Origin of the sequence: Acidovorax sp. T1 (genome assembly GCF_002176815.1) — a bacterium.
Taxonomy (GTDB): Bacteria; Pseudomonadota; Gammaproteobacteria; order Burkholderiales; family Burkholderiaceae_C; genus Acidovorax.
Genome location: NZ_CP021648.1, coordinates 2,397,010 through 2,839,531, shown reverse-complemented (window position 1 = coordinate 2,839,531; position 442,522 = coordinate 2,397,010). Strand labels below are relative to the sequence as shown.

Sequence of the window (442,522 nt, the reverse complement as noted above, 5' to 3'; positions counted from 1 at the left end):
GCGGTGCCAGACGCGCCTGGGCCTGGCGCTCGGCCCACAGCAGCTTGGTGCCGAACTCGCTGAGTTGGGCCGACTGGCCCTTGCCCCAGGTAACGAGCTCGCCGCCCAGCTGGTCTTCCCAGCGCTTGAGGGCGCCCCACACATGGCGATAAGACAGCCCCAGCGTGCGCGCCGCGGCCGAGATGGAGCCCTGCTGCGCCACCGCCTGCAGCATCTCGGGCAGCGGGTTGCGGATCAGGGCGTCGCCGGCATCGCGGCTGAGCGTGTAGTGAAGTTGGACCCTATGCACAGGTGTTCATATCGCTGGATTTTGATTCGGTGCATACGATAGTCGAATCCATGTCCACTCTCTCTGAAAGCGCCATCACGGCGCTGCACCTCACGCTTTCGGCCGACCCCGTCTTGTGGACCATTGTGGGCCGCTCTCTTGCTGTCAGCGGCACGGCCTGCCTGCTGGCCTGCGGTGCCGGGCTGGTGCTGGGCGCGTGGCTGGGCGTGGCGCGGTTTGCGGGCCGGGGCGCCGTGCTGGCCTGGCTCAACACCATGCTGGCCGTGCCTTCGGTGGTGGTCGGGCTGGTGGTTTATCTGCTGCTGTCGCGCAGCGGCCCGTTTGGCGCCCTGGGCTGGCTTTTCACGTTCAAGGCGATGGTGATCGCCCAGACCCTGCTGGTGCTGCCCGTGGTCACGGCCCTGACCTGCCAGTTGGTGGCCGATGCCGAGCGCGGCCATGGCGAGCAATTGCAATCGATCGGCGCGGGCACCGTGATGCGCAGCCTGCTGCTGGCCTGGGACGAGCGCTATGCCCTGCTGACGGTGCTGATTGCATCGTTTGGGCGCGCCATTTCCGAGGTGGGCGCCGTGATGATCGTGGGCGGCAACATCGACGGTTTCACGCGCGTGATGACCACTGCCATCGCCCTCGAAACCAGCAAGGGCGACCTGCCGCTGGCCCTGGCCCTGGGGCTGGTGCTGCTGGCGGTGGTGCTGGCGCTGAACGTGCTGATTGCTGCGTTGCGGCGCTGGCGCGAAGGCGTGGATGGCACCTCGCGGGGCGCCCTGCCCGGAGTGCTGGCATGAGCGTCGCGCCTGCCGCTGCTCTGTGGCCCGATGCGCAGACGGTTGCCCGGGCACCGGTGGCCGTGCCCGACCAGCCTCCGGTTTTCTCCCTGCACGGCGTGGGCGTGCGCTATGGCCCGGTGCAGGCGCTCCACGGTGTGAATCTGACGGTGTCCTTGGGCGAACGTGTTGCGTTGATCGGCGCCAATGGCTGTGGCAAGAGCACGCTGCTGCGCGTGCTGCACGGCCTGGCGAAACCCAGCAGCGGGCGCTTGTCGCACGACCCTGGCGTGCGGCAGGCCATGCTGTTCCAGCGCCCGCACATGCTGCGCACCAGCGCCCAGCACAACGTGGCGCTGGGCCTGTGGCTGCACGGCGTGCGCTGGCGCGAGGCGCGGGCGCTGGCACTGGCGGCCTTGCAGCGCGTGGGGCTCGAAGGCATTGCCGCACAAAACGCGCGCACCCTCTCGGGCGGCCAGCAGCAAAGGGTGGCGCTGGCGCGGGCCTGGGCGCTGCGGCCCGATGTGCTGCTGCTCGACGAGCCCACCGCCAGCCTCGACCCCCATGCCAAGCGCGAGGTCGAGCTGCTGATGGCCGACCTTGCCGCCAGCCATGGCCAGGCGGGCCCGGGCCACCCTGTAACCATGGTTTTCAGCAGCCACAACCTGGGCCAGGTCAAGCGGCTGGCCAGCCGGGTGATTTATCTGGAACACGGCTGTGTGCTGGCCGATTTGCCCGTGCACGATTTTTTCAACGGCCCCTTGCCCGACGCCGCGCGATTGTTTGTCAAAGGAGAAATGGTATGAAGAATTTAAAGTCTTTTTGGCCTCTGGCGCTTATTGGTAAAGCGCTTCCAGCTATCGTTTTTGTAGTTGGTGGGGCTGCCCATGCGCAGTCCATCACCATGGCGTCCACCACGTCCACCGAGCAGTCGGGCCTGTTCGGTTATCTGCTGCCCGAGTTCAAGAAGGCCAGCGGGCTGGATGTGAAGGTGGTGGCCCTGGGCACGGGGCAGGCGCTCGACACGGCGCGCCGCGGCGATGCGGATGTGCTTTTCGTGCACGACCAGGTGGCCGAAGAAAAGTTTGTCGCCGACGGCTGGGGCGTGAAGCGTTACCCCGTGATGTACAACGACTTCATCCTGGTGGGTCCCAAGAACGATCCCGCCGGTGTCAAGGGCAAGGACATCGTGGATGCGCTGAAAAAGCTGGCCGCTGGCAACGGCGATTTTGTCTCGCGCGGCGACAAGAGCGGCACGCACGCCGCCGAGCTGCGCTACTGGAAGCTGGCCGGCGCCGATGCCGCCAAGGGCAGCGGCTACAAGGAATGCGGCTGTGGCATGGGCCCGGCGCTCAACATTGCGGCATCCAGCGGCGCCTATGCGCTGGCCGACCGCGGCACCTGGCTCAACTTCAAGAACCGCGCCGATCTGGCCGTGCTGGTGGAGGGCGACACGCGCCTGTTCAACCAGTATGGCGTGATGGTGGTGAACCCCGCCCGGCACCCGCATGTGAAGGCGCAGGACGCGCAGAAATTCGTGGACTGGGTGGTCTCGCCCGCAGGCCAGACGGCGATTGCCAACTACAAGATTGGCGGCGAGCAGCTGTTCTTCCCGAACGCTGCGAAGTAACAAGTCGCGCGTCTAAGCGCGTCAAACAAGGCCATTCAAAAAGATCCAGCGGTCCAGCCCCTGGCGTGCCCCAACCCGTGCGACCAGTGGAACTGGATTTGCCAGGCCACCGGGGCCGGGGGCGTCCTCCTCTGGGGAAGGCACTGGGCGCATCAGGGGGCTACCGGTCCCTGCTGCTGCGCCAGATGGCGCGCATCAGCCACAACCCGCAGACCACGGCGCCAAAGAAGCCGAGAAAGCCAAAGGCCGGCAGCCCGAACAGCGTGGGCCCGCCCTGCACGGTCATCACGATGGAAGAGCCAATGATGAGGGCGGCAATGATCAGTGCCATTGCGAGCCGGTTGGCAGAGCGGTCGATCTGGTCGCCCACCCGCTTGAGGTGGGCCAGCTCGATGCCCACCTGCAGGCGGCCCCGGCGTGCGTTGCGCAGCAGGCGTGCCAGGTCGTCGGGCAATTGCTCTGCGGTGTCGAGCGCCCGGCGCAAGGTCTGCCAGGCGCGGCCGGCCAGTGCGCGCGGCTGGTAGCGTGCGCGCAGCACCTGGCGCAGTAGCGGCAGGGCTTCGGTGGTCATGTGAAATTGCGGGTCGAGATTGCGCCCCATGCCTTCCAGCGAAATAAAGGCCTTGATGAGCAGTGCCAGGTCGGGCGGCAGGCCCAGGTGGTGTTCGCGCAGGATGCTGGTCACATCGGCCAGCATTTGCCCCAGCTGCAGCTGCGCCAGGGGCACGCCGTGGTATTGGTCGACAAAGGCTTCCACCTCCATCTCCAGTTGCCCTGGGTCCACGCCATGGGCGTCGCCCGCCCAGTCCAGCAGCACATCGGCCACCGCCTGCGGCTGGCGCTCTACCAGGCCCAGCAGCATTTGCAGCAACTCGATGCGCCTGCGCTCTGACAGGCGGCCCACCATGCCAAAGTCGATGAAGGCGATGCGGTTGCCTGCAAGGTAAAACACGTTGCCCGGATGCGGGTCGGCATGGAAGATGCCATCTTGCACAATCATCTGGAGCACGGCCTGGGCGCCGCGCCGGGCCAGCACGGTGCGGTCAAAACCGGCTTCGGGTGTCAGCGCATCGAGCTGCCCGCCAGGCACGCCCTGGATGAATTGCTGCACGTTGATGCGTTCGCTGGTGTGCTGCCAGTGCACGCGCGGCACCACGATGAAAGGCAGGCTGGTGAGATTGCCGGCAATGCGCTCGGCACTGCGGCATTCGCCGGCCAGGTTCAGCTCGCGCCGCAGCGAGCGGGCAAATTCGCGCACCAGCTGCTGTGGCCGGTAGGGCTGTAGCGCGGGCAGTTCGGCTTCGGCCAGCGCTGCCAGCCGCTCCAGCAGGCGCAGGTCGGCCTCGATCACCTCGCTGATGCCGGGGCGGCGAATCTTGACGACCACCTCGCTGCCATCGTGCAGCTGAGCGCGGTGCACTTGCGCAATCGATGCCGCGGCCAGGGGCTCGGTGTCAAAGCGTGCAAACACCTCTTCGGGCTCGCCGCCCAAATCTTCGCGCAGCTGGGGGCGCAGAAGCTCCAGGGGCACGGCCGGCACCTGGCTGTGGAGCTTTTCAAACTCGGCGATCCAGTCGGGGCCGAACAGGTCGGCGCGGCCTGCCAGGAGTTGCCCGAACTTGACGAACGTGGGCCCCAGTTCTTCCAGCGCCAGTCGCACCTGGACTGGTGGCTCGATGCGGGTCAGGTCGCCGGCCAGGTTCCAGTGCAGTGCCTGGCCGGCGCGCTCGAGCTGGTCGGCCAGGCCCAGGCGGCGCACCGTGTCACCGAATCCGTGGCGCACCATCACGCCCAGAATTTCTTTCAGGCGGCCCAGCTCGTGCGCGGCTCCCAGGGTCTCGATCAGCATGCGGTGATGATAGCCCGGTGCCTGCACTGTCTTCCTGCAGCGCTGTGCCATGGCGTTGCGAGCGACCGGGAGTGTGGCCGGCTTTGGTAAGGGCCATGCGTGGGTCTTGCTGGGCCAGCGCCTGATCGACGGCGCCGCCAAGGGCATGGCCGAAGACTTTTTTAGCGCTTAGACAACGCGATGCAGCGGTGGGCGATGGCAATCCCCCCGGTGGCATCCCGGTATGGGTGTGGGTGGCCGGCGCGGCGGCGTGGGTGCTGGTAGCGTGGTGGTGCTAAGTTCTCTCTGTGCTGCTGCGCGTCTTTCCCCAAATGGGCGCGCCAGTTTCATCGGAAATGGGTGCGGCGGCGCAGGGTGATGTTGAAAACGGTGTCAATAGATTGGGTGATGAAGCCATGGAAAACCTGGATGTGATGGTGTTGCGCACGCTGCACGGCTGGCGTACTGCCGGCCGGCGCGCGCTGCTGGCCACGGTGGTGCGTACCTGGGGCTCATCGCCCCGGCCTGTCGGTTCGATCATGGCGTTGTGCGAGGATGGGGCGGTGGTCGGCTCGGTGTCGGGCGGTTGCATTGAAGACGACCTGATTGACCGTCATACCCAGGCCTATGCGCAGAGTGCGCCGCCGGGCGGTGCCCGTCCCGGTGCGGACCACCGCATTCCCAGCGGCCCGCCATCGTTCGTGAAATATGGCGTGTCTGCCGACGAGGCGCACCGCTTTGGCCTGCCCTGCGGCGGCACGCTGGAGTTGCTGCTGGAATACGACCCCGATCCCGCCAGCCTGGCCGCGCTGATCGCGGCGCTCGAATCCGGCCGGCTGGTGCAGCGCAGCGTGCGCCTGGCCGACGGCGTGGCAACGCTGTCGCTGGCAACCACCCCCGGCGATCTGGTGGTGGATGCCGTGCAGCTCACCAACATCTTTGGCCCCGAGTACCGCATGCTGCTGATCGGGGCGGGCCAACTGGCCGAATACCTGGCCACCATGGCGCTGTTCAGCGGTTTTGCCGTCACGGTGTGCGATCCGCGCGAGGAATACCGGGGCAGTTGGAGCGTGCCCGGCGCCACCGTGGTGAGTGACATGCCCGATGACGTGGTGCGGGCCTTCAAGCCCGACCGCCGCAGTTGCGTGGTGGCCCTCACGCACGACCCCAAGCTCGATGATCTGGCGCTGCTGGAGGCGCTCAACACCGAGGCGTTTTATGTGGGCGGCATTGGCTCGCGCCGCAACAACCAGGCCCGCCGGGCCCGCATGATCGAGCATTTCGAGCAGACCGAAGAGGGCCTGCAACGTCTGCGCGGGCCGATCGGCATCTACATCGGCAGCAAGACCCCGCCGGAGATCGCCGTGAGCGTGATGGCGGAAATTTTGGCGGTCAAGAACGGCGTGACCCTGCCGCGCGATATGCAGGTGGCCCAGGCCAAGCACGACCGCGAGGTGCCGCCCAACGATCCTGGGGCGACGGTCTGCGGCGTGCGATAGCGGGCATGCGCTCAAGGGCGTTTGCCGCCCGGTGTCTGCCCGGTGTCTGCGTGCGGCGTTTTCTTTCGCAGTGCGCATGCTGCCTGTGTTTCGCCCAGAAAAAAGCCCTCCGAAGAGGGCTGTTTTATGCCAGGGCCTGGTGCCGAGACAGTGCCGATCAACCGCCCTTCTTGGAGCGCTTGCCGGGGTTCTTCTTGCTGCGGGTTGCAACACCACGCTCCAGGCTCACGCGCTGACCACGGCCAGACGTGGGCAGGCTCACGCCGGGCAGGGGCTTGGGTTGGGGGGTGCGCTTGCGGTCTGCTTCGGTGACGATCTTGTTGCCCATGGTAGGTCTCTGAGATAGTGGAAAAAAGAGGGATATTAGGCCACAGCCGAAATCAGCGTCTTTCAGCAGGCCTTTGCCGCGCCATCGCTGGAAGGCAGGCGATAGGAAAAAATGGACGTGAAGCCCTGCCCTTCAGGCTGCAGGTTGGAAGGCGTAGCCGTTGCCCGAGGCTGCCAAGCGGCCGAAGGCCGGGAACGGAAAGTGGAAGCCGCACAGCATGGCATTGCTGGCGAACAGGGCGGGCGCATTGGTGGGGTTGGCCACGTAAAAGCAGTTCTGATCGGCAGATTGGAGCTCGAACTATTCAACGTCAAAGGCTTCGCGAAGTGTCGCGCAGAAATCGGCACTGCCGCTGATCGTCAGGGTGATGGTGGTCCGCGGTGGAGCGGGGCTGCCCGCCATGGTGCGGAGTTGTCCTGCGGTTTCATCAAATTCCAGCACCAGTGGCGTGCTGACCTCCTGCACGCCCCGCAGGTCGTACAGCCATGCACCACCGTGTTCGGCGGGGCCACAGGCATCGGGCCAGTGCTGGTGCGCCCATGCCAATACGGCGCTGATTTCAGCCTGCAAGGCGGCAACCTGCGCTGGCGCAACGCTCGCCATGGCATCGAAGGTGCCGGTGCCTTCGGTGTCTTCACTGAAATCGAAATCAAGGTAGCGCAGGAGCATGGCTGTAAAAGGGCAGGGAGTGTCGCCAGATTGTCGTGGAGTGCGGCAAGATTTCTAGAATGCCAGGATTTGCCGACGCCGTTGCGGCGCTTACGGGGCGTTATCGCCGATTTTCATGACCCACCCATCGCTCTCGCTGCAGGTGCTCGGCCTGTCTTTTGGCTACCCGCATTGCGCTGTGTTTGACAACTTTCACGCTACTTTGTCACCGGGGCTGACGCTGGTGCGCGGGGATGAAAGCTGTGGCAAGACCACGCTGCTGCGGCTGCTGGCCGGTGAGCTGGTGCCGCAGGCGGGCCGGCTGGTGCTGGCGGGGCTAAATGGGCAGACGGACCCCGATGCGTACCGGGCGCGGGTGTTTTGGGCCGACCCGCGCTCGGATGCGCTCAACGACCAGACTGCGCGCGGCTGGTTCGCCCGGTTGTCACAGCAGCATGGCGCCTGGGATGCCAATGCGCTTTTGGCGCATATCACAGGGTTTTTGCTGCACCCCCATCTGGACAAGCCGCTTCATGCGCTGTCCGCAGGCAGCCGCCGCAAGGTCTTGATGGCGGCGGCGCTGGCCTCTGGCGCGCCGCTCACGCTCATGGATGAGCCCGTCGCGGGGCTGGACAAGTCCTCCGTGGCGTATCTGGCAAAGGCGCTGGCCCATCACGGAACCCAGCCTGGCCGCATGGTGGTAGTGGCCCATTACGAAGCGCTCGCCGGGGTGCCGTGGAATCAGGTGGTGGATTTGCCCGGCGTGTAACGCAGCCGCACTGCCTCGGTAGACTGGCGCTTTTTTGCTTTCGCCCCACAGGATCTGTAATGGACGCTCTCTTATTTGTGCCGGTGGCTGTGGCCATTTCACTGACGCCCGGTCCGAACAATTTCTGCGGGCTGAACAACGGCATCCGTGCGGGTGTGGGCGCTGCGCTGATTGCCACCTTGGGGCGCGTGGCCGCTTTTGCCATTTTTCTTGTGGTATCCGCGGTGGGGCTGGGGGCCATGCTGCTGGCTTCCGAAGCGGCGTTCACGGCGGTGAAATGGGCGGGCGCCCTTTATCTCTTCTGGCTGGGCTGGCGGGCCTGGCGCAGCCGCGAGTTCAGCGGGCTGAGCGTGGTCGAGGGCGAGGGCGCTTCGGTGGCTGAATCGCCCGTGAGTCTGCGCGCCCTGATCGCCCAGGAATTCCTGCTGGGCATCACCAACCCCAAGGCCATCATCCTGTTTGCCGCCATCTTTCCGCAGTTCATTGATCCGGGCCAGCCTGCTGCTCGGCAGTTTTTGGTGCTGGGGTCGATCTATCTGGCGAGCGAGTTCGTTTCGACAGCTGTGTATGCCACTGGCGGGCGACAGATTCGCCGATTCATCCGCACCTCGCGCGGGGTCGTGCGCCTGAACAAGGCCACGGGCGGGTTCTTCATGGGGGCGGGCGGTTTGTTGTTGGTCACCAACCGCTAACGCCAGGGCAAAACAGCCGTCATTCGTTGGCGACGATGTTGGGTGCGGCTGGGGATGGCTACCATTGCCCGACTTCACTTTGCCGCGCTTTCCATGCTGCCCCACCGTTTCCCCTGTCCTCCGCTGCGGTCCAACTTGCGCCAGGGCGGGCGAGCGCGGTGGTGGATGCTGCTGCTGGTGGTGCTGGCGCTCGCAGCGGGCGGGGGGTGGTGGTGGACGCAGCGCCAGGCGGGCCCCGATGGGGCCGCGGCAACCGTGGGCACAACAACGCCGGGGCGCTTCAGCGCCGGCGGGCAGGTACAGCCTGTGTCGGTGGGGCTGGTGCGGCGCCAAGACGTGCGTGTGATGGTCCAAGCCATCGGCACCATGAGCGCGCGCGCCACGGCGGTGGTGCGGGCCAAGGTCGGCGGCGAGCTGACGGCGCTGCATTTCAAGGAAGGCCAACAGGTCAAGGCAGGCCAGTTGCTGGCCGAGATCGATGCGCGCAGCTACCAGGCCGCGCTGAGCCAGGTGCAGGGCAATCTGCAGCGCGACCAGGCCCTGCTGAAAAACGCGCAACTCGATCTGCAGCGCTACAAAGACCTGCTGGCACAGGATTCGATAGCGACCCAGCAGGTGGATACGCAGGCGGCACTGGTGCGCCAGCTCGAAGGCACCGTGGCCGCCGACCAGGCGCAAGTGGACGCCGCCCGCCTGCAACTGGGCTACACGCGCATCACGGCGCCCATTGCCGGGCGCCTTGGCCTGCGCCAGGCCGACCGGGGCAATGTGGTTGGCCCCTCCGATGCGAACGGCATCGTCACCATCAACCTCGTCCAGCCCATCGACGCGGCCTTTTCAGTGCCCGAGGCGCATCTGGCGCCCATCCAGCAACGCCTGGCCGAAGGCGCCGCACTGCCCGTCGAGCTGTGGGACCGCGAGCAAAAACATCGCCTGGCACGCGGACGCCTGGGCGCGCTCGACAATGCCATCGACCCCGCCACCGGCACCATCAAGGTGAAGGCTGCATTTGCCAATGAGGACGGCGGGCTGTTCCCCAACCAGTTTGTCAACGTGCGGCTGCAGCTCAACCTGTTGCCGAACGCGCTCACCGTGCCCGGCACGGCGGTGCAGAACAACTATGTCTATCTGGTGCAGCCGGGTGGCACCGTGACGCAGCGGCGCATTCGCGTGGGCGTGACCGATGGCGACCGGGTCAGCGTGGAGGGCGACCTCAAAGACGGCGACCAGGTCGTGACCGACGGTATCGATCGCCTGCGCGAAGGCGCCAAGGTGGCGGTGATCCAGGCCGCTGCCGCTGCGCGCTGACATCATGCGCCGCGCCATGCGGGCCTTGCTGCCATGAATCTCTCGCGCCTCTTCATCCTGCGCCCCATCGCCACGTCGCTGCTGATGGTGGCGTTGCTGATTGCCGGCTTGCTGGCCTACCGGTTGCTGCCCATCTCGGCCCTGCCCGAGGTGGACTACCCCACCATCCAGGTCACCACGCTCTACCCCGGCGCCAGCCCCGATGTGATGGCATCGAATGTCACCGCGCCGCTGGAGCGCCAGCTGGGCCAGATGCCGGGGCTGGCGCAGATGTCGTCCACCAGCACGGGCGGGGCCTCGGTCATCACGCTGCGTTTTGCGCTCGATATGGCGCTGGACGTGGCCGAGCAGCAGGTGCAGGCGGCCATCAACGCGGGCAGCAACCTGCTGCCGAACGATCTGCCCATGCCGCCGATCTACAGCAAGGTCAACCCGGCGGATGCACCCATTCTCACGTTGGCCATCACCTCGCCTTCGTTGCCAGTGATCCGCGTCAATGATCTGGTGGAAAACAGATTGGCGCCCAAGCTCTCGCAGGTCACCGGCGTGGGGCTGGTGGCCATTGCGGGCGGGCGCCGCCCGGCCGTGCGCATCCAGGCCAATCCCACGGCGCTGGCCAGCCTGGGCCTCACGCTGGAGGATGTGCGCACCGTGATCGCCGCCGCCAACGTCAAGCAGGCCAAGGGCGGCTTTGACGGGCCCGCGCGCGCCTCGACCATTGATGCCAACGACCAGCTGCAGTCCGCGCAGGAATACCGCGACCTGATCCTGGCCTTCAAAAACGGCAACCCCATCCGCCTGCGCGATGTGGCGCAAACGGTGGACGACGCTGAGAACACCCGCCTGGCCGCCTGGGCAGGCACGCCCGAGACAGGGTCCAGGGCCGGCGTCATCCTCAACATCCGGCGCCAGCCCGGCGCCAACGTCATCGAGACGGTGGACCGCCTCAAGGCCCTGCTGCCCCAGCTGCAAAGCACGCTGCCCGCATCGCTGGATGTGCAGGTGCTCACCGACCGCACCACCACCATCCGCGCCTCGGTCAAGGACATGCAGGTCGAGCTGGCCCTGGCCATTGGCCTGGTGGTGGCGGTGATCTTTGTGTTTTTGCGCAGCGCCTCGGCCACGCTCATCCCCAGCTTTGCGGTGCCGCTGTCGCTGGTGGGCACCCTGGGCGTGATGCACCTGGCGGGCTTTTCCATCAACAACCTCACGCTGATGGCGTTGACCATTTCCACAGGCTTCGTGGTGGACGACGCCATCGTGATGATCGAAAACATCGCCCGCTATGTGGAGCAGGGCGAGCCGCCGCTGCAGGCCGCACTCAAGGGTGCCAGGCAGATTGGCTTCACCATCATCTCGCTCACCATCTCGCTGATTGCGGTGCTGATTCCGCTCTTGTTCATGGGCGATGTGGTGGGGCGCCTGTTCCACGAATTCGCCATCACCATGGCCGTGGCGATCTTGCTGTCGGCGGTGGTGTCGCTCACGCTCACGCCCATGCTGTGCGCCCGCCTGCTGCGCCACACGCCCGAAGAAAGCCATGGCCGCCTGTACCAGGCCACGGGCCGATTTTTTGACCGCACCATCGCGCACTATGGCCGCGCGTTGCAGTGGGTGCTCAACCGGCGGGGCCTGACCTGGCTGGTGTTTGCGGCCACGCTGGTGCTCACGGTGCTGCTCTATGTGCTGGTGCCCAAGGGCTTCTTTCCGGTGCAAGACACCGGCACACTGCAGGCCACCACCGAGGCCGACCAGTCCATCTCGTTTGCCGCCATGGCGGAGCGCCAGCAGCAGCTGGTCGAGCGCATTCTGCAAGACCCGGCCGTCCAGAGTGTGTCGTCCTTCATTGGTGTGGACGGGGCCAACACCACGCTCAATACGGGGCGCCTGCTCATCGACTTGAAACCCCACGCCGAACGCGACCGCGCCCCCGTGGTGCTGCGCCGCCTGGCGGACTCAACCCAGGGCATTGCGGGCATTCGCCTCTATGCCCAGCCGGTGCAAGACCTCACCATCGAAGACCGCGTGGCGCGCACGCAATACCAGCTGCTGGTTTCGTCGCCCGACATGGCCCAGTTGCAGACCAGCACCGCTGACCTGGTGCAGCGCATGCGCGCCCTGCCGCAGCTGGCCGATGTGGCCAGCGACCTGCAAAGCCAGGGCCTGCAGGCCTTTGTGCAGATCGACCGCGCCCAGGCCAGCCGGCTGGGCGTGACGGTGGCGGGCATCGACACCGCGCTGTACAACGCCTTTGGCCAGCGGCTCATTTCCACCATCTTCACGCAATCGAACCAATACCGCGTGGTGCTGGAGGTGGCGCCGCAGTTCAAGTTGGGGCCCGAGGCGCTGAACAGCATCTACGTTGCATCGAGCGCCGGCAAGCCGGTGGCACTGTCGTCGGTGGCGCGCATCGAAGAACGCCCTATGCCGCTGGCCGTGAACCATGTGGGGCAGCTGCCGGCTGCCACCATTTCGTTCAACACGGCACCGGGCGTTTCGCTGGGCGATGCCGTCAAGGCCATCCAGGCCGAACAGGCGGCGGCGCGCGCGGCCGGTCTGTTGCCGCTGTCGGTGGACAGCAACTTCCAGGGCGCGGCGCTGGCGTTTCAGGCCTCGTTGTCGAACACGCTGCTGCTCATTTTGGCGGCGGTGGTCACCATGTACATCGTGCTGGGCGTGCTGTATGAAAGCACCATCCACCCGGTGACCATCCTGTCCACCCTGCCGTCGGCGGGGGTGGGGGCGCTGCTGGCGCTGTGGCTGGCGGGGCTGGATGTGGACATCGTGGCGGTCATCGGCATCGTGCTCTTGATCGGCATCGTCAAGAAGAACGCGATCATGATGATCGACTTTGCGCTGGAGGCGCAGCGCGAACAGGGGCTGCCAGCGCGGGAGGCGATTTACCAGGCCTGCCTGCTGCGGTTTCGGCCGATTTTGATGACCACGCTGGCGGCGTTGCTGGGGGCGCTGCCGTTGATGCTGGGTACGGGCGTGGGCAGCGAGTTGCGGCATCCGCTGGGGGTGACGATGGTGGGGGGGCTGATTGTGAGCCAGTTGCTGACGCTGTTTACCACGCCGGTGATTTATCTGACGTTTGAGGGGTGGGCTGAGCGTTGGCGGGCGCGGCAGGGGGCTGTGTGATGGGTGCTCCTGTTTTTGTAGCTGGTTGCGCTTTTCCTATAAGCGCTGGGGGTGTTTTTGGCTCTATGCCTTGGCTGGGGGCGGGGGCCGGGTCTCGCCCCGGCGGGCGAGGCACTTTTCTTTGCTTCGCCAAAGAAAAGTACCCAAAAGAAAGGCGACCCTGCTGTCTGCGACCCTCCGCTTCGCTGCGGGCAACCTGGGGTGCTCGTGCGCGGGGTGCGCCGTGGAACTCGCTTTGCGCTGCGCGCGCCGCTCAGACAACCACGGCGAGTCAGATCACGAAGCGGGTGTGTCCTGCGGCACACCCGCCACCCCGCGCCCTGCGCGCCCCAGGCGCAGCCAGAAGGGATGGGGAGCCAGCAGCCACACGGGCCATCGCTGCGCTCGGCCCCGTTTCGCGGGCGCAAGCGCCACGCGCTGCGCAACCTGGGCCGAGCGCAGCGATGGCCCGTGGGGTTGTTTGGATGTTCGGTGGTTCCCCCCATCTGGCTGCGCCTGCGGCGGTGCGGTTGCGGGGTGAGCATGCGCGTCGAAGCGCGCATGCCTCGTCATCTAGCTCGCCGTGGTTGTCTGAGCGGCGCGCGCAGCGCAAAGCGAGTTCCACGGCGCACCCCGCAAGCGCACCGACGCAGGTTGCCCCGTAGCAACGCGAAGGGGCCGCAGACTGTGGGTCGCCTTTTCTTTGCTTACTTTCTTTTGGCGAAGCAAAAGAAAGTGAGGCGCCCGCCGGGGCGAGACCCGGCCCCCATCCTCAAAAAACACACAAAACGAACTATCAAAACAATAGCTACCAGCGCAACCCCCCAAAGCGCTAGAGCCACAAAACACCCCGAACCTGGCAGGAGGCCCGCCCCATGAGCCTCTCCACCCCCTTCATCCACCGCCCCATCGCCACCACGCTCCTCACCCTGGGCCTGGCCCTGGTCGGCGCGGTGTCGTACTTTCTGCTTCCGGTGGCCCCGCTGCCGCAGGTCGATTACCCCACCATCTCCGTCAGCGCCAGCCTGCCCGGCGCCAGCCCCGACACCATGGCCGCCACCGTGGCCACGCCGCTCGAGCGCTCGCTCGGGGCCATCGCCGGCGTCAACGAGATCACCTCGCGCTCCATCCTGGGCAGCACCAGCATCACGCTGCAGTTCGACCTCAACCGGAACGTGGACAGCGCCGCCCGCGATGTGCAGGCCGCCATCAACGCCGCGCGCACGCTGCTGCCCACGGGCATGCCCAGCAACCCGACCTACCGCAAGGTGAACCCGGCCGATGCGCCCATCATGATCCTGGCGCTCACGTCCAGCGCGCTCACGCGCGGGCAGATGTACGACGCGGCCTCTACCGTGCTGGCGCAAAAGCTCTCGCAGGTCGAAGGCGTGGGGCAGGCCACGGTGAGCGGCGGCGCGCTGCCCGCTGTGCGCGTGTCGCTCGACCCGGTGCGGCTGGCGGCCAACGGGGTGTCGCTGGAGCAAGTGCGCGGCGCCATCAGCACCACCAACGCCAACCGCCCGCTGGGCGCGGTGGAGCGCGAAGACCACTATTGGCAGATCGCCGCCAACGACCAGGCCCGCGTGGCGGCCGACTATGCCCCGCTGGTGCTGCGCTGGCAAAACGGCAACGCGATTCGCCTGGCCGATGTGGCCGAGGTGACCGACTCGGTGCAGGACGTGCGCAACTTTGGCGTGGCCAACGGCAAGCCGGCTGTGCTGCTGCAGGTGTACAAGCAGCCCGGCGCCAACATCCTGGAGGCGGTGGACCGCGTGCGCGCGCTGCTGCCGCAGCTCAAGGCGTCGATCCCGGCGGCGATCGATGTGGAGATCGTCTCCGACCGCACACCCACGCTGCGCGCCTCGGTCAAGGAGGTAGAGCACGCCCTTCTGATCGCCGTGGCGCTGGTCGTCCTGGTGGTGTTTCTGTTTCTGCGCAACGGGCGCGCCACGCTCATCCCCGCGGTGGCCGTGCCGGTGTCGCTGGCGGGCACGTTTGGCGTGATGTATCTCGCGGGCTACACGCTCGACAACCTCTCGCTGATGGCGTTGACCATTGCCACCGGCTTCGTGGTGGACGACGCCATCGTGGTGCTGGAAAACATCATGCGCCACATGGAGCGCGGCAAAACCGCGCTGCAGGCCGCGCTGGATGGCGCGCGCGAGATCGGCTTCACGGTGGTGTCGATGAGCCTGTCGCTGATTGCGGTGTTCGTGCCCATTGTGTTCATGGGCGGCATCGTGGGGCGGTTTTTCCATGAGTTCGCCATCGTCATGTCGGCGGCCATTGGGGTGTCGCTGCTGGTGTCGCTCACCACCACGCCCATGATGTGCGCGGCGCTGCTCCAGCCGCACCGGCCAACCGAGCAAGCGCCCAGTCCATCACCTTGGGCGCGTTTTATGCGCTGGGTGGACGGCCTGCAGGCCCGGGGCCTGCGCGGTTACCGCCGCAGCCTGGCCTGGTGCCTGCGCCACCAGCCCCTGGTGCTGCTGGCGCTGGCCGGGGTGGTGGGGCTCAATGTTTACCTTTACACCGCCATCGAGAAAGGCTTCATGCCCGAGCAGGACACGGGCCGCATCTCGGGCTTCATCCGCGCCGACCAGGCCACGTCGTACCAGGCCATGGAGCAGCGGCTGCAGCGCTTTCTGGCCATCGTGCAGGCCGATCCTGCCGTGGAGCATGTCACGGGCTTCACCGGCGGCTGGCAGCGCAACGCGGCGCAGATGTTCATGACGCTCAAGCGCGGGCCGGGGCAGGAGCGGTCCGAGGCCGTCATCACCCGCCTGCGCGCGCAGCTCAAGGACGAGCCCGGCGCCCGCCTGTTCATGGTGCCCCAGCGCGACATCCGCATTGGCGGGCGGCAAAGCAGTGCCTCGTACGACTACACGCTGCAGGCCGACGACATCGCCGAGCTGCGCACCTGGGAGCCACGCATCCGCCAGGCGCTGGCGCAACTGCCCGAACTCGAAGACGTGAACAGCGACGTGTCCGACTACGGCCTGCAGACCACGCTGGTGATCGACCGCGACGCCGCCACGCGCGCAGGCCTGACGATGGCGCAGATCGACGCCACCCTGAACGACGCCTTCGGCCAGCGCCAGGTGGGTGTGATCTACAACCCGCTCAACCAGTACCGCGTGGTGATGGAAGCCGCCCCGCGCTACCTGCAAAGCCCCGAGACGTTGCGCGGCTTCTTCTTTGTCAACAGCGCGGGCCAGCAGGTGCCACTCACGGCGTTTGCGCGCATCACCACCACCAACACGCCGCTGTCGGTCAGCCACGAGCGCGGCACGCCGGCCAGCACCGTCAGCTTCAGCCTGGCGCCGGGCGTGTCGCTGTCGCAGGCCACCGATGCCGTGCACAACGCGGTGGCCGAGCTGGGCGTGCCCGTGGGAATCCGCGGCACCTTTGGCGGCACGGCGGGGGCGTTTCAGAGCGCGCTGGCGGGCCAGCCGCTGCTGATTCTGGCGGCCATCATCACCATCTACCTGGTGCTGGGCATCCTGTATGAAAACCTGTTGCACCCGCTGACCATCCTGTCCACCCTGCCATCGGCCGGGGTGGGCGCGCTGCTGGCGCTGATGCTGTTCAAGACCGAGTTCTCGCTGATCGCGCTGATCGGCGTCATCTTGCTGATCGGCATCGTCAAGAAGAACGCCATCATGATGATCGACTTCGCCCTGGTGCGGCAACGCGCCGGCCACATCACGGCCGCGCAGTCTATCTACCGCGCCTGCAGCCTGCGCCTGCGGCCCATCCTCATGACCACGCTGGCCGCCATTTTTGGCGCGCTGCCGCTGGCGCTGAACCGGGCCGATGGCGCCGAGCTGCGCCAGCCCCTGGGCATTGCCGTGGTGGGCGGGCTGCTGCTGAGCCAGCTGCTCACGCTCTACACCACGCCCGTGGTCTATGTGGCGCTGGACCGGCTGCGCGCGCGTGTGCGGCGTGGGGTGCGCTGGCGCCGCCACCCGGCTGCCGGCCCTGAGATCGCGCTGCAAGGAGATTCCTGATGCACTCCAATCACTCTATTTTTGATAGCTGCTTGCGCTTATCCAATAAGCGCTGGAAGCCATTTTTGCTTGTAACTTTATTGTGGCTCACGGCCTGCAGCGCCCCGCCGCCCCACGCGCGCCCGGCGCTCGACGTGCCCGCTGCCTACAAGCAAGGCGTGCAAGGCAGCGCCGTGTGGCAAACCGCCCAGCCGCAGGATAGCGTGCCCGACGCGTGGTGGACGCTCTTCGCCGACCCCGCACTCAATGCGCTGCAAGAGCGCGCCACCAGCGGCAACCAGAACGTGGCGCTGGCCGTGGCCCGGCTGCGCGCCGCGCGCGCCGCACTCGACAGCGCAGGCGCCGCCGGCCTGCCCAGTCTGGGCGCAACAGCCAGCAGCACGCGCTCGCGCAGCGGCACCACCGCCGGTGAAAGCGCCCAGGCCCCCACCCGCAACAGCCATGCGCTGGGCCTGAACGCCAGCTGGGAGCTGGACCTGTGGGGGCGCCTGTCGGGCAGTGTGGATGCCGCGCGCGCCAGTGCCCAGGCCAGCGCCGACGACCTGGCCGCCATGCGCCTGTCGGTGCAGGCCACCGTGGCGCAAACCTATTTCGCGCTGCGCGCCGCCGAGGCGCAGGCACAACTGCTGGGCGACACCCTGGCCGCCTACGAGCGCAGCTGGGCGCTCACCCGCAACCGCCAGCGCGCGGGCGTGGCCTCGGCTGCCGACGTGGCGCAGGCCGAGGCGCAATACAAGTCCACCCAGGTGCAGTTGCTGGAGGCGCAGACCAGCCGCGCCCAGCTGGAGCACGCGCTGGCCGCGCTCACCGGCCAGGCCCCGGCCGCGCTCAGCCTGCCCGCCACGGCCGCGCTGCCCGCGCCGCCCGCCGTGCCCGCGCAACTGCCCTCGCGCCTGCTGGAGCGCCGCCCCGACATCGCCGCCGCCGAACGCCGCGTGGCGGCGGCCAACGCGCAGATCGGCGTGGCGCAGGCGGCGTTCTTTCCGGCGGTCACGCTGTCGGGCGCGGCGGGCTATCGGGGCACGGAGCTGTCCAATTTGCTGAACGCTCCCCACCTCTTCTGGTCACTGGGCCCTGCGTTGGCCGTCTCCCTTTGGGATGGCGGCGCCCGCAGCGCCGCCGTCGAATCGGCCCGCGCCACGCACGACCAGGCCGTGGCCAGCTACCGCCAGACCGTGCTGACGGCGCTGCAGGAAGTGGAAGACAACCTCGCCGCCGCCACCGCGCTGGAGCGCGAACAGCACCTGCAGGCCGAGGCCGTGGCCGCCGCCCAGCGCGCGCTGGATGTGGTGAGCAACCAGTACCGTGCGGGCACCGTGGGCTATCTGAACGTGCTGAGCGCGCAGACCACCGTGTTGTCAGCCCGGCGCAACCTGATTGACGTGCGCAGCCGCAGGCTGGCAGCGGTGAACACGCTGCTCAAGAATGTGGCGGGGCGGTGGTTGGACGGGTGAGGGGCGGAGTTTTGGGACAGGCCCAACGCAAATAAAAGTAGCTGCCGGCGATTGACGGATAAGCGTTTGCAGCGGTTTTTGCACTGTTTCTTGCAGGCGTGCAGGTACCCGCCGAGTTTGGCCCCGGTGCGCTTGTGTGCAAGGCGTTCCAGGCCAGCCGTCAGGGGATAATTTGCCCTTTTGCCAGCCCGAAGGGCTTAAAGGACGTACGCGTGGACATTGTTTTGCTGGTCAAGGCCGCCATCATGGGCGTGGTCGAAGGTCTTACCGAGTTTCTTCCCATCTCCTCCACCGGCCACCTGATTCTTGCGGGCTCGCTTTTGGGCTTTGATGACGCGAAGGCCCAGGTGTTCGACATCGCCATCCAGACGGGCGCCATCTTTGCCGTCATCCTGGTGTATTGGCAAAAAATCCGCGCCACGCTGGCGGCCCTGCCTACCGAGCGGCAGGCACAGCGTTTTGCGCTCAATGTGCTGATTGCCTTTGTGCCGGCGGTGGTGCTGGGGCTGCTGTTTGGCAAGGCCATCAAGGCCAACCTGTTCACCCCCGTGGTGGTGGCCAGCACCTTCATCATTGGCGGCTTCATCATCTTGTGGGCCGAACGCCGCCCGGCTGCGGCCACCCGCATCCAAGAGGTGGAAGACATGACTGCGCTCGACGCACTCAAGGTGGGCCTGGTGCAGTGCCTGGCCATGGTGCCGGGCACCAGCCGCAGCGGCGCCACCATCATTGGCGGCATGTTGCTGGGCCTGTCGCGCAAGGCCGCCACGGACTTTTCCTTTTTTCTGGCCATTCCCACGCTGATCGGCGCGGGGGCGTACAGCCTGTACAAGGATCGTGCCTTGCTGTCGGCGGCCGACATTCCGCTGTTTTCCGTGGGGCTGGTGTTCTCCTTCATCAGCGCCTGGCTGTGCGTGCGCTGGCTGTTGCGCTACATCAGCACCCACAGCTTCGTGCCGTTTGCGTATTACCGCATCGTGTTTGGGGTGGTGGTGCTGGTTTCGGCATGGACTGGCCTGGTGCAGTGGGCCGGCTGATAATGGCGCCATGACCTACCTGCCGCGCCGTCCTTCGGGCCTTCCTTTGGGCCTTTGGGGCTGCGCTGTCTGCACTGTCTTGTGGGGCCTGGGCGCCGGTCTGCCCGCCATGGCCGAGGATGTGCCGCCCGCCGTCAACCCAGACGGCTCCCCCAAGCTCAACTATGTGCTGGGCGCCGTGGTGAGCAACGGCCCGGACTACGCCGGCGGCGATGGCCGTTCGTCCCACCTGAGCCCGTCATGGGCGCTGGAATACGGTCGGTTTCGCCTGAGCACCTCGCGCGGCAGCACCCTCATGGGCCATGGGCTGGAGCAGCGCGAATCGGGCGCCACCGCCATCCTGGCCGAAAGCGACCGGTTCAGCCTGAGTGCATCGCTGCGCCTGGACAGTGGTCGCGATAGCAGTGATGCGCCGCGGCTCTCCGGCCTGCCCGATGTGCGATCCACCCTGCGCGCCCGGGTCAGCGCGGGCTATGCCATCACGCCCCGGTGGTCGGTGGGCGCAGGGCTTTCGCAAGACATCCTGGGGCGCGACGGGGGGGCGCAGCTGAACACCAGCGTGTCCTATACCCTGCCCGTCACGCAGCAGACCCGCATGGTTTTTGGCGCCGGCGCCAGTTTTGGCGACCGCACCTACCTGCGCTCCCGGTTTGGCGTGCCCGCAGTGGCGGGCGGCGCTGGGGCAGCCCGCCTGCCCGCGTACGAGCCCGGTGGCGGTCTCTACAGCGTGGACCTGGGCGTGGATGTCATGACGGCGCTCAACCGCCATTGGGTGGTGTGGGGCGGCGTGGGTGTCTCGCAATTGCAGGCAGACGCGCGCCGCAGCCCCCTGACGGTGAAGCCCACCGGCTATAGCGCCTCGGTGGGGCTGGCCTACCGCTGCTGCCGTTGACGCGGCCCGGCGCCGAGCGCGAATGTCGGGCAGCCGGGCGGTCGGCCGACTTCAGTGCGCCGCGCTCGGCAGTGCAGCCAGGTTCAGCAAGGCCGCCTCGATGGCGGCGGCGGTGGCCAGCGGCTGCTCCATCGGGAACAAGTGGCTACCGTCAAGCATCATGATGCGCCCGCCCGTCACCCGCCGGGTCAGCGCCATGCCCACCTGGCGCATCTCCACCGATGCCAGCCCGCCGATGAATGCCGCCGGGCAGCGCAGCGGGTGGCGGCGCAGCAGGCGGTCCAGGTTGTGCGGCAAGGTGTTGTAGATGGCGGTTTCCACCGCCCGGTCAAAGCCCAGCACCCGGCGCCCGTCCTCGTCGTGCAGGCCGTGCGTGACATAGTCGCGCAGCACCTGCGGGTCCCACTGCGCAAACACCTTTTTCTTGCCAAAGTGCTCCAGTGCCTCTGCAGTGCTGGCCCAGCTCATGCGGCGCTGGCGGCTCACGCGGCCGGGCGACACGGCGCCCACCAGCTGCGTGCGCTTGGCCACGCCCACGGTGGTGGCGCGCCAGCCGCTGATGAGCGGTGAGTCGAGCATCAACACGCCGCGCGCCAGCGTGGGGTGCTGGGCCGCCGCCATCACGCTCAGAATGCCGCCCAGCGAATGCCCCACCAGAAACACCCGCTCGCCCGACGCCGCCACCTGCTGCGCCGCAAAATCAGCCAGCTGCTGCACCAGATGCGGCCAGTTGCTGGTAACCGGGTATTGCGCATCGTGGCCAAAGCGGTCGATGGCGGCCACGTCAAAGCCGCGCTGGCGCAATTGCCCAAAAAGCACGTTGTAGGTGCCCGCCGGAAAGCTGTTGCCGTGCGAGAAAACGATCTTGGCCATCAATCCATCAGGGTGCGGGTGCGGGGCAGGGGCTGTGCTGAGGCTCAGACCAGCTTCTCGCGAAAGTTGGTGATCTTCTTGAGCGGCTTGCTGCGCTCCGGGTTCACCATGATGGGGGCATCGGTCAAGCGGCCGTCCCAGGCCGGGTCTTCGATGCTGTCGAATACCTCGCGCAGCTTTTGCCCCCAGCGGTCATGCAGCATGCGAAAGTAGGGGTTGTTCTCGTCAATGCACGCGATCTTGTCGGTGGTGAAACGGTCCACCTCATACACCACCAGGTCCATGGGCAGGCCCACCGAGAGGTTGGACTTGAGCGTGCTGTCCATCGACACCAGCGCGCACTTGGCCGCCTCGTCGAGAGGCGTCTCGGGCGTCAGCACGCGGTCGAGCACCGGCTTGCCGTATTTCGACTCGCCCACCTGGAAATACGGCGTCTCGGCGGTCGATTCGATGAAATTGCCCGCCGAATACACCTGAAACAGCCGCATGCCCTCGCCCTTGATCTGGCCGCCAAACACCATCGACACATTGAAATCCACCTCTGCGCGCTTGAGCGCCGCGCCATCGCGCTCATGCACATGGCGCACGGCGGCGCCCAGCACGCGGGCGGCGTCGAACATGCTCCTGGCGTTCCAGATGGTGACGGGCTCGCTGTCGGCAGCGTCCTTGATCTGCGTGGTCTGCAAAATCTCGCGCACCGACTGCGAAATGCTCAGGTTGCCGGCCGACAGCAGCACCATGAAGCGATCGCCCGCTTTCTCGTAAACCATGATCTTGCGGAACGAGCTGATCTGGTCCAGCCCGGCATTGGTGCGTGAATCGGACAGGAACACCAGCCCGGCATTGAGTTTGATGGCGACGCAATACGTCATGGGGAATGCGAAAAAGAGGAAAGGCACAGAGTGTAGTGCGGTGCCGCCGCAGCGCCCGCACCTATCGTGGGTTGTGCAAGAAAGATATAAAAACAATAGCTGCTGGCGCTTATCCCATAAGCGCTAGAGGCCAATTTCTCTCAAACCTCCCAGAACGCCTCGATCAGCTCGCCCTGCGCGCATGTCAGGCCCCGGTGGGCGTGCTGCGTTGCAGGTTCAGCGCCAGCAGGCGGCGCAAAATTTCATCGTCCGCCATGTCTGCCGTGTAGTCCGCCCAGCCATAGGCCGCCGCCACCGCCGCGTCCAGCTGCGCGTGGGCAGCCGCCAGCCAGGCGGGGCGCTGGTTGTAGAGATTGGTCAGCGTGCGCTTGGCCAGGTCTTTCTCGAACCCCGGCTTGGGCACCGTGCGGTCGGGGTAGGGCGATGCGCTCAGGCCCAGCGGCACCACCTCGGGCACGCTGTCCGTCCACTCGGGCGGGTTCAGCCAGGCCTGGCGCAGGGTGTTCAGGCGCTGCGCGGCCTGGGCGATGGCCGTGGCCGCTTGGCGTGTTGGTATGGTTTTGATAGCTGCTTGCGCTTGCTGGACGGGCGCTAGAGGCTGATTTGGCTTTGAATCTCCTTCAACCAAGGCATTCGAGAGGTCAGCCGGAATCAGTGCGCCGCCGTCCACCGTTTCGGTGCGCTGGTGCGCGGTATCCAAGGGTGTGAGGCCTGCGGGGAAGGGGAAGGTTTCGAAGCAGGTGGTGGGGGTGTAGCGCGGCCGGTCTTCCAGCGAGGTGCCCATGCGCAGCGCCCAGAGTTCGTGGAAGCGGCTGTGGAGGATGCCGAAGGTGGTGTCGTCGGCGCGGGCGATGACGATTAACGCCTTATCCGGCAAAACGGATTTATCAATCCAGGTAAAGAAAAAATGCTTTTGATGTGCCGTGACAGCAAAGTAACGATCGAGTTTTTTTAGCGCCAAGCGCATTGCGATTCTTGGCTCTCCATGTTTCCACCAATTTTTCTTGTAGGTTTCCCTGGCGTTGCTTAAACGCTCTGGTTTGACGTGACTCTCTATGTATTGGAAGGGCAGTTCGTATAAAGCTGCATCTGATTCGGTCATGTCAACACCAAAGTCAATGATCCAACCATCACGATTTCTTCTGGTGAGATCAAGTCCATTCCAGCTGGGTTTCAAGACGTCACTATTGGGCCGTTGATTTGGGTTCGGAAATGCAAGCCAACTTCGAGCTAAATCACCGCTGATGTCGAATGCTCCTATTTTCTGGGAGCCTTGGAAGCTCCCCCTGCCGTTGGCTTGTATTGGACGTGCCAAATTGAGGTTGAGCGCTGAACCTGCTTCTTTGGATGCAGAAAGATCTGCAAAGATCTCTGCAACAGGCGCGCCATTCAATATTTGGGTGTCAGCCTTTTGAAATCCAAAACACACCAGCGACACGCGTACCGCTGCCCCTTCGTTTACCCACGGCTCATCGCTCCAGGCCTCGAAGATGCGGGTTTGCGCGCAGATTGCATCGAGCACCTTGCGGTTGGCGCCGCCGCGAATCGAGTTGGTAGTGACCAGCCCGGCGCGTTGCAAAGCCCCGGCCGCGATTTGTGCCCGCGCTTTCTCAAACCAGTAGCACACCAGGTCGGCAGCGCCGGGAACGGCGGATGCGTAAACGGCGTCCAGCGCTTGGACGTAGCGATCCCCTAATTCGCCACGCTTCTTGCTGCCGCCCAGAAACGGCGGGTTGCCGATGACCACGTCGGCGGTGGGCCAGGTTGCCTCTGTGGGTGTGGCGGCCGCGCCGGGTGATCCGGGATGGGGCGGGGTTCCGGTTTCGGGGTCAGAGCACGAGTTTTGCTGCGCAAAATCGTGATCCGACCCCGAAACCTGCGCTGCGCCTGGGGCGGGCGCTGGTGTCTGCGCTGCGTCTTGTTTTGGCGCTGCCTGCGCTGTGCCCCAGTCCAGCAGCGCATCGCGGCATTCGATGTGCTGCAGTGTGTCGAGCACGGGGTTGGTCTTGAACTCGTAGCCGTGCGCCAGGCGCCATTGCAGCTCGCCAATCCACACGGTTACGCGGGCCAGTTCGGCGGCGTATTCGTTCAGCTCGATGCCCAGCACGTTGTGCGGGCCGGTCACCAGGTCGGCCTCGCGGTCCAGGCCCAGCTCTGCGGCCTGCAGGTGGCTGTGGTGTTCCACGTCTTTCAGGCACTTGAGCGCGAGGTACAGAAAGTTGCCGCTGCCGCAGGCCGGGTCGAGGGCGCGGTAGTTTTTCAGGTCATCCAGCCAGGTGATGAACAGAGCGTGCGCTGCGCGGTAGTGTCTGTCGCCTTTTTTGGTGATTTTGGCCGCTAGCCCTTGTATCTGTTGCGCTAATAGCTCCCATTTTTGTAGCAATGGGCGGCGGATGACGGGGCCGATCAGCCGCTCGATGGTGGCCGGGTCGGTGTAGTGCGCGCCCAGCTGGCTGCGCTTGGCGGGGTCCAGGCCGCGCTCGAACAAGGTGCCGAAGATGGAGACGTCGATGGCGCTCCAGTTCAGGTCGGCGGCCCGGCGCAGCTCGGCCAGGTCGGGCGCGGAGAGGGGCGGCACGGCGATGGTCTGAAACAGGCCGCCGTTGAACCACGGAATGTCGTCCACGCCATACAGGCCGCCGCTTTGCATGGTGGTGAAAAGCTGCGTGAGGCCCTGGGTCAGCCGCTCGGGCGTGGCTTGCTGGTTGTTGAGCAACCGCTCGAACATGCGGCCGGGCAGCAGGCCCACGTCTTCGGCAAAAAAGCAGAACAGGCACTGCGTGAGAAAGTGCGCCACCTGGTTGGCACGCTGTTGCTGGCGGGCGGCGTCTTCATCCGCCGTGGCGCCGCGCTGGCGCAGGCCTTCGGCCAGGGCGGCAAAGCTTTGGGCGGCGGCTTCGGTGATGTCGCGGTTGGTCTGCCGGGGCTTGAAGCTGTCGGGCGCCAGCCAGATGCGGCGCAGCAGGGCCAGGTTGGCCGGTTGGTCCATTTCGGCAATGCGCACCTCGTGCGTGGCACTGGGGTGGCCGGTGAACTGGGTGTGGATGCGAATGCTGAGCCGGTCAGACACCACCAGAATGGGTGGGTTGGACAGCGCCAGGCTGTAGGTGAGCAGCTGCTTGAGCGCGGTGTCGAGGTTTTTGCCCGGCGCCTTGTTTTCCCACGCAAAAACGCCGCGCATGAAGACGTCGGCATAGCCCGTCTTGCCGCCGATGACGCTGCTTTTTTCTTCAAACCGGTAGCCCTCGGCACTGCCGGGTTTGGGCACGCCGAGCAGTTCGCACAGGTCCAGAAAATGGCTTTGCGCGCCTTGTTCTTCGTTGAGGGCGTAGGCGGGGCCGGGCACGCCACCGGGCGCGCCCCATTTGGCGATGAATTCTTGGGGGGTCATGGGCGGGGTGTTGGGAAGGGGGAGCGCTTCAGTAGCCGCGCAGAAGCATGTCCAGTGCGGTTTCAATTTCCAGCATTTGGGGCTTTCCGGTGGTACGGGGTTGGGATAACTCGTTGCGCAGGAAAACGGCAATGCCAAGGGGGTGCAGATGGGCGATTTGATCGTTCACTGCAATGGCGGGGTTGAAGCGTTCAGTCATGCCAGGAAAGGCACCCGGCACCGCCAGCGGAACGCAAACCCGTTCGGCAAAGCGGTAGAGCAGGTCGCTCTGGATGTCCATGACAAAGGGGAACGCGTGGCGGTCTTCTTCGATGGGGTTGTCGTAAATGTCGAGGCGCGCCATGGCTCATTTTTGTTGTTCTGCACGCCAGCGACGCACACGCTGCGAGTAGGGTTCGCGCTGCTCGGCCCAGGCGTTGTATTCGTCGATTTCGGTGGCGTGCTGTGAGGACCACTCGTGGGCCGCTGCGGCATAGCGGGCGGGCTCTTCCTGTGCGGCGAGGGTGGCGGGCACCACCTTGACCGGCATCAGCGTGATGGTGCCGTCGGGTGCCGTTTGCACGTCAAACAACTGCCCGGCGTATTTCTTGCCCAGCGATATCTGGCCGCTGGCGCCGACTTCCTTGAGCATGGCGTGATCCTTCCAAAATCGTCATGCCATCATGCGGCATGAAAATGCAGGGGTCAAGCCGGGGGCGTCAATGCCCCGCCAGCTTCTTGAGCTGGTACAGCGCATCCAGCGCCTCGCGCGGGCTTAAAGCGTCGGGGTGGATGGCGGCCAGCGCCGCCTCGACCGGGCTGGCGCCTGCGCTCTCGGGCATTTCGGGCGTGGCGAACAGGTCCACCTGCAATTCACCTTCGCCGGCGCGTTCTTCGAGTGCCGCCAGCGCATGGCGCGCGTGGTGCAGCACCGGGGCGGGCACGCCGGCCAGTTTGGCCACCTGGATGCCGTAGCTGCGGCTGGCGGGGCCGGGTTGCAGTTCGTGCAGAAACACGATGTCGGTGCCCGCCTCGGCGGCGGCCACATGCATGTTGACGGCGTGGCGCGCCTTGGCGGGCAGTTCGGTCAGCTCGAAGTAATGCGTGGCAAACAGCGTGAATGCACGGGTTTTGTCGTGCAGGTGCGTGGCAATGCCGCTGGCCAGGGCCAGGCCGTCAAACGTGCTGGTGCCGCGGCCGATTTCGTCCATCAGCACCAGGCTGTGGGGCGTGGCGGCGTGCAATATCTGCGCGGCTTCCACCATCTCCAGCATGAAGGTCGATTGCGCGTTGGCCAGGTCGTCGGCGGCGCCAATGCGGGTGTGGATGGCGTCAATCGGCCCCAGGCGGCAGCTGGCGGCGGGCACATGGCTGCCCATGCTGGCCAGCAGCACGATCAGCGCCACCTGCCGCATGTAGGTCGATTTACCGCCCATGTTGGGGCCGGTGATGACCTGCATGCGCGTGTTGGCGTTCAGCCGCGTGTGGTTGGCGATGAAGGCGCCGCTCGATGTTTCAGCCAGGCGCGCTTCGACCACGGGGTGGCGGCCGCCTTCGATCTCGATGCAGGGCTCGGGCACGAACTGCGGCGCGCACCAGTTCAGCGTGAGCGAGCGTTCGGCCAGCGCGCACAGCACATCCAACGTGGCAAGGGCCTGCGCCAGCCGGGTGAGCTGGGGGATGTGGGGCTGAAGCTGGTCAAGCACTTGCTCGTACAGCCATTTTTCGCGCGCCAGGGCGCGCTCGTTGGCAGACAGGGCCTTGTCTTCAAAGGTTTTCAGCTCGGGCGTGATGAAGCGCTCGGCGTTTTTCAGCGTCTGGCGGCGGCGGTAATCTTCGGGCACCTTGTCGAGGTGGCTGCCGGTCACTTCAATATAAAAGCCGTGCACTTTGTTGAACTGCACGCGCAAATTCGGAATGCCGGTGCGCGCCTTCTCGCGCGTTTCCAGGTCGAGCAAAAAGGCATCGCAGTTCGTCTGGATGGCGCGCAGCTCGTCCAGTTCGGCATCGAAGCCGCTGGCGATCACGCCGCCGTCGCGCACCAGGGCGGCGGGCTCTTCGGCAATGGCACGCTGCAGCAGTGCCGTGCATTCTGGGGGCGGCTGCAAGTGGCTGAAAATTTGGGCCAAATAGGGCTCTGGCGCTTGTGCAGTAAGCGCTAGTAGCTCTGATTTTTGTAGCGTCTTGCCCAAGCCCACCAACTCGCGCGGGCGCACCTGGCGCAGCGCGACGCGGGCGGTGATGCGCTCCACATCGCTCACGCCTTTCAGTTCCGCCCGCAAGGTGGCCCAGGGGCCCGAGCCACCGCCCGCGCCGCCCGCCCCGCGCAGGGCGGTGGTGGCAGACAGGCGCCGGCGCGCCTCGGTGCGGTCGCGCCGGGGTTCGAGCAGCCAGGTTTTCAGCAGGCGGCTGCCCATGCCGGTCATGCAGGTGTCGAGCAGCGAAAAGAGCGTGGGCGCATCGTCGCCGCGCAGGGTTTTGACGAGTTCAAGGTTGCGGCGCGTGCTGGCGGGCAGGTCGATCAGGTCATCACCGCGCTGCACCTGCACGCTGTGCACATGGGTGAGCTGGCGGCCCTGGGTGTGCTCGGCGTATTGCAGCAGCGCGGCGGCGGCGGCATGGGCCTCGCCCATGTCTTGTGCGCCCCAGGCCTGCAGGCTGGCGGCGCCCAGGTGTTCGAGCAGCTTGCGCGCGCCCAAGGCGCTGTCAAATTGCCAGTCGGGCCGGGGGCTCAGGGGGCAGGTGAAGGCGCCGCTTTGGCGCAGCACTTGCAACTGTTGCTCGAAGCGGTCGGTCACGCCGGCGCTGTAGATCAGCTCGCTGGGGGCCACGCGCGCCAGCCAGGCGCCCAGTTCGTCGTGCGCGCATTCGGCCAGGAACACGCGGCCCTGCGTCACGCTGAGCCACGCCAGGCCACAGCGCGCGCGCGGCGCCTGGTGCACGGCCAGCAGCAGCGACTCGGACTTGTCAGACAGCAGCTCGGTATCGGTCAGCGTGCCGGGCGTGACCACGCGCACCACCTTGCGCTCCACCGGGCCCTTGGCCGCGCCCACCTCGCCCACCTGCTCGGCAATGGCCACCGACTCGCCCATCTTGATCAGGCGCGCCAGGTAATTCTCCAGCGCATGAAACGGCACCCCCGCCATCACCACCGGCTGGCCGCCCGACTGCCCGCGCTGCGTGAGCGTGATGTCGAGCAGGCGCGCCGCCTTTTCAGCGTCTTGCCAGAACAACTCGTAAAAATCGCCCATGCGGTAGAACAGGAGCGTTTCGGGGTACCCGGCCTTGAGGGCCAGGTACTGCTGCATCATAGGGGTGTGGTCTGAGTAGTCTTTTTCGACAACTTGCTTTTGGTCGTAAGTTGTTGAATTTTCGTTATTTTTTACCACTGCTCAGCTTTCTTGTATTGCCATGAACCGCAAAGAATTACGGCTTTTGCGTAGCAAGAATGTAGCAAAATGAAGACCTCCATCGCCCATTTTTGGGTGGATATATGTGCTTCATTTTCACGCGCGACAACCTCCAAAAACTGGCCCGAGCCGTGCGCCCTGTGGTGGCTAGCGGCAAGATGGCCAGTTTGACTGACATTGATGAACTGCCTCCGTCGTGAATTGAAATCCCGCTGGGTGAGAAGATCGCGACACGCTTGAATGCTGCATTTCGCCTGCTAGACTGACCCGCCGATCAGGCGCTTGGGGGAGTGCACTGGGTTTGCGCCTTGCTCGTCCCTGCCAAGGAGTCAGTGCCTGATGTATCCACCGTTCAACGCACTCAGGCGCGCATGCTCAAACTTGAAGAAATCGCTAAGGACGCGCAAATCACCGGGCTGGTCCCTGATGAGGTCGTCAAGGTTGTCAACGTCGAAGAGATAGGCCCCAGTGCCCGCCTTGTGGCCTACCGCAATGCCCAAGGCAAGCTTGATGAGCAGACCATCTTCCGCAACGACGAGCATCGCTTGTCCCTGGCCGTGGCAGGCAAGGCATGGGCTTTCGATGCTGAGCCCGCTGCCTTCAAGCTGGCATTGGAGGCCTATCGCATCAGCCTGGCCCACCTGTTTGACCCCTTGATGGCGGTGCACACATCCAATGTGGAGCCCCTGCCGCACCAGATTTCCGCCGTTTACGAATCCATGCTCCCGCGCCAGCCGCTGCGCTTTGTGCTGGCCGACGACCCCGGAGCAGGCAAGACCGTGATGGCGGGCCTGCTGATCAGAGAAATGACCCTGCGTGCCGACGCCCGGCGCGTGCTCATCGTCTCTCCTGGTTCCCTGACGGAGCAGTGGCAAGACGAACTGCGCGAGAAATTCGGACTGGACTTCGAGCTGTTCAGCCGCGAAAAGCAGGAGCAGTGCCACAGCCGCAACTACTTTGCCGAACAAGACCGCCTGATTGCCCGCCTCGACCAACTTTCGCGCAGCGAGGAATACCAGCAGCTCTTGGCCCAGACCGAGTGGGACCTGATCGTGGTGGACGAGGCCCACAAGATGTCGGCCAACTACTTCGGCAACAAGGTCAACGAGACAGGCCGATTCAAGCTGGGCAAGTTCTTGGGCGGTCTCACGCGCCACTATTTGCTGATGACGGCCACGCCCCACAACGGCAAGGAAGAAGACTTTCAGCTGTTCATGTCGCTGCTGGACGGTGACCGCTTCTATGGCAAGTTCCGCGAGGGTGCCCACAAGGTGGATATCACCGACATGATGCGCCGCATGGTCAAGGAAGAGCTGCTGCGCTTTGACGGCAAGCCCCTGTTCCCAGAGCGTTGTGCGTACACGGTCAACTACACCCTGTCAGATGCCGAGGTGCTGCTGTACGACCAGGTCACCGACTACGTGCGCAACGAAATGGACCGCGCGGACCGGCTGGACGGCAAACGCAAGGGCACCGTGGGTTTTGCCCTGACCCAGTTGCAGCGCCGCTTGGCATCCAGCCCGCAGGCCATCTACACATCGCTGTCACGCCGGCGCAAAAAGCTCGAAGCGCGCCTAGACGAGCTGCAACTCAAAGCCCGCGCTGACGTGCTGCGCGAGAACTTGGGTGAATACGTCGTCAAGCGACAGCTGGACTTGCCCGAAGACCTTGATGACGCTGCCGACGAACTCAGCGCCGAGGAATACGAAGCAGTGGCCGACCAAGTGGTGGACCAGGCCACTGCCGCCGAGACCATTCCTGAGCTGCAAGCCGAAATCCTGATCCTGCGGGAGCTGGAAGGTGCCGCTGCATCCGTCGTGCAATCGCGCAGCGACCGCAAGTGGGAAGAGTTTTCGCGCCTGCTGCAGGGCGACCCCGAAATGCGCACCGCCGATGGCCGCCGGCGCAAAATCATCGTGTTCACCGAGCACCGCGACACGCTCAACTACCTGCTGCTGCGCATCCGCGACACGCTGGGCAGTGAGCAGGCTGTGGTCACCATCCACGGCGGCATCAACCGCGATGACCGGCGCAAGGTGCAAGAGGCATTCCGCAACGATCCCGACGTGCTGGTGCTGCTGGCCACCGACGCAGCGGGCGAGGGCGTCAACCTGCAAAACGCCAACCTCATGGTCAATTACGACCTGCCCTGGAACCCCAACCGCATGGAGCAGCGCTTTGGCCGCATCCACCGCATTGGCCAGCGCGAGGTGTGCCACCTGTGGAATCTGGTGGCGGCCCAGACCCGTGAGGGCGAGGTGTTCAACTGCCTGCTTGAAAAGCTGGCCGTGGAGCGCGAGGCCTTGGGCGGGCGGGTGTTCAACGTGCTGGGCGAGGCTTTCGACAACATCTCGCTCAAAGACCTGCTCATCGACGCCATTCGCTACGGCGAAAAGCCCGAAACCCGCGCCCGCATGGAGCAGGTTATCGGCCAGGCGCTGGACACCCAGCACCTGAAAGACCTGATGGCCCGCAATGCCCTGGTCGAAAACCACATGAGCCTGGACGACCTCTATGCCATCCGCGAGGAGATGGACAAGGCCGAGGCCCGCAAGCTCCAACCGCATTTCATCAGCGCATTCTTCCGCGAGGCATTCCGGGTGGTGGGTGGCGAGCTGCGCGACCGCGAGGCGGGCCGCTACGAGGTGCGCCACGTTCCTCCTGATGTCATGGAGCGCGACCGTGTGATCGGCCACACCCGCACCCCCGTGCTGAAAAAGTACGAGCGCATTTGCTTCGACCGCGAGCACCGCACCATCTACGGCAAACCCACGGCAGAACTGGTGCACCCAGGCCACCCCCTCATGGCCGCCGTGACCGACCTGGTGCTGTCCAGCCACCGCAGCCTGCTCAAACGCGGCGCCATCCTGGTGGACCCGCACGACGACAGCACCGAGCCGCGCGTGCTGTTCATGCTGGACCACAGCGTGCGCGAAACCGCCGCACCCAACGGCAGCACCCCGCGCGACGTTTCCCGCCGATTGCAGTTTGTGGAAATGACGGCGGACGGCAACGCCGCGCCAGCGCCGTTTGCCCGCCACCTTGACCTGGTGCCCATCACCACCGCCGAGTCTGCCCAGGTGGCCGACGTGTTGCAGGCCGATTGGGTGACGCACCACATCGAAGCCCGTGCCCTGGCCTATGCCGTGGAACACCTGGTGCCCGAGCACACGCAAGAAGTCGCCAGCCGCCGCGAACGCCAGGCCGACAAGCAACTGGCCGCCGTGCGCGAGCGCCTGGTCAAAGAAATCCAATACTGGTCAGACCGTGCCATCCGGCTGGACATGGACGTGCGCGCAGGCAAGCAACCCCGCCTGCAACCCGAGAACGCCCGCCGCCGTGCCGAAGAGTTGAGTGCACGCCTCAAACAGCGCACAGCCGAACTCCAAGCCATGCGCAACGTGGCGTCTGGCACACCCAACGTGATCGGCGGGGCGCTCGTCATCCCCGCAGGGTTGTTGGCCCAGCGCAGCGGTGTGCCCGATTTCAGTGTGGACGCAGCAGCCCGTGCCCGCATCGAGCGCATTGCCATGCAAGCCGTGTTGGACGCCGAACACGCGCTGGGCCACCGCACCAAAGACGTATCTGCCGAAAAATGCGGCTGGGACATCACCGCCTACGTCGAGCAGCCCGAGGGGCTGGCGTTGGAGCACCACATTGAAGTCAAAGGCCGCGCCAAGGGGCAGGACACCATCACCGTCACCAGCAACGAAATCCGCCATGGGTTGAACCAGAAGGACAAGTTCGTGTTGGCTGTGGTGGTGGTGGACGGCGACAGTGCCGAATCGGTGAACTACATTTCCATGCCCTTCACCAAGGAACCTGACTGGGCCGAGGCCAGCAAAAATCTGGACTTAGGATTGCTGCTGAACAGAGCCTTGGCGCCCAAGGTGTTCCATGGTTAGACAAGGCCGCCACAAATCCAGAGGGCATGCGCCATGCGATTGAAAACCGTCACGCTGAAAAATTTCCGCTGCTTTGAATCCCTGACGCTGGACCTGCACCCGCAACTCACTGTCATCGTGGGCAACAACGGGGCCGGCAAGACGGCGCTGTTGGATGGCGTCGCAACTGCGCTGACGCCCGTGCTGACCCATCTTTCTTCTGCCAACCAGCGTCTGAGTGGTCGCGGCTTCAAAGACGCTGATTTTCGAATTGAAGGGTACGCTGGACGAGGTGGGAAAACTCAATGGGCCAAAGCTGATTTCGCGCAGGTCATGGTTGAAACCTATGACGAGTTGCGCTGGGACTACTGGAAACCGTCTGGTAACGCAAAGGGTGTGGAGCCCCCACAGAAGTGGGGCGAAACCCAATTAAAGGATCGGCTGAGCGCCATTTATGCCAGCTATAAGACGACGCACCCACTCTTGACCCCTACCTTTGCCTACTATGGGGCTAGCCGAGGCAGTATCAAAGTGCCCGAGCGTTTGCGTGAGGCTAAGCTGAACTACGAACATCCCACAGCCGCGCTCTACGACTGCCTGGACCCCGCCAGCGACTTTCGCGAAATGCTGGAATGGTTTGACCTTGAAGAGTCCTCCGAGCTGCGCGAAAACAAGGGTGCGGTCAACGATAACTTCATGCCATTCAGCTCTTTGGAGGCAGTACGTGCCGCTGTGGTCGGGCTGCTGGGGCAATATCGCAACCCTCACTTCAACAGCAAGCACAAATTCATGCTGACCCGCGAGAGTGATGGTGCGCCCATGTTGGTGGAACAACTCAGCCAAGGCTATCAAAGCATGTTGGCCTTGGCCATGGACTTCGCGCGTCGCCTGGCGATCGCGAACCCACATCTGGAATACGACGATGAAGACTATGCGGTTCAGGTTATTCACCAGGCCATAGACCAATTGGCCGCGCTTGGCGTGGTCTCGGCAGAGCCGTTCCAGCAGTCCTTGCGCATGAGCGCACCAGCCATCATGCTGGTGGACGAAATCGACTTGCACCTCCATCCGTCATGGCAGCAGCGGGTCTTGCAAGACTTGATGCGGACCTTCCCATTGACCCAATTCATCGTCACCACCCACAGCCCACAAGTGCTCAGCACCATCCGGCGCGAAAACATCCGCGTCCTTAGCGGCAGCACCGCTGAAATGCCTTTGGCTTCCACCTATGGCCAGCCCAGCGGCGATGTCATGCACAGCGTGATGTTGGTAGATCCACAGCCTCCCATAGAAGAGAAGCAAACCATCGACCGTCTGACGGAGCTGGTCGATCAGGGGCATTGGAGTGGTGCCGAGGCGCAGCGCCTCTTGCAGCAATTGACTCAGACGCTAGGGCCAGAAAACGCTCGTTTGCAGCAGTTGCGACGCAGTATCCAGCGTCAGGAGGCTCTTGCCGGATTGAGTAAGCAATGAGAAGCATCGCTAAGCAAGGCACGGGTGGCTACCACCTCAATCAATCACACGGCAACCCACCTCAAACGCCTGGTCAGGCCACCAGCCGCTGGGGCTCGTTTGGCCACAAACAGGACGTGATGGAGCGCCTGCTGCATGAGCAGTATCAACTGTGCTGTTACAGCGAGTTCAGGCCTGATGAAGAAGGTTTGGGCTATCACATCGAGCACATCGAAAACAAAAGCCAGAACCCGGCGCGCACCTTTGATTACAGTAATCTCGCTGCCAGCGCCTTGGACAGTGAAACCGGCTTGCAGCAACTGAAAAAGCCCGACCCGGCAGCGCCTGATGCCGTGTTTGGTGGCCATGCTGCTGGCAAACGTGACAGCGTAGACCTTGCCTTGTTTGTCTCGTGCCACCAACCCGACTGCCACCGCTACTTTGCCTATTTGCCCACCGATGGGCGCGTGGTTCCGCGCGAAGACCTGTCTGAGCAGGACAAAGCCAAGGCCGACTACACCATTCGTTTGCTCAACCTCAACAGCCCGTTCTTGTTAACCCGCCGTCGCCAGTGGGCGCAAGAACTTCAACGCTTGTTTGATGAACATGCCGATCATGGTTGGAGTGTGCTCCACCTCGCCCAGATAGACCTGCTTCCCACCAACGGCAAGCTCAACCGGTTTTTCAGCCTAACCCGTCAGTTTTATGGCGCTATGGCTGAACAAACTTTGGCCCAACACGCGCCTGCATTGGTTTAAATCTGTACATGTCCTCCATCCGCTCCCCCAAAAAACTCATCGAAGTCGCCCTGCCGCTGGACGACATCAACGTGGCCAGCGCCCGCGAAAAGTCCATTCGCCACGGTCACCCGAGCACGCTGCACCTGTGGTGGGCGCGCCGCCCACTAGCCGCAGCGCGGGCCGTCATCTTTGCGCAGATGGTGAACGACCCCGGTGGCGAGCGCGGCTACTACGCTGGCAAAACCAAGGCCCAGGCCGATGCCGAGCGCGAAGAGCTGTTCCAGATCATGCGCGAGCTGGTGCTTTGGGAAAACACCAACAACGAAGAAGTGCTGGGCCGTGCCCGCGCCGCCATTGCCAAGAGCTGGCGCGAAACCTGTGCACTCAACCCTGGCAAGCCCGGCTTTGACCCCGAAGTGCTGCCAGCCTTTCACGACCCCTTTGCTGGTGGCGGTGCGCTGCCGCTCGAAGCGCAGCGCCTGGGGCTTGAAAGCTACGCCAGCGACCTGAACCCCGTGGCCGTGACCATCAACAAGGCCATGATCGAGATACCGCCGAAGTTCGCGGGCCGTGCCCCGGTGGGGCCGGAGATTGAGTCCGAGCGTGGCACCAAGAAGGGCACGCGCAACGCCTTTGAGGATTGGAGTGGTGCCCGTGGCTTGGCCGAAGACGTGCGACGCTATGGCGCATGGATGCGGGAGCAGGCCCAACAGCGCATCGGTCACCTGTATCCAACGATACGCATTACTCCTGAATTGATAGCTGCTAACGCTTGTGAGATAAGCGCTGACGGCCAAAAAGACTTGAAGAACAGTGGCCTCGCCAGTTTGCAGCCGGGGCAAGAGCTCACTGTGATTGCCTGGCTGTGGGCGCGCACCGTGAAAAGCCCCAACCCGGCGTACAGCCATGTGGATGTGCCCTTGGCCAGCAGCTTTATTTTGAGCAGCAAAGCGGGTAAGGAGGCTTATGTGCATCCGGTCATGGAAGGCGACCGCTACCGCTTTGAGGTGCGTACGGGGCTGCCACCAGAGAGCGCACAAGACGGCACCAAGCTGGGGCGCGGCGCAAATTTTCGCTGCCTCATGTCAAACACGCCGATTGAACCCGCTTACATCAAGGCCGAAGGAACTGCCGGTCGCATTGGCATCAAGCTTATGGCGATCGTGGCTGAGGGTGCACGTAACCGCGTATATCTCGCACCCACACCAGAACATGAATCCGCTGCTCAGCAGGCACAGAGGGGGTGGAAGCCTGAAACCACTTTGCCCGATGACCCGCGCAACTTTTGGACGCCAGCCTACGGCTTGACAACCTATGGCGACCTGTTCACGCCCCGCCAATTGATGGCGCTGAACACATTTTCCGATCTTGTGCCCGAAGCCATCACTCGTATCCGCGCCGACGCCCTGGCCACAGGCATTCCCGATGATGGACGAGGGCTGGATGCTGGGGGCAACGGAGCTACTGCATATGCCCAGGCGGTTGGGGTTTATCTGGGGATTGCGTTGAGTCGTTTGACCGATATCTGCAATGCGCTGTGCCGTTGGGAAAGCAGCAAAACCCAGGTACGAAATTTGTTCGGCAGGCAATCCATTCCGATGATGTGGGACTTCGCGGAAAACAACGTTTTTGCGGAGGCAGCGGGGGATTACGGTGTGAGCCTTGGCAACATGGTTCGTGCGCTTTTGGAGTTGCCGGCAGTTGGTGATGGTTTGGCCATCCAATCTGACGCTCAATCCCAAACGGTTAGCGCGAACAAAGTCATCTCCACCGACCCACCGTATTACGACAACATCGGTTATGCCGACTTGTCCGATTTTTTCTATGTTTGGCTGCGCCGTAGTCTGCGGCCCATCTTCCCGAATCTCTATGCCACACTGGCCGTGCCCAAGGCCGAAGAGCTGATTGCCACGCCGTATCGCCACGGCAGTAAAGAGAAGGCAGAGATTTTTTTCCTGGATGGCATGACCGCAGCCATGCACAACCTGGCAGCACAGGCGCATTCGGCGTTTCCCGTCACCATCTACTACGCTTTCAAGCAAAGCGACACCAAGGACGAAGGCAGTAGCACCCATAGCACTGGCTGGGAGACATTCTTGGAGGCTGTGTTGCGTGCAGGATTTACGCTGACCGGCACTTGGCCCATGCGCACTGAATTGGGCAATCGGATGATTGGATCGGGCACCAATGCTCTGGCATCCAGCATCGTTCTGGTGTGCCGACAGCGTGATTCCAGCGCCGAGACCATCAGCCGCCGCGAGTTTCAACGCCAGTTGCGCGAGCACTTGCCCGAAGCGCTGGAAACCATGATTGGCGGCACCAGCGGCCAAAGTCCGATTGCTCCGGTCGATTTGGCGCAGGCAGCCATTGGCCCCGGCATGGCGATTTACAGCCAGTACGCGGGCGTGCTGAACCAAGACGGCACGCCCATGCGCGTGCACGATGCGCTGGTTCTCATCAACCGCGAAATCACCGAGTACCTGACGCCCGACGCGGGCAGTTTTGACGCTGACACGTTGTTTTGTAACAGCTGGTTCGAGCAATACGGCTGGGCCGAGGGGCCGTTTGGCGAGGCTGATGTGTTGGCCCGTGGCAAAGGCACCAGCGTGCAGGGTGTGGCGCAAGCAGGCATTGCCGACAGCGGCGCAGGCAAGGTGCGCCTGCTGCGCTGGGCCGACTACCAGGCTGGCTGGGACCCCAAGCTGGATGCCCGCAACCCAGTGTGGGAGGCCACGCACCACCTGATTCGCGCTCTCAACACCCAGGGCGAAGCCGCAGCCGGCGCCCTGCTAGCCGCCATGCCCGACAAGGCCGAGCCCATTCGCCAACTGGCCTATCACCTCTATACCTTGTGCGAGCGCAAGAAGTGGGCCGAGGATGCGCGGGCCTACAACGAACTGATCACCGCCTGGCACGCTGTGCTGGAAGCATCTCGCGAGCAGGGACCCCGTGGGGAGCAGTTGGGGTTTGATGCCTGAACGCGCAGCAAGGAACAAAGATGCTCAAAGCACTCAAAGTCAGTAATTTCACCGTGTTCGGCAGCGACGTGGAGTTCATGTTTTCACCAGGCTTAAACGTCATCGTTGGCGAGAACGGTGCGGGCAAGACCCATGTGCTCAAACTGGGCTACCTGTTTTCGCGTGCGTGGCCCGATCTCACAGCCCAACGGCTTGCGGTGAACAAGGAGCGTGCGCAGGCGTACTTGGCGGAGCGCCTGGCTGACTTGTTTCAAGTGTCCGATCTTTCGGCCTTGATACGACGCAACACCAAAGGCGGCGCGGTATTGCAAGCACAGGTCGATGGCCACATTCCCACCGTGCAGGTTCGCATGCCGGATGAGCCGGAGTTCACCTCACCAGGGTTGCCGGAAGCCATGCCGTGGAAGGTGCAGATTCAACGAAAGGACCAGTCTGGACTGCTCAAAGCCACGGTGCTGCCAGACGAAGTGCCAGACGCCGCAGCACGGAATGCTTTTTTGCCGCAGCAGGTGCTGGTGCCCAGTAAGGAGATGGTTTCCCTGTTTAAGGGGTTGATCGGACTGTTCGACAAGTACCGTGACTTCCCGTTGGACATCAGCTACCGCGATTTGGCCGTCGCCATGTCCACATTGGAGCCACGCGACAGACCGCCTTTGATGTCGGATGTAGCCCAGCGCATGCAGAGCCTATTGGGCGGAGACTTGAAGTTGGAAAAGGGAGAGTTGGTCTTCGAGCGCGCTGACGGATCGCAAATGGACATTTCTTTGATGGCAGAGGGCTATCGCAAGCTGGCCATGCTCATTTATCTGCTGCGTTACGGCGTGGTGGAGCGTGGCTCTACCTTGTTTTGGGACGAGCCAGAGGCCAACCTAAACCCCGCCGCGTTGAAGCTGCTGGCCGAGGCCTTGTATGCACTGGGTAGCGCTGGGGTTCAGGTGGTTGTGGCTACGCACAGTCTCTTCTTGCTGCGCGAGTTCGAGATTTTGCAGATGGGTTCAGCGCAAGGACATGCCCGCTTGGTTCCTAACAAGTACTTTGGATTGGGTCGCCAGAAGAAAGATGGCCCGGTTTCCGTGACTCAAAGCACGGACATCGCTGACATCGAGCCTCTGGTTCTGCTGGATGAGAGCTTGCAGCAGAGCGACAGGTACATGGAGGCGAACCCATGAGCCAGACGGCAGATGTGGATGGCATGCGCCTGACCATGCCTGCGGGGTGGTGGGTGTGGAAATACGATGATTCCGATTTTCACCAGACGCAGTTCCAGAACTTTGCGGGTGGCGTCAAGGCCATGGATGCCATTGCGCTCGACCCTGCTGCACAAACCTTGTGGCTGATCGAGCTCAAAGACTACCGGCAGAACAAGCGGCGAAAACCCAGCTCCGTATTTGCCGAAGTGGCGGGCAAGGCACGCGATACCTTGGCAGGTTTGGCGGTTGCGCGCGTCAGTGCGCAGGCGCAACAGGAGCGCGCGTTGGCGCAGCAGGCGCTGGGGTCTAGGCAAATTCGTGTGGCGCTGCAATTGGCCCAATCAGCGCGGCCCCACCGGCTGTTTCCGCAAGTGGTAGAGCCCGCCGATGCGGGTCTCCAATTGCGTAGAGCGGTCAAGCAAGTGGACGCGGCACCGGTTTGTGCCGTTGGTAGCTTGGGACAACACAACAACATGCTGCCGTGGAATACGGTTGCCATTTGAAATACGCACCTCATGACCATCAAACCTTGGCGCGAAGTCGCCCACCCCCACAAGGACGTGCTGGAAGGCACTTTCAAGCAAAGCGAATTCGCGGCTGACATCTCGCAGGTGCACGCAGGCACGGCAGAGCCTGAGTACCAGGACGCCGAGAAGTTCTTTGCCCGCACCTTCATCACCGAAGGCATGCGCCTGTTGCTGCAAAGTGTGGCCGAGCGTTTGTCGGGGCGGGGCGGTGACCCGGTCATCCAGCTGCAAACGGCCTTTGGTGGCGGTAAGACCCATACGCTGCTGGCGGTGTACCACCTGGCCAGCCGTCAGTGCCCCACAGAGAAGCTGGCGGGTATCCCGCCGATTCTGGATGCCGCAGGCGTGACCTCTTTGCCGCAGGCGCGCGTGGCGGTGATTGATGGCATCAAGTTCTCGCCCAGTCTGCCCCGTTCGCATGCGGGCACCACGGTGAACACGCTGTGGGGCGATTTGGCTGTGCAGTTGCTGGGGGCCGAGGGCTATGCGCTGCTGGCCGACGCCGATCAGGCGGGCACATCCCCAGGTAAAGACGTACTGACGACGCTGTTGCAACGCGCGGCCCCTTGCGTGGTGCTGCTGGACGAACTGGTTGCCTATGTGCGCCAGTTGGAGCCCGGCAAGAGCTACCCAGGCGGCACGTTTGACAGCAACATCACCTTCATTCAGGCGCTGACCGAGGCGATGAAGAGCGTGCCCAACGCCATCTTGCTGGCATCGCTGCCGCAGTCAGAAACCGAGGCGGCAGGCACGCAGGGCCAGCGCGCGCTGGATGTGCTGGAAAAATATTTTGGCCGCGTCGAATCGGTCTGGAAGCCGGTGGCAGCGGAAGAGGCCTTCGAGATTGTGCGCAGGCGGCTGTTTGACACCGTGGGCGACCCAGCGCAGGTGAACGCCACGGCGCGGGCTTTTGGCGAGCTGTACCGCCAGAACCCGACCAAGTTCCCCAGCGAGACGCAGGAGGCGCGCTACGAGGAGCGCATTGCGCACGCCTACCCCATTCACCCCGAGGTGTTTGACCGGCTGTACGAGGACTGGTCCACGCTGGACAAGTTTCAGCGCACGCGCGGGGTGTTGCAGTACATGGCCATCGTCATCCACAGGCTGTGGGACAGCCGTGACAAAGACCCGCTCATCATGCCGGGTTCGTTGCCCCTGGACGATGCGCTGGTGCGCAACAAGAGCATCCATTACCTGCCCAACGGCTGGGAGCCGGTGATTGAACGCGAAATGGATGGCCCGCGTTCAGCAGCGGCAGACATTGACGGGCATGACACCCGGTTTGGCAGCTTGCAAGCCGCGCGGCGCGTGGCGCGAACCATCTTCTTGGGGAGTGCGCCGTCTAACGCTGCGCAGGCTGTGCGCGGCATTCGGGTGGATGGCATTTTGCTGGGCGCCGTGCAGCCAGGGCAGGCGGTGGGTACGTATGAGGATGTCATCAAACGCCTGCGGGATCGGCTGCATTACCTCTACGGCGAAAAGGACAGCTACTGGTTTGACACGCGCCCCAACCTGCGCCGCGAGATGGAAAGCCGCAAGGCCAACCTGAAAGACGCTGACGACGTGATGCCGCTGCTGCGCGACCGCGTGGGCAGGGTGTTTACTAAGGGCAACCACTTTGCCGCCATCCATGTGTTTGTGCCGTCTGCGGATGTGCCCGATGAGTTTGGCCTGGGGCCACGGCTGGTGGTGTTGCCGCCCAATGCAGGTTACCGCAAGCAAGATGAGTCGTTGGCCTTGTTGGCTGCCACCGAGGTGCTGGAAAAGCGGGGCGATGCACCACGGCTGAAACGCAACCGCCTGATTTTCCTGGCGCCCGATGGTGATGCCGTGCAGCGCCTGCGCGATGCCGTGCGAACCTATCTGGCATGGAAGTCCATCGTGGAAGACGTGCAAAACCGCCGTATCGATCTGGGTACCTACCAGGCCGATCAGGCCAAGCGCGCGATGGACGGTGCTGAGGATGGTGTCAAACAGATGGTGCGCGAGACCTATCGCTGGCTGATGGTGCCCACCGAAGAGATGGTGCGGGGCAAGCTGGCTTTGCGCTGGGAGGCCGTGGCCTTGTCGGCGTCTGCACCGAGCGTGGTCGATGCGATTGAAAGCAAGCTCAAAGAAGAAGAATGGCTGGTGAGTGCTTGGTCGCCCGTCCATCTGAACCGGATGCTGAACCAGTGGTACTTCAAAGAGGGCGTCACCGAAGTCTCGGCTTTGAAGGTGTGGCAAGACAGTTGCCAGTACCTGTACCTGCCGCGCCTGCTGAACTCTGATGTGTTTGTGCAGGCAGTGACGGCAGGTTGCGCCACCCGTGACGGGTTTGGCTACGCGGCAGGCAAGGATGGTGACCGTTGGTTGGGGTTTTCCTTCGGCCATTCTGCTTTGGTCACCATGGATGCCGACACCGTGCTCATTAGCCAGGCTGCGGCCATCGAGTACCAACAGAAGCTGGACGCGGAGCAGCGCGAGCGTGCAGCACACCAAGCGTTGCCTGCCAATGTCGGCAGCGGTGTGCCTGGCGCGCCAGTGCCCGGCCAGCGTCCGGTGGCGTCCAAGTCCGAGGCAACCACTGCGGCGACGGCTGCGGTGGCACTGCTCAATCGGTTCTTTGGACTGGTGGAGGTGGATGCCACAACAGCAACCATGGACTTTTCGACCATCGTGAACGAGGTGATTCAGCACTTTGCGGCCCAGAGCGGTGTGGACGTCACCGTCACCGTCGAAATCGAGGCCCGCACGCGCGATGGTTTTGAGGCAGGCTTGCAGCGGACCATCAAGGAGAACTGCGGGGTGCTGAAATTCCGCTCCGCCAACTTCGAGCAGGAATAGCCTGCAGCAGATGAGCGAGCACGGGCACGAATGCGCGCAGCGTACTTGCATCTTTGAACCGTATGTTTCAGCTCACCATGCCTCGGCAGATGCATGGACCCAGCCATAGGGGGCGGTTCCTGGCGTTTCCATGTGTCGCGGTCATCGCCAGGGGTATTGTTACGTTTTGACATATTCTGCGCAGAGAATGTAGGCGGCCCTGTTTGCCGCGTGCCTGCGAGGCCCCTTTTTTTACGAACGAGTTCTGCGCCAACGTGAATTCCCCTGACCTGCTGATGGATTTTCTGGCACCCGGTGACGAGGGCGCGCAGGCGCCCTGGGTGCACGCACGTTGGCAGCCTTTTTTCGAGATGCTGCCTCTGGCCCTGATGGAGTTCCAGCTGGAAGGCGTGCGCCTGGTGCTGGTGGCAGCGAACGCGGCTGCGCGGCGCATGCCCGGGCTGGGCGCGGTGCGCGGCCCCGGCACCGATGCCGCAGAGGTGTTTGACCCATTGCAGCGCACGGGCATCGTCGCGCAACTGTGCGCGGTGGCGCGGGTGGGCGTGCCGCTGGAGTGCCGCCCGATCGTGCGCGAGCCGGGGCGCCCGGTGCTGGCCTGGGAGTTGTCGGCCCGCCGTGTGGCCAGTGTCGGCAGCAACAGCATCATGGTGACGGTGCACGATGTCTCCGAGGCCGAAAACCTGCGTGCCGCGCTGGCCGCATCCGAGCGCGCTCTGCAAGACGCGCGCCGTGAGCTGCACGAGCAAAGCGATGTCTTCAACACCATGGAGAGCCTGGCGCGCACTGGCCATTGGCGGCAGATTGAAGACCCGGGCGAAACCGTGCTGCTGTGGTCTCCCGGTCTGTGTGATATCTCCGGGTTTGAGCGCCAGGAGTGGGTGGGCCTTGAGCGTGCGCTGAGCGGCATCCTGCCGGAGGACCGGCAGGTTTTCGAGCAGGCGCGCAAGCAGGGAGCGGGCACCAACGTCGAATACCGCTGGCGCCGCCCGGACGGAGAGATCCGCTGGATGCGATCGCGCATGCGCCACGCGCGGGCTGGCGACGGCGTGCGGGTGGAGATGGGCGTGGTGCAGGACGTGACCGACGAGCGCCGCGCCGCAGAGCGGCTGCGCGAGCAGTTGCTGTTCATCCAGCGCATTGCCAGCCGCATTCCGGGGTTCATCTACGAATACCGGCTGCACACCGACGGTGTCAGTCGCATGCAATACATCAGCGACGCGGTGCGCGAGTTCATGGGCGTCAATCCCGAGGATGTGGTCCGTGACCATGAGGTGCTGATGCGCAGCATGCTGCCCCAGGATGCTGCCCTCGTGCGGCAAGCGGTTGCGGCTTCGCTGCCCAATCTGGTGCCCTTGCAGTGTGAATACCGGGTTGCCATGCCCGACGGCAGCGTGCGCTGGCATATCACCAATGCCATTCCCCATCGAGAGGCCGATGGCTCGGTCGTGTGCCACGGCTTCACCATGGACATTACCGACCGCAAACGCGCAGAGCAGGAGATAGAGCGCCTGGCGTTTTACGACGCGCTCACGGGCCTGCCCAACCGGCGCCTGCTGCTCGACCGGCTGCAGCGCGCGGTGGCGGGCAGCGCGCGCACGCGCCAGCTGGGCGCCCTGCTGTTCATTGATCTGGATAATTTCAAGTACCTGAACGACACCCTGGGGCACGACATGGGCGACCAGCTCTTGTCGCAGGTGGCGGCGCGGCTGGCGGCCTGCGTGCGCGAGACCGACACCGTGGCCCGCTTTGGCGGCGACGAATTCGTCGTCATGCTGGAAACCCTTCGCCCCGGCTTGTCCGAGGCCACCAGCCATGCGGAAGCCGTTGCCGAAAAGCTGCTGGCCAGCCTGAACCAGCCCTTTGATCTGGGCGGCCAGCAACACTACAGCACCCCCAGCATTGGCATCACCTTGTTTGGAGACGAGCGCCTGTCGGTGGACGAATTGCTCAAGCGGGCAGACCTGGCCATGTACCAGGCCAAGGCCGCAGGCCGCAACACCCAGCGATTCTTTGACCTGGACATGCAGGCCGCGGTCAACGCCCGCTCCAACCTGGAGGCTGACCTGCGCCAGGGCCTGGCGCGCGGCGAGCTGCGCGTGCACTACCAGCCTGTGGTGGACCACCACGCCCGCCTGGTGGGTGTCGAGGCGCTGGTGCGCTGGTGCCACCCGGTGCGCGGCATGGTCGGCCCCGCCGAGTTCATTCCCCTGGCCGAGCAGACCGGATTGATTTTGCCGCTGGGGCAGTTCGTGCTGCAGACCGCGTGTGCACAGTTGCAGCGCTGGGGTGAACACGAGGGAACCCGCCACCTCTCGATCGCCGTCAACGTCAGCGCGCGCCAGTTTCGCCAGCCCGGCTTTGTGAGCGGCGTGCTGCAAACGCTGGCAGACTGCGGTGCCAACCCGGCCAGGCTCAAGCTCGAACTCACCGAAAGCCTGCTGCTGGGCGACATCGAAGACACCATTGCGCGCATGGAGCAGCTCCAGCGCGAAGGCGTGGGGTTTTCACTTGACGACTTTGGCACCGGCTACTCCAGCCTGGGCTACCTCAAGCGGCTGCCGATCGACCAGGTCAAGATCGACCAGAGCTTTGTGCGCGACGTGCTGACCGACCCCAATGATGCGACCATCGTGCGCACCATCCTGGCGCTGGCCCAGAGCCTGGACCTGGAGGTGGTGGCCGAAGGGGTGGAGACCACAGGGCAACTGGCGTTTTTGCGCCTGCATGGTTGCGCAGAGTTTCAGGGCTATTTGTTTGGACGGCCGGGTCCCATGGAGAACATCGATGCGTATTTGCACCCTGGGCATTGAAACGCGGGCGCGCCAGCGTGCGTCGACGGGAGAGTGCGCATGATGCGCGGCATAGGCGAGGGCGCGCATTTTTTCGAGAGGGTGCTGGAGCGCAACGCCCGCTGGGCCCGGGGATGGGCGCTGGTGCTGGCGGTGGCGCTGCTGGGCAGCTGGCTGGTGGTGGAGGCGGCTGCGCGCTGGCGCGAGTCAGAGCGCAGTGTGGAGCGCGCCCGGCTGCTGGACCAGACGGCGCAGGCACTGAAGGTGCAGGTGCAAGGGGGTGGGTTGCTGGGGGCGGTGTCCCTGCTCGGGCTCAGCGAGCCACTGCTCAAGGACATAGCCATGGGTGTGCTGGCGCCGGACGACAGCGCGGCATTGAACCGGCTGGCGGTGGCGCGCGGCCGGTTTTTGATCGATGGCATCTATGTGATGTCGCATGATGGCACCGTGGTGGCCCATGAAACCCCGGGGTCCAGGTTCACGGGGGGCAATCTGGCGTATCGCCCCTATTTCCAGCAGGCCGTGCATGGCGCAGCGAATGTGTATGCCGCCATTGGCGGCAACACGAAAGAGCGCGGGCTGTATTACGCGGCGCCGCTGTACGAAAGCGACTCGCTCAGCAGCACCATCATTGGTGTGGTGATGGCCAAGGTGGGATTGGACTCCGTGGATGCGCAGCTCGCAAGTGCCGGGTTGCCCATGCTGCTGTTGTCCCCCCAGGGTGTGGCCTTTGCCGCGACCCGGCCCGAATGGTTGTTTGCCATGACCCCGCCGCTGACCCAGGCGCGCATTGATGCTGTTCGCGCGTCCCGGCAGATGGGGCAGCATTTTGACAACGGCGTGGCCTCGGCGCTGCCGTTTTCTCCCGATGCGGACCAGGTGGAAATCAATGGTGTGACCCATGCGGTAGCGCGGCACCCCCTTGACTGGAAAGACCCCGGCGGAGACTGGCAACTGCTGGCGCTGGACGATGTCAGTGCCTTGACGCCGCTGCCCCTGCGCCTGCAGGTGGGCGGTGTGGCCTTTGTGATCCTGAGCCTTCTGGGCCTCATGGTGCGGGACCTGCTGGTCAGCCGCCAGCGTGTGGCTGCGGCGGGCGAGCGGTTTCACCTGCTGGGCGCCGCGCTGGAGAGCAGCCCGGTGGCCGTGGTGATCACCGATGGCGATGGGCGCATTGACTGGGTCAATCCGCAATACGAGCGCAATACTGGTTATGCCCTGAGGGATGTGCGCGGCAAAAAGCCCTCCATCGTTGCCAGCGGCCAGACTGCGCCCGCAACGTACCAGCAGATGTGGTCCACCTTGCTGTCGGGGCATTCCTGGCAGGGGCAGTTCGTCAATCGGCGGCGGGACGGCAGCATCTACCACGACGAGGCCACGCTTTCGCCGGTGTTCGACAAACGGGGCAAACGCATTGGCATGGTGGGCTTGCACGAAGATGTCACCGAGCGCATGCAGGCCCAGGCCGAGCTGCAGCGCCGCGAGCGCCTGCTCAACGAGCTGCTGGAGCAGCAAACGGCCATTTTTGACAACGCACCACCCATCTTGCTGGTGTGCGATGGCCGGTTCAAACAGTTCAATCCGGCGTTTGTGGAGCTGATGCGTGGCACGGTGGCGGGTTTGCTGGGGCAGAGCGTATCCACCTTGTTCGGCGGCCCCCACCATTCCGAGCAGTTCATCGCGCGCGTGGTGCCCCGGCTGGCTCAGGGGCAGGCGCTGCGGGAAGATGCCACGCTCTACCGGCTGGACGGCAGCACGTATGTTGCGCGCCTGTCCGGGCGCGGTGTGCAGATGGAGGGCTGCCAGTCGGCGTCGATCTGGGTGATTGAAGACATCAGCGAGGCGCGGCAGGCCGAGGTGGCCATGCGCGAGGCCGCCGAACGGCTGGAGCTGGCCCAGGAGGCTGGCAAGGTGGGCGTGTACGACATCGATCTGGCGAGCGACGCCATCGTCTGGTCGGACAAACTGGTGGCAATGATTGGCTTGCCTGCGGGCACCCAGCCCAACGGGCGTGCCGGCTGGCTGGCCTGTCTGCATCCCGATGACCGAGAGCGCGCCGGTGCCTATTTTGATCAGTGCCTGGCAGGCACCGAAACCTATCTGCGCAATTCCTGGCGCATCGTGCGCCCCGATGGCGAGGTGCGCTGGTTTCTGGAGGCCGCCCGCATTGTCCGCGACGCCGCCGGAAAGGCCGTGCGCGTGGTCGGGGTCAATGTGGATATCCACGACCAGAAGCAGCTCGAAGCGCAGGTGGCGGAGCAACTGGGCTTTCAGCAGGCCCTGATCGATGCCATTCCGGTGCCGCTTTTCTACAAGGACGCCCAGGGGCGGTACATCGGGTTCAACGTGGCCTACGAAGAGGCCTTTGGCGTGCGCCGCGAAGACCTGATCGGCAAGACTGTGCTGGACCTGCAGTTTCTGACGGCGGCGGAGCGGGCCCGGTTTGATGCGGATGCGGGTGCGGTGATGACGGGAACGCAATCGGTGCACAAGGATGTGGACCTGCCCTTCGCCGACGGCAGCGTGCACCACATGCTCTTTTGGTTGCACGGGTTTTTGCGTCCGGACGGCTCGCAGGGTGGCGCCATTGGTACCTTTGTGGACATCACCGACCGCACGAAGGCACAGCAAAACCTGCGCCTGGCCAAGGAAATGGCAGAGGAAAACGCGGCCCTCAAGTCCAATTTTCTGGCCAACATGAGCCATGAAATCCGCACGCCCATGAACGCCATCATCGGCATGTCGCACCTGGCACTCAAGTCGGGCCTGAACGCCCGGCAACACGACTATGTGAGCAAGATCCAGCAGGCGGGCCAGCACCTGCTGGGCGTGATCAACGACATCCTCGATTTCTCCAAGATCGAGGCGGGCAAGCTGGAGGTGGAAAAGCACCCCTTCGTGCTCGACCGCTTGCTCGAAGGCGTCACTGATGTGGTGGGCTACAAGGCCGGCGCCAAAGGGCTGGAACTGGTCTGCGATGTGGCCGCCGATGTGCCCGCCAATCTGGTGGGCGACTCCCTGCGACTGGGGCAGATTCTCATCAACTTTTCCAACAACGCTGTCAAGTTCACCGACCACGGTGAGATCAGCATCGCCGTGCGGGTGCACGAGCAGGATGCCCGGCGCGTGCTGCTGCGCTTTGAGGTGCGCGACACAGGCATCGGCCTCACGCCCGAGCAGATGGGCCGACTGTTCCAGAGTTTTCAGCAGGCCGACCCGTCCACCACGCGCCGCCACGGCGGCACCGGGCTGGGCTTGGCGATCTGCAAGAGCCTGGCCGAGCTGATGGGCGGCGAGGTGGGCGTGCGCAGTGAGTTGGGCAAGGGCTCGACCTTCTGGGTGACGCTGCCGCTGGAGCGCGGGGCGCCGGCACGCCGGCTGCAGCCGCCTACCAGCATGCGCGGGCGCCGCGTGCTGGTGGTGGACGACAACCACACGGCCGCCACGGTGCTGTCGGACATGCTGCAGTCCATGGGCTTTGAGGTGCAGCAGGCGCATTCGGGCGCCCAGGCCCTGGACGTGCTGCGCACCGCCATGCAGCAGCAAAAGCCGTTCGGGCTGCTGCTGCTGGACTGGCACATGCCAGGCATGGACGGCATTGAGCTGGCGGGGCATATCCGCAGCCTGGGCCTGGCGCAGGTGCCGCAGATGCTGATGGTCACGGCCTACGGGCGCGAAGACGTGATGCGCGCGGCGCGCGCGCAGGGCATCGACGCCGTGCTGATCAAGCCGGTGAATGCCTCGGTTCTTTTTGACACCTTGATGCATCCCACGGAAGGCGCCGGACTGGCTGAACGCCAGGAGCCTGGCCCCGCACCCGATAGCGATGTGTTGCCCGAGGCGATTCGGGGGGCGCGTGTGTTGCTCGTCGAGGACAACGAACTCAACCAGCTGGTGGCGGTGGAGTTGCTGCGCGATGCCGGTTTCGAGGTGGACGTTGCAGACAACGGGCAGGTCGCCATCGAAAAGCTGGACAGCGCCCATTACGACGTGGTGCTGATGGACATGCAGATGCCCGTGATGGACGGCGAAACGGCCACTCGGCGGCTGCGCGCCGACCCGCGCCATGCCCGCCTGCCCATCGTCGCCATGACTGCCAATGCCCTGGAGGCCGACCGCCAGCGGTGTTTTGCCGCCGGCATGAACGACCATGTGGCCAAACCCATCGAGCCGGCCGTGCTGTGGGCGGCGCTGGCGCGGTGGATTCGCCCGCGCCCGGCGCTGGGTCAACCGGCCAGCGCCGGTGGGGTAGCGCCGGGTGTGGCCGCACCGGCGCCCCTGTCCGAGCAGATAGCCTCACTGTCGGTGCCGGGGCTCGATACGGCCCTGGGCCTGCAGCGCGCGCTGGGCAAGCCGGCGCTCTATGCCGATCTGCTGCGCCGGTTCTGCGCGGGGCAGGGCCTGGCGGTGCACCGGGTGCGGGAGGCCCTGGCAGCGGGCCAGATGCCGCTGGCAGAGCGGCTGGCCCACACCTTGCGATCGGTTGCCGCCAACATCGGCGCCACCGGTGTTTCCGATGCGGCGCAGGCGCTGGAACACGGGTTGAGGCAGGCTGACGCGGTGTCGGCATTGCACGCGCGGGTCGATACGCTGGCCGTTCACCTGCAGCCGTTGCTGGAAGGACTGCAGGCGTGGCAGCAACGCGCCTCTTCTGCGTCGAATCCGGTGCCCCAGGTGGCGCACCAGGAGGCGCACCAGACGCTCGCGCAGCTGCGCAGCCTGCTGGCGCGGGACGATCCAGCAGCGGTTGAATATTTGAAACACAATGTGACTGTGCTTGATGCGTTGCTTGGCGATGCCTTTCGGACGGTTGCAGAACATGCTGGCAATTACGATTTTGAAAAGGCGCTGGACATGTTGGCCACAATCAACCCCGTGCCAACGCCGCCAACGGATGCCCCGCCTTGAGCGCGCACCTGAGGGAAAGACCATGGAAAACGCGCCTTCTTATTCCAGCCTCGCGCAGTATGTGGAAAAACCCATCGCCACGGTGCTGGTGGTGGACGACACACCGGAAAACCTCACCCTGATGGGCAGCCTGCTGCGCGAGCATTTTCTGGTCAAGGTGGCCAATCATGGCGAGAAGGCGCTCAAGATTGCGCAGTCTGGCGCGCCGCCCGATCTGAGCATTCCCGACCATATCCTGCTCAAGCCCGGCAAGCTCACGGTGGAAGAGTTTGAAATCATGAAAACCCACACCACGCTGGGCCGCAATGCCATTGAGGATGCGGAGCGCCGGCTGGGCATGCGCGTGGCGTTTCTCAGCGTGTCCAAGGAAATCGCCTACAGCCACCAGGAAAAGTGGGATGGCTCAGGCTACCCCGAGGGGCTGGCGGGGGACGCCATTCCCGTGTCTGCCCGGCTCATGGCCGTGGCCGACGTGTATGACGCGCTGATCAGCAAGCGTGTTTACAAGCCCGCCTTCTCGCACGACCAGGCCTGCGGCATCATCGTCCGGGGCAAAGGCGCGCATTTCGCCCCCGACATGGTGGACGCCTTTGTAGACCTCGCCGAAGACTTTCGCCGCATCGCCCAGAAGTACCCGGACCCTGCGTGATCCCGCTCCAGGGGGAGGGGGCTCAGCGTGAACGGTATGGAGTGATTGAACGCGAATGCGTGTCCGGCGTTAGAACGGCGCGTTGTCGCTCTTGGGGGCGTCGGCCTGTGGGATGGCTGCGGATGCGTTGGCGTCCACATCCCCAGCCACATCGGCCTCAGCGTTTGCCGGTGCGTCTGCCTCAGCCGCCTGGCGCACGGCGGCCTTGTCGCCTGCGCTGGCGAACTTGCTGTATTTGCCCAGAAGCGGCACCAACTGGCCATAGATGCGCGGGCTGCCAGCCATGCATTCGCGCTGCTCCAGAAAGTCGGCCTCGCCCGTGAAATTGCCCACCAGGCCACCGGCTTCGGTGACCAGCAGCGAGCCGGCCGCCACGTCCCAGATCGACAGGCCGGTTTCAAAGAAACCGTCGGTGAAGCCTGCGGCGACATAGGCCAGGTCGAGCGCGGCGGCGCCGGGGCGGCGCAGGCCGGCCGTGCGCTGCATCACGTCGCTCATCATGTTCAGGTAGTTCTTGAAGTTGTCGCCCGGGCGGAAGGGAAAGCCGGTGGAGATCAGGCAGTCCTTGAGCTGGGTGCGCTTGCTCACGCGGATGCGGCGCTCGTTCAGATAGGCGCCGCGGCCCTTGGTGGACGTGAACAGGTCGTTGCGCGAGGGGTCGTAAATGACGGCCTGCTCAATCTTGCCGCGCACGGCCAGCGCAATGCTGACGCAATAGACGGGAAAGCCGTGGATGAAGTTGGTGGTGCCGTCCAGCGGGTCGATGATCCAGACAAACTCGGAATCCTTGGCGCCGTATTCGCTGCCCGATTCTTCGGCCAGGATGCCGTGGCCGGGGTAGGCCGTGAGCAGCGTCTCGATGATGATTTTTTCGGACGCGTGGTCCACTTCGGTCACGAAGTCGTTGATCTGCTTTTGCGAGATCCGCACTGATTCCACGTCCAGGGCCGCGCGGTTGATGATGGCGCCGGCGGCGCGTGCGGCCTTGATGGCCACGTTGAGCATGGGGTGCAGATTGGTCGACATAAATTGTGAGAGAAGGACAGGGGCCGAAGTGCAAGGCCTGGACCGACGATGCGGCGACAAGGGGAGAGATTCTACCCGCTGTGTTCCGGGCGGCCTTCTGGCGGCCTGCTGGCGGGAGCCCGGCCCGGCCAGCGGCGACAATGGCGCATGCCCCGGTGGCCCGCCGTTCCTCTCTGATTTTTCCATGCGTACCCGTTTCATCCTTATTCAAACCAGCCATGCCGGCAATGTGGGCGCCGCCGCGCGCGCCATGAAAACCATGGGTTTTGACGACCTGGTGCTGGTGGCGCCGCGCTGGCCCAACGTGCTGCGGCGCGAGGAAACCATCCAGCGCGCCAGCGGTGCCCTGGATGTGCTGGAAAACGCCCGCATCGTCGCCACGCTCGATGAAGCCCTGGACGGCATGAGCCACCTGTGCGCCACCGCCATGACGCCGCGTGACTTTGGGCCGCCCACGGCCAGCCCCCGGGCGCATTTTGAAATGCTATTGAAAAAAGAGCAGCTTGCGCTGGATGGGCAAGCGCTAGAGGCCAAAAACGCTTCAAATGCCGAGGCTGCGGCGGCTCCATCGGGTGTGGCCTTTCTGTTCGGCTCCGAGCGTTTTGGCATGGCCAACGAGGATGTGTACCGCTGCCATGTGGCGCTTTCCATTCCCACCAACCCGGGGTTTGGCTCGCTCAACCTGGGTGCCGCCATCCAGGTGATTGCCTACGAATGGCGCCAGGCGCTGGGTGGTTTTGCGGTGCAAAATGCCACCCCCGCCCGCGTGCAGGCCGATGCCGCGCAGGTGGCCGGCATGCTGGCCCACTGGGAGCAGGCGCTCACCGGCATTGGTTTTCTTGACCCCGCCGCACCCAAGAAGCTCATGCCTCGCCTGAACCAGCTTTTCAACCGCGCGCAACTGAGCCCGGAAGAAATCCACATCCTGCGTGGTGTCGCCAAAGCCATGCTCGAGACGGCACAGGCAAAGCGCTAGACTGCATTTCCATATTCCAACAACAACCAAGCCATGTTTGCCCGCCTGCGTTCCGACATCCAGTGCATCCTTGATCGCGACCCTGCGGCGCGCAGCACCTGGGAGGTGATTACCTGCTATCCCGGCTTGCACGCGGTGTGGCTGCACCGCCCGGCGCACTGGTGCTGGGGCCATGGCTTCAAGTGGCTGGGGCGCTTCATCTCGCATTGCGCGCGCTGGTTCACGGGCATCGAGATCCATCCGGGTGCCAAACTGGGTGAGCGCGTGTTTTTCGACCACGCCATGGGCGTGGTGGTGGGCGAGACGGCCGAAATCGGCGACGGTTGCACCATCTACCAGGGTGTCACGCTGGGCGGCACCTCGCTCTACAAGGGCGCCAAGCGCCACCCCACGCTGGGCCGCGATGTGGTGGTGAGCGCCGGTGCCAAGGTGTTGGGCGGCTTTGAGGTGGGCGACGGCGCAAAAATCGGCAGCAACGCCGTGGTCATCAAACCTGTGCCGGCGGGGGCCACGGCGGTGGGCATTCCGGCGCGCATCATCCCGTCCAAGGAAGGCCACAGCGCCGACGTGACCGAGCCGCACCAGGCGCGCAAGTTCACGGCCTATGGCATCACGCAAGAGGACGACCCGCTGTCGCAGGCCATGCGCGGCCTGATCGACAACGCTTCGTCGCAAGAGCACCAGATCGCGCTGCTGTGGCAGGCCATCGAGAAGCTGTCCGAGTGCGTCAAGACGGGCGATTGCGTGCCCGATGGCGCGGCGCTCAAGGAGCAGTTCGAGGCGGGCAAGCTCAACGATCTGGTGGGCAAGTAGCCGCGGCCGGGGCGGCCCCCCAAACAAAGAAGCACGCTCCCGGGCGTGCTTCTTTTTTTATAGCTGCCAGCGATTGACTGGCAAGGGCTTGAGGCCTAAATCACCTTAAAACGGCTTGATCGCCACCTTCAGCACGCCGTCACGCTGGTTGGAGAACAAGTCATAGGCCGCCACGATGTCGTCGAGCTTGTAGTGGTGCGTGACCAGCACGCCCAGGTCGAGGCGGCTCGATGCCACCACGTTCATCAGGCGGCGCATGCGTTCCTTGCCGCCGGGGCACAGCGCGGTGCGGATGGTGTGGTCGCCCAGACCGGCGGCAAACTGGGCCAGCGGGATGCTGAGGTCTTCGGAATACACGCCCAGGCTCGACAGCGTGCCACCGGGCTTGAGCACTTTCATGGCTTGCGCAAACGTGGTCTGGGTGCCCAGCGCTTCGATGGAGCTGTCCGCGCCCTTGCCGCCGGTGAGCTTCATCACTTCCTCGATCACGTCCACGTTGCGGAAGTTCAGCGTCACGTCGGCGCCCATTTTCTTGGCAATGCCCAGGCGGTGATCGTTGCCATCCACGGCGATGATGGTGGTGGCGCCCAGCAGGCGCGCGCCCGCCGTGGCGCACAGGCCAATGGGGCCCTGGGCAAACACCACCACGGTGTCGCCGATCTTGATGTTGGCGTTTTCAGCGCCCTTGAAGCCGGTGGACATGATGTCGGGGCACATCAGCACCTGCTCGTCGGTCAGGCCGTCGGGAATGGGCGCCAGGTTGGCTTGCGCATCGGGCACCAGCACATATTCGGCCTGGGTGCCGTCGATCAGGTTGCCAAAGCGCCAGCCGGCCGTGGCCTTGTAGCCATGGCAGCCGCACAGGCCGCGCGCCACCAGGTAGCTGCCGTCTTGTGACGGCGCGCCATCCTGGGCGGCATACGAGTTGAAGTTGGGGCAGATGGCGCCAGCAATCACGCGCTGGCCTTCGGTGTAGCCCTGTACGGCGCTGCCCAGCTTTTCGATCACGCCCACGGGTTCATGCCCCACCGTCAGGCCCTTGGCCACGGGGTATTCGCCCTTGAGGATGTGCACGTCGGTGCCGCAGATGGTGGTGGTGGTGATGCGCACCAGGGCGTCGTTCGGGCCAACATCGGGGATCGGCTTGTCGGCCAGCTCGATGCGGCCTTTTTCGACAAACACGGCGGCTTTCATCATTGCGGTCATGGTTGTGCTCCTTGCGTGTGAAAGTGTCATCTTACGCTGTCCACATGTCGGTGGCGTGGCGGCGCCTGAGTGGGCTGCTCGGGTATCTGAAAAAAGACTTGCTGCCTCAGCGGGTGCGTACTGCCGATTTGGGCCGAAAGGCCTTGCAGACCTCGTCGCGCGTTTCCAGATAAGGCCCGCCGATCAGGTCGATGCAATAGGGCACCGCCGCAAAGATGCCGGGCACCAGTTGCGCGCCGCTCGCATCCTTGAGGCCTTCCAGCGTTTCGGCAATCGCCTTGGGCTGGCCGGGCAGGTTGATGATGAGGCTCTGCTCGCGCACCACGGCCACCTGGCGCGAGAGGATGGCGGTGGGCACAAACCGCAACGATATCTGGCGCATCTGCTCGCCAAAGCCCGGCATCTCCTTGTGCGCCACGGCCAGCGTGGCCTCGGGCGTCACATCGCGCAAGGCCGGGCCGGTGCCGCCGGTGGTCAGCACCAGGCTGCAGCCCTCGTTGACCAGCGCGATCAGCGTGGCGCTGATGGTGTCCTGTTCGTCGGGGATCAGGCGGGGCTCGAACGTGACGGGGTTGAGCAGGGCGCGGTTAAGCCAGTCCTGCAGGGCGGGCAGGCCCTTGTCTTCATACACGCCGGTGCTGGCGCGATCACTGATCGAGACGATGCCTATCTTGACCGGGTCTTGGCGCGGTTCAGTCATCGCGGGCCTCGTCGTCGCCGTCTTCGCCCTCGGGCATTTCTTCTTCTGCACCGGCCGCACCACCCAGGTGCTCGCGCACCAGCTGAAACAGCTCGCGATAAGCCCGACCCTTGCGTGGGGCCAGGCCCTGCGAGACCTGCACATTGGCGGTCTTGCCCGGCGGCGTTGCATCCTTGCGCGCCTGGCGGATCAGGGCGCGCAGCTGCTGCGTGTCAGTGTCGGGGTGCTCGGCCATCCAGGGGGGCAGGGCTTCGTCATCGGCAATCAGCCGGTCGCGCCAGTGCTCGGCCAGGTGCAGCGAGAGCTTTTCGCTGGCCGAGCCCTTGTGCTGCTCTTCCAGCGCCTGGCGCGCGGCCTGCACCAGCGCGGGTTCAAGCTTGCGCATGAGCTTGCCCACATATTGCATCTGGCGGCGCTTGCCCTCGAAGTTGGTGATGCGCTTGGCCTCGGCCAGCGCGTCCACCAGCTTGTCGGGCAGGCCCACGGCGTCGAACAGGTCGGCGCGCAGGCTCAGCAGTTCTTTGCCCAGGTCTTGCAGTTCATCGCTTTCGCGCTTGAGGTCGGTGCGGCTGGCATCGGGCGTGCCTTTGAGTTCGGCCTTGAGCTGAATGTCCAGTTCGCTGCCTTCGGCAACGAACTGGCCTCGCACAAAGTAGCCTTTTTTGGGTTTGCGTGACATGGATGGGGGCAAAGATAAGTGGCGCAGAAGGATGAAACAGGAGGGGCGCCACAGCGGCAAGTATCATAGCCGCCGCTATGAACAAACCCTCCCAACGCGCCTCCCGCGCCCCAGGCGCTGCGGCCGCTGCCTCCGCCGCTGCCCATTCTCCCGCTCCGGAACGCGGCTTCAGCTACAGCCGCCCGTTCTTTGAAGACCTGGTGGACCGTGCCTTGGCCCACGCCAAGAAGCTGGGCGCCACCGACGCGGGCGCCGAGGCCTCCGAAGGTTGCGGCCTGTCGGTCAGCGTGCGCAAGGGCGAGCTCGAAAACGTGGAGCGCAACCGCGACAAATCCCTGGGCGTGACGGTGTACATCGGCAACCGCCGGGGCAACGCCAGCACCTCCGATTTTTCGGACAAGGCCATCGAGCAGACTGTGCAGGCCGCCTACGACATCGCCCGCTTCACCGCCGAAGACCCCATGGCCGGTTTGCCTGATGCCGACGACATTGCGCCGCCCGATTCCCACCGCGATCTGGACCTGTTCCACCCCTGGGCCATCGACAGCGAGCAGGCGGCCCACCTGGCCATGGAGTGCGAGGCCGCAGCCCTCAAGACCAGCCGCCGCATCACCAACAGCGAGGGTGCGGGCGTGTCGGCCCAGCAAAGCCATTTTTTCAGCGCGCACACGCGCGGCTTTCGCGGTGGCTATGCCAGCTCGCGCCACAGCTTTTCGGTGTCGCCCATCGCCTCGCTGCCCGGCCGCAATGCCGAGATGCAGCGCGACGCCTGGTACAGCTCCATGCGCGACGCCGCCGAACTGGCCTCGCCCGAGGCCGTGGGCCGCTACGCCGCGCAGCGCGCCTTGAGCCGCCTGGGCAGCCGCAAAATCCCCACCACGCAATGCCCGGTGCTGTTTGAATCCACGCTGGCGGCGGGCCTGCTGGGCGGTTTTGTGCAGGCCGTGAGCGGCGGCGCGCTGTATCGCAAGAGCAGCTTTCTGCTCGACTCGCTGGGCAAGATGGTCTTCCCCAAGCACATCGACATTCTGGAAGACCCCTTTGTGCCGCGCGGCAAGGGCAGCTCGCCCTTTGACGAAGAGGGCGTGCGCGTGGCGCCGCGCAAGGTGGTGCAGGGCGGGCGCGTGCAGGGCTATTTCCTCAGCAGCTACTCGGCGCGCAAGCTGGGCATGAAGACCACGGGCAACGCCGGTGGCTCGCACAACCTGGTGATGACCTCGCGCCTCACGCAAGCCAGCGACAACCTCGACGCCATGCTGCAAAAGCTGGGCACGGGCCTGTTTGTGGTGGAGCTGATGGGCCAGGGCGTGAACTATGTGACGGGCGACTACTCGCGCGGCGCCAGCGGTTTTTGGGTGGAAAACGGCCAAATCGCCTTCCCGGTGCACGAAATCACCATCGCTGGCAACCTGAAAGACATGCTCAAGGGCATTGAGGCCGTGGGCGCAGATGCCTACAACTACGGGGCCAAGACGGTGGGCTCCATCCTGGTCAACCGCATGAAGGTGGCGGGCAGCTGAGCCTTCGCTCTGCCACGCTCTTCACTGCAGAAGCAGCCTTTGGGCTGCTTTTGTTTTGATAGCTGTCAGCGCTTGATGGGTAAGCGCTAGAGCCCGATTTGGCTTGAATATTAGGTCGAAATCCCTGAGGCCGCAGCGCTACCGTGGCAGTGCGCCCCGCGCGCGGGCCTCTTGGCGGCACGCAACGCACGGGCTTTGTAAAGCATCGAACTGCCGCGCTCGCGTACCCCGGTAAAATGCACGGTTCGTCGAAAGAACCGTCATGGCCACGGCCATGGAAGGCTTTCATTCTTGAAACCAAAGGTGGTGAAGATGAACAAGCCTTTCATTTCGTTGTGTCCCGAAATCACTCGGGCCAATGCGCTCACTCTGATGGACTGGTTGGAAGATGAGGAAGTTACCCGCTTCCTGAGCGATTCGCGCCATGTCTCCCGATTCATCGAGCAGGTCATCGGCCGGGTCCAGTTGCCGATCCTGACCCATCTGTTCAACCAGGGCGGCCGGTTCTTCATGGCCTACGACCGGCATGACGTGCCGATCGGCTTCGTGCGCCTCGTCAAGGCGGGGCCGGACTGCGAAATGGTCCTGGTCGTCGGCAACCGCGACAACTGGGGCCGCAAGCTCGGCGCCAGCACCATCCGTGAAGGCATGAAGCTCGCCTTCTTCGACATGCGGGCCGAGAAGCTCATCGCCAAAATCCACCCGGACAACGGGCGATCCATCAAGGCCTTCCTGCACAGCGGCTTTCTGCTGGAAAACGAAACGCCTGCGATGAAGTCGTTTGTCATGAGCTCGGAGCGCTATCTGCGGCTCTTGCGCGAAAGCCCTGCAGTTCATGCCTCGGATATCTACATCACCGAGATCGACAAGGCCCGGCTCAGGAGCCTGGTCGAGCTCGAACGGGGTTCGGATATTTTTGAGCTGGAGCATGAGATCGAGCGGGCCATCGTCGTCGATCCATGGAATGTGGCGGAGGATGTCGTGACGATGAACTCCAAGGCCTTGCTGCAGGTGGACGACGAGAAGGTGGAAGTTGCGCTGGTTTACCCAGAGGATGCGGACGAACGTGCCGGGAAACTGTCGGTGAGCTCCGGCATCGGCACCGCGATCCTGGGCTACAAGGAGGGCGATGCCTTCAGCTGGCGGATTCCGAACCGAACCTGCCATATCCGGATTGACAAAGTGCTTTATCAGCCGGAAGCCGCGGGTGATTTTCACCTCTAGCTTGGCACGCTGCGCAGACCCGGATCCGGCATGTGCGGCCTCGCTGTGATGGCGTTCGCAGACTGCGGCGGCGCAGGCGCTGCAGATCACGCGAAATGAAAGCGAAAATGGCCGCTAGCCCTTGTCTAGCAAGCGCTGGCAGCTATCAAAATAATACCGACCGTTGTGTGGCCAGCCGGGGTTATCTCCATCAATCAGCCCGCCAGCGCGGCCTTCACAGCCGCCGAGACCTGGCCCATGTCGGCCTTGCCGGCCAGGCGGGTCTTGACCACGCCCATCACCTTGCCCATGTCGCCGGGGCCCACACCGCGTCCAAGTTCAGCGCCCAGCTCGGCCACGATGGCTTTCACGGCGGTCAGGGTTTCATCGGCCGACATGCGCTCGGGCAGGTAGGCCTGCAGCACGGCCATTTCGGATTTTTCCTTGTCGGCCAGGTCCTGGCGGCCCGCGCCTTCAAAGGCGGTGATGCTGTCCTTGCGCTGCTTGATGAGCTTGTCCACGATGGCGACGATGGCCGCATCGTCCAGCACGACGCGTTCGTCCACTTCCTTTTGCTTCATCGCGGCCTGCAGTAGGCGGATGGTGCCCAGGCGCTCGCTGTCCTTGGCGCGCATGGCGGTTTTCATGTCTTCGGTGATCTGGTCTTTGAGGCTCATGGCGGCTTCCTTCAGAAAGAGGGTGGAAGGGACAGGGTTTGCCAAAAGGTTTTCTGGCTAGGCGCAACGCCGCAGACAGTAGTCCAGCTACGGCAAGGCGTTGCAACGACGCCAGAAAGCCTTTTGGCAAACCCGAAAAAACAAAAACCCGCGCTTGGCGTCCCTAGCGCGGGTTTTGGGACCCAAGCAGGCTTGGGGTCCGAAGATCAGTACATCTTCTTGGGCAGTTGCATGCTGCGAACGCGCTTGTAGTGGCGCTTCACGGCGGCGGCCTTCTTGCGCTTGCGCTCGGCGGTGGGCTTTTCATAGAACTCGCGGGCGCGCAGGTCGGTCAGCAGGCCGAGCTTTTCAATGGTGCGCTTGAAGCGGCGCAGTGCAACGTCAAAGGGTTCGTTTTCTTTTACGCGGATCGTGGTCATTAGCTAATGTTTTCCAAATGGTGCCTGCAGAGGGGCTTGGGGAGATCGGGCCTCAAGTCCGTACAAAGCGGTTTCCCCGTCTGTAACTAGTATTTGGCCGACGGGGCATTGCCAGCAAAGCCGGAGATTATAGCCTTTATCCGCGCCTGTACAAGGGCCGCCCGTCTGTCCGCAGACACCGCGCCAGGATGGCATCTCGCGGGCGGCGCTGCAATGGCGCGGAAGTTGCTTCATGCTGTAACACTCTTATTCATCGGTGGGGTGCCCTGGCCAGCTGCCCGGGCGACTCCCGCCGCAGACACCATGGCATTCATGCACCGCGTATCGGGTTGGCTGGGCCGACTCAGTGTGGGCCGCAAGCTCATGCTCATCTATCTGCTGGATCTGACGGCGGTGATCTACGTCTCCAGCATCCTGATTCACGAAAAATACCTGGCCATTGACTTCACGCGCAAGGAAGTGGTGGGCACCACCTATGCCGCCGTGGTGCGCGACGGGCTGATGGGGCAGTTTCTGGACGCATCGCAGCAGCCACCGCTGGTGGCCGATGTACTGACCCGGCTGGACACTGTGCGTGCGGCACACGACGAGCAACTGCGCACGGCCGATGCCGGGCAGCGCTTTGGTTCGGCGTTGAAAGCGCTGGTGGGGCGCGCAGCCGAGGGTGGTGCGGGCGGTGATGCGCAGTCGCTCACCCACCTGCGCAGCCAGCTGCTGCGCGAGGGGCGCGAGCTGCTCACCACCGTGGGCAACCAGTCCAACCTGATCCTGGACCCAGACCTGGACAGCTACTACGTCATGTCGTTGGTGGTGCTGCGGTTTCCCGAGCTGCTGCAGGCGGTGCATGACACCGTCAGTTTTTTGAACGCGGCGCCGTCGCGGCGCGGGCCCCAGTGGTCATCGGAGCTGCTGACACTGGTGGGGCGGCTGGATGCGGTGATGCTGGGCATCGAGTCGGACTACAACCAGGCCTTCATTGCCGGATCGCCCGAGATGCGCGCCGCGCTGGTACGCCAGCGCGAGGCGCTGAAGGCGGCGCAGGAGGGCTTTCAGGCACTGCTGCAAGGCATTGCTTCGGGCGAGTCACGCCTGACGGTGGCGCAGGTGGGCGTGCAGGAGGCCCTGGTGCTGGGTGCGTTGCACGATGCCTGGTCGGTGGGCATTGTGGACCTGGAGCGTTTGCTGAACCAGCGCGTAGACAGCCTGTTTGCCCGCATGTGGCTGCACCTGGGCACGGCGCTGGTGCTGCTGGGCTGCATCCTGAGCCTGGTGACGCTGGTGGCCCGGCAGATCGCCAAGCCGCTGCAGCAGCTGGCCCGCGTGGCCGACGAGGTGCGCAAGAGCGGCGACCACACGCTGCGCGCGCACTGGGTCAGCCGTGACGAGATTGGCCGCCTGGTCACGGCCTTCAACGAAATGCTGGCCCAGCTCGACCGCGAACGCCTGCTGCAGCAGGAGCTGGCCGCCAGCGCCCGCGCGGCCGAGGCCCAGCGCGAGCTGGTGGAGGCCTTCCCCATCCCCATGGTCGTCACCTCGGTGCCCGAGCATGAGGTGTTGCACTTCAACGCGCCCGCCGCCCACTGGCTGGGCGGCCGCAAGACCGACCCCTGGGCCGTTGGGCTGGAGCCTGGCGTGCGTGCGCGCTTCTTCCAGCGCCTGGCGGACCATGGCTCGGTTGATGAATTTGAAGTGCGCTGGAAGGGCAGCCCCGAGCCATCGTGGGCCGTGCTGTCGGCGCGGCGCCTGCAGTTCCAGGGGCGCGACTCGGTGCTCACGGCGTTCACGCCCATCAACGTGCTCAAGGTGATGGAGCAGCGCCTGGAGCTGTGGGCCAAGGTGTTCGAGGCCTCGTCGGAGGGCATCATCATCATGAACGCCGAGCAGCAGATCATCAGCGTGAACAAGGCGTTCTGCCGCAGCACGCACTACGACTTCTACGAAGTCATCGGCGAGGACCTGGGCTTTTTGCTGGACGAGGCGGGCGCCGAGCCGCTGTCGGCGCAGATCCAGCGCACCATGCTCGACAAGGAGTCCTGGCAGGGCGAGGTGCGGTTTCGCCGCCGTTCGGGCGAGACCTATCCGGCCTGGCTCATGGTGTCGGCCGTGCGCGAGGGCAAGGGCCATGACAACAGTGCAGGCGTGGCCAACCACATCGGCATTGCCATCGACATCACCGACCGCAAGCGCAGCGAGGAGCGCATCCAGTTTCTGGCCCACCACGACGTGCTCACCGAGCTGCCCAACCGTTCACTGTGCGTGCAGCGCCTGCAGCTGGCGCTGGCGCAGGCGCCCATCACGGGCGAAAAGGTGGCCGTGCTGTTCATCGACCTGGACCGCTTCAAGGCCATCAACGATACGTTGGGCCACCACATTGGCGACGGCCTGCTGCGCTCGGTGGCGGCGCGCCTTACCCAGGCCGTGCGCAGCCGCGACACCGTGAGCCGCCTGGGGGGCGATGAGTTCGTGGTGGTGATGCGTGACGTGACCGGGCGCGAGGATGTGCAGCAGCTGGTGGAGCGGCGGCTGATCCCGCTCATCCGCCAGAGCCATCCGGTGGAAGGGCACGAGCTGAACGTGTCCTGCAGCGTGGGCATCGCCGTGTACCCCGAGGACGGCAGCGACATCGACGAACTCATGCGCCGCGCCGACGCCGCCATGTACGAGGCCAAGACCACCGGGCGCGACATGGCGCGGTTCTATTCGATGGAGACCGACCAGCGCGCCGTGGCCCGCCAGACCATGGAGCAGCACCTGCGCCGTGCGCTGGAGCGCAACGAACTGAGCCTGCACTACCAGCCCCGCCTGAGCGCCAAAGGCGCCCAGCTGCTGGGCGTGGAGGCCCTGCTGCGCTGGACCAGCCCGGTGCTGGGCGCCATCCCGCCCAGCGAATTCATCCCCATCGCCGAAGAGACCGGCATGATCCGCGCCATTGGCAGCTGGGTGCTGCAGCAGGCCTGCGAGCAGTGGGTGCGCTGGCAAAACCTGGCGCTAGACACGGGCCCGGGCGACGCCGTGGCGCTACACCCCTTGGCCCAGGTGTCGATCTCGGTCAACCTGTCGGCCGCGCAGATGTCCGACCCATCGCTGGTGACCGACATCGAGGCGCTGCTGGCCCGCACCGGCATGCCCGCCCACCGGCTGGAGCTGGAGATCACCGAGTCCCAGTTGATGGACAACGCCCATGCGTCCGAGCTGCAGCTGGCGGCGCTCAAGCTGCTGGGCGTGCAGCTGTCCATCGACGACTTTGGTACGGGGTATTCCAGCCTGGCCTACCTCAAGCGTTTCGACGTCGACCGGCTCAAGGTGGACAAGTCCTTTGTGCACGACATGCTGACCAACCCCGCCGACATGGCCATCACCCGCGCCATCATCGCCCTGGGCCATACGTTGGGCCTCAAGATCGTGGCCGAGGGCGTCGAAGACCTGGCCACGGCCCAGGTGCTGAGCGCGCTGGACTGCGAGGAGCTGCAGGGCTACCACTTCAGCCGCCCGCTGCCGGTGCCAGAGCTTGAGGCCTGGGCCTGCCAGCACTGGCCGTCGGGAGTGCCGGTGCGCGAGGTGCTGGCGGCCGCTTGACGGAGCGTTGACTTGTCAGTGCGCCATGGCCTCCGCCATTGGCAGCGCCTGGGCGCATGCATGGGCGCTGGCCCAGGCCCACTGGAAGTTGTAGCCGCCCAGCCAGCCCGTCACGTCCACCACTTCGCCGATGAAGTACAGGCCCGGCTGCGTCTTGCACTCCATGGTCTGCTGCGACAGCACGCGCGTGTCCACGCCGCCCAGTGTGACCTCGGCCTTTTTGTAGCCCTCGGTGCCGGTGGGCGTCAGCTCCCAGCGTGCCAGCTGCTCGGCCAGCCGCGCCAGGGCCTTGTCGCTGGCCTCGTTGATGGGGCGCTGCCAGTCGGCCTCGCGCCCCGCCCAGGCATCGGCCAGGCGGCTGGGGACCAGCGTGGCCAGCTCGTTGGCAACCAGCTTGCGCGAGCGGGCCTTGCCCTGCGCCAGCGCAGCGGGCAAATCGACCGTGGGCGCCAGGTTGATGGCCAGCGGTGTGCCCTCTTGCCAGTAGCTGGAGATTTGCAGCACCGCAGGGCCCGACAGCCCCCGGTGGGTGAGCAGCAGGTCTTCGTCAAAGGCCATGCGGTTTTTCTTGGCCCCCGTGCTGATCTGCACCGGCAGCGCCAGCCCGGCCAGTTGCGCATACGGCGCCCACCCCGCGCCGTCAAACGTCAGCGGCACCAGGCCCGGACGGCGCTCGATGAGCGGGACGTTGAACTGCTGCGCGAGCCGGTAGCCAAAGTCGGTGGCTCCGATCTTGGGGATGGACAGGCCGCCGGTGGCAATCACCAGCGAGCGCGCCGCTACAGGCCCCCGATCGGTATCAATTTGATAGCTGCCTGCGCTTGATGTGCCTGCGCTAGAGGCCAAAAACACTATATTTTTGACCCCGCAAGGCTGCCAGCGGGTCACGCCACCCGCCGCGCACTCGGCCAGCAGCATGGCGATGATGTCTTCGGCCGAGCGGTCGGCAAACAGCTGGCCCTTGTGCTTTTCATGAAAGGCGATGCCGTGCTTTTGCACCAGCGCGATGAAGTCCGCGGGCGTGTAGCGCGACAGCGCCGAGCGGCAGAACTGCGGGTTTTGCCCCACGAAGTGTTTGTGCGGCGCCGAGGGGTCGAGGTCGCGGTTGGTGAAGTTGCAGCGCCCGCCGCCCGAAATGCGGATCTTCTCGGCCACCTTGTCGGAGTGGTCGATGAGCAAAACGTTCAGGCCGCGCTGGCCGGCCTGGGCGGCGCAGAACAGGCCGGCGGCGCCGGCGCCGATGACGATGGCGTCGTAAAAAGGAATGGGCACGGGGGTGATGGGGGTCGAAGCGGAAACGGCAATTTTGCCCGGTCAGCGCGGGCGGGCTTTTAAAATCAGAACATGAACATCCCATCCCACCAGCTCAGCATGACCGTGCTGATGACCCCCGACATGGCCAATTTTTCGGGCAACGTGCACGGCGGCGCCATTCTCAAGCTGCTCGACCAGGTGGCGTATTCGTGCGCCAGCCGCTATTCGGCCTGCTACGTGGTCACGCTGAGCGTGGACCAGGTGATGTTTTTGCAGCCCATCCATGTGGGCGAGCTGGTGACGTTTCTGGCCAGCGTCAACTACACGGGCTCGTCGTCGATGGAGGTGGGCATCAAGGTGGTGGCCGAAGACATTCGCTCGCAGGTGGTGCGGCATGTGAACAGCTGCTTTTTCACGATGGTGGCGGTGGACGAGGCGCGCAAGCCCGTGCAGGTGCCCCGGCTGTCGCCGTCCACAACGGACGAGCACCGCCGCTGGAATGCGGCCGTCATGCGCAAGACCCTGCGCAAGGAGCTGGCCGCGCGCTTCGAGCAGGCCCGTTCGGCGCCAGTGCCTGCACCCTTGGGCTGACCTTGGGCTGAGGGCTTTCAGCCTGCGCGGCGGTCGGCGCTTTGCCGCTTTGCCGCCCGCGTGGGCTGCGGGCAAGGTGCCTTGCCTCCAAAGCGGGCGCACCGTTTCGCTATGGCGCCTTCTGTCGCCCAGGCTCCAGGGGCAAACATTGCGCGGTACGTGAATTCGCCCAATGCCTGGCGCTGTCTGCCAGCTGCGCGGCGAGATCGGCCAGTGCGCTTTGCTGCGCCTGTACCACCTGGGGATAGGCGGGGCCGGCGGGTACCACTTGCCGCGTGCTGCACACCAAACGCGCGCCATTGGACTCGTCCGCGAACCCCAGGCTCCAGTCCGCATCGAGTTGCACCTGTTGGCCAGGCCAGGCATCGAAGCGGCGGATCTGCACCTTGATGCGCAGGACCGGCTTGCCCTTGGGGGGCGCCAGCCCTGCGACGTCGGTCGTGCCAAGGCGTTGCGTCAACTGTGCCGACAGTGCGCTGCGCGCTTCGTCGGCAAACGGGCCGATCCAGCGCTCGTCATTCAGGGCGACGACGGTGCTGTCGCCCTGGCGCACCAGCAGTTGGGACGTATCCAGCTGCGCCGGTATGCCGACGGGCAGCACGTCGATGAGGAAGGGGGGCGATGCGGCGGAGGTCGCGGCCGGGGGCGCTGAGGCTGCCGGTTGGGCTGTCGAATGGACCGCCGGTTGGGCTATGGGCGATGCCAGCGTGTGAAAGCGTATGGGGGTCGGGGCCTGGCAACCCAGAAGGCCGCCCGTGAGCGCGAGCAGCCCGATGCCGAAAAAGCGGTTCATTGCGAAGATTCCCGAAGATTGGAGGGTGATGAAGCGCCCGGTGCGGGCGGGGGGTCGCTGGGGCGGCCGCGCAGCAGGGAGTCGGGGTTGCGCCCCAGCAGGTCGGTCAGGGTGCGCAGCGACCTGGCCGCGCGCTGGGTTTCGAGCAGGGTTTGCTCCAGGTTTTGCTGCAGGGGGCCGTCCTCGGCGGTCAGGCCCTGTGCCGATTGCGTGAGACCCTGCACGGATTGCGCAGTCTGCTGGAACTCTTGGGCCATTTGCTGGAGCCGCTGCAGCGTGCGCGTGGTTTCGGGCAGCATCTGGGTGTTGACCTGTGTCAGCGTCTGGTTGAGCCCCGATAGCGAGGCGTCGAGGTTGCGGCCGATCGAATCCAGCGGCATTTTCTCGACCTTTGTGATGATGTTGGCCAGCTGCTCCTGCATCTTGTCGAAGCTGCCGTCGATCGTGGGGATGGAGATGGGCCGTGCGCTGGCATCAAATGCCACCTTGGGCGCATTGGGCACGAAATCCAGGGCGATGTAGAGCTGGCCCGTGAGCAGGTTCCCCGAGCGCGCCTGGGCGCGCAGGCCGTTATCCACCATGCCCTGCAGGAGCCGCGCTGACGTCTCGTCGGGGGAGTCCGTCTCGCGTTTCGGGAGCTTGTCCAGCACCCGTCCCAGCCGCTGGGGATAGATGAGCACACCGACGATGGTGGGAAAGCGGTGGGCGTCGGCGTCGTAGTCCACACTGATCGACACCACCCGGCCCAGGTCCACGCCGGCGAACTGCACGGGGGCGCCAGTTGACAGGCCGCGCAAAGGCTGGCGGAAACGCAACTGGATGAACTGGGCTGGCCCGTCCGGGGGCGCCATGGCTTCGGCCTGGTCCTTGGAGACGGTGAACTCCGTGTTCTCGGCAGCCGCTGGAGCGTCGCGGTACGCGGGCGTGGCAAACGCCAGGCCGCCGGCAACGATCGTGGCCACGGATTGGGTCTTGAGCTTCAGGCCATCGGCGCTGATCGACAGGTCGACGCCACTGGCATTCCAGAAGCGCGTGTCGGTGGTGACAAACGCGTCATAGGGCGCATCGACAAAGACCAGCAGCCTGACATGCTTGCCCGCTGGGTCCAGTTGGTACGAAGCGACACGGCCGACCGGGATGCGTCGGTAGTAGATGGGCGAGCCGACATCCAGGGAGCCGAGGTCGTCGACCAGCAGGGTGAAGGACTTGCCGGCCGCGCCGCCCACGATGGTGGGTGGGGTCTCCAGGCCGGCAAAGTCCGTGGCGGACTCTTGCTTGCTACCCGCGTCCGCCGAGATGTAGGCGCCGGAGAGCAGCGTGTCGATGCCCGATATGCCGCCCGTGCCGATGCGTGGCCGCACCACCCAGAAACGCGTGTCCTGGCGCGTCAGGCGTTCGGCGCTCTTGTCCAGCGCTACCGTGGCGACCACGTGCGAGTCGTCGTCGCTGAGCCGGATGGCCGTGACGGTGCCGACGGTGACGTCCTTGTACTTCACGGGCGTCTTGCCTGCCTCCAATCCCGCTGCGGTCCTGAACGTGATGGTGATTTCGGGCCCAGCGGACATCCAGGCATGCACCAGCATCGACACGCCGATCAGGGCCGCAACGGCCGGCACCAGCCAGACCAGCGATGGCCGCATGGTGCGCTGTTGAATGGTGGGTGTGGCGGGGGAGGGTGTTGCGCCGTGGGGATCATTCATCTTTATTACCGTCCCAGATCAACCGAGGATCAAAACTGATGGCCGACAGCATGGTGAGAATCACCACCATGCCAAAAAAGAGGATTCCAATGCGCGGCGCGATGTCGGCCAGACCCTGGAACTTCACGAGGGCCGCAATCACGGCGACGACCAGCACATCGAGCATCGACCAGTAGCCGATCACTTCCACCATGCGGTAGAGCTTGCTGCGCTCACGTCTGGCCCAGGAAGTGCCACGGCCCGTGGTCACGAGCAGCAGGCCGAGGGTGAGAAACTTGGCACAAGGCACGGCAACGCTGGCAATGAAAATCACCAGCGCGATGCCATAGGAGCCCGAATTCCAGAACGCCACCACGCCGCTCATGATGGTGCTGTCCATGCCGCTGCCGAGCAGGTTGGTGTACATGACGGGCAGCACGTTCGCGGGGATGTAGAGGATCAGGGCCGCGATCAGGAGCGCCCAGGTGCGCCCCAGGCTGTTGGGCTTGCGCCGGTGCAGCGGCGCACCGCATCGGGGGCAGTGGACGTGGCCTTGCCGATCCAGTACATCCTCGCAGACCAAGCCGCATGCATGACAGGACACCAGCCCCGTCTCCAGGGCGCGCGCATGCGTGCTCATGGCGCCACCTTGCCGCGGGGCCTGTCACTGTCGGTGAAGTCCCAGAGCCAGTGGACGTCGCGGTTGGCCACGAGCGTGATCAAGATCATCAATGCCGTCGTCGCCCAGATGCCCGCGCCAGGCACGACGTCCACCATGCTCAACAGCTTGATGACGGACACCAAAATGCCCAGCAGGGCCACTTCAACCATGCTCCAGGGGCGCAGTCCCACGAGCATGCGCATGGCCAGGGAAAAACCTGGGGCGCGGCGGCCGCCGCGCGCATGGCCCAGCACCCACAGCAAGAGGCTGATCTGCATGAACGGGATCACGATGATGGCGATGGCGGTGGGGACGGCGATCGGGGCCGCCTGGCCTTGGGCGAGTGCCGCAGCCGATTGCCACAAGGTGGCTTGGCTGTGCAGTCCCTGCAGGCTGATTTTCACCACCGGACAGACATTGGCGATCACGAAGGCGACCGCCGCGGCAACGGTAAGTGCCAGCCACCGGTCGATGTCGAGCCGGCTGGCGCGATAAAGAACCGCATCGCATTGTCCGCAGCGAGCCAATTCGCCGGGCGCCAAGGGCGCGCGCGCGTAGATGGTGTCGCAGTGCTCGCAGGCAACCAGATTCGTGAACGTTTTCATATTTAACGTGCCACTGTTGTCGGGATGTCGCGCCAAATCTCGCTTTCAGTCTTGAAGTTCGAACCATCGGGCCATGCGCGCATCGAAAAAATGGCTTCCATTTGTTGCGTCGCACATGGCGCAATATATTCTCTGTTCGCTTGACAGAAGTCATGTCCTTGCGCGGCAGGATGGTTCAGAGCCTGCAAGCATTGAGCGGCACGGATGCAGCTTGCCGATGGGCATGGGCAGCATTTCCACCGAATCGGCATCGAACGGACGCACAGGCGCACCAGGCGCGCTCCGTCTGGGCCTTGGTGCAGGCGCTCGATCTTCAAGCCCTGTACGCGCAGTTCCGCGCCGTTTTCAGGGGCAAGCGCAGTTGGCGGACTTGGGGGGGCTCAGCCCGCGCGCAGCGCCATCGACGGCACATCGGACGACGCCAGCGCCACGCCCTGCACCACATCGCCCACCACGATCACCGAGGGGCTGGCCAGCTTTTCACGCGTGATGGTGGCGTGCAGCCGGCCCAGCGTGGTGATGGCATGGCGTTGCTGGGGCAGGCTGGCGTGCTGGATGATGGCCACGGGGGTGTCGGCCGGCAGGCCGGTGAGCAGCTCTTGCTCAATGTGCCCCGCGCCGCTGACACCCATGTAGATCACCAGCGTCAGCCGGGCGTTGCGCGCGGTGGCGGCCAGCTGGCGCCAGTCGGTGCCAGCGTCGCCGGGCTTGGCGTGGCCCGTGATGAAGACCACGCCATGCGCATGCGCGCGGTGCGTGAGCGGTGCGCCAAGCGAGGTCAGCCCCGCTAGCCCCGCCGTGATGCCGTTGACCACCGTGACCGGCACCCCGGCGGCACGCAGGTGCTCCACCTCTTCGCCGCCGCGGCCGAAGATGAACGGGTCGCCCCCTTTGAGGCGCACCACGTTTTCGCCTTCGTTCACGGCCATGAGCATCAGCTTTTCGATGAAGGCCTGCGGCGTGCTCTTGCAGCCGCCGCGTTTGCCCACATAGACGATGCGTGCCGTGGGCGATGCGTGCGCCACGATGGCATCGCTCACCAAGTCGTCCACCAGCAGCACGGTGGCCGCCTGGATGGCCTTGAGCGCCTTGATGGTCAGCAGTTCCGGGTCGCCAGGGCCTGCGCCGACCAGAGTGCAGCTGCCGCCGGTGCCCAGGTGGGGTTTGGCTGTGGGCGATGTGGTGGAAGGCGTGGGGCGGCTCATGGGGATGTCTCCGAAACGGTTTGATCAGCAAGTCGCAAGATATGTTCCACCTGCCGTTCGATGGCGGGCGGCACGGGCAATTCACCGGCCAGCACGCGCTGTGTGTAGGTGGCGGTAGTGGCCACGTCGATGTCGGTGGGCAGCCCGGTGACCTCGCTGGCCGTGCCCGGCTGTTGTTCTTCGAGCACGGTGTGCACGCCGTGCACAAAACCGTCATAGCGCGGTGTGCGGCGCGGGTCGGTGGCCACTTCGCCTTCGAGCCCGCGCGAGAGCAGTGCGCTCGTGCCCAGCGTGCAAAAGGTGGTGCGCAGCATCTCGAAATATTCGGGGTGGGTGTAAGCCGTTACCACCACCGAAGGCCCCGCGCAGGGCGCCATCAGCTTGACGACGCTGTGCCCCGGGTTGCGCAGGCCCACCACGTCGCGCACTGACAGCAGCCGTGCCAGGCCCGCATGCAGGTGCTGCGTAGGGATATGGCGCACCGTTCCATTTGCTATCTTTTCAGGAGCTGCTAGCGCAGGCACATCAAGCGCTGCAAGCACATCCGATGCCAAAATTCGCCGCGCCTCGGTGCGCATGCCGTGCAGCAGCACGGGCAGGCCTTTGCGCGCCAGCAGCAGCGCCAGCAGCGGCGTCAGCACCGGCAGCTTGCGCGCACCGTTGTAGCTGGGCAGCACGATGAGCGGCCGGTCGCTGGCGGGCAGCAGCGCCAGGCGCTGGTGGGTGGCATCCAGAAAGCCGCACATCTCCTCGGGTGTTTCGCCCTTGATACGCATGGCGATGCAGAACGCACCGATCTCCAGGTCGCTCACCGTGCCGTCCAGCACCTGGCCGAACAGGTCGGCTGCCTGCTCGCGCGACAGCGGCTTGGCGCCGCGCGCGCCGCGCCCGATCTCTTTGATGTACTGGCTAATGCCCATGGTTTTGGTTGGCGGGATGGGTGAAACAGGGCTCCAGCGTCGTTATCTCGGCTTGCCGTACGCAAGTACTGTCTGCGCCGAGATGCCTAGGAGCCCTGTTGCACCCATCCTGATGCTGTGGGTGATTTGTTCGCTATTTTCCTTGAGTGCAGACAACTTTTGGTTATATGGTGGCCTGCGCCGTTGCAGGGGTTGCGAGCGGCCCGGTGGCGCGCACCATGCGCTTGAGCTCGGGCACGCACGAGCCGCAGTTGGTGCCGCAGCGCAGCTTGCCTTGCAACTGGGCCAGGCGGTCGTCGTCGGTGCCGTGGCAGTGCGCCAGCTCGGCGGTGATGGCGGCGTCCGTTACGTTCAAGCAGGTGCACACCGGCTTGCCGCGCGACTGCACCGCCACGGGGGCCTTGGCGCCGGGCACGAGCAGCAGGCGGCCGTAGGTCTGTGCGGGCAGTTCTTCCTGCAGCAGGGTCTTGAGCCAGCCTTCGGCGCTGGTATCGCCTGCGAGCACGACGCCTTCGAGCGTGGTGTTGTCGCCCTGGCGCGCCAGCCGGGCTGCGCGGCGCTGTCCGCGTTTTTTGTCGGCATAACGCAGCGTGTCGGCGCCCGCCATGCCCAGCAGGGTTTCGATCTGGGCGATCAAGGCGTCGGGCGGTGCTTCGTGAGCGGCGGCGCGCAGCAGCACGCCGGTGCGCTCGCGGCCCGGCTCGTCCAGCGGGGTGTTGTTGCTGAAGGGTACGCAGCTCGTGAACTGGAATGCGGAGAACTGCGCCATCAGTGCCGACAAGGCTTCGCGCGCAGCCAATGCCCCGTCAGCGGGCAACCACGCCATGGCCAGCAGCGTCCACGGCAGTTCGGCCTTGAGCACCTTGACGGCGGCGTGTTTCAGCTCCGGCTGTTTGGAGGTGGGGCAGAACGCAGACGTGGTGAGCGCATTCACACCCGCCAGCCGCTCGCCGGTGGACGAGATGCCGCTCAAGAATTCGCTGCCCCAGTGCATCGCCATGAACACCTGCGACAGGCCCAGCGTGGTGTCGGCCTGCACGGGCACCACGATGGAGCCGCGCTTGCTGGTCACATGCACCAGGTCGCCGCTGGCCAGCTTGCGCCGCTCCATGTCCTGCGGGTGCATCTGCAGGCTGGGTTCGGCCACATGGCCAAACAGGCGGCCCAGCGTGCCGGTGCGGGTCATGCCGTGCCACTGGTCGCGCAGGCGGCCGGTGGTCAGGCTGAAGGGGTAGCGCGATTCGCGTTGTTCGGCCGTGGGCTGCCATGCATGCGCAGCAAAACGCGCGCGGCCGTCGGTGGTGGGGAAGATGCCGTCTTCGTACAGGCGGGCCTTGCCCGTGGCGGCGTCTGCAGCGAACGGCCACTGCTGCGGGCCTTGGGATTCGAGCATCTCCCACGACAGGCCGGTGATGTCCAGGTCGCGCCCGCGCGTGCTTTCGCGGTGTTCGTTCCACACGGCCTCGGCGCCCGCATCGGCCGCGTCTGTGGTGTAAGGAAACAGCGTCGGCGCACCGGGCCGCAGTCTTGCCTCCAGCTGGTGCGCAAACTGCACCGCGATGGCCCAGTCGTGGCGTGCCGCACCGGGCGCGGGAACGGCCGCACGCACGCGCGAGATGCGGCGCTCGCTGTTGGTCACGGTGCCGGTCTTCTCGCCCCAGGTGGTGGCGGGCAGCAGCAGGTCGGCATAGGCACAGGTCTCGGCCGTGGCAAAGGCTTCCTGCACCACCACGAATTCGGCGCGCTGCAGCGCGCGGCGCACGGTGGCCTGGTCGGGCATGCTCTGCGCGGGGTTGGTGCAGGCAATCCACAGGGCCTTGATTTCGCCATCGGCGGCGGCCTGGAACATCTCCACCGCCGTCTTGCCGGGCTGGCTGGGCACATCGGCCACGCCCCACAGTGCGGCCACTTCGGCGCGGTGCTGGGGAAGGCCCAAGTCGCGGTGGGCGCTGAGCAAATTGGCCATGCCACCCACCTCGCGGCCGCCCATGGCGTTGGGCTGGCCGGTCAGGCTGAACGGGCCCGCGCCGGGTTTGCCGATCTGCGCAGTGGCCAGGTGCAGGTTGATGAGCGCGGCGTTCTTGGCGGTGCCGCTGCTGCTCTGGTTCAGGCCTTGGCAGTACAGGCTCAGGGTCGCTTTCGAGGTCGCGAACCACTTTGTCGCCGTGGTCAGGTCGGCCACTGAAATGCCGCACACCTGCGCCACGCGCTCGGGCGTGGCGTCGCGCACCAGGGCCTTGAGTTCGTCAAAGCCCGTGGTGTGCGCGGCGATGTAATTGGCGTCGATCCAGCCTTCCCACAGCATCAGGTGCAGCATGCCGTTGAACAGCATCACGTCGCTGCCGGGCTGGATGGGCAAAAACAGGTCGGCCATGCCGGCGGTGTCGGTGCGGCGCGGGTCGGCCACGATGACCTTCATGCCGGGGTTGGCGGCGCGTGCGTCTTCAATGCGCCGGAACAGGATGGGGTGCGCCCAGGCGGCGTTGCTGCCCACGATAAACAGGCATTGCGCGTGGTTCACGTCGTCGTAGCAGGCGGGTGGCGCGTCGGCGCCCAGGGTCTGCTTGTAGCCCGCCACCGCGCTGCTCATGCACAGGCGCGAGTTGGTGTCGATGTTGTTGGTGCCGATCAGGCCCTTGGCGAGTTTGTTGAAGACGTAGTAATCCTCGGTGAGCAACTGGCCGCTGACGTAAAAGCCCACGGCGTCGGGGCCGTGTTGGGCGATGGTTGCTGCGAATTTTTCGGCGGCCAGGGTGAGGGCTGCGTCCCAGGTGACGGGTAGCGCGGCCTCGTTGCGCTGCGCGCGGTGCTGGGGTTGCAGCAGGCGGGTTTGCAGGGTGATGGGGCTGGTGGCGGTGAGGTGCAGGGTGGAGCCCTTGGTGCACAGGCGGCCGAAGTTGGCGGGGTGGCTGGGGTCGCCGCGCACGCCGGTGATCTGGGGGCCCTCGGATTCGATAATCACGCCGCAGCCTACGCCGCAGTAGGGGCAGGTGGATTGGGTTTCTTGCATGGCGTGGGTTCTTCAGTGTTTTTGGGCTCTGGCGCTTTTGTGTCAAGCGTTGGTAGCTATTGTTTTGATGGTTTTTTGCGTGCTTTTTTGAGGGTGGGGGCCGGGTCTCGGCCCGGCGGCCGACTCACTTTCTTTTGCTTCGCCAAAAGAAAGTAAGCAAAGAAAAGGCGACCCACAGTCTGCGACCCCTTCGGGGCAAACCTGCGGCGGTGCGGTTGCGGGGTGCGCCGTGGAACTCGCTACGCGCTGGCGCGCTACGCTCAGACAACCACGGCGAGTCAGATGACGAGGCATGCGCGCTTCGACGCGCATGCTCACCCCGCAACCGCACCGCCGCAGGCGCAGCCAGATGGGGGGAACCACCGGACAGCCGAACAGCCCAACATCCACACGGGCCTTTGCTGCGCTCGGCCCCGTCTCGCGGGCGCAAGCGCCACGCGCTGCGCAACCTGGGCCGAGCGCAGCGATGGCCCGTGTGGCTGTTGGCTCCCAAACCCTTCTGGATGCGCCTGGGGCGCGCAGGGCGCGGGGTGGCGGGTGTGCCGCAGGACACACCCGCTTCGTCATCTGACTCGCCGTGGTTGTCCGAGCGCAGCGCGCCAGCGCGCAGTGAGTTCCACGGCGCACCCCGCGCACGAGCACCCCAGGTTGCCCGCAGCGAAGCGGAGGGTCGCAGACAGCAGGGTCGCCTTTCTTTTGGGTACTTTTCTTTGGCGAAGCAAAGAAAAGTGCCTCGCCCGCCGGGGCGAGACCCGGCCCCCACCCTCAGCAAAGGCACACCACCAAAAATAGGCAAACCCGCAAACATCTCAAACCCCAGCCACCCGCCGCGCAGGCCCGGCCACAGGCCGTGTCAGATCGGTAGCCACAGACGCCAGCTCATCGGCATCCAGATACACCGCCCCATCCTCTACCTTCACCGCAAACTTCGGCGTACACCCCTCATCCGGCGCCGCCGCCTGCCCATCGCACAAACCAATCGTCCAGTTGTGCATCGGGCAAGCCACCTGCGTGCCAAAAACGATGCCTTGGGACAAAGGCCCACCCTTGTGCGGGCAGCGGTCCAGCAGCGCAAAAACACCGCCCGCATCGTTGCGGAAAATCGCCACGTCCAGGCCCTTGTCCCGGGCCACGCGGCGCGAGCCGAGCACGGGGATGTCGTCCACGCGGCAGATCAGTTTCCATGTTGTCATTGCTATTCCTTTGGTAGCTGCTAGCGCTTATCCATCCAGCGCTAAAGGCACTTTTGTATGAGAAATGGATCAAGCCACGGCGATCGGAATGAACTGGCGTGTGTCCACCGCCGCCTTGTCCAACTCAAACCACGGGTCGGGCTCGCCGTCCAGTGCAAACTGCAGCTGCTCCCACAGTGCCTTGCGGCCTGCGTGGTCTTCCAGAATGCGCTTTTTCATATAGTCCAGGCCTACGCGGTTCACGTAGTGCACGGTGCGCTCCAGGTACCAGCCTTCCTGGCGGTAGAGCTCGCAAAACGCGCCGGTGTACTCCAGCACTTCTTCGGCGGTTTTCAGCTTGGTGAAGAAGTGGGCCACCTCGGTTTTGATGCCGCCGTTGCCGGCCACATACATCTCCCAGCCGCTGTCCACACCGATGATGCCGACGTCCTTGATGCCCGCCTCGGCGCCCCTGATGGCCACCCAAATTCCCCCGTCTATGGCCACCTCAAACTCCCCCACCTGAACTGATCGGGGATAGGGGTTTAACGCCGGCGTCGTCGGCACCTGTTGGCAGGACATTGATCCAGTCTTCCCCGAGGGAAGGCCAAGGAGTGAATGTCTTGAAGTCCAACCAACGCGCCACCATAGAGACACTGCTGGAGCGCAACACATCGCAACGCGAGATCGCCCGCATCACGGGCATCGACCGCAAGACGGTCAGGAGCTACCACCAGCGCTGGCTGGAGCAACTGCAGTCAAATTCCCCCGGGGTGGCCACCGGCTCGGCAGGTCAAATTCCCCCACCCTGGCCACCGGCTCCTGGGCCGGTGGCCACCTCCCTGTGCGAACCCTGGCGCGAGTTCATCGAAGCCCAGCTGCGGCTGAAGCGAAACGCCACGGCCATCTACCAGGACCTGGTCGACCAGCACGGCTTTGATGGCCAGTACAACTCGGTCAAACGCTTCTGTGCAAAGTTGCGGCACAAGGAGCCCGAGCAGTTCGATCGCCTGTCCTTCCTGCCCGGCGAGGAGATGCAGGTGGACTACGGCGAGGGCGCGCCCACCCGCGTGCCCGGCAGCGACCGGTACCGCAAGCCCCGCCTGTTCGTGGCCACCTTGCGGTATTCCCGTGCCAGTTTCCGGTGCGTGGTCTGGAAGTCCAGCCAGCAGATCTGGGCCGAGCTGCACGAGCGGGCCCTGCGGTACTTCGGGGGCTGCCCCCAGTACGTGGTGCTGGACAATCTGAAGGAAGGCGTCCTCAAGCCCGACCTGTACGAGCCCGATCTCAACCCGGTGTACGCCGCCGCCCTGGCGCACTACGGCGTGGTGGCCGACCCGGCGCGGGTGCGAGACCCCAACCGCAAGGGCACGGTGGAGCATGCCATCGGCCATACCCAGGCCACGGCCTTGAAGGGCCGGCGCTTTGAGTCCATCGAGGCCCAGAACGAGTTCCTGGCGCACTGGGAGAAGAGCTGGGCATCCAAGCGCATCCACGGCACCGAGCGACGCCAGGTGCAGGCCATGTTCGAGGAAGAGCGCAGCCACCTCAAACCCCTGCCAGTGCTGGGAATGCAGTATTTCGACGAGGCGGTGCGCACCGTCTGCGACGACAGCTGTGTGCGGGTGGATCACAGCAGCTACGCCGCTCGCCCGGCGAACATCGGCTCCAAGGTGTTGGTGCGCATCTACGCCCAGCGCATCGAGATTCGTGACATGCACACCCGTGCCTTGCTGCGCACCCACGCCAAGGCCGAGCGTCCCGGCACGGTGATTCTGCCCATGGAGGAGCGGGTGTTCAATCCGTCTCGCGAGACCCGCCTGATCCTGCGTCAGGCCGGCGAGATTGGTGAGCACGCCAGCCGGCTGTGTGAGCTGCTCTTTGCCATCGAGGGTCGTGTCGGGCAGCGCAAGCTCTGGGGCATTGTGGGACTCATGCGCCGTTACCCGGCGCACTGCATCAATGCCGCCTGCGCCCAGGCCCTGGAGCAAGGGGTCTACAGCTACAAGCGCGTGCTGGCGCTGACCGAAGCCCTCTTTGCCCAGGCGATGGCGGCCATCGAGGCTACCTGCGGCGAAGCACCCGCCGCCGGTGCCCACGCGCTGACGCAGCAGCATGAGCTCATCCGAGACGCTGAGGAGTACAGCGATCTCTTCGCGCTCGCCGCCGCCACGGCAAACACCACCACCACCACCACCACCACCACCACCAACAACCACCAACGCACCGGGAGTTCAGCCATGAACATGATCGAGATCGAACGCGCGCTGCGCGAGCTGCGCCTGTCCGGCATCGCCGAGACCCTGTCCACCCGCGTGATGCAGGCCCAGGCCGCCCAGCAGCCTTTCCTGGAGACCTTCGCCGCCATGCTGCAAGACGAGCTGGACCGCCGGCGCTCTCGCCTGACCGAGCGCCGCTTCAAGCGCTCGGGTCTGGATGAGCGCCCCTCGCTGGCTGACTTCGACTGGCGTTTCAACCCGAAGCTGCCGCGCAGCGCCTGCTTCGAGTTGCACACCCTGAAGTTCATCGGCGAGGGGGCCAACGCGCTGATCATCGGCAAGCCGGGCACCGGCAAGAGCCATGTGGCCAAGGCCGTGGCCTACCAGGCCACGCTGCAGGGCTATGACGTGCGTTACCTGGAAGCCGACACCGAGTTCGCCCGTTACGCGCTGGCCACTACGGCAGAGCGCACCGAGCTGCTCAAGGACTGGGTCGCGCCGGACCTGCTCGTCCTCGATGACCTGTTCCTGGCCAGACGCATCAGCGAGCATGCCGCTGAAGTCCTACAGGCCATCGTGCACCAGCGCTACAAGCTGCGCCGCGCTGTTCTCATCACGTCCAACCGCGTGGTGCAGGACTGGGGCAAATACCTCGGCGACGCCACCATGGCCAGCACCATCCTGGATCGCCTCATGCACCGCTGCGCGATGCTGGAGTTCGAGGGCAAGAGCTACCGCCTCAAGGAGGCCGCTGCACGCATCGCCATCACACCCGAGTCGTCATAATCCGACCGTCCTGCCTGGGGGAATTTGGGGTGGCCAAGGGTGGGGGAATTTGACCTGGCCATCGGGGGCGCAGTTGCGCGGGCAGCCGCTCACCGCAAACTTCACCTTGTGCGGTGCATACATGCGCCACATGGCGCGCTCCAGGTCCTTGCCCATCTGCGTGCTGTCCTGCGTGCCCATCCGGCACCACTCGCTGCCCACGCAGGTCTTCACCGTGCGCAGGGCCTTGGCATAGGCGTGGCCGCTGGGCATGCCGATGTCCTTCCAGACGGCCTGCAGGTCTTCCTTCTTCACGCCCAGCAAATCGATGCGCTGGCCGCCCGTGACCTTGATGGTGGGGATGTTGTACTTGTCCACCGCGTCGGCAATGCGGCGCAGCTCGTTGGCCGTGGTCTCTCCCCCCCACATGCGCGGGATCACGCTGTAGGTACCGTCTTTCTGGATGTTGGCGTGGCTGCGCTCGTTGATGGCGCGGCTTTGTGGGTCGTCCTTGGCGTCCTTGGGCCAGGTGCTGATGAGGTAGTAGTTGACGGCCGGGCGGCAGCTGGCGCAGCCGTTGGGCGTCTTCCATTCGAGAAAGGCGAACACGTCCGCGATGCGCAGCAGCTTGTTGGCGCGGATCGCGTCGCGCACGGCCTGGTGGCCGTGGTCGGTGCAGCCGCACATGGCCTTGGTCTTGGGCGTGGCGCTGTAGTCGCCGCCGGCGGTGAACATGATGATCTGCTCCACCAGGCCCGTGCACGAGCCGCAGCTCGCGCTGGCCTTTGTGTGCTTGCGCACTTCATCCAGCGTGAACAGGCCCTTGTCCTTGATGGCCTTGCAGATGGCGCCCTTGGTCACGCCGTTGCAGCCGCAGACCTCGTCGGTGTCGGCCATGGCGGCGGCCTTGCTCTGGCCCTGGTGGCCGGTGTCGCCCAGGTGCGATTCGCCAAACATCAGCTTGTCGCGGATGTCGGTCACGCTGCGGCCATCGCGCAGCAGCTTGAAGTACCAGCTGCCGTCCACCGTGTCGCCATACAGGCAGGCGCCCACCAGCTTGTCGTCCTTGATGACCAGCTTTTTGTACACGCCGCCAAAGGGGTCGCTCATCACGATCTCTTCGGTGTTCTCGCCGCCCTGGAAGTCGCCCGCGCTGAACAGATCGATGCCCGTCACCTTGAGCTTGGTGGACGTGAGCGAGCCCTGGTAGCGGCCAATGCCGAATTCGGCCAAATGGTTGGCCAGCACCTTGCCTTGCTCAAACAGCGGGGCTACCAGGCCATAGGCAATGCCCCGGTGCGCGGCGCATTCACCTACGGCGTAGATGCGGGCGTCGGTGGTGGTCTGCAGCGTGTCGCTCACCACAATACCTCGGTTGACATGCAGGCGCATCTTCTCGGCCAGAGCGGTGTTGGGGCGGATGCCCACGGCCATCACCACCAGGTCGGCGGGCACCTCGGTGCCGTCCTTGAACTTGACGCTGGCCACGCGGCCCTCGGCGTTGCCCACCAGCTCTTGGGTCTGCGCTTTCATCAAGAACTGCATGCCGCGCTCTTGCAGCGACTTTTGCAGCATCTTGCCGGCCACGTCGTCCAGCTGGCGCTCCATCAGCCAGTCGCCCACATGCACCACGGTCACCTGCATTCCGCGCTTCATGAGGCCGTTGGCGGCCTCCAGGCCCAGCAGGCCGCCGCCGATCACCACAGCATGCTTGTAGGTGGCGGCGGCGTCGATCATGGCCTGGGTGTCGGCGATGTCGCGATAGGCCAGCACGCCCTGCAGGTCTTTGCCGGGGATGGGCAGGATGAAGGGGTTGGAGCCGGTGGCGATGATGAGGCGGTCGTATTCGGCAGTAATGGTTTCGCCTGCTGCATTGGTGGCATGGACGATGCGGCGCACGCGGTCCACGTCGGTCACGGTGAAGCCGGTGTGCAGCGTGATGTGGTGGTCGGCATACCACTGCCAGTCGTTCAGGATGATCTCGTCGATGGTCTGCTCGCCCGCCAGCACGGGCGACAGCAGGATGCGGTTGTAGTTGGGGTGCGGCTCGGCGCCGAATACCGTGATGTCGTACAGGTCGGGCGCAATTTTGAGCAGCTCTTCGAGCGTGCGCACACCGGCCATGCCGTTCCCCACCATCACCAGCCTGGATTTTTTCATCGTGACCCCCGTAGGCGTTTCGGAAAAACAAAAAGGCGTCCGCACGGTGCGCTGGCTTGGTAGCCAACACTCGCAGGGACGCCATCGTCTTCGTCAGCCCAACACGCCATTGCACCGGGCCAACCATGTGGCCTACCTCGGCCACGCCCAGGGTGATGCAAGGCTTGTGCCAGCGATGGTGGAAATGGATGTTTTTGGTGAAATAGGGTTGTAGCGCTTATGTATAAAGCGCTAATAGCTATCAATAATGTAGCTAATGTGAAAAACGGGCATGCATTGCCGGTGCAAGGCCTGCGTGGCGGTTGGGCCAGCTTGGTGCATGTGCACCACGAGGCGCCAGAAACCTTCGCGCACCTGATTCAGGTGCCGGGCACCGGGGCGCTGTCATCCGTGGCGGTGTCGGTCCAGTTGCCTCCCAGCACCTTGTACAGCGTGATGCGGTTGGCCTGCTCGGCCAGCGCCAGTCCAATCAGGGTTTGCTGCGCGGTGTACAGCGAGCGCTGGGCGTCCAGCACGGGCAGGTAGCTGTCGGCGCCCAGGCGGTAGCGTGCTTCGGACAACTGCAGCGCTTTCAGCGTGGCCGCTTGCAGCGATTGCTGGGCCTGCAGGCGCTCGGCCAGCGTGGCGCGGTCGGCCAGGGCATCGGCCACTTCACGGAATGCGGTTTGCACGGCCTTGTCGTATTGGGCCAGGGCGGTGTCGCGCGCGGTTTCGGCGATCTGGAGGTTGGCGCGGTTGCGGCCCGCATCAAAGATGGGCAGGCGGATCTGCGGCGCAAAACTCCAGGTGCCGTTGCCGCCGTCGAACAGGCCCGACAGTGCGTTGCTGGCGGTGCCCGCCGACGCCGTGAGCGTGATGCTGGGGAAGAACGCGGCGCGGGCCGCGCCAATGCTGGCGTACGCGCCGCGCAGCGTGTACTCGGCGGCGCGCACGTCGGGGCGGTTGAGCAGCACCGACGAGGGCAGATCGGCCGGCACCGCCAGCAAAGTGGCGGCGGGCTCCGCGAGGCGGGGGGTGGATGCCGCCGACGTTGTTGCCGGCGCCGGCGTGGCCTGGGCGGGCGACGCCTCTGGCGCCACGGTTGCCGGGTTTGCGCCATCGGGCAGCAGGGCCGCAGGTACCGGCGCGCCGGCCAGCAGGGCCAGCGCATTGCGGTCGCGCGCCACCTGGCTGGTGAAGGTGGCCACATCGGCGCGGGCGGCGTCCACGGTGGTCTGGGTTTGCGCCAGCGTCAGGCCCGAGGCGGCGCCCAGTTCGTAGCTGCGCTCTGTCAGCTCGTACGACTTCTGGCGGCTGCGCAAGGTGTCTTGCGCCAGTTGCAGGCGCCGGCCATCGGCGTCCAGCGTGAGCCAGGCATTGGTCACCTCGGCCACCAGGCTCAGCTGCACGCTGCGGCGGTTTTCGGTGGTGCGCAAAAACTCTTGCAGCGCGGCCTCATTGAGGTTCTTCACCCGGCCAAACAGGTCGATCTCGTAGCTGCTGAACCCGAGCTGCGCGCTGTACTGGCTGCTGGTAGGCGAGCGGCCGCTGGTGGTCAGGTCCGCGGCCGTGCGCGTGCGGGTGCCGGCGCCGGTGGCGCCCACGGCAGGGAAACGGTTGGACTGCTCCACGCCGTATTGCGCGCGGGCCTTCTCGATGGCCAGCACCGCCACGCGCAGGTCGCGGTTGTTCTGCAGCGCCAGCGCCACCAACTCGCGCAGGCGCGGCTCCTGCAGAAATTCCTGCCAGCCCATGGGGCCGGTCTCGGGCGCCAGTGCGGTGCCTTCCGCTCCGTTCGTGGCGGCCAGCGTGGCTGGCACGGGCAGCGTGGGGCGCGCATAGTCTGGTGCCAGGCTGGTGCAGCCCGCCAGTGCCAGCATTGTCAGCAGGGTAGGGGTGCGGCTCATGCGGGGGCTCCGGGTTCGTTGGCAGGCTGCTTGGCCTTGCGGTCGGCAAAATAACCGCGAATCAGGACAAAGAACACCGGTACAAAAAAGATACCCAGCACGGTGGCAGAAATCATGCCGCCCAGCACGGCCGTGCCAATGGCCTGGCGCCCGCCGGCCCCCGCGCCGCTGCCCAGGGCCAGGGGCAGCACGCCAAAACCAAACGCCAGCGAGGTCATCAAGATGGGCCGCAGCCGCAGGCGCACGGACTCCAGCGTGGCGTCGACCACGCTTCTGCCCTGGGCCTGCAGCTGGGTGGCGAACTCGACGATCAAAATGGCGTTCTTGGATGAAAGCCCCACGGTGGTGAGCAGCCCCACCTGAAAGTACACGTCGTTCGACAGTCCCCGAAACCCGATGCCCAGCAGCGCTCCGACAATGCCCAGCGGCACCACCAAAATGACCGAGAACGGCACCGACCAGCTTTCGTACAGCGCCGCCAGGCACAGGAACACGAACAGAATCGACACCGCATACAGCAGCGGCGCCTGCGAGCCCGACAGCCGCTCCTGGAACGAGGCGCCGGTCCACTCGTAGCCAATGCCCGGGGGCATTTCCTTCATGATGTTTTCGACCGCCGCCATGGCTGCGCCCGAACTCACGCCCGCCGCCGCATTGCCCACGAACTCGTAGCTGGGGCTGCCGTTGTAGCGCTGCAGCTGGGGCGAGCCATAGGTCCAGCGGGTGCTCGAAAACGCCGAGAACGGCACCATCTGCCCCTGGTTGTTGCGCACCGTCCAGGGCGCCACGTCCTGCGGCAGCATGCGAAAGGGTGCGTCGCCCTGCATGTAAACCCGCTTGACGCGCCCCTTGTTGAGAAAGTCATTCACATAGGTGCCGCCCAGCGCGCTCGACAGGGTGTTGTTCACGTCCGCCGTGGCCAGGCCCAGGGCGCCGGCCTTGCTGTCGTCAATGTCCACGCCCAGCTGCGCGGTGTCATCGAGGTTGGTGCTGCGCGTGTTGCTCAGTTCGGGGCGCTGGGCTGCCAATTCGAGCACCTTGTCGCGCGCGGCCACCAACGCATCGTGGCCCAGGCCGTTCAAATCCTTGAGTTGGAAGTTGAAGCCCGCATTGGCCCCCAGCCCGCGCACGGCGGGCGGCAGCAGCACGAAAATGCGCGCATCGCGGATGGTGGCCAGGTCCTTGGTGGCCTTGCGGGCGATGGCGTCCGCGCTTTGGTCGGGGCGCGTGCGCTGGCTCCAGTTGGTCAGCCGCACAAAGCCGCGCGCCGAGCTCTGGTCGCCGCTGGAGCCGGTGATCGAGTTGAAGCTGATCACATCGGGCTGGGCGGCAAAGTACTTTTGCACCTGCGCCATCACGGCCTGCAGGCGGGCGTTGGACGAGCCCGGCGGCAAGGTGATCTGCACCGACACCGCGCCCTGGTCTTCATTGGGCAAAAACGAGGTGGGCAGGCGCAGGAACAGCACCGCCATGCCGGCGCAGATCAGCACATACACCAGCATCATGCGTTTGCCCCGGCGCACCACGCCACCCACGCCGCGCTGGTAGCGGTCGGCCGTGCGGTCAAAGCGGTGGTTGAAGCCGACAAAAAAGCGGTCGATCCAGCCTGCAATGCCCTTGCGCGGTGCGCCAAACGGGCTGTGCTGCCCCTTGGCAATGGGTTTGAGCAAGGTGGCGCACAGCGCGGGCGTGAGCGTCAGGGCCACCAGCACCGACAGCACCATGGCCGACACGATGGTGATGGAAAACTGCCGGTAGATGACGCCGGTGGAGCCGCCGAAGAACGCCATCGGGATGAACACCGCCGACAGCGTGAGCGCAATGCCCACCAGGGCCGGCGTGATCTCGGCCATCGATTTGCGCGTGGCCTCCTTGGGCGACAGGCCTTCCTCGCTCATCACGCGCTCGACGTTTTCCACCACCACGATGGCGTCGTCCACCAGCAGGCCAATGGCCAGCACCAGGCCGAACATGGTCAGGGTGTTGATCGAAAAGCCGGCCGCCGACAGCACGCCAAAGGTGCCCAGCAGCACCACGGGCACGGCAATCGCCGGGATCAGCGTGGCGCGGAAGTTCTGCAAAAAGACATACATCACCAGCACCACCAGCAGCATGGCCTCGATCAGGGCCTTGACCACCTCGTCGATGGAGGCGCTGACAAATGGCGTGGTGTCGTAACTGGTAAAGGGCTTGAGCTGGTAGGGGAAGAAGGGCTGCAGCTCGGCGATCTTGGCGTTCACGGCCTCGGCCACGGCCATGGCGTTGGCGCCATCAGCCAGCACCACCCCCATGCCGGCGCCGGGCTGGCCGTTCAGGCGCGAGGTGATGGTGAGGTTTTCTGCACCCAGCTCGATGCGCGCCACGTCTTTCAGGCGCACAGCGGCGCCGTCGGTGGTGGACTTGAGCACGATCTGCTCGAACTCTTCCTTGGTTTGCAGCTTGCTGCGCGCCGTGATGGTGGCGTTGAGTTGCTGCTCGCCCACGGCGGGCAGGGCACCGAGCTGGCCGGCCGACACCTGTGCGTTCTGCGCGTTGATGGCGCTGCCGATGTCGGACGGCATGAGTGCGTATTTTTCGAGCTTGCCCGGGTCGAGCCACACGCGCATGGCGTAGCCGGTGCCCAGCGTGAGCACGTCGCCCACGCCGTCAATGCGGCTGATCACGTCCACCAGGTTGCTGGAAATATAGTCACCAATGTCCACCTGCGACACGCTGGGGTCGGGCGAGGTGAAGGTGATGATCATCAGGTAGTCGTTGCCGCCCTTGGTGACGGTGACCCCCCGGCTTTGCACGGCTGGCGGCAGGCGCGACATGGCCTGCTGCAGCTTGTTTTGCACCTGCACCTGGGCCACGTCGATGTTGGTGCCGGCGTTGAAGGTGAGCGTGGTGCGCGAGCTGCCCGAGGCATCGCTGGTCGAGCCCATGTAGATCAGGTTATCGAGGCCCTTGAGTTGCTGCTCGATCACCTGCGTGACCGACTCTTCCACGGTCTTGGCCGACGCGCCGGTGTACAGGGCGCTGATCGACACCCGCGGCGGCGCGATGTCGGGGTATTGCTCCAGCGGCAATGTCTTGATGGACATGGCGCCGGCCAGCATGATGATGATGGCGATGACCCACGCGAAGATGGGTCGGTTGATGAAGAACTGTGCCATGGCGGGCGGGCCCTTAGCGTGCGGCCGATGCGGCCGTGGCGGGGGCAGGCGCGGGCGCGGGCGCGGGCGTTGGCGTTGGCGTTGGCGTTGCGGTGGCAGCGCTGGTCGCCGCCATCGGCTTGGGTGCCACCTCGGTCGGCTTCACGGCATCGCCGGGCTTGATGCGCTGAAAGCCATCCACCACCACGCGATCGCCGGCCGCCAGCCCGCTGCCCACCAGCCAGCGGTTGCCCACCGCCGCTTCCACCGCAATCTTGCGCCGTTCGATCTTGTTGTCCGCATTGACCAGCAGCACGCTGGCATTGCCCGCCGTGTCGCGGTTCACGCCCTGCTGGGGCACCAGCAGCGCCTGTTCGTTGATGCCGGTTTCGAGCACCGCGCGCACATACATGCCAGGCATGAGCAGACCGTCGGGGTTGGGCACCACGGCGCGCAGCGTCACGGCGCCGGTGCCGGGGTTCACGCTCACGCCGGCAAACTGCAGCTTGCCGGGGTGGGGGTAGCGGCTGCCATCCTCCAGTTGCAGTGTGATGGCCGCCTCGGCCTGGCCGCTTTTTTGGATGCGCCCGCGCGCCAGGTCGCTTTTCAGGCGCAGCACCTCGGTGCTGGACTGGGTGACATCCACATACAGCGGATCGAGCTGCGAAATGGTGGTGAGCGCAGCAGCCTGGTTGGCCGTGACCAGTGCACCCGGCGTGACCGTGGAGGTGGTGGTGCGGCCTGAAATGGGCGCCTTGATGCGCGTGTAGCCCAGGTTGATGCGGGCGTTGTCCAGTGCGGCGCGGGCCACGGCCAGGTCGGAGCGGGCCTGCACCACGGCGGCCTGGCTGTCGTCATACACCTGCCGGCTGATGGCGTCGATTTTGACCAGCTCGGCATTGCGCCGGGCGTTGACCTCGGCCGTGCCCACTCCGGCCTGCGCCTTGGCCACCGAGGCCTCGGCGCTGGCCAGCGCCACCTGAAAGCCCGAGGCATCGAGCTGGTACAGCGCCTGGCCTGCCTTGACCTGCGCGCCTTCGGTGAACAGCCGCTGCTGCACGATGCCGCCCACCTGCGGGCGGATTTCGGCGCTCAGGAAGGCGCTGGTGCGGCCGGGCAACTCGGTGGTGACGGTCTGGCGCTCGGGTTGCAGGGTGACCACGCCCACTTCGGCCGGTCCCTTGGGCGCTGCAGGCGCCGTCTTGTCAGAGCAGGCGCCCACCACCAATGCCAGGCCCGCCAAGGTGGCCACGGCCAGCCGGCGGGAAGAACGGGAAGTGTGCAGGGGCATGGAGCAGGGGGTCAGCGTGGAGGCAGGCAGGTGTTCTGGAAAAAGAGGTGTCATGGGCTCGCGCGGTCCTTGGTTGCGAAACATTCTGACGCAAAAAGTAGGAGGAACTTGGAAGTCTGCGGTGCCTGGGGATATGGCGCGCTCCGGGGCGCCGGCGGTGCTTTAATTCATGCGCTGCGCCCGCCGCCGTTGCTGCGGCCCATCTCCTTTCCAACGTGTCACCTGCCTTGCTCCGTCTCAAACCCGGCATCACGGCCAAGCTGTTTCTGGCCGTGCTGGCCACGGCCGTCTTTGTGGTCATGGCGATGACATTGGCGGCCCAGTGGAGTTTCAGCAGGGGGTTTCTGGGCTACATCAACGAGTTGGCCGGCGAGCGGCTGGAGGCCGCGCGTCCGCGCATCGTCGAGGCTTACCTGGCCCATGGCGCCAGCTGGGACTTCGTGCGCAATGACCGGCCCGGCTGGTTCCGGCTTTTCCGGCCGGCGGTGGGGCCGGACGAACTGCAGCCCAGCCTTGCCAGCCCGGGTGCGCGCCAACCCTCTGACCTGACCGGTGCCCTGTTGCGCGCCACGTTGCTCGATGCCGAAATGCAGTTCGTCGTGGGCCATCCCGATGTGCGGCCCCAGTCGCCGCGCTGGCCGCTGCAGGTAAACGGCACCACGGTCGGCTGGGTGGCCATCGCGCCGTTCGAAACCGTGAGCGCCGCCGGCGACGTGCGTTTCGCGCAAAGCCAGTTCCGCGCCAGCTGGACCATGGGCGCGGTGTCGGTGTTGCTGGCGGCCCTGATCGCCCTGTGGGCCGCGAGCGCATTGCTGCGCCCGGTGCGGCAGGTGGCCGAGGCCACGCACCGGCTGGCGGCTGGCGACTACGCCACGCGCGTGGACATGGCCTCGCACGACGAGGTTGGCCAACTGGCCCGCGACTTCAACCGCCTGGCGGTCGCGCTGGAGCGCAACGAGCAGATGCGGCGCGATTTCATGGCCGACATCTCGCACGAGCTGCGTACGCCGCTCGGGGTGCTCAATGGCGAACTGGAAGCTCTGGAAGACGGGGTGCGCCCGATGACGCGGCAGTCGCTGCATTCGCTGCAGGCCGAAGTGGCTACGCTCAACAAGCTGGTCTGCGACCTGTATGACCTGTCGCTGGCCGACGCTGGCGCCATGACGCACCGGCCCGTGCCGGTGGACCTGGCCGGCGTGTTGCAGGCCAGCCTGGCATCGTTTCGTTCGCGCCTGGCCGAAGCCGGCATTGCGCTGGAGCTGCGGCTCGATGCCCGGGCGCTGGTGGTGGCCGCCGATGCGCGCCGGCTGGGGCAGCTCTTTGGCAACCTGCTCGAAAACGCGGTGCGCTACACCGATGCAGGCGGCACGCTGCGCGTGGCGGCCCGGTGCGAAGGCAGCGCCGTTGTGGTGGAGTTCTGCGACTCGGCCCCTGGCGTTGCGCCCGAGCACCTGCCGCGCCTTTTTGACCGCTTTTACCGCGTCGAGGCCTCGCGCAACCGCGCCAGCGGCGGGGCGGGCCTGGGCCTGGCCATTAGCCGCCGCATTGTTGAGGCGCACCATGGCGAGATCAGCGCCCACGCCTCGGTGCTGGGCGGGCTGTGCATCGCCATGCGGTTTGCGCTGCTGGCAGCGGATGCCTCGCAGCAAGGTGGCCCCGCGTGAATGCGTCCCTTGCCAGCGGCCTGCCATAGCCCGCCCATATCCCCGCCCATATCCTGGTGGTGGAAGACGAGCCCAAGATGGCGGCGCTGCTCATGGACTATCTGCACGCCGCCGGGCACCGGGCCGACTGGCTGGCCGATGGCCGCGAGGTCGCTGCGTTTGTGCAGGCCCGCCACCCCGATCTGGTGCTGCTGGACGTGATGCTGCCGGGGCGCGACGGCCTGCAGGTGTGCCGCGATCTGCGCGGCTTCAGCGATGTGCCCATCATCATGCTCACGGCCCGCGCCGACGAGGCCGATCGCCTGGCCGGTCTCGAGGGTGGCGCGGACGACTACATCTGCAAAACCCCCTTCAGCCCCCGCGAGATCGTGGCCCGGGTCAAGGCCATCCTGCGGCGCAGCCGGCGTGCGCAGGCCGACGTGGCGTCCGACGAGAAGGGGGCGGTATCCACGCTGCACATCGACGCGGCGGCCTATCGGGCCAGTTTTCATGGGGTGGCGCTGGAGCTGACGCCGGTCGAGTTCCGGCTGCTGCGGTCGCTGGCGGCCGTGCCGGGGCAGGTGCTGTCGCGCGAGGTGCTGCTCAACAAGCTGCACGATGACCGCCGCGCCGTCACCGACCGCGCCGTGGACGCCCACATCAAGAACCTGCGCCGCAAGCTGGAGCAGGCGGCGCCGGGCTGCGAGCCCATCCGGGCCGTCTATGGCGTGGGCTTTCGGCTGGAACTGTAGCGGCCGCGCTGCAGGACCATGCCGGCCGGGGTGCCAAAATTCAAGTAAAAAATGGCTCTAGCGCTTATGGATAAAGCGCTAGAAGCTATCTAATTGATAGTGGTTTCCGGCCGCGTCGGCATCAGACTGGCTTGTTCGATGCGCTGGTGTCGTCCTCGTTGCGAAAGCGCTGGAACAGCGTGGCCACCAGCGGCCCCGAGATGTTGTGCCACACGCTGAATATCGCGCTGGGCACGGCCGCCAGGGGCGAGAAATGGGCGGTGGCCAGCGCCACGCCCAGGCCCGAGTTCTGCATGCCCACCTCGATTGACAAGGCCTTGCGCTTGGATACCTCCATGCCCGTCAGCTTGCCCAGCCAGTAGCCCAGCAACAGGCCCAGGCCGTTGTGCAGCACCACCACGGCAAAGATCATCAGGCCGCTGGTGGCGATGCGGGCCTGGTTGCCCGCCACCACCGCCGCCACAATGGCCACGATGGCGGCCACCGACACCAGCGGCAGCACCGCAACGGCCGCCTTGACCTTGTCGCGCAGCAGCGACTGCGCCACCACGCCCAGGGCAATCGGCACCACCACCACCTGCACGATGGACCAGAACATGGCCGAGGCACTCACCTCCAGCCACTGGCTGGCCAGCAGGTAGATGAGCGCGGGCGTCACCACCGGCGCCAGCAGCGTGGTCACCGAGGTGATGGCCACCGACAGCGCCACGTCGCCGCGGGCCAGAAAAGTCATCACATTCGACGCCGTGCCGCCGGGGCAGCAGCCCACCAGAATGACGCCCACGGCCACTTCGGGCGGCAGGTTCAGCACCTTGGAAAGCCCCCACGCCAGGCCCGGCATGATGATGAACTGGCCCAGCACGCCGATGGCCACATCCAGGGGGCGCCTGGCGACTTCCTTGAAATCGTCCTTCGAGAGCGTCAGCCCCATGCCGAACATGACGATGCCCAGCAGCGTCACGACGTAGGGGCCGAGCCATTTGAACTGGGCCGGTGCATAAAACGCCAGCACGGCGAACACAAGTACCCAAAGGGCAAACGTTTTGCCAACAAACTGGCTGAGGCGGGCAATGGCCTGCATGGTGCATATCCTTGTAAGGCGCGGCGGTCGCGGCAACGCGGGTGCTGGCGTGCAGCACGCGGGCAGCGCAACGGCTGCGAAAGCTCGAATGGGTGGAGGCCTGTGAACGCCGCGCGGTACGCGGCGATGGACATGCACAGTGCGCAGGTGTGGCGCGCACAGCGTGCAACTGCCTGCAACAACCGGGTGGGTTGTTGCAGCGGCTCTAGGGTTAACCCTGATTTTAGAGGGTGTTTAATCCCTTGTCCTGGGCTCGGTTGTTGGCCGGACAAGGAGGCGCAGCGGTGTTCGATGTCACTTATTGCGCCTACCATGTCTGCCGGGCCCGGTGGCCCGTGCATTTTTTGAAAGGATGCCTGTCATGAACTCCCCCGCTTCCCTTGTTGACGAATTGATGGCCCAGCTTCAGGGCGCCCCGCTGCAGCAGATGGCCCAGCAACTGGGCACCAGCCCGGAGCAAACCGAGGGCGCCGTGAGCGCGGCCCTGCCGCTGCTGCTGGGCACGCTGGGGCGCAATGCGGCCCAGCCCCAGGGCGCGATGGACCTGTTTGGCGCCTTGCAGCGCGACCACAGCGGCAGCCCCGATCTGGGCGGGTTGCTGGGTTCGCTGCTAGGTGGTGGTGGCAGTGCGGGCGGCGGCGCGCCTGACGGCGCGGCCATTCTGGGCCACATTTTTGGCGGCAACCAGCAGCGTGCCGAGGCCGGCTTGGGCCAGGCCACGGGGCTGGGTGCCAATGCCGGGCAGTTGCTGCAGATGCTGGCACCCATCGTGATGTCGTTTCTGGCGCAGCGCATGGGCTCTGGCGGCATGGACGCCGGCGGCCTGGGCCAGGTGCTGGGCCAGGAGCAGGCGCGGGTGCAGCAGCAGGGCGGCCTGGGCGGTGGTTTGCTGGGCGGCCTGCTCGACCAGGATGGTGACGGCCAGGTGGGGCTGGGCGACCTGCTCAAGATGGGCGGCAGCCTGCTGGGTGGACGGCGCTGAAGCGTCGTTGATTGCTCTGTTTTTGATAGCTTTTGGCGCTTTGTAGATAAGCGCTGGAAGCCAATTTGATCAAAAAATTAATGTGCGGCGCCAAGGGGCGATGCGGTGTTGCCAGATGCCGCCAAACGCAGGCCTTGGCAATGCCGGTGTTGCGCGCAGGGCAGGATGCGTTGAAACTCTTTCACGTCCGCCCACCATTTTTTATCGAGGCCCTTCATGACTGCCGTTGCTGAAATTCTCAAATCCAAGAACGACAACACCGTCCATGCCATCGCACCGGGAGGTTCGGTGCTGGATGCGCTGGAGCGCATGGCCGACAAGCACATCGGGGCCCTGCTGGTGATGGAGGGCGAAGCCATCGTGGGCATATTTACCGAGCGCGACTATGCCCGCAAGATTGCCCTGATGGGCCGCACCTCGGCGGTGACGCTGGTCAGCGATGTCATGACCGCCGACGTGATGTATGTAAGCCCCACCCAGACCAGCCAGGAGTGCATGGCTCTCATGACCGAAAACCGTCTGCGCCATCTGCCCGTGGTCGATGGCGGCAAGCTGATGGGGCTGATCTCTATCGGCGATCTGGTCAAGGACATCATTTCCGAGCAGAAATTCATCATCGAGCAGCTGGAGCACTACATCACCGGCGGCGGGCGCTGAGGTCAATCCCCCCTGAGCCGCTTCGCGTCTTCCCCTCCCGGGGGGGCGCCGCCAGTGCGGCGGGGCGGCCCTCGCACGGCGGCCGCTGGCTTTAGGCCGCGCCGGTATCGTGGCGCGGGTGATGTGCAGCGTTAAGAGCGTCTATGTGCACGAATGGCAGCCCGCAGACCTGGTGATCTGGGACAACCGCAGCACCTTGCACCGAGGCCGGCGCTTCGACATCGCCGAGCGGCGCGAACTGCGCTGCACGACGATCAACGACACGCCCGATGCGATGCTGACGCCTGCGTGACGGGGTCGTTGGTGGCCGGCGCTAGGTACTCTCGCGTACCGTCAGCTCGAACCCCAGGTTCACCGAGTTGTGCTCGGGCGCCTCGCCGCGCATCAGCGCCAGCAGCATGCGCGCGCTGGCCTCGCCGATGGACGCGCGCGGTGTGCGCACGGTGGTCAGCGTGGGCAGCATCTGGTCGCTGCCCGCCAGGTCGTTGAAGCCCGCCACAGCCACCTGGCCCGGCACGGCAATGCGCAGGCGCTGCGCCGCCAGCAGGCCGCCCTGCGCCAGGTCGTCGTTGCAAAAGAAGATGGCGTTCACGTCGGGCCGGGTGCGCAGCAGCTGCTCGAACAGCTCGGCCCCCAGGCGGATGGAGGAGGGCTGGGCGCTGAGCAGTTCCAGGCGCGGGTCATACAGGCCTGCCTCTTTCAGGCAACGGCGGTAGCCCTCGGCGCGCTGCATGGTGCGCGGGTCCAGTTGCGCCGCCACAAAAGCCACGCGGCGGCGGCCGCGCTGCAGCAGGTGATCGGTGATGCGGTGGCCCGCGTCCTGCTGCGAAAAGCCCACGCAGTACACGCCGGGCGCCGAAGTCATCTCCATCAGGTGCACGCAGGGCACACCGCTGGCGGCAATCATCTGCCGTGCGGATTCGGTGCGGTCGAAGCCTGTGACCAGCAGGCCAGCCGGGCGGTGCGCCAGGTAGGTGCGCAGCAACTGCTCCTCTTCATCGGGGTCGTAGTGGGTCACGCCGATCAGGGCCTGGTAGCCATGCGGGAACAAGGTGCGGTGCACGGCATCGAGGACGTCCACGAACAGCGCGTTGGATAGCAGCGGCACCAGCACCGGCACCTGCACACTGCGCTGCGAGGCCAGCGCGCGCGCAGCCGGGTCGGGCACATAACCCAGTTGCTCCACGGCAGCCTTCACGCGCTGCACCAGTTCGTCGGCCACCCCGCGCTCGCCGCGCAGCGCGCGCGAGGCGGTGATGGGGCTCACGCCGGCAGTTTCTGCCACATGGCTGAGCGTGACGCGGCCACTGGAGCGGCGCTTGGGTTCGGGTCTGGGCAAGGGTTTTCCCTTGGGTGGTTATGGTCTGATGGATTTAGGATAGCGCTGTCCAATAGCGAGGGCAAGGCCAGCACGCGAAGTTGTGTGGCCTTTCCTCCATGTGGCACCTGAATTTGTCCACCATCCCAGCGGGATGTTTTTTTGAGGTTTCTTGGATAGCGCTACCAATATGAGTTTTTTGCCCTTATCGCTGTCGTTACCGGTCTTTCTGGTTGTCATGGGCGTGGCCGGCTGCGGCAAGTCCAGCCTGGGCGTCGCCGTCGCCCACGCCCAGGGCCTGCCCCTGATCGAAGGGGACGACCACCACAGTGCCGCCAGCCGCGAGAAGATGAGCCAGGGCATTGCCTTGACCGACGCCGACCGCGATGGCTGGCTGGCCGCGCTCGGCCTGTTGCTGCAGAACCATCCCCAAGGCGCCGTGCTCACCTGTTCGGCCCTCAAGAAGGCTTATCGCGACCGCCTGCGCGCCGCCTGCCCTGGCGTACGCTTCGCCTTTCTTGAGATCGACCGGGTTCCTGCCGGCGAGCGCGTGGCGGCCCGGGTGAACACCCACTTCTTTTCCACCACGCTGGTGGACAGCCAGTTCGCCACGCTCGAGTCGCCCGTGGGCGAGCCCGGTGTGCTGCGCCTGGATGCGCTCCTTCCCATCCCCGCATTGCAAGCCCAGCTGTCCGCTTGGCTCGCCCACCAGGAAGTTACCCCATGAGTGCCGACACTTCCCTCAATGATCCCGGGCCTGGCCACAAGGTGCCCAGTCGTTTTGAAAAAGTGGCCCAGGTGCTGATGGCCAGCTGCCTGGGCGTGATGGCCGTGGCTGTCTTCGTCAACGTGGTACTGCGCTATGGCTTTGGCAGCGGCATCGCCGCCAGCGAGGAGCTGTCGCGCCTGCTGTTCGTCTGGATGGTGTTCATCGGCGCCGCTGCGGCCTATCCCGCGGGCGAGCACATGGCCTTCACAAGCCTGGCCGGGCTGCTGGCGCGGCGGCCGCTGGCCTTCGGCCTGCTTACCGCGCTCATCCGCCTGCTGGTGATTGCCGCCTGCGTGATGCTGGCCTGGGGTGCCTGGCAGCAGGTGGTGGTGGGCCTGGGCAGCCATTCGGTGGTGCTTGGCTACTCGGCGGCGCTGCTGCCGCTGCCCGCCCTTTTGTGCGCGGCGGCCATCGCGGTGATGGCATTGATCGAATTGATTCAACGCGTGCCGCTGGACCTCGGTCACGGCGCGGAAGTGGAGTGATGGCCATGGATCCCGAAGCACAGGCATTCATTGTTTTTTCGCTGGGCATGCTGGTGTTCATGGGCACGGGCATGAACATGGGCCTGGCCCTGGTGCTCACCGGTGCCGGCATGGCCTGGGTGCTCGATTTCTTCGACACGCAGCTGCTGGCCCAGAACCTGGTGGCCGGGGTGGACAGCTTTCCGCTGCTTGCCGTGCCCTTCTTCATCCTGGCCGGCGAGCTCATGAACTCCGGCGGCATCAGCCGGCGCATCATCGACATGGCGCAGGCCTGGGTCGGCCACATCCGCGGTGGCCTGGGCTATGTGGCCATCGGTGCGGCCGTGCTCATGGCCAGCATGAGCGGCTCGGCCCTGGCCGACACGGCGGCGCTGGCCACCATCTTGCTGCCCATGATGCGCCAGCAGGGCTACCCGATGAACACCTCGGCCGGGCTGATCGCTTCGGGCGGCATCATTGCGCCCATCATCCCGCCGTCCATGCCCTTCGTGATCTACGGCGTGACGACCAATACCTCGATCTCGGCACTGTTCGTCTCGGGCATCGTGCCGGGGCTGATGATGGGGGCGGGCCTGATCTTCGCGTGGCGCTGGGTGCTGCGCGGCATCGACCTGCCGCCGAGCCGCGCACCGCTGCCCCTGCGCGAGCGCCTGCGCGCCACGGCCAAGGCCTTCTGGGCGCTGCTGATGCCGCTGATCATCATCGGCGGCATGAAGTCGGGCGTGTTCACGCCCACCGAGGCCGCCGTGGTCGCCGCCTTCTATGCGCTGGCCGTGGCCCTGTTCGTGCACCGCGAGATGCGGGTGCCCGAGATCTACGGCGTGCTGGTGCGCGCCGCCAAGACCACGGCCATCGTAATGTTCCTGTGCGCCGGCGCCCAGGTGGCCAGCTACATGATCACCCTGGCCGACCTGCCCACGGTGCTGACCGGCTGGCTCGGCCCGCTGGTGGAGAATCCGCGCCTGCTGATGGCCGTGATGATGATCGTGCTCGTGCTCATCGGCACGGCGCTGGACCTCACGCCCACCATCCTGATCTTCGCGCCGGTGATGCTGCCCATCGCCGTCAAGGCGGGGATCGACCCGGTGTACTTCGGCCTGATGTTCGTGCTCAACGGCGCCATCGGCCTCATCACTCCTCCCGTGGGCACCGTGCTCAACGTGGTGGCTGGCGTGGGCCGTATCTCGATGCACAGCGTCATCAAGGGCGTCAACCCTTTCCTGTTCACCTACGTGCTGATCCTGGCGCTGCTGGTGGTGTTTCCGCAGATCGTAACGGCACCGGTCCTCTGGATGCGGTGACAGCGTTGCGTCTTTCCTTTTCCGTGCCTTTCTTCCCTTGCCAATGGAGACAACCATGAAAACTTTCCGACGTACCCTGCTGGCCGCCCTGTCGGTGGCCGCTGTTGCTGCCTCGTTCCAGGCTGCCGCCCAGGACTTCAAGCCGCGCATCATCCGCTTTGGCTATGGCCTCAACGAGGTCTCCAACCAGGGGCGCGCCACCAAGCTGTTCGCCCAAGAGGTCGAGAAGGCCTCGGGCGGCAAGATGAAGGTGCGCGCCATCGGTGCCGCCGCCCTGGGTTCGGACGTGCAGATGCAGCAGGCGCTGATCGGCGGTGCGCAGGAGATGATGGTGGGCTCCACCGCCACGCTGGTGGGCATCACCAAGGAGATGGCCATTTGGGACACGCCCTTCCTGTTCAACAACGCCAAGGAGGCCGATGTGGTGCTCGACGGCCCCGTGGGCCAGAAGGTCATGGACAAGCTGCAGGAAAAAGGCCTCGTGGGCCTGGTCTACTGGGAGAACGGCTTTCGCAACCTGACCAACAGCAAGCGCCCCGTGACCAAGCTGGAAGACATGAACGGCATCAAGCTGCGCGTGATGCAGAACAACGTGTTCCTGGACAGCTTCAAGACCCTGGGCGCGAATGCCGTGCCACTGCCGTTCTCGGAGCTGTTCACGGCGCTGGAAACCAACACGGTGGACGGTCAGGAGAACCCCTACAACACCATCCTGTCGAGCAAGTTCTATGAGGTGCAGAAGTACCTCACGGTCACCAACCACGTCTACGGCCCCTGGATCGTGCTGGTCAGCAAGAAATACTGGGATGGTCTCTCGAAGGCCGAACAGAAGGTGCTGCTCGATGCCGCCAAGAAGAGCCGCGAGTTCGAGCGCCAGGACACCCGTGAAGAGGCCAACAAGGCGCTGGCCGACTTGAAGGGCAAGGGTATGCAGGTCAACGAGCTGTCTGCTGCCGAAGCGGGCCGCATGCGCGACAAGCTTGCAGCCGTGAATGCCAGCATTGCCGCCAATGTGGGTGAAGACCTGTGGAAGGATGTGCAGGGCGCCGTGGCGGCGGCGCGCAAGTAAGCAAGCACTGCGGATATACCCGCAGCGCTAATGCGGGTGCAAGTCCCGCTGCGAGCTGGTCACAGTGAGCAAAGTGACCATCGCACACTTTGACGCACTGGGAGTGCCACGCCTGTCCTGACCTCAAACTCCTGAACCGCCCGGTGCGGACCCGCATGCCGGGTGGTGTGGCAGGGGGTGCCTCCGATCATGGAGGCACACTGTGCCGATGCCGCGCCTTGTAGCGTGGGAATTCAAGCCGCCTTTTCCACATGCCCTTGGCGCGTATACAAAAAGTCGATCACGGCCTTGCGGCAGTGCACGTAGCGCGGGTCTTCGGCCAGTGCCACGCGGTTGCGTGGGCGCGGCAGGTTGACCGCCAGCACCTCGCCAATGGTGGCGGCGGGGCCGTTGGTCATCATCACGATCTTGTCGGACAGCAGCACGGCCTCGTCCACATCGTGCGTCACCATCACCACCGTGCTCTGCGTGCGCGCCACGATCTCCAGCAACTCGTCTTGCAGCCGCGCGCGGGTGAGGGCGTCGAGCGCGCCAAAGGGCTCGTCCATCAGCAGCACCTGCGGCTGCATCGACAGCGCCCGCGCAATGCCCACGCGCTGCTTCATGCCGCCCGAGATCTCGCCAGGGCGCTTTTGCGCCGCGTGTGCAAGGCCCACCAGCGCCAGCGCCGCATCGGTGCGGGCCGCCAGCTGCGCCTTGCTTTCGGTTTTGCCGAACACGCGTTCCACCGCCAGATGCACGTTGTCAAAGCAGGTCAGCCAGGGCAGCAGCGAGTGGTTCTGGAACACCACGGCGCGCTCGGGCCCGGGGCCCTTGATCTCCTTGTTGGCGCACAGCAGGGCGCCGCTGGTGGGCGTGGTCAGCCCGGCGATCAGGTTCAGCAGGGTGGATTTGCCGCAGCCCGAGTGCCCGATGAGGGCCACGAACTCGCCCTTGGCGATCGAGAGGTGGATGTCCTTGAGCGCCGGGAACAGGCCCTTGGCGGTCTTGAAGGTCTGCTCGACGCCCTGGATCTCGATGAACTTGGTGGTGAGAGATGTATTCATGATGTTCTCCATTGCCGTTCGCCTTGAGCGTGTCGAAAGGCTTCGACAAGCTCAGCCCGAACGGCGTTGTCAGCTCTTGACTTCCTCGAACGTAAATGCCGTGGCCAGCTTGATGAGTGCATATTCAAGCACCAGCCCGACGATGCCAATCACGAAGATGGCGATGATGATGTTCTTGACGTTCAGGTTGTTCCACTCGTCCCACACCCAAAAGCCAATGCCCACGCCGCCCGTCAGCATCTCGGCCGCCACGATCACCAGCCAGGCCGTGCCCACGGCCAGGCGCACGCCGGTCAGCATGTAAGGCAGCACGGCGGGGAACAAAATCTTGGTGGCGATCTTCCACTCAGACAGGTTCAGCACGCGGGCCACGTTCATGTAGTCCTGCGGCACGCGTTGCACGCCGGTGGCGGTGTTGATGATCATGGGCCAGATCGAGCAGATGAAGATGGTCCAGATGGCCGCCGGGTTGGCGCCCTTGAACACCAGCAAACCAATGGGCAGCCAGGCCAGCGGCGACACCGGCCGCAGCAGGCTGATGAGCGGGTTGAACATGCGCGACAGGAAGTTGAAGCGCCCGATCACAAAACCCGCCGGAATGCCCACCACCGCCGCCAGCCCGAAGCCCACGGCCACGCGCTGCAGCGAGGCCAGCACGTTCCAGCCCACGCCCTGGTCGTTGGGGCCGTTGCTATAGAACGGGTTGCGGAACACTTCCAGCGCCTGCAGCCAGGTCTCGTGGGGGCCGGGAATGCTGTTGCCGGTGCTGGCCGACACCAGCGCCCACAGCCCCACCAGCAAGCCAAGGCCGCACAGCGGCGGCAGCACCGCCAGCCAGAAGCCACGCGAGCGGGCCGCCCAGTCACGCCCCGGCAGGGGGGCAGGCGGGGTCGCTGGTTTTAAGTGATTTTGGCCGCTAGCGCTTGCTGGTTGTGCGCTGGTAGCTATATTTGTAATAGCATCATGCGGGGCTGGCGTGGGCTCCAGCGGGGAGTGGAATACGGCGCTGACCATGGTGGTCTCCTATTGCTCAGGCTTTGATCTTGAAACCGTCGGCGTACTTGGCGGGGTCCTTGCCGTCCCACACCACGCCGTCGATCAGCTTGCTGGTGCGCAGCACATCCTTGGGCACGTTCACCTTGAGGGCGCTGGCCACCGATTTGTAAAGCTCTACCTGGTTCACCTGCTTGGCCACGGCCAGGTAGTCGGGGTGGCTCTTGAGCAGGCCCCAGCGCTTGTGCTGGGTGAGGAACCACATGCCGTCCGACAGATAGGGAAAGTTCACCGCACCGTCGTTGAAGAACTTCATGTGGTTGGGGTCGTCCCAGGTCTTGCCCATGCCGTTCTGGTAGCGGCCCAGGATGCGTTGGTTGATCGCGTCCACGCCCGTGTTCACATAGGCCTTGCCGGCAATCGTCTCGGCCATTTTCATTTTGTTGGACAGGCTGGCGTCGATCCACTGGCTGGCTTCGAGCACCGCCATCATCACGGCGCGCGTGGTGTTGGGGTGCTTTTTGACGAACTCGGCCGTGGTGCCCAGCACCTTCTCGGGGTGGTCCTTCCAGATGTCCTGCGTGGTGTTGGCCGTGATGCCGATGCCGTCCATGATGGCGCGGTGGTTCCAGGGCTCGCCCACGCAAAAACCGTCCATGTTGCCCACGCGCATGTTGGCCACCATCTGCGGCGGCGGCACGGTAATCAGCTTGGCGCCCGACAGCGGGTTGATGCCCGCCGCCGCCAGCCAGTAGTGCATCCACATCGCGTGCGTGCCGGTGGGGAAGGTGCCGGCAAAGGTGTATTCGCGCTTTTCCTTGGCCATCAGCGCCGCCAGCGACGGGCCGTCCACCGCGCCCTTGTCGGCCAAGGCTTTGGACAGCGTGATGGCCTGGCCGTTGTGGTTCAGGTTCATCAGCACCGCCATGTCTTTCTTGGGGCCGGCCGTGCCCAGGTGCACGCCATACACCAGGCCATACAGCACATGGGCAAAGTCCAACTCGCCGTTCACCAGCTTGTCGCGCACGCCGGCCCAGCTGGCCTCTTTGGTGGGAATGATGGTCACGCCGTACTTCTTGTCAAAGCCCAGCACCGAGGCCATCACCACGCTGGCGCAGTCGGTCAGCGGGATGAAGCCGATCTTCACTTCCTTTTTTTCCGGGGCGTCCGAGCCCTGGGCGTGGACGAGCGCACGCAGCGCGGGGCTGATGCCTACCGCACCCACGGTGGCGGCTTGCAGCACGGTGCGGCGGTTGAGGCTGGTTTTCAACAGATCGGTCATGGGGCTTCCCTTGGGCGTGGCAAAACAAAAAAGGCGTCCTCACACCGCGCCGGCTGCATGGGGCAGCGGTGCGCGGGTGGGGACGCCTTTGTCCGGGTTCTGACCACATCCGCCCGCCGTTGGGCGGAGTGGCCAATGCAGACCTGTGAGGGTCTGACCCTGTCAATGCAAGCCCTGTGCCAGCTTGCGGAAATTGTGTTTGCTATTTATTTAGGAGCTGTATGCGTAATAAATACGGGCGATTTACAGCTATTTGATGCAGAAATCCTGTGAACGCCAGCGCACCGCTGTTGTGCGATGCACCATCAGGGCGCGGGAAAGTCGCTGTGTTGTGAGGCGAGCGCGGCGGCAGGCAGAAACAGAAACGGCAAAAACCACAGCGCACCGTTGCGCCCAGTGAGTGCAAACGACAGTGATTTCAGAGAATTGCATATAAAACACTATTTTTATATCAGAAATTAGCTAAAGAGTCATCTTTAGATCGTTTTCGTCGTTACACTTGCCGCCAAGCGTCAGGGTTATCCCGCATTTTTGACCCTGCCGTGCCTTCATTCATCGAAAGAGCCTGTCATGTTGAAAAAGACCCTGTCCGCACTCGCCCTCGCAGTCTTGGCCGTCAGCACCCATGCAGCCGACGTGCTGAAAGTGGCCGCAACGGCCGTGCCCCATGCCGAAATCCTGAACTTTGTGAAGCCCCAGCTCAAGGCCCAGGGCGTGGATCTGCAGGTCAAGGAGTTCAGCGACTACATTCAGCCCAACGCGGCGGTCGAAGACAAGCAGCTGGACGCCAACTTCTTCCAGCACCAGCCCTACCTGGACAGCTACAACAAGGACCGCAAGAGCAGCCTGGTGCAGGTGCCCAATGGCAAGGTGCATGTGGAGCCCTTCGGCGCTTACTCCAGCAAGATCAAGAACGTGAAGGACCTGAAGGATGGCGCCACGGTGGCGATTCCGAACGACCCCTCCAACGGTGGCCGCGCGCTGATCTTGCTGGCCAAGCAAGGGCTGATCGAGCTCAAGGACCCCAAGAGCCTCACGCCCACGCCCCTGGACGTGGCCAAGAACCCCAAGAAGCTGAAGTTCAAGGAACTTGAGGCGCCCCTGCTGCCCCGTGCACTGGCCGATGTGGATCTGGCCCTGATCAACACCAACTACGCCATCGAAGCCAAGCTCAACCCCACCAAGGATGCGCTGTTCATCGAAGGCGCAGATTCGCCCTACACCAACATCGTTGCGGCCCGCGCGGACCGTGCCAACGACGCCAACATCGCCAAGCTGATCAAGGCCCTGCACACGCCGGAAGTGAAGAAGTTCATCCAGGACAAGTACAAGGGGGCCGTGGTTCCTGCGTTCTGAGCGCGCCTCGGCCTCGTTGCATACCATCCAAAACGCTGCTTTCGGGCAGCGTTTTTTTGTCAGGACGGATGCCTGTTCAATCCGCTGGGTCGGCCAACGCGCCCATGGGCCCACGCCTCAACCCAGCAAGTCCATCACATCCAGCATGCGCTGCGCCACATCGACCAGCTTGAGGCCCTTGTCCATGGCGGTCTTGCGCAGTTTTTCGTAGGCGGCCTGTTCGCTCAGCCCCTGGCGCTGCATGAGCAGGCCCTTGGCGCGGTCGATGGTCTTGCGGTCTTTGAGCTCTGTGCGCGCGTCGGCCAGTTCGGTGCGCAGGGCCTGTTCGTGCTGAAAGCGCGCCATGGCCACATCCAGGATGGGGCGGATGCGCTGGGGCGCCAGCCCTGCCACGATGTAGGCAGACACGCCCGCAGCCACGGCGTCCTTTACATGCGTGGTGTCTTCATCGTTGGTGAACATGACGATGGGGCGGCGGGCGTCGCGCGTGGCCATTACCACATGTTCCAGCGCGTCGCGGGCCTCGCTTTCTGCGTCCACGATGATCAGGTCGGGCTGCAGCTGGGCCAGCCGCTCGCTCAAAAAAACATCGGCCGGCAGCGTGGCGATGAGGTTGAAATTGTTTTCCAGCAGGCCAATGCGCAGCGCCCGCGAGCGCTCGGCCTGGGTGGCGGCGTGTTCGTCGTCGGGGTCGGCAATGGCCAGGTCGGGGGCCACCACCACAATGCGCAGGGCGTCGGTCATACCAGATGGTAAGCAAAATTTACGCCACAAGTTGGTGCGCCGGGATGGTGCACAGCGCTGGTGCGGGCTGTGAATCTGGTGGTCGCCACGCCGGGCTTTGCGCCCGCATTCAGACTGCAGGCGTGGCCGCGATGGCCCCGGGTTTTACACTTGGGGCATGAGCTTGCTGATCCTGGGTATTGAATCTTCGTGCGATGAAACCGGCGTGGCGCTGGTCCGCTCTACGGGCGGGGTGGCTGTGCCCGCCTTGCTGGCGCATGCCTTGCACAGCCAGATCGAGATGCACCAGGCCTATGGCGGCGTGGTGCCCGAGCTGGCCAGCCGCGACCATATCCGTCGCGTGTTGCCGCTCACCGAGGCCGTCATGGCTGAAGCGGGCCAGCGCCTTGCCGATGTGGACGTGGTGGCCTACACCCGGGGGCCGGGCCTGGCGGGTGCGCTGTTGGTGGGCGCGGGTGTGGCTTGCGCGCTGGGTGCGGCACTGGGCAAGCCGGTGCTGGGCGTGCACCACCTTGAAGGGCATTTGCTGTCGCCGTTTTTAAGTGCCGACCCGCCGGAGTTCCCCTTCGTCGCCTTGCTGGTGTCGGGCGGCCACACCCAGCTGATGCGGGTGGACGGCGTGGGCCGCTACGAACTGCTGGGCGAAACCATCGACGATGCGGCGGGCGAGGCGTTTGACAAGTCGGCCAAGCTGATGGGCCTGGGCTACCCGGGCGGACCGGCCCTGTCGCGCCTGGCCGAGCAGGGCGACGCCACGGCCTTCAAGCTGCCGCGCCCGCTGCTGCACAGCGGCAACCTCGATTTTTCGTTTGCAGGCCTCAAGACCGCCGTGCTGACGCAGGCCAAAAAACTCGGCGATGCGCTGGAGGCGCGCAAAGCCGATTTGGCCGCGAGCACCGAGGCAGCGATTGTGGAGGTGCTGGTCAAGAAGACGCTGGCCGCGCTCAGGCAGACGGGCCTGCAGCGCGTGGTGGTGGCTGGTGGCGTGGGTGCCAACCGCCATTTGCGCGCCCAGCTCAATGCCGCCTGCGCGCAGAACAAGGTGCGTGTGCATTACCCCGAACTGCATTTGTGCACCGACAACGGCGCCATGATTGCCATGGCAGCGGCCATGCGGCTGCAGGCTGGCCAGCAGCAGGCCAACCGCGACTATGCGTTTGACGTCAAGCCCCGCTGGCCACTTGACGCGCTGGCGTCCTGAGTTGCGGGGGCGTTGAACAGCGCCGCCCGGCCCCAACGCTTGGGTGCCATGTGCGCGGCAATGTGCGGCAGCTTTACGCGGGCTTCACTTTTCTGTATCGGGCAGGACATGACCGCACCGCACAATGGGGCATGCCATGTACACCGCCTCTTTCCCATGAATGACTGTTCTCTTGCCGCTGCAGGGCACCCTGCGCCGTGCGCGCGCTTTCGTCTGACTGCTTTTGCCGGGCTTTGGGTGCTGACGCCGGCCGTGGCGCTGCTGGCCGGTTGTGCCAGCCTGGTGCAGCCCGACGGCAGCCTGCCGCAAACCCCGGTTCCGGCGGCCTGGTCCGCGCCAACGCCAGCGGGCGTGCCCGCCACGTCGCTGGCGCAATGGTGGCAGCGGTTCAACGACCCGCAGCTCACGCGGCTGGTCACCCAGGCCCTGCAGGCCAACACCAGCCTGCGCAGCGCACAAGCCGCATTGCAGCAGGCGCGCGCGCAGGTGGATGTGCAGGCTGCGGGCCTGCTGCCCAGCGTGGGGGCTTCGGCGTCGGCCCAGCGCAGCCGGGCGTCGAACACCACCGGCAACAGTTTTCAGGCGGGGTTTGATGCCAGCTGGGAGCCCGACGTGTTTGGCCGCCTGCGCAGTGGCGTGAATGCCAGCGAGGCCGAGGCACAGGCCGCCGAGGCCAGCCTGGCCGACGTGCAGGTGTCGCTGGCCGCCGAAACGGCCGTGAACTACATCGAGCTGCGGGGCCTGCAGCAGCGGCTGGCCATTGCGCGCAGCAACCTGGCCAGCCAGCAGGAAACCCTGCAGATCACCCAGTGGCGGCTGCGGGCCGGGCTCACCACCTCGCTGGTGGCCGAGCAGGCCCGTGGAGCGGCAGAGCAAACTGCCGCGCAGATTCCGGCGCTCGAATCGAGCCTGGCCCAGTCGCGCCACAGCCTGGCCGTGCTGACCGGGCAGGCCCCCCTGGCGCTGGATGCGCAGTTGGCCGGCACGGTGGCCGTGCCGCAAGCCCCGCAAGACCTGGCGCTGGCCATTCCTGCCGAAACCCTGCGGCAGCGGCCCGACGTGCGGGCGGCCGAGCAGCGCATTGCCGCCGCGCTGGCCCGGGTGTCGCAGGCTGATGCCGCGCGTTATCCCGACTTCCGCATCTCCGGCAATCTGGGCCTGCGCGCCCTGACGCTGGGCGCCCTCACCAGCGGCGGCTCCATCGCCAGCGCCTTGCTGGCCAGTGTGTCGATGCCGGTGTTTGATGGCGGCGCGGCGCGCGCCCAGGTGCGCGTGCAGGAGGCGGCGCTGGAGCAGGCCCGCGTGGCCTACGAGGCCTCGGTGCTCACGGCGCTCAAGGATGTGGAGGATGCCCTGGTGTCCCTGCGCGGCAATCGCGAGCGCCTGGTGCGGCTGCAGGCGGCTGCCGATGCCGCCGGCAATGCGGCCTTGCTGGCCCAGCAACGCTACAGCAGCGGCCTGATCGACTTCCAGTCGGTGCTGGAAACCCAGCGCACGCTGCTGTCCACCCAGGACAGCGTGGCCACCACCGTGGCCGGCGTTTCGGCCGACCATGTGCGGCTGTACAAGGCGCTGGGCGGCGGCTGGCAATAGCCCCGCAGTAGCCCGCGCCTGCCACCCCAACCGCCCCCAACCCCCACCGAATCCGATGGTCATGACTTCTCCTGAAAAAAACACCCCTGCCGCCAGCCCGTCCACCGCCGCTGATGACCTGCAAACACTGCTCGGCGGCGGCGAGCCGCGCCGCTGGTGGCAGCGCTCGACCCTGTGGCTGGGCGTGGCGGCGCTGGCGCTGGCGGGCGGCGGCATCATCTACTGGCAGAGCCACCAGCGCGCCAGCGCAGCCCCGGTGTATGTGACCGAGGAGGTGCGCCGGGGCAACCTCACCCTCAACGTGTCGGCCAATGGCACCTTGCAGCCCACGCGGGCGGTCACCATTGGCAGCGAGCTGTCGGGCACGGTCAAAAACGTGCTGGTGGACGTGAACGACAAGGTCAAAAAGGGCCAGGTGCTGGTCGAACTCGACACGGCCAAGCTCGATGCGCAGGTGCTGCGCTCGCGCGCTGCGCTGGCGGCGGCGCAGGCGCGGTTGGCGCAGGCGGTGGCCACCACCAAAGAGGCGCTGGCCGGCTTTGGGCGGCTGGAAGATGTGGCGCGGCTGTCGGGCGGCAAGGTGCCGTCGGCCGCCGAACTTGACAGCGGCCGGGCCACGCTCGACCGCGCCCGGGCCGACGAAGCCAGTGCCCGCGCCTCGGTGGACGACGCCCGGGCAGCGCTTTCCACCGATGTCACCAACCTGTCCAAGGCCTCGATCCGCTCGCCCATCGATGGCGTGGTGCTCACCCGCACGGTCGAGCCAGGCAACGCCGTGGCTGCCTCGCTGCAGGCCGTGACGCTGTTCACGCTGGCCGAAGACCTCACGCGGCTGCGGCTGGACGTAAGCGTGGACGAGGCCGACGTGGGCTCGGTCAAGCTCGACCAGAAGGCCAGCTTCACGGTCAGCGCCTATCCCTCGCGCCGCTATCCGGCCAAGGTCACGCGGGTGTCGTTCGGCTCCACCAAAACCGACAACGTGGTCACCTACATCACCTGGCTGGAGGTGGACAACTCCGACCTGAGCCTGCGCCCCGGCATGACGGCAGCGGCCACCATCACCTCCACCGAGCGCAACGATGTGCTGCTGGTGCCCAACACGGCGCTGCGTTTCACCCCGGCGGTTGCTGCCGGGGCGGCGGCCCAGCCGGCGTCGTCGGGCGGCGGCATCATGTCGCAGCTGATGCCACGCATGCCGCGCTCGGGCGCACGCCGGGCGGGCGGCAGTGGTGAAGCCGGCGACGGCGCGGGCCGCGCACGCCAGGTGTGGGTGCTCAAGGACGGCACAGCGCACGCCGTGACGGTGCAGGTGGGCATCAGCGATGGCCGCCGCACCGAGGTCAGCGGCGAAGGTCTGGCTGAGGGCATGGCCGTCATCACCGACCAGCGTTCCAGCGGGGCCGCGAAATGAGCGAGGCCGCAAACGCCACAGGTGAGGGCGGCCGGGGGGCCGGAAATGCGCCGCCGCTGATCCGTCTGCGCGGCGTGACCAAGGTGTATGGCGAGGGCGCGCTGGCCTTCCAGGCGCTCAAGGGGGTGGATCTGGACATCACCCAGGGCGACTTTGTGGCCATCATGGGCCCCAGCGGCTCCGGCAAATCCACCGCCATGAACACCCTGGGCTGCCTGGACCGGCCCACCGCAGGCGAATACCTGTTCAAAGGCGTGCATGTGGAATCGCTCTCGCGCGACGAGCGCGCGCGCCTGCGCCGGCAATACTTTGGCTTTGTGTTCCAGGGCTTCAACCTGCTGGCGCGCACCTCGGCGCAGGAAAACGTCGAGCTGCCCCTGCTGTACCGGGGGGAATCGGCCACCGCGCGCCACGCTGCTGCGGCGCGCGCGCTCGATGCCGTGGGCCTCAAGGGCTGGGAGCACCACACCCCGTCCGAGCTGTCGGGCGGCCAGCAGCAGCGCGTGGCCATTGCGCGCGCCATCGTCACCGAGCCGGCCGTGCTGCTGGCCGACGAGCCCACCGGCAACCTCGACACCCAGCGCAGCCAGGAAATCATGGAACTGCTGTGGCGGCTCAATGCCGACCAGGGCATCACCGTGCTGATGGTCACCCACGAACCCGACATGGCCGCCTACGCCCGGCGCATCGTGCGTTTTGTCGATGGCAAGGTGGACAGCGACGCGCCCAACCCGCACCCGGCGGGCCTGCGTGCCCCTGTGGCTGTGGTTCCGCAGACGGAGGTGGCGTGATGCTTTTGAACACCCTTCTTCTGGCCCTGCGCTCGATCCGGCGCAACCTGATGCGCTCGTTTCTCACCATCCTGGGCATCGTGATCGGCGTCAGCGCCGTCATCACCATGGTCACGCTGGGCAATGGCGCCACCATGGCGGTGCAAAACCAGATTTCCGGCCTGGGCACCAACCTGCTGCAGGTGCGCCCCGGCCAGCGCATGGGCCCCGGCGGCGGCTCGGGCGCCCCTGCGTTCAAGGACACTGATGCCGACGCCATCGCCCAGCAGATCGGCGGCATTCTGGCCGTGGCGCCCGAGGCGCGGGCCAGCGCCACCGTGGTGGCCAGCGGGCGCAACTGGACCACCAGCATCATCGGCAGCACCAATGCCTGGCTGCAGACGGGCAACTGGGCCGTGCGCACCGGGCGGGTGTTCTCGGATGCCGAGCTGCGCGCCGGTGCCGCCGTGTGCCTGATTGGCGAAACCGTGCGCCGCGAACTCTATGGCACGCGCGATGCCGTGGGCGAGCAATTGCGCGTGAAGGCATTTTCGTGCGAGGTGGTGGGCGTGCTGGCGTCCAAGGGGCAGGGCGCCTTTGGCAATGACCAGGACGACACCGTGCTGGTGCCCCTGCGCACGCTGCAGCGCCGCGTGACCGGCAACACCCGCGTCAACACGCTGCTGGTGTCGATGCAGGACGGCAGCGACCCCGAGCGGGTGAAGGCCAGCCTCACCCAGTTGCTGCGCGAGCTGCGCAAGCTCGCCGACACCGACGAAGACAACTTCAACGTGCTCGACACCAAGCAGCTGGCCGACACGCTCTCGGGCACCACCAAGGTCATGACCATGCTGCTGGGCGCGGTGGCGGCGGTGAGCCTGCTGGTGGGCGGCATCGGCATCATGAACATCATGCTGGTCAGCGTGACCGAGCGCACCCGCGAGATCGGCCTGCGCCTGGCCATCGGCGCCCTGGAGCGCGAGGTGCTGCTGCAGTTCCTGATCGAGGCCGTGGTGCTGGCCGCCTTGGGCGGGCTGATCGGCATCGTGCTGGCCACGGGGGCATCTATCGGCCTGTCGGCCCTGATGGATGTGCCCTACATCTTCAACCCCGGCGTGAACCTGCTGTCGTTCGTTTTCTCGGCCGGGATCGGGGTGGTGTTTGGCTACTTTCCGGCGCGGCGCGCAGCGCGCATGGACCCGATTGATGCGCTGCGGCATGAATGACGCCGGGTGGGCGTCGCCCCTTGCCGATGGTTGCTATCAATAGCTGAGCTGTTGGCGCTTGCCAGACAAGCGCCAGGGCCTGATTTCATCTCAAACCCTGATGGGCTCGACGGATCTGCCGCCAGGCAGCGCCAGATGCAGTGCGTTGTCGGCCGCCACACACACGCGGTTGCGACCGCTGTTCTTGGCCTGGTAGAGCGCGCTGTCGGCACGGGCTATCAGTGCGTTGGCATGGAAGGGGCCGCTGCTCCAGGTGGCCGCACCGGCGCTGACGGTGACCGGCACCGTGCTTTGCTGCCAGCAAAACGGCGTGTTCTGCACCGCCAGCCGCAGTTGCTCGGCCACCTCGCGCGCGCCGGCGGGCGAGGTGTCGGGCAGCAGCACCAGGAACTCCTCGCCACCCCAGCGCGGCACCTGGTCGGTGGCGCGGGCGCGCTCTTGCAGCAGCCTGGCCATTGTCTGCAGCACATGGTCGCCGGCGGCATGGCCGTTCTGGTCGTTGAACTCCGCCATCGGTATGGTGGACGGTATGCCCGCCTGGTATCCAACGGCCATGCACCGCTCCGGGCTTGAAACCTGTTTCCCGATGCGCTTCGCGAACGGTGTGCCCGCTCAACAAAAAACCGCTTGAAGCGCATGCGCTTCAAGCGGTTTTAGCTGTTGAATGCGTAGCTATCGAGGGCTTCCCCTCTCAGCCGTTCAATGCACGACCAGCTGCACCGACTTGTCGGCTGACACCAGCCGCGCCAGTGTCAGCGTGAGCACGCCGTTTTCGAGCTTGGCCGTGCTGGCCGAGGCGTCGATTTCATCGGCCAACTCCCATGCCCGCTGCACCTGGCGGGGTGCGCCTGCCACGCTTTGCAGCTTGACCACATTGCCCTCGATGCTGATCTGCAATTGCTCGCGCGCCAGGCCGGGCACATCGAGCTGCAGCGTGGTGGCCTTGTCGTCCTGGGTCACGGTGCAGCCGGCTGCGGTGCTGGCGCGGGCCGGTGTTTCGAGGGTGCCCATCAGGAAGCGTTGCAGCGCCAGATCGGCAGAGCGGGGTGCGTTGGCGTAGGCGGCGCGGCGGATCACGGGGGCGAAAATCATGGGGGTTGCTCCTATACACTGCGCGGCTCCCGGTGTGGTCGCCGCATGTCAAAGAGGTGTGTGCGGCCACGCCGCATTTCAAGGAAAAAATGGCATGAATAAATTGCGTTCCGCGGGCTTGAAATCAGGCGCAGCGGCATTATGTCGATCCGTTTTGGCCGTGGTTGCCGCGGTGGCTGGCGCGCTGGCCCCGGCGTCTGCCAGCTGGGCACAGGCCCCCGCACCCAGCGCTGCCGTGTCGCAGGCCAAGCCGGTGAAGCTGGCTTTGATCGAGAGCCTCTCGGGCCCTTTCGCCAACACGGGCGAGGCGGTTTTTCGCAACATCTTCTGGGCCATCGAGCGCGTGAATGCGCGCGGCGGCGTGCGCCTGCCCGCCGCCGCAGGCGGTGCGCGCCCGCTGGTACTGGAGCGCTACGACAGCAAGGGCCAGAACGAAGAGGCCCTGTCGGCCCTGCGCGCGGCCATCGACGATGGCGCGCAGGTCATCCTGCAGGGCAATTCGTCGGCCACGGCGGCGGTGCTGATCGACGCCATCAACAAGCACAACGAGCGCGAGCCGGGCAAGCGCGTGCTGTTTCTCAACTACTCGGCGGTGGACCCGATCCTCACCAACGAGAAATGCAGCTTCTGGCATTTCCGTTTCGACGCCCATGCCGACATGCGTATGGCCGCGCTCATGGAAGTGGTGCGCGAGGACAAGGCGCTCAAGAGCGTGTACCTCATCGGCCAGGACTACAGCTTTGGCCAGGCCGTGCTGCGCGAGGCCAAACGCCAGCTGGCCGCGCAGCGCCCCGATGTGGCGGTGGTGGGCGACGAGCTGCACCCCGTGGGCCGCGTGAAAGACTTTGCCCCCTACGCCGTCAAGATCAAGGCCAGCGGTGCGCAGGCCGTGGTGACCGGCAACTGGGGCAACGACCTGACGCTGCTGGTGAAGGCCGCGCGCGAGGTGGGTTATGACGGCAGCTTCTACACCTTCTATGGCAACGCGCTGGGCGCTCCCGCCGCTTTGGGCGATGCCGGTGTGGGCAAGGTGGTGGCCGTGGCCGACTGGCTGCCCAATGTGCCGGGCGCGCAAAGCGAGGCGTTCTACCAGTCGTTCCGCGCGCGCTTTCCCAAGCCGGAGGATGACTATGTGCACATGCGCATGCAGCTCATGGTTGAGGCGCTGGCCCAGTCCATCGAGCGCGCGGGCAGCACCGACGTGGTGGCTGTGGCCCGGCAGATGGAAAAAGCCAGCGTGCAGCTGGCCGGCCAGGGCGGCACCATGCGTGCGGCCGATCACCAGTTCCAGCAGGCCCTGGCCGTGGGTGTGATGGACAAGAAGGGCGCACCCGGCGTGAAGTTCGACGTGGAAGGCTCGGGCTACGGCTTTCGCGTGGTGCGGCAGATCGCGGCCGCCAAGGCGCAACAGCCGCACAGCTGCCAGATGCAGCGGTTTTGAGCCTCAGCGCGACAGCGCGGCAGGTGGACGGCGTGCAGCTGCTGCCGCTCCGCTGCGCGGCCCCCCGCGCTCAGCGCCGGATCCGGTAGCCCGTCTTGAACACCCACCACACCGCAGCCAGGCACGCCGCCATGAACACCAGCGTCATGCCCACGCTCACGCCAATGTGAACGTCGGCCGCGCCATAGAAGGCCCAGCGCAGTCCGCTGATGAGATAAACCACCGGGTTGAACAGTGAGACGGTTTGCCAAAACGGCGGCAGCATGCTGATGCTGTAGAACGCACCGCCCAGAAACGTCAGCGGCGTGATGACCAGCAGCGGAATGATCTGCAGCTTCTGAAAGCTGTCGGCCCACAGGCCGATGAGAAACCCGAACAGGCAGAAGGTGATGGCCGTCAGCACCAGAAAGCCGAGCATCCACACCGGGTGGGCGACCTCGTAAGGCACAAACACCCGCGCCGTCGCCAGGATCAGCGCGCCCACGATCAGCGACTTGGTGGCCGCCGCGCCCACATAGCCCAGCAGCACCTCGACCCAGTTGACCGGTGCGCTCAGCAGCTCGTAAATGGTGCCCGACCACTTGGGCATGTAGATGCCAAAGGACGCGTTGGAAATGCTCTCGGAGAGCAGCGACAGCATCAACAGGCCCGGGATGATGTAGGCGCCATAGTCCACGCCCCCAATGTCGCCCATGCGCGAGCCAATGGCCGAGCCGAAGACGATGAAGTACAGCGAGGTCGAGAGCACGGGCGCAATCAGGCTTTGCGCCCAGGTGCGAAAGGCGCGGTTCATCTCGAAGCGGTAAATGGCGCGCACGCCATGCAGGTTCAGTCCCATCATTGGCCGGCTTTCTGTTCGTGAACGAGGCTGACGAAGATGTCTTCGAGCGAGCTCTCCGATGAATGCAGATCCTTGAAGTCGATGCCGTGCTCGCCCAGTGCGCGCAGCAGCGCAGCGATGCCGGTGTCTTCCTGCTGGGTGTCAAAGCTGTAGGTTAGCGCATGGCCGTCGGCAGACAGGGCCAGTGGCCAGCGCGCAAGCGATTCGGGCAGGCGCTCCATGGGGTGCTGCAGCGTGAGGGTGAGCTGCTTTTTGCCGAGCTTGCGCATCAGCACGGCTTTGTCTTCCACCACGATCAACTCGCCCTGGCGGATCACGCCGATGCGGTCGGCCATGTCCTCGGCTTCCTCGATGTAGTGCGTGGTCAGGATGATGGTGGTGCCGGCATCCTGCAGCGCGCGCACCAGGCGCCACATGTCGTGGCGCAGTTCCACGTCCACGCCGGCGCTGGGTTCGTCGAGGAACAGAATTTTCGGCTCGTGCGACAGCGCCTTGGCGATCAGCACGCGGCGCTTCATGCCGCCCGAGAGCGCCAAAATTTTGCTGTCCCGCTTGTCCCAGAGAGAGAGGTCTTTCAGGATCTTTTCGATCAGCGCCGGATTGGGGGCCTTGCCAAACAGCCCGCGGCTGAAGCTCACGGTGGCCCACACGGTCTCGAACGAGTCGGTGTGCAGCTCCTGCGGCACCAGGCCGATGGCGGAGCGGGCCGCGCGGTAGTCGCGCACGGTGTCAAAGCCGTCGGCCGTCACGCTGCCTTCGGTGGCTCTGGTCATGCCGCAGATGACGCTGATCAGCGTGGTCTTGCCGGCGCCGTTGGGGCCGAGCAGGGCAAAAATTTCGCCGCGGCGGATGTCCAGGTTGACGTTCTTGAGCGCCTGGAAGCCGCCCGCGTAGGTTTTGCTGAGGCCGCGCACGCGCACGATGGCGTCTGCAACGGGCGTCGAATGGGTGGTGGCTGACATACGGTGTTGGCTTGAAAGAGGTGGGCCAGCTTAGCGTGCGCGCGCTGCGGCCACCTCGCGCCCCAGCTCGATCACGGCCATGGCGTAGTAGCTCGACCAGTTGTAGCGCGTGACGGCATAAAAATTCTCGGTGCCGGCCACGTAGCTGGGCGCGTCGCCGCCGTTTTGCAGTTCCACCAGCGCCAACGGCCCGGCGTGTTGCGCTGCTGCGGCGTCCAGCACGGCACCCTTGGCCTGCATGCTGGCGGCGCTGAAGGTGGGCAGGATGTCGGGGGCCAGCAGTTCGTCAAGTTGCACGCGCGCGGGATCGGCGTCGAACTGCACGCTGTAGTGCGTGGGCAGGCCCGGCTTCCAGCCGTGGGCGATGAAGTAATTGGCCACCGAGCCGATGGCGTCGGCGGGGCTGTTGAACAGGTCCACGCGGCCGTCGCCATCAAAGTCGATGGCGTGGCGCACCCAGCTCGAGGGCATGAACTGCCCCAGGCCCATGGCGCCCGCGTAGCTGCCGCGCGGCGCGAAGGGATCGACGTTGCTGCGGTGCGTGAGGCTCAGAAACTGCTCCAGCTCGCGCTGGAAGAACGCGGTGCGTTCGGCGGCGCGCGGGTGTGCCGCCGGGAAGTCAAACGCCAGCGTGGCCAGCGCGTCCATCACCCGAAAATTGCCCATCTGCTGGCCGTAGATAGTTTCCACGCCGATGATGCCCACGATGATTTCGGCGGGCACGCCAAATTCGCTTTCGGCGCGCGCCAGGGCTTCGGTGTTGTCCTGCCAAAAGCGCAGGCCCGCACGGATGCGCACCGGGTCGATGAAGCGGCTGCGGTACACCCGCCAGTTCTTGGCCTGGCCCTTGGGCGCAGGCAGCATGAGCCGGGGCACCTGGGGCAAAAAGCGCGCTTGTCCGATGGCCTGGCGCACCCATTCGCGGTCCAGGTCGCGGCGCTCGGCCAGGTCGTTGGCAAACTGCAGCGCCTCGGGGCGCGTGGCGTAGGCGGTGCCGACGGGCGCGGCGGCGTTGCGAGCGGTAGTGGCCTGGGTTTTGCCAGATTTTTGGTGTTTTTGGCCGCTAGCGCTTATGGGTATTGCGCAAGCAGCTATCAATAAAATAGCGATGTGTACGGTTTTCAGCATGTCGTCGGGTTCATCGGCGCGCGGTGGCGGCGGGCCAGGAAAGGGATCGGAATTCGCGGCGCAAGGCGCCGAGCTGGCTGGCCGCGGCACCGGGTTGCGCGGCATAGCGCCATTGCTCCAGCCGCAGCAGCCAGTCGGCAACGCCTTGCGCGGCATCGCCAAATTGTGCCTGCACGCGGTGGGCCATGGCGCGCGGTGGCAGGGTGTCGGGCAGGGGCAATCCACTTTGGGCGAGGCGCTGGCGGGCGCGGGCCAGCAGGCGCAGCCAGGGGTCATGCTGGCTGCGCTCCCACAGCGTCCAGCCAGCGCCGCCCAGTGCGGCCAGCCCCACCAGCGCGCCCAGTGCGGTGACGAGGTCTTGCCAGCTGGGCGATTCAAACCCCAGTGCCTTGAGCAAATCGAGCTGGCGGCTTTGCGTGTAGTTCAGCACCCACTGGTTCCAGCCGTTGTTCACGGCCTCCCACATGGCGCGCAGGCTTTGCGCCAGGCCGGGGCTCATGACGGTGCCCATGGCGGTGGCCAGGGCGCCGCGCGGGGCCTGCAGGCGCTGGAAGGCGCCGGTGCGCCCGGGGGCGACCGCGCTGGTGGGGTCCACGCGCACCCAGCCGCGCCCGGCCATCCACACTTCGGCCCAGGCGTGGGCGTCGCTCTGGCGCACGGTCCAGTAGCCGTCCACGGCGTTGCGCTCGCCGCCCTGGTAGCCGGTGACGATGCGCGCCGGAATGTCCATGGCGCGCATCAGCACCACAAAGGCCGAGGCGATGTGTTCGCAAAACCCTTCCTTGCGGTCGAACCAGAACTCGTCGGCCGTGTGCTGGCCGTACACGCCGGGCTCCAGCGTGTAGCGGTAGCCGCCGGTGCGCAGGCGTGTGAGCGCGGCGTTGACCAGCGCGGGCGTGGCGTCACGGTCTGGGTCACTGGCCGGGTCGGATGCGATGCGCGGGTCGCTGCGCAGTTCCTGGGCCAGGGCCAGCGTGCGTGGGTTGAAGCCTGGTGGCAGCTCGGTGTAGGCGCGCAGCGCGGGGGTGGCGGTGTCGGGCCCGTGGCGAAACTGCGGGTAGCTTGCGGCCTGGTAGCGCGTCACGTCGGTGATGGGGCGGCTGGTCCGCCACTGCAGGTCGTCCGTCATGAAGGTGCCCATGCCGGCCACAGCGGGCTTGTCGCGCGCGGCGTCCAGCACCAGCAGCCAGGGGCGCTGGTGGGGCTCCAGCGTGACTTCGTAGCGCAGCGCCGGGCCTTGGACCCGCAGTTGCGCGGGGCTGTTGGGCCGCTCCAGCGCGCGGGTGCCCGCGCGGTACGACAAGGGGTGCCACTCGCTGCCGTCAAAGGTGGCAAACACCGGCCCCCGAAAATACAGGTCGCTTTGCGGCGGCGGGGCCCCGCCGGGGGTGTCGAAGCGCACGCGCATGGCCACGCTGTCGTCCAGCGCCAGCTCGGCGATGTTGCCCACCTTCATCACCCCCGACAGCCCGCTGCGCCCGGCCATGGTGTCGCTGGGCATGCCCCACAGCGGCGCCATGCGCGGAAACAGCAGGAACAGGGCCGCCATGATGGGCGCCCCCAGCAGCGCCATGGTGCCGGCCAGGCGAAACGCGTGCGCCAGCGGCGGGCGCCCCACCGGCATGTGGGCATTGACCAGGGCCGTAAGCAAGCCCAGCAGCGCCACCAGCATGGCCGCCGCTGTGACCAGCGATTGCGAGAAAAAGAAGTTGCTGAGCATCGTGAAGAAGCCCAGGAAAAACACCACCATGGCATCGCGCCGCGCACGCAGCTCCAGCGTCTTGAGCGCCAGCAGCATCACGATGAGCGTGACACCCGCATCGCGCCCCAGAATGGTCTGGTGGGTGAACAGGGTGCCGGCCACGGCCACCGCCAGCAACCCGGCCACGGCCCAGCGCCCCGGCAGCTGCCGGCCGTTCCAGGCCAGCCAGCCGCGCCACAGCAGCACGGCACCCGCCATCAGGCTGGCCCAGGCGGGCACGTGGGCCACCTGCGGCGCCATCACCCAGGCAATCACAACGAGCAGGAACAGTGTGTCCCGCGTGTCGCGTGGCAAGGTGGCAAGGGTCTGGCGCAGGGTCATGGTGTGAGGCGCAGCGCCCGCACACAGGGCGGGTATTTGCTATTAAATAAGGAGCTGTAAGCGCTTTATGGGTAAGCGCTACAGGCTATTTTTATGCATATTTCTGGAATGGGGCTCAGCACAGTGCCAATGCCTCCAGGCAGCGCTGGCGGTGGGCCGCTCCGGTGTCCGGGGCCAGCTCCAGCGCCGGCAGACGCAGGCCATAGTCGATGCCCAGCCGGTCGGCCTGCAGCACCCAGGCCGTCAGGCGCGAGATGCGGGCTTCATGGTCGGGCAGGGCAGCATGGGCCAGGTCCAGCCACAGCTCGTGGCGCTGGGCCTGCTGCGCATCGCGGCTGACGAGGTCGTCCGTGCCCGTGGCCAGCGATTTGGCGGCTTTCTTCCAGACCACCAGCTTGAGCGGGTCGCCGCGCCGATAGGCACGCACGCCATCGAACTCGCCAATGCCCTGGGTGCTTGCGCTGCCCGTGCCGCTGGCACGCGGCTCGCCGGGCGGCAGCGGCGGTGGGGGCACCTCGGGGGCGGGGTACACCAGCACCTGGGCGGCGGGGCGCCAGTAGCTCCAGACGCGGAAGGTGCCCAGCGGAAAACGGGTTTCGGCCACGAGCGTGGGCACCCGGTGCAGGCCCCGGCGCGTGGGCTGGAACGCCACCTGCACGCTGGCGCTGCCCTGCGCGGGCACGTCGGTCATGGCCCCGTCGTGCCTGCTTGTGCCATGGCCGTGCACGGACAGCGCAATGGCGTGGCGCGGCGTGCGCCGGTCGCTGAAAAGCTGCACTTCAAACGCCGTGCTGCCACCCAGAAAGTGGGGCTCGGGCGCTTTGAGGTGCAGCGTGATGCCGCGCAGCGTGGCGTGGCACACATGCATGCCCGCCACCGCGCTGCCAGCCAGCAAAAAGGTCAGCAGATAGCCCAGGTTGAGCTGGAAGTTGATGGACGCCACCAGCAGCACCAGCAGCGTGCCGGCCAGCATCCAGCCCGCGCCGGTGGGCAGGATGTACACATTGCGCTGTGTGAGTGTCAGGGTGTCGGCCAGCGGCAGGCGTGCCTCCCACCAGCGCGCAAAGCGCGCACGCGCCCGGGCCAGCGGATTCAGCGCGGCCTGGCGCGAAGGCGTGGCAGCGCGTGCGGACGGCGTGGGTGCAAGGAGATCGGCAGCAGCGGTAGCAGCGGCAGAGGCGCCGGAAGGGGACGGCATGGCGTGCGGACCCAAGACAGTCAAGGCAGGGGCACCGACTCGGCCATGGCGCGCACCTGCTCCACCGCGCCGCGCCGCGCGTCGCCCACGGGCACCAGGCGGTGCGCAATGGTCTGCGGCAGCACGGCCTGCACGTCGTCGGGCGCCACATAGTCGCGCCCGCTGATCAGCGCCTGGGCCTTGGCGGCGCGCACCAGCGCAATACCGGCGCGCGGCGACAGCCCCTGCAAGAACCAGCGACCCGTGCGGGTGGCGGCGATCAGGTCTTGCACATAGTTGAGCAGCGGCTCGGCGGTGTGCACGGCCAGCACCTGGCGCTGCAGTTGCGCCAGCTCGTCCTGCGACAGCAGGGGCAGCAGGCTGTCCACCAGGTCGCGGCGGTCGCTGCCGGCCAGCAGCAGGCGCTCGGCGGCGCGGTCGGGGTAGCCGATGGAGATGCGCATCAAAAACCGGTCGAGCTGCGATTCGGGCAGCGCAAAGGTGCCCAGCTGGTCGTGCGGGTTCTGTGTGGCGATCACGAAAAACGGGTGGGGCAGGGCGCGGGTTTCGCCCTCCACCGACACCTGTTTTTCTTCCATGGCTTCGAGCAGCGCGCTCTGGGTTTTGGGGCTGGCGCGGTTGATTTCGTCGGCCAGCAGCACCTGCGCAAAAACGGGGCCGGGATGGAACACGAAGGCCTCCTTGCCGCGTTCGTACACCGATACACCGGTGAGGTCGCTGGGCATCAGGTCGGCCGTGAACTGCACCCGCGAGAACTGCAGGCCAAACGTGCGCGCCAGCGCGTGGGCCAGCGTCGTCTTGCCCACGCCCGGCACATCCTCGATGAGCAGGTGGCCGCCCGCCAGCAGGCAGGCCGCGCAGTCCCGTACCTGGGCGCTTTTGCCCACAATCACCGTGTTAAGCTGGTCCAGAAGCGATTTGATTTTTGGCTGTGCATGCATGGCGCCACGTTATCCGAAAAAAGAGACACGGGGATTTCACTGTGAGCAAGACAGGCTATTTCACCCATCCCGACTGCCGAAAGCACGAAATGGGGCCGGGGCATCCCGAATGCCCCGAGCGGCTGGACGCCATCGAAGACCGTCTGCTGATCACCGGCGTGGCCGATGCCCTGGAGCGCTACGAAGCGCCCGAGGCCTCGATCGCCGACATCGAGCTGGCGCACAGCCGGCTCCATGTGGCGGCGATGCGCGGCCTGTCGGACCTGCTCAACGAAGATCTGCTGGCGGGTGGCCCTGCCTACTCGCAGATCGACACCGACACGTCCATCAATGCGCACACCTGGAAGGCCTCGTTGCGCGCCGCCGGCGCGGCCCTGGCCGCCACCGACGCGGTGATGGCCGGCGAGATCACCAACGCGTTTTGCGCGGTGCGCCCGCCCGGCCACCATGCCTGCCACGACAAGGCCATGGGTTTCTGCTTTTTCAACAACGTGGCGGTGGCGGCCAAATATGCGCTGCAGCGCTATAAGCTGCAGCGTGTGGCGGTGGTGGACTTTGACGTGCACCACGGCAACGGCACTGAAGACATCCTGGCCAAAGACCCGCGCGCGCTCATGGTGGGCATCTTTCAGCACCCGTTCTATCCCTACAGCGGCGACCAGAATCCGGCGCCCAACATGGTGAATGTGCCGGTGGCGGCCTATACGCGCGGCATGGACATCCGCGAAATCATCGAGATGATGTGGATTCCGCGCCTGGAGGCCTTCAAGCCCGAGATGATCTTCATCAGCGCGGGCTTCGACGGCCACCGCGAGGACGACATGGGGCAGCTGGGTATGGTGGAGGCCGACTACGCCTGGATCACCCACCGGATCATGGATATCGCCCGGCGCTATTCCAAGGGCCGCATCGTTTCGTGCCTGGAAGGCGGCTACGTGATGGGCCCCCTGGCGCGCAGCGTGGAAGCCCATGTGCGCGTGTTGGCTGAATTATGACCAACCACCTGAGCGGCTGCGCCGCTTCCCCCTTCTCTCGCTGCGCGGGAAGGGGGACGACGCCAGCGCTGCGGGGCGGCCCTTGCGCGGCGTCTGCTGGCCAGGGGCGCGCCAGTTTTCTGCGCTGTGAGACAGTTGGCGTACAGGAAAAATTGAAATGACGATGAATGATGAACTGCTTCGGGTCTCGCGCGATGCGCGCGGCGTGGTGACACTGACCCTGAACGACCCCGCCCGCTTCAATGCGCTGGGCTGCGAGATGCTGGCCGCGCTGCAGCAGGCGCTGGACGCGGTGGCCCGCGACGACAGCGCGCGCGTGGTGGTGCTGGCGGCCGAGGGCAAGGCGTTTTGCGCCGGCCACAACTTGAAGGACATGGCGGCCCACCCCGAGCTGGTGTGGTACCAGCAGCTCTTTGCCCAGTGCAGCCGCGTGATGCTCACCATCCACAAGCTGCCGGTGCCGGTGATTGCGCGGGTGCAGGGCATGGCCACTGCGGCCGGTTGCCAGCTGGTGGCGCAGTGCGATCTGGCGGTGGCGGCGAGCGACGCCAGCTTTGCCACCAGTGGCATCCATTACGGCCTTTTCTGCGCCACGCCCAGCGTGCCGCTGGTGCGCAACATGCCGGCCAAGCGCGCCATGGAAATGCTGCTCACCGGCGATTTCATCGACGCCCCCACGGCGCTGGCGCAGGGCCTGGTGAACCGCGTGGTGGCGCCCGAGGCGCTGGATGCCGAGGTGGAAAAACTCGTGCAGTCCATTGTGCAAAAGCCCCGCGTGGCGGTGGCCATGGGCAAGGCGCTGGTTTACCAGCAGCGTGAGCTGGGCCTGGATGCGGCCTACCAGCTGGCCGGCCAGGCCATGGCCGTCAACATGATGGACGCGGCGGCCCAAGAGGGCGCTCGGGCTTTTGCCGAAAAGCGCGCTCCGGTGTGGAAGGTGTGATGGCCATGCAGTCTGTTTCGCCGGTGTTTGATGATGTGCAGCAGTGGTTTCGGGCATTTACGCAGCCCACGGTACTGATCGAGCTGGGGGCGCTGGCCTTGTGCGTGGCGCTGGCCTGGCTCATGGTGTCGGCCTTGCGCCGTGCGCTGGGTCGCGATGAGCCACGCTCCATCCTGTTTGGCCGCAAGGTGGTGGATGGCGTGCTGTTCCCCCTGACCTTGCTGGGCCTGGGCTATGTGGCGCGGGCGGTGTTGGCGCTATGGGTGCCGTTGGCGGCATTCAAGGTGGTCATTCCGGTGCTGATCTCGCTGGTGGTGATCCGCGTGGGGGTCAAGGTGCTGCAGGCGGCCTTTCCGCAGGCCGCCTGGGTGCGTCCCATCGAGCGCACCATCTCCTGGCTGGCCTGGCTAGCCATGGTGCTGTGGGTGACGGGCCTGCTGCCGCTGGTGTTGCAGGAGCTCGACGAAATCACCTGGAAGGTGGGGGCGACCACGCTGTCGGTGCGCACCATGATCGAAGGCGCCGTGACAGCCTGCGCTGTGCTGATCGTGACTCTGTGGGTCTCCTCGGCCATCGAGTCGCGCCTGCTGCGCTCGGCCAAGGGCAGCGAGCTGTCGTTGCGCAAGGCGTTCAGCAATGCCGCGCGCGCCTTGCTGATCTTTTTGGGCTTGATCCTGGCGCTGTCCGCCGTGGGCATTGACCTCACGGCCCTGTCGGTGCTGGGCGGCGCCGTGGGTGTGGGCATCGGCTTTGGCCTGCAGAAGCTGGCGGCCAACTATGTGAGCGGCTTTGTGATCCTGGCCGAGCGCAGCGTGCGCATTGGCGACAATGTTCGCGTGGATGGCTTTGAAGGCCATATCACCGACATCACGGGGCGTTACACGGTGATCCGCTCGGGGGTGGGGCGCGAATCCATCGTGCCCAACGAGATGCTGATCACGCAGCGGGTGGAGAACCTTTCGCTGACCGACCCGCGCGTGTGGATGTCTACCGTGATCAGTGTGGGCTATGACAGCGATGTCGATCTTGTCGTTCGTCTGCTGGGCGAGGCGGCACTGGCCAACCCGCGTGTGCTGCGCGAGCCGGGGCCGTTGGTGGCTCTGTCGGCCTTTGGGGCCGACGGGCTGGAGTTCACTGTCGGTTACTGGATCACCGACCCGGAAAGTGGAACGCTCGGTTTGCGCTCGGACATCAACCGGGCCATTCTCGCTGCGCTGCGCGCCCACCACATCGATATTCCCTACCCGCAGCGCGTGGTGCACCTGCGACCGCAGGATGTGCCCGCTTCCAGCGAAGATGCGCACGCTTCGCCAGGCGCTGCCCCGTCGCCTGATTTGCAGGGGCCTCTGGTGCGGCATGGTGCTTCGCCCCTCACGTAACAGCATGGACTGGACAATGAGAGCGAACACTGGCCTATAATTTACAAAAAGCACGACCGTTCTTTTTGTGACTCTGTGTGCTGTGGATGGCAGCAGTTTTGATGCCGTGCGGCATAGAATGCCTCGGTTAACGTAAACGTCAATTCAACGAACTCTAAATTAAGGAGCCGCAGTAATGAAGGTCTTGGTCCCAGTCAAACGCGTGGTTGACTACAACGTCAAAGTCCGCGTCAAATCGGACGGCAGCGGCGTGGACATCGCCAACGTCAAGATGAGCATGAACCCCTTTGACGAAATCGCCGTTGAAGAAGCCGTGCGCCTGAAAGAAAAAGGCCTGGTGACCGAAGTCATCGCCGTCTCTTGCGGCGTGGCGCAATGCCAGGAAACCCTGCGCACCGCCATGGCCATCGGCGCCGACCGCGCCATCCTGGTGGAAACCGACGCAGAACTGCAGCCCCTGGCCGTCGCCAAGCTCTTGAAGGCATTGGTGGACAAAGAACAACCCGGCCTCATCATCCTGGGCAAACAAGCCATCGACGACGACGCCAACCAGACCGGCCAGATGCTCGCCGCCCTGGCCGACCTGCCCCAGGCCACGTTCGCCAGCAAAGTCGAACTGACGGCCGACAGCGTCAGCGTCACCCGCGAAGTCGACGGCGGCCTGGAAACCCTGGCCTTGAGCCTGCCCGCCGTCATCACCACCGACCTGCGCCTGAACGAGCCCCGCTACGTCACCTTGCCCAACATCATGAAGGCCAAGAAAAAGCAGCTCGACACCTTCAAGCCCGAAGACCTCGGCGTGGACGTGGCACCGCGCCTCAAAACCCTCAAAGTGACCGAACCCGCCAAACGCGGCGCCGGCATCAAGGTGGCCGACGTGGCCGCCCTGGTCGAAAAACTCAAGAACGAAGCGAAGGTGATCTAAATGTCGGTACTCGTTATTGCTGAACACGACAACGCCTCCATCAAAGGCGCCACCCTGAACACCGTCACGGCCGCCGTCGCCTGCGGCGGCGACGTCCACGTTCTCGTCGCCGGCCACAACGCCAGCGCCGCAGCCCAGGCTGCAGCCCAAATCACCGGCGTCGCCAAAGTCATCCACGCCGACGCCCCCGGCCTGGAACACGGCCTGGCCGAGAACGTCGCCGCCCAAGTGCTGGCCATCGCCCAAAACTACAGCCACATCCTCTTCCCCGCCACCGCCAGCGGCAAGAACGTGGCCCCCCGCGTGGCCGCCAAGCTCGACGTCGCCCAGATCAGCGACATCACCAAGGTCATTGCCGCTGACACCTTCGAGCGCCCCATCTACGCCGGCAACGCCATCGCCACCGTGCAAAGCCAGGATGCCGTCAAGATCATCACCGTACGCACCACCGGCTTTGACGCCGCAGCCGCCACGGGAGGCAGCGCAACGGTTGAAACAACAGCCGCCACCGCAGACAACGGCAAGAGCAAGTTTGTGGGCAGCGAAATCGCCCAAAGCGACCGCCCCGAACTCACGGCCGCCAAGATCATCGTCTCGGGTGGCCGGGCCTTGGGCAGCAAGGAAAAGTTCGACGAAGTCATGACCCCGCTGGCCGACAAGCTCGGCGCCGCCCTGGGCGCCAGCCGCGCAGCGGTCGATGCGGGCTACGCCCCCAACGACTGGCAAGTGGGCCAGACCGGCAAGATCGTGGCGCCGCAGCTGTACATCGCAGCGGGCATCTCGGGTGCGATCCAGCACCTGGCGGGGATGAAAGACTCCAAGGTGATCGTGGCGATCAACAAGGACCCCGAGGCGCCGATCTTCAGCGTGGCCGACTATGGGCTGGAGGCGGATTTGTTTGCGGCCGTGCCGGAGCTGGTGAAGGCGCTGTAAGGCCTGCAGGCCCGCAAAAAGGCATCGCTTGCGGTGCCTTTTTTTTGACATTCATATCCCCTGGAGATACCCATGAGCTACACCGCCCCTGTCAAGGACATGCTGTTCAACATGCAGCACCTGGCGAATATTGAACAGATCGCACAGATCCCCGGCTTTGACGACGCGGGCCTGGATACAGCGCAGGCCGTGCTGCAAGAGTGCGCCAAGTTCACCGAGGGCGTGCTGGCTCCGCTCAATTTCGAGGGCGACAAGAACCCGTCATCGTGGAAGGACGGCGTGGTCACGGCCACGCCGGGGTTCAAGGACGCCTTCCGCCAGTTTACCGAGGGCGGTTGGCAGGGCCTGCAGCACCCGGCTGACTTTGGTGGCCAGGGCCTGCCCAAAACCATTGGCGCGGCCTGCATGGAAATGCTCAACAGCGCCAACATGAGTTTCGCGCTGTGTCCGTTGCTGACCGACGGCGCCATCGAGGCGCTGCTGACTGCCGGCAGCGACGAGCTCAAGGCCATCTACCTTGAAAAACTCATTTCGGGCCAGTGGACCGGCACCATGAACCTGACCGAGCCGCAAGCCGGATCGGACCTGGCGCTGGTGCGCACCAAGGCCGATCCGCAGCCCGATGGCACGTACAAGATTTTCGGCACCAAGATCTTCATCACCTGGGGTGAGCACGACATGGCCGAGAACATCGTGCACCTGGTGCTGGCCCGCGTGGCTGGCGCACCCGAAGGCGTCAAGGGCATCAGCCTGTTCGTCGTGCCCAAATTTCTGGTGAACCAGGACGGCAGCCTGGGTGTGCGCAACGACGCACACTGCGTGAGCATCGAGCACAAGCTGGGCATCAAGGCCAGCCCCACGGCTGTGCTGCAGTTTGGCGACGGCATGGCGGAAAGCATCGCAGACAGCGCCGGGCCCGGCGCTGTGGGTTATCTGGTGGGCCAGGAAAACCGTGGCCTTGAATACATGTTCATCATGATGAACGCCGCGCGCTACGGCGTGGGCATCCAGGGCATTGCGATTGCCGAGCGCGCCTACCAGAAGGCCGTGAGCTATGCCAAGGACCGCGTGCAAAGCCGCCCGGTGGATGGCAGCATCCATGCCAGCGCGGCCATCATCCACCACCCCGACGTGCGCCGCATGCTCATGACCATGCGTGCCACCACCGAAGGCTGCCGCGCCATGGCCGCCGTGGCCGCCGCAGCCTATGACGCCGCCCACCACCACCCGGATGCAGACACGCGCAAGCAGAACGCCACGTTCTACGAATTCATGGTGCCGCTGGTCAAGGGCTACAGCACCGAAATGAGCCAGGAGGTCACCAGTCTGGGCGTGCAGGTGCATGGCGGCATGGGCTTTATCGAGGAAACCGGCGCGGCCCAGTACTACCGTGACGCCAAGATTCTGACCATCTACGAAGGCACCACCGCGATCCAGGCCAACGACCTGGTAGGCCGCAAGACCGCGCGCGATGGCGGCCAGACGGCCAGGGCGATTGCTGCGCAGATCGAAAAGACCGAAGGCGAACTGCTGGCCAGCGGCACCCCTGCCGCCAAGGCCGTGGCGCGCCGGCTGGCGGCGGCGCGCCAGGCCTTTCTGGAAGTGGTGGACTTTGTGGCCGGTGGCGCCAAGGCCAGCCCCAACGCCGTTTTTGCGGGCAGCGTGCCTTACCTCATGCTCGCTGGCAGCCTGGTGGCCGGCTGGCAGCTGGCGCGCAGCCTGCTGGTGGCCGAGGCGCTGTTGCCCAAGGGACAGGACGAGGCTTTTTTGCGCGCAAAAATCACCACGGCGCAGTTTTATGCCGAGCACATCCTGGTCAAGGCACCGGGCCTGCGCGACAGCATCGTCGAAGGCGCAGGCAGCGTGACCGATCTGGCGCTGGAGTCGTTCTGAGACTGTGACCGGGCCGCCTGCGTTGCACCGCGGGGGGCTTTGTTGATATAAAAATGATAGCTGCTAGCGCTTTATATATAAGCGCTAGAGGCATATTTCACCCCTATTTTTGTTCAGGAAGTTGTTGCCATGTCCAAACTGCCTCCCGCGTTGCAGAACCTGTCGCTGCCCGTCATCGGCTCGCCGCTGTTCATCATCAGCAACCCCAAGCTCGTGATCGAGCAGTGCAAGGCTGGCGTGGTGGGCTCCATGCCCGCGCTCAATGCCCGCCCCGCCGAGCTGCTGGACGAATGGCTGGCCGAGATCACCGAGACTCTGGCGGCCTACAACCAGGTCCACCCCGACAAGCCCGCCGCGCCCTTTGCCATCAACCAGATCGTGCACAAGAGCAACGACCGGCTGGAGCACGACATGCAGGTCTGCGCCAAGTACAAGGTGCCGATCATCATCACGAGCCTGGGCGCCCGTGAAGACGTGAACCAGGCCGTGCACGCCTGGGGCGGCATCGTGCTGCACGACATCATCAACAACAAGTTTGCGCACAAGGCGATTGAAAAGGGCGCCGACGGCCTGATCGCCGTGGCCGCAGGCGCTGGCGGCCATGCCGGTGTGAAGAGCCCGTTTGCCCTGATCCAGGAAATTCGCCAGTGGTTTGACGGACCGATTGCGTTGAGCGGCTCCATCGCCAGCGGCGACGCCGTGCTGGCCGCGCAGGCCATGGGCGCCGACTTTGGCTACATCGGCTCGGCCTTCATTGCCACGCACGAGGCGCGGGCCTCGGATGCCTACAAGCAGGCCATCGTGGAAGGCGACTCGGACGACATCGTTTACAGCAACCTGTTCACCGGCGTGCACGGCAACTACCTGGCGCCGTCGATCCGCGCAGCGGGCATGGACCCGGACAACCTGCCCGAGTCCGATCCGAGCAAGATGAACTTTGGCGGCGATGCGAAAAAGGCGTGGAAGGATATCTGGGGCTGTGGTCAGGGCATTGGGGCGATCAATGCGGTGACGAGCACGGCCCAGCTGGTGGCCAAGTTGCGTGGTGAGTATGAGGCGGCGCGGGCGCGGTTGAAGTTGTAGTTTTGGTCTTTTTTGGCTCTGGCGCTTATGTAGCATGCGCTGGTAGCTATTGTTTTGATAGTTCGTGGCGTGCCTTTGCTCAGGGCGGGTGCCGGGTCTCGCCCCGGCGGGCGCCTCACTTTCTTTTGCTTCGCCAAAAGAAAGTAAGCAAAGAAAAGGCGACCCACAGTCTGCGACCCCTTCGCGTTGCTACGGGGCGACCTGCGGCGGTGCGGTTGCGGGGTGCGCCGTGGAACTCGCTACGCGCTGGCGCGCTGCGCTCAAACAACCACGGCGAGTCAGATGACGAGGCGTGTGTCCTGCGGCACACGCTCACCCCGCAACCGCCCCGCCGCAGGCGCAGCCAGATGGGGGAAACCACCGAACATCCAAACAACCCCACGGGCCATCGCTGCGCTCGGCCCAGGTTGCGCAGCGCGAGGCGCTTGCGCCCGCGAGACGGGGCCGAGCGCAGCGATGGCCCGAGTGGATGTTGGCTCCCCATCCCTTCTGGATGCGCCTGGGGCGCGCAGGGCGCGGGGTGGCGGGTGTGCCGCAGGACACACCCGCTTCGTGATCTGACTCGCCGTGGTTGTCTGAACGGAGCGCCGCAGGCGCGCAGTGAGTTCCACGGCGCACCCCGCGCACGAGCACCCCAGGTTGCGGGTTATTGGGGTCAGACACCCATTTCACTGCGGTGCGTAGCACCGCACCCTCCGGGCGAGCCAACGGCTCGGTGAATTGGGGCTCTGACCCCAAAAACCCGTCGCAGACAGCAGGGTCGCCTTTCTTTTGGGTACGTTTCTTTGGCGAAGCAAAGAAAAGTACCTCGCCCGCCGGGGCGCAACCCGGCCCCCACCCTCAAAAAAAGCACGCAAAAAACTATCAAAACAATAGCTACCAGCGTTTGATACACAAGCCCCAGAGCCCAAAAACATCACATATCAAAAAATCCGCCCCCAACGAAAAGCCTGAAACCCCTTACCCCGCCCCCGCTGCCATACGCCCCGAAGCCGTCACCAGGCAGGCGCAACGCTCTTCATCCGTTGCGCGCGCTTCAGCAAACATTGCTCGATCCGACGACAATTGAAGGTTTTTTGGCGCCGCCACTTGGCGGGCACTGAGCCGCCGTATCTTTTTGCTGCATGACATCTCCTCACTCCCGCACGCCGCTGATCGACATGGTCAAGGGCATTGCCTGCGCCACCATCGTGTGGCACCACCTCGCTTTTTATGGCCCCATGTCCGACATCGCGCAGCCGCTGGCGCCGGGGCTGATGGCATGGCTTTACGACTATGGGCGCATGGCCGTGCAGATCTTTCTGGTGCTCGGCGGCTATCTCGCGGCGGCCAGCCTGGCGCCCCAGGGGCTGGCACGGTTTGACAGCGCCAGCCAGCAGATCGCACGGCGCTTCGTGCGGCTGGTGGTGCCTTATGCCGTGGCACTGGTGCTGGCCGTGGTGGTGGCGGCGCTGGCGCGCAGCTGGATGGATCACCCCTCGGTGCCCGATGCGCCCGATCTGGCCCAGCTGGTGGCCAATGCGCTGCTGCTGCAGGACATCGTGGGCGAAGAGGCCCTGTCGGCGGGCGTGTGGTATGTCGCCATCGACTTCCAGCTTTTTGTGTGCTCCGTGCTGCTGCTGGCGCTGGTGCGGTCGGTGTGTGGCGAGGGGCGTGGCGCGGTGTGTGTGCGCCATGCCGCCTGGTTGGGGCGTGCGCTGGTGGTTGCCGGCACGGCGGCCTCCTTGCTGGTGTTCAACCGCGAGCCGGAACTCGATATGTGGGCCCTGTATTTCTTTGGGTCCTATGGGCTGGGCATGATGGCTTACTGGGCGGTGCAGGCCCCGCGTGCTGGCGGGTGGCTGGCCGCCATCGCCGTGCTGGGTGCCGCCGCCCTGGTGCTGGATTTCCGCGCGCGCATTGCCGTGGCGCTGGTGACGGCGTTGGCGCTGGCCTGGGCGCTGCGCTCATCCCGCTGGCGGCAATGGCAGGGGTTCGCACCCGTGGTGCGGCTCGGTCAGATGTCGTACTCGGTGTTTCTGGTGCACTTTCCGGTGTGCCTGCTGGTCAATGCCGTGGTCAGCCACCTCTGGCCGCAAGCGCCTGTGTGGAATGCCCTGGGCATGCTGGCGGCGTTTGTACTTTCGCTGATGGCCGGGCGGCTGCTGTATGAGCGGGTGGAGCGCCACGTTCCGACCTGGACCACGGCGCTGCGCTGGCAGGCCGGGCTGGTGGGCACCGGCATGCTGGTGGCGGTGACCACCAGCCAGTGGGCCTGAGAGGCTGAGAGTCTTTCATCCATGCCCGCCTTGCACGCCAAAACACACCGGCTCGTCGTTGCAAATACTCGCCATAGCCCGCGCTATGGCTGTGTTTTGCGCCTAGACCCGGCGCGTTTTGACGCGCCTTTCGGGCACGGCCGAAAAACTCTCAGCCTCTGACGCCACACGCCTTGGCCTTGGTGTGGCACCTGGGGTGCGCGACCGCCCGGCGGGTCAGCGGTGCAACTCGCCCGCGCTTTCGGGTTGGTAGACGATGCTTTTCACGCGCACTGTCATCGATTTGCCACCTGGCCCGGGCCAGGCCAGTTCATCGCCCACCGACAGGCCGAGCAGCGCGCTGCCCACGGGCGCAAAGATCGAGATGCGGTCGGCGCTGCCGTCCATGTCGCGCGGGTACACCAGCGTCAGGCAAAACTCCTTGCCGGTCTCCTGGATCGTGAACTGCACGGTGGAGTTCATGGTCACCACATTGGGAGGGATCTCCTCGGGCGCCACCACGTCGGCGCGGTCCAGCTCTGCCTGCAGATCGGCCTTGCCCGGAAAGACGCTGGCCGGAATCACCGCCAGCAGTGCTTCAATGCGGTCCAGGTCCAGGGAGGACAGGGTGATCTGGGGTTTTTTCGCCATGGCGTATCTCGACAGCTGGTTGTAAAGGCCGGGACTGTAGTGGATCGCGAATCTCGCACTGCGCCGCGTGGTCAAAAAAGGCACCGTTTCTGGGTTTGTTGCTGCGAATAAAGTCGAGAAACGGTGCATTCCTGCCGTGATGAGGGGCGATGCGGATCCGGCCGATCCGCTCTGTCGCCCTCCCGGTGACCCGTCCTGTCGGGCCCGTCTCAGCCTCTCAGGTCTTGACCGGGTTCGATGTTTTGCCAGTTGGCATGGGAGCGCCTGCACGGCCATGGTTGGCAAAGTACTCCCGGGTCAGGCGCACGATCACCGGGCTGAGCAGCAGCAGCGAGATCAGGTTCGGAATCGCCATCAGCGCGTTGAGCGTGTCGGCCACCAGCCAGGCAAAGTCCAGGCTCAGCACGGCGCCCGGAAACACCGCCAGCGTCCACAGCAGGCGAAACGGCTTTTCGGTCACGGTGCCGAACAGGTAGGCCCAGCATTTTTCGCCGTAGTAGGCCCAGCCCAGGATGGTGGTGAAGGCGAACACGGCCAGCGACCCCGCCAGCAGGTACTTGCCCATGCCGGGCATGGCTGTTTCAAAGGCCGCGGCGCTCAGGATGGCGCCGGTCTGGCCCGAGTCCCACACGCCGCTGACGATGATGGCCAGACCGGTGCAAGTGCACACGATGATGGTGTCGATGAAGGTGCCCATCATGCCGATAAGGCCCGAGAACACCGGATCGCGCGTGGCGCCCGCCGCCTGGGCGATGCCTGCGGTGCCCAGGCCCGCTTCGTTGGAGAAAATGCCGCGCGCAACACCTTTTTGCAGTGCCAGCATGACCGAGGCGCCGACAAAGCCGCCGGTGGCCGCCACCGGGTTGAAGGCGTGGTGCAGGATCAGCGCGAAGGCGCCGGGAATGCGATCGGCAAATACCACCAGGATCACGGCCACGCAGGCGATGTAGCCGATGCACATGGCCGGCACCAGGCGCTCGGCCACTGCGCCGATGCGCTTGATTCCGCCCAGTACCACGGCGCCGGTCAGCAGGGTCAGCGCCAGGCCGGTGATCCAGGTCTCCACGCCAAAGGCGTTGTGCATGGCGCTGGCGATGCCGTTGGCCTGCACCATGTTGCCAATGCCAAAACCGGCCAGGCCGCCAAACACCGCAAAGACCGTCGCCAGCCAGCGCCAGCGCTTGCCCAGACCGTTCTTGATGGCGTACATCGGCCCGCCTACATGCTCGCCGCGCTCGTCCACCTCGCGGTATTTCACCGCCAGCACCACCTCGGCGTATTTCGTGGCCATGCCGACGAAAGCGGTCATCCACATCCAGAACAGGGCGCCTGGGCCGCCGATGGCGATGGCTGCGGCAACCCCGGCGATGTTGCCCGTGCCCACGGTGGCGGACAGCGCCGTCATCAAGGCGGCGAACGGCGAGATCTCGCCGTCGCCAGCGTTGCCGGGTTGCCGGCTTTGCCCGATCATGCGAAAGCCGTAAATGATCTTGCGAAGGGGCATGAAGCCCAGACGCACCTGCAGGTAAAGGCCCGTGCCCAGGATCAGGGTGATCATCGGAACGCCCCAGACCAGCCCGTTGAGCCATTCAAAAAACATGTGCAGGGATTGCATAAATCAGTTTCCTTCGGAAACAGGGTTGGGGGAGGTCGATAAGCAGGGGGAAAACCATCGGCGCCGGGCACCGCCGGGCACGGCGGCAAGCCTCAGCAATGCCGAGACTGCAGGACGGATGGCGTGCCAGCGGCGGGTGCGTGGGCACCACAGGCCTGCACGATCACGCCAGCCACCATGTCGGCGGTGACGGCCGACAGCGTCCAGCCGAGGTGGCCGTGACCGGTGTTGTAGAAGACATTGGCACTGCGCCCGCGTCCCACGCGCGGCATCATGCTGGGCATCATTGGGCGCAGGCCGGCCCAGGGCACGACCTGTTGCGTGCTCACGCCAGGAAAGCACTGGTGCACCCAGTCCACCAGGGGCGCAATGCGGTCGGCGCGGATGTCCTTGTTGCAGCCGTTGAACTCGGCCGTGCCGGCCACGCGCAGGCGGTCAAGCCCCAGGCGGCTGGTGACCAGCTTGGTTTCGTCATCGAGCAGGCTCACGGTGGGGGCGGCCTGCTGGCTTTGCGCGTCCCGCAGGTTGACGGTGATCGAATAGCCCTTGACCGGGTAGATGTTGACACGGTCGCCGAGCTGGGTGGCAAAGTCGCGGCTGGTCACGCCAGCGCACACCACCAGGCCATCGAAGCGGTGGGTTTGGGGGGCGTCAGCCTCGCCCACGGTGACGCTGGCGGTCTTGCCGTCGCTGCGCAGGGACAGCACGTTTTGCCCGTACAGGCAGCGCACGCCCAGGCGCTCGATGGCCGCGGCCAGGCCGACGGTGAACTTGTGGATGTCGCCGGTGGCGTCGCTCTCGGTGAAGTAGCCGCCGTAGTAACTGCCGGCCAGCGTGGGCTCGATGGCGCGCATCTCGGCCGGCGTGACCGGGCGGCGTGGCAGGCCGCCAGCGGCCAGCAGTTTGGACACCTCGCCGGCGTGGTCAAAGCCTTTCTTGTCGCGGTAGATGTGCAGGATGCCTTGCTTTTTCAGGTCGAAGTCCACGCTTTCGGCATCGGCCCAGGCAAACAGGTGCTCGCGCGCAGCGACGGCCAGGCGGGCGGTCTCGATGGTGTTTTGCCGGTAGTGCGCAATGTTGCCGATGAATTCGGCAAACCACGACAGCTTGTGCCAGCTGGGCTTGGGGTTGACCAGCAGCGGTGCATCGCCCTTGAGCATCCACTTCAGGCCCTTGATGATGGTCGACCAGTGGGTCCAGACCTCGGCGTTGGACGCCGACAGCTGGCCGCCGTTGGCGAACGACGTTTCCATGGCCGCATAGCGGTGTTTTTCGAACAAGGTGACGGCAAAGCCGCGCTGGGCCAGGGCATAGGCGGTGGTGACACCGGTGATGCCGCCGCCGATGATTGCGATGGATTTCATGATGACAGGCTTCCAACAGGTCGTGGTGACGTGGCACGCTGCGCACCATGCGCAACGCACGCCCCCTCTGTTTAGGACCTGAGAGATTCACGTCCCGTTGCCGGGCGCGCTTGCTCCTGCGGTGTGCCGTCTGACGAAGACCGGCAGCTCTTCAGAGTTCCTTTGAGCTGATCGGTCCTTTTGCCTGAGAGTTTCCGGGGCGGTTGCTCCTTCGGCGCCGCAGGCAGCATGCCAGCGGTCTCTCCCGATCAGATCTTGGCGCAAGGCCAAGGACTGAAGCGATGATGCACAAAGCGTGCCAATGCGTTCTCCGTAAATACCCGCCATGGGCGCAAAAAATGCACGGTTTCAGAGCCAACGAGACGTGCGCGGTCTGGTGGGTTGCATGCGGGGCCGGGGCTGTGGTCTGATCTGGTGCGCCAACGGTTCTGCGCAGCAGCCGGGTGTGCTCAGATGTGGCGCTGGCGGCAGGTGGCGTAAATGTCCTGGCCCGGCTGGTAGGCGGTGGTCTGCACATCCATCAGGCCCAGCACCGAGTGAAAGTAACCATCGTGCGTGATGCGCCGCTCGGCCAGGTCTTTTTGCAGGCAGGGGGTGGAGACGCCGCTGCGCGCCTGCATGGCGGGAGACAGCCAGGTGATCCAGGGCACATGCTTTTGCACGTCAGGTGCGATGGAATAGGGCAGGCCATGCAGGTAGATGTTGTTCTCGCCCAGCGATTCTCCATGATCTGCTACATAAATCATAGCTGTTTGCGCTTTCTCCGATTGGGCTGAGAGCCAATTGATCACTGAATCGAGAAACTGGTCGGTTTGCACGATGCTGTTATCGTAGGCGTTCACCACCTGCGCTTGTGTGCATTCTTGCAGGGCGGTGGAGGTGCATTCGGGCTGGAACTTCTTCAGCGCCGCTGCAGAGCGCTTGAAGTAGGCGGGCCCGTGGCTGCCCATCTGGTGCATCACCACCACAGTGCCGCGGCTGCGCTGCTCGGCGGGCAGGTTGGCCAGGCGCTGGTCCAGGTCCTGGAGCATGATGGGGTCCAGGCACTCACCGTCGGGGCACAGCGTTGGGTCTTTCAGTGCGGTGGTATGCACTTGCCCGACACGCTCGCACACGCCCTTGCAGCCGGCCTGGTTGTCCAGCCAAAGCACGGCCAGGCCCGCGTGGTGCAGCACGTCGATCAGGCTTTCGTAATTGGCCTTGCGCGCTTCGAAGCCGTCGCGCCCCAGGTGAGAAAACATGCACGGCACCGATGCGGCGGTACTGGTGCCGCACGACCAGGCATTGCGCGCGGTGGCGAGGTCGGTGCGGGCCGACAGCAGGGGCGTGGTGGGCCGGTTGTAGCCGTTGAGCCCGAAGTTCACGCTGCGGCCGGTTTCGCCCAGCACCAGCACCAGCAGGGGCGGCTTTTGCTGGCCTGCATAGCTGGCGCCCAGCTGGGCGTCGCGGCCCAGCGGCATCAGCGTGCTGGTGTCCAGCCGCAGCGGCTTGGTGGCGATGTTGCCCAGGGCGTACACGCTGTTGAGCGGATTGATCAGGTAGCGCAGCTTGGTGTGGTTGCGCATGGTGGAGGCGAAGTCCTGGAACACCAGCAGCAGGCAGACCACGATGACCACGATCGAACCCACCAGCAGGGCGCCGTTGTGGGCCATGTGGCGAAAGGCATGCATGCGGCGCACCGGGCGGCGGTACAGCCAAAGCAGCGGCGGGGCCGTGAGCGCCAGCACGGTGGCCAGCATGCGCCAGTTGAGCAGGTCGCCGGCCTCTTTCGCATCGGTCTGCATGACGTTGACCAGCATGCTTGCGTCGATGGCAATGCCATAGGCAAGCATGAAATAGGCACCGAAAGCGGCCATGAGCAGCATCACGGTGATGGCGGGCTTGAGCGTCCAGCGCCAGGCCAGCACACTGAGCAGGGCGGCATTGCCTGCCGCCACAATCACCGCAAAAGCCAGCGCAAAGCCCCAGCCGCGCAGCGTGCCCTGGCCCGGCAGCGCCGCCACTTCACGCCACAGCGGCACGTTGCAGGCGGTGGCCAGCCAGGCGCTGGCCAGCACCACGACCCACGCGGGGTGGATGTCGCGGGACGGATGGGTAGGGTGGGCAACGGCGCGGCGGCCAAGCACAAGGCGCTGTAGGCGCTGCAAAAACAAAGGCATGGGTTGATTGTCTGTCGAGCTGCTTAACTGGGCATTAATGTTCAGGCCGGCGCAGTTGCATGGTGCTGCAAATGGTCACCCAGGAAGGTCTGGATGAAATAGTAGCCATGGTCGTAGCCTGCATGGCGGCGGAGCGTGAGCGGCTGCCCGACCTGGGCACATGCGCTTTCGAACAGGTGTGGGTGCAGCTGCGTGGTCAGAAACGGGTCGGCCAGGCCCTGGTCAATCAGGATGCCTTGCGGATACGGTGCTCTGCCTTGCTGGCCCATCAGCACACTCGCATCATGTGCGCCCCAGGTGCTTTCATCCTGCCCCAGATACCCCGTGAAAGCGTTGTGCCCCCACGGGCACTGGGTGGGCGCGCAAATGGGCGCAAAGGCCGACACGCTGCGGAAAAAGCCGGGGTGCCGCAAGGCGAGCGTGAGCGCACCGTGCCCGCCCATCGAATGCCCGAACAGGCCCAGGCGCTGGTCGTCGAGGGAAAACTGCACCGCCACGGCGGGCAGCAACTCCTTGATGAGGTAGCTCTCCATGCACCAATGGCCGGCCCAGGGCGCCTCGGTGGCGTCCAGATAGAAGCCGGCGCCCACGCCGAACTCCCAGTGGTTGCTTTCACCCAGAATGCCCGCGCCGCGCGGGCTGGTGTCGGGGGTGAGGATGGCCAGCCCCCATTGCGCCGCCAGGCGCTGCGCACCGGCCTTGATGGCAAAGGTTTCCTCCGTGCAGGTCAGGCCGGCCAGGTAGGTGAGCAACGGCACGTTCTGCCCGGCTAGGGCCTGGGGTGGTAGATACAGGCCAAAACGCATTGGCAGGCCGATTTCGGACGAGCTGTGTTTGTAAAAGCGCTGCACGCCGCCAAAGCAGGCGTGTTCGCTGATCAGTTCTAGGGCGGTGAATGTCATGAATATCAAATTTGATAGCTGCTAGCGCTTATGGATAAAGCGCTAGAGCACAGTTTTATCAATAAATGACCACGCCGCGGATGGACTCGCCGCGCTTCATCAGGTCGAACCCCTTGTTGATGTCTTCGAGCGGCATGGTGTGGGTGATCAGGTCGTCGATGTTGATCTTGCCCTCCATGTACCAGTCCACGATTTTGGGCACATCGGTGCGGCCGCGCGCGCCACCAAAGGCCGAGCCTTCCCATTTGCGGCCGGTGACCAGCTGGAAGGGGCGGGTGCTGATTTCGGCGCCGGCCTCGGCCACACCGATGATGATGCTGCGGCCCCAGCCCTTGTGGGTGCATTCGAGCGCCTGGCGCATCACGGTGGTGTTGCCGATGCACTCGAAGCTGTAGTCGGCGCCGCCATCGGTGAGCTGCACGATGGCGTCCACGACGTTGTCCACCTCTTTCGGGTTGATGAAGTGCGTCATGCCGAACTTGCGCGCCATCTCCTGGCGGGCGGGGTTGATGTCCACGCCGATGATCTTGTCGGCGCCCACCATCTTGGCGCCTTGGATCACGTTCAGGCCGATGCCGCCCAGGCCGAATACCACCACGTTGGCGCCGGCCTCGACCTTGGCGGTGAAGATCACCGCGCCGATGCCGGTGGTGACGCCGCAACCGATGTAGCAGACCTTGTCAAAGGGTGCATCCTCGCGGATCTTGGCCAGCGAAATCTCGGGTGCCACCGTGTAGTTGCTGAAGGTGCTGGTGCCCATGTAGTGAAATATCGGCTTGCCATCCAGGCTGAAGCGGCTGGTGGCGTCGGGCATCAGGCCCTTGCCCTGTGTGCCGCGGATCAGCTGGCACAGGTTGGTCTTGCGCGACAGGCAGAACTTGCACTGGCGGCATTCGGGGGTGTACAGCGGAATGACATGGTCGCCCTTCTTGAGCGTGGTGACGCCCGGCCCCACGTCCACCACGATGCCCGCGCCTTCATGGCCCAGGATGGCCGGGAAGATGCCTTCCGGGTCGGCGCCCGAGAGCGTGTAGTAGTCGGTGTGGCAGATGCCGGTGGCCTTGATCTCGACCAGCACTTCGCCGAATCTGGGGCCGTCGAGGTCCACGGTTTCAATGGTCAGGGGCTGGCCTGCTTGCCAGGCGACGGCGGCTTTGGTTTTCATGGGGGATCCTCAGGTAACAGTGTCGCAGCACTATACGGGCACCGGCGCGGGTTGGTAACGGGCAGAAAAAAGCCCGCCGGGGTGCGGCGGGCTTTGGGGCTGCGGGGCGCGCTGGGCGCGCCGCCGATCAACGGGCCGTCAGGGGCGGCACATCGCGGCGCACCGAGCCGGTGAACAGCTGGCGTGGGCGGCCGATCTTGTACTCGGGGTCGCTGATCATTTCGTTGAGCTGGGCAATCCAGCCGACGGTGCGGGCCAGCGCGAAGATGCCGGTGAACAGGTTGACCGGGATGCCCATGGCGCGCTGCACGATGCCGGAGTAGAAGTCCACGTTCGGATAGAGCTTGCGCGAGACGAAGTAGTCGTCTTCGAGGGCGATCTTTTCCAGTTCCTTGGCCAGCTTGAACAGCGGATCGTTTTCCAAGCCCAGCTCCTTGAGCACTTCGTTGCAGGTTTCCTGCATGAGCTTGGCGCGGGGGTCGTAGTTCTTGTAGACGCGGTGGCCAAAGCCCATCAGCTTCACGCCGGAGTTCTTGTCCTTGACCTTCTCCATGAACTCGCCCACCTTGGCCACGCCGCCCTGGCGCTGGATGTCTTCCAGCATGTTCAGGCAGGCTTCATTGGCACCACCGTGGGCAGGGCCCCACAGGCAGGCCACCCCAGCGGAGATGGCGGCAAACGGGTTGGTGCCCGACGAGCCGCACAGGCGCACCGTGGAGGTCGAGGCGTTTTGCTCGTGGTCGGCGTGCAGGATGAAGATGCGGTCCAGGGCGCGCTCGAGCACCGGGTTGACCTTGTAGTCTTCGCAGGGCGTGCCGAACATCATGCGCAGGAAGTTGCCGGAGTACGACAGATCGTTGCGAGGGTACATGTAAGGCTGGCCGACGCCGTACTTGTAGGCCATGGCGACCAGCGTGGGCATCTTGGCGATCAGGCGGATCGCGGCGATGTCGCGGTGCTGCGGGTTGTTGATGTCGGTGCTGTCATGGTAGAAGGCCGACATGGCACCCACCAGGCCCGTGAGCACCGCCATGGGGTGCGCGTCACGGCGGAAACCGCGCAGGAAGAACTGCAGCTGCTCGTTGACCATGGTGTGGTCGAGCACCAGCTTGTGGAAGTCACCGCGCTGGGAGGCGTTGGGCAGCTCGCCCTTGAGCAGCAGGTAGCAGGTGTCCAGGTAGTCGCACTGCGTGGCCAGTTGCTCGATGGGGTAGCCGCGGTACAGCAACTCGCCCTTGTCGCCATCGATGTAGGTGATGGCGGACTGGCACGACGCCGTGGACAGGAAACCGGGGTCGTAGGTGAACATGCCGGTTTGAGCGTACAGCTTGCGGATATCGATGACGTCCGGGCCAATGCTGCCCTGGTAGACCGGCATTTCCACGCTGGGGCTGCCGTTACTGAACGACAGGGTGGCTTTGTTGTCAGCTAGCTTCATTGTTACTTTCCTTTGGGGTTTCCGAGATCCGGTCTGGGGCTATCGATTCAGTGTCGGGGCACTATTGCACCGCGGTGCTGCCACCTTGCCGCAGCATGCTGAGCACTTCGTGCACTTGAGGTGTGTCCAGCGGGGCCTGTGGCTCGCGCCGGCGCAGCAACAGGTCCAGCAGGTCGTTGTCCGCCAGGTCCATGAGGGCCATCAGGCCGTCGGCGTGGCGTTGGGTCAGCTGGGGCTCAAAACGGGTGAAAAACTGCTCGATGAACAGGTCGTTCTCCAGCAGCCCCCTCCTGCAGCGCCAGTGCAGCTTGCTCAGTGCGCGCTCGTCCAGCAGCGGTGAGGCTGCTGCGCTGGCGATGGTGGACGTTTCACCCATGGCTTTGCGCTCGCTTCAGATGGCGCGACGCACCATCAGTTCCTTGATCTTGCCGATGGCGCGCGTGGGGTTCAGACCTTTGGGGCACACGTCTACGCAGTTCATGATGGTGTGGCAGCGGAACAGGCGGTAGGGGTCTTCGAGGTTGTCCAGGCGCGCGCCCGTGGCGTCATCGCGGCTGTCGGCGATGAAGCGGTAAGCCTGCAGCAGACCGGCGGGACCCACGAACTTGTCGGGGTTCCACCAGAAACTGGGGCAGGATGTGGAGCAGCTGGCGCACAGGATGCACTCGTACAGGCCGTTGAGTTCTTCGCGCTCTTCGGGCGACTGCAGGCGCTCACGGTCGGGCGCCAGTTCTTCATTGATCAGGTAGGGCTTGATCGAGTTGTATTGCTTGAAGAACTGCGTCATATCCACGATCAGGTCGCGGATCACGGGCAGGCCCGGCAGCGGCTTGAGCACGATGGTGCCCTTGAGCGTGTTCATGTTGGTCAGGCAGGCCAGGCCGTTCTTGCCATTGATGTTCATGGCGTCCGAACCGCAGACGCCTTCACGGCAGGAGCGGCGGAACGACAGTGTGGGATCCTGTTCCTTGAGCTTGATCAGCGCGTCCAGCAACATGCGCTCGTGGCCGTCGAGTTCGATCTCGATGGTCTGCATGTAGGGCTTGGCATCCCTGTCCGGATCGTAGCGGTAGATTTGGAATGTGCGTTTTTGCATGTTTCTTCTCTCGTGACGATTTAGAACGTACGGACCTTCGGAGGAACGCTGTCCACCGTCAAAGGCTTGAGGTTGACGGGCTTGTAGTCGAGGCGGCTGCCTTCGCTGTACCACAGCGTGTGCTTGAGCCATTCCTTGTCGTTGCGGCCCAGCGGGAAATCGGCGTGGTCGGCGGGGTGCTCATAGTCGTACACGGTGTGTGCGCCACGGCACTCCTTGCGGGCTGCGGCCGACACCATGGTGGCCTGGGCCACTTCGATCAGGTTGTCCACTTCCAGCGCCTCGATGCGCGCGGTATTGAACACCTTGGACTTGTCCTTGAGCGTGACCCCAGCCACGCGGGTGCGGATTTCAGCGACTTTCTTGACGCCTTCGTCCATGCTGGCCTGGGTGCGGAACACGCCCGCGTGCTGCTGCATGGTGGAGCGGATGTCGCCGGCCAGGTTTTGCGCGTAGATACCGTCGCTGGACTTGTCGAGCTGGTTCAGGCGTTCCAGGGTGCGGTCGGCCGCATCCTTGGGCAGGGGCTTGTGCTCCTTGTTCTTGTTGTTGAACTCGACGATGTGGCGGCCAGCAGCCTTGCCGAACACCAGCAGGTCCAGCAGCGAGTTGGTGCCCAGGCGGTTGGCGCCGTGCACGCTCACGCAGGCGCATTCGCCCACGGCATAAAGACCGTTCACCACGGCGTTGTTGATGCCGTTGGCCTGGGTGATCACCTGGCCGTTGATGTTGGTGGGCACGCCGCCCATTTGGTAGTGGATGGTGGGCACCACGGGGATGTCTTCCTTGGTGATGTCCACGTTGGCGAAGTTGACACCAATTTCATACACCGACGGCAGGCGCTTGTGGATGGTGTCCGCACCCAGGTGGCTGAGCTTGAGCATCACATAGTCCTTGTTCGGACCACAGCCACGGCCTTCCTTGATTTCCTGGTCCATCGAACGCGAGACGAAATCGCGGGGTGCCAGATCCTTCAGGGTGGGCGCATAGCGCTCCATGAAGCGCTCTCCGTTGCTGTTGAGCAAGATGGCGCCTTCGCCGCGGCAGCCTTCGGTCAGCAGCACACCGGCACCGGCCACGCCAGTGGGGTGGAATTGCCAGAATTCCATGTCCTGCAGCGCAATGCCAGCACGTGCCGCCATGCCCAGGCCGTCACCGGTGTTGATGAAGGCGTTGGTGGATGCCGCGAAGATGCGCCCGGCACCGCCGGTGGCCAGCAGCACGGTCTTGGCTTCCAGGATGTACAGGTCGCCGGTTTCCATTTCCAGCGCTGTCACGCCGACCACGTCGCCCTCGGCATCGCGGATCAGGTCCAGGGCCATCCACTCGACGAAGAAGTTGGTCTTGGCCTTGACATTCTGCTGGTACAGCGTGTGCAGCATGGCGTGGCCGGTGCGGTCGGCGGCGGCGCAGGCGCGCTGCACGGGCTTTTCACCGTAGTTGGCGGTGTGGCCGCCAAAGGGGCGCTGGTAGATTGTGCCGTCAGGGTTGCGGTCGAACGGCATGCCGAAGTGTTCAAGCTCATACACCACCTTCGGTGCTTCGCGGCACATGAACTCGATGGCGTCCTGGTCGCCCAGCCAGTCGGAGCCCTTGATGGTGTCGTAGAAGTGGTAGTGCCAGTTGTCCTCGCTCATGTTGCCCAGCGAGGCCGAAACGCCGCCTTGTGCTGCCACAGTGTGGCTGCGGGTGGGGAACACCTTGGACAGCGAGGCCACGTTCAGGCCGGCGCGGGAGAGTTCAAGCGCGGCGCGCATGCCGGAGCCGCCGGCACCGATGATGACGACGTCAAATTTGCGCTTGGTAATGTTAGCGTTGGTGTAGCTCATTGTTTTTTGCCTTCAGTCGCGGGAATCAGAGACGCCACAGAACCTGGATGCCCCAGCCGGCACAGCCGACCAGCCAGACGATGGTGAAAATCTGCAGCACCAGGCGCAGGCCCACGGGCTGGATGTAATCCATGAAAATGTCGCGCACGCCCACCCAGACATGCCAGGCCAGTGCGACGATGATGGAGAAGGTCAGAACCTTCATCCACTGGGCAGAGAAAATGCCGGCCCACACGTCGTAGCCGATGGGGCCTTGGGTGAAGACCAGCTGCGCGAGCAGGGCGATGGTGAACAGGGCCATGAGGGCCGCGGTCACACGCTGGCTGAGCCAGTCACGCAGACCATAGTGGGCGCCCACAACGATGCGCTTGGAGCCGTAATTGACGGACATGGTGTTTTCCTTTGGTGCTTGCGCGGCCCCGCCCAAGGCGGAAACCGCTGTGTTACTCAATACAAACCGAACAGCTTCGCGCCCAGCACCAGCGTCAGCGCAATGCTGATCGCCAGCGTGGCAATGGCCGAAGTCTTGCCGAACTCCTTGGTCACGGCGTCGTGGCTGATGTCCATCCACAGATGGCGCAGACCTGCGGTGAAGTGGTGCAGATACGACCAGATCAGCGCCAGTGCCAGGAGCTTGAAGAACCAGCCGGGCACAAAGCCGACGCCAATATTGAAGACGGCCTTGAATTTCGCGAAAGAAAATTCGGACGACACGGACGTGTCAAACATCCAGAGGATGAACGGCAGCAGCAGGAACATGATCACGCCGCTGGCACGGTGCAGGATGGATACCCATGCTGCAGGTGCCATGCGGTAGGTGGTGAGGTCCTTGAAGGCGTTGATGTTGCGGAATTCAGGCCGTTTTTTGGCAAGCTCTGTCATGGCGGGGTGCTTTCGTGGATGTAACTACTTTGTAATTTGACGGTGCAAAGAACGCAAAATTCTATTGCAACGCAACAAGTGGGGTATTCCCCTGCTGCAATATTTTGATGTTTCTGTTCAAGTGCCAGCGTGTTGTCAGCTCAATTCATTGTGGTAGTGGTGGGTGTCGGTGCGGTAAAGGCCTCGTCGTAACTCCATGGGAACATCGTTGTAGGTGTAGGCGATGCGCTCTACGCTCAGCAGGGGGGTGCTGGCGGTGGTGTGCAAAAGCTGCGCCTGCTCGCCATCGGGCAGCACGGCACGGATTTTTTCTTCGGCCCGCACCATGCGCACGCCAAAGTCGAGTTCAAACATGGCATAGGTCGGGCCCTGGTAGGTGGCCATCTGCCCGGCCGTCAGGCCCTTGAAGGCCTGGCCGGGCAGCCAGATGTCTTCAAGAATGGTGGGCTCGCCCGCAAACGACAGGATGCGCCGCGCATGCACCACCGGGTCGCCGCTGCGCAGCGCCAGGGCGCGCGCCACATCGGCGCTGGCGCGCACGCGCCGGCATTCCAGCACGGTGCGTTGTGCCGGGCCTTCTTCGCGGGCGTCGCCGCTGTCGGGCAAGAGCTTCAGGAAGCGGTATTGCACATGCTGCTCGGCATGGGTGGCCACGAAAGTGCCCTTGCCCTGGCGGCGCACCACGAGGTTTTCGGCCGCCAGCTCGTCAATGGCCTTGCGCACCGTGCCCTGGCTCACGCGAAACCGCGCCGCCAGTTCCATTTCGCTGGGAATGGCTTCGCCAGGCTTCCATTCGCCCTGCTGCAGGCTCTGCAGGATCAGCGCCTTGATCTGCTGGTACAGCGGGCTGAATGCCGGTGTCGCCGCGCCCGCACCACCGAGAGGTGGCGCGGGCGCGTCAACGGGGAGCGGAAGCGAAGACATGGCGAAGAAAAATAGGGTGGAGCGGCTGCGCGAAGCAGTCTCGCGCGCTGATGGCTGGGCTCGATCATATCTTATATAAGACATAAGACAAATTGACCTGTCGCAGCAATCGGCGGTACACTCCAAGGCTGTTTTTGCGGGGCACGGGCTGCTGGTAACAGGCGCTGGTGCTTGCATTTCACCTATTCCTGTTTTCCCATTTCCTGGAGTTTTCACCATGAGCAAGAAGCCCGTCCGTGTTGCCGTTACCGGCGCTGCTGGTCAAATCGGTTACGCCCTGCTGTTCCGCATCGCCTCGGGCGAAATGCTGGGCAAGGACCAGCCCGTCATCCTGCAACTGCTTGAAGTGCCCGTGGAAGGCCCGCAAAAAGCGCTCAAGGGCGTGATGATGGAACTCGATGACTGCGCTTTCCCGCTGCTCGTGGAGATGACCGCCCACAGCGACCCGATGACCGCCTTCAAGGATGCCGACTACGCCCTGCTGGTGGGTTCGCGCCCCCGTGGCCCCGGCATGGAACGCGCCGAGCTGCTGGCCGTCAACGGCGCCATCTTCACCGCACAAGGCAAGGCCCTGAACGCCGTGGCCAGCCGCGATGTGAAGGTGCTGGTGGTGGGCAACCCCGCCAACACCAACGCCTACATCGCCATGAAGAGCGCGCCGGATCTGCCGCGCAAGAACTTCACCGCCATGCTGCGCCTGGACCACAACCGCGCCGCCAGCCAGATCGCTGCCAAGACCGGCAAGGCCGTGGCCGACATCGAAAAGCTGACCGTCTGGGGCAACCATTCGCCCACCATGTACGCCGACTACCGCTTCGCCACCATCAACGGCGAAAGCGTTGCCAAGATGATCAACGATCAGGAATGGAATGCCAACGTGTTCCTGCCCACGGTGGGCAAGCGCGGCGCGGCGATCATCGAAGCCCGTGGACTGTCGTCGGCTGCCTCGGCTGCCAACGCTGCCATCGACCACATGCGTGACTGGGCCCTGGGCACCAACGGCAAGTGGGTCACCATGGGTATTCCTTCGGACGGCCAGTACGGTATTCCCAAGGACACGATGTTCGGCTTCCCCGTCACCTGCGAAAACGGCGAGTACAAGATCGTTGAAGGCCTGGAAATCGACGCGTTCTCGCAAGAGCGCATCAACATCACGCTGGCCGAACTGCAAGGCGAGCAAGACGGCGTCAAGCACCTGCTCTGATGCCATGAGCGTTGTGCGCCGCGCAGAACCACCCTCGGGCAGTGCCTCCCTTCCCCAGGGCGGCGCAGCCTTTGGCGTGAACAGCGCGGGCGGGCGAGCCCACCCGCGCGAGGTGCTGCTAGGCGCCCAGGCGGCTTCCGCCACCTTGCCGGTGTGCGACCATTACAGCGGTGCCCCGGCACGCATGCGCAAGAGCCTGCAATTGCAGGCCCAGATGACCGAGGAGTTCGGCGCGTGCGTCTTTGACGTCACGCTCGATTGCGAAGACGGTGCCCCGGTGGGTGACGAAGCAGCGCACGCGGCCCTGGTGGCTGCCCTGGCGCGCGATGCCGCCCCGGCGGCGCGCGTGGGTGCGCGGGTGCACCCCGTGGACCACCCCGCATTTACCAACGATGTGGCCACCATTGCCGGGGAAGCCGGTCATCGGCTTACCCACATCATGCTGCCCAAGGTCGAGTCGGTGGATGACGTGATACAGGCCGAAAAAGCCCTGCAACGCGCATCGGCCGGGCATCTGCCCCTGCAGGTGCTGATCGAATCCCCGGCTGCGGTGCACCGAGCCTTCGAGATCGCCGCGCACCCGCTGGTGCAAAGCCTGAGCTTTGGGCTGATGGATTTTGTGTCGGCCCATGGCGGCGCCATTCCCGCATCGGCCATGACCTCGTCGGGGCAGTTCTCGCACCCGCTGGTGGTGCGTGCCAAGCTGGAAATCGCCTCCGCCTGCCATGCCCATGGCAAGGTGCCTTCGCACTGCGTAGTGACCGAATTCAGCGACATGGCGGCCATGCAGGCCGCAGCCAGCCGCGCTGCCCGCGAGTTTGGCTACACGCGCATGTGGAGCATCCACCCGGCGCAGATCCGACCCATCCTCGAGGCCTTTGCGCCCACGCAGGATGACATTGAAGTTGCATCAAAAATAATAGCTGCTGCCGCAGACGCTGATTGGGCTCCCATCAGTTTTGACGGCACCTTGCATGACCGTGCCAGTTACCGCTATTACTGGCAGTTGCTGGAGCGTGCGCACAGCACCGGGCGCACTTTGCCTGCGGCCGTGGGCCCGTGGTTCGCCCCTTCTGTGCCCCCTGTCCCTGAACAAGCCTGTCCCTGAACATTTACCTGCAGGATCTCTGATGAAAACCTTTATCGCCTCTGCCCTGATGCTGCTGGCGCCCGCCTTTGCGCTGGCCCAGACACCCGCACAGCCTGCAGCCAAACCGGCTGCCAAGGCAACCGCCAAGGCACCAGCCAAAGCCAAGACCGCCAAGACCGCCAAGGCAGAGCCTCCAAGCAGCCGCACCCAGCTCAGGTCTGCCACCGGTCAGGTGGCTGCGGGCATCATGGCCGCCGAGGCCGCACTTTCGCCTGCCGAATTGGCCATTGCCCAACGCGTGCATGTAGGCCGCATTGCCTGCGAGCTCGGTGCCCACGTCACCCTGAAAGCCGACCCCGCCTCGCCCGGCCACTTCGATGTGGAAGGCAAGGGCTTCAAGTACCGCATGGCGCCGGTTGAAACCTCCACCGGCGCGGTGCGTCTGGAAGACCAGAAGGGCGGCGCGGTCTGGCTGCAGATTGCCAACAAGTCCATGCTCATGGACCAAAAGCGCGGCCAGCGCCTGGCCGATGAATGCATGAGCCCCGAGCAAAACCTGGTGGCCGAATCCCTCAAGAAGAACCCGCCCCCCAGCGTGCTCGAACCCCTGCCCGTCGCCAAGCAATAACGATTGCGGTGCGCCCGGTTTCCGGCACGCACCTGACCCACTTTATAGAACGCAACCGGAGAAAATCGATGTTGAAAGCCTACCGTGACCATGTGGCCGAACGCGCCGCATTGGGCATTCCGCCCCTGCCTTTGAGCGCCAAGCAGACCAGCGAACTGATCGAGTTGCTGAAGAACCCGCCCGCAGGCGAGGAAGCAACCCTGCTTGATCTGATCACGCACCGCGTGCCCGCCGGCGTGGACGATGCCGCCAAGGTCAAGGCCAGCTACCTGGCCGCCGTGGCGCACGGTACCGAAAAATGCACGCTCATCAGCCGTGAAAAGGCCACCGAGTTGCTGGGCACCATGCTGGGCGGCTACAACCTCACGCCGCTGATCGACCTGCTCGACGACGCTGCCGTGGCCGCCGTGGCGGCCGAGGGCCTGAAGAAAACCCTGCTGATGTTCGACCAGTTCCATGACGTCAAGGAAAAGGCCGACCAGGGCAACACCTTCGCCAAGGCCGTGCTGCAAAGCTGGGCCGATGCCGAGTGGTTCACCAGCCGCCCTGAAGTGCCGCAAAGCATCCAGCTCACGGTGCTCAAGGTCACCGGCGAAACCAACACCGACGACCTGTCGCCCGCGCCCGACGCCTGGAGCCGCCCCGACATTCCGCTGCATGCGCTGGCCATGCTCAAGAACAAGCGCGACGGCATCACCCCTGAGGAAGACGGCAAGCGCGGCCCGGTGAAGTTCATCGAAGACCTGCGCGCCAAGGGCAGCCTCGTGGCCTACGTGGGTGACGTGGTGGGCACGGGTTCGAGCCGCAAGTCGGCCACCAACAGCGTGCTGTGGTTCACGGGCGAAGACATCCCCTTCGTGCCGAACAAGCGTTTCGGCGGCGTCTGCCTGGGCAGCAAGATCGCTCCCATCTTCTACAACACCATGGAAGACGCGGGCGCGCTGCCCATCGAACTCGACGTCAGCCAGATGAACATGGGCGACACCATCGAGCTGCGCCCCTACGAGGGCAAGGCCCTCAAGGATGGCAAGGTCATTGCCGAGTTCACCGTCAAGAGCGACGTGCTGTTCGACGAAGTGCGCGCCGGCGGCCGCATTCCGCTGATCATCGGCCGGGGCCTCACCACCAAGGCGCGCGAGGCGCTGGGCCTGCCCGTGAGCACGCTGTTCCGTCTGCCGCAAGTGCCCAAGGGCCACGGCAAGGGCTTCACGCTGGCGCAGAAGATGGTCGGCCGTGCCTGCGGCCTGCCAGAAGGCCAGGGCGTGCTGCCCGGCACCTATTGCGAGCCCAAGATGACCTCGGTGGGCTCCCAAGACACCACCGGCCCCATGACGCGCGACGAGCTGAAAGACCTGGCCTGCCTGGGTTTCAGCTCCGATCTGGTGATGCAGTCCTTCTGCCACACGGCCGCTTACCCCAAGCCCGTGGACGTGAAGATGCACCACGAACTGCCCGAGTTCATCAGCAACCGCGGCGGCATCTCGCTCAAGCCCGGCGACGGCATCATCCACAGCTGGCTCAACCGCATGCTGCTGCCCGACACCGTGGGCACCGGTGGCGACTCGCACACCCGCTTCCCCATCGGCATCAGCTTCCCCGCAGGTTCGGGCCTGGTGGCGTTTGCCGCGGCCACGGGCGTGATGCCGCTCGACATGCCGGAGTCGGTGCTGGTGCGCTTCAAGGGCCAGATGCAGCCCGGCGTGACGCTGCGTGACCTGGTGCACGCGATTCCGCTGTACGCCATCAAGGCCGGCCTGCTGACTGTGGAGAAAAAGGGCAAGAAGAACATCTTCTCGGGCCGTATCCTCGAAATCGAAGGTCTGCCCGACATGAAGGTCGAGCAGGCATTCGAGCTGTCCGACGCCTCGGCCGAGCGCTCTGCCGCCGGCTGCACCGTGCGCCTGAACAAGGAGCCGATCATCGAGTACATCAACTCGAACATCGTGCTGCTCAAGAACATGATTGCCCAGGGCTATGCCGACGCGCGCACCATCGGCCGCCGCATCCAGGCCATGGAAGCCTGGCTGGCCAAGCCCGAGCTGCTGGCACCCGATGCCGACGCCGAATACGCCGCCGTGATCGAGATCGACCTGGCCGAGATCACCGAGCCCATCGTCTGCTGCCCCAACGACCCCGACGACGCCAAGACGCTGTCGGACGTGGCTGGCGCCCCGATCGATGAAGTGTTCATTGGCTCGTGCATGACCAACATCGGCCACTTCCGCGCAGCTTCCAAGCTGCTCGAAGGCAAGAAGGACATCCCGGTCAAGCTGTGGATGGCCCCTCCCACCAAGATGGACGCGCACCAGCTCACCGAAGAGGGTCACTACGGCGTGTTCGGCGCCGCTGGTGCCCGCATGGAAATGCCGGGCTGCTCGCTGTGCATGGGCAACCAGGCGCAGGTGAAGGAAGGCGCCACCGTGATGTCCACCAGCACGCGCAATTTCCCCAACCGCCTGGGCAAAAACACCAACGTGTACCTGGGTTCTGCCGAACTGTCAGCCATCTGCTCCAAGCTGGGCCGCATCCCGAGCAAGGCCGAATACCTGGCCGACATGGGCGTGCTCAGCGCCAATGGCGACAAGATCTACAAGTACATGAACTTCGACCAGATCGCTGAGTACAAGGACGTGGCCGACGGCGTAGCCGCCTGAGCGATCAACGCCTTTCAAGGCTAAAAAAAGCCCGGTGCTCGCGAGAGCATCGGGCTTTTTGCTATTTGTTTAATAGCTAATAGCGCTTTCTGTATGAGCGCTAGAGGCTTATTTTCTCTAAATTGTGCCGGGTTCGAGCACGCGCGCTACCAATGCGCCTTCGGCCGGCGACGCCAGCGGAATGCGCGCGCAGCGGGGCGGCCGGCCACGGCGTCGTCAAATTTTCAATCCTGCGGGCGAAAACCGATTTCCAGCGTGGATGGAACGCGTCCGTCCACGTCGCGGGGCAGCGACTCGGTCTTGTCCAGTGCGCGCAGCACGGCGTCGTCCCAGGCCTTGTTGCCGCTGGACTGGATCAGCTTGGTGCCGACGATGGTGCCATCGGGCGCCGCGCGCACCTGCACCACCGCGCGCGGATTGCCGGCGATGGCATCGGGGTACACGATGTTGGGGCGGACCTTGGCTGCCACCTTGCCGCCATAGCTGCCCGAGGGGCCTGAATCACGCAGGGCCTTGCCGGTGGCGCTTTCGCCGCCCGTGGCGCCGGCCAGGCCTTGCATGCGGCGGATGTTTTCCTGGCGGCGGGCTTCGGCCGCCTTGGCATCGGCCTTGGCGAGGGCGTCCTGCTTGCGCTTGTCTTCCTGCGCCTGGCGTTTTTTGTCTTCGGCCTGTTGCTTTTGCTTTTCCAGCTTGTCCAGGCGTTCTTTCTCGCGCTCGGCTTTTTGCTGTTCGGCCTTTTCCTTTTGCAGGCGTTCCTTTTTCTCTTGCTCCAGGCGCTCGCGGCGCTCTTCTTCCTTGCGCTCGCGCTCGCGTTTCTCGCGTTCGAGCTGCTGCTGGCGCTCTTTCTTTTCTTTCTCCAGGCGTTTTTTCTCGCGCTCGATGGCAATGTCGGCTTCGCGGGTGTCGGGTTCTGCCTGCCGTGGAGGGGGCGGTGGGGGTGGCGGGGCCGGTGTGGGTGGGGGCGGCTCGGGCACCGGCTCGGGTGTGGGTGCCGGCGGTTCCACCGCCCTGGGGGCCGCCTGTTGTGCAACGGCCGACCACAGCTCGGCCTGCACGGCCGGCATGTCGGCGCTGCTTTTCCAGTTCACGCCCCAGGTCAGGGCCGCAATCAGGATGGCGTGTGCCAGCACGGCCAGCGCAATGGCGCGCAGGCGTGCCGGGGGGCGGGGCGGGGCAAACTGTTCGCGGTCGTCGTGGGCGTGCATGCGATTACGGTGGGGGCGGGGCGGCGCTCAGCCGCCGCTCTTGACTGCCAGTGCAACGCGGGCCACACCGGCCTGTTGCAGGGCCGACATGGCTTTCATGACCGATTCGTAGGAAACGTCCTTGTCGGCGCTGATGAGCACCGGCGTGTCCTCGGGCTGGTCCTTGAGCCAGTTTTTGGCCGTGGCGCCCAGGTTTTGCAGCGGCACCGGGCGCTCGTTGCCGTCGGCCTTGAAGCGCACGCTGCCGTCCTTTTCCACGATCACGTCGGCCCGGGTCTTGGGCACCTTGGCGCCCTTGCCGACAGAGGGAACATTGACCGAACTGGGCGTGAGCATGGGCGCCGTCACCATGAAGATGATGAGCAGCACTAGCATCACGTCGATGAAGGGCACCATGTTGATTTCGTTCATGGAGCGGCGGCGGCTGCCTGTGCGCGAGGCCATTGCGGGCATATCGGTCTCCCGGCTCAGTGGCCCGAGGGCGAGCCGGGGTGGGCGCCCAGGTTGCGCTGCAGGATGTTGGAGAACTCTTCGATGAAGGTCTCCTGGTGGTTGGCCACGCGGTCGATGTCGCGCGCAAAACGGTTGTAGGCGATCACGGCCGGGATGGCCGCGAACAGGCCCAGGGCCGTGGCCACCAGGGCTTCGGCGATGCCGGGCGCCACCGTGGCCAGCGTGACCTGCTCCATGCCGGCAAAGCCCGTGAAGGCGTGCATGATGCCCCACACCGTGCCGAACAGGCCCACGTAGGGGCTCACCGAGGCCACCGAGCCCAAAAAGGACAGGCTGGATTCGACCACGTCCATCTCGCGCTGAAAGCTGGCGCGCATGGCGCGGCGGGCGCCGTCGAGCAGCGTGCCGGGGTCGGTGATGCGGCGCTCGCGCAGCTTCTGGTGTTCGCGCATGCCGCTGGCGAAGATGCGTTCCATGGGCCCGGCGTTCTTGGCGTTTTGTGCGGCGCTGGCATACAGGTCGTTGAGGCTGGTGCCCGACCAGAAGTCGCGCTCGAAATCTTCGTTGAGTGCCTTGACGCGCTTCAAGGCAAACAGCTTGCGGAAGATGGCGGCCCAGCTGGCGACGGAGACGCCCAGCAGCAGCAGCATGACGAGTTGCACCACCCAGCTGGCTTGCAGCACCAGGGTGACGATGGACATGTCTTGGGAATTCATGAAAGTTGTTCCAGAAGGGTGCTCGGGATTCTTGCGGGGCGCATGCTGGCGGCGTCCACCCAGCCGATACGGATGGTGCCTTCGCTCAGCAAAACGCGCGGTTGATCGGTCAATTGCTCATTATTCAATAGCGCCTGCTGCACGATTGTCAAGGACGCGCGGCCTGCTTCCTGCAAATGGGCGGTAACAATGAGTGCATCGTCCAGGCGGGCCGGGCGCAGGTAGCGCAGGCGGGCATCGGTTACGACGAACATTCCGCCCGTTTGTTCCCGCAACTGCTGCTGGCCAATGCCCAGCGAGCGCAGCCACTCGGTGCGGGCGCGTTCAAAGAACTTCAGGTAGTTGGCATAAAACACGATGCCGCCGGCATCGGTGTCTTCCCAGTAGATGCGGATGGGGAACTCGAAGGGCATGGTTCAGCGTCCGCACGGCCGCCCGAAGGGCGCTGAGCGCCCCCTTGGGGGGCAGCGATACATGCAATGATGAGCGTGGGGGCCGTTCATTTCAGTTCAGCCCAGCAATCCGCGCAGGCGCGCCACCGATTCCTGCAGCTGCGCCATCGAATTGGCGGTGGAGAAGCGCACGAATCGCTGTGTCTCGGCTGTGCCGAAGTCGCGCCCCGGCGTCACGGCCACATGGGCGCGGCGCATCAGCTCGTAGGCAAAGTCCCAGCTGCCCTGCACGCCGAGCTTTTCGCAGGCGCTGGTGCAATCGGCCCAGGCATAAAAGGCGCCGTCGGGCATCACGGGCACGGCCAGGCCCAGGGCCTGCAGTTCGGGGATGAAGTAGTCGCGCCGGGCCTTGAACTCGGCGCGCCGGCGTTCGTATTCGGCGATGCTCTCGGGCTCGAAGCAGGCCATGGCCGCCAGTTGCGAGACGGTGCTGGCGCAGATGAACAGGTTTTGCGCCAGACGCTCGACCACCGGCACCATGGCATCGGGCACCACCATCCAGCCCAGGCGCCAGCCCGTCATGTTGAAGTATTTGCTGAAGCTGTTGATGCTGATGACGTTGTCGTCGATGGCCAGGGCCGTCTGGCCAAAGGCATCGTCGTATGAGAGGCCCAGATAGATCTCGTCGATCATCGTCACGCCGCCGCGCTCCTGCACCACGCCGTGGATGCGGCGCAGTTCATCGGGCGCAATCGACGTGCCCGTGGGGTTGGAGGGCGAGGCCAGCAGCACGCCGCGCGTCTTGCTGTTCCAGGCGGCCTGCACCTTGTCGGCGCTCAGCTGGTAGCGCTCGGCGGCGGTGGTGGGGATCAGCACGGCGTTGCCTTCGGCGGCGCTGACGAAATGCCGGTTGCACGGATAGCTCGGGTCGGGCATCAGCACTTCGTCGCCCGCCTCGATCAGCGCCAGGCAGGCCAGGTGCAGCGCCGCCGAAGCACCCGCCGTCACCACGATGCGCCGCGCCGGCACGTTGACGCCAAAGCGCTGCTGGTACCAGCCGCTGATGCGTTCGCGCAGGGGCTCGTAGCCCAGCGATTGCGTGTATTGCGTGGCGCCATCGCGCACGGCGCGCGCGGCGGCCTCCTGCACCAGCGGGGGCGCCGTGAAATCGGGCTCGCCAATGTTCAGAAAGATCATGGGCTGGCTGCTGCCGGCCACCTCGCGGGCCATGGCCTGTGCGGCCTTGGCGACTTCCATCACATAAAACGGATCAATGCGCTCGGCGCGCCGGGAAAACTTCATGGGGCGAGATCCTGCCCGCGTTGGGCGGGTGGTGGCGAAAAAGGCGGGCCGCAGGGCGGCCTGTAACGCTGGTTCAAGCGCTGGTCAAGGCGCTGGTTCAGGCGCCAGCGTCGGTGTGGGCGGGTGCGGCGGCGGGCGCTGCACCCTTGTCGGCCGCCACCTCGGCCGCGCGCAGGCGAGGCGCCAGGCCGTTGAGCACGGCATTCACATACTTGTGGCCGTCGGTGCCGCCAAATTCCTTGGCCAGTTCGATGCATTCGTTGAGCACCACGCGCCAGGGCACATCCAGGCAATGCTGGAACTCATACACGCCGATCCACATGGTGGCGTGCTCGATGGGCGAGATCTCGGCCATCTTGCGGTCAAGCAGCGGGGTGATCAGGGCATCGAGCTCGGCGGCCGTGTTGATGCAGCCGTGCAGCACGGCGTTGTAGTGCGCGGCGTCTGCCTTGTGAAAGCCGGCCAGATCGCGCGTGAACGCATCAATGGCCGTGGCCTCGTTGCGGCCCACGATGTGCTGGTACAGCGCCTGCAGCGCGAACTCGCGGGCGCGGCTGCGGTTGGATTTGGAGGCCGCCTTGCGCATGCCGTTGCTTTTGAGGCCGGTGCGGGCCTGCTTGGGGGGGCGTGCCGCCGTGGGCGCGGCGGGCGTGGTGGGTTCGCTCATGACAATTCTTCCAGCAGGTGGGCCATTTCCACCGCCACGTAGGCGGCATCACGGCCTTTTTCGGTCTGGCGCGCAATGGCCTGGTCCAGGTTTTCGGTGGTGAGGATGGCGTTCGCAATCGGCATTTGGTAGTCCAGCCCGATGCGCGTGACTGCGGCGCCCGATTCGTTGGCCACCAGTTCGAAATGGTAGGTTTCGCCGCGGATGATGCAGCCCAGCGCGATCAGCGCGTCGAACTCGTCGCGCTCGGCCAGGGCCTGCAGTGCCAGGGGCACTTCGAGGGCGCCGGGCACTCGCACATGGGTGATGTGCTTTTCCTGCACGCCCAGGTCCAGCAATGCACTGCGGCAGGCCTGGGCCAGCGCGTTGGTGATGCCTTCATTGAAGCGGGCCTGGACGATGCCGATGTGCAGTTTCGTGCCATCGAGCCTGTCTGCTGTGCCTTTGTCTGCGTCAAGCATGGTTTATTCCTTGGGGATGTAGCCGGTGATTTCGAGGCCGTAGCCCGCCATGCTGGGCATGCGCCGCGGCTGGCCCATGAGCTGCATCTTGGCAACGCCCACTTCGCGCAAAATCTGCGCGCCCACGCCGTAGGTGCGCAGGTCCATGCGGCCGCGCTCGGGCGCCTGCGCGGCACGCGCCGTGCCTTCAAATTGCTCCAGCAGCTGCGCGGCGCTTTCGCCACAGTTGAGCAGCACGGCCACGCCCTGGCCTTGGGCTGCGATGTAGTGCAGGCTGGTGTCCAGGCCCCACGAGTGCATGGAGCGGTTCACTTCCAGCGCATCCAGCACCGACAGCGGTTCGTGCACGCGCACGGGCACCACGTCGTCGGCGCCCCACTGGCCCTTGACCAGCGCCAGGTGCACGGCTCGGCTGGGCTTGTCGCGAAAGGCGTGGGCGGTGAACTCGCCATAGGCCGTGTGCAGCGTGCGCTGGCCCATCTTTTCGACCAGTGATTCGGTGCGGCTGCGGTGCTCGATCAGGTCGGCGATGGTGCCGATCTTGATGCCGTGTTCGGCTGCAAAAATCTGCAGGTCGGGCAGGCGCGCCATGGTGCCGTCGTCTTTCATGATCTCGCAGATCACGGCGGCGGGGCTGCAGCCGGCCATGGCCGACAGGTCGCATCCGGCCTCGGTGTGGCCCGCGCGCATGAGCACGCCGCCATCCACCGCTTGCAGCGGGAAGATGTGACCGGGCTGCACCAGGTCGCTGGCCTGGCTGCCCCGGGCCACTGCCACCTGGACGGTGCGCGCGCGGTCGGCGGCCGAGATGCCGGTGGTCACGCCCTCGGCGGCCTCGATGGAGACCGTGAAGGCCGTGCTGTACGCGGCGCCGTTGCGCGTGGCCATGGGCGGCAGCTTGAGGTGTTCGCAGCGTTCGCGCGTGAGCGTCAGGCAGATCAGGCCGCGGCCAAAGCGCGCCATGAAATTGATGGCCTCGGGCGTGACATGGTCGGCCGCCAGCACCAGGTCGCCTTCGTTTTCACGGTCTTCTTCGTCCACCAGGATGACCATGCGGCCGGCGCGCATCTCGGCCACGATGTCTTGCACCGGCGAAATGGGCGCGGGGGTGAGGGGGGTGTTCATGGGAGGGCTTTCGTTGGGGGCCGCAGTGAGCGGTCGGGCTGCAGCGCAGGTTCCCGAGGCCAGACGGCTGTGCAGGCCTGCCAGGCCCGCCCCAAAGAACATGCGATGCGGCGCGGCCGCACGGTGCAGAGATCGGCGCGGTGCGCAGAACTCCAAAGCAGGCGATTTTAGTTCAGGCCGGGCCGGCCTGCCGGCGTTTCTGCAAGTTCAGGCCATTGCCGCGCAATACCGCGTTCAGGCCTGCAGCTCGACATCGCTCACGGGATAGGCCACGCAGGGCAGCACGCAGCCCTCGGCCATTTCTTCGGACGACAGCCCCGGCCACTCGATCTCGTAGCGCACGCTGCCCTGGCGCAGTTGCCCGAGGCAGGTGCGGCAGGTGCCGTTGCGGCACGAGCTGGGCCAGTCGATGCCGCCTTGCTCCAGCGAGACCAGCAGCGGCTGGTCGGGCCAGGCATCGCACTGCGCGCCGTCGGGTGCGACGCGGGCGATGAAAAAAGGCGCGGTCATGGGGGAAAGGGAGGAGTCGCTCATGGTTCCAAGGGTGGTCAGTGGCTGGGAGCGGTGCGTTGCCACACCAGCAGCAGGTTGTTGGCGGGCAGCGCGTGGCGTGCGGCCAGGCACAGGCCGGCGCGTTGCGCTTCACGCGCCACGTCGCCGAGTGCACGGATGCCCCAGGCCGGGTTTTGGGCGCGCAGGCTGGCATCGAACGCCAGGTTGCCGGGGGCCGTGGGCACATCGTCCTCAAGGTAGGGCCCGTAGGTGACGAGGTGCCCCGTGGGCGCCAGGTGCCTTGCGGCGCCCTGCATCAGACCGGCGCAGCACTCCCAGGGCGCGATGTGCAGCATGTTGGCGCAGTAGATGAGGTCAAAAGGGGCCGTGAATGCGGGGCCCGTGCCGGGCCAGCGGTCTGACAGCACGTTTAGCAGCAGCGGCGGCAGCACGTTGGTCGCGCCCGCGTCGGCGCTCCAGGCGGCCATCGAGACGAAACCCTGGGCCTCCACATCGGTGGGCTGCCAGGTCCAGCCGGGCAAGGCCGCGCCAAAGCAGGCTGCGTGCTGGCCGGTGCCGCTGGCAATCTCCAGCGCCGCGCCGCGCTCGGGCAGCAAGGCCTGTAGCACCGCCAGGATGGGGCCGCTGTTGCGCGCGGCGGCTGGGCTGTGGGCGCGGGCGTCGAAAGGCATGATTTTTGATAAAAAATGGCATTAGCGCTTACTGGTAAAGCGCTGATAGCTATAAAAAGATGAGTATCTTGCGCAACCCGCCTGGCACGGTGAGTGTGCCTAAAAATTGGGCGATGCGATGGATTCCGTTACCAATCAATGACTTGGAACTGTCATACAGGGCTTGTCAAAAGTTATCCACAAGATTGTCCAGTGCGGGCTGGGATAAGCCGGTGCCAAGCGGATCTGTGCTGCCTAAAAAACAGGCGGCGCAGAGGATTCCTTTGCAAATCAAGCACTTGGCGCTGCCATACAGGGCTTGTCAAAACTTATCCACATGATTGTCCAGCGCGGGCAGGGATAACTGGTGCGGCTTGAATGCGGCTTGAATGTGGCTCAGGCGGTCACTTTGACGTCTTTCCAGAACGCAACGCGGCCGCGAATCTCTTCGGCCTCGGGCTTGGGATTGGCATAGAACCAGGCCGCGTCGGTGTTCATCTCGCCATCGACCAGCAGCGACAGGTAGCTGGCCTGCCCTTTCCATGCGCAGCTGGTCTTGTGGTTGCTGAAGGTGAAGTACTCGCGCTTGAGCGCGCTCTCGGGAAAGTAATGGTTGCCTTCGACCACCACGGTGTCGTCGCTCTCGGCAACCACCACGCCGTTCCAGCTGGCTTTCATGGGTATCCTTTATGCAGTAAAAATGGGCGCTAGCGCTTATGGGATAAGCACTGGTAGCTATCAATTCAATAGTTTGTTCCGCTAGGCGTGCAAGGCCCGGGTGGTGCGGCTGCGCAACCCTGCGCCACCGACGCATTTTCGTGCGTCAGTCAAACAGCGCGTCAAAGCCCGCTTCCGGGGTGAAGCGGCGCTCGCGGTAATGCAGCCGGGTGGGGCCGGGCAGGGCGCGCTCGCGCACGGGGTGCATGGCATCGCCGGGGTAGCAGATCACGCGTACGCCTTCGTGGTCGAACGGCTCGGGCAGGATGAGGGGCGGGCGCTGGCTGCGCGCGGCGGCCAGCACGCTGGCCACGCTGGCGTGGCGCGCCAGATGGGCCAGGCTCATGATTTGGGGTGGGGCCAGGTCGATGCGGCCATCGCGGTATTGCTCCAGCGCCGTGCGCGGCGTCAGCCACACGCTGTCGGTGGTTTCCTCGTCGTCGTGCCGTGCGGTCTGGTCGGCGGGTGCCTGGGCGACAAAAAAGCGCGTGTCAAAGCGGCGGGTGCCCATGGTGGGTGCCAGCGGCGTGATCCAGCGCGACCAGGGCGCAAGCTGGCGGGTTTGCAGGCGCAACTGCAGTGCGGCCAGCACCTGAGTAAACGGCTGGCCTGCGCGCAGCATGGCGCGGGCGCGGGTGGCATCCACCGGGGCAGTGCCGCCCAGGGGCTCGGCCAGCAACAGGCCGCATTCCTCCAGCGCTTCGCGCAGCGCGGCCACATGCAGGCCGGCGGCGGTGGCGGGGTCGGTGCCGGGTTCGTTCGGGCGCTCGTGCAGCGCGGCGTGCGGCTGGTCGAGGTGGGCGATGGTATCCAGGGTGGAGTCTTCGGCATCGAGCTTGCCGCCGGGAAACACATACACCCCGGCCATGTTCGATGCCTTGGCGTGGCGGCGCAGCAGCAGCACCTCGGGGCCGGCAGCGGCGTCGCGCAGCAGTACCACGGTGGCGGCTGCGCGGGGCGTTTCGGAATCAACGGGTGCGGCAGGCTGCATGGGGGCTTTCGTGGGAGAGCGGGCAGTCTCGCAATGGACTGGCGGGGCGCTCTTGGTGGCGTAGAGTGCTGCAGTATTTTCCACATTCATCACAACACAGGGGAGTGATTTCAGCATGGCGATTGATTTCAAAGGCCGCGTGGCCATCGTGACGGGCGCCGGCGGCGGCCTGGGCCGCCAGCATGCGCTGGCGCTGGCGGCGCGCGGCGCCAAGGTGCTGGTCAACGACCTGGGCAGCGGTGTGCATGGCGAGGGCGGATCGGTCAGCCCGGCGCAGGCGGTGGTCGATGAAATCCGCGCCGCCGGCGGCGAGGCGCTGGCCAATGGCGCCTCGGTCACCGACTTTGCGGCGGTTGAAGCCATGGTGCAGCAGGCCATCGCCGCCTGGGGCCGGGTGGACATTCTGGTGAACAACGCGGGCATCCTGCGCGACAAGAGCTTTGCCAAGATGGACATGGCGGACTTTCGCCTGGTGGTGGACGTGCACCTCATGGGCGCCGCCCACTGCTGCAAGGCCGTGTGGCCGCACATGGTGGCGCAGGAATATGGCCGCATCGTCATGACGACTTCGTCCACCGGCCTGTATGGCAACTTTGGCCAGGCCAACTACGGCGCGGCCAAGCTGGCGCAGGTGGGCCTGATGCAGACGCTGGCCATTGAAGGTGCCAAGCACCATATTCATGTGAACGCCCTGGCGCCCACGGCCGCCACCCGCATGACCGAGGGCCTGATGCCCGAGGAGGTGCTGGCCGCCCTGAAGCCCGAGGCCGTGGTGCCCGCCATGCTGGTGCTGGCGCACGAGAGCGCGCCCACGCGCACCATTTTGTGCGCGGGCGCCGGCACCTTCGAGGCGGCGCACATCACGCTCACGCAGGGCATTCACCTGGGCTTGGGCGCCGATGTGCCCGAGCAGCTGGCCGCGCGCCTGACCGAGGCGTGCGACCGCACCGGCGAGCAGATACCACAAAGCGGCGCCGCCCAGGGCAGCAACGAAGTGGGCAAGGCCATGGCGGCAAGGGTTTGATGCAAGGTCAGGCGGGTGTTGCTGCGCCGTGCTAAGTTCCGGGCCGACCCTGAAGATCGGTAACAAAGATATGAGCACCTTGCAGCAAAAAATCACCGCCTGCCCCCCCGATGCCCTGGCTGGCATCCGCCGCGGCATCGAAAAAGAAGGCCTGCGCGTGCTGCCCACGGGCGATCTGGCCCTTACGCCGCACCCGGCGGCGCTGGGCTCGGCGCTGACGCATCCGCACATCACCACCGACTACAGCGAGTCGCAGATCGAGCTGGTTACCGGCGCGCACCGGGGCGTGCAGCAGTGCCTGGATGAACTCACCGAGATCCACCAGTTCGCCCTGCGCACGCTGCACGAGCAGGGCGACGAAATGCTGTGGGTGTCGAGCATGCCCTGCCGCCTGCCCACCGACGAAACCATTCCGCTGGCGCGCTACGGCAGCTCCAACGTCGGGCGTGCCAAGAGTGTTTACCGCATGGGCCTGGGCCACCGCTATGGCCGCCGCATGCAGACCATTTGCGGCATTCACTACAACTGGTCCATGCCCGGCGTGAGCAGCGAGCAGTATTTCGCGCTGATCCGCAACTTTCGCCGCAACGCCTTTGTGCTGCTGTACCTGTTTGGCGCCTCGCCCGCGCTGTGCCCCTGCTTTGCCCAGGGGCGCCCGCATGCCATGCAGCGCCTGAGCGAACAGGCGCTTTACCTGCCGCACGCCACCTCGCTGCGCATGGGCCGCCTGGGCTACCAGAGCGACGCGCAGGCCACGCTGGCCGTCAGCTACAACGGCCTCGATGGCTATGCCGACTCGCTGCACGAGGCGCTCACGCGGCCCTATCCCGCCTACGAGGCCGTGGGCATCCGTAACCCGGGTGGCGACTACAACCAGCTGGGCACCAGCCTGCTGCAGATCGAAAACGAGTTCTACGGCACCATCCGCCCCAAGCGCGTGATCCAGCCCGGCGAGCGCCCGCTGCATGCGCTGCGCGAGCGCGGGGTGGAATATGTCGAGGTGCGCCTGATGGACCTGGACCCGTTCGTGCCCGTGGGCATCACGGCCGAGACCATGCGGCTGCTCGATGTGTTCCTGCTGCACTGCCTGCTGTCCGACAGCCCGCCCGACACGCCGCAAGAAATCACCGAACTCAAGCACAACCAGCATCTCACGGCCGCGCGTGGCCGCGAACCGGGCCTGTGCCTGGTGCGCAATGGCCGCAATGTTCCGCTGGTGGACTGGGCTGCGCAGGTGCTGCAAGAGTGCGCGCCGCTGGCCGCCGCGCTCGATGCCACGCACCACAGCACCGATTACAGCGCCGCGCTGGCCAGCGCCCGCGCCACGCTGGCCCACCCAGCGCAGACGCCTTCGGCCCGCGTGCTGGCGCACATGGCGCGCGAGCACGGCAACAGCTTCACCAGCTTCACCACCCGCCAGTCGGCCCTGGCGCGCGACGCGCTGCTGGATTTGCCCTGGAGCGACACCCAGCAGGCGCGGTTTGCCGCGCTGGCCGATGAATCCGTGGCGGCCCAAAAGGCCATCGAGGCGGCCGACACGCTGCCGTTTGAGGAATGGCGCCAGCACTACATGGCGGCGCAGGGGCTGGGCTGATCCCTTTTACGGAGTCAGGGCAGGGCAGACCAGGCGCGCTGCGAAGGGCCTCTGGCAAAGCCGCCGAATCGTTGGCCAGGAACCCTGGGTCCGCTTCAGTCGATCCACTGGCCACGATCAGGCAATGACGGCCACGGATTTCACCTGGATCCAGATTGGCAAGCCCGGTTTGATTTGCAGTTCCTCGACGGACTTCCACGTCACGCGCGAAATCAAGGACTGGCTGTCGCAACGAACGCGCACCAACGCTTGCGCAGGATGGCTGTCTGCCATGACGGCGTCAACCACGCCGGGGAGGTGGTTCTGGATGCTGCTGCGCATCGGCTCATCGAGCGTCAGGCTGACATCGCGCGCCAGCACGCGCAGCCGAACGCGACTGCCAGAGGGCAGTCCGCTGTCACGGACGACGATGCATCGCTCCTTGAGTTGAACGCGGGCGAGATGCCAGTGCGGATCTCGCTCGACGACCGTTCCCTGAATCACGGTTGCGGCCTCTTCGCCTGCCAGTGCGGGCAAGTCACCCCGCGCCAGAATCTCGCCAACGGGGCCAACGGCGACGGCCTGCCCATTTTCGAGGACCACCACTTCGTCTGCCAGCCGGCTCAGCTCGTCCATCGAATGCGTGACGTAGAGCATGGGTGTCGCCAGTTGGTCGCGCAAGCGCTCAAGCCACGGCATGATTTCGTTCCGGCGTGGAAGATCCAGGGAAGCAAGTGGTTCATCCAGCAGTAGCAGTCTCGGCCGGGTGGCCAGGGCGCGGGCGATGGCTACCCGTTGCCGCTCACCGCCAGACAGCTCCTGCGGGCGGCGTTTGAGCAGGGAGGAAATTCCCAGCAGTTCGATGGCTTCGTCCAGGGTGTTGTGATCGGCCGACTTCTCGGTGCGACGCAACCCGTACTCAAGATTGCGCTGCACATCCAGATGCCCGAACAGGCTGGCTTCCTGGAAGACGTAACCCAGCGGACGGCGCCAGGTCGGCACAAAAACGCCCCGTGCGTCGTCCTGCCAGACCGCATCACCGATGCGAACGAGGCCGCAAGTGGCGCGCTCGAGTCCCGCCACACAACGAAGAATGGTCGTCTTGCCCGACCCCGACGCACCGAAAAGTACGGTGATACCTCTTGCGGGGAGGTGCAGATCAACATCGACATTGAACTGCGCGCGCGGCAGTTCCAAGCGGATCCGGTTCGTGTCGGTCATCAGCGCATCACGCTCGCGCCATTGCGCTTGAGCAGCGACAGGCACAGCAGAACCACGAAGGAAAAGGCCAGCATGCCGCCCGCCAGCCAGTGGGCCTGAACGTACTCCATGGCTTCGACGTGGCCGTAGATCTGGGTGGAGACCACGCGTGTCTTGCCCGGGATGTTGCCGCCGATCATCAGCACCACGCCGAACTCCCCCACCGTATGTGCAAAGCTGAGGATGGCGGCGGTGAGCAGGCCGGGGCGTGCCAGCGGCAGCGCGATGCTGAAGAAAGTGTCGAGCGGGCTCGCGCGCAGCGTTGCGGCAGCTTCGAGTGGCCGCTTCCCGATGGACTCGAAGGCGTGCTGGATCGGCTGCACGGCGAAAGGCAGCGAGAACGCGACCGAACCAATCAACAGGCCAGTGAAGGTGAAGGACAGCGTGCCCCAGCCCAAGGCCAGGGTGAGTTGCCCCAGCGGCCCCTGTGGCCCCATCAACACCAGCAGGTAAAAGCCCAGCACCGACGGCGGCAATACCAGGGGCAAGGTCACCACGGCGCTGATCGGCGCCCGCCAGCGCGAGCGCGTTTGTGACAGCCACCAGGCCAAGGGCGTCGCAAAGAGCAACAGCAACAGCGTCGTCAGCGTCGCCAGTTCCAGCGTGAGCCAGATGGCCTGCCAGGCGTGGTGGTCAAGCATGGCCGACCTCAAAGCCCGTAACCGTAAGCGCGGATGATGTTCTTCGCCGATTCGCCCTTCAGATAGCGCACCAGTTCCGGCGCTGCAGGGTTGTTTTTCCCCTTGGCGAGGATGAGCGCGTCCTGGCGGATCGGGTCATGGAGCGTTTGCGGCACCATCCAGGCGGAGCCCTCGGTCATGCGCCCATCGACGAGCACCTGGGACAGCGCCACGAAGCCCAGCGGGGCGTTCTGAGTGGCAACGAACTGGTAGGTCTGGCCAATGTTCTCGCCCTGAACGAACTTGCTGCCAAGCGCCTGAGCGAGGCCGAGTTGGTTCAAGGTTTGTAAGGCCGCCGCACCATAGGGCGCGAGCTTGGGGTCGGCCAGCGCGATGCGGTCGAACGACCCCGCACGCAGCACTTCGCCCTTGTCGTCAACCAGGTCCGGCTGCTTGCTCCACAGGACAAGCTTGCCAATGGCATAAGTGAAGCGCGTTCCCGCCACGCCCTGGCCTTCCCGTTCCAGACGCGCGGGGGTTTCATCGTCGGCGGCGAACAAGACCTCGAACGGGGCACCATTCTTGATCTGCGCATAGAACTTGCCCGTCGAGCCGAAGGACAGCACCAGCGTGTGCCCCGTCTCCTTCTCGAAGGCCTTGGCAATCTTTTGCATCGGTGCCGTGAAGTTCGCGGCAACGGCCACACTGAGCTCGGCCGCCTGCAAGGAGCCGCTCAGGAGCAGGCCGGCAAACACGAGGATGGCAACGGGTTTCATGAAGAAATCTCGCTATTCAAAAGTGGAATAACGAGTATAGCCACGCTTTCACTGCGAGGGGACAATCCGTGCATGAACGAACCAGTCCCCCTTCAGCTCGATGCCGTCCTCGGGCACGACGCAACAGACAAACGCATTGACGTGCTGCGCCGCATCGGGGCGGCCGGCTCCATCTCTGAAGCGGCGCGTGGTGCTGGCATCAGCTACAAGGCTGCGTGGCAGGCCATTGAAACCCTGGGCAACCTCACCGGCACGCCGCTGGTGGAAAAGGCAGTTGGCGGCAGCGGCGGCGGCGGTGCGCAACTGACACCGGCCGGACACCGCGTGCTGCGGGCCTTCGATCTGCTCGTGGCTGCCCGCCACGCGGTCCTGGCTCAGCTGGATGACGAGGACGGTGGAGGCGTGCCGTCGCTCGGCCTGGCAGCAATTGGGCTGCGAACCAGCATGCGCAACCAGCTTCCTTGTGTCGTCGCCGGCGTGAGCCCATCGGGCGCTGCGGTCAGGATCGAACTCGCGCTATCGGATGGAACCCGTCTTTCGTCGCGGATCACACAGGAGAGCGCACAGCTACTCGATTTGACTCAGGGCCGGAACGTCCTTGCGTTGTGCAAGGCGACCGCCGTCAGGGTCACCTGTGTGGGCTCCGGGGCGGCTTCGAAAAATACGCTGGGTGGGCGCGTTGTCCGGATTTCGGGAGACACTGGGGCCGCCGAGGTGAGTTTGAAGCTGGACTGCGGCTTGTCGATGGTTGGATTCGCATCCGACGCCGGCCCGCTGAACGTGGGTGATGACTGTGCGGCCCAGATTGACGACTCCGCCGTCGTGATCGCGCTTACAGGTTGATCGTTGAGTGACGGGGTGACGGGGTGACGGGGTGACGGGGTGACGGGGTGACGGGCAAGAAAGCGCCGCTCTGTGTGAAACCGCGGCCTGGCAATGAGCCATCAAACAACGGGTCCTTTCCATCGGCATCCGCCGCATGTCGCCAGTCAATAAAAAATGATAGCTGCTAGCGCTTACACAGCAAGCGCTGCGGGCATATTTCACCAAAAATCAACAGGATCTATCTGCAGCAGCGCTTCTTGCCGCCAGTATTCGGCCGCATCCAGATACCCCTCCCACACGCAGCCGTTGCAGCCGCGTCCGCAGCAGGTGGTGGGCTCGGGCGGGGGCGCGCGCAGCGCCAGGCCCTGCGCCCGGGCCAGCTGCTGCAGCACCTCGAACATGGCGCGGGCCGAGGGGCCGTCGGTGGCGCGGGCGGGCCGCTGCGCCCCAAGGTCCCGCATCATGACCGGCCGCGTGCCTTGGCCGCCGCCGCCCGGCGCATGGCATGGCGCACCAGAAACCCGCCCCCCAGCACCAGCGCGAACCAGCCCGCCAGCGCCGACTGGGCCATGATGTCCTGCACGCTGGGCGAGCGCGCCACATAGGGGCCTATCAGCACCACCAGGCCGATCAGCACGCAGGTGACGCCCTTGAACAAAAGCTCTTTGTCGGCCTTGTCGGAGGCCTTGTCGGCGGGGCTGGCGGGGCGGTTGGTGGGTGCGGGCATGGCGGGCGTGAAACGAAAGGGCAGGGGACGCGATTATCCTTGCCACCCTCAGCCCGCACCGAACAATCAAGAAAGTACCCCTCGCATGGCCATCCAGTGGTTCCCCGGTCACATGCACCTGACCAAGAAAGCCATCACCGAACGCATCAAGGACATTGACGTGGTGATCGAGGTGCTGGACGCGCGCCTGCCCGGCTCCAGTGCCAACCCGCTGCTGGCCGAGCTCACGGGCCACAAGCCCACGCTCAAGGTGCTCAACAAGCAGGACGTGGCCGACCCCGAGCGCACCGCGTTGTGGCTGGACTGGTACAACGCTCAGAGCGCCACGCGCGCCGTGGCGCTGGATGCGCAGGACCCCGCGCCCGCCCGCAAGCTGATCGACGGCTGCCACCTGCTGGCGCCCCACCGTGGCGGCATGGCCAAGCCCATGCGCGTGCTGATCTGCGGCGTGCCCAACGTGGGCAAGTCCACGCTCATCAACACCCTCACCAACAAGCGCCAGGCCAAGACGGGCGACGAAGCCGGCATCACCAAGCTGGAGCAGCGCATCACGCTGGCCGACGATTTTTATCTGTGGGACACGCCGGGCATGCTGTGGCCGCGCATCGTGGTGGTGGAAAGCGGCTACAACCTGGCCGCCAGCGGCGCCATTGGCCGCAATGCGTATGACGAAGAACTGGTGGCGCTGGAGCTGCTGCGCCGCCTGCAGCAGCACTATGCGCCGCTGCTGGAGGCGCGCTACAAGCTGGGCCTGCCGGCTGGCACCGTGGCCCGCATGCACGACGAAGATCTGCTCGAAGCCATTGGCAGAAAGCGCGGCGCCATGCTGGGCGGCGGGCGCGTGAATTTGCAAAAAACGGCCGAGATCGTGATGACCGACTTCCGCACCGCCATCCTGGGCCGCATCACGCTGGAAACGCCGGCCGAGTTCGAGGCCTGGCGGGCCGCCGGTGCGCTGGCGGACGCCGAGCGCGAGGCCAAGAAGCAGGCCCGTGAAAACCGCAAAAAGAAGGGCAGCGGCACCCGCGAGCCGTGAGTTTTGCCGATGGGCCCGGCTCTGTGGGGGCTCAATTTTTCTCGCCCCATCGCAAAATACTGTCGCTTATTTGTTCTTGTCCTTGCCGCGCGGGATCACCGTGGTCATGGGCGGCATGGGGCGGTCAGAGCCGTGGCCTTCCTTGGGGGGCGATGTGTCTTTCTTGGGCTTTTTCGCCATCTTGTTGTTGTGCATTTGTCCTTTTGCCATAGATCCTCCTGTGTGGGTCTCGGGATGGGACCACTCGGGGTGGGATGGTACGTCACAAACCGGGCCGGTTCGCCCAGCGTGGGCCGCGCGGCGGGTTGCCTTGCGCGGCCCCTGTGAGGCCCCGCAGCCGGGGCTTCAGAAGGATGAGCCCGGCTGGGCCAGAAACGCCAGCTCGCCGGGCGTGGACACGCGCCCCAGTGTGGCATTGCGGTGTGGATAGCGGCCAAACCGCGCAATGATGTCGCGGTGCAGCACCTCAAAGCGCAGGTTGTTCTCCAGCCCCGGCTGGTCAAACAGCACCATGGCCTGGGCGTGGATGGCGGCGGATTCGCTGTGCATGTAGGGCAGGTAGGCAAAGGCCCGCTGCGCCGGGGGCAGGGCGGCATCGAGGCGAGCGGCCACCAGCTCCTGGGCCAGCACCAGGGCCTGGGCATCCTGCGCAAACGCCAGCGGCGTGCCGCGATGGATGTTGCGCGAGAACTGGTCGAGCACCACGATCTCGGCCAGGCGGCCCTGCGGCGTTGCGCGCCACCCCCACAGCTCGCAGCGCTGCGCCGCCTGCCAGGTGGCGCCAAAGCGCACGCGGATCATGGCGTCGATCGCGTCTTCCTGGGCAAAGTGCTGCGCGGGCGAGAGTTCGTCGAACCAGAAATGAAGGATGTCTTCGGCTTGCATGGCAATGGGTTATGTATCAAATCGGCTTCTAGCGCTTGATGATAAAGCGTTAAGTGCTATGAAAAACATAGTTGTTGCTGCGGCGCTCCGGGTTGGCATCGTGCAACTGGCCGAGCCCGGCTAGCGTGCATCGGGCGAGGCTTGCCAAGGCAGCCCTGCCAGCAGCCGTTGCCAGTCTGCCGTGGGGGCCTGCGCGCCGTTGTCTTCTTGCATGGCATTCGCGGCAGTGGGGCTGGGGGTGTTCCACGCGGGCCACTGCAAGCCGCTGTCCAGCGCCAGCGCAACGCCCGTCACCGGGTGCGGCACCACCAGCTGCCAGGCGTGCAGCCACAGCCTTTGCTGGCCCAGGCGCTCGGCCCACCAGCGGTTCAGCGGCCCTTTGCCGTGGGTGGCGTCGCCGATGATGGGGTGCGCCAGGTGCTTGAGGTGGCGGCGGATCTGGTGGCGCCGCCCGGTGGTGGGCCAGGCCTCCACCAGCGACACGCGCGTGCTGGCAAAGCGCGCGTCACTGGCTTCAGGCAGCGTGAGCTGCGCCAGGCGGCGAAAGCGCGTGTGGGCGTTTTGCACAGCGGCATCGGCGGGGGCATCGTCGGGCTTGAGGGCGTGGTCCACGTCGATGGATTCAGGCGCCCAGCCGCGCACCATGGCCAGGTAGCGTTTGTGCGTCGCCCCGTGCTCGAAGGCCTGCGACAGCGCGCGCGCCGCAGCGCTGTGCAGCGCCATCACCAGCACGCCGCAGGTGCCTTTGTCGAGCCGGTGCACGGGGTACACATGCTGGTCCAGTTGATCGCGCAGGGTTTGCATCACAAAGCGCGTTTCGCCCGCATCCAGGCCTGTGCGGTGCACCAGCCAGCCGGCGGGCTTGTAAACCGCCACGAGGTGCTCGTCGCGCCAGAGGATGTGCAAAGGGGGCATGGGCGTGGGTGCAGGGGCTGCGGGGCGAAGCTGCAATGCAGCACGGCAGGCGCGCATTGTGCAGTAAGGGATGGCTTGCACACGGGCCACGATGGGTTGCCCCCGTGCCGGTAGCAGGGGGCTGTGCGCGCGACAATCGGGGCCATGACGAAGAAAACCATCCTCCCGCTGCAACTGCTGGTTGCACCCGACAAGAACGACCCCGCGCCGCTGATTCTGTACCACGGGCGCAACTGCCCCGACGGCTTTGGCGCCGCGCTGGCCGCGTGGCTGTATTACGGCGATGCCGCCGAGTTCCGGGGGCTGGACCATGGCGAAATCCAGTCGGTGGATGACCTGCCGGCCTTGCAGGGCCGCGCGGTTTACATCCTGGATTTTTCGTTCTCGGCCGAGATCCTGTGTGCCATCGAAGAGCGTGCCGCCAAGCTGGTGATGCTGGACCACCACAAAAGCGCCGCCGAAAAGCTCACCGGCTTTGCCTGCCGCTGCGGCGTGGTGCACTTTGACATGGACAAGTCGGGCGCGCGCCTGGCGTGGGAGTTCTTCCACCCCGGGCAGCCCGTGCCGGAACTGCTGAAATACATCGAGGACCGCGACATCTGGAAATGGGAGTTCCCCGAGAGCGCGGGCTTTTTGTCGGCCCTCGACATGGAGCCCCAGGAGTTTGCACGCTGGCAGGAGATCGCCGCCTTCATGCCCGAGCAGCTCACGCAGTTCATGGCGCGCGGCGCGGCGATGGACGAAAAATACCGCAAGCTGGCGGCCGACATTGCCGAAGGCGCGCAGCCCCTGGTGTTCAACGGCATCGAGGGCCTGATGGTGAACGCGCCGGGCATGTTCCACAGCCTGGTGGGCGACCTGCTGTCCGCCAAAACCGGCACCTTCGCGCTGATGTGGAGCGCGGGCGCCAAGGGCGTGAAGGTGGGCCTGCGCGCGCAGCGCAACTTTGATTGCATCGCGCTGGCCGAAAGCATGGGCGGCGGCGGCCACGCGCAGGCCTGCGGTTTCAAGATGGGGGCCGAGCGGCTCACCGAACTGCTCAGCGGTGTTTTCAACGCCCAGCCTGCAGCCGCCGACTGAATCGCGCCGGGGCGCGGAGTTGTCGCTCCCAAGGCCTTGCGAAGTGGGCTCAGAGGCTGAGCGTTTTTCGGCCGTGCCCGAAAGGCGCGTCAAAACGCGCCGGGTCTAGGCGCAAAACACAGCCATAGCTCGGGCTATGGCGAGTATTTGCAACGACGAGCCGGTGTGTTTTGGCGTGCAAGGCGGGCATGGATGAAAGACTCTCAGCCTCTCAGCGCTGGTACCGCTGCCGATAGCTCCACGGCGCCAGCGGGCGGGGCTGTGCCCACAGCCCTTTGCCGCTGGTACGGGCCTGCTGCTGCAATCGCACCAAGTGCGGGTGCTCGCTGGCATAGGGTGTGTAGACCCACGCCAGGCCTGCGCTGACCTGCGCTGCGGCCACGTCGGTGGTGCCGCAGCGCACGTTGGCTACGGTGCGGCCGTAGTGGTCTTCGTCCATCGCGTGCAGCGTGGCGCGCTGCTTGAAACACAGCTGCGCCAGATGCTGCTGCGCCCGCTGGCCAAAGGCCTGCTTGCGCTCGGGCGCGTCGATGGCCGCGATGCGCACTTTCATTGGCTGGTAGGCGCCGGGTGTGCCGCAGCGGGCGGTCAGGGTGTCGCCGTCGCTGATGGCGACGACCAGGCAGAGCAGGGCAGAGACAGGCACGGGCACGGGAACGGGCACGGGAACGGGAACGGGAACGGGAACGGGAACGGGAACGGGAACGGGAACGGGTGCGGGTGCGGTGGATGGTGCGTTATCGTGGTGTCGATGCCTGCGCCGCCGGCTGGGCTGGCTCGTCCATCAGGCGCCGTGGGTGCGCGGCCAGGGCGCTTCCCGCCGCCAGGCCCACGGCATCGGCCAGCCAGTCGCTCCATTCGCCATAGCGCCAGCCGGTGGCGGCCTGCGCCAGTTCGATGGCTCCGCCAAAAGCCAGCAGCCCGATGGCCACGCGCCAGGGCTGGCGGGGATAGGCCAGCAGGCCCAGTGTGGCCAGCGCGGTGAAGGCCAGTGCATGCTGGGCTTTGTCCCACAGGTTGAACACCTGTGCCGGCAGATAGGCGGTGGGCATCAGCGACAGCACCGCCACGCACAGCAGCAAGGCCCAGAACGCCCACGCCAGCGCGCGGTGTTGCCGCAGCAGCATGCGCACGGCGGCACTCATGCGGCACCGCCTTGCTGTGCGGGCAGGCCTTTTTCCAGCAGCCGCACCAGCGTGTGCAGCAGCCGGTTGGCGGGCGTGGCAATGCCCAGCGCCTCGCCCTGGCGCACGATGAAGCCATTGAGGTGGTCGATCTCGCTGCGCCTGCCGCGCGCCAGGTCTTGTGCGGTGGACGACATTTGCGCGGGCATGGTGGCCGCCAGCCGCAGCACGGCGTCCAGGGTGTCGGCCGGCAGCGCGATGCCGCTGGCCTGCGCCACCCGCTGGCATTCGTGCACGATGTCCTGCATTACCTGGGGCACGGCCAGGCCGGGGCTGTGCATGATCTCGCCATAGGGCAGCCGGGTGATGGCCGACAAGGCGTTGTAGGCGCAGTTGAGCACCAGCTTGGCCCACAGCGCGCCGGCCACGTTGTCGGACACCTGCACCGGCACGCCCGCCGCGCCCAGGGTGGCTGCGATGTCTGTGCTGGCGGGTGCGGGTGCCATCACCAACTCGCCGCGCCCGTGGTGCCGCACATGGCCCGGTCCGGCCATTTCGGTGGCCACGTACACCACGGCCGGGATGACGGGGCGGCCCATCACTGCCTGCAGGCGCTCGGCGTTGTCCACGCCGTTTTGCAGGCTCAGCACCACGGCGTCCTCGGCCAGGTGTGGGGCCAGCGCGCGGCCTGCGCTTTCGGTGTCGGTGGATTTGACGCAAAACAGCACCCATTGCGCGCCACGCACCGCGCTGGCATCGGTGCTGGCCGCCATGCGCAAGCGCTGCGTGAATGCCTGCGTTTCGAGCAGCAGTCCGTGGGCATTGATGGCCTGGGCATGGTGCGCGCGGGCTATCAATGTGACCTCGTGGCCTGCGCGCGCCAGCATGCCGCCGTAGTAGCAGCCCACGGCACCCGCGCCCATCACGGCAATCTTCATGGAAAACCTTTGTCTCAAGCCCGCCTTCGGGCGAAGGCGCCATTGTGCGATGCCCTTGGCCAACGCGGAAAGTTCCGGGGAACCGGCCACTGGCTTTGCTGTCAGAGACTGGGTGGCATGATCTTGCAATGCCCGCGAAAATTGCTACCCCAAGGAGTACCCGGTTTTGAGCTTTTCCTGGATGCCCCAGCGTATTTTTTTTCACACCGCCACCCCCGCGCCTGCCGGGCGTGGTGCTATGCGTTTGGTTCTTGGCCTGTTGGCTGTTGGGGTCGTGCTGGCCGGGTGCGCCGCGCCCACCAAGGTGTATTCGCCGCAGGAAAATTTCGGTTCTGTGGCCACCTATTCGCGCCTGTTCGATGCCGCGCCGGCCCAAACCTGCGAGGCCGCCCGCCGGGCGCTGCTGAGCCAGGGCTACATCATCAACAACCATGTGGCCGAGATGGTGGAGGGGCGAAAGAACTTTCAGCCCGAGGCGGACGCGCACCTGCAGATGATGATCCGCGTGGTGTGCGTGCCCGAAAGCGCCAATGGCAAGGTCAGTCTGGGCTTTGTGACGGCCCTGCAAGACCGCTACTCCCTCAAGAAGACCAACAACTCCGCCAGTGTGGGCGTGGGCGGCGTGGGCTCGTTGTCGCTGCCCTTGCTGGCCACCGATGAAGCCCTGATCAAGGTGGGCAGCGAGACCATTGCCTCCGATGTCTTCTATGACAGTTTTTTTGACCTCATCAAACGCTACCTGGCCATGGGTGAACTGACGGTGGAGTAGGTGCTGCCTACCGCATGCCGGCGGCTTGGCGGCTGTTGTGCTGCTGGCGCCTGCGGGTTAATACGGTTGTCATAAAAATGCAACTCGATTAGTCGATGATTGCATCTATTTGTAACAGGCGGCGAAGTCGTCTCTTCTTCATGACCGTACGACAACGCATTGTTTTTCTCATCGCCCTGACCTTCGCCGCATTGGGTGGTATTGGCGGATACGCGCTCTACCAGTCCCAGAAAGGGGCTCACGAGGTCAAGTCCGTCACCGAGGGTGTGGTGCCCAGCACCATCCAGTCGGTGGAGTTGATGGGGCAGCTCAAAGACATCCAGATCGCAACCCTGTCGATGGTTGCGGCGCCCGACAAGGAGGCCGCCCAGCGGGCCCATGAGGAGCTGAGTTCGCGCAAAGCCAGTCTGGTCAAAGCGCTGCAGGACCAGTCCGAGCAAGCGGACAGCCATGCGCAGCGCGGCATCATCAAAGAGGCACAAGACAGCCTGAGCAACTATTTCGCGGCCATTGACGACACTGCGAACTTCAAGCGCGCGGGCCAGCAGGATCTGGCCGAAGCCACCATGGCGGCCACCGTGGATCAGTACCTGCGCGAACAAGGGCTGTTGCTGGATGCGGTGCAGTTGGAAAAGCGCCGCAGCAAGGATGAGGCCATCGAGGCACTCAACCAGAACCTCAAGGACACCAGTGCCACGCTGGCGGTCGTCACGGTGGTTTCGGTGTTGGGCCTGGCCTTCATCGGCTATCTGCTGTACCGGCAAATCATCCACCCGATCGGCGAGATGGAAGCCAAGATGACCGCCATTGCCACCAGCCAGGATTTCACGCACCGCGTGCCCGTGACCCGGCAGGACGAGATCGGGCGCTCGCTCATGGCCTTCAACACCATGGTCGAAAAGATCCAGCAAAGCAGCGAACTGGTGCGCCAAAAGAGTGCGGACATCCAGGCCATGCTGCACTACATCCCGCAGGGCATTTTGACGCTGCAGTCTGGTGGACTGATTCACCCCGAGTTTTCCGAGCATCTGACGGCGCTGCTGGAGCGGCGCGACATTGCTGGCCAGACCGTGGCGGATGTGGTCTTTGCGGGGTCGAATCTCGGGGTGGATGCCAAGGACCAGGCCCTGGCCGCCATCGGCGCGTGCATCGGCGAGGAGGCGATGAATTTTGATTTCAACGCCCACCTGCTGCCCCGCGAGATCGTTCGGCCACAACCCGACGGCAGCACGCGCACCTGGGAGCTGGGCTGGTCGCCCATCACCAGCGAGGGTGGCACCATCGAGCGGCTCATGCTGTGCATTCGCGACGTCACCGAGCTGCGCCAGCTCGCGCATGCCGCGCATGCCCAGCAGCAGGAACTGGCGATCATCGGCCAGATCCTCGGCATGGACCGGGAAAAGTTCCAATCCTTCATCGCGGGCGCCACGGCGTTCCTGCAGGCCAACGAGCGCCTCATCGGGCAGGCCGCCACCAACGCCGCTGCGCGCCCGGCGGCCATTGACGAGCTGTTCCGCAACATGCACACCATCAAGGGCAATGCGCGCACTTATGGTCTGCAGCAGCTGACCGATGTGGTGCATGCGGCCGAGCAACGCTACGACCAGCTGCGGCAAGACCCTGCCGCCTGGGCAACCGACACGCTCCAATCGGACCTGGCCGGCGTGCGCGAGATGCTGGCCATCTACCAGATGGTCAACGAGGTCAAGCTGCGCGACCGGAGCGCGGGTGCGCCTGCCGCCAACGGCCAGATGGTGGCGATGGAGCGCGAGCAGGTGGAGGCACTGGCGCTCGCACTCAGCGACGCGGCCGGCAGCGACGATGTGGCCGCGCTGCGCACCGCCACGGCCCAGGCCGCGAATGCATTGCATGGCTGGGTTGGCGTGCGCCTGTCTGACGCGCTGAGCGGGCCGCTGGCCTCCCTGCCGTCGCTGGCGCAGGAGCTGGACAAGGAGCCGCCCCTGGTGCAGGTGAACGATGCCGACATCGTTCTGCGCCACCAGGTGGCCGATATGCTGCGCGACGTGTTCACCCACCTGCTGCGCAACTCCATGGACCATGGCATCGAAGGGGCTGCAACCCGGGTGAGCGCAGGCAAGCCGCCGGCTGGCAGCATCGTCATCGACATGGCGCTGAATGAGGAACACCTGCAGCTGCGCATTGCTGATGACGGCCGGGGGCTCGACCTCGAACGCATCCGCGCCAAGGCGCAGCAGGCAGGGCTGCTGGAGCCCCACGATGCGCCCAGCGATGAAGCGCTGGTGCAGCTGATTTTTGAGCCAGGCTTTTCGACCGCCGCCGCCGTCACTGCGGTGTCGGGCCGGGGTGTGGGCATGGACGCGGTCAAGGCCTTTGTTGCGGAGCATGGCGGCAACGTTGCCCTGCAGCTGCGTGCAGCCACTGCGAGTACCCAACGGGCTTTCGATATCCTGATCCACCTGCCCGCGCAGTACGCCTTGCGCGTGCAGTCCTGAGCGCGCCGGAGCACATTCCCATGGAAATGCTGATTTTCTTCGTGGGCGGCGCCGTGGCCGGCGCTCTGGTGTCGGGCTGGTGGTTTGCGCGCAGGGCGCGCCAGCGTGCCCAGCTCGTCCCCGTCATCGACCATGGCGCGCCCCAGCGGGAGGCTGAGGCACAGTGGCAGGCACAGATCGAAGATCTGCAGCTGGCGCTGCAACAGACTGACCATGAACTGCAAATGGCACTGCAGCGCCTGCCCAGCGAACTGCAGGCGCTGGAATACAGCGCCCAGGCCAGAACCCAGTCGCTGGTGGAGGGCGCCACCGTGCACACGACGGCCCTTGCCAGCTCGCTGGCGGAACTGCAGGGCATCAGCAAGACGTTTGAGCGCTGGCACGCCGACATGAGCCAGCTGGTGGCCCACAACAAGGACATGCACCAGAAGAACGACGATTTCGCGCGCATCGTTTCGCAGATGATCATCGTGGCGCTGAATGCCTCCATCGAGGCGGCCCGCGCAGGCGCGGCGGGCCGGGGCTTCGCCGTGGTCGCCAATGAAATGCGGGAGCTGTCGGTGCGGGCCGAAGCCCTCTCCAAGCACTACCGCGACAACCTCTACAAAAACGACCTGATCGCCACCACGGTCTTCCAGGACATGCAGGCCGGCGGCAAGATGGTGATCAACACGGCCAGCGCCCTGGAGTTGACCAACCAAAAAGTCCAGGCGGCACTGCACGCATGAACCGAGTTCCCGAAATCAGTGCCCGCGCCAAGGCCAGCCTGGACCGCATGATGCTGCTGGGCTTGCGCCATGGCATTGCGGGTGGCGCCCCCGGCGTTGACATCCAAGCCATGGACCCCATCGCAGGCGGCACCGGCACGCGCATGGTGGTGCTCACCATCGCTTCCTACACGTTTCGCATCATAACGGCGCTGCATTTCGATGAGTCGGCGCCCATGAAGGCCTACATGGCGCAGATGGGCCAGCGCTCACCCGAGTCGATGACCCACCAGGATTTCATCGACGCCATCTGCGAAAGCGGCAACATGTGCTGCGGCACCCTCAACCGGGAGCTGGGCGCTTTCTACGACGGTCTGGGTCTCTCGACCCCGCAGATCCTGGACATCCGGAGCCTGCCCCACCTCGATCATCTCGGTGCGCAGCACCTGCAGCATTTTCGGGTGGACACCCCCGATGGCCTGCGCCTGCATGCCTCGCTGTGCGCGCGGGTCTATGAACCCATGGACTTCGAATGGAAGGCCGAAGAGCAACCCGTCAGCACCGGGGAACTGGAACTGTTCTGACGCCCGCCTTCCCCGCGCTTCCAACACCTGCAATCCAAGGACAACTGACATGGCAAACGTACTCATCGTGGACGACTCCAGCACCGTTCGCAACGAACTCGGCGACTTTTTGACCAAGAACGGCTTCAAGGTGGCTTTTGCCGTCGATGGCGTGGACGGCCTGGCCAAGCTGCGGCAAGACCCCGCCATCAAGCTGGTCGTCTGCGATGTGAACATGCCCAACATGGACGGGCTCACCATGGTCGAGAAAGTGCGCAGCGAACTGCGCAACAGCACCGTGAACATCATCATGCTGACCACCGAGAACTCGCCCACCATGAAGGAACGCGGCAAGGCCGCGGGCATTCGCGGCTGGATCGTGAAACCGTTCAACGGGCCCGCCGTGCTGAACACCTTCAAGACGCTGGCTGGCGTCTGAAGCCATTGCAACGGGTGGGGTCGGCTGAGGTGGTCAGTCTGCCCAGGCGCCCGGCGCCAGCCCCTGCAGCGTGTAGGGCCCGATGGCCGCGCGAATCAGCCGCAGCGTGGGGTGGCCCACCGCAGCCGTCATGCGGCGCACCTGGCGGTTGCGGCCCTCGCGGATGATGAGCTCGATCCATGCCGTGGGGATGGCCCGGCGCTCGCGGATGGGCGGGTTGCGCTCCCACACCTCGGGCGCTGGCTCCAGCAGGCGTGCGCGGGCGGGCAGCGTGGGGCCGTCGTTGAGCTGCACGCCACCGCGCAGCGCGGCCAGCGCGGCTTCATCCGGCACACCCTCCACCTGCACCCAGTAGGTTTTTTCCATCTTGAAGCGCGGGTCGGCAATGCGGGCCTGTTGTTTGCCGTCGTTGGTCAGCAGCAGCAGGCCTTCGCTGTCGGCATCCAGCCGCCCGGCCACATACACGCCGGGCAGGTCGATGTAGTCCTTCAGGCCTTGCCATTTGCCCTCGGCGGTGAACTGGCTGAGCACGCCATAGGGTTTGTTGAAGCGGATCAGGCGCGCCGGGGTGGATGGCGACGAGGTGGGTGGCGAGGTGCGCGGCGAGGTGTGCGGCGCCACGGGGCGGCGTGACGACGGGCCTGCCAGGGTGGGGCGGCGGGGGGCAAGGTTCATGGCAAGGCGGGCATAGCGGGCGGCGGGGTCGCCGCACCGGCGCTCATTCGTCGTCGTCGTCGCTGCCCACCACGGCGCGCACGCCGGCGGCGCCCACATCCACCGCCGCGCCCACCACGGTGGCGCCGACCTTCACGGTGGTGGCGGCCACCGTGATGGCGGCATCGGCCACGGCCACCACGGCGCAGCCTGTGCAGGCCAGCGATGCACACACAAGTGCCAGGCGCCACGCTGTGCGGCTGCGTTGGTGGGAAGGGGTTGCTACGGACATGGTCGAATTTTTGGTTGCGGGCGCGCGGCCCCGGTGCGCGTTCATGCGGGCACAAACAGTGCCGGGTCCACCATGGCGCGGTTCAGCATCACGCCCCAGTGCAGGTGCGGGCCCGTCACGCGGCCGGTGGCGCCCACCTTGCAGAACGCTTCGCCGGCCTTCAGTACATCGCCCACGCGCACGTCCATGCTGCTCAGGTGGCAATACATGCTGAGCAGGCCCTGGCCATGGTCCAGCCACACGGTGCCGCCATTGAAGAAGTAGTCGCCCACATCGATCACCTTGCCCGGCAGCGGCGCCACGATGGGCGTGCCCGTGGCGGCGGCAATGTCCATGCCGCTGTGCGGATTGCGCGCCTGCCCATTGAACACGCGCCGCAGCCCGAACGAGCTGGAGCGCCGCCCCGGCACCGGCACCTGCATGCGCAGCGACTGCAGCGCGCCGCCCGCGGGCTGCTCGCTGAACGTGGCCATCACCTGCGCCTGGTGGTCGCGCTCGCGCTCATAGCGGGCCTGGTCTTCGGGCGACAGGTCCACCGTGCGCGGCGACACTTTCAGGTGCTGCTCCTGGTACTGCTTGGGCGCCACGGTGTAGGGCACCTGCCTCGCGCCGCCGCCATCGGCCTGCACCACACTGATGTGCGCATCGCCCGGCACGGCCGCCAGTGGTATGCCCACCACGGCCATCCACTCAATGGCATCGCCCACCACCAGCACCGGCACATCGGTGTTGCCCTGGCGCGCCTGCGCCACCGGGCGCGTGGCCGTCGGGCCCAGCGACAGCCGCGCCACGCCGCCGGGCACCTGCAAGGTGCGCGGCCAGTCGGGTGGGTGGGGTGGGTGGGCGGGCCGTGCGGCCGTGGCGCCCGCTGGGCCTGCAGGCAAGGCCAGCAGCCCCAGCGTGCCGAGCAGTGCGGTGCGGCGGTTCAGTGCAAGGGGGCGGGGGCAAGCGCGGAATGGGGGCATGGTGGGTGAAGTGCTGGCGCAGTTGCAGTTGCAGGGTGAGGCCACTGCGCGGTGTGGGCATGGACCCCAGTTTAGCGGGGCACCCCGCCCGCGCATCCGCACCTCTGCGGCGAAGTTCAGTGCGTCACAAATTCGTAAGTCACCGCCTCGCTCTCCACCATGTCCAGAATGTCGTTGAGCACATCGTCGTCATCGGTGCTGCTCCAGGTTTCCTCGGGGTTACTGGCAAACAGCGGCTCGATGGCCACATCCATGAACACGCCATTGGGCAGCTTGAGCACCGGCGTGCCTTCGGACGTTCCCACCAGTTCCCAGTCGTCCGGCACGGACATTTCAAGCTGGATGGTGACGTTGAGTTTTTTCATGGCGGGTTCCTTGATGATAAGGCGGCGAGGGTAACCGAATTTGATGGCAAATGTGTACTTTGCGCAGCAGGGATAAGCGCCATTAGCTATCAAAAATATAGCTAACTAAGCCCGCCAATCATCGCGATGGTGCGTTGCGCCAGTCTGCCGCACCCCCCGCGCTCGCGCCAGGCTACACCCCTTGCACGCGCCCTGCACGCGCACCGGCCGCAGCGGGTGTCAGTCCGGTATCTCCGCCTCGACCAGCAGCGCCAGCAACTGCAGCGACGCCTGCCAGCCCAGATAGCACGCCTCGGTGGGGATGACCGCCGGAATGCCCGCCTGCACCACCGCCAGCTCGGTGCCCACCGACACGGCCTTGAACGTGACCGTGGTGCGCATTTCGCCCGGCAGGTGGGGGTCGTCAAAGCGGTCGGTGTGGACGATGCGCGCGCCTGGCACCAGCTCCAGATATTCGCCACCAAACGCCAGCATGGTGCCGCTGCCCAGGTTGGTGAACTGCATGCGGTAACTGCCGCCCACGCGCGCATCCAGGGTCAGCACGCGCCCCGTAAACCCGTGCGGCGGCAGCCACTTGGCCATGGCGTCGGGGTCCAGAAAGGCGCGGTACACCCGCTCGGGCGGCGCGCGCAACACGCGGTGCAGGGTAACGGTGCCCGTGGTGGGGCCGGTGGCGGTCATGGTCGGTGTCCTTTCAGTCGAAAAGCGGTGGGCAAACCCATGTGCGGCGATCAACCGACCACCTTTTTACGACGAATGGACCGTGGCGTGTTCGACACCCTGTAACCAAAAGAGCACCCGCTGCCACCTGGCCATCACGCGGCGACGGGCTGGGCGCGGTAGCTCTCGCTGCCCTGCGCCCAGGCCAGCAGCCGGTCGATGTTGGGGTGCTTGCCCGGAAAGGCCCGCGCATCGGCCACATGCTCGGCATACCACTCCAGCCCCAAGCTGGCCGCCGCCGGCGTGATGCGGCCGCCATACAGCGCCGCCAGCGCGGCATACACCACCAGCGAACCCGTCTGGCCGGGCTTGTTCTCGATGGTGGCGAGCACCTGGCCGTCCGCGCCCAGCAGGTGCAGGGCGGCAAGGTGGCTGGCGGAGGGGAGTTGTTGGAGGCGGTCTGCGAAGTTCATGCTGATGGTGAAGTTTGAATGAATTTGGTTTCTAGCGCCCATAGATTTAAATCGCTTGAAGCTATGAAAAGAGTAGCGAAATGGGCACCTGCCAAGTCAGAATGCCGAGCTTGGCGCGCTCCGAAATGCCGGCTCTTCAGTCATGGAACGGTCTCGCATTGCAGGGTGAGATCAAATTGACGGCAAGGCGTCGAGCTGAGTCTTTAAAGTCGGCAAGGCGGTTTGAACGGTGTCCCACACCACCTCAAGATTGATATCAAAGTAGCCGTGGGCAATGCGGTTGCGCATGCCACGCATGCTGCGCCAAGGGATGTGGCTGTGCTCTGCCGCAAAAGCGGAATGCTGATCCATCACCTTGGTGGCCGCTTCACCCAGAACGATAAGGCTCATGACCACCGCTTGCTGGGTGCGCTTGTCTTGCTCGAAATCCGCCTGGGCCATGCCTTCGGTGAACGATTGCGCGTCGGCAATGGCCTGGCGCATATGGTCCAGATAATCCGCCAACCGGTTCACGGTCATACAGGCCGGGCTTCCTGGGCAACAATATCCCGGAACCTGGCTGGCAAGTCCTTGAGGGTGAGCACATCGACCTGCACGCCCAGCAACTCCTGCAGTTCGTCTTGCAGACCACCCAGATCCAGCAGCGTGGTTCCGGGCAGAGCGTCCACCAACAAGTCCAGATCGCTGCCATCGCTGTCATCCCCCCGCAGCGCGGAACCAAATACCCGAGGGTTCACTACGCGGTAGCGCGCTGCTGCAAGGCAAACGGCTTCACGGTGCTGGCGGAGGGCTTGGGAAGGGCGCATGGGCTGCAGTCTAACGGAGCAGCCATTTGTGTGCAAAATTGGCGTCTAGCGCTTATGGATATTGCGCAAGAAGCTACGAAAAATATAGCATGGCACACGCATCGATCAGCGCGGAGGCCTGACGCACTCATCAACGCCAGCCCATCGGCTTGGAACGGCGGCTCCTAGAGTGCGCTCCCCAGCGCCCCCAGCAGCCGCGCACTCACCTCGGCGGCATCGGGCGTGGCGAACTGCATGTTGTGCTGCTCCGTCAGCGGGCCGTGGCCGGGCTCCATGCCACCGGCAGCGCCGTAGCCCATGGCCTTGAACTTCCAGACTCCGCCGACCAGCTTGAGCGAGCCCACATGCGCGCCATCGGCCGTGTGCACGGACACTACGGCGGCGTTGATGGGCACCAGCTGCAACGGTCCTGCTACCGGGCCAGGCGGCACATGGGCGAAGGTGGGGGTGAAGTGGGTTGGCAGGGGTTGGGGGGGAAGCATGGCTGTGTTTGTATCTCAAAAGCCCGGAGCCCACTGCCTAGCGCCAAGCGGGCCCTGGACTCTGCCGCACAAGATGACGCGCCCCCTGTAGCGGGTGCGCCCGGCTCATACGGCCATCGCCTCGCGCAGCACCTGGTCCCGAAAGCTGGCGGGCAGGCTGTTGGGGGTGAGCACATCCACCTCCATGCCCAGCAACTGCTTCAGTTCAAACCGGATCGCGCCAATGTCCATCAGCGTGGTTTGCGCGGTGGGCTCTACCAACAGGTCCAGGTCGCTGTCGGCCGTGTCGTCCCCATGCAGCGCCGAGCCAAACACCCGCACGCTGCTGACGCGGTGGCGCAGTGCGATCTCGCGGATTTGCGAGCGGTGGAGGGAAAGGGCTTCGGAGGGGCGCATGGTTTGGAGTTTAGCGGCGGTGCGTGCTTATGGGGGAAGTTGGCCTCCAGCGCTTTCAGGGAGCGCGCCAGTAGCTACTCAATCGATAGCGAATGCTGGTTTGAAAAGATCACCACTCAATAGTGGTGGATGCAGGGCAGCAGATACGGGTTGCGCACCGCGCCCGGCGGGCGATGGCAGGGTGCATCGGGCGGTGTCAATCAATCATGCGCTGGTCTTGGTGCTTTCGGGCAAGGGCTGCTCGCTGCGCTTGCGCAAATACTGCTGCGGGCTCTCGTGCAGCACTTTGCCGTTTTCCTCTACCACCATGTAGGTATTGGTGCGCCGCGCCTCTTCGGCTGCACGCAACCCTGCGCGTGAAAGGGCCGCCAATGCGGCCTGGGCGGGGTCGATAGTGGAAGAGGGTTTCAGAACGGCGCTCATGGGTTAACTCCTTTGGCCAGCAACACAGGTTGGTGATGCTGGTTGTTGTACAGAAACCAGGCGTTGACGATGGGTTTGTAGGTCTTCTCAAACTGGGTCAGTCCCGCATCGAACCGCCGTCGAACAACATCGTCGGGGATGTTATGCCCGCCCTGGGTCACCCGCAACCGCACCCGCTCAATGGCCATTTCAGCGGTTGGTAGTTGCAAGAAGAAAAGGCTGACGTGGTAACCCAGTGCACGCCAATGCAGCAACTTCGCTGCATAAGCCCGCCCCGACAACGTCGTTTCCAATGCAAAGCTGCGGCGATGTGCAACGTGGTCATCAATTTCCGCCAGCATGATGCGCCCCGCCTTGATGGCGGCGACTTCGGGTGCAAACGGCGACAGGCCAGCCGCAATCAGATCGGCATTCACAAACACCGGACACTGAGCCTCCCTGGGCAAAAACTCGCGCGCAAAGGTTGTTTTGCCGGCACCGTTGGGGCCTGCAATGATGATGGCGCGCGGCTCGGTGTCAGTCATGGGTGGGGAACGTCCTGCGGATCAGTTCAAGGCCAGATCCTGCGGCCACAGAAAGTAAGGGCCAAAGCGGGACTTGGCGACAAACTCCACACCAGCCTGCTCACCCTTGGCCGTGAGCATGTGTTTGTCTCCCTGCTGCGAGAGATAGCCCAGTTCAGTGGCCCGGTCCAGCAGTTGTGCCGTTTTGAGCCCGAGCTTCTGGGCCAGCTTGGACGATGGAATCTTGTCGCCGGCAGATGTTTCGCTGTCGGTGCCGGTGGCTTCCGAAGCTGGCGTTGCCGCAGGTTCTGGATTGCTGCTGGCGACGCGCTCCAGAGAAATGCGCACCTCGTCGCTGATGCGAATGATGCGCTGCGCCTCTTCGTAAGCATCTTTGTAGAGCTGCCCGTCATCGCTGCGCTGAATCAGGATGCCCATCTCGTTGTTGTTCACCTGGCTGAATTCGTACAGATTCAGGCTGGTGATGATGCACATCTCTTCATTCATGTAGCACTTGGCGTGCAAGTTCTTGCAGAAACTGGTGCGTATGTAGGTCAGGCCGCGCAGCCATTCAATCTCTTGGGGCTGCAATTCGCTTTTGCCGTAGACGATGCGTACGTCAATCTTCAGGCGGTTTTTATCGGCCAGCAGCTCCTTCATCCGGTCGTTGAGCTTGAGGAAGGGGCTGATCAGAATCAGGCGGTCTGACGCGCCTTTGATCAGTTCTTCAAGGTGGTAGTTGGTGCCGGTGGTTGATAGAAACTTCGCCATATACGTTTTGCCTGATGAACTTGCTATTTCGTGTTGTCAGCTTGTTGCATTCACTGCTTGCCGCTTAGCGCCATCCAACGTTTGTCCTTTGTCTGTTTTCCACTCCATCCAACCATTGGCTGAGCGCCCGAGCACAGCAATTGCTGCCATGCTGGGACTAGTGAATAAATAGTCTCGGGTGAACACATATTGCGTGCCTTGCAGTTGCAGGACACCGTCGGTCACTAGTTGCTCTCGGAAGCGTTCTTGTGATGAGCCCTGAATGGATGCCACGTTGCCAACGCGAGCCGTCGAGCCCTTGAGCACAACAAAGCCTTCAGATGTGTATTCACCTACACCGTTGGCATCGGGGCCCTTGCAGTAGAACAGCTCGGCGGGTTGTGGTTTGCCGTTGCTCATTGTGGCTGTTTGAGTCAGCGGTTCAAACACCGGCTGGCCTAATGTGGCCAGCAAAGTAGCTGCTGTTTCATGAATCTCATAGCAATCGGCTTGTAGCGGCGCAGGGGTGTACGGCTGTGAGCCAGTGTTGCCATTCTCCAAACTGTAGCGTCCCGCTTTAGTCGCCTCAGCAATGGCGAACCATTCCAGAAACATGGCATGTGTCTGGGTAAGACTGTTTGTAAGGGAGATAACCACGAGTGCGCGGTTCCAGAAATCTTTGTTCTGGTTGTGTTGTACCAGCCGGTTACCAACATTGCCAGATTGACCAACGTATGCGCGAGGCAAGCCAGCGTCTGACAGATCGCCCATCAAAAAATACACGCCGACCTGTTGCGACTCTGGCAGCTTCAGAAAGTCCGCCAATTGGCTGCGCGGTACTTCGATTACCCGAACAATGCGGGTGGTGATCTCTGCCACACGCATGCCACGCGGGTCTCCCGTAGGTAGGAAAATCTGGATGGTTTGAGGGCGCAACATCACTTGCCCCACGAATCCTTCAACCCCACCGCCAAGTTAAACACCGGCTTCTCCGCCTTGTGGTCCACCCGGTCCGCCACAAAGTACCCATGCCGCTCAAACTGAAACTTGTCGTCCGGCTTGGCATTGGCCAATGACGGCTCCACGATGGCCGTCACCACCTTCAGGCTGTTCGGGTTCAGGCTTTCAATGAAGTCCTTGCCGCCCGCGTCGGGGTGGGCTTCCAGGAACAAACGGTCGTACATGCGCACTTCGGCGCTCACGCCGTCGGCCACGCCCACCCAGGTGATGGCGGCCTTGACCTTGACGCTGTCGGCGCCGGGGGTGCCGCTCTTGGTGTCGGGCACCACGGTGGCCAGCACTTCGGTGATGTTTCCTGCCGCGTCTTTGGTGCAGCCGGTGCATTCGATGACGTAGCCGCCCTTCAGGCGCACCTTGTTGCCGGGGAAGAGTCGCTTGTAGCCCTTGGGGGGCACTTCCTCAAAGTCTTCGCGTTCGATCCACACTTCTTTGCCGATGGTGAAGTGGCGCGTGGGCACTTCTACGCCTTCCGCTGCATGCGGCAGGGCGGGCAGGCTGCAGGGCTCCAGGTGGCCGGTGCCCATCACGTCGTCCCAGTTGGTCAGCACCAGCTTGACGGGGTTGAGCACGGCCATGCCACGGTGGGCCTTGAGTTCCAGGTCTTCGCGCAGGCAGCCTTCCAGGGTGCTGTAGTCGATCCAGCTGTCGGATTTGGTGACGCCGATGCGTTCGGCAAAGGTCTGGAGGGAGGCTGGGGTGTAGCCACGGCGGCGCAGTCCGACTATTGTTGGCATGCGGGGGTCGTCCCAGCCGCTCACCTTGTGGTCGTACACCAGCTGAGCCAGCTTGCGCTTGCTGGTGATGACGTAAGTGAGGTTCAGGCGCGCAAATTCGTACTGGCGGGGGGGCGGGCTGGCCAGCAGGCCGCCCACTACCCGCCCGTCGGGTAGTTTTGTCGTTTCAATCAGGCGCTCCAGCAGCCAGTCATAAAACGGGCGCTGGTCTTCAAACTCCAGCGTGCACAGGCTGTGGGTGATCTGCTCCAGCGCATCTTCAATGGGGTGCGCGTAGGTGTACATGGGGTAGATGCACCAGGTGTCGCCCGTGTTGTGGTGCGTGGCGCGGCGGATGCGGTAGATGGCCGGGTCGCGCATGTTGATGTTGGGGCTGGCCATGTCGATCTTGGCGCGCAGCACCATCGATCCATCTTCATGCTTGCCGTCGCGCATTTCGCGGAAGATGCGCAGGTTTTCGGCCGGGGTGCGGGCGCGGAAGGGGCTGTTGATGCCGGGTTTGCCGAAGTCGCCCCGGTTGATGCGCATTTGCTCGGCGGTTTGCTCGTCCACATAGGCGTGGCCGGCTTCGATCAGATACTCGGCGGCGCGGTACATGAAACCGAAGTAGTCGCTGGCCTGGTAGGGGGCGGCGTTGGGTGCGCCGTTCCAGTCAAAGCCCAGCCATTTCACAGCGTCGATGATGCTGTTGACGTATTCGGTGTCTTCTTTTTCGGGGTTGGTGTCGTCAAAGCGCAGGTGGCACACGCCGCCGTAGTCGCGCGCCAGGCCAAAGTTGATGCAGATGCTTTTGGCGTGGCCGATGTGCAGGTAGCCGTTGGGCTCGGGGGGGAAGCGGGTGCGGATCTTCGCCGAGTCGGGCTGGCCTGCCGCGTGGTGGGCGGCGTCGCCGGGGTTGCCGGCCCAGCGGCGGGTGGCGTAGGTGCCTTTGTCCAGATCGGCTTCGATGATCTGGCGCAAAAAGTGACTGGGTTTGACGGCTTCGGTGGCTGCGGCGTGGGCGGCGGGTGTGGTGTTGGCAGGGGTGGGGGTGCTCATGCGGCCATTTTAGGGGGCGGCTTGTTGCGGTGCGGCGCGTGCGCAGGTGGGCGAAGGTGGGCGCGGGTGGGGTGTACGTCCAGAAACAATATCGGACCCGTTTCATGCCATCCTTTTGGCCCTGTGGTGCGTTGTGTACCAGTGAGGCATGTCCAGTGGGTTGGCTGCCTCTGTCCCTCAAGGAGATTTCCATGACGAAAACCCGTTCTATCTATGCCATGGCCGCTGCTGGCGGTGTGGCGCTGGCCCTGCTGGCGGGCGCTGGCACTGCACAGGCACGCGACGTGTATTGGTCGGTGGGCGTGAATTCGCCAGGCGTGGCGTTGGGCGTCAGCAATGGCGGCTATCCCGTTTACGTGGCCCCCGCGCCGGTGTATGTGGCGCCCCGGCCCATTTATTACCAGCCGCCGCCACCGGTCTATTACGCACCGCCCCGGCCCGTGTATTACGCCCCTCCCGGCTATTACGTGCAGCCACCGGGCCATTACTACCGTGATCGCGGGCACCGTCATGGCCACCGAGATCGTGGTGACCGTGGTGGGCGTGGCGATCATGGCAACCGCTGGGATCGTTGATTTCGCCCCTGCGGGGTGGTCGTCATCGGCCATGACTGCCTGATTCGGCCCCGGATGGCGGGCGGGCCCAACGCCGCGCCTGGGGCTGAGGGCACCGCATAATCCGGCGTCTGGCCTGCTGGTGTGGCAGGCGGATCGCCCGGAGTGCATGCCTGTGAAAACCGTTTTTGTCCTGAATGGCCCCAACCTGAACCTGCTGGGCACGCGCGAACCCGCCGTGTATGGCGCCCAGACGCTGTTCGATGTAGAGCAGTTGTGCGCTGCAGTGTGCATTCGCCACGGGTTTGCGCTGCGCTTTCACCAAAGCAACCACGAGGGCGCGCTGGTGGACTGGATTCACGAGGCCGGTGCCTTGCACGCCAAGGGCGAACTGGCGGGCGTGGTGCTCAATGCCGGCGCCTACACCCACACCAGCGTGGCGCTGCTCGATGCCATCAAGGGCACGGGCGTTGCGCTGATCGAGCTGCACATCAGCAATGTGCACGCGCGCGAGAGCTTTCGCCACCACTCCTATATTTCTGCCGCCGCCAAAGCCGTGATGTGCGGTTTTGGCGTGAAGGGCTATGGCCTGGCGATTGACGGCTTGGCAGGGCTCCAGGAATGATCGATTTGTCACTTCCACCCGAGGTGCAGCGCCTGGCCGCCCAAGCCGCGCGCCACACCACGCCCTGCGGAGCAGGTGATCTGGTCTGGCATGTCTGGGGCCCGGCCCGGCCGGGCGTGCGCCCGCTGGTGTTGCTGCATGGCGGCAGCGGCAGCTGGACGCATTGGGTGCGCAACCTGGATGCGCTGGTGGCCGCCGGGCGCCAGCTGTGGGTGCCTGATTTGCCTGGCTTTGGTGACTCGGCGGCGCCGCTGTCGGGTGGCGATGCCGATGCGCTGGTGGCCCCCCTGCGCGAGGGGCTGCAACTGCTGCTGGGCAACGCGCCCTGCGATCTGGTGGGGTTCTCCTTTGGTGGCATGACGGCGGGCCTGCTGCTGGCGGCGCACCCCGAATTGGCCGAGCGGCTGGTGCTGGTGGGCGCGCCGGCCATGGGCGTGGTGCCCCACCGGCAGTTCGAGCTGAAAGCCTGGCGCCACCTGACCGACCTGGACGAGCAACTGGCCATCCACCGCTACAACCTGGGCGCGCTGATGCTGCACGACCCGCGCCGCATCGATGGCCTGGCCCTGCAGACGCATGTGGCCAATGTGGTGCGCGACCGCATGCCGCGCCGTCGCCTGGCGCACACCGACATCCTGGCGCGCGCGTTGCCGCAGGTGGCTTGCCCGGTGCACGCCATTTATGGCGAGCACGACGCGCTGTACAAAAGCTGGATCCACCAGCTCGAAGCGGCCTTTGCCGCGGCCGCCCCCGATTTTCGCGGCATGCACCTGGTGCCCAACGCCGGCCACTGGGTGCAGTTCGAGCAGCCCGAGGCGTTTGACGCGGCGCTGCTGGCGGCGCTGGCCTGAGCGCCATGGGCACCATGGCGCGGGGTATTGCATGACCGCCGCGCTGCTGCAGGTGGCCGAAGCCGAGGTGGAGTTCACGGCCATGCGTGCCCAGGGCGCTGGTGGCCAGAATGTCAACAAGGTGTCGAGCGCGGTGCACCTGCGCTTTGATGTGGGCGCCTCGTCGCTGCCCGACGATGTCAAAGAGCGCCTGCTGTGCCTGCGCGACACCCGCATCACGCAAGACGGCGTGGTGGTCATCAAGGCCCAGCAATACCGCAGCCAGGAGCAAAACCGGGCCGACGCACTCGATCGGTTGAATGCGCTGGTGCAATCGGTGGCGCAGCCGCCGCGCACGCGCCGTGCCACCAAGCCCACCTATGGCTCCCGCCAGCGGCGGTTGCAGGCCAAAACCCAGCGCGGCGAAACCAAGGCCTTGCGGGGGAAGGTGCGCGACTGAGAGGCTGAGCGGCCCCGTGGGCGCGCTGTGCGCAGGGTCGGCAGTCGCATTGGTTTGATTTGTAGAACGATCTGTCTTTGAATGGACGGATTGAATCGCTGCCTGATAGCTCTTACATTCGAGGTATTCACTGAAAGCCTGCCATGACCACTTCTGCCCCTGTCACCAGCCATGTCCCCAGCACCACCGTTGTTCCGACACTGTATGTCTCGCACGGCGCGCCCTTGTTTGCGTTGGACGCCGGCGAAACCGGCCCCGCGCTCACCCGCTGGGGCCAGGGCCTGCGTGCGCAGTTTCCGGCGCTGCGCGGAGTGGTCGTCATGTCGCCGCACTGGATGGCCCGCACCCCGCAGGTCATGACCGGCCCGCAACCGGCCACCTGGCACGACTTTGGCGGTTTTCCGCCCGCGCTGTACCAGCTGCAATACCCCGCGCCCGGCGCCCCCGCGCTGGCGCAAGAGGTGCTGGCCCTGCTGCAGGCCGCTGGCGTGGTGGCCCAGGGCGATGCGCAGCGCCCGTTTGACCACGGCGCCTGGGTGCCGCTGATGCACCTGTTCCCCGAGGCCGACCTGCCCGTCGTGCAGGTGGCGCTGCCCGTGGGCGCCGGCCCCGCCGAGGTCTATGCCATGGGCGCCGCACTGCGCGGCCTGCGCAGCCAGGGCGTGCTGGTGCTGGGGTCGGGCAGCATGACGCACAACCTGTCCGAATTTTTTGGCGGGGCGCGCGAGCCCGCGCCCTATGTGCTCGAATTCAGCCGCTGGATCGAATCGGCCCTTGCGCGCGGCGACCTGAAGGCGCTGCTCAACTACCGCAGCCTGGCGCCCCACGCCGAGCGCGCCCACCCCACCGATGACCATTTCCTGCCGCTGTTCTTTGCACTGGGTGCCGCCGGCGACGATTTGCACGCCAACTACCTGAGCCGCGAGGTGATGTACAGCATGCTGGCGATGGATGCTTTTGCATTGCAGCCAGCGGTCTGACCGCGCCGTTGCGCCCCATTTACCAACCAAAACCGCCTCTGGCGCTTGACCATGCTTGATTTACCGCTCACTTTTTTGCAACGCCCAGCTGCTGCTGGCACTCCCCGACCCTGGCTGCTGGTGCTGATGCATGGCGTGGGCAGCAACGAGCAGGATCTGTTTGGCCTGTCTGCGCACATTCCTGACCGCTTTCATGTGCTGAGCCTGCGCGCGCCCAACCGCATGGGGCCGGGCTCGCATGCATGGTTTGATTTCTCGGTCGCGCCCGGTGGCGCCCGCAGCATCAACGAGCCCCAAGAGGCCGCCAGCCGCGCCCTGGTGGCGCAGACGGTGGAGGCGGCCTCGGCCCAGCTGGGCATTCCGCCCGAGCGCATCGTGGTGGGGGGCTTCAGCCAGGGCGGCATCATGGCCTTGTCGCTGCTGTTGACGCGGCCCGAGTTGCTGCATGCCGCCATGGTCTGGCACAGCCGCCTGCTGGCGCAGGTGGTGCCGCTGCAGGCACCGTCCGATGCCTTGCGCGGCAAGAAGCTGTGGCTGAGCCACGGCACGCACGACAACGTGATTCCGCTGGCCAACGCCCAGGCCATTGCGCAGCACATGGCAGCGCTGCCCGTGTCGGTGAGCTACCACGAGTTCCCGGGCGCGCACGAGATCCGCCCGTCCGAGTTGGCCGCCACAGTGGCCTGGCTGGAGTCACTCTCGACCACCCCCGCGCCGTATTGAGGTGTGTCGATATGCTACTTAATTTGTAGCTCCTTGCGCTTGGTGGTAAAGCGCTAGAGCCACATTTGGCTCTAATTTCTTGGCGGTGCAGGATCAATCCGGCTGGGGCAGCCCAGGCCGGAAGAACGCATCCAGCACCGGCATCAGCGCCGGAAACTCCTGTGCAAACCGCGCCCGGTTCACAAAATACGCCTCGCACGCCACCGCGAAAAACTCGGCGGGCGCGGTGGCGCCATAGGCATCCAGCCAAGGCTGCGCGGCGCCAAAGCGCTCGGCCATGATCACGCGTTCGCGAAAATCGGCATAGGCCGGCTCCCAGGCCGCCCACCATGCTTCATGCGCGGCCCGGGCCGTGCGGGTGCCCATGAAGCCTGCTGGCAGGGGCGGGCAGCCGTTGGGGGCGCCACTGCGCATGTCGAGCTTGTGCACAAACTCGTGCACCACCACGTTGTGGCCGCGCGTGGTGTTCTCGGTGGCATTGGCCACATGTTGCCAGCTGAGCATGATGGGGCCGCGCTCCATGGCTTCGCCCAGCAGCACCTCGGTGTGCTCGTGCACCACGCCGGCTTGGTCCACCGTCTGGCGGCGCGCCACGGCCTCGCCCGGATGCACCACGATGCCCACAAAATCGCCATACCAGCCCAGGGCTGCGGCCGCGTCGCCCCAGTGCAGCAGCGGCAGGCAGGCCTGCGCGGCGATGTCGATGGCCATGGCGTCGGTCACCACCAGGCCATGGGCGCCGTGGAACTGCTTGTGGTGCAAAAAGAGGGCGCTGAGCGCGCGCAGCTTGGACTGGTCGTGCAGCGGCAGGGCGGCCAGAAACGGGTAGCGCTGCAGGGTTTGCAGCCAGAGCGTGGCCGAGATAGCCGGCACGGGCGCCACGGTGGCGCGCAGCCGGTGCCAGAGTTTTGTCAGGACATGGGGCATGGGGGCGGGGCCACGCGTTCCAGGCCTGCAGCGGTCAGGCGCAGCACCTCGGCGCGCGGCGGGTGGGCGGCGGCGTCCCAGTCGCTCAGTACCACCCGCTGCAGGCCAGGGGCCAGGGTGTGGCGCGCGGGTTGGTGGGTGTGGCCGTGGATGAGGGTGTGCGCATGGGCGGCATTAAGCCAGGCGATGGCAGTGGGGCCATCCACATCGGCGTAGATGGCGCCCGACTGCTTGCGCGCTTCGCTCGCTTGCCGGATGCCGCGTGCCTGCGCCCGGCGCACGGCCAGGGGCTGCGCCAGAAAGCGCTCTTGCCACGGGGCACTGCGCGCCTGCACGCGAAAGCGCTGGTAGTCCACATCGTCCAGGCACAGCAGGTCGCCATGGCTGAGCACGAATCGCTGGCCACCGAAGACCAGCACTGTCGGGTCCGCCAGGCCGGTGATGCCGCAGTGCGCAAGGAACGCCGGCCCCGCCAGAAAATCGCGGTTGCCGTGCATGAAATACACGGGCAGGCGTTGTGCTGCGGCTTGCAGGGCCGCGCAGCCCTGGGCTTCAAAACTGCCGGGCTCAAACATGGCGTCATCGCCCACCCACACCTCGAACAGGTCGCCCAGGATGAAAAGGGCGTCGGCCGTGGTGGTCTGCAGATAGTGCTGCCAGGCGGCCACGGTGGCGGGCTCGCTGGCCTGCAGGTGCAGGTCCGAAATGAAATCGACCGTGCGCCAGTGCGAAGGAGCGGCAAGCTCCTCGAACCGGGGCACGGTCGTGGTCACGGAGATCGTATTCAGATCAGAGGGCGACGGCCTTTTCGATCACGACGTCTTCCTTGGGCACGTCGTCATGAAAGCCGCTGCGGCCGGTCTTGACGGCCTTGATTTTGTCCACCACGTCGGTGCCGGAAACGACCTTGCCGAACACGGCATAGCCCCAGCCCTGGGCCGATGGCGCGGTGTGGTTCAGAAAGCCGTTGTCGGCCACGTTGATGAAGAACTGCGCGGTGGCCGAGTGCGGGTCGCTGGTGCGGGCCATGGCCACGGTGTAGTTGGCGTTTTTCAGGCCGTTGTTGGCTTCGTTCTGGATGGGGGCATCCGAGTTCTTTTGCTTCATGCCGGGCTCAAAACCGCCGCCTTGCACCATGAAACCGGGAATCACGCGATGAAAGATCGTGTTGTTGTAATGGCCCTTGTTCACATAGGACAAGAAGTTCTCGACCGACTTGGGTGCCTTGTCGGCGTCGAGTTCGAGGGTGATGACGCCGTAGTTGGCGATGTGCAGTTCGACTTGGGGGTTGCTCATGGCGATGCTTCTTTCAGAAAAAAATCACTTCACCAGCGTGGCGGACTGGATGGTGACGGGGGTAATAGGCACGTTCTGGTGGCCGCCCTTGTTGCCGGTGGCCACGGCCTTGATCTTGTCCACCACCTCGGTGCCCTGGATCACCTTGCCGAACACGGCGTAGCCATGGCCGTCCGGCTGGGGGGCGTTGAGCATGGCGTTGTCCTTCACGTTGATGAAGAACTGCGCGGTGGCCGAGTGGGGGTTGCCCGTGCGCGCCATGGCGATGGTGTAGGTGTCGTTCTTGAGGCCGTTGGCCGCTTCCAGCGGAATCGGGGCCCTGGTGGGCTTTTGCACCATGTCGGCCGTGAAGCCGCCGCCCTGGATCATGAAGCCGTCGATCACGCGGTGGAACACCGTGCCGTCGTAGTGCTTGTCTTTCACGTAGGCCAGAAAGTTCTCGACCGTCTTGGGCGCCTTGGCGGGGTTGAGTTGCACCACGATGTCACCCATCGAGGTGGCCAGCTTGACCTTGGGGGCGTCCTGCGCCTGCACCGGAATTGCTACTGAAAGCATAGCTGCAAGCGCAATACCAGTAAGCGCTAGAGTCGATTTTCGTCTGGAAACCATGCAGAACTCCTTGAATGAATCGGGGCCGCGAACCTGGGGGTGTACCGGCGCGGCAATGGGCAAAGTGGCGCTGAAGTTACCACCGGCCCGCCAGATGCGCAGGCGGCATGGCCGCAAAACCCTGCCCGCGGGCGGTGGTGTCAGGGGCGTGAGGCTGCTGGCTTGGCCGCGGCACGGGCAGGCGCGGGCTGGAACAGCTCGCGCAGCTGGGCCTGTTTCAATTGGACGGCGGGGTTGTTGGCCTCCAGCTGCTGCGCCTTGGCGTAGGACTGGTAAGCCAGCCGGGCGTAGATGTCGCCCAGGTTTTCGTGCGCCGCTGCGTACGCAGGGTTGTTGCGCACCGCCATCTCGAGTGCCGTGCGGGCCTTGTCCAGCTGGTTCTGGCTGGCGTAGATCACCGCCAGGTTGTTGTAGGGCTCGGGCAGCTCGGGGTATTCCTGGATGAGCTGGGTGAAGGTGGTGATGGCTGCGTCGGTCTGGCCAACGTCGGTCTGGGCCACGCCGCGCAAAAAGCGCAACTGCGGATCGCGCGGGGCGGCCGTCAGGCGTTGGTCTGCCTTGCCCAGGGCTTCGGCGGCCTTGCCGGACTTGAGCAACTGGGTGATTTCGACGTAGTCGCTGGCGTGGGCCATGCCTGCGCCCAGCCATGCGGTCAGGGCCAGCAGGCGCAAAAGTCGTGGGAGGGTGCGGCAGGCTTGCTTCATGGCGGGTAGGGGAGGGGTGGGCACTGTCCGGCGCCGGGCGGGGCTTATACTTCGGCGGATTGTAGCTGAGGGGGTTGTCATGACGGTGCGCTGTCGCCGCTGGTGATTTCGCTGGGCGCCCGAGGCTGGGCGCATCCCCTCGCGGGGCCCGTCCCTTTCGCTGCAGGGTGAACTGGCTTCACCCGTTCCCCACCAAGTCTCCCGTTACAGAAACCCCATGAGTTTGCGCATCTACAACACGCTGTCGCGTGCATTGGAGGATTTTTCCCCGCTCGAACCTGGCCATGTGCGCATGTATGTGTGCGGCATGACCATTTACGACCTGTGCCACATCGGCCACGCCCGCATGATGATGGCCTTCGATGTGGTGCAGCGCTGGCTCAAAAGCAGCGGCTACCGCGTGACCTATGTGCGCAACATCACCGACATTGATGACAAGATCATCAAGCGGGCGCTGGAGCGCGGCATCACCATCCGCCAGCTCACCGACGAGATGATCGACGCCATGCACCAGGACATCGGCCGGCTGGGCATCGAGCCGCCATCGGTCGAGCCCCGCGCCACCGAATATGTGCCGCAGATGCTCTCGCTCATCGGCCAGCTGGAAGGCAAAGGCCTGGCCTACCGCGCGAGCAACGGCGACGTGAATTACTCGGTGCGCAAGTTTGCGGGCTACGGCAAGCTCTCGGGCAAGTCGCTGGACGAGCTGCGTGCCGGCGAGCGCGTGGCAGTGCAGGATGGCAAGGAAGACCCACTCGACTTTGTGCTCTGGAAATCCGCCAAGGAGGGCGAGCCGCCCGAAGCCAAATGGGACAGCCCTTTTGGCACGGGCCGCCCCGGCTGGCATATCGAATGCTCGGCCATGAGCTGCGCCACGCTGGGCGAAACCTTCGACATCCACGGCGGCGGCGCGGACCTGCAGTTCCCCCACCACGAGAACGAAATCGCCCAGAGCGAAGGCGCCACGGGCAAGCCGCTGGCGAAATTCTGGGTGCACAACGGCTTTGTGCGCGTGGACAACGAGAAGATGAGCAAGTCGCTCGGAAACTTCTTCACCATCCGCGATGTGCTCAAGAGCTACGACGCCGAGACGGTGCGCTTTTTCATCGTGCGCGCCCATTACCGTAGTGCCCTCAATTACAGCGACGCGCACCTTGACGACGCACGCCAGGCCCTCAAGCGGCTGTACACGGCGCTTAGCCTGGTCGCACCGGCCGAGGTGGCCATCAACTGGGCCGAGCCCCATGCCGCCCGCTTCAAGGCGGCCATGGACGAAGACTTTGGCACGCCCGAGGCGATTGCCGTGCTGTTCGACCTGGCCAGCGAGGTCAACAAGACCCGCTCGCCCGAACTGGCGGGCCTGCTCAAGGCGCTGGCGGGCTGCCTGGGGCTGCTGCAGGGCGATCCGAAGGCCTTTTTGCAGGCCGGTGCAGGTTTTTTTGACGAAGCCGACATCCAGGCGCAGATTGCGGCCCGCGCTGCCGCCAAGGCGGGCAAGGATTTTGCAGAGGCTGACCGCATCCGCAATGCCCTGCTGGCCAAGGGCATCGTGCTCAAGGATTCGGCCGCTGGAACGACCTGGGAAGCCGCGCAGTGACAATTTTCAACATGAAATGCGCCTCTAGGGCAGATGGGGCGCGCAGTGGCAGCTTCTAAAAATGTAGCGACCGAGGCGCTCACACCGTCCAGCCCGGCGCTGGCCACGCCCGACTACTGGGCCGAGGCCTGCAAGCACCTGATGAAGAAGGACCGGGTAATGAAGCGCCTGATTCCCCAGTTTGGTGACGCGGCGTTACAAACGCGCGGCGACGCGTTCACCACGCTGGCGCGCAGCATCGTCGGGCAGCAAATTTCGGTGAAGGCGGCGCAAACCGTGTGGGAGCGCTTTGCCGCACTGCCGCGCAGCATGAAGCCGGGCAATGTGCTCAAGCTCAAGATCGACGACATGCGCGCGGCGGGGCTGTCGGCCCGCAAGGTGGACTATCTGGTGGACCTGGCGCTGCACTTCGATGCGGGCAAGCTGCACGTCAAAGATTGGGCGGCCATGGACGATGAGTCCATCATTGCCGAACTGGTGGCCATCCGCGGCATTGGCCGCTGGACGGCTGAGATGTTCCTGATCTTCTATCTGATGCGGCCCAATGTCTTGCCCCTGGACGACGTGGGCCTGATCAACGGCATCAGCAAGAACTATTTTTCGGGCGATCCGGTCAGTCGCAGCGATGCCCGCGAGGTGGCCGAGGCCTGGAAACCCTGGTGCAGCGTGGCGACTTGGTATATTTGGCGATCGCTCGACCCGTTGCCTGTGGCCTATTGAGGTCCGTTTCATCAGGCATGAACCGGTTGCAACACGGGCCTCGCACCAGAGGCACCGCGGGCGCGACCCAAGGAGAAATACGTTGGCGAAAAAGACCTTTCTGGATTTCGAGCAACCCATTGCCGAACTCGAATCCAAAATCGAAGAACTGCGCTACGTGCAGACCGAGAGCGCGGTCGATATCTCGGAAGAAATCGACCAGCTCAGCAAGAAGAGCCAGCAGCTCACCAAGGACATCTACAGTGAGCTGAGCCCCTGGCAGATCACCAAGATTGCCCGCCACCCCGAGCGCCCCTACACGCTCGACTACGTGCGCGACATCTTCACCGACTTTGTTGAGCTGCACGGTGACCGCCACTACGCGGACGATTTGTCCATCGTGGGCGGCCTCGCGCGCTTCAACGGCCACGCCTGCATGGTGCTGGGCCATCAGAAAGGGCGCGACACCAAGGAGCGCGCCATGCGCAACTTCGGCATGAGTAAGCCCGAGGGATACCGCAAGGCCCTGCGCCTCATGAAGACGGCCGAAAAGTTCAAGCTGCCCGTGTTCACCTTTGTGGACACGCCCGGTGCCTACCCTGGTATCGACGCCGAAGAGCGCGGCCAGTCCGAGGCCATTGGCCGCAACATCTTCGAGATGGCGCAGCTCGAAGTGCCCATCATCACCACGATCATTGGCGAAGGTGGCTCTGGCGGTGCGCTGGCCATCAGCGTGGGCGACCAGGTGGTGATGCTGCAGTACGCCATCTACTCGGTGATCAGCCCCGAGGGTTGCGCCTCCATCCTCTGGAAGACCAGCGACAAGGCCCAGGAAGCGGCCGACGCCCTGGGCATCACGGCGCACCGCCTCAAGGCGCTGGGCTTGGTGGACAAGATCGTCAGCGAACCGGTGGGCGGCGCCCACCGCGATCCCAAGCAGATGGCCGCTTTCCTCAAGCGCGCCCTGGGCGACGCGTTCCGCCAGGTGGCCGACCTCAAGACCAAAGACCTGCTGGATCGCCGCTACGACCGTCTGCAAAGCTATGGCCGATTCACGGACACCAAGGCCGACAGCCGCTGAACCCGTGGTGGAGAAGGCCGCAGCCTTCTGCCTGCCCCCGTGCCATGGCCCCGCAAGGGGCCTTTGCATTGGTGCGGGTGCTTTGGTTCCGCCGGTGCAAACGGGCGCGCCATGACGCAGTCGTTCGACGCCGCCATCGCTGCCTTTTCGCCCGCATTGCCCTTGGCGGTGGGGCTGAGCGGTGGTGCCGATTCGACGGCGCTGCTGCTGGCCTGCGCACAAAAATGGCCGGGGCAGGTGCAGGCCATCCATGTGCACCACGGCCTGCAGGCCGCGGCCGACGATTTCGAGCACCATTGCCGCGCATTGTGCGAGCGCTTGCAGGTGCCGCTGACCGTGCTGCGCGTCGATGCACGCCACGCACCGGGCGAAAGCCCCGAAGACGCCGCGCGCCAGGCAAGATACAAGGCTTTTGAGGCTGTAGCGCAAGCCAGTCGAGTGCAGCAAGCTATTGTTTCAATAGCATTGGCGCAGCATGCGGATGACCAGGTCGAGACGCTGTTGCTGGCCTTGTCGCGCGGCGCCGGCGTGGCCGGGCTGGCCGCCATGCCCGCCCATTGGGAGCGCGGCGGCATTGGCTGGCACCGGCCTCTGCTGCGTGTGGCGGGGGGGCAGGTGCGCGACTGGCTGCGCGCCCAGGGACATAGCTGGGTGGAAGACCCCACCAACACCGACGAGCGCTTCACGCGCAACCGCATCCGGGCGCAACTGCTGCCCGCACTGGAGGCCGCGTTCCCGTCGTTCCGGGACACGTTTGCACGGTCATCCGGGCACGCCGCCCAGGCCAATGCTTTGTTGCTGGAGCTGGCGCAACAAGACCTGTTGCAGGTGGGCTCGCCCCCGCAACTGGCGCCCTTGCGAGCGATGAGTCGTGCACGCCAGGCCAACGTGCTGCGCCACTGGCTGCGTGTGGTGCATGCCACCACGCCCACCACGGCGCAGCTCGAGGAGTTGCTGGATCAGCTGGCCGCCTGCAGCACGCGCGGCCATCGCATTCACATCAAGGTGGGACGGGGGTTCGTGGTGCGATCGGGGCTGCAGCTCGATTGGTACAACCCCAAGGGTTTGGTTTAACAACCGCACGAAAAGCGGCGGCGTACCAAAACACTTGTCCAACCCGCGCTGCGGTTCCAGTTTTGTCATGTGGGCGTGGCCAGCAAGATGTTCCGCACCTTCAGTGAAGAGGGCATCAACATCCAGATGATTTCCACCTCCGAAATCAAGACCTCGGTGTTCATCGACGAAAAACACATGGAACTGGCCGTGCGCAGCCAGCGCAAGACCTTCGAACTCGACCAGACCGCCGCTTAAAGCCGCCAGAATTGCCTCTGAAATGAGGCATAATAGACGGATTGGAAACGTGACCGAGTGGCCGAAGGTGCTCCCCTGCTAAGGGAGTATGGGGTGTAGAGCCTCATCGAGGGTTCGAATCCCTCCGTTTCCGCCAAGATAAAGCCTAAGTGATTGATTCACTTAGGCTTTTTTCTTTGGTGGCTTGTTTTTCCATCCAAAACTGAGCCGGTAGGGAAGGCCCCTATCTAGTGCTGTCTGCACTTGATTGCACGGGAAGGGGAGAGGTGGGGCGGAACCCTTCACGCTGAGGATGTGCGGGTTTTGCTTGTTGCATTCATCCGGCGTTCTACATCCTCAATCATGGCTGCTGGGCTGGTTTTCAACACTGTCATGGTCAGGTTTTTCCGGGCATTCCGATAGGAGAATTTACAAATTCATTGTGTTGCCAGGTGTTGCAGCTCGAATTGGTTGGGCGAGCAGTACCCCAGCGTCGAGTGCAGCCGAACGTTGTTGTAGAAGCCCACGATGTAGTCGGCAATGTCGCACTGCGCCTTTGCGTGGTTGGCATGGTCGCGTTGCCAAACGCGCGCTCTATCTTCAGGCTTAGAAAGAAGCGCTCCATCACTGCGTTGTCCCAGCAATTGCCCTTTCGGCTCATGCTGCCAATGCGCCCTGGTTCTTGAACAGCGTTCTGACTATCGCCTGGTTCGGTCAGCTGGGTCGAGTCAGACTCTCATGATCTCAAACTCTCGAACCGCCCGGAGCGGACCCGCATGCCGGGGGGCAGGGGCGCAGCCGACTACGGCTGCCCCCTATGCCGATTTTGGCGGCGCCCGCGAAGGTGCAGCGTGGGCGGTGTGTCATTTACTCGACGGATGCGCTCCAGCGGTCGCCCCAGTTCCGGGCGCGGTCGATGTTGCGTCGGTCGCGTTTGGTGGGGCGTCCTTCTTGCAATGCCGAGGCTGGCTCGGGCGCCAGTCGGCGCTGTTCGGCGGCTTTTTCCCGGGCGGCGATGCTGTCGGCGGTTTCCTCGTACAGCTGCTGGGCCACCGGTGCCGGGCCGCGTGCACCACTCAAGCCCCGTACGAGCACCGTGCGTGCCACCGGGCCCTGGCGCAAGGCCACGGTGTCGCCGCAGCGCAGGTCGCGGGCGGCCTTGGCGGGGTGGCCGTTGACGGTGACGCGGCCCTTGCTGATTTCTTCAGTGGCCAGGCTGCGGGTCTTGTAGAACCGCGCGCACCACAGCCATTTGTCCAGTCGCATCGTATCGGGGGCATTCATGGGGACGATTGTGCCGTGGTGGCGTTGGACAGGTTGGGAGCGGGCGGGTTGAGCGGCAGGTGCACGATGGCGTCCAGCCCCGCCACACGGCCCGCTTCCGTGCGGTTGGTCAGCGCAATGCGGCCGCCGAGCGTCTGCACGATCTCATGGCAGATGGCCAGGCCCAGGCCGCTGCCGGTGCGCACGTCGCCCGCAGAGAAGGGCTGGAAGAGGCGTGCGGCCAATTCGTCGTCGATGCCGCTGCCATGGTCGCTTATGCAGAGCACCGCCTGGTGATCGGCGCAGCGCAGGTTGACCGACAGTTCACTGCCTTGCGGTGCGTGGCGGATTGCGTTGTGCAGCAGATTGCGGGCCAGCTCGCGCAGCATCCATTCGTGGGCAAATACCGTTGCCGGCTCGGTATGGATGCCAAAGTCGAGATCGCGCTGCGCGATCAGGGGTGACAGGTCCAGCGCCACGGCACGCAGGATATCGTCGAACCGTGTCGGTGGCGGCGCGCTTTGCTGGCGCAGCTGCTCGACCTTGGCAAGGGCCAGCATCTGGTTGGCCAGTTGGGTGGCACGGTCCACAGTGTTGCTGATCTCCTGCAGTGCCTGGTGCTGGGGCACATCGCCGCGCAGGGCCGACTGCACCTGCGTCTTGAGCACGGCCAGCGGCGTGCGCAACTGGTGCGAGGTGTCGCGCACAAAGCGTTTTTGGTGGCGCAGCAGATGCTGCAGCCGTTGCATGACCTGGTTGGTGCTGTCGATCAGGGGTTGCAGTTCACGGGGGGCGGAGCTGGCTGCGATCGGACTCAGGTCGCCATCGGGGCGTGCTTGCAGCTGCTGGCTGAGCTGGCGCACCGGGCGCGTGGCGCGTTGCACCACGATGACGACGGTGAGCGCAATCACAGCAATCAGCAGCGCCTGCCGGGCCAGCGTGTTCCACAGGATCTGCAGCGCCAGGGTGTGCCGTATTTCCAGGGTTTCCGCCACCTGAATGACCGCCATGCCGCGGCCATTGGCACTGGCCACGGGTTGCAGCAGCACGGCCACGCGCACGTTCTCGCCGCGGAATTGGTCGTCATAGAAATCCACCAGTGCCGCATAGGGAGGGCGATCCGGAATGCGCCCGTGCCAGGCCGCAAGTTCGGCAAAGCCCGAGACCATTTCGCCCTGCAGGGTGGAGACGCGGTAGAACATGTGGCTCTGGTTGTCGGCCTCGAAGGCCTCCAGGGCAGAGTAGGGTACGACGGCCCGCAGCTGCGCCGCGTCGTCGTAGCCCGATACGTCCAGCTGTTCGCTGATGGTCTTGGCCGACGCCAGCAAGGTGCGGTCGTAGGCGGTGTTCAGCGAGGCCAGGGCCTGGCGGTACAGGCTGAACGTGTTGAAGGCGATGAACGCCACCACCGGCAGCAGGATGCCCATCAGCAGCCGCCGCCGCAGTGACTGGGCGCGCAACGCAGCGGGCCTGGTCACGTATCGGCCCTGAGCAGGTAGCCCAGCCCGCGCAGCGTCATGAGGGTCAGGCCCGTGCCGGCCAGTTTCTTGCGCAGGCGGTACACCACCACTTCGATGGCTTCGTACTGCACGTCCAGCTGGCCGGGGAACACCAGTTCATAGAGGCGCTCCTTGGTCACGGCATGGCCCGGCTGCACCAGCAGGGCATGCATCAGCGCCAGCTCGCGGGGTGTGAGTTCCATCACCTCGCTGTTGTGGTACAGCGCGCCGCTGTCCTTGTCATAGCGGATGGCCCCGATCTGGACGGATTGGCTTGCCGAAGGCGCGGGGTCGGCGCTGCGCCGCAGCAGGGCGCGCAGCCGCGCTTCCAGTTCGTCCAGATCAAACGGCTTGGGCAGGTAGTCATCGGCACCGGCATTGAGGCCCAGCACCCGGTCGCCCACGGTGCCGCGTGCAGTGAGGATCAGCACCGGCGTGCGCAGCCCGCGGGCACGGGCCTGTTGCAGCACCTGCAGGCCGTCCAGGCCGGGCAGGGTGAGGTCGAGCACCACGGCATCTGGCGGACGTGCGACCCACTGGCTGAGCGCCGCCGGGCCGTCGCCCACGGCGGTGATTTCCATGCCCCGGCGCGCCAATGCGCGCTGCAGCGTGAGCTGCATGGTGGGGTCGTCTTCGACGAGAAGCAATTGCATGCGCGGCACCATAGCACCGACCGCGCTGGGCCGTGGCATTGGTGTTTTCCCTGAGTGTGCGGACAGCCGTTTGACAGGCTGCGCGCGCATCATCGGTCAGTTCGCCAACCCTATTAGGAGACATCGATGCGTCGCGACACCTTTCTCAAATCCCTGGCCGCGCTGGCTGCTGCCGGGGCCTTGCCCCCGTCGGCCCATGCCGCCAGCGCCGTCAAGATGATGCTGCCCGCCAACCCCGGCGGCGGGTGGGACTCCACGGGCCGTGCCCTGGGCAAAGCGCTGCTCGAATCGGGGGCGGCATCGTCGGTCACCTACGACAACAAAGGTGGCGCAGCCGGTGCCATTGGCCTGGCGCAGTTCGTCAACTCCAGCAAGGGCGACCCGAACGCCCTGATGGTGATGGGCGCGGTGATGCTGGGCGGCATCATCACCGGCAAGCCGCCGGTGAGCCTGTCGCAAGCCACGCCGATTGCGCGGCTGACCAGTGAGTACAACGTGTTCGTGCTGCCCGCCAATTCGCCCTTCAAGAGCATGGCCGAGGTCGTTGCCCAGCTCAAGAAAGACCCCGGCAGCGTGAAATGGGGTGGCGGCTCGCGCGGCTCCACCGAGCACATTGCCGCGGCGATGATTGCCCGCGAAGTGGGTGTGGACCCGGCCAAGATCAACTACGTGGCGTTCCGCGGAGGTGGCGAGGCGATTGCAGCCATCCTGGGCGGCAACGTGACGATTGGCGGTGGCGGCTACAGCGAGATGGCCGAGTACATCGCCACCAAGAAGATGAGGCCCATTGCCGTGACCTCGGGCCTGCGCCTCAAGAACTCCACGGTGCCCACGCTCAAGGAGCAGGGCATCAACGTGGAGATCGGCAACTGGCGTGGCGTGTATGCCGCGCCCGGCATCACGGCCGAGCAGCGCAAGGCGCTGACGGACATGGTCGCCAAGGCCGTCAAGAGCAAGAGCTGGGCCGAATCGCTGGAGAAAAACGACTGGACCCCGGCCTGGATGGCGGGCGACGAGTTCGCGAATTTTGTGGACAACGAGTTCGCCAGCCTGCGCGCCACGATGGTCAAGGCGGGCATGGTCTGAGCCGTGCCCCTGCGCCGTGATGCCCCTGTGCTGTACAACGGCCCTGGCGGGCGCACGGCGGTTTTGTGCGCATCCACTGCGGTGCGCGCCGTATTGCGCACCTTGGGCGCCCTGTGCCCAAGGGCTTGAGAAAGACCCCGCATGTCTGATCCCACAACCCTTCCTTCTTCCGATCCGGGCGCCGTGCCCGGTGTTGCCAGCAACGTGCCGGCCCTGCGCATGCAGACCGTGGTGGGCGTCGGCGTGCTGCTGACCGCAGCGGCACTGGCGCTGGGTGCCCTGAATATTCCATCGAACGCGGGCTATGGCGGCGTGGGCCCCAATTTCCTGCCCTGGCTGGTGGCGGGCGTGCTGGCGCTGTGCGGCGGCGTGCTGCTGTGGGAGGCACGAACGGGCGGATTTCGCGACATGGAAGAGCCCAATGGTTCCGCGCATGCACACAAGCCGGCCTTTGTGTGGGTGTCGGCTGGTCTGTTGCTCAATGCCGCCCTCATCACTACGGTGGGGTTCATCTTGAGCTGCACGCTGTGCTATGTGCTGGCGGTGCAGGGGCTGCGTCGGGCAGCGGGGCAAGACGCAGGCACCGCGCGCACCTGGGCGGTGGATGGGTTGACGGGTGTGCTGATCTCGGCGCCGGTCTATTGGACTTTCACGCAGTTTCTGGCCATCAACCTGCCAGGGCTTACGCAAACCGGGTGGTTGTGATGGAAATTTTTGATGCATTGATGGCGGGCTTTGCCACCGCCGCCACGCCCGCCAACCTGCTGTGGGCGCTGGTGGGCTGCGCGCTGGGCACCGCCGTGGGCGTGCTGCCCGGCATTGGCCCTGCAGTGGCGGTGGCCATGCTGCTGCCCATCACGGCCAAGGTCGAGGTCACGGCCTCGATGATCTTTTTTGCCGGCATCTACTACGGTGCCATGTACGGCGGCTCCACCACCTCCATCCTGCTCAACACGCCGGGCGAAACCGCCAGCATGGTCACGGCCATGGAGGGCAACAAGATGGCCAAGAGCGGCCGGGCCGGGGCGGCGCTGGCCACGTCGGCCATCGGCTCATTCGTGGCGGGCACCATTGCCACCGTGGTCGTGACCCTGTTTGCCCCGTATGTGGCCGACTTTGCCGTCAAGCTGGGCCCACCGGAATATTTCATGCTGATGGTGCTGGCCTTCACCACCGTGAGCGCGGTGCTGGGCAAGAGCACGGTGCGCGGCATCACGGCGCTGTTCGTGGGGCTGGCGGCCGGTTGCATCGGCATGGACCAGATTTCGGGCGCGGCGCGCTACACCGGCGGCAAGCCCGAGTTGCTGGACGGCATCGACATCGTGCTGGTCGCCGTGGGCCTGTTTGCCGTGGCCGAGGTGCTGTATGCGGCGATGTACGAAGGCCGCGTGGTCGAGTCGCGCAACAGCATGAGCCGCGTGCACATGACCGCGCGTGACTGGAAGCGCTCCCTTCCCGCATGGCTGCGCGGCACGCTGATCGGCACGCCGTTCGGCTGCATTCCGGCGGGTGGCACCGAGATTCCGACCTTTCTGAGCTATGCCACCGAAAAGAAGCTGGCCAAGGAAACCGACAAGGCCGAGTTCGGCACCGTGGGTGCGATCGAAGGCGTGGCCGGGCCCGAGGCCGCCAACAATGCCACCGTGACGGCGGCCATGATTCCGCTGCTCACGCTGGGCATTCCCACCTCCAACACCACGGCGGTGCTGCTGGGCGCGTTCCAGAACTACGGCATCAACCCCGGCCCGCAACTGTTCACCACCTCGGCCACGCTGGTGTGGGCGCTGATTGCCTCGCTGTACATCGGCAACGTGATGCTGCTGGTGCTGAACCTGCCGCTGGTGGGCCTGTGGGTGAAGCTGCTGAAAATCCCCAAGCCCCAGTTGTATGCGGGCATCCTGATTTTTGCCACGGTGGGGGCCTACGGCATGCGCCAGAGCACCTTCGATCTGTTCCTGCTGTATGGCATTGGCATGCTGGGTGTGCTGATGCGGCGCTTTGACTTTCCTACGGCGCCCGTGGTGGTTGGCATGATCCTGGGGCCGTTGGCCGAGGCGCAGATGCGCAATGCCGTGTCGATCGGCGAGGGCAGCTGGCTCATCTTTGTGCAGCGTCCGATGTCGCTCGCGCTGCTCATCATCGTGCTGGCGGTGCTGATCCTGCCGCGTCTTTTCAAGCACCTGGCGCAGCGCAAGCGGGCGCGCCTGCAGCAGCTCGATGCCTGAGCCTGGCGAGTGGATGAGCGGCTATTCCACAACAATTTTCAAGCCAAATAGCCTTTAAGCCCTTTGTGGATAAGCGCTGGTAGCTATTAATTTGGTAGCTCTCCTGCACCCAAGCGCAGGAGCGTCGTCTGGCCAGAGCACGCTACCATCGCGGCCATGCCCTTGCTCAACGAAGAAGCCCCTGCACTGCCGCTGGATGCCCAAGGCATTCTGGAGCTGGCGGCGCGCTCCATGTTTCAGCTGTTCTCCAGTGTCAGCCAGGGCATGTTTTTGGTGGACCGCAGCGGTCGCATCGTTTGGGTGAACGAGGGCTACCAGCGCTTTTTGCCCGCCCTCGGGTTCTCGTCGGTGGACCAGTTTGTGGGCCGCACGGTGGAGGATGTGATCCCCAACACCCAGATGCGCCGGGTGCTCGAAACCGGCCAGCCGGTGCTGATCGACTTGCTCACCAACAAGGCGGGCACCTTTGTGGTCAGCCGCATTCCCTTGCGCGACGAGGCCGAGCGCGTGATCGGTGCCATCGGCATCGTGCTGTTTGACCACCCCGAGACCACGCTGCAGCCGCTGATCGGCAAATTTGCCTTGCTGCAGCGCGACCTCGATGATGCACGGCGCGAGCTGGCCAGCCAGCGCAGCCGCTCGCTGGCGGTGCCGGGCGATGGCGAGCGGCGCGCCAAATACACCTTTGCCAGCTTTGTCGGGTCGAGCCCCGCTGCATCCGAGGTCAAGCGCCAGGCGCGCCGTGCCGCGCAGTCGTCCAGCCCGGTGCTGCTGCTGGGCGAAACCGGCACCGGCAAGGAGCTGCTGGCCCATGCCATCCATGCGGCCTCCAGCCGCGCCAGCGGCCCGTTTGTCAGTGTGAACATTGCCGCCGTGCCCGATACGCTGCTCGAAGCCGAGTTCTTTGGCGTGGCGCCGGGCGCCTACACCGGCGCATCGGCCAAGGGGCGCGATGGCAAGTTCAAGCTGGCCGACGGCGGCACGCTGTTTCTCGACGAAATTGGCGATATGCCGCAAAGCCTGCAGGCCAAGCTGCTGCGTGCGCTGCAGGAGGGCGAGATCGAACCCCTGGGCTCGAACAAGCTGGTGCCGTTCAATGTGCGCGTGGTGGCCGCCACCTCGCGCGACCTGGCGGCGCTGGTGCGCGAAGGGCGCTTTCGCGAAGACCTTTTCTATCGCCTGCATGTGCTGCCGGTGCGCGTGCCGCCACTGCGCGAGCGGCGCAGCGACATCCCCGCGCTGGTGGAAGTGCTGGGCGAAGACCTGGCGCTGCGCAACGGCACGGCGCCGCCCGAGTTGCAGCCCGATGCCCTGGCGCTGTTGGCCGGACAGCCCTGGCGCGGCAACATCCGCGAGCTGCGCAATGTGCTGGAGCAGGCCGTTATGCGCAGCGATTCGCAATCCATCGATGCCTACCAGCTCGAATGCATCCTGCGCGAAGCGGGGGTGGAGCCGGCGGCCCCCGTGCGCGATGCCCTGGCGCAGGCCGGGCTGCTGGGCGACGAGTGCTATCTGCGCCCCCTGGCCAAGCAGGTGGCCGAACTGGAGCAGCGCGCCATTGCAGCGGCGCTCAAGGCCCATGGTGGTAACAAACAGGCCACGGCGCGGCAGTTGGGCATCTCGCGGGCCACGCTGTATGGGCGTCTGGAAAACCCTGAATAAAAAACAGCCAAATGCCTGAATTTCAGGCACTTTGTTTGTCTGGAATTCTGACATTTTCATTCGGTTTGAATAATTTATTCATATAAATCAATGGGTTGATGATTGGCACGAACTGTGCAATGTTCAGTCAAAACAATAGGAAACCATCCCATGCAACGCCGCACCCTGGTCGCACTGGCCACCCTGGCCGCCACACTGTCTGCCCCCGTATTCAGCCAGTCGGGTGAAATCCGCATCGCCCACGTCTATAGCAAGACCGGCCTGCTCGAAGCCTATGGCAAGTAGACGCAAACCGGCCTGATGATGGGGCTGAACTACGCCACCGGCGGCACCATGCAGGTCAATGGCAAGAAGATCGTGGTGATCGAGAAGGACGACCAGGGCAAGCCCGACCTGGGCAAGAGCCTGCTGGCATCGGCCTACTCGGACGACAAGGCCGACATCGCGGTGGGGCCCACGTCCTCCGGCGTGGCGCTGGCCCTGCTGCCCGTGGCCGAGGAATACAAAAAGATCCTGCTGGTCGAGCCCGCCGTGGCCGACGCCATCACGGGCGACAAGTGGAACAAGTACATCTTTCGCACCGGCCGCAACAGCAGCCAGGACGCCATCAGCAACGCCGTGGCCATCGACAAGCCGGGTGTGACCGTCGCCACGCTTGCGCAAGACTATGCCTTTGGCCGCGACGGCGTGAAAGCCTTCAAGGACGCCATCAAGAGCGCCAAGCTCGTGCATGAGGAATACCTGCCCACCAACACCACCGACTTCACCGCCGGTGCGCAGCGCCTGATCGATAAGCTCAAGGACCAGCCGGGCCGCAAGGTCATCTGGATCTTGTGGGCCGGCGCGGGCAACCCGTTCAAGATTGCCGACATGGACTTGAAGCGCTACGGCATCGAGATCGCCACGGGCGGCAACATCCTGCCCGCCATGGCCAGCTTCAGAAACTTCCCGGGCATGGAAGGCGCTACCTACTACTATTTCGGCATTCCAAAAAATCCCGTGAACGAAGCCCTGGTGTCCGCGCACTACAAGCAGTTCAAGGCACCACCCGACTTCTTTACGGCCGGCGGCTTCAGCGCGGCCATGGCGCTGGTCACGGCGCTCAAGGCCACGGGCGGCGATGTCAACACCAACAAACTCATCAAGACCATGGAAGGCATGGCCTTTGACACCCCCAAGGGCAAGATGACCTTCAGGCGCGAAGACCACCAGGCCCTGCAAAGCATGTACCACTTCAAGATCAAGGTGGACCCGGCCTTTGCCTGGGGCGTGCCCGAACTGGTGCGCGAGATCAAGCCCGAAGAGATGAACGTGCCGATCCGTAACCAGCGCTGACCGGTGCCGGGCGGCCCTGCGGGGTTGCCTGGGTGCTCACTTATTTGTAGCTGTAGGCGCTTTGTGGATAAGCGCTAGATGGTATTTTGGTCAAAAAACCAGGGGGATGCGCTGCCAATGGCCTTCGGCGGCGCGCGCACCACACATGCTTGAAACCCGAGACCTGACCATCCGCTTCGGCGGCCATGTGGCGGTGAACGCCGTGAGCTGCGCGTTCGCGCCGGGCACGCTCACGGCCATCGTGGGCCCCAATGGCGCGGGCAAGACGACCTATTTCAACCTGATCTCGGGGCAACTGCGGGCCAGCGCCGGCACGGTGGCGCTGGGCGGGCGGGACCTGACGGGCCAGTCGCCATCAGCGCGCACACGGGCCGGGCTGGGGCGGGCGTTTCAGCTCACCAACCTGTTTGCGGGCCTTACGGTGCTGGAGAACGTGCGACTGGCCGTGCAGGCCACGCGCGCCGGCGCACACCGCCGCGGGCTGAACCTGTGGAGCATCTGGGGCGACCACCGCGCGCTGACCGAGCGGGCGCAAGCCATCCTGCGCACCGTGTCGATGCTGGAGCGCAGCGATACCCCCGTGGCCAGCCTGCCGCATGGTGACCAGCGCAAGCTGGAGGTGGCGCTGCTCATGGCGCTGGAGCCGCAGGTCTACATGTTCGACGAGCCCACCGCCGGCATGGACCACGACGAAGCGCCCGTGATCCTGAACCTGATCCGCGAACTCAAAAAGGACAAGACCAAGATCATCCTGCTGGTCGAACACAAGATGGACGTGGTGCGCGAGCTGGCCGACCGCATCATCGTGCTGACCAACGGCACGCTGGTGGCCGATGGCGCACCGGCCGAGGTGATTGCATCGCCCGTGGTGCAGGAGGCGTACCTGGGGCTGACGCCCCAGGACGCCTCTGGCGGCACTTACGCTCTCCCCCATCCCGACCTTCCCCCGTCCGGGGGAAGGGGAGAACAGCCATGAGCGGCACACTATTGGAGTTGCGCGGCGTGCACACGCACATCGGCGCCTACCACGTCCTGCATGGCGTGGAGCTGGCCGTGCCGCGTGGCCAGCTCACCATGCTGCTGGGCCGCAACGGCGCGGGCAAAACGACCACGCTGCGCACCATCATGGGCCTGTGGCATGCGTCGCGGGGCAAGATCACGTTCGCCGGCAAGGACATCACGGCGCTGCACACGCCGCAGATCGCCGCAATGAACATCGCCTACGTGCCCGAGAACATGGGCATCTTTGCCGACCTCACGGTAAAGGAAAACATGCTGCTGGCCGCCCGCAACGCGCGCAACGTGGCGCAGATGGACACCGCACGCCTCGAATGGATCTTCAGGCTGTTCCCTGCGGTCGAGAAGTTCTGGAACCACCCCGCAGGCAAGCTCAGCGGCGGACAAAAGCAGATGGTGGCCGTGGCGCGCGCCATCATCGAGCCGCGTGACCTGCTCATCGTGGACGAGCCCAGCAAGGGCCTGGCCCCGGCCATCATCCACAACATGATCGAGGCGTTCGACCAGCTCAAGAAGAGCGGCGTGAGCATTTTGCTGGTCGAGCAGAACATCCACTTCGCCAAGCGCCTGGGCGACACCGTGGCCGTGATGGACAACGGCCAGGTGGTGCACGCGGGCAGCATGGCCGCGCTGGCCGAGGACGAGGCGCTGCAGCGTTCGCTGCTGGGCTTGGCACTATGAGTTTCATGTCTTTTTGGCCTCTGGCGCTTATTCAGAAAGCGCTACCAGCTATTAATTCAGTAGCTAAATTGGTGACAACCAGGTGGCTCGTATGAGTGTCACCCACGACTTCGACTGGAAGCCTCTGGCCATGGTGCCCGCGCTCGCGCTGCTGGTGCTGCCCTTCGTCGGATCGCCCAGCACCTGGCTCACGCTCACGGTGGCGGGGCTGGCCATGGGCATGATCATCTTCATCATCGCCTCGGGCCTCACGCTGGTGTTCGGCCTGATGGACGTGCTCAACTTTGGCCACGGCGTGTTCATTGCGCTGGGTGCCTTCGTGGCCACCAGCGTGCTGGGCGCCATGGGCGACTGGACTGGGTCTGACCAGCTGTGGCGCAACATGGTGGCGGTGCTGCCGGCCATGCTGGTGGCCATGGCCGTGGCGGGCGCCGTGGGCCTGGCGTTCGAGCGCTTCATCGTGCGGCCCGTGTATGGCCAGCATTTGAAGCAGATCCTCATCACCATGGGCGGGATGATCATTGGTGAAGAGCTCATCAAGGTGATCTGGGGCCCGGCGCAAATCCCGCTGCCGCTGCCCGGCGGCATGCGCGGCGCACTGCTGATTGGCGATGCCGCCATTGAAAAATACCGCCTGGTGGCGGTGGCCGTGGGCCTGCTGGTGTTTGGCGTGCTGGCCTTCATGATGTCGCGCACCAAGGTCGGCCTTCTGATCCGCGCTGGCGTGCAAGACCGCGAGATGGTCGAGAGCCTGGGCTACCGCATCCGCCGCCTGTTTGTGGGCGTGTTCGTGGTGGGCTCGGCCCTGGCGGGGCTGGGCGGTGTGATGTGGGGCCTGTACCAGCAAAGCGTTGTTCCGCAGATGGGCGCGCAGGTCAATGTGCTGATCTTCATCGTGATCATCATCGGCGGCCTGGGCAGCACGGGCGGGGCGCTCATCGGCGCGCTGCTGGTGGGGCTGATGGCCAACTACACCGGCTTTCTGGTGCCGAAGGTGGCGCTGTTCTCCAACATCGCGCTGATGGTGCTCATCCTGCTGTGGCGCCCGCAGGGTGTGTATCCGGTAGCCAACCGGTAAGCCGAGGAGGCAAGACCATGCTGAACCGTCTTCTCTCCGGCGACTACCCGCGCAGCAAGGCGTTGGCGGTGATCCTGGTGGCCATCTTCCTCGGGCTGGCGTTTGCGCCTTTTCTGTTTCCGGGCGTCAAGGCGCTGTCGGTGGCGGCCAAGGTGCTGATCTTTGTGGTGCTGGTCGCCAGCTTTGATTTGCTGCTGGGCTACACCGGCATCGTGAGCTTTGCGCACACCATGTTCTTTGGCATCGGCGCCTATGGCATTGCCGTGGCCACCACGCGCATGGGGCCCACATGGTTTGCGCTGCTGGTGGGGCTGAGTGGGGCGCTGGTGCTTTCGCTGCTGCTGTCGCTGGCCGTGGGGCTGTTCTCGCTGCGCGTGCGCGCCATCTTCTTTGCCATGATCACGCTGGCGGTGGCGGCGGCGTTCCAGACGCTGGCCTCGCAGCTGTCAGACATCACGGGCGGTGAAGATGGGCTGACGTTCAAGGTGCCCGAGGTCCTGTCGCCCAGCTTCGAGCCGTTTGACGAGCCCTTCCTGGGCGTGGCCATCGATGGGCGATTGATCTGCTACTACCTGCTGTTTGTGGCCGCCGTGGTGCTGGTGCTGGCGCTGCTGCGCATCGTCAACTCGCCGTTTGGCCGCGTGCTGCAGGCCATCCGCGAAAACGAGTTTCGCGCCGAGGCCATTGGCTACCGCGTGGTGGTGTACCGCACCACATCAAGCGTGCTGTCGGCGCTGTTTGCCACCATGGCGGGCGCGATGCTGGCGCTCTGGCTGCGCTACAACGGGCCAGATACCTCGCTCAGCTTCGAAATCATGATGGACTGCCTGCTCATCGTGGTGATTGGTGGCATGGGCACCATCTACGGTTCGGTCATCGGGGCCGTGCTTTTCGTGGTGGCGCAAAGCTACCTGCAGGACCTGCTGCGCCTGGGCCACGAGGCCACGGCAGGCCTGCCCTGGCTGTCCGCGCTGCTTTCGCCTGACCGCTGGTTGCTGTGGCTGGGCGTGTTGTTTGTTTTGTCGGTCTATTACTTTCCCGCTGGCGTTGTTGGACGTCTGCGATCGCTGCGCGCCCAAGGCTGAGTGCGCATTTTTGTGTCAGTAAAAAAGGAGACAACATGAAAGCAAACTTGCATGACAAGCGCGCCCTCAAGGTGGCCATGACCGCATTGGCCGGGGCTGTGCTGGTCGCGTGTGGCGGATCGGACGATCCGACCAACGATCTTCCCACCGGCATCACGCCGGTGAGTGCCACCGTCTATCCCGCCACCACAGTGGGCAAAGGAGACAGTGCGGCCACGCAGGACTTGTTGACCGGGGGTATCGGCAAGACCGGGCTGGGCGGTGCCGCACCGGCCTATGCGGACCCGGCCAACCCCACAGCGGCAGAGCTGCGCCGCAATGCGCTGTATTCCAACTACCGGGGCATTCTGGATTACTCGGCCAATGGTGGCTACGGCAGCCTGTATGGCCCCAACGTGACTGCTGACGGCGCCGTGACGACCAGCGAGGGGCTGATTCCCGGCCGCGAATATGTGGCGGCGCTGGACGACGGCTCGGGCCGCAAGCGGACGGTGATCGCGGTGCAGGTGCCCGACAGCTTCAACCAGGCGAGCCCCTGCGTGGTGCTGGGTGCGTCGTCGGGCTCGCGCGGCGTGTATGGCGCCATCGGCACGGCCGGCGAGTGGGGCCTGAAAAAGGGCTGCGCCGTGGCGCTGACCGATGCCGGCAAGGGCGTGGGCCTGCACAACCTGATGGACGACACCGTCCACAAGATCGATGGCACACGCGCTACCCGCACGGCGGCTGGCGCCCTCAACTTTTTTGCCGCCAACATCTCCGACGCGGCCCGGGCCACCTACAACGCCCTGTTCCCGAACCGCCTGGCCCTCAAGCAGGTGCACTCGCAGCAAAACCCGGAAAAAGACTGGGGCAACGACACGCTGGCGGCTGGCCGCTATGCGCTGTATGTGCTCAACGACCGCTATGGCACGGCTGCCAACCCCGTGCCGTTCACGTCAGAGAACACCATCGTGATTGCCGGCTCGGCATCCAACGGTGGCGCGGCTGAAAAAGACAGCGGTGGGTTGATCGACGGCGTGGTGGCCTCCGAGCCCGTGACCGAAATGCCCACCACCAGCGGCTATGGCATCCAGTTTGGCGGTGCGGCCGTTAGCGGCTATGGCAAGACGCTGGCCGATTACACGACCTTCGGCAACATCTACCAGCCCTGCGCTGCGCTGGCGACCGATGCGGCCATGACGGAAACATCCATCTTTAACTACATCCAGCTGGTGGGTATGACGGCGCGGGCCACGGCCCGCTGCGATGGTTTGGCGGCCAAGGGCCTGGTCAGTGGCGCCGACACGGCGGCCCGCTCGCTGGATGCGCTGAACAAGCTGCGCGCTTTTGGCTGGACGCCCGACAACGACCAGATGCACAACGCCCACTATGCGCTGGGCAACGGGCCCATCCTGTCGGCCATGTACCCGGTGAGCTATGGGCGCTTTGCGGTCGAGGCCAATGTCTGCAACACCAGCTTTGCGGCCGTCAATGCCACCGGCGACCCGGTCGCCGTGGCGCCTGCGGCGCTGGCGCAGAGCTTTGCCACGGCCAACGGCACGGCCAACGGCACACCGGCCACCGTGGTTTACAACGACTCGATGGGCGGCGCCAAGGCGTGGCAGTTCGCCAAATCGCCATCGACCGGTGTGGCGGACTTTGGCCTCGATAACGCGCTGTGCCAGCGTGCGCTGGTCACGGGCACTGATACGGTCAGCGGCGCGGCCCTCACGGCTACCACCACGCCGACCAAGGCACAGAGTGACGCGGTGCGTGCGGGCATCGCCGAGGTGGTGCTCAACGGCAACCTGCGTGGCAAACCCACCATCATCGTCAGCGGCCGCAGCGACGCCCTGATCCCGGTGAACAACAACTCGCGCGCCTATGCCGCCTACAACAAGGTGGTGGAGGGTGCAGCCAGCAAGTTGCGCTACATCGAGGTGACGAACGGCCAGCATTTCGACGCCTTCCTGCCATTCGGCGGATTTGATACGCGCTTCGTGCCGCTGCACCCGTACTTCAACCAGGCCATGGACGCGATGTATGCGCACCTGAAATCGGGCGCCGCCTTGCCCGCCAGCCAGGTTGTGCGCACCACGCCGCGTGGCGGTGTGCCCGGTGCCGCGCCGGCCATCACGGCCAGCAACGTGCCGCCGTTTGTGGCAGCGCCTGTTGTCGGGAACCAGATCGGCTTTGCCGGTACGTCGCTGAGCGTTCCCAACTGAGTGCACTACTGAGCCTAGAAACGGCAGTTGACCGCTTTGCATTCTTGGCAAAGCCGCACACGGCACCGGCAGGCGCATCCAACTGCTGTTTCTAGGCCGAGAGGCTGAGAGTCTTTCATCCACGCCCGCCTTGATCACCATGCTGCCGTCTTCGCTTTACATCCGTTGTGCTGATTACGAGATCCATGCCACCGAATGGGGTGCACCCGAGGCGCCCGTGGTGATTGCGTGGCATGGCCTGGCGCGGACCGGGCGTGACATGGACGAGCTGGCGCGGCACCTGGCACCGCGCTACCGCGTGATCTGCCCCGACACCATCGGCCGAGGCTTGAGCCAGTGGGCGCACGCGCCGCAGGACGAATACCGCCTGTCGTTCTATGCACGCATCGCAGCGGATCTGTTCGACCAGCTGGGCATTGCCAAGGCGCACTGGATCGGCACGTCCATGGGGGGTGCGATTGGCACCGTGTGCGCTTCGGGCCTGTTCGAGCCGCGACTCAAGGGCCGCATCACCAGCCTGCTGCTCAACGACAGCGCACCGCGCCTGGCCGATGCGGCGCTGGAGCGCATCAAGGCCTACGCTGGCCAACCGCCCGCGTTTGACACGGTGACAGAGCTGGAAGCATTTTTTCGGCAGGTGTACCAGCACTATGGCTGGCTCAGCGATGCCCAGTGGCGCCACCTCACCGAAACCTCCACCCGTCGCCAGCCCGATGGCCGCGTGACGCCGCATTACGACCCGGCCATGGTGCAGCAGTTCACGCACCATGCCAACGACTACCTGATCTGGGACCACTACGACGCACTCGATATTCCGGTGCTGTGCCTGCGTGGTGCGCATTCCGATCTGGTGTTGCCCGAAACCACCGCCGAAATGCTCACCCGCGGCCCTGGCGCGCGCGGCCTGGCGCAGGTCATCGAGGTGCCGGAGTGCGGCCATGCGCCTGCGCTCAATGTGCCCGAGCACTATGCGCTGGTGGATGGCTTTCTGGCAGGCGTTTGAGCCCCGGCGCTGCCTGATCCGGAAGGTCTGAGGCCGGTTCTGCGGCTGTGCGTGGGAGGACCCACACCAGGCCTTGCATGCCATCCCTGGACGCAGCGCTGCCTTCCGCCATGTTCGCTGCTCTCCATCCCCGCTCGCCCCGAGTCCGTCGAAGGGCCGCTCCTAAACACGCGACCCTCAACCTGTTTCGCATGAGCCTGTCGAAAGCCTCCCGCACGCCACGGCTTCGACAGTCCGAGCGGTTGGAGATGGATCAGCGATGCCTATTTCGCATATTTACCCGTGCCCATGCCATCAGGGGCGTGAAACTATCTTCGAACAAGGGTAGGGGCAACAGGTACCGCGCAGCCGTGCGTGGACACGGGCGCGCTGCGCGGTCGCAGGTCGCGTTTCCCTTGACTCCTTTACCGGGCCGTGGCTGCGGTGGAGGTGCTTGCACCCACAGCCAGGTTGGCCTGCACGTTTACGCTTTGCTGCACCAGCGAAGCAATGCCGCTGTTCTGGCTGGCGACCATGATGCCCGCAGCCGACTGACCGACGCTGGTCATGGTGTTGGACATGTTGAACGTGCCAGCGCTCACGGTGTTGGTTCCGCCCGCGCCGCCTATGCCGCCCTGGCCGGCGCCGCCCGTGCCTGCACCTGCGGTGTTGACACCTCCGTTGCCGGCGCCACCGTTGCCGCCGGTGCCATTGCCGCCAGCGCCACCATTGCCAGCGGTGTTGGAGCCGTTGGTGGCGTCGCCGTTGGTGGCGCTGCCATTGGTGCTTGTGCCGCCAGCGCCACCGGTGCCCGCACCTGCCGTGCGGTTGCTGGCGCCAGCATTACTGGAGGCAGTGCCACCGTTGCCGGTGCTGTTGGAGGCGCCGCCATTGCCGGTGGTTCCTCCGTTTCCGCCTGAGCCGCCCACGGCACTCGCGGCGATGGCAGGGGTTTCGCCATCAGTAGGCAGGCCTTGGTTGTTTCCGCCGTTGGCCGAGCCGCTGCCGCCGCCATTGCCATAGCCTTTGCCACTAGCATAAGCAGGGCCGCTGCTGTCGCCGCCACTGGCGCGTCCGCCGTAACCCTTGCCACCGTCGCCGGCGTTGGAGTCGCCATTGCGGGCATCGCCGTTGCTGACCTTGCCATTGGAAGCGTAGCCACCTGATCCCCCCTTGCCGCCGTCGCCTTCGCCGCCGGATCCGCCACGGCCCACACCCTTGGCATCGCCGCCCGAGCCCTTGCCACCGTCGGCGCCATAGGCCTTGCCGCCGTTGGCATTGCCGTTGTTGTAGGCGGTGTTGCCAATGTTATGCACCCTGTTGCCCGTGACCACGCCACTGAGGCTGCTGATGGCGGTGGCTTTGGACATGTTGAACGCGTCGGTGAAGCTGCCTGTGGAGCCATTGCTCATCACCGCAGAACGGGCACCTTCGGCTGTGGCAGCGCCCGAGCGCTTGTTGACGCTGTTGTCAGTGCGGTCTGTGTTACGCGTGATGGCAATGTTGTCGTTGCTGTTTCGCGTGCTGGTTTTGGAGCTGTTGTCGGTGTAGGCGCGACTGTTGTTGTCATTGCTGATGCTGGTGCTTTCGCTGGTGTTGCTGTTGTCCCCAGTTACGGTGGTCTGGTCGGTGGTCTGGTTCGTGGAGCTGGCAAAAGCCACGCCACTGATGCCAAATGCAACTGCCATGGCCGAAGCCACAAGTGTCTTCTTCATAACGCCTCCTGAGTGGATAGAAACAAGGTCAAGGATTGAGTTGCGCGGACGCAATTCAGGGGCTTTCAGCAACTTCAGTGCCTGTCACATGAGTGCCGATTGCAGCGGGGCGGTCCTTGCAAGGGACGGCGCGATTCAAGGGAGCCGGAGAGACATGGCCAACGTGAAACGGTGGATTGAGAGGCTGGTGATGAGACGTACATGGTGCTATTGAAAATATAGCTGTATGCGCTTTTCCATCCATCGGTTCAGCTTGATTGCGTTGATATTCATGGTCAACGCTGACCAATGTTTTGTTGGATTGCCTCGGTCAGCGTGCTGTTCAGGTTCATGGCCCGCACCATGCCCAGCCCGTTGCTGCTGGTGTTGATGATGGTCTGGTAGCGGATCTGCTGGTTGTTCAGGGAGTTCTGTATCAGCGTGCCTGCGGTGCTGCCAGCGATGGTGGTAACCGTGGGGCCCTTGGCACCGGTGGTGGTTGTCGAGGGGCCGGACGCAAAGGTGTTGTCCGGTCCGTTTTGCACCAGGCTGAGGGACGTCAGCTTCTGGCCTAGCTGGGTCGCCTGCGCTGGCGTGAGGTCTGCCATTCGGCCGACGTTGAGCGTGGTTTCTGTGATCAGGGCACCGTTGATGTATACCGCTCGGGAGATGCCGAACGACACCATTAGCCCATGGCCCATGTTGAAGCCGCCACGCAGTGAGTCCAGCGTCTGGTCGCCCACGGCCATCCAGAACTTGTCTTGTGCCGGGGGGGCTGCATGGGCACTGACCGTAAGCGTTCCCAGCAGGCTCAGTTGCGCAATTGCCCGCATGGTGGCTGAGGCCGTTTTCACACGGAGATGCAGGTTAGGCATCAGAAGTCTCCTGGCCCCTGCTTTTGCAGGGCAAAGCCATTAAAGCCGGCCCGCGCCACGTCGCCGTCAATGGGCGCGCGCGGTGCCACGCGCCAGTCGGTGGCAAGGTTAAAGCGTGCGGAATCCATCCGGTTGTGGATGACAAACAGCAGTTTGCTTTGCCACAGGGATTCGAAATCCTCGCGCGAGAGCGCGCGTGTGCCCTGCGCTGGATCGCCCACCAGCACGCGGTCGCCTTGCAGGCCCTTGACCACGACGAAATGCTGGTAGCCGTTTTCGTTGACCAGCACGATGGCGGGAATGCGTGCCTCCAGCAGCTTGTCGATGGGCTGCTGGAACCCGTCGGCTTCGAAGCCGAGACTGGCCAGAAAGCGCTTCATGTCGAGCAAGGAAAAGCCTTCGCGCTGGATCTTGGCCTGGTCGCCATGGGCGTACATCTGGGTGAACACCGTCTGTTCGTCGATCGGTGTGCCGTAGTGGTGGGTCAGCAGCGTGGCGATGGCCGCCGAGCCGCAGCTGAAATCGAACTTCTGTAGCAACGTGCCAGCCAGGCGCGCCTGCTTGATGCTGGTCACGGGCAGGGTCACGTCGCCGGCACCCGTGGAGGGGAAATAGGCCGACTGCGCGGATGCCGCAGTGGCCGCGCCAAGCAGCAGCGCGATCGAAAGCAGGGGCAGTTGCATGGTGGCCACCCAGGTCAGTTCATCTGCACATGCACGATGACGGCGTTCTGGATCAGCACGTTCGCGCCCGAGTTTTGAATCACGACGGGCATGCCGTTCATGTTGGCGAAAGCGCCCGCGCTGATGGCGTTGTTACCGGTGTTGACATGCTGGGCCGTGTTGTCGGCGGTGGTGCCGGTCAGTGTCATGTCGTTGCGCACCTGGGTGCTGCCGCCACGGTAGGTGTCCAGGGTGGTGGAGTCCACGGCCGTGGCCACAAAGGCGGACGGTGCGGGTGCGATGGAGTCGGGTGTGCGTGCGCTGTTCCTCGCCATTGGTACTTCGGACACTTGTGCGGCGGCATGCGCTGTCATGAGGGACGCTGTGAACAGGCCCAAAACTGCATGAAGGGAGCGGGTCGAGGTCATGGGAAGCCCTCTATGAGCAAGGTGGATGGCAAAGGGCACCGCGCAGCCGTGTGTGGAAGAGGCACGCGCTGCGCGGGTCTTGGGCTGTGCTTACTTGCCAACAGCCAGATTGGCCTGCACGTTCACGCTTTGCTGGACCAGCGAGGCGATGCCGCTGTTCTGGCTGGCGACCATGATGCCCGCAGCCGACTGACCGACGCTGGTCATGGTGTTGGACATGTTGAAGGTGCCGGCGCTCACGGAGTTCATTCCGCCCGCGCCGCTGGTGCCGCCTTGGCCTGCGCCGCCCGTGCCTGCGCCCGCAGTGTTCACACCACCGTCACCGTTGCCACCGTTGCCACCGGTGCCATTGCCGCCAGCGCCGCCATTGCCAGCGGTGTTGGAACCGTTGGAGGCACTGCCGTTGGTGGCGCTGCCATTGGTGCTGGCGCCGCCGGCGCCGCCGGTGCCCGCGCCTGCAGTGCGGGTGCCGCCGCCGGCGTTACTGGTGGCGGTGCCGCCTGAGCCGCTGGCAGCAGAGGCGCCACCGGCACCGGTATTGCCACCGTTGCCGCCGCTGCCCAGGCCTTGGTCGTTGTTGCCGCCGTTGGCCGAGCCACTGCCGCCGCCATCGCCACTACCCTTGCCATAGGCAGAGGCAGTGCTGCTTTGGTCGCCGCCACTGGCGCTACCGCCATAGCCCTTGCCGCCGTTGCCGGCAGTGGCATTGCCGTTGACGGCGTCGCCGTTGCGGACATTGCCATTGGATGCGGAGCCACCCAGGCCGCCCTTGCCGCCGTCGCCTTTGCCGCCCGAGCCACCAAAACCCACACCCTTGGCATCGCCGCCATAGCCGTTGCCGCCGTCGGCGCCATAGGCCTTGCCACCATTGGCATTGCCATAGTTGGAGGCGTTGTTGCCAATGTCGCGCACCTTGTTGCCCGTGACCATGCCGTTCAGGTTGCTCGTGGCGGTGGCTTTAGACACATTGAACGCATTGGTGAACGTGCCCGAGGAGCCGTTGCTCACCGCAGCCGAGCGTGCTCCGCTGGCGGTGGCATCACCAGAGTCCTTGTTGACGCTGTTGTCGGTCTTGTTGGCGTTGCTGGTTTTGCTGATCGTGTCGTTGTCGTTCTTTGTGTAATTGCGCACACTGTTGTTCGTCTTGGTGACGCTGTTGTTGTCTGTGCTGGTGCTGGCGCTGGTGACGTTGTTGGTGTTGCTCCCCTCTTCGGTTGCCTGGGTTGTGGTTTGGTCCGTGCTACTGGCAAATGCCACGCCGCTGATACCGAACGCAACTGCCATGGCCGAAGCCACAAGTGTCTTCTTCATAAAGCCTCCTACGGTGGAATGAAACAAGGTCAAGGGTTGAGTTGCGCGGACGCAATTCGGATGACGTTCAGCAACTTCAATGCCAGTCACATGCCAGTGTGGGGTGTGGCGGCGCAGCGCTACAGGAGACATGGCACCTCAAGGGGCTCAGCAGAGCCAGGCAAAAGTGAAGCGGGCGCAATGGTTCCGCGCAAAGTGTCACAGGAGGTTGACGCAACTGCCCCAGGCTGCCGCGTTTTCGGTGTGACGGCTCGCGCAGTCGCAGTTGATTCATATGAAAAACCACCCTGTGTTTGCCACAGGCCAGGTGTCTCAGGCCTGTGACGCACCGGTCGCGTGGGGCGGGTTGCGATGGGGTTGGACGAACCAACGCCTCCACCCAACCGGGCATTCGAAAACGCGTGCGCGGCCGTTGCAGGCGACGCCTGAGCTCTGCGACTTTTGATGGATACCAGTGTGGAATCTTGCGTCCAAACTTACCTCTGCTTGCAGAGTGGTGCTTGCCCATGGAGAGAGCTCGCCCCTATTCTTGCCCGGCGTTCACCGCCACTGTTGGCACAACAAAAACGCCGTTGCAGCGCCATGGGGAGTAGTCGCATGAAAACGCACAGTTCACCCAGACCTTGGGTTTTGGTTACCGGTTCGGTCATGGCCTTGTCCAGCGTCATGGTGCAGGCGCAGAGCGTTCCCGTACGCAAGGGAATAACCCAACGCATTGAAGCGCTGGAGCAGCAGGTCGGCGCGCAAAGTCGCGAGATCGAGGCGATGCGCCAGCAGGTGCTTGAACAGGAGGCCCGCTACCAGGACCTGGAGCGCTCGGTGGCCGAGTCAGCGCGCAGCGCGCCGCAGCCCGTCACGGCCGAGGCGGCGCCTGCGGGCAAGGCGCCTGCCGACACCGGGGCCCGCCCCGTGCAGGTGGGGGTGGCACCGGTGGTGGACAACCAGCCTCCGGCGGTGGCGCCCTTGTTCGACCAGCCTGGCATCCTCACGCAGCCGGGCCACTATGTGCTGGAACCGTCCCTGCAATACGGCTACTCGTCCAGCAATCGCGTGGCACTTGTCGGTTACACCATCATTCCGGCGCTGTTGATCGGGTTGATCGACGTGCGGGAGGTCAAGCGCAACACCCTGACTGCGGCGCTTACCGGCCGCTGGGGGCTGACCCGCCGCCTTGAAGTGGAGATGAAGGTGCCTTATGTGTACCGCTCGGACGACACCATCAGCCGCGAGATATTTACCGGATCGGCGTCAGAGCAGGCGTTCAATACCAGCGGCCGTTCCATTGGTGATATCGAGTTTGCGGCGCGCTACCAACTCAATGAGCCCAAGGGCAACGACCCCTATCTGATTGGGTCACTGCGCTTCAAGACCCGCACCGGAAAGGACCCGTTCGAGGTGGTTACCGATTGCGTGACGCGCTGCCTGGGCAACACCACCGGCACGGGGCTGCCGCTGGACCTGCCCACGGGGTCGGGCTTTTATTCGCTGCAGCCTTCGCTGACCTGGCTGCTGCCCTCGGACCCCGCGGTGTTTTTTGGCGGCATCAGCTACACCCGCAACTTCGGCCGCAGCAATGTGAGCCGCCGGGTGCTCTCGGGCGAACAGGAATTTATCGGCAGCGTCAAGCCTGGCGATGTCTGGGGCATCAACTTCGGTATGGGCCTGGCGCTCAATGACCGCTCGTCCTTCAGCGTGGGAATTGACCTCAACTCTGTGGGTCGCACCAAGCAAAACGGCGTGCCCGTGCCCAGTTCGGTGCGCACGCAGCTGTCGTCATTGCTGCTCGGGTATTCGTACCGCTACAGCAGCCGGACCACCCTGAACGTCACCGTGGGTGCCGGCCTTACGCGCGACACGCCCGACCTCACGCTGAGCGTGCGCCTTCCGATGTCCTTTTGACCGTGCAACGTGAACCTACGAGAACAACATGCCATGCCTGTGCGCAAGATCCTATGCCTGAGTCTGGGAGCAGAGGGCAAGATAGTGGAAGACCACCTGCGGCGCGCGGGGTGGGACGTTGCATGTTGCAGCGATGTGTCTTCGGCCCGCAGCCTGCTGGCACAACGCAAATTTGCCGTGGCGTTGGTAGTGGCCGATGCCGCGCAGCGGCTGGACGAGGCCGGCGTGGCTGCCATGGAGGCCTGTGTGCATGCCTCGCTGCAAACGGAATGGGTGGCCTTGTGTGAGCAGGCGGTGCTGGAGTCGCATGCGTTCCGTGCGCTGATCCTGAACTGTTTTTTTGACTACCAGGTGCTGCCGCTGGAATGGCCCGATCTGGACCGGATGCTCGAACATGCCGCACAGCGCGCCATGCTGCGCCGCGGTGCAGCCGACACATCGCCCGACGCCGACACCTTGGGCATGGTGGGGCAGGCCGCGTCGATGGTGCAATTGCGCAAGGACATCCGCAAGGTGGCCGGGGCCTTTGCGCCAGTGCTGATCCATGGTGAAAGCGGCAGCGGCAAGGAACTGGCCGCGCATGCCATCCACGCATGCTCGCCGCGCAAAAGCGGGCCCTGGGTGGAGGTCAACTGCGGCGCCATTGCGCCGTCCCTGATCCAGTCCGAGCTTTTTGGTTATGTGAAGGGCGCGTTCACGGGAGCGTCTGCCGACCGGCGCGGGCTGATCGAAGCCGCAGATGGCGGCACCATCTTTCTGGACGAGATCGGTGACCTGCCGCTGGAACTGCAGGCGAATCTGTTGCGCTTCCTGCAAGAAAAAACCATCCAGCGCGTGGGTGCCGTGCGCAGCACCGCAGTCGATGTGCGGGTGGTTGCGGCCTCGCATGTGAACCTGGCCGAAGCGGTGGCACGGGGGCGCTTTCGGGAGGATTTGTTCTACCGGCTCAATGTGCTGACCATCGAGGTCCCGCCGCTGCGCCAGCGCATGGACGATGTGCCACTGCTGGCCAAGCATTTTCTCAAGGTCTGCGCCGCCGACCGGCCCCGGCGCGTGGAAGGCTTCGACCGGCAGGCCCTGGCGGCCATGGCCGCCTATTCATGGCCGGGCAACGTGCGCGAGCTTTACAACTGCGTGCAGCGTGCGGTGGTCATGACCGACCAGCGCTATATCAGTGTCCGCGACCTTGGCCTGGCGCCCGCCGATGCGGTGGCCAGCACCGACCTGGATGCAGCGCGCACGCTGGCCGAGCGTGAAGCGATCGCGCGGGCGCTGACGCTGGTGGGCAACAACGTCACGCGCGCCGCCCGCGAGCTGGGTGTTTCGCGCATGACGCTGTATCGGCTGATGGACAAGCACCGCATCAGCGCGGAGGCGTCGTAAGCCTGCTTTGCGGGACTCAGCCGGCCTGCCGGGCCGCCCCGTTGCGTCTGCCCGTGCCTCGGCGTGTGTGCCCCGCACTCTGGCAGGCTCGCCGGAAGGCGCGCAGCGTCTGCTCGGCCCGGCTGAGCACGGTGCCCTCTACATCGGCGGCCAGGTCGGGCAGCGCGCCCGGCCCCATGCCCGAGGCTTCGCCCGTCAGCAGCGCAATGCCTTCGCTCACATGGCCCACGGTGTACACATGGAATAGCCCGCGTTCCACCGCATCCACCATGGCGCGGCTGAGCATCAGGTGGCGCAGGTTGCGGGCGGGGATCAGCACGCCCTGCGTGCCATCCAGCCCGGCGGCGGCGCAGGCGTGGAACCAGCCCTCGATCTTTTCGTTGATGCCGCCCACGGGCAGCACCTCGCCGTGCTGGTTGAGCGCGCCGGTCACGGCAATGCCCTGGCGCAGCGGCAGGCCCGACAGGCTGGACAGCAGCGCATATAGCTCGGCGCACGAGGCCGAGTCGCCCTCCACGCCGCTGTATTCCTGCTCGAACACGATGGAGGCGTTGAGCGCCAGGGGCGCCACATGGCTGAACAGCGCGGTCAGGTAGCTGTGCAATATCAGCACGCCTTTGTCGTGGATGGGGCCCGACATATCGACCTCGCGCTCGATGTTGAGCAGGCCCTCGTGCCCGGCAAAGGTGCGCGCCGTGATGCGCACGGGGAAACCAAAACGGTAGTCGCCCAGATCAACCTGCGTCATCGCGTTGATCTGTCCGGCCACCGTGCCGTGCAGCGTGATGAGGCGCTCGCCCTCGGTGATGGACTCGTGCAGCTGCTCTTCGGGGTAGTTGTGGCGCAGGGTGTGGGCCTGCAGCGCGGCATCGACATCGGGGGCTTCGACCAGCGTGCCGCCGCGGGCGCGGCACAGGGCGGCGCTTTCGATCACCAGGGCCTCGGTGTTGCCAAACAATGCGCTTTGGCGGCTCTGGTCGTCGGCCTCGCGGTGGGTCTGCTCCAGCAGGCGCGCCACGGCGCTGGGGGCAAAGTGGGGCAGGCCGCGCTTCTTGGCGCTGTGGGCGACAAAGATGGCGGTGGCGTGGCGGGTGGCGGGGCTGGCGGCAAAGCGCTCGGCAAAGTCCACCTTCACGCGAAAACGGCGTGCGGTGTCGGGGTCGGCCTCCTGCAGGGCGTAGTACTCCTCGACCGAACCGATCAGCACGATCTTCACGTCCACATCCACTGCCTCGGGTTGCAGCGCAACGGGCGTGGTGGGGCCGTGCGCTGCGGCGGCGCTGCCCTCGTCGATCTGCAGGCGGCTGCTGCGCAGAAACCGGCGCAGCCTGGGCCACAGGCCCTCGTCTTCCACCAGGTCGCGCAGGTGCAGCAGAATGAAGCCGCCATGGGCCTTGAGCAGGCTGCCCGCGCGGATGCAGGAGAAGTCGGCGTGTGGCGGGTCGGTATCGGTCTGGATGTCGATGGCGCCGAACAGGCCACGCATCTGGGGGTTTTCTTCCACCACCACCGGCGCACCGTTGCGTTCGCTGTTGTCGACGGCCAGGTTCACCTGGCAGCGGGCCAGCAATTCGGCCAGGTGGTGCTTGCGCTCGTCTTCGGCGTCCTCGTCGTCCGCGTTGCCCGCTTCGAACAGCGCCAGGCGATTCAGTACTTCACGTTCCACCTGGTCGAGCCACTGGCCCAGTTTGGCGCCATCCTTGATCTGTTTCTTGAGGCCCTGGCGGATGTCCTGTACCGCATGTTCAATCAGTGGCTGGATGGTCTGGCGGCGCAGCTTGACCAGGGCCTCGTCGCGTGCCTGCTCCAGGGGGCGCATGGTGTCCAGAAAGCGTGCAATTTCGGTGCGCAAGGCCTGCTCGGCGGCATCGATTTCGGCGCGGCGTTCGCGCGGCAGCGCCAGTGCCTCGTTTTCGGTGAGCGGGTGGCCCTTGTCGCCCGTGAGGGTGAACACCATCTGCCCGCCTTCGCGCGAGAGGCGAAAGTGGCGGGCCTCGGCAAACGCATCCAGCGTGGCAAAGGCGCTGGCCTCCTCTTTCTGCCAGGTTTTCTGGATGGCCTCGGCTTCGGCCTTGCAGTCGGGGCTGGCCAGGCGTTTGGGGATGTCGGCCTGCAGCATCTTGGCCATTTCCAGCATGGCCACGCGCAGCTGGCGCCCCTGGCCGGCGGGCAGGCGCAGGGCGCGGGGGCGCTCGGGGGCGTCAAAGTTGTGCAGGTAACACAGGTCGGGTGGCACGGCACGCTGCGCCGCCGCCGCCTGCGTGGCCTGGCGCAGCAGCGAGGTGCGCCCGCTGCCCACTTCGCCCAGCACGAACAGGTGGTAGTCGGGCTGCTGCAGGCCCAAGCCAAACTGGGTGGCGGCCTGGGCACGCTCTTGCCCGATCCAGGGCAGGGGCAGGTCCTGCAGCTCGGCGGTGCTGGCAAAGCCCAGGGATTCGGGCGCGATGGTCAGCCGCAGCTGATGGGGTTCAAGGGCGATGGCGGGCATGGGCGAGGGCGTTACTGCAAGCGGCATGGGCCTGCGCACGGCGCAAGGCGGGTGGCAGGTTGCTGCATTCGAAATATGGATAAAAATGGGCTTTAGCGCTTGATGGATAAGCGCTTGAAGCTATAAAAATAATAGTTAATGCGCCACGGGGCACACCCCCGCGGGCGCGCCACCCGCCAGTGCATGGGCACGCGCATCGGCCAGCGCCGAGGCATCGGGCACCGTGGTGGGCCAGCCGGCCAGGTGCTGCTGGGCCACCTGGCTCAGCGCGGTGATCCAGGCGGGGTTGTCGTTCAGGCAGGGGATGTAGTGAAACTCCTTGCCGCCCGCATGCAGGAACGCTTCGCGCACTTCCATGTTGATTTCTTCGAGCGTCTCCAGGCAGTCGCTGGTGAAGCCGGGGCACACCACGTCCACACGCCGGGTACCGGCCTTGCCCAGGGCCTCGATGGTGGGCTGGGTGTAGGGCGTGAGCCACTTGGCCTTGCCAAAGCGCGACTGGAAGGTGATCTGGTAGTGGTCCTTGCGCAGGCCCAGGCGTTCGGCCAGCAGGCGGCCGGTCTTGAGGCTTTCGCAGTGGTAAGGGTCACCGAGGTGCAGCGTGCGCTCGGGCACGCCATGAAAGCTCATCACCAGCTGGTCGGGCTGGCCATGGTGCTTCCAGTGGGTTTCGATGGTGCGGGCCAGGGCGTCGATGTAGCCGGGATGGTCGTGGTAGCGGTTGACAAAGCGCAGCTCGGGCACGTTGCGCGTGCGGGCGGCCCAGCTGTACACGGCGTCCAGCACGCTGGCCGTGGTGGTGCCCGAGTATTGCGGGTACAGCGGCAGGATCAGGATGCGCGTGGCGCCCTCGGCTTTCAGGGCATCGAGCTGGCTGGCGATGGACGGGTTGCCGTAGCGCATGGCATGGCGCACCAGCACGTTGTGCCCGGCCTGGCCCAGCCAGCCGCGCAGCAGCGTGGCCTGTTTGGCGGTCCACACCGCCAGGGGCGAGCCTTCGGGCATCCACACGCTGGCGTATTTGGCGGCAGATTTGGCCGGCCGGGTGCGCAAAATGATGCCGTGCAGGATGGGCCACCACACCAGCCGGGGAATCTCGACCACCCGGTGGTCGCCCAGAAAATCGGCAAGATAGCGCCGCACGGCAGGGGCCGTGGGCGCGTCGGGTGTTCCCAGGTTGCACAGCAGCACGGCGGTGCGCTCGGCCTGGCCGTGGGTGTAGGGCGGTTCGGTTTGAAAAGGCATGGCGCATTCTCACGCAAGGCAGGGCCCGCGCGCCGGCATGGGCCTTTGTGCAGTGCTCGTGGCCCGCGGTGCTCAGACCGGAACGTTCAGGACTGCGCCCTGGCGTGGCCCTTGCCCTGTTCCCAGCGCGACTTGCAGGCCACGCAATGCTGCGTCTGCGGTTCGATCTTCAGGCGCTCGAACGCAATGGCGCAGCCGCATTCGGCGCACAGGCCATAGCTGCCGTCTTCCAGGGCCTCCAGCGCGTGGTCGATGCGCTTGACGTCCGCAGCGTCGATGTTGGTGAGCGCCTGGTCCACTTCGCGCACCACATTGCCCTGCTCGATGCCGTCCTGGTCGGCAGCGGGCGGCGCGAGGTTCTCGCGGTTTTGCTGCATCTGGGCCTGCACGTTTATGCGCGCCGCCAGCAGCAGGGCCTTGAGCTCTTCGCGTTGGGCAGCGGTCAGTGTTGCGTTCATGTTTTTCTCCGGGAGGGTTGATCGGCGCGTTCAGGGCTGGCAACGGCGCCTGCTGCCATTATGGGCAGAGCGCCAGGGAAAAAGCGGTTTTGCGCCCCCGTTGGCCCACGCGCGTTGACCGCGTGGGGTATTCTCTGGCTGGACTTTTTTCGGGCAAGGCCCGCCATCTGCTCTCCCGGAATCCACTGTGTCCGCTGCCGCTATCGATATTTCCCGCATCCGCGCCGTCAGCCTCGATCTGGACGACACGCTGTGGCCCATCTGGCCCACCATCACCCGGGCCGAGGCGGTGTTGCTGCAGTGGCTGACCGACCATGCCCCCGCCACTGCGGCCTTGTTTTCCGACACCACTGCGCTGCGCGCCATCCGCAACCAGATGGTGAGCCTGCGCCCCGACCTGCAGCACAACCTGAGCGCGCTGCGCCGCGAGTCCATCCGCCTGGCCCTCACCCAGGCCGGGGACGACGCGGCGCTGGCCGAGCCCGCGTTTGACGTGTTTTTTGCCGAGCGCCAGCGGGTGGATCTGTTTGACGACGCCCACGCCACGCTGGCCTTCCTGTCGCAGCGCTACCCGGTGGTGGCGGTGTCCAACGGCAATGCCGATGTGCACCGCGTGGGCATCGGCCACTATTTCAGGGCCAGCATCAGCGCGCAAGATTTTGGTGTGCCCAAGCCTGATCCGCGCATCTTTCATGCCGCCGCCAGCACCCTGGGCGTTGCGCCCCATGAGGTGCTGCATGTGGGGGACGACGCCACGCTCGATGCGCTGGCAGCCATCACCGCCGGCATGCAGGCCGTGTGGCTGAACACCGCGCAAAAGGCCTGGCCCCACGACACACCGCCCCATGCCACCGTGACCAGCCTGACCGAGTTGTGCCGCCTGCTGGATGGCCCGGCGGCGCTCTCTGACAAGCGCTAATCCGCTTCAACCCGCTTCAGCCCGCCTCAACCCGCTTTGCCCGGAAACCCCATGCGCTTTAACCCGCCCCCCTTGCCCGTCGTCCGCACCATCGGGCTGATGCAACCGCTGGCCTGGCTGGCCCTGGGCTGGCGCGACATGGCGCGTGCCGGCTGGATCAGCTTTGCGCACGGGCTGGCCATGGCGCTGCTGGGCGCGGCCATCATGGCCGTGGCCCACAACCGTTTTTGGCTGCTGGCGGGCGCGCTGTCGGGCTTTCTGGTGGTGGCGCCGGTGCTGGCCACCAGCCTGTATGCACTGAGCCGGGCGCTGGAGCGGGGCGAGAGCGCCAACACCGCCGTGGTGCTGAAAACCTGGCTCAACTGGCAAAACAGCCATGTCAACAAATGGGGCAACGACTACTGGTGCATGGTGCAGTTCGGCGCCCTGCTGGCGCTGGCCGCCACCGGCTGGGTGGTGACCTCGGCAGCCCTGATCACCCTGCTGGCGCCGGTGCCCATCGAGACGCCGCGCGACTTTTTGCAGCATGTGGTGCTGGCCAGGGGCGGCTGGCTGTTCGAGCTATGGCTGGCACTGGGCAGCCTGATGGCCGCGCCCATCTTCCTGTCCAGCGTGGTGGCCATGCCCCTGCTGCTGGACCGGCGCGCCAGCCTGCGCCAGGCCATCCTCACCAGCTGGCAGGCGGTGCTGGCCAACCCGGTGCCGATGGCGCTGTGGGCCGCGCTCATTCTGGGCTTCACCCTGCTGGGGCTGGGCTCGTTGCTGCTGGGCATGATCGCCGTCATGCCCATGCTGGGCCACGCCAGCTGGCACGCCTACCGCGACCTGGTGGACGCCTCCAGCCTGCCGCCGCGCGAATCCGGCCAGGGCGCGCCAGCCCAAGGGAGGCGCCCGTGATTTTTGGTTTCACCGAAGCGCAGATTGCGAGCTTCTTCCTCACCTACGGGGTGGGGGCCTTCATCCTGTACATGGTTTTCATCATCGGGCAGCTGGCCTGGTCATCGAAAGCCGGGCGGTTTGGCACCTTTGTGCTGTTTCTGGGGCTGGGTGTGGGGTTTCTGGGCTTTCTGGCCAAGGTCGTCATCCAGTGGTGGCTGGAGAAATAGCGGCGCCGCCCGCCGGGGTTGCGACCCGGGGTCGATTGCCATGGGTCCGGCCCGAAATAAATGCTGGATGATTGATCCGGAACCTTGCGGTTTTAAATACTGATCAGCCAGGCGCCAGATTGCTCACACACAGGCCGCCACGGCGGTGCCGCTGAGCACGGCGCCTTCGAGCGTGGCGGGGTAGGGGCCTTGCACATAGTCGCCGCAGGCGCTCAGACCCGGCAGCACCTGCGGGCCGGGCCGCTCCAGGCCGGGGGTGCAGGCAAAGGTGGCGCGCTTTTCCACCACGGTCTGCACGGGCTGCAGCGTGGGCAGCGCGAGTTGCGCGGCGGCCTGCTGCAGCACTTGTTGTTCGACGCGGGCGCGGTCGCCATCGCTGGCGCTGACCACAAAGGCCAGCAGCCCGTGCTGGCCGTCGAGCTGGCCCCGGTCAAATACAAACTGCGCGGGGTGCTGCGCCGTGTTGCGCAGCGCCAGCATGGGCCGGGGCAGGCGCGCGCCGTGGGCGTGGGCATACGTTGTGGTGATGGCTTCAAAGCGCAGCGCGCTGGCAGCGGCGCTCCAGCGGCGGGCCTGTGTCGGCGCGTCCGGTCCGCACAGCCCGCCCAGCCCGGGCAGGTCTGCCAGGCCCTGCACCAGACGGCTGGCTTCCCATGAGGGGCAGGCCAGGGTGATGTGGTCAAACACCGCGGGCGTTGCGGCGTCGTCGGCACTGCCGCCGGTGCACACCGCCTGCCAGCGTCCGCCCGGCAGCGGCTGCAGGCGTTGCACGCGTTGCCCGGTGACGACCTGGCCGCCGTGGCGCTGCAGCCAATGGGCCGCCGCCTGGGGGAACAGCGCTCCCAGATCAATGCGCGGCAGCAGCAGGTTGGAGCCGCCCCGGCCACTGAACAGGCTGTCTTGCAGCACGCGCAAAAACACCTGGCCGCTGGCCGCGCGCGCCGGGGTGTTCAGGGCCGACACACACAGCGGGTCGATGAACTCGGCCATCAGGCGCGGGGTGAGCGCGGCGCACAGCTGGGCTACCGAAGTCTGCGGCGCGCAGCGAAAGCCGCGCAGTTGCCAGGCCGTGGCCGTGCGCAGCAGCGCCAGCTTGTCGCGCCAGTGCCAGCCTTGGGCGCGGGCAATGCCCAGCAAGGCATCGAGCGGCGGGGGCAGGTCGGGCAGTTGCAGCCCCTGGCCATCGGGAAACCGCAGCGTGAGCGGCAGGCGTAGCAGGGCCAAATCCGTATCGACTCCCACCAGCCGCATCAGGCGCAGGCTCTCGGCATAGGCGCCAATCAGGATGTGCTGGCCGTTGTCGAGAGTGACCGGCGTGCCGTCCGGCAACGTGGCGGACACAGCCCGCGCCCGCCCGCCCACGGTGCGCGCCGCCTCGAACACGGTCACCTGCCGGCCCGCCTGCGCGTGCGCAATGGCGGCGGCCATGCCGGCCCAGCCGGCCCCGATGACGGCGACTTTCATGAACGGTGACTACATCCGGCCCAGCGCCTGCACCTTCCACGCCAGCCAGAACTTGCGCAGCGGCGTGAGGCGGATGCGCTGGTGCAGCACCTGAAAGTTCTCGTGCTCGATCTCGCGCAGCAGCGTGCGGTAGATGCTGGCCATCATCAGGCCCGGCTTTTGCGCGCGGCGGTCGGCGTCGGGCAGCAGGGCAAAGGCCTCGTCATACAGGCGGTGCGCGCGTTCGGCCTGAAAGCGCATCAGCGCGGTGAAGCGGTCGGAATACTGGCGCTTCAAAATCTCGTGCGCCTTCACATCAAACTGCTGCAGCTCGCTCACGGGCAGGTAGATGCGGCCCAGCATGGCGTCTTCGCCCACGTCGCGGATGATGTTGGTGAGCTGAAACGCCAGGCCCAGCCGGTGCGCGTATTCGGTGGTGCGCGCGTCGGTCTGGCCAAAGATGCGCGCCGCCACCTCGCCCACAACGCCCGCCACCAGGTGGCAATAGCCCTTCAGACCCGCAAAGTCGAGGTAGCGCGTTTGCTCCAGGTCCATCTGGCAGCCGTCAATCACCGCCTGCAGGTGGTGCGGCTCGATGCCGTAGTCCAACGTGTGCGGCATCAGCGCCTGCATCACCGGGTGCGTGGGCTGGCCGGCAAAAGCCTTGGCCACCTCGGCCTGCCACCAGGCCAGCTTGGTGCGGGCCACGCCGGGGTCGCTCACCTCATCGACCACATCGTCCACCTCGCGGCAAAACGCATAAAACGCCGTGATGGCCGCGCGGCGCGGCGCGGGCAAAAAGAGAAAGGCGTAATAAAAGCTGCTGCCCGAGGCCACGGCCTTTTGCTGTACGTACTGCTGCGGTGTCATGGGGCGAGATTGTCACACGGCGCACAGTGCCGACCGGGGTAACGGGGTTTGAGGTGTTTTTGGCTGCTAGCGCTTATGGGGTAAGCGCTAGCAGCTATTGAATTGGTAGTGCTGACGGTTCAGCACTCCACCACATTCACCGCCAGCCCGCCGCGCGAGGTTTCTTTGTATTTGGCCTTCATGTCGGCGCCGGTCTGCATCATGGTTTTGATGACCTTGTCGAGCGAGACCACATGCTGGCCGTCGCCGCGCAGGGCCATGCGGGCGGCGTTGATGGCCTTGATGGCGCCCATGGCGTTGCGCTCGATGCAGGGGATTTGCACCAGGCCGCCCACGGGGTCGCAGGTCATGCCCAGGTTGTGCTCCATGCCGATCTCGGCGGCGTTCTCGATTTGCTCGGGCGTGCCGCCCATCACGGCCGCCAGGGCGCCGGCGGCCATGGAGCAGGCCACGCCCACCTCGCCCTGGCAGCCCACCTCGGCGCCGGACAGGGATGCGTTTTCTTTGTAGATGATGCCGATGGCGCCAGCGGTGAGCAAGAAGGTGGCGATGCCGTCCTCCTTGGCCTCTTTGGCGCCCTGCAGAAAGTTGACGTAGTAGTGCAGCACGGCGGGGATGACGCCCGCCGCGCCGTTGGTGGGCGCGGTCACCACGCGGCCGCCGGCGGCGTTTTCTTCGTTGACGGCCATGGCATACAGGTTGACCCAGTCGAGCATGGCGAGCGGGTCGCGCAGCGCGGCCTCGGGGTGGCTGCTGAGGTTTTTGTGCAGCTCGGCGGCGCGGCGGCGCACCTGCAGGGGGCCGGGGAGCTGGCCAGTGGCGGCGCAGCCGCGCTGCACGGCGCCGGCCATGGTCTGCCAGATGGCCATGAGCTGGCGGCGCACTTCGGCGGCGCTGCGCCAGTGCGCTTCGTTGGCGGCCATGAGCTGGGCCGGGGCGAGGCCGGTGGCGTGGCATTGGGCCAGCAGTTCGGCCCCGGTGCGAAATGGATGGGGCAGGCCCTGGCCGTGGCCTGCGGCGTCGGGCTGCGCGGTGGCGGCGGTGTTGAGCACGCGCTGGCCTGCGGCGTCGATCACAAAACCGCCGCCGACCGAGTAGTACTCGCGGGTGGCGATCTCATGGCCCTGCGCGTCGAAGGAGTGAAAGCACAGGCCGTTGGGGTGCAGCGGCAGGCTTTTGCGGCGAAACAGCAGGTGGTCTTTTTCGATGAACGGCACGGTGCGTTCACCCAGCAGGGCCAGCGCCCCGCTGCTGCGGATCTGCGCGATGGTGGGCGCGATCTGCGCGGGGTCGATGCGGTCGGGCTCATGCCCCGCCAGGCCCAGCAGCACAGCGCGGTCGGTGCCGTGGCCTACGCCGGTGGCCGAGAGCGAGCCAAACAGTTCCACGGTGACGCCGTGCACCGCCGCCAGCCCCAAGGTGGCCTGCAGGTGGCAGGCAAACTGGCGCGCGGCAATCATCGGCCCCACGGTGTGCGAGCTGGAGGGGCCGATGCCGATCTTGAAAAGATCGAAAACGCTGACGGAGGTGGTGGGTGTGGTGGGCGTGGACATGGTGGAGAGGCTAACCGGGCGGCAGGGCTGCAGGGCTGCAGGGCTGCAGCATGCGCGCAATCCTTTTTTGTGGGGCGTAGCCTGGGGTGCAACCATGGCGGCTGGCAGGTTGATTGCTTCAGTTTTTATAGCTGCTGGCGCTTTCTGGATAAGCGCTAGAGGCTATTTTTGCTAAAAATTTGGTGGCTGGGCGCAGCGCACATGTCAGATCGCCTTGCCGCCCATGAATCTTTCTTACATTACCAGCGCCCGGCCCAGCATGACCAACCAGTCCCACGCATGCAGGCGCGGGCGGGTGTGCAGGCTGGCGCCGCGCAGGGCATCGACCTTGTCGAGAATGCGCAGGCCGCCTTGCACCACCAGGCGCAGCTCCCAGCCCGCGCGGCCGGGCAGGCGGAGCACCAGGGGCGCGCCCTTTTGCATGAGGGTGCGGGCCCAGCGGGCGCAGTCGGCAATCAGCAGCACGTTGTTGGGGGTGCTGTGCAGCGCCAGCAGGTCTGCCGGGCCCGCGCCGTGGCGGGCGCAGTCGGCGTGCGGCAGGTAGTGGCGGCCACGGGGAATGTCCACGCTCAGGTCTTGCCAGAAGTTGATGAGCTGCAGGGCGGTGCAGATGGCGTCGCTTTCGTCCAGGGCCTGGGCACCGGTCACGCCATACAGATGCAGCAGCAGGCGGCCCACCGGGTTGGCGGAGCGGCGGCAATAGGCCAGCAGCTCGGCGCGGTCGGCGTAGCCCTGGGCGTCGCGGGTTTTTTGCACGTCCTGGATGAAGGCGCTGAGCAGGTCGTCGAGCAGCGGCACCGGCAGCGCGTGCTGGCGCAGCGTGGCCTGCAACGGGCCGAACACGGCGGCCCAGCGCGCTGCGGGGGGCTGGCCGGCGGCCACGCGGGCCAGTTCGGCACGGTAGGCGGCCAGGTCAGCCAGGCGCTGCGCGGGCGTGGCGTCGCCCTCGTCGGCGATGTCGTCGGCCGTGCGGGCAAAAGCGTAGATGGCGGCGATGGGCTGGCGCAGGTGCGGCGGGCACAACAGCGAGGCGACGGGAAAGTTTTCGTAATGCGTGACGGGCGCGGCCACCACCGGTGCAGGCGGCGGTGCCGTTGCGCCGCCGTGGGGCGTGGCGCTGGGCGGGGGTGGGGAGGGGGGGCGTGGGTTCACGGCCGGGATTGTCGCTTGACATTGTCAGGGCGACCCCCTAGATTACTAACCGGCCAGTCAGTAAAAAGTTTGCGGTTGGGTTGCCTTGCCCCGACAAAAGTGGGGACGCGCTGTGGGGCGGCGCTTGAGGCCGGCACATGTTGTGCAGGGCAGCCCCCGTTCCTACTCCCGGATTTCTCATGCGCACATCCTTCGCCTGGCGGCCGTCGCTGCGGTATCTGTTTCTTGTGGCCTCTGCTGCGTTGCTGGCGGCGTGTTCCCGGCCGGCGCCGCCCGAAGAGCCCGTGCGCTCGGTCAAGCTGCTCACGGTGGGGGTGGGGGCGTTGCAGACCAGCCTGGAATATGCGGGCGAGGTGCGGGCGCGCACAGAGTCGCGCCTGGGCTTTCGCGTAGCGGGCAAGATCGTGCAGCGCCAGGCAGAGCTGGGCCAGCGGGTGCGCGCCGGGCAGGTGCTGGCGCAACTCGACCCGCGCGACTACCAGCTGGCCACCGATGCCGCGCGTGCGCAGCTGGCAGCGGCCACCACGCAGCGCGATCTGGCGGCGGCCGATTTCAAGCGCTACCAGACACTTAAGGACCAGAATTTCATCAGCGGCGCCGAGCTGGAGCGGCGCGATGCCACGCTCAAGGCCGCGCAGGCCGCGCTGGACCAGGCGCGGGCGCAGTTGTCGTCGCAGGGCAACCAGACGGCCTACACCACGCTGGTGGCCGATGTGGCGGGCGTGGTGACGGGCATCGAGGCCGAGCCGGGCCAGGTGGTGGCGGCGGGCACGCCCGTGGTGCGCATTGCGCAAGACGGCGCGCGCGATGTGGTGTTTGCCGTGCCCGAAGACAAGGTGGCGCAGATCCAGCCCGGCCAGGAGGTGGTGGCGCGGGTGTGGTCGGGTGGCGCGCAGCTGGCGGGCCGGGTGCGCGAGGTGGCGGCCAGTGCCGATGCCGCCACGCGCACCTACCAGGTCAAGGTGGCGCTGGAAGGCAGCGAGGTGCCGGCCCTGGGTGCCACGGTGTATGTCACGCCCAAGGCATTGAGCCACGCGGGCGTTGCGGCCATCAAGCTGCCGACCAGCGCGCTGCGCCAGGAAGGGCAGGCCACGGCGGTGTGGGTGTACGACCCGGCCACCGGCACGGTGAAGTCGCAGGTGGTGCAGATTGCCACGGCCGATGGCAACGATGCCGTGGTGGCGTCGGGCCTGGCGCCCGGCATGCAGGTGGTGGCCACCGGCGTGCATGTGCTTTCGCCGGGGTAGAAGGTCATGGTTTATCAGCCAAAAACGGCTGTAGCGCCCGTACCTAAAGCGCAGACAGCTACAAATTCAGTAGCTGTTCAGGCAACGCCTGCCGCCTCGGCAGCGGCTGCGGCCTCTTCCGCAAAGTAAGGCTGGCCATGACCCAAGGACAACCCAAAGAGGGGTTCAACCTCTCCAAGTGGGCACTCGACCATCCGGCGCTCACCCGCTATCTCATGGTGGTGTTGATGCTGCTGGGCTTTGCGGCCTATTTTCAGCTGGGGCAGGACGAAGATCCGCCGTTTACCTTTCGGGCCATGGTGGTGCGCACCTACTGGCCGGGCGCCACGGCGCAGCAGGTGGCCGAGCAGGTGACCGACAAGATCGAGCGCACCCTGCAGGAGGTGCCCTACGCCGACAAGATCCGCAGCTATTCCAAGCCCGGCGAGTCGCAGATCATTTTCCAGATCAAGGATTCGTCCAGGGCCAGCGAGGTGCCCAATGTCTGGTACACGGTGCGCAAGAAGGTGGGCGACATGCGCTACACCTTGCCGCAGGGCATTCAGGGCCCGTTCTTCAATGACGACTTTGGCGACGTGTATGGCGTGATCTACGCGCTGGAGTCGGAAGGCTTCAGCTACGCCGAACTAAAAGCATTTGCCGACGACGCGCGCCAGCAACTGCTGCGCGTTCCCGATGTGGCCAAGGTGGAGCTGTTTGGCGCGCAGGACGAAAAGCTGTTCATCGAGATTTCGCAAAAGCGCCTGGCGCAACTGGGCCTGGACATGAACCAGGTGCTGGCCCAACTGGGGCAGCAAAACGCGGTGGAGGGCGCTGGCGCCTTCGAGACCCCGCAAGACCAGGTGCAGGTGCGGGTGGGCGGGCAGTTCAACGCCGTGGAAGACCTGCGCGCCATGCCTATTCGGGGCCCTTCAGGAGCGCAGCTGCGATTGGCGGACATTGCCGAGGTAAAGCGCGGCTATGTGGACCCGGCCGCGGTGAAGGTGCGCCACCAGGGGCGCGAGGTGATTGCGCTGGGCGTCTCGATGGCCAAGGGTGGCGACATCATTGCCCTGGGCAAGGCATTGCATGGCGTGACCGGGCGCATCAACGGCGCGCTGCCGGCGGGCGTGAAGCTGGTGAATGTGCAGGACCAGCCCAAGTCGGTGGCCAGCTCGGTGAACGAGTTCGTCATGGTGCTGATCGAGGCGGTGGTGATTGTGCTGGCGGTGAGTTTCATCAGCCTGGGGCTGCACAAGCGCCCCGGCAATCAACCGCTTTGGAAGCGCTGGTACATCGACCCGCGCCCGGGGCTGGTGGTGGGCATCACCATCCCCATGGTGCTGGCCGTGACGTTTTTGGCCATGTGGTACTGGAACATTGGCCTGCACAAGATCTCGCTGGGCTCGCTCATCATTGCGCTGGGCCTGCTGGTGGATGACGCCATCATTGCGGTCGAGATGATGGTGCTCAAGCTCGAAGAAGGCTACGACAAGGTGCGCGCCGCCACCTTTGCCTATGAGCTCACGGCCATGCCCATGCTGACCGGAACGCTCATCACCGCCGCCGGCTTTTTGCCCATCGGCATTGCCAAGTCGGTGACCGGCGAATACACCTTTGCCATCTTTGCCGTGACGGTGATTGCGCTGGTGCTGAGCTGGATCGTGTCGGTGTATTTCGTGCCGTATCTGGGCACGTTGCTGCTGAAGCCTCCGCCGGGCCGCCCCAAGGTGGCTGACGCCCCCTCGGGGGGCAGCGAAGCACACGCAGTGGCGAGCGTGGGGGCAGGCAGCCGACCGCCGCATGTGCTGGCCGCCCAGGCCAGCCAAGGCATCACCGACGACCCGCATGAGGTGTTCGACAGCCCGTTCTACACGGCGTTTCGCCGGCTGGTGCACTGGTGCGTGGAGCACCGCTGGCTGACCATCGGCGCCACGGTGCTCACTTTTGCGCTGGGCATCGTGGGCATGGGCAAGGTGCAGCAGCAGTTCTTCCCGGATTCGAGCCGTCCCGAAATCATGGTGGACATCTGGTTCCCCGAGGGCACATCGTTTGCGGGCAACGAGGCCATCACCCAGCGCGTGGAGCAGCGCCTGCTTGCCGAGCCCGGCGTGAGCACCGTCAGCACCTGGGTGGGCTCGGGCGTGCCGCGGTTTTATCTGCCGCTGGACCAGGTGTTCCCGCAAACCAATGTGTCGCAGTTCATCGTGGTGCCGCAAGACCTGAAGATCCGTGAATCGCTGCGCAAAAAATTGCCGGCGCTGCTGGCGCAGGAGTTCCCGGAAGTGCGCGGCCGCATCAAGCTGCTGCCCAACGGGCCGCCCGTGCCCTATCCGGTGCAGTTTCGCGTGGTGGGCCCCGATCCGCTGGTGCTGCGCGAGCGCGCCGATGAGGTCAAGGCCCAGCTGCGCCAGAACCCCGACATGCGCGGCGTGAACGACAACTGGAACGAATCGGTGAAGGTGCTGCGCCTGGAGGTGGACCAGGCCAAGGCGCGCGCACTGGGGGTGACGAGCCAGTCGATTGCGCAGGCGTCCAAAACCATCCTTTCGGGCACGCAGGTGGGCCAGTTCCGCGAGGGCGACAAGCTGATTGACATCGTGCTGCGCCAGCCAGTCGATGAGCGCAATGCCATCACTGACATCGCCAATGCCTACCTGCCCACGGCCTCGGGCAAGTCGATTCCGCTCACGCAGATCGCCAAGCCCGTGTTCACCTGGGAGCCGGGCGTAATGTGGCGTGAGAACCGCGACTACGCCATCACGGTGCAGGGTGACGTGACCGAGGGGTTGCAGGGCGCCACGGTGACTGCAGCGCTGCTTCCGGCCCTCAAGGAGATCGAGGCCCAATGGCGTACTGCGGGGCAGGGGGGGGTATCGCATTGAGGTGGCGGGGGCTGTGGAAGAAAGCTCCAAGGGCTCGGCGTCGATCGCAGCGGGCATTCCGATCATGCTGTTCATCACTTTCACGCTGCTCATGCTGCAGCTGCACAGTTTCAGTCGCGCGATGCTGGTGTTTCTGACCGGGCCGCTGGGCCTGGCGGGCGTGGCAGCGGCCCTGCTGCTGCTGAACCGGCCGTTTGGTTTTGTGGCGCTGCTGGGGGTGATTGCGCTCATGGGCATGATTCAGCGCAACTCGGTGATCCTGATTGATCAGATCGAGCAGGACCGCGCACGGGGTGTGCCTGCGTGGGATGCCATCGTGGAATCCGCCGTGCGCCGCCTGCGCCCCATCGTGCTCACGGCAGCGGCGGCGGTGCTGGCCATGATCCCGCTGTCGCGCAGCGTGTTCTGGGGGCCGATGGCCGTGGCCATCATGGGCGGGCTGGTGGTGGCCACGGTGCTGACGCTGCTGGCGCTGCCGGCCATGTATGCCGCCTGGTTCCGTGTGCGGCGGCCCGCGCCCGGGGTGGCATGACCGCCCGGATTCAAAGGGCCTGCCACATCAGGGTAAAATAGAAGGCTAACCGATTTCACACAGGCGGCTGGCTTAAGTTGGCCGCCTGTTTGTTTGTAGAACCGCGCGGGTGGCGAAATTGGTAGACGCACCAGGTTTAGGTCCTGACGCCAGCAATGGTGTGGGGGTTCGAGTCCCCCCCCGCGCACCACCCATGTGAGACTTTGCGGAACACGGCGCAGCTGCGCTGCAGCCAGCACGATCCACATTCATACGAGGAAGAGCGATGTCCGTTACTGTTGAAACCCTTGAAAAGCTTGAGCGCAAGATCACGCTGAGCCTGCCCCTGACCACCATCCAGACCGAAGTCGATTCGCGTCTGAAGCGCCTGGCCCGCACTGTGAAGATGGACGGTTTCCGTCCCGGCAAGGTGCCCATGACCGTTGTCACCCAGCGCTACGGCTACTCGGTGCAATACGAAGTGCTCAATGACAAGGTGGGCGAGGCTTTTGCCGTGGCGGCCAACGAAGCCAAGCTGCGCGTGGCCGGCCAGCCTCGCATCACCGAAAAGGAAGGCGCTCCCGAAGGCCAGGTTACTTTTGATGCCATCTTCGAGGTGTTTCCTGAAGTCAAGATCGGCGATCTGGCTGGCGCAGAGGTGGAAAAGCTCTCGGCCGACGTGACCGATGCCGCCATCGACAAAACCATCGACATCCTGCGCAAGCAGCGCCGCAGCTTCGCCCAGCGCGCGCTGGACGCTGCGGCACAGGATGGCGATCGCGTGACGGTGGACTTTGAAGGCAAGATCGACGGCGAGCCTTTTGAGGGCGGCAAGGCCGAAGACTTCCAGTTCCTGGTCGGAGAAGGCCAGATGCTCAAGGAATTCGAAGACGCCGTGCGCGGCATGAAGCTGGGCGAAAGCAAGACTTTCCCCCTGGCATTCCCCGCCGATTACCACGGCAAGGACGTTGCCGGCAAGACGGCCGACTTCCTGGTCACCATCAAGAAGATCGAAGCCGCTCACCTGCCCGAAGTGAACGACGCCCTGGCCAAGTCGCTGGGTATTGCCGACGGCTCGGTGGAAGGCCTGCGCGCCGACATCAAGAAGAACCTGGAGCGCGAAGTCAAGTTCCGCCTGCTGGCCCGCAACAAGGCCGCCGTCATGGATGCCCTGGTCGCCAAGGCCGAACTCGACTTGCCCAATGCCAGTGTCCAGGCTGAAATCGCCCGCCTGCTTGAAGGCGCGCGCGCCGAACTCAAGCAGCGCGGCATCAAGGACGCCGACAAGGCCGAAATCCCCGAAGACGTGTTCCGTCCCCAGGCAGAGCGCCGTGTGCGCCTGGGCCTGGTGGTGGCCGAGCTGGTGCGCGCCAATGAACTGCACGCCAAGCCCGAGCAGCTCAAGGCCCACATCGACGAGCTGGCAGCCAGCTACGAGAAGCCCGAAGACGTGGTGCGCTGGTACTTCGGCGATCGCCAGCGTCTGGCCGAAGTCGAGGCGGTGGTCATCGAAAACAACGTGACCGATTTCGTTTTGGGCCAGGCCAAGGTGATCGACAAGGCCGTGTCGTTTGACGAACTGATGGCCCAGGGCTGAGGCCGGGCCGTCGAGCGCGTCCGTTGCGGATGATCTCGCGGTAACCATCCGTCAGGGGCTTGTGCTTTCGTGCACAAGCCCCAATTCATTTCTGGGTACAGTATCTGCTTGACTGGAGAAATAATGAGCGCATTGGAAACACAAGGCCTGGGCATGGTCCCTATGGTCATCGAGCAGTCGGGCCGTGGCGAGCGGTCCTATGACATCTATTCGCGCCTGCTGAAGGAGCGCGTCATTTTCCTGGTGGGCGAGGTCAATGACCAGACGGCCAACCTGGTGGTGGCCCAGCTGCTGTTCCTGGAAAGCGAAAATCCGGACAAGGACATTTCGTTCTACATCAACTCCCCTGGCGGTAGCGTGACGGCGGGCATGTCGATCTACGACACCATGCAGTTCATCAAGCCGGATGTCTCCACGTTGTGCGTGGGTTTTGCCGCCAGCATGGGCGCGTTTTTGTTGGCTGCAGGTGCCAAGGGCAAGCGCTTTTCGTTGCCCAATTCCAAGGTCATGATTCACCAGGTGCTGGGCGGCGCGCGCGGTCAGGCCACCGACATTGAAATCCATGCGCGCGACATCCTGCGCACCAAGGACCAGATGAACCGCATCCTGGCCGAGCGCACGGGGCAGCCGCTGGAAAAAGTCAAGGCCGACACCGAGCGCGACTACTTCCTCACGGCCGACGAAGCCAAGGATTACGGCATCATCGACCAGGTGATTCACAAGCGTTCCTGAAGAGGCCCCTGGCGGCCGCGCGGCGTTTTCCCACAGGGAAGACGCCGTTTTTTATTTGGGTATCATCCCGACAACTTTCCGAAACAAGGCATTGCCCCCATGGCCGAGAAAAAAGGCTCCTCCAGCGAAAAAACCCTTTACTGCTCTTTTTGCGGCAAAAGCCAGCATGAAGTGAAGAAGCTGATCGCCGGTCCGTCGGTCTTTATCTGCGACGAATGCATTGACCTGTGCAACGAGATTATTCGCGATGAGCTTCCGGCTGGTGACCTGGCGCGCGAAGGGCGCAGCGACCTGCCCACGCCGGTGGACATCAAGACCAACCTGGACAACTATGTCATTGGCCAGGAGCAGGCCAAGCGCACGCTGGCGGTGGCCGTGTACAACCACTACAAGCGCCTGCGCCACAAGGACAAGGCCCACAAGGACGACGTGGAGCTGGCCAAGAGCAATATCCTGCTGATCGGTCCCACGGGCTCGGGCAAGACGCTGCTGGCGCAAACCCTGGCGCGCATGCTGGATGTGCCCTTCGTCATGGCCGATGCGACCACGCTGACCGAGGCGGGCTATGTGGGCGAGGACGTCGAGAACATCGTCCAGAAGCTGCTGCAAAGCTGCAATTACGACGTCGAGCGCGCCCAGCGCGGCATCGTCTACATTGATGAAATCGACAAGATCTCGCGCAAGTCGGACAACCCCAGCATCACGCGCGACGTGTCGGGCGAGGGCGTGCAGCAGGCGTTGCTCAAGCTCATCGAGGGCACCATGGCGAGCGTGCCACCCCAAGGTGGGCGCAAGCATCCGAACCAGGATTTTCTGCAGATCGACACCACCAACATCCTGTTCATCTGCGGTGGCGCTTTCGCGGGGCTGGAAAAGGTCATCGAAAACCGCACCGAGGCGTCGGGCATCGGGTTCGGCGCATCGGTCAAGAGCAAGAAGCAGCGTTCGCTGTCAGAAGTGTTCACCGAAATCGAACCGGAAGATCTGATCAAGTTTGGCCTGATCCCCGAACTGGTGGGCCGCATGCCCGTGGTAACGGCATTGGCCGAATTGAGCGAAGACGCGCTGGTGCAGATCCTGACCGAGCCCAAGAATGCGCTGGTCAAGCAATACAGCAAGCTGCTGGCCATGGAAGGCGTGGATCTGGAGATCCGCCCCGCAGCCCTGAAGGCCATCGCCCGCAAGGCGCTGGCGCGCAAGACGGGGGCCCGCGGCCTGCGCTCCATCCTGGAGCAATCGCTGATCGGCACCATGTTCGACCTGCCCAATGCCAGCAATGTCGAAAAGGTGGTGGTGGATGAGTCCACCATCGAAGAAAACAAGCCGCCGCTGCTCGTTTACCGCGAGGCGGCGAAGAAGGCCTGAAACGCCCGGAGCGGGCGCCTTGTCGCTGCCCCCTGAACCATCAACCCCTGCGGCAGCGCGGCTGCGCGCAAGGGTTGAAAATCCCCGCATGTGGACCATATTCCACAGAGTACTTTGAGGATTTCCATGTCCGGACATACCCCCCTGCCAGCCACCCCGATTGACCTGCCGCTGTTGCCCCTGCGCGACGTGGTGGTGTTCCCCCACATGGTCATCCCGCTTTTTGTGGGACGACCCAAAAGCATCAAGGCGCTGGAGTTGGCGATGGAAGCCGACCGCCGCATCATGCTCGTGGCCCAGAAGGCCGCCGCCAAGGATGAGCCGTCGGTCGAAGATATGTTCGATGTGGGCTGCGTCTCCACCATCCTGCAGATGCTCAAGCTGCCCGATGGCACCGTCAAGGTGCTTGTGGAAGGACAGCAGCGTGCGCTGGTGACGTCCATTGCAGATGGAGAGTCCCACTTCACGGCCACCGTGACGCCCGTCGAGCCCGAGCAGGAAAAGCACAAATCCAGCGAAATCGAGGCGCTTCGCCGTGCCGTGATGCAGCAGTTTGACCAGTACGTCAAGCTCAACAAGAAAATACCGCCCGAGATCCTGACCTCCATCTCCAGCATTGATGATCCCGGGCGTCTGGTTGACACCATCGCCGCGCATTTGCCGCTGAAGCTGGAAAACAAGCAGGTGGTTCTGGATCTCTCCGACGTCAAGGCACGGCTGGAGAATCTGTTCGAGCAGCTGGACCGCGAAGTCGACATCCTGAATGTCGACAAGAAGATCCGTGGCCGCGTGAAGCGCCAGATGGAAAAGAACCAGCGCGACTTCTACCTCAACGAGCAGGTCAAGGCCATCCAGAAAGAGCTGGGCGAGGGGGAAGAGGGCGCCGACATTGACGAGATCGAGAAAAAGATCAAGCTGGCCAAGATGCCGGCAGAGGCCCGCAAGAAGGCGGAGGCCGAGTTCAAGAAGCTCAAGCTGATGTCGCCCATGTCGGCCGAAGCCACGGTGGTGCGCAGTTATATCGATGTGCTTACCGGCTTGCCCTGGAGCAAGAAGAGCAAGATCAAACACGATCTGGGCAATGCCGAAACGGTGCTGAACGAAGACCATTTTGGTCTCGACAAGGTCAAGGACCGCATCCTTGAATACCTTGCAGTGCAGCAGCGTGTGGACAAGGTCAAGGCTCCCATTCTTTGCCTGGTGGGGCCACCCGGCGTTGGCAAGACCTCGCTGGGGCAATCGATTGCCAAAGCGACTGGGCGAAAGTATGTGCGCATGGCGCTGGGTGGCATGCGCGATGAAGCGGAAATCCGTGGGCATCGCCGCACCTACATCGGCGCCATGCCGGGCAAGGTGCTGCAGAGCCTTGGCAAGGTGGGGGTTCGCAACCCGCTGTTCCTGCTGGACGAAATCGACAAGCTGGGCACCGATTTCCGGGGTGACCCATCAAGCGCGCTGCTGGAGGTGCTGGATCCCGAGCAGAACCACACCTTTGGGGACCATTATGTGGAGGTCGATTTCGATCTGAGCGACGTCATGTTTGTGGCCACGTCGAACTCCATGAACATTCCGCCCGCCTTGCTTGATCGCATGGAAGTGATTCGTCTGTCGGGCTACACCGAAGACGAGAAAACCAGCATCGCCATGAAATACCTGCTGCCCAAGCAGCTCAAGAACAATGGCGTGAAGAATGAGGAACTCCTCATCACCGAAGGCGCCGTGCGCGATATGGTGCGCTACTACACCCGCGAGGCGGGGGTGCGCTCGCTGGAGCGTGAACTCTCCAAAATCTGCCGCAAGGTGGTGAAGGGGCTGCTGTTGAAAAAGCTGCAGCCGCAGGTGGTGGTGAATGAAGACAATCTGCCGGACTTTCTGGGTGTGCGCAAATACACCTATGGCCGCGCGGAGCAACAGAACCAGGTCGGCCAGGTGGTCGGGCTTGCATGGACGGAAGTCGGCGGCGATTTGCTCACCATCGAGGCGGCCACCATGCCGGGCAAGGGTGTCATTACCCGCACCGGTTCGCTGGGCGACGTGATGAAAGAGTCCGTCGAGGCCGCCCGCACAGTGGTGCGCAGCCGGTCGCGCATGCTGGGCATCAAGGATGAAGCCTTTGAAAAGCGCGATATCCACATCCACGTGCCCGATGGCGCCACACCCAAGGATGGCCCCAGCGCGGGTGCCGCCATGACCACTGCGTTTGTGTCCGCCCTCACCGGAATTCCGGTGCGCGGCGATGTCGCCATGACAGGGGAAATTACCCTGCGCGGTGAGGTCACTGCCATTGGCGGGCTCAAGGAAAAACTGCTGGCGGCATTGCGCGGCGGCATCAAGACGGTGCTGATTCCGGAAGAGAACATGAAGGATCTGCAGGAGATCCCTGACAACGTGAAAAGCGGGCTGGAGATCGTTCCGGTCAAGTGGATCGACAAGGTGCTCGAAGTCGCACTGGAGCGCAAACCTGTTCCATTGACGGATGAAGAAGTTGCGGTGGTGGTGGCGTCGGCCGTGGAAAAGTCGGCTGTGGGCGCGGCCAACGCGGATCCGTTGAAACATTGATGCAAAAATTGCTGGCGCACCCTCAAAATTGCGCTACAATTCATTCCATCGCAGCAAACGTTGTACAATGTAAGGCTTCGGTAAAATGCGGGAATAGCTCAGTTGGTAGAGCGCAACCTTGCCAAGGTTGAGGTCGAGAGTTCGAGACTCTTTTCCCGCTCCAAATTTTGATCCACAGACTTCTACTGGGGTCTGTAGGTCATTGAAAAAAGGAGCTTCGGCTCCTTTTTTCATTCCAGCGAGTGCCACGGAAATCCACCCACAGCTACCGTTTTTGAGTGACCAAATAAGGCACAAGAATATGGGTGGGTTGGCTACCGGATAGTTGCTGGGGCTGAGCGGGAACCATGACGAGCATAGGGCCTAAGTCATTACTTAGGAGTCTCGAAATGGCGCTCTCTGATCTGACCGTCCGGCAGGCGAAGACCACCGGAAAACGCTACACCCTCTCCGACAACGACTGCCTGGGCCTGATGGTCTCAGCCGCAGGCGGCAAGTCATGGCAATTCCGCTACTACTGGCTGGGCAAGCAAAAGCGCCTGTGCCTGGGTGGCTATCCTGCCCTCAGCCTGCGCGAGGCCCGGACCGAGCGGGACAAGGCCCAGGCCCTGCTCGCCAGGGGGATCGATCCCCAGGTCGAGCGCGACCAGAAACGGCACGCGGCCAAGCTGGCGGGCGAATACACCTTCAAGACCGTCTTCGATGCTTGGGTAGAGCATCGCCGCAAGGAACTCAAGGAAGGCCGTCAGAGCACGCTTTCCCAGATCCTGCGCATCTTCAACAAGGACGTGCTGCCCACTCTGGGAAAGATGTCGATCTACGACATTCGTCGCCCCCAGCTCCTGGGCGTCCTGGCGGCGATCGAGAAGCGCAAGGCGTTCACCACCGCCGAGAAAGTCCGCACCTGGTTCAACCAGATGTTCCGATATGCGCTGGTCATCGCCGAGGGACTGGAAGTCAACCCGGCCGCGGACCTGGACGTGGTGGCCGAGCCCAAGCCCCCGGTGGCCCACAACCCCTACCTGCACCTGCCCGAGATGCCCGAGTTCCTTCAGAGGCTCCGGCTCTACAACCCCCGTGGCTGGCAGACCCAGCTTGGCGTCCGGCTACTGTTCCTGACCGGGGTGCGCACCGGCGAACTGCGGTTGGCCGAACCTGAACAGTTCGACCTCGACAGGGGCTTGTGGATCATCCCGCCGCAGATCGTCAAGCAGCTCCAGGACGAAATGCGCAAGGCGGGGAAGCGGCCGCAGGACGTGCCCCCCTATATCGTGCCGCTGTCCCTGCAGGCCATCGAGATCGTCCGCTACCTCCTGGGCGCAATGCGGCCGGCGCAAAAATACCTGCTGTCGCACCGTAGCGAACTCAAGAAGCGCATCAGCGAGAACACTCTCAACAAGGCCTTGCAGCTCATGGGCTACGAGGGGCGTCTGACCGGCCACGGCATTCGTGGCACCATCTCGACGGCGCTCAACGAGATCGGCTACCCCAAGATTTGGGTGGACGCGCAACTTTCGCACTCCGACCCGAACAAGGTGAGTTCGGCCTACAACCACGCCAAGTACGTGGAGCCGCGCCGCCGGATGATGCAGGACTGGGCCGATCGCCTCGACCTGCTCGAACAGGGCGAAGTGGGAGCCGCGAGCGCGCACCTGACCATCCGTATCGACGGGGTGCCGGCGATGGCGGAAGTGGAGGACGCGATGGACGCGGCCCCCGCGGTGGCCGAGCAGGCTCCCTCCGTCGCCCCGCCAGTGGTGGCCACGCCCATCGTCGTGACCCCGAACAGCGGCGGGATCACGTTCCAGCGGCTGTCGCAGGTGCCGCCACCGCCGACGCATGCCCCGGAGCCCGAAGTCTCTGCAATCCAGCGCGAGCGGGAAGAAATGCTGGCCATGTACGAGTCGCCGAACAACCTGCCGGTCCCGCTGTTCGGCAAGCTGGCCGGAAAATCCAAGGACCAGATCAACCGCGAGCTGAAGGCGGGCAAGCTGCTGTCCATCAGCTTGGGCAACCGGGGACAACGCGTTCCCGACTGGCAACTTGTACCGCTCAAGCACAGGCTGGCTCAGGTGCTCATGAATCAGTATCCACACGCGGATTCGTGGGACCTGTACCGCATGCTGACCCAGCCGCACCCTGACCTGGGGGACCGCGCGGCCATTGATACGGTCACGCCGACCAACGTGCCCGCGATCATCCGGGTCATCACGGGCGACTACCAGCACCATGCGGATACGCCCGAGACTATTGCCCCGCACCCCATCCCCGAGGATGTGCGGCAAAGCGTCCGCCGGTTGGTTGATAGCGCAGTGGTGCTTGAGGGTGCCTGACACTCGCGCTTCAACCTATGGCCGCGGGCGCCTGCTACGCAGCGCCTGCCCTGGCAACTTCCATCGCTCTGCGCTCGAACCGCTGAAAAACGGAGTCGGCTTGGGCGTGGGGCCGCTGCAGGTATGTCACGATCTCGTAGGGGCCGTCTGAAAGCGGGCGCATAGTGATCCCCCACGCATGGGCACGCTCAATGCGCGATTGCGCGGAGAGCCCCACTCCGTAGCCAGCGGTGACCCAAAGCGCCATCATCTCGAACGAAGTCACATGCTGAATGCTCTGTTGGCTCAACGGAAGGGAAGACAGTCGCTGATCGAGCAGTAGGCATGCCTCCGTCGGCCAGCGAAACACCGGATAGTCCAGAAGCTCGGCAAGCGTGATTTTCGCCTGGGCAAGTAAGGGGGACCCCAGCGGCATTGCAACGGCCATGTTCTCGACCCAGAGCGGCTGGCTTTTCACGGCCGGAGCACCAGTGTTCCGAAGCGACATTCCAGCGTCATAGCGGCCTTCCTCAAGGCCCGTCATCAGGTCGTCGCCTGAGGTCTCAAAGAACGCGATGGTGACTTCCGGCTCCTCCGCTCGCTGTAGGGCAAGAAGCGTTGTGAGGCAAGAGGATGGCACTCCAGGTGCGATAGCAAGCCTGAAATGGGAAAACTGGCTGGTGGCGTCATGCATGAGGGCCCCCAATAAGCGATCTGTCCAGAAAGGCAAACCAGCGTCGCAGGAAAGAGTGAAGTTTAACGTCGTTATTTTTAACGTGGTTAATTGTGGCAGATTGTTTGACGCTTCTGCTAATGCAGAAATCAACAATTCAGCCAGGCCGTCCTTCTGGCACATCGACGTATGAATCCGAGTCGGCGTTAGCCTTCGGACAGGCCGTGCGCGCTGCGCGCGTCGCTCAGGGAGTCGCGCAAGACGAGTTCGCATCTCGGGCAAGCATTTCGCGTTCTCACATGGGTAAGATCGAGCGTGGTGAGCACGTGCCCACGCTTCCGCTCATACTGAAAATTTCTACGGCACTCGGAATAAGCGCGGCTGACCTGATGACGGCGACCGAACGCAATCTGCGTGCCGACACTGATCCCTGAGTGTCTGGCCTGCCAGGCTTCGTCAACCGTCCGAAGAGTCGCGTAGGCGAACGATAAATCGCTCCACCGAAGCCGATAAATTGCTGCCGTCGGGCCGAAGCAGGTAGGTCGTGATCACGGCAGAATCCATCGCCAAGGGGCGGATCACCACATCCGGCCGTTGGGAGATGGGAATCTTGGTCGCCGTCATGAAGCCGATGCCGTAGCCGGCGCCGACCAAGGTGAGCATCATGTCGAGCGAGGATACTTCCTCGACAACATTCAGCTTGTGCTCCAACGTGTTGAGCAGCCGCTTGAGTTCGCGGCAATAGCCCTCGCATACCTGCGGGTCGCACAGGACAAGTGGATGGCCTTGGAGTTCTTGAAGTGGCACCTCCTTGTAGGTGAGCAATGAGTGTCGAGCTGGCACAGCAATCACCAGCGGGTCGCGCCAGATTGCTTCGGCAGCGATACCGTCGCCGACATCGGCCGTGTGCGCGAACCCGATCATGAAGTCGCCCGAACGCAAGCCACGCACTTGCTCTGCCAGAGGCACCTCTGACAAGCGTATTTCGATCTCCGGCTCCTCGGCGCGACAACGAGCCAGAAATGCCGACAGCCGTGGATCGATAGCTCCATCTGATACTGCAATGCGCAGGCTACCGCGCAAGCCCGCTGCCACAGCCTTGGCGTTTTCACGAGCCTGTTCCAGCACAGTGAATAGACGGCGTACATCTTGCAAGAAGACCGCACCCGCCGCCGTCAGAACTGTTCCTCGCCGGTTGCGGTCGAAGAGCACTACGCCCAACTCGTCCTCAAGTTCCTTGATGGCTCGTGATAGCGGTGGTTGTTCGATATGCAGGCGCTCAGCCGCCCGCGTGAAATGTAGCTCCTCAGCAAGAACTACGAAGCAGCGAAGATGGCGCAGCTCCATAGGCCACCCTCCCGTTCCGACTTATCCAACACTGTGCTATCTCCCTATAGAAGTGACTGCCATTCTGGCGGCGGCGAGTTCGGCCACGTCTTTGGAAACTTCTGGCTGAATGAGCCAGGGCTGGGTTGATCGTGCGATGGCCCGAGGCCGGCACAACACCAGGCGAGCCTGATCAAGTCCGTGGGGTGGTCAGGATCAGACGAAGGCTATGTCCAGCCATGCACGTCAATGGACGCCGTGCATCGCCTCCGTCCGACCCTTGGTCGATTGCGAACCAGGCGCCCGAACACGCCTGCGGTTGATCATCACCTGCGGATGCTGAGGCTCTGCTCCTGGCCCGAGCCAAGGCAAGTACCCCGTCCCCCGATGGCCAGGTCAAATTCCCCCACCCTTGGCCACCCCAAATTCCCCCAGGCAGGACGGTCGGATTATGACGACTCGGGTGTGATGGCGATGCGTGCAGCGGCCTCCTTGAGGCGGTAGCTCTTGCCCTCGAACTCCAGCATCGCGCAGCGGTGCATGAGGCGATCCAGGATGGTGCTGGCCATGGTGGCGTCGCCGAGGTATTTGCCCCAGTCCTGCACCACGCGGTTGGACGTGATGAGAACAGCGCGGCGCAGCTTGTAGCGCTGGTGCACGATGGCCTGTAGGACTTCAGCGGCATGCTCGCTGATGCGTCTGGCCAGGAACAGGTCATCGAGGACGAGCAGGTCCGGCGCGACCCAGTCCTTGAGCAGCTCGGTGCGCTCTGCCGTAGTGGCCAGCGCGTAACGGGCGAACTCGGTGTCGGCTTCCAGGTAACGCACGTCATAGCCCTGCAGCGTGGCCTGGTAGGCCACGGCCTTGGCCACATGGCTCTTGCCGGTGCCCGGCTTGCCGATGATCAGCGCGTTGGCCCCCTCGCCGATGAACTTCAGGGTGTGCAACTCGAAGCAGGCGCTGCGCGGCAGCTTCGGGTTGAAACGCCAGTCGAAGTCAGCCAGCGAGGGGCGCTCATCCAGACCCGAGCGCTTGAAGCGGCGCTCGGTCAGGCGAGAGCGCCGGCGGTCCAGCTCGTCTTGCAGCATGGCGGCGAAGGTCTCCAGGAAAGGCTGCTGGGCGGCCTGGGCCTGCATCACGCGGGTGGACAGGGTCTCGGCGATGCCGGACAGGCGCAGCTCGCGCAGCGCGCGTTCGATCTCGATCATGTTCATGGCTGAACTCCCGGTGCGTTGGTGGTGTTGTTGGTGGTGGTGGTGGTGGTGGTGGTGGTGTTTGCCGTGGCGGCGGCGAGCGCGAAGAGATCGCTGTACTCCTCAGCGTCTCGGATGAGCTCATGCTGCTGCGTCAGCGCGTGGGCACCGGCGGCGGGTGCTTCGCCGCAGGTAGCCTCGATGGCCGCCATCGCCTGGGCAAAGAGGGCTTCGGTCAGCGCCAGCACGCGCTTGTAGCTGTAGACCCCTTGCTCCAGGGCCTGGGCGCAGGCGGCATTGATGCAGTGCGCCGGGTAACGGCGCATGAGTCCCACAATGCCCCAGAGCTTGCGCTGCCCGACACGACCCTCGATGGCAAAGAGCAGCTCACACAGCCGGCTGGCGTGCTCACCAATCTCGCCGGCCTGACGCAGGATCAGGCGGGTCTCGCGAGACGGATTGAACACCCGCTCCTCCATGGGCAGAATCACCGTGCCGGGACGCTCGGCCTTGGCGTGGGTGCGCAGCAAGGCACGGGTGTGCATGTCACGAATCTCGATGCGCTGGGCGTAGATGCGCACCAACACCTTGGAGCCGATGTTCGCCGGGCGAGCGGCGTAGCTGCTGTGATCCACCCGCACACAGCTGTCGTCGCAGACGGTGCGCACCGCCTCGTCGAAATACTGCATTCCCAGCACTGGCAGGGGTTTGAGGTGGCTGCGCTCTTCCTCGAACATGGCCTGCACCTGGCGTCGCTCGGTGCCGTGGATGCGCTTGGATGCCCAGCTCTTCTCCCAGTGCGCCAGGAACTCGTTCTGGGCCTCGATGGACTCAAAGCGCCGGCCCTTCAAGGCCGTGGCCTGGGTATGGCCGATGGCATGCTCCACCGTGCCCTTGCGGTTGGGGTCTCGCACCCGCGCCGGGTCGGCCACCACGCCGTAGTGCGCCAGGGCGGCGGCGTACACCGGGTTGAGATCGGGCTCGTACAGGTCGGGCTTGAGGACGCCTTCCTTCAGATTGTCCAGCACCACGTACTGGGGGCAGCCCCCGAAGTACCGCAGGGCCCGCTCGTGCAGCTCGGCCCAGATCTGCTGGCTGGACTTCCAGACCACGCACCGGAAACTGGCACGGGAATACCGCAAGGTGGCCACGAACAGGCGGGGCTTGCGGTACCGGTCGCTGCCGGGCACGCGGGTGGGCGCGCCCTCGCCGTAGTCCACCTGCATCTCCTCGCCGGGCAGGAAGGACAGGCGATCGAACTGCTCGGGCTCCTTGTGCCGCAACTTTGCACAGAAGCGTTTGACCGAGTTGTACTGGCCATCAAAGCCGTGCTGGTCGACCAGGTCCTGGTAGATGGCCGTGGCGTTTCGCTTCAGCCGCAGCTGGGCTTCGATGAACTCGCGCCAGGGTTCGCACAGGGAGGTGGCCACCGGCCCAGGAGCCGGTGGCCAGGGTGGGGGAATTTGACCTGCCGAGCCGGTGGCCACCCCGGGGGAATTTGACTGCAGTTGCTCCAGCCAGCGCTGGTGGTAGCTCCTGACCGTCTTGCGGTCGATGCCCGTGATGCGGGCGATCTCGCGTTGCGATGTGTTGCGCTCCAGCAGTGTCTCTATGGTGGCGCGTTGGTTGGACTTCAAGACATTCACTCCTTGGCCTTCCCTCGGGGAAGACTGGATCAATGTCCTGCCAACAGGTGCCGACGACGCCGGCGTTAAACCCCTATCCCCGATCAGTTCAGGTGGGGGAGTTTGAGGTGGCCATAGACGGGGGAATTTGGGTGGCCATCAGGGCCCGTCAAAATCACAACGCCTTGGGGCAGCAGGCAAATGCCGGCGAAAATATTCGCCGGCTCCAGTTGCTGGCCGGGGACCTGCGGAGCCAGAATGCCTCTCACCAGAAAGTGTGAGACATCCTGATGCTTAGCCCGCGCCGGATGCTTACTGCCGCACTGAACCATGCGGGTCGATGACGTACTTGTATGCAGAACCCGCGTCGAACTCCTTGTACGCGGCGGGCGCGTCTTCGAGCTTGATGAACTTAGTGTTCATCATCGGCGAAAGGTAAGGCATGCGATCGTTCAGTATCGCCCGCATTAACGCGTGGTTGTAGTTGGCCGTCGGAGATTGACCAGCCGACATTCGCGGCGACTTGATCCAGGCGTTGGACCATTCCAGATCCATATGGCCTTTCTTGGCTTTCGGGTCTTTCGAGATCGGGTTTGCGCAGTACACACCGACCGTACTGGTCATTCCGCCGAAGCGGACATATTTGAGCATTGCGTTGGTAACAGCGCTCTCCACGATCTTGTCAGCCTCCGCGCCAAACCCGCGGCAGTCCACACCAACATAGTCGATGACGCGATCCACCTCCCTGTGCCCGGTAATGCGTTCGAGATGCTCCTCGATCGGCACGCCGTCGGAAAGGTTGATGGTTTCCACGCCGTGTGGCTTGAGAAGGTCCAGCCGCTCTTGAATGTAATCGGCAACGATGATGGCGCCTGCACCCAGAAGTCTGGCGCAGGCGGCACCCGCTCTGCCGACCGGCCCGGCACCGAAGATCAGGATGTTCTCGCCGACGACGTAGGCCGGTGCGGCTGGCCAGTCTGGGCCAGCGAACCCATGGAAAGCTGTGGGTAGTACGTCAGAGAGAAGGGTCAGATCGCGGATTTTTTCCATGGCGGCATCCTTGTCAGGGAAGCGAAGGAGATTGAAATCCGCATACGGTACGAAGAGATAATCACCTTGGCCCCCCGTCCAGCCACCGAGGTTGAACCCGTAGGCTCCGCAGTCGATTTCGGGGTTGGTGTTCTCGCATACATCGGAGCGCATATGCTTGCAGTTGTAACAACGCCCACACCCCACATTGAAGGGAACGGAAACGATGTCGCCCTTCTTCACGACTTCGACGTCTGATCCCACTTCGATCACTTCGCCGGTCATTTCATGGCCCATGGTCATTCCCTTGGGAACAGCAAACAAACCGCGATAAATGTGAAGGTCGCTGCCACAGATATTTGTGGTAACTATTTTGAGGATAGCGCCATGGGGTGCGCTTTTCCCTTGAGGGGTTATCAGCTCTGGAAATTTGAAGGTGTTGACCTTCATTTCCAAGGGCTTCTCGAAAGTCACGATTCGGTTACCGGTCGGAGTCATTTCGTCACCTCTGTGCGTTAATGTTTCCATCTTCTAAATCGAAGTGGGAAACGAGACTTACCGCTGTCAAGAAGAACGATCGTGGTACTGCCTAGCCGTTGGCCGCGTCTCCTTCTGCGGTCTTGACAGCATCGGATCAAGCTCAGAAGTGGTCAAACTGGAATAATCTATGTGCAGATAGGCACAATCTATCTACGCGGGCTCGTCGAGCCGTGCTCGTCTCCTAGCCGGGAGAGGGCAACGATCATCGCTACATCGCGCCTCCTAGCTTGATCTAGGAACAGTCAGCTCGACCCAGCGAAACATGAGGACGCCGCACGCAGCAGGTACTCCTGTCCCCCTAGTTGCCCCTGGACCTGGTGGACTTCGATGGGTTGCTCAGCACGTGGCGCCTGTTAGCGGCGCACACGGCATGCCTGCAATCTTCGCCTGGTTGAAGCAATACAGAGTTGCTCTTCAAGACTCGCTATTTCAGGGGGCTTTGAGATGAGTCTGCTTTGGGCTGGAACCGACGATGGATCGATATAACGGATTGAAGCGTGGCAGCGAGTTCGGGGGTGTGCACCATTTCGAGCAATGCACGCGATGACGGTGCCTCGAACGCATTTTTCCCAGCAACGAATCCGACATTTGAGTGCGACATTGGTCCATTGATTGCGATTGCGTGGAGATTTGGAATGTGCGCGAGTTGGCCGGCGAGAGATTGCGGAAGAACTGCCGAATATTTTCCTGTCGCCACGTGTGCCGATAGCACGTCAATTGAATCAGTGCGAATAGTCTGTGCGGTACATTGCGTCAGCCTATCTTGAATGGGTTCAGGTACTGCCGAGTTCAGCACGCAGAGTTGTCTATTGAGAACATGGTCCCACGTTGTGCTTCGGGGTTGCTGTGTTCTCGCGGCGTGAAAAAGGAAAATGCGTTCACGGTACAGAAGGTGAGTATCGAAGTCTTCCCCTGGGATATCCTCCAAATGCATGAGTGCGATATCCAAATTGTTTTCTCGAATCGCCTGTAGCAGGGAAGAAGCGCCGGAAACCAGAACTGATTGTTGAAGTAAGGGCGTTTTTTCAGCAAGGGCGATGCTTAATGTGGGCGCTACACCGGCAGTTCCTGGGAGTATCCCTAGCCGGAATTGCCCCTCTATACCTCGCCGTAGTGCGGAGAGTTCTCGCTCCAGCCCTTTGCAGTCGTCATACATCTGCTGAGCCCAAGACAGTACGCGCATCCCTTCAGAAGTGAGGCCGTCATAGCGTCGGCCATGACGCACGATCTCGACACCCATGTCTTCCTCCAATTGCTTAATGCCCGCGGAGAGTGTCGGCTGAGAAACATTGCAGCTTTTGGCCGCGTTGCCAAAATGGCCTTCACGGTGCAAAGCAAGCAAGTATTCAAAGTTTCTTACGATCATATATTTTCTTCTGATAAAGTTGATTAGATTTTATACTTTCACGAAAAACCCTGCGCACGCTTCGATCCGCGTCCAACCTTGGACACATAGCTGGCACGCATGAAAGGCTGCTGCGCGCAGTGCCCATACAGTAGGTTCGACTCGTCATCGACGGTCAGCACCACAACGCACGGGACAGCCAATAGCGCGAACACAGGTGCTTCGCGCTGTGGGGCGAGTCGTCCTCATGTAGCTTAGCAGTTGGCGCGTTCTGGAAGGGAGTAAGCGTGAGTGGTGAGGCACGCAACCGCAAAAGGCGGTGCTAAGCTCTTGAGCTGTTCGGGTCGTGGCCGCGAGTCGTTGAAGCGGCGAGAGAATGGAGCCTGCCGTGGCCGTTGTGGCGCAGCTAGTACACCATGCCCCCAGCGTTTCCTTAGCTGCGATTGACGGACATGCCTGGCGGTAGCTCAATAACAGCCATTTATGGATGAAGGAACGAGGGGAATGAGGCAGATGAAGATATTCACGATTGGATTCACTAAGACCTCCGCGCGGTCCTTCTTCACCAAGTTAAGTGCTTCTGGTGCCAAGCGCCTTGTCGATGTTCGCCTGAATAATGTTTCGCAATTGGCCGGCTTCGCTAAACGCGAGGATCTTCGATATTTTTCCGAGGCGTTGTGCGGGATGGAATATGAACATCTACCAGCACTTGCTCCAACCAAAGACATGTTCGAGGAATATAAAATAAAAGGGGGAGATTGGGATATCTACGCCAGGAAATTTCTGGATTTAATGTCGTCCCGAAAGATTGAGTCAATCGATAAAGAAAAGATTGATAACAGTTGCCTGCTTTGCAGCGAAGACAAGCCCCATCACTGCCATCGGAGGCTAGTGGCCGAGTACCTTGCAGGCAAATGGCCGAATGTTGAGATCGTGCATCTTTAGAGGGGCGACGTAGCTCCACGTTTCCAACGCCTCGTCTGGAGGGCTGAGAGAGACAAAGGCGCGTATCGGCGGGAGCCGGCGCCACACATTGGGCGTACAGAGCAACCTCGCCCGCCACGGCTCGATGTCGGCGCTCAACGAGGCGAGTGGCTCCAGGTGCATTGGCAGACGGGCCGCTGGCTGACGTCGTGGCGATCGGCGGATATGCACTGGGAAGCCCGCCCATGTGTTGGGCTATCATGTTGGCGACGCCTGCGCCCAGGTGGGGCGCGGCAGGATCGCCGTCATTTACACCCCAGTTTGGTACTGCTATAGGTCTTCTGAAATAGCCGATACATCAGGACAAATTGAAGTAGCTCAATTAGGAGATATCTAATGTCAACCGGTACGTTCATTCTGCACTCCAGCTATACGCCGGCGGGGGACCAGCCAGAGGCGATAGCGCGCCTACTGTCGGACATAGAAGAAGGTGCGACACACCAGACGCTGAAAGGTATCACCGGCTCAGGTAAGACCTTTACGATGGCGAATGTGATTCATCGTCTGAAGCGGCCCACATTGATCTTGGCTCCTAACAAGACGTTGACCGCGCAGCTTTATGGTGAAATGAAGCACTTCTTTCCCGAGAATGCTGTCGAGTACTTCGTTTCCTACTACGATTATTTTCAGCCCGAGATCTATATGCCGGGCACCGATCGTTTCATTCCAAAGGACTCGGCCATCAACGACCACCTTGAGCGCCTACGCCTGTCCACGACCAAATCCTTGATTGAGCGCCGCGATGTGATCGTCGTCGCTTCGGTGTCTTCAATCTACGGCCTGGGTGACCCGGATGCGTACCGAGCGTTACAGATCGCTCTGTCCCCTGGCGTCAAAATAAACCAGAGAGAGCTGATTCGTCGCTTGGCTCTGCTGCAATATGATCGCACTGAGCGCACTCTCAAACGTGCAACGTTTCGGGTGCAAGGTGATGTGATCGATATCTTTCCTGCTGATTCCGAGCATAGGGCAGTTCGGGTGGAACTGCTGGATGACTCTGTTGCGTCTGTTCAATGGCTAGACCCTGTTACAGGTAAAACGCTGGGGGCAATTGACCATTACTTGGTTTCGCCAAAGACGCTTTTTGCACCGCCCACGAATAAAATAGATTCCGCGTCCAAGAAGATACTCGCTGATATGGAAGAGCGGGTTGCCGAGCTTAACAGAAATAATCGCTTGGTCGAGGCAAACAGGCTGTACGAGCGGATCACGCATGACGTGGAGATGATGCGCGAGGTAGGCTATTGTTCGGGGATGGAGAATTATTCCTGCTACTTCAGCGACCGGGACCCGGCCTCGCCTCCGATCACATTGCTGGATTACCTGCCGAAAGATGGGCTTCTGTTCGTCGATGAATCCCACGTCATGGTGCCACAGATATCCGCAATGTACCGGGGGGATCAGGCGCGCAAGGAGACGTTGATAGATTACGGGTTCCGCTTGCCTTCGTCTAAGAACAATCGCCCGTTGAACTTTGGTGAATTCGAGAAGGTCAAGCCACAGACCATCTTCGTTTCCGCGACGCCGGGTGACTACGAGTTGAAGGTGTCGAAAGACAGGGTTGTCGAACAGGTTATCAGGCCGACGGGACTGCTTGATCCCGAGGTTGAGGTGCGCAAATCGGATGGGTACATAGATGATCTGCTTGCTGAAATATCGAAGTGCGTGAAGAAGAAAAATCGCGTGCTCGTGACCACGCTGACGAAGGTCAGTGCAGAAGAGCTAACGGATTTCTTGACGGACCATGGGATTCGAGCGCGCTACATGCATTCGGACATAAAAGCGGAGGATCGTGTTGAGATCATCAATGGCCTGCGCGCAGGAGAGTTCGATGTTTTGATTGGGATTAGCCTTTTGCGCGAAGGGCTGGATATTCCCGAGGCATCATTGGTTGCTATTCTCGATGCGGATCGGGCAGGCTTCCTGCGGTCGGCCCAGGCACTCATTCAGATGATAGGTCGAGTTGCTCGGAATGAAAACGGAAAGGCGATCTTGTACGCCGACGTGACGACTCCGGCGATGAAACAGGCGATCGATGAGACAAATAGGCGCAGGCAGCTTCAAATTGCCTTTAACGAAGAAAATGGAATTTCTCCGGTCTCCTCTGTGCGAAAACTAGCAGGAGAAGAGACGAGTACGGAGGAGCCCACAGTTCATACCGAGGCTTTTTGCGAGAATTTGTCCGACCTTTGCGACCAAATTACTGCCAAGGAGCAACAGTTGCTCGAATTTACTGATACTGGCGACGAGCAGCGCGTGGAAGATATCCGTCATCAGTTGGATGGGTTGTACCGGCAATTTATTTATATCTAATCGTTCGCCGGCATTGGATTGCATGGCCGACCGATCTGCACTTGGCGCAAGGGGCAGACGGTCGGCTCATCATTCAAACGGAGGGGTGAACCGCCGAGGCTCAGTGCCCCGCTTTCCAAGGCAGGTGTCCTACAGCGTCTTGCGGCGTGTCAGCGCAAAGCTGGCAACGATCCAACGGCGACCAGCATTTCATCAAATACCGCTCGAACCCTTCCCGGAATGGGGCCACGCTGAGGCCGATAGACGTACAACCCCCATGCCGGAGGTTCTTCGGTCTCCAGCACTCGCACGAGCTTCCCGCTGGCAATGTAGGGGGCAGCCATGTAGTCCGCCAGTTGCGCGAACGCGATTCCGGCCAACGCTGCCCCCATTTCCATGTCGGCGTTGTCGGCGACGAGGGTGGGAGCGGTGGGTGTCCACTGGCGTCCCGCCTTGAAGTGCCAAGGCCAGGGGCGGCCGGTATTGATATCCAAGGCCACGGTGACCGGCAGGCTGCTTAGCGCATCGATGTTTTCAGGTACACCCACTTTCTTGATCAGGCGCGGAGCGGCAACGATTGGGAGTCTCATGTCGGCCGCCTTGCGCGCGACGAAGCGGCTATCGCGCATGAATCCGACCCTGATCCCAACGTCAATCCCTTCGTCAACCGTGTTGCTGATGCGATCGGACAGGCGCACATCCAGAGTGATACCAGGATGACGCGCGGCCACGCGTTCCAGTGCAGGCAGCACCGCTCTGGTGCCCAAACTGTGCGGTGCGGTGATGCGAACCGTGCCGGACAGGGATGCCTGCTGGTCGGACCCAGGCGTCCGCCATAGATCCTCGAACCGCTCCAATGCCGGGCGCACCTGGTCTAACAGCCCTTCGCCGAAGGCGGTGATGCGCACCTGGCGTGTGCTTCGATGAAACAACACCTCGCCGTAGTGTTGCTCCAGTTGCTGGATGGCACGGGTGACACCTTGCGGAGAAGTCCCCAGCCGGACGGCCGCATCGCGAAAACTGCTGCTTTCGGCCGCCACCCGAAAGATGCGCAGTAGTTCCATTTCCTTGTTCATGACGAACACCTCATGGCCAGTTTCGCTGCTCGTTAATTGTTCCAGATAGTGGAATTATAAAATCGCAACAATTCCATATACAAGGGAGGCGCGGTTGCCCAAACTGGCAACACCCCCGAATGCTCCGCGCCTAACAACCCAACAAGGAACGCGAATGAACGCTGCGACTCTCATCACCGCCTACTACGACGCCTTCAACCGCGGCGATCGCGAGGCCATGCTGTCCATGTTGACCGATGACGTTGCGCACGACTTGAACCAAGGCGCTCGTGAGGTCGGTCGCGAAGCCTTCCGCGCCTTCCTGCGGCGCATGGATCGCTGCTATGGCGAGCAACTGCGCGGCATCGTGGTGATGGTCAGCGCCGACGGCCTGCGCGCAGGCGCGGAGTATGTGGTGCATGGCGAATACAAAGTGACGGACGACGGACTGCCGGAAGCACAGGGCCAGCGCTACGTGCTGCCGGGTGGCGCGTTCTTCGACATCCGCGATGGCAAGATCGCTCGTGTCACCAACTACTACAACCTCGGCGACTGGATCGCACAGGTCGGAGGGGATGCCTGAAATGACCAGCGACGTGCAGGTGCTGGTTCGTCGTGGATCGGACATTGCCGAATGGTTCGACACCGTGGCACATCTGCGGGCGAAGGTCTTCCGCAGCTTTCCATACCTGTACGAGGGCGACATCGAATACGAGAAGCACTACCTTTCCATGTACGCTCGTTCGGCAGACAGCCTGCTGGTGCTCGCGCTCGCTGATGACCTGGTCGTGGGTGCGTCCACGGGGTTGCCTCTCGGCGATGCAGAGCCGGCCTTCCAGGTGCCGTTCGCCGATCGAGGAGTCCCGATGGAGGCAGTGTTTTACTGCGGCGAATCAGTCCTGCTCCCGGCCTTCCGGGGGCTTGGCCTGGGCCACCGCTTCTTTGACGAACGCGAAGCGCATGCTCGTTCGTTGGGCGGCATGCAGTGGACATCGTTTGCGTCGGTGGATCGAGCAGACGACGATCCTCGGCGTCCTTCCAACTACCGCAGTAATGATCCCTTCTGGACCCGTCGTGGCTACGTGCGGCAGTCGGACATGAAGGTTACGCTGCCCTGGAAGCAGGTGGGTGAGCCAAGCGAAACCGAGCAGACGCTCACGATGTGGCTGCACTCCCTGGAGAACGCGAAATGAAAGTGGCAGTTGCGAAATACGCAGTGGGCCAGCCCACGGACTTCGAGGCATTTGCTGCGCGGCAGCGACTGGTTCTGGAGGAGGCGCGTCGTGGCGGGGCGGAACTGGCCGTGTTGCCCGAGTATCTATCCCTCGAACTGGCTGCAACGTGCGAGCCGAGCATTCGCCATGATTTCAACGCCTCTCTGGCCGCGCTGCAGGCCTTGCAGTCTCCGTGGCTGGCACTGTATGCCGACTTGTCGCGCGAGTTATGCATGACCATTCAGGCCGGTACGTTTTTGACCCAGGTTGGACTGAACCGCTATCGCAACCGGGCTTGGTGGTTTGCGCCTGACGGTACACGCGACTACCAGGACAAATTGCAGTTAACGGGGTTCGAGAAAGACACCGGCGTCATCGAGGGTGGCGACGAACTCAAGGTGTTCGATCTGAAAGGCGTGCGTGCCGGCATCGCTGTCTGCTACGACAGTGAGTTTCCATTGCCCGTGCGAGCCCAGCGAGAGGCGGGGGCGCGCCTGCTGCTGGTCCCGAGCTGTACCGACACCCGAGCAGGTGCAACCCGGGTCCGTGTGGGCTGCATGGCGCGGGCACTGGAGAACCGAATGTTCATCGCGCAGGCCGTGACGACTGGAACTGCCGACTGGAGTCCGGCGCTGGACACGAACACTGGCGAGGCCACGATCTACGCACCAATGGATCGTGGATTCCCGGAGGATGGCATTCTCGCGACGACTTGCGGCACGCAGACATGGGCGATCGCTGATCTTGACGTAGATGCGCTCGAACGAAACCAAGAACAGGCCCAGGTTGCAGTCGATCGCGACTGGGACGGTCAGATGTTGCCTGCACTGCGGAATGCTCGGTACTCGGGTCGTAAGGTCGCCTAGCCGGGGTCATCTTGATAGCTTCAGCTCGATGAATCCGTGTACATAGGCCATGTCTATCTGCACATAGATTTTTCCAGTTTGACCAGTTTTGAACTTGCCCCGATGCTGTCGATACATGCAAAAAATATTCATTGATTTGAATGTTTTGCGCTTCTTGGGAACAAATCTGTACTAGCCTGTAAGAGTGCTCGAAGAGCACAGAATTTGTGGCGAAGTTCGGCCGCATATACTATGGGGGAGTATTGTATAATGCGGCGATGTACCCAAGTAGAGAGGTGTTCGATGCCACACAGCCCGGAAGAAAAGAAGCAAGCACTGACGCGCATCAGGCGCATCAAAGGTCAGGTAGCGACTCTTGAGCAAGCGCTTGATGCAGGTGCGGAATGTCCTGCAATTCTTCAGCAGCTTGCGGCCGTTCGTGGGGCAGTCAACGGATTGATGGCAACCGTTCTGGAGAGCTATCTGCGGGAAGAGTTTCCCAGTAGCGAAATCAGGAGCGATTCGCAGAACAAGTCCATTGACGAGACCATCTCTATCGTCCGCTCCTATCTGCGGTAGAGGCACCAGGGTGCCCTCGGTGAGGGCAAATTTAGTTAGCTAGTAAAGGAAGCGACATCATGAAATCACGTGCAGCAGTTGCCTTTGGGCCAGGAAAGCCGCTAGAAATCGTCGAGATCGACGTCGAGCCGCCGCGCAAGGGCGAGGTGCTCATCAAGATCACGAACACCGGCGTTTGTCATACCGACGCCTTCACCCTGTCGGGCGACGACCCCGAAGGTCTCTTCCCGGTCGTGCTGGGTCATGAAGGTGCGGGTATCGTCGTGGAGGTGGGTGAAGGTGTGACCAGCGTGAAGCCTGGCGATCACGTCATTCCCCTCTATACCGCCGAGTGCGGCGAGTGCCTGTTCTGCAAGTCCGGCAAGACCAACCTGTGTGTCGCGGTTCGTGCAACCCAGGGTAAGGGGCTGATGCCCGATGGTACGACTCGCTTCTCGTACAACGGTCAGCCGCTTTACCACTACATGGGCTGCTCGACCTTCAGCGAATACACGGTCGTCGCCGAAGTCTCGCTGGCCAAGATCAACCCGGACGCCAATCCCGAGCACGTCTGCCTGCTGGGCTGCGGCGTGACCACCGGCATCGGCGCCGTGCACAACACGGCCAAGGTACAGCCCGGCGACTCGGTGGCCATCTTCGGCCTCGGCGGCATCGGTCTCGCTGCGATTCAAGGTGCACGCCAGGCCAAAGCGGGCCGCATCATCGCCATCGATACCAATCCGGCGAAGTTCGAACTGGCTCGTACCTTCGGCGCGACCGAATGTCTCAACCCGAAGGACTTCGACAAGCCGATTCACGAGGTTCTGATCGAGATGACCGGCTGGGGTGTCGATCACACCTTCGAGTGCATCGGCAACGTCGACGTGATGCGTTCGGCTCTGGAAGCTGCCCACCGCGGCTGGGGCCAGTCGATCGTCATCGGCGTGGCTGGTGCTGGCAAGGAAATTTCGACCCGCCCGTTCCAGTTGGTCACCGGTCGCACCTGGAAGGGTTCGGCTTTCGGTGGGGTCAAGGGCCGCACTCAGCTTCCCGGCATGGTGGAAGACGCAATGAAAGGCGAGATCGATCTCGCCCCGTTCGTCACCCACACCATGGGCCTCGACGACATCAACAAGGCCTTCGACCTGATGCATGAAGGCAAGTCGATTCGCACGGTGATCCACTACTGATCACCCACTATCCATTCAACACCAACCACCAAGGAAATTAACCATGTCCAATCCTGTCATTTCCGGCGACGGTATCTTCTCGCACGTCTTCGTCGGCGCCGCCGACCTCCAGAAGTCGACCGCGTTCTATGACGCCGCTCTGGGTGCTCTCGGCATCAAGAACCTCGGTCCTTTCGGCAACGGATGGGTGCTTTTCGGTCGCGAAAAGCCGGCTTTCATCATCGCTCGTCCGGGCAATGGTGAAGCGCCTTCCGGCAACGGCGTGACGGTCGGCTTTGCGGCCGCCACTCCCGCCGAAGTGGACGCCTTCCACGCCGCCGGCCTTGCCGCAGGCGGCACCGACGAGGGCCAGCCCGGCCCGCGTGGCCACCTGCCGGGTGCCTATGCGGCCTACCTGCGTGATCCGGCGGGCAACAAGGTTTGCGCGTACACCTTCGTCTGAAAGCCAGGAAGCTGAGGGCGTTCTGAAAAGGCCAGCACAAGCCTCTACACGGCGAGCCTATTGGACGGACCGTGTAGAGCGGTGCCCGCTCATGAAGATCGGCCCGCAGCCATGTGCGAAACGCATGGCTGCGGGCATTTGCTTTGAAGCGTGTTTTTCAACCAATGAGAAATGAGGTCGTTATGCAAGAGCCGGCCAACATCAATACGACGACCGTACAACCCGCCCCGACCGCCACCGTGTACGGCATGCCGGCCTATGCCGATCGTGCTGCGGCCGTGGGTGAAGTGCATGCGCGCCCGCATCTGTTGATTCAGGCCCCCCGCAGCATATTGCAGCTCGCTTTCATTACCGAAGGCGATCAGGCCAGGGATCAGATGGCGATGAGTGAGTTGTCTCATCGCTTCGGCGTTGCCGAACCCGACCATGCTACGCCGCTTCACGGCGTGACATGGGATGAAGGAGACCTGCACTGCGAAAAGCACACCGAGTTCTCGACGTATCTATGGTGCGCTTCGCTGGATTCCGAGACGGGAGAGCCGTGCGGCGAAAATCCGTTCAAGCATGGATTTGTTCCTCCCGGCCCGGTCGTATCCGGCATCCGTTTGAGACTTCTTCCGTGGACGCCGGAAACGGAGAAGGAGGTCGATCGCTTCGATCCTGCCAGCCTGTGCTACTCGCTGGTGGAGAACGGCTCTGCCGCCATCCTGACCGACTTTCGACAGGATGAGGATGGCCTGACGCAGATGCTCGTCCTGGCCCGCGATTTGACCCCGGCGCGGGCGGGTGCGCTGGCTCAACGTCTGCTGGAGATCGAGACTTACCGCACCTTGGCGTTGCTGTCCTTGCCGTTGACGCGGTCGATGACGTCGGAGCTGCGGCGCATGGAGTCGCGCCTTGCGGCGATCACCGACGAGATGTGTACGAGCTTGGTGGAACGGCGCGACAGCGACGTGCTGCTGTCCGAATTGACCGCCCTGGCTGCCGAGCTGGAAGCTGGCGTTGCGGCGAATCTCTATCGCTTCGGCGCCAGCCGTGCCTACTACGAGATCGTCGAGGAAAGGCTGGCAGCGCTTTCGGAAGAAGCCGTATCCGGGTACTTCACCTGGGCGGATTTCCTGCAGCGTCGCATCGCTCCCGCCATGCGGACATGCCAATCCGTAAAGGAGCGCCAGACCAAGCTCTCCGACAAGCTGACCCGGGCCATCGCGTTGCTGCGTTCCTGGATCGACGTCGAGCTTGAACGCCAGAACCGCGATCTGCTTGCGTCGATGAACAACCGGGCCAAGATGCAATTGCGCCTTCAGCAAACCGTCGAAGGCCTGTCGGTCGCGGCAATTTCTTATTACGTCGTGAGTCTTCTCGGCTATTTACTCAAGGGCATTCCGATGGTTCACGACAGCGTGGCGCCGGTGATGGCGGTTCTGGTGCCTGCGGTGATGCTGACGATCTGGTGGATCGTGCGCAGGATCAGACACGCCCACGGTGACACGGCAGCGGAAGAGAAATCTTCCTGAAGAGCTGCCGTCCTGGTGCGCGAGAGCTGCGCCGTTCCTTTGAACATAGGAGAACACCATGGAACGCATCGAACATCACGCCAGCTTTGATGGTTGGCAGGACGTTTATCAGCATGAATCCACGACGCTCGGTTGCACGATGAAGGTCGGCGTCTATCTGCCTCCGCAGGCACAGCACGGCAAGGTGCCGGTGCTGTACTGGCTTTCAGGCCTCACCTGCACCGAGCAGAACTTCATCACCAAGTCCGCCGTCCAGCGCTACGCAGCCGAACATGGCATTGCCGTCGTCGCGCCCGATACCAGCGCACGCGGCGAAGGCGTTGCCGACGATCCCGCCTATGACCTCGGACAGGGGGCGGGTTTCTACGTCAACGCCACGCAGGAACCCTGGGCTGCGAATCATCGGATGTATGACTACGTGGTGCAGGAACTACCGGCGCTGATCGAGGCCCACTTTCCCGTGACGGCGGAGCGGAGCATCAGCGGCCATTCCATGGGCGGGCATGGCGCCCTGGTCATCGCCCTGCGCAACCCGGGCCGTTATCGAAGCGTCTCGGCCTTCTCGCCCATCGTCGCGCCCACCCAGGTTCCCTGGGGACACAAGGCCTTCGAGGCGTACCTGGGCAGCGACCGGGAGGCGTGGAAGCAGTACGACACCGTGGAGCTGATTCGCACCGTGCAGGAGCGTCTGCCGCTGCTGGTGGATCAGGGCTTGGGCGACGAGTTCCTGGAGAGTCAGCTTCAGCCCGATCTGCTGCGCAAAGCCTGCGACGAGACGGGGCACCCGCTCACGTTGAATCTGCGCCCTGGCTACGACCACAGCTACTACTTCATTGCCAGTTTCATTGGCGAGCATATGGCATACCACGCATCGGCGCTGAAACGCTGAGAGAGATGAGATCAGGTTATGACAAAGACCTCCAAAAACCGACATCACGTCGTCATTATCGGAGCGGGCTTCGGCGGGATCGAGGTTGCCAACGAGCTTGCTGGTGCCGAGGTCGATGTGACGATCATCGATCGGCGCAATCATCACCTGTTCCAACCCTTGCTTTACCAGGTTGCAGGGGCGTCACTTTCGACATCCGAGATCGCATGGCCTATTCGCTATCTCTTCCGCAATCGCCCGGAAGTGAACACCTTGATGGCGGAAGTGGAAGGCATCGACCAGGACGCGCGTCAGGTCATTCTCAACAATGGCTCACGCCAAACCTACGACACGCTCGTACTCGCGACAGGCGCTACCCATGCCTATTTCGGACACGACGAATGGGGGGCTTTTGCGCCGGGGTTGAAGACGCTGGAAGATGCCACGGCCATTCGGGGCCGAATCCTCGCGGCTTTCGAGGAGGCCGAGCTCACGAGCGATCCTCAGCAGCGTGCCGCGCTGCAGACGTTCGTCATCATCGGTGGTGGTCCCACCGGGGTTGAATTGGCCGGGACCATCGCCGAGCTTGCACGAGACACGCTGGCGCGTGACTTCCGCTCTATTGACCCGAGCACGTCCCGGGTTGTACTGATCGAGGCGGGCCCGCGTCTGTTGTCGGTCTTTCCAGAGGATCTTTCGGCCTATACGCGCCAGGCACTCGAAAAGCTCGGGGTCGAGGTCGTGCTGGGTACGCCGGTCACCGAATGCTCGGCCGACGGCGTGGTGTATGGCGGCAAGCCCCTTTCGGCCAAGACCATCGTCTGGGCCGCAGGGGTCAAGGCGTCTCCCGCGGCTCGCTGGTTGGGTGCTGCGTCTGATCGTGCGGGTCGAGTGGTCGTTGGTCCCGACCTGACGGTGGCTGGTCGCCCGGAGGTCTTCGCCATCGGCGATACCGCCTCGTGCACTATGGCCGACGGGAAGCCCGTACCGGGCATCGCCCCGGCCGCCAAACAGCAAGGGAAGTACGTCGCCAACCTCATTGGACGGCGTTTGAAAGGCAAGTCCGCTGACGGGCCTTTCATATACCGGCATCAGGGGAACCTGGCCACCATCGGCCGCAGCCTGGCCGTGATTGACATGGGGCGGGTTAAGCTGCGTGGTGCCTTTGCGTGGTGGATCTGGAAGCTCGCGCATATCTACTTTCTGATCGGTACGCGAAATCGTCTCAGCGTCGCTTTGAGCTGGGTATGGAACCACAGCATCGGCTACCGCGGCTCTCGCATCATCATGCATGCGATTGCCGACAAAGAGCCCACAGCGTTGGATAAATCCGGCTCTCTGGATTGAGGTGCCCACCTTATCGGAACGTCAACTATCAGAAATGCCAGGGAGAGCAACTTGACCGATCTATTCACGACAAAGCCCAAGCCTCCCTTGGCCGAACTCCTGCGGCCCAAGACGCTGGATGAATTCGTCGGGCAACGGCACTTGCTCGGCCCCGGCAAGCCGCTGCGTCTCGCGTTCGAGGCGGGCAAGTTGCACTCGTTCATCCTCTGGGGGCCGCCAGGCGTGGGCAAGACCACCCTGGGGCGCCTGGCCGCCAGTGCGACCGACAGCCGATTCATCGCCATCTCGGCCGTGCTGGCCGGGGTGAAGGACATCCGGCAAGCCATCGACGAGGCCCAGGCTGAACTGGACAACCATGGTCGATCGACGGTGCTTTTCGTCGATGAGATCCATCGCTTCAACAAGGCGCAGCAGGATGCCCTGCTGCCCCATGTCGAGTCGGGGCTCCTGACCCTGGTGGGGGGGACGACCGAGCATCCGGGGTTGGCGGTCAATTCCGCACTGCTCTCGCGCGCGCAGGTCTATACCCTCGAACCGCTGTCCAGCGACGAACTGAACCAGCTCTACGAACGCGCACTGCCGCATCTCCAGGGCGTCAAGTTGGACGCGGACGCGCTGGACCTGCTAAAGGGCTTTGCCGATGGCGATGGCAGGCGCTTCCTCAATCTGCTTGAGCAGGTGACGAATGCGGCGTCGGGCGCGGGCAAGACCGTGGTCGATGGCGAGTTCGCCAATCTGTCCACGAGTCCATCGCTGCGCAGGTTCGACAAGGGCGGTGACGAGTTCTACTGGCAGCTCTCAGCCTTCCACAAGTCGCTACGGGGCTCCGACCCCGATGCGGCCCTGTATTGGCTGGCCCGCATCCTCGACGGCAGCGGCGACGTGAGCCAGGTGACCCGCCGCATGGTGGTGATGGCCAGCGAAGACATCGGCAATGCCGACCCGCAGGCGCTGCAACTGGCACTCAATGCCGCGCTGGCCTACGACAGGCTGGGCTCACCCGAAGGCGAGATACCGCTGGCCCAGGCGGTGACTTACCTCGCTCTGGCCCCCAAGTCGAATGCCGCCTATGCCGCCTGGGATCAGGCCAAGGCATTCGTCAAGCGCAGCGGCTCCCAGGCTGTGCCGCTCCATCTTCGCAATGCGCCGACGAAGCTGATGAAGCAGATGGGCTATCGCGAAGGCTACCGCTACGCGCATGATGAGCCCAACGGCTATGCCGCTGGGCAAACCTATTTTCCCGAGGGCGTGGCGCGGCCGGGCTGGTACCAGCCAACGGACAGGGGCGTCGAGCGAAGGCTGGGAGAAAGGCTCACTTGGCTGCGCTCGCTCGATGACGCGACGCCGCTAAGCCCGTACACTTGACCGATATCCCCCCCGAAATCGGCCCATCGCTACCTCACGAACTACAGAATAAGAACATGCCAGACGCTTCTCTCGGTGAATCCTCTGCGAATATCAGACGGAGTCGAGTTGCCCGCTATCTACGCACTGAGTCCGGGGCGGCGGTGCTGCTGGTGATCGTCACGGTTGTGGCGCTGGCGTGGGCGAACTCGCCGCTATCCGATGCCTATTTCGGGTTGTGGCACCTGGACGTCGGGTTCAACTTTGGGCCATTGGGCCTGCACATGGATCTGCATCACTGGGTCAACGACGGCCTGATGGTCGTCTTCTTCTTCCTGATCGGCCTGGAGGTGCGTCAGGAGTTCGCCCACGGATCGCTCCGGGATCGCAGCCGTGCCGGTCTCGCCCTGATCGCGGGTGTCGCGGGTGTCGTGCTTCCCGCTCTGGTGTACGTCCTGCTCGTGGGGCTGGCCGGAGGTCAGGGCCTGCACGGGTGGGGTGCGGTGGTCGGCACCGATACGGCGTTCATGCTGGGCACCCTGGCGATCGTCGGTCCGCGGCTGTCCGGTCAGTTGCGTGTGTTCCTGCTCACCCTGACCGTGGTCGATGACTTCCTCGCCGTGTCCATCATCGGCATCGTCTATAGCGAGGAGATCCGGGTCGTCCCGTTGTTGATCGCCCTCGCCAGTCTCGTTGCGCTGTGGTGGCTGGGGCGCACCCGCCAGTGGCGGGCAATGCCGTATGTGCTGATCGTGATCGTGCTGTGGCTCGCAACCCTGTACTCCGGCATCCATGCCTCCCTCGCCGGGATGGCCGCGGGGCTGCTGATCCCCGCCTATGCGACGCAACGTCACGGGGTCGTTGCGGCAAGACAACTGTTCCGCGACTTCTGGCAGTCGCCGAGTGCCGCATCGGCCCGCGCGGTGGACTGCGGGCTGTCCCGGGGTATCTCGGTGAACGAGCGATTGCACGAGTTCCTGCGGTTGCCGACGGCGCTGCTGATCGTGCCGATCTTCGCCTTGGCGAACGCCGGGGTGGACCTGCGTGGCGGGCTGCTCGCTGAGGCCTTCGGCTCGCCCGTGACCTGGGGCGTCATCGCGGGGCTCGTGCTCGGCAAGCTCCTGGGCATCGGGCTCACCACGCTCGTCGCCGTCCGTCTCGGCCTGGGCCGGCTGCCCGAGGGCGTCGGGGTGGGGAGCGTGTTCGGTGGGGCGGCGCTGTCCGGGATCGGCTTCACCGTGTCGCTGCTGATCATCGGGCTCGCGTTCGGCACGACCTCCGACCTGGGCCGCCAGGCGACGGTCGGCGTGCTCGTGTCGATGATGCTCGCCACGTTGCTCGGGTGGCTCATCTTCAAGGTTGCCGCTCGCAGGTGGGGTGAGGAGACCGCCGATCTGCCGATGGTGCTTGAGCCGCCGGTCGATCCCGAGGTCGATCACATTCGCGGGCCAGAGGACGCGCAGCTCACGCTGGTGGAGTACGTGGACTTCGAGTGCGAGTACTGTGCGCACGCTACCGGTTCTTGGGAGGATCTGCGCGCCCACTTCGGGGACGACCTGCGGTATGTGGTGCGCCACTTGCCGCACCACCCGCATGGGCCGATCGCCGCGCGTGCGTCCGAGGCGGCATCGAATCAGGGGATGTTCTGGCCGTGGCTGGACTTCGTGTTCACCCGTCAGCACGCGCTGGAGCGCGAGGATCTGATCGGCTACGCCGCAGAGCTTGGGCTCGACGTCGATCGGTTCATCGCGGATCTCGACAGCCCTGCGGTGATCGAGCGTGTCGAGCGCGACCTCGCCAGTGCGGTCGCCAGCGGTGCGCACGCCACGCCGACGTTCTTCGTCGAGGGTCGCCGCCTGCGCGGCAGCTACGACGCCCGCTCTGTCACCGCAGCGCTCGAAGCTAGCCGCCGCGGCACCCGAACTCAGGAAGTCCCGTCCTGAGCGGGACGAACTACCGGATAAAAACATGCCAAACAATTCTTTCGGTGAATCCTCTTGTACCGCTGCCGCCAGCGGCATGGTGGAAGTGCGCGGCGCGCGCGAGCACAACCTCAAGGACGTGGATGTCGCCATCCCGCGTAACGCGCTGGTGGTGTTCTCGGGTGTCTCCGGCTCCGGGAAGTCCTCGCTGGCCTTTGGCACCATCTATGCCGAGGCCCAGCGGCGCTACTTCGAGTCGGTGGCCCCCTATGCGCGGCGACTGATCGACCAGGCCGGCGTACCGGACGTCGATGCGATCGACGGCCTACCGCCGGCGGTGGCGCTGCAACAGCAGCGGGGCTCCAGCAACGCGCGTTCCTCTGTGGGCAGTGTGACCACCTTGTCCAGCCTGGTGCGGATGATGTATTCGCGCGCTGGCGCCTACCCAGCCAACCAGCCCATGCTGTACGCCGAGGATTTTTCGCCCAACACGCCGCAGGGAGCGTGCCCGACCTGCCACGGCCTGGGCCATGTGTACGAGGTGACCGAGGCCAACATGGTGCCCGATCCCTCCCTGAGCATCCGCGAGCGGGCGATCGCCTCCTGGCCCCCCGCCTGGCAAGGCCAGAACCTGCGCGACATCCTGGTCAGCATGGGCTACGACGTTGACCGACCGTGGAAGGACCTGCCGAAGAAGGATCGCGACTGGATTCTGTTCACCGAGGAAACACCGACGGTGCCGGTGTACGCCGGCTTCACGCCTGCCGAGACCCGCGCCGCGCTCAAACGCAAGATGGAGCCGAGCTACATGGGCACCTTCACCAGCGCCCGACGGTATTTGCTGCACACCTTTGCCAACACCCAGAGCGCGCTGATGAGAAAGCGCGTGTCCCGGTTCATGGAGGGCAAACCGTGCCCCACCTGCCACGGCAAGCGGCTCAAGCCCGAGGCGCTGTCGGTCACGTTCGCCGGCGTGGACATCGGCGAGTTCATGCAGATGCCGCTGGATCAGTTGGCGGCCTTGCTCGAACCCATCGCCCAGGGCGATTTCCGCGCCCATGCAGCGGGGGCGGCTACGGACAAGGAAGCGACCCGACGCGACCGTGCCGAACGCGCGGCCTCCGGCCGCGCCGTCCATGCGGTATCGCCCGACGTGCGCCGCACCTCGGCGCTATCGGAAGAAAAGCGCCTCGCCGCGCAGCGCCTGGCCGGTGGCGTGATGGCGCGCCTGCGTCAACTGCGTGGGCTGGGTTTGGGTTACCTGACGCTGGACCGAGCCACGCCGACGCTTTCGGCCGGCGAGTTGCAACGCCTGCGGTTGGCCACGCAATTGAGTTCCCTGCTGTTCGGCGTCGTGTACGTGCTCGACGAACCCTCGGCGGGCCTGCATCCCTCCGACAGCCAGGCCCTGTACGACGCGCTCGACCGGCTGCGCGATGCGGGTAACTCGGTGTTCGTGGTGGAGCACGACCTTGACCTGATGCGCCGCGCGCAATGGCTGGTCGATGTCGGGCCGGATGCCGGGGAGCGTGGCGGCCGCGTGCTCTACAGCGGCGAACCGGATGGCCTGCGCAAGATTGCCGAATCGCGTACTGCACGCTACCTGTTCGACGAGATCCCCGCGCCGGGAAGCCGAGCACGCGAAGCGACCGGCTGGCTGGAGCTGCAGGGCATTCACCGCCACAACCTGCATGGCGTGGATGCACGCATTCCGCTGGGCGTGCTAACAGCCGTCACGGGTATCTCCGGCTCCGGCAAATCCAGCCTCGTCGCGCAGGCCCTGCCGGAGTTGGTGCTGCTACACCTGGGCCACGAGCCTGAAGACGATGCGGCCGATAACGCCACCAGTGAAGGGCCGGCCGTGATCGAAGCGACCGGTGGTCATCTGGCGGGCGACGTGGACGCCATACAGCGCCTGGTGCAGGTGGACCAGAAACCGATTGGGCGCACGCCGCGGTCGAACCTGGCTACCTACACCGGCCTGTTCGATCATGTACGCAAGCTGTTCGCCGCCACGCCCGATGCGCGACGCCGCCGCTATGACGCCGGACGGTTCTCGTTCAACGTTGCCAAGGGGCGCTGCGAGACTTGCGAGGGCGAGGGTTTCGTGAGCGTGGAACTGCTGTTCATGCCCAGCGTGTACGCGCCGTGCCCTACGTGCCATGGCGCACGCTACAACGAGGCCACGCTGAAGGTGCAGTGGAACGGGCGCAACATCGCCGAGGTGTTGCAGATGACCGTGGACGAGGCCAGCGAATTCTTCGAGGGTGAAGATGCGGTGGCAAGGCCACTGCAACTGCTGCGTGATATCGGACTGGGCTATCTGCGCCTGGGGCAACCGGCCACTGAGCTTTCCGGTGGCGAGGCGCAGCGCATCAAGCTGGCGACCGAGCTTCAGCGCAGCCAGCGCGGCCGAAGCCTGTACGTGCTCGACGAGCCGACCACCGGACTGCATGCGTCGGATGCCGACCGGCTGCTGGTGCAGTTGCAGCGCCTGGTCGATGCCGGCAATACCGTGGTGATGATCGAGCACGACATGCGCGCGGTGGCCCAGGCCGACTGGGTGATCGACGTGGGGCCGGGCGCGGGCGCTGCCGGCGGCAGCATCGTAGTGGCGGGTTCCCCTCAGCAGGTGGCCCGAACGTCTGGCAGCCGAACCGCTCCGTTCCTTGCACAGGAGTTGGCGCGGGCCGAGTAGCTCAGTTCGCTAAATGTTGCCAGCTTTCGCGGGGCATTGATCGCCACACGGTGGTGGCGATCAATGCCCGAATCGCGTCATCCTTCCTGAGTCAGAGCAAGATAGGGATTGTTGGGCGGTATTTCGGGGAATGCCAAGGACCCATCTTCCAGGAGGTAGCCATGCAGTCGGCGGGACTTCCTCGGGCCCGTGACTTCACAAGTCCAAATGTTCAGGCCATTGGGGTGCTTGCGATGTAGCTGCAGCTTCTCGAAGCGCTTCTGCATCCACTGCCAATCCTGTTGATTCTCCTGCTTGGCAAGCGCGCCCACTTCGGGATGCTCCTGCGCATAGCGTTGGAACACACCAGGGCTGACCAGGTAGGCCGTGTCATTCACCGTATGCACGAGCGCCTTCGCGTCGTTGATGATGAGCCGTCGTGAGGCGATTCCCTGCTTCAGCCAAGCCATGAAATGTTCCCCGGATGGCTTCGTCGCCGATGACAGAGGCGTAGGCGCAGGTGCAGGTGATGGAAGGGAGGTTGCGGCTGTCGCTGGCGTGGGAGTGTGGAAGAACTCCTCGGCATCCTGGCCAACGCCGGCCGACTCACCCAAGCCCACCATCGCGAGCAAGTCCTCCATGACGTCGGGCATGGGCTGGGCTGCGGGAGGTGAAACGATGGTGGTGCCGTCGCCCTCCCAAATTGGAGGTTCTTGACCTCCCTGCGCTGGTTTCCCCGAGACAGTAGGCGCGGGAGCCGACGTGCTGGCATCGTTTTCTGCGGGCGTCGCGTCGATCTCTACCGTGCCTGCGAAAGGTGCTGGTCGCTCGCCAGACTCCCAGATCAGCGCGGGAGCGAGACGCAACAGGGTGAACGAATGGGACCAGCCGGTCGTGCTGGTCACGGTCGCGCGCCAGACCGCTTTGCCGTCCGAGGTAGGCTGGAGCATGCCGTGATCCTGCAGCACGTTGAACACGGCAGTGTTGTTCGCAGGAATGCCATCGATCCCTTGAGACAGGAGATGTGCGCGCAGTTTGTCCGAGACTGTCTTGCTCACCAGCCACAAACCATCCTCGGTGAGCCAGCCATCGGAGGCTTCCGGCTGGTTCAGCTTCAACTGTTCCTTGAGCAGGTAGCGCAACCCGTCCAGCAGCTTGCGTTGCAGTGCGTGCTTGGGCGCTGCCATGGCGCGGGCTGGATCGCCGCCCAACTCCTGAGCCACGGAAGCGCGGTCGGCCTGTACGACCAGTTCTCCCAGCACGCCGGCGTGCTCGTACTGTCCGGCCAGGACGTAAAGCAGCGGTGCCCAGAGAGATGGATAGCCGCTGAGCCAGTCCAGGATGTGGCGATCGAGCAGTTGGCGGTAGAGCAACCCCGTCGCGGCGCTGTGCAGGCGGTACTCGCGGTCTTCGCGGTAGCGGAATCGGTATGGCTGGACCAGAGGGTCATGCCACGGATGCCACACGGTCCCGTCGGCCAGTTCGACGTGCAGATCGACGGCGATCTTGCCAACGTCGTGGAGCAGCGCGGCATAGGCGACGGCGGCGGTCCAGGCCTCAGACTGCGCCGCCTGATCCTCGGGACTGGCACCGATGGGTAGCAAATGGGACTGCCGGAGCTTCAGGCTGTAGGCGACGATTTCCAGGCCGTGGTCCAGCATGCCGCCGGGGTATGCGTGATGATGCGCCTCGGAAGCCGGGAAGGCCTGGACCAGCTCGGCGTAGCGTTCCAGCGGCGCCCGGTACAAGGTGGCGAACTGCCTGCGCGAGAGCGACGTGCGCTGCCAGATGTGTTCCAGCAGCTTCTGTCGGCGCGGCGTCGCCAGCAGCGAAGCGGCCGACCCAGGCCGCAGCAGCCCTTTCGGGAGATCGATGGCGGGTGCTGGCGATGGATCGGCAGCGACCGAGGGCCGTTTTCGCTGGAACAGGGAGAGCATGTGAGGTGTCCTAATGACGGGCCGACCGGGAGGCCTTTTGGCCTTTTCGAGGTAGGGCCTTTCCCCTTGCACCCCATTCCCTTGCCATTTCGGCCCTTTGGCCTTTAACCGTTTCGGTATAGCGGGGCTTGGATTGCGGCTCCACCGTCAATGTGGAACTCGCTCGAATGCATTGGACGGCGACCAGGCGCTGGCCTCGGTCTATGCTGCGAAGACGCTGCTTCCGCCAGGTAGGTTGCTCTCTAGGCGACAAAGTTGACAAGCGCGACAAAGGCGACTAGAGTGAATCCTGTCTCAAACCTACTCGGGAGATGACCATGCCCACTGCCATTGAATTCATTGCCGACCGTCTGCCGCGCGTCACGGTGGAAGATGTGCGCCGCTTCGCGGATACCGTCGAAATCCGGGATGCCACGGCTTTCGCGGCCGAGTTGCAGGCGTTCGTCCACGAGCGTGTGGAAGCGGTGACACTGCCCGCTAACTTGGAGGGCGAGACCGTTGGTCAGGCCCTTGCACGCAAGGCGGCCGCGCTGCGCGCCGACACGCGCTGGGCACCGAATGAAACCGACGTCCAGCGAGGCCGCGCTGTGCTGCTGGAAGCCTTCAACCAGCCGCACAACCTGCCGCCCACCGAGTTCGCCAAGCTGGCGGACAAGTCGCGCCAGCAGATCTACAAGGACATCCTCGCGCGTCGGCTGCTGGCGCTGAACGTTGGGCCGCGCGGTCAGAAGCTGCCCGACTGGCAGCTCGACCCGGTAAAGCAGCAGTTGACCCAAACCGTGCTTCAGGAGGTCGAGGGTATCGATCACTGGACGATCTACCGCGCACTGTCCGAACCGCTCGAAGGCTTGGGCGGTCGCTCGCCGGTGGATGCGGTGACGCATGGCACGATCGACGACGTGGCCGAGGCCGTGTTCAACGTGCTGGGCGTTCAGGTGCATTGAAGCGAGACCGCCATGAGCCACGAGCTGCCTTCGTTCCTGATCGATGCCGGTGAACTGCTCCAGCATGTGAGCCGCGTCGTCTATCGGGGCAGCCCGCTGTACTATGGCCGCGGCAGCACCAATCGCTACGACGACCCGGCCCGGGCCTACGGCGTGCTCTACCTGGGGCGCGACCTGCCCACGGCGCTGATGGAGTCGGTGTTTCACAAGCATCAGTGGCTTGATGACGCGAAGCGCTCGATCGCGTTGAAAGAAGTCCAGGGCAGGATGGTGCGCGCCGTAGGGGTGGTGGCCGACGTGCTTCTGGCCGATCTCACGGCACCGGGCGTCATGGCGGGCTACTTTGGTCTGAACCTGGAGCAGTTGGCCAGCCGTGACTACACGCACACGCAGCAGGTGTCCGCCCAGGTGCATGCGATGCTCGGCGACGACGGCCAGCCGCTGTTCGACGGGGTGCTCTATCCGTCGCGCAACAACTATCCCGCCAAGAGCATCGCGCTGTTCGAGCGTGCGGAAACGAAGGTCAGCGTCATCGAGGACATCGATCTGGTTGACCATGCGGACTGGCCGCGTTTCGTTGCCACCTACCGCATCGGCGTGGAACCCGACCCCGGCCCGGTAGAACCGGATGACGGATCGTCCTGAAGCAGAAAGAGAACATATTGAAGCCCCAATCTGAATGACGTGGAGCACACCGGAATAGGCATCCCTCAGTAGCAGGAGACGACCATGAATACCACAACCCGCACCAGCACTGCAGAACGTCTCGGCCGCGCCTTTGGCCGCGGATGGCGCGCCTATGCTCGCGGCGAACGGCGGGCGTCGAACTGGCTGGTATCCAAGGGACTGCCGCGAGCTGGCGCCGCCGCGATTGTGTGGATAGTCAAGCTGGCCGCGCTCGGAGTGTTGCTCTACAGCACCTTCTGGCTGGCTCTGCTGCTGGTGTTGGTCATGGTGGTTGCCTGGATGGCCCGCAATGCCGACCTGGGCGATGAATTGCCCGAGCCAGAGTGGCGAAACGGACCAGCAGGGTTTGGCCTATACACCTACGACGGTTTTCGCATTGATCCTCATGTCGAGGACGATTAATTCGTCACAGAGCTGTGTTCTGGAGGTGCCGATAAATCTGCTCGCGTACTTCGGTGTCTGCCACTCCCCAGGTTTTCACCTGCTTTCGGATAGCGCGTGGAAGGTTGAGCAGAACCTCGTGGAGATCGGTATCGGACAGGGATTTGCCGGTCGCATCCAACACTGTGTCATGAAGGTTTGCCATGCACGCTTCAAGGTCATGTGCTTGATCATCAGCCGCAGCAAAATCTGCTGAGCCGTCTAGATGAATTGGGCCAGTGATGAAATCGACCCCTTGCAGCCGAAGCACGGCTTCGAGCACCGACTTTCCCTCGCCGCTCGGCACGATGGATGGGTAGCGAAGAGTGTTGGTGGTCATCGTGTGAAATCCTGGCGTTGCAGTTGGTCAGGATCGCTGCATCTTTCCCTACGATAAGCCTACTACGCCGCGGGGGTTGTCGGCGCAAAGATCACTTTTTCCCCACTGCATTGATCGCAATACTTCCACCCTTGCCGCCAGCGGCCTTGGCATCTCCGGTGGCCCCGGCGAGGCCTTGCAGCACGTTGCCGGCACGAACGCCCGCCCAAGCCAAGGCCATGATCCAGAATGTAGGCAGCACGATGAACATCGTGCCCATGACGAACATCAGGAGCAGGTCGCCAAAGGCATTGTTCAACCCCACCAGCGGATCGAAGTTAGTGTGTGGCCGGTTCCAGCCGAAGCCCCACCCATAGAGCGCATCGAGGATGGTGCTGTCGATCCAGCGTGCGAGTTGGAACCAGAAATCGGTGAAGAACAGCGCGAACTGCACGACGCTGACGGTGACGACCGTCTTCAGGTCATAGGTTCCGACGACCAGTACGAGCGGGATGCAGATGACCAGTGCCATCTTGAGCAAGGCAAGCACCATGGGCAGCGCTTGGCGCACCACGTCCATGGCGGGAAATGCGGCAAGTGCCCCGACCGCCATTCCTACATCCCCCGTGGCCCGCGTCACGATGTTCGGCAGGGTCTTGTCGATCTGGCCGCCGTAGTCGGTATAGACCGAACCCTGGGTGAGCTTCTGCTGTCGCGGTGACGCGATGGTACGGACCACCGAATCGTCCACCTCGGTACGGCTCAGGAACCCGGCCCAGCCCGCCAAGCGATTCAACAGGCTGGGGTCCACCTGGCTCAGCAGCCGTGCCCGCAGGCCGTTGCTGCCATCGGCCCACCACTGCCTGCAGGTCGGGTAGCCGCCGCCACTGGCCACCTGCGCAAGCCCTGCGTCGCGGGTGTCGTCATAGGGCCATGACTCGCGCGCCGTGCTGGAACGGTAGCTGTCGTAGTAGCCGCCGGTATCCGTGAAAAACCTCGAACCGATCCAGGTCACGTCGTTCATTTGAGCTTCGTCCAGCTCCGGCCGCGCCATGAACAATTTAGCGCGTGCAGGTCCGTAGCAGTCGTGTGTGAAATCGGCCACTTCCTGAGCCAGAACCGGGTCATTGATGCGGGTAGCGTCGATCTCCATGCGCATCTGTCGCAGGTCTGTCCCGCACGGGATTGCCGCCACCGAGGCGCTGGTGACGGCGCGCGAGAGCGCGTGCATGAAGGCCCACCAGACCGGCACCTTGGCACTCTGGTTGTTGATGGTGCTGAAGGACTGGGACCAGCCGGTATCCGTGGGCTGCGGCACGTTGACCTGGCACTGGGCCGAGCGCGAGCTGTCGTACTGAATTGTGTTGAGGTCCACGTCGATGAAGGGGATGCCGGCGAACATCACCACCACGATGGCGACGAACACCCGGTTCTCGATGCGTGCGGCCGAGAGCACGCCCTTGTTGCCTTCGTCGGCACCTTCCGCACGGGCCTTAAGCCATTCCTGCACGATGATCGCCACGAAGGGCAGTGCGAATACCCCGCTGGATACCAGTACCGCCCAGATGCCGTTGTTGACGATCCAGGACACCAAGGTCAGGTAGTACTCCAGGTAGTCGGTTGTGAAAAGCGTCATGGCTCGGACTTCCCCTCAGCCCTGCATCAACAGGCTGGCTTCAAGCGCCACGATGGCAACGACGCCGGCGATCTCGCTGCGTACCAGGCGGCGCCGCGCTTGCGCGTCGTCCTCACGCGCAAGCAGCCGGCGACGCATCCAGACCCAGCCGTAGGCCGTCGCGCCATACAGGCACAGCCGCCAGACCAGGAAGTAGCCCGCTGCTGCCGCCAGCCAACGCTCCCAGCCCGCGACGCTTCCGACGAGGTAGATGCCAACGATGTTGGCACCCACGGCGACGGCCGCGAGTACCACCGTCCACAGCAGCGCCTTCGCTGCGCGCCGGTTGAACAGCCAGCGCGGGCGCAGCCAGGCCGCACGCATCAGGCTCATGGCCGGCCTCCCGGATTGCCCTTCTGCAACTGATCGAGGCGGTCAGGCACCGGATCGCCTTCGTAGATGCCACGCGAGCCCGCCGCGCGCGTGCCGTGGCGCTGGATGATCGCCATGGGCGAGTTGTTCGCCAGCTCCCGGCGCAGCTCCAGCTCGGTCTTGAGGTTGCGAATCTCGCGATCGAGCGTGTCGCTCTCGTGGTTCACCGCCTCCACGGCGAGCTGGTTGGCCGCCACGTTGGGCTCCTTCTTGCCGGTCAGCAGCGTGCGTTGCAGCAGTAGCGCCTTCTCCAGCACCGACGCCAGCGCAACCTCGGACGCCAGGCGCTGCGACAGCAGGTGCTGGTCCGGTTCGTCGCGCAGTGCCTCGACCACGCCGCGCGTGATGGGCAGCGACGCGCTGCCGGCCTCCCGCAGGTTTTCGGGCGTCGTGTTCTTCGCCTTGGAGACCAGGTCCTGGAGCGCCTGCAGCTTGGCGTCGTACTCCTCCTGGATCAGGGGCGTCAGCCCGACGCCGGGCACCGTCTCCGTCTTGGTGCAGGCGTCGCAGGTGCGCTGCTCCTTCTCGCCGAGCACCCGTGTTGCCCACTCGATGGCCGCCTGCGGCGTGGTCCAGGTTTGGCACGACAGGCTCGTGCAACTGGCCGGAGCGATTGCCGACGTGTCGGTCACCCCGCGGCCATTGACCAGGTTGTAGCCCGCGCGGGTGACGTCACCGACCACCTTGATCGCGGGCTGACCGGAGCCGCCGGCATTGCTTCCCCCGACCCAGGGCACGCCATCGTTGCCACGGCGCGTCTCGGCCTGCTCGATGGCCGAGACGGCATCCGTGCTCGAAACAGCGTCACGCAGTGCCAACCCCTCTGCCATCTGGCTCCAGCCGAGTTGGCCGCCAGCCGTTTCGGCCATCTTTTCGGCCATGGCGCGGCACGTCAGCTTCGAGCGGTCGAAATCCAGCCGCGCTTGCAGAACGCCGTTGGTGAGCAGGTTGTAGAGGCCTGGATCTGCACGCTGGATGATCAACGCCGGCAGGGACGCCACAGCACTCGTAGCACTCTGGATCACCGAGGACATGATCTGCTGAAAGCCATTGGTGACACCGTTGAGTTGATTCTTCAACGTGGTCTGAATGCTCATGTCGCCGCAGATCAGATTGCTGTTCCAGCCGACACCCACGCCGAGCGAGCGCATGCCGGCTGCGCGGCCCATCGAAACGGCGCTGCCGCCGCCGATGGAGTACATGACGTCATCGCCGATGACGTTGCCGCTGGTCTGGTAGCCTAGTTGGCCCCAGGCCACGCCGCTTGCCAGAACCAACGCGCCGGTAATCGCCAAACAGATCATCTTGCCACGAGCCGGTGGGGAGAACTGCATAGAGTCGGAACGCTTCATCGCGACACCTCAAAGGAAATCAACGCTGCCAAGGAACACCTGTCCACGGCGTTCGCAGCAGGCATACGGCCGCCACAGCGCCCAGGCGTAGTCGCCTTGCTGGGCCTGGGTCAGGAAGCCGGTGCGTGGGAAAACCGTGCAGGACGAGGACAGGACGGGCGTGAGTTCCTGCCACTTGCCAGTCGAGGCATCACCCTCCATCAGCGCGCCGGCGGGCCAGTAGCCATCGCGGGCGTTGGCAAGCAGCGGCTGGTACACGTGCAACTGCCCCCGGCGAGTGACGATATCTCCCGCACGCTGGGCCACCACGGCCCCCGATTTGTGGTCGTCGGTCTGGTGCAGGAAGCCGCCGCGGGGATACACGTTGCCCCAAAGGCTCATCGTGGTGCGTGCGCCGACCTCGCGCATGCCGGGAATCAATGCCTCCGGGTAGGCCATCTCGGGCACGTTGTAGCGCCAGGCAAGCGTGTCCAAGGTGCTGAGCAGATACGGCATGAATGCCGTTCCCGCGCCCTCGCAGAAGTAGCCCGAGGACGAAACAAACTGGTTGAACACCTCGACGCCGGGATGGCCGATCACCTCGGCGTTCTTGAATTTCGCGAGATTGTTTTCGTGATCCTCGTTCGTCGTTCCATCGCCGCCCGCTTGGGCGGACGGATTGGCCGTACTCATCGCCCGGACTTCAACCCACGGGTTCTCGCCCGTGTTGCTGTAGCTGGAGACGACCGCATCGGGGATGTAGTGGCGCACCTTGACAGAGGTGCGCACCGTGCATCCTCCCCAGGTGCAGTAGAGCCAGTAGCAGATACCCACCACCCGGTACTCCAAGCAATCGGGCGAGGCCACCGAGGCAACGATGGCGGTGGTGTTCAAGGCGTAGCTACCCGTGGCGCTGAGCAGCATCAAGGAAGCCACGCCGGCCCGCATGCGGCGCATCAGGTCGAATGGTCGCGTCATGGCTGGGTCCTCCGACGCTGCTCGATGCGCGCGACAGCGCGGGCCACATCCGGCTCGCCATAGACCACGTAGCGCTGATCCACCACGACAGCCGGGATGCTGGTGATGCCCAGGCTCCATGCGTCGGTGACGCCCTGGTATGCGGAAGCGATGCGGCGCTGTAGGTCGGCGCCGCCTTGGTTCAGCCGACGCTTGACGGTGGCCGCCGCCTGTTCGGGGGCGGCGGGCAGTTCCGCAGAAAGCTCCGCTTCAATCCGGCGGGCTTCGTCTAGCACGATCAGCCGCTCGCCGCCCATGGTCTTGACCGGGTGGTGGCTGTCGGTGACGACCAGTACGTCGGCTGCGAAGGTGACGGGGCTGAACACGGCCAGGGACGCCGGCAGCGCCACGACGAGACCAAGGGTTCGCCAGCCCGACGCGAACGTGGAAAAGGATGCCGGCATGTCGCGTGCCCCGAAAGTTGATCAGGGCCATAGTCAAACGCGAACCCGATGCCACCCCAACAAACAATGCGCATCGCGGGCTGCCCGCATACCTGCTTGTCCCGCGCCATAAAAAAACGGAGGCCGAAGCCTCCGCGAGGATCAATGAAGCAATGCGACCGTTACAGCAGGCCTGACTCCGCAAAGGAGAACGGGGAACCTTGGCCTACGATGATGTGATCCAGTACCCGTACATCGATGAGCGCCAGCGCGGCCTGCAGTTGCTGGGTCAGCACACGATCCGCGCTCGACGGCTCGGAGATGCCCGAGGGGTGCTGGTGCGCGAAGATCACCGCGGCGGCGTTCAACTCCAGCACACGCTGTACGACGACACGTGGATAAACAGAAGTCGAGTTGATCGTGCCCCTGAACAATGGCTCGTAGGCCAGCACCTGGTGCATGCTATCCAGGAACACAGCGGCAAATATCTCGTTGGGTTCAGCGACCAGTTTCACGCGCAGATAGTCCCGCACGGCGGCCGGCCGGCTGAGGCATGGTCCAGCTTTGAAGATCCGTTTTTCCAGCAGCACGATGGCCTGCTGGATGATCCAGTCTTCGTGTTGGGCAGCTACGGCGGAAAGCGACTCCACACAGGAGTCATTGATGGCGAAAGACATGGCGAACCTCCAGACGGTGAGATCGGAGGGCGCGCGCCCCCGAGGGCAAGCCCTCCTGGGGATGAGAATGAAAAGATGCATCCATCACCGCGATTGGGGTGACCGTTCGCGGCCAGGATGCAAGGCGAACGAGTCGCGGTCAGCGCAGAGGACTGCGCCGTAGCCTTGAAGACCGGGGCTACCTGGGCATGTCGCCGACGACGTCGGCAGGCATTTCGGATGTGGGTGTGCTGGTCGGACCGTCAGCCGCCAGCATGTCCATGGCTGACAGCAAGGCATCGCCCTCGATCGGCCCCTGCAGCAGGATGGCCTGGCCCGTTTGGCGATCGAGCAGGCGCAGCGACGGCGTGGCGGTTACGCCGCTCTTGGTGGCTTCCGCAGCCTGGGCGCGGATAGCCGCACTGGGCCTTTCGCTTGCCATGCACTGCTCGACGGCTGGCGTCGATTCGGGGTAGCGCAAGCCATCGGGCAAGCCCTGGCCGTCGCTGCGCGTGTGGGCATAGACCCATTCGATCGCCTGCCAGAACGCGACATGCCCACCTGCTTCGGCAGCGCATTCCACTAGGCGTGCCTCGGCTGACGCGGCCGGCTCGTGCTCGGCCAGCGGCTGGTGGTGCCATTGCAGCGCCACGTCGGTGTTGTTGCCGATCCACCGCTTGAGCTGCGGGAAATATTCCCGGCAGAACGGGCACTCCAGGTCGGCATAGAGCGTCAGCGTGAAACGGCCTTTGGGGTTGCCCATTAGCCAGGGCGGCCCGGCCACCGGTGCCATGCTGACCGGCGTGGGCGGCTGCGGCGGGGATTCGCCGGGCGACCTCGACACAAGCCAGATCAGCAGCAGCGCGACCAGCACAGCAGCCAATGCCCAAGGCCAGCGGGGTCGCCCGTTGCGGCGGCGGAACGCCTGGACCTGCATCGGAATGGAAGGACGTTTCTGTTCCATGGCGTTCTCCGTCTTACGACAGTTCCAAGGCCGGCGACTCGATGCCGCGCGCCTGGTCGATCTTCTCGGCCACCTTGAAGGCCGCTTCCAGTTCGGTGCAGCCGTAGTGCTGCATGAGCTGGTAGCGCTCGGCCTTCTCTTCGGGTTCGGTCTGCGCCAACGCCAAGTACAGGCTGGGCGGCACGGCGCGGAACAGCACTTCCATGCTCTTGGAAAGGATGACGCCCTCGGTGAACTTGCCCGCTTCTTTGCGCGCCGAGAGCATCAGCGCTTTCTGCGCGGGCGAGAGTTCGCGGAAGCGTGCAATCTTCTCGACCTCATCGGGCGGCATCGACAGGCAGATCCACCACTCAATCATGTTGAGCATGGGCTCCGCGGCACGCGGCAGATCGTCGATATTTTGTGTAGCCAGCCAGAACCAGGCCCCTAGCTTGCGCCACATTTTTGTAATTTTTACAACGTAGGGCGCAAGCAGCGGGTTCTTCGTGATGATGTGGCCTTCGTCGGTCACATTGATGATCGGACGGCCCAGGTACTGGTCGCGCTCGGCGATGTTGTTCACCGTGCTGATCAGGCTGATGTAGGCGATGGAGAGCTGCGCGTTGTAGCCCTCCCGGGCATAGGTCGCGAGATCCACCAGCGTGATGTCGGCCTCGGGCCACGGCGTGCCATCGCGATCGAACATCTCGCCGTCCGTGCCTTGGCAGAACATGTCCATCGCGTCCGCCATCTCCAGCAGCCGCACGCGCCGCATCTCGGGCAGCGTCGGGTCCTGGCCGCGCGTGCGCAGCGCGTTGCGCACGTCGCGCGTGAGCACCGTGCGTTTCTCGGCCACGCAGTGCTCGGCGGCATCGAGGATGCACTGGCGGATCAGCGAGCGATCGGCCCGCGTCATCCGGGCTTCTTCCTTGTCCTCGCCGCCTGTGATCATCAGCCGTGCCGTGATCTCCAGTTCACCCAGCACGTCGCGCTGCTCGTCCTCCTCCATGACCGAGGAATCGGCTGGCAATTCTTCATCCAGTGCATCGGCATCCAGCGTCTGCACGTTGCCGGGCGTTTCGATCAGCCGGCGAGCGTCGGCGAACGGCGCTAGGCTGATGCCCGAGCCAGGAGCCAGCTTGACCCGGTTCACGGTCAGACCCAGGCGCTTTGCGAAGTCGCTGAACAAGCCGAAGCTGTTGCCGGCCTCCACGATGAACAGCCGCGGCCGGTAGATGGCCGTGACCTGGTTCAAGAGGTTGTTGAGCGTTGCGCTCTTGCCCGAGCCGGTGGGGCCGAACAGGAACAGATGGGCGTTCATCTGCCTGTCCAAGCGGTTCAGTGGATCAAACGTGATCGGCCCGCCGCCGCGGTTGAAGAACGTGTTGCCCGGATGACCCGTACCCTGGCTGCGACCCCACGCCGGCGAGAGATTCGCCACATGCTGGGCGAACATCAGTTGGGTGAACCAGTTCCGTCGATCTTGCGCAGGGTTGTAGCAGCACGGTAGCCAGCGCAGGTAGCTGTTGAGCGGCGCGACTTCATCGTCCTCGCGCACAGGCTGCAACCCCGCGTTGAGCATCACGTTGGCGAGGTCCAGACCGCGCCTGTCAAGTTCGGCTTCATCGCGTCCGCGCAGATAGAAGGCCAGCGTGCCGCGGTAGAGCTTGTGCGCGCTGCCGATGAGCGAGCGTGCCTCCTGCACATCCTTGAGCGTTTGTTCCGATGCCAGTGTTTCGCCGACAGCCTTCTTCGCCAGGTGATTCAGGTGCGATTCGAGGATGTCCTGGGGCGTCGCCACCATGGTCAGACACATCGTAGTGTCTTCGGGCATCTGATCGAAAAGCGTGTTGATAGCGTCCCCCTTGCGGGTTTCGCCGGTCAGGTGCCCCGTACCGGGCGGCATGCGTAGCCGGTCGGTGACCAGTACGCGATGCGGCATACCGTCGAAGTACCAGGTGCCGTGCTCGGCATCGGAGCGAGGCTGACCGAAGAATAGCCGTTGACTGAAGTCCCGACCACTCGCCAGCTCGATTTCACCTTCCTCCACCTCGTCGGGATAGCGGGCCAGCGCATAGAAGCGCTCTCGCTCCTCTGCGCCGGGCCCGAGCATCGTGGGGCGTGGGTTGAACCAACGCAGCAGCCAGTCGTGAACATCGGCCGCGACCATGCGCCGGGCCTGGATGCCGGCGTTCGCCAAGCCGCCGCAGAGGCGATCGCAGACGATGTTCAGCATTTGCTCGGGTGTCTGGCCGCGGCGGTTCGCCTGCCCGGCGGCCCGGCGATAGACCACCATGCGCACGCGCCGCGTCTGGCCGCGCCAGCGCAACCGCGTGACCACCGTATCCTCGAACAGTCCGCCGGGCTTGGCCACCGCGCGCAGGTGGTGGCCAAAGAAGCGGAGGTAGAACTCGGTGAAGGCCGTGCTGCGGGCGCGCGGCTGCACGTAGTCGCGTAGCGTCTGCATGTACTGGTCGAAGCTGGGCTCGTCCTGTGCATAGAGCTGGAGCACCCACGGGTTCTCATCCAGCTCATCGAACGAGTCCTGGAGCGCGTTTTCGAGCGCATCGCGGGCATGAGCGAGCCAGCCCGGCTCCCGACCTTCGGTGCCTAGCGGGACCAGTTCGTAGAAGGCCGCGACCGATTGCCCGTCCTCCAGCAGCATGGACTTCGACGGCGGCAGGAACTCCACCCACGGCAGCAGCTCCGCGAATGACTGCGCAACGTCGTACATCGCCTGCTCGTCCGCCACGGTCGCCGGCCTGCGGCCCTGGACCGTCGCTCCGGGTTCGGCAATGCCGGCCTGGCGCAACGCCTCGACGTGGCGCTGCCAGCCGTCCGGCTGCTCGTCATTGCCACCATCGGATGCAGCCAGCTTCGGCCAGGGGAGTTTCCAGCGCATCAGTAGTCCTCCACGCGCTCGCCCGGCATGGCGTACTGCACTCGCTGGTACAGGGGAAAGACCGTCGTGTAGCCCGGAACCGGCACGGGATCGGTGCCCGCCAGGTGCGGGTACACATACATGACAAGATCGGGGTTCGGCAGGCGGTGGAACTGGCGATAGACCTCGTTGCGCGCCGTGCGCGTGTAGCGCATCTGCTCGGTGGGCGCGGCCTCCACGTCGGCCTCGGTCAGCGGCCGGCGCAGGCTCTGGCGTGCATCGAGCAATTGCCTGCGCGCCACCTGGCCGGCGCCACCACCCCCGTCACCGGCGTTCTGCTGCCAGATGTCCATCATCGTGCTGTCGCCGTGGGGGAGCAGCTTTTCCTTGCTGGTGGCACAGCCGCCGAGCACCGCGACGGCGAGGGCCAGCGCCAGGGCCTTATTCAAGTTCGAGAGCATGGCTTTCTCCTGCGCGGTGATCGACCTTGCGGCCTTCGGGATCGAAGTCGATGGCGAGCGGCTTTTCGAGGTGGACGGCGACCTTCGCGCCGGGCTGGACATAGACAGCGGCGAACGCCTGGCCGTACAGCTTGTTCACCCAGTCGGCCATGTCGCGCACGCCACCGGCCAGGATGCGGCCCACGGCTTCATTGCCCGAGATACCGACGCTGCCGATGGAGCCGTCGGCGCCGACGTAGGACATCTGGCCGCTGTCGCTGTCGATCAGCGAGGCGACGCCGGCACCGGCGGCGGTAATCAGGGCTTGCGAGCCAAGGTACTGCTGGGCGTTGCTGCGCCGCTCCCCGCTGACGCAGGGAATGCCGTATGGGTCGCTGATCCAGCCCAGGCCTCCACTTTGAGAGTTCTGCTGCTGGTTGTTTTGCTGGTTGCCGTCGCGGTCTTCGGGGATGGTGCGGATCGTGCCGTCGTGGAAGACGAAGGTGATGCTGCGTACCTGGCCGCGCACGCACGAGAGCGTCCAGTCGCCCGATGCGGTGCCGCTGAACACGGCACCGGCCACGTCGGGAATGTCGATGCCATTGGCGGTCAGGTTGTCCTGTCCGACCAACACCTTGAAGGGGTACGGATCGTTGACGGTTCCGTCGATCGGCACGCGGCCGATCAGCGCCGTCATCGCCACCGACCCCATCAGTGTCGAATTGGTCGGTACGGTATAGACCGCCTTGGCGCTCTTCACGCCTGCGGCGCGTGCGCCCGCGTTCGCCACGGTTTCGGCCGTGGTTTCCAACGTGCTCTGCGCGGGGCCGAAGCTCGTCGGGAAGCTCATGCCGCTACCCGTGCCACGACTGCTGTTGCGCCCCTCGGCTTTCCTCGCATCGTCGGGTTCGACCCAGCGCACGCCGCCTTCCATGCCGGCCTCGTCGCCGTCACGCAGCCCCAGACCCACCGGCAGGTCGGCATGGCCGCCGCCACGTCCGCCGATACTGTCCAGGCGCCGTTGCAGGTCGGCCAGCAGTCCTTCGGTCTGCTGGCGCGCGCTGGCTGCCTGCTCTTGGTCGCGACGCAGGTTGGTGCGCTCGGAGTCGAGGGCCGAATTGATGCGCTGGTCAATGGAGTTCTCGCGCTGGCGCAGTCGCTGGTTTTCTTCGCGCTGGGATTTGTTGTCCGAGAGCGCGGTCTGAAGCTCGGTGCGCAACTGCTTCACTTGGGCAACGAGCGTCGCCACGGTGTCGCGCGGGGTATCGCCCTCGATGCCCAGCGCCTTCATTTCCGCTGGCGTGAGCTTGGCGCCGGCATCCGCGGTCGGTGGTGCCGAAGTGCTGCCTCCCGAGAACAGCCGGATGGCGACGAACAGCACCAGCACGGCAACCGGGATCATCAGCCACTTCAGGAGTCCATTACTGCGCATGGCGGACCTCCTTGCGGTCGGTGCCATCCTGGGAACCGGCTTCCGGTTGCGGGAGATGCACGGCCGGGTCGAAGCGGTTGACCGCTGGTAGCAGCGATTGCGCAAGGCCACGCCCGCGCGTCACCAGGTACAGGACGGTCGTGTCCTCGGGCGTCCCGCGCGGGCCAAGCGCCTCGTGTTGGAAGGTGGCGGTGAGGAAATCGCCTTGCAGCACGCGCGGGTCCAGGGTGATCCAGCCGCTGCTGCTGTTGGTCAGGCGCACGGCGGTCACCCACTGGTCTTCCAGACGCCATGACGCGAGCGCGACCGCGCGCACGGGCAGCGTCGGCATCAGCGTGCCGAGGTCGAGGCCACTGCGCAGGTTCACCCGCATGACGCTCGGCAGCGGCTCCACGGTGCGTAGCGGCGCGTAGAGGTTCTGTGCGGCGAAGCGCGTCAGGACAACCGACACCGGGGTCTCGCGTCGCGCCGCTCGCGCGCCGGCCTGGTCCTGGGCGCGCGCCGGAGCTTCGTTGTCATCGCCGGGCTGATCGCCATAGCGCGCCGGGGTGCTGTTGCCCTCGACGATGCGCACTGGTTCCAGCTCGGCTTCGCCGTCCTTGGCTGGCTCCGCCGCAATGTCCAGCAGGATCAGCGCGCCCGTGTCGGCGTCCTGCAATTGCAGCCGCGTGGGCTCGATCGGCTCGCTAGCACGCAGGTACACCGCGCCGCCCGCGCTCTGCACCCGTAGGCGCTCGCCGACGCCCGCAGGTACGCCCACGCGGACGTTGCGGTCGATGAACACGATGCGCTCGTGGCCGACCTTCAGCGGCACCGCCAACGGCATACGTTCCCAGCGCAGGATCTCCACCGCCTGGACAGCAGGAGCCGCGGCCACGGCCAACAGCCCCAGCAGCGTGAGTACAGGATGCTTCATGGGGTTTCTCCTTGGGGCGCTTGCGGAGACAGGCCACCAGACGCCGGGCGCGTCGGCTCCGGCGTGCTGATGCGCTGGGGCGCGCCCTCATAGCAGTCGAGCGCCAGGCCGAACGGGTTGCGGGCAGGATCGACGTCCACCCGCGTGACCTTCACGGGATAGCGCACCAGAGCGCGCTTGACTTGCTCGGCGCCGTAGTACTCGTCGGCGGTGATGTCCAGCGTCACTACCCAGTCGCGGTCGGAAACCACGCGTACGCGGGCCGTGGGGTCGTCGCCGTAGCCGCGGCCGGGGATTTCGTAGATGCCGCGCACGCGCTGGCGCAACTCGCCCGTGCTGCGGCGGTAGTCGTAGTCCGCGCGCAGGAAGGCCTGGCAGGATGGGGTGAGGTACGGCGAGAGCGTGTGGAGGTTGCGCGCGTAGTCCTCTTCGCCATTCGTCGGCCAGCGGTTGAGCGTCTGGAACACGTAGAACGTGAACGCATAGACCGATTCGGGCGGCACTTCCCACCACTTCCTGGTACTGCCGGAGCGCAGGTCAGGCGGAACGTGGATGGTCAGATCGCGGGGAGCGCTCCACCAGCCGCCACCCATGACCAGGGCGACGATGATCAGGGCGCCAGCACCCAGGCGAAGCGTCTTGATGTGCGCCTGCAGGTGGGTGATCTCGTTCTTGAAGCGGCTCATCGTGCGCTCCTTCGGGTGGTCCAGAAGCCGGAGCGCGAGATCAGCACATGGCCGCCTACCCAGCCCGCCATCAGCGGATGGCGTGTGGCAATGCGCCATTGCAGTTGCCGATACAGCCAGGTGTCGGGACGCCCGCGCTTGAGGCGGCGAAGAATGCCGCCGCCGATGAACACGCCGAAGGCCACGCCCAGGACGACGAACGTGGGTGCTAGCGCGATCGTGCGGAACACCCACGACAGCGGTGCGCCGACCAGCAGACCGGCGGCGCCGGACAGGCCGCAGCAGATCCACAGCTCGTCGGCGGTGAGACCGCGCACCACAACGGGATGTCGATTGAGCCGGTGCGGAAGGAACGTGACCGTCCCGTCCGCACGGACGTGCTGCTGCTCGGACATACCGGCCTCGCTTACAGGATGCCGGTGGCTTCGGTGAGCAGCCAGATGCCGATCACGAGCAGGACGGCGCCGATGGCGACCGTGAGGCCGAACTGGCCCCACGTCTTGCGGCCTGTGTGGATTTCCGCGTAGGTCCCGTAGGCGTGGTAGCACACGCCGATGAACATGGACGCCACCACCAGCAGAGCCACGAGCATGATGATGTCGTAGCCGTAGTTGCGGATCGTTTCCATGATGCCGTTGCCTGTGCCGCGGGTCGGGTTCTCCAACTGCGGCAGACCCTGCGCGAACGACAGCGCGGGCAGCGCTGCGGTGCCCAGGGCCACGGTGGCGCGCTGGGCAAGACGGGAAGTGAGGATGCGGTTTTGCATGGTCATGCCTTTCAGGTCAGGAGAGGAGGAAGAAAGTCAGGACGAGGTACATCGCGACGAATCGGATGCAGACGCCGAGGAACTGGCGCTGGTTGAGGCGGCTTTCGGACCACCCCACGTAGGCCGTTCGCATGGCCCAGACGCCCCAGACGAGCAGGACCGCGAACACGACGCCGACCAGGACGGTCGCCATCGCTGAAGGCGCGATGCCGCTGTTGGCTTGAAATGCCGAGACCTGGGCGCCGTTCATGGCTTGCCCTCCGTGGTCGTCGGCGGTGATGGCGGGACGATCCGCTCCGTGCGGTAGTCGCCGATCAGTTCGGAGGCGTCGCGCGGCTGGGCGCGCGACGGTGTGAGATGGGCCTGGATGCCGGCGCGCACGCGCGCCAGGTCAGCCAGCAGCCTCGGGTAATCGAAGTGGTAGCGCTCGCCCGGCTGGATGGGGGCATGCGTAGCGCTGTCGGCGACGGTGCGCTCCAGCGCGTCGAGCTGGCGCAGCGCTGCGACCAACTCCTGACGCTGCGCCGGGGACTCGGCCAACGCCATCGAGGACTGACCCAGTACAAGGGCCGTCACGAGAAAAGTGGGCACGCCGCGATGCGCGGCGCGCAGCCAGATCGGAGCCAACATCGCGCCATTCCTGTGTGATCAGCAATGGCTCGATCGTGGAGATCGGGGCTGTTTCAGGCCGCAAACAATAGGAACCTGCAGATGACCGGATTGATCTGCTAGAGGTACTTCTTGAAGCTGCCCGCAGTCAGGCTCACGGCCAGTCCCAGCAAGGCGGCGCTCGGCAACAGGATCAGCAATGGATGCACCGAGATCGGCAGCGCCAGGTACGTGATCCACGGCAGCACGGCCAGCGGCATGAGGCTGGCTTTCGCACGGTGGTAGATGAACCCGGATTCGCGGCCCGCGCCGAACCTGCGCACGTCGCGTCGCACCAGACCGTCAATCAGACCGACGAAAGCGGCCGTGAAGATCAGTGGCAACGTGAGCACCAGGACCAGCAGGCGCACCAGGAAGGTCAGCGTCGTGAAGGCTGCGGCGATGAGGTAGCTCTCGGCCCAGACATAGACTTGGCTGATGTAGTAGCGGAAGTTGCGCGTCTGCTCGTGGCTGGGCGCGCGGACGCGCTCGGCGGTCTGGCTCATGCGCGCCAGCAGCCCCGAGCGAACGAACACCCATTCGTAGCCTGTATCCACCAACTCGTGCGCCGTGCGCCCTGGCTCCTGCACGACCACGCTGCGCGTGAAGTGGCTGGACAGGTGCCCAAGCTCGTACTGCAACATCTGCTGGGAATGGCGCCAGCCCTGATCCTTCCAGAACAGGTGCATGCCGACGCACTCCACCACGATCGAGAACAGCAGCGAGCCAATCAATACCCCGAGCAGGCGAAATGGCAAGGTGATGGTGCCGACGATCAGACCCTGGCGCTGGTTCTGCTCCCGCTGCGCGGTCGAGGCGGCGTCCTTCATGGCGCGGCCTCGTCGGTACTGTGGTCGGTGTCGGTGGCCACCGCAGCAGGCTCGGCTGGAGCAGCATCGTCCAGCAGGTCATCGGGCAAGGCCGCATCCTGCAAGGCAGGGGAGCTAGTGAAATCCCACCACTGCGTGGCCTCGCTGTAGCTCTGGCGCATGTATCCGGCCAGTTGCTGCAGATCCGCCGGCATCACTTCATCCGGGTCTGGTGTCGGCAGCGGCATGCGAACCTTCCAAAGCTGGCCGCCTTGCAGCAGCGCGAAGCACTGGCCTTTTGGCAGGCCGACTACGTGCGATGGCTCGATCATCGGCACGCTGGACATGCTGATGCGGTCCTGGGTGTTCGACGTGAAATCCGTCGCGCCACGGATGTCCGAGCTGTCGGTCGCCCCTGAGACGATGGTGGTGGTATAGACCTCGACCTTCGGCAACTGCCGCGTCAGCAGTTCGGCGGTGGCCGTCTCGCGCACGCGCAGCATGAACAGGTTGTTGAAGTTGCCGATCACCTGGCCAGCTTTCGCGCGGTTGCCGATACGGGCCTCGATGTCCGAGAGGGTCTGCGTGTACGCGGTGACTTGCAGCCCGGCGCCGCCGCCTTTGTTGATAAGCGGCACGAATTCGTCACCCATGAGTTCATTGAATTCATCCGCATGGACGTTGATCGGCACGCGCGCGCCAGCCGAAGCGTCAGGCAGGCCATCGTCGATCCCGTGCTTGTAGATATGACCCGCGACCGAAACCAGGTCGGAGAACATGGAGTTGCCGACCGCTGCGGCAACCTCGGCGTCGGACAGCGCGTCCAGTCCCACATAGACGATGGCGCGCTTCCTGATGACTTGCATCCAATCGAAGATCGGGCGCGGGTCGGTCAGGTCGGAGTAGTTCGGGGCCAGGAGTTGGGCGATCTTGCCGCTGGTGAGCTTTTCCAGCAGCGGCAGCAACGATGCGACGATCTTGTCGAAGTAGGTCTTGTCGTACCGAACTGCCGAGCGCAGGCCGTCGAGCACCGGGTCGTAGTTGCGCGCCTGGGAGAGGTACTGCTCCAGCGCGACCACGCGCTTCTCGCGCCCGATCATGTTGCGCGGGATGTTCTTCTCGTTGAGCTTGGCCTCGATCTGGACGATCACCTCCCAGGCCTTGGGCTCGGTCTTGGCGAAGTAGTGCTGGGCGTACTCGATAAACAGTGCGTCGATGTTGATGACGTGCCGCTGGATCAGCATGTAGTCCGGGCGCTGCCCCAGTTCCACCAAAGCGCGGGCAATGATGTTGACGAAGCGCCACGCGAACTCCCGGAAGGCCGCGCTGTTGCCTTCACCGGAGAGTTGCCCTGCGATACGGGTGGCGACTTCCGAGATGCGACCGAAGCGTCCTACCGCGTTGTAGCGGGCGCTGATTTCCGGCCAACCGAGATGGAAGATGTAGAACTCGCCTTCACGGCCTGTGCGCTGGGCTTCGACGTACATCCGCTTCAGGAGATCCGCGTCGCCCTTGGGATCGATAACGATCACGACCTCGTGCTCGCCGGCAGCGTTCTTGCGACGGATGTCCTGAGTCACAAACAGCTCGGCCAGCCGCGTCTTGCCCACGCGCGTCGTGCCCAGCACCAGCGAATGTCCGACGCGCTCACCCAGCGGCAGGCTGACGTCCACCTCGTCGGGTTCGATGCCATGCAGCCGCGGCAGGCCACCTACAGGTGGCAGCGGGCGCACAGGGTTGAAAGGAACGTCCCAGCCCGTGAGAGCGGAGAGCCGGGACAGCGGGAACGGCGCGAATTCCAGCCGTTCCTCCAGCCGACGCGCCAGGCGATAGGCCGGTGTCGGCTCCGCGTAGCGGCGAAACTCCGGCCGGTATGTCTGCATGAGCCTATGGGTGTGCTTCTGCTCCCACAGGAATCCGCGCCCGATGAAAAGCCGCTGCTGGCTGACGGGCACATCCTTGCTTGTCATCACGTAGCGCGGCAGGCGGCGGATGTTGCGCCTGTAACGCAGGATGACGCGAGCGTCGCGGTAGCGGATCGCGCCGTAGGCGCCGAACGCCAGGGCGCTGCCGACGCCCATGGCAGGGCTCAGCGCGAGCGACCACGGGGCCACCAGGGACAGAAACGCGGCGCCTGCACACGCTGCGACGGTGTATAGCTCCACCGCTGGGCGTAGCAGAACCTCGATCGGCTGTTTCCCCGACATGGCTTCATTGCTCGATGCCGGTGGCCGTGATCAGCGCCGGGTAGTGCCGCAGGCCCAGGCGATCGGCCAGGTCGTCTCCGGCTACGGGCGCGAGCGGCACGCCCGGCACCAGGGCACGCAGCCGTGCCAGGCCCTGCGCGGTCTCGACATTGACCACCAAGCCGACCGCGCCGCGTTCGCGCAAAGCAATGCCGCGGCGCTGCAACCAGGCCCGGGAGGCGTCGTCGTCGCCGATGACCACGAACGGCCGCAGGCCGGGCGCTTCGATCACGCGCCGCGCGACGGTGCCAGGCGTGAGTTTGGCGCTGCGCACCGGCAGCATCGCTGCCTCGTCCGCGGGTGTGGCGGGAACCTGTGGCGTCGGAATGGGCGGCCGGGCCGGGACATCGGCGCGCGGCTGGAGGTTGAGGGCCTCGTAGTACGGCAGCGCCGACGTGCCACCGCGATCTTCGACCACGATCAGCGGATCGCCGGCACGCGATGCCAGCGGCAGACCCGCCAGCAGCACAAGCAGGCCCCGCAGGGCCAGATGGGATTTCGTCATGGGGAAGTCTCCTGGCGCGTGGCGAGCACCGCGGCGTTTGGGCGTGCGCCCTGCACACGCGCGAGATGGCGCGACACGCTGCGCCGGTAGCGGGCGGCGGGCTCGCCGCCCGCAGGACGGTGGTAGCGGCCGATCGCCAACAGCCAGTCTTCGCCGGACGTGTGCTGCTCCTTCAGGATCTCAGCGGCGATGGCGAGGTTGCGATAAGGGTCCAGCAGGTCGCACGCGCTGGTGAAGCGGTGCTTGTGGTAACCGAGGTTGATCTGGCCCAGGCCTGCATCGATGCGCGTGTGGGGCGTGGCGCGCATTGCCTGTTGCAAGCCCGAGCAGGCGTCGGCGCGCGTGGCGAAGCGGCGCGACTGGCCGGCGACATTGAGGGACCACGGCCACGGGACGATGCGCCCGTTGCGCCGAACACCGCTCTCCTGCAAGGCCACGGCGTAGAGTACGGTCGAGGGGATGCCCGCCCGCTGTGCGGCGAGCTGGTAGGCCGGTGGTGGAACCTCCTGGGCATGGACGGCGCAGGCGCACAGGCCGGTAGCAAGCAGCAGTGCGCGCAAGAGCTGCGAGACGGAGGTCGCTACGGTTGACGCTGCCATTGGCCGTTCACCTCGCGCACAGCCGCGGGCAAGTCACCGGGCAGGCCCAGCGACAGCCAGCGGCCGCCGTCGTGGTTGAGGGTAATGCTGCCGCTGCGCACGCGCGCCGGGTCGATCTGCGCGCGCTTGGCCCAGTCGCGGATGCGTGCATCGTCCTGGCGGCTGCCCACCATATACAGGTCGAACTCGGCACCCGAGGATTGCAGGCGCTGCACGAGCTGCCCACAGGCCGCGCAGCCGTCCTTGACGAACACCGCCATTCGGCCGCTGCCGCGCGCGGTGCCGGCGCCCGGCCCGTCGTCGGGCAGGTTCACGCGCTGCATGCCGGGGTTCAGGCGCTGCCAGGCTTCGTCGTAGGCGCGTTGGTAGGCGAGCAACTTCTCGACGCGGCGTGCCTCGATTTGCACCTGCAGCTCTGCATAGCGCCGCCGTTCTTCGTCGGTGCGTGCCTCGATGCCTAGGGCAGACAGCGGGTCCAGGTTGGGCGAGTAGATGCCCAGCGGCCCATCCATCAGCTCGCGGTAACGCACCCATTCCTGGGGTTGGAGGCCCCAGTTGCTTGCTACTCGGTCGTCCAGGACGCGGGCGGCCAGCGGGCGCTCCTGGCTCTGCGCATTGCGGGCGGGAGCCGTGGCTGACTGCTGCGCCCACGCGGGCCACTGGACTGAAGCCAGTAGGAGTGCGGAAAGGATGATCGACGGCTTCATGTGGTGTGCTCCGATCAGGGAATCGCCACGCGACGGGTCTGGTCGCCGGCTTGGAACACCGCGGCGCTGCCATCGATTGCCTGCAAGCGCCATGGGCCGACCGCATCACCGGGCAGCAGCACCTGAAGCTGGTCGGGCGTGAAGTCCCCACTGCTCGGCGCGACGGACACGCTGCGCTGGCCTGCGCGCAGTTCGGCGCCGACGATGCGGAACGGCAATGGCGGCGGTTCAGACTTGGCTGCGGGCTTGCTCGATGTGCGCGGCTGGACGGGGGCTGCTGCACGCGCGGCGGTCTGGCGCGTCTTGATCTGCTCGATCTCCGCGCGCAGCGCCTGAAGGTCGTCGGCGGCTGCGTAGCCGCTTAGTGTTTTCTCAACCTGGGAAGCGCGTGCTTCCAGGATTTGGCGGGTGTCTTTGAGGTCCGCCGCCGTTGCGACGGCCGGACGCTGCTGGATGGTCTCGATGGCCTCGGCCAGGGCCACCGCCTGCGCTTCGAGGCGTTGCAGACGGGAATCGAGCCGTTCCTGGTCGGCCTGGTCGCTCATCGCCTGGTAGCCGAGGGCCACGATGACGCTTAGACCGAGCAGCCAGAGCCAGAGCAGGCTTTGCACCACCACGGCGGCGGTCGGGCGACGCGAAGATTGCGGAGCGTTCATGGCTGGCCTCCTGGAGTGGAAGGCATCAGCGGGAAGGTCTGCACCGCATCGGCGGCGGTCGGTTCGGGCATGGGTTCGGCGGCCACGCTGTCGCCGGGCCGCTCGAAGCAAATCTGTCGTGCGCGGTCATCCGCGTGCAGTTCCCAGGCCGGACCAGCCAGGGTGAGCAGCGCATCGCGCAAGGTCATGGGACCGAGATGCAGGTGCGCCGCCGGGAGTGGCAGCTTATACAGCTCGATCACGGCATGCGCCGTTTGGCACAGGCTGTAGCCGCTGCGCTTGAGCACATGCCGCAGCCCATCGCCGACCGTGGCGCGGGCATCCTCGGGCATCGACACGTCGATGGTCTGCAACAGCAGGTCGCGCTGCGCCGCTGTAGGGGCCAGTTCGACCAGCGTGTAGCGGGCGTAGCGCACGACCGGGATGTACTCGGGCGCTTCGGGTTCGGGCGCGGCCGAGACTTCCTCGATGGTGTCGGGCGCGACCGGCGCAGTCGTCGTCGCGCAGCCACCGGCCAGCACCGACCAAAGCAGGCCGAGAAATCCCGCCAGCAGGCGGCGTTCGGGATGGTGAAACCAGGGTGGAGAGGGGCACATAGCTCGGCGTCCTGAAACATCGAGCCCTCACCATCGCCGCTCGGGCTACGAGCGGCAGCAAACAATGCGAACCAGACAGCGCCCGATTTGCCGGCAGCGCCTTCACCAAAGAAAGGCCCCAAGTTGGGGCCTGTGAAAATGGGTCTCTTATTTCTCGTCGTCGATGCCCATGCGCTCACGCATTTCGGCGAGGAACGCCTCGGGGGCCATCAGACCATAGCGTGCCAGGCGCACAGGGATGTCCTCCGCATCGAGGTTCCCATCTTCGATGCGCTGTCGCAGGAAATCCGCAATCTCGGCTTCCAGCTTCCGTTGGGTGTCGATGGCTTCGGACGGTTGGGTGTTGGTATTCATGGAAATCTCCTTGGGATGAAAAAAGCGCAGCCACCTCCACGGAGAACGTGGGCGTGGCTGCAAGGTGGGAACAACAGAAATGCCGGCGGCGCTAGGCCGGCTTGTGGCGTGGGAATCAGGCGGCGACCAGTTGCCGGGCCAGTGCGACCTCGACGGAATCACCATCCTGGTTCAGGACATCCAGCCCCGATTCGGGTACATCGCCCGAGGTGGACTGCGAGACCATGATCTTCTTGGCCATCAGTTCGAGGCATGTCATCTGCGAGGAACCGGCGTAGCCGAGATAGATCACGCGCACGGGGTGCTTCTGCCCGATGCGCCAGGAGCGGCGTGCCGCCTGCTGGAGCGAGTACACGTTGTAGCCCGACTGCATGAACACGATCGTCGGGAACTCCAACAGATCCAGCCCCGTCTTGACCAGCTCGGGGTTGGTGATGAGCACGTCGATGCCACGGTCCAGTTGCTCGGCGATCCAGTCTTCGCGGCGGCTGGCGTCCACGCTCGCGCGCAGCACCGCCACCTTGAAGCCCTCCTGCTCCAGCAGCACCTTCAGGCGCGACGTGGTGTCGCGCGTGCCGGTATAGACCGTGTAGGCCAGAACCTTGCGGCCTTGCGCCTTCTCCTCTTTGCAGATGTCGATCAGCTCGCGCTCTTTCGGTGTCACCTCGAACTCGTTGAACTGAGCCGGGACGAACGCCAAGGTGTTGCGCGTGCGCGGATGCACCACGGTCTCCGACCGGAAGCAGCAATCCGGCCAGGCCAGCAGCACGTTGAGGACCACACCCAGCAAGGTCGTATCGCGTCGCGCCAGAGCCTGTTTCAGCTCCGCGGTCAGCCGACCCGCCAGATCGCGGTAGGCCGCGGCTTGCGCCGTGTCCATCGCGACTTCGCGGAACTCCTCGTCATACGGCGGCAGGACGTTGCCGCCGATGTCCTTGAGCTTGAGGAAGATCGTGAACGGCAGGATGCAGCGCAAGACGCCCTTGGGGCCGAAGCCCGGAGCCTTGACCGTGCGCACCGATACCTTGGTGCCCTTGGCCGTCTTGTGCGCCGTGCCGGTGCTCTCGGAGTAGATGTCCTTCAAGACCCCGTGATCGCGCATGAACGCCATCGCAGCCGAGGTCATGCTGCCGCTCGTGGTCGGGCGGTAGCCGTCTTCGATCATCCGCCCAGGCAGGGCTCGGAACAGCAGATAGAACAGGTCGTCCCCATAGCCGCCCATCAGCGTGCCAGTCAGCAGCAAGGTCTTGCGAGCCTTCGCCGCCAGCACGCCCATGGCCTGGCCTTGGGCACTGCCGCCGTTCTTGTACTCATGGGCCTCGTCGGCGATGAGCAGGTCGAACGTGCCTTGCGGCAGGTACCTCTTGATGAACTCGGACGGTTGGTAGCCGCCCTCGCCGAAGCCGAACTCCATGTTGGCCATCGCGCGTTCCATGCGCGTGGCCTGACGGTCGGAAAAGACCAGTTCGCCGTTGCCGTCCATGAGGTTGATGAACTCATGCACGTTGTCCCCCAACATCGAGGCAAGGAAACCATCACCGAAGCGCTTCATGAGCTTCTGCGCGGTGATTTCCCCGATGGTCGGGATGCGCTTCAAGGCTTTGAGGACGGCCGAGGACTGATCGCTGCCGGACAGGCTGCGCGGGCGGATCAGCGTCCACAAGGGCGCGGCGCAATGGCTGCACTTCCTGCGGTACTCCTCGGCTTCAAGCGCGACCGGGTTGACCGGCTCGCCGTCGAGGTCGGTGATGACCGTGCCGCAGTCCGGGCATGCGGCGACGTCGCCGTGGCGGGTGCGTCGCTGGGTGAAGACAGGCTTCCAGTGGAAGCCCATCCGCATCCTCACGCGGCCCAGGACGAAGAACTCCTGACCCGTGGGCTGCACACCCAACTGCTCACGCAGCTTGATGAGCTTGACGAGCGTATCCGGCCCGTTAAGCACCCACACTTTGGCGCCCGCTACCGTCTCCTGGATCTCGCGCCGCCACTTGTAAACAAGGTGCGGCGGCGAAAGAACCAAGGTGCGGCGGTAGCCTTCGGCGTTGAGCACGGCGGCCGTGGCGATGCCGACGGTCGTCTTGCCGCAGCCCATTTCGCCATTGACGATCGCGGCATGTTCGCCACGGTCAATCAGCAGCTCGGCGGCGGCATGGACGACTTCGGCCTGGGCCTGGAACAGCTTGCGCTTGAGGCTGGCGACGATGAGCTGGCGATGTGCCTGCGGTTGGCCGGTATAGACCGGCGGATTAGCGCTGTTGAGGGCGTCGAGCAGTTCGTCGCCGAACTCGCCGACGAAATCCTGAAGGCTCAGGGTCAGAGGGGAAGATTCCGCATCGAGCAGTTCGCCCTGTACGGGCGCGGCTTCAGCGGCATTGGTTTCGAGATCGAGGGACATGGTGATGCTCCAAAGAAAATGGGGCATGCACCACCCCCAGCGGGGCAGTGGCATGCCCCGTGGTGGGAAGTAAATCGGCGCGTGGCCGAAGGTGGTTGAAGGTGCTGGCCTGGATGGCCAGCGGGTGAACCGTGCTCAGTCCTCGGACGGCAGAACGATGACGGTGGCGCGGCGCTCCGCGTCGGTAACGATGCGAATGGCCAGCCCCGGGTGGATCACGTAGTGCGATGCCAGCGAAGCACCTGATTGAAGTGCGGTGCTGTTGGCCTGCCATTGCTGGACGTTGACGTCGCCCCAGTCACCACGGGTGTGGCGCCTGAAGTACGGGATCGGGTCGAGGCGACCCGAGCGGACCAGGCGGTCAATGCCTTTGCTGAAGATAAGCGCCCCGATGGGGAACGCCAGCCTCTGGCAGTAGGTTTCGATGCGATGTGATGCCATGGGCTCCTCCTTGAAAGGTTATTGAGCCACGACACCCCTGGCGGAGTGAAGTGGCTCCGTCAGGTGGATGGGATGACGAGGTGGTGCCTTCAGATCAGGTCGCGCTCTTCGGGAAGCTGGACCACCGTGGTCTGGTGGTCTTCGCTGGTCTTCACGATCAGCACCAACTCCGGCGTGATGCGGTACTGGGAGATCATCAGGTTGTCCTGATCGAGTGCGACATCGTTGGCCTGGCGGGTGGCCTCGTCGATCTCGCCCCAGTCGCCGCGCACGTGGCGCTGTACATAGGACAAGGGATCGATGAGACCTCGGCGGGCCAGCCAGTGCACCTTTTCGCTCAACTGCAACGAGGCCGGTGCGAACAAGGGTTGCTTGTGCGGCGCGGGCCGCTGGAACAGACGTGAGAGCATGGTGTTTCTCCTTCGATGAAGTGCAGCAGGACGTCAGGCGTCCGGGGGATTAGCGGATGGTCAGCACCTCGCCCCGTGTCGGGGAGCCAGGCGTCATGTCCCACGCGCGGATGACGGGCACGAACTTGTCGGTGAGGATGCGGGTCTCGGCGATGGAGCCGTCGTCGCGTTCGGTGAATTCCCGCTGGAGCGTCTTGTCCTTGTGGGTGTCACCCTTGACGACGAGCACGCGCCCGGTCTGGGAGCGCACGACGCCGGAAATCGCACCCGCGGCCAAAGCCAGGGCGAGATGCCAGTGGGACAAGGCCCGCGCCGGTGGACGCAGCGATTGCTGCGCGGCCCCTAGGTGCGTGTCCAGAGACGGCCAGAGACCTTGCAGCCTGCCAACCTCGTCGGTGAACTGTTCGGGCTCCATCGTCACGCGGAAGAAGTGCTCCGGCTCGGCCGGACTGGCGGGGACGATGTACGGCAGGAACGGCCAGTCGCTCGGCAGTTCCTCGGGTTCGACTTCGCCAAGCCCAACCTGCAGCAGCAGATTGCGCACGGCCTTAATCGAATCCGACGCCAGCTCGCGCTGACGCACCCGACGGCCGAAGATCACCACCTGCTTGAACTGCGTCTCCACCGCTCGGTAGATGCGCAGGTCCGTGTAGTGGCGTGTCAGCCAGCCGACCAGCTCCGCGTCGAGCACGTAGCCGGGGACGATGAAGACCAGCACGCCGCCGTATTGCAGCAACGACAGACTGCGCTGATAGAACAGCTTTTCGAGACGGGCGCGGCCTTGGCCCTGATAGCCGATGTTGCCGTTGATGTCCTTGGACAGGTCGCCATACGGCGGATTCAGCCAGAGCAGCCCGAAGGACTGCTTGGAGACCATCGTGTCCATCAGGTCCGCGTGTAGGCAGTGATCGACCAGGCCGCGGGCATGGCGTGCCCGCTCCGCGTCGAACTCGACCGCGAACGCCTTGGCCTGCTCGCGCCCGAGGGCGTGGGCGGCTTCGGCGATCGCCACGCCTTCGCCGGCGCAGGGATCAAGGATGCACATCGGCCCGTCGCTGGGCATCAGTGCGTTGAGGGCTCTTTCGAGCGTGGGTTCGTCGGTTGGGTAGTAACCGTTCTTGGCGAAATTGCGGGCGAGCCGCGGGAACATGAGGGCCATGGAAGTCTCCTGGTTGGCGGGGGATGAATGGCGGAAGCACGCCAAGGCGTGCCTCCGTGGGTGGGTCAGGCCGCTACCGCTTCCGGCGTCCAGATCTTGGCCGGATACGGATAGGCCGTGAGCACGTCACTGCGGATCAGGGAACCCAGCGCCAGGGTCAGCGCCGGCACGTCGATGGCGAGCCGATGGCCTTCCAACGGCCCGAGGGCGAACGGAAGGCGGGCCAGCATCTCGCGGGTTTGCAGCAGTTCCAGCACGGTCTCGCGCCAGTGGTCGAGCAGCGGCAACGGGCAGGTGTCCCGCACCAGCATCCACAGGCGGTCAAGCCGGTGGGCGCTGCCCTGTGGCAGCAGTGCCAGTGCGCTGGCGTTGGCCTTGTCGGGCTTGACGCAGCGCCGGTCGAACAGCCACACGTTGGAGAGCGATCCGAACAGCGTTCGCCGGTAAGCGCGCGTGATGCGCTTTTCCAGGCGATCGACGTTGCCGATGAACACCGGGACGCTGCCGCCCTGGTCGGTGATGACGTGGAACTGGTCCAGTCCCTGCTCGTCGCGCCCGAGGGTCAGGCGAGCGAGGAACTGCTGGACGGCGGTGTCGCGCGCCCAGATGGACAGGAAGATCAGGTTGCCCTGGTCATCGCCGACGCAGGCGTCGGCCATCACGTCCGGGCATTCGTCGATGCGGTACAGCGTGGAAGAAGTATTGGTGGGCATGGTGGTGTCCTCGGATGAACGGGAACAGCATCGCCCGCTGGGGCAAGTACTGCCCCGGGGGGTGGAAGAAAATCGCTCAGTCCGGCTCGAACTGCCGGGTGTGCGGGTTGAAGTGAAGCGCCTCGTCCACCGCGGTGATCGGCGTGAAGCCGTCCAGGTAGATGTTGTTGAGGTACTGGTCGCGGTAGGTCAGTGCCTGCCGTGCCTGCTCCTCGGTGAGGCCGTTGTCGATGAAGTACCCCAGCATTTCTTCGTCGGAGGAAAGTTCGTCGTTGGACAAACTGCCTTCAACGAGCTTCAACAGCGAGGCGGGGAGCGCAGCCAGGATCGGGTCCATGTCGGTTCCTCCTGACTCAGGCCAACAGCGCCGCGGCGGGTGCCGTGGATGCCGTGGGGGTGCGACGCCGCGCGTGGTAGGCGCGAACGCCTGCACGCCAGTCGGCGGACTGCTCCGGCGCCATGTCGAGGTAGCTCAACGGGCACGAGTAGTAGTACGGGTGCATGGACTCGTCCAGCGGCTTGTAGCCCCACTGGTTGCCGCTGCGTTCCAGAAGATCGCAGCGGATGTAGCGCAGGGACTGGCCCGGTGCGAGATCACGATGCACGCCTTCGGCCTTGGCCGTCACTTCCGCGACGGACCAGAGGACGTTGCCGCGCAGCGTGTGGGCGATGACCTTCACGCTGGCGCGCTCGGTCTCCTGCTGTGCGATCAGTTCCGCGATCAGTTCAGACCGCGATTGAGGTGAGAAATACCAGCCCATGAGAGGCCTCCTGAAGAAGTAAAGCCGGAGGCCTCCCCGTGGGGAAGAACCCCCAGCGGGTGATGGAAATGCCGCGTGTGCGGCGAAGGAACCTATGCTTTGCCCTCAGTCCCAGTCGTCATCGTCGCGATCACAACCGGCCGGGCAGTAGCCGAACTCGATCCCATGCGAGCAGTAGCCATGCTCCGCATTCCAGTCCTGGGTTTCCTGCCGTTCGGCAGGTGTTGCGTAGTCCCATTCCCGGGTCGCGATTTCCAGCGCTTGAGTGCGCTGGTCATGCGGCAACCGACTGGCTTGCGCGTCGATCTCCGAGCTGAAAAGCGTGACCCAGTGATCCCAGGACAGGCCGCAACCACGTTGGGCATGCTCGGCGGCCGTCTTGCAAACGGCGCGCCACGCGGTTTCGTCCAGCGCGGAACGGGGTGTATCGCAAGCGATGGTGGACATGATGGAGACCTCCAGAAGAAAGCCGAGGCCTCCCCCCGCATGGGGAAGGAACCCCGGCGGGTGGATGAAGAACACCGCGGATGCGGCGTCCGCAATCACGCAGGTTGCAGTTCGGCCTGGCGGCTCCACTCCTGCGTCTTGAAGTCCAGCGCGTAGCCCAGTTCGCCCAGGCGGGCGATCTGCGCGCGCAGGGCGCGGCGGTCGATGGTCGAATCCAGCTTCACGGACTCGCCCAGCGGCCACAACAGGCCGAACAGCGCGGCGTCGCCATCCTCGGTGCTGCCGGCGGCAGCAGCCGCAGCAGGCGGCGCGTCCACGCCGAAGGGCGTGGTATCGACCAGCGGGTCCGCGGACGCCTGCACGGGTGCAGGTTTGGCGGACCTGGATGCCTTGGCGGGCTTGGCCGGCGTTGCCACAGGCTGCGTCCCTTGCTCTTCATCGAGCGGATCGACTTCCTGCGGGGCGAAGCTATGTGCTTCGGCCTTGCTCAGCTTGTCGATGCCGAAAAGTGTCATACCGTCCAGGTTGGCGCGCATCTCGAAACGCATGCTGCCGTCGCTGATCGGATAGCCTTTGAGGAAGATGTAGCGAAGAACGAACTCCCCTTGGTACTTGCCCTCGGGGTATTGCTCCAACTCCGCGTCTTTAATCGTGAATTTTCCGAGTTGGCATTCGAGCTTGCCAACATTGAACTTTCCGTTGCGGCCGTGAATGGTGCGCAGCGCGAGCTGGCCCGGGACGATGATGGGCGTGGCCGATTTCTCGGGTGCCGATGTGACTGCCATGATGCTTCTCCTTGAGGAATAGGAAAAAGGCAAGGCCCCGTGAGGGGCCATGCCGGATCAGAACGAAGCAGCCAATGCCGGCTCCTGCTCTTCGACTTCACCTGCGGGCTCGCGCTCGGCGGGCTTGACAGGCTGGTCGGCAGCGGTGTCGGCGGCGTCCTCGGCTTCGGGCGCGGGTGCGTCCTCGGCCTGCGCCTGGTTCGTCGGATAGACCTGCGTGCCGTCGATCTTGATCAGACCGATGTGGATCAGCGTCGATTCCAGGCTCGCTCCCGGCTCCCCGGCGCGCTCACCCTTGGTGCGGATGTACGGATCGATCTTCATGTCGTTCAACTTGAAGGCGATCAGCACCTTGCGGTCCCCTTCGATGGCCTGCACGCACCGGCGAACCAGGTGCTCGGCTTCAGGGGTGGCGACGATGGTGTCGAAGTACCGATAGTCCGGTTCACCGACAGGCCCGGCCAGAGCCGCGACGCAGCACGACAGGAACGGATCGCCATCCTTGGGGGTGACGTCCTTCGGACGGCTAAGGTAGCCGATGCCGCGGGTGATCAGCTCGTGCTGCTTGATGGAAGCCAGTTCGGCCCGGTCAAGCGGCTCGGCCTTGAGCAGTCGCGCCTTGAGAGACGCGGCGGCTTCACCCTTGCGCTCGCCCTTGTCGCGGATGTACGCATCGCCCCACAGGTCGCCGAGGCGGAAGCGCACCAGCGGGCGCTGCTTGGGATCGTCAACGCCGATGTAGCGCTGGACGAGGTTCTTGGCCTCGGCACCCGAGACCTTGACGTCGAAGTAGCGGTAGCTGGGGTCCCTGGCGGGGCCGACCAGCGCGGCAACGGTGCATGCCAGGAAAGGCTGCGCACGGCGGCCGCCCCGGACAGGCACTTCACGGACACGCTGGATATAGCCGATGCCCGAGGTGTGGAGGTCGAAATACGATTTCTCGTTGGACGTGGTGTTCATGGTGAATCTCCATAGGGAAGAAGCGGAGACACACCAGCCCCACGCATGCGGGGAAAGGTGCGTAACCCCGCGGTGGGTCGATAAGGCGAAAGCATCCGCCACCAGAGACTGGTGGCCGCTCGCGGATGGATGCGGTGCGAGCTGGCTCGGTCACGCAGTGGGAACTGCGACGCAACCTCGAAGACCGATGGTTGCCCGGCATGTCGCTGACAACGTCAGCAGGCATGGGGTCAGCATGGCCGGGCCTCGCGCGCGCGACAGCAATCAATCGGCATCCGGGCGCTTCCCATTTTTTCCAGGCTGCCCAGTTCCGCCCAAAAGAAAGCCCCCGAAATGGGGGCTTCAAGGGGTATGCGGACATTTTTGGACTACGCCGATTCCACCGCCGCCAGTGACAGATACGTAGCGGTGGCGGACAGCTCCAGATCATCTGAGCTTTGCAGAATGCGAGTGAAAACGCTGTCTTTCGGGTCGAAGAACTCGCCGAAGTCGTCGCCGCCAAGCTCGGCGCGTGCCAGTTCCCACCAGTCATCGAACGGGTCGGTATCCGGGTTGCAGCCGACGGCATAGGCCAGCAGCTTCACGCGGCCATCGGGGCGGCGCTCTCCGCGCTCGGCGAGGAAGTACACGCCCTGGTCCTTGGCCAGGGCGACGCGGCATTGGTTGGCGATGGCCTCGGCAAGCACGGGGCGCAGGTCGGAGCCTCTGAATCGCAGTGACATGGTTGAAATCTCCTGTATGGATGAAGAAAAAAAGCCCTCCACCGAAACGGATGGAAGGCTTGTGGGGCAGTCGCCGATAGGCTGTGGACTGATCAGTCGTGCCGCTAGGCTTCCTGTCTGGCACGTCAGGCTGGAATCGCCTGACGTTGCCGAGAGGCTTTGGCGTCGATCATGCTCACGTCGATCAGGCGCCAGCGCCCGTCGTCGATGAGCCGCTCCAGCACTTCACCGAGCATGTCGAAATACACCCCGTCGTGCCTATCGATCAACTCACCGTCGCGGTGCAGCTCCACCACGTAGGTGTCGCCGCCACGGTCGTAGAGGATCGTCACCTGACCCTCGAACTTGGTGGTTGAGACCGTGAAGCTGATCGCCGGCGGGGTCTCGATGATCTTGGAGGGCTTGGGATCGACCCAGGCGAAGTCGCGGGCACCTGCATCGACCAGCATGTGGGTGATGCACCGGAACCCGTCGGGCGCGGGCATCTCCTCCAACTGCTCGATGAGTTGGCCCAGCTCCATGCACTGCGGCTCGGGAATGGGCAGCTTGGCGGGTGCTTTGCCAAGGATATGCCTCGTGATGGTGTAAGGCGTGCCATCCGAAGTCTTCTCGGTGACGACTTCCGGGGTGTCCGCGCGCAGCCCGTCGAAACGTCGCCGGGCGTAGGGTTGGACATGGACCTTGGCGCCCTCGCTGGGAACGGTGGTCACCAGGTTGGGATCGAGCACGGCGAACTCGGAAGGCTTGAGCTTGACGACGATGGCATCGTCGGTCGCGGAGACTACCTTGCCGTTGAAGGGCTGAGGGTCGATGGCGAAGCCCAACGTCGAGGACTGCGGCTGATCATCGAATACGCGGTATTTGAACGAACGCACGTTACGAGGGACATGGCCCGCGACAAGCGAAGGCATCATGGATTTGATGAGGGAACGGTCCATGGGAATCTCCTTGAGGAAGAACAAGGGATTCCCCGCCCGCAAGGGAGAGGTCCCTTGTGGGTGGCGTGAACGGACGGGGTACGTCCATAGAAAGAAACGACCAGCACGGTTTCCCGCACTTGCAGCCTTGAAGGTCTCGGCTGCCAGGGCATGTGTCGGCAACGCCGACGAACATGGAGCAAGGATGGCTCTGGAATGGGCGGCCTGCTTGCAAGAAATCGCACAGCGTCGCACCCGCTTTCCTGCGCTGCGGACAAGAAAAAGCCCCTCGAAAGGGGCTTGGTTGGGTCAGGCTTCGTACACGAAGTAGTGCTCGCGCTGATGTGGGAAGAAGACATGCTTCCATGTATCGCCGCTGGTGTTGCCACCGTCGAAGACGACCATTTCGTAGTCGTCAATGTCGGTGTCCACCAGGTCGGCGCTGGCGATATGGCGCATGTGCAGCGTGCCGCTCATGCGCTCGAATACCAGGATCTGGCCGATGGCGTCGTCCTGGCCCATGGCATTGACGCAGGCGCCGAGCTGGTGCTCGAAGTCTGGCGTGCGCGAGATGAGGTCGGGGAACATGAGGTTGCTCCTATGAAAATGGACCAGCCCGGCTCCGGGAGGGAGACGGGCCGGTATGGGGGAGAACAAAGAGGAAGGATGTTGCGTCGAGCGGCTGCTAGGATTCGGCCAACGGCAGGCCCAACAGCACGGGTGCGTCGGCGTCGAGAATCAGGATGCGCACGTCGGCCTGGCCAGCCAGTTCAATGACGTTCGCCAGGTCATCCGGCATACCCTTGCTTCGGTGCTCCTGGCGAAGCTGCTCCGCACTGATGCCCTCGGCGTGGTCCAGGTTCTTGTCCGTCCAGGGGGTGGAGATCAGCTTGATGCCGATCGCCGGGCTGTACGGAACCCGGAACGCGATGAACAGGAATGCCTCCGGCGTAGCGAGGTCTGCCAGGTTGGCGAGGTATTGGCCGGTTTCTTGGCTGATGTGTGCGCTGCTGATTTCCCAGCACCGGCTGTAGTAGCCGGTCTCGAAACTCAGGCGCTGTACGACTTCCCGCGCTGCCTCTGCCGAATAGGCGTCGCCGACGTGGATGGGGCGACCGTCGAAGTCGTCGCCATGGATGGCATAGACCACGGCACCGATTACACCTTCGCCGCTGACACCTTCTGCGGTATCGCATTCGGCCAGCACCTCGGCACTCACGGGTTCGGGACCATTCCTGACCACGGCGAAATCGCTGGTGACGATGCACGAGGATGAAATCAGTTCCTCGTCGGAAAAGTGCTTTTGACTCGCGTGGATGATTCGCCAGACATGCGGGCTTCCGTCGTCGTAGCCGATGCACAGCGTGCGGACGATTTTTAGATTCCAGTAGCCGCGGAGAAAGGGATTGGGTTTCTGGGACATGGGAACTCTCCAGATTTGAATAATGGAGCCAATCCCCGCCACCGGGAATTGGACCCGGTGGGTTGAAAGTGGAAAATGCGTCAGGCGGCGCTGATCGTCGGCGTCTGGGCCAGTCGTTCGGCGACGCGATGGCGCACACTCAGGCGGAAATGCTCGTCGTTGATGCCGGCGAGCAGGTTGGCGGCCTCCAACGCGATCAACGCCGAGGCCTCTTCGATGTCGGTGGCCACGATGGCCTTGCGCAGTTGGTCGCCGAGTTGGAGCGCCTGCGAGGACGTTCTGAAGACCTGTACCTCGCGGCTCAGGTAGCAGCCGTGGCCACCGAACTCGAACAGCCTTGGCTTGCTGCAATACCAGCAGCCCTCGAACTGGATGGCGGTCAGGTGATGGCCGTCATCGAAGCGGGTAGCGATCAGAAGCAGGGCTTCCAGGTCGGCGCTGTCCTCGAATTGGTGGTGCTCGATCAGGTTCTCCCGCTCCCCGTCCTGGTCAGCACGGAAGTGCGCGGCCAGCCGTTCAAGCAGAGGCGGAATCGACAACTCAGCACATCTGTCCAGCGTGGATCATTGGTTTCGGCGATCTGGGCGATGTAGGCCTGCCCATTGCCGGGATGGTTTTCGTCGAGCGCGAAAGCACCGAACAGTGCCTTGATGACGGGAGTAACGCGGTTGAGCACGAGAACGCCCGTGCCTTCGTAGTAGTTGTTTGCCATGCTGGCTCCTTTCGAGAAGAGCGGAGCCAGCCCATGCGGACGATGGCATCCGCAGGGAATAGCCCAAGGCCGTTGGCGTCGGGCGATGGGGAAGAAAAATTGAGGGACATGGCCTTATGGGCGCATGTCCCTCACGGGGGGGCGAGAGGACAGTGGCGTGCCGGAGACCGGCTCACCAACCGCTGTAGTTCACCAGCAGGTCGGCGATGACCTTGCGGCGTTCCAGATCGAGACCGTCGAAGTCCGACAGCCCGTGGAAGCGGCAGCGCTTGAGCATGGCACCGCCCTCGCGCGCGTTGTAGAAGCTGACCATGGCGGACAGGAACATGCGTTCGCCGCTGCTCAGGACGCCGAGGGCATCGTTGAGCCGCAGCACGTCGGGACGCAAATCCCACTTGGTGTTGGCCTGGTTCAGGCCTTCACGGGTGCCGTCGCCGAACCACTCGGGACCAGCAATCTCGACACCGCGCTTCCAGGCCTCGAAGAAGGCTTGGGGCGCGGCAGCGAAACGCTGATCTTCCCGCATGATCTGATCGACGACTTCCCGCGGCAATAGCTGGTTCATGACGTGATTTCTCCAGTTGGATCAGGGAACGGCGAGCTGGGACCAGCCGCCTCTTTCGAGGGCGCGTTGAGCCGCGGCATAGCTGCGGAAGTACTCGCGGGATTCCCGCGAAACGGGACCTTCGGTATCGCGCGTGCCGATGTAGTGGCCGGCGGCGCTTTGCAGGACTTCGAGCGGCAGGAACTTGCCGCAGTAGGTCAGGGCCAACTGGCCGAAAGAGGCTTGCTGGGACATGGACGGGCTCCTTGGAAAAGCGGGGCCTCGTCCCTCACGGGATGGCAGCTCCCGCACGCGGTTGGAAAAAAAGCATCGGCGTCACGGGGACGCGCGTCCGCGAGATTGATGCGATGCGGACTGGTGGGTGACGCGGGAGAGACCCGCGGCAGCCTGGAACCCTGGCTGCTGGCATGTGCTGACGAATCAGCGAACATGCAGGCAGCTTCGTGCGAGGGCTGCGTCGCGTCAGTTGGAAAACGGCATTCGGCCCAGCCCCGATTGATGAGCACCGGAAAAGAAAAGCCCCGCATCGAGTACGGGGCTGTCAGGAGGGTGCGGTGGCGCTGGGTCAATCGGGCTTGTCGCCCAGGACATGCTGCTTCCACAGGTCGAATGCCCGCTCGGGCGGAAGCTCGGCGAGGATGACGATGGGCTGGGCCTGCCTGGTGCGCAGCGACGCGAAGTACGCCTTGCGGTCGGCGATAGCCTTGAGCTTGATGCCTTTGATGAACAGCAGTTTGCCGTCCTTGATGAACAGCACCTTGTTGCCGATGTCGCGGTTGAAGGCGGCTCGCACCTTGCGCTCCGCGTGCATGGCATCGGCCAGTTCATCGACCAGGAAGTCGAGCGTCATGTCGATGTAATGAGGGTCTTCACCCTCCTGACCTAGATCGAGCGGCGCAGGCGGCAAGCCCTTGGCAAAGGCTTCGGCCTGAGCCAGCAGCGTCGTCTTGCCATTGAGCGCGCGGAGGAATGTCGAGCCGCCATGCCCGTCGTTGCGGGCCTCGGCGATGGGAGTGCCGTCGAACACGATGGTCGCGGTGAAGCACAGCGTTTCCTCGCTGGCGAAGTCGGCGACCTTGAGGTTCTTCAGCGTGATGCGGTCTTGCTTGGTGATGGTGTCCATGGGAAGTCCTGAAATCGACCGGGTGGCGACATGCCCCTGACGGGACGTGGCGACCATCCCGTGGGTTGGAGAAAGGAGGCATCGGTGCCCCGGTGGGCAGCGTTCGCCGGTGAGATGCCGAAGCGAACTGGTGGGTGGCGTGGGCGGAACCCACGGCAGCCTTGACACCCTGGCTGCGGGCTGCTGCCGATACATCGGCAATGCAGGGGGAGAATGGCGCGGCCGGCAGGCTGCGTCGTCGATCAATCCGAAGCGGTCGAGTCCGTCTTGTGCAGGCACTGCACCAGCCGGTTGCCCAGCCAAGCCATGCACGGGACGGCCATGGAGTTGCCAATCGCCTTGTAGCGCGGAGCGTCTGCGGCAGGCTTGCCGCGATAGGGGATCAGCGTGTAGTCGTCGGGCATGCCCTGCAGCCGCTCGCACTCCATGGGCATCAGCCGCCGCACCCGCCATTGCGACCAGTCCGCTGCACCGGATTCATTCCAGTCGTAGCGGAAATGTGCCTCGAAGTCGGGGGCCAGGACATGGGGCTTGTCTGCGCCGCCGCCGCTGGTACGCAACGCCGCCGCAACGCTTCCGCCCAGTTCGGCGGCAAGACCCTGCGTCCGTCCCCGCAGGGCAACGCAGGCCACCATCGGCACACCGTAGCCCGGCTTGCCGTTGGACAGGACGGTGCAAGACACCTGTCCATGGCCCGACTCGAAGCGCACTTCGCCGCGGTTGTTCTGCGCGAAGGCGATGGCGGGCACGACGCCTGCGTTCGCATGGCTGTTGCGATGCCCGCCGGCACGCAGCGTCGGCGTCAGTTCGATCGTGGCGTCCGCGCCGCTGCCCTGGGCGGTGAAGGCGATGATCGGCACGCCCTTTCCCGTACCGTCCTCGCTGCTGCCCTTGCCGTTGTTGGCGGTGTCGAGGGTGTGGGCGATGCTGCCGGCGATGGACTGCACCATGAACGTCTCGGTGCGGATGTCGTGCTTGGGACCCGCGGCCATCAGGCATGCCGCAACATCGACGGGGCCAATGCCGCCGCTGAATCCGAACGTCGTCGTGACCTTGCCGTAGGGCTGGTTCAGTCCAGCGAATCCTGCGTATCCGCCTGCTGCTGCAGCACCCGGTCCAGCAGCGCGGGCAGCTTCTTGCCACGGCGCACGGCCCGCAGAAGAATCCCCGCGCAGGCCTGTGCGCTCAAAAAGTACTTCGGAGGGATCGAGGTCATCACCACCACATGCCACAAGAAACACGCGCTTGCGGCGTTGGGCGACACCGAAATATTGAGCGTCGAGCACGCGCCAGGCGATGCGGCGGCGGGGTCCAGACACACAACCAGCGTGCGCCCATTTTTCCCCTGGCGGCTGGAGCGCACGGCTTTCTCCGGCCAGTGCTCCCAGGAAATGCCCGAAGGCATTGCTGCGGTCGTTGAGGACGCCGGGGACGTTTTCCCAGACGAGCGTTGCCGGCGGGCGGCGGTCTTGGTGGCGGGTTTGGTCGATGGCATTTGCAAGCTCCACATAGGCAAGGGTCAAGGCGCCGCGCGGGTCGTTCAGCCCCTGGCGCGCGCCGGCAACGCTGAACGACTGGCACGGCGTGCCGCCGACCAGGATGTCGGGCGCCGGCACGGTGCCGGCGCGCACCTGACGGGCGATCGCGGTCATGTCGCCCAGGTTGGGCACATGGGGGTAACGGTGGGCGAGCACGGCGCTCGGGAACGGCTCGATCTCGGCGAACCACGCGGCTTTGAGGCCGAGGGGTTGCCATGCGAGGCTCACGGCCTCGATGCCGCTGCACACGCTGCCGTACAGCAGTGGCGCGGCCTGGGGTGCACCGCGAAGGGTGCAAGGTTGCGGGTTCATGTCGGGTCTCCTGTTCGTGTGGCCCGGGGCGGGCCGGGACGTTGATAGGCAGGAGAAAGGCGCCGAAGGCCCTGCGGCCTTCGGCTCGGGAGGACAGAACCACCCGTGGGCTGGTGCAGGCCCGGTCGTCGCTAGAACCGTCTGCTCATCAGCAATCACACCCGGCGCATGTCGTGGTTCGCGCCGGCATCGTCTGGCGCACATCCGCGCACAAAGGGAGCCCGTTTTTGCGCCGGCGGGCACCGGCACCGAATACCGCTGACCACGAAGGGTCTCCGGGTGGCTCGCGCAGCTTGGCAAGCCACCGGGGGACCCTTCGCAGAGGCGGGGGAAATGCAGATCAGCAGAACGCGCAGGAGGCGGTTCGCGGAGAAGCTACCTTCAGGTCCCGCGGCCGGGGATGACCAAGCGGGACGCGCACACGGACAAGAAGGCGTTGCGCGCTGGGCGTCCCGCAGGGCGTGCGGAACACAGGCCGCGCCGCCGATGGCGGGCACGGCTCACGGGGAACGGGGTCGGTCAGGAGCCTTTGCGGCCGCTGCGGCGCGGGCGCGAGGCACCACGCTTGGACGTGCCGGATTCGACCGGCAGCGTGCCTTTGCAGTCGGGGTAGCGACTGCACGACCAGAATGGGCCGCTCTTGCCGGTGCGCTGGCGCGTCGGTGCGCCGCACTGTGGGCAAGGCGGTCCGTGGGGAACCTTGATGGACAGGGACGTGCTGCCGTACTGCGCGATCAACTGTGAGATCCATGCAGCCTGCTTGCCGATGAATACGTCCAGCGTGAGCTGTCCAGCTTCGATCATGTCCAGCGCCTGTTCCCAGACGGCGGTTGTCCCTGGGTCGGCAATCGCTGTGGGCACCGCGTCGATCAGGGTGAAGGCCGCATCCGAGGCGCGGATGGCGCGGCCCTTCTTCATGAGGTAGCCCCGCGTCAGCAGGCCACTGATGATGTTGGCCCGCGTCGCTTCGGTGCCGATGCCGACCGTATCCTTGAGCTTCTGTTTCAGGCGCGGGTCCGAGACCAGTTTGGCGACGCCCTTCATGGACTTGACCAACTCGCCCTGCGTATAGGGCCGAGGGGGCAGCGTCTTGAGCGCCTTCAGATCGACGTCGGCCACCTGACATGCCAGGCCCTCGCGCAGCGCGGGCAGTACCTGGCTGCGCGCCGCAGGGTCGCCATCCTCCTCGGATTGCGGTTCGGCCAGCACCAGGCGCCACCCCTTGACGACGACCTGCTTGCCGGTGGCCGCCAGCGTCTGCTGGCCGCAGGAGAGGTTCGCCACAGTGCGGTCGAACTCGTGGTGAGGAAGGAATTGCGCCAGGTAATGCGCCCGGATCAGCCGATACACTGCCAGTTCCTTCTCACTCATGGTCGAGAGGTTCGCCGGTTCGAGCGTCGGGATGATGCCGTGGTGAGCAGACACCTTCGCGTCGTTCCAGGCGCGTGAGCGTTGAGTGCGGTCGAGCTGGTCCATGATCGGTCGCAGCAAGGGATCGGTCTTGACCAGGCTGTCGAGGACCGTTGGCACCTCGGCGAACATGCTTTCGGGCAGGTAGCCCGAATCGGAGCGCGGGTACGTCGTGGCCTTGTGCGTCTCGTATAGGGCCTGAGCAATGTCTAAGGTCTCCTGCACATCGAGCCCAAGCTGCCTGGAACACACCTCCTGCAAGGTCCCCAGGTCGAACGGCAGCGGCGGGCCTTCCCGCACGCGCTCGGTTTCGACCGCCACCACCTGGGCGCTGTCCGCGGCGCGGATCTGCTGCGCGGCGTGCTGCGCGATGGGCTGCTGCAGGCAGCGGCCGGCGTCGTCGGTGCATGCTTTCGGGGGAACCCACTGCGCGGTGAAAGCCTGGCTGCCAGCGGACAGGGACACGTCGATGGCCCAGTACGGCACGGACACGAAGGCTGCGATCTCGCGATCCCGGTCCACGACCAGTTTGAGCGTCGGGGTCTGGACGCGACCGACCGACAGCACGCCGTCGTAGCCGGCCTGCCGCCCCAGCACCGTGAACAACCGGCTGAGGTTCATGCCGACGAGCCAGTCCGCCCGAGAGCGCGCCAGCGCCGAGTAGTACATCGGCAAGGTCTCGGCCGATGGCCGGAGCTTGCCGAGTGCGGCGCGAATGGATGCGTCGTTGAGCGCCGACAGCCACAGCCGCTCGATGGGGCCGCGGTAGCCGCACAGGTCGATGATCTCGCGCGCGATCAACTCGCCCTCGCGGTCGGCATCGGTAGCGATGACAAGCTGGGTCGCCTTCGCCAGAAGCGCCTTGACGACCTTGAACTGCGTGGCGGTTTTCGGTTTGACCTCGACCCGCCAATGCTGGGGAATGATGGGCAACTGCTCGATGGACCAGCGCTTCAACTGCTCGTCGTAGGCTTCGGGCGCTGCGGCTTCCACGAGATGGCCGATGCACCAGGTGACGGTGACGCCGGAACCGTTGAGGCAGCCTTCACCGCGCTGCGTGGCACCGAGAATCCGGCCAATGTCTTTGCCCTGGGAGGGCTTCTCGCACAAGAACAGCCGCATGTCCGTCCATCCCGATTCCCGTTGTTCATGGAGTTGCTGGAATCGAGGATGCCGAGCGCCACCTGGGGCAGCAGCAAACAAGCCGCATGCAGCGGCGACCGCTTTCACGGAATGGAATGGCTTGGGCGGGGTGGCGCGTGGCCGCAGGTGTGCGGACCGGAAGCCGCGATTTGCGGGAGCGCGTGGAAGTCGGTGGACGTTGGTGGAGCTATCCCCTGGGGATAGCTCGCGAGCGCATGGAGGGCGGCGAAGCATTGCGGCCGCCGCCCTCCATGCCGGTTCACTTCCTGCGCTTCGCCTCCTTCGGCGCGGTCGATTCTTGAGCGGCCTGGGGCTTCGGTTCTGCCTCCTGCGGCTTCGGACTGAGGGCCACGGACTCGATGCGGTACGGCAGGATGCCGACGCTGCGCGCATTGATTTGCCAGGTTTCGCGCGGCTGATCCTCGTTGTCCGTCCAAGGTTCGCGCTCCATGCGGCCGACGACCAGCACGCGCATGCCTTTCTGGTACAGGTCCTTCCAGTGCTCGGCGTCGCGGTGCCAGATTTCCACCGGCGCCCAGAAGCCGCCCCGGTCCTCGAACGTGCCATCCTTCTTCGGCACAGGGTTGTCGAAATAGACGTTCAGGCGTAGCAGGCGGCTGGGTTCGTCGTTGCCGTTGGGGAATTCGCGGTACTCCGGTGGCGAACCGATGTTGCCTTCGCCGGAAAAATGCGTGCTCATGGTGTGATCTCCGTGGTGGTTGAAATACCCGTGCCTCGTCGGCGCCGGGAGCGTGCTGGATGCCCGGCGCAATCACCGATCGCGCATTGCGGCGGGAATGGGCGTGAGCCGGCGCAGGTAGGCGTCGTCCGCCTCGGCCGCCTTGCTGGCGCATTCCTGCGCCTGCCTGCCCAGGGTGTGCAGCAGGCTGATCTGCATGTTCAACGTGATGCGCTGCAGCTCGATCGCGTGCAGGTCGGCCAGCAGGTTGACGGGTGTGCTGCTGCTGGCGACCAGCTCCCGCCACAGCGCCACGCCCATGGCCGATCTGTCGTGTCTGCGCCAGCGCAAGAAGACGGTTCCTGCGCCAGTGGTCTGTTGGGCCAGTTCGATGGGCAGCAGGTGGAAGGGGTGCCCGCATGCCTGCTCCAGCACCTGTCGCTGTGCCAGGGCAATCAACTCGTCGCGCATGGCGAAGCACTGGCTGGCCCAGGCCTCGAAGTCCCCTTTACCCTTAAAAGGCTTTAAAAGGCCTTTTAGATAGGCCGCGTGTTCCAGCCGCATGAAGGCACCCTGTTGCAGGCCTCGGAAGTAGCGGGTCGGTGGGTTCGGATCGCTCATGCCGGCTCGTCCTCGCCGGCTGCGGCTTCGGGCGACTCTGCGGTGGTGGTTTCATCGCCGGGCAGTGATGCTTCGGCAGGACCGTCGCCGCGCTGCTGCAGGCCACGGCGCACGATGGGCGGCGCAAACTTCGACCGGCGCGTGCCTTCCAGCACGTCCTGCGGCAGTTCGCCATACTTCTCCAGCGCTGCCCGCGCTGCGGCATTCTTCGACGCGAAGTCATCGCGTGTGCAGCCCGAATAGCGATACTGCTGGGCCAGCGAGAACAGGCTGCGCAGTGAATGTGCGCCCTCGTTGAGCCAGCGTTCCAAGGTGATGCGGTCAATGAGCGCGGTGTGATGGGCGAGGATCAGCTTGCGGGCGATGTCGTCGTAGTCGGCCAGGAGATAGACCGCGGCAAAGCCGAGCTGCGCGTTGACGAAGAGCGGGAGCTTGACCGGCTGCACGTTCAGGTTTTCGCCCAGGCTGAGCGCCGGCGGCACACTCGCCAGCGCCTGGTCCACCTGCTCGCGCAGCGATTGCAGCGTGACCTTGGTGTGGTCGAGCTTGTCCTCGATGCGCAGCATCCACCAGTCCGAGTACGGATCGTCCTGCTCCGAGCCCCGCCGCATCTTGTTCATCTGGGCGATATAGCCATTCAGGCCGACGATGCCCGGTCGCCCCTCGGCGGCGGCGCGACCATGCCAGATGCGGGAAGCGTGATGGGTGTGCAGGGTCAGCGACATCGCACTGCGCAGGGAGCCGAGATTCAGTTGCAGAGGTTCATTGGTTGCCATGGTGTCCGCTCGTTGTTGGAAAAGGAGCGGCCAGCTTCGACAGGAAGCGGAAGGCAGTCAGTCAAGAATCCGAATCCCGGCGGGCCCCGGTTTAGGGCGTGGCGGTTGCATGCGGCGCGAGCTATCCCCAGGGGATAGCTCCATGGAGCGCCAACGAACGCTGCACGCCGGGATCAGGGGGGGCAACGCCGATGCTGCGGCAGATGGTCGATCCCAGGCCTGCGACAGCTTGGCGTTGTGCCCAGCAGCGGAACTATCCCCAGGGGATAGCTCTACTGGCGGCCATGGGCATCTAGTTTCACCGCCTTGCATGCCGACTCACTTGCTGGCGAGCAGATTGCGTAGCCGCTCGATGTGCTGCTTGGCGACTTCTGGCGGCACTGGCTTACCCTGCGGCTGAGGTGGCGGTGCTGGTGGTGGTCGCTCGTTTGGCGGGACGGATGCCGATGGCGCGTCTTTCTTGGCCCAGGCATTGAACTCGCCATGGATGGCGCGCTGAATGATGCCGAACAGATACCCCGCAGGATTGCGGATGCCATGACTGCTGCATCGTGTGGCCCATTCGTCCAGCACGGCCTGTCTCAGCGCGGCATCAACCTGCTGCAATGCCACCCTGGCACCTGTCTGCTGCTCTGCCTTCAGTTCCGTGAAGCGCTTGGGCCATTGCAGATCGCCCAGCGCGCGCGCCTGCGCGGTAGTACGTACTTCATTAATACGACTACTACGTACTATACGGGCCATCTTCGGATTCCGAAGAGAGGCGTTTAGCACGGGTTTCGCCCCTGCTTCGGATTCCGAAGATGGGTCATCCGCATTCCGAAGAAGGCTCGATGCTCCTTCTTCGGAATCGTGGGCGGCGTCCTCCTGTGGATAACTTGCGGCGGCCGTGATGCCTTGGCTGGCGAGGCGTTCTGCCAGAACCTGCAGCCGCGACGGCAATGTGCGCCCGGAGAGCAGCGGATCTTCCGCGATCTCCTTAAGGGTGTTCAGGCCGACCATCTGGACGGCCTTGGCCGAATGGCCGAGGGACTGGCTGACCAGTGCCAGGTAGTCGGCGTCGAGCTGCATGGCCTCGAAGGGCGTCAGCGGTTCATCGTGCAGAACGTAGAGGTTGCCGAGGATGCGGCCGGTCTTGGGGTCACGCCGTCGCCGCACCAGGCTCAACCATCGGGTGAGGCGCAACAGCGTCAACGCTCGGGCCACGGTTTCATGCGAGGCCTGCCCGGCGCATGGCATCGATGCCAGCCAGGGTCGAAGCTGCTCATACGTCGGGAAGGCTGTCACGCCATCGTCGTTGAGCATCAGCCGGAACACCTGCCAGGCGTTGCGCTCCAGCGGCGTCAGGCGACGGTCGAGGAACAGTCGCCGCGGCACGGTCTCATGCCGGTTGCCGCTGAAGAGGAAGGCATCGCCGGACGTGGCGGGCGTCGGCGCAGGCATAGGTGCTGGCGCACTGGGCTTGGGCACGAGGTCTTTCAAGGCGGCGTCGAACAGGTCCGCGAGTGCGACGGGGCCACGGCGTGGTGCGGTGTCGTCCACGGCCATGGCTCAACCCAATCCTTGATCGACCCAGCTCTTGATCGAGGCCCAGACCACCGACAGAGGCAGCGACATGGCTTCGGCCAAGTCCATGGCGGCGTCGAGAATGGAGGTTTCGTCTTCGAGATCGACATTCCTGCTGCCGGTCACGGCCTTCCATTGCCGCCACAGATCCGTGTCCTGTTTCTCGTCCAGCACGGGGTGGCGGCCCTTGCGCTTGGGCAGGCCGAGGATTTCGCGGCGAAGCGCCACCTCCTGGTGGGTCAGGCCATAGAACCGACTGACCATCTCGGTGCTCGCACCCAGCCTGAGCATGCGATCGACCGTGGCGATTTCCTTCTCCACGTCCTGCGCCTGCTTGAGTAGTCGCCGGAGCACTTCGCGGTTCACCGTCACCGAGCACCAGGAGACGTTGGCGTTGGCGAGCACGCTGATCAGCGCGGGATGCTTGAGGGCGTCCAGTTCTTCCTCACCAAACCCCATCAGTTTGCACCGGCGCAGTTGCCCATTGCGCAGGTCATAGAGGGCCTGGGCGATGACGGCCTGGTTGAGTGGGTGTGGTGCGGACATGCTGGCCTCCCTCGCTCACGTTCCAAGGTCCGCAGCGCCGGCTTCAAGATCGAGCAGGCGCCGGGCCAGCCGCAGCAGCCGGAACAGCTTGACCAGCGCGGTGTCGCTCAATCGCTGGGCCGCATCACCCTGGCCGTGCAGCAACGCCGGCAGGTCGATGACGATTTGCCCGTCGTGCAGACCGACGTCGGCGGGCCGCTGACCGGCCAGGCACGCCAACAATGCGAGGACGGAACGGCCCAGCGGCGCCGGACTTTGGGTGCGGGCCCGGCAGGCGAAACCGATACCCTCTGCACGGTCATCAATGCACTCGTCCAGGTCTGCCTCGCTCGCGATTTCGCGGGCGAACTGTGCGATGTGGATGCGCAAGCGCTCGGCAGTATCCAAGCCGGGATCGATGTACCAGACATCGGAGATCGGATAGAGCCCGCCAGCCTGCACGGGGATGGACTGCAAGACGCTCGCCGAGAAGTCGGGAGGCAGCGCATCGCCCAACTGATCGGCGACCATGCGCTGGATGGACTGGAGCCGTTCGGTCGTCGGTGCTGGCGAGACGATGTGTTCCCGAAGCAGATCGCTCCCCGCCGCAGGGCTGGCCGGACCCGCCTGACTGGTATCCGTGTCGCTCTCGCGCGTCGAAGGCGTTGCCGCAGGTTGGCCTGCAGGCGGCGCTGCCGATGCAGCCCCTGCGGTGGGTGGCGCGGTGTTGGCAGGTGGGCGCGCGATGGTTTCCGACTCAGGCTCCGGCAACGCAGGCGGCGTCGAGGGCGGCGTTGGGTCGCTGATCAAGGCGCGCTGCCGGCTCTCGGATTCGGTCATGTCCAGGGCGAGCACGTCGTAATTGACACCCAGCAACTCGGCCATCTGGCCGATCAGCTCGTCCTGTACGCGCTGCGCGGAGAACTCGTCGGCCTGGACGTCGAATTGCGACAGCGCTTCCTGGAAAAATTCGTGGAAGTCCTGAACCAGGGAGCGGCCCTTGGCGTAGCGCTCCCACGCGAGCATGCAGGCTTTGCGCATGACCGACAGGCGTTCGACCTGATGGCGACCGAGGCCGCCATAGAGCACGGTGGGGATCGCGGGCAGGAGATACTGCACCGCGTCGTTCATGCGGCTGATGTGCGACTGTTGTACCGGGAAGCCATCGGCAGCGAGGCGGCGGGCCAGCTCGGACTGGCTCAAGGTAGTGCCACTTTCTTGCTCGTAGAACTCGCGTGCCTTCTCGACGCCGAGGGCGCGCTCGATGAACGTGAGGCCCCCGCGTAATTCGTTCTCGGCCAGGTGGCCGGTCAGCATGACGACTTCGCCGCGGCTGGGCCACGGCCGGAACAGGCACGATATACGGAAAAACCGCTCGTCCTTGGTCTCTGACCATAGTTCGCGCAGGATCGCCAGCCGCGTATTTCCGCCGTTGCGGATGATGTAGTGATCCTCACCTGGTCGGCGAGTGATGGCCGGCGCCGCGTCCAGACCTCGCTCGCGGATGGACGCCTTGATTTCCTCGTAGGCCGGGTTGCGTTTTTTCCTGGGATCGTGGTCGTAGGGGCGCAACTGATCTAGGGTCACGACCATGGGTGTGTCGGCGATCGGGTCGCTCAAGGTCGAGGCTGACGGGCCGCTGCGCTCGAACCCGGCCGCGAGCAGCTTGCCAGCCATCTGCTGGGAGGTGACCTCAGCCATGGCCGCCTCCCTGCGCTTGGTATCGGGCCTCGCGCTCGGCGCGGCGGATTTGCGCACGGGCATTCAGGGTCGCCCGGTGGTCGCTGGCCGTCGAGCTGGTGTAGATCGCGGCGCAGCCAGGCTTGGTGAACTTGAGGTGGCCGCCAGGCGTGCGTTTGACGTGCCAACCTTCGCCAACCGCGAACTCGATCAGGGCGCGAAGCCGCTTGTGGCCTCGGGCAAGCTCATGTGCGTTCGCCATGGGACCTCCCGGCATCAAGAGGGTGTGGCGGACGGCCGGACACCATGGCAAATCGGTGCCGCCATTGCGGAAATAGTTCGTCTGCGAGGCCGCGCATGGTGTCGAGCGCGGCGGGGGCGACTCTGCTCGGCGGCTGGCGGTATTCGACCCGATGCACTGGCAATCCGCGCGTAGCTGCACGCGGATACGCCTCGATGGCCGGCACGTCGGTGGCCAGCACGCGGATGCCGGCATGGTCCTGGAAAAGATCGCGCAGGGCCTGCTGGATCAGCCGTGCATTGGCTGACACAGGGTGGACGCGATTGATGAGCAGATGCAGAGGTGGAGGCTCGATGCCCAGGTGCCGGTAGGGCGCAATGTCTTCGAGCAACTGCATGGTGCCGCGCCGCAGCTCGCGCGCCGCGAGGATTTCCGGGGTCACGGGCGACAGCGCGAGGTTGGAGGCGAGTACCGCCATCTCCAGCAGCACCGATCGCGCGCCTTGGGTGTCGATCAGTACCAGGTCATAGAGAGGCGCCAGGACCGGCAAGAGATGGCGCAACCGCAGGCGCCCATCCGGCGCGTGCAGCAGCAAGGTGTTCAGCTCGCCTCGGTGGTCGTTGGAGAGCACCAAGTCCAGGCCCGCGACGATCGTGCGGGACACAAGCAACCCGAGGTCGCGCTCGTTGAAGGCCAGCAACTCGTAGATGCCACCAGGTGCGCGGTGGCCTAGCTCGTAGTACGAGGACAAGGTGGGCTGCACGTCGAGGTCGAGCAGTAGCACACGCAGCCCCGCGTCGGCGGCAAGCCCGCCGAGGTTCGCGGCCGTGGTGGTCTTGCCGACGCCACCTTTTGTTGAAATGATGGATACGACCTGCATGGCGTTCTCCGTGTGAGGATGGGAAGTCCGCTGGAGAACGGGTCAGGCCCGGTTGTTGACGCGCTCGGCGATCCACTGATCGATCTCGATGGAGTCCCAGCCGACCGCGCGCACGCCCAGGCGCAGCGCCTTCGGGAACAGGCCTTTGCGCATCAGGTTGTAGATGTGGGCGCGTTTGAAACCCGACTTGGTTTCGACTTCATCAAGCCGCAGGATGCGGCGCTCGCTTGCGGGCAGTGCAGGTGTTTGCGACATGGCGGTCACTCCTGAACGCTCAGTGGCGTTTGTTGGCGTGACCTCCATTCAATAGACATGGATGGGAAAAGACATTGCAAATGCAATCTCCGCGATTGCACATACAAGATGGAAAACCTCAGACTGTCGCGCTACGCAGCCGGCGTCTGGCCGTGGCGAACTTGCCGTTTAGCGTCCGCTCCGCGATCCCCATTGCGCCGCTGTGATGGGCGACCAATGCACTAACCACCGCCTCCTGAGTCTTGAAGCTGGAGTACGGCACGCCCGAAGGCGACTGGCCGAGCATCAGGTCCAGCATGCTGCCGATAATGTTCAGGTAGGTGGCTTCGGCGCGATCACTGATCAGGCACTGTGCGCCAGCAGAGGGCGCCATCTGCTTGAGAAGCGCCCCGTGCTTTTCCTGCAACTCATGCAGTTGGCGTTTGTACTGGTCCAAGGTGGACTTCAGGGCCAGGCGCTCGACTAGCATCGCCTGCCCAGTTTCCAGCGAGATGAAGGGATGGGCGATGCGCTCGCTTCGGGAGAAGAGGAAGCCCGGTCGTTGCTCGGGATAGTGTTGTCGCATCCAGCGCTTCAGATCGACGTGACGCACCGTCAGATCAGGGGAGTCGATCAGCGTGGAATCGCGCGTCGTGATGCCGTTCTGCCCGAAGGGCAGTTCTCCATTGAGGATGCCGTCGAAGATACGTTCGGTGCAAAGCCTCAGCTCGGCACAACGTGGGCAGTCCAACGACTGCGGCAGGCGCCTTGGCGACGAAATCGAAGCCAGGATCACCTGCTCGTATCGCAGCAGCCCGGCCCAGCGGATGGACGCTTCGATCGGGCGATAGAACACCTTTGATGTTGGTGCATCATTCTTGTTCTCGTGCATGCTCCGTCTCCTTCCAGGAGAAGAACTACATGACCGACTCCTTTGTCACCGACCTCATGGTCGGCCTGTCGTCTGTGCAGGAAGTGGGCACCTAAGGCCGCTTCGTCATGTGGTTTGAATACTTCTCACCAGTTCGCGCAACTGGTAGTCGTCGTGTGCTCGATGTGCAAAAATTCATCGATTAGAAGGTCGAGCATCGGGACGTAGGCTCGACAGTGACGCTCACGCTATCAGGGTCGTGAGAAGTTACGGTTTCTGCAAAACCGTCTAGGTATGACCTGATATGCCAGCGGTCTCAGGAGGCGTGAGGGGGCCGCAATCGTCGTCGAATGTCCAGCCGGACGCAGCAAACCCGCATCTGTCATGCTTGCCCCGTCATCCTGATATATCGACAAAGAATCGTGTGCGGAAACGCGGTGGCCAGCGTGCGCGTTCTTTCAAAGGAGCTTGAGCAGAAGGTCGCCTGTGAGTTGTGGTGCAGGCGTTCCCAGGTGGAATCCGACCTGTGCCATCACCAGAACCATCTGCCTGATCGTCTTCGCGATGATGGATGCGGGGCAGACAACCGGGCGTGGATGATGAGTTCGAGGCAGTCGCCTACGACGATGTACCGATCGTGGGTCTGGTGTACTGAGTGCAGCTCTTTGGACGTCTGTGGAACTCTTTGGACGAATTTGTTGCCGAGGACGAAAAACAAGGCTACAATTGAGGTCTTCGCTGGCCAGCCCAACGAAGAAAGTGTTTGGGAAACAACGACTTACTGTCCTAGTACACGTCTCGTTTCCCGCTCCAATTTCCAAAAAGGGAAGCATCAGCTTCCCTTTTTTGTCAGAGGAAAGTGATTTTTCTGGCGCGGTAGCAAAGCGGTTATGCCCCGGATTGCAAATCCGGTTAGTCCGGTTCGACTCCGGACCGCGCCTCCAGAACACCATTGGTTGAATCCGATGCAGCAAGGTCCTTCGGGGCCTTTTTTGTTGGGTTGGCTCAACGACTGGTTGGCGAAGATTTTTCGAAATTTCTTCAAAATTGCTGAGAAGGCAAAAAATAACGCTATAATTTGAGACTTGCTGATGCGCACTGAAGGCGACAACGGAGTGCGGTAGTAAATGCGGGAATAGCTCAGTTGGTAGAGCGCAACCTTGCCAAGGTTGAGGTCGAGAGTTCGAGACTCTTTTCCCGCTCCAGATATGCAAGGGAAGCTTCGGCTTCCCTTTTTTCTTGGTGATGGCGATTGGCTGGATGTTGTGCTGGCATTGCCGTCATCGGATAAGGCAGGGGCATTGCGTGTCCGCGCGGCCCGGGTTACGCTGTGACGCAGGTGTGCGTTGCGCAGCCGGCGCCCCGATGGTGAAATTGGTAGACACTGCGGACTTAAAATCCGCCGCTTTCCTGAAAAGGGGCGTGCCGGTTCGACCCCGGCTCGGGGCACCACTACGATTCAATCATGTCAAGTTACAACGCTCCCTTTGAAATCCACGTCCACGGACAGGTCCAGTTGCGCGCCGACGCCAGTTTTGACCAGCTCCAGGAGGCGCTCAAACCCCTTTGGAAATACGCCGGAGCCCGCTCGCTGGCCGATGGTGCGGTGAGCGCCTACGAGGAAGAGCCCGGCATCAAGTTCGACGCGCAAGAGCATCTGCTGCAGATGTGCTGGACGGTGCGGGGCGATGAAGATTTTCGCCAATCGCTCGACGAGATGTGCATGAGCCTCAACGAACTGGCCGAACTGGGCGCCGCCATTGAGGTGACGTTTTATGACGCCGATTTCGACGAGGATGAGGAAGACGATGGCACCGAGTCGCGCGACGACTTCGTGATGCTGTTCGTGGGCCCCACGCCAGCGGCCATCATGCAGGTGCAGCGCGACTTGCTGGTGCAGGATGTCGTGAACATGATGGAGCGCCACTTTGACGGCGCCGAGCTGGGCGGCGTGGTGGCCGAGATCGACAAGCTGTTCACGCAGCGTTTCGACGCCCTGGTCAATTCGCTGGAAATTGGCAAGCCTCCCCGCGGATCGGGCGGGCCAGGCGGCTCGGGTGGTGGCCACGGCGGCGGGCGCCGGCCGCGACACCTTCACTGAGAACGCAGATTCAGCGGCTGCGGTGCGCCACGGGGTTGCTCCCCGCGTGCTGCACCGAGCAGTCTTTGCCGGTGATTGCATGAAAACCGATCTGCCTTACCTGCGCACCTACCCTGAATCGCTGCAAGACCAGGCCCGGCAGCTGCTGGGCGAGGGGCAGCTGGGCGCGGTGCTGCTGCGCAAATATCCCCAGTCGCACGCGGTGCGCAGCGACAAGGCACTGTATGACTACGCTGCGGAACTCAAGTCGCGCCATTTGCGCAACGCAGGCACGGTGAACAAGGTTGTTTTTGACAGCAAGATCCATGTGGTGCGCCATGCGCTGGGCTTGCATACCTCGGTGTCGCGCGTCCAGGGCAATCGTCTGGCGGCCAAGCACGAGATCCGCGTGGCCGCCATGTTCAAGCAGGTTCCGGACGAGTTTTTGCGCATGATCGTGGTGCACGAACTGGCCCATTTGCGCGAAAAAGACCACGACAAGGCGTTCTACAAGCTGTGCGAGCACATGGAGCCGCAATACCACCAGTACGAGTTCGATGTGCGGCTGTATCTCACGCACCTCGAGCATGCCGGCGAGCGTTTGTGGGCGGCGGAATAGCTATTGATTCAATAGCTGCTTGCGCTTTACCAGTAAGCGCTACAGCCTGATTTGATCTGAATTCAGGGTATGGCGACGGTGCCACAGCAGTCGGGTGGCAGCTGCAGCCAGCGCTGTGCCGCCGCCTGCAGGGGCCCGAGCGCCCCCGTGGTGAGCAGGCGGACGGATGCGTGCGCATCGGCGCCTTCATCCCCCGGAGCCAGCAGCGCATCCTTGTGCAGCAAACGCCGCGTCTGCCGTGCCACCGGCTCGCCGGTTTCGATCAGCCGCACCTGCGGGCCGACCAATGCGCGCAGTTCGTCGGCCACAAACACATAGTGTGTGCAGCCCAGCACCAGCGTGTCGATCTGACCCGATTCGGTGCCAAATGGGCCCATGGCGCTGATGTAGCGTGCGCAAAGTGCTCTTGTTTCTGTAGCAAAAGGATCGGCGGGCAAGGGCTGCGCCGTGCTGTTTTCAATCGCGCGGGCCAGGCCATCGCAGGGCTGGACTATGAACTCGGCCTGCCCGGCCAGCGAGGCCAGCAGCCGGGAGAATTTGTCGCTCGTCAGCGTGCCGCGCGTGCCGATGACGCCGACGCGCCCGGTCTGGCTCAGCGCGGCGGCCGGCTTGAGGGCGGGCTCCACGCCCACCGCCGGCAGGTCGGGCTGGCTGCTGCGCACTTCATGGATGGCGGCGGCCGTGGCCGTGTTGCAGGCCACCACCAGCGCCTTGATGTGGTGCTGCGCGCGCAGGTAGCGCGTGATGGCGTGCGTGCGCGCACTCACAAAAGCGTCGCCACGCGCGTCGCCATAGGGCGCGTTGCCGCTGTCGGCCAGATAAACAAAGCGCTCGTGGGGCAACTCGGCCCGCAGCGCCTGCAGCACGCTCAGGCCCCCGATGCCACTGTCGAAAACGCCAATGGGTTGCGCAGCACGGTTCATGGTGTCAGGGCGGATAAGAAAAAGGGGGCAGGGCGGCGGGCCACCCGCTGGGCGCGGATGGAGCCCTTGCATGCGCTATTGAAGCGCGCCGCCATGCCCGGCGACATCAGGCCGCTGCGACTTCGATGCCCTTGAATTCGCCCGTGGCGATGCGCTTTTGCCATTCGGCCGGGCCGGTGATGTGGGCGCTGGTGCCGCCCGAATCCACGGCCACGGTGACGGGCATGTCCACCACGTCGAATTCGTAGATGGCTTCCATGCCCAGGTCTTCAAAGCCCACCACCTTGGCGGTCTTGATGGCCTTGCTGACCAAATAGGCGGCGCCGCCCACGGCCATCAGGTAAGCGCTTTTGTGGTTCTTGATGGACTCGATGGCCACGGGGCCGCGCTCGGCCTTGCCGATCATGGCGATCAGGCCGGTTTTCTCCAGCATCATGTCGGTGAACTTGTCCATGCGCGTGGCGGTGGTCGGGCCGGCGGGGCCCACGGCCTCGTCACGCACGGGATCGACCGGACCCACGTAATAGATCACGCGGTTGGTGAAGTCCACCGGCAGCTTCTCGCCCTTGACCAGCATGTCCTGGATGCGCTTGTGCGCGGCATCGCGGCCCGTCAGCATCTTGCCGTTGAGCAGCAGGGTGTCGCCGGGCTTCCAGCTGGCGACTTCTTCCTTGGTGAGCGTGTCGAGGTTGACCTTCTTGCTCTTGTTGTAGTCGGGCGTCCAGTTGACGTTGGGCCACAGGTCCAGGCTGGGCGGCGTGAGGTAAACGGGGCCCGAGCCATCCATCACGAAGTGCGCATGGCGCGTGGCTGCGCAGTTGGGGATCATGGCAATCGGCTTGCTGGCCGCATGCGTGGGGTACATCTTGATCTTCACATCGAGCACCGTGGTCAGGCCGCCCAGGCCTTGCGCGCCAATGCCCAGGGCGTTGACCTTTTCAAACAGTTCCAGGCGCAGGGCTTCGACCTTGTCGAGCGCGGGGCCGCCGGTCTTGGCGGCTTCGGCCTTGGCCTGCAGCTCGTACATGTCCAGGTCGTCCATCAGGCTTTCCTTGGCCATGAGCACGGCCTTTTCTGCCGTGCCACCGATGCCAATGCCCAGCATGCCGGGCGGGCACCAGCCAGCGCCCATGGTGGGCACGGTTTTCAGCACCCAGTCCACCACGTTGTCGCTGGGGTTGAGCATGTACATCTTGGATTTGTTCTCGGAGCCGCCGCCCTTGGCCGCCACGGTGATGTCCACGGTGTTGCCGGGCACGATCTCGGTGAAGATCACGGCGGGGGTGTTGTCCTTGGTGTTCTTGCGGTCGAATTGCGGGTCGGCCACCACGCTGGCGCGCAGGGTGTTGTCGGGGTGGTTGTAGCCACGGCGCACGCCTTCGTTGATGGCGTCGTCCAGGCTGCCGGTGAAGCCTTCCCAGCGCACGTCCATGCCCACTTTCAGGAACACGTTGACGATGCCGGTGTCCTGGCAGATGGGGCGCTGGCCGGTGGCGCTCATCTTGCTGTTGGTCAAAATTTGCGCAATCGCATCCTTGGCCGCGGGGCTTTGCTCGCGCTCGTAGGCGCGGGCCAGATGGGCGATGTAGTCGGTGGGGTGGTAGTAGCTGATGTACTGCAACGCGGCGGCGATGGACTCGATCAGGTCGGCTTGGCGAATGGAGGTCGTGGTCATGGCAGGTGGGGTCAGTGGGGAAAATCGCGAACCCCGAATTATCCCCCTGCGGGCTTGCGCGGCGCTGTCTGGGGTTGATGGAAGGCTGCGGGCCATCGCGTGACGGGTGGCACAGCTTGGCGTTCCGTGGGTATGCTGCGCCCTGGTGTTCCGATCCCTTCATCCCATTCGCTCACCGAGCGGCAAGGCACAACCGTGACGACATCCCGACCTGACGCGACCGCAGTCCGCACCGAAAAAGACACTTTCGGCCCCATCGACGTGCCCGCCCAGCGCCTGTGGGGCGCGCAGACCCAGCGGTCGCTGCAGCATTTTGATATCTCGGGCGAGCGCATGGCGCCCGAGCTGATTCGCGCCCTGGCCCAGGTCAAGCGCGCCAGCGCTTATGTGAACAACGCGCAGGAACTGCTCGACACCGCCAAGACCACGGCCATCGTGGCGGCGGCCGATGAGGTGATCGCGGGCGGCCACCAGCAGGAGTTCCCCCTGGTGGTGTGGCAGACCGGCTCGGGCACGCAGACCAACATGAACATGAACGAGGTGCTGGCCAACCGCGCCAGCGAGTTGCTGGGTGGCCCGCGCGGGCAGGCGCGCCTGGTGCACCCCAACGACGATGTGAACAAGAGCCAGTCGAGCAACGATGTTTTCCCCACGGCCATGCACCTGGCGGCGGTGGATGCGCTGACGCACCGGCTGCTGCCCGCCTTGCAGCAGCTGCGCGCCACGCTGGCGGCCAAGGCGGCGGCGTTTGACGGCATTGTCAAGATTGGTCGCACCCATCTGCAGGACGCTACGCCGCTCACCTTGGGCCAAGAGATATCAGGCTGGGTGGCGCAGCTGCAGCATGGCGAGCAGCATGTGCGCGCCGCGCTGCCGCATTTGTGTGAGCTGGCGCTGGGCGGCACCGCCGTGGGAACGGGGCTCAATGCGCCCGCCGGCTATGCCGCCGCAGTGGCGCGCGAGCTGGCCGACCTGACGGGCCTGCCCCTGGTCACCGCCCCCAACAAGTTCGAGGCCCTGGCCAGCTGTGATGCGCTGGTGCATGCCCACGGCGCGCTCAAGACCCTGGCAGCCAGCCTGATGAAGATTGCCAACGATGTGCGCTGGCTGGCCAGCGGCCCGCGCAGCGGGCTGGGCGAGATCACCATCCCCGAGAACGAGCCAGGTTCGTCCATCATGCCCGGCAAGGTCAACCCCACGCAGTGCGAGGCGCTGACCATGCTGTGCGCGCAGGTGATGGGCAACGATGTGGCCATCAACATCGGCGGGGCTTCGGGCAACTTCGAGCTGAATGTGTTCCGCCCCATGGTGATCCACAACTTTTTGCAGAGCGTGCGCCTGCTGGCCGACGGCATGGCCAGTTTCGACCACCATTGCGCCCAGGGCATCGAGCCCCACCGCGCGCGCATGGCCGAGCTGGTGGAGCGTTCGCTGATGCTGGTGACGGCGCTGAACCCGCACATCGGCTACGACAAGGCCGCGCAGATCGCCAAGAAGGCGCATACCGAAGGCAGCAGCCTGCGCGACGCGGCCATTGCCTCGGGCCATGTCACGGCCGAGCAGTTTGATGCGTGGGTGGTGCCGCAAGACATGGTGGGTCGATAGCTGACACCCACCAGTGCACGTCGCATCGCATGCCGGCGGCCCTACGGTACGGGATCATTTTGCTATGTAAAAAATAGCTTCAAGCCGACGTGAACAGTGCGTTTGAGTCGGTTGTTATGTGGATCGAAGCGCTACTTCGCCGCGGCAAGGGCCTGGGCGATCCAGCCGTCAAAAGTCTTCTGGTGCGCCTTGATCCAGCCATCGGTGTGGCGTGCGATGTCGCTGGCTTTGTTTTCGCCCCGGCTCATGCGCAGGTTCTGGGCGTTGATGTCGGCCACCGGCAGCTGCATCACCTCAAACAACCGGGCTGCCGCCGGGTTCTGGTCGGCAAAGGCCTTGTTGGCCACGATGTGCTGCTGGTTCACCTTGAAACCGTAGTTCTTGCCATTGGGTAGGCGGGTGTCGTCCTGCGCTGCGGCCGTGGGGGAATCGGGCACCTCCAGCCAGACCACATCGGCACCAGGGCGCAGCACGGCGCTCACCCAGTAGGGCGTCCAGGTGTAGTACAGGACGGGCTGCCCTTGCTTGAAACGGGCGATGGTGTCGGCGATCAGCGCGGCGTAGCTGCCTTGCTTGTGGGTGATGGAGCCACCCAGCTGATAGCCCTCGAGGTGGCGTTCGATGGCCAGTTCGCAGCCCCAGCCGGGGTTGCAGCCGGTCAGGTCGGCCTTGCCGTCGCCGTCGGTGTCAAACAGCTTGGCCAACTGGGGGGCCTTGAGCTGGGCCAGGTTGGTGATCTGGTAACGCTCGGCGGTCTTCTTGTCGATCAGGTAGCCCTGGGCGGCATTGCCGGAGTACACGCCCTTGCGGTAGAGCTTGGCGTCGCCGCCGCTGTTCTTGTAGAAATCGGCGTGCAGCAGGTTCCAGTGCGTGGCCATGAAAGTGGCGTCGCCGTTGGCAATGGCCAGGTGCTCGGTGGCGGGCTCCAGGTCTTTCATGGGCTTGACGTCATAGCCCAGTTTTTCCAGGGCGCGCGCAACCAGCAGGGTCTGGAAGGCCTCTTCGGCGAGCGAGCTCTTGAGGGGCTGCGCGCTCACGCCCTTGCCGGGCAGGTTTTGCGCATGGGCGGCGCCGGCCAGGCCAAAGGCCAGCAGGCTGGTGGCGAGGGCGGTCTTGGCGGCGTGGGCGAAATGCGGGTGGCTTGGCATGGCTGCGGACTCCTTGTGTGCGGGGGCAGAAAAATCAATGAATGGGCTTTGCGGGCCAGGCCCGGCAGCCGGACAGCCGATTAGCGGCGGGCTGGCGCCAACGGGGCTGGGGCTTCGGTTGCCGCCGAAGCTGCGGGCGCCGTGGTGCCGCGGCGCAGCAGGCGCCAGGCCAGGCCCACCGGGCCGGTCTGCCACCAATGGCGCACGCCCCGGCGCGGCCGGCCCATGGCCTGGGTGATGCGGTCCAGCGTGACGGCCAGCAGCACAATGCCCAGTCCGCCCACGGTGGCCAGGCCCATGTCCAGGCGGCCAATGCCGCGCAGCACCATCTGGCCCAGCCCACCCACGGCGATCATCGAGGCGATCACCACCATCGACAGCGACAGCATTAGCGCCTGGTTGACGCCCGCCATGATGGAAGGCATTGCCAGCGGCAGCTGCACCTTGACCAGCAGTTGCCAGGGCGATGCGCCATAGGCCCGTGCGGCTTCGATCAGGTCGGGGCGCACCTGGCGCAGCCCCAGGTTGGTCAGCCGCACCAGCGGCGGCAGCGCGAACACGATGGTCACGATGACGCCCGGTACGTTGCCAATGCCGAACAGCATCACCACCGGCACGAGGTAAACGAAGGCCGGCGTGGTCTGCATCGCATCGAGAAACGGGCGCATCCAGCGCTGGGCGCGGTCGCTGGCCGCCAGCACAATGCCCAGCGGCAGACCGATAACGATGCAGAACGCCAGCGACGTCAGCACCAGCGAAAGCGTGACCATGGCCTCGGACCAGATGCCCAGCATGGCCACCACCAGCAGCGCGGCCACGGCGCCCATGGCGACGGCGCGGCCCGCAAACTGCCACGCCAGCAGGCCCAGCAGCGCCACCATGGCCAGTGTGGGCATGCTGGTGAGCAGGCTTTCCACCCAGGTCAGCGTGCCGTCAATCGGCGCGCGCACGGTCTGAAAGAAGGGGCGAAAGTTCTGCACCAGCCAGCCCAGGCCCTCGTTGATCCACGACTCGATGGGCAAAGAGCCATCCCACAACTGCTGGATTTGCCAGCCGGTGGGCGTGGCGTCGGTGCCGGCCAGGTCGGTGGCTGCGGCCTGTGCCGGTGCATCCAGCCAGCTGTCGGCGCTGTCGCTGGCACCACTGCCAGCGGTGGCGGCGCCCCAGGGGTCCACGGCATCGGCGGGGGCTGCGGTGCTGGGTGCATCGGGCGCCGCCGCGGGCAAATCCCAGGGTGTCACGGCCGGGCCGGATTCGCTGGCCGTCGCCCATGGATCGGTGTCGGCTGGCGCTGGCAGCACGGTGGGCTCGTAGGTGGGCAGTGCATCGTTCATGCGAAGCTCCTTTCATGGGCCGTGGTTTCCACGGGCGGTGGGGAGGGCGGAACCGGCGGTGTGTCGCGGTCCAGAAATTTCAACAGGGTGGTTTTGCTGATGGCGCCCTGAAACTGGCCTTGCGGCCCCACCACCGGCAGGGCGCAGGGCGCCTGCGCGACCTGGCCAAACAGGCCGGCCACGGGCATGTCGGCGTCAATCGCCTCCACGCCGGGCAAGAAGGCGTGTTGCAGGCCCAGCGGCCCGACATGGCCGTCGAGCGCGGTGCGCAGCGAATCGGCCGACACGGTGCCCAGGTAGCGCTGCGTGGGGCTGACCACATAGGCAAAGTCGCGGTCCTGGTCTTCCAGCTGCTTGAGCGCGGCGCGCGAGCCGCGGTCACTGTGCTCGGACACCACCGTGAAGCGCTCGCGCGCAATGTCGCCGGCCTTGAACACGGCCGCTGCATCCACGCCGCGCACAAAGCTGCGCACATAGTCGTTGGCCGGGTTGCGCAGGATGTCGTCGGGCGTGCCCACCTGCACCACCTGGCCGTCTTTCATGATGGCGATGCGGTCGCCGATGCGCATGGCCTCGTCCAGGTCGTGCGAGATGAAGACGATGGTGCGCCGCCTGACCTGCTGCAGGCGCAGCAGCTCGCTTTGCATTTCGGTGCGGATGATGGGGTCGAGCGCCGAGAACGCCTCGTCCATGAGCAGGATGGACGGATCGGACGCCAGCGCGCGCGCCAGGCCCACGCGCTGCTGCATGCCGCCCGAGAGCTCGTCGGGATAGCTGGTGCCCCAGCTGGCCAGGCCCACCTGCTCCAGCGCCAGTGCGGCCTGCGCCTGGCGCTCGGCCCGGCCCACGCCCGCCAGCTCCAGCCCCAGGGCGGTGTTGTCGAGCACGTTCATGTGCGGCATCAGCGCGAAGGACTGGAACACCATGCTGATGTCCTTGCGCCGCAGTGCGCGCAATTGCCCGCTGGTCAGGCTGCTGATGTCGGTGCCGTCCACCAGAATGCGGCCGGCGGTGGGCTCGATCAATAGGTTGAGCAGGCGCACCAGCGTGGATTTTCCCGATCCCGACAGGCCCATGACCACGAAAATTTCACCCGCTTCGATGGTGAAAGTGGCGTCGAAAACGCCGATGGAGTGGCCGGTGCGCTCCAAAATTTCCTGCTTGCTGCAGCCCTGGCGGACAAGTTCCAGGGCCTTGTGCGGTGCATCGCCGAAGACTTTGAACACATGGTCGATGGTGATTTTTTTGGCCACGCTGGTGGATCTCCTCGTTGAATGGGTGGAACACAGCCTTGCCCGCCATGGGCGGACAGGTTCGAAACCCAAGCGCAACCCTGATGCGGCGGCCGGGCCTGGCTGCGATCAGCACAGGTCGGCACGAGACAGAAGAACCTTGGCAATGCCAGGCTGGCCCGAATGGCACGCAAGGTGGTGCGCAAGGGCCTGGGGTGTGTTCCAGCAGACCTCGGGGGAGGGCGCTTGGACCACGGCTGCCACCGGGCGCAGGCGCGGTGGCGGGGCATCAGGGCCGAAACTTCGGCGGGCTGGAGCGACCGCAAGGGCCACGCCAGTGAGACATTTCATCCCGGGTGGGAAGAATTACCTGCGTTGCAGGTTGTGAATCAGCCTCGAAGTATATGAATTAAGTGTTTTTGAGTCAAAACACTGGTTATTCGAAATGGCGTATAGGCGCGAGCGGGCGTACGGGCGTGGCATGTGGCATCGATGCGCCGCCACCCGATGCCGCCGCAGGGCAGGTGGTGCTTTTACCCCAAAGTACAATTGCTATCAAAAAAATAGCTGCTAGCGCTTTACCTATAAGCGCTAGCAGCCAATTTCGCTAAAAATCACGGCTCAATGCTTGTCGTGGCCGCTGCTGAGCAACTTGTCGGTGTAGGCAATGGCCAGTGCGCTGCCCAGAAAGACCACATGGATGATGGTCTGCCACATCAGCACCTTCACGTCGTAATTGGCGGCGTTGATGAAGGTCTTGAGCAGGTGGATGGAGCTGATGCCGATGATCGATAGGCCCAGTTTCACCTTCAGCACCGAGGCATTCACATGCCCCAGCCACTCGGGCTGGTCGGGGTGGTCGTCCAGGCCCAGCCGGCTCACAAAGGTTTCATAGCCGCCCACGATCACCATGATGAGCAGGTTGGAAATCATCACCACGTCGATCAGCGCCAGCACGACCAGCATGATCACGGTTTCGTTCAGCGAGGTGATCTGCACCTCGGGCTTGTAGCCGATGCTGGTCACCAGGGCCTGCAGCGCTGCCTGGTTGCCAAACACGGCCTCGACCAGGTGCGACAGCTCCAGCAGAAAATGCCACACATACACGGCCTGCGCCGCAATCAACCCGAGGTAAAGCGGCAACTGCAGCCAGCGGCTGGCAAAGATCAGCGCGGGCAGGGGGCGCAGGGGAGACGGGGCTTTGGGCGTTGGGGTGGACATGAAGAACTGTGCAGGAAATGGAAAGACGCCGGATTTTAGGGCGCGCGTATGAACATGCTGTCAGCTGAATGCCCGTCAGTGGCTTGTAAGTGGGGTGGCAGACAGTACCGCCCAGTTCCATCAGACCCAGGAGACAACACCATGAGTTCGCCCCATTCCTCTATCGAGTCCGTGCTGGTTGAAAACCGCGTATTCCCGCCCTCGGATGCCGTGGTCAAAGCCGCCCGCATTTCGGGCATGGCCGGTTACGAGGCGCTGTGTGCCGAGGCCGACAAGGATTTCGAAGGCTTCTGGGCCCGCCTGGCGCGCGAGAACCTGCAGTGGACCAAGCCCTTCACCCGCACGCTGGATGAATCGAATGCGCCGTTCTTCCAGTGGTTTGCCGACGGCGAACTCAACGCATCGGCCAACTGCCTGGACCGCCACATCGGCACCCCCACCGAAAACAAGACGGCCATCATTTTCGAGGCCGACGACGGCGCGGTGACCCGCATCACCTACAAGGAACTGCTGGCCCGCGTGAGCCAGTTTGCCAACGCCCTCAAGGCCCACGGGGTGGAAAAGGGCGACCGCGTGCTGATCTACATGCCCATGACGATCGAGGGCGTCATTGCCATGCAGGCCTGTGCGCGCATTGGCGCCACGCACAGCGTGGTGTTTGGCGGCTTCAGCGCCAAGGCGGTGCACGAGCGTGTGATGGATGCGGGTGCCGTGGCCATCATCACGGCCAACTACCAGATGCGCGGCGGCAAGGAGTTGCCGCTCAAGGCCATCATTGACGAAGCGCTGGCCACGGGCGGTTGCGACACCCTGCGCAACGTGTTTGTGTACGAGCGCACTCCCACGGCGTGCAACATGGTCGCGGGGCGCGACAAGACCTTCGCCCAGGCGCTGGCCGGACAGAGCACCGACTGCCCGCCCGTGGCCGTGGGCGCCGAGCACCCGCTGTTCATCCTCTACACCTCGGGCTCCACCGGCAAACCCAAGGGCGTACAGCACAGCACGGGCGGCTACCTGCTGTGGGCCAAGCTCACCATGGACTGGACGTTCGACCTGCGCGCCGACGACATCTTCTGGTGCACGGCCGACATCGGCTGGATCACGGGCCACACCTATGTCACCTACGGCCCGCTGGCCGCGGGCGCCACGCAGATCATCTTTGAGGGCATCCCCACGTTCCCGAACGCCGGGCGCTTCTGGCAGATGATCGAGCGCCACAAGTGCTCCATTTTCTACACCGCCCCCACCGCCATCCGCTCGCTCATCAAGGCGGCTGAGGGCGATGCGGCGGTGCACCCCGCGCGCTCCGATCTGTCGAGCCTGCGCATCCTGGGCAGCGTGGGCGAGCCCATCAACCCAGAAGCCTGGATGTGGTACTACAAACATGTGGGTGGCGAGCGTTGCCCCATCGTGGACACCTTCTGGCAAACCGAAACCGGCGGCCACGTCATCACGCCGCTGCCCGGCGCCACGCCGCTGGTGCCCGGCAGCTGCACGCTGCCACTGCCCGGCATCACCGCTGCCATCGTGGACGAAACGGGGAACGACGTGGCCAATGGCGCGGGCGGTATTTTGGTCATCAAACGCCCCTGGCCCAGCATGATCCGCACCATCTGGAACGACCCCGAGCGCTTCAAGAAGAGCTATTTCCCCGAAGAACTCAAGGGCTACTACCTGGCGGGCGATGGCGCCGTGCGCAGCGCCGACCGCGGTTATTTCCGCATCACGGGCCGCATCGACGACGTGCTCAACGTCTCGGGCCACCGCATGGGCACGATGGAAATCGAATCGGCGCTGGTCTCCAAGACCGACCTGGTGGCCGAGGCCGCCGTGGTGGGCCGCCCGGACGATCTGACCGGCGAGGCGATTTGCGCCTTCGTGGTGCTCAAGCGCTCGCGCCCCACGGGCGAGGAAGCCAAGCAGATCGCCAACGAGTTGCGCAACTGGGTGGCCAAGGAAATCGGCCCCATTGCCAAGCCCAAGGACATCCGCTTTGGCGACAACCTGCCCAAGACCCGCAGCGGCAAGATCATGCGCCGCCTGCTGCGCAGCATCGCCAAGGGCGAAGCCATCACGCAGGACACCAGCACGCTGGAAAATCCCGCAATTCTGGATCAGTTGTCGCAGACCAACTGATCCAGAAGGCGCCGAAAGGCGCCAGCGCGCAGCGCTTGCGGGATTTGTGGACACTCATATCGCGCAGCGATGTGATGTGGCCACAAAATCCTCGTCGCTCGTTCACCGCTCATCATCGAAGCCGGCAGACCAACTGATCCAGAAGGCGCCGAAAGGCGCCAGCGCGCAGCGCTTGCGGGATTTTCCTGCGTGCGTCAGGTGGGCATGAGGTACAACACAACACCCGCATCCCGGCCATATCGACTGGGACGTCGTTTGTTTACTGGAGTACTTTTATGCAAATGCGATCGACCATCTTGCTCATCATCGTGCTGGCCATCACCGCCCTGGCTGCGCTGAACTGGGAACTGCTGGCAGCGTCTTCCATGGTGTCGGTAGGGCTGATGACCTTCGAGGCCCCCCTGGGCTTGCTGATGCTGGGGCTGACCGCGCTGTTGGGTGTGTTCGGTGTGGCCTATGTGCTTTCCTTGCAGGGCTCGGTGCTGATGGATGCACGCCGCCATACCAAGGAAATGCAGGCGCAGCGCGAACTGGCCGACAAGGCCGAAGCGTCGCGTTTTACCGAGCTGCGCAGCTTTCTCGAAGCCCAGCATGTGCAGGCCCAGGCAGCGTTGCTGGAGCGGCTGAACAACCTGGAGTCCCGCCTGACCGCAAGGGCTGAAGAATCGGACAACTCCACGGCTGCCTATGTGGGGCAACTGGAGCAACAGCTGCGGGCGCGTCCGGGAAGCAGCATCGTGTGAGAAGGAGCGCTTCCAAAACAAAGGCCGCGCTCCCAGAGGGAAAGCGCGGCCAGAGGATGCAGAGCGTGCGCTCTGCAGCGGCACATTGCCGAATTACTTTTGCGTCAGAACCCAGGCAGCCAGTTTCTTGGCGTCTGCTTCATTGACCTGTGCATTCGCGGGCATGGGAACGGGGCCCCACACGCCAGAACCACCCTTGACAATCTTGGCGGCCAGCTTGTCCACCGCGTCCTTTTGGCCGGCGTACTTGGCAGCCACATCCTTGTACGAGGGGCCGACCATTTTCTTGTCCACTGCATGGCATGCCATGCAATTCTTCGACGTGGCCAATGCCAGATCGGCCATTGCGGGGGCTGCGACCGACAGTGTCATGGCAAGAGCGATCAGGGTGCGTTTCATGGTGGAGTTTCCTGAGGTTAGGTTACAGTGCTTATAACGAAATTGTAGTGATTTGGGTTGACGTTTCCATGTCTTTTGTCAATTCATTCATCGAATATGCGTTTTTTGGAGTTGAAGATGTACCTGTTGGGCCTCGGTCTTGTTCTGGCGTTGCTGAAATACCTTGAAATCGAACCGGTTGCCGCGTGGTCATGGTGGTGGGTGCTGTCGCCGTTTGCCATCACGGCCCTGTGGTGGGCATGGGCCGACGCCACGGGTTACACCAAGCGCAAGGCCATGGAAAAGATGGACCAGCGCAAGCAGGACCGCATCAACAAGCACAAGGAAGCGCTGGGCATTCAGCCGCGCAAGCCGCGTTAGGCCTTGTGGTATCGCGGGGTAACCCCCGCAGAGATAATTGCCCATACATTGCCCCTGATTCCCGAGTAACCCTTTACCACACATCACGATGCCTGTTTACCGCTCAAAAACCTCCACTGCCGGTCGCAACATGGCAGGTGCGCGTTCGCTCTGGCGTGCCACCGGCATGAAGGACGACGATTTTCAAAAGCCCATCATTGCGGTGGTCAATTCGTTCACCCAGTTCGTGCCCGGCCATGTGCACCTGAAAGATCTGGGCCAGCTCGTCGCCCGCGAGATCGAAGCGGCAGGCGGTGTGGCCAAGGAGTTCAACACCATCGCCGTGGATGACGGCATCGCCATGGGCCACGACGGCATGCTGTATTCGCTGCCCAGCCGCGACATCATTGCGGACTCGGTCGAATACATGGTCAACGCGCACTGCGCCGATGCCATGGTGTGCATCTCCAACTGCGACAAAATCACGCCCGGCATGCTGATGGCGGCCATGCGGCTGAACATTCCCGTGGTGTTTGTTTCGGGCGGCCCCATGGAGGCTGGCAAGGTCAACAAGACCGACCCCACCACCCATGCCGTCACCTTCAAGAAGCTCGACCTGATTGACGCCATGGTGATGGCGGCGGATGACAAGGTGTCTGACGCCGACGTGGCCGAAATCGAGCGCTCTGCCTGCCCGACTTGCGGCTCGTGTTCGGGCATGTTCACCGCCAATTCGATGAACTGCCTGACCGAAGCGCTGGGCCTTTCGCTGCCTGGCAATGGCACGGTGGTGGCGACGCACGCCGACCGTGAGCAGCTCTTCAAACGCGCCGGCCGTCTGGTGGTGGAACTGTGCAAGCGCCACTACGAACAAGATGACCACAGCGTGTTGCCACGCTCGATGGGCTTCAAGGCGTTCGAAAACGCCATGACGCTGGACATCGCCATGGGCGGCTCGACCAACACCATCCTGCACATCCTGGCGATCGCGCAAGAGGCCGAAATCGACTTCACGATGGCCGACATCGACCGCCTTTCGCGCCTGGTGCCGCAGCTGTGCAAGGTGGCGCCCAACACCGACAAGTACCACATCGAAGACGTGCACCGCGCGGGCGGCATCATGGCCATCCTGGGCGAGCTGGACCGGGCCGGCAAGCTGCACACCGACACGCCTACCGTGCACGCCAAAACCATGAAGGACGCGCTGGACGAATGGGACATTGCCCGCAACCCATCGGACGCGGTCAAGACCTTCTACATGGCTGGCCCCGGCGGCATCCCCACGCAGGTGGCGTTCAGCCAGAACGCACGCTGGCCCAGCCTCGACCTGGACCGCGCCAAGGGCTGCATCCGCTCGGGCGACCACGCCTTCTCGCAAGAGGGCGGCTTGGCCGTGCTGCGTGGCAACATCGCGCTGGACGGCTGCGTGGTCAAGACCGCTGGCGTGGACGACGCGCTGCTGGTGTTTGAAGGCACAGCCCATGTGACCGAGTCGCAGGACGAGGCCGTGGCCAATATTCTGAACGACAAGGTGAAGGCTGGTGACGTGGTGATCGTGCGCTACGAAGGCCCCAAGGGCGGCCCCGGCATGCAGGAGATGCTGTACCCCACCAGCTACATCAAGTCCAAGGGCCTGGGCAAGGCCTGCGCGTTGCTGACCGATGGGCGCTTCTCCGGCGGCACCTCGGGCCTGTCCATCGGCCATGCCTCGCCCGAGGCCGCTGCCGGTGGCGCGATTGGCCTGGTACGCAATGGCGACCGCATCCGCATCGACATTCCCAACCGCTCCATCAACGTGCTGGTGTCGGACGAAGAACTGGCCAAGCGCCGAGCCGAGCAGGACAAGCTGGGCTGGAAGCCCGCGCAGCCACGGCCGCGCAAGGTGTCCGCCGCCCTCAAGGCCTATGCCAAACTGGTGATGTCGGCCGACAAGGGCGCCGTGCGCGACCTGTCGCTGCTGGACTGACACTGCCCCGGCGCCCAGGCGCCGCCTGCCAAAACCCGCCGGCCCACCCGCTGGTGGGTTTTCTTTTTTTGGTGCTCTTTTATTGATAGCTTGAAGCGCTTGGTGTATATGCGCTGAGGGGCAATTTTCCTTGCAATTGCCAGGCATTACCGTCCAGGTTCCCGCTCCGCCGCGTCGCGCCGGGCACAATACCGCCCACCATGCTGACCTACCCCCACATCGACCCCGTTGCCCTGCAGATCGGCCCCTTGGCCGTGCACTGGTATGGCCTGACTTATCTCGCCGCCTTTGGCCTGTTCATGCTGCTGGGCATGCGCCGCCTGCGCCATGAACCCTTTGCGTCCATCACCGGGCCGGGCGCCTGGTCACGCAGGGATGTCGAGGACATTCTTTTTCTGGGCGTGGTCGGCGTGGTGGCCGGGGGGCGGCTGGGCTACTGCCTGTTCTACAAGCCGGGTTACTACCTTACCCATCCCCTGGAGATTTTTGCCGTGTGGCAGGGCGGGATGAGCTTTCATGGTGGGTTGCTGGGCGTGATTGCGGCGATGCTGTGGTTTGCCCATTCGCGCAAGCGCCCCTGGCTGCAGGTGGCCGATTTCGTGGCGCCCTGCGTGCCCACGGGGCTGGCGGCCGGGCGCGTGGGCAATTTCATCAATGGCGAGCTGTGGGGCCGTTTTGCCAGCCCCGACCTGCCCTGGGGCATGGTCTTTGCGCACAGCGGCTCGATGCAGCCGCGCCACCCGTCGCAGGTGTACCAGTTTCTGCTGGAAGGCTTGCTGCTGTTTGTGCTGTTGTGGCTGTATGCGCGCCGCGAGCGCCGCCAGGGCCAGGTGGCAGCGGCGTTTTTGGTGGGTTACGGCGTGTTCCGCTTCATTGCCGAGTATTTCCGTGAACCCGATGCCTTCCTGGGGCTGCTCTCGCTGGGCATGAGCATGGGCCAGTGGCTGTGCCTGCCGATGATCGTGGCCGGCGTGGGCCTGTGGGTGTGGGCGCAGCGCCAGCCTGTTACGCCACGAAATGTGCCACGAAAATCCAGATGAAATATGCCGCTAGCGCTTTTGCATCAAGCGCTGGCAGCTATTAAAAGTATAGTTACTGCCGCGCGCTGAGTGCGGCCACCTGCTGGCGCAGGGCGGCGTTCTCGGCCGTCAGCTCGGCCACCCGTTGCTGCAGGGCGGCCACCGTGTCGGGCTCGGCGTCACCTGCTGGTGCAACCGTTTCCTCGCGCGGCTTGCGCTTGGCGTCACGCACGCGCTTGGCCGCCTGCTTGAGCTCGTCCTTGCCGGCGATGGCTGCCGCCACCTGTTCTTCGGCAGGCAGGCTGGCCACTGCGGCTGCGGCATTGAGCGAGATCGTGCCGGACTTGACGGCAGCCACCACTTCGGGCGCCGCCTGCCTGCGGATTTTTTCGATCATCACCACCTGGCTGCTGCTCAATCGCGCCGCCCGGGCAATGGCCTCGCGGCTGTTCAGGGGTTCGGGCGCCAGCTCCGGGGTGGCTGGGGCCGGGGGCTCGGCGTTGCCTGCCGTGTCGTGCACGGTGGGCGTTGGCGCAGGGCCGGCTGCTGCCAAGGCGGCGCGCCGCTCGGCCACGATCTCGCGTTTGCGCAGGGCCAGCACGCCGCGCTGAAAGTCTGAAACGCTGCGCCGGCCCAGGTGCTGGTCGATCATCCACAGGTGCACGTCTTCCATCGACTGAAAGCGCGTGTTCTGCACCGTCTGGAACGGCAGGCCATGCTTTTGGCAGATGCCATAGCGGTTGTGTCCGTCCACCAGCACATCGCCCCACAGCACCAGGGCGTCGCGGCATCCCTCGGCCAGCAGGCTGCGCTCCAGCGACTCGTGTTCCTCCGGGGTCAGCGGATCGATATAGGCTTGAAGGTCTTGGTTGATGACGATGTTCATGGGCGCGCAATAGGGGGAGCAGGGCAGGGGCGGCATTGTAGGTGCACCGTGCGCCGTGCACCGTGCACCGCGCTGGCGGCGGCTACTTGCGAGCCGGCCAGGCGGGCAGACAACACGGCAAGGGGCCCCGCCTCGGGGTGCTGGCAACCGTGTTCTTTTGGCGCGTCGGCTGGCGACCTTGGTGGAGCCTGCTGGTAAGCCCTGATGGATTTTTGGCGCGTCATTTCCAATAATTACCAGAAATTACGTCAAATATGCCGCGTTGAGGCCCTGTTTGATGGGATTGCGAGACGATAAGACGCTGGGCCCTTGCTGAGGTGTGCGCCACCCGCAGGTGCTCTGGCCAACCCAGGAGCCATTTCCCGCCATGCGCACCGTTCCCAATTCCCTGCACGATGAAGCCGCATCGCGGCTGCGCGAGCAGATCTTTGCGGGATCGTTGCCACCGGGCAGTTTCCTGGATGAAGCCGCCTTGTGCGAGCGGCTGGCCATATCCCGCACCCCGCTGCGCGAGGCACTCAAGGTGCTGGTGGCCGAAGGCCTGCTGCGCCACGAGCCGCGCCGGGGCTGCTTTGTGGCCGAGGTCACTGAGCGCGATCTGGACGAAATCTTCCCCGTGATCGCGCTGCTGGAGGGCCGCGCGGCGCATGAAGCCACCCGCCGGGCAGGCGATGCCGATGTGGCCGCGCTGGAGGTGCTGCACCACCGCCTGCAGCAGTGCGCTGCCGAGGGGCGCATCACCGACTACTACGCGGTCAATCACGCTATCCATGAGGCCTTCATCACGCTGGCCGACAACCGCTGGCTGGCCCAGGTGATCGGTGATTTGCGCAAGATATTGCGCCTGGCCCGCCTACAGCAATTGCATGCGCCGGGGCGCCTGCAGCAAAGCCTGGCCGAGCACCTGGCGGTGTTTGACGCCCTCAAACGCCGCGACAGCGAAGCCGCCGAATCGGCTATGCGCACCCATCTGCTGCACCAGCGCGAGGCGCTGCGTGATGTTGCCCGCAATCAACAATCCCGATTGAACCCATGACCAATACCACCGAATGGATCACCCGCAGCGTTTCGCGCCTGCGCTCCGGAGCAGCTTTAGCCGACAAGACACCCAAGGCGCCCAAAGCGGCAACCGACAAGCAGGCCGCCGATGGCGCCGCCAAGGCCCCGGCGCCGCGCTCCACCCACGAGCGCCTGCAGGCCACGCTGCGGCGTGGCAACGAGTCGCTGTCGCCGCGCGCGCTGCGCCGCCTGCTGGCCGATCTGCAGGAAGTGGTGGCGCCGCAGGTCAGTGAACTGGAAGGCGGCCGCCGCGCCCAGGCCGTGGCCGCGTGGTACGGCCAGGCCGCACCCGAAGAGCGGCGCGACATGTGGCTGCTGCTGTGCGAGCAGTTCGCGCCCGATGCCACGCGCTTTCAGTCGGCACGCCAGCGCTACGAAGCCGCCGCCGGCACGGCGGACGAAATGCAGGCCGAAATCAGTCTGCGCCGCTCGCTGGTGTCGCCGCGCACGCGGCTGCTGCAGCGCTTTGCGGTGTTTCCCGAGGGCATGCGCTTTCTGGTGGACCTGCGCGCCGAGCTGCTGCCCCAGCTCAAGTCCGACAAGCGCCTGGTGGCCCTGGACGCAGATCTGGAGCACCTGTTCTCCACCTGGTTCGACGTGGCTTTTCTGGAGCTCAAGCGCCTGTCGTGGGATTCGCCGGCCTCGTTGATCGAAAAGCTCATCAAATACGAGGCCGTGCACGACATCCGCAGCTGGGCCGACCTGAAAAACCGGCTCGACAGCGACCGCCGCTGCTACGGCTTCTTTCACCCGCGCCTGCCCAACGAGCCGCTGATCTTTGTCGAAGTGGCGCTGGTGGACCACATTTCCAGCAGCATCACGCCGCTGCTGGACGAAGCGGCGGCACCGGCCGACCTGAAAAAGGCCACCACCGCCATCTTCTATTCGATCAGCAACACGCAGCCGGGGCTGCGCGGCGTGAGCTTTGGCGATTCGCTCATCAAGCATGTGGTGGAAACGCTCACAGCCGAGTTTCCGCGCCTGCGCACTTTTGCCACGCTGTCGCCCATACCGGGCTTTCGGGCCTGGCTGGGCAAGAACGCCGGCGCCATGCTGGAGCGCCTGGACGACAAGCGCCGCGCCGAACTGGGCCGCGCTTTGGGGGCCGAGCCGCCGCAGGCCACGCACCTGCTTGCCGCCGCGGACAAGGCGCTGGAGCTCGATGCGCGCTCGCCCGTGCGCCAGGCACTGCTGGAATGCGCCGCTTTCTATCTGGGCCGCGAGCTGCACGATGGCAAGCCCGTGGATGCGGTGGCGCGGTTTCACCTGGGCAACGGGGCCCGTGTGGAGCGGCTCAACTGGGCCGGCGACCCGTCGGCCAAGGGAATGAAACAATCGTTTGGACTGATGGTGAATTATCTGTACGACCTCAAGCGCATCGACAAGTACCGCAATCTGCTTGCGCAGGGCAAAGTGCCTATGTCGGGAGACATCGAAAGCCTTTGCCGCGGCGGATAAGCCGCGCACCGAGAATTTTTAGGTTCTTCTCTTTCCATTTTTACAACGACGACAGGAGACAAAATGAAAGAACAACGCATGCAGCGCCGCACGCTGCTGGCAGGCGCCGCCGCCGCGGGGCTGGCAATGGCTTCGGGCGGCAGCTGGGCACAGTCGGCCTGGCCCAACAAGCCGGTGAACCTGGTGGTGCCGTTTCCCGCCGGGGGCGGCACCGACGCCTTTGCGCGGCCGTTGGCCGCGCAGTTTGCCAAGGTCACAGGCAAGACGCTGGTGATTGACAACCGGGGCGGGGCGGGCGGCACCGTGGGCGCCAGCTATGCGGCCAAGGGCGCCCCCGATGGCTACACCCTGTTCATGGGCGCGGTGCACCATGCCATCGCGCCATCGATGTATCCCCGGCTTGACTACGACATCGAGAAAGACTTCATCCCCCTGGCGCTGCTGGCCAATGTGCCGCAGGTGCTGGTGGTCAACCCCAAGGCCGTGCAGGCCAGCAATTTCAAGCAGTTTCTGGAACACGTCAAGCGCAACCCGGCCAGGCTCAACTACGGCTCGGCGGGCGCGGGCACATCGCACCACCTGGCCGGCGAGCTGTTCAAGCAGCAGACGGGCACCTTCATCACGCACATTCCCTACCGCGGTGCCGGCCCGGCGCTGCAGGATCTGATTGCGGGCAATGTGGACATGATGTTCGACGGCCTGGGTTCGTCGGCCACACACATCAAGAGCGGCCGCATCAAGGCGCTGATGGTGTCGGGTAGCCAGCGCAACCCGGCCTTTCCCGACGTGCCCTGCGCCGCCGAGGTGGGCCTGCCCGACTACACCGTCACCACCTGGTACGGCCTGTGGGCGCCCAAGGGCACGCCGGCGGACGTGCAGGCGCGCATCATCGAAGACATTCGCCGCATCGGCACGGCGGATGAAATCAAGGCCATCTGGGCCAGCAACGGGGCCGACTACGGCGGCATGGCGCAGGCGCAGTTTGCAAAATTCGTCAGCGCCGAGGTTCGGCGCTGGGCGCAGGTGGTCAAGGCCGCCGGCGCCAGGCTGGATTGAAGAAAGGAATGGCATGCCAGGGGAAGTTGTCGCGGCGCGGGCCGCAGGAGCGGCCGGCGAAGCGGGTGTGGTGCAGGTCACGCTGCGCCACACCGGCCGGCTCAACGCGATGTCGCGCGCCATGTGGCGCCAGATGCGCTCTGTTTTTGAGAGCATTCAGCGCAATCCGGATGCGCGCTGCGTGCTGATTGAAGGGGCAGACGGCGCTTTCTGTGCCGGCGGCGACATTTCGGAATACCCGGCGTTCCGCTTTGATGCCGCCGCGCTGCGCGACTTCCACGAAAACGATGTCTGGGGTGGTCTGCAGGCCATGCTCCAGTGCGACGTGCCCATCGTGGCGCGCATCGACGGCGCCTGCATGGGCGCTGGCGTGGAGATTGCCAGCTGCTGCGACATCCGCATTGCCGGCAGCAGCGCACGCTTTGGCGCCCCCATCGCCCGGCTGGGGTTCCCCATGGCGCCGCGTGAAGCGCAATTGGTGGCGGGCGCGGTGGGCGATGTCACCGCACGCCAGATGCTGCTGGAGGCGGCCACTTTTTCTGCCGCCGACATGCTGGCGCGCGGGTTTCTGAGCCGCGTCACCGAGCCCGGCCTGCTGGCCGCCGATGCGCTGGGCACGGCCTGCCGCGTGGCTGCCCTGGCACCGCAAGCCGCACGCCTGAACAAGCAGACATTTCGGGCATTAAAAGTGCCTGTAGCGCCCGGTGGTAAACCGCAAGCAGCTATTGAAAACATAGTAAATGGCACACTCGACCCCTACGCCTATGCCGACAGTGCCGAGCACCGCGAAGGCATCGCGGCCTTCCTGGCCAAACGTCCCCCTGTTTTTTGATTCGCCATGAAACAACCGAACCACAACGCCAATCTGTTTTGCGCCCTGCGCGCTGCTTTCCCCAGCGATCTGGACCAGATCGCCGTCGAAGCCACCTCGCCCCAGGGCGAGCCGCTGCGCTACACCTGGCGCGACCTGGACCATGCCAGCGCGCGCATCGCCAATCTGCTGGCGTCGCTGAAGCTGCCAGAGGGCAGCCGCATCGCGGTGCAGGTGGAGAAATCGGTCGAGGCCATGCTGCTGTATCTGGCCACGCTGCGCGCGGGCTATGTGTTCTTGCCGCTCAACACGGCCTACCAGAGCGGAGAGATCGAATATTTCGTGGGCAATGCCGAGCCCGCCGTGGTGGTGTGCACGCCCGGCAACTTCGGCTGGGTGAGCAAGATCGCCTTCACGGCCGGCACGCAGCATGTGTTCACGCTGGGCGACGACCGCACGGGCAGCCTGCTCGATCGCGCCGCGCACCATGGCGACAATCACCAACCGGTGGACAAGGGGGCGGATGACCTCGCCGCCATCCTCTACACCAGTGGCACCACGGGGCGCAGCAAGGGGGCGATGCTGACGCATGGCAACCTGCTGAGCAATGCCGTGACGCTGAAGGACTACTGGGGCTGGACGGCTACCGGAGGGCCTGACGGCCGTGGCGATGTGCTCATCCACGCACTGCCCATCTTCCATGTGCACGGCCTGTTTGTGGCCATCCACGGTGCGCTCATCAACGGCAGCAAGATGATCTGGATGGCCAAGTTCGACCCCAAGGCCGTGCTGGCCGCCATGCCGCGCGCCACCGTGTTCATGGGCGTGCCCACGCTGTATGTGCGGCTGCTGGCCGAGGCGGGGCTGAACCAGGACGCCACGAAGCACATGCGCCTGTTTATCGCCGGCTCGGCGCCGCTGCTGATTGAAACCTTCAACGCCTGGCGTGAGCGCACCGGCCACACCATTTTGGAGCGCTACGGCATGAGCGAGACCATCATGCTGACCTCCAACCCCTACAGCGCCGACGCGCGCCATGGTGGCCAGAGCGAGCGGCGCGGCAGCACCGTGGGTTTTGCGCTGCCCGGCGTGGGCTTGCGCGTGGTCGATGATGCGGGCAAGGCCTTGCCGGTGGGCGAGATCGGCAACATCCAGGTGCAGGGGCCCAATGTGTTCAAAGGCTACTGGCGCATGCCCGAGAAGACCGCCGAAGAGTTCACCCAGGATGGCTGGTTCAAAACCGGCGACGTGGGCAAGGTGGACGAGCGCGGCTATGTCAGCATCGTGGGCCGCAGCAAGGACCTCATCATCAGCGGCGGCTACAACGTCTATCCGGCAGAAATCGAAAGCGCCATCAACGACATGCCGGGCGTGGCCGAGAGCGCGGTGGTGGGTGTGCCGCACCCCGATTTTGGCGAGGTGGGCGTGGCGGTGGTCATCGCCAAGCCGGGCGCACAGATCGACGGCGAGGCCATCGTGGCGCAGCTCAAGTCGCAGCTGGCCAACTTCAAGATTCCCAAGCGTTGTTTTGTGGCGACAGAGCTGCCGCGCAACACCATGGGCAAGGTGCAAAAAAACCTGCTGCGCGAGCAGCACAAAGGGCTGTTTGCCTGAGCGTCGATTTGCCGTTTATGGACAACGGGGCCTTGAGGGCCCCGTTTTGCTTCTATCTTGATAGCTGGTAGCGCTTATTGCATAAGCGCTAGCGGCATATTTTGTGCTTAACGCAGCACCAGCACCGGAATGTGCGAGTGCGTGAGCACATGCTGGGTTTCGCTGCCCAGCAGCAGGCGCTTGATGCCCTTGCGGCCGTGCGAGGCCATCACGATCAGGTCGCACTTGTGTTTTTTGGCGGCTGCGATCACGGCCTCGGCCACCAGGTCGGACTTGGCCACCACGGGCTTGACCGTCACGCCCTCGGCGCTGCCCTGGGCTTTCACTTTGTCCACCAGTGCCTGGGCCGCGTCGCCCCATTGCTGCTCGATGCGCTTCACGTCAATCATGTCCACCGGCATGCCGCCTTCAAAATAGCTGCGCGGGTAACGCGGCACCACCTTCAGTGCGACCACCGTGGCGCCCGACAGGGCGGCCAGGGACAGGCCGGTTTGAACCGCCTTGTTGGAAAGTTCAGAACCGTCGGTGGCAACCAGAATGCGTTTGTACATGTCGGACTCCTCAAAGTTGGGGTGGTCAGAGCTTAGAGAGGACCATGGTTTGCAGCTTGATCCATGTCAATGTACGTGTCATGCTTGGCCGGTAGGCTCGAACCATGTCCACGAACTCCTCCACTTTGCCAGATATGGCGGCGCATGTGCTGCTGGATGACCCGCAGGAATGGGCTGCGTTCGGGCGCTTGCGCCGGCCGGCGGGCAGCGGTGCCCGGGATGCGGGGGCTGCGCAGGATGTTCCTGGGGCGCTTGCCTCCGCGTCGCCCGATGCGGTGTGGGAGTCGAACGTGGTGCTGGAGGGCATGCACTGCACCGCCTGCGCCTTGACCATTGAAGACGCATTGCGCGCGGTTGCGGGCGTGGAGCAGGTGGACGTGAGCGCCGCCACGCACCGCGCCCGCGTGGTGTGGCGGCCCAGCCAGGTGCTGCCGTCGCAGTGGATGGCCGCGGTGCAAAAGGCGGGTTACCGTGCCTTGCCGGCGATGGATGCCCACGCGCGCGAACAGCGCCTGCGCGAGAGCCGGCTGGCGCTGTGGCGCTGGCTGGTGGCGGGCTTTTGCATGATGCAGGTCATGATGTACGCATGGCCCGCCTATGTGGCAAAGCCGGGCGATCTGACCGGTGAAATGGAGCAGTTGCTGCGCTGGGCCTCGTGGGTGCTGACGCTGCCGGTGGTGTTCTTTGCCTGTGGCCCGTTCTTTGGCAGTGCGCTGCGCGACATCCGCCTGCGCCGCGTCAGCATGGACCTGCCGGTGGCCCTGGGCATGGGCATCACGTTCGTTGTGAGCACGGCCGGCACGTTTGACCCCGCGGGGGTTTTTGGCCGCGAGGTCTATTACGACTCGCTGACCATGTTTGTCTTTTTCCTGCTGACCGGCCGCTGGCTGGAGCTGCGCCTGCGCGACCGCACGGCCGGCGCGCTGGAGGCCGTCATGAACCGCCTGCCCGACAGCGTGGAGCGGCGCGGGGCCGACGGCGTCTTTACCCGCGTGACCACGCGCCGGTTGGCCGTGGGCGATGTGATTCGCGTGCTGCCGGGCGAGGCTTTTCCTGCCGATGGCTGCATCACGCGGGGCAGCACCCAGGCCGACGAAGCCCTGCTCACGGGCGAATCCACGCCCGTGGCGCGGCCCTTGGGCAGCCAGGTGACGGCGGGCAGCTACAACCTGCAGGCACCGGTCGAGGTGCGAGTGCAGGGCATTGGTGGCCAAACCCGTTTTGCGCAGATTCTGGCGCTGATGGAAAGCGCTTCGCTGCAAAAGCCGCGCCTGGCCCAGCTGGCGGACCGCATTGCACGGCCATTTTTGCTGGCGGTGCTGCTGGCGGCCGGGCTGGCCGTGGCCTGGTGGTGGCCGTCCGATCCGGGGCGCGCCCTGATGGTGGGTGTGGCGGTGCTCATCGTGACCTGCCCCTGTGCCTTGTCGCTGGCCACGCCGGTGGCCATGCTGACGGCGGCCGGCACACTGGCCCGCCACGGCGTGCTGGTGCGCAACCTGCAGGGCCTGGAGGCCCTGGCCAGTGTGGATACCCTGGTGTTCGACAAGACGGGCACGCTCACCCGGGACGGCATGGCCGTGCAGACCGTGCGTTGCGCGCCGGGGCTGGGCCGCGATGATGCCCTGGCGCTGGCGGCCACACTGGCGCGGCAATCCATGCACCCGGCCTCGCGCGCCATCGTGGCGGCGGCGCCCGTGGCCAGCGCGCGCTGGAGCGCCGTGAACCTGCGCGAGGATGCCGGCCTGGGGCTGACTGCTGAAATCCACGACGCACAGGGCGCGCTTCCCCCACGCTTGCTGCGGCTGGGCTCGGCCCGCCATGCCGGCGTGGCCGCGCAGGACGGCGCAGAGGCGCTGCAGGTGGTGCTTTCGGGGCAGGGGAGCGACGGCCAGTTCACCGAGTTGGCACGCTTCGATGTGATCGAGGACGTGCGGCCCGAGGCCCCTGACGTGGTGCGTGCCTTGCAGCAGTCGGGCGTCGCGGTGCAGATCCTGTCGGGAGACCGGCTGGGTGCGGTGCAGCGGGTTGCCGCGCAGGCGGGCATCGCCCAGGCCCAGGGCGAATGCACGCCCCAGGACAAGCTGGCCGCCCTGCAGCGGCTGCAGGCACAGGGGCGCCATGTGGCCATGGTGGGCGATGGCCTCAACGATGGCCCGGTTCTGGCGGGGGCGAATGTGTCGTTTGCCTTTGGCCGCTCGGTGCCGCTGGCCCAGGCGCGCGCTGATTTTGTGGTGCTGGGTGGCAGCCTGTTGCTGGTTGCGCAATCTGTGCTGCTGGCGCGCCGCACCTTGCGGGTGGTCAAGCAGAATCTATGGTGGGCTGCGGGCTACAACGCGGTGTGTGTTCCCTTGGCATTGGTCGGCTGGATGCCGGCCTGGCTGGCGGGGCTGGGCATGGCGCTCAGTTCGCTGCTGGTGGTGCTGAATGCCGCCCGTTTGTCCCAATCCCTGCCCGGTGTGCAGGTGGTGGGGGTGAACCCGCAGCAGCCGATGAAAGGCCCCGCACCCATGACCTCTGCCTCCCAATCTTCCCTGGACCCGGTCTGATGGACATCCTGTATTTGCTGATCCCCTTGTCGGTCATTTTGGTGCTGATGGTTCTTGCGGGCCTGTGGTGGGCGGTTTACCACGGCCAGTTCGAGAGCGTGGAGCAAGAAGGCGAACGCATTTTTCGGGACGATTGACATGCATCAATGTTGAATAACCCTGCTTGGACAAAACTATTCCAGTAATCAAACGAGGTGCCCGATGGATTCTCCAAAAACAATGGCTGTGCACTACAGCGATACGGTGGTGCGACAGTTTTCTATCATGGCCGTGGTGTGGGGGGTGGTTGGCATGCTGGTGGGCGTCATCATCGCCGCCCAGCTGGCTTGGCCAGAGCTCAATTTCGGCATTCCCTGGCTGAGCTACGGGCGCTTGCGCCCGCTGCACACCAACGCGGTGATCTTTGCGTTCGGTGGTTGCGGGCTGTTTGCCACCAGCTACTACGTGGTGCAGCGCACCTGCCAGACGCGCCTGTTCGCGCCCTCGCTGGCCGCGTTCACGTTCTGGGCCTGGCAACTGGTCATCGTGGCGGCGGCCATCAGCCTGCCCCTGGGCTACACCCAGGGCAAGGAATACGCCGAGCTGGAATGGCCGATTGACATCCTGATTGCCGTCACCTGGGTGTCCTATGCCATCGTGTTTTTTGGCACCGTGGGCACGCGCAAGGTCAAGCACATCTATGTGGCCAACTGGTTCTTCGGGGCCTTCATCCTGGCGGTGGCCTTGCTGCACATCGTCAACAGCGCAGCCATTCCGGCCGGCTTCATGAAGAGCTATTCGGCCTACGCGGGTGTTCAGGATGCCATGGTGCAATGGTGGTACGGCCACAATGCCGTGGGCTTTTTCCTCACCACGGGCTTCCTGGGCATGATGTATTACTTCATTCCCAAGCAGGCGGGCCGTCCGGTGTACAGCTACCGCCTGTCCATCGTCCACTTCTGGGCACTGATCTTCACCTACATGTGGGCCGGCCCACACCACCTGCACTACACCGCGCTGCCCGACTGGACGCAATCGGTGGGCATGGTGTTCTCGCTCATCCTGCTGGCCCCCAGCTGGGGCGGCATGATCAACGGGATCATGACCTTGTCGGGCGCATGGCACAAGCTGCGTGACGACCCCATCCTGCGCTTCCTGATCGTGTCGCTGTCGTTCTACGGCATGTCCACGTTCGAAGGCCCGATGATGTCCATCAAGACCGTCAATGCCCTGAGCCACTACACCGACTGGACGGTGGGCCATGTGCACTCCGGCGCCCTGGGCTGGGTGGGCCTGATCACCATGGGTTCGCTCTACTACCTGGTTCCCCGCCTGTTTGGCCGGGAAAAGATGCATTCCATCAAGGCCATTGAGCTGCACTTCTGGATGGCCACCATCGGCATCGTGCTGTACATCGCCGCCATGTGGATTGCCGGCGTGATGCAGGGCCTGATGTGGCGAGCCATCAATGCGGACGGCACCTTGACCTATACCTTCGTGGAAAGCGTCAAGGCCACTTATCCGTTCTATGTGATCCGTGTGGCCGGTGGTCTGCTGTATCTGGGCGGCATGATCGTCATGGCCTGGAATGTGTGGGCCACCGCTATTTCGGGGCGTTCGGTCAAGGTGGCGATTCCCGCCGTGAACGCTGCCCACGCCTGAGCCCCAAGGAGCCTATTCATGTCTGACAACAACCAAAATGCTTCTGGCGGCTTCACCCACGAGAAGGTGGAAACCAACAACTTTCTGATGATCGTGCTGATTTTGCTGGTGATCGCCATTGGCGGCCTGGTGGAAATCGTGCCCCTGTTCTTCCAGAAATCTACGACCGAGGCGGTCAAGGGCGTGGAGCCCTATAGCTCCATGCAATTGGTGGGCCGCGACATCTATATCCGCGAGGGTTGCTACAACTGCCACTCGCAGATGATCCGTCCGTTCCGCGCCGAAACCCTGCGCTATGGCCACTACTCGGTGGCTGGCGAGTTTGTCTATGACCACCCCTTCCAGTGGGGCAGCAAGCGCACGGGCCCTGATCTGCATCGCGTGGGTGGCAAGTACAGCGATGAATGGCATCGCATCCACCTGAACAATCCGCGTGACGTGGTGCCCGAGTCCAACATGCCCGCGTATCCATGGCTGGAGAAGAACGCCATTGATCCGGCCGATGTGGCTCCGCGCATGAAGGCCTTGCGGACCGTGGGCGTGCCCTATACCGACGAGCAGATCGCAGCGTCTGCCGCCGACGTCAAGGGCAAGACCGAAATGGATGCCCTGGTTGCGTACCTTCAAGTCATGGGCCGCGCGCTCAAATAAAGGAGATTGGCCATGGACATCACGACCATGCGCATCGTCGCCACCTTGGCATCGATGGCCTGCTTTATTGGCATCTGGCTCTGGGCCTACAGGGGCCGCAACAAGTCCCGGTTTGATGAGGCAGCCCGCCTGCCCTTCGAGCAAGATTGACCTTCACCAGAACGAGAACACCCCATGAGTGACTTCACCAGCAATTTCTGGTCGGTCTTTGTGACCACGCTGACCCTGGTCGGCATCATCGCCTGCGGCATCCTGCTTTGGATGGCGGGCCGCAAGAAAGTGAAGGCCACGGCCGACAACACCACAGGCCACGTCTGGGACGAGGATCTGGTCGAAATGAACAACCCTCTGCCACGCTGGTGGGTGTGGCTGTTTGTCATCACCATCGTCTTCGGCCTGGGTTATCTGGCTGCCTACCCCGGCCTTGGCACCTTCACGGGCAAGCTGAACTGGACGCAACTCGGTGAATACGAGGCCGAAATGGCCAAGGCCAAGACGGAAATCGAGCCCCTGTATGCACGCTTTGCTTCGATGAAGCCGGAAGATGTGGCGGTGGACCCCCAGGCCCATGCCATTGGCGAGCGCCTGTTCATGAACAACTGCGCCCAGTGCCACGGTTCGGATGCGCGCGGCAGCAAGGGTTTCCCCAACCTGGCCGACAACGACTGGCTGCATGGCGGCACGCCCGAGAAAATCCGCGAGACCCTGGAGAAGGGGCGGATCGGCAACATGCCTCCCATGGCTGCCGCAGTGGGTTCGCCGGAAGATGTGCGCAATCTGTCGCATTACGTGCTGAGTCTGTCGGGCAGTCCGCATGATTCTTTGCGGGCATCGCTGGGCAAGTCCAAGTTCGTCTCATGCGCCGCCTGCCATGGCATGGACGGCAAGGGCAATCAGGCCTTGGGCGCCCCCAACCTCACGGACGACATCTGGTTGCACGGCTGGGGCGAAGCTGCCATTGCAGCCATGATCAATAGCGGCAAGGTCAACCAGATGCCAGCGCAAGCCGACAAGCTGACCGATGCGCAGATCGGCGTGCTCGCATCGTACGTATGGGGCTTGTCCAACAAGCCCGTAGCAGCCCGCTGAAATCAGGGCGGCCCCGACCTTGGTGGGGCCGCCCGATATGTTTTTTCTGCTCTTACGGCCCGCACCATGACATCACCTGACAGGCCACTGCGCAAGGTCATCCCCATCGCGGCGGCTACACCCGAGCCATCGGCAGAGGGTGAATTCGTTTCCCTCTACGAGGCGCAAAAGAAGATTTACCCGCGATCGATCAGCGGGTACTTTGCGCGCTGGCGCTGGGTCATGGTGTTTCTCACGCAGCTTGTTTTTTATGGGTTGCCGTGGCTTGAGTGGGGCCAGCGCCAGATGGTGCTGTTTGATCTGGGGGCCCGCCGGTTCTATATTTTTGGACTGGTCCTTTACCCGCAGGATTTCATTTACCTGACGGGGTTGCTGATCATTTCGGCGCTCTCGCTGTTTCTGTTCACGGCGGTGGCCGGTCGCTTGTGGTGCGGATTTGCGTGTCCACAAACGGTCTACACCGAGATGTTCATGTGGATAGAGCACAAGATCGAGGGTGATCGCAGTGCGCGTCTGCGACTGGATGCGAGTCCCTGGACTTTCGAGAAGATCCGCAAGAAGTTCCTGAAGCAAACCGTGTGGGTGACAGTGTCCGTTTGGACGGGATTCACCTTTGTGGGTTACTTCGTGCCGATCCGGGAACTGGGTCCCGAGTTGCTGGCTTTTTCCGGCGGCTGGCAGATTTTCTGGGTGGTTTTCTATGGCTTGGCCACCTATGGCAACGCGGGCTTTCTGCGGGAGCAGGTGTGCAAATACATGTGCCCCTATGCGCGGTTCCAGAGCGCAATGTTCGATCGCGATACGCTGATCGTGACCTACGATGAAGCCCGAGGCGAGCCGCGTGGTCCCCGGGTCAAGACGGTGGATTACAAGGCCAAGGGCCTGGGCGACTGCATCGACTGCACGCTGTGTGTGCAGGTATGTCCGGTGGGCATCGACATCCGCAAGGGTTTGCAATATGAGTGCATCGGCTGCGGCCTGTGCGTGGATGCGTGCAACACCGTCATGGACAAGATGAACTACCCCAAGGGGTTGATACGGTATTCGACCCAGAATGGTGTGCTCAATCGCTGGAGCCAATCGCAAATCCTGCGGCATGTCTTGCGCCCCCGCGTGCTCATTTACACCGCGGTTCTGGTGGCCTTGTGCGTGGGCATGCTGGCCAGCTTGACAACGCGCACCCCCCTGAAAGTGGATATCGTGCGTGACCGTGCCGCCTTGTCCCGCATTGTTGCCGGGGGTAAGCTGGAAAATGTCTATCGGCTGCAAATCATGAATGCCACCGAGGCCGCGCAGCGCTATCGCATTTCAGCGAACGGGCTGGAGGGCCTTGAAGTGGCCTCTGAGCAGGAGGTCGACATTGGCGCCGCAGAATCCCGCTGGGTGGCCGTGCGACTCCAGATTCCTTATGGATCGGCGGCTCCTGGTTCCCATGCGATTCATTTCGATATTTCGGCACTGGAAGGCGGTGGCAAAGTGACCGAAAAATCCATTTTCCTGGTGCCGCGTTAAATGCAGGTCACTGCAGGTCACTGCAGGTTCCGTGGTGTCTTGTGATCTGTATTGCTGACAAGCTGAGGAGGTTTTATGTCATCCAGCCCCGTTGTTGCTTCTGAACCGCAGCCTTGGTGGAAGTTTGGTCATGTCTGGCTGGTGATTGCCGGGCCGGTCATTGTGGTGATTGCCGGATTCGTCACGTTGTGGCTCGCCGTCAGTCGGCCGGACCCTGTCGTTGAGGAAGACTATTACCGCAAGGGAATGGAGATCAACCAGACGCTGGCGCAGCCTGAAAAAAGCCTGGCCCCGGCACTCAAGGCCCGCAACCACGCGGCGACACCTGCCGGGGACCAACCTCGCTGAGATTCAATGCCAGCCTGGTGGATGCACATCACTTCAGAAAAATCTTAGGAGACAAGACGATGTGGAAACAACGCTTGATGTGGATTGCATGGCCTGCCTTTCTGGTGGCGGGCATTCTGGAAATGCTGGTTTTTGCCATGGTGGATCCGCAGGATCTGCATTGGTTTGGCCAGCCATTGACGCTGTCGCGCCAGGGCGTTTATACCCTTGCGTTCTTTGTCTTCTGGATTGTTACCATGCTTGCCAGTGCGCTGACGACACTGCTGTCCATGTCATCCTTTGAACTCAACCGCTGCCCGGTGCCCCCAGAGGCACGGCCGGACGATTGCCACAAGGTTTCATCGTGCCCGTAAGGGGGCACATTTCTGTATGACGATCAGTGGCAGGCCTGCTGATTGTTGACGATGCGCCTGAGGGCCTCGGTATCCAGAATGCGGACATGGCGCTGTTTGACTTCCACGGTGCCGTCCTCCACAAATTTCGAGAACGTGCGGCTCACGGTTTCCAGTTTGAGTCCCAGGTAACTGCCAATTTCTTCCCGCGTCATCCGCAATACCAGCTCGGATTGCGAGAACCCACGGGCGTGCAGGCGTTGCACCAGATTGAGAAGGAACGCAGCGAGGCGTTCTTCCGCGCGCATGCTGCCGAGCAAAAGCATTACACCGTGCTCGCGAACGATTTCGCGGCTCATGATCTTGTGAACATGGTGTTGCAGGGCATTGACTTCACGCGACAGTTCTTCGATGCGATCGAAGGGCATGACGCACACTTCGGCGTCTTCGAGGGCGATGGCATCGCAGGTGTGGTGATCGTTGACGATGCCGTCGAGCCCGATGATTTCACCGGCCATCTGAAAACCCGTGACCTGGTCACGCCCGTCTTCAGTGGCGACGCAGGTCTTGAAAAAACCGGTGCGAATGGCATAAAGAGAGGTGAATGACTCTCCATTGCGAAAGAGGGTGCCGCCACGCTTGATTTTTCGTCGCACAGCCACGATGTCATCAATGCGTTGCAACTGCTGGTCGTTCAAACCCACGGGCATGCACAGCTCTCGCAGGTTGCAGTTGGAGCAGGCGACTTTGATGGTTTGCGGATTCATGGACACTGGAACCTGGTTGGGCCGGGATAGTTGGCTGATGTCTGTTGGGACGCAATTGTCCCGCGCTGCGACCCGGTGGCTGATATGAATCAAATTGTCACCGCTGCGTCCCTTCGTGCTCTTGATTAAGGTCAAGGACGTCGATTGAAGGGTACGGCACAGTACTGGTGCACGCAAGGATATTTTCCCATGACCGCTGTTTCACCAGAACTTCTGCGCCGTTTTGACGTGCCAGGGCCTCGTTATACCTCCTATCCCACCGCGGACCGGTTTGTGGAGGCGTTTGGGCACGAAGACTACGTGCTGGCGCTCTCGCAGCGCCGGGTGGGTACCACGGCCATGGCACTGCCACTGTCCCTGTACGTCCACATTCCGTTTTGCGAATCGCTGTGTTACTACTGCGCATGCAACAAGATCATCACCAAGCACCATGACCGTGCCGATGTGTATTTGCGCTACCTCAGCCGCGAGATCGATCTGCACACAGCCCACTGCGGCACCGGGCAGGTGGTCAGTCAGCTGCACCTGGGTGGCGGCACGCCCACTTTTCTCTCGGATGACGGACTGCGGCAACTCATGGCAACGTTGCGGCGCAGCTTCACGTTCGCGCCGGGTGGTGAGTATTCCATCGAGGTCGATCCCCGCACTGTCACCGCGGAGCGCCTGGCGGTGCTGGCGGAGCTGGGATTTAACCGGCTGAGCTTCGGCGTGCAGGATTTCGATGCCGAGGTTCAGAAGGCGGTGCACCGCATCCAGCCGGCAGAGCAGGTGTTTGCGCTGGTGGAGGCATCTCGCGCTTTGGGCTTTGAGTCGGTGAATGTGGATCTGATCTACGGACTGCCGCGCCAGACGCCCGAGTCGTTCGACCGCACGTTGGCGCAGGTGGCGCAATTGCGCCCCGACCGGATCGCCCTGTATGCCTATGCCCATCTGCCCGACCGCTTCAAGCCCCAGAGACGCATCATTTCGACGGAGCTCCCCGCCGCATCCGCCAAGGTGACCATGCTGTCGCGCTCGCTCGATGCCTTCATGGACGCAGGTTATGTGTACGTGGGCATGGACCACTTTGCCCTGCCTACCGACGCCCTGGCTGTTGCCAAGCGGCAGGGGCGATTGCACCGCAACTTTCAGGGTTACAGCACACAGCCCGACTGCGATCTCATTGCCCTGGGTGTGTCAGCGATCGGCAGGGTGGGGGCCACCTATAGTCAGAACGCCAAGTCGCTGGAGGAGTATTACGACCATCTGGACCAGGGACGTTTGCCGGTGGTGCGAGGATTGGCACTGAACCGCGACGACCTGGTGCGCAGGGCGGTCATCATGGCGCTCATGTGCCAGGGCGAAGTGCAGTTCGAGCCCATGGAGCAGGCGTGGCTCATTGATTTTCGGACGTATTTCGCGCCGGAGCTGGAGCAACTGGAGACCATGGCCGAGCAAGGCCTTGTCGTGCTGGATTCCGAGGGCGTCAAGGTGACGCCCATGGGCTGGTTTTTTGTGCGCGGCATCGCGATGGTGTTTGACCGCTATTTGCAGGCTGACCGCAATCGGGCGAGGTTTTCGCGCATCATCTAGGGTGACCAATCCAACGGAGTATCAGGTTTCATGCTTGCGCCACTCGCCGTAACGGCCTTGATCATGGGGCTCGCCGGAGGGCCCCATTGCTTGGCCATGTGCTCTGCACCTTGTGGTGCGCTTGTGGGTCCAGGGGCGACGTGTTCGATCACCAGTGATGCCGGGGACCTCACCGCTCGGCCGGTGCAGTGGCATCCCCGGGGCGCGCTGCCGCACCGCTTGCTAGCGTTCCACCTCGGGCGCCTGTCGGGTTATGCGGGGGCGGGTGCCTTGGCGGCGCTGGCCATGGACAGCCTGGCTTGGCTGACGCAGCAAACCATGGCCCTAAGTCCGGTATGGACCCTGATGCATGTTGCGGTCATGGCATGGGGCCTGATGATGATGGTGCAGGCGCGCCAGCCTGCTTGGGTGGAGCAGGCCGGACGCACAGCCTGGCGCCGCGTGCAACCCCTTGTCCGTGCACCGGGCGGGCTGATGGTGGCGGGGGTGCTTTGGGCGCTTATGCCCTGCGGATTGCTTTACTCTGCGTTACTGGTTGCAGCGCTCAGCGGGGGCGCGCTGCAGGGCGCTGCCACCATGGCGCTGTTTGGTGTGGGCAGTGGCCTGTGGCTGGTGGGCGGCCCCTGGGTATGGGGCAAGTTGCGTTCACACCTCAATGCCGTGCGGGCGAGTTGGGGAACGCGTCTGGCGGGCGCATTGCTGGTGGGGGTTGCAGGCTGGGCGTTGTGGATGGACCTGGTCTACAAACCCTCGCTCTGGTGCCGGTAGTCGATAGTTTCCAGGCATGAGCGGAGTAGCGCTGGGCAGCAGTCGCAGGTTCTTTCGTCTGTTTTGTGGCGCAGTGTTGCCCGACAGTGCAGCTTTTTGGCTGCGAGTTGCGGGATGGATGGCGAAATGGTGATAATTGCTGTAACCATTGGTGGAATTCATATCACCATGTTTCGCCTCTTATGTCGTGAATTCCTCCCTCTTCATTGATACCAGCCAGCTTCGTGTCGGCATGTACGTTCAGCTCGATTTGGGCTGGATGCGTCATCCGTTCCCGGTGAGCCGCTTTCGCATCGCGTCTACAGACCAGATTGCCACGATCAGGGAGCTGGGCCTCACAGAGGTTCGTTACTTCCCCCAGAAAAGCGATCCGGAAGTGTATGCGCTGGATGCGCTCCCCGGCAACGCGCCCGACACCCTTGACGCGGATTCGGTCGCAGACGCCGTGGCGCACATTTCCGCTGGCGTGGATTCCGTTGCGGCACAGAACCGTGCCCACCTGCAGTTTCAGAACCGGGTGCTGGCCGCGTGCAACCAGCGCTTCGGGAGCGCCACGCGGCAATACCAGGCGGTGGAGCGTACGGTTGCTGTTCAACCCGGCTTGGCTCGCACCCAGTGCGAGGCGGTGGTGTCGGATTGCCTGAGGGAATTGCTGGAGAACGGCGACTCCGTGATCCGTCTCCTGTCAGAAGGCGTGGGCGAGAGCAGCGCACTGCATCCTGTGAACGTGATGGTCATCAGCCTCTTGCTGGGCAAGGCACTGGGCATGAAAAGCCTGGACCTGCACGAACTCGGTGTCGCTGCGCTGCTGCACGATCTGGGCAAGCTCAAGGTGCCTACCACCGGCTTCATGCCGGCCGAGCGGCAGCGTTATGAGTCCCACGTAGGGCAGTCAGTCGCCTTCGCGCAATTGATGGGCTTGTCTGATGCGGTCCTGACAGCGATTGCGCAGCACCATGAAATGGCAGACGGTAGCGGATTTCCCCTGCATCTCGTGGGCGAGGATATGCAACGTTCGGGCCAGATATTAGCCTTGGTTAACCACTACGACCGGATGTGCAACCCCGCGGCAGGTGTGGATGCCTTGACGCCCCACGAAGCCCTGTCGGTGATGTTTGCCCAGCTCAAATCCCGCTTTGATCCGGTGGTGCTGGGCGCCTTCATCCGGATGATGGGTGTGTATCCTCCGGGATCGGTGGTCCAGCTTGTCAACGACCGCTACGCCATCGTGGTGTCTGTCAACTCGTCCAGACCGCTACGGCCCAAAGTGATCGTTCACGATTCCCGGGTTCCCAAGGATGAGGCCCCGGTGCTGGACCTGGAGGCGATGCCTGAACTGGGTATACGACGCAGCCTGAAACCTGCCCAGTTGCCTCGCGATGCCCTCGACTATCTTTCGCCCCGTAAGCGAATCTGCTATTTTTTTGAGCGCGCGGTGGACCCGGGTACTGACGAGGCGCAAGCGTGAGCCAGTTCCCACCGCAGTCTTGGCTGGACGGCCTGGTGGAGGCGGTGTGGCTTGTGGATGGCAAGAGCTTACGCATCCTGCAGGCGAACAGGGCGGCTGAGCAACTGGCAGGCAGGTCCGCAAGTGACATGGTGGGCAAGCCGGTGACATGCCTGGCGGCAACGCCCCAGGATCACGCATTCTGGGCCGAGCCCATTGCCACCCTTTCGCAGGGCATCCGCTCGCATACGAGCGTGTTGCGGCCAGATGGTCTGCTGGTGCCGGTCGATCGGCGTGTCTGCTGTGTGGACCAAGGCAATGGTCGTGCGGTTCTCATGCTGACAATGCTCGATCGCAGTGCCCAGGAGGCCACAGAGCGGGAGTTGGAGACCCTGCTTTCAGAATTGCGCGCCACCCTCGACTCCGCGGCGGACGGCATGCTGGTGTGCGGTCTTGACGGGCGTGTGCGCGCCTTCAACCAGCAGTTGGCGCAAATCTGGAGCATTCCCCGCGACCTCCTGGTGCAGCGCAACGACACTGCGGTGCACGACCATATGGCCTCCCGGGTGGTGGATCGCCAAGACTACCTGGAACGCCTGATTGCCATTGAACGTGAGCCGCTGGTGGAGAGCGCCGACATCCTCCACTTGCACGGTGGCATGACGGTGGAGCGTCGCGTTGTGCCCCAACTTCACCATGGCCGCCCCGTGGGGCGTGTGTATTCGTTCAGGGATATCACCCGCCAGGCTGAAGTGCAGGCCAGCTTGCGCCTGGCTGCACGGGTTTTCGATTCCAGTCTGGATGCGATTTTCATTGCAGACAGCCGGCACCATCTGATGCGCATGAACCCCGGTTGCGAGCGATTGGTGGGCCCCTGTGCAGCCACTTTTGTGGGGTGTATGGCAACGTCCCTGTTTGGCAGTGGGGCCGACGCCTCGTTCATGGAGCAGGTGTTGGCGAGCTGGAATAGCGATGGCTTCTGGGAGGGTGAGCTCTGGCTGCCTCGCGACAATGGCGCCTACTGCGCCGTGCATCTCTCATGGGTGGCACTGCGCGATGACGAAGGCCGACTGGTACAAAGCATTGGCTTCATGCGAGACCTCACGCTGCAGCATGCGGCCCAAAAACGCATTGAAGAGCTCGCCTACAGCGATGTTCTGACCGGTCTGCCCAACCGGCTGCTGCTGTCTCAGCGGGTGGATACCGCAATCCAGGGGGCTCGTGCCAGCGACACAGGTTTTGCCATCCTATTCCTGGACCTGGACAGGTTCAAGATCATCAATGACTCTCTCGGTCATCCGTTTGGGGATCGGGTATTGCAGTTGGTCGCCGAGCGTCTGCAGGCTTGCCTGCGGCAGACGGACATGCTGTGCCGTCTCGGTGGCGATGAGTTTGTGATTTACGTGCATGGGGCCGACGCCGTTGTGGCGGAAAGCGTGGCGCGCCGGATACTGGACGATATGCTCAGCCCCTATTTGCTCGATGGCATGGGCTTCTCCATCCAGTGCAGCATCGGCATGGCGTTGTATCCGCAAGATGGGGCCACTCTCGACGACCTCATCAAGCAGGCTGACACGGCCATGTACCGTGTCAAGGATCGGGGGCGTGGCAGCTATGGCTTCTACCAGCCGCAGATGAACGCCAACTTGTTGTCTCGCATGAAGCTCGAGCACGCCATGCGCCAGGCGCTGGGCGAGCAGCGCCTGGACGTGCATTACCAGCCCCAGGTGAATCTCCTTACCGGCAGGATCGTTGGGGCGGAAGCGCTCATCCGCTGGACGGATCCCGAGTTTGGTGCAGTGTCGCCCGCGCAGTTTGTGCCCTTGGCCGAGGAGTCGGGCTATATCGTGACGCTGGGGGCGTGGGTCATGGAGCAGGCCGTGCGCGAGGCCGCCCAATGGATGCACGAGGGCATGCCCATTGTGGTGTCCGTCAATGTGTCTGCCCTGGAGTTTCGCCAGACTGATTTTGTTGAACGCGTGACCCGTCTGCTGGCTGTGCACCAGTTGCCTCCTACCTTGCTGGAACTGGAGCTGACCGAAACCATCCTGCTGCAGGACGCGCAGGAAATGGAGCTGCGATTGGGTGCCCTTGCGGGGCTTGGTGTGGGACTGGCGATTGATGACTTTGGTACGGGCTACTCCAGTCTGGCCTACCTGAAGAAGCTGCCCATCCACAAGCTCAAGATCGACCAGTCATTTGTGCGGGGCCTGCCCGAGGACGACGGCGACCGCGCCATTGTCAGTGCCATCATCAGCATGGGGCATGCGATGCGTATCGAAGTGGTGGCAGAGGGGGTGGAAACCACCACCCAGCGTGCCGTGTTGCAGCAGATGCAGTGTGAGCATTTTCAGGGGTTCCTGTGCTCACCTGGCCTGCCCGCGGCCGAGTTCCGCCAGTTGCTGGGCAAATCCACCCACGGACTGGCGCAGTTTGCGCCAGCGACGCCGACCATTTAAATCGCGACCATGTTCCCGGCCGGTGCATGGATAGGACCGCCGCATGATGCGGCCGCCCACGCATCGCTGGGAGCTGGTTCAGAAGGCCGACAAGCCTTTCCAGAGCATGTAGGCTGCCAGCATGAGAAGCAGGCTGGCAAAAACGCGTTTGAGCTGTTTGACCGGCAGTTGGTGCGCAGCCCGGGCACCCAAGGGCGCAGTCAGCACGCTGCAGGTGGCAATCACTGCCAGAGCCGGCAACCAGATATAGCCCAGCGAGGCAGGGGGCAGGTCCGTCACGGATTGACCGCCCACCGCGTAACCCACCACATTCGCCAGGGCAATGGGAAAGCCCAGTGCCGCACTGGTGGCAACAGCATTGTGTATGGCCACGTTGCACCACGTCATGAAGGGCACACTGACAAATCCCCCGCCCGCGCCCACCAGGCCGGACAGGAAACCAATCAGCCCGCCCGCCACCAGTTGCCCTCCGGTTCCCGGCATCTGCCGGGACGGCGCGGGCTTCTTGTCCAGAAACATCTGAAAGGCCGAGAAGCTCACGAAAAGCCCAAAGAAGATCGCCAGAAATGCGCCCTTGAGCAGCGCGAAAACGCCCAGGCTCGCCACCAGCCCGCCCAGCACGATGCCGGGCGCCAGCCGACGCACGATGTCCCAGCGCACGGCACCCCGCTGGTGGTGTGCGCGCACGCTGGAAACCGAGGTGAACATGATGGTCGCCATGGAAGTGGCGATGGCCATCTTGACGGCAAGACCGGGGGCCACGTGCTGGAGACCCAGGATGTAGGTCAAAAAAGGCACCAGCAGCATACCGCCGCCAATGCCGAGCAGCCCCGCCAGAAAGCCGGTGCCCAGACCGAGGACTCCGAGTTCAACAATCAGAAGGGGGTCGAGCATCATGAAAAAAATCTTGGAGGGAGCCTGAACGCGCCGCATCTGCGCAGCATGTTTGTGCGCCGACGGGAAAGAAAAGAGGGTGTCTGCAAGTGCCACCGGACCGGCATCCTGAACCGGGGGTTCAGGTGGGCGAGGGCAGCCTGGCGTTGGGTTCATCTGACGCGAGATGATCACGCTCACCGGGCGATGTACCAAGCCCGTGCTCAGTGAGCATTGGTTCAAGGAAATATAAAGCCCGGCAGCACCGCAGACGCCACTATTGTAGGCGTTGGCCGCGCGAACTGCAGGCACTGCGCGATGTAAAGATGGCAACCGACGATGCGCCGCAGGGGCTTGCCTCAGAGCAGTCGTCCGTCATCGCCCAGGGCCTCATCCAGTCGCTGCACGAGCGACTGCAGCCGCTGGGAATCCGTGCTGGCGTCAAGCGGCAGGCTGGCCGGCCCGCTGGTCTGGGTTTGCGTGGCTTGAGGGGCGGGCGCAGCCGCCAGATCAGTGGCTTCGCGGTCGGCGATGTCAAACGCAAGGTTCAGTGCTGCCAGCACCGCAATGCGTTCGCGCGACCGCACCTTGCCGGCATCGCGGATGCGCGTCATGGCGGTGTCCACACGCTCCACCGCTTCCAGCAATCGCGACTCGTGCCCTTCGGGGCAGGACAGCAGATAGCTTTGCTGCAGGATCTGCACCTCGATTTGCTTCATTCGGCGTCCTTGGGAGGTGGGGCTGGCGGCAGGCGTTCCAGCAATGCGTCAACCCGGGCGCGGGCGGCGCTCAGGCGCGATTTGAGGGAGTCGCGCTCCTGTGTGAGGTCCGCCACCTGGCTTGCCAGCAGGGCGTTGGTGCGTTGGAGTTCAGCGTGGCGCAAGAGCAGCCGCTCAACGCGCTCGGCGATCTGGTCGGTGGTGGAGGGAGCGTCCATACAGCCCGCGATTGTAGAGGGGCGCACCCGGAATGCCCTTAAAATCACGCCGTTGGTGCTCGCGGTGTGGTTCACATACCGCAGTTCAACGGGAAGCAGGGAGGTTTCACCAAACATGGTGCGCCCAGCCTGCGCTGCCCCCGCAACGGTCAGCGGACGAATCATCCGATTCCCTCTCCATTCACAAGCCACTGGGCGCCTTGAACAAGCGCCTGGGAAGGCATTGGAGGGCGTTCCGTCAGCCCGGATACCGGCCAACACGGTGGTTTCGCGCGCCCTTTGAGGCAGCGAAGCCTTGTCTCCCACATGCTGGCGGGGAAGCCGGCTCGGGTAGTTTGCTTGCTTTTCGATTTTCATGAATAAACATATCTCGTACGCGCGCCTGGCTGCGCTGCCCCTCGCCGTTGCTGGCGCATTTCCGCTGGCAGCCCTGGCCCAGATGAATGCCGGCATGCTGCCGGAAACGGTGATCACCGCGACACGCTTTCCCGAACAGGCTGCCAGCCTGCCGCTGGGTGTGAGTGTGATCACGGCCCCAGAGATCCGCGCCGCCGGCGTGAGCACCGTGAACGAGGCCCTGATGCGTTTGTTGGGCGTGGTAGGGCGCCAGGATTTGTATGGCGGCGGCGACTATGCGCTGGACTTGCGTGGATTCGGCGCCACGGCCGATAGCAACCAGGCAGTGATTGTCGATGGCATCAAGATCAATGAAGCCGACCAGGGCGGTACGCGCCTGGCCGGCATCCCGATCGAGAGTGTGGAGCGCATCGAAGTGCTGCGCGGCAGCGGCGCAGTGCTCTACGGCGAGGGCGCCACGGCGGGCGCCATCATCATCACCACCAAGGCCGGTGCAGGCAAGGAGCGCAAAAACAGCGCCTCGGTCTATGCGGGTGCGGGCCGCAATGGTCTGCGTGAAGGCCGCGCTAATGCCACGGTGGCGGGCGGCGGGTTTTCGGTGGACATGTCCGGTGTCAAGCGCAAGGCCGACAACCACCGCGATAACTTCCAGTCGGACCTGGATGGGGTGTCTGTTACTGGCCAGTGGGCCAACGATTGGTTGCGCGCGGGCGTGCGCTACGCTGAAGATAGGCTCGATACGGGCCTGCCGGGCTCGCTGACCGCGGCCGAGTATGCAGCCAACCCGCGCCAGACCACCACGCCGGGCGACCACGCCAGCATCGACAACCAGCGCACCACCGTGTTTGCAGCCGCCACTCTGGGCGATTGGCAGCTGGCGGCCGATGTCGGCCACCGCGAGAAGCAGTTGCGTTCCATCAGCGCCTTCGGCCCTTATGACTACGACATCGAGGCCGACAACGCCGCGCTGCGCGTCCGCCATGCCACCCGTCTGGCGGGCTTCGACAACGTGTTCGTTGTCGGCACCGACCATGGCCGCTGGACGCGCGACGTGCAGGGCGCTTTCGGCTCGGTGTCCAAGGCGACTTCGCGCGCCTTCTATCTGAAGGACGACCTGACGCTGCCGGGCAGCCGCACCCGTTTGAGTGCGGGCCTGCGCACCGAGCGCATCGAAAAGACCTCGGTCAATACGACGAACGGCGTGGACGACCGCCAGAACGCCTGGGAGCTGGGCGTGAGCCAGCCGCTGGGCGCTGCCTGGACGGTATATGCCCGGCTGGGCCGCAGTTTTCGCCTGGCCAATGTGGACGAGTTTGGTTTCACCAACCCCGCAGTGGCGCTGCGGCCACAGACCTCGCGCGACACCGAACTGGGCGCGCGTTGGGTGGCAGCGGGCACCAAGGTCGATGCCCGCCTGTACCGCAGTGCGATCGACAACGAAATCGGCTACGACCCCAATGGCATCGGTCCCTTCGGCCCCTTTGGCTCCAACATCAACTTTGACCCGACCCGCCGCCAGGGTATCGAGATCAACGCCAGCCATGCCGTGAGCCGCACGGTGGACCTGACTGCCAACGCCGCGCTGCGCCGTTCCACCTTCCGCTCGGGGCCGTACGCCGGTCGCCAGGTGCCGTTGTCACCCAACCGCACGCTTTCGCTGCGCGCCGGTTGGCAGGTTTCGCCATCGCAGCGCCTGACAGGCGGTATCAACCTGGTGTCTTCGCAGCGGCCGGATTTTGCCAACCAGTGTCGTATGCCTGGCTACACGACGGCGGATGTGCGCTATGCCTACCAATGGCGCAACACCGAACTCTCGCTGGGGGTGAGCAACCTGTCTGACCGTAAGTTCTACACCCAGGCTTTTGGTTGCGTGGGCGGGATCACCACGTCCATTTACCCCGAAGCCGGTCGCGCGGTCACGGCGGCGCTGCGCTACACGTTCTGACGATGAACACGGGCAGCGCCAGAGCGGACCCGGGCGTCGCCCGTAGCGAGTTCATCCTCGGCGGCCAGAAAAGCGGCAAATCGCGTCGCGCCGAGCTGCTGGCGCGCGACTGGCTCGCGCAATCGCCGGACCACCGCGCCGTGCTCATCGCCACGGGCCAGGCCTGGGACGACGAGATGCGCGAGCGCATCGCGCGCCACCAGCGCGACCGCGCCGAACGTGTGCCGGACCTGCAAACGGTGGAGGAGCCGCACGACGTGGCCGCTGCCATCAAGCGGCACAGCACGCCGCAGACCCTGGTGGTGGTGGACTGCCTGACGCTGTGGCTCACGCACTGGGCGATGCCGCTGGGTGTAGAAACCATGGAATTTGAACAAAAACAGGCCCTGGCGCTTGACTGGCAAGCGCAAGCAGCTATGTTTTTGGAAGCGCTTCGGCAATCCCCCGGGCCTGTGGTTCTGGTGGGCAACGAAATTGGCCTGGGCGTCATCCCGCTGGGGCGCGAGGTGCGCGCCTTTGTGGATGCCCTCGGCATGCTGAACCAGCAAGTGGCCCAGGTGTGCCCGCGCGTCACGCTGATGGCGGCGGGTCTGCCCCTCACTTTGAAAGACTCTGCCTGATGAAACCCACCCCCGTTCGCCGCATCCTGTGGGTGATCGCCATTCTTGTCGCGCTGGGCCTGCTCATGGCCGGGCTGGCGCGAGCACAAGCGGTGCAGATCACCGACGACCGGGGCCGCGTTGTCAATCTGCCCCGTCCGCCGCAGCGCATCGTGAGCCTGCTGCCCTCGCTGACCGAAAGCGTATGCGCGCTGGAGCAATGCCATCGCCTCGTCGGGGTGGACCGTTATTCCAACTGGCCCGAGGCCGTGGTGGGCAAGCTGCCCAATGTGGGCGGCGGGCTGGACCCGAGCATCGAGGCTGTCGTGGCGCTCAAGCCTGACCTGGTGCTCATGTCCGTCAGCTCGCGCGCCAGCGACCGGCTGGAGGCGCTGGGGCTCACCGTCGTGGCGCTGGAGCCCAAGACGCATGCCGATGTGCGCCGCGTGCTCGGCACCGTCAGCGACCTGCTCGGCGTGCCCCGCGCCCAAGGCTCCGACCGCCTCTGGCGCGTGATCGATGCGGGCGTGCTGGCGGCGGCGCAGTCGCTGCCACCCAAGGCCAGAAATGCGCGCGTGTACTTTGAGGTGAGCCGCGGGCCCTATGCCGCGGGCGAAGCGTCGTTCATCGGCGAATCCCTGGCGCGGCTGGGCGTGCGCAACGTGGTGCCCGCGTCGCTCGGGCCTTTTCCGCGGCTGAACCCCGAGTTCGTGGTGCGCGCCAACCCCGACATCATCATGATCGGCAACCGCAGCATGCAGGCCATGGTGCCGTACCCCGGCTGGGCCACCATGCGCGCCATTGCGCAAAACCGGCTGTGCGTGTTCGGCCCCGGCGATTCCGACGTGGTGGTGCGCCCCGGCCCGCGCATGGCCGAGGCCGCGCGCATCATGGCGCGCTGCCTGGTGGAGAAAGCTCCCCCTGAGTCGCCTGCGGCGCCTTCCCCCTCTCCTGCGGGAGGGGGACGCACCCAGTGGCCTGGCAAAGCCAGTTCCACGGGTGCACTGGGTTGGGCCGCGCCAGTAGCGTCGGCTGACAGCCGTGCCAGCGTCGCGGTCAACTGAAATGACCACAGGCACAGATCCTCACCACCAAGGCCGCCGTGCGGTCTGGTGCACCGCGTGGCTGGTGTTGGCCAGCGCCGTGCTGGCCGTGTGTGGCGCCAGCGTGGGTAGCACGGGTTTTGACAGCGTGCTGCGCATGCACGGCGACCCCGTGGCCTGGCAGATCGTGTGGGACATCCGGCTGCCGCGCACGCTGGGCGCGTGGCTGGCGGGTGCGCTGCTGGGCTTGTCGGGCGCGGTGGCGCAGGGGCTGTTTCGCAATCCGCTGGCCGATCCGTACCTGCTGGGCAGCGCCTCGGGCGCGGCATTGGGCGGGGCTGTGGCGATGGCGCTGTTCGGTGTGTCGCCGGTGGCGGCGCAGTGGCTGGCGCGCATCGGCATCACCGGCATGGCGTTTTTGGGCGCGGCGGGGGCGGTGGTGCTCACGCTGCTGCTCGCCAAGGGCGTGCAGCACACGCTGCGCCTGCTGCTGGCGGGGGTGATCGTGGGTGTGGTGCTGGGCGCGCTGCGCGACCTGGTGGAACTGGCCTCGCCCGACATTCTGCAGGCCATGCAGGCCTTCACGCTGGGCAGCACGGCCTTTGTGGGCTGGGCGGCCTGCCTGCTCATGGCCGTGGCCTGGGCGCTGTGCTCGGTGGTCGCCTGGATGCTGGCGCGCGCACTCGACGGCCTCACGCTGGGCGAGGCCACGGCCGCCAGCCTGGGCCTGCCGCTCATGCCCATGCGCGTGGGGCTGGTGGCCGCCATGGCGCTGGCCACGGGCACGGCGGTGGCGCAGACGGGGCTCATTGCCTTTGTCGGGCTGGCCGCGCCGCACCTGGTGCGCTCCATCGTGCGCGTGACGCACGAGCGGCACATCGTGCTCGCAAGCCTGATGGGCGCCGTGCTGCTGCTCGCGGCCGACATCCTGGCGCGCTGGCTGCTGGCGCCGCAGGAGTTGCCGGTGGGCGTGCTCACGGCGGCGCTGGGCGGCACCTACCTGCTGTGGCTCATGCACCGACGTACGTCGTCGCAAGGCAGTTTGCTATGAGTTCAATAGCTATCAGCGCTTGCCAGATAAGCGCCAGCATCGGAAATCGCTTGATATTGCAGGGCATTGACCTGCAACTGCCCGCCGGGCGCTGGACCAGCATCGTCGGCCCCAATGGCGCGGGCAAGTCCACCTTGCTCAAGGTGCTGGCGGGCCTGCTGCCGCGTGCTGCGGTGCAGGGCGAAGTGCAGCTGCTGGGCCGCCCGCTGGCGCAAATCCCTGCGCGCGAACGTGCCCGGCAACTCGCCTGGTTGGGCCAGAACGAAGGCTCGGCCGACGACCTCACGAGCTACGACGTGGCCATGCTGGGCCGCCTGCCGCACCAGCCCTGGCTGGCCCCGCCCAGCGCGGCCGACCATGCCGCCGTGGAACAAGCGCTGCGCACCACGCAGGCCTGGGACTGGCGCCACCGCCCGCTGTCGCAGCTGTCGGGCGGCGAGCGCCAGCGCGTGCTGCTGGCCCGCGCCCTGGCCGTGCAGGCGCAGGTGCTGCTGATGGACGAGCCCCTGGCCAACCTCGATCCGCCGCACCAGACCGACTGGCTGCACACCATGCGCGCGCTGGTCCTGGCTGGCGGCACGGTGGTCAGCGTGCTGCACGAGGTGTCGCTGGCGCTGCAGGCCGATGACATGGTGGTAATGGCGGCGGGCCGCGTGCTGCACCACGGCGCCTGCAATGCGCCATCCACCCACGCAGCGCTGGAGCAGGTGTTTGACCACCGAATCCAGGTGCGGCACATGGAGGGCATGTGGATGGCGTTGCCCCGCCTGCAGGCCCCCGGCGATTCACCGTTTGCGCATGAAAAGACCGAAAGCCCGAAAGACCCATCCCATGCAGATTGAAGCCGCACCCACCGAAAAGCGCTACGAAAAACCCGAGGGCGAGCGCCGTGGCCTGGTCATCGTCAACACCGGCGACGGCAAGGGCAAAAGCACCGCAGCCTTCGGCCTGGCGCTGCGCGCGCATGGCCGGGGCAAGGCCGTGAAGATTTTTCAGTTCATGAAGGTGCCCACGGCGCGCTTTGGCGAGCACCGCATGTTTGAAAAAATGGGTATTCCCATCGAGGGACTGGGCGACGGCTTCAGCTGGAAAAGCCAGGACCTGGAGCACTCGGCGCAGCTGGCGCGCGACGGCTGGGAGAAGGCGCGCGCCGCCATCCTGTCGGGCGAGCATTTTCTGGTGGTGCTCGACGAAATCACTTACCCGCTGATCTATGGCTGGTTGCCGCTCGACGGCGTGCTGCAAACCCTGCGCGAGCGGCCCCGCGACGTGCATGTGTGCCTGACCGGCCGCCGCTGCCCGCCTGAGATCATCGAGCTGGCCGACACCGTGACCGAGATGCAGATGGTCAAGCATGCGTTCAAGGCGGGCATCCCGGCGCAGCGCGGCATCGAAGATTGAGCCACAGTGTCTGAGCACTGGTCTTTGTTACTGCTTCCCGGCCTGGGCTGGCCCGCGGCGGCGGTGTGGATGGGCGTGCCGCTGCTGGCCCTGGCGCTCGACGGGTGGTTGGGCGAGCCGCCTGCAGCCTGGCACCCCGTGGTGTGGATGGGCCGGGCGCTGCAGTGGTGGGGGCTGCGCCTGGCGCCGCCCGCCCCGGTGGCGCAAGATTTCAAGCAATTTTGGCTTGCAGCGCTTATCTGGTGTGCGCTGACAGCTATCGTTTTGGTAGTATCCTGGGCTGCCCAGCAGCTGGCGCTGATGCTGCCTGCGCTGCTGGCCGCAGCGTTGCTGGCGCTGTGGCTCAAGCCCCTGCTGGCCTGGCGCATGCTGCGCGATGAGGTGCTGGCGGTGGAGGTGGCGCTGGGCCAGTCGCTGCCCGCGGGCCGCGCGCAGCTGTCGCGCCTGGTGAGCCGCGATGTGAGCGGGCTCAGCGCCGATGCGGTGCGCGAGTCCGCCATCGAGTCGCTGGCCGAAAACCTCAACGACTCGGTGGTGGCGCCGCTCTTTTGGTTTGCGCTGCTGGGCCTGCCCGGCGCCGCGCTGTACCGCTTTGCCAACACGGCCGATGCCATGTGGGGCTATCCGGGCATGCGCGGCGGGCGTTATTGGCAATGGGCGGGCAAATGGGCGGCGCGGGCCGACGATGTGCTGTCGTGGGTGCCGGCGCGCATCACGGCACTGCTGCTGGCGCTGTCTGCACGGGGCCTGCCGCTGCGCGCACTGGCGCGCCAGGCGCGCAAAACCCCGTCTCCCAACAGCGGCTGGCCCATGGCGGCCATGGCGCTGGCACTGGGCGTGCGGCTGGCCAAGCCGGGTGTGTACACGCTCAACAGCAAGGGCCGCACGGCGGGGCCGCTCGATACGCGGCGGGCAGCGCGTCTGTGCGGGCAAGTGGTTGTGTCGGTGGTGCCATTGGTGGCGGCCATCCAGTTGCTGATCGCCGTGGCGGTCTTCTGGGGGCGCCCATGAAGCCTGTCGGGCTGCAGCCCGCGCGCGCACCGCTGCACGGCGGCCCGGACGCTGCAGGCGTCCCGCTGCACGATTTTTCGACCAACAGCAACGCCTGTGGCCCGTGCCCCGAGGCGCTGCACGCCGTGCAGGCGGTCGACGCCACGCGCTACCCCGACCCGGCCTACGCCGCGCTGCGCGAGGGTCTGGGTGCTTTTCATGGCGTGCCCCCGGCGCGCATCGTGCTGGCGGCCAGCGCCAGCGAATTCATTCACCGCATCACCGCGCTGGCGGCGCTGCGGGGTGCGGTGCAGGTGGCCGTGCCCGCGCACAGCTTTGGCGACTATGCCCAGGCGGCACAGGCGCGTGGCCTGGCATGGGTGCGGGGTGGCGCCGCCGCCGCTGCGGGTTTGCAATGGGCCTGCGAGCCCTCCAGCCCGCTGGGCCACGCCGACCCCGTCGCGCGCACATGGCGGCAGGGCGCCACCGCACCGGCGCTGCGCGTGCTCGACTGCGCTTATGCACCGCTGCGGCTGGACGGGGAGGGCGCCTGGACGGGCGCGCCCGCGCAGCAGCTGCCTCCGGCCTGCTGGCAGCTGTGGACGCCCAACAAGGCCTTGGGGCTTACCGGGGTGCGCGCCGCCTACGCCGTGGCGCCCGCAGGCATGGATGCGCAGGTGCTGGCCCTGAATGCCCTGGCCCCCTCGTGGCCCGTGGGGGCGCATGGCGTGGCGTTGTTGCAGGCATGGATGGAGCCTGTGGTGCAGCAGTGGCTGGTGCACAGCCTGGGTAGCCTGCGCGACTGGAAAGCGCGCCAGCAGGGGTTGTGTGCGGAGTTGGGCTGGCAGGTGCAGCCCGGCAGCCTGGCCAACTATTTCTGCGCCCTGCCCAATGGCTCCCATCCGCCGCAGGCCTTCGCGCACATGCTCGACGGGCTGCGCAATGCGGGCATCAAGCTGCGCGACTGCGCTTCCTTCGGCTTGCCGGGGCAAGTGCGGCTGGGCGTGCTGCCACCCGCCTCACAGGACGCACTGGTTGCCGCGTGGCGCGCAATGGTGGCGACCCTTCCCAACCAGAAAGACATGGCATGACAACGACTGTTTCGGCTCGCCCACTGGCCCGCTGCGTGATGGTGCTGGGCACCACCAGCGGCGCTGGCAAAAGCTGGCTGACCACCGCCCTGTGCCGTTACTACAGCAACCTGGGACTCAAGGTCGCGCCGTTCAAGGCGCAGAACATGAGCAACAACGCGCGCGTGGTCGAGGGTATCGACGGCGCCTGGGGCGAAATCGGTTCCGCCCAATACTTTCAGGCCCTGGCCGCAAACGCCCGGCCCGAGGTGCGCATGAACCCGCTGCTGCTCAAGCCCGAGGCCGACACGCACAGCCAGGTGGTGCTGATGGGGCAGGTGAGCGCCGAGCTCACGGCCATGCCCTGGCGCGGCCGCAGCGAAAAGGTCTGGCCGCAGATCGCCGCGGCGCTCGACGCCTTGCGCGCCGACAACGATGTGGTGGTGATCGAGGGCGCTGGCTCGCCCGCCGAAATCAACCTGCACGCCAGCGACATCGTCAACATGCGTGTGGCGCGCCATGCGCAGGCCCGCTGCCTGCTGGTGACCGACATCGACCGGGGCGGCGCGTTTGCCCACCTGTATGGCACCTGGGCGCTGCTGCCCGAGGACGAGCGTGCGCTCATCCACGGCTTTGTGCTCAACAAGTTTCGCGGCGACGCGGCCCTGCTGGCGCCCGCCCCGCAGATGCTGCAAGCGCTGACCGGCGTGCCCACCGTGGCCACCATTCCCATGCAGTGGCAGCACGGCCTGCCCGAAGAAGACGGTGTGTTTGACGACCGCAGTGTTGCCGCCGGGGTGGTGACCAAAACCATTGCCGTCATCGCCTACCCGCGCATCAGCAACCTCGACGAATTCCAGCCGCTCAAGAACATGCAGGGAGTGCGCCTGCAGTGGGCGCGCAGTCCGGCCGATGTGGCGCTCCTGCAGCCCAGCGACTGGATCGTGCTCCCCGGCTCCAAGGCCACGGCGGCTGACCTGGCCTGGTTGCGCGCGCAGGGGCTCGATAGCGCCATTGCCGCGCACGCCGGGCGCGGCGGCGCAGTGCTGGGTATCTGCGGCGGCCTGCAGATGCTGGGCGAGGCGCTGATCGACCCCGAAGGCATCGACGGCAACGGCCCCGGCCTGGGCCTGTTGCCGCTGGTCACGCTGTTCGAGCCCGCCAAAACGGTGCGCCACACCGAGGCGCGCTTTGGCCAGCTGTCGGCCGGGCCGTGGGCGCAGCTTGCGGGCGTGCCGGTGGCGGGCTACGAAATTCACCACGGCCAGACGGCGCAACACCCGGCCATGGCGGCCCAGGGCGACGTGGCGCGCGCGGTCATTCCCGGCCTGGCCTGGCAAAACCGCGCCGGCAATGTGCTGGGCCTGTATCTGCACGGCCTGTTCGAAGACGCGGCGGCCCTGCAGGCGCTGTTTGGCACGCCTGGCGACGCACCCGTGCGCACGCTCGATGCCGTGTTCGACGGCCTGGCCGATGCGCTGCAGGCGCACTTTGCGCCGGGCGTTTTGCAATCCCTGATCCATCCCTGAGCATTTTTTTCATGACCTTCACCTGCACGATTCCTGCCATTTCCGACCTGCACGACGCCGCGCTGACGGCGCGCCTGCAGCACCGCATTGACCACAAGACCAAGCCCCTGGGTGCGCTGGGCCGGCTGGAGCTGCTGGCCTTGCGCATCGGCCAGATCCTGGGCAGTGAGGCACCGCAGCTCGAACACCCGCAAATGCTGGTTTGCGCGGCAGACCATGGCCTGGCCGCGCGCGGCGTGTCGGCCTACCCGAGCGACGTCACCTGGCAGATGGTCGAGAACTTTCTGGCCGGCGGCGCCGCCGTGAATGTGCTGGCGCGCCAGCACGGCCTGGCCCTCACGGTGGTGGACTGCGGCGTGGCGCGCGACTTGGCCCCGCGCTCTGCCGCGCCCGGCCAGCCGCAACTGCTGGTGCGCAAGGTGGCGGCGGGCACGCAAGACGCATCCACCGGCCCCGCCATGACGGCAGCGCAATGCGCCCAGGCGCTGGCCAACGGCATGGAGGTGGTGCGCAACCTGCCCGGCAATGCATTGCTGCTGGGTGAAATGGGCATTGGCAACACCTCGGTGGCGTCGCTGTTGCTGTCGCGCCTGTGCGGCGTTGCCCTTCAGGATTGCACCGGCGTCGGCACCGGCCTGGACGCGGCCGGCGTTGCCCGCAAGCGCGCCGTGCTGGCGCAGGCCTTGCAGGCCAATGGGGCCGCGGTCGAACCCCTCGACGCCCTGGCTGCGCTGGGCGGTTTCGAGGTGGCCACGCTGGTGGGCGCCGTGCTGCAAGCCGCGTCAGAGCGCCGGGTGATCGTGGTCGATGGCTTCATCACCAGCGCTGCCGTGCTGGTGGCCGCGCGCCTGCAACCCCATGTGCTGCAGCGCTGCGTTTTCGCCCACGGTTCCGCCGAGCCCGGCCATGCGCACCTGCTGGCGCAACTGCTGCCGGGTCAGCAGGCCCAGCCGCTGCTCGACCTGGGCCTGCGCCTGGGTGAAGGCTCGGGCGCGGCGCTGGCCTGGCCGCTGCTGCAATCGGCCTGCGCCGTGCTGCGCGAGATGGCGAGCTTTGAGGCGGCGGGGGTGGCGACGCAGGTGGCGTGAAGAGTGTGTTGGGGAAGGTGGCTCCATCGGAAATGACCCTGTTGCCGAGGTGTTGAGAAAGTTTTAGTATTACGCATGTAATTACTTGGAGGTCTTTCATGCACATGCTCAAACTCACCCAGGTCGGCAACTCTGTCGGTGCCATCTTTCCCAAAGAGTTGCTCGCACGCCTGCAACTCGAAAAGGGTGACGAGTTGTATCTGACAGAAGCGCCCGACGGCCTGCGCATCACCATCCATAACCCGGAATTCGAAGCACAGATGCGCGTGGCACGCGAGATCATGAAAGAGCGCCGCGCCGTCTTGCGCGAGCTGGCCAAATGACGCGCGAATGGGTCTGGCTGGACCGCGCCGTCGTCGTCGCCATTCACGAGATGCAACTGGCCGAGCACGGTGGGGGCGCAGGCGTGCGCGATGCCGGGTTGCTCGACTCGGCCTTGGGCAAGCCCCTGCACCTTCAGGCCTACGGCGAGCCGCCGCCTGACGCGGCTGCGCTGGCGGCGTCCTATGGCTACGGTATCTCGCGCAACCATCCGTTCATCGATGGCAACAAGCGCACCGGTTTTGTGGCTGCCGAACTTTTTCTACGCCTTAATGGGCAGGTGCTGAGTGCCGACGATGCGTCGTGTGTGCTCACCATGCTCGCCGTTGCCGCTGGCGACATGTCGGAAGAAAGCTTTGCGGCGTGGCTGCGCGAGAACAGCGCGGCACGGGCATGAGCTCGTTTTTATAAATATCAAGCCATTTAGGCCTCTGGCGCTTGTGTAGCAAGCGCATGAAGCTATTAAAAATCTAGCAATCAAGTGCAGGCATACCGCGATGCCGGCGCATGCACGGCGGTGTGGGCGAGGCGCCTGGAAGGCGGCCAGTCACCCCACGCAGGTCTGGTTGCGTCCGCGCTTCTTGGCCTGGTAGAGCGAGGCGTCGGCGCGTGACAGCATGGCATCGAGCGTGTCCGTCGGGCCTTGCCAGGTGGTCACTCCGATGCTGAGCTGGCAGTCGAGCGGGTGACCCACATGCAGCAGGGCGTGAATGCGCTGCGCCACATGGTGGGCTGCCGGCGCACCGGTGTCGGGAAGCAGAACCAGAAACTCTTCGCCACCGTAGCGGCCCAGGCGGTCTTCACTGCGCAATGCAGATTTGGTGCACGCCGCGAAATGGACCAGCACCGCATCGCCATGCTGGTGGCCGTGGGTGTCGTTCACCGCCTTGAAGTTGTCCAGGTCGAGCATCATGATCGACGGCCCGCGGCCATAGCGGCGGGCGCGGTCCATCTCTTCCTGGCACAGCTGCATCACGGCGCGGCGGTTCAGTGTCTGCGTGAGCGAGTCGTGTGTGGCCAGGTGTTCCAGCTCGGTGCGCACCCGGTCGGTTGTCAGCAAGATGGCGCCAATCGAGAGCATCAGCACCGTGATCACGTAGGTGCCCATGTATGCCGTCTGGAAAGGTGAAGGCTCCATGATGTCGGTGCCGGCCTGGCCCATGAGGACCGAGGAGAAGCGCGTCAGCAGCACGAGGATGTGCAGCGCCAGCACGACCTGCACCAGCCTGATGGGAAAACCCTTGCCACCATGCCGCAACAAAAAGCGCAGATGCACGCCATACAGCACCGCCATCAGCAGCGCGAAGATGGCGATGCGCACTGCATAACTGGGCGCAACGTAGGTCAGCCAGATGTGCACCAGTGTGGATGCAACCGCAACGGTGCCCCACAGCGCCCATCCCCCGTCATGCCCCAGGAATCGGCGGCTGCCGATGTAGTAAACCGTTGCGCCCAGCAGCAACGCCTGGTTGGCCAGAACGACGGTGAGAAATTGGGAGAGTTCACCCCGGCCGCTGAAGAGCACTGCGGAGACCAACCACAGCACCGGAGCAGCAGCCCAGTAGTCCAGCCCACGGATACTGGGCGGGTAATTGCGCCGCATGAACAACAACACCACCGCCATCATGGCGGACATGAAGCCCGCCATGGCAATGAGGGAGCGCGGATCGAGTTGCATCTTCCGGCAGGGGCGATGGGGCGGCGGTGTAAAAAATGTTCGATTCAGTATAGCCAGACAGCACTTTTCGGGCGAATGAATTCGTGCAGTGGTGGCACATGGGGGGGCGGTGGTGCCGGTGGTGTGGGGGACTCGCTTGCCGGCTACCTCCAGAACGCCGGAACAAAAAAAGCCGCCCACTTGCGGGGGCGGCTTTTGGCGGGGGAGCGCAGCGCAGGGCCGTTCAGGCGGGGGTGGACACGCGCTCCATGCGCGTCAGTGGCAGTGCTTCGTCGGCATTGGCGGCGTTCTGCATCACGAAGTTGAATTTCGTGCGCGTGAAGGGCGCGCTGATGCCCAGCGATTCGTAGCCTGCAGGCGCCACGTTCTTCTCCAGGGCCACGATCAGGCCATCGCGCGTGGCGAAGGCAAAGTCGTCGTCGATGTAGGTGTCGCCGGGGATGTTGACCTGCGTGGTCAGCGTGCGCATGCCGGGGGCCGCCACCAGGAAGTGGATGTGCGCGGGGCGGTTGCCGTGGCGGCCCAGGGCCTCGAACAGCTCGGACGTGGGGCTGTTCGGGGGAATCGCGTAGCCAGGTGGCAGGAACGAGCGAAAGCGGTACTGGCCCTTGGCATCGGTCTCGATGCGGCGGCGCAGCTCGTACGGCTTCATGCCGGGGAAGAAGTGCGAATAGCCGCCCAGCTCATTGGCGTGCCACACGTCCACCGATGCGTGGGGCACGGGCTGGCCGTTCAGGTCCAGCACCTGGCCTTCCATCACGAACACCTCGCCCTTGGGCTCGCCCTCGTCCAGGCGCACTTCGACCTGGGACGTGGGGGCACCCGCCACGAACAGCGGGCCCTCGATGGCGCGTGGCGTGCCGCTTGCGCGGCCGGCCTTGGCGTCGGCCTCGTCGGCGCGGATGTCGAGCAGGCGGTCAAAACCCAGGCCTGCGGTGATCAGGCCCGTCTGGCCCGCGGCGCCCAGGCGCGTGAGCCAGCTGGCGGCGGCCCAGAATTCGTCGGGGCTCACATCCAGTTCGTCGATGGTCTTGAACAGGTCGGTGACGATGCGCTCGGTGAGCTGGCGCACGCGTGCGTTGCCGGGGGCGATCTTCTTGGTGTTGACCAGTTCCAGCAACTGGGCTTGGGTGAGTTCGGACATGGATGTCTCCTCTGTGGGATGGGTGGAATGAATGAAGGGGGTTTTCAGTCGAGCTTGATGCCGCGCTCGGTGATCAGCTGGGTCCAGCGCGTGGACTCGCGGGCCAGGTGTTTGGCCAGCTCGTCGGGGGTCGAGCCCACGGGCTCGGCGCCGATGGATTCAAAGCGCTTGACCACGTCGGGGTCTTTCATGGCGTCCAGCAGGGCCTTGTTGAGCTTGCCGATGATGGCCTTGGGCGTGGACGCCGGCATGAACACGGCAAACCAGGGCGACACTTCGTAGCCGGGCACGCCGGCCTCGGCCAGCGTGGGCACGTCGGGCAGGGTGCTGGAGCGCTTGGCCGTGGTCACGCCCAGGGCGCGCAGCTTGCCCGACTGGATATGTGGGCGCGCCGACGTGATGCTGTCAAACATGTAGTTGACCTGGCCGCCGAGCAGGTCGGACACGGCCGGGCCGCTGCCCTTGTAGGGGATGTGCAGCATCTCCACTTTGGCCAGCGAGGTAAACACTTCGCCCGCCAGGTGGATGGAAGTGCCATTGCCGGCCGACGCATAGGTGAGCTTGCCGGGTGCGCTGCGGGCGGCGGCGATCACGTCCCGGGCGGTCTTCACATCGGGCTGGGTGGCGTTGGTGACCAGCACATTGGGCACCACGGCCAGCAGGCTCACCGGCGCGAAGTCCTTGATGGGGTCGTAGCTGAGCTTGCCGTACAGCGGTTTGTTGGTGGCCATGCCGATCGAGGTGATCATCATCGTGTAGCCATCACCCGGCTGTTTGGCCACGTAGTCGGCACCAATGTTGCCGCCCGCGCCCGGCTTGTTCTCGATGACGAAGGGCTGGCCCAGTGACTTGGCGGCCTTTTCGCCCAGCGTGCGGGCAATGGCGTCCATCGCGCCACCCGGCGGGAAGGGAACCACCCAGCGGATCGGCTTGTTGGGCCAGTCAGATGCCGCGGGTTGGGCGTGGGCAGTCAGTCCCAGGCCGGCCAGGGCCAGCAGGGCCAGGAGGTGGCGTTTGGTGTGCATCGTGTTTGTCTCGGGTGTTTTAGATGGAGGGGTTTCAGATGGCCGAAGGGTGCTGCGCCAGAGGGGTGACGGAAATCTTCATGAACGGGAACAGCGGCAGGCCTTGCAGCAGCTGGTGCAGTTCGTCGTTGGACGCCACATCAAAGATGCTGTAGTTGGCGTATTCGCCCACCACGCGCCAGATGCTCTTCCAGCGGCCGTCGCGCTGCAGGTCTTGCGAATAGGCCTTTTCGCGGGCCTTGATCTCGTTGGCTTGCTCCACGGGCAAGTCGCGCGGGATGTTCACATCCATACGAACCAGAAACAGCATCGGTTTTCTCCTTAAACGGGGGTGGTGGTGTGTGCGGCCATGTCCACATGCACGGCGGTGAGGCCCTGGCGGGCGCGATCGAAGCGCTCCAGCTGAGCCAGCGAAATGTCGACGCCAAAGCCCGGGCCGTCGGGCAGTTGCAGTTCGAAATCGACGATGGGCATTTGCTGCTCGACGATGTCGTCCACCAGCAGTTGCGGGCCAAACAGCTCGCAGCCATGGTGCTGGCCGCCCAGGGTGGAAAACACATGGGCCGATGCGGCGCTGCCCAAAGATGTTTCGAGCATGGTGCCGCCGTACCAGCCGATGTCGGCTGCCTCGGCCACGGCGGCCACCTTGCGGGTGCGGATCAGTCCGCCATGCTTGGCCACCTTGAGCGAGAACACATGGCTGGCTTTTTCGCGTGCCAGCATCATGGCGTCTTGCGGCGTGCACACGGTTTCGTCGGCCATGATGAGCGCGCCATCGAGCGTGGCCGTGAGGTCTTTGAGCGCCTGCACATTCCATTGCGCCACGGGCTGCTCGATCAGCGTCACGCCGGCCTCGACCAGTTGTGGCAGGTAGCGGCGCGCGGTGTTGCCGTCCCAGGCCTGGTTCACGTCCACCGTGAGCGTGGCCTTGCCCTGCAGGCCGCGCGCGATCTGCGCCACATGGGCCACGTCGGCCTCAGGCGCGCGGGCGCCGATCTTCATCTTGAAGATGCGGTGGCGTTTTTGCGTGAGGCGCAGGTGCGCTTCCTGCAGGTCGCGCTCCACATCGCCGCTGGCCAGCGTCCAGGCCAAGGGCAGGCTCTGGTGCACCTTGCCGCCCAGCAGTTGCCAGGCGGGCAGGCCCTGCGTGCGGGCCACGGCGTCGATCAGCGCCATCTCCACCGCGCTCTTGGCAAACGCATTGCCCTTGCAGGCCTTGTCCATGCGCGCCAGGGCGGCTTCAAAACCACCGGCATCCTGGCCGGTGAGGGCGGGCGCCAGGTAGTTTTGAATAGCGTGCAGGATGCTTTCGGGCGACTCTTCGTTCCACGACGGGCCGCCAATGGTGGCGGCCTCGCCGAAGCCAGTGGCGCCGTTCTTCAGCCACACCTGCACGATGACCGGGCTTTGGCGGCTGATGGAGCCAAACGAGAGCTTGTGCGGGCGGATCGTCGGGATGTCCAGAATCCGCGCCTGCAGGCGGTCGATGGTGAAGCGGCTGTGCATCGCTGTGTACCTTTTTTGAGTGGTGTTGGCCCAACCGCGGGGCAGAAAAAAGCAAGGTTAGATTTAATCCGTATGACGTTCCAATGATTTATTTGCAACTTATCATTCGATCGAATCGAACGAATAAATGGGAGTGTCAGCGATGGAAATCCGGCAGTTGCGCTACTTTCTCGACATCGCCCAGACCGAGCACCTGACGCAGTCGGCGCAAAACCTGTTTGTCACGCAGTCCACGCTGTCGCACGGCCTGCGCCAGCTGGAGCAGGAGCTGGAGATCCAGCTTTTTGACCGGCTGGGCCGGGGCTTGCGGCTGTCGCAGGCCGGGGCGGCCTTTCGTGTGCATGCCGCTCGCGCGCTGCAGGAGATCGAGGCCGGGCGCATGGCGCTGGCCGACATGACGGGGTTGCAGTCGGGCGTGCTCACGGTGGGCGTCATCCCCACCTTTTTGCACACCCTGGTGCCGGCCACGGTGGCGGCCTTCAGCATGGCCTATCCCAAGGTGAACATCGTGGTGCGCGACCTGCGCGCCGGGCCCATCGAGGAGCAGCTGGTGGAAGGCCTGCTCGATGTGGGCATCGCCTTTCACCCCACGCAGCGCGACGAGATCGAGACCGAGCCCTTGTTCGAGGAGCGGATGCAGCTGGTGGTGAACCGCGCCCACCCGCTGGCGCGCCGCCGCACGCTGGCCGTCAAGGCCCTGGCCCAGGTGCCGCTGGCCATGCTGCCGCGCGCTTTCGCCACGCGCCAGCTGATTGACGACAGCCTGCGCGGCGCGGGTGTGCAGCCCTGGGTGCGGGTAGAGATGGAGTCGGTGGAGGGCCTGATTGACGTGTGTCGCTGGGGCGAGCTGGCGTGCATCGTGCCCGAACGCGCCGCGCGCCAGGCGCCGGACATGCAGGCCATCCAGTTGCATTCGCCGCAGATGGTGCGCCACGCCGGCATTCTGTGGCGGCGTGGTGCATCCCGCAGCCGGGCTGCCGTGGAGTTTGCGGCCTTGCTCAGGCCTGAGCATCGGCTTTCCGGCGGACGTTCAAACATTTGAAAGAAAAAAGCCATTCGCGCTTATGGGTAAAGCGCTGATAGCTATATTAATAATAGCATTAAAGATGCCAAAAGCATCTGCTGTGGAAGCCGCGCGATGGATCCGCTTTCGGCTGCAGCGTCCGCAGGGCTAGGGCGCGCTCGTCTTGGGCTGAAAGTCGCAATACGGCGCCACCAGGCATTCCCAGCAGCGCGGCTTACGCGCCTGGCACACATAGCGGCCCAGCAGGATCAGCCAGTGGTGCGAATCGACGGCGTAGGCGGGGGGCACGCGCTTCATCAGCTGCTTCTCCACCGCCAGCGGGTTCTTGCCGGGGGCGAGACCCGTGCGGTTGCTGACGCGAAAGATGTGCGTGTCCACCGCCATGGTGGGCTGGCCGAACGCCACGTTCAGCACCACGTTGGCTGTTTTGCGGCCCACGCCGGGCAGGGCTTCGAGCGCCTCGCGCGTGCGCGGCACCTGGCCGCCGTGCTGCTCCACCAGGATGCGGCAGGTTTGCAGCAGGTGGCGCGCTTTGCTTTTGTAGAGGCCGATGGTCTTGATGTAGCCCTCCAGCCCATCGAGCCCCAGATCCAGAATGGCCTGCGGTGTGCCTGCCACCGGGAACAGTTTGCGCGTGGCCTTGTTCACGCCCACATCGGTGGCCTGGGCCGACAGCAGCACGGCCGCCAGCAGCTCGAACACGGTGGTGTATTCGAGTTCGGTGTTGGGCAGCGGGTTGGCGGCCTTCAGGGTGGCGAAAAAGGGTGCGATGTGCGCGGTTTTCATGGCGGGCAGTGTAGGGGGTTGCCGCCTCCACGCTGTACGCTGCCGTGCAGCATGCCAATTGGCGACAATGCGATATTCCCCGTCCACTGAAAGCACCGCTCATGCAATTTGCCGACCGCCTGAACAACGTAGAAACCTCCGCCATCCGCGAACTCTTCAAGCTGCTGGGCAAGCCCGGCATCATCAGCTTTGCGGGCGGGTTCCCTGACAGCGCCATGTTCGACGTGGACGGCATCCGCGCCGCCAGCAACGCCGCTCTGGCCGAGGAGCCGGGCGCCGCCCTGCAATACGGCGCCACCGAGGGCTACCAGCCACTGCGCGAGCAACTGGCCGCCTTCATGGCGAGCAAGGGCGCCCGGGATGTGGCGCCCGACCAGCTCATCGTCACCACCGGCAGCCAGCAGGCGCTGGACCTGCTGGGCAAGACCATGATCGGCCCCGGCGACAAGGTGATTGTGGAGGGCCCCACTTTTTTGGCCACCATCCAGTGCTTTCGCCTGTATGGCGCTGAGGTCATCAGCGCGCCCATCGATGGAGATGGCGTGCAGGTGGACGCGCTGGAGCAGCTCATTGCCGAGCACCGCCCCAAGCTGGTGTACCTGATCCCCACCTTTGGCAACCCCAGCGGCGCCACGCTGAGCCTGGCGCGCCGCAAAAAGGTGCTGGAGCTGGCGGTGAAGTACCAGACCCTGGTGGTGGAAGACGATCCCTATGGCGACCTGTATTTTGGCGAGGCGCCACCGCCCAGCCTGCTGGCGCTGTCCAGCCAGGTGCCCGGCAGCCGCGACTGGCTGGCGCACTGCGGCAGTTTGAGCAAGGTGCTCAGCCCCGGCCTGCGCATTGGCTGGCTGATCGCCCCGCCCGAGCTGCTGGCCAAGGCGGTGATGTGCAAGCAGTTCAGCGACGCGCACACCAGCACGTTTGCCCAGGCCACGGCCGCGCAATACCTCAAGGCCGGCCGCATGCCCGCCACGTTGGCGAATGTGCGCAAGGTCTATGCCGAGCGCGCCCAGGCGCTGTGCGACGCCTTGCACAAGGAACTGGGTGACGCCGTGGAGTTTGTGCAACCCAAAGGCGGCCTGTTCGTGTGGCTGCGCCTGACGGGCGCGGGCGGCAAGCTGGCCGATGCCAACGTGCTGGCCAGGGCTGCTATCGAAAAAGGCGTGGCCTTTGTGCCCGGCACGCCGTTTTTTGCCCAGAACCCCGACCACGCCACGCTGCGCCTGTCGTTCGCCACGGCCGATGTCGGCAAAATCCGCGAGGGCGTGGCGCGCCTGGCGCAGGCTCTCTGACAACGCCATGCAAGACCCCAACACCAATGACGCGCACGACATCCTGCAGCGGCTGGAGGGCCTGGAGATCAAGGCCAGTTTCATGGAAGACCTGCTGGACCAGCTCAACCTCACCATCTACCGCCAGCAGGAGCTGATCGACCGGCTCACGCACGAGGTCATCCAGCTGCGCCAGCAGGCGCCCGAAGGCGGCTCGAACGGCCCGCGCAACCTGCGCGACGAATTGCCGCCGCATTACTGATTCCGTTTCCAAACCATGCAATACCGCAACCTTGGCAAAAGCAATCTCCAGGTCTCCCGTCTGTGCCTGGGCACGATGATGTTTGGCGACCAGACCCCGCGTGACGAAGCTGCCGCCATCGTGGCCGATGCCCACGCCCAGGGGGTGAACTACATCGACACGGCCGATGTGTACACCAAGGGCGCTTCCGAGACCATGCTGGGTGAGTTGCTGCGCGGCCAGCGCCACGACTGGGTGCTGGCCACCAAGCTGGGCAACAAGATGTCGGACCGCGTGAACGAGGCGCACTATTCGCGCAGCTGGATGCTGCGCGAGGTCGAAGCCAGCCTGGGGCGGCTGCAGACCGACCATGTGGACATTCTGTATCTGCACCGCGACTACAACGGCATGAACCTGGAGGAGCCCCTGCAGGCGCTCGATGCCATGTTGCGCGCGGGCAAGATCCGCTACTGGGGTGTTTCCAATTTCCGGGGCTGGCGTATTACCGAGCTGGTGCACCTGGCCCGGCAGATGGGCATGCCTGGGCCCGTGGTGTGCCAGCCTTACTACAACCTGCTCAACCGCATGCCCGAGGTTGAGATATTGCCGGCCTGCGCCCACCATGGCCTGGGGGTCACACCCTACAGCCCAGTGGCGCGCGGCGTGCTCACGGGCAAATACCTGCCGGGCCAGCCGCCCGTCGAAGGCTCGCGGGCCGCCCGGGGCGACAAGCGCATCACCCAGACCGAGTGGCGCGAAGAATCGTTGCAGATCGCCCAGACATTGCAGCGGCATGCGCAGCAGCGAGGGGTGACGCTGGCCCAATTTGCCACGGCCTGGGTGCTGGCCCACCGGTCGGTGAGTTCGGTGATTGCCGGGCCGCGAACGCTGGCGCAGTGGCAGGACTATGCGCCAGCGCTCGACTGCGCCATGACTGAAGAAGACGAGGCGTTGGTGGATTCGCTGGTGGCACCGGGCCATCCGTCCACGCCGGGATACACCGATCCGGCCTACCCGCTGAATGGGCGGTAAGTCGTTTTGAAACCACGCCGTGAGCGGGCGCGTTGACGACCCGTTGGTGTGTTTCTTGGCCGAGCGGTGGCCCGGTGTCGCGGGTGACCTGCAGGTGCTGATACCCAGCCGCACGACACCCGCTTTGCCCCTGGCCTGGGTGGTGGCGATGCCGCAGGCGGTACGATCGCCCATGAAAAAAACTTTCCAGCTCCACATCGAAGGCAAGAACAGCGACCGCGTTCTGGATGCCGTCAAGCATGAAATCCGCAAGTACATCAAGCGCGAACGCGGCCGCCCCGTGCCCGCCGGCGCGGATTTCTGGGACTTCGATTGCAAGTTCGGCCGCAGCGCCGAAACCGCCGAAGTTGCCCACCTGGCTGCCCTGATCGGCCTGATTGATGGCGTGGCCCGCGAAGGTGGTGCGCAGTTTTATGTCGAAATTATGGCCAAGGGTGGGCATCGCCAGGCACGTTCCGGCCAGGCTGGCGAAGAAGGCGGGGGCGGCGCCATCAGCGACGACAACGACGGCGATGGCGGCGGCGACGGCGACTGATCGCCCGGCCTTATTCCTGCCCTGTTGCCGCCTGCGTTGCAGCGCGTAATTTGTCTTTCTTGCTGGGCCGCTTGCCCTTGATGCCGCCGGTGCTGGCTGCCGTGGCCTCGGTCGGTAGTTCGGTGGGCTCAAAGCCGGGGACCTGTTCGCGCGGCAGGGCAAGGTGCTGGCGTTTCTCGATCAGGCGGAAATGCGCTTCGGCATCGGCCGTGACAAAGCTTACGGCCACCCCGCTTTCGCCCGCGCGGCCCGTGCGGCCGATGCGGTGCACGTAGTCCACCGCTGAGCGGGGCAGGTCGTAGTTCACCACCGCAGGCAGCTGGGCGATGTCGATGCCGCGCGCCGCCAGGTCGGTGGTCACCACCACCTGCCAGCGTTCGTCCTTGAACTCCTGCAGCACCTGCTTGCGCGCGCCCTGGCTCAGGCCGCCGTGGAAGGGGGTGGCAAAGATACCGGCCTTGTAGAGCTTCTCGGCGACATGCTCGGCGGCATATTGCGTGGCCACGAACACCAGCACGCGGCTCCATGCGTTCTCCTGCACCAAGTGGCGCAGCAACTGCGTGCGGCGGCTGGCGTCCACCGCAATGGCGCGCTGCGCGATGGACGGTTCGTTGGCAGGCGTGTCGGCCACGGCCACGCGCACGGGGTCGTTCAGCAGCCCGTTGGCCAGCGTCTGCACGGCTGCGGGGAACGTGGCCGAAAAGAACAGGTTCTGCCGCTGCGGTGGCAGCAGCGCCAGGGTGCGCTGCAGTTCCTCGGCAAACCCGAGGTCCAGCAGGCGGTCGGCCTCGTCCAGCACCAGCAGGTCCACGTTGCCCAGCTGCAATGCGTTGTGCTCCACCAGATCGAGCAGGCGGCCCGGCGTGGCGACCACCACATCGGCGCCACCGCGCAGGCCCATCATCTGGGGGTTGATGGAAACGCCGCCAAAGACCACGGCCACTTTCAGCGGCTGGGGCAGGTGCTGTGCCAGGCTGCGCACCACCTCGCCGACCTGGGCCGCCAGCTCGCGCGTGGGCACCAGAACCAGCGCGCGCACCCGCCGCTGTGTGTGGGGCGCACCGGCTTGCAGCCGTTGCAGCAGCGGCAAGGCGAATGCCGCCGTTTTGCCCGATCCCGTCTGGGCCGAGCCCACGACATCGGCGCCGCGCAGGATGGCCGGAATGGCTGCCTCCTGGATGGGCGTGGGCGCGGCAAAGCCCATCGCGGTGGCAGCCTGAACGAGGGCGGGAGAGAGACCGAGGGCAGCAAATGGCATGGTGTGAGACAAAAAATTCAGGCCAGCAACCCGGCGCCACAGCGCAGCAGGTCAGGGCCAGCAAAGAGATAACTGCGCGGCAGCCGGTGCGCACACGCCAACGCCGTGCCATCCATGAAAACGCCTGCCGCCGGGGCTGTGGTGGTGCCGGCAGCGCCGCGGGCGCAGTGCCAGGCGCCACGCAGCCTGCGGGCGTGCATTGTGCGCCACCCGCGCGGGTGGCGATAATCGCAGCCCGTCCGCGCCCCGCGCTGCACAGTCTTTTTGATGCCATGAACCTCGCATTTGATTCGTCCACCATCACCCACAGCATCCAGCTGTCCGTGGCCCCGGTGTTTCTACTGACCGCCGTGGCGGGCATGATTGGTGCGGTGGCCGGGCGCCTGGCGCGCATCATCGACCGCGCCCGCGTGCTCGAAAACAGTGCCCGCCACAGCGATGACGCCGAATTTTTGGCGCGCGCGCTGCTGGAGCTCAGTTACCTGCGCACCCGCGGGCGCATGGCCAATGGCTGTATCGGCCTGCTCACCCTGTGCGGTTTTCTGATCGGCGTGACCATCATCTTGCTGTTTCTGGGCGAAACCACGGACTTTCGGGGCCACACCTTGGCGCTGGGTAGTTTTTTGAGCGGCGTGCTCTCGTTTCTGCTGGCCCTGGTGCTGTTTTTTGTGGAAACGGTGATGGCCACGCGCATCCTCAATTTCCACATGCTGCGCGCCCAGGGGCCTGCACCTGCTACAACGCCAGCGCCAGCGTCCACACCCGCCACCCCGCAGCCTTGAGGCCCGCACCATGAAATCCTTGCGTGATCTGGCAGGCCTGGGCGGCCTGGTCTATTCCACCGACCATGGCCGCATGTGCCCCGACTGTCGCCAGCCGCAGGCGCAGTGCGTGTGCAAGGCGGCGCCAGTGCCTGCAGGCGACGGCATCGTGCGCGTCTCGCGCGAAACCAAGGGGCGCGGGGGCAAGGCGGTCACGCTGGTCAAGGGCGTGGCGCTCGATGCCGATGCGCTGGCAGCGCTGGGCAAAGAGCTCAAGGCCGCGTGCGGCAGCGGCGGCACCGTCAAGGACGGCGTGATCGAGGTGCAGGGCGACCATGTGGAACGCGTGATGGAGGCGCTGAAAAAGCGCGGCCACCCGGTCAAGCGCGCGGGCGGTTGATGATGGACCCCACCCAACTGCAGCGCCTGGTCACCGTGACCATGCCCTATGGCAAATACAAGGGCCGCCTGCTGGCTGACTTGCCCGGCAACTACCTTCATTGGTTCGCCCGCGAGGGCTTTCCGCGCAGCGACCTGGGGCGCTTGCTGGCGCTCATGCACGAGATTGACCACAACGGCCTGTCGCCGCTGCTCGAACCGTTGCGCGCCTCAGCTGGCTTGCAGCAGCGCGCGCAAGACGGCTGAGGCCCGTTCTGCGCCGGTGCGGCTGCAAACCTATGTTGAAGGGCCTTGATAACATGGTTTTGAATGAAATAAGGATCTAGCCCAATATCCATCAGCGCTAGCAGCTATCTATTTTGATGTGTTTGGTGGGTTATGCCCTCTCGGCAGGCGCCAGCCAATGGCGCGCGGCCGCCATCACGCAGTGGGTCAGCCGCTCCAGGCCCGCCTGGGCAGAGCGGGCGTGCACCCAATACAGCGGCATGTCCATGCCGGTGCCGGGCAGCAACTCCACCAGAGTGCCGGCGTCGAGCTGGCGCTGGATCAGCGACATCGGGTGCATGCCCCAGCCCATGCCCGCTTCGCAACCTCGCACGAAGCCGTCGTTGGACGGCAAAAAATGCTTGGGCGGGTTGCGACGCGAGGCCAGGCCCCGTTGCTGCAGCCACTGCTCCTGCAGGCGGTCCTTGCGGTCGAAGGTGATCATGGGTGCACGGGCGATGGCCTCGGCGCTGACCCCGCCCGCAAAATGCTGCGCCACAAACGCCGGGCTGGACGCCGCCACGTAGCGCACCGATCCCAGGGGCCAGGTGTTGCAGCCCGCGATGGTGCCCGCGCTGGCCGTCACGGCGGCCAGCACATCGCCTTCCTTCAGTCGCTGGGCCGTGTGGTCCTGGTCATCGATGCGGATGTCCAGCAGCTCGTTGCCGCCGGCCGTGAAGGCGGCCATGGCATCCATGAACCAGGTGGAAAGCGAATCGGCATTCACCGCCAGCTTCAGCGTGGGGGGCGCGGCCTGGCCGTCGGGCATCAGGGTCGGGTTGGTGCGGCGCAGTTCGTTTTCGAGCAGCGCCACCTGCTCCACATGCAGGCACAGCCGCCGCCCGGCTTCGGTGCCGGTGCAGGGCGTGCCGCGCAGCACCAGCACCTGGCCCGTGCGTTCTTCCAGCTGCTTGATGCGCTGCGACACCGCCGAAGGCGTGACGTGCAGCCGGCGCGCGGCGCGTTCGAAGCTGCCTTCGCGCACCACGGCGGCAAGGGCCTGGAGTCCGGTGTAGTCGAGCATGAAGAGTTGCTAACTTTGATTCAGGTGAATTAATTTTACTTAATGGCGCGCACTGCCAAGAATCGGTGGCATGTGGACTGCCAATGTTTCTTCTTCCTGGCTCGCCGGTTTCACCGTCTGCCTGTCGCTCATCGTGTCGATCGGTGCCCAGAACCTGTATGTGCTGCGCCAGGCCGTGAGCGGCCAGCATGTGCGCGCCTGCGTGGCCTGGTGCGTGGCCAGCGATGCGCTGCTGATTGGCGTGGGCGTGGCCGGCATGGCGCAGTTACTGGGGCGCTCGCCTGCGCTGGCTTATTACCTGAGCGTGGGCGGCGCGGCCTTTTTGCTGGCCTATGGCCTGTTCGCCTGGTGGCGCGTGCTGACTGCGCCCGACGCCAGTCTCGGCACGGCCCACGGCGTGGCGCCGCGTGGCCTGCTCAGCGTGCTTGGCACCCTGGCGGTGATCACGCTGCTCAACCCCCATGTCTATCTGGACACCGTGGTGCTGGTGGGATCGATCGGTGCGCGCCAGGATGGCGGGCTCAAGTGGATCTTTGTGATGGGGGCTGCCTCGGCCAGTCTGGTGTGGTTCGCTGCCCTGGCACTGGCCGGGCGGCGGTTGCAGGGGCTGTTTGCCAACCCCCGCGCCTGGCGGGCACTGGACGCGCTGACCGGCTGCATGATGCTGGCGCTGGCGTGGTGGGTGTGGCAAGGGGTTGCCGACTGAAAGGGGCCGCCAAAGCCGGCCGCAGCGGCGCATCGCAACGTGCGTCTTGCGCCACCGGCCACCGGCCAGTCACCAGTGACCAGTGACCAGTGGCGCGGAGGGCGCGGTGGTCGAAGATACTAGAAGGCCCGTTTTTTGATGATTTGCTCCTGCGGGAGCGGCGCCATACGGCCCGCTACCATTACCCTTGCCATGGATCCACGCACCGTGAAACAGTATTTTCTCGCCCGCCACTCCTGGTTTGTCGTTGTGGGTGGACTGGTGGTTGCCGCCTGCGCCCAAGCGGCAGATCCGGCCGCTGCGCCCACGCTGGTGCCCTCGGGGGATGGCGCCTCTGTCATCGATCTGCGGGCCCGGCTGGTCTGGCCGCGCTGCGTGGAGGGGATGCAATGGACCGGCAAGACCTGCACTGGCACCCCGCAGCGGCTGGACTATGCGCAGGCCGCAGCCTTGGCCCATGCCCGCTGGAAGGCCGACGGCGTGCGCTGGCGGCTGCCGCGCGTCAACGAGCTCAAGCGGCTGGTGGACAAGACCGCCCGCCCGCCAGGGCCCAACCCGGTGCTTTTCCCGGCCACCCCGCCCGACTGGCACTGGTCGGGCACCGCCAATGTGCAGGCGGGCTCGGGCAATCCGTACAACTATGGCAACGTCATGGAGAGCCGCGCCGCAGGGGGCGCTGGCGGCATGGCTTTTCGTCAGGGCTGGGCGGTGAACATGGCAACCGGGGAAAGCCGCGCAGACGTGGGCAAGGGCTCCCGGCTGCTGGTGCGGCTGGTGCGGCCCCACGAACCAGTCCCGGCGCCTGCCGAAGGTGCACGGTGACGGTGGTTTGCGGTGGCAGGACGGGCCTGGGCAGCGCTGGTCAGGGGCGCATTTTGGAATGTTTGCAAAATTTGCCCGCAGCGCAATAGGAGTAAGCGCCTTGTGCTATGAAAACAGGAGTTAAGTGGTCGGCTGATGACGCCCGTGCACAAGGGCTGTGAGGCTCTCCATGCTGGGCGTCTGGCGCGGCGCAGAGGGACTCAACTGCATGCACAGCCGGTTGAACCACAGCCACCAGCGGCAGCCGGTGCTGCCTCGAACTGGGGAAACAGCACGTTGTTTTCCAGGTGGATGTGGTTGATCAGGTCATCGCCAAATTGCGCAATGCCCGCGTACAGGGCGCGCCAGGTGTTGCACGCGCCTGCGGGGGGCGTGGCGTCATGGGTCAGTGCGTTCAACTGGTCGAGGGCCGTGCCATGGTCCACATGCTCGGCCCGCATCATGCCGATGGGCTGGCCCACGAACGGGTTGCCGCCCGACTTGAGCATGGGAAACAGAATGGCTTCTTCCTTTTGCATGTGCGAGAGCAGCTCTTGCTCTATTTCTTCCAGCAGATCGGCCAGCCCGGCGGGCACATCGGCGTTGTCGCGGTGCACGGCTTCCACCCGGCGGGCCATGCGAATCAGCTCGGGCAACTGCACGCGGTGTACGTCATGGTAGCGCGTGAGGATGTGGTCCACCAGTGCGCCCGGTTCACGCATTTCGGGAACGGCGCTGGGGCGTTGCAGGGCGGCCAGCTCGGACAGCACGGCGTTCACGTCCAGTCCTTTATCGGCAGCGGCCGTTGCCAGGGGCACCTGGCCGCCACAGCAAAAATCCAGCTTGAGGCGGCGAAAGACGGCGGTGGCGCCGGGCAGCTGCACCGCAATCTGGCCGATTTGCTGATCGGCACTCAGGGCAACTGTGGCGGGCGCGGTGGTTTCCAGACGGGCGTTCATGGTGTGGTCCTTTAAAGGTTCATTTGGTGTGAATATTTTATGGCATAAAATTCATGCGAACTATCTCTTTTAATTGATCTACGGCAATCGAATGCGTCTGACCCAATGGACCGACTACACGCTGCGCGTGCTGATGTATTGCGCGGCCAGCGAAGGGCGTGTACAGCCCGTCACCATCACCGAGGTGGCGGAGAGCCATGGCATTTCACGCAGCCACCTGACCAAGATTGTCCAGGAGCTGTCCGCCCAGGGGCTGCTGGAGACCACGCGCGGGCGCGGGGGCGGCATGCGCCTGATGAAGCCCGCGGGCGACATCAACATCGGTGCCGTGGTGCGCGCCACCGAAACCGATTTCAATCTGGTCGAATGTTTTGACCCAGCGCACAACCAGTGCCGGCTGAACAGCCACTGTCACCTCAAGGGGGTGCTTGGGCAGGCCATGCAGGCCTTCATCGCCGTGCTGGACAAGGTGACGCTGGCCGACCTGCTCACCGAGCCCCACAGCGTGGTGGCGATGCCCCAGTCGCGTCGGCTGGCTGCGGTGCGGATGGTGCCGGGGTTGCCAGATGCGGCCGCGTAGCTTGCGGCTGAAACGCGCTGCTGGCAGGGGATGTGGCCGGGTGTGCCAGTCCCCGTCCATCTTTGCGCCTTTCAGGGGCGTACCACTTCCAGAACGCGGTCCAGTCCGCCCTGGTTGATGGCAATCCTGGCCTGCGCGCGCACGGCGGGCTTGGCGTGGTAGGCCACCGACAGGCCCGCGGCGCCCATCATGGGCAGATCATTGGCGCCGTCGCCCACGGCAATCGTTTGCGCGGGCGAGATGCCCATGAGCGAGGCCACCTCCAGCAGGGTGCGGCGCTTTTCGGCCCCGTCACAGATGTCGCCCCACGACTGGTCCACCATGCGGCCCGTGAGCAGGCCGTTTTCCACTTCGAGCATGTTGGATCGGGCAAAGTCGATGCCCAGGCCCGCCCGCACGCGGTCGGCGAAAAAGGTAAAGCCGCCCGACACCAGCAATGTGGTCAGGCCTGCAGCCTTGGCGGCGGTGATCAGTTCCTTGGCGCCGGGGTTAAAGCGCAGGCGTTCCGAGAACACCTGCTCCATGTGGCCTACGGTCACCCCCTTGAGCAGGGCCACGCGCTGGCGCAGGCTTTCCTTGTAGTCGGTGATCAGGCCCTGCATGGCGGCCTCGGTGATGGCCGCTACTTCGGCCTTGCGGCCGGCGGCATCGGCGATTTCGTCCACGCACTCGATGTTGATGAGGGTGGAGTCCATGTCGAAGGCGATGAGCTTGTAGCTCGAAAGGGACAGCGGGGCGCAGAGGTCTTGAACAACAAGGCCGGGGGCGAATTCGGTGGCGTGGGTCATGAAAAACGGGGCTGTGTCATGGATGCGAAGGCCGCCATGTTAGCCCGCCGACCAGGGGCCCACGCTGTTCCCGTACTCCGAGGGGCGGCCGCCAAAGGTCAGTGGGGGCATGGCGGGCGGGCGCCAATGCAGGCCGATCAGGTGGATGTGTATCAATGGGTGGTGGCGTGGGCGGCGTTGTTTACTTCGGAGGCCCAAGGTAGAGCGGGTCGGACCAGGTGGCCAGCCATTGCGGCTTGAAGGCCACAAAGATGGCCGTGAGCATTCCCGTGACAAACGCATCACCCCAGGCCATGAGCCAGCGGGCCACCAGCGAGAGTTCATCGCCCACCCCGGGCAATTGGTGGCCGCTCCATTGCGAGAGCGCGCCCGAGGCAAAGAGACACAGCACCGTGCCCAAAAAGGCGCGGCCCAGCACATAGACGAAGAGGTGGGTTCCGACGAAGCGCCGCACCAGCGCCCCCAGGATCAGCGCCAGGGTGGCGGGCACCACGCCTTGCCAGGCGATGGCTCCCAGAGCCTCGGGCCACCCCATGGCGGGTGATAGCAGGCTGGCGATCACGCCCACCACCAGCAGCACCGGCATGGCCAGGGGCCAGCCCAGCATCAGCACCACCAGGCAGGCGCCCGACCATTGCAGTTGCAGCGGCATGGCATGCAGCGTGGGCAGGGCCCACAGCCAGGGCAGGAACACCAGGGTGGCGAGCAGGGGCGTCCACAGTGCGGACGGCGCGCCATGCGTCTCGTGCGCGAGTGGCTTGCCGTTTGCCAGCATGCGCCAAGGCTGCGCTGCCATGGCCGCAACCAGCGCGATGAGGACCAGAGCGGTTTCCAGCCACATGGTTCTGCTTACTATTCTATTGATAGCTGCTGGTGCTTGATAGATAAGCGCTAGAGCCCAATTTCATTCAAAATTTCCATCATGCAGCCACCAGCGGCTGCCCCAGGCAGCGCAAAATGTCGCGCACCATCTGCGCCCGGTCTTTCGGGTCTTTCAGCTCGCGCTCGATGCGCAGCTTCTCGTTGCCCGCCAGTTTGATGTGTTTGTTCTTCTGGATCAGCTCGATGATGCGCATCGGGTCGATCGGCGGCTGGGGCTTGAAGGTGATGGTGATGACGCCCGGCGCCGCATCCACCTTCACCACGCCGTAGGGCTGGCTCAGCACGCGCAGGCGGTGCACGTCGATCAGGGTCTGCGCCTGCGGCGGCAGCTTGCCAAAGCGGTCCACGATCTCTTCGAGCAGGCCGTCGATCTGGTCGGGCGTCTTGGCCGTGGCCAGCTTCTTGTAGAACGACAGGCGCAGGTGCACGTCGCCGCAGTAGTCGTCGGGCAGCAGGGCGGGGGCGTGCAGGTTGATGTCGGTGGTGACCGACAGGGGCGAGAGCAGGTCGGGTTCTTTGCCTGCCTTGAGCGCCTTGACGGCTTCATTGAGCATCTCGTTGTACAGCTGAAAGCCCACCTCCAGCATGTTGCCGCTCTGGTTCTCGCCCAGCACCTCGCCCGCGCCGCGGATCTCCAGGTCGTGCATGGCCAGGTAAAAGCCGCTGCCAAGTTCCTCCATGGCCTGGATCGCATCGAGCCGCTGCTGTGCCTGCTTGGTCAGGCCCTCGGTGTCGGGCACCATCAGGTACGCATACGCCTGGTGGTGGCTGCGGCCCACGCGCCCGCGCAGCTGGTGCAGCTGCGCCAGGCCGAACTTGTCGGCGCGGCTCATGATGATGGTGTTGGCCGTGGGCACGTCGATGCCGGTCTCGATGATGGTCGAGCACAGCAGGATGTTGTAGCGCTGGGCCACAAAGTCGCGCATCACGCGCTCCAGATCGCGCTCGGGCATCTGGCCGTGGGCCACGGCGATGCGGGCCTCGGGCAATATCTCTTCGAGCTTCTGGCGGCGGTTCTCGATGGTCTCCACCTCGTTGTGCAAAAAGTAGCACTGCCCGCCGCGCTTGAGTTCGCGTAGCACCGCTTCGCGGATCACGCCCGTGCCCTCGTTGCGCACAAAGGTCTTGATCGCCAGGCGGCGCTGCGGCGCGGTGGCGATGACCGACAGGTCGCGCAGGCCTTCCAGCGCCATGCCCAGCGTGCGGGGGATGGGCGTGGCCGTCAGCGTCAGCACATCCACCTCGGCGCGCAGGGCCTTCATCTGCTCCTTGTGGCGCACGCCAAAGCGGTGCTCCTCGTCAATGATCAAGAGGCCCAGGTTGTGGAATTTGGTGGACTCAGACAGCAGCTTGTGCGTGCCCACCACGATGTCCACCGTGCCATCGCCAATGCCCTTGATGGCGGCGGTGATCTCCTTGCCTGAACGGAAGCGCGACACCTCCGCCACCTTCACCGGCCACTTGGAAAAACGGTCCACCAGCGTTTGGTAATGCTGCTCGGCCAGCAGCGTGGTGGGCGCAAGAAACGCCACCTGCTTGCCGCCGGTGACGGCCACGAAGGCCGCACGCAGCGCCACCTCGGTCTTGCCAAAGCCAACATCGCCGCAGACCAGGCGGTCCATGGGGCGGGGCGAAATCATGTCCTGGATGACCGCGTGGATGGCGGCGTTCTGGTCGGCCGTTTCTTCAAAGCCGAAGTCGTTGGCAAAGGTTTCGTAATCTTGCGGCGAGTAGCGGAAGGCATGGCCTTCGCGCGCGGCGCGGCGGGCGTAGATGTTGAGCAGCTCGGCCGCGCTGTCGCGCACCTGCTCGGCGGCCTTGCGCTTGGCCTTTTCCCACTGGCCGCTGCCCAGCTTGTGCAGCGGCGCCTCGTCGGCGCTCACGCCGGTGTAGCGGCTGATGAGCTGCAGCTGGCTCACGGGCACATACAGCACGGCCTTTTCGGCGTATTCGAGGTGCAAGAACTCCTGCATGGCGGGCGAGCCGTCGGGGTTTTTGTTGCCCACGTCCATGTTGACGAGGCCCCGGTAGCGGCCGATGCCGTGCTGGCTGTGCACCACGGGGTCGCCCACGTTCAGCTCTGACAGGTCCTTGATCAGCGCCTCGACATCGCTCACCTGCTCTTGCTTCTTGCGCCGGCGCGTGGTGGGGCCGGCGGCAAAAAGCTCGGTCTCGGTGACGAAGTCGATGCCGTCCGCTATCCAGCTGAAGCCCACGGTGAGGCCGGCCGTGGCAATGCCCACCTTCTCATCGTCCGCGCCCTGGAACTCGGCCAGCGAGTCGAAGGCCGGCGGGTTCACGCCGCTGGCGCGCAGAAAGTCGAGCAGGCTCTCGCGCCGGCCGTCGCTCTCGGCCAGCAGCAGCACGCGGTGCTGGGTGTTGCGCAGGTGCGCGTGCAGGCGGGCCAGCGGGTCGTCGGCGCCACGCACCACCGACAAATCGCCCAGCTTCTGGAAATGCGGGTTGTCGGCAACGTCCTCCAGCGCAGGGCGGATGGACAGCTGCGCATGCAGGTTGGCGCGCGTGTAGAACTGGTCGATGGACAGGAACAGCGACTCGGGCGGCAGCGCCGGCCGCTCCGGGTCGCCCTGGATCAGGCGAAAGCGGTCTTTCGTGTCTTGCCAGAAGCGCTGGAAGGCCGGTTCCAGGTCGCCATGCAGCACCACCGTGGCCTCGCCACCCAGGTAGTCGAACACCGTGGCGGTGTCGTCGAAGAACAGCGGCAGGTAGTACTCGATGCCCGCCGTGGCCACGCCGTTGCCCATGTCTTTGTAGATGCGGCTCTTGGTCGGGTCGCCCTCCAGCATCTCGCGCCAGCGGCTGCGGAATTTGGCGCGCGCCTCGTCGTCCATCGGGAACTCGCGGCCGGGCAGCAGGCGCACCTCGGGCACGGGGTACAGGCTGCGCTGGCTGTCGGGGTCGAAGGTGCGAATGGAGTCGATCTCGTTGTCGAACAGGTCCACGCGGTAAGGCACCAGCGAGCCCATGGGGAACAGGTCGATCAGCCCGCCGCGCACCGCGTATTCGCCGGGGCTCACCACCTGCGAGACATGGCTGTAACCCGCCAGCGTGAGCTGGGCCTTGAACTTGGCCTCGTCGAGCTTTTGCTTGACCTGGAAGTGGAAGGTGTAGCCCGCCAGAAACGACGGCGGTGCCAGCCGGTACAGCGCCGTGGTGGCGGGCACCAGCACTACATCGGCCTCACCTTGCGAGATGCGCCACAGCGTGGCCAGCCGCTCGCTGATCAAATCCTGGTGCGGCGAGAAGGTGTCATAGGGCAGCGTCTCCCAGTCGGGGAACAGCGCGCAGCGCAGGCCGGGCGCGAAGAACGCCATTTCTTCGATGAGGCGTTGCGCGTCGGTGGCGTCGGCCGTGACGATGGCTGTGGTGCGGCCTGCGGCCTTGTCGCGCTCGGCCAGGCGGGCCAGCAGCAGGGCATCGGCGCTGCCCACGGGGCGGGGCAGGGTGAAACGTTTTCCGGGGGAGAGTTTGGGCAGTTCCATGCGGACGGTATCGTCTGGGCCCGCCGCATCCCCTGGGGCGCGAAACGCGCGCGGGCTGGATGGGTGGGCAACAGGAGATTTTAGAATGCGCGACACATGACTGCTCCGCTCCCACACCCACCGCTCGCCCCCTTGTCCGCCCACGGGCGCTTTTGGGCGCTGGTGCCTTGTGCGGGCATGGGCCTGCGGGCCGTGCCACCTGCCGCCACGCCCGGCGCGGCATTGGTTGCCCCGGCCTTGCCCAAGCAATACCACCTGGTGGCAGGGCACCCCATGGTCATGCACACCCTGGCGGCTTTTGCGGGGGTGAACCGCTTGCTGGGCACGCTGGTGGCGGTGGCGCCGGGGGACCATTTTCTGGACGCCTACGCCCACCCCGCGTTCTTCACCGTGGAATGCGGCGGGCCCACGCGTGCGGATACCGTGCTGGGCGGCTTGCGGGCCCTGGCGGAGCGTGGTGCACAGCCCGACGACTGGGTGCTGGTGCATGACGCGGCACGCTGCCTGGTGACATCCCAGCAGATCGACACTCTGATCGACACCTGCCAGCACGACGGCGTGGGTGGTTTGCTGGCGCACAAGCTGGCCGACACGCTCAAGACATCGATTGACGGACCCGGCGGCGTGCGCGTGGCCTCCACCGTGGACCGCAGCGACAAGTGGCTGGCGCAGACGCCGCAGATGTTCCGCATGGGAGCGCTCCAGGCGGCCATCGAACATGTGGGCTCGGGCGCCACCGACGAAGCCAGCGCCATGGAGGCGATGGGCCTGCACCCGCGGCTGGTGCCAGGGGGGGCGCAGAATTTCAAGGTGACTTATCCGGACGACTTTGCCCTGGCGGCCGCCGTGCTGGCACAGCGGGCGCACGGCGCCACATTGGATCGTTTTGGTGGCGCGCGCGGGCAGGCGGCTGCGCCCTTTGACAAGAAGAACATGTTTTGAGGCCCTTTTAACGACCCTTCACGGGCGAAAGTGATTCGATGAATTTCAGGATTGGTGAAGGCTGGGATGTGCATGCGCTGGTGCCCGGGCGCCGGCTGGTGATTGGCGGGGTGGAGATCGCCCACAGCATGGGCCTGCTGGGCCATTCGGATGCCGATGTGCTGCTGCATGCCATCACCGATGCCCTGCTGGGGGCGGCGGCCCTGGGTGATATCGGCAGCCATTTTCCGGACACCGACGCGGCATTTCGCGGCGCGGACTCGGGCGTGCTGCTGGCAGAGGTGGCGCGCCGGGTGCGGGCCGCGGGCTACGACATCGGCAACATCGACAGCACGGTGGTGGCGCAGTCGCCGCGCCTGGCCGCGCATATTCCCGCCATGCGCCGGTGCATCGCGGCCGCAGTGGGGGTGGATGAAGCGCAGGTCAACGTCAAGGCCAAGACCGCCGAACGCCTGGGCCCGGTGGGCCAGGGGCTGGCCATGGAGGCACGGGCGGTGGCGTTGCTGGTCAGGGCCTGACCGGGCACCGGCGTGTTTTGGCGTGCAAAGCGGGCATGGATGAAAGACTCTCAGCCTCTCAGTCCATGTGGTCCTCGGCCCGGCGGCGGGGAAGCTGCCGCTTGACGGAGGGGCGCTGCAGGCGTTGCTTGGGGTCTTCGCCTTCGGGCATGTTGATGGCCCGCTGCAACTGGATATGGGCCACCAGACCACCGGTGCTGGAGTTGGCCAGCGCAAAGATGCCGCCCATGCGTTGCACCGTCTTGTCCACGATCGACAGGCCAAGCCCGGCACCCGCGGCGGCAGTGCGCGCCGAATCACCGCGAAAGAACGGCTTGGTCAGGTTGGACAGCTGCTCGGGTGGCACGCCAGGGCCGTGGTCGCGCACCTTGATCAGCACCCAGTTTTCGCGGCCCTTGGCGGCAATGTCCACATGGGTGACGGTCGTGTCCACCGTCTTGCCGTAACGGCGCGCGTTCTCCAGCAGGTTGGAGATCACGCGCGCCAGCTCCACTTCGTCGGCCAGCACGTTCAGGTCTTCGGGGACGTCCATCGTGATCTGCAGCTCGCGATGGTCCTGCACCGCATAGACGCAGGACGACACCACGCCGTGCAGGTTGACGGGGGTGAGCGTGACGTGGTCGGGGCGGGCGTAGTCCAGAAACTTGTCGATGGTGGCATCGAGCTGCACGATGTCGGCCACCATGTGTTCGCGCGCTATTTCGTCCACCACGCTCATTTCGGTTTCGAGCCGCAGCCGCGCCAGGGGTGTGCGCAGATCATGCGAAATGCCGGCCAGCATGACGGCGCGGTCCTGCTCCAGCTTGGCAAGCTTTTGTGCCATGCGGTTGAAGCCGATGTTCACCTCTCGGATTTCGCTGGTCACCGCTTCTTCGTCCAGGCGGCTGGCGGCAAAGTCGCCATCGCGCACGCGGTTGGCGGCATAGGAAAGCTGCTTGAGCGGCTGGTTGATCAGCCGCGCAATGGCGGCAGCGCCGGCCAGGGACAGGGCGCCTGCCGTGATCAGCCAGATCAGCCAGGTGCGGCCACCGGCAGGGCTGAAGCGTGAGCGGTCCATCAGCAGCCAGTTGGGGTCGCCGTTGATGTTGAAGCCGACCCACAGGCCGTTTTCGCCGTTGACGTTCTGGGCCACGACGGTGTCCGGGCCCAGGCGCTGGGTCAGTTCGTCGGTGAGGCGGTTGCCCAGCGCGGTGCTGTCGAGCAGCGTGAATTTGTCGCCCGGCTCGCGCGGCAGGATGCGCACCCCCTCCTGGTCGGCCATGGTCTTGATGAGCGACACGCGTGCGATGGCGTCGGCGTGCACCAGGGCCGCGCGGCTGAGGTTGACCAGCGAGGCAATCTGCTGCGCCGTGTGCAGCGTGCGCGGCTCGAATTCCAGCGCTCGCAGCGTTTGCAGCCAGGCCAGGATGCTGCCCACCAGCAGCAGCGCCAGCAGAAAGAAGGTGCGCCAGAAAAGGTTCAGCCCCACGCGCGCGCGTTGCTCGCGCGCACGGCGCAAGGATTCCAGCGGCGCGGGGCTGGTGGCGTCGGAGGGAACGGTCACCGGCTCCTGGGGCGCTGCCACCGACGGGCCTTCGGGTTTGCGCATGGACAGATCAGTTCGTTCCGTCCGGTACGAAAACATAGCCCACGCCCCACACCGTCTGGATGTAGCGCGGCGCTGCGGCGTCCACCTCCACCAGCTTGCGCAGGCGCGAAACCTGCACGTCCAGGCTGCGGTCGAAGGGCTCGAACTCGCGGCCGCGTGCCAGCAGCGCCAGTTTTTCGCGCGACAGGGGCTGGCGCGGGTGGCGCACCAGGGCCTTGAGCATGGCGAATTCGCCGGTGGTCAGCGGCAGCTCTTCGCCATTGCGCTGCAGTGCGCGGGTGCCCAGGTCGAAGGTGAAGGGGCCGAAGGTGACTACTTCGTTGTCGCCCGATGGGGCGCCGGGCGCCTCTTGCGCGGGGCGGCGGCGCAGCACGGCATGCACACGCGCCAGCAACTCGCGGGGGTTGAAGGGCTTGCCCAGGTAGTCGTCGGCGCCCACTTCCAGGCCCACGATGCGGTCCACGTCCTCGCCCTTGGCGGTGAGCATGATGATGGGCGTGCGGTCATTGGCGGCACGCAGGCGCCGGCAAATGGACAGACCGTCTTCGCCGGGCATCATCAGGTCGAGCACGATGAGGTCGACCGTCTCGCGCAGCAGCAGGCGGTTCAGGGCCTTGCCGTCTTCGGCGACCATGACTTCAAAGCCTTCTTGGGTCAGGTAGCGGCGCAGCAGATCGCGGATGCGTGCATCGTCGTCCACCACCAGAATCTTGTCGGTACGGTTGGTTGATGTAGCCATGGTGAGTGCGGGTCCAATTTGTAACAGAGCCGATTCTGACCAGCTTCAGCCGCGAAGTTCGGTTTTTTGCCCTGTGTTTGACCAAGTGTTACAAGTTTTGCCCCAGCGAGCAGGCCGCTCACGCCCGGTTTACGCTGGCGATTTCTGCAGCGGTTACTGTAGTGGCCTGTGCGGCCCGGTGTGGGGTTGTGCGCTGATCGCAAGGATATTTGCCGGTATGAAAAATGCTATTCGTTTGATAGCTGCTAGCGCTTTAATGGTGAGCGCTGGAGCCGTTTTTTCTCAAAATTCTCAGGCCGTGGAGCCGCACAACGTGGTGCAGCTGGCGGCGTCTGGCACGGTGGAGGTGCAGCAGGATTTGCTGGTGCTGGCGCTGTCCACCAGCAAGGAGGGCGCGGACGCGGCCACCACGCAGGTGCAGCTCAAGACAGCGTTGGATGCGGCACTGGCCGAGGCCAAGCGCAATGCGCAACCCGGGCAGATGGATGTGCGCACCGGCCCCTTCGGGCTGTATCCGCGCTACGGCAAGGACGGCAAGATCAACGGCTGGCAGGGCCGGGCCGAACTGGTGCTGGAGGGCCGCGACTTTGCCCGCATCACCGCCACGGCCGGAAAAATCCAGACCATGGCCATCAGCCAGGTGGGCTTTGCCTTGTCGCGCGAGGCCCGCGCCAAGGTGGAGGGCGAGGCCCAGACCCTGGCTATCGAGCAGTTCAAGACGCGCGCCGCTGAGTTGAGCCGCGGGTTTGGCTTTGCCAACTACAGCCTGCGCGAGGTGTCCGTGAACAGCAACGAGATGTCTCCCGGTCCGCGCCCGCGCGCCATGGCCATGGAGGCCAAATCGGCAGCGTTTGCCGATGCACCGGTGCCGGTGGAAGCGGGCAAGGCGCAGGTGGTCGTCAATGTGTCGGGCTCGGTGCAGATGCGCTGAATCTGTTGGAACGATGCGGCGACCTTATTTTTTGCATGAAAATGGCCTCTAGCGCTTATGTGGAAAGCGCTATTAGCTATTGAAACGGGAGCAATTCGGGCGGCGCCAAAGGCTTGAGCAGCCTTGCCATTGGCTCTCGCGCCGCTGGCTTGATGCCGGTTACTGGGCCACCCAGCCGCCGTCCATGTTCCAGGCTACGCCGCGCACGTTGTTGGCTGCGGGGGAGCAGAAGAACACGGCCAGCTCGCCCAGTTCGTCGGGCGTGGTGAATTGCATGGAAGGTTCTTTTTCGCCCAGCAGCTGCCGCGTGGCTTCTTCGTTCGAGATGCCGTGTTCTACGGCCTTGGCGTCCACCTGTTTTTGCACCAGCGGCGTCAGCACCCAGCCGGGGCACATGGCGTTGCAGGTGACGCCAGACGTCGCATTTTCGAGCGCCGTCACCTTGGTCAGGCCCACGATGCCGTGCTTGGCCGCCACGTAGGCCGATTTTTGCGCGGAGCCGACCAGTCCGTGCACCGAGGCCACGTTGATGATGCGACCCCAGTTGGCCGCCTGCATGGCGGGCAGGGCCAGGCGCGAAGTGTGAAAGGCGCTGGTCAGGTTGATGGCGATGATGGCGTCCCAGCGCTCTGCGGGAAAGTCTTCAATGTTTGCCACATGCTGGATGCCGGCGTTGTTCACGAGGATGTCCACGCGCCCGAACTGCGCGGCGCTGTATTTCATCATGTCCTCGATATCGGCCGCGCGGCTCATGTCGGCGCCGTGGTAGGCCACCTGGGCGCCTGCTGCCTGGCCGGCAGCCAGCACCTCGGCGCGCGGGCCGTCCGCGTCGCCAAAACCATTGAGCACGATGTTGGCGCCCTGGCGGGCCAGGGCCTTGGCGATGCCCAGACCAATGCCACTGGTGGAGCCGGTTACGAGTGCGGTTTTGCCGTTGAGCATGCGAGTTTCTCCGAATGAATTACGATGCAATGGAGCCATTATCGAACGCTGTCGCCAGATTCCACACCCATGATTGAACCTACGCTGAACTACGTACTGTGCCCTGGCGCCGCCTCTGCGGCGGGCCCCTTCGGTGGGGCGTTGGCCAGCCCGCCAGCGCAGCACCGCATGGCGTACTGGGAGTGGAACGGCACCGGCAATCCGGCCCATCCGCATGTGGTGGTGTGCGTGCACGGCCTCTCGCGCCAGGGGCGTGATTTCGACACCCTGGCGCGCACGCTGGGTCGCCACGCCCGGGTCATCTGCCCCGATGTGGTGGGCCGCGGCCAGAGCGACTGGCTGGCCGACCCCGCCGGCTACCAGATTCCCCAATACGTGGCCGACATGCTGGCTTTGCTGGGCCAACTGCAGCGCCAGGCCCCGGTGCAGACGCTGGACTGGGTGGGCACTAGCATGGGCGGGCTGATCGGCATGGCCCTGTGTGGCCAGCCGGGGCTGGGCGTGCCCGATGAACCCCAAGAACCTCGCCCATCCGCTGCAACGTCTGCCGCTGCCGTGGGCAGCCTGTGGCCGCTGGCCGTGCCGGTGCGCCGGCTGGTGCTCAACGATGTGGGGCCCGCCATCGAATGGCTGGCCCTGCAGCGCATCGGCCAGTATCTGGGCGCGCCGGTGCGCTTTGATTCGCTGCAGCAGGCGGCCGATGCCATGTGGGCCATTTCGTCGAGCTTTGGCCCGCACACCCCCGAGCAATGGCTGGAACTGTCGCGGCCCATGGTGCGGGCCTTGCCGGGTGGCGGCCTGGCGCTGCATTACGACCCCGCCATCGCGCAGGCTTTTGGGGCCATGACACCCGAGGCCTCTGCTGCAGGTGCGCTGCAGCTGTGGCAGCTCTATGACCGCATCCAGGCGCGCACGCTGCTGCTGCGCGGCACGCAGTCCGACTTGCTGGCGCCAGAAACCGCCCAGGCCATGACGCGCCGTGGGCCGAGGGCAAAACTCGTGGAGTTCGAGGGCGTGGGGCATGCGCCCACCTTGATGGCGCAAGACCAGGTGACGGCCGTGATGGACTTTTTGCTGGCCCCCCAAGAAACGGTGACTGCATGAAAACGCACTCTCCGTCGGCGGCGGTGCATGCGCCTATGGCTGATACATTGCCGCAACTTATTGCCGCAACGGCCCACACATTGCCTGAGCAGGTCAATGCCCTGGCGCGCGCGCGCGCCTTTGCCGAGCCCCTCATGGTGGGCGAGACGCTCGATTCCGGTGAGAACACCCTGGCCCATGCCGACGCCGTGGCCGCCATCCTCAAAGCCATTGGGGGGTCAGAGGCCATGCAGGCAGCCAGCTACCTGGTGTATGCCTGCGGGCACCTGACCAAGCCCCACGAGGTGATCGCCAAGGCCTTTGGCGACAACTTTGCGGCCCTGGCGGTGGAGACCACCAATCTGATGCGCGTGCAGCGGCAGGCGCGTGGCGCCCAGCAGGTGGACGACCCGGCGGTGCAGACCGAGAACGTGCGCAAAATGCTGCTGGCCTTTTCGCGCGACCTGCGGGTGGTGATGTTGCGCCTGGCGTCGCGTCTGCAGACGCTGCGCTTTCATGCGGCCAGCAAAACCCCGGTGTCGCCCAGCCTGGCGCGCGAATCGCTGCAGGTGTTTGCCCCGCTGGCCAACCGGCTGGGCATCTGGCAGGTGAAATGGGAGCTGGAGGACCTGTCGTTCCGCTTTCTGGAGCCCGAGACCTACAAGGAGGTTGCCCGCCTGCTCGACGAAAAGCGCGGCGAGCGCGAGGTTTATATGGAGCAGCTGCGCGCGCGGCTGGAGTCCGACCTGCGCGCGCGCAGCATCAGCGCCAGCGTGCAGGGGCGGCCCAAGCACATCTACAGCATCGTCAAGAAGATGCGCGGCAAGTCGCTCAACTTCGATCAGGTGCTGGATATCCGGGCCTTGCGCGTGGTGGTGCCGTCGGTCAAGGACTGCTATGCAGCCCTGAGCTGGGTGCACGAGCAGTTCACGCCTATCGTGGAGGAGTTCGATGACTACATCGCGCGCCCCAAGCCCAATGGCTACCAGTCGCTGCACACCATCGTGCGCGACGCCGCCGGCAAACCTATCGAAATCCAGATCCGCACCCAGGCCATGCACGACCATGCCGAGCACGGTGTGGCGGCGCACTGGGCCTACAAAGAGGCGGGCAGCAAGGGCTATGCGGGCGTGTCGGCCAGCGGCGAATACGACGCCAAGATCGCGGTGCTGCGCCAGTTGCTGGCGTGGGAGCGCGATCTGGCCGGCACCGTGCAGAACCGCGGCCTGTTCGAAGATCGCATCTACGTGCTGACCCCCGAGGCCGCCGTGGTGGACCTGCCCCAGGGCGCCACCCCCGTGGACTTTGCCTACAGCGTGCACACCAGCCTGGGCCACCGCTGCCGCGGCGCAAAGGTCGACGGCGTGATGGTGCCGCTCAACACACCGCTGCAGAACGGCCAGACCGTGGAGATCGTCACCGTCAAGGAAGGCCGCCCCTCGCGCGACTGGCTCAATGCCGAATTGGGCTACCTCATCAGCAACCGGGCCAAGGCCAAGGTGCGCGCCTGGTTCAACGCCCAGGTCACCCACGAAACGGTGGCCCGGGGTCGCGAGGCGGTTGAAAAACTGCTGCAGCGCGAAGGCAAGACGGCCATGAAGCTGGACGACCTGGCGGTGCAGCTGGGGTTCAAGTCGGCCGACGCGCTGTTCGAGGTGGTGGGCAAGGACGAGTTTTCACTGCGCAGCATCGAAACCCTTCTGCGCCCACCCGAGCCGGTGCTGCAACCCGACGATTACCTGCTGCTGAAAAAGACCCGCACCAACGAATCTGCCCCCAAGGGCGGCGTGCTGGTGGTGGGGATCGACTCGCTCATGACGCAACTGGCCAAGTGCTGCAAACCGGCGCCGCCCGACAATATCCGTGGCTTTGTCACCCGGGGCAAGGGCGTGAGCGTGCACCGCGCAGACTGCAGCAACTTCCGGGAGATGGCGGCGCGCAGCAGCGAACGGGTGATCGAAGTGGAATGGGGCACGCCCAAATCCGCGGCGGGTGCAGCCGTGTATCCCGTCGACGTGGCGGTGGAGGCCGCCGACCGTCAGGGTTTGTTGCGCGATATCTCGGAAGTGTTTGCGCGGGAGAAAACCAACGTCATCGGTGTGCAGACCCAGTCGGTCAAGGGCACGGCATGGATGACCTTCACCGTGGAAGTCGCCGACTCCGGCCGCCTCAACAAGGTGCTCGCGATTGTCGCCAGCGTGGCGGGCGTGCGCTCGGCGCGGCGACGCTGACCGACTGTGCTGCCACTCAGGCTGAAGGTTTCACCAATTTTTCGCAGGTGTCCAAAACCCGGTTTTTTACTGCTACAATCGCTCTCTCGAATACAAACAGGCGCGTAGCTCAGCTGGTTAGAGCACCACCTTGACATGGTGGGGGTCGTTGGTTCGAGTCCAATCGCGCCTACCAGTTTTCTGACCAAAAACTGAATGAAATCAAGGACTTAGCTGTAACGGCTAAGTCCTTTTTTCTTGGCCCGTTCGTTGAAAGAACGCGTAGAGCAACGTCATAACGCGTCATGTTGTCATAGCCTCGGACATAGTCGGGACCTTCTGCATGAAGAACACCTTCTGCACGCGCTTGGCGCCCGAGCCGTGCGCAGGGAAGCCCACGATAGCCTGGCGGTCGCGCTGCTGGCAGATGCCGCAGTTGAGGCAGTCGGTGTTGCCGGTGACCGCAGGGCACACCGTCACGAGGCGCCCGCCCGGTGTGCGCACGGGCGTGAGCTGGTCGGCAGGCAGCACGCACACCACTGGCCCCGTGCCCAGGGCGGCGTACGCATCAGCCTGCTCCAGCGTCTCGGCTGACCAGTTCACCGTGAAGCCCTGGTTGTTGGCCTCAGCCACGATGGCGCGGTTGGCCGCCGTGGGCTTGTGGTGGGTGTAAGTGAACCCACGACGCCCTTTGTTGGCGGCGATGATCTGGCGCACAGAGGCGTAGTGGATGCGCCCCGGCGCGCTCACCGGTAGGTCCCCAGCCTGGTTGTGCCTCCAGAGCTGATGTCGGGGCAGGGCGGCGACCTTGGCGCACATCTCATCGAGCGTGCCGCCGCGCTTGCCGCTGTTGACGGCCTTCCAGTGCAGGGCAAGCGGGCCGGACTCGGCGTAGCAGCCGTTGCCCTTGAAGCTGCAGGTGGGTGGGCAGCTGTCGGCGCTGGTGGTGGTCACAGGGATCGGGCCACATTTCGCATTACCGCTCACTCGCGTGAAGTGGTAGGTGTGTTCCATTTGTAGGTCCAGAAAGCAGAAAACCCGCCGAGTGGCGGGTTTCTTGGTGGTTGGCTCAATCAGCGTGCGCTGGTCGGGTGGTACTGTTTCTTGGCGGCGAGATATGCCGCGTGCGCTTCGAGGGGTGTGTCGAACACCCCGAGGTAGATACGCTTTCCGTCGGCGAGGATCTCAGCCTGGAACTTGGTGTGGTTCTTCGAGACACCACGCAGCCCGAGCCGGTTGTGTTTCCTGGCTTGGCGCTGGTTGTGCATATTCTCGACCGAGGTCACTTCGCGGAGGTTGGATATACGGTTGTTGCTCTTTACTTCATCCCAGTGGTCGACCTGCCCCGCAGGCCACCGGCCGAAGTGCAGCAGCCAAGCCACCCGATGCCCAAAGTAATACTTGCCGTCCAGCCCTACGTAGACGTAGCCCTTCTTGTCGAGGTACCCCGCGACGCCGCCTTGCAGGGCGCGAGGGCCGGCCCTGACCTTCCAAGTCAACAGCCCTGTGGTTGGGTCATAGCAAAGCAGCTCTCGGGCGCGCTCGAGTGTCAGAGCGCTCATTCCGTCACCCGCTTGTCGCTGAGGTGCCCCTCGAACACCGCCAGCACGAAGTAGTCGGACCAGAAGTCTGGGTCGCCGTAACCCTCGTCGTCTGGAGAGGCGTCGCATTGATACGCTTCGCGCTGCGCGGCGATCTGGGCCGTTTCAACGCTGCCCGCCATGACGTGCGCCATGTAGGTGTCCTGGCCGTATGGGTCAGCAATCCAGTCCGGGCGCAGCACCAGGACGGTGTACCGGCCATGTACAACCTCCGTGGCCGCCTGCAGCGCACGCACATGTTCGAGCGCATCCTCGTGGGTCATCGACTCGCTGCCGTTGTCGATCACGGCGCGGAGCTCTTCGTAGAGTTGGTCGGTGGTTTTCATTCCAGCTCCTCCGGCACGTTGAAATACTGCCCGCACGCTGTGCAGAACAGGCGCACGTTGCCCATGGGATCATCGCTGTACATCTGCTCTGCGTAGCTCGCGCCGTAGTCCCAGGCACCGCCTTCTTTCGAGACGGGCGTGTACTCGATCTGGTCTCTGGCGAGCACCAGGTCGTGGCTGCCGCAGGGGCAGACGCCGTCAGGCGGGAGGTCGATTTTGGTATCGGTCATGTCGTCACCCCGACGCTCTCCAGCACGCCGTCCTTGAGCGTGTAGTTCACCGGCTCGTCGCTCTCCACGGCGCGGCAGTCCGTGCAGGACAGCCAGCGGTTGAACAGGTCCTTGGCATTGGCCAGGGCTTCGGCTTCCGTGGCGAAGGCCAGAGCGTTCTGGTGGAACGTCTGGCCGCCGTCGGTGCTCACAGATGGTTTGAAGCTCATGATTTCTTCCTCACGTTGTTAGCAAATTGCGCCAGGTAGCCCGGCGAGTGGTGCGCATAGTTCTGGACCATGCGCTCGTCTTCCCAGCCGCCCAGCTTCTGCAGTACGTCACGGGGTGTGCCGTTCTGCAGGTGCCAGGTGGCCCAGGTGTGCCGAAGGCCGTGCCAGGTAAAGCCCTGGTACAGGCCATCGACGGTCTGGCCCACCCCGGCGCGCACGCACGCCGCTTGAAAGGCCGTCTTGATCTCTTTGATGGGCTTGCCACGGAACGTGAACACCCAGACCTCGTGCTTGCCCAGCTCGGCCTTCAGCACCTCAATGGCGCGGTCGTTGAGCGGGATGCCCAGGGCGTGGCGGGCCTTCATGTCCGGGGCCTCGATCCAGACCACAGCGCGCTCAATGCTCACGCGGTCCCAGGTCAGGCCCAGGACGTTGGCCTGCCGAAGCCCGGTCTCGATGGCGAAGGTGGCCATCATTCGCTGGTGCTGGGGCAGCTGCACATACAGCTTGCCCCACTGCTCCGGGGTGATCCACTCGCGGGGCTTTGCCTGCACGTCGCGCACCGGCAGCTTGGGCACGTCGCGCAGCCAGCCCTCGGCTTGGGCCGCATGCAGGATGGCCGCGATAGTATTGCGGTAGCGGTTGAACGTGGCGGGTGTGCGGCAGAAGGCCAGCGCGGCGACGATGCTCTCGCGGGTCACGTCCTGCAGCGCGCGGTCCTTGTAGTTGCGGCCGAACTTGGCCAGGCTCAGCAGATCAGATTCGGAGCGATCCGCCAGCTTGCACCAGTGGACGACGGCGTCGCCCCAGGTCTTGCCTTTCAGCTTGGGGGCAGACCAGAGGCCCGCTTTGATCTCGTCGTGGATGCGCTGCGCTTCGAGGCGATCAGCCGTTCCAGTTGATCGACGTACCCGTGGGTGACCCGGGACGGAAATGTTGACCGACCAGATGTCGGTTCCAGCTTGCTTATAGAGGGGCATAGGGGCTCCTGGTACTGGGCCCGCATGTAGGCCACCAGGTCGGCCTCCAGGAAAGCCCACTCTTTACCAATCTTTGCGCCGGGAATGACCCGCGCTCGCGCACGCGCTGCCAGCGTGTTCTTGTGAACACGCAGCAGGGCGGCGGCCTCGATGAGGCCAAGCGAGCGCGGTGCGGTCATTACACGTTCGCGTTCAGCCAGGCCAGCAGGCCCGCCTTGTCAGTCGGGACGTCGACTTCGTGGGTCTCGATGTCCGCGCGCTTGAAGCCGTCAGCGTTGAGCTGTTTGCGGCGCGAGGCCGCGTCGGCCTGTGAACCGACCCAGTGGGTCTCAGTGTCGGGGGTGGTAGAGCCGGGGTTGCCTGTGGCAGCAATCTTGTAGAGCTTCATGCGGATGCTTCCTGGATGGCGGGCTGGAATTGGACGTACACGGCGCGCAGGCGGGCCATGAGTTCGTCGGGGGTGAGCTGGGGGTCGAGGGCGACCATCTCGGACAGGACCTCGTTGTCCTCGCGGCCGTCCCATTCCTTGATGTAGCTGCCGTCCTTGTAGCCGTGCGCCTGGCGGAACAGGTTCAGGACGTTCTTGGCGATGTAGCTCTTGTGCAGGTCATCCCAGGTCATGTCTGCGCGGGCCAGCAGCAGGGTGAATGCTGTCAGGTGGACGTCGCCAAAGGCAGCGGCCCCGATCAGGACGTGCAGCAAGTCGCGGGCGGCAAGCTCGCGCAGGTCCACCGTGCCGGCCGACGCCGTGATGGCGTAGGTAGGCTGGCGGGATGCGGCGCGCAGGTTTGCCGCCGCTTCGTGCGGATCGCCTTCGGTGTGGACCAGTTCGTTGGACAGGATGAAGTGCCAGATGTCCACCAGCTCCAGCCGGAACTGGCTCTCATCCGCAACGGGCTTGGCCTTCCACCACTTCCAGCCAAGGTGGTCGAGGGCTTCGACGGCCTCGACCATGACGGCCCGGGTCCAGTTGTATTTGGCGCGCACCCAGTCAGGGTTCACAGTGGCGTTCATCTTGTGCTGCAGCGCAAGCTGCTCAAGAAGCTGAATGTTGGAGAGCACGGATCTGTTCCTCTTTGGTGTGGTTGCGCCTGGGCAGGGGCGCCCAGGCAACGGCGTCATCGCCCCACGTTCCGATGACGCAAACGCCACCTTGGGTGAGGATGAGACTCTTGGCGCCGGGTACGGCGGGCTCATCACCCGCCGCCGGGTACCGGTAGACAGCGTCACCGGCGATGTATGGCAATTCGTTCATCTGGCTGAATTCAGCAGTTGCTTTGCTGCCTTGACCGTCAGCTCAATGGCGCGGTCGTAGTTCTTGGGCGACACGCTCATGGTGAGGTGGCGTACTTTGTCGCCGAGCCGCAGCTCGTAGACCTGGTGTGTGCGTTGGCGCAGGAGCGCGATCTGCAGTCCGGGGATCTCGTCCTTGAGCCGCTTGATGATGGTCCTGCAGTGCTTCATGACATGTCTTGCGGCAGGCGATGGGACATGTAGGTCGGGAACCGCGGTAAGTCTTTGACGCCGTGTGTCATGTGCTTGAACTTGACGACGTGGCCGATGATTTCCTTCTGGTTCTTGAAGTAATACTCGGCCTCATTCACGGTCATCTCGCCGCTGCCCACGGTGATTGGCAGGCCCTTGGCAAACAGCAGCTTGCCGGTGAAGGGGTCGTGGAAGTCGGCCAGCAGCACGCCCTGGATCGAGCCAATCTGGCCGTTGTTCACCATGCCAGCCTTGGCCGACGAGCGCTCGGTGCGGCCCAGCGCGTTGGTCTTGGCTTCATTGGTATTGACCTCGCCCTCGCTCACGCCGGTGACGAGGATCTCAGCGTCGGCCCAGGGCTTGACGCGCCACAGTTCCTGGCCCTTCTGCGTGGCCCGGCCAGACTTGTAGGGCGCGTTTGGGTTGCGGATGATGGTGCCTTCGTAGCCCGCAGCGAAGAACTCGCTGATGTTGTGTTCGAGGTGCTTGGTGTTGTCCACCACGTACATCGGCACGAGCTTGACGCGCTCGTCGTGCAGCTGGTCGACATGCCGGGCCAGGAGCCGGTAGCGTTCTTCGTAAGGGAGGTTTACCGTCACGCTGAGCACCAGGTCAAACACGTTCCACTGCAGGTCGGGCATGGCGTCCACGCCCTTGAACCGACCCATCGCGCCCGTGGTCAGGCTGCACAGGCGATCGGTGCAGTTTGGTTTGGAGCCCAGAATCATCTCGCCGTCCAGCCCCAGGTATTGGTCGCCGCTGAAACGTTCGGTGATGCCGAAGCCATCGAACTCTTTGAGGCTGCGCCCCGTGAGCGTGCCCCGAAGATTCAAGGCACGTACGCCGTCGATCTTGGGTTGCACGATGCAGGGGAACTTGACTTGGTCGAGGATTGCGTCTTCGGCGAGCTGGGGCTTGATGGTCATTTCTTGCGGGCTTTCTTGGCGGGTGGGGCAGGTTGGTGGGAGCGCACGATGAGCTGCAGCGTCTTGACCGCCACGGCATCACCACTGAGGGCCAGGTTGTAGATACGGGCCTGCGCGGCGACAGCGCTCGACGCGGGGTGGTCCGTCGGCAGGGCTTCTAGCGCCCAGCGGGCCTTGTCCATGTCATAGACAGGGCACAGGTTCCAGCCGAGAGCCGCCGCGTGGGCCGACTCTTGGTTCGTTAGAAGATCGAACATAGATGAAAGATTTTTGGTCCGAAGAAAGCCCGCCGAAGCGGGCCGTCGACTAGTTCTTTTTCTTTATCACGATGGACAGGTGAGGCAACTCGATGTTGATGTTGTCTCCGTCCTCCGTGATGTAGATACTCGGGCGGTCGAGGATCGCCTTGGGCTTGTAGTCGATGACCTCTTTGGGGTGCTTCCATGCCGGCAACTCCTTGTTCTTCCAGACGTAGGCCCAGCGGGCACGACCGGCGACGGTGTCGCTGCGTTCGTTGGCCACCCGACTGACTTTCCCCTTGCGAAAGAGGATGCCCAGGTAATCCGAGACGCGATTGGCCGACGGGGCGACGGCCCTGATCGACTGCATGTCAAACAGCTGGTTACAATCTAGCGGCTCGGTAGCGGTTCTTAGCACCGCCTCGATGGCGGGTAGAAGCTCGTTGTGGCCTTCAGGGGTCATGGTTTATTCACTCCTCTATCTTGATTTGCCGACGCCTCCTCTTCGTTCGAGTAGGGTCTGGCAGCGGATGCAGCGATGGTAGCCAAGGCCGACCCGTTCGGGCGGTATGGCTTCCCCGCATGCGCAGTCACCGTCGAAATCCGGCGGTGGGGTGTCTTTGATCCGGGCGCGGGCGATTCCGGCCTGAACCTCGGATTCTGCAAGCCGTTCGGCCTGCTCCACAAAGTTCTCATCCATGATGATGGACTTCTTTCAGTATTGTGTCAGCCAACTCTTTCCTCGACATGAGATGCCGAAGAAAATCTTTTGTGGCGAAGGGCTGGTCCCAGGATGTACCTGGGAGCCAGACCCCGCCGTCCTTGGACCCGACGATCACGCCGACAGAGCGACCCTCCCCGTGCCGTGAGCGCAGCCATTCTTGCTGCAGGTACGAGATCGCCGGGTTCTTTCCGGTGAGGAGGTCGATGGCGGTGTCTGGGCGCTTGGGCACCACGATGAATTTGTATTCGACCCAGAGGTCGCGCACACCGCTGTACCAGACATCGGCGATGCCGCCGACATAGGCGTTGTGGTTTTTCATGCGGTAAAGCCCGGCAGGCAGGTGCTTGTGCACACTGCTGATGAAGGTGTTCTCGGGTCCTTTGGGCATCAGTCAGCGCGCCCAGTGTCTTCCGACAGGAACGTGACGTCGATCTCAGCATCAGGGAACATGGCGCTCAGTTTGCGGCGCAGCGTACATGCGGCGCAGGGGCAGTCGTAAGGCCCGGCTGGCATGGCCGCCTTGGCGGCTTCAGCCGCTTCGGCCGCTTCGATCGCGTCACGCAGCATCGCGCCGAAGTCGAGGGGCTTCTTGGTGTTTGCTGCTTCTGCGCTGTCCTTCAGCGTTTCATTCAGCTTCGCGTCGAAGTCGAACGGTTTTTGGGCGGGGGCCGGCTTCACTCCGTTCTGCTCAAACTCGATCAGCATGTCGATGACGTGCTTGGCCTTTTCCAGATCCTGGATGCCGCCCTTCTCACGGAAGCGGGTCACGTACTTGATGATGGTGTGCTGGCATGCGTCCAGCTCATTCGCCATGCTGTACTGCATCGGTTGGATGGGCATGTTTTTGTAGTGGTTGCCGCCAATCTGGGTGTCGAGTGCGCTCATGTCTTTGCTTTCGGTTTGAAGGGGTTGTTGGTTGCAGCGGCCTTGCCGAAGATACCCGTGTGGATGGCGTGCAGGACCTGGGCCTGATGGACAGCGTCGGCCAGGGCGTTGTGCTTCACGCCGGCGGACGGAACGGTTTGGGCAAGGGCTTTGGCCCCGGGCAGTTTCTTGTAGGTGCGGAAGCAGTTGCTGGCCCAGAACTTCCAGGGGATTTCCATCTGGATCTGCGCATATGCGTGGGCCAGCATGGGGATGTCGAAGTCAGCGCCGTTACTCCAGACTTCGTAGTCGTCAGTGCCGACCCAGTCGCTGAAATCTTCGAGTGCCTGCGGCAGGGTGGTCTTGTCTTCATGGAACACAGACTGGGCAGCAATGTCTTGCTTGAGCCACCACAGCAGCGTGTCTTCCTGAATATGACGGCCGAGTTCCTGGTTGCTGTCGATGGAAATCGATGCGTAGAAGCCCTGGTCGTCGATCTTGCCGGAAGTCAGGTCGAACTTCACGGCACCGAGGCTGAGAATCACGGCATCCGCGCGGGTGCCGAGTGTCTCCAAATCAATCATGATGTGCTTCATGTCTGCGCGGTCCAATCATCTAGGTGTAAAAAACCCTGCGCCTTTCGGCGCAGGGAAGGGCACTGCGAAGTACCGAATCAGGCAGTTGCGGCTTCGGCCGCAGGCTCGAGGGCGGCCAGCTGGGCGTTGATCTTGGCGCGGCCCTTGTCGGCAGCGGCAGTGGCCTTTTCCAGCTTCTTACCGGCAGCGTCCACGGCCTTCTGTGCGACGGCGATGGCCTTGTCGGCTTCCTTCTTGGCGGCTGCCAGGGCCTTCTCCGCAGCCTTGTGGTCCGACACGAACTTGCCGTGCTCGGCGTTCACGACGCCCAGGGCGGCCTTGAGGTTGGTCTTGGCGTCCTTGAGTTCAGCTTTGGACAGGGTCTTGATTGCTTTAGCCATGGTGGTATTTCTCCTTGAGTTGGCGATTGAATGAAACTTCGTTGAGCCGGACGGCTCGGGAAACCAGCCGGTCGATCAGCGACCTCCGGCGCAAAGTGCTGCTCTCAAGATCGAGAGCGGCAATTACTTCTTCCAGCGTCAGCTCGCCGATGACAGCCTTCAAGCTCGGGTACGAAGCCAGAGCGCGGTCCAGATACCATTTGCGAACTGCCACGGGTGCTCCTTAGCGGCGGCCAGCCACTGCAGGCTTGCGCGCTGCAGGGCGGGCGGGTGCGCGCGCAGGTTTGGCGGCTTCCTGGCCGAAACCGGAGACGTCGGGCTCGACCATCAGCAGCTCCTTGGCCTCGCCCTGGCGTGCGAAATGCACGGCCACGTTCTCGTTCGGGCGGGGGTCGCCGAACGTGAGCGACGCATAGGTCTCGTTGGGGTTGAAGTCCACCGAGGCGACCACGGCAATGGGCGGCATCTGGAACGTGCGGGCCACGGAGCCGACGAAGCCGTCGAAGCCCTTGAGCGCAGTAGGCGAGACCTGCAGCAGCCACAGCGGGGTGTCTGCGTCGGCGTCGGGCGGCAGCACGGCCAGCACGCGACCGTTCTTGCAGGCCTTGCCCTTGCCAGACGAACCGAACTGGTTCATGGGGCAGCTGGCGCAGTCGTCGCTCTGCTTGATCGGGCTGTTGTCGCTGGGCGTCATCTGCTTGGGCTCGGGATGGATGGCGAAACAGGCGGGCGGGGTGATGTTGTTCGGATCGTACGTTCCTTCGTAGAACGTATTGCGAGAAACGAAATCAACAATCACCAAATCCAGCGGGCCTTCGACTTTGGAGCCGTCGGGCAGCTGGAATTTCTTGTCCTGCGTGATGCGGATGTTGATGCCCGAAGGAGGGGCGATCTTGCCGGCCATGGCGGCGACCTGGGCCTTGAGTTGCTCCTGGATGGAGACAACAGCGGAGCTGACGGGTTTCTTGACTGCAACGGCAGTGCTGGGGGTTTTCTTGGCGGTGGCCATAGGTACTTTCAGTGGTGGGGTTAGGACAGGGCGCGCAGATTTAAGCGCTTCTTGGTGAACGGCTGGGTGCCGGGGACGACGCCCTTGAGCTCGACCATTTCGCGCCACGCAGGGTCGGAGACGCGGCGTTGCAGGAGGTGACCGTTCTTGGTCTTGTAGACCCAGGCCAGGAACGCGTCCCAGTCTTCGACGTTGGCGACTGTGGACGTGCTGATGGAGACGCCGGCGGCCTTGCCGGTCATCTTGTCGATGCCGTTGGCCTCCATGTCTTCCATGAGCTTGGACTCGATGTCAGCCAGCTGACCATCGAGATCTTTGATCGATGCTTCGAGCTTGCGCTTCTTCTCGCGCAGCTCCCACATCGAGTCGATCATGGCGCCGGGCGTGGCTTTCACCGGCTTCTTTGCTTTGGGGCTTACAGTGGCTGTAGGCATTTCGTCCTCTTTGGTGGTGTGAATCATATCACTGATCTAAGATAGATAAAAGATCAATGTTCGAGCGAAAGCTCTTCTTCGTCGTCTTCCTCGACGAGCTCTTCTTCGCAATGGCCCAGGATGTACTCGGCGATAGCCTCATCGCTGGTCAGGTAGTCGTGTTCTTCTTCGAGCAAGATGTAGAGGTCGTGCATGAGGTCGCGGACGAACTCGGCAAAGGTCTCCTCGAGCTTGTCGAAAACGTACCCTTCTTCGTACGCTATGTTCCAAGCGGCATGTAGCAAGGGGTCCTCATCGTCGTCGTGCGGGTTGTCGAGGCACAGCTCGCTGGAGAACGAGACACAGTTTGCGTGGTAGTAGCGGCCTTCATGGGACCAGGCCAGTGTAAGGCCCTCATCGGTCTTCTGGTACAACGTAACCAGATCGGGGCGCTTCATAGCCTCGAAGAATTTGATCCAGTTGTTGACTCTGCCGTCGAAGCATGCGCCGTCGCCCTGGCTCCAGAAGCCGGAGAAATAGATCGAATGGCGCTGAGCCTGTTTGCCGCCCACGGTCCTGATGGTGTGGGTGTCGACCTCGATGCCCTTTTCGGCGCAGTCCTCGACGAACATCTCGTAGACACTGTCCCACCATTCATCGAAGACGTTGATGTCGCGGTGTTTCTCGAGCAGGGCGTCACGGCGCTCTTTGCTAAGCGCCAGCCACCGGGGGTCTTCGAGTGCGGTCATGGGGGTTCCTTTACTACACTATTAAGGCTACTTACTGTAATTTTCCGCGAATCCGCCTTCAGCAGCGAGCGGGATTTCTGGGCACCACCACAGCGGAGTCGTCATGCACTTCTCCATGAAGGCGTAGCACTTGGCTGCGTCCTTCGTCTTTGGGTGCGTGACGGCTTCGTCGTGTGTCGTCATCACGACGGGGTACTTCGTGTCGATCATCAGCATCTGCTCTGCGACGATGATGCGGGCCAGGGCCTGCACCAAGTTTTCGCACAGCAGGCCGCCGTAGATCTTTTTGCGGATGTCGCCTGACTGGTAGCTCCACTCGTCCCAGCCTTTTTCGCCCTTGGCCATGCGCAGGTCGGGGTACTTGAGACACATGCCGTTGGGCAGGCGGATGTACTCGAAGCCGATCTCCAGACACTTGTACTGGATGGGCTCGAGGTCCGGGTTGGACATGTGTTCGATGAAGTCCTTGCTGCGATCCCAGCCCTGTTTGATGGCGTAATACTTGCGCCGGTAAGTGTTGACGATGTGCTGGCACTGGTCGATGGACAGCGCGATCTTGGGGCCGCCCAGGGCACCCTTGGCCAGAGTCATCTGGAGCTTCGGTGCGCCCATCTGATAGCCCAACCCGAGAACGCAGTTATGGACGATGACGGGGCCGTCATCGGTCATGACTGTGAAGCGACTACGAGGTCCGGCGTTTGCGAGATCGTAGACGTGCGTTCTCGTCTTCGAGTTCGCGGATGCGCCGCTCCAGGTTTTCGACCTTGCGCTTGTTGCCAGTGTTGACAGACTTGGTTGCAAACCGGACATTGCCGGGTCGGTAGCTGTCGTCGTTGTCGACCCTATCAAACTCCAGAGACGGGTCGTCCCAGCCAGGAAGCGTTTGCACGTACACCAAAAATGATGCTCGGTCGTTGCGCCAACCATCCCAGACGACAATGCCGCGTTCGCCATAGTGCTTATACGATGCGTTGCGCGGGTTGCTGCACCGACTGATAGCAGACGAAAGGCGGTTGAGTAGCCGCGCCCGGTGGTCGTCATCCGCCATGGCGTGCTTGTAGACCCGGTACCGTTTGACAGCGGAAGCGCGCTTGGCGCACACGTTGCAGCGCGTGGAACGGCCAGCACGTAGGTTGCCCGCGGCCACAGGGGACTCGTTGCCGCACGTACAGCGGCAAACAGGCCGGTGGCCTTCGAGCTTGCCATCGGCGCGGACATAGGGTTCCCAGCGCACGACGGTGAGTTCGCCAAAGATAGCGCCGACTGGAATAGGGAAGGGTTTGTACGGACCTCGCGCCACTCCTGCCACCCACGTGCCGTCAGAATTTCGTGGTCCCCGGTCGCACTCAGCCCCCGGTGCTTTTGTACTGGCTTGTACCCCTGGTAGATCAGTCCGTCGTGTTTTACCCATTCGAGGCCGTCCCATAGTAAATCCGTCGGTTTTACATCTGTTATAGATAAAAGACCACGGTTTGTGAATACGCGCGTGTCCCCAGCCAAGCAGACCTTGCCTACGTGGCGGTCGTTCTTATCTTCCTTCGTGATCTTGCGGCCGTAGATGTCTGTAGCGAACTCGCTGTACACGTCACGCTTGTCGCGGAACGCATCCAGAAGGTCGAACTGATCCCACAGCCACGCGTTCACGCGAGCTTCGATCTGGCCTGAGTCGGCCACAGCGATCTGGTGGCCCTTGTCGGCCAGGATGGACAGGCGCAGCTCACCACCACGGGTGAGGTTCTGCATGTTCATCTTGTTGTTGCCGCCCCAACGGCCTGTGTGGGCGCGATAGTACGCATAGCCCACAGGCAATGCCATACCGTTGGCGCCGGCCTTCAGGAAGCGCTCGGCCCGGGTAATATTGATCGTGGACTTGACCGCGATGCGCGTGTCGATCAGCTGCTGGAGCTTCTCGGACAGCTCAGCTGCTTCCAGGACGTCTTTGGGGTTGGCCGGGTCGAGGTGAGGGAAGTACCCCCACACCCGATCGGGCATGCTGACGAAGTCCAGGTCATCCTTGGCGAAGGCAAAGGCCCACTTGCTGTCGATGGCTTCCTCGCGCTCGGCCTGGTTTTTCTTCATCCAGGCGGGGCTCAGCTTGCGGGGCAGCTGATCGCGTGCAATGCCGAGGGCTTCGAACAGCGCAACGAAGCGCTCGTTGCTACCGACGACTTTCTTGACAATGCGCATGTCGCGCTCTTTGCCTTCGAGCTTCTTGTCTTTGCCGTCGAGGACATCGTCGTAGTCACGGGGGTTCAGCAAGTTCAGCAGCAGCTCTTCGCGGCGCGTGACCTCGCGTTCGTACTCGGTCTGGACGCGCGGGATGTCGATCTTCAGGACCGGAGCGCAGAACATGCGCGCCGTCATGTGGATCAGGTCCATCTCCTTGGCCGGGAACAGCGGGTGCATGGCGCAGAAGATGCGGAACGTTTCGTCGACGTCGTTGGCGCAGTACTCGGCGGAGCGCTTCCACAGGGGCTTGTTGGCGAAAAGCTCCTTGAAGCGCACGCCTTTCATGCCCTCGACGCCGCCGTCGATCTTGCCCTTGCCGCCGTAAAAGACCGACACGTCGTGCAGGCCTGCGCCAATTTCGTTGCTGTGCAGCCCCCGGGCCATGCCCAGGGTGCAGTAGTAGCGCTTGGGGAAGACACCGTAGTGGTGGCTCAGGATGAAGCCGTCGAACTGGATGTTGTGGCACAGCACGCTGTGCGTCTCCCAGTTGATCGCGGCCAGCTCGGCGGCGATCTTGCTGTGGGGCACCACCTTGGTCTTTTTGTTGCCGATCTTGATGCCGACCATCGACGCTTCAAAGCGCTCGTCGCGCACGTACTCGGACGTGGACAACTTGGAGAGCGTGTAGTCGGCGTCATAGAAAGTTTCGAAGTCAAGCGAGACCAGCCGGTCCCAGTCGACGTCTGCCGTCTCGATCTGCGGACGAGAAACGATCTTGACGGCAGCGGCGACCTTGGTCTGGGCCGTAGGTTTACGGACAGCGGATGCCCAACCCATCACGCAACCTCATTCAGCATGGCCCGCAGTCGGGTGATGCGCTCTTGGTGGTACTGCGCCATGGCAGCAGCGTACTCGGCGCTGCTTTGGGCCAGCAGGAGCTGGCGCTGGGCCTCCTCGAGCTCGACCTGGGCCAATGTGCGCGCGGAGGGCTTGCGGAAGATGTCAGAGAATTTCATAGCGTAGCGAACAGGTCGAGAAGGTTGGACATGCGGGCGTTCTTCTTCTGCAGGATCTCGTACACCCGCTCGTCAATCGTGCCGGGTGCGAGGACCGTGATGGTCTCGGTTTTCTGCGTCTGGCCCATGCGGTGCTGGCGCTTGGAGCCTTGCTCAAACAGCTCCAGGTCATAGGTCGGTGAGGCCCAGATCGTGGCCGTGCCGCGCGTGAGCGTGAGGCCGTGGGCTGCGGAGCGGGGGTGCGCGAACATGACTTGGTAGCGCCCTGCCTGGTAGGCAGTAACGAGGCGGTCGCGTTCATGTTCATTCACTGAGCCGTCAATGACGCAGAACTCAATGCCCCGCTTGTCGGCTTCGGCTGCTAGGGCATCGCGCTGATGCTTCCAGTGGAAGAACACCAGGCTGTGCTTGCGCTCTTCGACCAGGTCAAGCACCATCTTGTAGCGCCCGTCGTCGACAATGACGGGGTCCGGGCCTGTACCGTACACGGCACCTGAAGCGACCTGCAGCAGCTTGTTGGCCACCACGGCAGCGTTGACGGCGATGACAGATGGTTCCTTGCCTTTGAGCCAGAGCATCTGCGTCTGCTCCATCTGGTCGTAGGCCTTGCGCTGCTTGGCCGTCAGCTCGTAGCTCATCGTGTACCGGTGGTTGGCCGGGATGTCGACGCAGTCCTCGAACTTGTGGCGGATGACGATGTCGCTGAGCAGACCGAACACGGCCTCTTCCGCGCCGTCCTTGTCGTCCCAACGAATTGCTTTGTCGTTGCGGCCGACCTGGGTAGGCACGCACACGCTGTTGCGGAAGGCGAAGAACGACCGGCCCAGGCGGTGGCCGCCATCGAGCAGCATGACCTGGTGCCACACGTCCGTGATCGAGCGGCCGTTGGGCGTGCCGGTCATCGCTCGCTTGTATTTGAAGTAGCTGGCGATCTTGGCAACCGCTTTGCTGCGCAGACTGGTGGCGTGCTTGTAGGCGCTGGACTCATCAACAATGAGTGTGTCGAAGCGCTTGAAGAACGCCTTGGGCTGCTTGGCCAGCCACTTGACGGCGTCAGTGTTGGTGACATAGGCGTCGGCGTCCTGGTCGAATGTCGAGGCGCGCACGTCAGCCGTAGCCACCACGACTTTGAGTGCGGGGGCGAACTTCTTGAAGTCGGCCGCCCAGGTGCTGCGCAGCAGGGACTTTGGCGCGAGGATGAGAGCGCAGCCGGTCTTTTTCTTGCGCCGGCGCTCGAAGGCTTTGATGGCGACGAATGTCTTGCCAGTGCCGGGGTCGCTGGTGTCGAACACGACGTCAGTGGTGAGGTCGTGTTTGAGGGACTTGAGCTGATGTGCGAAGGCTTTGGTCATCTCACACCTACTTGACATTGCCCACCGTTCCAGGGGCCGTACTGGCACCATTGGCAGGTGAAGCGGGAAGGGTTGGCCGGCCAGGTGTCGCATGTCGTGAGTGCGTCACCGCGCTGGTGGAAGCGAGGCTTGAAGCGCAGGCCTTGGCTGCGCATGAACTTCTGAGAGGTAAGGTTCTCGCCTTCCTTCTGGTCCAGGTACCACAGCTCGGCAAACACAGTCTCGAGCTTGGGGTAGCGCAAGAACGTGACCAGCTGGTACAGCTGCAGCTGCTCGGCGTGCTTGACTTCGTTGCCGAACTTGCGCCCGGACTTGAAGTCGATGACGGTGGCTGTGCGCTCGTCGTGCATGACCATCGCGTCGAGCTTCAGGCGCAGCCAGGCGGGCACCCACGCGAAGACCTTCTTGCCGACCTTGATGATGTCGCCTTCGCGGCCACGCTCGGGCAGCTTACGGGCGGTGCCGGTGTGCTGCAGGTCGTCGGATTCGATCCAATCGCCGTTCCAGCCGCAGGGCTCCCAGTTGCGGTTCATGGCCCACTCGCCTTCCAGGCTTACGAGACCATCTTTGTGCATCGAACGAAGAAGTTCGATCTGAAAGCCAAAATATTTCTCGGCTTCTGGCGCGAGTTCGTTGTTCGTGCCGTTGATGTAGAGCTCGCAGGACGTGTGGATGCGCGTGCCGCGATCATTGGCGTGCTCCGACCGGCCGGGTGGTAACGGTCGTTCGGGCTCTGGGATCTTCTGGTCATGTTTGAGCCAGCAGAGGAACTTGCACTTCTCGAAGTCGCCGAGCTTGGAGTGTGACCAGCTTGAAATTGTCATGTTGTCTTCTTCATGTCGTCCAAAGATGAACGACTATACCTCAATGCGAATCGTGTCACCGAACGACGCGGTCTCGTTCGTCGTGCAGCACCACAGGGTGGGGAAGTCGGGTGGGGTGAAGTGGTGATCGCCATAAAGATCACTCAAATACACCAGGCACTCGGGCTTGAGGTTCTTCTCGGTCACGTAGTCGAATACCGGCTTGAACGCCGTGCCGCCACCGCCGTGCGGGGCGAACTTCATGTCGTCGTAGGGCGAGAAAACATCGACGTGGTTCACTTCGGCGTCGCAGTAGACGATGTGGACTTCGGACGGGCGTACAGCCTGCACGAGCGCGCGGATCTCGCCACCGAAGGTCTGCAGAGTCTTATCGTCGATGGAGCCGGATGTGTCGATACCGACCACAACGGGCCCCATGTTCTCGCTGTACAGGCCAGACAGATACAGACCGGCGCTGAGATAGCGGCGGTTGGGTCGGGCCCAGCTGTAATCGTCCTTGTTGGTCTGCGTGACGAACTGGCGCAGACGGTCGCGCCAGTCGACCTGGGGCCGGGTCGAGTCTTCGACGAAGCGCTGGAGTGAACCAGGCAATTTGCCTACAGCCTTGGCGGCTGCAACAGCCTGGATCGTGGCGATCTTCCACTCGGTGGCGTCGGCTGCGGTGCTGGAGGCGTCGCCGGGCATCATCTCGTCGAGTGGGCCCTGGCCGCTACTGCCGTCGCCTTCAGGGTCGTCGGGAAGCAGTGCGTAGACCTGGTCGGCGTGCATGCCCTTGTAGCGGGCATCGAGCAGCCAGCCCTCACCAATCTCGAAATTCGCGTCGGACAGGAGCTGGTTGATGACATAGTCGCCAGCGTAGTTCCATTTCTTCGGCTCGCGGCTGCCGCAGCGTGTGATGTGGTCGAACACACAGTGCATGACTTCGTGGGCCATCGCGCTTCGGCACAGTGTGTCGGTCAGGCCGAGCACGAAGTCAGGGTTGTAGAAGACATTCTTGCCGTCAACGGCGAGCGTCTTGATGCCGGCGCGCTCGACCAGACGGAGCCGCAGCGCCAGCATTCCGAAGAATGGTTGGCTGAGAATGAGTTGCGAGCGGGCGACAGTGAGCTTGTGGGCGGCTTGGGCGTTGGTAGTCATGATATGAGTGCTATAGCTGCGATAGCAGCGTGGAGTGATCTGAACGGGCCGGCGATGGGGTAGGCGCAGTTGTCTGTGTCGTCGTTGTGCCCGACGAGCTTGGCGACGAAGAAGCCGGGTACGAATGGGGTTTTGGCGACGACCACCGGGGCGTCATGCTCTACAGAAACCCCGTTCCACCAAAGAATCTCGTCGTCGTAGGCGTGCATCGCCCAGCCCTTGGGCAGGCTCTTCTTCATCTCAAACTCCCCAGGGGTTGGCGCCTATGAAGGTCGTCTTGTATGGGCGTTCAGGCACTGGGAGCGTTTCGACGCGCACTTCGACGGGCTCATGTCGCTCACGCGGCTTGGGCGGAATGCGTGGCCCGCGAGGGGCGATGCCCGTTCAATTTTTGTTGTCATTGCACTTCTTTCTGTCCAATGCGCCAAAATTCTCCATTCTTGCGCTTGGTTTTCATGTAGGTAACTGCCTTGTCCTCTGTAGAGAACACGGCAATGAGGGCACCATTGCGGCGCAAAAGGAATACGTCAGGTTGTTTCATGATTGGTTTTGTAGTCTTGCGAGGGCAGCTGTGATTTCCTCTTTCCCGATGCGAACACAAGGTCTTTCATCACCCCATGCGTCCTCTCCCGCCTCCACAAGATCGACCAACGCCTCCACCAGGCGCCGAATCAGCACATCGTCGCTCTTGCGCACTTCGGCTTCGACGGCATACCCAAATCCAAACAGTCGCCCCCATTGTGACTTGTAGCCTGTCAGTTGCTTCGCCCAAAGATTCATCATGTCGAGTTCACTCAGTGCCATGCTGGCCTCCTTGCCTGTGCTTGTTGATGTCATCCGGACACGGCTCACCATCCGGGAACTCGTAGGTGACCCGCAGTGGAAGTGGGAACACAGAGCCGACTGCCACCTTTGACCTGAGTTGTGCGTAGGCGGCATCACGGTTGCGATGCTGAGAGCGGTATTCACTGGCTACAGCGGTGACACCAGTAGGTTCGTGGGTGATACGAACCATGCGGTTCATCTTTGCCCAGTCATTCAACATGCTGGCCTCTTGATGCCGTGATGTAGCTCGGCATCATCTATGCCCATGCGATAGCTCCAGCCGCACACGTCTTCAGGCGGGTGCTTGTTGAGCATCGCCCGGATCTGCTCATCCGTCAGCGGCACCGCCCCGGCCTGCGCCTGGGTGGGCTGCGGGGTGAGGTAAACAGGGCGAATCTCCCAGCCCAGCGCAAGTAGGCGACCAGCCACCGTCCCCTTGTAGCCCTCCTTGCGAGCGGCCTCCAGAACTAGGTGCCTCACGCCATGCTCTGTCTCATTGCTGTAGCCTGGAAGTGGTATCCAGCCAGCCTCACCGCCACCCTCATACCAAGCACAGGCGGTGTAGAAGTCCGGCGCCACCGGCGCTCCCGCCCCTGCAGGTGTGCCCCACTTGGCAAGGACTGCGCGCATGATTGCCCGCTCAAAATGCGGTTGGTTGTCTTGCGGATACATACGCTTGAGATAGGTGGAGATCAGCCCATCCAGATCTGCATCTGTAGGTGTCGGTTGCGTTGGTTCAGTCATTTGGTTTCTCCTTGCTTGCGGGCTGCGTCCACGTCAGCACGTCTGGCGTTGCCGGAATAGTGGACACCGAGACGCCGGAACTCTGCGCCTGAGATACGCAGTAGCAACCAATCCAGCCGCGCAGCATCCTCCTGCACGCTGTCTGCCGGGGCACGGGCTGCTTCCCACAGAACATCGACGCAGTTGAGCGCCGCCTCGCGGTCTGACTCGCTTTTGAATGTCGCGCTGCGAAGGAAACTTCGGATGTTCCGCTCGGCTACGGTCAGTAGCTTGTCTCCTTGAGCGCTAGGATGGCCTGCGACTTGGTCCGACCCGTTGCCCACTGGTTGTCCCAGCGCCAACGAGCAAGCCATGTCCCGTTGTTGTCCGGGTGCGGTAGGGTTTGGATCAGTATCCAGTTGAACATTCGTTTCTCCTTGAATCGCTGGCACGCTGTCTGCCTGTGCCGTGGGGGACTGGGGTGCTGAGTTTTCATGCGGGTGCGAGATGCACTCCACCTCGTATTCCTCGCCATCGCCAACTACTTCTGTGATTCGGTAACGCGCAGTGACACTTTTCCACCCTGCTGTCAGTTCGTACTCATCACCAACCTTGGCGTCATTACCAAGGCAATCGTAGATTGCTTGTGAATCTGCCGGGTGGTCGAACCAGCTATCACCTTCGTTGGTTGACCAACAGTTGAACCTCGGCACCGTTGCTGGCTCCTGCGCCTCCTGCTGGGCCAAACCCTGCTGTGCTGCTGGCTGCGCTGAGGCTGGGGCACGGGCTGCGAAAAGCGGTATCGTGAATTTGCCCGCGCTGGTCTTGCGAGCGGGGATGTACTTGCCGAACGGAGCTTCATCGGCATCCACGAAATTAGCGAACTGCTCAGGCGACAACCAAAGCACTGGCGCTGGCTGGGGCGCTGGCTGTGCTGCAAGTAGCGCATCAATCTCGTCGGCCAAATCTACACCCGCTGGGTACGCAGGAGCCTTGGTTGTGTCAATGAAATCACGGCATCTAGCCAGGATGCCGCGGATGTTTTCAGGCGCTGGCTGTGCTAGTGCTGCTGTGGCCTGCCCTGCAGCAAGTGCGTGGAGGCGGTCGATTTCGTCATCGGCGCGGATTGCCCAATCGTTCAGGCGTTCAACCCCTACCTCGTCATAGTTGCCCATGTTGAGTTCAGGGCAGCCCTCAATTGCGCGGTCAGCTGCATTTGCTGCGAGATCTGCGAGCGCAGAATCAATAAGGCGCCTGTCATCGTCAGAGCCAGAAATACAGCATTTTCCCTCTGGGTCACATAAAACAGAAATGAGCGTTTCTATTGCATCCATACTGCCTCCGTTTTGAATGCAAAACTCTTTGCCGTAATTGGGGTAAAAACGATGTTGCGAAGTATCCCTTTGCAAAAAACGGTCATGCTGTAGTTCTCGCACATGAAATCAACCACGTCTGCCGTAGTCGTGCCGTGATAACCGTCCATCTGGCTCATGTTGCCGAGAATGCGGCGGGCTTCGCTTTGTGTTTTGTCACTCATCAATGTCTCCTTTTGGTGCGGCTGGTGCTTGCCCATGGGATGCGCTGGCAATCCAGCCAAGCCAACTTGCCTCAACGTGAGAGTGCTTGAACATGGGCCGCCCCCATGCGTCAGGCACTTCGTACAGCTCCAAGTGCCGATGCGCATCCTTGAATGCGATGCGCTCCTGTTCGCGCTCCACCGCTGGCACGCTCCCTGCCGCCTGTGTTGACGGGGTGATATTGGCCTGATAGAACGCGCCGTCAAGAAACGCTCCGGCGAACTTGCGTGCCATGTTTTCGCACTCAACTTCGCGGCCAAGGTAGAGCTGCTGATTGCCGTCACCTGCCACCACTGCGAAACGGTGAATCATGCTGTCGTGCGAGTGGACCACCTTGTAGCGAGTCAGAGCTATCGCATCAATGTCATCCGGCCCCGCAACTGCGCCAGCCGATGGTGCAGCATCGGCTGGTGCTTGCCCATGGGCTGCGCGCAAGGCATAAGTGGCGTCTGCGAAGGCGCGCATTTGGTCGGCGGTATAAAGCGGGCATGTACCGATCAGGAAGCCTTCTTCGTACACCCGGCCCGCGTAGTTGCTGGTGGGCGTCGCCGCATAGGCCGCCCCCTGCTGTGCTGCTGGCTGCGCTGGCGCAAACGTTTCTTCCAGTGTCTTGTCCACATCTGAAATCACAAGATGTGCGAGCTTCAGTAGCCAAAGCATTTCTGCACTCGTGGTGGGCTTGCGAATCGTAATGAGATCGTCTTGCACCACTGCCTGAGCTGCGTGCGAAGGCTGGGGCGCTGGCTGTGCTGCAAGTAGCGCATCAATCTCGTCGGCCAAATCTACACCCGCTGGGTACGCAGGAGCCTTGGTTGTGTCAATGAAATCACGGCATCTAGCCAGGATGCCGCGGATGTTTTCAGGCGCTGCTGTGACCTGCCCTGCAGCAAGTGCGTCCTTCACAGCCTGCAGAGCAGTAGCTGTTTGCGCGTTGTAGCTGCTGTGGCCTTGACGGTGGCGGGCCTCTGCATATGCTTCTATCAAGTCGAGCAGGTCTGCCGCGCCGCTGGTGTGGGTGGGGGTGACTTTCATGTCACTCTCCCACCAGTGCCGCCCAGCTGACCGGGAATATCGGTTGTGTGATGGCTGCGATCTGTTGTGCCAGCTCGTTTGCAGCTTTCTGGGCGTGGTTGTCCAGGCGCTGGTTGCACACGCGGCTCCAGAACAGTAGCGAGCCGGTCCAGGTCACCGTGGTCATGGTGTTCAGGGGCAGCACGATACGGGCTTCTTCGGGGGCAACGCCGGCTGCAATCATCTCCTCGTAGGTGTCCAAGGCGTGCACCGCCACCTTTTCAGCTCGGTCTGACAGGTCGTCTTGAAATACCTGCGGGCCGATGACATACCCGCTCCCCTGCTTGATGTCTTCAGGACGACCGTGCCACTCTTTTGGAAACCAGAACTCCGGCTCACTGGACATGTAGCGGCGTGACTCTTCGGACCACACACCACCCACCTGGTGCTTGACGAACTGGCGAGCCAGGAACATCGGCAGCTTCATGCGAATCTGCATGTGCGGGTGAGCGAAGGGTGCCCAGTGCTGTGCAGACTTTTTGTAGTGCTGGAGGATTTCGGTCAACTCACCTTCACTACCGTGCTGCGCGTGGTCGATGATCTCTTTGAGCAGCGCGTCCCAGTCCTGGGTGCGAAACCCCGTGGCCAGGAAGCGGATGAGGTTGGCGTCGGCCTGGCTTAGTACATGGGGTGGTTCATGGTCCAGCTGATTGCCTTCTGCGTCTGCGGGTGGGTAGGCATACACCCAATCACTCTCTTTCCCGAACGACGTGCGGGCGGCGTTTACGACCGTAAGGTCCGTTCCAAGGTGATCCAGATACTCGACTGTAATTTCAGCTTGCTTCATCCGACTTCCTTCAAATATTCAATGAGTTTTTCCTCGGCCTTTTTGACGGTCGGGTCGAGGTGTATGTTTTTGCGCGACAGGCCGTTGCGCCACTTCATCTCGACGCGTGCGCGGCCAACCTGGGCCAGCCGTCGGGCGAGCCGCAGGATTTCTTTCTGTTCTTGTGCCGTCAGCATCAGCTGAACTTTGGGTGACGGCCACGACGAGGCGGCTCGTGGTTGCTGATTGCAAACTCTGTGCGCGCACCGAAGGCGTCGTAGGCGCCTTGCATCCATGTGGCTCGGTCAGGAACCCGGACTGCGAGCCTGGGCCACAGTTCGGTGTCTTGGAATGCGTCGAGGCTGTCGGGGTATTTCGGAACCGCGTTCGGCTTTGTGCTGGGCTCGCCACATAGCGCCCGGGTTGTCTGAACCCAGTCAAGAAAAGGCTTGGTAGCTTTGCGCACCAGGGCTGCGCGTTTGAGACACATGCGCTCGCGCACGCGCTGGTCAGCTGGGCTGGTGAGTCGCCACAGGTGGTTGCCACAATGTTCGAAACGCAGGGCGCCGACTGCTACGGAATACCAGGCTTGGCCCTCGAGGGTGTGGGCGACGACCATCGTCTCGTCCGCGTGGCTTGTTACGGACAGCCCAAGGGGCAGCGTCGCATAGAGAAACTCACGTGACGTCTTTCTGCTGTCAGGTCTCACAGCGACAGCGCCGTCCGGGTAGTACGTCACCAGCGGTGTGTGGTAAAGCACCAGCTCATACGCCTGATTCGAAGGGTCGAACTGTATGCGCTTGTGGTACGCCCTTGCGCCGTCCAATGGGCGCTGAAAAGTGCCCCAGCGAGACGTGCGCGGTTGCGCCGTGTCGTCGAAGCGCTTTTTAGCAGCCGCGTAATCTGCGATGCGCGGGAGCTTGTAGCAGTTGTTGCTCCATGACATGGGCTTACTCCTGTGGCATGCGCTCGAGCAGCTCGCGTGCAATCTGTGCGGTCTGAACGCGAGCGCCGGGGGAGACACGAAGCCTGGTTGTGGGTACCAGCAGCTTGTCGCGGATGTCGTTCTCGACGGCGGCAATCTCTGGGTCGTTGGTGACGTTCAGGCCGCCGAGTACGGCGACCAGGTCACGGGCGTTGTCCATGAGTGAGTCGCGGATAACGCCTTTCTCTTTGCCGCACTGTTCGGCGATACGGCCGACGACTTCGCGCATGCGGCTCCAGCAGTCCTTAACCATCTTGGCCTGGCGCGTGGCCACGGCCTGGGTGATCTGCGCGCGGATTTCGTCCTGGGTCTCCTGGGCCACATCGACGCGGAAGTCGTTAGCGTCAGGCACAGGGGCGATGTCCAGAGAAATGTCGAACATGCCGAACAAGTCACTGGGCTGTGGGTAGTCCTCGGGCCGGTACATCGTGCCCAGGCGCAGGCGCGCGTCCTGGACCAGCTGGGGGTACAGCTTGACGAAGTCAGAGACAGCCGTCTGGAACTGCTGCTTGTACTTCGTCAGCTCCTGCTGGTAATCGAAGAACAAGTCTGCGGGCAGGATGCGGTGGCCCTTGTCGGTCCAAGGGAGCGTGCGCGAGTAGTGGTACTTGCGCAGCTCATTGGCGACGCTGTCGATAGCGGCCAGGTGGGCCTTGTCGATCAGGTGTTTGTTATAACGCCCGCCTTGCTTGGCGGCGTGCGTCTGGTCCACCTCGGCCGACACAGTGCGGTCGTGCTTGACGGCGGTCCAGCGGCTGATCGTGAGATCGACCAGCATAGAGCGGTTTTGGATCATGTTGTTTCTTTCGTCAAATCAGCACTGCTTGGTTCGAGCTGAGCCACTTGATTGCTTCACGAGTCTTGAGCAGGTCACGATTGGCGCCGCATGCCGAGCGCATGAACAACACCTGGAACTCGATAGGCAGGCGAGCCATGTAGGTCATCAGGCGGCCCAGTGTGTTGGGCGTGGCCTTGCTGTCCAGCATGGTTGAGGCGGCGAACATGGTCGACGGGTTGTCTGACACGCGCGCTTTGTCAGGATTCAGCAGGATCTCGTCCACAGTGGGCAGCTCACTGGCCATGCGGGCGAAGGCCAGATATTCCGAAGTGGCGCCTTCGCCGACGGAGCCTTTGATGAGATCGAATTCGGTGTCGGCCGACAGATTTGACTGGCGCACGCTATCGGCGAAGGCCCACGAACGTGGCGTCGGGAACGCACGCGGGTTGGTGGTTGCATCGAACGAGTGCAGCAGCTCAGGCCTGAAGTGCAGGAAGCCGCGGGTGATGTCGCTTATGTCGTTGGTCATGGCCCAAAGGTTCCAGTCCTCCAGGTTGACTTCAAAGTCGATGTGGACGAAGCGGTTGGCCAGCGCAGCGGGCTGGGCGTTGACCACCGAGCGGTCGCCAGCGCGGTTGCCGGCGGCGATGATGGCCCAGCCGTCAGGCATGGTGTAGTTGCCCAGCTTGCGGTTCAGGATGAGCTGGTACGCCGCAGCCTGGACGGACTGGGGCGCACTATTCATTTCGTCCAGGAACAGGATGCCCTTGCCCTTGGTGGGCAGGAAGTCAGGGGGTACGAAGGCCATGACTTCGTTCTTGCCCGTGCCGCGCACAACAGGAAAGCCCTTGAGGTCCACGGGGTCCATGAGGTTCAGGCGAACGTCACGGAGTTCGAGCTTGAGGTCTTCGGCGACTGAGGCAACGACGTCGGACTTGCCTGCGCCTACTGGGCCCCAGACGAAGGCGGGGCGCTGGCGGGCGACGAGGTGCTGGAGGGCGAGTTTTACTTGGGAGGGGCGCATTTGGTTTCCTTTCAGTCGTTCCGGGAAATAGAGCGGATGCGGGTCCGCGTGAGATAAACGATTACGAGTTAAAGCGGCGGTGGTCTGGGCCTGGCGTGACGACGTAAGTGCCGCCGGCTTTGTTGCGCTCATCGCGTTCACGCTTGGCAGCAGGCTTGTCGCTGAAGTAGGTGTCAGCGACGAGTTTGCCGGTAGAGGTGTTGCGGAGAGCGAAGAGGCGAAGTTTCATGGGTGGTCCACTTGTTATCGAAAAAGATGAAAGATTATGACACGAGCTTGGTGGCTAGGTAGTCAACAATCTGGTCCGGGCGGATAAAGATGTCGGAGCTAAATCCACAGGCCAGGCTGCCCGAAAGCCGGCAGTCTCTGGCATAGAACGCGCAGACCAAGATCGAGTTGTTAGCGACGGTACAGGTGCTGTCCAGTCCGTCCACACGCACGACTTGTTCACCGAGGATGGTTTCTGTCTTCATGACACGAGGTCTTCGTCCATCACAGGTCTCCTACTAATTTGCGTGCCAGGTACTCAGGGAGCTGGTCCTCCAGGTCGACTTCAAAGTCGATGCGGACGAAGCGATTGACCAGCGCGGCGGGCTGAGCGTTGACCACCGGGCGGTCACCGGCGCGGTTGCCGGCGGCGATGATGGCCCAGCGCGGCGGGTTACTGACGAGCATGAGGTTTTCGTCCATCACAGGTCTCCTACTAATTTGCGTGCCGGGTACTCAGGGAGCTGATCTTCAGTGATGAAGATCGTGTCGTTTGGGAATGTGTCTGCTTCGCAGCCGTTATGTGCGAGGCAGTCGCCGTACGCCATATCATAGAACGCACAATTTATGCGCGTACGCCGCGTGCCGGCTGTGCCGCACATCCCTTCGTGCCCTAGGACGGGCAGCACGCGTTTACCAGCGATGGTGGTCCATGCAAGTTCGGCCATCACAGTTCTCCTAGCAGCCGCATCTCGAGGTATTTGTCCTTCGGGATGTAGATGCCGCCGAAGCACTCTGCGGCCTTGCACCGCGGGTCATCATCCACGAACGCGCAGTCCTTGCAGCCAGTGTTCTCCGTACGCCTGGCGAACACGACGAACTCGCGGGGCGCGATGCGGACGACGGAGCTGAATGGCGGCGGGTGCTCGGTGATGTCGGTCAGGGTGAGTACGACGGTCACACTGCCTCCTTAGCTTTCGGTGCGCGCTTGCCGGCGAGTTTTGGGGTAGTCGTCGAAGTAGGCGCGGAAGATGCGCTTGAGTTCGGCGACGCGAGGTGCTGGCTCAGATAGGTCGGGAACTGTGCCATGTCTTTCCAGCGTACTTTGATTCCCCGGACTGTTTTGTTGTTGACCCATACAGCATCCATGTGAATGCGGTGGTGTTTGAGGAGTGACGTGAATTTGTTCGGGCTGGTGGGCATACCGCCCACGGTGAAGTCGAACAAGGTGCGCAGCTCTTCGCGTGCCACGGCGCAATCGCCGCTGGGTTGTGTGCGCGCCATGGCGTTGCGCAGCACGTCTTCGTAGTCCTTGACCTTGTTGGCCTGCAGCGCGTTGCGCAGGTGGCTGTTGTCGGTCGGCAGTTGTTCGATGAAGAAATCGAAGTTGCCTTCCAGCAGCGCCGAGCCCACCGTGTCGATCGAGCTTTCGCTGATCGAGATCATCGTGTCACGGTCTGCGGTCTGGATGATCTGACCGGCCAGCTCGAAGTCGGCCGGGTAGTTCACCAGGTAGTCATAGAAGGCCTGCAGCTCTTTCTCGATGCCGTCGATCTCGGAGTCAGTCATCTGCAGCTTCACTGACTGGTACTTGCCGACATTGAAGCGGCGGTCACCCTTCTTGATGCTGACAGGGTCAGACATGTTGGAAGAGAAGATCCAGTTCGTGTAGTTGTGGACGATGACATCATTCGAGTACATGGCCCGGATCGGGATGGTGTCCTCGGTGATGAAGTTGCGCAGCTTGGCCATGACGCCCTGCTCGTTCTGTAGCGCCTTGGTCTGGACCTCATCGACGAAGACAAGGAACGAGTTCTGCATGAACTGGTTGTACTTCTCGTTGAGCTCCTCCATGCGGCGCAGCGCGACGTGGCCGCCAAACAGCGGGCGCAGGATCTTACCGACCATCACGCCCTTACCTGTGCCTTCCGTGCCGTGCAGGACCCACGCGGTGCGTGTGCGGTCGCGCGTCTGCACGATGGTAGCCAGCCAGTTGATGTAGTGGTCGAAGATGGCTTGCTCGCCGCCCAGGGCATGCCAGATGACTTTGTGGATCGTCTTGGGGATGGCCTTGGGTGACTTAGTGCCGGCGTTGAGCATGTACTGCGTAGGCTGGAACTTGTTGACGGTGCGGTTCTGGACGTCGACGCGCACCATGTCGGTGGGATCGAACGTGAGGTCCCATTCTGGGACGAAGTCGCCCATAGGCACGCCGTATTGCTTGGCAAAGTGACGCAGCTGTGTCTCGTTTTTTGCTGGCGTGATGTCCAGCAAGTCGGCGGCTGCGTCGTACGTCCCACGCCAGTAGACCCCAGTGCTGCGGTCGAGGAAAGCGAGATAGGTTAGACCGTTGGAGGAGACACGCGTCGATGAACCGGTTCCAGTCAGTTGCTGCCAATAGTCGGGCAACAATTCCTTGGTCAGATAGGCGGGCTCGCCTTTGAAGTTCAAGATGTAGTCCGGTGCGTTCTCGGGGTGGTAGTACGCCCATGAGTCCCCTCCGTTGAGGTTGAAGTAGACGAAGCCGCGCTCGGTCTTCATCTCGGTGATGATGCACTCGTCAGGCTTGAGCATGACCTCGGTGCTGCCGTGCATCTTGTAGGTGATCTTGCGGGCTGGGAGGCCGGACTCTTCGCGCAGGTCAGCGATGCGCTTGTGGTTCAGCTCCTTGTTCTTGCTGGAGCTGGACACCAGGCCGTTGAGGCTGAGCTTGTCGTGCTTGCGCTTGACGTACGAGATGCGCGGCGTCTTGCCCATCGGGTCCTTGATGCCCTTGAGTACTGGGGGTGCGATGTAGATCAGCTTGTCGTTCTGGCATGCACTGATGTCCAGCGGCCAGGAGATGGAGTTGCCTGTCTTGGTCAGACCCATGGAGCCATGGAGCAGGGGCACCTCGTGGTTCTTCTGGATGAGCCATTGCTTGAGCAGCGGAGCTGCATAGGGCTTGTCCAGCAGCATGAAGATGTGAGCGCGCAGGCGCTGGTTCTCGATGCCGTATGAGGCTGAGTACTGCACGATGTAGCTGATGTCGGCCAGGCCCATCTCAGCCAGAAACAAATCGATGGTGAGCGGCGCACTCTGCGACTTGCCTGACGGGGTGACCAGGTCAATGGTTTCGGGCAGCCCGTCCAGGTCGAGTACGAGCCACTCGGTCGTGCTGTTGGTGTCTGTGCTGCCAGCGCGAGACTCTTTAACCAGTGGGCGTGCGATCGAACCCTTCAGCGCACAGTGGCCGAGTGCTGCGTGAGTCTTCAACAGATGTTCGAGCTCGACGAGCGACTTGCACGGCTCGGAGTGCGAGGTGAACTCCCACACGAATGGGTAGGGGGTCTTCACGACAGCGCCGGATGATTTTGAGTAGGTCTTGGTGAGGGGTACAGAGGCCTCGAGGAAGATGATGTTCATGGTCTATCTTTGTGGATCTTTTGCAGATGTTCGAGCAGAGGGCGCACGTCCAGGCACAGCACCTGGTGGGGACACTATCCTACTACCTATTTAATACCTTATACTCTTATACTTATAAATATAAACTCTTAAGAGAATATAAATATATAAAACTAAGTACTAAGTACTATGTATATGGAAACGAAAAAGATTCGGCCCCGAAGAGCGTAAGTTCTAAGGGCTCAGGACGACGCTTCTTGCGCCATTTTTACGGCGGTCCCGAAGATCGCGCGGCGCATTGCAGCTAGGTTGTCGCCGGTTGATTTGCTAAGGCATTCGACGCCTAGACCCGGGCCATCCACTTTTCCGGCACTGACTGTACGTTTGCCACTGAGGCTTATGTGTGCTGTATACGTATCGATGCCGAGGCGTACAGCAAGCTGCATCGCATCGCCGTTGTCTATCCGCGGGTCCCACCACGTACGCCCGCGTGTTAGGCCGGTACGGTCGTAATCTGCTGCGCTTAGCCGAGGGACCACCCAACGGTCATCATCTTCGCTGAGATGTCCTGGGATTTCGGCAAACTCTGCCACCAGCTCGATCAACTCTTCGCTGTTGTACTCGGTATCTGTCATCTCATCTCTCCTTCAAGGCCCATAACTCTACCCCGCGCGATGAGAGCGTAGGGCTTACGCCCTACGCTCTCATCTCTTAGCCGACGTTCACGGCGGCAGCAGCTTCGCGCTGAGCATGCGTCTTGAAGCGCGAGCTGTTCAGCACGAGCTTGAGTTGCTTGTTCACGTTGAGCACGCACATGCACACGTCGTCGAACTCGGCGTCCGACAGGTTGGTCGACGACGTGGCGTACTCTTCAGCACGATCCGCTGCGGTCATAGCCGACTCGATCAGCGTGCGCTGGTTGTTGGTGTCCATCGTGTGGAACTCCTGACCCACTTCGGCATCCAGCGTGACTGCGCACGCTTGGCGGAACATCTCGTACACCGCACCAGCTTGCTCTTGCAGCGTGAGGCCTACGTCCTTCAGCTTGTCTTCTTCGCGCTGCACACGGCGTGCAACTTGTGCTTGTGTCTCATCAGCCGTGAGGTCGTACGCCTTAGCACGACGCTCGACGCTCATCGCAATGCGACGCTTGGTCTGCGGGCGCACCTTCAGGTTCACCTCGTTGAAGAACACATCATCCAGATCAGGGATCTGAAACGACTTGGGTCGACCTTGGTAGTCGATGCACAACGAGGTGAGTTCTGATGCCAGGTTGTAGGCGCCCTCACGGTGCAGCATGAGTTCCTTGATGGTGGCGACAGGGCCAGTGGTGATGGAGCCAGCATCTTCGAAGGCATATTCGGCGAATGCCTGCTCTTTGAGGGCCATCGACAACTCGGCCAGACCATCAACGCCTTTCTTGTACTGGTCTTCGCGCACAGCCTTGAACAGCTGACGCGCAGCACCTTGGATGAGCGTGTCGATACGCCATGCGGTGGATTGGGCGATCTGCGCAGCAACGTCTGGGTTGGGCACATCACGGATGAAATCAAACAGGCAGAACGTGGCGGTGGAAGTGGTGATCTTGGACATGGTGAACTTTCTATTTAAGTTAAACGATGCAGGAACGCATCCCGGTGTGCTCGATGAAGAGCACACGAGGCTGAGATCAGATGGGGAGTTCGCAGCGTTCGAGAATCAAGCGCTGGGCGTGTTGCTCGCTACAGCCGAGCAGCTGTGCGAGTCCTTCGACCTTGCGAATAAGCAAGGTCTCGGGGTCCCCCGATGGCCAGGTCAAATTCCCCCACCCTTGGCCACCCCAAATTCCCCCAGGCAGGACGGTCGGATTATGACGACTCGGGTGTGATGGCGATGCGTGCAGCGGCCTCCTTGAGGCGGTAGCTCTTGCCCTCGAACTCCAGCATCGCGCAGCGGTGCATGAGGCGATCCAGGATGGTGCTGGCCATGGTGGCGTCGCCGAGGTATTTGCCCCAGTCCTGCACCACGCGGTTGGACGTGATGAGAACAGCGCGGCGCAGCTTGTAGCGCTGGTGCACGATGGCCTGTAGGACTTCAGCGGCATGCTCGCTGATGCGTCTGGCCAGGAACAGGTCATCGAGGACGAGCAGGTCCGGCGCGACCCAGTCCTTGAGCAGCTCGGTGCGCTCTGCCGTAGTGGCCAGCGCGTAACGGGCGAACTCGGTGTCGGCTTCCAGGTAACGCACGTCATAGCCCTGCAGCGTGGCCTGGTAGGCCACGGCCTTGGCCACATGGCTCTTGCCGGTGCCCGGCTTGCCGATGATCAGCGCGTTGGCCCCCTCGCCGATGAACTTCAGGGTGTGCAACTCGAAGCAGGCGCTGCGCGGCAGCTTCGGGTTGAAACGCCAGTCGAAGTCAGCCAGCGAGGGGCGCTCATCCAGACCCGAGCGCTTGAAGCGGCGCTCGGTCAGGCGAGAGCGCCGGCGGTCCAGCTCGTCTTGCAGCATGGCGGCGAAGGTCTCCAGGAAAGGCTGCTGGGCGGCCTGGGCCTGCATCACGCGGGTGGACAGGGTCTCGGCGATGCCGGACAGGCGCAGCTCGCGCAGCGCGCGTTCGATCTCGATCATGTTCATGGCTGAACTCCCGGTGCGTTGGTGGTGTTGTTGGTGGTGGTGGTGGTGGTGGTGGTGGTGTTTGCCGTGGCGGCGGCGAGCGCGAAGAGATCGCTGTACTCCTCAGCGTCTCGGATGAGCTCATGCTGCTGCGTCAGCGCGTGGGCACCGGCGGCGGGTGCTTCGCCGCAGGTAGCCTCGATGGCCGCCATCGCCTGGGCAAAGAGGGCTTCGGTCAGCGCCAGCACGCGCTTGTAGCTGTAGACCCCTTGCTCCAGGGCCTGGGCGCAGGCGGCATTGATGCAGTGCGCCGGGTAACGGCGCATGAGTCCCACAATGCCCCAGAGCTTGCGCTGCCCGACACGACCCTCGATGGCAAAGAGCAGCTCACACAGCCGGCTGGCGTGCTCACCAATCTCGCCGGCCTGACGCAGGATCAGGCGGGTCTCGCGAGACGGATTGAACACCCGCTCCTCCATGGGCAGAATCACCGTGCCGGGACGCTCGGCCTTGGCGTGGGTGCGCAGCAAGGCACGGGTGTGCATGTCACGAATCTCGATGCGCTGGGCGTAGATGCGCACCAACACCTTGGAGCCGATGTTCGCCGGGCGAGCGGCGTAGCTGCTGTGATCCACCCGCACACAGCTGTCGTCGCAGACGGTGCGCACCGCCTCGTCGAAATACTGCATTCCCAGCACTGGCAGGGGTTTGAGGTGGCTGCGCTCTTCCTCGAACATGGCCTGCACCTGGCGTCGCTCGGTGCCGTGGATGCGCTTGGATGCCCAGCTCTTCTCCCAGTGCGCCAGGAACTCGTTCTGGGCCTCGATGGACTCAAAGCGCCGGCCCTTCAAGGCCGTGGCCTGGGTATGGCCGATGGCATGCTCCACCGTGCCCTTGCGGTTGGGGTCTCGCACCCGCGCCGGGTCGGCCACCACGCCGTAGTGCGCCAGGGCGGCGGCGTACACCGGGTTGAGATCGGGCTCGTACAGGTCGGGCTTGAGGACGCCTTCCTTCAGATTGTCCAGCACCACGTACTGGGGGCAGCCCCCGAAGTACCGCAGGGCCCGCTCGTGCAGCTCGGCCCAGATCTGCTGGCTGGACTTCCAGACCACGCACCGGAAACTGGCACGGGAATACCGCAAGGTGGCCACGAACAGGCGGGGCTTGCGGTACCGGTCGCTGCCGGGCACGCGGGTGGGCGCGCCCTCGCCGTAGTCCACCTGCATCTCCTCGCCGGGCAGGAAGGACAGGCGATCGAACTGCTCGGGCTCCTTGTGCCGCAACTTTGCACAGAAGCGTTTGACCGAGTTGTACTGGCCATCAAAGCCGTGCTGGTCGACCAGGTCCTGGTAGATGGCCGTGGCGTTTCGCTTCAGCCGCAGCTGGGCTTCGATGAACTCGCGCCAGGGTTCGCACAGGGAGGTGGCCACCGGCCCAGGAGCCGGTGGCCAGGGTGGGGGAATTTGACCTGCCGAGCCGGTGGCCACCCCGGGGGAATTTGACTGCAGTTGCTCCAGCCAGCGCTGGTGGTAGCTCCTGACCGTCTTGCGGTCGATGCCCGTGATGCGGGCGATCTCGCGTTGCGATGTGTTGCGCTCCAGCAGTGTCTCTATGGTGGCGCGTTGGTTGGACTTCAAGACATTCACTCCTTGGCCTTCCCTCGGGGAAGACTGGATCAATGTCCTGCCAACAGGTGCCGACGACGCCGGCGTTAAACCCCTATCCCCGATCAGTTCAGGTGGGGGAGTTTGAGGTGGCCATAGACGGGGGAATTTGGGTGGCCATCAGGGGGTCGGACTCGTCATCGACGAGGTCGCGTGTCTCGCCATCGAACGAGGTGAGCGAGATGCTGTCGTCATAGACGATGCGTTTCTGGCGGATGGTGACTTTGATGGTGGCCATGGTTTGTTTCCTGTTGTTGCAGTGCGAGTGCGCACTGATCTGGACATGTCCAGATCGCTGAGCACTAGGGCCAGTTAGCGTCGTTCTCCAAGTAGCGCTGTTCTTTGCGCTGCTGACTGCGCTCGTAAGCGCCGTCGTCGAACTCGCGGTCGCAGCGTTCGACGTAGCGACGCTCCCATGCGTCCGTCTGCGCGGTGTCTTCATCGACACACGGTTGGCAGTACGCGCGCAGGCTCCAAGCGCCGCATGCGCGGCATTCGTTGTTCATAGATCCTCCAAAGGGCAACATCGCCCAAACAACGCAAACAGACGAGCAGCTTGCTGCTCGTTGTCTTCAACACCAGCGCCAGATGCGGCGCAGTGCGGTGACGAACCAGTGCGCGCTTGGGCTTTGCACTGGGTACGGATAGGAGCGGGTGCGTGGTGTCATTGCTCGACTCCGAACACTGCGTCAAACAGCGCGTGTCTGATCGCTCTGATCTGATCAACTCGATGCGCCGGCAGATGCACTGCGAGCGCATCGATCTTTTCCGCTGCTTCGAGGAATGCGCGGATCGCCGCGACTGACTCGGGCGTGATGGGTGCGAAGTCGTTCATACCAATTCCTCCTTGTGGTACTTCACGAGTCCGACCTTGTAGTAACGACCGTGCTCGATGTAGCCAAACACCAATCG

431 protein-coding genes, 7 tRNA genes, 1 other RNA gene, 10 pseudogenes and 2 riboswitches (2 of these 451 running past the window's edge) are annotated in these 442,522 nt (G+C 64.4%); of the genes and pseudogenes, 184 read left to right on the top strand and 265 right to left on the bottom strand.

Translation table 11 applies throughout. The features are described from left to right. Positions 1 to 289, bottom strand: partial view of a substrate-binding domain-containing protein gene (locus tag CCX87_RS13310; RefSeq protein ID WP_087746969.1) — the 5' portion only. 839 nt of this gene lie to the left of the window's left edge; 289 of the gene's 1,128 nt are visible here — the first part of the coding sequence; the start codon lies at positions 287 to 289; its stop codon lies beyond the left edge, outside the window. Positions 290 to 339: 50 nt separating this feature from the next. Here CCX87_RS13310 and CCX87_RS13305 point away from each other — a divergent pair, with 50 nt between their 5' ends. Genes CCX87_RS13305 through CCX87_RS13295 form a run of 3 tightly spaced genes read left to right on the top strand, consistent with a single transcriptional unit; the run spans position 340 to position 2,686 of the window. Further along, the gene (locus CCX87_RS13305; protein ID WP_087746967.1) at positions 340 to 1,077 is read left to right on the top strand and encodes an ABC transporter permease; all 738 of its coding nucleotides are present in this window, start codon (positions 340 to 342) and stop codon (positions 1,075 to 1,077) included. Next, positions 1,074 to 1,862, top strand: coding sequence for an ABC transporter ATP-binding protein (locus tag CCX87_RS13300; protein ID WP_087746964.1), 789 nt, complete (start codon positions 1,074 to 1,076; stop codon positions 1,860 to 1,862). The genes CCX87_RS13305 and CCX87_RS13300 overlap by 4 nt, the downstream gene beginning before the upstream one ends. Further along, the gene (locus tag CCX87_RS13295) at positions 1,859 to 2,686 is read left to right on the top strand and encodes an extracellular solute-binding protein (protein WP_087746961.1); all 828 of its coding nucleotides are present in this window, start codon (positions 1,859 to 1,861) and stop codon (positions 2,684 to 2,686) included. The genes CCX87_RS13300 and CCX87_RS13295 overlap by 4 nt, the downstream gene beginning before the upstream one ends. Positions 2,687 to 2,846: 160 nt before the next feature. Here CCX87_RS13295 and CCX87_RS13290 read toward each other — a convergent pair whose 3' ends face one another. Continuing rightward, complete coding sequence (locus CCX87_RS13290; RefSeq protein WP_087746959.1) at positions 2,847 to 4,535, bottom strand: ABC1 kinase family protein; 1,689 nt, start codon at positions 4,533 to 4,535, stop codon at positions 2,847 to 2,849. A 49-nt stretch (positions 4,536 to 4,584) separates the two neighbouring features. Here CCX87_RS13290 and CCX87_RS21575 point away from each other — a divergent pair, with 49 nt between their 5' ends. Then, the gene (locus CCX87_RS21575) at positions 4,585 to 4,707 is read left to right on the top strand and encodes a hypothetical protein (RefSeq protein ID WP_335622361.1); all 123 of its coding nucleotides are present in this window, start codon (positions 4,585 to 4,587) and stop codon (positions 4,705 to 4,707) included. A 223-nt stretch (positions 4,708 to 4,930) separates the two neighbouring features. After that, positions 4,931 to 6,013 carry an XdhC family protein gene (locus tag CCX87_RS13280; RefSeq protein WP_087748333.1) on the top strand — a complete coding sequence of 361 codons (1,083 nt, stop codon included), beginning with the start codon at positions 4,931 to 4,933 and terminating at the stop codon, positions 6,011 to 6,013. A gap of 157 nt (positions 6,014 to 6,170) precedes the next feature. On the opposite strand, the gene CCX87_RS21130 is transcribed toward CCX87_RS13280, so the two are convergent. From CCX87_RS21130 to CCX87_RS13275, 3 genes are all read right to left on the bottom strand, one after another. Further along, complete coding sequence (locus CCX87_RS21130; RefSeq protein WP_198314713.1) at positions 6,171 to 6,341, bottom strand: hypothetical protein; 171 nt, start codon at positions 6,339 to 6,341, stop codon at positions 6,171 to 6,173. A 132-nt stretch (positions 6,342 to 6,473) separates the two neighbouring features. Beyond that, a complete protein-coding gene (locus CCX87_RS21510; RefSeq protein WP_255378699.1) occupies positions 6,474 to 6,605 on the bottom strand; it encodes a hypothetical protein in 132 nt (43 codons plus the stop codon). Positions 6,606 to 6,641: 36 nt separating this feature from the next. Next, on the bottom strand, positions 6,642 to 7,010 hold the full coding sequence (locus CCX87_RS13275) for a hypothetical protein (protein ID WP_087746956.1): 369 nt from the start codon (positions 7,008 to 7,010) through the stop codon (positions 6,642 to 6,644). A gap of 115 nt (positions 7,011 to 7,125) precedes the next feature. Between CCX87_RS13275 and CCX87_RS13270 the strand changes: the two genes are divergently transcribed. The 8 genes and pseudogenes from CCX87_RS13270 to CCX87_RS13230 all read left to right on the top strand — a co-directional run bounded on the left by CCX87_RS13270 (position 7,126) and on the right by CCX87_RS13230 (position 20,271). Continuing rightward, the gene (locus CCX87_RS13270; protein WP_087746953.1) at positions 7,126 to 7,758 is read left to right on the top strand and encodes an ABC transporter ATP-binding protein; all 633 of its coding nucleotides are present in this window, start codon (positions 7,126 to 7,128) and stop codon (positions 7,756 to 7,758) included. A gap of 59 nt (positions 7,759 to 7,817) precedes the next feature. Continuing rightward, positions 7,818 to 8,450: a LysE family translocator gene (locus CCX87_RS13265; RefSeq protein WP_087746950.1), complete on the top strand. Its 633-nt coding sequence runs from the start codon at positions 7,818 to 7,820 to the stop codon at positions 8,448 to 8,450. Between the two features lie 93 nt (positions 8,451 to 8,543). Then, positions 8,544 to 9,740: pseudogene (locus CCX87_RS13260) on the top strand (efflux RND transporter periplasmic adaptor subunit); the annotation flags it as partial. 51 nt (positions 9,741 to 9,791) lie between these two features. Beyond that, complete coding sequence (locus CCX87_RS13255; RefSeq protein WP_087746947.1) at positions 9,792 to 12,899, top strand: MdtB/MuxB family multidrug efflux RND transporter permease subunit; 3,108 nt, start codon at positions 9,792 to 9,794, stop codon at positions 12,897 to 12,899. An 854-nt stretch (positions 12,900 to 13,753) separates the two neighbouring features. Next, positions 13,754 to 16,888, top strand: a complete 3,135-nt coding sequence (locus CCX87_RS13245) for an efflux RND transporter permease subunit (RefSeq protein WP_087746942.1) — start codon at positions 13,754 to 13,756, stop codon at positions 16,886 to 16,888. Then, positions 16,888 to 18,342 (top strand): efflux transporter outer membrane subunit, encoded by a 1,455-nt coding sequence (locus CCX87_RS13240; protein WP_087746940.1) that lies wholly within the window; start codon positions 16,888 to 16,890, stop codon positions 18,340 to 18,342. Before CCX87_RS13245 ends, CCX87_RS13240 begins: the two co-directional genes overlap by 1 nt. 212 nt (positions 18,343 to 18,554) lie before the next feature. After that, positions 18,555 to 19,379 (top strand): undecaprenyl-diphosphate phosphatase, encoded by an 825-nt coding sequence (locus CCX87_RS13235; protein WP_087746936.1) that lies wholly within the window; start codon positions 18,555 to 18,557, stop codon positions 19,377 to 19,379. Positions 19,380 to 19,389: 10 nt separating this feature from the next. Then, entirely contained in the window at positions 19,390 to 20,271 is an 882-nt protein-coding gene (locus CCX87_RS13230; protein ID WP_232476398.1) for a MipA/OmpV family protein, read from the top strand. A 51-nt stretch (positions 20,272 to 20,322) separates the two neighbouring features. On the opposite strand, the gene CCX87_RS13225 is transcribed toward CCX87_RS13230, so the two are convergent. The 6 genes from CCX87_RS13225 to mutS form a co-directional block, all read right to left on the bottom strand. Beyond that, complete coding sequence (locus tag CCX87_RS13225) at positions 20,323 to 21,144, bottom strand: alpha/beta fold hydrolase (protein WP_087746933.1); 822 nt, start codon at positions 21,142 to 21,144, stop codon at positions 20,323 to 20,325. 44 nt (positions 21,145 to 21,188) lie between these two features. Continuing rightward, positions 21,189 to 22,016 carry a proteasome-type protease gene (locus CCX87_RS13220; protein WP_087746931.1) on the bottom strand — a complete coding sequence of 276 codons (828 nt, stop codon included), beginning with the start codon at positions 22,014 to 22,016 and terminating at the stop codon, positions 21,189 to 21,191. 184 nt (positions 22,017 to 22,200) lie between these two features. After that, positions 22,201 to 25,407 carry a class I SAM-dependent DNA methyltransferase gene (locus CCX87_RS21335; RefSeq protein WP_087746928.1) on the bottom strand — a complete coding sequence of 1,069 codons (3,207 nt, stop codon included), beginning with the start codon at positions 25,405 to 25,407 and terminating at the stop codon, positions 22,201 to 22,203. A gap of 28 nt (positions 25,408 to 25,435) precedes the next feature. Continuing rightward, positions 25,436 to 25,750: a CcdB family protein gene (locus tag CCX87_RS13210; protein ID WP_087746926.1), complete on the bottom strand. Its 315-nt coding sequence runs from the start codon at positions 25,748 to 25,750 to the stop codon at positions 25,436 to 25,438. A 3-nt stretch (positions 25,751 to 25,753) separates the two neighbouring features. Continuing rightward, entirely contained in the window at positions 25,754 to 26,038 is a 285-nt protein-coding gene (locus tag CCX87_RS13205) for a hypothetical protein (protein WP_087746923.1), read from the bottom strand. A gap of 67 nt (positions 26,039 to 26,105) precedes the next feature. After that, entirely contained in the window at positions 26,106 to 28,697 is a 2,592-nt protein-coding gene (gene mutS / locus CCX87_RS13200) for a DNA mismatch repair protein MutS (RefSeq protein ID WP_087746920.1), read from the bottom strand. A gap of 470 nt (positions 28,698 to 29,167) precedes the next feature. Between mutS and CCX87_RS13195 the strand changes: the two genes are divergently transcribed. From CCX87_RS13195 to CCX87_RS13150, 10 genes are all read left to right on the top strand, one after another. After that, positions 29,168 to 32,701 carry a helicase-related protein gene (locus CCX87_RS13195; protein ID WP_087746918.1) on the top strand — a complete coding sequence of 1,178 codons (3,534 nt, stop codon included), beginning with the start codon at positions 29,168 to 29,170 and terminating at the stop codon, positions 32,699 to 32,701. 33 nt (positions 32,702 to 32,734) lie between these two features. Next, positions 32,735 to 34,153: an AAA family ATPase gene (locus tag CCX87_RS13190; protein WP_087746915.1), complete on the top strand. Its 1,419-nt coding sequence runs from the start codon at positions 32,735 to 32,737 to the stop codon at positions 34,151 to 34,153. After that, on the top strand, positions 34,150 to 34,890 hold the full coding sequence (locus tag CCX87_RS13185) for a retron system putative HNH endonuclease (protein WP_087746912.1): 741 nt from the start codon (positions 34,150 to 34,152) through the stop codon (positions 34,888 to 34,890). Before CCX87_RS13190 ends, CCX87_RS13185 begins: the two co-directional genes overlap by 4 nt. Before the next feature lie 8 nt (positions 34,891 to 34,898). Further along, positions 34,899 to 37,850, top strand: a complete 2,952-nt coding sequence (locus tag CCX87_RS13180) for a DUF1156 domain-containing protein (protein ID WP_087746908.1) — start codon at positions 34,899 to 34,901, stop codon at positions 37,848 to 37,850. 20 nt (positions 37,851 to 37,870) lie between these two features. Next, positions 37,871 to 39,019 carry an AAA family ATPase gene (locus CCX87_RS13175; protein ID WP_087746905.1) on the top strand — a complete coding sequence of 383 codons (1,149 nt, stop codon included), beginning with the start codon at positions 37,871 to 37,873 and terminating at the stop codon, positions 39,017 to 39,019. Further along, positions 39,016 to 39,543 carry a hypothetical protein gene (locus CCX87_RS13170; protein ID WP_087746903.1) on the top strand — a complete coding sequence of 176 codons (528 nt, stop codon included), beginning with the start codon at positions 39,016 to 39,018 and terminating at the stop codon, positions 39,541 to 39,543. Before CCX87_RS13175 ends, CCX87_RS13170 begins: the two co-directional genes overlap by 4 nt. 12 nt (positions 39,544 to 39,555) lie before the next feature. After that, complete coding sequence (locus CCX87_RS13165; protein ID WP_087746901.1) at positions 39,556 to 42,393, top strand: ATP-binding protein; 2,838 nt, start codon at positions 39,556 to 39,558, stop codon at positions 42,391 to 42,393. A gap of 275 nt (positions 42,394 to 42,668) precedes the next feature. Continuing rightward, positions 42,669 to 45,203, top strand: a complete 2,535-nt coding sequence (locus CCX87_RS13160) for a putative bifunctional diguanylate cyclase/phosphodiesterase (RefSeq protein WP_087748331.1) — start codon at positions 42,669 to 42,671, stop codon at positions 45,201 to 45,203. Positions 45,204 to 45,245: 42 nt separating this feature from the next. Next, positions 45,246 to 50,090, top strand: a complete 4,845-nt coding sequence (locus tag CCX87_RS13155; RefSeq protein ID WP_087748330.1) for a PAS domain S-box protein — start codon at positions 45,246 to 45,248, stop codon at positions 50,088 to 50,090. Between the two features lie 22 nt (positions 50,091 to 50,112). Next, positions 50,113 to 50,739: an HD domain-containing phosphohydrolase gene (locus CCX87_RS13150; RefSeq protein WP_087748329.1), complete on the top strand. Its 627-nt coding sequence runs from the start codon at positions 50,113 to 50,115 to the stop codon at positions 50,737 to 50,739. Positions 50,740 to 50,808: 69 nt separating this feature from the next. Here the strand turns inward: CCX87_RS13150 and CCX87_RS13145 are convergent, their stop codons facing one another. Continuing rightward, positions 50,809 to 51,765 (bottom strand): inositol monophosphatase family protein, encoded by a 957-nt coding sequence (locus tag CCX87_RS13145; RefSeq protein ID WP_087746898.1) that lies wholly within the window; start codon positions 51,763 to 51,765, stop codon positions 50,809 to 50,811. 184 nt (positions 51,766 to 51,949) lie between these two features. On the opposite strand from CCX87_RS13145, the gene CCX87_RS13140 reads away from it, so the two are divergent. Together CCX87_RS13140 and cysE are read left to right on the top strand one after the other, a co-directional pair. After that, complete coding sequence (locus CCX87_RS13140; protein WP_087746895.1) at positions 51,950 to 52,741, top strand: RNA methyltransferase; 792 nt, start codon at positions 51,950 to 51,952, stop codon at positions 52,739 to 52,741. Positions 52,742 to 52,774: 33 nt separating this feature from the next. Continuing rightward, positions 52,775 to 53,554 (top strand): serine O-acetyltransferase, encoded by a 780-nt coding sequence (gene cysE / locus CCX87_RS13135; RefSeq protein WP_087746893.1) that lies wholly within the window; start codon positions 52,775 to 52,777, stop codon positions 53,552 to 53,554. Positions 53,555 to 53,659: 105 nt separating this feature from the next. Here cysE and CCX87_RS13130 read toward each other — a convergent pair whose 3' ends face one another. The 3 genes from CCX87_RS13130 to yjgA all read right to left on the bottom strand — a co-directional run bounded on the left by CCX87_RS13130 (position 53,660) and on the right by yjgA (position 56,139). After that, complete coding sequence (locus tag CCX87_RS13130) at positions 53,660 to 54,760, bottom strand: NAD(P)-dependent alcohol dehydrogenase (protein ID WP_087746889.1); 1,101 nt, start codon at positions 54,758 to 54,760, stop codon at positions 53,660 to 53,662. 106 nt (positions 54,761 to 54,866) lie between these two features. Continuing rightward, positions 54,867 to 55,460: a molybdopterin adenylyltransferase gene (gene mog, locus CCX87_RS13125; RefSeq protein WP_087746886.1), complete on the bottom strand. Its 594-nt coding sequence runs from the start codon at positions 55,458 to 55,460 to the stop codon at positions 54,867 to 54,869. Beyond that, positions 55,453 to 56,139: a ribosome biogenesis factor YjgA gene (gene yjgA / locus CCX87_RS13120; RefSeq protein ID WP_087746882.1), complete on the bottom strand. Its 687-nt coding sequence runs from the start codon at positions 56,137 to 56,139 to the stop codon at positions 55,453 to 55,455. Before yjgA ends, mog begins: the two co-directional genes overlap by 8 nt. A gap of 77 nt (positions 56,140 to 56,216) precedes the next feature. Between yjgA and pmbA the strand changes: the two genes are divergently transcribed. Both pmbA and CCX87_RS13110 read left to right on the top strand, forming a co-directional pair. Further along, positions 56,217 to 57,659 (top strand): metalloprotease PmbA, encoded by a 1,443-nt coding sequence (pmbA, locus tag CCX87_RS13115; protein WP_087746879.1) that lies wholly within the window; start codon positions 56,217 to 56,219, stop codon positions 57,657 to 57,659. 312 nt (positions 57,660 to 57,971) lie between these two features. Continuing rightward, positions 57,972 to 58,883 (top strand): bifunctional GNAT family N-acetyltransferase/nucleoside diphosphate kinase regulator, encoded by a 912-nt coding sequence (locus tag CCX87_RS13110; RefSeq protein ID WP_087748328.1) that lies wholly within the window; start codon positions 57,972 to 57,974, stop codon positions 58,881 to 58,883. Between the two features lie 194 nt (positions 58,884 to 59,077). Here CCX87_RS13110 and CCX87_RS13105 read toward each other — a convergent pair whose 3' ends face one another. Continuing rightward, positions 59,078 to 59,539, bottom strand: coding sequence for a GatB/YqeY domain-containing protein (locus CCX87_RS13105; protein ID WP_087746876.1), 462 nt, complete (start codon positions 59,537 to 59,539; stop codon positions 59,078 to 59,080). Positions 59,540 to 59,745: 206 nt separating this feature from the next. Then, entirely contained in the window at positions 59,746 to 59,958 is a 213-nt protein-coding gene (gene rpsU, locus CCX87_RS13100) for a 30S ribosomal protein S21 (protein WP_005799779.1), read from the bottom strand. Between the two features lie 303 nt (positions 59,959 to 60,261). Here rpsU and CCX87_RS13095 point away from each other — a divergent pair, with 303 nt between their 5' ends. Then, positions 60,262 to 63,534, top strand: coding sequence for an EAL domain-containing protein (locus CCX87_RS13095; protein WP_087746872.1), 3,273 nt, complete (start codon positions 60,262 to 60,264; stop codon positions 63,532 to 63,534). Positions 63,535 to 63,549: 15 nt separating this feature from the next. Here CCX87_RS13095 and CCX87_RS13090 read toward each other — a convergent pair whose 3' ends face one another. Next, positions 63,550 to 64,806: an NAD(P)/FAD-dependent oxidoreductase gene (locus tag CCX87_RS13090; protein ID WP_087746869.1), complete on the bottom strand. Its 1,257-nt coding sequence runs from the start codon at positions 64,804 to 64,806 to the stop codon at positions 63,550 to 63,552. 72 nt (positions 64,807 to 64,878) lie between these two features. Between CCX87_RS13090 and CCX87_RS13085 the strand changes: the two genes are divergently transcribed. Next, positions 64,879 to 65,379 (top strand): acyl-CoA thioesterase, encoded by a 501-nt coding sequence (locus CCX87_RS13085; RefSeq protein ID WP_087746867.1) that lies wholly within the window; start codon positions 64,879 to 64,881, stop codon positions 65,377 to 65,379. A 109-nt stretch (positions 65,380 to 65,488) separates the two neighbouring features. Here the strand turns inward: CCX87_RS13085 and CCX87_RS13080 are convergent, their stop codons facing one another. The 9 genes and pseudogenes from CCX87_RS13080 to CCX87_RS13040 form a co-directional block, all read right to left on the bottom strand. Further along, positions 65,489 to 66,172, bottom strand: coding sequence for a PqiC family protein (locus CCX87_RS13080; protein WP_087746864.1), 684 nt, complete (start codon positions 66,170 to 66,172; stop codon positions 65,489 to 65,491). Next, positions 66,169 to 67,872, bottom strand: a complete 1,704-nt coding sequence (locus tag CCX87_RS13075; protein WP_087746861.1) for a PqiB family protein — start codon at positions 67,870 to 67,872, stop codon at positions 66,169 to 66,171. Before CCX87_RS13075 ends, CCX87_RS13080 begins: the two co-directional genes overlap by 4 nt. After that, on the bottom strand, positions 67,865 to 68,491 hold the full coding sequence (locus CCX87_RS13070; RefSeq protein WP_087746858.1) for a paraquat-inducible protein A: 627 nt from the start codon (positions 68,489 to 68,491) through the stop codon (positions 67,865 to 67,867). The genes CCX87_RS13075 and CCX87_RS13070 overlap by 8 nt, the downstream gene beginning before the upstream one ends. Beyond that, a complete protein-coding gene (locus tag CCX87_RS13065) occupies positions 68,488 to 69,153 on the bottom strand; it encodes a paraquat-inducible protein A (protein WP_232476396.1) in 666 nt (221 codons plus the stop codon). Before CCX87_RS13065 ends, CCX87_RS13070 begins: the two co-directional genes overlap by 4 nt. Positions 69,154 to 69,497: 344 nt before the next feature. Continuing rightward, a complete protein-coding gene (cobA, locus tag CCX87_RS13060) occupies positions 69,498 to 70,322 on the bottom strand; it encodes a uroporphyrinogen-III C-methyltransferase (protein WP_087746852.1) in 825 nt (274 codons plus the stop codon). Continuing rightward, positions 70,319 to 71,242, bottom strand: coding sequence for a DNA-binding protein YbiB (gene ybiB, locus CCX87_RS13055; RefSeq protein WP_087746849.1), 924 nt, complete (start codon positions 71,240 to 71,242; stop codon positions 70,319 to 70,321). Before ybiB ends, cobA begins: the two co-directional genes overlap by 4 nt. 163 nt (positions 71,243 to 71,405) lie before the next feature. Next, on the bottom strand, positions 71,406 to 74,252 hold the full coding sequence (locus CCX87_RS13050) for a nitrate reductase (protein WP_087746847.1): 2,847 nt from the start codon (positions 74,250 to 74,252) through the stop codon (positions 71,406 to 71,408). A gap of 809 nt (positions 74,253 to 75,061) precedes the next feature. Further along, positions 75,062 to 75,445, bottom strand: a complete 384-nt coding sequence (gene nirD, locus CCX87_RS13045; protein WP_087746844.1) for a nitrite reductase small subunit NirD — start codon at positions 75,443 to 75,445, stop codon at positions 75,062 to 75,064. Between the two features lie 69 nt (positions 75,446 to 75,514). Beyond that, positions 75,515 to 75,892, bottom strand: a pseudogene (locus tag CCX87_RS13040) (nitrite reductase large subunit); the annotation flags it as partial. A gap of 146 nt (positions 75,893 to 76,038) precedes the next feature. Here CCX87_RS13040 and istA (CCX87_RS21670) point away from each other — a divergent pair. Next, positions 76,039 to 76,926 (top strand): annotated as a pseudogene (gene istA / locus CCX87_RS21670) (IS21 family transposase); the annotation flags it as partial. Positions 76,927 to 77,664: 738 nt separating this feature from the next. Next, complete coding sequence (gene istB / locus CCX87_RS13030; RefSeq protein ID WP_056269326.1) at positions 77,665 to 78,429, top strand: IS21-like element helper ATPase IstB; 765 nt, start codon at positions 77,665 to 77,667, stop codon at positions 78,427 to 78,429. Here istB (CCX87_RS13030) and nirB read toward each other — a convergent pair. Continuing rightward, positions 78,424 to 80,568, bottom strand: coding sequence for a nitrite reductase large subunit NirB (gene nirB, locus CCX87_RS13025; RefSeq protein WP_232476395.1), 2,145 nt, complete (start codon positions 80,566 to 80,568; stop codon positions 78,424 to 78,426). The genes istB (CCX87_RS13030) and nirB overlap by 6 nt on opposite strands. Here nirB and CCX87_RS20905 point away from each other — a divergent pair. Beyond that, positions 80,531 to 80,782 (top strand): hypothetical protein, encoded by a 252-nt coding sequence (locus CCX87_RS20905; protein WP_143218454.1) that lies wholly within the window; start codon positions 80,531 to 80,533, stop codon positions 80,780 to 80,782. The two genes, nirB and CCX87_RS20905, sit on opposite strands and share 38 nt — an antisense overlap. Before the next feature lie 145 nt (positions 80,783 to 80,927). On the opposite strand, the gene CCX87_RS13020 is transcribed toward CCX87_RS20905, so the two are convergent. From CCX87_RS13020 to CCX87_RS13010, 3 genes are read right to left on the bottom strand one after another with little or no spacing between them, the layout of a single operon-like run. Next, the gene (locus CCX87_RS13020; RefSeq protein WP_087746842.1) at positions 80,928 to 82,454 is read right to left on the bottom strand and encodes an efflux transporter outer membrane subunit; all 1,527 of its coding nucleotides are present in this window, start codon (positions 82,452 to 82,454) and stop codon (positions 80,928 to 80,930) included. Continuing rightward, positions 82,451 to 85,609, bottom strand: a complete 3,159-nt coding sequence (locus tag CCX87_RS13015; protein WP_087746840.1) for an efflux RND transporter permease subunit — start codon at positions 85,607 to 85,609, stop codon at positions 82,451 to 82,453. Before CCX87_RS13015 ends, CCX87_RS13020 begins: the two co-directional genes overlap by 4 nt. A gap of 13 nt (positions 85,610 to 85,622) precedes the next feature. Then, the gene (locus CCX87_RS13010) at positions 85,623 to 86,933 is read right to left on the bottom strand and encodes an efflux RND transporter periplasmic adaptor subunit (protein ID WP_369825318.1); all 1,311 of its coding nucleotides are present in this window, start codon (positions 86,931 to 86,933) and stop codon (positions 85,623 to 85,625) included. A 173-nt stretch (positions 86,934 to 87,106) separates the two neighbouring features. Between CCX87_RS13010 and baeS the strand changes: the two genes are divergently transcribed. Together baeS and CCX87_RS13000 are read left to right on the top strand one after the other, a co-directional pair. Continuing rightward, entirely contained in the window at positions 87,107 to 88,543 is a 1,437-nt protein-coding gene (baeS, locus tag CCX87_RS13005; protein ID WP_087746838.1) for a sensor histidine kinase efflux regulator BaeS, read from the top strand. Positions 88,544 to 88,593: 50 nt separating this feature from the next. Continuing rightward, positions 88,594 to 89,274 (top strand): response regulator, encoded by a 681-nt coding sequence (locus CCX87_RS13000; RefSeq protein WP_255378702.1) that lies wholly within the window; start codon positions 88,594 to 88,596, stop codon positions 89,272 to 89,274. Positions 89,275 to 89,395: 121 nt separating this feature from the next. Here CCX87_RS13000 and CCX87_RS12995 read toward each other — a convergent pair whose 3' ends face one another. After that, positions 89,396 to 90,355, bottom strand: coding sequence for a bile acid:sodium symporter family protein (locus CCX87_RS12995; protein ID WP_087746836.1), 960 nt, complete (start codon positions 90,353 to 90,355; stop codon positions 89,396 to 89,398). Between the two features lie 361 nt (positions 90,356 to 90,716). Here CCX87_RS12995 and CCX87_RS12990 point away from each other — a divergent pair, with 361 nt between their 5' ends. Further along, positions 90,717 to 91,337: a DUF937 domain-containing protein gene (locus CCX87_RS12990; protein ID WP_087746834.1), complete on the top strand. Its 621-nt coding sequence runs from the start codon at positions 90,717 to 90,719 to the stop codon at positions 91,335 to 91,337. 77 nt (positions 91,338 to 91,414) lie between these two features. Here the strand turns inward: CCX87_RS12990 and CCX87_RS20900 are convergent, their stop codons facing one another. Beyond that, entirely contained in the window at positions 91,415 to 91,555 is a 141-nt protein-coding gene (locus tag CCX87_RS20900; RefSeq protein WP_157667134.1) for a hypothetical protein, read from the bottom strand. On the opposite strand from CCX87_RS20900, the gene CCX87_RS12985 reads away from it, so the two are divergent. Together CCX87_RS12985 and CCX87_RS12980 are read left to right on the top strand one after the other, a co-directional pair. Further along, positions 91,554 to 91,994 (top strand): CBS domain-containing protein, encoded by a 441-nt coding sequence (locus CCX87_RS12985; RefSeq protein WP_087746832.1) that lies wholly within the window; start codon positions 91,554 to 91,556, stop codon positions 91,992 to 91,994. The genes CCX87_RS20900 and CCX87_RS12985 overlap by 2 nt on opposite strands. A 121-nt stretch (positions 91,995 to 92,115) precedes the next feature. Further along, complete coding sequence (locus CCX87_RS12980) at positions 92,116 to 92,286, top strand: TauD/TfdA family dioxygenase (protein ID WP_232476394.1); 171 nt, start codon at positions 92,116 to 92,118, stop codon at positions 92,284 to 92,286. A 21-nt stretch (positions 92,287 to 92,307) separates the two neighbouring features. On the opposite strand, the gene CCX87_RS12975 is transcribed toward CCX87_RS12980, so the two are convergent. After that, positions 92,308 to 93,333, bottom strand: coding sequence for a LacI family DNA-binding transcriptional regulator (locus CCX87_RS12975; RefSeq protein ID WP_087746830.1), 1,026 nt, complete (start codon positions 93,331 to 93,333; stop codon positions 92,308 to 92,310). A 217-nt stretch (positions 93,334 to 93,550) separates the two neighbouring features. Here CCX87_RS12975 and CCX87_RS12970 point away from each other — a divergent pair, with 217 nt between their 5' ends. Genes CCX87_RS12970 through CCX87_RS12955 form a run of 4 tightly spaced genes read left to right on the top strand, consistent with a single transcriptional unit; the run spans position 93,551 to position 96,936 of the window. After that, a complete protein-coding gene (locus CCX87_RS12970; protein WP_087748325.1) occupies positions 93,551 to 94,039 on the top strand; it encodes a gluconokinase in 489 nt (162 codons plus the stop codon). Further along, entirely contained in the window at positions 94,036 to 94,566 is a 531-nt protein-coding gene (locus CCX87_RS12965; RefSeq protein WP_087746828.1) for a TRAP transporter small permease, read from the top strand. The genes CCX87_RS12970 and CCX87_RS12965 overlap by 4 nt, the downstream gene beginning before the upstream one ends. 5 nt (positions 94,567 to 94,571) lie before the next feature. Then, positions 94,572 to 95,867: a TRAP transporter large permease gene (locus CCX87_RS12960; protein ID WP_232476392.1), complete on the top strand. Its 1,296-nt coding sequence runs from the start codon at positions 94,572 to 94,574 to the stop codon at positions 95,865 to 95,867. A 55-nt stretch (positions 95,868 to 95,922) separates the two neighbouring features. Further along, a complete protein-coding gene (locus tag CCX87_RS12955; RefSeq protein WP_087746825.1) occupies positions 95,923 to 96,936 on the top strand; it encodes a TRAP transporter substrate-binding protein in 1,014 nt (337 codons plus the stop codon). Positions 96,937 to 97,169: 233 nt separating this feature from the next. Here the strand turns inward: CCX87_RS12955 and CCX87_RS12950 are convergent, their stop codons facing one another. The 3 genes from CCX87_RS12950 to CCX87_RS12940 form a co-directional block, all read right to left on the bottom strand. Next, positions 97,170 to 97,982: an ABC transporter ATP-binding protein gene (locus CCX87_RS12950; RefSeq protein ID WP_087748323.1), complete on the bottom strand. Its 813-nt coding sequence runs from the start codon at positions 97,980 to 97,982 to the stop codon at positions 97,170 to 97,172. Between the two features lie 69 nt (positions 97,983 to 98,051). Continuing rightward, positions 98,052 to 98,996: a nitrate ABC transporter permease gene (ntrB, locus tag CCX87_RS12945; protein WP_087746823.1), complete on the bottom strand. Its 945-nt coding sequence runs from the start codon at positions 98,994 to 98,996 to the stop codon at positions 98,052 to 98,054. Positions 98,997 to 99,012: 16 nt separating this feature from the next. Continuing rightward, positions 99,013 to 100,257: a CmpA/NrtA family ABC transporter substrate-binding protein gene (locus CCX87_RS12940; protein ID WP_087746821.1), complete on the bottom strand. Its 1,245-nt coding sequence runs from the start codon at positions 100,255 to 100,257 to the stop codon at positions 99,013 to 99,015. 570 nt (positions 100,258 to 100,827) lie between these two features. Between CCX87_RS12940 and CCX87_RS12935 the strand changes: the two genes are divergently transcribed. Further along, a complete protein-coding gene (locus tag CCX87_RS12935; protein ID WP_087746819.1) occupies positions 100,828 to 101,613 on the top strand; it encodes a MetQ/NlpA family ABC transporter substrate-binding protein in 786 nt (261 codons plus the stop codon). Positions 101,614 to 101,730: 117 nt separating this feature from the next. Here the strand turns inward: CCX87_RS12935 and CCX87_RS12930 are convergent, their stop codons facing one another. Further along, positions 101,731 to 102,357 (bottom strand): ANTAR domain-containing response regulator, encoded by a 627-nt coding sequence (locus CCX87_RS12930; RefSeq protein ID WP_087746817.1) that lies wholly within the window; start codon positions 102,355 to 102,357, stop codon positions 101,731 to 101,733. A gap of 157 nt (positions 102,358 to 102,514) precedes the next feature. On the opposite strand from CCX87_RS12930, the gene tsaD reads away from it, so the two are divergent. The 5 genes from tsaD to CCX87_RS12905 all read left to right on the top strand — a co-directional run bounded on the left by tsaD (position 102,515) and on the right by CCX87_RS12905 (position 108,558). Continuing rightward, a complete protein-coding gene (gene tsaD / locus CCX87_RS12925; protein ID WP_087746816.1) occupies positions 102,515 to 103,558 on the top strand; it encodes a tRNA (adenosine(37)-N6)-threonylcarbamoyltransferase complex transferase subunit TsaD in 1,044 nt (347 codons plus the stop codon). A gap of 156 nt (positions 103,559 to 103,714) precedes the next feature. Then, positions 103,715 to 105,151 carry an efflux transporter outer membrane subunit gene (locus CCX87_RS12920; protein WP_198314712.1) on the top strand — a complete coding sequence of 479 codons (1,437 nt, stop codon included), beginning with the start codon at positions 103,715 to 103,717 and terminating at the stop codon, positions 105,149 to 105,151. A gap of 61 nt (positions 105,152 to 105,212) precedes the next feature. Continuing rightward, positions 105,213 to 106,562, top strand: a complete 1,350-nt coding sequence (locus tag CCX87_RS12915) for an efflux RND transporter periplasmic adaptor subunit (RefSeq protein WP_087748322.1) — start codon at positions 105,213 to 105,215, stop codon at positions 106,560 to 106,562. Next, positions 106,559 to 107,353 carry an ABC transporter ATP-binding protein gene (locus CCX87_RS12910; protein WP_087746813.1) on the top strand — a complete coding sequence of 265 codons (795 nt, stop codon included), beginning with the start codon at positions 106,559 to 106,561 and terminating at the stop codon, positions 107,351 to 107,353. The genes CCX87_RS12915 and CCX87_RS12910 overlap by 4 nt, the downstream gene beginning before the upstream one ends. Then, positions 107,353 to 108,558 carry an ABC transporter permease gene (locus CCX87_RS12905; RefSeq protein ID WP_087746811.1) on the top strand — a complete coding sequence of 402 codons (1,206 nt, stop codon included), beginning with the start codon at positions 107,353 to 107,355 and terminating at the stop codon, positions 108,556 to 108,558. Before CCX87_RS12910 ends, CCX87_RS12905 begins: the two co-directional genes overlap by 1 nt. A 90-nt stretch (positions 108,559 to 108,648) precedes the next feature. Here the strand turns inward: CCX87_RS12905 and CCX87_RS12900 are convergent, their stop codons facing one another. Both CCX87_RS12900 and CCX87_RS12895 read right to left on the bottom strand, forming a co-directional pair. Further along, positions 108,649 to 109,113 (bottom strand): GGDEF domain-containing protein, encoded by a 465-nt coding sequence (locus CCX87_RS12900; protein WP_087746809.1) that lies wholly within the window; start codon positions 109,111 to 109,113, stop codon positions 108,649 to 108,651. 144 nt (positions 109,114 to 109,257) lie between these two features. Next, positions 109,258 to 109,650 (bottom strand): Hsp20/alpha crystallin family protein, encoded by a 393-nt coding sequence (locus CCX87_RS12895; RefSeq protein ID WP_087746807.1) that lies wholly within the window; start codon positions 109,648 to 109,650, stop codon positions 109,258 to 109,260. Positions 109,651 to 109,744: 94 nt separating this feature from the next. Here CCX87_RS12895 and CCX87_RS12890 point away from each other — a divergent pair, with 94 nt between their 5' ends. Then, positions 109,745 to 111,091: a branched-chain amino acid ABC transporter substrate-binding protein gene (locus CCX87_RS12890; RefSeq protein WP_087746805.1), complete on the top strand. Its 1,347-nt coding sequence runs from the start codon at positions 109,745 to 109,747 to the stop codon at positions 111,089 to 111,091. A 70-nt stretch (positions 111,092 to 111,161) separates the two neighbouring features. On the opposite strand, the gene CCX87_RS12885 is transcribed toward CCX87_RS12890, so the two are convergent. The 6 genes from CCX87_RS12885 to CCX87_RS12860 all read right to left on the bottom strand — a co-directional run bounded on the left by CCX87_RS12885 (position 111,162) and on the right by CCX87_RS12860 (position 118,244). Then, complete coding sequence (locus CCX87_RS12885) at positions 111,162 to 111,923, bottom strand: ABC transporter permease (RefSeq protein WP_087748321.1); 762 nt, start codon at positions 111,921 to 111,923, stop codon at positions 111,162 to 111,164. A 5-nt stretch (positions 111,924 to 111,928) separates the two neighbouring features. Then, complete coding sequence (locus CCX87_RS12880) at positions 111,929 to 112,894, bottom strand: ABC transporter ATP-binding protein (RefSeq protein ID WP_087746803.1); 966 nt, start codon at positions 112,892 to 112,894, stop codon at positions 111,929 to 111,931. A 30-nt stretch (positions 112,895 to 112,924) separates the two neighbouring features. Continuing rightward, positions 112,925 to 114,022 (bottom strand): lytic murein transglycosylase B, encoded by a 1,098-nt coding sequence (mltB, locus tag CCX87_RS12875; RefSeq protein WP_087748320.1) that lies wholly within the window; start codon positions 114,020 to 114,022, stop codon positions 112,925 to 112,927. Positions 114,023 to 114,032: 10 nt separating this feature from the next. Then, positions 114,033 to 116,105 (bottom strand): transglutaminase family protein, encoded by a 2,073-nt coding sequence (locus CCX87_RS12870; RefSeq protein ID WP_087746802.1) that lies wholly within the window; start codon positions 116,103 to 116,105, stop codon positions 114,033 to 114,035. Between the two features lie 115 nt (positions 116,106 to 116,220). Further along, positions 116,221 to 117,303, bottom strand: coding sequence for a DUF58 domain-containing protein (locus tag CCX87_RS12865; RefSeq protein WP_087746800.1), 1,083 nt, complete (start codon positions 117,301 to 117,303; stop codon positions 116,221 to 116,223). A gap of 20 nt (positions 117,304 to 117,323) precedes the next feature. After that, positions 117,324 to 118,244, bottom strand: coding sequence for an AAA family ATPase (locus tag CCX87_RS12860; protein ID WP_087746799.1), 921 nt, complete (start codon positions 118,242 to 118,244; stop codon positions 117,324 to 117,326). 41 nt (positions 118,245 to 118,285) lie between these two features. On the opposite strand from CCX87_RS12860, the gene CCX87_RS12855 reads away from it, so the two are divergent. The 8 genes from CCX87_RS12855 to CCX87_RS12820 all read left to right on the top strand — a co-directional run bounded on the left by CCX87_RS12855 (position 118,286) and on the right by CCX87_RS12820 (position 128,653). Further along, complete coding sequence (locus tag CCX87_RS12855) at positions 118,286 to 119,239, top strand: histone deacetylase family protein (RefSeq protein ID WP_198314711.1); 954 nt, start codon at positions 118,286 to 118,288, stop codon at positions 119,237 to 119,239. Between the two features lie 157 nt (positions 119,240 to 119,396). Then, complete coding sequence (locus tag CCX87_RS12850) at positions 119,397 to 120,182, top strand: enoyl-CoA hydratase (RefSeq protein WP_198314710.1); 786 nt, start codon at positions 119,397 to 119,399, stop codon at positions 120,180 to 120,182. Next, a complete protein-coding gene (locus tag CCX87_RS12845; RefSeq protein ID WP_087746795.1) occupies positions 120,182 to 121,561 on the top strand; it encodes a mechanosensitive ion channel family protein in 1,380 nt (459 codons plus the stop codon). The genes CCX87_RS12850 and CCX87_RS12845 overlap by 1 nt, the downstream gene beginning before the upstream one ends. Positions 121,562 to 121,736: 175 nt before the next feature. Further along, positions 121,737 to 122,486, top strand: coding sequence for an electron transfer flavoprotein subunit beta/FixA family protein (locus CCX87_RS12840; RefSeq protein ID WP_087746793.1), 750 nt, complete (start codon positions 121,737 to 121,739; stop codon positions 122,484 to 122,486). Continuing rightward, positions 122,487 to 123,419 (top strand): electron transfer flavoprotein subunit alpha/FixB family protein, encoded by a 933-nt coding sequence (locus CCX87_RS12835; protein WP_087746792.1) that lies wholly within the window; start codon positions 122,487 to 122,489, stop codon positions 123,417 to 123,419. It abuts the gene before it with no gap. Between the two features lie 72 nt (positions 123,420 to 123,491). After that, a complete protein-coding gene (locus CCX87_RS12830) occupies positions 123,492 to 125,312 on the top strand; it encodes an acyl-CoA dehydrogenase (protein ID WP_087746790.1) in 1,821 nt (606 codons plus the stop codon). Positions 125,313 to 125,441: 129 nt separating this feature from the next. Continuing rightward, positions 125,442 to 126,395: an NAD(P)H-dependent flavin oxidoreductase gene (locus tag CCX87_RS12825; RefSeq protein WP_087746788.1), complete on the top strand. Its 954-nt coding sequence runs from the start codon at positions 125,442 to 125,444 to the stop codon at positions 126,393 to 126,395. Positions 126,396 to 127,519: 1,124 nt separating this feature from the next. After that, a complete protein-coding gene (locus CCX87_RS12820) occupies positions 127,520 to 128,653 on the top strand; it encodes an acyltransferase family protein (RefSeq protein ID WP_087746785.1) in 1,134 nt (377 codons plus the stop codon). A 216-nt stretch (positions 128,654 to 128,869) separates the two neighbouring features. On the opposite strand, the gene rnk is transcribed toward CCX87_RS12820, so the two are convergent. From rnk to CCX87_RS12755, 13 genes are all read right to left on the bottom strand, one after another. Beyond that, positions 128,870 to 129,283, bottom strand: coding sequence for a nucleoside diphosphate kinase regulator (gene rnk, locus CCX87_RS12815; RefSeq protein ID WP_087746783.1), 414 nt, complete (start codon positions 129,281 to 129,283; stop codon positions 128,870 to 128,872). A gap of 217 nt (positions 129,284 to 129,500) precedes the next feature. Next, a complete protein-coding gene (locus CCX87_RS12810; protein ID WP_087746781.1) occupies positions 129,501 to 130,898 on the bottom strand; it encodes an alanine/glycine:cation symporter family protein in 1,398 nt (465 codons plus the stop codon). Between the two features lie 92 nt (positions 130,899 to 130,990). Then, a complete protein-coding gene (locus CCX87_RS12805; RefSeq protein WP_087746779.1) occupies positions 130,991 to 132,262 on the bottom strand; it encodes a D-amino acid dehydrogenase in 1,272 nt (423 codons plus the stop codon). 162 nt (positions 132,263 to 132,424) lie between these two features. Continuing rightward, positions 132,425 to 132,519, bottom strand: a riboswitch (glycine riboswitch). Between the two features lie 192 nt (positions 132,520 to 132,711). Continuing rightward, complete coding sequence (locus CCX87_RS12800; protein ID WP_087746777.1) at positions 132,712 to 134,421, bottom strand: phosphoethanolamine transferase; 1,710 nt, start codon at positions 134,419 to 134,421, stop codon at positions 132,712 to 132,714. A 41-nt stretch (positions 134,422 to 134,462) separates the two neighbouring features. After that, a complete protein-coding gene (fghA, locus tag CCX87_RS12795; RefSeq protein WP_087746775.1) occupies positions 134,463 to 135,323 on the bottom strand; it encodes an S-formylglutathione hydrolase in 861 nt (286 codons plus the stop codon). A 58-nt stretch (positions 135,324 to 135,381) separates the two neighbouring features. Next, positions 135,382 to 136,488: an S-(hydroxymethyl)glutathione dehydrogenase/class III alcohol dehydrogenase gene (locus CCX87_RS12790; RefSeq protein WP_087746773.1), complete on the bottom strand. Its 1,107-nt coding sequence runs from the start codon at positions 136,486 to 136,488 to the stop codon at positions 135,382 to 135,384. A gap of 127 nt (positions 136,489 to 136,615) precedes the next feature. Next, positions 136,616 to 137,926: a citrate synthase gene (gltA, locus tag CCX87_RS12785; RefSeq protein WP_087746770.1), complete on the bottom strand. Its 1,311-nt coding sequence runs from the start codon at positions 137,924 to 137,926 to the stop codon at positions 136,616 to 136,618. 61 nt (positions 137,927 to 137,987) lie between these two features. Next, positions 137,988 to 138,302, bottom strand: coding sequence for an FAD assembly factor SdhE (locus CCX87_RS12780; protein ID WP_087746768.1), 315 nt, complete (start codon positions 138,300 to 138,302; stop codon positions 137,988 to 137,990). 15 nt (positions 138,303 to 138,317) lie between these two features. Beyond that, positions 138,318 to 139,022 carry a succinate dehydrogenase iron-sulfur subunit gene (locus CCX87_RS12775; protein WP_087746766.1) on the bottom strand — a complete coding sequence of 235 codons (705 nt, stop codon included), beginning with the start codon at positions 139,020 to 139,022 and terminating at the stop codon, positions 138,318 to 138,320. Positions 139,023 to 139,042: 20 nt separating this feature from the next. Continuing rightward, positions 139,043 to 140,851 carry a succinate dehydrogenase flavoprotein subunit gene (gene sdhA, locus CCX87_RS12770; RefSeq protein WP_087746764.1) on the bottom strand — a complete coding sequence of 603 codons (1,809 nt, stop codon included), beginning with the start codon at positions 140,849 to 140,851 and terminating at the stop codon, positions 139,043 to 139,045. A 25-nt stretch (positions 140,852 to 140,876) separates the two neighbouring features. Next, positions 140,877 to 141,242: a succinate dehydrogenase, hydrophobic membrane anchor protein gene (gene sdhD / locus CCX87_RS12765; RefSeq protein WP_087748318.1), complete on the bottom strand. Its 366-nt coding sequence runs from the start codon at positions 141,240 to 141,242 to the stop codon at positions 140,877 to 140,879. 56 nt (positions 141,243 to 141,298) lie between these two features. Next, a complete protein-coding gene (gene sdhC / locus CCX87_RS12760; protein ID WP_087746761.1) occupies positions 141,299 to 141,733 on the bottom strand; it encodes a succinate dehydrogenase, cytochrome b556 subunit in 435 nt (144 codons plus the stop codon). A 135-nt stretch (positions 141,734 to 141,868) separates the two neighbouring features. After that, complete coding sequence (locus CCX87_RS12755) at positions 141,869 to 142,657, bottom strand: GntR family transcriptional regulator (protein ID WP_087746758.1); 789 nt, start codon at positions 142,655 to 142,657, stop codon at positions 141,869 to 141,871. Between the two features lie 217 nt (positions 142,658 to 142,874). On the opposite strand from CCX87_RS12755, the gene CCX87_RS12750 reads away from it, so the two are divergent. The 4 genes from CCX87_RS12750 to acnB all read left to right on the top strand — a co-directional run bounded on the left by CCX87_RS12750 (position 142,875) and on the right by acnB (position 148,233). Beyond that, on the top strand, positions 142,875 to 143,861 hold the full coding sequence (locus CCX87_RS12750) for a malate dehydrogenase (RefSeq protein ID WP_087746756.1): 987 nt from the start codon (positions 142,875 to 142,877) through the stop codon (positions 143,859 to 143,861). 4 nt (positions 143,862 to 143,865) lie between these two features. Further along, a complete protein-coding gene (locus CCX87_RS12745; RefSeq protein WP_087746754.1) occupies positions 143,866 to 144,969 on the top strand; it encodes an HpcH/HpaI aldolase/citrate lyase family protein in 1,104 nt (367 codons plus the stop codon). Between the two features lie 22 nt (positions 144,970 to 144,991). Then, positions 144,992 to 145,579 (top strand): hypothetical protein, encoded by a 588-nt coding sequence (locus tag CCX87_RS12740; RefSeq protein ID WP_087746752.1) that lies wholly within the window; start codon positions 144,992 to 144,994, stop codon positions 145,577 to 145,579. 68 nt (positions 145,580 to 145,647) lie between these two features. Continuing rightward, complete coding sequence (gene acnB / locus CCX87_RS12735) at positions 145,648 to 148,233, top strand: bifunctional aconitate hydratase 2/2-methylisocitrate dehydratase (RefSeq protein ID WP_087746750.1); 2,586 nt, start codon at positions 145,648 to 145,650, stop codon at positions 148,231 to 148,233. A gap of 224 nt (positions 148,234 to 148,457) precedes the next feature. On the opposite strand, the gene tolA is transcribed toward acnB, so the two are convergent. From tolA to CCX87_RS12675, 12 genes are all read right to left on the bottom strand, one after another. Beyond that, positions 148,458 to 149,438: a cell envelope integrity protein TolA gene (gene tolA / locus CCX87_RS12730; protein WP_087746747.1), complete on the bottom strand. Its 981-nt coding sequence runs from the start codon at positions 149,436 to 149,438 to the stop codon at positions 148,458 to 148,460. Between the two features lie 27 nt (positions 149,439 to 149,465). Beyond that, a complete protein-coding gene (locus CCX87_RS12725; RefSeq protein ID WP_087746745.1) occupies positions 149,466 to 149,891 on the bottom strand; it encodes an ExbD/TolR family protein in 426 nt (141 codons plus the stop codon). A gap of 14 nt (positions 149,892 to 149,905) precedes the next feature. Beyond that, positions 149,906 to 150,607, bottom strand: a complete 702-nt coding sequence (gene tolQ / locus CCX87_RS12720; RefSeq protein ID WP_087746743.1) for a protein TolQ — start codon at positions 150,605 to 150,607, stop codon at positions 149,906 to 149,908. Continuing rightward, positions 150,604 to 151,020 carry a tol-pal system-associated acyl-CoA thioesterase gene (gene ybgC, locus CCX87_RS12715; protein ID WP_087746741.1) on the bottom strand — a complete coding sequence of 139 codons (417 nt, stop codon included), beginning with the start codon at positions 151,018 to 151,020 and terminating at the stop codon, positions 150,604 to 150,606. Before ybgC ends, tolQ begins: the two co-directional genes overlap by 4 nt. 96 nt (positions 151,021 to 151,116) lie before the next feature. Continuing rightward, positions 151,117 to 152,301, bottom strand: a complete 1,185-nt coding sequence (locus CCX87_RS12710; RefSeq protein WP_087746739.1) for a pyridoxal phosphate-dependent aminotransferase — start codon at positions 152,299 to 152,301, stop codon at positions 151,117 to 151,119. A 97-nt stretch (positions 152,302 to 152,398) separates the two neighbouring features. After that, complete coding sequence (gene nusB, locus CCX87_RS12705) at positions 152,399 to 152,968, bottom strand: transcription antitermination factor NusB (protein WP_087746737.1); 570 nt, start codon at positions 152,966 to 152,968, stop codon at positions 152,399 to 152,401. Next, positions 152,965 to 153,429 (bottom strand): 6,7-dimethyl-8-ribityllumazine synthase, encoded by a 465-nt coding sequence (gene ribH, locus CCX87_RS12700; protein WP_087746736.1) that lies wholly within the window; start codon positions 153,427 to 153,429, stop codon positions 152,965 to 152,967. The genes nusB and ribH overlap by 4 nt, the downstream gene beginning before the upstream one ends. A gap of 3 nt (positions 153,430 to 153,432) precedes the next feature. Then, positions 153,433 to 154,554: a bifunctional 3,4-dihydroxy-2-butanone-4-phosphate synthase/GTP cyclohydrolase II gene (gene ribBA / locus CCX87_RS12695; RefSeq protein WP_087748317.1), complete on the bottom strand. Its 1,122-nt coding sequence runs from the start codon at positions 154,552 to 154,554 to the stop codon at positions 153,433 to 153,435. A gap of 234 nt (positions 154,555 to 154,788) precedes the next feature. Beyond that, entirely contained in the window at positions 154,789 to 155,064 is a 276-nt protein-coding gene (locus CCX87_RS12690; RefSeq protein WP_232476391.1) for a 2Fe-2S iron-sulfur cluster-binding protein, read from the bottom strand. Positions 155,065 to 155,102: 38 nt separating this feature from the next. Then, the gene (locus CCX87_RS12685; protein ID WP_087746731.1) at positions 155,103 to 155,738 is read right to left on the bottom strand and encodes a DUF938 domain-containing protein; all 636 of its coding nucleotides are present in this window, start codon (positions 155,736 to 155,738) and stop codon (positions 155,103 to 155,105) included. Positions 155,739 to 156,113: 375 nt separating this feature from the next. After that, positions 156,114 to 156,395: a DUF427 domain-containing protein gene (locus CCX87_RS12680; protein ID WP_087746729.1), complete on the bottom strand. Its 282-nt coding sequence runs from the start codon at positions 156,393 to 156,395 to the stop codon at positions 156,114 to 156,116. Between the two features lie 145 nt (positions 156,396 to 156,540). Beyond that, entirely contained in the window at positions 156,541 to 157,425 is an 885-nt protein-coding gene (locus tag CCX87_RS12675) for an NUDIX hydrolase (protein WP_087746727.1), read from the bottom strand. A 115-nt stretch (positions 157,426 to 157,540) separates the two neighbouring features. Here CCX87_RS12675 and CCX87_RS12670 point away from each other — a divergent pair, with 115 nt between their 5' ends. Continuing rightward, positions 157,541 to 158,449: an SDR family NAD(P)-dependent oxidoreductase gene (locus CCX87_RS12670; RefSeq protein WP_087746725.1), complete on the top strand. Its 909-nt coding sequence runs from the start codon at positions 157,541 to 157,543 to the stop codon at positions 158,447 to 158,449. A gap of 70 nt (positions 158,450 to 158,519) precedes the next feature. After that, positions 158,520 to 160,043: a glutamate--cysteine ligase gene (gene gshA / locus CCX87_RS12665; RefSeq protein ID WP_087746723.1), complete on the top strand. Its 1,524-nt coding sequence runs from the start codon at positions 158,520 to 158,522 to the stop codon at positions 160,041 to 160,043. A 117-nt stretch (positions 160,044 to 160,160) separates the two neighbouring features. On the opposite strand, the gene modC is transcribed toward gshA, so the two are convergent. The 3 genes from modC to modA are packed head-to-tail and all read right to left on the bottom strand — an operon-like array spanning position 160,161 to position 162,678. Further along, complete coding sequence (gene modC, locus CCX87_RS12660; RefSeq protein ID WP_087746720.1) at positions 160,161 to 161,243, bottom strand: molybdenum ABC transporter ATP-binding protein; 1,083 nt, start codon at positions 161,241 to 161,243, stop codon at positions 160,161 to 160,163. Further along, a complete protein-coding gene (gene modB, locus CCX87_RS12655) occupies positions 161,243 to 161,923 on the bottom strand; it encodes a molybdate ABC transporter permease subunit (protein ID WP_087746718.1) in 681 nt (226 codons plus the stop codon). The genes modC and modB overlap by 1 nt, the downstream gene beginning before the upstream one ends. A gap of 8 nt (positions 161,924 to 161,931) precedes the next feature. Further along, on the bottom strand, positions 161,932 to 162,678 hold the full coding sequence (modA, locus tag CCX87_RS12650) for a molybdate ABC transporter substrate-binding protein (protein ID WP_087746715.1): 747 nt from the start codon (positions 162,676 to 162,678) through the stop codon (positions 161,932 to 161,934). 72 nt (positions 162,679 to 162,750) lie between these two features. On the opposite strand from modA, the gene CCX87_RS12645 reads away from it, so the two are divergent. Then, complete coding sequence (locus CCX87_RS12645) at positions 162,751 to 163,521, top strand: TOBE domain-containing protein (protein WP_087746713.1); 771 nt, start codon at positions 162,751 to 162,753, stop codon at positions 163,519 to 163,521. Positions 163,522 to 163,721: 200 nt separating this feature from the next. On the opposite strand, the gene CCX87_RS12640 is transcribed toward CCX87_RS12645, so the two are convergent. Both CCX87_RS12640 and CCX87_RS12635 read right to left on the bottom strand, forming a co-directional pair. Then, positions 163,722 to 163,967 (bottom strand): oxidoreductase-like domain-containing protein, encoded by a 246-nt coding sequence (locus CCX87_RS12640; protein ID WP_232476390.1) that lies wholly within the window; start codon positions 163,965 to 163,967, stop codon positions 163,722 to 163,724. Further along, on the bottom strand, positions 163,964 to 164,230 hold the full coding sequence (locus CCX87_RS12635; protein ID WP_087746710.1) for a hypothetical protein: 267 nt from the start codon (positions 164,228 to 164,230) through the stop codon (positions 163,964 to 163,966). The genes CCX87_RS12640 and CCX87_RS12635 overlap by 4 nt, the downstream gene beginning before the upstream one ends. Positions 164,231 to 164,315: 85 nt before the next feature. Between CCX87_RS12635 and ylqF the strand changes: the two genes are divergently transcribed. Next, positions 164,316 to 165,266, top strand: a complete 951-nt coding sequence (gene ylqF, locus CCX87_RS12630; RefSeq protein WP_087746708.1) for a ribosome biogenesis GTPase YlqF — start codon at positions 164,316 to 164,318, stop codon at positions 165,264 to 165,266. A gap of 66 nt (positions 165,267 to 165,332) precedes the next feature. Here ylqF and CCX87_RS21120 read toward each other — a convergent pair whose 3' ends face one another. From CCX87_RS21120 to CCX87_RS12620, 3 genes are all read right to left on the bottom strand, one after another. Further along, entirely contained in the window at positions 165,333 to 165,476 is a 144-nt protein-coding gene (locus tag CCX87_RS21120) for a hypothetical protein (RefSeq protein WP_167372725.1), read from the bottom strand. A 135-nt stretch (positions 165,477 to 165,611) separates the two neighbouring features. Then, positions 165,612 to 166,151, bottom strand: a complete 540-nt coding sequence (locus CCX87_RS12625; RefSeq protein WP_087746706.1) for a DUF924 family protein — start codon at positions 166,149 to 166,151, stop codon at positions 165,612 to 165,614. 120 nt (positions 166,152 to 166,271) lie between these two features. Then, positions 166,272 to 167,066 (bottom strand): pseudouridine synthase, encoded by a 795-nt coding sequence (locus tag CCX87_RS12620; RefSeq protein WP_087746704.1) that lies wholly within the window; start codon positions 167,064 to 167,066, stop codon positions 166,272 to 166,274. A gap of 144 nt (positions 167,067 to 167,210) precedes the next feature. On the opposite strand from CCX87_RS12620, the gene CCX87_RS12615 reads away from it, so the two are divergent. Next, the gene (locus CCX87_RS12615; protein WP_087746702.1) at positions 167,211 to 168,146 is read left to right on the top strand and encodes a DHH family phosphoesterase; all 936 of its coding nucleotides are present in this window, start codon (positions 167,211 to 167,213) and stop codon (positions 168,144 to 168,146) included. A gap of 211 nt (positions 168,147 to 168,357) precedes the next feature. Here CCX87_RS12615 and CCX87_RS12610 read toward each other — a convergent pair whose 3' ends face one another. The 3 genes from CCX87_RS12610 to CCX87_RS12600 all read right to left on the bottom strand — a co-directional run bounded on the left by CCX87_RS12610 (position 168,358) and on the right by CCX87_RS12600 (position 170,208). Then, complete coding sequence (locus CCX87_RS12610; RefSeq protein WP_232476389.1) at positions 168,358 to 168,810, bottom strand: thermonuclease family protein; 453 nt, start codon at positions 168,808 to 168,810, stop codon at positions 168,358 to 168,360. A gap of 73 nt (positions 168,811 to 168,883) precedes the next feature. Continuing rightward, positions 168,884 to 169,291: a VanZ family protein gene (locus tag CCX87_RS21115; protein ID WP_198314709.1), complete on the bottom strand. Its 408-nt coding sequence runs from the start codon at positions 169,289 to 169,291 to the stop codon at positions 168,884 to 168,886. Beyond that, positions 169,288 to 170,208 carry a ketopantoate reductase family protein gene (locus tag CCX87_RS12600; RefSeq protein WP_087746698.1) on the bottom strand — a complete coding sequence of 307 codons (921 nt, stop codon included), beginning with the start codon at positions 170,206 to 170,208 and terminating at the stop codon, positions 169,288 to 169,290. Before CCX87_RS12600 ends, CCX87_RS21115 begins: the two co-directional genes overlap by 4 nt. A gap of 238 nt (positions 170,209 to 170,446) precedes the next feature. Here CCX87_RS12600 and CCX87_RS12595 point away from each other — a divergent pair, with 238 nt between their 5' ends. The 5 genes from CCX87_RS12595 (at position 170,447) to CCX87_RS12575 (ending at position 175,160) form a co-directional block, all read left to right on the top strand. Further along, positions 170,447 to 170,977: a DUF2242 domain-containing protein gene (locus CCX87_RS12595; protein ID WP_087748315.1), complete on the top strand. Its 531-nt coding sequence runs from the start codon at positions 170,447 to 170,449 to the stop codon at positions 170,975 to 170,977. A gap of 140 nt (positions 170,978 to 171,117) precedes the next feature. Next, the gene (locus tag CCX87_RS12590) at positions 171,118 to 173,451 is read left to right on the top strand and encodes an ATP-binding protein (RefSeq protein WP_087746697.1); all 2,334 of its coding nucleotides are present in this window, start codon (positions 171,118 to 171,120) and stop codon (positions 173,449 to 173,451) included. Between the two features lie 20 nt (positions 173,452 to 173,471). Next, entirely contained in the window at positions 173,472 to 174,179 is a 708-nt protein-coding gene (locus CCX87_RS21330; RefSeq protein ID WP_087746695.1) for a methyl-accepting chemotaxis protein, read from the top strand. Then, entirely contained in the window at positions 174,176 to 174,742 is a 567-nt protein-coding gene (locus CCX87_RS12580) for a chemotaxis protein CheX (protein WP_087746693.1), read from the top strand. The genes CCX87_RS21330 and CCX87_RS12580 overlap by 4 nt, the downstream gene beginning before the upstream one ends. A 49-nt stretch (positions 174,743 to 174,791) precedes the next feature. After that, a complete protein-coding gene (locus tag CCX87_RS12575; RefSeq protein ID WP_087746691.1) occupies positions 174,792 to 175,160 on the top strand; it encodes a response regulator in 369 nt (122 codons plus the stop codon). 33 nt (positions 175,161 to 175,193) lie between these two features. Here CCX87_RS12575 and CCX87_RS12570 read toward each other — a convergent pair whose 3' ends face one another. From CCX87_RS12570 to CCX87_RS12505, 15 genes are all read right to left on the bottom strand, one after another. Then, complete coding sequence (locus CCX87_RS12570; protein WP_087746689.1) at positions 175,194 to 175,835, bottom strand: pseudouridine synthase; 642 nt, start codon at positions 175,833 to 175,835, stop codon at positions 175,194 to 175,196. A gap of 43 nt (positions 175,836 to 175,878) precedes the next feature. Next, a complete protein-coding gene (locus CCX87_RS12565; RefSeq protein ID WP_198314708.1) occupies positions 175,879 to 176,106 on the bottom strand; it encodes a hypothetical protein in 228 nt (75 codons plus the stop codon). A 41-nt stretch (positions 176,107 to 176,147) separates the two neighbouring features. Next, complete coding sequence (locus CCX87_RS12560) at positions 176,148 to 177,071, bottom strand: M23 family metallopeptidase (RefSeq protein WP_087746687.1); 924 nt, start codon at positions 177,069 to 177,071, stop codon at positions 176,148 to 176,150. 116 nt (positions 177,072 to 177,187) lie between these two features. Next, the gene (locus tag CCX87_RS12555; protein WP_087746685.1) at positions 177,188 to 177,436 is read right to left on the bottom strand and encodes a hypothetical protein; all 249 of its coding nucleotides are present in this window, start codon (positions 177,434 to 177,436) and stop codon (positions 177,188 to 177,190) included. A 219-nt stretch (positions 177,437 to 177,655) separates the two neighbouring features. After that, positions 177,656 to 178,117, bottom strand: a complete 462-nt coding sequence (locus CCX87_RS12550; RefSeq protein WP_087746680.1) for an SRPBCC family protein — start codon at positions 178,115 to 178,117, stop codon at positions 177,656 to 177,658. A 134-nt stretch (positions 178,118 to 178,251) separates the two neighbouring features. Beyond that, positions 178,252 to 178,569: a DUF2322 family protein gene (locus CCX87_RS12545; RefSeq protein ID WP_087746678.1), complete on the bottom strand. Its 318-nt coding sequence runs from the start codon at positions 178,567 to 178,569 to the stop codon at positions 178,252 to 178,254. Between the two features lie 171 nt (positions 178,570 to 178,740). Further along, positions 178,741 to 179,088: a HepT-like ribonuclease domain-containing protein gene (locus tag CCX87_RS12540; RefSeq protein WP_087746677.1), complete on the bottom strand. Its 348-nt coding sequence runs from the start codon at positions 179,086 to 179,088 to the stop codon at positions 178,741 to 178,743. Beyond that, positions 179,085 to 179,375: a nucleotidyltransferase family protein gene (locus tag CCX87_RS12535; RefSeq protein WP_087746675.1), complete on the bottom strand. Its 291-nt coding sequence runs from the start codon at positions 179,373 to 179,375 to the stop codon at positions 179,085 to 179,087. The genes CCX87_RS12540 and CCX87_RS12535 overlap by 4 nt, the downstream gene beginning before the upstream one ends. A gap of 164 nt (positions 179,376 to 179,539) precedes the next feature. Then, on the bottom strand, positions 179,540 to 179,857 hold the full coding sequence (locus tag CCX87_RS12530) for a hypothetical protein (protein ID WP_087746673.1): 318 nt from the start codon (positions 179,855 to 179,857) through the stop codon (positions 179,540 to 179,542). Positions 179,858 to 179,962: 105 nt separating this feature from the next. Beyond that, positions 179,963 to 180,253 carry a nucleotidyltransferase family protein gene (locus tag CCX87_RS12525; RefSeq protein WP_060987401.1) on the bottom strand — a complete coding sequence of 97 codons (291 nt, stop codon included), beginning with the start codon at positions 180,251 to 180,253 and terminating at the stop codon, positions 179,963 to 179,965. A gap of 204 nt (positions 180,254 to 180,457) precedes the next feature. Next, a complete protein-coding gene (locus tag CCX87_RS20895; protein WP_143218367.1) occupies positions 180,458 to 180,676 on the bottom strand; it encodes a hypothetical protein in 219 nt (72 codons plus the stop codon). Further along, complete coding sequence (locus CCX87_RS12520; protein WP_087746671.1) at positions 180,673 to 181,200, bottom strand: zeta toxin family protein; 528 nt, start codon at positions 181,198 to 181,200, stop codon at positions 180,673 to 180,675. Before CCX87_RS12520 ends, CCX87_RS20895 begins: the two co-directional genes overlap by 4 nt. Before the next feature lie 21 nt (positions 181,201 to 181,221). Then, positions 181,222 to 181,950 (bottom strand): phospholipase D family protein, encoded by a 729-nt coding sequence (locus CCX87_RS12515; RefSeq protein WP_087746669.1) that lies wholly within the window; start codon positions 181,948 to 181,950, stop codon positions 181,222 to 181,224. Between the two features lie 36 nt (positions 181,951 to 181,986). Further along, complete coding sequence (locus CCX87_RS12510) at positions 181,987 to 182,868, bottom strand: GIY-YIG nuclease family protein (protein ID WP_087746666.1); 882 nt, start codon at positions 182,866 to 182,868, stop codon at positions 181,987 to 181,989. Then, positions 182,868 to 184,721 carry a glutamine--tRNA ligase/YqeY domain fusion protein gene (locus tag CCX87_RS12505; RefSeq protein ID WP_087746664.1) on the bottom strand — a complete coding sequence of 618 codons (1,854 nt, stop codon included), beginning with the start codon at positions 184,719 to 184,721 and terminating at the stop codon, positions 182,868 to 182,870. Before CCX87_RS12505 ends, CCX87_RS12510 begins: the two co-directional genes overlap by 1 nt. A gap of 191 nt (positions 184,722 to 184,912) precedes the next feature. Between CCX87_RS12505 and CCX87_RS12500 the strand changes: the two genes are divergently transcribed. From CCX87_RS12500 to CCX87_RS12475, 6 genes are all read left to right on the top strand, one after another. Continuing rightward, positions 184,913 to 185,296, top strand: a complete 384-nt coding sequence (locus CCX87_RS12500; protein WP_087746662.1) for a hypothetical protein — start codon at positions 184,913 to 184,915, stop codon at positions 185,294 to 185,296. A 148-nt stretch (positions 185,297 to 185,444) separates the two neighbouring features. Beyond that, positions 185,445 to 185,900, top strand: a complete 456-nt coding sequence (gene aroQ / locus CCX87_RS12495) for a type II 3-dehydroquinate dehydratase (protein WP_087746660.1) — start codon at positions 185,445 to 185,447, stop codon at positions 185,898 to 185,900. Beyond that, the gene (locus CCX87_RS12490) at positions 185,897 to 186,751 is read left to right on the top strand and encodes an alpha/beta fold hydrolase (protein ID WP_087746658.1); all 855 of its coding nucleotides are present in this window, start codon (positions 185,897 to 185,899) and stop codon (positions 186,749 to 186,751) included. Before aroQ ends, CCX87_RS12490 begins: the two co-directional genes overlap by 4 nt. Positions 186,752 to 186,782: 31 nt before the next feature. After that, on the top strand, positions 186,783 to 187,190 hold the full coding sequence (gene arfB, locus CCX87_RS12485) for an alternative ribosome rescue aminoacyl-tRNA hydrolase ArfB (RefSeq protein WP_087746655.1): 408 nt from the start codon (positions 186,783 to 186,785) through the stop codon (positions 187,188 to 187,190). A gap of 143 nt (positions 187,191 to 187,333) precedes the next feature. After that, positions 187,334 to 188,170, top strand: coding sequence for a DODA-type extradiol aromatic ring-opening family dioxygenase (locus CCX87_RS12480; protein ID WP_087746652.1), 837 nt, complete (start codon positions 187,334 to 187,336; stop codon positions 188,168 to 188,170). Positions 188,171 to 188,221: 51 nt separating this feature from the next. Next, complete coding sequence (locus tag CCX87_RS12475; RefSeq protein ID WP_087746649.1) at positions 188,222 to 188,893, top strand: alpha/beta hydrolase; 672 nt, start codon at positions 188,222 to 188,224, stop codon at positions 188,891 to 188,893. Between the two features lie 93 nt (positions 188,894 to 188,986). Here the strand turns inward: CCX87_RS12475 and CCX87_RS12470 are convergent, their stop codons facing one another. The 5 genes from CCX87_RS12470 to CCX87_RS12450 all read right to left on the bottom strand — a co-directional run bounded on the left by CCX87_RS12470 (position 188,987) and on the right by CCX87_RS12450 (position 192,429). Next, entirely contained in the window at positions 188,987 to 189,820 is an 834-nt protein-coding gene (locus tag CCX87_RS12470) for a zinc-dependent peptidase (RefSeq protein ID WP_087746646.1), read from the bottom strand. After that, entirely contained in the window at positions 189,805 to 190,593 is a 789-nt protein-coding gene (locus CCX87_RS12465; protein WP_087746645.1) for a UDP-2,3-diacylglucosamine diphosphatase, read from the bottom strand. The genes CCX87_RS12470 and CCX87_RS12465 overlap by 16 nt, the downstream gene beginning before the upstream one ends. Before the next feature lie 16 nt (positions 190,594 to 190,609). Beyond that, positions 190,610 to 191,116 (bottom strand): peptidylprolyl isomerase, encoded by a 507-nt coding sequence (locus CCX87_RS12460; RefSeq protein WP_086911921.1) that lies wholly within the window; start codon positions 191,114 to 191,116, stop codon positions 190,610 to 190,612. A 24-nt stretch (positions 191,117 to 191,140) separates the two neighbouring features. After that, positions 191,141 to 191,725, bottom strand: coding sequence for a peptidylprolyl isomerase (locus CCX87_RS12455; RefSeq protein WP_087746643.1), 585 nt, complete (start codon positions 191,723 to 191,725; stop codon positions 191,141 to 191,143). Positions 191,726 to 191,865: 140 nt separating this feature from the next. Beyond that, positions 191,866 to 192,429, bottom strand: a complete 564-nt coding sequence (locus CCX87_RS12450) for a tetratricopeptide repeat protein (RefSeq protein WP_087746642.1) — start codon at positions 192,427 to 192,429, stop codon at positions 191,866 to 191,868. A gap of 217 nt (positions 192,430 to 192,646) precedes the next feature. On the opposite strand from CCX87_RS12450, the gene cysS reads away from it, so the two are divergent. The 6 genes and pseudogenes from cysS (at position 192,647) to CCX87_RS12420 (ending at position 197,253) form a co-directional block, all read left to right on the top strand. Continuing rightward, complete coding sequence (cysS, locus tag CCX87_RS12445) at positions 192,647 to 194,026, top strand: cysteine--tRNA ligase (RefSeq protein ID WP_087746640.1); 1,380 nt, start codon at positions 192,647 to 192,649, stop codon at positions 194,024 to 194,026. 45 nt (positions 194,027 to 194,071) lie between these two features. Beyond that, positions 194,072 to 194,746 (top strand): DNA-3-methyladenine glycosylase family protein, encoded by a 675-nt coding sequence (locus CCX87_RS12440; RefSeq protein WP_087748313.1) that lies wholly within the window; start codon positions 194,072 to 194,074, stop codon positions 194,744 to 194,746. 82 nt (positions 194,747 to 194,828) lie between these two features. Beyond that, a complete protein-coding gene (locus CCX87_RS12435) occupies positions 194,829 to 195,806 on the top strand; it encodes an acetyl-CoA carboxylase carboxyltransferase subunit alpha (protein WP_087746638.1) in 978 nt (325 codons plus the stop codon). Between the two features lie 111 nt (positions 195,807 to 195,917). Beyond that, on the top strand, positions 195,918 to 196,880 hold the full coding sequence (tilS, locus tag CCX87_RS12430; protein ID WP_087746636.1) for a tRNA lysidine(34) synthetase TilS: 963 nt from the start codon (positions 195,918 to 195,920) through the stop codon (positions 196,878 to 196,880). 66 nt (positions 196,881 to 196,946) lie between these two features. After that, positions 196,947 to 197,117, top strand: a pseudogene (locus CCX87_RS12425) (ACT domain-containing protein); the annotation flags it as partial. A gap of 43 nt (positions 197,118 to 197,160) precedes the next feature. After that, positions 197,161 to 197,253 (top strand) — tRNA-Ser (locus CCX87_RS12420). Between the two features lie 280 nt (positions 197,254 to 197,533). Here CCX87_RS12420 and CCX87_RS12415 read toward each other — a convergent pair. The 4 genes and pseudogenes from CCX87_RS12415 to CCX87_RS12400 form a co-directional block, all read right to left on the bottom strand. Continuing rightward, positions 197,534 to 197,763 (bottom strand): annotated as a pseudogene (locus tag CCX87_RS12415) (integrase core domain-containing protein); the annotation flags it as partial. Between the two features lie 200 nt (positions 197,764 to 197,963). Beyond that, entirely contained in the window at positions 197,964 to 198,380 is a 417-nt protein-coding gene (locus tag CCX87_RS12410) for an RNA-binding S4 domain-containing protein (protein WP_087746634.1), read from the bottom strand. Further along, the gene (locus CCX87_RS12405; RefSeq protein ID WP_087748312.1) at positions 198,377 to 199,786 is read right to left on the bottom strand and encodes a sensor histidine kinase; all 1,410 of its coding nucleotides are present in this window, start codon (positions 199,784 to 199,786) and stop codon (positions 198,377 to 198,379) included. Before CCX87_RS12405 ends, CCX87_RS12410 begins: the two co-directional genes overlap by 4 nt. Positions 199,787 to 199,833: 47 nt before the next feature. After that, the gene (locus CCX87_RS12400) at positions 199,834 to 200,523 is read right to left on the bottom strand and encodes a response regulator (protein WP_087746632.1); all 690 of its coding nucleotides are present in this window, start codon (positions 200,521 to 200,523) and stop codon (positions 199,834 to 199,836) included. 114 nt (positions 200,524 to 200,637) lie between these two features. On the opposite strand from CCX87_RS12400, the gene CCX87_RS12395 reads away from it, so the two are divergent. The 11 genes and pseudogenes from CCX87_RS12395 (at position 200,638) to CCX87_RS12345 (ending at position 213,887) form a co-directional block, all read left to right on the top strand. Continuing rightward, entirely contained in the window at positions 200,638 to 201,597 is a 960-nt protein-coding gene (locus CCX87_RS12395) for a Bug family tripartite tricarboxylate transporter substrate binding protein (protein ID WP_087746631.1), read from the top strand. 141 nt (positions 201,598 to 201,738) lie between these two features. After that, the gene (locus tag CCX87_RS12390) at positions 201,739 to 202,302 is read left to right on the top strand and encodes a tripartite tricarboxylate transporter TctB family protein (protein ID WP_087746629.1); all 564 of its coding nucleotides are present in this window, start codon (positions 201,739 to 201,741) and stop codon (positions 202,300 to 202,302) included. Beyond that, the gene (locus CCX87_RS12385) at positions 202,302 to 203,822 is read left to right on the top strand and encodes a tripartite tricarboxylate transporter permease (protein WP_087746627.1); all 1,521 of its coding nucleotides are present in this window, start codon (positions 202,302 to 202,304) and stop codon (positions 203,820 to 203,822) included. Before CCX87_RS12390 ends, CCX87_RS12385 begins: the two co-directional genes overlap by 1 nt. Before the next feature lie 156 nt (positions 203,823 to 203,978). Continuing rightward, on the top strand, positions 203,979 to 205,484 hold the full coding sequence (locus tag CCX87_RS12380) for a sigma-54 interaction domain-containing protein (RefSeq protein ID WP_087746625.1): 1,506 nt from the start codon (positions 203,979 to 203,981) through the stop codon (positions 205,482 to 205,484). A gap of 150 nt (positions 205,485 to 205,634) precedes the next feature. Next, positions 205,635 to 206,819, top strand: a pseudogene (locus CCX87_RS12375) (substrate-binding domain-containing protein). 145 nt (positions 206,820 to 206,964) lie between these two features. Further along, entirely contained in the window at positions 206,965 to 207,795 is an 831-nt protein-coding gene (locus CCX87_RS12370) for an ABC transporter ATP-binding protein (protein ID WP_087748311.1), read from the top strand. Beyond that, on the top strand, positions 207,792 to 208,517 hold the full coding sequence (locus tag CCX87_RS12365; RefSeq protein WP_087746623.1) for an ABC transporter ATP-binding protein: 726 nt from the start codon (positions 207,792 to 207,794) through the stop codon (positions 208,515 to 208,517). Before CCX87_RS12370 ends, CCX87_RS12365 begins: the two co-directional genes overlap by 4 nt. A 91-nt stretch (positions 208,518 to 208,608) precedes the next feature. Further along, positions 208,609 to 209,595: a branched-chain amino acid ABC transporter permease gene (locus tag CCX87_RS12360; RefSeq protein WP_087746620.1), complete on the top strand. Its 987-nt coding sequence runs from the start codon at positions 208,609 to 208,611 to the stop codon at positions 209,593 to 209,595. 17 nt (positions 209,596 to 209,612) lie between these two features. Next, positions 209,613 to 210,680, top strand: a complete 1,068-nt coding sequence (locus CCX87_RS12355; protein ID WP_087746618.1) for a branched-chain amino acid ABC transporter permease — start codon at positions 209,613 to 209,615, stop codon at positions 210,678 to 210,680. A 35-nt stretch (positions 210,681 to 210,715) separates the two neighbouring features. Further along, on the top strand, positions 210,716 to 212,884 hold the full coding sequence (locus CCX87_RS12350; protein ID WP_087746615.1) for a 3-hydroxybutyrate oligomer hydrolase family protein: 2,169 nt from the start codon (positions 210,716 to 210,718) through the stop codon (positions 212,882 to 212,884). Between the two features lie 139 nt (positions 212,885 to 213,023). Further along, positions 213,024 to 213,887, top strand: coding sequence for an alpha/beta fold hydrolase (locus tag CCX87_RS12345; RefSeq protein ID WP_087748310.1), 864 nt, complete (start codon positions 213,024 to 213,026; stop codon positions 213,885 to 213,887). Positions 213,888 to 214,291: 404 nt separating this feature from the next. On the opposite strand, the gene CCX87_RS12340 is transcribed toward CCX87_RS12345, so the two are convergent. From CCX87_RS12340 to CCX87_RS12320, 5 genes are all read right to left on the bottom strand, one after another. Then, positions 214,292 to 215,581: a hypothetical protein gene (locus tag CCX87_RS12340; protein WP_087746613.1), complete on the bottom strand. Its 1,290-nt coding sequence runs from the start codon at positions 215,579 to 215,581 to the stop codon at positions 214,292 to 214,294. 275 nt (positions 215,582 to 215,856) lie between these two features. Further along, entirely contained in the window at positions 215,857 to 216,435 is a 579-nt protein-coding gene (locus tag CCX87_RS12335) for a hypothetical protein (RefSeq protein WP_087746611.1), read from the bottom strand. Further along, positions 216,435 to 217,118 (bottom strand): C39 family peptidase, encoded by a 684-nt coding sequence (locus CCX87_RS12330; RefSeq protein WP_087748309.1) that lies wholly within the window; start codon positions 217,116 to 217,118, stop codon positions 216,435 to 216,437. Before CCX87_RS12330 ends, CCX87_RS12335 begins: the two co-directional genes overlap by 1 nt. A 14-nt stretch (positions 217,119 to 217,132) precedes the next feature. After that, positions 217,133 to 217,447: a hypothetical protein gene (locus CCX87_RS12325; RefSeq protein WP_157667133.1), complete on the bottom strand. Its 315-nt coding sequence runs from the start codon at positions 217,445 to 217,447 to the stop codon at positions 217,133 to 217,135. Positions 217,448 to 217,615: 168 nt separating this feature from the next. Beyond that, on the bottom strand, positions 217,616 to 218,836 hold the full coding sequence (locus CCX87_RS12320; protein ID WP_087746600.1) for a hypothetical protein: 1,221 nt from the start codon (positions 218,834 to 218,836) through the stop codon (positions 217,616 to 217,618). A 597-nt stretch (positions 218,837 to 219,433) separates the two neighbouring features. On the opposite strand from CCX87_RS12320, the gene CCX87_RS12315 reads away from it, so the two are divergent. Then, the gene (locus CCX87_RS12315; protein ID WP_232476387.1) at positions 219,434 to 220,735 is read left to right on the top strand and encodes a type IV pilus assembly protein FimV; all 1,302 of its coding nucleotides are present in this window, start codon (positions 219,434 to 219,436) and stop codon (positions 220,733 to 220,735) included. A 33-nt stretch (positions 220,736 to 220,768) separates the two neighbouring features. Continuing rightward, positions 220,769 to 222,118, top strand: a complete 1,350-nt coding sequence (locus CCX87_RS12310) for a sigma-54 dependent transcriptional regulator (protein WP_087746596.1) — start codon at positions 220,769 to 220,771, stop codon at positions 222,116 to 222,118. A 16-nt stretch (positions 222,119 to 222,134) separates the two neighbouring features. On the opposite strand, the gene CCX87_RS12305 is transcribed toward CCX87_RS12310, so the two are convergent. The 3 genes from CCX87_RS12305 to CCX87_RS12295 all read right to left on the bottom strand — a co-directional run bounded on the left by CCX87_RS12305 (position 222,135) and on the right by CCX87_RS12295 (position 226,309). Next, a complete protein-coding gene (locus CCX87_RS12305; protein WP_087746594.1) occupies positions 222,135 to 224,606 on the bottom strand; it encodes a Lon protease family protein in 2,472 nt (823 codons plus the stop codon). Positions 224,607 to 224,741: 135 nt separating this feature from the next. Beyond that, positions 224,742 to 225,851 (bottom strand): ferrochelatase, encoded by a 1,110-nt coding sequence (hemH, locus tag CCX87_RS12300; RefSeq protein WP_087746592.1) that lies wholly within the window; start codon positions 225,849 to 225,851, stop codon positions 224,742 to 224,744. Between the two features lie 86 nt (positions 225,852 to 225,937). Continuing rightward, positions 225,938 to 226,309 carry a TraR/DksA family transcriptional regulator gene (locus CCX87_RS12295; RefSeq protein WP_087746590.1) on the bottom strand — a complete coding sequence of 124 codons (372 nt, stop codon included), beginning with the start codon at positions 226,307 to 226,309 and terminating at the stop codon, positions 225,938 to 225,940. Between the two features lie 187 nt (positions 226,310 to 226,496). Between CCX87_RS12295 and CCX87_RS12290 the strand changes: the two genes are divergently transcribed. Genes CCX87_RS12290 through CCX87_RS12280 form a run of 3 tightly spaced genes read left to right on the top strand, consistent with a single transcriptional unit; the run spans position 226,497 to position 228,334 of the window. Beyond that, a complete protein-coding gene (locus CCX87_RS12290) occupies positions 226,497 to 227,228 on the top strand; it encodes an HAD family hydrolase (protein WP_087746588.1) in 732 nt (243 codons plus the stop codon). A 51-nt stretch (positions 227,229 to 227,279) separates the two neighbouring features. After that, a complete protein-coding gene (locus tag CCX87_RS12285; RefSeq protein ID WP_087746586.1) occupies positions 227,280 to 228,125 on the top strand; it encodes a DUF2189 domain-containing protein in 846 nt (281 codons plus the stop codon). Continuing rightward, entirely contained in the window at positions 228,122 to 228,334 is a 213-nt protein-coding gene (locus tag CCX87_RS12280) for a DUF2788 domain-containing protein (RefSeq protein WP_087746565.1), read from the top strand. The genes CCX87_RS12285 and CCX87_RS12280 overlap by 4 nt, the downstream gene beginning before the upstream one ends. Before the next feature lie 123 nt (positions 228,335 to 228,457). On the opposite strand, the gene hpnE is transcribed toward CCX87_RS12280, so the two are convergent. From hpnE to hpnC, 4 genes are all read right to left on the bottom strand, one after another. Beyond that, positions 228,458 to 229,798, bottom strand: coding sequence for a hydroxysqualene dehydroxylase HpnE (gene hpnE, locus CCX87_RS12275; RefSeq protein ID WP_087746563.1), 1,341 nt, complete (start codon positions 229,796 to 229,798; stop codon positions 228,458 to 228,460). Positions 229,799 to 229,807: 9 nt separating this feature from the next. Next, a complete protein-coding gene (gene hpnD, locus CCX87_RS12270; RefSeq protein WP_087746561.1) occupies positions 229,808 to 230,647 on the bottom strand; it encodes a presqualene diphosphate synthase HpnD in 840 nt (279 codons plus the stop codon). A gap of 119 nt (positions 230,648 to 230,766) precedes the next feature. After that, entirely contained in the window at positions 230,767 to 232,200 is a 1,434-nt protein-coding gene (locus CCX87_RS12265; protein WP_087746559.1) for an L-serine ammonia-lyase, read from the bottom strand. Positions 232,201 to 232,434: 234 nt separating this feature from the next. Further along, complete coding sequence (gene hpnC / locus CCX87_RS12260) at positions 232,435 to 233,271, bottom strand: squalene synthase HpnC (RefSeq protein ID WP_087748308.1); 837 nt, start codon at positions 233,269 to 233,271, stop codon at positions 232,435 to 232,437. 260 nt (positions 233,272 to 233,531) lie between these two features. Between hpnC and CCX87_RS12255 the strand changes: the two are divergent. The 9 genes and pseudogenes from CCX87_RS12255 to CCX87_RS12215 all read left to right on the top strand — a co-directional run bounded on the left by CCX87_RS12255 (position 233,532) and on the right by CCX87_RS12215 (position 246,560). Further along, positions 233,532 to 234,728 (top strand): annotated as a pseudogene (locus tag CCX87_RS12255) (efflux RND transporter periplasmic adaptor subunit). Positions 234,729 to 234,736: 8 nt separating this feature from the next. After that, positions 234,737 to 237,995 (top strand): annotated as a pseudogene (locus CCX87_RS12250) (efflux RND transporter permease subunit). Between the two features lie 103 nt (positions 237,996 to 238,098). Next, positions 238,099 to 238,185 (top strand) — tRNA-Leu (locus CCX87_RS12245). Between the two features lie 75 nt (positions 238,186 to 238,260). Continuing rightward, positions 238,261 to 239,571: a trigger factor gene (gene tig / locus CCX87_RS12240; RefSeq protein ID WP_087746556.1), complete on the top strand. Its 1,311-nt coding sequence runs from the start codon at positions 238,261 to 238,263 to the stop codon at positions 239,569 to 239,571. Positions 239,572 to 239,694: 123 nt separating this feature from the next. Further along, on the top strand, positions 239,695 to 240,303 hold the full coding sequence (gene clpP, locus CCX87_RS12235) for an ATP-dependent Clp endopeptidase proteolytic subunit ClpP (protein ID WP_086911962.1): 609 nt from the start codon (positions 239,695 to 239,697) through the stop codon (positions 240,301 to 240,303). A gap of 99 nt (positions 240,304 to 240,402) precedes the next feature. Continuing rightward, on the top strand, positions 240,403 to 241,668 hold the full coding sequence (gene clpX, locus CCX87_RS12230) for an ATP-dependent Clp protease ATP-binding subunit ClpX (protein WP_087746554.1): 1,266 nt from the start codon (positions 240,403 to 240,405) through the stop codon (positions 241,666 to 241,668). A 126-nt stretch (positions 241,669 to 241,794) separates the two neighbouring features. After that, the gene (lon, locus tag CCX87_RS12225; RefSeq protein WP_087746552.1) at positions 241,795 to 244,227 is read left to right on the top strand and encodes an endopeptidase La; all 2,433 of its coding nucleotides are present in this window, start codon (positions 241,795 to 241,797) and stop codon (positions 244,225 to 244,227) included. Positions 244,228 to 244,314: 87 nt separating this feature from the next. Continuing rightward, a tRNA-Gly gene (locus CCX87_RS12220) sits at positions 244,315 to 244,390 on the top strand. 226 nt (positions 244,391 to 244,616) lie between these two features. Further along, positions 244,617 to 246,560, top strand: coding sequence for a tyrosine-type recombinase/integrase (locus tag CCX87_RS12215; protein ID WP_023435196.1), 1,944 nt, complete (start codon positions 244,617 to 244,619; stop codon positions 246,558 to 246,560). Between the two features lie 34 nt (positions 246,561 to 246,594). Here CCX87_RS12215 and CCX87_RS12210 read toward each other — a convergent pair whose 3' ends face one another. After that, positions 246,595 to 247,395: a substrate-binding domain-containing protein gene (locus tag CCX87_RS12210; protein ID WP_442857469.1), complete on the bottom strand. Its 801-nt coding sequence runs from the start codon at positions 247,393 to 247,395 to the stop codon at positions 246,595 to 246,597. On the opposite strand from CCX87_RS12210, the gene CCX87_RS12205 reads away from it, so the two are divergent. Beyond that, positions 247,353 to 247,646, top strand: coding sequence for a helix-turn-helix domain-containing protein (locus CCX87_RS12205; protein ID WP_009459591.1), 294 nt, complete (start codon positions 247,353 to 247,355; stop codon positions 247,644 to 247,646). The genes CCX87_RS12210 and CCX87_RS12205 overlap by 43 nt on opposite strands. Before the next feature lie 22 nt (positions 247,647 to 247,668). Here the strand turns inward: CCX87_RS12205 and CCX87_RS12200 are convergent, their stop codons facing one another. The 3 genes from CCX87_RS12200 to istA (CCX87_RS12190) form a co-directional block, all read right to left on the bottom strand. Then, positions 247,669 to 248,559 (bottom strand): LysR family transcriptional regulator, encoded by an 891-nt coding sequence (locus CCX87_RS12200; protein WP_023435198.1) that lies wholly within the window; start codon positions 248,557 to 248,559, stop codon positions 247,669 to 247,671. Between the two features lie 428 nt (positions 248,560 to 248,987). Further along, positions 248,988 to 249,752, bottom strand: coding sequence for an IS21-like element helper ATPase IstB (gene istB / locus CCX87_RS12195; protein ID WP_056269326.1), 765 nt, complete (start codon positions 249,750 to 249,752; stop codon positions 248,988 to 248,990). Next, entirely contained in the window at positions 249,749 to 251,377 is a 1,629-nt protein-coding gene (istA, locus tag CCX87_RS12190) for an IS21 family transposase (protein WP_087744503.1), read from the bottom strand. The genes istB (CCX87_RS12195) and istA (CCX87_RS12190) overlap by 4 nt, the downstream gene beginning before the upstream one ends. 32 nt (positions 251,378 to 251,409) lie before the next feature. Here istA (CCX87_RS12190) and CCX87_RS12185 point away from each other — a divergent pair, with 32 nt between their 5' ends. Next, positions 251,410 to 251,637, top strand: a complete 228-nt coding sequence (locus CCX87_RS12185) for a hypothetical protein (RefSeq protein ID WP_087746547.1) — start codon at positions 251,410 to 251,412, stop codon at positions 251,635 to 251,637. Between the two features lie 31 nt (positions 251,638 to 251,668). Here CCX87_RS12185 and CCX87_RS12180 read toward each other — a convergent pair whose 3' ends face one another. Together CCX87_RS12180 and CCX87_RS12175 are read right to left on the bottom strand one after the other, a co-directional pair. Beyond that, a complete protein-coding gene (locus CCX87_RS12180) occupies positions 251,669 to 252,883 on the bottom strand; it encodes a glutathione-independent formaldehyde dehydrogenase (protein WP_087746545.1) in 1,215 nt (404 codons plus the stop codon). Positions 252,884 to 253,349: 466 nt separating this feature from the next. Continuing rightward, entirely contained in the window at positions 253,350 to 254,291 is a 942-nt protein-coding gene (locus CCX87_RS12175; protein WP_054572497.1) for a LysR family transcriptional regulator, read from the bottom strand. 483 nt (positions 254,292 to 254,774) lie between these two features. Here CCX87_RS12175 and CCX87_RS12170 point away from each other — a divergent pair, with 483 nt between their 5' ends. Beyond that, on the top strand, positions 254,775 to 255,215 hold the full coding sequence (locus CCX87_RS12170; protein WP_023435199.1) for a DUF488 domain-containing protein: 441 nt from the start codon (positions 254,775 to 254,777) through the stop codon (positions 255,213 to 255,215). A 375-nt stretch (positions 255,216 to 255,590) separates the two neighbouring features. Then, entirely contained in the window at positions 255,591 to 257,567 is a 1,977-nt protein-coding gene (uvrB, locus tag CCX87_RS12160; protein ID WP_023435200.1) for an excinuclease ABC subunit UvrB, read from the top strand. 149 nt (positions 257,568 to 257,716) lie between these two features. Here uvrB and CCX87_RS12155 read toward each other — a convergent pair whose 3' ends face one another. After that, on the bottom strand, positions 257,717 to 258,622 hold the full coding sequence (locus CCX87_RS12155; protein ID WP_023435201.1) for a LysR family transcriptional regulator: 906 nt from the start codon (positions 258,620 to 258,622) through the stop codon (positions 257,717 to 257,719). Positions 258,623 to 258,776: 154 nt separating this feature from the next. Between CCX87_RS12155 and CCX87_RS12150 the strand changes: the two genes are divergently transcribed. From CCX87_RS12150 to CCX87_RS12095, 12 genes are all read left to right on the top strand, one after another. Further along, positions 258,777 to 259,184 (top strand): ketosteroid isomerase-related protein, encoded by a 408-nt coding sequence (locus CCX87_RS12150; RefSeq protein WP_023435202.1) that lies wholly within the window; start codon positions 258,777 to 258,779, stop codon positions 259,182 to 259,184. A 1-nt stretch (position 259,185) separates the two neighbouring features. Then, a complete protein-coding gene (locus tag CCX87_RS12145) occupies positions 259,186 to 259,794 on the top strand; it encodes a GNAT family acetyltransferase (protein ID WP_023435203.1) in 609 nt (202 codons plus the stop codon). Next, a complete protein-coding gene (locus tag CCX87_RS12140; protein WP_006402492.1) occupies positions 259,791 to 260,681 on the top strand; it encodes a carbon-nitrogen hydrolase family protein in 891 nt (296 codons plus the stop codon). Before CCX87_RS12145 ends, CCX87_RS12140 begins: the two co-directional genes overlap by 4 nt. Before the next feature lie 282 nt (positions 260,682 to 260,963). Next, on the top strand, positions 260,964 to 261,239 hold the full coding sequence (gene frmR / locus CCX87_RS12135; protein WP_007182548.1) for a formaldehyde-responsive transcriptional repressor FrmR: 276 nt from the start codon (positions 260,964 to 260,966) through the stop codon (positions 261,237 to 261,239). A gap of 59 nt (positions 261,240 to 261,298) precedes the next feature. Further along, positions 261,299 to 262,408: an S-(hydroxymethyl)glutathione dehydrogenase/class III alcohol dehydrogenase gene (locus tag CCX87_RS12130; RefSeq protein WP_023435204.1), complete on the top strand. Its 1,110-nt coding sequence runs from the start codon at positions 261,299 to 261,301 to the stop codon at positions 262,406 to 262,408. Between the two features lie 43 nt (positions 262,409 to 262,451). Beyond that, positions 262,452 to 262,850 (top strand): VOC family protein, encoded by a 399-nt coding sequence (locus tag CCX87_RS12125; protein WP_023435205.1) that lies wholly within the window; start codon positions 262,452 to 262,454, stop codon positions 262,848 to 262,850. Between the two features lie 182 nt (positions 262,851 to 263,032). Continuing rightward, positions 263,033 to 264,367, top strand: coding sequence for a DUF3422 family protein (locus tag CCX87_RS12120; RefSeq protein ID WP_023435206.1), 1,335 nt, complete (start codon positions 263,033 to 263,035; stop codon positions 264,365 to 264,367). A gap of 58 nt (positions 264,368 to 264,425) precedes the next feature. Further along, positions 264,426 to 265,256: an S-formylglutathione hydrolase gene (fghA, locus tag CCX87_RS12115; protein ID WP_087746543.1), complete on the top strand. Its 831-nt coding sequence runs from the start codon at positions 264,426 to 264,428 to the stop codon at positions 265,254 to 265,256. An 18-nt stretch (positions 265,257 to 265,274) separates the two neighbouring features. Further along, the gene (locus tag CCX87_RS12110; protein ID WP_023103888.1) at positions 265,275 to 266,582 is read left to right on the top strand and encodes an NAD(P)/FAD-dependent oxidoreductase; all 1,308 of its coding nucleotides are present in this window, start codon (positions 265,275 to 265,277) and stop codon (positions 266,580 to 266,582) included. 51 nt (positions 266,583 to 266,633) lie between these two features. Further along, positions 266,634 to 267,947, top strand: coding sequence for a replication-associated recombination protein A (locus CCX87_RS12105; RefSeq protein ID WP_006402503.1), 1,314 nt, complete (start codon positions 266,634 to 266,636; stop codon positions 267,945 to 267,947). A gap of 56 nt (positions 267,948 to 268,003) precedes the next feature. Then, positions 268,004 to 269,869, top strand: coding sequence for a Na+/H+ antiporter NhaA (gene nhaA / locus CCX87_RS12100; RefSeq protein WP_029885974.1), 1,866 nt, complete (start codon positions 268,004 to 268,006; stop codon positions 269,867 to 269,869). A gap of 25 nt (positions 269,870 to 269,894) precedes the next feature. Continuing rightward, entirely contained in the window at positions 269,895 to 272,546 is a 2,652-nt protein-coding gene (locus tag CCX87_RS12095; RefSeq protein ID WP_029885973.1) for an excinuclease ABC subunit UvrA, read from the top strand. A gap of 77 nt (positions 272,547 to 272,623) precedes the next feature. On the opposite strand, the gene mobH is transcribed toward CCX87_RS12095, so the two are convergent. After that, the gene (gene mobH / locus CCX87_RS12090) at positions 272,624 to 274,462 is read right to left on the bottom strand and encodes a MobH family relaxase (RefSeq protein WP_023435209.1); all 1,839 of its coding nucleotides are present in this window, start codon (positions 274,460 to 274,462) and stop codon (positions 272,624 to 272,626) included. A 317-nt stretch (positions 274,463 to 274,779) separates the two neighbouring features. Here mobH and CCX87_RS12080 point away from each other — a divergent pair, with 317 nt between their 5' ends. The 3 genes from CCX87_RS12080 to CCX87_RS12070 all read left to right on the top strand — a co-directional run bounded on the left by CCX87_RS12080 (position 274,780) and on the right by CCX87_RS12070 (position 276,495). Further along, positions 274,780 to 275,406 (top strand): hypothetical protein, encoded by a 627-nt coding sequence (locus CCX87_RS12080; protein ID WP_029885972.1) that lies wholly within the window; start codon positions 274,780 to 274,782, stop codon positions 275,404 to 275,406. 12 nt (positions 275,407 to 275,418) lie between these two features. Then, a complete protein-coding gene (locus CCX87_RS12075) occupies positions 275,419 to 276,051 on the top strand; it encodes an RES family NAD+ phosphorylase (protein WP_029885971.1) in 633 nt (210 codons plus the stop codon). 84 nt (positions 276,052 to 276,135) lie between these two features. Beyond that, a complete protein-coding gene (locus tag CCX87_RS12070) occupies positions 276,136 to 276,495 on the top strand; it encodes a DUF3742 family protein (RefSeq protein WP_029885970.1) in 360 nt (119 codons plus the stop codon). Between the two features lie 4 nt (positions 276,496 to 276,499). Here CCX87_RS12070 and CCX87_RS12065 read toward each other — a convergent pair whose 3' ends face one another. The 56 genes from CCX87_RS12065 to CCX87_RS11790 all read right to left on the bottom strand — a co-directional run bounded on the left by CCX87_RS12065 (position 276,500) and on the right by CCX87_RS11790 (position 323,477). After that, positions 276,500 to 276,853, bottom strand: coding sequence for a hypothetical protein (locus CCX87_RS12065; RefSeq protein ID WP_029885969.1), 354 nt, complete (start codon positions 276,851 to 276,853; stop codon positions 276,500 to 276,502). A gap of 91 nt (positions 276,854 to 276,944) precedes the next feature. Beyond that, positions 276,945 to 278,468 carry a conjugal transfer protein TraG N-terminal domain-containing protein gene (locus tag CCX87_RS12060; RefSeq protein ID WP_029885968.1) on the bottom strand — a complete coding sequence of 508 codons (1,524 nt, stop codon included), beginning with the start codon at positions 278,466 to 278,468 and terminating at the stop codon, positions 276,945 to 276,947. A 15-nt stretch (positions 278,469 to 278,483) separates the two neighbouring features. After that, positions 278,484 to 278,840, bottom strand: coding sequence for a hypothetical protein (locus tag CCX87_RS12055; protein ID WP_029885967.1), 357 nt, complete (start codon positions 278,838 to 278,840; stop codon positions 278,484 to 278,486). After that, a complete protein-coding gene (locus CCX87_RS12050) occupies positions 278,837 to 280,231 on the bottom strand; it encodes an integrating conjugative element protein (RefSeq protein WP_029885966.1) in 1,395 nt (464 codons plus the stop codon). Before CCX87_RS12050 ends, CCX87_RS12055 begins: the two co-directional genes overlap by 4 nt. Positions 280,232 to 280,240: 9 nt before the next feature. Then, positions 280,241 to 281,188, bottom strand: a complete 948-nt coding sequence (locus CCX87_RS12045; protein ID WP_029885965.1) for a TIGR03756 family integrating conjugative element protein — start codon at positions 281,186 to 281,188, stop codon at positions 280,241 to 280,243. Further along, complete coding sequence (locus CCX87_RS12040; protein WP_029885964.1) at positions 281,185 to 281,631, bottom strand: TIGR03757 family integrating conjugative element protein; 447 nt, start codon at positions 281,629 to 281,631, stop codon at positions 281,185 to 281,187. Before CCX87_RS12040 ends, CCX87_RS12045 begins: the two co-directional genes overlap by 4 nt. Before the next feature lie 161 nt (positions 281,632 to 281,792). Further along, the gene (radC, locus tag CCX87_RS12035) at positions 281,793 to 282,287 is read right to left on the bottom strand and encodes a RadC family protein (protein WP_024007868.1); all 495 of its coding nucleotides are present in this window, start codon (positions 282,285 to 282,287) and stop codon (positions 281,793 to 281,795) included. Between the two features lie 178 nt (positions 282,288 to 282,465). Further along, positions 282,466 to 283,230, bottom strand: a complete 765-nt coding sequence (locus tag CCX87_RS12030) for a DsbA family protein (RefSeq protein WP_029885963.1) — start codon at positions 283,228 to 283,230, stop codon at positions 282,466 to 282,468. Between the two features lie 13 nt (positions 283,231 to 283,243). Further along, positions 283,244 to 286,111 (bottom strand): conjugative transfer ATPase, encoded by a 2,868-nt coding sequence (locus CCX87_RS12025; RefSeq protein WP_029885962.1) that lies wholly within the window; start codon positions 286,109 to 286,111, stop codon positions 283,244 to 283,246. Next, a complete protein-coding gene (locus CCX87_RS12020) occupies positions 286,111 to 286,551 on the bottom strand; it encodes a TIGR03751 family conjugal transfer lipoprotein (RefSeq protein ID WP_029885961.1) in 441 nt (146 codons plus the stop codon). Before CCX87_RS12020 ends, CCX87_RS12025 begins: the two co-directional genes overlap by 1 nt. Next, positions 286,532 to 287,962 (bottom strand): TIGR03752 family integrating conjugative element protein, encoded by a 1,431-nt coding sequence (locus CCX87_RS12015; protein WP_023464783.1) that lies wholly within the window; start codon positions 287,960 to 287,962, stop codon positions 286,532 to 286,534. Before CCX87_RS12015 ends, CCX87_RS12020 begins: the two co-directional genes overlap by 20 nt. Further along, positions 287,952 to 288,878, bottom strand: coding sequence for a TIGR03749 family integrating conjugative element protein (locus CCX87_RS12010; protein ID WP_033972374.1), 927 nt, complete (start codon positions 288,876 to 288,878; stop codon positions 287,952 to 287,954). The genes CCX87_RS12015 and CCX87_RS12010 overlap by 11 nt, the downstream gene beginning before the upstream one ends. Beyond that, positions 288,875 to 289,564, bottom strand: coding sequence for a PFL_4703 family integrating conjugative element protein (locus CCX87_RS12005; RefSeq protein ID WP_009459666.1), 690 nt, complete (start codon positions 289,562 to 289,564; stop codon positions 288,875 to 288,877). Before CCX87_RS12005 ends, CCX87_RS12010 begins: the two co-directional genes overlap by 4 nt. Then, positions 289,561 to 289,959 carry a TIGR03750 family conjugal transfer protein gene (locus CCX87_RS12000; RefSeq protein ID WP_009459668.1) on the bottom strand — a complete coding sequence of 133 codons (399 nt, stop codon included), beginning with the start codon at positions 289,957 to 289,959 and terminating at the stop codon, positions 289,561 to 289,563. Before CCX87_RS12000 ends, CCX87_RS12005 begins: the two co-directional genes overlap by 4 nt. Before the next feature lie 11 nt (positions 289,960 to 289,970). Next, positions 289,971 to 290,330 carry a TIGR03745 family integrating conjugative element membrane protein gene (locus tag CCX87_RS11995; RefSeq protein ID WP_024308620.1) on the bottom strand — a complete coding sequence of 120 codons (360 nt, stop codon included), beginning with the start codon at positions 290,328 to 290,330 and terminating at the stop codon, positions 289,971 to 289,973. Positions 290,331 to 290,346: 16 nt separating this feature from the next. Further along, positions 290,347 to 290,580, bottom strand: coding sequence for a TIGR03758 family integrating conjugative element protein (locus CCX87_RS11990; RefSeq protein WP_009459672.1), 234 nt, complete (start codon positions 290,578 to 290,580; stop codon positions 290,347 to 290,349). Continuing rightward, positions 290,577 to 290,960, bottom strand: coding sequence for an integrative conjugative element protein, RAQPRD family (locus CCX87_RS11985; protein WP_033972373.1), 384 nt, complete (start codon positions 290,958 to 290,960; stop codon positions 290,577 to 290,579). The genes CCX87_RS11990 and CCX87_RS11985 overlap by 4 nt, the downstream gene beginning before the upstream one ends. A gap of 98 nt (positions 290,961 to 291,058) precedes the next feature. Beyond that, positions 291,059 to 291,808: a TIGR03747 family integrating conjugative element membrane protein gene (locus CCX87_RS11980; RefSeq protein ID WP_033972371.1), complete on the bottom strand. Its 750-nt coding sequence runs from the start codon at positions 291,806 to 291,808 to the stop codon at positions 291,059 to 291,061. Beyond that, complete coding sequence (gene traD / locus CCX87_RS11975; RefSeq protein WP_033972370.1) at positions 291,805 to 293,994, bottom strand: type IV conjugative transfer system coupling protein TraD; 2,190 nt, start codon at positions 293,992 to 293,994, stop codon at positions 291,805 to 291,807. The genes CCX87_RS11980 and traD overlap by 4 nt, the downstream gene beginning before the upstream one ends. A 4-nt stretch (positions 293,995 to 293,998) precedes the next feature. After that, the gene (locus tag CCX87_RS11970) at positions 293,999 to 294,538 is read right to left on the bottom strand and encodes an integrating conjugative element protein (protein WP_029886384.1); all 540 of its coding nucleotides are present in this window, start codon (positions 294,536 to 294,538) and stop codon (positions 293,999 to 294,001) included. After that, positions 294,535 to 295,137 (bottom strand): transglycosylase SLT domain-containing protein, encoded by a 603-nt coding sequence (locus tag CCX87_RS11965; protein WP_029886383.1) that lies wholly within the window; start codon positions 295,135 to 295,137, stop codon positions 294,535 to 294,537. Before CCX87_RS11965 ends, CCX87_RS11970 begins: the two co-directional genes overlap by 4 nt. Continuing rightward, a complete protein-coding gene (locus CCX87_RS11960; protein WP_009459680.1) occupies positions 295,119 to 295,844 on the bottom strand; it encodes a TIGR03759 family integrating conjugative element protein in 726 nt (241 codons plus the stop codon). The genes CCX87_RS11965 and CCX87_RS11960 overlap by 19 nt, the downstream gene beginning before the upstream one ends. 14 nt (positions 295,845 to 295,858) lie before the next feature. Next, a complete protein-coding gene (locus CCX87_RS11955; protein ID WP_029886382.1) occupies positions 295,859 to 296,500 on the bottom strand; it encodes a hypothetical protein in 642 nt (213 codons plus the stop codon). After that, complete coding sequence (gene pilL2, locus CCX87_RS11950; protein WP_029886381.1) at positions 296,497 to 297,096, bottom strand: PFGI-1 class ICE element type IV pilus protein PilL2; 600 nt, start codon at positions 297,094 to 297,096, stop codon at positions 296,497 to 296,499. Before pilL2 ends, CCX87_RS11955 begins: the two co-directional genes overlap by 4 nt. A gap of 147 nt (positions 297,097 to 297,243) precedes the next feature. After that, positions 297,244 to 297,450 (bottom strand): hypothetical protein, encoded by a 207-nt coding sequence (locus CCX87_RS11945; protein ID WP_009459683.1) that lies wholly within the window; start codon positions 297,448 to 297,450, stop codon positions 297,244 to 297,246. A gap of 115 nt (positions 297,451 to 297,565) precedes the next feature. Further along, on the bottom strand, positions 297,566 to 299,845 hold the full coding sequence (locus CCX87_RS11940; protein ID WP_033972367.1) for a helicase-related protein: 2,280 nt from the start codon (positions 299,843 to 299,845) through the stop codon (positions 297,566 to 297,568). 135 nt (positions 299,846 to 299,980) lie between these two features. Continuing rightward, positions 299,981 to 300,286 (bottom strand): hypothetical protein, encoded by a 306-nt coding sequence (locus tag CCX87_RS11935; protein ID WP_009459685.1) that lies wholly within the window; start codon positions 300,284 to 300,286, stop codon positions 299,981 to 299,983. 89 nt (positions 300,287 to 300,375) lie between these two features. Then, on the bottom strand, positions 300,376 to 300,696 hold the full coding sequence (locus CCX87_RS11930; protein ID WP_033972366.1) for a hypothetical protein: 321 nt from the start codon (positions 300,694 to 300,696) through the stop codon (positions 300,376 to 300,378). 49 nt (positions 300,697 to 300,745) lie between these two features. After that, a complete protein-coding gene (locus CCX87_RS11925; protein WP_371039864.1) occupies positions 300,746 to 301,924 on the bottom strand; it encodes a DUF6094 domain-containing protein in 1,179 nt (392 codons plus the stop codon). Next, positions 301,921 to 302,568 carry a hypothetical protein gene (locus tag CCX87_RS11920; protein WP_033972364.1) on the bottom strand — a complete coding sequence of 216 codons (648 nt, stop codon included), beginning with the start codon at positions 302,566 to 302,568 and terminating at the stop codon, positions 301,921 to 301,923. Before CCX87_RS11920 ends, CCX87_RS11925 begins: the two co-directional genes overlap by 4 nt. Before the next feature lie 76 nt (positions 302,569 to 302,644). Then, positions 302,645 to 302,905 (bottom strand): hypothetical protein, encoded by a 261-nt coding sequence (locus tag CCX87_RS11915; RefSeq protein WP_033972363.1) that lies wholly within the window; start codon positions 302,903 to 302,905, stop codon positions 302,645 to 302,647. A 16-nt stretch (positions 302,906 to 302,921) separates the two neighbouring features. Beyond that, on the bottom strand, positions 302,922 to 303,329 hold the full coding sequence (locus CCX87_RS11910; protein ID WP_033972362.1) for a hypothetical protein: 408 nt from the start codon (positions 303,327 to 303,329) through the stop codon (positions 302,922 to 302,924). Between the two features lie 105 nt (positions 303,330 to 303,434). Continuing rightward, complete coding sequence (locus CCX87_RS11905; protein ID WP_033972400.1) at positions 303,435 to 303,776, bottom strand: hypothetical protein; 342 nt, start codon at positions 303,774 to 303,776, stop codon at positions 303,435 to 303,437. A 95-nt stretch (positions 303,777 to 303,871) separates the two neighbouring features. Beyond that, complete coding sequence (locus CCX87_RS11900) at positions 303,872 to 304,561, bottom strand: DUF3275 family protein (protein ID WP_033972360.1); 690 nt, start codon at positions 304,559 to 304,561, stop codon at positions 303,872 to 303,874. A 57-nt stretch (positions 304,562 to 304,618) separates the two neighbouring features. After that, positions 304,619 to 305,521 (bottom strand): DUF3577 domain-containing protein, encoded by a 903-nt coding sequence (locus CCX87_RS11895; protein ID WP_033972358.1) that lies wholly within the window; start codon positions 305,519 to 305,521, stop codon positions 304,619 to 304,621. A 368-nt stretch (positions 305,522 to 305,889) separates the two neighbouring features. Beyond that, positions 305,890 to 306,243 carry a DUF3085 domain-containing protein gene (locus tag CCX87_RS11885; protein WP_009459699.1) on the bottom strand — a complete coding sequence of 118 codons (354 nt, stop codon included), beginning with the start codon at positions 306,241 to 306,243 and terminating at the stop codon, positions 305,890 to 305,892. Positions 306,244 to 306,368: 125 nt separating this feature from the next. Next, entirely contained in the window at positions 306,369 to 307,181 is an 813-nt protein-coding gene (locus CCX87_RS11880; protein ID WP_033972355.1) for a hypothetical protein, read from the bottom strand. Positions 307,182 to 307,469: 288 nt separating this feature from the next. Next, entirely contained in the window at positions 307,470 to 307,748 is a 279-nt protein-coding gene (locus CCX87_RS11875) for a hypothetical protein (RefSeq protein WP_033972353.1), read from the bottom strand. Between the two features lie 97 nt (positions 307,749 to 307,845). After that, the gene (locus tag CCX87_RS11870; RefSeq protein WP_017512403.1) at positions 307,846 to 308,583 is read right to left on the bottom strand and encodes a DUF5983 family protein; all 738 of its coding nucleotides are present in this window, start codon (positions 308,581 to 308,583) and stop codon (positions 307,846 to 307,848) included. Positions 308,584 to 308,663: 80 nt separating this feature from the next. Further along, complete coding sequence (locus tag CCX87_RS11865; RefSeq protein WP_442857468.1) at positions 308,664 to 309,122, bottom strand: hypothetical protein; 459 nt, start codon at positions 309,120 to 309,122, stop codon at positions 308,664 to 308,666. Beyond that, positions 309,047 to 309,295, bottom strand: a complete 249-nt coding sequence (locus CCX87_RS21665; RefSeq protein WP_426789285.1) for a hypothetical protein — start codon at positions 309,293 to 309,295, stop codon at positions 309,047 to 309,049. The genes CCX87_RS11865 and CCX87_RS21665 overlap by 76 nt, the downstream gene beginning before the upstream one ends. 172 nt (positions 309,296 to 309,467) lie before the next feature. Next, positions 309,468 to 309,860 (bottom strand): hypothetical protein, encoded by a 393-nt coding sequence (locus tag CCX87_RS11860; protein ID WP_087746541.1) that lies wholly within the window; start codon positions 309,858 to 309,860, stop codon positions 309,468 to 309,470. A gap of 21 nt (positions 309,861 to 309,881) precedes the next feature. Next, positions 309,882 to 310,094, bottom strand: coding sequence for a hypothetical protein (locus CCX87_RS11855; protein WP_087746539.1), 213 nt, complete (start codon positions 310,092 to 310,094; stop codon positions 309,882 to 309,884). Between the two features lie 331 nt (positions 310,095 to 310,425). Then, positions 310,426 to 310,983, bottom strand: a complete 558-nt coding sequence (locus CCX87_RS11850; protein WP_023103929.1) for a hypothetical protein — start codon at positions 310,981 to 310,983, stop codon at positions 310,426 to 310,428. A 242-nt stretch (positions 310,984 to 311,225) separates the two neighbouring features. Continuing rightward, entirely contained in the window at positions 311,226 to 312,833 is a 1,608-nt protein-coding gene (locus CCX87_RS11845) for a DNA cytosine methyltransferase (protein WP_033972351.1), read from the bottom strand. Positions 312,834 to 313,352: 519 nt separating this feature from the next. Further along, positions 313,353 to 315,365 (bottom strand): DNA topoisomerase III, encoded by a 2,013-nt coding sequence (locus tag CCX87_RS11840; protein WP_033972349.1) that lies wholly within the window; start codon positions 315,363 to 315,365, stop codon positions 313,353 to 313,355. 280 nt (positions 315,366 to 315,645) lie between these two features. After that, positions 315,646 to 316,086, bottom strand: a complete 441-nt coding sequence (locus CCX87_RS11835) for a single-stranded DNA-binding protein (RefSeq protein ID WP_024008204.1) — start codon at positions 316,084 to 316,086, stop codon at positions 315,646 to 315,648. A gap of 72 nt (positions 316,087 to 316,158) precedes the next feature. After that, positions 316,159 to 316,686 (bottom strand): DUF3158 family protein, encoded by a 528-nt coding sequence (locus CCX87_RS11830; RefSeq protein WP_009459718.1) that lies wholly within the window; start codon positions 316,684 to 316,686, stop codon positions 316,159 to 316,161. Continuing rightward, complete coding sequence (locus CCX87_RS11825) at positions 316,683 to 317,462, bottom strand: PFL_4669 family integrating conjugative element protein (RefSeq protein WP_033972347.1); 780 nt, start codon at positions 317,460 to 317,462, stop codon at positions 316,683 to 316,685. Before CCX87_RS11825 ends, CCX87_RS11830 begins: the two co-directional genes overlap by 4 nt. Before the next feature lie 318 nt (positions 317,463 to 317,780). Then, positions 317,781 to 319,007: an STY4528 family pathogenicity island replication protein gene (locus CCX87_RS11820; protein WP_033972345.1), complete on the bottom strand. Its 1,227-nt coding sequence runs from the start codon at positions 319,005 to 319,007 to the stop codon at positions 317,781 to 317,783. 3 nt (positions 319,008 to 319,010) lie between these two features. Then, a complete protein-coding gene (locus tag CCX87_RS11815) occupies positions 319,011 to 319,571 on the bottom strand; it encodes a DUF2857 domain-containing protein (RefSeq protein WP_033972344.1) in 561 nt (186 codons plus the stop codon). 15 nt (positions 319,572 to 319,586) lie between these two features. Next, entirely contained in the window at positions 319,587 to 321,251 is a 1,665-nt protein-coding gene (locus CCX87_RS11810; protein ID WP_033972343.1) for a ParB family protein, read from the bottom strand. Continuing rightward, complete coding sequence (locus tag CCX87_RS11805; protein WP_019726333.1) at positions 321,244 to 321,492, bottom strand: hypothetical protein; 249 nt, start codon at positions 321,490 to 321,492, stop codon at positions 321,244 to 321,246. The genes CCX87_RS11810 and CCX87_RS11805 overlap by 8 nt, the downstream gene beginning before the upstream one ends. Further along, complete coding sequence (locus CCX87_RS11800; RefSeq protein WP_033972342.1) at positions 321,476 to 322,351, bottom strand: ParA family protein; 876 nt, start codon at positions 322,349 to 322,351, stop codon at positions 321,476 to 321,478. Before CCX87_RS11800 ends, CCX87_RS11805 begins: the two co-directional genes overlap by 17 nt. Before the next feature lie 42 nt (positions 322,352 to 322,393). Further along, complete coding sequence (locus CCX87_RS11795; RefSeq protein ID WP_009459729.1) at positions 322,394 to 322,606, bottom strand: AlpA family transcriptional regulator; 213 nt, start codon at positions 322,604 to 322,606, stop codon at positions 322,394 to 322,396. A gap of 118 nt (positions 322,607 to 322,724) precedes the next feature. Beyond that, positions 322,725 to 323,477 (bottom strand): hypothetical protein, encoded by a 753-nt coding sequence (locus CCX87_RS11790; RefSeq protein WP_033972340.1) that lies wholly within the window; start codon positions 323,475 to 323,477, stop codon positions 322,725 to 322,727. Positions 323,478 to 324,326: 849 nt separating this feature from the next. Between CCX87_RS11790 and CCX87_RS11785 the strand changes: the two genes are divergently transcribed. The 5 genes from CCX87_RS11785 (at position 324,327) to CCX87_RS11765 (ending at position 326,155) form a co-directional block, all read left to right on the top strand. Beyond that, positions 324,327 to 324,400: transfer RNA gene (locus tag CCX87_RS11785), tRNA-Cys, on the top strand. Positions 324,401 to 324,585: 185 nt separating this feature from the next. Continuing rightward, a tRNA-Gly gene (locus CCX87_RS11780) sits at positions 324,586 to 324,661 on the top strand. Between the two features lie 154 nt (positions 324,662 to 324,815). Beyond that, positions 324,816 to 324,908, top strand: a tRNA-Leu gene (locus CCX87_RS11775). A 13-nt stretch (positions 324,909 to 324,921) separates the two neighbouring features. Next, positions 324,922 to 325,557: a DUF6806 family protein gene (locus CCX87_RS11770; protein WP_087746536.1), complete on the top strand. Its 636-nt coding sequence runs from the start codon at positions 324,922 to 324,924 to the stop codon at positions 325,555 to 325,557. Between the two features lie 79 nt (positions 325,558 to 325,636). Further along, positions 325,637 to 326,155, top strand: coding sequence for a M48 metallopeptidase family protein (locus CCX87_RS11765; protein WP_087748306.1), 519 nt, complete (start codon positions 325,637 to 325,639; stop codon positions 326,153 to 326,155). Positions 326,156 to 326,217: 62 nt separating this feature from the next. Here CCX87_RS11765 and murI read toward each other — a convergent pair whose 3' ends face one another. Together murI and CCX87_RS11755 are read right to left on the bottom strand one after the other, a co-directional pair. Next, positions 326,218 to 327,078: a glutamate racemase gene (gene murI / locus CCX87_RS11760; protein ID WP_087746535.1), complete on the bottom strand. Its 861-nt coding sequence runs from the start codon at positions 327,076 to 327,078 to the stop codon at positions 326,218 to 326,220. 106 nt (positions 327,079 to 327,184) lie between these two features. Continuing rightward, positions 327,185 to 328,753: a fumarate hydratase gene (locus tag CCX87_RS11755; RefSeq protein WP_087746533.1), complete on the bottom strand. Its 1,569-nt coding sequence runs from the start codon at positions 328,751 to 328,753 to the stop codon at positions 327,185 to 327,187. Positions 328,754 to 328,948: 195 nt separating this feature from the next. On the opposite strand from CCX87_RS11755, the gene fumC reads away from it, so the two are divergent. Then, complete coding sequence (gene fumC / locus CCX87_RS11750; RefSeq protein WP_087748305.1) at positions 328,949 to 330,358, top strand: class II fumarate hydratase; 1,410 nt, start codon at positions 328,949 to 328,951, stop codon at positions 330,356 to 330,358. Between the two features lie 131 nt (positions 330,359 to 330,489). Here the strand turns inward: fumC and proX are convergent, their stop codons facing one another. From proX to CCX87_RS11730, 4 genes are all read right to left on the bottom strand, one after another. Then, the gene (gene proX / locus CCX87_RS11745) at positions 330,490 to 331,506 is read right to left on the bottom strand and encodes a glycine betaine/L-proline ABC transporter substrate-binding protein ProX (protein WP_087746532.1); all 1,017 of its coding nucleotides are present in this window, start codon (positions 331,504 to 331,506) and stop codon (positions 330,490 to 330,492) included. Positions 331,507 to 331,586: 80 nt separating this feature from the next. Further along, complete coding sequence (gene proW, locus CCX87_RS11740) at positions 331,587 to 332,840, bottom strand: glycine betaine/L-proline ABC transporter permease ProW (RefSeq protein WP_087746529.1); 1,254 nt, start codon at positions 332,838 to 332,840, stop codon at positions 331,587 to 331,589. Continuing rightward, the gene (gene proV, locus CCX87_RS11735; RefSeq protein ID WP_087746527.1) at positions 332,837 to 334,093 is read right to left on the bottom strand and encodes a glycine betaine/L-proline ABC transporter ATP-binding protein ProV; all 1,257 of its coding nucleotides are present in this window, start codon (positions 334,091 to 334,093) and stop codon (positions 332,837 to 332,839) included. The genes proW and proV overlap by 4 nt, the downstream gene beginning before the upstream one ends. A 600-nt stretch (positions 334,094 to 334,693) precedes the next feature. After that, positions 334,694 to 335,293, bottom strand: a complete 600-nt coding sequence (locus tag CCX87_RS11730; RefSeq protein ID WP_087746524.1) for a TIGR00645 family protein — start codon at positions 335,291 to 335,293, stop codon at positions 334,694 to 334,696. 141 nt (positions 335,294 to 335,434) lie between these two features. On the opposite strand from CCX87_RS11730, the gene acs reads away from it, so the two are divergent. Beyond that, the gene (acs, locus tag CCX87_RS11725) at positions 335,435 to 337,429 is read left to right on the top strand and encodes an acetate--CoA ligase (protein ID WP_087746522.1); all 1,995 of its coding nucleotides are present in this window, start codon (positions 335,435 to 335,437) and stop codon (positions 337,427 to 337,429) included. A gap of 275 nt (positions 337,430 to 337,704) precedes the next feature. Then, entirely contained in the window at positions 337,705 to 338,172 is a 468-nt protein-coding gene (locus tag CCX87_RS11720; RefSeq protein ID WP_087746520.1) for a Signal transduction histidine kinase, read from the top strand. 93 nt (positions 338,173 to 338,265) lie between these two features. Here CCX87_RS11720 and CCX87_RS11715 read toward each other — a convergent pair whose 3' ends face one another. Then, a complete protein-coding gene (locus CCX87_RS11715; RefSeq protein WP_086912012.1) occupies positions 338,266 to 338,571 on the bottom strand; it encodes a c-type cytochrome in 306 nt (101 codons plus the stop codon). 117 nt (positions 338,572 to 338,688) lie between these two features. Here CCX87_RS11715 and CCX87_RS11710 point away from each other — a divergent pair, with 117 nt between their 5' ends. The 3 genes from CCX87_RS11710 (at position 338,689) to lgt (ending at position 341,916) form a co-directional block, all read left to right on the top strand. Next, entirely contained in the window at positions 338,689 to 338,931 is a 243-nt protein-coding gene (locus CCX87_RS11710; protein WP_086914023.1) for a TIGR04438 family Trp-rich protein, read from the top strand. 88 nt (positions 338,932 to 339,019) lie between these two features. Beyond that, positions 339,020 to 340,876: a dihydroxy-acid dehydratase gene (gene ilvD / locus CCX87_RS11705; protein ID WP_087746518.1), complete on the top strand. Its 1,857-nt coding sequence runs from the start codon at positions 339,020 to 339,022 to the stop codon at positions 340,874 to 340,876. Between the two features lie 200 nt (positions 340,877 to 341,076). Beyond that, complete coding sequence (lgt, locus tag CCX87_RS11700; RefSeq protein WP_087746516.1) at positions 341,077 to 341,916, top strand: prolipoprotein diacylglyceryl transferase; 840 nt, start codon at positions 341,077 to 341,079, stop codon at positions 341,914 to 341,916. A 52-nt stretch (positions 341,917 to 341,968) separates the two neighbouring features. Here lgt and CCX87_RS11695 read toward each other — a convergent pair whose 3' ends face one another. After that, on the bottom strand, positions 341,969 to 342,781 hold the full coding sequence (locus tag CCX87_RS11695; protein ID WP_087746515.1) for a plasmid replication/partition related protein: 813 nt from the start codon (positions 342,779 to 342,781) through the stop codon (positions 341,969 to 341,971). 367 nt (positions 342,782 to 343,148) lie between these two features. Here CCX87_RS11695 and CCX87_RS11690 point away from each other — a divergent pair, with 367 nt between their 5' ends. From CCX87_RS11690 to CCX87_RS11670, 5 genes are all read left to right on the top strand, one after another. Then, positions 343,149 to 343,817 (top strand): GntR family transcriptional regulator, encoded by a 669-nt coding sequence (locus tag CCX87_RS11690; RefSeq protein WP_087746513.1) that lies wholly within the window; start codon positions 343,149 to 343,151, stop codon positions 343,815 to 343,817. Continuing rightward, entirely contained in the window at positions 343,814 to 345,298 is a 1,485-nt protein-coding gene (locus CCX87_RS11685; RefSeq protein ID WP_087746511.1) for a malonyl-CoA decarboxylase, read from the top strand. The genes CCX87_RS11690 and CCX87_RS11685 overlap by 4 nt, the downstream gene beginning before the upstream one ends. A 63-nt stretch (positions 345,299 to 345,361) precedes the next feature. Continuing rightward, a complete protein-coding gene (locus tag CCX87_RS11680) occupies positions 345,362 to 346,354 on the top strand; it encodes a Bug family tripartite tricarboxylate transporter substrate binding protein (protein ID WP_087746509.1) in 993 nt (330 codons plus the stop codon). A 13-nt stretch (positions 346,355 to 346,367) separates the two neighbouring features. After that, positions 346,368 to 347,186, top strand: coding sequence for an enoyl-CoA hydratase/isomerase family protein (locus CCX87_RS11675; protein ID WP_087746507.1), 819 nt, complete (start codon positions 346,368 to 346,370; stop codon positions 347,184 to 347,186). A gap of 6 nt (positions 347,187 to 347,192) precedes the next feature. Next, a complete protein-coding gene (locus tag CCX87_RS11670) occupies positions 347,193 to 348,779 on the top strand; it encodes a malonate--CoA ligase (RefSeq protein WP_087746505.1) in 1,587 nt (528 codons plus the stop codon). Positions 348,780 to 348,886: 107 nt separating this feature from the next. Here CCX87_RS11670 and CCX87_RS11665 read toward each other — a convergent pair whose 3' ends face one another. Then, positions 348,887 to 349,330 carry a universal stress protein gene (locus CCX87_RS11665; RefSeq protein ID WP_087746503.1) on the bottom strand — a complete coding sequence of 148 codons (444 nt, stop codon included), beginning with the start codon at positions 349,328 to 349,330 and terminating at the stop codon, positions 348,887 to 348,889. A gap of 104 nt (positions 349,331 to 349,434) precedes the next feature. On the opposite strand from CCX87_RS11665, the gene CCX87_RS11660 reads away from it, so the two are divergent. The 9 genes from CCX87_RS11660 to CCX87_RS11620 all read left to right on the top strand — a co-directional run bounded on the left by CCX87_RS11660 (position 349,435) and on the right by CCX87_RS11620 (position 357,470). Next, positions 349,435 to 351,876, top strand: a complete 2,442-nt coding sequence (locus CCX87_RS11660) for a heavy metal translocating P-type ATPase (protein ID WP_087746502.1) — start codon at positions 349,435 to 349,437, stop codon at positions 351,874 to 351,876. Further along, complete coding sequence (gene ccoS, locus CCX87_RS11655) at positions 351,876 to 352,013, top strand: cbb3-type cytochrome oxidase assembly protein CcoS (RefSeq protein ID WP_087746500.1); 138 nt, start codon at positions 351,876 to 351,878, stop codon at positions 352,011 to 352,013. The genes CCX87_RS11660 and ccoS overlap by 1 nt, the downstream gene beginning before the upstream one ends. A gap of 64 nt (positions 352,014 to 352,077) precedes the next feature. After that, positions 352,078 to 353,517: a cytochrome-c oxidase, cbb3-type subunit I gene (ccoN, locus tag CCX87_RS11650; RefSeq protein WP_087746498.1), complete on the top strand. Its 1,440-nt coding sequence runs from the start codon at positions 352,078 to 352,080 to the stop codon at positions 353,515 to 353,517. Between the two features lie 18 nt (positions 353,518 to 353,535). Further along, entirely contained in the window at positions 353,536 to 354,168 is a 633-nt protein-coding gene (gene ccoO, locus CCX87_RS11645) for a cytochrome-c oxidase, cbb3-type subunit II (protein WP_087746496.1), read from the top strand. A 12-nt stretch (positions 354,169 to 354,180) separates the two neighbouring features. Continuing rightward, positions 354,181 to 354,318, top strand: a complete 138-nt coding sequence (locus CCX87_RS11640) for a cbb3-type cytochrome oxidase subunit 3 (RefSeq protein WP_087748304.1) — start codon at positions 354,181 to 354,183, stop codon at positions 354,316 to 354,318. A gap of 24 nt (positions 354,319 to 354,342) precedes the next feature. Further along, positions 354,343 to 355,257, top strand: coding sequence for a cytochrome-c oxidase, cbb3-type subunit III (gene ccoP, locus CCX87_RS11635; protein ID WP_087746494.1), 915 nt, complete (start codon positions 354,343 to 354,345; stop codon positions 355,255 to 355,257). Between the two features lie 66 nt (positions 355,258 to 355,323). Further along, a complete protein-coding gene (gene ccoG, locus CCX87_RS11630) occupies positions 355,324 to 356,769 on the top strand; it encodes a cytochrome c oxidase accessory protein CcoG (protein WP_087746493.1) in 1,446 nt (481 codons plus the stop codon). Positions 356,770 to 356,844: 75 nt separating this feature from the next. Beyond that, positions 356,845 to 357,117, top strand: a complete 273-nt coding sequence (locus tag CCX87_RS11625; protein WP_087746491.1) for a FixH family protein — start codon at positions 356,845 to 356,847, stop codon at positions 357,115 to 357,117. A 59-nt stretch (positions 357,118 to 357,176) separates the two neighbouring features. Then, entirely contained in the window at positions 357,177 to 357,470 is a 294-nt protein-coding gene (locus CCX87_RS11620; protein WP_087746489.1) for a hypothetical protein, read from the top strand. Positions 357,471 to 357,493: 23 nt separating this feature from the next. Here the strand turns inward: CCX87_RS11620 and fnr are convergent, their stop codons facing one another. Beyond that, positions 357,494 to 358,216, bottom strand: coding sequence for a fumarate/nitrate reduction transcriptional regulator Fnr (gene fnr, locus CCX87_RS11615; protein WP_086912030.1), 723 nt, complete (start codon positions 358,214 to 358,216; stop codon positions 357,494 to 357,496). Positions 358,217 to 358,405: 189 nt separating this feature from the next. Here fnr and hemN point away from each other — a divergent pair, with 189 nt between their 5' ends. From hemN to CCX87_RS11595, 4 genes are all read left to right on the top strand, one after another. After that, positions 358,406 to 359,788 carry an oxygen-independent coproporphyrinogen III oxidase gene (gene hemN, locus CCX87_RS11610; RefSeq protein WP_087746487.1) on the top strand — a complete coding sequence of 461 codons (1,383 nt, stop codon included), beginning with the start codon at positions 358,406 to 358,408 and terminating at the stop codon, positions 359,786 to 359,788. 30 nt (positions 359,789 to 359,818) lie between these two features. After that, the gene (locus tag CCX87_RS11605) at positions 359,819 to 360,556 is read left to right on the top strand and encodes a sulfite exporter TauE/SafE family protein (protein ID WP_086912032.1); all 738 of its coding nucleotides are present in this window, start codon (positions 359,819 to 359,821) and stop codon (positions 360,554 to 360,556) included. A 187-nt stretch (positions 360,557 to 360,743) separates the two neighbouring features. Beyond that, the gene (locus CCX87_RS11600) at positions 360,744 to 362,024 is read left to right on the top strand and encodes an HD-GYP domain-containing protein (RefSeq protein ID WP_087746485.1); all 1,281 of its coding nucleotides are present in this window, start codon (positions 360,744 to 360,746) and stop codon (positions 362,022 to 362,024) included. Continuing rightward, on the top strand, positions 362,021 to 364,462 hold the full coding sequence (locus CCX87_RS11595; protein ID WP_087746483.1) for a sensor domain-containing protein: 2,442 nt from the start codon (positions 362,021 to 362,023) through the stop codon (positions 364,460 to 364,462). Before CCX87_RS11600 ends, CCX87_RS11595 begins: the two co-directional genes overlap by 4 nt. A 78-nt stretch (positions 364,463 to 364,540) precedes the next feature. On the opposite strand, the gene CCX87_RS11590 is transcribed toward CCX87_RS11595, so the two are convergent. The 4 genes from CCX87_RS11590 to CCX87_RS11580 all read right to left on the bottom strand — a co-directional run bounded on the left by CCX87_RS11590 (position 364,541) and on the right by CCX87_RS11580 (position 366,272). Then, entirely contained in the window at positions 364,541 to 365,356 is an 816-nt protein-coding gene (locus tag CCX87_RS11590; RefSeq protein ID WP_086914024.1) for a sulfite exporter TauE/SafE family protein, read from the bottom strand. A 76-nt stretch (positions 365,357 to 365,432) separates the two neighbouring features. After that, positions 365,433 to 365,612, bottom strand: a non-coding RNA gene (ssrS, locus tag CCX87_RS21660) — 6S RNA. Positions 365,613 to 365,694: 82 nt separating this feature from the next. Beyond that, the gene (locus tag CCX87_RS11585) at positions 365,695 to 366,054 is read right to left on the bottom strand and encodes a cell division protein ZapA (protein WP_086912035.1); all 360 of its coding nucleotides are present in this window, start codon (positions 366,052 to 366,054) and stop codon (positions 365,695 to 365,697) included. After that, on the bottom strand, positions 366,051 to 366,272 hold the full coding sequence (locus tag CCX87_RS11580; RefSeq protein ID WP_087746481.1) for a DUF904 domain-containing protein: 222 nt from the start codon (positions 366,270 to 366,272) through the stop codon (positions 366,051 to 366,053). Before CCX87_RS11580 ends, CCX87_RS11585 begins: the two co-directional genes overlap by 4 nt. 36 nt (positions 366,273 to 366,308) lie before the next feature. Further along, positions 366,309 to 366,545: riboswitch (cobalamin riboswitch) on the top strand. 82 nt (positions 366,546 to 366,627) lie between these two features. Here CCX87_RS11580 and CCX87_RS11575 point away from each other — a divergent pair. The 12 genes from CCX87_RS11575 to CCX87_RS11520 all read left to right on the top strand — a co-directional run bounded on the left by CCX87_RS11575 (position 366,628) and on the right by CCX87_RS11520 (position 378,063). Then, on the top strand, positions 366,628 to 368,574 hold the full coding sequence (locus tag CCX87_RS11575) for a TonB-dependent receptor (RefSeq protein WP_087746480.1): 1,947 nt from the start codon (positions 366,628 to 366,630) through the stop codon (positions 368,572 to 368,574). Positions 368,575 to 368,576: 2 nt separating this feature from the next. Further along, positions 368,577 to 369,194, top strand: a complete 618-nt coding sequence (locus CCX87_RS11570; protein WP_087746478.1) for a bifunctional adenosylcobinamide kinase/adenosylcobinamide-phosphate guanylyltransferase — start codon at positions 368,577 to 368,579, stop codon at positions 369,192 to 369,194. Further along, a complete protein-coding gene (locus CCX87_RS11565) occupies positions 369,194 to 370,237 on the top strand; it encodes an ABC transporter substrate-binding protein (protein WP_335622357.1) in 1,044 nt (347 codons plus the stop codon). The genes CCX87_RS11570 and CCX87_RS11565 overlap by 1 nt, the downstream gene beginning before the upstream one ends. Position 370,238: 1 nt before the next feature. Continuing rightward, positions 370,239 to 371,267 (top strand): FecCD family ABC transporter permease, encoded by a 1,029-nt coding sequence (locus CCX87_RS11560; protein WP_087746476.1) that lies wholly within the window; start codon positions 370,239 to 370,241, stop codon positions 371,265 to 371,267. Next, positions 371,264 to 372,109, top strand: a complete 846-nt coding sequence (locus tag CCX87_RS11555; protein ID WP_232476386.1) for an ABC transporter ATP-binding protein — start codon at positions 371,264 to 371,266, stop codon at positions 372,107 to 372,109. The genes CCX87_RS11560 and CCX87_RS11555 overlap by 4 nt, the downstream gene beginning before the upstream one ends. After that, positions 372,099 to 372,668, top strand: coding sequence for a cob(I)yrinic acid a,c-diamide adenosyltransferase (gene cobO / locus CCX87_RS11550; RefSeq protein WP_087746473.1), 570 nt, complete (start codon positions 372,099 to 372,101; stop codon positions 372,666 to 372,668). Before CCX87_RS11555 ends, cobO begins: the two co-directional genes overlap by 11 nt. A 69-nt stretch (positions 372,669 to 372,737) precedes the next feature. Further along, positions 372,738 to 373,679, top strand: a complete 942-nt coding sequence (cbiB, locus tag CCX87_RS11545) for an adenosylcobinamide-phosphate synthase CbiB (protein ID WP_087746472.1) — start codon at positions 372,738 to 372,740, stop codon at positions 373,677 to 373,679. Beyond that, positions 373,676 to 374,749: an aminotransferase class I/II-fold pyridoxal phosphate-dependent enzyme gene (locus CCX87_RS11540; RefSeq protein ID WP_087746470.1), complete on the top strand. Its 1,074-nt coding sequence runs from the start codon at positions 373,676 to 373,678 to the stop codon at positions 374,747 to 374,749. The genes cbiB and CCX87_RS11540 overlap by 4 nt, the downstream gene beginning before the upstream one ends. Further along, a complete protein-coding gene (locus CCX87_RS11535) occupies positions 374,746 to 376,257 on the top strand; it encodes a cobyric acid synthase (RefSeq protein ID WP_087746468.1) in 1,512 nt (503 codons plus the stop codon). The genes CCX87_RS11540 and CCX87_RS11535 overlap by 4 nt, the downstream gene beginning before the upstream one ends. Before the next feature lie 11 nt (positions 376,258 to 376,268). Then, positions 376,269 to 377,345: a nicotinate-nucleotide--dimethylbenzimidazole phosphoribosyltransferase gene (gene cobT, locus CCX87_RS11530; protein WP_087746466.1), complete on the top strand. Its 1,077-nt coding sequence runs from the start codon at positions 376,269 to 376,271 to the stop codon at positions 377,343 to 377,345. 98 nt (positions 377,346 to 377,443) lie between these two features. Next, positions 377,444 to 377,668 (top strand): AbrB/MazE/SpoVT family DNA-binding domain-containing protein, encoded by a 225-nt coding sequence (locus tag CCX87_RS11525; RefSeq protein ID WP_087746464.1) that lies wholly within the window; start codon positions 377,444 to 377,446, stop codon positions 377,666 to 377,668. Beyond that, on the top strand, positions 377,665 to 378,063 hold the full coding sequence (locus CCX87_RS11520; RefSeq protein ID WP_087746462.1) for a type II toxin-antitoxin system death-on-curing family toxin: 399 nt from the start codon (positions 377,665 to 377,667) through the stop codon (positions 378,061 to 378,063). Before CCX87_RS11525 ends, CCX87_RS11520 begins: the two co-directional genes overlap by 4 nt. A gap of 150 nt (positions 378,064 to 378,213) precedes the next feature. On the opposite strand, the gene CCX87_RS11515 is transcribed toward CCX87_RS11520, so the two are convergent. From CCX87_RS11515 to CCX87_RS11495, 5 genes are all read right to left on the bottom strand, one after another. Then, positions 378,214 to 379,344, bottom strand: coding sequence for a GGDEF domain-containing protein (locus tag CCX87_RS11515; RefSeq protein ID WP_087746461.1), 1,131 nt, complete (start codon positions 379,342 to 379,344; stop codon positions 378,214 to 378,216). A 223-nt stretch (positions 379,345 to 379,567) separates the two neighbouring features. Continuing rightward, entirely contained in the window at positions 379,568 to 380,488 is a 921-nt protein-coding gene (locus CCX87_RS11510) for a dioxygenase family protein (protein ID WP_087746458.1), read from the bottom strand. 44 nt (positions 380,489 to 380,532) lie between these two features. Then, entirely contained in the window at positions 380,533 to 381,513 is a 981-nt protein-coding gene (locus CCX87_RS11505) for a Bug family tripartite tricarboxylate transporter substrate binding protein (protein ID WP_087746456.1), read from the bottom strand. A 34-nt stretch (positions 381,514 to 381,547) separates the two neighbouring features. Next, positions 381,548 to 381,823, bottom strand: a complete 276-nt coding sequence (catC, locus tag CCX87_RS11500) for a muconolactone Delta-isomerase (RefSeq protein WP_005799879.1) — start codon at positions 381,821 to 381,823, stop codon at positions 381,548 to 381,550. A gap of 11 nt (positions 381,824 to 381,834) precedes the next feature. Next, entirely contained in the window at positions 381,835 to 383,019 is a 1,185-nt protein-coding gene (locus tag CCX87_RS11495) for a muconate cycloisomerase family protein (RefSeq protein WP_087746454.1), read from the bottom strand. A 142-nt stretch (positions 383,020 to 383,161) separates the two neighbouring features. On the opposite strand from CCX87_RS11495, the gene cynR reads away from it, so the two are divergent. Then, positions 383,162 to 384,061 carry a transcriptional regulator CynR gene (gene cynR, locus CCX87_RS11490; protein WP_087746452.1) on the top strand — a complete coding sequence of 300 codons (900 nt, stop codon included), beginning with the start codon at positions 383,162 to 383,164 and terminating at the stop codon, positions 384,059 to 384,061. Positions 384,062 to 384,190: 129 nt separating this feature from the next. On the opposite strand, the gene nth is transcribed toward cynR, so the two are convergent. Then, on the bottom strand, positions 384,191 to 384,829 hold the full coding sequence (gene nth / locus CCX87_RS11485; protein ID WP_087746450.1) for an endonuclease III: 639 nt from the start codon (positions 384,827 to 384,829) through the stop codon (positions 384,191 to 384,193). Positions 384,830 to 384,930: 101 nt separating this feature from the next. Between nth and CCX87_RS11480 the strand changes: the two genes are divergently transcribed. From CCX87_RS11480 to CCX87_RS11465, 4 genes are all read left to right on the top strand, one after another. Then, positions 384,931 to 386,121 (top strand): aminotransferase-like domain-containing protein, encoded by a 1,191-nt coding sequence (locus CCX87_RS11480; protein WP_087746448.1) that lies wholly within the window; start codon positions 384,931 to 384,933, stop codon positions 386,119 to 386,121. 7 nt (positions 386,122 to 386,128) lie between these two features. Then, positions 386,129 to 386,362 (top strand): SlyX family protein, encoded by a 234-nt coding sequence (locus CCX87_RS11475; RefSeq protein ID WP_087746446.1) that lies wholly within the window; start codon positions 386,129 to 386,131, stop codon positions 386,360 to 386,362. 15 nt (positions 386,363 to 386,377) lie between these two features. After that, entirely contained in the window at positions 386,378 to 387,373 is a 996-nt protein-coding gene (locus CCX87_RS11470) for an aldo/keto reductase (RefSeq protein WP_087746444.1), read from the top strand. 172 nt (positions 387,374 to 387,545) lie between these two features. Then, positions 387,546 to 387,908 (top strand): DUF6172 family protein, encoded by a 363-nt coding sequence (locus tag CCX87_RS11465; RefSeq protein ID WP_087748303.1) that lies wholly within the window; start codon positions 387,546 to 387,548, stop codon positions 387,906 to 387,908. A gap of 10 nt (positions 387,909 to 387,918) precedes the next feature. Here CCX87_RS11465 and CCX87_RS11460 read toward each other — a convergent pair whose 3' ends face one another. Then, complete coding sequence (locus tag CCX87_RS11460; RefSeq protein WP_087746442.1) at positions 387,919 to 389,166, bottom strand: DEAD/DEAH box helicase; 1,248 nt, start codon at positions 389,164 to 389,166, stop codon at positions 387,919 to 387,921. A 272-nt stretch (positions 389,167 to 389,438) separates the two neighbouring features. On the opposite strand from CCX87_RS11460, the gene CCX87_RS11450 reads away from it, so the two are divergent. The 3 genes from CCX87_RS11450 to CCX87_RS11440 are packed head-to-tail and all read left to right on the top strand — an operon-like array spanning position 389,439 to position 390,572. Next, positions 389,439 to 389,948, top strand: coding sequence for a DUF2721 domain-containing protein (locus CCX87_RS11450; RefSeq protein WP_087746439.1), 510 nt, complete (start codon positions 389,439 to 389,441; stop codon positions 389,946 to 389,948). A 10-nt stretch (positions 389,949 to 389,958) separates the two neighbouring features. Continuing rightward, positions 389,959 to 390,327, top strand: a complete 369-nt coding sequence (locus CCX87_RS11445; protein ID WP_198314705.1) for a translation initiation factor Sui1 — start codon at positions 389,959 to 389,961, stop codon at positions 390,325 to 390,327. Between the two features lie 2 nt (positions 390,328 to 390,329). Next, positions 390,330 to 390,572, top strand: coding sequence for a DUF3820 family protein (locus tag CCX87_RS11440; protein WP_087746437.1), 243 nt, complete (start codon positions 390,330 to 390,332; stop codon positions 390,570 to 390,572). A gap of 130 nt (positions 390,573 to 390,702) precedes the next feature. On the opposite strand, the gene CCX87_RS11435 is transcribed toward CCX87_RS11440, so the two are convergent. Continuing rightward, on the bottom strand, positions 390,703 to 391,614 hold the full coding sequence (locus CCX87_RS11435; RefSeq protein ID WP_087746435.1) for an HTH-type transcriptional regulator ArgP: 912 nt from the start codon (positions 391,612 to 391,614) through the stop codon (positions 390,703 to 390,705). A 70-nt stretch (positions 391,615 to 391,684) separates the two neighbouring features. Here CCX87_RS11435 and CCX87_RS11430 point away from each other — a divergent pair, with 70 nt between their 5' ends. Together CCX87_RS11430 and CCX87_RS11425 are read left to right on the top strand one after the other, a co-directional pair. Next, positions 391,685 to 392,320, top strand: coding sequence for a LysE/ArgO family amino acid transporter (locus CCX87_RS11430; RefSeq protein ID WP_087746434.1), 636 nt, complete (start codon positions 391,685 to 391,687; stop codon positions 392,318 to 392,320). A gap of 192 nt (positions 392,321 to 392,512) precedes the next feature. After that, entirely contained in the window at positions 392,513 to 393,142 is a 630-nt protein-coding gene (locus CCX87_RS11425) for an Lcl C-terminal domain-containing protein (protein ID WP_087746432.1), read from the top strand. A 200-nt stretch (positions 393,143 to 393,342) separates the two neighbouring features. Here the strand turns inward: CCX87_RS11425 and ytfE are convergent, their stop codons facing one another. Beyond that, positions 393,343 to 394,080, bottom strand: a complete 738-nt coding sequence (gene ytfE / locus CCX87_RS11420; protein WP_087746430.1) for an iron-sulfur cluster repair protein YtfE — start codon at positions 394,078 to 394,080, stop codon at positions 393,343 to 393,345. Between the two features lie 91 nt (positions 394,081 to 394,171). Between ytfE and CCX87_RS11415 the strand changes: the two genes are divergently transcribed. After that, on the top strand, positions 394,172 to 394,660 hold the full coding sequence (locus CCX87_RS11415) for an RrF2 family transcriptional regulator (protein ID WP_087746428.1): 489 nt from the start codon (positions 394,172 to 394,174) through the stop codon (positions 394,658 to 394,660). Positions 394,661 to 394,731: 71 nt separating this feature from the next. Here CCX87_RS11415 and serB read toward each other — a convergent pair whose 3' ends face one another. The 3 genes from serB to mfd all read right to left on the bottom strand — a co-directional run bounded on the left by serB (position 394,732) and on the right by mfd (position 399,833). Then, complete coding sequence (serB, locus tag CCX87_RS11410) at positions 394,732 to 395,448, bottom strand: phosphoserine phosphatase SerB (RefSeq protein WP_087746426.1); 717 nt, start codon at positions 395,446 to 395,448, stop codon at positions 394,732 to 394,734. Between the two features lie 181 nt (positions 395,449 to 395,629). Beyond that, positions 395,630 to 396,289, bottom strand: a complete 660-nt coding sequence (locus CCX87_RS11405) for a hypothetical protein (RefSeq protein WP_087746423.1) — start codon at positions 396,287 to 396,289, stop codon at positions 395,630 to 395,632. A gap of 79 nt (positions 396,290 to 396,368) precedes the next feature. Continuing rightward, positions 396,369 to 399,833 (bottom strand): transcription-repair coupling factor, encoded by a 3,465-nt coding sequence (mfd, locus tag CCX87_RS11400; protein WP_087746421.1) that lies wholly within the window; start codon positions 399,831 to 399,833, stop codon positions 396,369 to 396,371. Positions 399,834 to 399,929: 96 nt separating this feature from the next. Here mfd and CCX87_RS11395 point away from each other — a divergent pair, with 96 nt between their 5' ends. Continuing rightward, positions 399,930 to 400,775, top strand: a complete 846-nt coding sequence (locus CCX87_RS11395; protein WP_087746419.1) for an IspD/TarI family cytidylyltransferase — start codon at positions 399,930 to 399,932, stop codon at positions 400,773 to 400,775. A gap of 38 nt (positions 400,776 to 400,813) precedes the next feature. Next, the gene (ispF, locus tag CCX87_RS11390; protein WP_087746414.1) at positions 400,814 to 401,293 is read left to right on the top strand and encodes a 2-C-methyl-D-erythritol 2,4-cyclodiphosphate synthase; all 480 of its coding nucleotides are present in this window, start codon (positions 400,814 to 400,816) and stop codon (positions 401,291 to 401,293) included. A 58-nt stretch (positions 401,294 to 401,351) separates the two neighbouring features. Here the strand turns inward: ispF and CCX87_RS11385 are convergent, their stop codons facing one another. After that, complete coding sequence (locus CCX87_RS11385; RefSeq protein ID WP_087746407.1) at positions 401,352 to 402,881, bottom strand: ATP-binding protein; 1,530 nt, start codon at positions 402,879 to 402,881, stop codon at positions 401,352 to 401,354. Positions 402,882 to 402,888: 7 nt separating this feature from the next. Next, positions 402,889 to 403,620, bottom strand: a complete 732-nt coding sequence (ompR, locus tag CCX87_RS11380; RefSeq protein WP_087746405.1) for an osmolarity response regulator transcription factor OmpR — start codon at positions 403,618 to 403,620, stop codon at positions 402,889 to 402,891. A 217-nt stretch (positions 403,621 to 403,837) separates the two neighbouring features. Between ompR and CCX87_RS11375 the strand changes: the two genes are divergently transcribed. Continuing rightward, on the top strand, positions 403,838 to 404,551 hold the full coding sequence (locus CCX87_RS11375) for an SIMPL domain-containing protein (protein WP_087746403.1): 714 nt from the start codon (positions 403,838 to 403,840) through the stop codon (positions 404,549 to 404,551). A gap of 159 nt (positions 404,552 to 404,710) precedes the next feature. Here the strand turns inward: CCX87_RS11375 and CCX87_RS11370 are convergent, their stop codons facing one another. Further along, positions 404,711 to 405,493 (bottom strand): 3-hydroxybutyrate dehydrogenase, encoded by a 783-nt coding sequence (locus CCX87_RS11370; RefSeq protein WP_087746401.1) that lies wholly within the window; start codon positions 405,491 to 405,493, stop codon positions 404,711 to 404,713. Between the two features lie 69 nt (positions 405,494 to 405,562). On the opposite strand from CCX87_RS11370, the gene CCX87_RS11365 reads away from it, so the two are divergent. The 3 genes from CCX87_RS11365 (at position 405,563) to CCX87_RS11355 (ending at position 408,982) form a co-directional block, all read left to right on the top strand. Further along, entirely contained in the window at positions 405,563 to 406,597 is a 1,035-nt protein-coding gene (locus CCX87_RS11365; RefSeq protein WP_087746399.1) for an alpha/beta fold hydrolase, read from the top strand. Continuing rightward, a complete protein-coding gene (locus CCX87_RS11360; protein WP_087746396.1) occupies positions 406,594 to 408,807 on the top strand; it encodes a RelA/SpoT family protein in 2,214 nt (737 codons plus the stop codon). Before CCX87_RS11365 ends, CCX87_RS11360 begins: the two co-directional genes overlap by 4 nt. Before the next feature lie 98 nt (positions 408,808 to 408,905). Further along, positions 408,906 to 408,982 (top strand) — tRNA-Val (locus CCX87_RS11355). 107 nt (positions 408,983 to 409,089) lie between these two features. On the opposite strand, the gene CCX87_RS11350 is transcribed toward CCX87_RS11355, so the two are convergent. The 54 genes and pseudogenes from CCX87_RS11350 to CCX87_RS11120 all read right to left on the bottom strand — a co-directional run. Continuing rightward, entirely contained in the window at positions 409,090 to 409,800 is a 711-nt protein-coding gene (locus CCX87_RS11350; protein ID WP_087746394.1) for a DUF7227 family protein, read from the bottom strand. 59 nt (positions 409,801 to 409,859) lie between these two features. Beyond that, complete coding sequence (locus CCX87_RS11345) at positions 409,860 to 410,348, bottom strand: HNH endonuclease (protein WP_087746393.1); 489 nt, start codon at positions 410,346 to 410,348, stop codon at positions 409,860 to 409,862. Then, positions 410,345 to 410,713 (bottom strand): hypothetical protein, encoded by a 369-nt coding sequence (locus CCX87_RS11340; RefSeq protein WP_087746391.1) that lies wholly within the window; start codon positions 410,711 to 410,713, stop codon positions 410,345 to 410,347. Before CCX87_RS11340 ends, CCX87_RS11345 begins: the two co-directional genes overlap by 4 nt. Next, positions 410,710 to 410,943 carry a hypothetical protein gene (locus CCX87_RS11335; protein ID WP_087746390.1) on the bottom strand — a complete coding sequence of 78 codons (234 nt, stop codon included), beginning with the start codon at positions 410,941 to 410,943 and terminating at the stop codon, positions 410,710 to 410,712. Before CCX87_RS11335 ends, CCX87_RS11340 begins: the two co-directional genes overlap by 4 nt. Further along, positions 410,940 to 411,152, bottom strand: coding sequence for a hypothetical protein (locus tag CCX87_RS11330; protein WP_087746388.1), 213 nt, complete (start codon positions 411,150 to 411,152; stop codon positions 410,940 to 410,942). The genes CCX87_RS11335 and CCX87_RS11330 overlap by 4 nt, the downstream gene beginning before the upstream one ends. Then, complete coding sequence (locus CCX87_RS11325; RefSeq protein WP_087746386.1) at positions 411,149 to 412,132, bottom strand: tyrosine-type recombinase/integrase; 984 nt, start codon at positions 412,130 to 412,132, stop codon at positions 411,149 to 411,151. Before CCX87_RS11325 ends, CCX87_RS11330 begins: the two co-directional genes overlap by 4 nt. Positions 412,133 to 412,158: 26 nt before the next feature. Further along, positions 412,159 to 412,311 (bottom strand): annotated as a pseudogene (locus CCX87_RS21655) (helix-turn-helix domain-containing protein); the annotation flags it as partial. Continuing rightward, positions 412,311 to 412,520 (bottom strand): hypothetical protein, encoded by a 210-nt coding sequence (locus tag CCX87_RS11315; RefSeq protein ID WP_087746385.1) that lies wholly within the window; start codon positions 412,518 to 412,520, stop codon positions 412,311 to 412,313. The pseudogene CCX87_RS21655 and the gene CCX87_RS11315, both read right to left, overlap by 1 nt. Beyond that, the gene (locus tag CCX87_RS11310; protein WP_157667132.1) at positions 412,517 to 413,194 is read right to left on the bottom strand and encodes a dUTP diphosphatase; all 678 of its coding nucleotides are present in this window, start codon (positions 413,192 to 413,194) and stop codon (positions 412,517 to 412,519) included. The genes CCX87_RS11315 and CCX87_RS11310 overlap by 4 nt, the downstream gene beginning before the upstream one ends. A gap of 189 nt (positions 413,195 to 413,383) precedes the next feature. Further along, positions 413,384 to 413,596, bottom strand: coding sequence for a hypothetical protein (locus tag CCX87_RS11305; protein WP_087746382.1), 213 nt, complete (start codon positions 413,594 to 413,596; stop codon positions 413,384 to 413,386). Then, entirely contained in the window at positions 413,593 to 414,543 is a 951-nt protein-coding gene (locus CCX87_RS11300; protein WP_087746380.1) for an ATP-dependent DNA ligase, read from the bottom strand. The genes CCX87_RS11305 and CCX87_RS11300 overlap by 4 nt, the downstream gene beginning before the upstream one ends. Then, positions 414,540 to 414,800, bottom strand: a complete 261-nt coding sequence (locus tag CCX87_RS11295; protein ID WP_087746378.1) for a hypothetical protein — start codon at positions 414,798 to 414,800, stop codon at positions 414,540 to 414,542. The genes CCX87_RS11300 and CCX87_RS11295 overlap by 4 nt, the downstream gene beginning before the upstream one ends. Positions 414,801 to 414,849: 49 nt before the next feature. Continuing rightward, a complete protein-coding gene (locus CCX87_RS11290; protein WP_143218383.1) occupies positions 414,850 to 415,152 on the bottom strand; it encodes a hypothetical protein in 303 nt (100 codons plus the stop codon). Positions 415,153 to 415,260: 108 nt separating this feature from the next. Continuing rightward, positions 415,261 to 415,482 carry a TraR/DksA family transcriptional regulator gene (locus CCX87_RS20890; protein ID WP_143218382.1) on the bottom strand — a complete coding sequence of 74 codons (222 nt, stop codon included), beginning with the start codon at positions 415,480 to 415,482 and terminating at the stop codon, positions 415,261 to 415,263. Beyond that, positions 415,475 to 415,894, bottom strand: coding sequence for a hypothetical protein (locus CCX87_RS11285; RefSeq protein ID WP_087746374.1), 420 nt, complete (start codon positions 415,892 to 415,894; stop codon positions 415,475 to 415,477). The genes CCX87_RS20890 and CCX87_RS11285 overlap by 8 nt, the downstream gene beginning before the upstream one ends. Next, complete coding sequence (locus CCX87_RS11280) at positions 415,894 to 416,391, bottom strand: DUF3310 domain-containing protein (RefSeq protein ID WP_087746370.1); 498 nt, start codon at positions 416,389 to 416,391, stop codon at positions 415,894 to 415,896. Before CCX87_RS11280 ends, CCX87_RS11285 begins: the two co-directional genes overlap by 1 nt. Continuing rightward, complete coding sequence (locus CCX87_RS11275) at positions 416,388 to 416,954, bottom strand: 3'-5' exonuclease (RefSeq protein WP_157667131.1); 567 nt, start codon at positions 416,952 to 416,954, stop codon at positions 416,388 to 416,390. Before CCX87_RS11275 ends, CCX87_RS11280 begins: the two co-directional genes overlap by 4 nt. A gap of 89 nt (positions 416,955 to 417,043) precedes the next feature. Then, positions 417,044 to 417,346 (bottom strand): hypothetical protein, encoded by a 303-nt coding sequence (locus CCX87_RS11270; protein ID WP_087746364.1) that lies wholly within the window; start codon positions 417,344 to 417,346, stop codon positions 417,044 to 417,046. Further along, complete coding sequence (locus CCX87_RS20885) at positions 417,339 to 417,560, bottom strand: hypothetical protein (RefSeq protein ID WP_143218381.1); 222 nt, start codon at positions 417,558 to 417,560, stop codon at positions 417,339 to 417,341. Before CCX87_RS20885 ends, CCX87_RS11270 begins: the two co-directional genes overlap by 8 nt. Before the next feature lie 9 nt (positions 417,561 to 417,569). Continuing rightward, the gene (locus tag CCX87_RS11265; protein ID WP_087746362.1) at positions 417,570 to 418,355 is read right to left on the bottom strand and encodes a hypothetical protein; all 786 of its coding nucleotides are present in this window, start codon (positions 418,353 to 418,355) and stop codon (positions 417,570 to 417,572) included. 20 nt (positions 418,356 to 418,375) lie between these two features. Further along, a complete protein-coding gene (locus CCX87_RS11260; protein WP_143218380.1) occupies positions 418,376 to 418,789 on the bottom strand; it encodes a gp33 family protein in 414 nt (137 codons plus the stop codon). A gap of 53 nt (positions 418,790 to 418,842) precedes the next feature. Beyond that, a complete protein-coding gene (locus CCX87_RS11255; RefSeq protein WP_087746359.1) occupies positions 418,843 to 419,517 on the bottom strand; it encodes a hypothetical protein in 675 nt (224 codons plus the stop codon). A 27-nt stretch (positions 419,518 to 419,544) separates the two neighbouring features. Next, the gene (locus CCX87_RS11250) at positions 419,545 to 422,523 is read right to left on the bottom strand and encodes a DNA polymerase (protein WP_087746356.1); all 2,979 of its coding nucleotides are present in this window, start codon (positions 422,521 to 422,523) and stop codon (positions 419,545 to 419,547) included. Next, entirely contained in the window at positions 422,523 to 422,702 is a 180-nt protein-coding gene (locus tag CCX87_RS11245) for a hypothetical protein (protein WP_087746355.1), read from the bottom strand. The genes CCX87_RS11250 and CCX87_RS11245 overlap by 1 nt, the downstream gene beginning before the upstream one ends. Then, on the bottom strand, positions 422,699 to 424,054 hold the full coding sequence (locus tag CCX87_RS11240) for an SNF2-related protein (RefSeq protein ID WP_158211993.1): 1,356 nt from the start codon (positions 424,052 to 424,054) through the stop codon (positions 422,699 to 422,701). The genes CCX87_RS11245 and CCX87_RS11240 overlap by 4 nt, the downstream gene beginning before the upstream one ends. Then, positions 424,051 to 424,878 carry a PD-(D/E)XK nuclease family protein gene (locus tag CCX87_RS11235; RefSeq protein WP_087748300.1) on the bottom strand — a complete coding sequence of 276 codons (828 nt, stop codon included), beginning with the start codon at positions 424,876 to 424,878 and terminating at the stop codon, positions 424,051 to 424,053. Before CCX87_RS11235 ends, CCX87_RS11240 begins: the two co-directional genes overlap by 4 nt. Before the next feature lie 33 nt (positions 424,879 to 424,911). Continuing rightward, the gene (locus CCX87_RS11230; protein ID WP_087746351.1) at positions 424,912 to 426,015 is read right to left on the bottom strand and encodes a vWA domain-containing protein; all 1,104 of its coding nucleotides are present in this window, start codon (positions 426,013 to 426,015) and stop codon (positions 424,912 to 424,914) included. Next, positions 426,012 to 426,254 carry a hypothetical protein gene (locus tag CCX87_RS11225; protein WP_087746349.1) on the bottom strand — a complete coding sequence of 81 codons (243 nt, stop codon included), beginning with the start codon at positions 426,252 to 426,254 and terminating at the stop codon, positions 426,012 to 426,014. Before CCX87_RS11225 ends, CCX87_RS11230 begins: the two co-directional genes overlap by 4 nt. A gap of 158 nt (positions 426,255 to 426,412) precedes the next feature. Next, positions 426,413 to 426,556 (bottom strand): hypothetical protein, encoded by a 144-nt coding sequence (locus CCX87_RS20880; RefSeq protein WP_157667130.1) that lies wholly within the window; start codon positions 426,554 to 426,556, stop codon positions 426,413 to 426,415. Further along, on the bottom strand, positions 426,553 to 426,819 hold the full coding sequence (locus tag CCX87_RS11220) for a hypothetical protein (protein ID WP_087746348.1): 267 nt from the start codon (positions 426,817 to 426,819) through the stop codon (positions 426,553 to 426,555). Before CCX87_RS11220 ends, CCX87_RS20880 begins: the two co-directional genes overlap by 4 nt. Before the next feature lie 103 nt (positions 426,820 to 426,922). Further along, positions 426,923 to 427,027, bottom strand: a pseudogene (locus tag CCX87_RS21570) (peptide chain release factor family protein); the annotation flags it as partial. Positions 427,028 to 427,053: 26 nt separating this feature from the next. Further along, positions 427,054 to 427,584 (bottom strand): hypothetical protein, encoded by a 531-nt coding sequence (locus CCX87_RS11210; protein ID WP_143218379.1) that lies wholly within the window; start codon positions 427,582 to 427,584, stop codon positions 427,054 to 427,056. After that, entirely contained in the window at positions 427,581 to 428,897 is a 1,317-nt protein-coding gene (locus tag CCX87_RS11205) for a hypothetical protein (RefSeq protein WP_143218378.1), read from the bottom strand. Before CCX87_RS11205 ends, CCX87_RS11210 begins: the two co-directional genes overlap by 4 nt. Further along, complete coding sequence (locus CCX87_RS11200; protein WP_087746340.1) at positions 428,885 to 429,100, bottom strand: hypothetical protein; 216 nt, start codon at positions 429,098 to 429,100, stop codon at positions 428,885 to 428,887. The genes CCX87_RS11205 and CCX87_RS11200 overlap by 13 nt, the downstream gene beginning before the upstream one ends. Continuing rightward, complete coding sequence (locus CCX87_RS21110) at positions 429,093 to 430,172, bottom strand: hypothetical protein (protein WP_198314704.1); 1,080 nt, start codon at positions 430,170 to 430,172, stop codon at positions 429,093 to 429,095. The genes CCX87_RS11200 and CCX87_RS21110 overlap by 8 nt, the downstream gene beginning before the upstream one ends. A gap of 1 nt (position 430,173) precedes the next feature. Next, complete coding sequence (gene thyX, locus CCX87_RS11190) at positions 430,174 to 430,998, bottom strand: FAD-dependent thymidylate synthase (protein WP_087746338.1); 825 nt, start codon at positions 430,996 to 430,998, stop codon at positions 430,174 to 430,176. Beyond that, positions 430,995 to 431,174: a hypothetical protein gene (locus CCX87_RS11185; RefSeq protein WP_087746336.1), complete on the bottom strand. Its 180-nt coding sequence runs from the start codon at positions 431,172 to 431,174 to the stop codon at positions 430,995 to 430,997. The genes thyX and CCX87_RS11185 overlap by 4 nt, the downstream gene beginning before the upstream one ends. Beyond that, entirely contained in the window at positions 431,174 to 431,923 is a 750-nt protein-coding gene (locus CCX87_RS11180) for a hypothetical protein (RefSeq protein WP_087746334.1), read from the bottom strand. Before CCX87_RS11180 ends, CCX87_RS11185 begins: the two co-directional genes overlap by 1 nt. Positions 431,924 to 431,927: 4 nt before the next feature. Next, positions 431,928 to 432,758, bottom strand: a complete 831-nt coding sequence (locus CCX87_RS11175; RefSeq protein WP_087746332.1) for a hypothetical protein — start codon at positions 432,756 to 432,758, stop codon at positions 431,928 to 431,930. Between the two features lie 13 nt (positions 432,759 to 432,771). Further along, positions 432,772 to 433,764 carry an AAA family ATPase gene (locus CCX87_RS11170; RefSeq protein ID WP_087746330.1) on the bottom strand — a complete coding sequence of 331 codons (993 nt, stop codon included), beginning with the start codon at positions 433,762 to 433,764 and terminating at the stop codon, positions 432,772 to 432,774. 61 nt (positions 433,765 to 433,825) lie between these two features. Then, entirely contained in the window at positions 433,826 to 433,993 is a 168-nt protein-coding gene (locus tag CCX87_RS20875; RefSeq protein WP_157667129.1) for a hypothetical protein, read from the bottom strand. Positions 433,994 to 434,027: 34 nt separating this feature from the next. Then, positions 434,028 to 434,237 (bottom strand): hypothetical protein, encoded by a 210-nt coding sequence (locus CCX87_RS11165; protein ID WP_087746328.1) that lies wholly within the window; start codon positions 434,235 to 434,237, stop codon positions 434,028 to 434,030. Between the two features lie 19 nt (positions 434,238 to 434,256). Then, positions 434,257 to 434,454 (bottom strand): hypothetical protein, encoded by a 198-nt coding sequence (locus CCX87_RS11160; RefSeq protein ID WP_087746326.1) that lies wholly within the window; start codon positions 434,452 to 434,454, stop codon positions 434,257 to 434,259. Further along, positions 434,454 to 434,699 carry a hypothetical protein gene (locus CCX87_RS20870; protein ID WP_088132927.1) on the bottom strand — a complete coding sequence of 82 codons (246 nt, stop codon included), beginning with the start codon at positions 434,697 to 434,699 and terminating at the stop codon, positions 434,454 to 434,456. Before CCX87_RS20870 ends, CCX87_RS11160 begins: the two co-directional genes overlap by 1 nt. Next, positions 434,699 to 434,932 carry a hypothetical protein gene (locus tag CCX87_RS11155; protein ID WP_087746324.1) on the bottom strand — a complete coding sequence of 78 codons (234 nt, stop codon included), beginning with the start codon at positions 434,930 to 434,932 and terminating at the stop codon, positions 434,699 to 434,701. The genes CCX87_RS20870 and CCX87_RS11155 overlap by 1 nt, the downstream gene beginning before the upstream one ends. Further along, positions 434,929 to 437,307: a primase-helicase family protein gene (locus CCX87_RS11150; protein WP_157667128.1), complete on the bottom strand. Its 2,379-nt coding sequence runs from the start codon at positions 437,305 to 437,307 to the stop codon at positions 434,929 to 434,931. Before CCX87_RS11150 ends, CCX87_RS11155 begins: the two co-directional genes overlap by 4 nt. Positions 437,308 to 437,597: 290 nt before the next feature. Continuing rightward, entirely contained in the window at positions 437,598 to 437,990 is a 393-nt protein-coding gene (locus CCX87_RS11145) for a hypothetical protein (RefSeq protein WP_087746319.1), read from the bottom strand. A 76-nt stretch (positions 437,991 to 438,066) separates the two neighbouring features. Then, complete coding sequence (locus CCX87_RS11140; RefSeq protein ID WP_087746318.1) at positions 438,067 to 438,948, bottom strand: hypothetical protein; 882 nt, start codon at positions 438,946 to 438,948, stop codon at positions 438,067 to 438,069. A gap of 254 nt (positions 438,949 to 439,202) precedes the next feature. Further along, positions 439,203 to 439,967, bottom strand: coding sequence for an IS21-like element helper ATPase IstB (gene istB, locus CCX87_RS11135; RefSeq protein WP_056269326.1), 765 nt, complete (start codon positions 439,965 to 439,967; stop codon positions 439,203 to 439,205). Next, positions 439,964 to 441,592 (bottom strand): IS21 family transposase, encoded by a 1,629-nt coding sequence (istA, locus tag CCX87_RS11130; RefSeq protein WP_087744503.1) that lies wholly within the window; start codon positions 441,590 to 441,592, stop codon positions 439,964 to 439,966. The genes istB (CCX87_RS11135) and istA (CCX87_RS11130) overlap by 4 nt, the downstream gene beginning before the upstream one ends. A gap of 88 nt (positions 441,593 to 441,680) precedes the next feature. Continuing rightward, complete coding sequence (locus CCX87_RS20865) at positions 441,681 to 441,848, bottom strand: hypothetical protein (RefSeq protein WP_157667127.1); 168 nt, start codon at positions 441,846 to 441,848, stop codon at positions 441,681 to 441,683. A gap of 64 nt (positions 441,849 to 441,912) precedes the next feature. After that, positions 441,913 to 442,116: a hypothetical protein gene (locus CCX87_RS11125; RefSeq protein WP_087746316.1), complete on the bottom strand. Its 204-nt coding sequence runs from the start codon at positions 442,114 to 442,116 to the stop codon at positions 441,913 to 441,915. Positions 442,117 to 442,274: 158 nt separating this feature from the next. After that, positions 442,275 to 442,445, bottom strand: coding sequence for a hypothetical protein (locus tag CCX87_RS20860; RefSeq protein ID WP_157667126.1), 171 nt, complete (start codon positions 442,443 to 442,445; stop codon positions 442,275 to 442,277). After that, positions 442,442 to 442,522 carry the 3' end of a hypothetical protein gene (locus CCX87_RS11120; protein ID WP_087746314.1) on the bottom strand. It continues 231 nt past the right edge of the window, so the window shows 81 of its 312 coding nt (coding positions 232–312); its start codon lies beyond the right edge, outside the window; the stop codon is at positions 442,442 to 442,444. The genes CCX87_RS20860 and CCX87_RS11120 overlap by 4 nt, the downstream gene beginning before the upstream one ends.

What these genes read in the sequence shown, in the direction of transcription:
- CCX87_RS11790 (WP_033972340.1), bottom strand. Translation starts at nt 323,477, where the DNA reads ATGCACGAGAACAAGAATGATGCACCAACATCAAAGGTGTTCTATCGC.
- CCX87_RS11605 (WP_086912032.1), top strand. Translation starts at nt 359,819, where the DNA reads ATGCTTGCGCCACTCGCCGTAACGGCCTTGATCATGGGGCTCGCCGGA.
- CCX87_RS12830 (WP_087746790.1), top strand. Translation starts at nt 123,492, where the DNA reads ATGAGCTACACCGCCCCTGTCAAGGACATGCTGTTCAACATGCAGCAC.
- CCX87_RS12845 (WP_087746795.1), top strand. Translation starts at nt 120,182, where the DNA reads ATGGCCATGCAGTCTGTTTCGCCGGTGTTTGATGATGTGCAGCAGTGG.
- proW (WP_087746529.1), bottom strand. Translation starts at nt 332,840, where the DNA reads ATGAACGATGCACTGCCCACCTACGAGCCCACCGTGCTGCCAGCGCCA.
- CCX87_RS11165 (WP_087746328.1), bottom strand. Translation starts at nt 434,237, where the DNA reads ATGAAGACAGAAACCATCCTCGGTGAACAAGTCGTGCGTGTGGACGGA.
- gshA (WP_087746723.1), top strand. Translation starts at nt 158,520, where the DNA reads ATGAGCACCTTGCAGCAAAAAATCACCGCCTGCCCCCCCGATGCCCTG.
- CCX87_RS12930 (WP_087746817.1), bottom strand. Translation starts at nt 102,357, where the DNA reads ATGACCGACGCCCTGCGCATTGTGGTGGTGGCCCCCGACCTGGCCATT.
- CCX87_RS12370 (WP_087748311.1), top strand. Translation starts at nt 206,965, where the DNA reads ATGCTTGAAACCCGAGACCTGACCATCCGCTTCGGCGGCCATGTGGCG.
- nth (WP_087746450.1), bottom strand. Translation starts at nt 384,829, where the DNA reads ATGAAAACCGCGCACATCGCACCCTTTTTCGCCACCCTGAAGGCCGCC.
- CCX87_RS20880 (WP_157667130.1), bottom strand. Translation starts at nt 426,556, where the DNA reads ATGAAACAACCTGACGTATTCCTTTTGCGCCGCAATGGTGCCCTCATT.
- tolA (WP_087746747.1), bottom strand. Translation starts at nt 149,438, where the DNA reads ATGCACGCCCACGACGACCGCGAACAGTTTGCCCCGCCCCGCCCCCCG.
- CCX87_RS12750 (WP_087746756.1), top strand. Translation starts at nt 142,875, where the DNA reads ATGAGCAAGAAGCCCGTCCGTGTTGCCGTTACCGGCGCTGCTGGTCAA.
- CCX87_RS12355 (WP_087746618.1), top strand. Translation starts at nt 209,613, where the DNA reads ATGCTGAACCGTCTTCTCTCCGGCGACTACCCGCGCAGCAAGGCGTTG.
- CCX87_RS12820 (WP_087746785.1), top strand. Translation starts at nt 127,520, where the DNA reads ATGACATCTCCTCACTCCCGCACGCCGCTGATCGACATGGTCAAGGGC.
- CCX87_RS12120 (WP_023435206.1), top strand. Translation starts at nt 263,033, where the DNA reads ATGCAAGAGCCGGCCAACATCAATACGACGACCGTACAACCCGCCCCG.
- CCX87_RS12510 (WP_087746666.1), bottom strand. Translation starts at nt 182,868, where the DNA reads ATGTTGCGCCCTCAAACCATCCAGATTTTCCTACCTACGGGAGACCCG.
- CCX87_RS12475 (WP_087746649.1), top strand. Translation starts at nt 188,222, where the DNA reads ATGCTTGATTTACCGCTCACTTTTTTGCAACGCCCAGCTGCTGCTGGC.
- CCX87_RS11460 (WP_087746442.1), bottom strand. Translation starts at nt 389,166, where the DNA reads ATGCCATTTGCTGCCCTCGGTCTCTCTCCCGCCCTCGTTCAGGCTGCC.
- CCX87_RS11210 (WP_143218379.1), bottom strand. Translation starts at nt 427,584, where the DNA reads ATGACTGAACCAACGCAACCGACACCTACAGATGCAGATCTGGATGGG.
- CCX87_RS11930 (WP_033972366.1), bottom strand. Translation starts at nt 300,696, where the DNA reads ATGCTCTCACGTCTGTTCCAGCGGCCCGCGCCGCACAAGCAACCCTTG.
- CCX87_RS13225 (WP_087746933.1), bottom strand. Translation starts at nt 21,144, where the DNA reads ATGGCCAAGATCGTTTTCTCGCACGGCAACAGCTTTCCGGCGGGCACC.
- CCX87_RS11905 (WP_033972400.1), bottom strand. Translation starts at nt 303,776, where the DNA reads ATGTCCACCATCGCTTGCGATACACCCCGTTCCGCGCTGGACGAAACC.
- CCX87_RS11495 (WP_087746454.1), bottom strand. Translation starts at nt 383,019, where the DNA reads ATGCACAGCCGCTTCACCATCGACCGCCTGCAGGCGCGGATTCTGGAC.
- CCX87_RS12565 (WP_198314708.1), bottom strand. Translation starts at nt 176,106, where the DNA reads ATGTCCGTAGCAACCCCTTCCCACCAACGCAGCCGCACAGCGTGGCGC.
- CCX87_RS12905 (WP_087746811.1), top strand. Translation starts at nt 107,353, where the DNA reads ATGCTTTTGAACACCCTTCTTCTGGCCCTGCGCTCGATCCGGCGCAAC.
- CCX87_RS12340 (WP_087746613.1), bottom strand. Translation starts at nt 215,581, where the DNA reads ATGAAGAAGACACTTGTGGCTTCGGCCATGGCAGTTGCATTTGGCATC.
- CCX87_RS12840 (WP_087746793.1), top strand. Translation starts at nt 121,737, where the DNA reads ATGAAGGTCTTGGTCCCAGTCAAACGCGTGGTTGACTACAACGTCAAA.
- CCX87_RS11540 (WP_087746470.1), top strand. Translation starts at nt 373,676, where the DNA reads ATGAAGCCTGTCGGGCTGCAGCCCGCGCGCGCACCGCTGCACGGCGGC.
- CCX87_RS11825 (WP_033972347.1), bottom strand. Translation starts at nt 317,462, where the DNA reads ATGGCAACCAATGAACCTCTGCAACTGAATCTCGGCTCCCTGCGCAGT.
- CCX87_RS11505 (WP_087746456.1), bottom strand. Translation starts at nt 381,513, where the DNA reads ATGCACACCAAACGCCACCTCCTGGCCCTGCTGGCCCTGGCCGGCCTG.
- CCX87_RS13165 (WP_087746901.1), top strand. Translation starts at nt 39,556, where the DNA reads ATGACCATCAAACCTTGGCGCGAAGTCGCCCACCCCCACAAGGACGTG.
- CCX87_RS13210 (WP_087746926.1), bottom strand. Translation starts at nt 25,750, where the DNA reads ATGGCGCGCCTCGACATTTACGACAACCCCATCGAAGAAGACCGCCAC.
- CCX87_RS12130 (WP_023435204.1), top strand. Translation starts at nt 261,299, where the DNA reads ATGAAATCACGTGCAGCAGTTGCCTTTGGGCCAGGAAAGCCGCTAGAA.
- CCX87_RS12470 (WP_087746646.1), bottom strand. Translation starts at nt 189,820, where the DNA reads ATGCCCCATGTCCTGACAAAACTCTGGCACCGGCTGCGCGCCACCGTG.
- CCX87_RS13010 (WP_369825318.1), bottom strand. Translation starts at nt 86,933, where the DNA reads ATGACACCTCTTTTTCCAGAACACCTGCCTGCCTCCACGCTGACCCCC.
- CCX87_RS12710 (WP_087746739.1), bottom strand. Translation starts at nt 152,301, where the DNA reads ATGAAGTTTTCCCGGCGCGCCGAGCGCATTGATCCGTTTTATGTGATG.
- CCX87_RS12625 (WP_087746706.1), bottom strand. Translation starts at nt 166,151, where the DNA reads ATGCAAGCCGAAGACATCCTTCATTTCTGGTTCGACGAACTCTCGCCC.
- arfB (WP_087746655.1), top strand. Translation starts at nt 186,783, where the DNA reads ATGACCGCCGCGCTGCTGCAGGTGGCCGAAGCCGAGGTGGAGTTCACG.
- acnB (WP_087746750.1), top strand. Translation starts at nt 145,648, where the DNA reads ATGTTGAAAGCCTACCGTGACCATGTGGCCGAACGCGCCGCATTGGGC.
- CCX87_RS11205 (WP_143218378.1), bottom strand. Translation starts at nt 428,897, where the DNA reads ATGGATGCAATAGAAACGCTCATTTCTGTTTTATGTGACCCAGAGGGA.
- CCX87_RS11255 (WP_087746359.1), bottom strand. Translation starts at nt 419,517, where the DNA reads ATGACCGCACTCGAAGACCCCCGGTGGCTGGCGCTTAGCAAAGAGCGC.
- CCX87_RS11875 (WP_033972353.1), bottom strand. Translation starts at nt 307,748, where the DNA reads ATGTTCCCCGACCTCATCTCGCGCACGCCAGACTTCGAGCACCAGCTC.
- CCX87_RS12335 (WP_087746611.1), bottom strand. Translation starts at nt 216,435, where the DNA reads ATGCCTAACCTGCATCTCCGTGTGAAAACGGCCTCAGCCACCATGCGG.
- CCX87_RS13175 (WP_087746905.1), top strand. Translation starts at nt 37,871, where the DNA reads ATGCTCAAAGCACTCAAAGTCAGTAATTTCACCGTGTTCGGCAGCGAC.
- CCX87_RS12985 (WP_087746832.1), top strand. Translation starts at nt 91,554, where the DNA reads ATGACTGCCGTTGCTGAAATTCTCAAATCCAAGAACGACAACACCGTC.
- CCX87_RS11715 (WP_086912012.1), bottom strand. Translation starts at nt 338,571, where the DNA reads ATGAAACGCACCCTGATCGCTCTTGCCATGACACTGTCGGTCGCAGCC.
- CCX87_RS12560 (WP_087746687.1), bottom strand. Translation starts at nt 177,071, where the DNA reads ATGCCCCCATTCCGCGCTTGCCCCCGCCCCCTTGCACTGAACCGCCGC.
- CCX87_RS12780 (WP_087746768.1), bottom strand. Translation starts at nt 138,302, where the DNA reads ATGGGTGAAACGTCCACCATCGCCAGCGCAGCAGCCTCACCGCTGCTG.
- ntrB (WP_087746823.1), bottom strand. Translation starts at nt 98,996, where the DNA reads ATGGTCAGCGCCGTATTCCACTCCCCGCTGGAGCCCACGCCAGCCCCG.
- CCX87_RS12670 (WP_087746725.1), top strand. Translation starts at nt 157,541, where the DNA reads ATGGCGATTGATTTCAAAGGCCGCGTGGCCATCGTGACGGGCGCCGGC.
- CCX87_RS11340 (WP_087746391.1), bottom strand. Translation starts at nt 410,713, where the DNA reads ATGAAAACCACCGACCAACTCTACGAAGAGCTCCGCGCCGTGATCGAC.
- CCX87_RS11295 (WP_087746378.1), bottom strand. Translation starts at nt 414,800, where the DNA reads ATGTTCGATCTTCTAACGAACCAAGAGTCGGCCCACGCGGCGGCTCTC.
- CCX87_RS13095 (WP_087746872.1), top strand. Translation starts at nt 60,262, where the DNA reads ATGGCATTCATGCACCGCGTATCGGGTTGGCTGGGCCGACTCAGTGTG.
- CCX87_RS11430 (WP_087746434.1), top strand. Translation starts at nt 391,685, where the DNA reads ATGTGGACTGCCAATGTTTCTTCTTCCTGGCTCGCCGGTTTCACCGTC.
- CCX87_RS11425 (WP_087746432.1), top strand. Translation starts at nt 392,513, where the DNA reads ATGGATCCACGCACCGTGAAACAGTATTTTCTCGCCCGCCACTCCTGG.
- ybgC (WP_087746741.1), bottom strand. Translation starts at nt 151,020, where the DNA reads ATGCCCTTCGAGTTCCCCATCCGCATCTACTGGGAAGACACCGATGCC.
- CCX87_RS12180 (WP_087746545.1), bottom strand. Translation starts at nt 252,883, where the DNA reads ATGACTCCGACCGGTAACCGAATCGTGACTTTCGAGAAGCCCTTGGAA.
- CCX87_RS12380 (WP_087746625.1), top strand. Translation starts at nt 203,979, where the DNA reads ATGCCCTTGCTCAACGAAGAAGCCCCTGCACTGCCGCTGGATGCCCAA.
- CCX87_RS13170 (WP_087746903.1), top strand. Translation starts at nt 39,016, where the DNA reads ATGAGCCAGACGGCAGATGTGGATGGCATGCGCCTGACCATGCCTGCG.
- fnr (WP_086912030.1), bottom strand. Translation starts at nt 358,216, where the DNA reads ATGAATCCGCAAACCATCAAAGTCGCCTGCTCCAACTGCAACCTGCGA.
- pilL2 (WP_029886381.1), bottom strand. Translation starts at nt 297,096, where the DNA reads ATGTGCCCCTCTCCACCCTGGTTTCACCATCCCGAACGCCGCCTGCTG.
- CCX87_RS13130 (WP_087746889.1), bottom strand. Translation starts at nt 54,760, where the DNA reads ATGACCGCAATGATGAAAGCCGCCGTGTTTGTCGAAAAAGGCCGCATC.
- CCX87_RS12265 (WP_087746559.1), bottom strand. Translation starts at nt 232,200, where the DNA reads ATGTCCACGCCCACCACACCCACCACCTCCGTCAGCGTTTTCGATCTT.
- CCX87_RS12950 (WP_087748323.1), bottom strand. Translation starts at nt 97,982, where the DNA reads ATGAATACATCTCTCACCACCAAGTTCATCGAGATCCAGGGCGTCGAG.
- ccoN (WP_087746498.1), top strand. Translation starts at nt 352,078, where the DNA reads ATGGATTCTCCAAAAACAATGGCTGTGCACTACAGCGATACGGTGGTG.
- CCX87_RS21665 (WP_426789285.1), bottom strand. Translation starts at nt 309,295, where the DNA reads ATGGCAAACAACTACTACGAAGGCACGGGCGTTCTCGTGCTCAACCGC.
- CCX87_RS11810 (WP_033972343.1), bottom strand. Translation starts at nt 321,251, where the DNA reads ATGGCTGAGGTCACCTCCCAGCAGATGGCTGGCAAGCTGCTCGCGGCC.
- CCX87_RS11350 (WP_087746394.1), bottom strand. Translation starts at nt 409,800, where the DNA reads ATGGAACACACCTACCACTTCACGCGAGTGAGCGGTAATGCGAAATGT.
- CCX87_RS11360 (WP_087746396.1), top strand. Translation starts at nt 406,594, where the DNA reads ATGAAAACGCACTCTCCGTCGGCGGCGGTGCATGCGCCTATGGCTGAT.
- CCX87_RS12515 (WP_087746669.1), bottom strand. Translation starts at nt 181,950, where the DNA reads ATGGCGAAGTTTCTATCAACCACCGGCACCAACTACCACCTTGAAGAA.
- CCX87_RS12025 (WP_029885962.1), bottom strand. Translation starts at nt 286,111, where the DNA reads ATGCGCTGGAAACTCCCCTGGCCGAAGCTGGCTGCATCCGATGGTGGC.
- CCX87_RS21115 (WP_198314709.1), bottom strand. Translation starts at nt 169,291, where the DNA reads ATGAGTGCCGCCGTGCGCATGCTGCTGCGGCAACACCGCGCGCTGGCG.
- modC (WP_087746720.1), bottom strand. Translation starts at nt 161,243, where the DNA reads ATGACCGACACGAACCGGATCCGCTTGGAACTGCCGCGCGCGCAGTTC.
- CCX87_RS11885 (WP_009459699.1), bottom strand. Translation starts at nt 306,243, where the DNA reads ATGTCACTGCGATTCAGAGGCTCCGACCTGCGCCCCGTGCTTGCCGAG.
- CCX87_RS12405 (WP_087748312.1), bottom strand. Translation starts at nt 199,786, where the DNA reads ATGGGCATCCTGCTGCCGGTGGTGGCGTTCATCGCCTTCAACACGTTC.
- nhaA (WP_029885974.1), top strand. Translation starts at nt 268,004, where the DNA reads ATGCCAGACGCTTCTCTCGGTGAATCCTCTGCGAATATCAGACGGAGT.
- CCX87_RS12095 (WP_029885973.1), top strand. Translation starts at nt 269,895, where the DNA reads ATGCCAAACAATTCTTTCGGTGAATCCTCTTGTACCGCTGCCGCCAGC.
- cbiB (WP_087746472.1), top strand. Translation starts at nt 372,738, where the DNA reads ATGGGCGTGCCGCTGCTGGCCCTGGCGCTCGACGGGTGGTTGGGCGAG.
- CCX87_RS13050 (WP_087746847.1), bottom strand. Translation starts at nt 74,252, where the DNA reads ATGCAAGAAACCCAATCCACCTGCCCCTACTGCGGCGTAGGCTGCGGC.
- CCX87_RS11590 (WP_086914024.1), bottom strand. Translation starts at nt 365,356, where the DNA reads ATGCTCGACCCCCTTCTGATTGTTGAACTCGGAGTCCTCGGTCTGGGC.
- sdhA (WP_087746764.1), bottom strand. Translation starts at nt 140,851, where the DNA reads ATGAGCTACACCAACGCTAACATTACCAAGCGCAAATTTGACGTCGTC.
- yjgA (WP_087746882.1), bottom strand. Translation starts at nt 56,139, where the DNA reads ATGTCACGCAAACCCAAAAAAGGCTACTTTGTGCGAGGCCAGTTCGTT.
- fghA (WP_087746775.1), bottom strand. Translation starts at nt 135,323, where the DNA reads ATGACATTCACCGCCCTAGAACTGATCAGCGAACACGCCTGCTTTGGC.
- CCX87_RS12310 (WP_087746596.1), top strand. Translation starts at nt 220,769, where the DNA reads ATGCCTGTGCGCAAGATCCTATGCCTGAGTCTGGGAGCAGAGGGCAAG.
- CCX87_RS11945 (WP_009459683.1), bottom strand. Translation starts at nt 297,450, where the DNA reads ATGAATACCAACACCCAACCGTCCGAAGCCATCGACACCCAACGGAAG.
- CCX87_RS20865 (WP_157667127.1), bottom strand. Translation starts at nt 441,848, where the DNA reads ATGGCCACCATCAAAGTCACCATCCGCCAGAAACGCATCGTCTATGAC.
- cobO (WP_087746473.1), top strand. Translation starts at nt 372,099, where the DNA reads ATGCAGATTGAAGCCGCACCCACCGAAAAGCGCTACGAAAAACCCGAG.
- uvrB (WP_023435200.1), top strand. Translation starts at nt 255,591, where the DNA reads ATGTCAACCGGTACGTTCATTCTGCACTCCAGCTATACGCCGGCGGGG.
- CCX87_RS11625 (WP_087746491.1), top strand. Translation starts at nt 356,845, where the DNA reads ATGTCATCCAGCCCCGTTGTTGCTTCTGAACCGCAGCCTTGGTGGAAG.
- CCX87_RS12350 (WP_087746615.1), top strand. Translation starts at nt 210,716, where the DNA reads ATGAAAGCAAACTTGCATGACAAGCGCGCCCTCAAGGTGGCCATGACC.
- CCX87_RS11175 (WP_087746332.1), bottom strand. Translation starts at nt 432,758, where the DNA reads ATGATCCAAAACCGCTCTATGCTGGTCGATCTCACGATCAGCCGCTGG.
- ompR (WP_087746405.1), bottom strand. Translation starts at nt 403,620, where the DNA reads ATGGCTACATCAACCAACCGTACCGACAAGATTCTGGTGGTGGACGAC.
- CCX87_RS12505 (WP_087746664.1), bottom strand. Translation starts at nt 184,721, where the DNA reads ATGAGCACCCCCACCCCTGCCAACACCACACCCGCCGCCCACGCCGCA.
- CCX87_RS11940 (WP_033972367.1), bottom strand. Translation starts at nt 299,845, where the DNA reads ATGTCCCTCGATCTCGAAACCAATGCCGCTGAAGCCGCGCCCGTACAG.
- CCX87_RS11330 (WP_087746388.1), bottom strand. Translation starts at nt 411,152, where the DNA reads ATGAGCTTCAAACCATCTGTGAGCACCGACGGCGGCCAGACGTTCCAC.
- CCX87_RS11665 (WP_087746503.1), bottom strand. Translation starts at nt 349,330, where the DNA reads ATGTACAAACGCATTCTGGTTGCCACCGACGGTTCTGAACTTTCCAAC.
- CCX87_RS11955 (WP_029886382.1), bottom strand. Translation starts at nt 296,500, where the DNA reads ATGAACGCTCCGCAATCTTCGCGTCGCCCGACCGCCGCCGTGGTGGTG.
- CCX87_RS11370 (WP_087746401.1), bottom strand. Translation starts at nt 405,493, where the DNA reads ATGCTCAACGGCAAAACCGCACTCGTAACCGGCTCCACCAGTGGCATT.
- hemH (WP_087746592.1), bottom strand. Translation starts at nt 225,851, where the DNA reads ATGCCTTTTCAAACCGAACCGCCCTACACCCACGGCCAGGCCGAGCGC.
- modB (WP_087746718.1), bottom strand. Translation starts at nt 161,923, where the DNA reads ATGCTTGACCACCACGCCTGGCAGGCCATCTGGCTCACGCTGGAACTG.
- CCX87_RS11285 (WP_087746374.1), bottom strand. Translation starts at nt 415,894, where the DNA reads ATGCCCAAAGGACCCGAGAACACCTTCATCAGCAGTGTGCACAAGCAC.
- CCX87_RS13155 (WP_087748330.1), top strand. Translation starts at nt 45,246, where the DNA reads ATGCGCGGCATAGGCGAGGGCGCGCATTTTTTCGAGAGGGTGCTGGAG.
- lon (WP_087746552.1), top strand. Translation starts at nt 241,795, where the DNA reads ATGTCCGGACATACCCCCCTGCCAGCCACCCCGATTGACCTGCCGCTG.
- tilS (WP_087746636.1), top strand. Translation starts at nt 195,918, where the DNA reads ATGACGCAGTCGTTCGACGCCGCCATCGCTGCCTTTTCGCCCGCATTG.
- CCX87_RS12850 (WP_198314710.1), top strand. Translation starts at nt 119,397, where the DNA reads ATGACGATGAATGATGAACTGCTTCGGGTCTCGCGCGATGCGCGCGGC.
- CCX87_RS11345 (WP_087746393.1), bottom strand. Translation starts at nt 410,348, where the DNA reads ATGAGCGCTCTGACACTCGAGCGCGCCCGAGAGCTGCTTTGCTATGAC.
- nirD (WP_087746844.1), bottom strand. Translation starts at nt 75,445, where the DNA reads ATGACAACATGGAAACTGATCTGCCGCGTGGACGACATCCCCGTGCTC.
- CCX87_RS11515 (WP_087746461.1), bottom strand. Translation starts at nt 379,344, where the DNA reads ATGCAACTCGATCCGCGCTCCCTCATTGCCATGGCGGGCTTCATGTCC.
- CCX87_RS12450 (WP_087746642.1), bottom strand. Translation starts at nt 192,429, where the DNA reads ATGAAGCAAGCCTGCCGCACCCTCCCACGACTTTTGCGCCTGCTGGCC.
- CCX87_RS12955 (WP_087746825.1), top strand. Translation starts at nt 95,923, where the DNA reads ATGAAAACTTTCCGACGTACCCTGCTGGCCGCCCTGTCGGTGGCCGCT.
- CCX87_RS12580 (WP_087746693.1), top strand. Translation starts at nt 174,176, where the DNA reads ATGAACCGAGTTCCCGAAATCAGTGCCCGCGCCAAGGCCAGCCTGGAC.
- CCX87_RS11565 (WP_335622357.1), top strand. Translation starts at nt 369,194, where the DNA reads ATGAAACCCACCCCCGTTCGCCGCATCCTGTGGGTGATCGCCATTCTT.
- nusB (WP_087746737.1), bottom strand. Translation starts at nt 152,968, where the DNA reads ATGAGCGAACCCACCACGCCCGCCGCGCCCACGGCGGCACGCCCCCCC.
- clpP (WP_086911962.1), top strand. Translation starts at nt 239,695, where the DNA reads ATGAGCGCATTGGAAACACAAGGCCTGGGCATGGTCCCTATGGTCATC.
- CCX87_RS11435 (WP_087746435.1), bottom strand. Translation starts at nt 391,614, where the DNA reads ATGCTCGACTACACCGGACTCCAGGCCCTTGCCGCCGTGGTGCGCGAA.
- CCX87_RS12080 (WP_029885972.1), top strand. Translation starts at nt 274,780, where the DNA reads ATGCCCACTGCCATTGAATTCATTGCCGACCGTCTGCCGCGCGTCACG.
- CCX87_RS12460 (WP_086911921.1), bottom strand. Translation starts at nt 191,116, where the DNA reads ATGAGCAACCCCCAAGTCGAACTGCACATCGCCAACTACGGCGTCATC.
- CCX87_RS11690 (WP_087746513.1), top strand. Translation starts at nt 343,149, where the DNA reads ATGCGCACCGTTCCCAATTCCCTGCACGATGAAGCCGCATCGCGGCTG.
- CCX87_RS12175 (WP_054572497.1), bottom strand. Translation starts at nt 254,291, where the DNA reads ATGATCGTAAGAAACTTTGAATACTTGCTTGCTTTGCACCGTGAAGGC.
- cynR (WP_087746452.1), top strand. Translation starts at nt 383,162, where the DNA reads ATGGAAATCCGGCAGTTGCGCTACTTTCTCGACATCGCCCAGACCGAG.
- CCX87_RS13185 (WP_087746912.1), top strand. Translation starts at nt 34,150, where the DNA reads ATGAGAAGCATCGCTAAGCAAGGCACGGGTGGCTACCACCTCAATCAA.
- CCX87_RS12050 (WP_029885966.1), bottom strand. Translation starts at nt 280,231, where the DNA reads ATGAAGCGTTCCGACTCTATGCAGTTCTCCCCACCGGCTCGTGGCAAG.
- CCX87_RS12145 (WP_023435203.1), top strand. Translation starts at nt 259,186, where the DNA reads ATGACCAGCGACGTGCAGGTGCTGGTTCGTCGTGGATCGGACATTGCC.
- CCX87_RS11970 (WP_029886384.1), bottom strand. Translation starts at nt 294,538, where the DNA reads ATGACGAAATCCCATCTGGCCCTGCGGGGCCTGCTTGTGCTGCTGGCG.
- ccoG (WP_087746493.1), top strand. Translation starts at nt 355,324, where the DNA reads ATGACATCACCTGACAGGCCACTGCGCAAGGTCATCCCCATCGCGGCG.
- CCX87_RS11960 (WP_009459680.1), bottom strand. Translation starts at nt 295,844, where the DNA reads ATGAAGCCGTCGATCATCCTTTCCGCACTCCTACTGGCTTCAGTCCAG.
- CCX87_RS11620 (WP_087746489.1), top strand. Translation starts at nt 357,177, where the DNA reads ATGTGGAAACAACGCTTGATGTGGATTGCATGGCCTGCCTTTCTGGTG.
- rnk (WP_087746783.1), bottom strand. Translation starts at nt 129,283, where the DNA reads ATGGCGAAAAAACCCCAGATCACCCTGTCCTCCCTGGACCTGGACCGC.
- istB (WP_056269326.1), bottom strand. Translation starts at nt 439,967, where the DNA reads ATGAACATGATCGAGATCGAACGCGCGCTGCGCGAGCTGCGCCTGTCC.
- CCX87_RS11800 (WP_033972342.1), bottom strand. Translation starts at nt 322,351, where the DNA reads ATGCAGGTCGTATCCATCATTTCAACAAAAGGTGGCGTCGGCAAGACC.
- CCX87_RS13295 (WP_087746961.1), top strand. Translation starts at nt 1,859, where the DNA reads ATGAAGAATTTAAAGTCTTTTTGGCCTCTGGCGCTTATTGGTAAAGCG.
- CCX87_RS12775 (WP_087746766.1), bottom strand. Translation starts at nt 139,022, where the DNA reads ATGCAAAAACGCACATTCCAAATCTACCGCTACGATCCGGACAGGGAT.
- CCX87_RS11990 (WP_009459672.1), bottom strand. Translation starts at nt 290,580, where the DNA reads ATGAACGGCGCCCAGGTCTCGGCATTTCAAGCCAACAGCGGCATCGCG.
- CCX87_RS12005 (WP_009459666.1), bottom strand. Translation starts at nt 289,564, where the DNA reads ATGAGCCGCTTCAAGAACGAGATCACCCACCTGCAGGCGCACATCAAG.
- hemN (WP_087746487.1), top strand. Translation starts at nt 358,406, where the DNA reads ATGACCGCTGTTTCACCAGAACTTCTGCGCCGTTTTGACGTGCCAGGG.
- CCX87_RS11365 (WP_087746399.1), top strand. Translation starts at nt 405,563, where the DNA reads ATGATTGAACCTACGCTGAACTACGTACTGTGCCCTGGCGCCGCCTCT.
- CCX87_RS13085 (WP_087746867.1), top strand. Translation starts at nt 64,879, where the DNA reads ATGAACATCCCATCCCACCAGCTCAGCATGACCGTGCTGATGACCCCC.
- CCX87_RS11685 (WP_087746511.1), top strand. Translation starts at nt 343,814, where the DNA reads ATGACCAATACCACCGAATGGATCACCCGCAGCGTTTCGCGCCTGCGC.
- CCX87_RS11555 (WP_232476386.1), top strand. Translation starts at nt 371,264, where the DNA reads ATGAGTTCAATAGCTATCAGCGCTTGCCAGATAAGCGCCAGCATCGGA.
- CCX87_RS12065 (WP_029885969.1), bottom strand. Translation starts at nt 276,853, where the DNA reads ATGACCACCAACACTCTTCGCTACCCATCCATCGTGCCGAGCGGCGAG.
- CCX87_RS11880 (WP_033972355.1), bottom strand. Translation starts at nt 307,181, where the DNA reads ATGGACCGTTCCCTCATCAAATCCATGATGCCTTCGCTTGTCGCGGGC.
- CCX87_RS13240 (WP_087746940.1), top strand. Translation starts at nt 16,888, where the DNA reads ATGCACTCCAATCACTCTATTTTTGATAGCTGCTTGCGCTTATCCAAT.
- mfd (WP_087746421.1), bottom strand. Translation starts at nt 399,833, where the DNA reads ATGGAACTGCCCAAACTCTCCCCCGGAAAACGTTTCACCCTGCCCCGC.
- CCX87_RS12790 (WP_087746773.1), bottom strand. Translation starts at nt 136,488, where the DNA reads ATGAAAACCAAAGCCGCCGTCGCCTGGCAAGCAGGCCAGCCCCTGACC.
- CCX87_RS11260 (WP_143218380.1), bottom strand. Translation starts at nt 418,789, where the DNA reads ATGCCTACAGCCACTGTAAGCCCCAAAGCAAAGAAGCCGGTGAAAGCC.
- cysS (WP_087746640.1), top strand. Translation starts at nt 192,647, where the DNA reads ATGAGTTTGCGCATCTACAACACGCTGTCGCGTGCATTGGAGGATTTT.
- CCX87_RS12680 (WP_087746729.1), bottom strand. Translation starts at nt 156,395, where the DNA reads ATGAAAGCCAGCTGGAACGGCGTGGTGGTTGCCGAGAGCGACGACACC.
- CCX87_RS11570 (WP_087746478.1), top strand. Translation starts at nt 368,577, where the DNA reads ATGAACACGGGCAGCGCCAGAGCGGACCCGGGCGTCGCCCGTAGCGAG.
- CCX87_RS11245 (WP_087746355.1), bottom strand. Translation starts at nt 422,702, where the DNA reads ATGAAATTCTCTGACATCTTCCGCAAGCCCTCCGCGCGCACATTGGCC.
- acs (WP_087746522.1), top strand. Translation starts at nt 335,435, where the DNA reads ATGAGTTCGCCCCATTCCTCTATCGAGTCCGTGCTGGTTGAAAACCGC.
- CCX87_RS11375 (WP_087746403.1), top strand. Translation starts at nt 403,838, where the DNA reads ATGAAAAATGCTATTCGTTTGATAGCTGCTAGCGCTTTAATGGTGAGC.
- CCX87_RS21575 (WP_335622361.1), top strand. Translation starts at nt 4,585, where the DNA reads ATGGCGTTGCGAGCGACCGGGAGTGTGGCCGGCTTTGGTAAGGGCCAT.
- CCX87_RS12210 (WP_442857469.1), bottom strand. Translation starts at nt 247,395, where the DNA reads ATGTGCCAGAAGGACGGCCTGGCTGAATTGTTGATTTCTGCATTAGCA.
- CCX87_RS21130 (WP_198314713.1), bottom strand. Translation starts at nt 6,341, where the DNA reads ATGGGCAACAAGATCGTCACCGAAGCAGACCGCAAGCGCACCCCCCAA.
- CCX87_RS13070 (WP_087746858.1), bottom strand. Translation starts at nt 68,491, where the DNA reads ATGAGCACGCATGCGCGCGCCCTGGAGACGGGGCTGGTGTCCTGTCAT.
- CCX87_RS11965 (WP_029886383.1), bottom strand. Translation starts at nt 295,137, where the DNA reads ATGGCAGCGTCAACCGTAGCGACCTCCGTCTCGCAGCTCTTGCGCGCA.
- CCX87_RS13020 (WP_087746842.1), bottom strand. Translation starts at nt 82,454, where the DNA reads ATGAGCCGCACCCCTACCCTGCTGACAATGCTGGCACTGGCGGGCTGC.
- CCX87_RS11920 (WP_033972364.1), bottom strand. Translation starts at nt 302,568, where the DNA reads ATGCCCACCAATACTTCTTCCACGCTGTACCGCATCGACGAATGCCCG.
- CCX87_RS12545 (WP_087746678.1), bottom strand. Translation starts at nt 178,569, where the DNA reads ATGAACTTCGCAGACCGCCTCCAACAACTCCCCTCCGCCAGCCACCTT.
- CCX87_RS12125 (WP_023435205.1), top strand. Translation starts at nt 262,452, where the DNA reads ATGTCCAATCCTGTCATTTCCGGCGACGGTATCTTCTCGCACGTCTTC.
- CCX87_RS13270 (WP_087746953.1), top strand. Translation starts at nt 7,126, where the DNA reads ATGACCCACCCATCGCTCTCGCTGCAGGTGCTCGGCCTGTCTTTTGGC.
- radC (WP_024007868.1), bottom strand. Translation starts at nt 282,287, where the DNA reads ATGTCTTTCGCCATCAATGACTCCTGTGTGGAGTCGCTTTCCGCCGTA.
- CCX87_RS12960 (WP_232476392.1), top strand. Translation starts at nt 94,572, where the DNA reads ATGGATCCCGAAGCACAGGCATTCATTGTTTTTTCGCTGGGCATGCTG.
- CCX87_RS11250 (WP_087746356.1), bottom strand. Translation starts at nt 422,523, where the DNA reads ATGGGTTGGGCATCCGCTGTCCGTAAACCTACGGCCCAGACCAAGGTC.
- CCX87_RS11275 (WP_157667131.1), bottom strand. Translation starts at nt 416,954, where the DNA reads ATGATTGATTTGGAGACACTCGGCACCCGCGCGGATGCCGTGATTCTC.
- CCX87_RS12490 (WP_087746658.1), top strand. Translation starts at nt 185,897, where the DNA reads ATGATCGATTTGTCACTTCCACCCGAGGTGCAGCGCCTGGCCGCCCAA.
- CCX87_RS12550 (WP_087746680.1), bottom strand. Translation starts at nt 178,117, where the DNA reads ATGACCGCCACCGGCCCCACCACGGGCACCGTTACCCTGCACCGCGTG.
- mobH (WP_023435209.1), bottom strand. Translation starts at nt 274,462, where the DNA reads ATGCTCTCCCTGTTCCAGCGAAAACGGCCCTCGGTCGCTGCCGATCCA.
- CCX87_RS12555 (WP_087746685.1), bottom strand. Translation starts at nt 177,436, where the DNA reads ATGAAAAAACTCAACGTCACCATCCAGCTTGAAATGTCCGTGCCGGAC.
- hpnD (WP_087746561.1), bottom strand. Translation starts at nt 230,647, where the DNA reads ATGACACCGCAGCAGTACGTACAGCAAAAGGCCGTGGCCTCGGGCAGC.
- CCX87_RS11755 (WP_087746533.1), bottom strand. Translation starts at nt 328,753, where the DNA reads ATGACCACGACCTCCATTCGCCAAGCCGACCTGATCGAGTCCATCGCC.
- CCX87_RS13230 (WP_232476398.1), top strand. Translation starts at nt 19,390, where the DNA reads ATGACCTACCTGCCGCGCCGTCCTTCGGGCCTTCCTTTGGGCCTTTGG.
- CCX87_RS11870 (WP_017512403.1), bottom strand. Translation starts at nt 308,583, where the DNA reads ATGTCCCAGAAACCCAATCCCTTTCTCCGCGGCTACTGGAATCTAAAA.
- CCX87_RS13205 (WP_087746923.1), bottom strand. Translation starts at nt 26,038, where the DNA reads ATGCTCAAGGAAGTCGGCGCCAGCGGCCAGATATCGCTGGGCAAGAAA.
- CCX87_RS12410 (WP_087746634.1), bottom strand. Translation starts at nt 198,380, where the DNA reads ATGAATGCCCCCGATACGATGCGACTGGACAAATGGCTGTGGTGCGCG.
- CCX87_RS11675 (WP_087746507.1), top strand. Translation starts at nt 346,368, where the DNA reads ATGCCAGGGGAAGTTGTCGCGGCGCGGGCCGCAGGAGCGGCCGGCGAA.
- CCX87_RS12675 (WP_087746727.1), bottom strand. Translation starts at nt 157,425, where the DNA reads ATGCAGCCTGCCGCACCCGTTGATTCCGAAACGCCCCGCGCAGCCGCC.
- CCX87_RS11185 (WP_087746336.1), bottom strand. Translation starts at nt 431,174, where the DNA reads ATGCTGACGGCACAAGAACAGAAAGAAATCCTGCGGCTCGCCCGACGG.
- tig (WP_087746556.1), top strand. Translation starts at nt 238,261, where the DNA reads ATGTCCGTTACTGTTGAAACCCTTGAAAAGCTTGAGCGCAAGATCACG.
- ribBA (WP_087748317.1), bottom strand. Translation starts at nt 154,554, where the DNA reads ATGAACACCCCCCTCACCCCCGCGCCCATTTCGCCGGTGCAAGACATC.
- CCX87_RS13195 (WP_087746918.1), top strand. Translation starts at nt 29,168, where the DNA reads ATGCTCAAACTTGAAGAAATCGCTAAGGACGCGCAAATCACCGGGCTG.
- CCX87_RS12000 (WP_009459668.1), bottom strand. Translation starts at nt 289,959, where the DNA reads ATGTCCGAGCAGCAGCACGTCCGTGCGGACGGGACGGTCACGTTCCTT.
- CCX87_RS12060 (WP_029885968.1), bottom strand. Translation starts at nt 278,468, where the DNA reads ATGACGCTTTTCACAACCGACTACCTGGAGTACTACCTGACCTTGGTG.
- CCX87_RS11480 (WP_087746448.1), top strand. Translation starts at nt 384,931, where the DNA reads ATGCAATTTGCCGACCGCCTGAACAACGTAGAAACCTCCGCCATCCGC.
- CCX87_RS11445 (WP_198314705.1), top strand. Translation starts at nt 389,959, where the DNA reads ATGAAATCCTTGCGTGATCTGGCAGGCCTGGGCGGCCTGGTCTATTCC.
- CCX87_RS11910 (WP_033972362.1), bottom strand. Translation starts at nt 303,329, where the DNA reads ATGGGCTGGTATTTCTCACCTCAATCGCGGTCTGAACTGATCGCGGAA.
- CCX87_RS12520 (WP_087746671.1), bottom strand. Translation starts at nt 181,200, where the DNA reads ATGACTGACACCGAGCCGCGCGCCATCATCATTGCAGGCCCCAACGGT.
- CCX87_RS11520 (WP_087746462.1), top strand. Translation starts at nt 377,665, where the DNA reads ATGACGCGCGAATGGGTCTGGCTGGACCGCGCCGTCGTCGTCGCCATT.
- CCX87_RS11695 (WP_087746515.1), bottom strand. Translation starts at nt 342,781, where the DNA reads ATGAACATCGTCATCAACCAAGACCTTCAAGCCTATATCGATCCGCTG.
- CCX87_RS12285 (WP_087746586.1), top strand. Translation starts at nt 227,280, where the DNA reads ATGCGCTTTAACCCGCCCCCCTTGCCCGTCGTCCGCACCATCGGGCTG.
- CCX87_RS11575 (WP_087746480.1), top strand. Translation starts at nt 366,628, where the DNA reads ATGAATAAACATATCTCGTACGCGCGCCTGGCTGCGCTGCCCCTCGCC.
- CCX87_RS12030 (WP_029885963.1), bottom strand. Translation starts at nt 283,230, where the DNA reads ATGGAACAGAAACGTCCTTCCATTCCGATGCAGGTCCAGGCGTTCCGC.
- CCX87_RS12575 (WP_087746691.1), top strand. Translation starts at nt 174,792, where the DNA reads ATGGCAAACGTACTCATCGTGGACGACTCCAGCACCGTTCGCAACGAA.
- CCX87_RS11170 (WP_087746330.1), bottom strand. Translation starts at nt 433,764, where the DNA reads ATGCGCCCCTCCCAAGTAAAACTCGCCCTCCAGCACCTCGTCGCCCGC.
- CCX87_RS13265 (WP_087746950.1), top strand. Translation starts at nt 7,818, where the DNA reads ATGGACGCTCTCTTATTTGTGCCGGTGGCTGTGGCCATTTCACTGACG.
- CCX87_RS11815 (WP_033972344.1), bottom strand. Translation starts at nt 319,571, where the DNA reads ATGTCCGCACCACACCCACTCAACCAGGCCGTCATCGCCCAGGCCCTC.
- tsaD (WP_087746816.1), top strand. Translation starts at nt 102,515, where the DNA reads ATGAGCTTGCTGATCCTGGGTATTGAATCTTCGTGCGATGAAACCGGC.
- CCX87_RS11895 (WP_033972358.1), bottom strand. Translation starts at nt 305,521, where the DNA reads ATGAACACCACGTCCAACGAGAAATCGTATTTCGACCTCCACACCTCG.
- CCX87_RS11525 (WP_087746464.1), top strand. Translation starts at nt 377,444, where the DNA reads ATGCACATGCTCAAACTCACCCAGGTCGGCAACTCTGTCGGTGCCATC.
- sdhD (WP_087748318.1), bottom strand. Translation starts at nt 141,242, where the DNA reads ATGTCCGTCAATTACGGCTCCAAGCGCATCGTTGTGGGCGCCCACTAT.
- CCX87_RS11225 (WP_087746349.1), bottom strand. Translation starts at nt 426,254, where the DNA reads ATGAAGAAGAGCCTGCCCAAGGGCTGGGCGATGCACGCCTACGACGAC.
- CCX87_RS11580 (WP_087746481.1), bottom strand. Translation starts at nt 366,272, where the DNA reads ATGGACGCTCCCTCCACCACCGACCAGATCGCCGAGCGCGTTGAGCGG.
- CCX87_RS12880 (WP_087746803.1), bottom strand. Translation starts at nt 112,894, where the DNA reads ATGTCAGCCACCACCCATTCGACGCCCGTTGCAGACGCCATCGTGCGC.
- CCX87_RS12965 (WP_087746828.1), top strand. Translation starts at nt 94,036, where the DNA reads ATGAGTGCCGACACTTCCCTCAATGATCCCGGGCCTGGCCACAAGGTG.
- mutS (WP_087746920.1), bottom strand. Translation starts at nt 28,697, where the DNA reads ATGATGCAGCAGTACCTGGCCCTCAAGGCCGGGTACCCCGAAACGCTC.
- CCX87_RS12685 (WP_087746731.1), bottom strand. Translation starts at nt 155,738, where the DNA reads ATGCCTTTCGACGCCCGCGCCCACAGCCCAGCCGCCGCGCGCAACAGC.
- ribH (WP_087746736.1), bottom strand. Translation starts at nt 153,429, where the DNA reads ATGCTTGACGCAGACAAAGGCACAGCAGACAGGCTCGATGGCACGAAA.
- CCX87_RS12295 (WP_087746590.1), bottom strand. Translation starts at nt 226,309, where the DNA reads ATGAACGCAACACTGACCGCTGCCCAACGCGAAGAGCTCAAGGCCCTG.
- CCX87_RS12600 (WP_087746698.1), bottom strand. Translation starts at nt 170,208, where the DNA reads ATGAAGATTGCCGTGATGGGCGCGGGTGCCGTGGGCTGCTACTACGGC.
- CCX87_RS11305 (WP_087746382.1), bottom strand. Translation starts at nt 413,596, where the DNA reads ATGAAGCACTGCAGGACCATCATCAAGCGGCTCAAGGACGAGATCCCC.
- fghA (WP_087746543.1), top strand. Translation starts at nt 264,426, where the DNA reads ATGGAACGCATCGAACATCACGCCAGCTTTGATGGTTGGCAGGACGTT.
- CCX87_RS11980 (WP_033972371.1), bottom strand. Translation starts at nt 291,808, where the DNA reads ATGAAGGACGCCGCCTCGACCGCGCAGCGGGAGCAGAACCAGCGCCAG.
- CCX87_RS11265 (WP_087746362.1), bottom strand. Translation starts at nt 418,355, where the DNA reads ATGGCCACCGCCAAGAAAACCCCCAGCACTGCCGTTGCAGTCAAGAAA.
- CCX87_RS13105 (WP_087746876.1), bottom strand. Translation starts at nt 59,539, where the DNA reads ATGAGCCTCAAAGACCAGATCACCGAAGACATGAAAACCGCCATGCGC.
- CCX87_RS20905 (WP_143218454.1), top strand. Translation starts at nt 80,531, where the DNA reads ATGCCGTTCCCCACCATCACCAGCCTGGATTTTTTCATCGTGACCCCC.
- CCX87_RS20890 (WP_143218382.1), bottom strand. Translation starts at nt 415,482, where the DNA reads ATGGATGAGAACTTTGTGGAGCAGGCCGAACGGCTTGCAGAATCCGAG.
- CCX87_RS11845 (WP_033972351.1), bottom strand. Translation starts at nt 312,833, where the DNA reads ATGAACCCGCAACCTTGCACCCTTCGCGGTGCACCCCAGGCCGCGCCA.
- murI (WP_087746535.1), bottom strand. Translation starts at nt 327,078, where the DNA reads ATGAACCGTGCTGCGCAACCCATTGGCGTTTTCGACAGTGGCATCGGG.
- CCX87_RS12365 (WP_087746623.1), top strand. Translation starts at nt 207,792, where the DNA reads ATGAGCGGCACACTATTGGAGTTGCGCGGCGTGCACACGCACATCGGC.
- CCX87_RS11160 (WP_087746326.1), bottom strand. Translation starts at nt 434,454, where the DNA reads ATGGACGAAAACCTCATGCTCGTCAGTAACCCGCCGCGCTGGGCCATC.
- CCX87_RS11835 (WP_024008204.1), bottom strand. Translation starts at nt 316,086, where the DNA reads ATGAGCACGCATTTTTCCGGCGAAGGCAACATCGGTTCGCCACCGGAG.
- lgt (WP_087746516.1), top strand. Translation starts at nt 341,077, where the DNA reads ATGCTGACCTACCCCCACATCGACCCCGTTGCCCTGCAGATCGGCCCC.
- CCX87_RS13145 (WP_087746898.1), bottom strand. Translation starts at nt 51,765, where the DNA reads ATGTCGACCAATCTGCACCCCATGCTCAACGTGGCCATCAAGGCCGCA.
- CCX87_RS13140 (WP_087746895.1), top strand. Translation starts at nt 51,950, where the DNA reads ATGCGTACCCGTTTCATCCTTATTCAAACCAGCCATGCCGGCAATGTG.
- CCX87_RS12045 (WP_029885965.1), bottom strand. Translation starts at nt 281,188, where the DNA reads ATGACGCGACCATTCGACCTGATGCGCCGCATGCGGGCCGGCGTGGCT.
- CCX87_RS12590 (WP_087746697.1), top strand. Translation starts at nt 171,118, where the DNA reads ATGACCGTACGACAACGCATTGTTTTTCTCATCGCCCTGACCTTCGCC.
- nirB (WP_232476395.1), bottom strand. Translation starts at nt 80,568, where the DNA reads ATGAAAAAATCCAGGCTGGTGATGGTGGGGAACGGCATGGCCGGTGTG.
- CCX87_RS12615 (WP_087746702.1), top strand. Translation starts at nt 167,211, where the DNA reads ATGACGAAGAAAACCATCCTCCCGCTGCAACTGCTGGTTGCACCCGAC.
- CCX87_RS11640 (WP_087748304.1), top strand. Translation starts at nt 354,181, where the DNA reads ATGGACATCACGACCATGCGCATCGTCGCCACCTTGGCATCGATGGCC.
- CCX87_RS11660 (WP_087746502.1), top strand. Translation starts at nt 349,435, where the DNA reads ATGTCCACGAACTCCTCCACTTTGCCAGATATGGCGGCGCATGTGCTG.
- serB (WP_087746426.1), bottom strand. Translation starts at nt 395,448, where the DNA reads ATGACCCACGCCACCGAATTCGCCCCCGGCCTTGTTGTTCAAGACCTC.
- CCX87_RS11440 (WP_087746437.1), top strand. Translation starts at nt 390,330, where the DNA reads ATGGACCCCACCCAACTGCAGCGCCTGGTCACCGTGACCATGCCCTAT.
- CCX87_RS12535 (WP_087746675.1), bottom strand. Translation starts at nt 179,375, where the DNA reads ATGCGCCCTTCCCAAGCCCTCCGCCAGCACCGTGAAGCCGTTTGCCTT.
- CCX87_RS12330 (WP_087748309.1), bottom strand. Translation starts at nt 217,118, where the DNA reads ATGCAACTGCCCCTGCTTTCGATCGCGCTGCTGCTTGGCGCGGCCACT.
- CCX87_RS21335 (WP_087746928.1), bottom strand. Translation starts at nt 25,407, where the DNA reads ATGACCCCCCAAGAATTCATCGCCAAATGGGGCGCGCCCGGTGGCGTG.
- CCX87_RS11585 (WP_086912035.1), bottom strand. Translation starts at nt 366,054, where the DNA reads ATGAAGCAAATCGAGGTGCAGATCCTGCAGCAAAGCTATCTGCTGTCC.
- CCX87_RS12455 (WP_087746643.1), bottom strand. Translation starts at nt 191,725, where the DNA reads ATGGTTTCCAGACGAAAATCGACTCTAGCGCTTACTGGTATTGCGCTT.
- CCX87_RS11820 (WP_033972345.1), bottom strand. Translation starts at nt 319,007, where the DNA reads ATGGCCGTGGACGACACCGCACCACGCCGTGGCCCCGTCGCACTCGCG.
- CCX87_RS11860 (WP_087746541.1), bottom strand. Translation starts at nt 309,860, where the DNA reads ATGAACCAGCTATTGCCGCGGGAAGTCGTCGATCAGATCATGCGGGAA.
- CCX87_RS11855 (WP_087746539.1), bottom strand. Translation starts at nt 310,094, where the DNA reads ATGTCCCAGCAAGCCTCTTTCGGCCAGTTGGCCCTGACCTACTGCGGC.
- frmR (WP_007182548.1), top strand. Translation starts at nt 260,964, where the DNA reads ATGCCACACAGCCCGGAAGAAAAGAAGCAAGCACTGACGCGCATCAGG.
- CCX87_RS11475 (WP_087746446.1), top strand. Translation starts at nt 386,129, where the DNA reads ATGCAAGACCCCAACACCAATGACGCGCACGACATCCTGCAGCGGCTG.
- CCX87_RS12890 (WP_087746805.1), top strand. Translation starts at nt 109,745, where the DNA reads ATGAATAAATTGCGTTCCGCGGGCTTGAAATCAGGCGCAGCGGCATTA.
- CCX87_RS12990 (WP_087746834.1), top strand. Translation starts at nt 90,717, where the DNA reads ATGAACTCCCCCGCTTCCCTTGTTGACGAATTGATGGCCCAGCTTCAG.
- CCX87_RS12645 (WP_087746713.1), top strand. Translation starts at nt 162,751, where the DNA reads ATGAACGAACCAGTCCCCCTTCAGCTCGATGCCGTCCTCGGGCACGAC.
- CCX87_RS12390 (WP_087746629.1), top strand. Translation starts at nt 201,739, where the DNA reads ATGTCTGATCCCACAACCCTTCCTTCTTCCGATCCGGGCGCCGTGCCC.
- ylqF (WP_087746708.1), top strand. Translation starts at nt 164,316, where the DNA reads ATGGCCATCCAGTGGTTCCCCGGTCACATGCACCTGACCAAGAAAGCC.
- sdhC (WP_087746761.1), bottom strand. Translation starts at nt 141,733, where the DNA reads ATGACAGAGCTTGCCAAAAAACGGCCTGAATTCCGCAACATCAACGCC.
- CCX87_RS12970 (WP_087748325.1), top strand. Translation starts at nt 93,551, where the DNA reads ATGGGCGTGGCCGGCTGCGGCAAGTCCAGCCTGGGCGTCGCCGTCGCC.
- CCX87_RS11710 (WP_086914023.1), top strand. Translation starts at nt 338,689, where the DNA reads ATGTACCTGTTGGGCCTCGGTCTTGTTCTGGCGTTGCTGAAATACCTT.
- CCX87_RS11670 (WP_087746505.1), top strand. Translation starts at nt 347,193, where the DNA reads ATGAAACAACCGAACCACAACGCCAATCTGTTTTGCGCCCTGCGCGCT.
- aroQ (WP_087746660.1), top strand. Translation starts at nt 185,445, where the DNA reads ATGCCTGTGAAAACCGTTTTTGTCCTGAATGGCCCCAACCTGAACCTG.
- CCX87_RS12570 (WP_087746689.1), bottom strand. Translation starts at nt 175,835, where the DNA reads ATGAACCTTGCCCCCCGCCGCCCCACCCTGGCAGGCCCGTCGTCACGC.
- CCX87_RS12170 (WP_023435199.1), top strand. Translation starts at nt 254,775, where the DNA reads ATGAGGCAGATGAAGATATTCACGATTGGATTCACTAAGACCTCCGCG.
- CCX87_RS12320 (WP_087746600.1), bottom strand. Translation starts at nt 218,836, where the DNA reads ATGAAGAAGACACTTGTGGCTTCGGCCATGGCAGTTGCGTTCGGTATC.
- cobA (WP_087746852.1), bottom strand. Translation starts at nt 70,322, where the DNA reads ATGAGCCGCCCCACGCCTTCCACCACATCGCCCACAGCCAAACCCCAC.
- thyX (WP_087746338.1), bottom strand. Translation starts at nt 430,998, where the DNA reads ATGAAGCAAGCTGAAATTACAGTCGAGTATCTGGATCACCTTGGAACG.
- CCX87_RS11300 (WP_087746380.1), bottom strand. Translation starts at nt 414,543, where the DNA reads ATGACCATCAAGCCCCAGCTCGCCGAAGACGCAATCCTCGACCAAGTC.
- CCX87_RS11535 (WP_087746468.1), top strand. Translation starts at nt 374,746, where the DNA reads ATGACAACGACTGTTTCGGCTCGCCCACTGGCCCGCTGCGTGATGGTG.
- CCX87_RS12800 (WP_087746777.1), bottom strand. Translation starts at nt 134,421, where the DNA reads ATGCCTTTGTTTTTGCAGCGCCTACAGCGCCTTGTGCTTGGCCGCCGC.
- ccoO (WP_087746496.1), top strand. Translation starts at nt 353,536, where the DNA reads ATGTCTGACAACAACCAAAATGCTTCTGGCGGCTTCACCCACGAGAAG.
- CCX87_RS11900 (WP_033972360.1), bottom strand. Translation starts at nt 304,561, where the DNA reads ATGGCAGTCACATCGGCACCCGAGAAATCGGCCACGCCCATCATCGTC.
- CCX87_RS12980 (WP_232476394.1), top strand. Translation starts at nt 92,116, where the DNA reads ATGTGCAGCGTTAAGAGCGTCTATGTGCACGAATGGCAGCCCGCAGAC.
- CCX87_RS13190 (WP_087746915.1), top strand. Translation starts at nt 32,735, where the DNA reads ATGCGATTGAAAACCGTCACGCTGAAAAATTTCCGCTGCTTTGAATCC.
- CCX87_RS21330 (WP_087746695.1), top strand. Translation starts at nt 173,472, where the DNA reads ATGGAAATGCTGATTTTCTTCGTGGGCGGCGCCGTGGCCGGCGCTCTG.
- modA (WP_087746715.1), bottom strand. Translation starts at nt 162,678, where the DNA reads ATGAAACCCGTTGCCATCCTCGTGTTTGCCGGCCTGCTCCTGAGCGGC.
- CCX87_RS13080 (WP_087746864.1), bottom strand. Translation starts at nt 66,172, where the DNA reads ATGAACCGCTTTTTCGGCATCGGGCTGCTCGCGCTCACGGGCGGCCTT.
- CCX87_RS11560 (WP_087746476.1), top strand. Translation starts at nt 370,239, where the DNA reads ATGACCACAGGCACAGATCCTCACCACCAAGGCCGCCGTGCGGTCTGG.
- CCX87_RS13275 (WP_087746956.1), bottom strand. Translation starts at nt 7,010, where the DNA reads ATGCTCCTGCGCTACCTTGATTTCGATTTCAGTGAAGACACCGAAGGC.
- ytfE (WP_087746430.1), bottom strand. Translation starts at nt 394,080, where the DNA reads ATGAACGCCCGTCTGGAAACCACCGCGCCCGCCACAGTTGCCCTGAGT.
- CCX87_RS12015 (WP_023464783.1), bottom strand. Translation starts at nt 287,962, where the DNA reads ATGCGCAGTAATGGACTCCTGAAGTGGCTGATGATCCCGGTTGCCGTG.
- CCX87_RS12400 (WP_087746632.1), bottom strand. Translation starts at nt 200,523, where the DNA reads ATGGTGCCGCGCATGCAATTGCTTCTCGTCGAAGACGACCCCACCATG.
- CCX87_RS11325 (WP_087746386.1), bottom strand. Translation starts at nt 412,132, where the DNA reads ATGCCCCTCTATAAGCAAGCTGGAACCGACATCTGGTCGGTCAACATT.
- CCX87_RS12725 (WP_087746745.1), bottom strand. Translation starts at nt 149,891, where the DNA reads ATGCCCGCAATGGCCTCGCGCACAGGCAGCCGCCGCCGCTCCATGAAC.
- CCX87_RS12055 (WP_029885967.1), bottom strand. Translation starts at nt 278,840, where the DNA reads ATGAGCCTGATGCGTGCGGCCTGGCTGCGCCCGCGCTGGCTGTTCAAC.
- CCX87_RS12075 (WP_029885971.1), top strand. Translation starts at nt 275,419, where the DNA reads ATGAGCCACGAGCTGCCTTCGTTCCTGATCGATGCCGGTGAACTGCTC.
- CCX87_RS12110 (WP_023103888.1), top strand. Translation starts at nt 265,275, where the DNA reads ATGACAAAGACCTCCAAAAACCGACATCACGTCGTCATTATCGGAGCG.
- CCX87_RS11395 (WP_087746419.1), top strand. Translation starts at nt 399,930, where the DNA reads ATGACTGCTCCGCTCCCACACCCACCGCTCGCCCCCTTGTCCGCCCAC.
- CCX87_RS11220 (WP_087746348.1), bottom strand. Translation starts at nt 426,819, where the DNA reads ATGGCACTGAGTGAACTCGACATGATGAATCTTTGGGCGAAGCAACTG.
- CCX87_RS13075 (WP_087746861.1), bottom strand. Translation starts at nt 67,872, where the DNA reads ATGAATGATCCCCACGGCGCAACACCCTCCCCCGCCACACCCACCATT.
- CCX87_RS11315 (WP_087746385.1), bottom strand. Translation starts at nt 412,520, where the DNA reads ATGAAGCTCTACAAGATTGCTGCCACAGGCAACCCCGGCTCTACCACC.
- CCX87_RS12640 (WP_232476390.1), bottom strand. Translation starts at nt 163,967, where the DNA reads ATGATGCGGGACCTTGGGGCGCAGCGGCCCGCCCGCGCCACCGACGGC.
- CCX87_RS11280 (WP_087746370.1), bottom strand. Translation starts at nt 416,391, where the DNA reads ATGAGCGCACTCGACACCCAGATTGGCGGCAACCACTACAAAAACATG.
- CCX87_RS20870 (WP_088132927.1), bottom strand. Translation starts at nt 434,699, where the DNA reads ATGGCCGAACTTGCATGGACCACCATCGCTGGTAAACGCGTGCTGCCC.
- CCX87_RS11795 (WP_009459729.1), bottom strand. Translation starts at nt 322,606, where the DNA reads ATGTCGCAAACACCTGCACTGCCCGCAAGCGAGCGCCGCATCCTGCGG.
- clpX (WP_087746554.1), top strand. Translation starts at nt 240,403, where the DNA reads ATGGCCGAGAAAAAAGGCTCCTCCAGCGAAAAAACCCTTTACTGCTCT.
- CCX87_RS21110 (WP_198314704.1), bottom strand. Translation starts at nt 430,172, where the DNA reads ATGAAAGTCACCCCCACCCACACCAGCGGCGCGGCAGACCTGCTCGAC.
- CCX87_RS12825 (WP_087746788.1), top strand. Translation starts at nt 125,442, where the DNA reads ATGTCCAAACTGCCTCCCGCGTTGCAGAACCTGTCGCTGCCCGTCATC.
- CCX87_RS13280 (WP_087748333.1), top strand. Translation starts at nt 4,931, where the DNA reads ATGGAAAACCTGGATGTGATGGTGTTGCGCACGCTGCACGGCTGGCGT.
- cysE (WP_087746893.1), top strand. Translation starts at nt 52,775, where the DNA reads ATGTTTGCCCGCCTGCGTTCCGACATCCAGTGCATCCTTGATCGCGAC.
- CCX87_RS12805 (WP_087746779.1), bottom strand. Translation starts at nt 132,262, where the DNA reads ATGAAATCCATCGCAATCATCGGCGGCGGCATCACCGGTGTCACCACC.
- CCX87_RS11290 (WP_143218383.1), bottom strand. Translation starts at nt 415,152, where the DNA reads ATGCAGTCGATCAGGGCCGTCGCCCCGTCGGCCAATCGCGTCTCGGAT.
- ccoP (WP_087746494.1), top strand. Translation starts at nt 354,343, where the DNA reads ATGAGTGACTTCACCAGCAATTTCTGGTCGGTCTTTGTGACCACGCTG.
- CCX87_RS11385 (WP_087746407.1), bottom strand. Translation starts at nt 402,881, where the DNA reads ATGCGCAAACCCGAAGGCCCGTCGGTGGCAGCGCCCCAGGAGCCGGTG.
- CCX87_RS12395 (WP_087746631.1), top strand. Translation starts at nt 200,638, where the DNA reads ATGCGTCGCGACACCTTTCTCAAATCCCTGGCCGCGCTGGCTGCTGCC.
- CCX87_RS12865 (WP_087746800.1), bottom strand. Translation starts at nt 117,303, where the DNA reads ATGCCGTCCCCTTCCGGCGCCTCTGCCGCTGCTACCGCTGCTGCCGAT.
- CCX87_RS11145 (WP_087746319.1), bottom strand. Translation starts at nt 437,990, where the DNA reads ATGACAGATACCGAGTACAACAGCGAAGAGTTGATCGAGCTGGTGGCA.
- CCX87_RS20875 (WP_157667129.1), bottom strand. Translation starts at nt 433,993, where the DNA reads ATGAAACTTCGCCTCTTCGCTCTCCGCAACACCTCTACCGGCAAACTC.
- gltA (WP_087746770.1), bottom strand. Translation starts at nt 137,926, where the DNA reads ATGAAGCTAGCTGACAACAAAGCCACCCTGTCGTTCAGTAACGGCAGC.
- CCX87_RS11850 (WP_023103929.1), bottom strand. Translation starts at nt 310,983, where the DNA reads ATGGACACCATCACCAAGCAAGACCGCATCACGCTGAAGAACCTCAAG.
- CCX87_RS12690 (WP_232476391.1), bottom strand. Translation starts at nt 155,064, where the DNA reads ATGACCGCGCCTTTTTTCATCGCCCGCGTCGCACCCGACGGCGCGCAG.
- CCX87_RS11720 (WP_087746520.1), top strand. Translation starts at nt 337,705, where the DNA reads ATGCAAATGCGATCGACCATCTTGCTCATCATCGTGCTGGCCATCACC.
- CCX87_RS12755 (WP_087746758.1), bottom strand. Translation starts at nt 142,657, where the DNA reads ATGTCTTCGCTTCCGCTCCCCGTTGACGCGCCCGCGCCACCTCTCGGT.
- CCX87_RS11180 (WP_087746334.1), bottom strand. Translation starts at nt 431,923, where the DNA reads ATGTCATGGAGCAACAACTGCTACAAGCTCCCGCGCATCGCAGATTAC.
- CCX87_RS11765 (WP_087748306.1), top strand. Translation starts at nt 325,637, where the DNA reads ATGAAAACCGATCTGCCTTACCTGCGCACCTACCCTGAATCGCTGCAA.
- CCX87_RS12935 (WP_087746819.1), top strand. Translation starts at nt 100,828, where the DNA reads ATGTTGAAAAAGACCCTGTCCGCACTCGCCCTCGCAGTCTTGGCCGTC.
- CCX87_RS12215 (WP_023435196.1), top strand. Translation starts at nt 244,617, where the DNA reads ATGGCGCTCTCTGATCTGACCGTCCGGCAGGCGAAGACCACCGGAAAA.
- CCX87_RS12540 (WP_087746677.1), bottom strand. Translation starts at nt 179,088, where the DNA reads ATGACCGTGAACCGGTTGGCGGATTATCTGGACCATATGCGCCAGGCC.
- CCX87_RS12155 (WP_023435201.1), bottom strand. Translation starts at nt 258,622, where the DNA reads ATGAACAAGGAAATGGAACTACTGCGCATCTTTCGGGTGGCGGCCGAA.
- pmbA (WP_087746879.1), top strand. Translation starts at nt 56,217, where the DNA reads ATGAACAAACCCTCCCAACGCGCCTCCCGCGCCCCAGGCGCTGCGGCC.
- hpnE (WP_087746563.1), bottom strand. Translation starts at nt 229,798, where the DNA reads ATGAAAGTCGCCGTCATCGGGGCCGGCTGGGCCGGCATGGCCGCCGCC.
- ybiB (WP_087746849.1), bottom strand. Translation starts at nt 71,242, where the DNA reads ATGGGCATTAGCCAGTACATCAAAGAGATCGGGCGCGGCGCGCGCGGC.
- CCX87_RS12500 (WP_087746662.1), top strand. Translation starts at nt 184,913, where the DNA reads ATGACGAAAACCCGTTCTATCTATGCCATGGCCGCTGCTGGCGGTGTG.
- CCX87_RS11995 (WP_024308620.1), bottom strand. Translation starts at nt 290,330, where the DNA reads ATGCAAAACCGCATCCTCACTTCCCGTCTTGCCCAGCGCGCCACCGTG.
- CCX87_RS11140 (WP_087746318.1), bottom strand. Translation starts at nt 438,948, where the DNA reads ATGTCCAAGATCACCACTTCCACCGCCACGTTCTGCCTGTTTGATTTC.
- CCX87_RS11840 (WP_033972349.1), bottom strand. Translation starts at nt 315,365, where the DNA reads ATGCGGCTGTTCTTGTGCGAGAAGCCCTCCCAGGGCAAAGACATTGGC.
- CCX87_RS12205 (WP_009459591.1), top strand. Translation starts at nt 247,353, where the DNA reads ATGCAGAAATCAACAATTCAGCCAGGCCGTCCTTCTGGCACATCGACG.
- CCX87_RS11935 (WP_009459685.1), bottom strand. Translation starts at nt 300,286, where the DNA reads ATGGCATCACATCGCATCGAAACCTACTGCCAGAGGCTGGCGTTCCCC.
- CCX87_RS11335 (WP_087746390.1), bottom strand. Translation starts at nt 410,943, where the DNA reads ATGACCGATACCAAAATCGACCTCCCGCCTGACGGCGTCTGCCCCTGC.
- CCX87_RS11680 (WP_087746509.1), top strand. Translation starts at nt 345,362, where the DNA reads ATGAAAGAACAACGCATGCAGCGCCGCACGCTGCTGGCAGGCGCCGCC.
- CCX87_RS12870 (WP_087746802.1), bottom strand. Translation starts at nt 116,105, where the DNA reads ATGACCCTGCGCCAGACCCTTGCCACCTTGCCACGCGACACGCGGGAC.
- CCX87_RS11915 (WP_033972363.1), bottom strand. Translation starts at nt 302,905, where the DNA reads ATGGACCCGATCCTGGCTGCGCTCCCCGCCTCGCTGTTGAAGCTCGTT.
- CCX87_RS12020 (WP_029885961.1), bottom strand. Translation starts at nt 286,551, where the DNA reads ATGCTCTCGAACTTGAATAAGGCCCTGGCGCTGGCCCTCGCCGTCGCG.
- CCX87_RS11405 (WP_087746423.1), bottom strand. Translation starts at nt 396,289, where the DNA reads ATGTGGCTGGAAACCGCTCTGGTCCTCATCGCGCTGGTTGCGGCCATG.
- CCX87_RS12915 (WP_087748322.1), top strand. Translation starts at nt 105,213, where the DNA reads ATGACTTCTCCTGAAAAAAACACCCCTGCCGCCAGCCCGTCCACCGCC.
- istB (WP_056269326.1), bottom strand. Translation starts at nt 249,752, where the DNA reads ATGAACATGATCGAGATCGAACGCGCGCTGCGCGAGCTGCGCCTGTCC.
- CCX87_RS20860 (WP_157667126.1), bottom strand. Translation starts at nt 442,445, where the DNA reads ATGAACGACTTCGCACCCATCACGCCCGAGTCAGTCGCGGCGATCCGC.
- CCX87_RS20900 (WP_157667134.1), bottom strand. Translation starts at nt 91,555, where the DNA reads ATGAAGGGCCTCGATAAAAAATGGTGGGCGGACGTGAAAGAGTTTCAA.
- CCX87_RS11125 (WP_087746316.1), bottom strand. Translation starts at nt 442,116, where the DNA reads ATGAACAACGAATGCCGCGCATGCGGCGCTTGGAGCCTGCGCGCGTAC.
- CCX87_RS12530 (WP_087746673.1), bottom strand. Translation starts at nt 179,857, where the DNA reads ATGCTTCCCCCCCAACCCCTGCCAACCCACTTCACCCCCACCTTCGCC.
- istB (WP_056269326.1), top strand. Translation starts at nt 77,665, where the DNA reads ATGAACATGATCGAGATCGAACGCGCGCTGCGCGAGCTGCGCCTGTCC.
- CCX87_RS13110 (WP_087748328.1), top strand. Translation starts at nt 57,972, where the DNA reads ATGAACAAGCCTTTCATTTCGTTGTGTCCCGAAATCACTCGGGCCAAT.
- CCX87_RS12150 (WP_023435202.1), top strand. Translation starts at nt 258,777, where the DNA reads ATGAACGCTGCGACTCTCATCACCGCCTACTACGACGCCTTCAACCGC.
- CCX87_RS13180 (WP_087746908.1), top strand. Translation starts at nt 34,899, where the DNA reads ATGTCCTCCATCCGCTCCCCCAAAAAACTCATCGAAGTCGCCCTGCCG.
- CCX87_RS12995 (WP_087746836.1), bottom strand. Translation starts at nt 90,355, where the DNA reads ATGCAGGCCATTGCCCGCCTCAGCCAGTTTGTTGGCAAAACGTTTGCC.
- catC (WP_005799879.1), bottom strand. Translation starts at nt 381,823, where the DNA reads ATGCTGTTTCTGGTTCGTATGGATGTGAACATCCCGCGCGACTTGCCC.
- CCX87_RS12525 (WP_060987401.1), bottom strand. Translation starts at nt 180,253, where the DNA reads ATGCGCCCCTCCGAAGCCCTTTCCCTCCACCGCTCGCAAATCCGCGAG.
- CCX87_RS13300 (WP_087746964.1), top strand. Translation starts at nt 1,074, where the DNA reads ATGAGCGTCGCGCCTGCCGCTGCTCTGTGGCCCGATGCGCAGACGGTT.
- CCX87_RS11770 (WP_087746536.1), top strand. Translation starts at nt 324,922, where the DNA reads ATGTCAAGTTACAACGCTCCCTTTGAAATCCACGTCCACGGACAGGTC.
- CCX87_RS12200 (WP_023435198.1), bottom strand. Translation starts at nt 248,559, where the DNA reads ATGGAGCTGCGCCATCTTCGCTGCTTCGTAGTTCTTGCTGAGGAGCTA.
- CCX87_RS11270 (WP_087746364.1), bottom strand. Translation starts at nt 417,346, where the DNA reads ATGGCTAAAGCAATCAAGACCCTGTCCAAAGCTGAACTCAAGGACGCC.
- CCX87_RS12900 (WP_087746809.1), bottom strand. Translation starts at nt 109,113, where the DNA reads ATGGCCGTTGGATACCAGGCGGGCATACCGTCCACCATACCGATGGCG.
- CCX87_RS12140 (WP_006402492.1), top strand. Translation starts at nt 259,791, where the DNA reads ATGAAAGTGGCAGTTGCGAAATACGCAGTGGGCCAGCCCACGGACTTC.
- CCX87_RS12315 (WP_232476387.1), top strand. Translation starts at nt 219,434, where the DNA reads ATGAAAACGCACAGTTCACCCAGACCTTGGGTTTTGGTTACCGGTTCG.
- traD (WP_033972370.1), bottom strand. Translation starts at nt 293,994, where the DNA reads ATGTCGGGGAAACAGCCGATCGAGGTTCTGCTACGCCCAGCGGTGGAG.
- CCX87_RS11985 (WP_033972373.1), bottom strand. Translation starts at nt 290,960, where the DNA reads ATGTTGGCTCCGATCTGGCTGCGCGCCGCGCATCGCGGCGTGCCCACT.
- CCX87_RS13290 (WP_087746959.1), bottom strand. Translation starts at nt 4,535, where the DNA reads ATGCTGATCGAGACCCTGGGAGCCGCGCACGAGCTGGGCCGCCTGAAA.
- CCX87_RS12480 (WP_087746652.1), top strand. Translation starts at nt 187,334, where the DNA reads ATGACCACTTCTGCCCCTGTCACCAGCCATGTCCCCAGCACCACCGTT.
- tolQ (WP_087746743.1), bottom strand. Translation starts at nt 150,607, where the DNA reads ATGAATTCCCAAGACATGTCCATCGTCACCCTGGTGCTGCAAGCCAGC.
- CCX87_RS13220 (WP_087746931.1), bottom strand. Translation starts at nt 22,016, where the DNA reads ATGACGTATTGCGTCGCCATCAAACTCAATGCCGGGCTGGTGTTCCTG.
- CCX87_RS12835 (WP_087746792.1), top strand. Translation starts at nt 122,487, where the DNA reads ATGTCGGTACTCGTTATTGCTGAACACGACAACGCCTCCATCAAAGGC.
- ilvD (WP_087746518.1), top strand. Translation starts at nt 339,020, where the DNA reads ATGCCTGTTTACCGCTCAAAAACCTCCACTGCCGGTCGCAACATGGCA.
- CCX87_RS11830 (WP_009459718.1), bottom strand. Translation starts at nt 316,686, where the DNA reads ATGAGCGATCCGAACCCACCGACCCGCTACTTCCGAGGCCTGCAACAG.
- ccoS (WP_087746500.1), top strand. Translation starts at nt 351,876, where the DNA reads ATGGACATCCTGTATTTGCTGATCCCCTTGTCGGTCATTTTGGTGCTG.
- CCX87_RS11510 (WP_087746458.1), bottom strand. Translation starts at nt 380,488, where the DNA reads ATGTCCGAACTCACCCAAGCCCAGTTGCTGGAACTGGTCAACACCAAG.
- CCX87_RS12070 (WP_029885970.1), top strand. Translation starts at nt 276,136, where the DNA reads ATGAATACCACAACCCGCACCAGCACTGCAGAACGTCTCGGCCGCGCC.
- CCX87_RS11465 (WP_087748303.1), top strand. Translation starts at nt 387,546, where the DNA reads ATGAAAAAAACTTTCCAGCTCCACATCGAAGGCAAGAACAGCGACCGC.
- CCX87_RS13255 (WP_087746947.1), top strand. Translation starts at nt 9,792, where the DNA reads ATGAATCTCTCGCGCCTCTTCATCCTGCGCCCCATCGCCACGTCGCTG.
- CCX87_RS13160 (WP_087748331.1), top strand. Translation starts at nt 42,669, where the DNA reads ATGGATTTTCTGGCACCCGGTGACGAGGGCGCGCAGGCGCCCTGGGTG.
- CCX87_RS13245 (WP_087746942.1), top strand. Translation starts at nt 13,754, where the DNA reads ATGAGCCTCTCCACCCCCTTCATCCACCGCCCCATCGCCACCACGCTC.
- CCX87_RS11415 (WP_087746428.1), top strand. Translation starts at nt 394,172, where the DNA reads ATGCGTCTGACCCAATGGACCGACTACACGCTGCGCGTGCTGATGTAT.
- CCX87_RS11235 (WP_087748300.1), bottom strand. Translation starts at nt 424,878, where the DNA reads ATGACAATTTCAAGCTGGTCACACTCCAAGCTCGGCGACTTCGAGAAG.
- CCX87_RS11240 (WP_158211993.1), bottom strand. Translation starts at nt 424,054, where the DNA reads ATGACCAAAGCCTTCGCACATCAGCTCAAGTCCCTCAAACACGACCTC.
- CCX87_RS12010 (WP_033972374.1), bottom strand. Translation starts at nt 288,878, where the DNA reads ATGAAGCATCCTGTACTCACGCTGCTGGGGCTGTTGGCCGTGGCCGCG.
- CCX87_RS12360 (WP_087746620.1), top strand. Translation starts at nt 208,609, where the DNA reads ATGAGTGTCACCCACGACTTCGACTGGAAGCCTCTGGCCATGGTGCCC.
- CCX87_RS12595 (WP_087748315.1), top strand. Translation starts at nt 170,447, where the DNA reads ATGCGTTTGGTTCTTGGCCTGTTGGCTGTTGGGGTCGTGCTGGCCGGG.
- CCX87_RS12040 (WP_029885964.1), bottom strand. Translation starts at nt 281,631, where the DNA reads ATGCCGGCATCCTTTTCCACGTTCGCGTCGGGCTGGCGAACCCTTGGT.
- CCX87_RS12745 (WP_087746754.1), top strand. Translation starts at nt 143,866, where the DNA reads ATGAGCGTTGTGCGCCGCGCAGAACCACCCTCGGGCAGTGCCTCCCTT.
- CCX87_RS13150 (WP_087748329.1), top strand. Translation starts at nt 50,113, where the DNA reads ATGGAAAACGCGCCTTCTTATTCCAGCCTCGCGCAGTATGTGGAAAAA.
- mog (WP_087746886.1), bottom strand. Translation starts at nt 55,460, where the DNA reads ATGACTGAACCGCGCCAAGACCCGGTCAAGATAGGCATCGTCTCGATC.
- CCX87_RS11805 (WP_019726333.1), bottom strand. Translation starts at nt 321,492, where the DNA reads ATGGCGAACGCACATGAGCTTGCCCGAGGCCACAAGCGGCTTCGCGCC.
- CCX87_RS12635 (WP_087746710.1), bottom strand. Translation starts at nt 164,230, where the DNA reads ATGCCCGCACCCACCAACCGCCCCGCCAGCCCCGCCGACAAGGCCTCC.
- CCX87_RS12740 (WP_087746752.1), top strand. Translation starts at nt 144,992, where the DNA reads ATGAAAACCTTTATCGCCTCTGCCCTGATGCTGCTGGCGCCCGCCTTT.
- CCX87_RS12810 (WP_087746781.1), bottom strand. Translation starts at nt 130,898, where the DNA reads ATGCAATCCCTGCACATGTTTTTTGAATGGCTCAACGGGCTGGTCTGG.
- CCX87_RS12940 (WP_087746821.1), bottom strand. Translation starts at nt 100,257, where the DNA reads ATGACCGATCTGTTGAAAACCAGCCTCAACCGCCGCACCGTGCTGCAA.
- CCX87_RS21120 (WP_167372725.1), bottom strand. Translation starts at nt 165,476, where the DNA reads ATGGCAAAAGGACAAATGCACAACAACAAGATGGCGAAAAAGCCCAAG.
- CCX87_RS11200 (WP_087746340.1), bottom strand. Translation starts at nt 429,100, where the DNA reads ATGAGTGACAAAACACAAAGCGAAGCCCGCCGCATTCTCGGCAACATG.
- CCX87_RS12910 (WP_087746813.1), top strand. Translation starts at nt 106,559, where the DNA reads ATGAGCGAGGCCGCAAACGCCACAGGTGAGGGCGGCCGGGGGGCCGGA.
- CCX87_RS11230 (WP_087746351.1), bottom strand. Translation starts at nt 426,015, where the DNA reads ATGACTACCAACGCCCAAGCCGCCCACAAGCTCACTGTCGCCCGCTCG.
- CCX87_RS12860 (WP_087746799.1), bottom strand. Translation starts at nt 118,244, where the DNA reads ATGCATGCACAGCCAAAAATCAAATCGCTTCTGGACCAGCTTAACACG.
- rpsU (WP_005799779.1), bottom strand. Translation starts at nt 59,958, where the DNA reads ATGACCACGATCCGCGTAAAAGAAAACGAACCCTTTGACGTTGCACTG.
- CCX87_RS12620 (WP_087746704.1), bottom strand. Translation starts at nt 167,066, where the DNA reads ATGCCCCCTTTGCACATCCTCTGGCGCGACGAGCACCTCGTGGCGGTT.
- CCX87_RS12185 (WP_087746547.1), top strand. Translation starts at nt 251,410, where the DNA reads ATGTCCTGCCAACAGGTGCCGACGACGCCGGCGTTAAACCCCTATCCC.
- CCX87_RS11730 (WP_087746524.1), bottom strand. Translation starts at nt 335,293, where the DNA reads ATGTCCACCCCAACGCCCAAAGCCCCGTCTCCCCTGCGCCCCCTGCCC.
- proX (WP_087746532.1), bottom strand. Translation starts at nt 331,506, where the DNA reads ATGCCAAGCCACCCGCATTTCGCCCACGCCGCCAAGACCGCCCTCGCC.
- CCX87_RS11470 (WP_087746444.1), top strand. Translation starts at nt 386,378, where the DNA reads ATGCAATACCGCAACCTTGGCAAAAGCAATCTCCAGGTCTCCCGTCTG.
- cobT (WP_087746466.1), top strand. Translation starts at nt 376,269, where the DNA reads ATGACCTTCACCTGCACGATTCCTGCCATTTCCGACCTGCACGACGCC.
- CCX87_RS12895 (WP_087746807.1), bottom strand. Translation starts at nt 109,650, where the DNA reads ATGATTTTCGCCCCCGTGATCCGCCGCGCCGCCTACGCCAACGCACCC.
- CCX87_RS12920 (WP_198314712.1), top strand. Translation starts at nt 103,715, where the DNA reads ATGAATGACTGTTCTCTTGCCGCTGCAGGGCACCCTGCGCCGTGCGCG.
- CCX87_RS13015 (WP_087746840.1), bottom strand. Translation starts at nt 85,609, where the DNA reads ATGGCACAGTTCTTCATCAACCGACCCATCTTCGCGTGGGTCATCGCC.
- ispF (WP_087746414.1), top strand. Translation starts at nt 400,814, where the DNA reads ATGAATTTCAGGATTGGTGAAGGCTGGGATGTGCATGCGCTGGTGCCC.
- CCX87_RS20895 (WP_143218367.1), bottom strand. Translation starts at nt 180,676, where the DNA reads ATGAGCGCCGTTCTGAAACCCTCTTCCACTATCGACCCCGCCCAGGCC.
- CCX87_RS13305 (WP_087746967.1), top strand. Translation starts at nt 340, where the DNA reads ATGTCCACTCTCTCTGAAAGCGCCATCACGGCGCTGCACCTCACGCTT.
- CCX87_RS11450 (WP_087746439.1), top strand. Translation starts at nt 389,439, where the DNA reads ATGAACCTCGCATTTGATTCGTCCACCATCACCCACAGCATCCAGCTG.
- CCX87_RS12385 (WP_087746627.1), top strand. Translation starts at nt 202,302, where the DNA reads ATGGAAATTTTTGATGCATTGATGGCGGGCTTTGCCACCGCCGCCACG.
- CCX87_RS12305 (WP_087746594.1), bottom strand. Translation starts at nt 224,606, where the DNA reads ATGCCCGCCATCGCCCTTGAACCCCATCAGCTGCGGCTGACCATCGCG.
- CCX87_RS12345 (WP_087748310.1), top strand. Translation starts at nt 213,024, where the DNA reads ATGCTGCCGTCTTCGCTTTACATCCGTTGTGCTGATTACGAGATCCAT.
- mltB (WP_087748320.1), bottom strand. Translation starts at nt 114,022, where the DNA reads ATGCTGAAAACCGTACACATCGCTATTTTATTGATAGCTGCTTGCGCA.